The 450,063-nt window shown below is 62.4% G+C and carries 433 protein-coding genes, 4 tRNA genes, 7 pseudogenes and 1 riboswitch (2 of these 445 cut by a window edge); of the genes and pseudogenes, 237 read left to right on the top strand and 207 right to left on the bottom strand.

What is annotated here, in order from left to right; translation table 11 throughout:
• Positions 1 to 1,235: the 3' portion of a beta-galactosidase gene (locus tag KUL25_RS13110; RefSeq protein WP_257893352.1), read on the top strand. It extends 664 nt beyond the left edge of the window; only the last 1,235 of its 1,899 coding nucleotides appear in the window; its start codon lies off the left edge, out of view; the stop codon is at positions 1,233 to 1,235.
• 92 nt (positions 1,236 to 1,327) lie between these two features.
• Here the strand turns inward: KUL25_RS13110 and KUL25_RS13105 are convergent, their stop codons facing one another.
• The 8 genes from KUL25_RS13105 to KUL25_RS13070 all read right to left on the bottom strand — a co-directional run bounded on the left by KUL25_RS13105 (position 1,328) and on the right by KUL25_RS13070 (position 10,939).
• Positions 1,328 to 2,776 carry an NAD-dependent succinate-semialdehyde dehydrogenase gene (locus tag KUL25_RS13105; RefSeq protein ID WP_257893351.1) on the bottom strand — a complete coding sequence of 483 codons (1,449 nt, stop codon included), beginning with the start codon at positions 2,774 to 2,776 and terminating at the stop codon, positions 1,328 to 1,330.
• A 76-nt stretch (positions 2,777 to 2,852) separates the two neighbouring features.
• Complete coding sequence (locus tag KUL25_RS13100) at positions 2,853 to 3,863, bottom strand: type I glyceraldehyde-3-phosphate dehydrogenase (RefSeq protein ID WP_257893350.1); 1,011 nt, start codon at positions 3,861 to 3,863, stop codon at positions 2,853 to 2,855.
• A 103-nt stretch (positions 3,864 to 3,966) separates the two neighbouring features.
• A complete protein-coding gene (locus tag KUL25_RS13095; protein WP_257893349.1) occupies positions 3,967 to 5,367 on the bottom strand; it encodes a carnitine 3-dehydrogenase in 1,401 nt (466 codons plus the stop codon).
• On the bottom strand, positions 5,364 to 5,915 hold the full coding sequence (locus KUL25_RS13090) for a lipocalin family protein (protein ID WP_257893348.1): 552 nt from the start codon (positions 5,913 to 5,915) through the stop codon (positions 5,364 to 5,366). The genes KUL25_RS13095 and KUL25_RS13090 overlap by 4 nt, the downstream gene beginning before the upstream one ends.
• Positions 5,912 to 6,820, bottom strand: coding sequence for a 3-dehydrocarnitine:acetyl-CoA trimethylamine transferase BcoG (bcoG, locus tag KUL25_RS13085; protein WP_257893347.1), 909 nt, complete (start codon positions 6,818 to 6,820; stop codon positions 5,912 to 5,914). The genes KUL25_RS13090 and bcoG overlap by 4 nt, the downstream gene beginning before the upstream one ends.
• A gap of 92 nt (positions 6,821 to 6,912) precedes the next feature.
• Positions 6,913 to 7,698 carry a carnitinyl-CoA dehydratase gene (locus KUL25_RS13080; RefSeq protein WP_257893346.1) on the bottom strand — a complete coding sequence of 262 codons (786 nt, stop codon included), beginning with the start codon at positions 7,696 to 7,698 and terminating at the stop codon, positions 6,913 to 6,915.
• Positions 7,695 to 9,728: an acetate--CoA ligase family protein gene (locus KUL25_RS13075; protein WP_257893345.1), complete on the bottom strand. Its 2,034-nt coding sequence runs from the start codon at positions 9,726 to 9,728 to the stop codon at positions 7,695 to 7,697. Before KUL25_RS13075 ends, KUL25_RS13080 begins: the two co-directional genes overlap by 4 nt.
• Before the next feature lie 50 nt (positions 9,729 to 9,778).
• Positions 9,779 to 10,939 (bottom strand): acyl-CoA dehydrogenase family protein, encoded by a 1,161-nt coding sequence (locus KUL25_RS13070; protein WP_257893344.1) that lies wholly within the window; start codon positions 10,937 to 10,939, stop codon positions 9,779 to 9,781.
• 75 nt (positions 10,940 to 11,014) lie between these two features.
• Between KUL25_RS13070 and KUL25_RS13065 the strand changes: the two genes are divergently transcribed.
• Both KUL25_RS13065 and KUL25_RS13060 read left to right on the top strand, forming a co-directional pair.
• On the top strand, positions 11,015 to 11,950 hold the full coding sequence (locus KUL25_RS13065; RefSeq protein WP_257893343.1) for a GlxA family transcriptional regulator: 936 nt from the start codon (positions 11,015 to 11,017) through the stop codon (positions 11,948 to 11,950).
• Complete coding sequence (locus KUL25_RS13060) at positions 11,950 to 13,521, top strand: 5-guanidino-2-oxopentanoate decarboxylase (RefSeq protein ID WP_257893342.1); 1,572 nt, start codon at positions 11,950 to 11,952, stop codon at positions 13,519 to 13,521. Before KUL25_RS13065 ends, KUL25_RS13060 begins: the two co-directional genes overlap by 1 nt.
• Positions 13,522 to 13,599: 78 nt before the next feature.
• Here KUL25_RS13060 and KUL25_RS13055 read toward each other — a convergent pair whose 3' ends face one another.
• From KUL25_RS13055 to KUL25_RS21860, 6 genes and pseudogenes are all read right to left on the bottom strand, one after another.
• Positions 13,600 to 15,291 (bottom strand): hydantoinase B/oxoprolinase family protein, encoded by a 1,692-nt coding sequence (locus KUL25_RS13055; protein WP_257893341.1) that lies wholly within the window; start codon positions 15,289 to 15,291, stop codon positions 13,600 to 13,602.
• Positions 15,288 to 17,375, bottom strand: a complete 2,088-nt coding sequence (locus KUL25_RS13050; RefSeq protein ID WP_257893340.1) for a hydantoinase/oxoprolinase family protein — start codon at positions 17,373 to 17,375, stop codon at positions 15,288 to 15,290. The genes KUL25_RS13055 and KUL25_RS13050 overlap by 4 nt, the downstream gene beginning before the upstream one ends.
• 92 nt (positions 17,376 to 17,467) lie before the next feature.
• Positions 17,468 to 18,349, bottom strand: a complete 882-nt coding sequence (locus KUL25_RS13045) for a LysR family transcriptional regulator (RefSeq protein WP_257893339.1) — start codon at positions 18,347 to 18,349, stop codon at positions 17,468 to 17,470.
• 61 nt (positions 18,350 to 18,410) lie between these two features.
• Complete coding sequence (locus tag KUL25_RS13040) at positions 18,411 to 19,922, bottom strand: ATP-binding protein (RefSeq protein WP_257893338.1); 1,512 nt, start codon at positions 19,920 to 19,922, stop codon at positions 18,411 to 18,413.
• On the bottom strand, positions 19,910 to 20,596 hold the full coding sequence (locus tag KUL25_RS13035) for a response regulator (protein WP_257893337.1): 687 nt from the start codon (positions 20,594 to 20,596) through the stop codon (positions 19,910 to 19,912). Before KUL25_RS13035 ends, KUL25_RS13040 begins: the two co-directional genes overlap by 13 nt.
• A 34-nt stretch (positions 20,597 to 20,630) precedes the next feature.
• Positions 20,631 to 21,821 (bottom strand): annotated as a pseudogene (locus KUL25_RS21860) (DUF4153 domain-containing protein).
• A 484-nt stretch (positions 21,822 to 22,305) separates the two neighbouring features.
• Between KUL25_RS21860 and KUL25_RS13020 the strand changes: the two are divergent.
• The gene (locus KUL25_RS13020; protein ID WP_257893335.1) at positions 22,306 to 23,655 is read left to right on the top strand and encodes an MATE family efflux transporter; all 1,350 of its coding nucleotides are present in this window, start codon (positions 22,306 to 22,308) and stop codon (positions 23,653 to 23,655) included.
• Here KUL25_RS13020 and KUL25_RS13015 read toward each other — a convergent pair.
• Together KUL25_RS13015 and KUL25_RS13010 are read right to left on the bottom strand one after the other, a co-directional pair.
• Complete coding sequence (locus KUL25_RS13015) at positions 23,652 to 24,338, bottom strand: GntR family transcriptional regulator (RefSeq protein WP_257893334.1); 687 nt, start codon at positions 24,336 to 24,338, stop codon at positions 23,652 to 23,654. The genes KUL25_RS13020 and KUL25_RS13015 overlap by 4 nt on opposite strands.
• A gap of 94 nt (positions 24,339 to 24,432) precedes the next feature.
• Positions 24,433 to 25,695, bottom strand: a complete 1,263-nt coding sequence (locus tag KUL25_RS13010; protein WP_257893333.1) for an enolase C-terminal domain-like protein — start codon at positions 25,693 to 25,695, stop codon at positions 24,433 to 24,435.
• Between the two features lie 149 nt (positions 25,696 to 25,844).
• Here KUL25_RS13010 and KUL25_RS13005 point away from each other — a divergent pair, with 149 nt between their 5' ends.
• The 7 genes from KUL25_RS13005 to KUL25_RS12975 all read left to right on the top strand — a co-directional run bounded on the left by KUL25_RS13005 (position 25,845) and on the right by KUL25_RS12975 (position 34,514).
• Positions 25,845 to 26,948, top strand: a complete 1,104-nt coding sequence (locus KUL25_RS13005; RefSeq protein WP_257893332.1) for an ABC transporter ATP-binding protein — start codon at positions 25,845 to 25,847, stop codon at positions 26,946 to 26,948.
• A complete protein-coding gene (locus KUL25_RS13000) occupies positions 26,945 to 27,946 on the top strand; it encodes an ABC transporter permease (protein WP_257893331.1) in 1,002 nt (333 codons plus the stop codon). The genes KUL25_RS13005 and KUL25_RS13000 overlap by 4 nt, the downstream gene beginning before the upstream one ends.
• A 12-nt stretch (positions 27,947 to 27,958) precedes the next feature.
• Positions 27,959 to 28,840: a carbohydrate ABC transporter permease gene (locus KUL25_RS12995; protein ID WP_257893330.1), complete on the top strand. Its 882-nt coding sequence runs from the start codon at positions 27,959 to 27,961 to the stop codon at positions 28,838 to 28,840.
• Between the two features lie 30 nt (positions 28,841 to 28,870).
• The gene (locus KUL25_RS12990) at positions 28,871 to 30,436 is read left to right on the top strand and encodes a type 2 periplasmic-binding domain-containing protein (RefSeq protein ID WP_257893329.1); all 1,566 of its coding nucleotides are present in this window, start codon (positions 28,871 to 28,873) and stop codon (positions 30,434 to 30,436) included.
• Between the two features lie 89 nt (positions 30,437 to 30,525).
• Positions 30,526 to 32,841 carry a DUF4962 domain-containing protein gene (locus KUL25_RS12985; RefSeq protein ID WP_257893328.1) on the top strand — a complete coding sequence of 772 codons (2,316 nt, stop codon included), beginning with the start codon at positions 30,526 to 30,528 and terminating at the stop codon, positions 32,839 to 32,841.
• A gap of 31 nt (positions 32,842 to 32,872) precedes the next feature.
• Positions 32,873 to 33,616 (top strand): SDR family NAD(P)-dependent oxidoreductase, encoded by a 744-nt coding sequence (locus KUL25_RS12980; protein WP_068359607.1) that lies wholly within the window; start codon positions 32,873 to 32,875, stop codon positions 33,614 to 33,616.
• A 460-nt stretch (positions 33,617 to 34,076) separates the two neighbouring features.
• The gene (locus KUL25_RS12975; RefSeq protein WP_257893327.1) at positions 34,077 to 34,514 is read left to right on the top strand and encodes a DUF2262 domain-containing protein; all 438 of its coding nucleotides are present in this window, start codon (positions 34,077 to 34,079) and stop codon (positions 34,512 to 34,514) included.
• Here KUL25_RS12975 and KUL25_RS12970 read toward each other — a convergent pair.
• The 6 genes from KUL25_RS12970 to KUL25_RS12945 form a co-directional block, all read right to left on the bottom strand.
• A complete protein-coding gene (locus KUL25_RS12970) occupies positions 34,511 to 35,062 on the bottom strand; it encodes a GNAT family N-acetyltransferase (protein WP_257893326.1) in 552 nt (183 codons plus the stop codon). The genes KUL25_RS12975 and KUL25_RS12970 overlap by 4 nt on opposite strands.
• Before the next feature lie 30 nt (positions 35,063 to 35,092).
• Positions 35,093 to 35,461 (bottom strand): GNAT family N-acetyltransferase, encoded by a 369-nt coding sequence (locus KUL25_RS12965; protein WP_257893325.1) that lies wholly within the window; start codon positions 35,459 to 35,461, stop codon positions 35,093 to 35,095.
• Between the two features lie 93 nt (positions 35,462 to 35,554).
• Positions 35,555 to 36,091, bottom strand: coding sequence for a GNAT family N-acetyltransferase (locus KUL25_RS12960; RefSeq protein WP_257893324.1), 537 nt, complete (start codon positions 36,089 to 36,091; stop codon positions 35,555 to 35,557).
• Positions 36,092 to 36,101: 10 nt separating this feature from the next.
• Positions 36,102 to 36,827, bottom strand: coding sequence for a 2-dehydro-3-deoxy-D-gluconate 5-dehydrogenase KduD (gene kduD, locus KUL25_RS12955; protein WP_257893323.1), 726 nt, complete (start codon positions 36,825 to 36,827; stop codon positions 36,102 to 36,104).
• Positions 36,824 to 37,651, bottom strand: a complete 828-nt coding sequence (gene kduI, locus KUL25_RS12950) for a 5-dehydro-4-deoxy-D-glucuronate isomerase (RefSeq protein WP_257893322.1) — start codon at positions 37,649 to 37,651, stop codon at positions 36,824 to 36,826. The genes kduD and kduI overlap by 4 nt, the downstream gene beginning before the upstream one ends.
• Before the next feature lie 26 nt (positions 37,652 to 37,677).
• The gene (locus tag KUL25_RS12945; RefSeq protein WP_257893321.1) at positions 37,678 to 37,989 is read right to left on the bottom strand and encodes a cupin domain-containing protein; all 312 of its coding nucleotides are present in this window, start codon (positions 37,987 to 37,989) and stop codon (positions 37,678 to 37,680) included.
• Between the two features lie 174 nt (positions 37,990 to 38,163).
• Between KUL25_RS12945 and uxuA the strand changes: the two genes are divergently transcribed.
• Entirely contained in the window at positions 38,164 to 39,312 is a 1,149-nt protein-coding gene (uxuA, locus tag KUL25_RS12940) for a mannonate dehydratase (protein ID WP_257893320.1), read from the top strand.
• A gap of 28 nt (positions 39,313 to 39,340) precedes the next feature.
• Here the strand turns inward: uxuA and KUL25_RS12935 are convergent, their stop codons facing one another.
• The 4 genes from KUL25_RS12935 to KUL25_RS12920 are packed head-to-tail and all read right to left on the bottom strand — an operon-like array spanning position 39,341 to position 44,358.
• Positions 39,341 to 40,783: a mannitol dehydrogenase family protein gene (locus KUL25_RS12935; protein ID WP_257893319.1), complete on the bottom strand. Its 1,443-nt coding sequence runs from the start codon at positions 40,781 to 40,783 to the stop codon at positions 39,341 to 39,343.
• Positions 40,780 to 42,186, bottom strand: coding sequence for a glucuronate isomerase (gene uxaC / locus KUL25_RS12930; protein WP_257893318.1), 1,407 nt, complete (start codon positions 42,184 to 42,186; stop codon positions 40,780 to 40,782). The genes KUL25_RS12935 and uxaC overlap by 4 nt, the downstream gene beginning before the upstream one ends.
• A 19-nt stretch (positions 42,187 to 42,205) precedes the next feature.
• The gene (locus KUL25_RS12925; RefSeq protein ID WP_257893317.1) at positions 42,206 to 43,852 is read right to left on the bottom strand and encodes a sulfatase-like hydrolase/transferase; all 1,647 of its coding nucleotides are present in this window, start codon (positions 43,850 to 43,852) and stop codon (positions 42,206 to 42,208) included.
• Positions 43,849 to 44,358 carry a MarR family winged helix-turn-helix transcriptional regulator gene (locus KUL25_RS12920; RefSeq protein ID WP_257893316.1) on the bottom strand — a complete coding sequence of 170 codons (510 nt, stop codon included), beginning with the start codon at positions 44,356 to 44,358 and terminating at the stop codon, positions 43,849 to 43,851. The genes KUL25_RS12925 and KUL25_RS12920 overlap by 4 nt, the downstream gene beginning before the upstream one ends.
• Positions 44,359 to 44,492: 134 nt before the next feature.
• Here KUL25_RS12920 and KUL25_RS12915 point away from each other — a divergent pair, with 134 nt between their 5' ends.
• Positions 44,493 to 45,548: a TAXI family TRAP transporter solute-binding subunit gene (locus KUL25_RS12915; RefSeq protein WP_257893315.1), complete on the top strand. Its 1,056-nt coding sequence runs from the start codon at positions 44,493 to 44,495 to the stop codon at positions 45,546 to 45,548.
• A gap of 54 nt (positions 45,549 to 45,602) precedes the next feature.
• Entirely contained in the window at positions 45,603 to 47,906 is a 2,304-nt protein-coding gene (locus KUL25_RS12910) for a TRAP transporter permease (protein ID WP_257893314.1), read from the top strand.
• A gap of 277 nt (positions 47,907 to 48,183) precedes the next feature.
• On the opposite strand, the gene KUL25_RS12905 is transcribed toward KUL25_RS12910, so the two are convergent.
• From KUL25_RS12905 to KUL25_RS21855, 6 genes are all read right to left on the bottom strand, one after another.
• The gene (locus KUL25_RS12905) at positions 48,184 to 49,041 is read right to left on the bottom strand and encodes a DUF4394 domain-containing protein (RefSeq protein ID WP_257893313.1); all 858 of its coding nucleotides are present in this window, start codon (positions 49,039 to 49,041) and stop codon (positions 48,184 to 48,186) included.
• Positions 49,042 to 49,149: 108 nt separating this feature from the next.
• Entirely contained in the window at positions 49,150 to 49,638 is a 489-nt protein-coding gene (msrB, locus tag KUL25_RS12900; RefSeq protein WP_257893312.1) for a peptide-methionine (R)-S-oxide reductase MsrB, read from the bottom strand.
• Positions 49,639 to 49,827: 189 nt separating this feature from the next.
• Positions 49,828 to 50,412, bottom strand: a complete 585-nt coding sequence (locus KUL25_RS12895) for a fasciclin domain-containing protein (protein ID WP_427854433.1) — start codon at positions 50,410 to 50,412, stop codon at positions 49,828 to 49,830.
• A gap of 131 nt (positions 50,413 to 50,543) precedes the next feature.
• Positions 50,544 to 51,239: an anti-sigma factor gene (locus tag KUL25_RS12890; RefSeq protein ID WP_257893311.1), complete on the bottom strand. Its 696-nt coding sequence runs from the start codon at positions 51,237 to 51,239 to the stop codon at positions 50,544 to 50,546.
• Positions 51,236 to 51,778, bottom strand: a complete 543-nt coding sequence (locus KUL25_RS12885; protein WP_257893310.1) for a sigma-70 family RNA polymerase sigma factor — start codon at positions 51,776 to 51,778, stop codon at positions 51,236 to 51,238. Before KUL25_RS12885 ends, KUL25_RS12890 begins: the two co-directional genes overlap by 4 nt.
• Before the next feature lie 252 nt (positions 51,779 to 52,030).
• Positions 52,031 to 52,849 (bottom strand): universal stress protein, encoded by an 819-nt coding sequence (locus KUL25_RS21855; protein ID WP_257893309.1) that lies wholly within the window; start codon positions 52,847 to 52,849, stop codon positions 52,031 to 52,033.
• 610 nt (positions 52,850 to 53,459) lie between these two features.
• On the opposite strand from KUL25_RS21855, the gene KUL25_RS12875 reads away from it, so the two are divergent.
• The 6 genes from KUL25_RS12875 (at position 53,460) to KUL25_RS12850 (ending at position 58,540) form a co-directional block, all read left to right on the top strand.
• Positions 53,460 to 54,446 carry a DnaJ C-terminal domain-containing protein gene (locus KUL25_RS12875; RefSeq protein ID WP_257893308.1) on the top strand — a complete coding sequence of 329 codons (987 nt, stop codon included), beginning with the start codon at positions 53,460 to 53,462 and terminating at the stop codon, positions 54,444 to 54,446.
• Between the two features lie 3 nt (positions 54,447 to 54,449).
• The gene (locus tag KUL25_RS12870) at positions 54,450 to 54,797 is read left to right on the top strand and encodes a chaperone modulator CbpM (protein ID WP_257893307.1); all 348 of its coding nucleotides are present in this window, start codon (positions 54,450 to 54,452) and stop codon (positions 54,795 to 54,797) included.
• Positions 54,798 to 54,875: 78 nt separating this feature from the next.
• Positions 54,876 to 55,448 (top strand): hypothetical protein, encoded by a 573-nt coding sequence (locus KUL25_RS12865; protein WP_257893306.1) that lies wholly within the window; start codon positions 54,876 to 54,878, stop codon positions 55,446 to 55,448.
• 37 nt (positions 55,449 to 55,485) lie between these two features.
• Positions 55,486 to 56,043, top strand: a complete 558-nt coding sequence (locus tag KUL25_RS12860) for an HdeD family acid-resistance protein (protein ID WP_257893305.1) — start codon at positions 55,486 to 55,488, stop codon at positions 56,041 to 56,043.
• 41 nt (positions 56,044 to 56,084) lie between these two features.
• Entirely contained in the window at positions 56,085 to 57,914 is a 1,830-nt protein-coding gene (ftsH, locus tag KUL25_RS12855; protein ID WP_257893304.1) for an ATP-dependent zinc metalloprotease FtsH, read from the top strand.
• A gap of 47 nt (positions 57,915 to 57,961) precedes the next feature.
• The gene (locus tag KUL25_RS12850) at positions 57,962 to 58,540 is read left to right on the top strand and encodes a hypothetical protein (RefSeq protein WP_257893303.1); all 579 of its coding nucleotides are present in this window, start codon (positions 57,962 to 57,964) and stop codon (positions 58,538 to 58,540) included.
• A 15-nt stretch (positions 58,541 to 58,555) separates the two neighbouring features.
• Here the strand turns inward: KUL25_RS12850 and KUL25_RS12845 are convergent, their stop codons facing one another.
• The 5 genes from KUL25_RS12845 to KUL25_RS12825 form a co-directional block, all read right to left on the bottom strand.
• Positions 58,556 to 59,410 (bottom strand): universal stress protein, encoded by an 855-nt coding sequence (locus KUL25_RS12845; protein WP_257893302.1) that lies wholly within the window; start codon positions 59,408 to 59,410, stop codon positions 58,556 to 58,558.
• 89 nt (positions 59,411 to 59,499) lie between these two features.
• On the bottom strand, positions 59,500 to 59,928 hold the full coding sequence (locus KUL25_RS12840; protein ID WP_257893301.1) for a hypothetical protein: 429 nt from the start codon (positions 59,926 to 59,928) through the stop codon (positions 59,500 to 59,502).
• A 178-nt stretch (positions 59,929 to 60,106) separates the two neighbouring features.
• Positions 60,107 to 61,288, bottom strand: a complete 1,182-nt coding sequence (locus KUL25_RS12835) for an acetate/propionate family kinase (RefSeq protein ID WP_257893300.1) — start codon at positions 61,286 to 61,288, stop codon at positions 60,107 to 60,109.
• Positions 61,285 to 62,670 carry a bifunctional enoyl-CoA hydratase/phosphate acetyltransferase gene (locus tag KUL25_RS12830; RefSeq protein ID WP_257894860.1) on the bottom strand — a complete coding sequence of 462 codons (1,386 nt, stop codon included), beginning with the start codon at positions 62,668 to 62,670 and terminating at the stop codon, positions 61,285 to 61,287. The genes KUL25_RS12835 and KUL25_RS12830 overlap by 4 nt, the downstream gene beginning before the upstream one ends.
• A 127-nt stretch (positions 62,671 to 62,797) precedes the next feature.
• The gene (locus KUL25_RS12825; RefSeq protein WP_427854432.1) at positions 62,798 to 64,609 is read right to left on the bottom strand and encodes a PHA/PHB synthase family protein; all 1,812 of its coding nucleotides are present in this window, start codon (positions 64,607 to 64,609) and stop codon (positions 62,798 to 62,800) included.
• Between the two features lie 282 nt (positions 64,610 to 64,891).
• Between KUL25_RS12825 and KUL25_RS12820 the strand changes: the two genes are divergently transcribed.
• The 13 genes from KUL25_RS12820 (at position 64,892) to KUL25_RS12760 (ending at position 73,555) form a co-directional block, all read left to right on the top strand.
• Positions 64,892 to 65,452: a hypothetical protein gene (locus KUL25_RS12820; RefSeq protein WP_257893299.1), complete on the top strand. Its 561-nt coding sequence runs from the start codon at positions 64,892 to 64,894 to the stop codon at positions 65,450 to 65,452.
• On the top strand, positions 65,449 to 66,219 hold the full coding sequence (locus tag KUL25_RS12815; protein ID WP_257893298.1) for an SDR family NAD(P)-dependent oxidoreductase: 771 nt from the start codon (positions 65,449 to 65,451) through the stop codon (positions 66,217 to 66,219). The genes KUL25_RS12820 and KUL25_RS12815 overlap by 4 nt, the downstream gene beginning before the upstream one ends.
• Before the next feature lie 3 nt (positions 66,220 to 66,222).
• Entirely contained in the window at positions 66,223 to 67,617 is a 1,395-nt protein-coding gene (atpD, locus tag KUL25_RS12810) for a F0F1 ATP synthase subunit beta (protein ID WP_257893297.1), read from the top strand.
• Positions 67,614 to 68,024, top strand: a complete 411-nt coding sequence (locus KUL25_RS12805; RefSeq protein ID WP_257893296.1) for an ATPase — start codon at positions 67,614 to 67,616, stop codon at positions 68,022 to 68,024. Before atpD ends, KUL25_RS12805 begins: the two co-directional genes overlap by 4 nt.
• Positions 68,021 to 68,308, top strand: a complete 288-nt coding sequence (locus KUL25_RS12800) for an AtpZ/AtpI family protein (protein WP_257893295.1) — start codon at positions 68,021 to 68,023, stop codon at positions 68,306 to 68,308. Before KUL25_RS12805 ends, KUL25_RS12800 begins: the two co-directional genes overlap by 4 nt.
• Positions 68,305 to 68,604 carry an ATP synthase subunit AtpR gene (locus tag KUL25_RS12795; protein WP_257893294.1) on the top strand — a complete coding sequence of 100 codons (300 nt, stop codon included), beginning with the start codon at positions 68,305 to 68,307 and terminating at the stop codon, positions 68,602 to 68,604. The genes KUL25_RS12800 and KUL25_RS12795 overlap by 4 nt, the downstream gene beginning before the upstream one ends.
• On the top strand, positions 68,601 to 69,293 hold the full coding sequence (locus tag KUL25_RS12790; protein ID WP_257893293.1) for a F0F1 ATP synthase subunit A: 693 nt from the start codon (positions 68,601 to 68,603) through the stop codon (positions 69,291 to 69,293). The genes KUL25_RS12795 and KUL25_RS12790 overlap by 4 nt, the downstream gene beginning before the upstream one ends.
• Positions 69,290 to 69,577, top strand: coding sequence for a F0F1 ATP synthase subunit C (locus KUL25_RS12785; RefSeq protein WP_068359528.1), 288 nt, complete (start codon positions 69,290 to 69,292; stop codon positions 69,575 to 69,577). Before KUL25_RS12790 ends, KUL25_RS12785 begins: the two co-directional genes overlap by 4 nt.
• A 3-nt stretch (positions 69,578 to 69,580) precedes the next feature.
• On the top strand, positions 69,581 to 70,348 hold the full coding sequence (locus KUL25_RS12780; RefSeq protein WP_257893292.1) for a F0F1 ATP synthase subunit delta: 768 nt from the start codon (positions 69,581 to 69,583) through the stop codon (positions 70,346 to 70,348).
• Entirely contained in the window at positions 70,341 to 71,855 is a 1,515-nt protein-coding gene (locus KUL25_RS12775; protein ID WP_257893291.1) for a F0F1 ATP synthase subunit alpha, read from the top strand. Before KUL25_RS12780 ends, KUL25_RS12775 begins: the two co-directional genes overlap by 8 nt.
• On the top strand, positions 71,839 to 72,744 hold the full coding sequence (locus tag KUL25_RS12770) for a F0F1 ATP synthase subunit gamma (protein ID WP_257893290.1): 906 nt from the start codon (positions 71,839 to 71,841) through the stop codon (positions 72,742 to 72,744). Before KUL25_RS12775 ends, KUL25_RS12770 begins: the two co-directional genes overlap by 17 nt.
• Entirely contained in the window at positions 72,741 to 72,932 is a 192-nt protein-coding gene (locus KUL25_RS12765; RefSeq protein ID WP_257893289.1) for a hypothetical protein, read from the top strand. The genes KUL25_RS12770 and KUL25_RS12765 overlap by 4 nt, the downstream gene beginning before the upstream one ends.
• A gap of 179 nt (positions 72,933 to 73,111) precedes the next feature.
• Positions 73,112 to 73,555, top strand: a complete 444-nt coding sequence (locus KUL25_RS12760; protein ID WP_257893288.1) for an SDR family oxidoreductase — start codon at positions 73,112 to 73,114, stop codon at positions 73,553 to 73,555.
• A gap of 83 nt (positions 73,556 to 73,638) precedes the next feature.
• Here the strand turns inward: KUL25_RS12760 and KUL25_RS12755 are convergent, their stop codons facing one another.
• The 5 genes from KUL25_RS12755 to KUL25_RS12735 are packed head-to-tail and all read right to left on the bottom strand — an operon-like array spanning position 73,639 to position 77,663.
• Positions 73,639 to 74,133 (bottom strand): GAF domain-containing protein, encoded by a 495-nt coding sequence (locus KUL25_RS12755; protein ID WP_257893287.1) that lies wholly within the window; start codon positions 74,131 to 74,133, stop codon positions 73,639 to 73,641.
• Between the two features lie 6 nt (positions 74,134 to 74,139).
• Entirely contained in the window at positions 74,140 to 74,898 is a 759-nt protein-coding gene (locus KUL25_RS12750; protein ID WP_257893286.1) for an ABC transporter ATP-binding protein, read from the bottom strand.
• A complete protein-coding gene (locus KUL25_RS12745) occupies positions 74,895 to 75,725 on the bottom strand; it encodes an ABC transporter ATP-binding protein (RefSeq protein WP_257893285.1) in 831 nt (276 codons plus the stop codon). Before KUL25_RS12745 ends, KUL25_RS12750 begins: the two co-directional genes overlap by 4 nt.
• Positions 75,722 to 76,618: an ABC transporter permease gene (locus KUL25_RS12740; RefSeq protein WP_257893284.1), complete on the bottom strand. Its 897-nt coding sequence runs from the start codon at positions 76,616 to 76,618 to the stop codon at positions 75,722 to 75,724. The genes KUL25_RS12745 and KUL25_RS12740 overlap by 4 nt, the downstream gene beginning before the upstream one ends.
• Before the next feature lies 1 nt (position 76,619).
• Positions 76,620 to 77,663, bottom strand: coding sequence for an ABC transporter permease (locus KUL25_RS12735; protein WP_257893283.1), 1,044 nt, complete (start codon positions 77,661 to 77,663; stop codon positions 76,620 to 76,622).
• Between the two features lie 135 nt (positions 77,664 to 77,798).
• On the opposite strand from KUL25_RS12735, the gene KUL25_RS12730 reads away from it, so the two are divergent.
• The 12 genes from KUL25_RS12730 (at position 77,799) to KUL25_RS12675 (ending at position 91,670) form a co-directional block, all read left to right on the top strand.
• Positions 77,799 to 78,416 (top strand): helix-turn-helix domain-containing protein, encoded by a 618-nt coding sequence (locus KUL25_RS12730; protein ID WP_068359969.1) that lies wholly within the window; start codon positions 77,799 to 77,801, stop codon positions 78,414 to 78,416.
• A gap of 78 nt (positions 78,417 to 78,494) precedes the next feature.
• Positions 78,495 to 80,081 (top strand): ABC transporter substrate-binding protein, encoded by a 1,587-nt coding sequence (locus tag KUL25_RS12725; protein ID WP_257893282.1) that lies wholly within the window; start codon positions 78,495 to 78,497, stop codon positions 80,079 to 80,081.
• 80 nt (positions 80,082 to 80,161) lie between these two features.
• Complete coding sequence (locus KUL25_RS12720; RefSeq protein ID WP_257893281.1) at positions 80,162 to 81,265, top strand: aminopeptidase P family protein; 1,104 nt, start codon at positions 80,162 to 80,164, stop codon at positions 81,263 to 81,265.
• Positions 81,262 to 82,215 (top strand): nucleoside hydrolase, encoded by a 954-nt coding sequence (locus KUL25_RS12715; RefSeq protein ID WP_257893280.1) that lies wholly within the window; start codon positions 81,262 to 81,264, stop codon positions 82,213 to 82,215. The genes KUL25_RS12720 and KUL25_RS12715 overlap by 4 nt, the downstream gene beginning before the upstream one ends.
• Positions 82,212 to 84,074 (top strand): adenine deaminase, encoded by a 1,863-nt coding sequence (locus tag KUL25_RS12710; RefSeq protein WP_257893279.1) that lies wholly within the window; start codon positions 82,212 to 82,214, stop codon positions 84,072 to 84,074. Before KUL25_RS12715 ends, KUL25_RS12710 begins: the two co-directional genes overlap by 4 nt.
• A gap of 147 nt (positions 84,075 to 84,221) precedes the next feature.
• Positions 84,222 to 85,259 carry an ABC transporter substrate-binding protein gene (locus tag KUL25_RS12705; RefSeq protein WP_257893278.1) on the top strand — a complete coding sequence of 346 codons (1,038 nt, stop codon included), beginning with the start codon at positions 84,222 to 84,224 and terminating at the stop codon, positions 85,257 to 85,259.
• A gap of 81 nt (positions 85,260 to 85,340) precedes the next feature.
• Positions 85,341 to 86,165, top strand: coding sequence for an ABC transporter permease (locus tag KUL25_RS12700; protein ID WP_257893277.1), 825 nt, complete (start codon positions 85,341 to 85,343; stop codon positions 86,163 to 86,165).
• 1 nt (position 86,166) lies between these two features.
• Positions 86,167 to 86,955 carry an ABC transporter permease gene (locus KUL25_RS12695; RefSeq protein ID WP_257893276.1) on the top strand — a complete coding sequence of 263 codons (789 nt, stop codon included), beginning with the start codon at positions 86,167 to 86,169 and terminating at the stop codon, positions 86,953 to 86,955.
• Between the two features lie 15 nt (positions 86,956 to 86,970).
• The gene (locus KUL25_RS12690; RefSeq protein ID WP_257893275.1) at positions 86,971 to 88,032 is read left to right on the top strand and encodes an ABC transporter ATP-binding protein; all 1,062 of its coding nucleotides are present in this window, start codon (positions 86,971 to 86,973) and stop codon (positions 88,030 to 88,032) included.
• Positions 88,029 to 89,357 (top strand): amidohydrolase family protein, encoded by a 1,329-nt coding sequence (locus KUL25_RS12685; RefSeq protein ID WP_257893274.1) that lies wholly within the window; start codon positions 88,029 to 88,031, stop codon positions 89,355 to 89,357. Before KUL25_RS12690 ends, KUL25_RS12685 begins: the two co-directional genes overlap by 4 nt.
• Before the next feature lie 4 nt (positions 89,358 to 89,361).
• Positions 89,362 to 90,762, top strand: a complete 1,401-nt coding sequence (locus KUL25_RS12680; protein ID WP_257893273.1) for a dipeptidase — start codon at positions 89,362 to 89,364, stop codon at positions 90,760 to 90,762.
• Positions 90,759 to 91,670 (top strand): nucleoside hydrolase, encoded by a 912-nt coding sequence (locus KUL25_RS12675; RefSeq protein ID WP_257893272.1) that lies wholly within the window; start codon positions 90,759 to 90,761, stop codon positions 91,668 to 91,670. The genes KUL25_RS12680 and KUL25_RS12675 overlap by 4 nt, the downstream gene beginning before the upstream one ends.
• On the opposite strand, the gene KUL25_RS12670 is transcribed toward KUL25_RS12675, so the two are convergent.
• Entirely contained in the window at positions 91,667 to 92,842 is a 1,176-nt protein-coding gene (locus tag KUL25_RS12670; protein ID WP_257893271.1) for a M20 aminoacylase family protein, read from the bottom strand. The genes KUL25_RS12675 and KUL25_RS12670 overlap by 4 nt on opposite strands.
• A gap of 73 nt (positions 92,843 to 92,915) precedes the next feature.
• Between KUL25_RS12670 and KUL25_RS12665 the strand changes: the two genes are divergently transcribed.
• Positions 92,916 to 93,602 carry a phosphoribosyltransferase gene (locus KUL25_RS12665; RefSeq protein ID WP_257893270.1) on the top strand — a complete coding sequence of 229 codons (687 nt, stop codon included), beginning with the start codon at positions 92,916 to 92,918 and terminating at the stop codon, positions 93,600 to 93,602.
• A 27-nt stretch (positions 93,603 to 93,629) separates the two neighbouring features.
• On the opposite strand, the gene KUL25_RS12660 is transcribed toward KUL25_RS12665, so the two are convergent.
• The 6 genes from KUL25_RS12660 to KUL25_RS12635 are packed head-to-tail and all read right to left on the bottom strand — an operon-like array spanning position 93,630 to position 99,567.
• Positions 93,630 to 94,004, bottom strand: a complete 375-nt coding sequence (locus tag KUL25_RS12660) for a Na+/H+ antiporter subunit G (RefSeq protein WP_257893269.1) — start codon at positions 94,002 to 94,004, stop codon at positions 93,630 to 93,632.
• Between the two features lie 8 nt (positions 94,005 to 94,012).
• Positions 94,013 to 94,282, bottom strand: a complete 270-nt coding sequence (locus KUL25_RS12655; RefSeq protein ID WP_068359438.1) for a K+/H+ antiporter subunit F — start codon at positions 94,280 to 94,282, stop codon at positions 94,013 to 94,015.
• Positions 94,279 to 94,770 carry a Na+/H+ antiporter subunit E gene (locus tag KUL25_RS12650; protein ID WP_257893268.1) on the bottom strand — a complete coding sequence of 164 codons (492 nt, stop codon included), beginning with the start codon at positions 94,768 to 94,770 and terminating at the stop codon, positions 94,279 to 94,281. The genes KUL25_RS12655 and KUL25_RS12650 overlap by 4 nt, the downstream gene beginning before the upstream one ends.
• Before the next feature lie 3 nt (positions 94,771 to 94,773).
• Positions 94,774 to 96,333 (bottom strand): monovalent cation/H+ antiporter subunit D, encoded by a 1,560-nt coding sequence (locus tag KUL25_RS12645; protein ID WP_257893267.1) that lies wholly within the window; start codon positions 96,331 to 96,333, stop codon positions 94,774 to 94,776.
• Positions 96,330 to 96,707 carry a Na+/H+ antiporter subunit C gene (locus KUL25_RS12640; protein WP_257893266.1) on the bottom strand — a complete coding sequence of 126 codons (378 nt, stop codon included), beginning with the start codon at positions 96,705 to 96,707 and terminating at the stop codon, positions 96,330 to 96,332. The genes KUL25_RS12645 and KUL25_RS12640 overlap by 4 nt, the downstream gene beginning before the upstream one ends.
• Position 96,708: 1 nt before the next feature.
• A complete protein-coding gene (locus KUL25_RS12635) occupies positions 96,709 to 99,567 on the bottom strand; it encodes a monovalent cation/H+ antiporter subunit A (RefSeq protein ID WP_257893265.1) in 2,859 nt (952 codons plus the stop codon).
• 322 nt (positions 99,568 to 99,889) lie between these two features.
• On the opposite strand from KUL25_RS12635, the gene KUL25_RS12630 reads away from it, so the two are divergent.
• The 3 genes from KUL25_RS12630 (at position 99,890) to KUL25_RS12620 (ending at position 101,871) form a co-directional block, all read left to right on the top strand.
• The gene (locus KUL25_RS12630) at positions 99,890 to 100,726 is read left to right on the top strand and encodes a MurR/RpiR family transcriptional regulator (protein WP_257893264.1); all 837 of its coding nucleotides are present in this window, start codon (positions 99,890 to 99,892) and stop codon (positions 100,724 to 100,726) included.
• Between the two features lie 23 nt (positions 100,727 to 100,749).
• Positions 100,750 to 101,355 carry a type 2 periplasmic-binding domain-containing protein gene (locus tag KUL25_RS12625; protein ID WP_257893263.1) on the top strand — a complete coding sequence of 202 codons (606 nt, stop codon included), beginning with the start codon at positions 100,750 to 100,752 and terminating at the stop codon, positions 101,353 to 101,355.
• Between the two features lie 63 nt (positions 101,356 to 101,418).
• Complete coding sequence (locus KUL25_RS12620; RefSeq protein ID WP_257893262.1) at positions 101,419 to 101,871, top strand: hypothetical protein; 453 nt, start codon at positions 101,419 to 101,421, stop codon at positions 101,869 to 101,871.
• A gap of 49 nt (positions 101,872 to 101,920) precedes the next feature.
• Here the strand turns inward: KUL25_RS12620 and KUL25_RS12615 are convergent, their stop codons facing one another.
• The 6 genes from KUL25_RS12615 to KUL25_RS12590 all read right to left on the bottom strand — a co-directional run bounded on the left by KUL25_RS12615 (position 101,921) and on the right by KUL25_RS12590 (position 106,302).
• Complete coding sequence (locus tag KUL25_RS12615; protein WP_257893261.1) at positions 101,921 to 102,970, bottom strand: FAD-dependent oxidoreductase; 1,050 nt, start codon at positions 102,968 to 102,970, stop codon at positions 101,921 to 101,923.
• A gap of 144 nt (positions 102,971 to 103,114) precedes the next feature.
• Complete coding sequence (locus tag KUL25_RS12610) at positions 103,115 to 103,966, bottom strand: C-type lectin-like domain-containing protein (protein WP_257893260.1); 852 nt, start codon at positions 103,964 to 103,966, stop codon at positions 103,115 to 103,117.
• Between the two features lie 74 nt (positions 103,967 to 104,040).
• Positions 104,041 to 104,712, bottom strand: a complete 672-nt coding sequence (locus KUL25_RS12605; protein ID WP_257893259.1) for a ferric reductase-like transmembrane domain-containing protein — start codon at positions 104,710 to 104,712, stop codon at positions 104,041 to 104,043.
• 4 nt (positions 104,713 to 104,716) lie between these two features.
• The gene (locus KUL25_RS12600; RefSeq protein WP_257893258.1) at positions 104,717 to 104,926 is read right to left on the bottom strand and encodes a 4Fe-4S dicluster-binding protein; all 210 of its coding nucleotides are present in this window, start codon (positions 104,924 to 104,926) and stop codon (positions 104,717 to 104,719) included.
• Between the two features lie 27 nt (positions 104,927 to 104,953).
• Positions 104,954 to 105,151 carry a hypothetical protein gene (locus KUL25_RS12595; RefSeq protein WP_257893257.1) on the bottom strand — a complete coding sequence of 66 codons (198 nt, stop codon included), beginning with the start codon at positions 105,149 to 105,151 and terminating at the stop codon, positions 104,954 to 104,956.
• A gap of 80 nt (positions 105,152 to 105,231) precedes the next feature.
• Complete coding sequence (locus KUL25_RS12590) at positions 105,232 to 106,302, bottom strand: ferredoxin reductase family protein (protein WP_257893256.1); 1,071 nt, start codon at positions 106,300 to 106,302, stop codon at positions 105,232 to 105,234.
• Between the two features lie 214 nt (positions 106,303 to 106,516).
• Between KUL25_RS12590 and KUL25_RS12585 the strand changes: the two genes are divergently transcribed.
• The 17 genes and pseudogenes from KUL25_RS12585 to KUL25_RS12505 all read left to right on the top strand — a co-directional run bounded on the left by KUL25_RS12585 (position 106,517) and on the right by KUL25_RS12505 (position 120,981).
• Positions 106,517 to 107,569, top strand: coding sequence for a HAMP domain-containing protein (locus KUL25_RS12585; RefSeq protein WP_257893255.1), 1,053 nt, complete (start codon positions 106,517 to 106,519; stop codon positions 107,567 to 107,569).
• On the top strand, positions 107,460 to 107,909 hold the full coding sequence (locus tag KUL25_RS12580) for a sensor histidine kinase (RefSeq protein WP_345791023.1): 450 nt from the start codon (positions 107,460 to 107,462) through the stop codon (positions 107,907 to 107,909). The genes KUL25_RS12585 and KUL25_RS12580 overlap by 110 nt, the downstream gene beginning before the upstream one ends.
• Positions 107,906 to 108,328 (top strand): response regulator, encoded by a 423-nt coding sequence (locus KUL25_RS12575; RefSeq protein WP_257893254.1) that lies wholly within the window; start codon positions 107,906 to 107,908, stop codon positions 108,326 to 108,328. Before KUL25_RS12580 ends, KUL25_RS12575 begins: the two co-directional genes overlap by 4 nt.
• Before the next feature lie 42 nt (positions 108,329 to 108,370).
• Positions 108,371 to 108,586: pseudogene (locus tag KUL25_RS12570) on the top strand (winged helix-turn-helix domain-containing protein); the annotation flags it as partial.
• A 134-nt stretch (positions 108,587 to 108,720) separates the two neighbouring features.
• Positions 108,721 to 109,914, top strand: coding sequence for an Lcl C-terminal domain-containing protein (locus KUL25_RS12565; protein ID WP_257893253.1), 1,194 nt, complete (start codon positions 108,721 to 108,723; stop codon positions 109,912 to 109,914).
• 232 nt (positions 109,915 to 110,146) lie between these two features.
• Positions 110,147 to 110,476, top strand: coding sequence for a hypothetical protein (locus KUL25_RS12560; protein WP_257893252.1), 330 nt, complete (start codon positions 110,147 to 110,149; stop codon positions 110,474 to 110,476).
• Between the two features lie 21 nt (positions 110,477 to 110,497).
• Entirely contained in the window at positions 110,498 to 110,623 is a 126-nt protein-coding gene (locus KUL25_RS12555) for a hypothetical protein (protein WP_257893251.1), read from the top strand.
• 845 nt (positions 110,624 to 111,468) lie between these two features.
• Positions 111,469 to 112,227, top strand: a complete 759-nt coding sequence (locus KUL25_RS12550; RefSeq protein ID WP_257893250.1) for a phosphorylase family protein — start codon at positions 111,469 to 111,471, stop codon at positions 112,225 to 112,227.
• Positions 112,228 to 112,274: 47 nt separating this feature from the next.
• Positions 112,275 to 113,510 (top strand): ABC transporter substrate-binding protein, encoded by a 1,236-nt coding sequence (locus KUL25_RS12545; protein WP_257893249.1) that lies wholly within the window; start codon positions 112,275 to 112,277, stop codon positions 113,508 to 113,510.
• 54 nt (positions 113,511 to 113,564) lie between these two features.
• Positions 113,565 to 114,422 (top strand): ABC transporter permease, encoded by an 858-nt coding sequence (locus tag KUL25_RS12540; RefSeq protein ID WP_257893248.1) that lies wholly within the window; start codon positions 113,565 to 113,567, stop codon positions 114,420 to 114,422.
• Between the two features lies 1 nt (position 114,423).
• A complete protein-coding gene (locus tag KUL25_RS12535) occupies positions 114,424 to 115,248 on the top strand; it encodes an ABC transporter permease (RefSeq protein WP_257893247.1) in 825 nt (274 codons plus the stop codon).
• Complete coding sequence (locus KUL25_RS12530; protein WP_257893246.1) at positions 115,245 to 116,285, top strand: ABC transporter ATP-binding protein; 1,041 nt, start codon at positions 115,245 to 115,247, stop codon at positions 116,283 to 116,285. Before KUL25_RS12535 ends, KUL25_RS12530 begins: the two co-directional genes overlap by 4 nt.
• A complete protein-coding gene (locus KUL25_RS12525) occupies positions 116,282 to 117,118 on the top strand; it encodes a sugar phosphate isomerase/epimerase family protein (RefSeq protein WP_257893245.1) in 837 nt (278 codons plus the stop codon). Before KUL25_RS12530 ends, KUL25_RS12525 begins: the two co-directional genes overlap by 4 nt.
• Positions 117,118 to 117,636: a DAK2 domain-containing protein gene (locus KUL25_RS12520; protein ID WP_257893244.1), complete on the top strand. Its 519-nt coding sequence runs from the start codon at positions 117,118 to 117,120 to the stop codon at positions 117,634 to 117,636. Before KUL25_RS12525 ends, KUL25_RS12520 begins: the two co-directional genes overlap by 1 nt.
• Positions 117,633 to 118,649, top strand: coding sequence for a dihydroxyacetone kinase subunit DhaK (locus KUL25_RS12515; protein ID WP_257893243.1), 1,017 nt, complete (start codon positions 117,633 to 117,635; stop codon positions 118,647 to 118,649). Before KUL25_RS12520 ends, KUL25_RS12515 begins: the two co-directional genes overlap by 4 nt.
• A gap of 3 nt (positions 118,650 to 118,652) precedes the next feature.
• Complete coding sequence (locus tag KUL25_RS12510) at positions 118,653 to 119,549, top strand: tagatose 1,6-diphosphate aldolase (RefSeq protein ID WP_257893242.1); 897 nt, start codon at positions 118,653 to 118,655, stop codon at positions 119,547 to 119,549.
• 10 nt (positions 119,550 to 119,559) lie between these two features.
• Positions 119,560 to 120,981: an L-fucose/L-arabinose isomerase family protein gene (locus KUL25_RS12505; RefSeq protein ID WP_257893241.1), complete on the top strand. Its 1,422-nt coding sequence runs from the start codon at positions 119,560 to 119,562 to the stop codon at positions 120,979 to 120,981.
• On the opposite strand, the gene KUL25_RS12500 is transcribed toward KUL25_RS12505, so the two are convergent.
• The 5 genes from KUL25_RS12500 to KUL25_RS12480 are packed head-to-tail and all read right to left on the bottom strand — an operon-like array spanning position 120,974 to position 125,998.
• Positions 120,974 to 122,056 (bottom strand): nucleoside hydrolase, encoded by a 1,083-nt coding sequence (locus KUL25_RS12500; protein WP_257893240.1) that lies wholly within the window; start codon positions 122,054 to 122,056, stop codon positions 120,974 to 120,976. The genes KUL25_RS12505 and KUL25_RS12500 overlap by 8 nt on opposite strands.
• Before the next feature lie 13 nt (positions 122,057 to 122,069).
• A complete protein-coding gene (locus KUL25_RS12495) occupies positions 122,070 to 122,816 on the bottom strand; it encodes a GntR family transcriptional regulator (RefSeq protein ID WP_257893239.1) in 747 nt (248 codons plus the stop codon).
• The gene (locus KUL25_RS12490; protein WP_257893238.1) at positions 122,806 to 124,458 is read right to left on the bottom strand and encodes an acetate--CoA ligase; all 1,653 of its coding nucleotides are present in this window, start codon (positions 124,456 to 124,458) and stop codon (positions 122,806 to 122,808) included. Before KUL25_RS12490 ends, KUL25_RS12495 begins: the two co-directional genes overlap by 11 nt.
• Positions 124,455 to 124,823 (bottom strand): hypothetical protein, encoded by a 369-nt coding sequence (locus tag KUL25_RS12485; RefSeq protein ID WP_257893237.1) that lies wholly within the window; start codon positions 124,821 to 124,823, stop codon positions 124,455 to 124,457. The genes KUL25_RS12490 and KUL25_RS12485 overlap by 4 nt, the downstream gene beginning before the upstream one ends.
• On the bottom strand, positions 124,823 to 125,998 hold the full coding sequence (locus KUL25_RS12480) for a thiolase family protein (protein ID WP_257893236.1): 1,176 nt from the start codon (positions 125,996 to 125,998) through the stop codon (positions 124,823 to 124,825). The genes KUL25_RS12485 and KUL25_RS12480 overlap by 1 nt, the downstream gene beginning before the upstream one ends.
• A 139-nt stretch (positions 125,999 to 126,137) precedes the next feature.
• On the opposite strand from KUL25_RS12480, the gene KUL25_RS12475 reads away from it, so the two are divergent.
• Complete coding sequence (locus tag KUL25_RS12475) at positions 126,138 to 127,286, top strand: MFS transporter (protein ID WP_257893235.1); 1,149 nt, start codon at positions 126,138 to 126,140, stop codon at positions 127,284 to 127,286.
• A gap of 126 nt (positions 127,287 to 127,412) precedes the next feature.
• Here KUL25_RS12475 and KUL25_RS12470 read toward each other — a convergent pair whose 3' ends face one another.
• The 7 genes and pseudogenes from KUL25_RS12470 to KUL25_RS21850 all read right to left on the bottom strand — a co-directional run bounded on the left by KUL25_RS12470 (position 127,413) and on the right by KUL25_RS21850 (position 134,729).
• Positions 127,413 to 128,405, bottom strand: coding sequence for a M14 family metallopeptidase (locus KUL25_RS12470; protein ID WP_257893234.1), 993 nt, complete (start codon positions 128,403 to 128,405; stop codon positions 127,413 to 127,415).
• Positions 128,402 to 129,280: an N-formylglutamate amidohydrolase gene (locus KUL25_RS12465; RefSeq protein WP_257893233.1), complete on the bottom strand. Its 879-nt coding sequence runs from the start codon at positions 129,278 to 129,280 to the stop codon at positions 128,402 to 128,404. Before KUL25_RS12465 ends, KUL25_RS12470 begins: the two co-directional genes overlap by 4 nt.
• On the bottom strand, positions 129,277 to 130,275 hold the full coding sequence (locus tag KUL25_RS12460) for an ABC transporter ATP-binding protein (protein WP_257893232.1): 999 nt from the start codon (positions 130,273 to 130,275) through the stop codon (positions 129,277 to 129,279). Before KUL25_RS12460 ends, KUL25_RS12465 begins: the two co-directional genes overlap by 4 nt.
• Positions 130,272 to 131,252 carry an ABC transporter ATP-binding protein gene (locus tag KUL25_RS12455; protein ID WP_257893231.1) on the bottom strand — a complete coding sequence of 327 codons (981 nt, stop codon included), beginning with the start codon at positions 131,250 to 131,252 and terminating at the stop codon, positions 130,272 to 130,274. The genes KUL25_RS12460 and KUL25_RS12455 overlap by 4 nt, the downstream gene beginning before the upstream one ends.
• Positions 131,249 to 131,845 (bottom strand): ABC transporter permease, encoded by a 597-nt coding sequence (locus KUL25_RS12450; protein WP_257893230.1) that lies wholly within the window; start codon positions 131,843 to 131,845, stop codon positions 131,249 to 131,251. Before KUL25_RS12450 ends, KUL25_RS12455 begins: the two co-directional genes overlap by 4 nt.
• Positions 131,846 to 132,056: 211 nt before the next feature.
• Entirely contained in the window at positions 132,057 to 132,968 is a 912-nt protein-coding gene (locus tag KUL25_RS12445; protein WP_257893229.1) for an ABC transporter permease, read from the bottom strand.
• 139 nt (positions 132,969 to 133,107) lie between these two features.
• Positions 133,108 to 134,729 (bottom strand): annotated as a pseudogene (locus KUL25_RS21850) (ABC transporter substrate-binding protein).
• A 181-nt stretch (positions 134,730 to 134,910) separates the two neighbouring features.
• On the opposite strand from KUL25_RS21850, the gene KUL25_RS12430 reads away from it, so the two are divergent.
• Complete coding sequence (locus KUL25_RS12430; protein WP_257893226.1) at positions 134,911 to 135,861, top strand: LysR substrate-binding domain-containing protein; 951 nt, start codon at positions 134,911 to 134,913, stop codon at positions 135,859 to 135,861.
• 742 nt (positions 135,862 to 136,603) lie between these two features.
• On the opposite strand, the gene KUL25_RS12425 is transcribed toward KUL25_RS12430, so the two are convergent.
• Together KUL25_RS12425 and KUL25_RS12420 are read right to left on the bottom strand one after the other, a co-directional pair.
• Positions 136,604 to 137,602, bottom strand: a complete 999-nt coding sequence (locus KUL25_RS12425) for a nuclear transport factor 2 family protein (protein ID WP_257893225.1) — start codon at positions 137,600 to 137,602, stop codon at positions 136,604 to 136,606.
• Entirely contained in the window at positions 137,595 to 138,617 is a 1,023-nt protein-coding gene (locus KUL25_RS12420) for a nuclear transport factor 2 family protein (protein ID WP_257893224.1), read from the bottom strand. The genes KUL25_RS12425 and KUL25_RS12420 overlap by 8 nt, the downstream gene beginning before the upstream one ends.
• A 188-nt stretch (positions 138,618 to 138,805) precedes the next feature.
• Between KUL25_RS12420 and KUL25_RS12415 the strand changes: the two genes are divergently transcribed.
• From KUL25_RS12415 to KUL25_RS12405, 3 genes are read left to right on the top strand one after another with little or no spacing between them, the layout of a single operon-like run.
• On the top strand, positions 138,806 to 140,047 hold the full coding sequence (locus KUL25_RS12415; RefSeq protein ID WP_257893223.1) for an ABC transporter substrate-binding protein: 1,242 nt from the start codon (positions 138,806 to 138,808) through the stop codon (positions 140,045 to 140,047).
• Positions 140,048 to 140,107: 60 nt separating this feature from the next.
• On the top strand, positions 140,108 to 141,136 hold the full coding sequence (locus KUL25_RS12410; protein ID WP_257893222.1) for a carbohydrate ABC transporter permease: 1,029 nt from the start codon (positions 140,108 to 140,110) through the stop codon (positions 141,134 to 141,136).
• A gap of 23 nt (positions 141,137 to 141,159) precedes the next feature.
• Entirely contained in the window at positions 141,160 to 142,041 is an 882-nt protein-coding gene (locus KUL25_RS12405) for a carbohydrate ABC transporter permease (RefSeq protein ID WP_257893221.1), read from the top strand.
• A 27-nt stretch (positions 142,042 to 142,068) separates the two neighbouring features.
• On the opposite strand, the gene KUL25_RS12400 is transcribed toward KUL25_RS12405, so the two are convergent.
• Entirely contained in the window at positions 142,069 to 143,172 is a 1,104-nt protein-coding gene (locus KUL25_RS12400) for a nuclear transport factor 2 family protein (RefSeq protein ID WP_257893220.1), read from the bottom strand.
• Entirely contained in the window at positions 143,156 to 144,259 is a 1,104-nt protein-coding gene (locus tag KUL25_RS12395; protein WP_257893219.1) for a nuclear transport factor 2 family protein, read from the bottom strand. The genes KUL25_RS12400 and KUL25_RS12395 overlap by 17 nt, the downstream gene beginning before the upstream one ends.
• 133 nt (positions 144,260 to 144,392) lie before the next feature.
• Between KUL25_RS12395 and KUL25_RS12390 the strand changes: the two genes are divergently transcribed.
• Positions 144,393 to 145,418 (top strand): LacI family DNA-binding transcriptional regulator, encoded by a 1,026-nt coding sequence (locus KUL25_RS12390; protein ID WP_257893218.1) that lies wholly within the window; start codon positions 144,393 to 144,395, stop codon positions 145,416 to 145,418.
• Positions 145,419 to 145,472: 54 nt separating this feature from the next.
• Here the strand turns inward: KUL25_RS12390 and KUL25_RS12385 are convergent, their stop codons facing one another.
• Entirely contained in the window at positions 145,473 to 146,633 is a 1,161-nt protein-coding gene (locus KUL25_RS12385; protein WP_257893217.1) for a nuclear transport factor 2 family protein, read from the bottom strand.
• Between the two features lie 590 nt (positions 146,634 to 147,223).
• Here KUL25_RS12385 and KUL25_RS12380 point away from each other — a divergent pair.
• The 14 genes and pseudogenes from KUL25_RS12380 to KUL25_RS12315 all read left to right on the top strand — a co-directional run bounded on the left by KUL25_RS12380 (position 147,224) and on the right by KUL25_RS12315 (position 160,475).
• Positions 147,224 to 148,462: an ABC transporter substrate-binding protein gene (locus KUL25_RS12380; protein ID WP_257893216.1), complete on the top strand. Its 1,239-nt coding sequence runs from the start codon at positions 147,224 to 147,226 to the stop codon at positions 148,460 to 148,462.
• 121 nt (positions 148,463 to 148,583) lie between these two features.
• Entirely contained in the window at positions 148,584 to 149,612 is a 1,029-nt protein-coding gene (locus KUL25_RS12375; protein ID WP_257893215.1) for a carbohydrate ABC transporter permease, read from the top strand.
• Positions 149,613 to 149,625: 13 nt separating this feature from the next.
• Positions 149,626 to 150,507, top strand: coding sequence for a carbohydrate ABC transporter permease (locus KUL25_RS12370; RefSeq protein WP_257893214.1), 882 nt, complete (start codon positions 149,626 to 149,628; stop codon positions 150,505 to 150,507).
• 13 nt (positions 150,508 to 150,520) lie between these two features.
• Positions 150,521 to 151,576 carry an ABC transporter ATP-binding protein gene (locus KUL25_RS12365; protein WP_257893213.1) on the top strand — a complete coding sequence of 352 codons (1,056 nt, stop codon included), beginning with the start codon at positions 150,521 to 150,523 and terminating at the stop codon, positions 151,574 to 151,576.
• A gap of 97 nt (positions 151,577 to 151,673) precedes the next feature.
• Positions 151,674 to 153,005, top strand: a complete 1,332-nt coding sequence (gene hisD / locus KUL25_RS12360) for a histidinol dehydrogenase (RefSeq protein ID WP_257893212.1) — start codon at positions 151,674 to 151,676, stop codon at positions 153,003 to 153,005.
• Positions 153,002 to 153,757, top strand: a complete 756-nt coding sequence (locus KUL25_RS12355; protein ID WP_257893211.1) for an SDR family NAD(P)-dependent oxidoreductase — start codon at positions 153,002 to 153,004, stop codon at positions 153,755 to 153,757. The genes hisD (KUL25_RS12360) and KUL25_RS12355 overlap by 4 nt, the downstream gene beginning before the upstream one ends.
• Positions 153,757 to 154,767: a LacI family DNA-binding transcriptional regulator gene (locus KUL25_RS12350; RefSeq protein WP_257894857.1), complete on the top strand. Its 1,011-nt coding sequence runs from the start codon at positions 153,757 to 153,759 to the stop codon at positions 154,765 to 154,767. Before KUL25_RS12355 ends, KUL25_RS12350 begins: the two co-directional genes overlap by 1 nt.
• A 3-nt stretch (positions 154,768 to 154,770) precedes the next feature.
• Positions 154,771 to 155,781, top strand: a complete 1,011-nt coding sequence (locus KUL25_RS12345) for an ester cyclase (protein WP_257893210.1) — start codon at positions 154,771 to 154,773, stop codon at positions 155,779 to 155,781.
• A complete protein-coding gene (locus KUL25_RS12340) occupies positions 155,778 to 156,755 on the top strand; it encodes a nuclear transport factor 2 family protein (RefSeq protein ID WP_257893209.1) in 978 nt (325 codons plus the stop codon). Before KUL25_RS12345 ends, KUL25_RS12340 begins: the two co-directional genes overlap by 4 nt.
• Positions 156,752 to 157,717, top strand: coding sequence for a nuclear transport factor 2 family protein (locus KUL25_RS12335; protein WP_257893208.1), 966 nt, complete (start codon positions 156,752 to 156,754; stop codon positions 157,715 to 157,717). The genes KUL25_RS12340 and KUL25_RS12335 overlap by 4 nt, the downstream gene beginning before the upstream one ends.
• Before the next feature lie 151 nt (positions 157,718 to 157,868).
• A complete protein-coding gene (locus tag KUL25_RS12330; protein ID WP_257893207.1) occupies positions 157,869 to 158,834 on the top strand; it encodes a cupin domain-containing protein in 966 nt (321 codons plus the stop codon).
• A 128-nt stretch (positions 158,835 to 158,962) separates the two neighbouring features.
• Positions 158,963 to 159,097: pseudogene (locus KUL25_RS12325) on the top strand (epoxyalkane--coenzyme M transferase); the annotation flags it as partial.
• Positions 159,094 to 159,783, top strand: a complete 690-nt coding sequence (locus tag KUL25_RS12320) for an alpha/beta fold hydrolase (RefSeq protein ID WP_257893206.1) — start codon at positions 159,094 to 159,096, stop codon at positions 159,781 to 159,783. The pseudogene KUL25_RS12325 and the gene KUL25_RS12320, both read left to right, overlap by 4 nt.
• Positions 159,780 to 160,475, top strand: coding sequence for an RraA family protein (locus tag KUL25_RS12315; protein ID WP_257893205.1), 696 nt, complete (start codon positions 159,780 to 159,782; stop codon positions 160,473 to 160,475). Before KUL25_RS12320 ends, KUL25_RS12315 begins: the two co-directional genes overlap by 4 nt.
• Positions 160,476 to 160,525: 50 nt before the next feature.
• Here KUL25_RS12315 and hisD (KUL25_RS12310) read toward each other — a convergent pair whose 3' ends face one another.
• The 5 genes from hisD (KUL25_RS12310) to KUL25_RS12290 all read right to left on the bottom strand — a co-directional run bounded on the left by hisD (KUL25_RS12310) (position 160,526) and on the right by KUL25_RS12290 (position 167,282).
• Complete coding sequence (gene hisD, locus KUL25_RS12310; protein ID WP_257893204.1) at positions 160,526 to 161,821, bottom strand: histidinol dehydrogenase; 1,296 nt, start codon at positions 161,819 to 161,821, stop codon at positions 160,526 to 160,528.
• Positions 161,822 to 162,144: 323 nt separating this feature from the next.
• Positions 162,145 to 163,323, bottom strand: a complete 1,179-nt coding sequence (locus tag KUL25_RS12305) for a serine hydrolase domain-containing protein (protein ID WP_257893203.1) — start codon at positions 163,321 to 163,323, stop codon at positions 162,145 to 162,147.
• Between the two features lie 1,487 nt (positions 163,324 to 164,810).
• On the bottom strand, positions 164,811 to 165,563 hold the full coding sequence (locus KUL25_RS12300; RefSeq protein ID WP_257893202.1) for a glycerophosphodiester phosphodiesterase: 753 nt from the start codon (positions 165,561 to 165,563) through the stop codon (positions 164,811 to 164,813).
• Positions 165,560 to 166,426 carry a carbohydrate ABC transporter permease gene (locus tag KUL25_RS12295; protein WP_257893201.1) on the bottom strand — a complete coding sequence of 289 codons (867 nt, stop codon included), beginning with the start codon at positions 166,424 to 166,426 and terminating at the stop codon, positions 165,560 to 165,562. Before KUL25_RS12295 ends, KUL25_RS12300 begins: the two co-directional genes overlap by 4 nt.
• Positions 166,413 to 167,282, bottom strand: a complete 870-nt coding sequence (locus KUL25_RS12290; RefSeq protein WP_257893200.1) for a carbohydrate ABC transporter permease — start codon at positions 167,280 to 167,282, stop codon at positions 166,413 to 166,415. The genes KUL25_RS12295 and KUL25_RS12290 overlap by 14 nt, the downstream gene beginning before the upstream one ends.
• A 133-nt stretch (positions 167,283 to 167,415) precedes the next feature.
• Between KUL25_RS12290 and KUL25_RS12285 the strand changes: the two genes are divergently transcribed.
• From KUL25_RS12285 to KUL25_RS12245, 9 genes are all read left to right on the top strand, one after another.
• Positions 167,416 to 168,660 (top strand): ABC transporter substrate-binding protein, encoded by a 1,245-nt coding sequence (locus KUL25_RS12285; protein WP_257893199.1) that lies wholly within the window; start codon positions 167,416 to 167,418, stop codon positions 168,658 to 168,660.
• A gap of 76 nt (positions 168,661 to 168,736) precedes the next feature.
• The gene (locus KUL25_RS12280) at positions 168,737 to 169,807 is read left to right on the top strand and encodes an ABC transporter ATP-binding protein (RefSeq protein WP_257893198.1); all 1,071 of its coding nucleotides are present in this window, start codon (positions 168,737 to 168,739) and stop codon (positions 169,805 to 169,807) included.
• A gap of 464 nt (positions 169,808 to 170,271) precedes the next feature.
• On the top strand, positions 170,272 to 171,528 hold the full coding sequence (locus KUL25_RS12275) for an extracellular solute-binding protein (RefSeq protein WP_257893197.1): 1,257 nt from the start codon (positions 170,272 to 170,274) through the stop codon (positions 171,526 to 171,528).
• Between the two features lie 52 nt (positions 171,529 to 171,580).
• Entirely contained in the window at positions 171,581 to 172,621 is a 1,041-nt protein-coding gene (locus KUL25_RS12270) for an ABC transporter ATP-binding protein (protein WP_257893196.1), read from the top strand.
• Positions 172,618 to 173,478, top strand: coding sequence for an ABC transporter permease (locus KUL25_RS12265; RefSeq protein ID WP_257893195.1), 861 nt, complete (start codon positions 172,618 to 172,620; stop codon positions 173,476 to 173,478). The genes KUL25_RS12270 and KUL25_RS12265 overlap by 4 nt, the downstream gene beginning before the upstream one ends.
• Positions 173,475 to 174,347: an ABC transporter permease gene (locus tag KUL25_RS12260; RefSeq protein ID WP_257893194.1), complete on the top strand. Its 873-nt coding sequence runs from the start codon at positions 173,475 to 173,477 to the stop codon at positions 174,345 to 174,347. The genes KUL25_RS12265 and KUL25_RS12260 overlap by 4 nt, the downstream gene beginning before the upstream one ends.
• 12 nt (positions 174,348 to 174,359) lie before the next feature.
• Positions 174,360 to 175,181: a glycerophosphodiester phosphodiesterase gene (locus tag KUL25_RS12255; protein ID WP_257893193.1), complete on the top strand. Its 822-nt coding sequence runs from the start codon at positions 174,360 to 174,362 to the stop codon at positions 175,179 to 175,181.
• Positions 175,178 to 176,254 carry an endonuclease/exonuclease/phosphatase family protein gene (locus tag KUL25_RS12250; protein ID WP_257893192.1) on the top strand — a complete coding sequence of 359 codons (1,077 nt, stop codon included), beginning with the start codon at positions 175,178 to 175,180 and terminating at the stop codon, positions 176,252 to 176,254. Before KUL25_RS12255 ends, KUL25_RS12250 begins: the two co-directional genes overlap by 4 nt.
• A gap of 147 nt (positions 176,255 to 176,401) precedes the next feature.
• Entirely contained in the window at positions 176,402 to 177,487 is a 1,086-nt protein-coding gene (locus tag KUL25_RS12245; RefSeq protein WP_257893191.1) for an ABC transporter ATP-binding protein, read from the top strand.
• Here the strand turns inward: KUL25_RS12245 and KUL25_RS12240 are convergent.
• A complete protein-coding gene (locus KUL25_RS12240) occupies positions 177,441 to 178,319 on the bottom strand; it encodes an ABC transporter permease (RefSeq protein WP_257893190.1) in 879 nt (292 codons plus the stop codon). The two genes, KUL25_RS12245 and KUL25_RS12240, sit on opposite strands and share 47 nt — an antisense overlap.
• Positions 178,320 to 178,347: 28 nt before the next feature.
• Between KUL25_RS12240 and KUL25_RS12235 the strand changes: the two genes are divergently transcribed.
• The gene (locus tag KUL25_RS12235) at positions 178,348 to 178,956 is read left to right on the top strand and encodes a lytic transglycosylase domain-containing protein (protein ID WP_257893189.1); all 609 of its coding nucleotides are present in this window, start codon (positions 178,348 to 178,350) and stop codon (positions 178,954 to 178,956) included.
• A gap of 388 nt (positions 178,957 to 179,344) precedes the next feature.
• Here KUL25_RS12235 and KUL25_RS21845 read toward each other — a convergent pair whose 3' ends face one another.
• The gene (locus KUL25_RS21845; protein WP_345790987.1) at positions 179,345 to 179,611 is read right to left on the bottom strand and encodes a hypothetical protein; all 267 of its coding nucleotides are present in this window, start codon (positions 179,609 to 179,611) and stop codon (positions 179,345 to 179,347) included.
• A 178-nt stretch (positions 179,612 to 179,789) separates the two neighbouring features.
• Between KUL25_RS21845 and KUL25_RS12230 the strand changes: the two genes are divergently transcribed.
• The 3 genes from KUL25_RS12230 to KUL25_RS12220 are packed head-to-tail and all read left to right on the top strand — an operon-like array spanning position 179,790 to position 183,403.
• The gene (locus KUL25_RS12230; protein ID WP_345790986.1) at positions 179,790 to 180,950 is read left to right on the top strand and encodes a DUF3363 domain-containing protein; all 1,161 of its coding nucleotides are present in this window, start codon (positions 179,790 to 179,792) and stop codon (positions 180,948 to 180,950) included.
• A 15-nt stretch (positions 180,951 to 180,965) separates the two neighbouring features.
• Positions 180,966 to 182,963, top strand: a complete 1,998-nt coding sequence (locus KUL25_RS12225; RefSeq protein ID WP_257893188.1) for a conjugal transfer protein TraG — start codon at positions 180,966 to 180,968, stop codon at positions 182,961 to 182,963.
• 5 nt (positions 182,964 to 182,968) lie between these two features.
• Positions 182,969 to 183,403 carry a CopG family transcriptional regulator gene (locus tag KUL25_RS12220; RefSeq protein WP_257893187.1) on the top strand — a complete coding sequence of 145 codons (435 nt, stop codon included), beginning with the start codon at positions 182,969 to 182,971 and terminating at the stop codon, positions 183,401 to 183,403.
• 262 nt (positions 183,404 to 183,665) lie between these two features.
• Here KUL25_RS12220 and phnF read toward each other — a convergent pair whose 3' ends face one another.
• Positions 183,666 to 184,394 carry a phosphonate metabolism transcriptional regulator PhnF gene (gene phnF, locus KUL25_RS12215; protein WP_257893186.1) on the bottom strand — a complete coding sequence of 243 codons (729 nt, stop codon included), beginning with the start codon at positions 184,392 to 184,394 and terminating at the stop codon, positions 183,666 to 183,668.
• Positions 184,395 to 184,487: 93 nt separating this feature from the next.
• Between phnF and phnG the strand changes: the two genes are divergently transcribed.
• The 7 genes from phnG to phnN are packed head-to-tail and all read left to right on the top strand — an operon-like array spanning position 184,488 to position 189,566.
• Positions 184,488 to 184,964, top strand: coding sequence for a phosphonate C-P lyase system protein PhnG (phnG, locus tag KUL25_RS12210; protein WP_257893185.1), 477 nt, complete (start codon positions 184,488 to 184,490; stop codon positions 184,962 to 184,964).
• The gene (phnH, locus tag KUL25_RS12205) at positions 184,964 to 185,533 is read left to right on the top strand and encodes a phosphonate C-P lyase system protein PhnH (RefSeq protein WP_257893184.1); all 570 of its coding nucleotides are present in this window, start codon (positions 184,964 to 184,966) and stop codon (positions 185,531 to 185,533) included. The genes phnG and phnH overlap by 1 nt, the downstream gene beginning before the upstream one ends.
• 4 nt (positions 185,534 to 185,537) lie before the next feature.
• Positions 185,538 to 186,629: a carbon-phosphorus lyase complex subunit gene (locus tag KUL25_RS12200; RefSeq protein WP_257893183.1), complete on the top strand. Its 1,092-nt coding sequence runs from the start codon at positions 185,538 to 185,540 to the stop codon at positions 186,627 to 186,629.
• Positions 186,626 to 187,516, top strand: a complete 891-nt coding sequence (locus KUL25_RS12195; protein WP_257893182.1) for an alpha-D-ribose 1-methylphosphonate 5-phosphate C-P-lyase PhnJ — start codon at positions 186,626 to 186,628, stop codon at positions 187,514 to 187,516. Before KUL25_RS12200 ends, KUL25_RS12195 begins: the two co-directional genes overlap by 4 nt.
• Positions 187,513 to 188,283: a phosphonate C-P lyase system protein PhnK gene (gene phnK / locus KUL25_RS12190; RefSeq protein WP_257893181.1), complete on the top strand. Its 771-nt coding sequence runs from the start codon at positions 187,513 to 187,515 to the stop codon at positions 188,281 to 188,283. The genes KUL25_RS12195 and phnK overlap by 4 nt, the downstream gene beginning before the upstream one ends.
• Positions 188,284 to 188,343: 60 nt before the next feature.
• On the top strand, positions 188,344 to 189,024 hold the full coding sequence (gene phnL, locus KUL25_RS12185) for a phosphonate C-P lyase system protein PhnL (protein WP_257893180.1): 681 nt from the start codon (positions 188,344 to 188,346) through the stop codon (positions 189,022 to 189,024).
• Positions 189,024 to 189,566 carry a phosphonate metabolism protein/1,5-bisphosphokinase (PRPP-forming) PhnN gene (phnN, locus tag KUL25_RS12180; protein ID WP_257893179.1) on the top strand — a complete coding sequence of 181 codons (543 nt, stop codon included), beginning with the start codon at positions 189,024 to 189,026 and terminating at the stop codon, positions 189,564 to 189,566. The genes phnL and phnN overlap by 1 nt, the downstream gene beginning before the upstream one ends.
• Here the strand turns inward: phnN and KUL25_RS12175 are convergent.
• Positions 189,548 to 190,228, bottom strand: a complete 681-nt coding sequence (locus KUL25_RS12175; protein ID WP_257893178.1) for a DUF1045 domain-containing protein — start codon at positions 190,226 to 190,228, stop codon at positions 189,548 to 189,550. The genes phnN and KUL25_RS12175 overlap by 19 nt on opposite strands.
• A gap of 34 nt (positions 190,229 to 190,262) precedes the next feature.
• On the opposite strand from KUL25_RS12175, the gene KUL25_RS12170 reads away from it, so the two are divergent.
• Positions 190,263 to 191,408, top strand: coding sequence for an alpha-D-ribose 1-methylphosphonate 5-triphosphate diphosphatase (locus tag KUL25_RS12170; protein ID WP_257894856.1), 1,146 nt, complete (start codon positions 190,263 to 190,265; stop codon positions 191,406 to 191,408).
• Here the strand turns inward: KUL25_RS12170 and KUL25_RS12165 are convergent.
• Positions 191,405 to 192,244 (bottom strand): sugar phosphate isomerase/epimerase family protein, encoded by an 840-nt coding sequence (locus KUL25_RS12165; RefSeq protein ID WP_257893177.1) that lies wholly within the window; start codon positions 192,242 to 192,244, stop codon positions 191,405 to 191,407. The two genes, KUL25_RS12170 and KUL25_RS12165, sit on opposite strands and share 4 nt — an antisense overlap.
• Positions 192,244 to 193,395, bottom strand: a complete 1,152-nt coding sequence (locus KUL25_RS12160; protein ID WP_257893176.1) for an alpha-D-ribose 1-methylphosphonate 5-triphosphate diphosphatase — start codon at positions 193,393 to 193,395, stop codon at positions 192,244 to 192,246. The genes KUL25_RS12165 and KUL25_RS12160 overlap by 1 nt, the downstream gene beginning before the upstream one ends.
• Positions 193,396 to 193,789: 394 nt before the next feature.
• On the opposite strand from KUL25_RS12160, the gene phnD reads away from it, so the two are divergent.
• The 15 genes and pseudogenes from phnD (at position 193,790) to KUL25_RS21920 (ending at position 206,833) form a co-directional block, all read left to right on the top strand.
• Positions 193,790 to 194,716, top strand: a complete 927-nt coding sequence (gene phnD, locus KUL25_RS12155) for a phosphonate ABC transporter substrate-binding protein (protein ID WP_257893175.1) — start codon at positions 193,790 to 193,792, stop codon at positions 194,714 to 194,716.
• Between the two features lie 77 nt (positions 194,717 to 194,793).
• Positions 194,794 to 195,615 carry a phosphonate ABC transporter ATP-binding protein gene (gene phnC / locus KUL25_RS12150; RefSeq protein ID WP_257893174.1) on the top strand — a complete coding sequence of 274 codons (822 nt, stop codon included), beginning with the start codon at positions 194,794 to 194,796 and terminating at the stop codon, positions 195,613 to 195,615.
• The gene (gene phnE, locus KUL25_RS12145) at positions 195,608 to 196,546 is read left to right on the top strand and encodes a phosphonate ABC transporter, permease protein PhnE (protein ID WP_257893173.1); all 939 of its coding nucleotides are present in this window, start codon (positions 195,608 to 195,610) and stop codon (positions 196,544 to 196,546) included. The genes phnC and phnE (KUL25_RS12145) overlap by 8 nt, the downstream gene beginning before the upstream one ends.
• Entirely contained in the window at positions 196,546 to 197,406 is an 861-nt protein-coding gene (phnE, locus tag KUL25_RS12140; RefSeq protein WP_257893172.1) for a phosphonate ABC transporter, permease protein PhnE, read from the top strand. The genes phnE (KUL25_RS12145) and phnE (KUL25_RS12140) overlap by 1 nt, the downstream gene beginning before the upstream one ends.
• Positions 197,403 to 198,026, top strand: a complete 624-nt coding sequence (locus KUL25_RS12135) for a DapH/DapD/GlmU-related protein (RefSeq protein ID WP_257893171.1) — start codon at positions 197,403 to 197,405, stop codon at positions 198,024 to 198,026. Before phnE (KUL25_RS12140) ends, KUL25_RS12135 begins: the two co-directional genes overlap by 4 nt.
• A 1,080-nt stretch (positions 198,027 to 199,106) precedes the next feature.
• The gene (gene trbB / locus KUL25_RS12130) at positions 199,107 to 200,042 is read left to right on the top strand and encodes a P-type conjugative transfer ATPase TrbB (RefSeq protein ID WP_427854485.1); all 936 of its coding nucleotides are present in this window, start codon (positions 199,107 to 199,109) and stop codon (positions 200,040 to 200,042) included.
• Positions 200,039 to 200,362 carry a TrbC/VirB2 family type IV secretion system protein gene (locus KUL25_RS12125; protein ID WP_257893169.1) on the top strand — a complete coding sequence of 108 codons (324 nt, stop codon included), beginning with the start codon at positions 200,039 to 200,041 and terminating at the stop codon, positions 200,360 to 200,362. Before trbB ends, KUL25_RS12125 begins: the two co-directional genes overlap by 4 nt.
• A complete protein-coding gene (locus tag KUL25_RS12120) occupies positions 200,362 to 200,634 on the top strand; it encodes a VirB3 family type IV secretion system protein (RefSeq protein ID WP_257893168.1) in 273 nt (90 codons plus the stop codon). Before KUL25_RS12125 ends, KUL25_RS12120 begins: the two co-directional genes overlap by 1 nt.
• 4 nt (positions 200,635 to 200,638) lie before the next feature.
• Positions 200,639 to 200,899, top strand: a pseudogene (locus KUL25_RS12115) (conjugal transfer protein TrbE); the annotation flags it as partial.
• Positions 200,897 to 201,966: pseudogene (gene trbL, locus KUL25_RS12110) on the top strand (P-type conjugative transfer protein TrbL); the annotation flags it as partial. The pseudogenes KUL25_RS12115 and trbL, both read left to right, overlap by 3 nt.
• On the top strand, positions 201,963 to 202,652 hold the full coding sequence (gene trbF, locus KUL25_RS12105; protein WP_345791022.1) for a conjugal transfer protein TrbF: 690 nt from the start codon (positions 201,963 to 201,965) through the stop codon (positions 202,650 to 202,652). The pseudogene trbL and the gene trbF, both read left to right, overlap by 4 nt.
• Positions 202,649 to 203,635: a P-type conjugative transfer protein TrbG gene (gene trbG, locus KUL25_RS12100; RefSeq protein WP_257893166.1), complete on the top strand. Its 987-nt coding sequence runs from the start codon at positions 202,649 to 202,651 to the stop codon at positions 203,633 to 203,635. Before trbF ends, trbG begins: the two co-directional genes overlap by 4 nt.
• A complete protein-coding gene (locus tag KUL25_RS12095) occupies positions 203,632 to 204,831 on the top strand; it encodes a TraB/TrbI/VirB10 family type IV secretion system protein (RefSeq protein WP_257893165.1) in 1,200 nt (399 codons plus the stop codon). Before trbG ends, KUL25_RS12095 begins: the two co-directional genes overlap by 4 nt.
• The gene (locus KUL25_RS12090; RefSeq protein ID WP_257893164.1) at positions 204,828 to 205,097 is read left to right on the top strand and encodes a DUF2274 domain-containing protein; all 270 of its coding nucleotides are present in this window, start codon (positions 204,828 to 204,830) and stop codon (positions 205,095 to 205,097) included. The genes KUL25_RS12095 and KUL25_RS12090 overlap by 4 nt, the downstream gene beginning before the upstream one ends.
• 119 nt (positions 205,098 to 205,216) lie before the next feature.
• On the top strand, positions 205,217 to 206,833 hold the full coding sequence (locus KUL25_RS21920) for a recombinase family protein (RefSeq protein ID WP_427854484.1): 1,617 nt from the start codon (positions 205,217 to 205,219) through the stop codon (positions 206,831 to 206,833).
• Here KUL25_RS21920 and KUL25_RS12075 read toward each other — a convergent pair.
• From KUL25_RS12075 to KUL25_RS12060, 4 genes are all read right to left on the bottom strand, one after another.
• Positions 206,790 to 206,866 (bottom strand) — tRNA-Met (locus KUL25_RS12075). The genes KUL25_RS21920 and KUL25_RS12075 overlap by 44 nt on opposite strands.
• 38 nt (positions 206,867 to 206,904) lie before the next feature.
• Positions 206,905 to 207,600 (bottom strand): GntR family transcriptional regulator, encoded by a 696-nt coding sequence (locus KUL25_RS12070; protein WP_257893161.1) that lies wholly within the window; start codon positions 207,598 to 207,600, stop codon positions 206,905 to 206,907.
• Positions 207,601 to 207,698: 98 nt separating this feature from the next.
• A complete protein-coding gene (gene acs / locus KUL25_RS12065) occupies positions 207,699 to 209,621 on the bottom strand; it encodes an acetate--CoA ligase (protein ID WP_257894855.1) in 1,923 nt (640 codons plus the stop codon).
• Between the two features lie 313 nt (positions 209,622 to 209,934).
• Positions 209,935 to 210,927: an ester cyclase gene (locus tag KUL25_RS12060; RefSeq protein ID WP_257893160.1), complete on the bottom strand. Its 993-nt coding sequence runs from the start codon at positions 210,925 to 210,927 to the stop codon at positions 209,935 to 209,937.
• Positions 210,928 to 211,121: 194 nt separating this feature from the next.
• On the opposite strand from KUL25_RS12060, the gene KUL25_RS12055 reads away from it, so the two are divergent.
• The 3 genes from KUL25_RS12055 to KUL25_RS12045 all read left to right on the top strand — a co-directional run bounded on the left by KUL25_RS12055 (position 211,122) and on the right by KUL25_RS12045 (position 214,684).
• A complete protein-coding gene (locus KUL25_RS12055) occupies positions 211,122 to 212,342 on the top strand; it encodes an ABC transporter substrate-binding protein (RefSeq protein ID WP_257893159.1) in 1,221 nt (406 codons plus the stop codon).
• 89 nt (positions 212,343 to 212,431) lie between these two features.
• Complete coding sequence (locus KUL25_RS12050) at positions 212,432 to 213,460, top strand: carbohydrate ABC transporter permease (RefSeq protein ID WP_257893158.1); 1,029 nt, start codon at positions 212,432 to 212,434, stop codon at positions 213,458 to 213,460.
• A gap of 63 nt (positions 213,461 to 213,523) precedes the next feature.
• Positions 213,524 to 214,684 (top strand): carbohydrate ABC transporter permease, encoded by a 1,161-nt coding sequence (locus KUL25_RS12045; RefSeq protein ID WP_257893157.1) that lies wholly within the window; start codon positions 213,524 to 213,526, stop codon positions 214,682 to 214,684.
• A gap of 143 nt (positions 214,685 to 214,827) precedes the next feature.
• Here KUL25_RS12045 and KUL25_RS12040 read toward each other — a convergent pair whose 3' ends face one another.
• From KUL25_RS12040 to KUL25_RS12030, 3 genes are all read right to left on the bottom strand, one after another.
• A complete protein-coding gene (locus KUL25_RS12040) occupies positions 214,828 to 215,790 on the bottom strand; it encodes a LysR family transcriptional regulator (RefSeq protein ID WP_257893156.1) in 963 nt (320 codons plus the stop codon).
• Positions 215,791 to 215,793: 3 nt separating this feature from the next.
• The gene (locus KUL25_RS12035; protein ID WP_257893155.1) at positions 215,794 to 216,495 is read right to left on the bottom strand and encodes an Ldh family oxidoreductase; all 702 of its coding nucleotides are present in this window, start codon (positions 216,493 to 216,495) and stop codon (positions 215,794 to 215,796) included.
• Between the two features lie 95 nt (positions 216,496 to 216,590).
• Positions 216,591 to 217,529 carry a hydrogen peroxide-inducible genes activator gene (locus KUL25_RS12030; protein WP_257893154.1) on the bottom strand — a complete coding sequence of 313 codons (939 nt, stop codon included), beginning with the start codon at positions 217,527 to 217,529 and terminating at the stop codon, positions 216,591 to 216,593.
• Between the two features lie 499 nt (positions 217,530 to 218,028).
• Between KUL25_RS12030 and KUL25_RS12025 the strand changes: the two genes are divergently transcribed.
• From KUL25_RS12025 to mnhG, 7 genes are read left to right on the top strand one after another with little or no spacing between them, the layout of a single operon-like run.
• A complete protein-coding gene (locus KUL25_RS12025; protein WP_257893153.1) occupies positions 218,029 to 220,374 on the top strand; it encodes a putative monovalent cation/H+ antiporter subunit A in 2,346 nt (781 codons plus the stop codon).
• Positions 220,371 to 220,802, top strand: coding sequence for a Na+/H+ antiporter subunit B (locus KUL25_RS12020; RefSeq protein ID WP_257893152.1), 432 nt, complete (start codon positions 220,371 to 220,373; stop codon positions 220,800 to 220,802). The genes KUL25_RS12025 and KUL25_RS12020 overlap by 4 nt, the downstream gene beginning before the upstream one ends.
• On the top strand, positions 220,802 to 221,206 hold the full coding sequence (locus KUL25_RS12015; RefSeq protein ID WP_068359190.1) for a Na+/H+ antiporter subunit C: 405 nt from the start codon (positions 220,802 to 220,804) through the stop codon (positions 221,204 to 221,206). Before KUL25_RS12020 ends, KUL25_RS12015 begins: the two co-directional genes overlap by 1 nt.
• Positions 221,203 to 222,702, top strand: coding sequence for a Na+/H+ antiporter subunit D (locus tag KUL25_RS12010; protein WP_257893151.1), 1,500 nt, complete (start codon positions 221,203 to 221,205; stop codon positions 222,700 to 222,702). Before KUL25_RS12015 ends, KUL25_RS12010 begins: the two co-directional genes overlap by 4 nt.
• Positions 222,699 to 223,175: a Na+/H+ antiporter subunit E gene (locus KUL25_RS12005; RefSeq protein WP_257893150.1), complete on the top strand. Its 477-nt coding sequence runs from the start codon at positions 222,699 to 222,701 to the stop codon at positions 223,173 to 223,175. The genes KUL25_RS12010 and KUL25_RS12005 overlap by 4 nt, the downstream gene beginning before the upstream one ends.
• Entirely contained in the window at positions 223,172 to 223,495 is a 324-nt protein-coding gene (locus KUL25_RS12000) for an MrpF/PhaF family protein (protein WP_257893149.1), read from the top strand. Before KUL25_RS12005 ends, KUL25_RS12000 begins: the two co-directional genes overlap by 4 nt.
• 43 nt (positions 223,496 to 223,538) lie before the next feature.
• Complete coding sequence (gene mnhG / locus KUL25_RS11995; protein ID WP_257893148.1) at positions 223,539 to 223,871, top strand: monovalent cation/H(+) antiporter subunit G; 333 nt, start codon at positions 223,539 to 223,541, stop codon at positions 223,869 to 223,871.
• Between the two features lie 52 nt (positions 223,872 to 223,923).
• On the opposite strand, the gene KUL25_RS11990 is transcribed toward mnhG, so the two are convergent.
• The 3 genes from KUL25_RS11990 to KUL25_RS11980 are packed head-to-tail and all read right to left on the bottom strand — an operon-like array spanning position 223,924 to position 227,976.
• The gene (locus KUL25_RS11990; RefSeq protein ID WP_257893147.1) at positions 223,924 to 224,733 is read right to left on the bottom strand and encodes a metallophosphoesterase; all 810 of its coding nucleotides are present in this window, start codon (positions 224,731 to 224,733) and stop codon (positions 223,924 to 223,926) included.
• Between the two features lie 46 nt (positions 224,734 to 224,779).
• On the bottom strand, positions 224,780 to 227,311 hold the full coding sequence (locus KUL25_RS11985) for an ABC transporter permease (RefSeq protein ID WP_257893146.1): 2,532 nt from the start codon (positions 227,309 to 227,311) through the stop codon (positions 224,780 to 224,782).
• Positions 227,308 to 227,976, bottom strand: a complete 669-nt coding sequence (locus KUL25_RS11980) for an ABC transporter ATP-binding protein (RefSeq protein ID WP_257893145.1) — start codon at positions 227,974 to 227,976, stop codon at positions 227,308 to 227,310. Before KUL25_RS11980 ends, KUL25_RS11985 begins: the two co-directional genes overlap by 4 nt.
• Between KUL25_RS11980 and KUL25_RS11975 the strand changes: the two genes are divergently transcribed.
• The 4 genes from KUL25_RS11975 to KUL25_RS11960 all read left to right on the top strand — a co-directional run bounded on the left by KUL25_RS11975 (position 227,975) and on the right by KUL25_RS11960 (position 232,601).
• On the top strand, positions 227,975 to 228,658 hold the full coding sequence (locus tag KUL25_RS11975) for an arylesterase (RefSeq protein WP_257893144.1): 684 nt from the start codon (positions 227,975 to 227,977) through the stop codon (positions 228,656 to 228,658). The genes KUL25_RS11980 and KUL25_RS11975 overlap by 2 nt on opposite strands.
• 79 nt (positions 228,659 to 228,737) lie before the next feature.
• The gene (glpD, locus tag KUL25_RS11970) at positions 228,738 to 230,297 is read left to right on the top strand and encodes a glycerol-3-phosphate dehydrogenase (RefSeq protein ID WP_257893143.1); all 1,560 of its coding nucleotides are present in this window, start codon (positions 228,738 to 228,740) and stop codon (positions 230,295 to 230,297) included.
• On the top strand, positions 230,294 to 231,763 hold the full coding sequence (glpK, locus tag KUL25_RS11965) for a glycerol kinase GlpK (protein WP_257893142.1): 1,470 nt from the start codon (positions 230,294 to 230,296) through the stop codon (positions 231,761 to 231,763). Before glpD ends, glpK begins: the two co-directional genes overlap by 4 nt.
• Positions 231,756 to 232,601, top strand: a complete 846-nt coding sequence (locus tag KUL25_RS11960; protein ID WP_257893141.1) for a carbon-nitrogen hydrolase family protein — start codon at positions 231,756 to 231,758, stop codon at positions 232,599 to 232,601. Before glpK ends, KUL25_RS11960 begins: the two co-directional genes overlap by 8 nt.
• A gap of 11 nt (positions 232,602 to 232,612) precedes the next feature.
• Here the strand turns inward: KUL25_RS11960 and KUL25_RS11955 are convergent, their stop codons facing one another.
• The gene (locus KUL25_RS11955) at positions 232,613 to 237,010 is read right to left on the bottom strand and encodes a Hint domain-containing protein (protein WP_257893140.1); all 4,398 of its coding nucleotides are present in this window, start codon (positions 237,008 to 237,010) and stop codon (positions 232,613 to 232,615) included.
• Positions 237,011 to 237,150: 140 nt separating this feature from the next.
• Positions 237,151 to 238,767, bottom strand: a complete 1,617-nt coding sequence (locus KUL25_RS11950) for a GMC family oxidoreductase (RefSeq protein ID WP_257893139.1) — start codon at positions 238,765 to 238,767, stop codon at positions 237,151 to 237,153.
• A 128-nt stretch (positions 238,768 to 238,895) separates the two neighbouring features.
• On the opposite strand from KUL25_RS11950, the gene KUL25_RS11945 reads away from it, so the two are divergent.
• The 4 genes from KUL25_RS11945 to KUL25_RS11930 all read left to right on the top strand — a co-directional run bounded on the left by KUL25_RS11945 (position 238,896) and on the right by KUL25_RS11930 (position 243,144).
• On the top strand, positions 238,896 to 240,128 hold the full coding sequence (locus KUL25_RS11945; RefSeq protein WP_257894854.1) for a TRAP transporter substrate-binding protein: 1,233 nt from the start codon (positions 238,896 to 238,898) through the stop codon (positions 240,126 to 240,128).
• A 135-nt stretch (positions 240,129 to 240,263) separates the two neighbouring features.
• Complete coding sequence (locus KUL25_RS11940) at positions 240,264 to 240,974, top strand: TRAP transporter small permease (protein ID WP_068359144.1); 711 nt, start codon at positions 240,264 to 240,266, stop codon at positions 240,972 to 240,974.
• Positions 240,971 to 242,350 (top strand): TRAP transporter large permease, encoded by a 1,380-nt coding sequence (locus tag KUL25_RS11935; protein ID WP_257893138.1) that lies wholly within the window; start codon positions 240,971 to 240,973, stop codon positions 242,348 to 242,350. The genes KUL25_RS11940 and KUL25_RS11935 overlap by 4 nt, the downstream gene beginning before the upstream one ends.
• Positions 242,351 to 242,361: 11 nt before the next feature.
• On the top strand, positions 242,362 to 243,144 hold the full coding sequence (locus KUL25_RS11930; RefSeq protein WP_257893137.1) for an IclR family transcriptional regulator: 783 nt from the start codon (positions 242,362 to 242,364) through the stop codon (positions 243,142 to 243,144).
• An 8-nt stretch (positions 243,145 to 243,152) separates the two neighbouring features.
• Here the strand turns inward: KUL25_RS11930 and KUL25_RS11925 are convergent, their stop codons facing one another.
• The 26 genes and pseudogenes from KUL25_RS11925 to KUL25_RS11800 all read right to left on the bottom strand — a co-directional run bounded on the left by KUL25_RS11925 (position 243,153) and on the right by KUL25_RS11800 (position 269,555).
• Positions 243,153 to 243,758, bottom strand: a complete 606-nt coding sequence (locus tag KUL25_RS11925; protein ID WP_257893136.1) for a sugar transferase — start codon at positions 243,756 to 243,758, stop codon at positions 243,153 to 243,155.
• Entirely contained in the window at positions 243,755 to 244,615 is an 861-nt protein-coding gene (locus KUL25_RS11920; RefSeq protein ID WP_257893135.1) for an NAD-dependent epimerase/dehydratase family protein, read from the bottom strand. Before KUL25_RS11920 ends, KUL25_RS11925 begins: the two co-directional genes overlap by 4 nt.
• A gap of 182 nt (positions 244,616 to 244,797) precedes the next feature.
• Positions 244,798 to 245,553: a glycosyltransferase family 2 protein gene (locus KUL25_RS11915; RefSeq protein ID WP_257893134.1), complete on the bottom strand. Its 756-nt coding sequence runs from the start codon at positions 245,551 to 245,553 to the stop codon at positions 244,798 to 244,800.
• Positions 245,546 to 246,817: a hypothetical protein gene (locus KUL25_RS11910; RefSeq protein ID WP_257893133.1), complete on the bottom strand. Its 1,272-nt coding sequence runs from the start codon at positions 246,815 to 246,817 to the stop codon at positions 245,546 to 245,548. The genes KUL25_RS11915 and KUL25_RS11910 overlap by 8 nt, the downstream gene beginning before the upstream one ends.
• Before the next feature lie 67 nt (positions 246,818 to 246,884).
• A complete protein-coding gene (locus KUL25_RS11905; RefSeq protein WP_257893132.1) occupies positions 246,885 to 248,261 on the bottom strand; it encodes a hypothetical protein in 1,377 nt (458 codons plus the stop codon).
• Positions 248,258 to 249,550, bottom strand: a complete 1,293-nt coding sequence (locus tag KUL25_RS11900; RefSeq protein WP_257893131.1) for a hypothetical protein — start codon at positions 249,548 to 249,550, stop codon at positions 248,258 to 248,260. The genes KUL25_RS11905 and KUL25_RS11900 overlap by 4 nt, the downstream gene beginning before the upstream one ends.
• A gap of 7 nt (positions 249,551 to 249,557) precedes the next feature.
• Positions 249,558 to 250,253, bottom strand: a complete 696-nt coding sequence (locus KUL25_RS11895) for a phytanoyl-CoA dioxygenase family protein (RefSeq protein ID WP_257893130.1) — start codon at positions 250,251 to 250,253, stop codon at positions 249,558 to 249,560.
• A gap of 49 nt (positions 250,254 to 250,302) precedes the next feature.
• Positions 250,303 to 250,815, bottom strand: coding sequence for a GNAT family N-acetyltransferase (locus KUL25_RS11890; protein ID WP_257893129.1), 513 nt, complete (start codon positions 250,813 to 250,815; stop codon positions 250,303 to 250,305).
• Positions 250,815 to 252,122, bottom strand: coding sequence for a DegT/DnrJ/EryC1/StrS family aminotransferase (locus KUL25_RS11885; RefSeq protein WP_257893128.1), 1,308 nt, complete (start codon positions 252,120 to 252,122; stop codon positions 250,815 to 250,817). The genes KUL25_RS11890 and KUL25_RS11885 overlap by 1 nt, the downstream gene beginning before the upstream one ends.
• A 48-nt stretch (positions 252,123 to 252,170) precedes the next feature.
• Entirely contained in the window at positions 252,171 to 253,208 is a 1,038-nt protein-coding gene (locus KUL25_RS11880) for a hypothetical protein (protein ID WP_257893127.1), read from the bottom strand.
• Positions 253,205 to 254,182 carry a Gfo/Idh/MocA family protein gene (locus KUL25_RS11875; RefSeq protein ID WP_257893126.1) on the bottom strand — a complete coding sequence of 326 codons (978 nt, stop codon included), beginning with the start codon at positions 254,180 to 254,182 and terminating at the stop codon, positions 253,205 to 253,207. The genes KUL25_RS11880 and KUL25_RS11875 overlap by 4 nt, the downstream gene beginning before the upstream one ends.
• 6 nt (positions 254,183 to 254,188) lie before the next feature.
• A complete protein-coding gene (pseI, locus tag KUL25_RS11870) occupies positions 254,189 to 255,238 on the bottom strand; it encodes a pseudaminic acid synthase (RefSeq protein ID WP_257893125.1) in 1,050 nt (349 codons plus the stop codon).
• A 10-nt stretch (positions 255,239 to 255,248) separates the two neighbouring features.
• Positions 255,249 to 255,923: a formyltransferase family protein gene (locus tag KUL25_RS11865; RefSeq protein ID WP_257893124.1), complete on the bottom strand. Its 675-nt coding sequence runs from the start codon at positions 255,921 to 255,923 to the stop codon at positions 255,249 to 255,251.
• Positions 255,920 to 257,644, bottom strand: a complete 1,725-nt coding sequence (pseF, locus tag KUL25_RS11860; protein ID WP_257893123.1) for a pseudaminic acid cytidylyltransferase — start codon at positions 257,642 to 257,644, stop codon at positions 255,920 to 255,922. The genes KUL25_RS11865 and pseF overlap by 4 nt, the downstream gene beginning before the upstream one ends.
• Positions 257,641 to 258,792: a UDP-4-amino-4,6-dideoxy-N-acetyl-beta-L-altrosamine transaminase gene (pseC, locus tag KUL25_RS11855; RefSeq protein ID WP_257893122.1), complete on the bottom strand. Its 1,152-nt coding sequence runs from the start codon at positions 258,790 to 258,792 to the stop codon at positions 257,641 to 257,643. Before pseC ends, pseF begins: the two co-directional genes overlap by 4 nt.
• On the bottom strand, positions 258,792 to 259,790 hold the full coding sequence (gene pseB / locus KUL25_RS11850; protein ID WP_257893121.1) for a UDP-N-acetylglucosamine 4,6-dehydratase (inverting): 999 nt from the start codon (positions 259,788 to 259,790) through the stop codon (positions 258,792 to 258,794). Before pseB ends, pseC begins: the two co-directional genes overlap by 1 nt.
• A gap of 47 nt (positions 259,791 to 259,837) precedes the next feature.
• Positions 259,838 to 261,034 (bottom strand): asparagine synthetase B family protein, encoded by a 1,197-nt coding sequence (locus KUL25_RS11845; RefSeq protein WP_345791021.1) that lies wholly within the window; start codon positions 261,032 to 261,034, stop codon positions 259,838 to 259,840.
• A 180-nt stretch (positions 261,035 to 261,214) separates the two neighbouring features.
• A pseudogene (locus KUL25_RS11840) lies at positions 261,215 to 261,655 on the bottom strand (hypothetical protein); the annotation flags it as partial.
• A 321-nt stretch (positions 261,656 to 261,976) separates the two neighbouring features.
• Positions 261,977 to 262,051, bottom strand: a tRNA-Gln gene (locus tag KUL25_RS11835).
• Between the two features lie 75 nt (positions 262,052 to 262,126).
• The gene (locus KUL25_RS11830; RefSeq protein ID WP_257893120.1) at positions 262,127 to 263,446 is read right to left on the bottom strand and encodes a mechanosensitive ion channel family protein; all 1,320 of its coding nucleotides are present in this window, start codon (positions 263,444 to 263,446) and stop codon (positions 262,127 to 262,129) included.
• Entirely contained in the window at positions 263,443 to 264,276 is an 834-nt protein-coding gene (gene kdsA / locus KUL25_RS11825) for a 3-deoxy-8-phosphooctulonate synthase (protein WP_257893119.1), read from the bottom strand. Before kdsA ends, KUL25_RS11830 begins: the two co-directional genes overlap by 4 nt.
• 51 nt (positions 264,277 to 264,327) lie before the next feature.
• The gene (locus KUL25_RS11820; protein WP_257893118.1) at positions 264,328 to 266,070 is read right to left on the bottom strand and encodes a KpsE/RkpR family capsule polysaccharide export protein; all 1,743 of its coding nucleotides are present in this window, start codon (positions 266,068 to 266,070) and stop codon (positions 264,328 to 264,330) included.
• On the bottom strand, positions 266,048 to 266,707 hold the full coding sequence (locus tag KUL25_RS11815) for an ABC transporter ATP-binding protein (RefSeq protein ID WP_068359068.1): 660 nt from the start codon (positions 266,705 to 266,707) through the stop codon (positions 266,048 to 266,050). Before KUL25_RS11815 ends, KUL25_RS11820 begins: the two co-directional genes overlap by 23 nt.
• A gap of 163 nt (positions 266,708 to 266,870) precedes the next feature.
• Positions 266,871 to 268,133: a Na+/H+ antiporter NhaA gene (locus KUL25_RS11810; protein WP_257893117.1), complete on the bottom strand. Its 1,263-nt coding sequence runs from the start codon at positions 268,131 to 268,133 to the stop codon at positions 266,871 to 266,873.
• Positions 268,134 to 268,192: 59 nt separating this feature from the next.
• Complete coding sequence (locus KUL25_RS11805) at positions 268,193 to 269,218, bottom strand: permease (protein WP_257893116.1); 1,026 nt, start codon at positions 269,216 to 269,218, stop codon at positions 268,193 to 268,195.
• Positions 269,211 to 269,555 carry an ArsR/SmtB family transcription factor gene (locus KUL25_RS11800; protein WP_257893115.1) on the bottom strand — a complete coding sequence of 115 codons (345 nt, stop codon included), beginning with the start codon at positions 269,553 to 269,555 and terminating at the stop codon, positions 269,211 to 269,213. The genes KUL25_RS11805 and KUL25_RS11800 overlap by 8 nt, the downstream gene beginning before the upstream one ends.
• 102 nt (positions 269,556 to 269,657) lie before the next feature.
• Here KUL25_RS11800 and KUL25_RS11795 point away from each other — a divergent pair, with 102 nt between their 5' ends.
• Positions 269,658 to 270,254 (top strand): uracil-DNA glycosylase family protein, encoded by a 597-nt coding sequence (locus KUL25_RS11795; RefSeq protein WP_257893114.1) that lies wholly within the window; start codon positions 269,658 to 269,660, stop codon positions 270,252 to 270,254.
• On the top strand, positions 270,251 to 271,024 hold the full coding sequence (locus KUL25_RS11790) for an SseB family protein (protein ID WP_282563163.1): 774 nt from the start codon (positions 270,251 to 270,253) through the stop codon (positions 271,022 to 271,024). The genes KUL25_RS11795 and KUL25_RS11790 overlap by 4 nt, the downstream gene beginning before the upstream one ends.
• 66 nt (positions 271,025 to 271,090) lie before the next feature.
• On the opposite strand, the gene KUL25_RS11785 is transcribed toward KUL25_RS11790, so the two are convergent.
• The 7 genes from KUL25_RS11785 to KUL25_RS11755 all read right to left on the bottom strand — a co-directional run bounded on the left by KUL25_RS11785 (position 271,091) and on the right by KUL25_RS11755 (position 279,528).
• Complete coding sequence (locus tag KUL25_RS11785; RefSeq protein ID WP_257893113.1) at positions 271,091 to 272,032, bottom strand: 2-hydroxyacid dehydrogenase; 942 nt, start codon at positions 272,030 to 272,032, stop codon at positions 271,091 to 271,093.
• Positions 272,033 to 272,038: 6 nt separating this feature from the next.
• On the bottom strand, positions 272,039 to 273,178 hold the full coding sequence (rodA, locus tag KUL25_RS11780) for a rod shape-determining protein RodA (RefSeq protein ID WP_257893112.1): 1,140 nt from the start codon (positions 273,176 to 273,178) through the stop codon (positions 272,039 to 272,041).
• Positions 273,175 to 275,124 carry a penicillin-binding protein 2 gene (mrdA, locus tag KUL25_RS11775; RefSeq protein WP_257893111.1) on the bottom strand — a complete coding sequence of 650 codons (1,950 nt, stop codon included), beginning with the start codon at positions 275,122 to 275,124 and terminating at the stop codon, positions 273,175 to 273,177. Before mrdA ends, rodA begins: the two co-directional genes overlap by 4 nt.
• Before the next feature lie 9 nt (positions 275,125 to 275,133).
• Entirely contained in the window at positions 275,134 to 275,661 is a 528-nt protein-coding gene (locus KUL25_RS11770; RefSeq protein ID WP_068359045.1) for a hypothetical protein, read from the bottom strand.
• Entirely contained in the window at positions 275,658 to 276,602 is a 945-nt protein-coding gene (gene mreC / locus KUL25_RS11765) for a rod shape-determining protein MreC (RefSeq protein WP_257893110.1), read from the bottom strand. Before mreC ends, KUL25_RS11770 begins: the two co-directional genes overlap by 4 nt.
• 57 nt (positions 276,603 to 276,659) lie before the next feature.
• Positions 276,660 to 277,700: a rod shape-determining protein gene (locus tag KUL25_RS11760; protein ID WP_068359039.1), complete on the bottom strand. Its 1,041-nt coding sequence runs from the start codon at positions 277,698 to 277,700 to the stop codon at positions 276,660 to 276,662.
• A 268-nt stretch (positions 277,701 to 277,968) separates the two neighbouring features.
• Positions 277,969 to 279,528 (bottom strand): 2-isopropylmalate synthase, encoded by a 1,560-nt coding sequence (locus tag KUL25_RS11755; RefSeq protein ID WP_257893109.1) that lies wholly within the window; start codon positions 279,526 to 279,528, stop codon positions 277,969 to 277,971.
• A gap of 234 nt (positions 279,529 to 279,762) precedes the next feature.
• On the opposite strand from KUL25_RS11755, the gene KUL25_RS11750 reads away from it, so the two are divergent.
• From KUL25_RS11750 to KUL25_RS11735, 4 genes are read left to right on the top strand one after another with little or no spacing between them, the layout of a single operon-like run.
• A complete protein-coding gene (locus tag KUL25_RS11750; RefSeq protein WP_068359036.1) occupies positions 279,763 to 280,422 on the top strand; it encodes an SDR family NAD(P)-dependent oxidoreductase in 660 nt (219 codons plus the stop codon).
• Positions 280,419 to 281,945, top strand: coding sequence for a cryptochrome/photolyase family protein (locus tag KUL25_RS11745; protein WP_257893108.1), 1,527 nt, complete (start codon positions 280,419 to 280,421; stop codon positions 281,943 to 281,945). The genes KUL25_RS11750 and KUL25_RS11745 overlap by 4 nt, the downstream gene beginning before the upstream one ends.
• Before the next feature lie 38 nt (positions 281,946 to 281,983).
• Positions 281,984 to 282,421: a Tsi3 family protein gene (locus tag KUL25_RS11740; RefSeq protein ID WP_257893107.1), complete on the top strand. Its 438-nt coding sequence runs from the start codon at positions 281,984 to 281,986 to the stop codon at positions 282,419 to 282,421.
• 11 nt (positions 282,422 to 282,432) lie between these two features.
• Positions 282,433 to 282,867, top strand: a complete 435-nt coding sequence (locus KUL25_RS11735; RefSeq protein ID WP_257893106.1) for a DUF1801 domain-containing protein — start codon at positions 282,433 to 282,435, stop codon at positions 282,865 to 282,867.
• A 58-nt stretch (positions 282,868 to 282,925) separates the two neighbouring features.
• Here the strand turns inward: KUL25_RS11735 and KUL25_RS11730 are convergent, their stop codons facing one another.
• The 3 genes from KUL25_RS11730 to KUL25_RS11720 all read right to left on the bottom strand — a co-directional run bounded on the left by KUL25_RS11730 (position 282,926) and on the right by KUL25_RS11720 (position 284,595).
• Positions 282,926 to 283,333 (bottom strand): ATP-binding protein, encoded by a 408-nt coding sequence (locus KUL25_RS11730; RefSeq protein ID WP_257893105.1) that lies wholly within the window; start codon positions 283,331 to 283,333, stop codon positions 282,926 to 282,928.
• 24 nt (positions 283,334 to 283,357) lie between these two features.
• Positions 283,358 to 284,098: a PAS domain-containing protein gene (locus tag KUL25_RS11725; RefSeq protein ID WP_257893104.1), complete on the bottom strand. Its 741-nt coding sequence runs from the start codon at positions 284,096 to 284,098 to the stop codon at positions 283,358 to 283,360.
• 95 nt (positions 284,099 to 284,193) lie between these two features.
• The gene (locus KUL25_RS11720; protein WP_257893103.1) at positions 284,194 to 284,595 is read right to left on the bottom strand and encodes a metallopeptidase family protein; all 402 of its coding nucleotides are present in this window, start codon (positions 284,593 to 284,595) and stop codon (positions 284,194 to 284,196) included.
• A 69-nt stretch (positions 284,596 to 284,664) separates the two neighbouring features.
• On the opposite strand from KUL25_RS11720, the gene gltX reads away from it, so the two are divergent.
• From gltX to KUL25_RS11705, 3 genes are all read left to right on the top strand, one after another.
• Entirely contained in the window at positions 284,665 to 285,990 is a 1,326-nt protein-coding gene (gltX, locus tag KUL25_RS11715) for a glutamate--tRNA ligase (RefSeq protein ID WP_257893102.1), read from the top strand.
• Between the two features lie 110 nt (positions 285,991 to 286,100).
• Entirely contained in the window at positions 286,101 to 286,307 is a 207-nt protein-coding gene (locus KUL25_RS11710; protein WP_257893101.1) for a mannan-binding lectin, read from the top strand.
• Positions 286,308 to 286,363: 56 nt separating this feature from the next.
• Positions 286,364 to 287,764 (top strand): MATE family efflux transporter, encoded by a 1,401-nt coding sequence (locus KUL25_RS11705; protein WP_257893100.1) that lies wholly within the window; start codon positions 286,364 to 286,366, stop codon positions 287,762 to 287,764.
• A 47-nt stretch (positions 287,765 to 287,811) separates the two neighbouring features.
• Here the strand turns inward: KUL25_RS11705 and dacB are convergent, their stop codons facing one another.
• Complete coding sequence (dacB, locus tag KUL25_RS11700) at positions 287,812 to 289,293, bottom strand: D-alanyl-D-alanine carboxypeptidase/D-alanyl-D-alanine endopeptidase (RefSeq protein WP_257893099.1); 1,482 nt, start codon at positions 289,291 to 289,293, stop codon at positions 287,812 to 287,814.
• Between the two features lie 135 nt (positions 289,294 to 289,428).
• On the opposite strand from dacB, the gene KUL25_RS11695 reads away from it, so the two are divergent.
• Positions 289,429 to 290,307, top strand: a complete 879-nt coding sequence (locus KUL25_RS11695) for a DMT family transporter (protein ID WP_257893098.1) — start codon at positions 289,429 to 289,431, stop codon at positions 290,305 to 290,307.
• A gap of 47 nt (positions 290,308 to 290,354) precedes the next feature.
• Here KUL25_RS11695 and KUL25_RS11690 read toward each other — a convergent pair whose 3' ends face one another.
• Complete coding sequence (locus KUL25_RS11690; RefSeq protein WP_427854427.1) at positions 290,355 to 291,011, bottom strand: nicotinate-nucleotide adenylyltransferase; 657 nt, start codon at positions 291,009 to 291,011, stop codon at positions 290,355 to 290,357.
• Between the two features lie 638 nt (positions 291,012 to 291,649).
• Between KUL25_RS11690 and KUL25_RS11685 the strand changes: the two genes are divergently transcribed.
• The 3 genes from KUL25_RS11685 to KUL25_RS11675 all read left to right on the top strand — a co-directional run bounded on the left by KUL25_RS11685 (position 291,650) and on the right by KUL25_RS11675 (position 296,510).
• On the top strand, positions 291,650 to 293,596 hold the full coding sequence (locus KUL25_RS11685; protein WP_257893097.1) for a putative bifunctional diguanylate cyclase/phosphodiesterase: 1,947 nt from the start codon (positions 291,650 to 291,652) through the stop codon (positions 293,594 to 293,596).
• Between the two features lie 97 nt (positions 293,597 to 293,693).
• Positions 293,694 to 295,349, top strand: coding sequence for an energy-dependent translational throttle protein EttA (gene ettA / locus KUL25_RS11680; RefSeq protein WP_257893096.1), 1,656 nt, complete (start codon positions 293,694 to 293,696; stop codon positions 295,347 to 295,349).
• 954 nt (positions 295,350 to 296,303) lie between these two features.
• A complete protein-coding gene (locus KUL25_RS11675; protein WP_011456742.1) occupies positions 296,304 to 296,510 on the top strand; it encodes a cold-shock protein in 207 nt (68 codons plus the stop codon).
• A 770-nt stretch (positions 296,511 to 297,280) separates the two neighbouring features.
• On the opposite strand, the gene KUL25_RS11670 is transcribed toward KUL25_RS11675, so the two are convergent.
• The gene (locus KUL25_RS11670; protein ID WP_068363176.1) at positions 297,281 to 297,466 is read right to left on the bottom strand and encodes a hypothetical protein; all 186 of its coding nucleotides are present in this window, start codon (positions 297,464 to 297,466) and stop codon (positions 297,281 to 297,283) included.
• Positions 297,467 to 297,608: 142 nt separating this feature from the next.
• Here KUL25_RS11670 and KUL25_RS11665 point away from each other — a divergent pair, with 142 nt between their 5' ends.
• On the top strand, positions 297,609 to 298,154 hold the full coding sequence (locus KUL25_RS11665; protein ID WP_257893095.1) for a DUF4329 domain-containing protein: 546 nt from the start codon (positions 297,609 to 297,611) through the stop codon (positions 298,152 to 298,154).
• Between the two features lie 110 nt (positions 298,155 to 298,264).
• Here the strand turns inward: KUL25_RS11665 and gcvP are convergent, their stop codons facing one another.
• The 3 genes from gcvP to gcvT all read right to left on the bottom strand — a co-directional run bounded on the left by gcvP (position 298,265) and on the right by gcvT (position 302,702).
• The gene (gcvP, locus tag KUL25_RS11660) at positions 298,265 to 301,099 is read right to left on the bottom strand and encodes an aminomethyl-transferring glycine dehydrogenase (RefSeq protein ID WP_257893094.1); all 2,835 of its coding nucleotides are present in this window, start codon (positions 301,097 to 301,099) and stop codon (positions 298,265 to 298,267) included.
• 124 nt (positions 301,100 to 301,223) lie between these two features.
• On the bottom strand, positions 301,224 to 301,586 hold the full coding sequence (gene gcvH, locus KUL25_RS11655; protein ID WP_068363173.1) for a glycine cleavage system protein GcvH: 363 nt from the start codon (positions 301,584 to 301,586) through the stop codon (positions 301,224 to 301,226).
• 15 nt (positions 301,587 to 301,601) lie between these two features.
• On the bottom strand, positions 301,602 to 302,702 hold the full coding sequence (gene gcvT, locus KUL25_RS11650) for a glycine cleavage system aminomethyltransferase GcvT (protein ID WP_257893093.1): 1,101 nt from the start codon (positions 302,700 to 302,702) through the stop codon (positions 301,602 to 301,604).
• Between the two features lie 142 nt (positions 302,703 to 302,844).
• Positions 302,845 to 302,950, bottom strand: a riboswitch (glycine riboswitch).
• A 74-nt stretch (positions 302,951 to 303,024) separates the two neighbouring features.
• Between gcvT and KUL25_RS11645 the strand changes: the two genes are divergently transcribed.
• On the top strand, positions 303,025 to 303,573 hold the full coding sequence (locus KUL25_RS11645; protein WP_257893092.1) for a gamma-glutamylcyclotransferase: 549 nt from the start codon (positions 303,025 to 303,027) through the stop codon (positions 303,571 to 303,573).
• Positions 303,574 to 303,602: 29 nt separating this feature from the next.
• On the opposite strand, the gene KUL25_RS11640 is transcribed toward KUL25_RS11645, so the two are convergent.
• On the bottom strand, positions 303,603 to 304,019 hold the full coding sequence (locus KUL25_RS11640) for a tellurite resistance TerB family protein (RefSeq protein WP_257893091.1): 417 nt from the start codon (positions 304,017 to 304,019) through the stop codon (positions 303,603 to 303,605).
• Between the two features lie 116 nt (positions 304,020 to 304,135).
• On the opposite strand from KUL25_RS11640, the gene KUL25_RS11635 reads away from it, so the two are divergent.
• The 4 genes from KUL25_RS11635 (at position 304,136) to KUL25_RS11620 (ending at position 309,570) form a co-directional block, all read left to right on the top strand.
• Positions 304,136 to 305,782 carry a lysine--tRNA ligase gene (locus KUL25_RS11635; RefSeq protein ID WP_257894850.1) on the top strand — a complete coding sequence of 549 codons (1,647 nt, stop codon included), beginning with the start codon at positions 304,136 to 304,138 and terminating at the stop codon, positions 305,780 to 305,782.
• A gap of 52 nt (positions 305,783 to 305,834) precedes the next feature.
• Positions 305,835 to 306,254 carry a DUF4864 domain-containing protein gene (locus KUL25_RS11630; protein WP_257893090.1) on the top strand — a complete coding sequence of 140 codons (420 nt, stop codon included), beginning with the start codon at positions 305,835 to 305,837 and terminating at the stop codon, positions 306,252 to 306,254.
• Between the two features lie 382 nt (positions 306,255 to 306,636).
• Positions 306,637 to 308,928 carry a right-handed parallel beta-helix repeat-containing protein gene (locus tag KUL25_RS11625; protein WP_257893089.1) on the top strand — a complete coding sequence of 764 codons (2,292 nt, stop codon included), beginning with the start codon at positions 306,637 to 306,639 and terminating at the stop codon, positions 308,926 to 308,928.
• Positions 308,929 to 309,117: 189 nt separating this feature from the next.
• Entirely contained in the window at positions 309,118 to 309,570 is a 453-nt protein-coding gene (locus tag KUL25_RS11620) for a DUF427 domain-containing protein (protein ID WP_257893088.1), read from the top strand.
• A gap of 12 nt (positions 309,571 to 309,582) precedes the next feature.
• Here the strand turns inward: KUL25_RS11620 and KUL25_RS11615 are convergent, their stop codons facing one another.
• The 3 genes from KUL25_RS11615 to KUL25_RS11605 form a co-directional block, all read right to left on the bottom strand.
• Complete coding sequence (locus tag KUL25_RS11615; protein WP_257893087.1) at positions 309,583 to 310,113, bottom strand: hypothetical protein; 531 nt, start codon at positions 310,111 to 310,113, stop codon at positions 309,583 to 309,585.
• 70 nt (positions 310,114 to 310,183) lie between these two features.
• The gene (locus tag KUL25_RS11610; protein WP_257893086.1) at positions 310,184 to 310,651 is read right to left on the bottom strand and encodes a HugZ family pyridoxamine 5'-phosphate oxidase; all 468 of its coding nucleotides are present in this window, start codon (positions 310,649 to 310,651) and stop codon (positions 310,184 to 310,186) included.
• 47 nt (positions 310,652 to 310,698) lie between these two features.
• Positions 310,699 to 311,424 carry a hypothetical protein gene (locus KUL25_RS11605; RefSeq protein ID WP_257893085.1) on the bottom strand — a complete coding sequence of 242 codons (726 nt, stop codon included), beginning with the start codon at positions 311,422 to 311,424 and terminating at the stop codon, positions 310,699 to 310,701.
• Positions 311,425 to 311,600: 176 nt separating this feature from the next.
• On the opposite strand from KUL25_RS11605, the gene KUL25_RS11600 reads away from it, so the two are divergent.
• The 4 genes from KUL25_RS11600 to KUL25_RS11585 all read left to right on the top strand — a co-directional run bounded on the left by KUL25_RS11600 (position 311,601) and on the right by KUL25_RS11585 (position 313,706).
• Positions 311,601 to 312,437: a DUF6206 family protein gene (locus KUL25_RS11600; RefSeq protein ID WP_257893084.1), complete on the top strand. Its 837-nt coding sequence runs from the start codon at positions 311,601 to 311,603 to the stop codon at positions 312,435 to 312,437.
• Positions 312,430 to 312,930 carry a tRNA (cytidine(34)-2'-O)-methyltransferase gene (locus tag KUL25_RS11595; RefSeq protein WP_257893083.1) on the top strand — a complete coding sequence of 167 codons (501 nt, stop codon included), beginning with the start codon at positions 312,430 to 312,432 and terminating at the stop codon, positions 312,928 to 312,930. The genes KUL25_RS11600 and KUL25_RS11595 overlap by 8 nt, the downstream gene beginning before the upstream one ends.
• Before the next feature lie 146 nt (positions 312,931 to 313,076).
• Entirely contained in the window at positions 313,077 to 313,391 is a 315-nt protein-coding gene (locus KUL25_RS11590; RefSeq protein ID WP_257893082.1) for a DUF5665 domain-containing protein, read from the top strand.
• 78 nt (positions 313,392 to 313,469) lie between these two features.
• Positions 313,470 to 313,706: a TFIIB-type zinc ribbon-containing protein gene (locus KUL25_RS11585; RefSeq protein ID WP_068363144.1), complete on the top strand. Its 237-nt coding sequence runs from the start codon at positions 313,470 to 313,472 to the stop codon at positions 313,704 to 313,706.
• A gap of 18 nt (positions 313,707 to 313,724) precedes the next feature.
• On the opposite strand, the gene KUL25_RS11580 is transcribed toward KUL25_RS11585, so the two are convergent.
• A complete protein-coding gene (locus KUL25_RS11580) occupies positions 313,725 to 314,822 on the bottom strand; it encodes a DUF1972 domain-containing protein (protein ID WP_257893081.1) in 1,098 nt (365 codons plus the stop codon).
• A 246-nt stretch (positions 314,823 to 315,068) separates the two neighbouring features.
• On the opposite strand from KUL25_RS11580, the gene KUL25_RS11575 reads away from it, so the two are divergent.
• Positions 315,069 to 315,746, top strand: a complete 678-nt coding sequence (locus KUL25_RS11575; RefSeq protein WP_257893080.1) for a sugar transferase — start codon at positions 315,069 to 315,071, stop codon at positions 315,744 to 315,746.
• Positions 315,747 to 315,782: 36 nt separating this feature from the next.
• Here the strand turns inward: KUL25_RS11575 and KUL25_RS11570 are convergent, their stop codons facing one another.
• On the bottom strand, positions 315,783 to 316,523 hold the full coding sequence (locus tag KUL25_RS11570) for a metallophosphoesterase (RefSeq protein ID WP_257893079.1): 741 nt from the start codon (positions 316,521 to 316,523) through the stop codon (positions 315,783 to 315,785).
• Positions 316,524 to 316,898: 375 nt separating this feature from the next.
• On the opposite strand from KUL25_RS11570, the gene KUL25_RS11565 reads away from it, so the two are divergent.
• Positions 316,899 to 318,179 carry a polysaccharide biosynthesis/export family protein gene (locus tag KUL25_RS11565; protein WP_257893078.1) on the top strand — a complete coding sequence of 427 codons (1,281 nt, stop codon included), beginning with the start codon at positions 316,899 to 316,901 and terminating at the stop codon, positions 318,177 to 318,179.
• A gap of 272 nt (positions 318,180 to 318,451) precedes the next feature.
• Here KUL25_RS11565 and KUL25_RS11560 read toward each other — a convergent pair whose 3' ends face one another.
• The 4 genes from KUL25_RS11560 to KUL25_RS11545 form a co-directional block, all read right to left on the bottom strand.
• Positions 318,452 to 318,655: a hypothetical protein gene (locus KUL25_RS11560; RefSeq protein WP_257893077.1), complete on the bottom strand. Its 204-nt coding sequence runs from the start codon at positions 318,653 to 318,655 to the stop codon at positions 318,452 to 318,454.
• A 130-nt stretch (positions 318,656 to 318,785) separates the two neighbouring features.
• Entirely contained in the window at positions 318,786 to 319,460 is a 675-nt protein-coding gene (locus tag KUL25_RS11555; protein WP_257893076.1) for a YjbF family lipoprotein, read from the bottom strand.
• A gap of 11 nt (positions 319,461 to 319,471) precedes the next feature.
• The gene (locus KUL25_RS11550; RefSeq protein WP_257893075.1) at positions 319,472 to 321,655 is read right to left on the bottom strand and encodes a YjbH domain-containing protein; all 2,184 of its coding nucleotides are present in this window, start codon (positions 321,653 to 321,655) and stop codon (positions 319,472 to 319,474) included.
• Between the two features lie 567 nt (positions 321,656 to 322,222).
• Positions 322,223 to 322,660 (bottom strand): hypothetical protein, encoded by a 438-nt coding sequence (locus KUL25_RS11545; RefSeq protein WP_257893074.1) that lies wholly within the window; start codon positions 322,658 to 322,660, stop codon positions 322,223 to 322,225.
• Positions 322,661 to 322,770: 110 nt separating this feature from the next.
• Between KUL25_RS11545 and KUL25_RS11540 the strand changes: the two genes are divergently transcribed.
• Together KUL25_RS11540 and KUL25_RS11535 are read left to right on the top strand one after the other, a co-directional pair.
• Positions 322,771 to 323,361, top strand: coding sequence for a rhodanese-like domain-containing protein (locus tag KUL25_RS11540; protein WP_068362210.1), 591 nt, complete (start codon positions 322,771 to 322,773; stop codon positions 323,359 to 323,361).
• Between the two features lie 90 nt (positions 323,362 to 323,451).
• Positions 323,452 to 324,186, top strand: a complete 735-nt coding sequence (locus KUL25_RS11535; protein ID WP_257893073.1) for an NYN domain-containing protein — start codon at positions 323,452 to 323,454, stop codon at positions 324,184 to 324,186.
• Positions 324,187 to 324,219: 33 nt separating this feature from the next.
• Here KUL25_RS11535 and KUL25_RS11530 read toward each other — a convergent pair whose 3' ends face one another.
• On the bottom strand, positions 324,220 to 324,804 hold the full coding sequence (locus tag KUL25_RS11530) for a hypothetical protein (RefSeq protein ID WP_257893072.1): 585 nt from the start codon (positions 324,802 to 324,804) through the stop codon (positions 324,220 to 324,222).
• Between the two features lie 298 nt (positions 324,805 to 325,102).
• Here KUL25_RS11530 and KUL25_RS11525 point away from each other — a divergent pair, with 298 nt between their 5' ends.
• Positions 325,103 to 326,668 carry a hypothetical protein gene (locus KUL25_RS11525; protein ID WP_257893071.1) on the top strand — a complete coding sequence of 522 codons (1,566 nt, stop codon included), beginning with the start codon at positions 325,103 to 325,105 and terminating at the stop codon, positions 326,666 to 326,668.
• Positions 326,669 to 326,715: 47 nt separating this feature from the next.
• On the opposite strand, the gene uvrB is transcribed toward KUL25_RS11525, so the two are convergent.
• Positions 326,716 to 328,911, bottom strand: coding sequence for an excinuclease ABC subunit UvrB (gene uvrB / locus KUL25_RS11520; RefSeq protein WP_282563161.1), 2,196 nt, complete (start codon positions 328,909 to 328,911; stop codon positions 326,716 to 326,718).
• 386 nt (positions 328,912 to 329,297) lie between these two features.
• On the opposite strand from uvrB, the gene KUL25_RS11515 reads away from it, so the two are divergent.
• The 7 genes from KUL25_RS11515 to KUL25_RS11485 all read left to right on the top strand — a co-directional run bounded on the left by KUL25_RS11515 (position 329,298) and on the right by KUL25_RS11485 (position 333,085).
• Positions 329,298 to 330,461, top strand: coding sequence for a glycoside hydrolase family 183 protein (locus tag KUL25_RS11515; protein ID WP_257893070.1), 1,164 nt, complete (start codon positions 329,298 to 329,300; stop codon positions 330,459 to 330,461).
• A 66-nt stretch (positions 330,462 to 330,527) separates the two neighbouring features.
• Positions 330,528 to 330,839 (top strand): ETC complex I subunit, encoded by a 312-nt coding sequence (locus KUL25_RS11510; protein ID WP_257893069.1) that lies wholly within the window; start codon positions 330,528 to 330,530, stop codon positions 330,837 to 330,839.
• Positions 330,840 to 330,841: 2 nt separating this feature from the next.
• Positions 330,842 to 331,297, top strand: coding sequence for a GNAT family N-acetyltransferase (locus KUL25_RS11505; RefSeq protein ID WP_257893068.1), 456 nt, complete (start codon positions 330,842 to 330,844; stop codon positions 331,295 to 331,297).
• A 105-nt stretch (positions 331,298 to 331,402) separates the two neighbouring features.
• Positions 331,403 to 331,479, top strand: a tRNA-Arg gene (locus tag KUL25_RS11500).
• 257 nt (positions 331,480 to 331,736) lie between these two features.
• Positions 331,737 to 332,024: an integration host factor subunit beta gene (gene ihfB / locus KUL25_RS11495; protein ID WP_068363340.1), complete on the top strand. Its 288-nt coding sequence runs from the start codon at positions 331,737 to 331,739 to the stop codon at positions 332,022 to 332,024.
• A gap of 58 nt (positions 332,025 to 332,082) precedes the next feature.
• Complete coding sequence (locus KUL25_RS11490) at positions 332,083 to 332,436, top strand: LapA family protein (RefSeq protein WP_257893067.1); 354 nt, start codon at positions 332,083 to 332,085, stop codon at positions 332,434 to 332,436.
• Positions 332,437 to 332,440: 4 nt separating this feature from the next.
• Complete coding sequence (locus KUL25_RS11485) at positions 332,441 to 333,085, top strand: phosphoribosylanthranilate isomerase (protein WP_257893066.1); 645 nt, start codon at positions 332,441 to 332,443, stop codon at positions 333,083 to 333,085.
• Positions 333,086 to 333,106: 21 nt separating this feature from the next.
• Here the strand turns inward: KUL25_RS11485 and KUL25_RS11480 are convergent, their stop codons facing one another.
• The gene (locus KUL25_RS11480; RefSeq protein ID WP_257893065.1) at positions 333,107 to 333,586 is read right to left on the bottom strand and encodes a hypothetical protein; all 480 of its coding nucleotides are present in this window, start codon (positions 333,584 to 333,586) and stop codon (positions 333,107 to 333,109) included.
• Positions 333,587 to 333,746: 160 nt separating this feature from the next.
• On the opposite strand from KUL25_RS11480, the gene trpB reads away from it, so the two are divergent.
• The 4 genes from trpB (at position 333,747) to KUL25_RS11460 (ending at position 336,686) form a co-directional block, all read left to right on the top strand.
• Complete coding sequence (gene trpB / locus KUL25_RS11475) at positions 333,747 to 334,976, top strand: tryptophan synthase subunit beta (RefSeq protein ID WP_257893064.1); 1,230 nt, start codon at positions 333,747 to 333,749, stop codon at positions 334,974 to 334,976.
• 201 nt (positions 334,977 to 335,177) lie between these two features.
• Positions 335,178 to 335,630, top strand: coding sequence for a PepSY domain-containing protein (locus KUL25_RS11470; protein ID WP_257893063.1), 453 nt, complete (start codon positions 335,178 to 335,180; stop codon positions 335,628 to 335,630).
• A gap of 81 nt (positions 335,631 to 335,711) precedes the next feature.
• The gene (locus tag KUL25_RS11465) at positions 335,712 to 336,140 is read left to right on the top strand and encodes a hypothetical protein (protein WP_257893062.1); all 429 of its coding nucleotides are present in this window, start codon (positions 335,712 to 335,714) and stop codon (positions 336,138 to 336,140) included.
• Between the two features lie 33 nt (positions 336,141 to 336,173).
• Positions 336,174 to 336,686, top strand: coding sequence for a helix-turn-helix transcriptional regulator (locus KUL25_RS11460; protein ID WP_257893061.1), 513 nt, complete (start codon positions 336,174 to 336,176; stop codon positions 336,684 to 336,686).
• On the opposite strand, the gene KUL25_RS11455 is transcribed toward KUL25_RS11460, so the two are convergent.
• From KUL25_RS11455 to pth, 3 genes are all read right to left on the bottom strand, one after another.
• A complete protein-coding gene (locus KUL25_RS11455; RefSeq protein ID WP_257893060.1) occupies positions 336,687 to 337,073 on the bottom strand; it encodes a DUF2237 family protein in 387 nt (128 codons plus the stop codon). It lies immediately after the preceding gene.
• Between the two features lie 148 nt (positions 337,074 to 337,221).
• Complete coding sequence (locus tag KUL25_RS11450) at positions 337,222 to 337,344, bottom strand: hypothetical protein (protein WP_257893059.1); 123 nt, start codon at positions 337,342 to 337,344, stop codon at positions 337,222 to 337,224.
• 43 nt (positions 337,345 to 337,387) lie between these two features.
• On the bottom strand, positions 337,388 to 338,080 hold the full coding sequence (gene pth, locus KUL25_RS11445; RefSeq protein WP_257893058.1) for an aminoacyl-tRNA hydrolase: 693 nt from the start codon (positions 338,078 to 338,080) through the stop codon (positions 337,388 to 337,390).
• 179 nt (positions 338,081 to 338,259) lie between these two features.
• Here pth and KUL25_RS11440 point away from each other — a divergent pair, with 179 nt between their 5' ends.
• Positions 338,260 to 339,276, top strand: coding sequence for an alcohol dehydrogenase catalytic domain-containing protein (locus tag KUL25_RS11440; protein ID WP_257893057.1), 1,017 nt, complete (start codon positions 338,260 to 338,262; stop codon positions 339,274 to 339,276).
• A 57-nt stretch (positions 339,277 to 339,333) separates the two neighbouring features.
• Entirely contained in the window at positions 339,334 to 340,035 is a 702-nt protein-coding gene (locus KUL25_RS11435) for an FkbM family methyltransferase (RefSeq protein ID WP_257893056.1), read from the top strand.
• Between the two features lie 109 nt (positions 340,036 to 340,144).
• Here the strand turns inward: KUL25_RS11435 and KUL25_RS11430 are convergent, their stop codons facing one another.
• Both KUL25_RS11430 and KUL25_RS11425 read right to left on the bottom strand, forming a co-directional pair.
• Entirely contained in the window at positions 340,145 to 340,933 is a 789-nt protein-coding gene (locus tag KUL25_RS11430; protein WP_257893055.1) for a DUF1203 domain-containing protein, read from the bottom strand.
• Between the two features lie 232 nt (positions 340,934 to 341,165).
• A complete protein-coding gene (locus KUL25_RS11425) occupies positions 341,166 to 341,819 on the bottom strand; it encodes a 50S ribosomal protein L25/general stress protein Ctc (protein WP_257893054.1) in 654 nt (217 codons plus the stop codon).
• A 137-nt stretch (positions 341,820 to 341,956) separates the two neighbouring features.
• Between KUL25_RS11425 and KUL25_RS11420 the strand changes: the two genes are divergently transcribed.
• Complete coding sequence (locus KUL25_RS11420) at positions 341,957 to 343,102, top strand: MFS transporter (protein WP_257893053.1); 1,146 nt, start codon at positions 341,957 to 341,959, stop codon at positions 343,100 to 343,102.
• Here the strand turns inward: KUL25_RS11420 and KUL25_RS11415 are convergent.
• Both KUL25_RS11415 and KUL25_RS11410 read right to left on the bottom strand, forming a co-directional pair.
• Entirely contained in the window at positions 343,084 to 344,247 is a 1,164-nt protein-coding gene (locus tag KUL25_RS11415; protein ID WP_257893052.1) for an alpha-hydroxy acid oxidase, read from the bottom strand. The two genes, KUL25_RS11420 and KUL25_RS11415, sit on opposite strands and share 19 nt — an antisense overlap.
• A 121-nt stretch (positions 344,248 to 344,368) precedes the next feature.
• Positions 344,369 to 345,355 carry a magnesium transporter gene (locus KUL25_RS11410; RefSeq protein ID WP_257893051.1) on the bottom strand — a complete coding sequence of 329 codons (987 nt, stop codon included), beginning with the start codon at positions 345,353 to 345,355 and terminating at the stop codon, positions 344,369 to 344,371.
• A 231-nt stretch (positions 345,356 to 345,586) separates the two neighbouring features.
• Between KUL25_RS11410 and KUL25_RS11405 the strand changes: the two genes are divergently transcribed.
• Positions 345,587 to 346,021 carry a potassium channel family protein gene (locus KUL25_RS11405; protein WP_257893050.1) on the top strand — a complete coding sequence of 145 codons (435 nt, stop codon included), beginning with the start codon at positions 345,587 to 345,589 and terminating at the stop codon, positions 346,019 to 346,021.
• 241 nt (positions 346,022 to 346,262) lie between these two features.
• On the opposite strand, the gene KUL25_RS11400 is transcribed toward KUL25_RS11405, so the two are convergent.
• The gene (locus KUL25_RS11400; protein WP_257893049.1) at positions 346,263 to 346,691 is read right to left on the bottom strand and encodes a c-type cytochrome; all 429 of its coding nucleotides are present in this window, start codon (positions 346,689 to 346,691) and stop codon (positions 346,263 to 346,265) included.
• Complete coding sequence (trpA, locus tag KUL25_RS11395) at positions 346,688 to 347,479, bottom strand: tryptophan synthase subunit alpha (protein WP_257893048.1); 792 nt, start codon at positions 347,477 to 347,479, stop codon at positions 346,688 to 346,690. The genes KUL25_RS11400 and trpA overlap by 4 nt, the downstream gene beginning before the upstream one ends.
• A 146-nt stretch (positions 347,480 to 347,625) precedes the next feature.
• Here trpA and KUL25_RS11390 point away from each other — a divergent pair, with 146 nt between their 5' ends.
• Entirely contained in the window at positions 347,626 to 347,811 is a 186-nt protein-coding gene (locus KUL25_RS11390; protein ID WP_068363394.1) for a hypothetical protein, read from the top strand.
• 34 nt (positions 347,812 to 347,845) lie between these two features.
• Here the strand turns inward: KUL25_RS11390 and KUL25_RS11385 are convergent, their stop codons facing one another.
• Complete coding sequence (locus tag KUL25_RS11385; RefSeq protein WP_257893047.1) at positions 347,846 to 349,162, bottom strand: MATE family efflux transporter; 1,317 nt, start codon at positions 349,160 to 349,162, stop codon at positions 347,846 to 347,848.
• A 197-nt stretch (positions 349,163 to 349,359) separates the two neighbouring features.
• On the opposite strand from KUL25_RS11385, the gene ychF reads away from it, so the two are divergent.
• Positions 349,360 to 350,457, top strand: coding sequence for a redox-regulated ATPase YchF (gene ychF, locus KUL25_RS11380; RefSeq protein WP_257893046.1), 1,098 nt, complete (start codon positions 349,360 to 349,362; stop codon positions 350,455 to 350,457).
• Positions 350,458 to 350,493: 36 nt separating this feature from the next.
• Here the strand turns inward: ychF and KUL25_RS11375 are convergent, their stop codons facing one another.
• The 3 genes from KUL25_RS11375 to KUL25_RS11365 all read right to left on the bottom strand — a co-directional run bounded on the left by KUL25_RS11375 (position 350,494) and on the right by KUL25_RS11365 (position 352,380).
• Entirely contained in the window at positions 350,494 to 350,874 is a 381-nt protein-coding gene (locus KUL25_RS11375; protein ID WP_257893045.1) for a hypothetical protein, read from the bottom strand.
• A 196-nt stretch (positions 350,875 to 351,070) separates the two neighbouring features.
• Positions 351,071 to 351,538: a GNAT family N-acetyltransferase gene (locus KUL25_RS11370; protein WP_257893044.1), complete on the bottom strand. Its 468-nt coding sequence runs from the start codon at positions 351,536 to 351,538 to the stop codon at positions 351,071 to 351,073.
• Positions 351,535 to 352,380, bottom strand: a complete 846-nt coding sequence (locus tag KUL25_RS11365) for a MurR/RpiR family transcriptional regulator (RefSeq protein ID WP_257893043.1) — start codon at positions 352,378 to 352,380, stop codon at positions 351,535 to 351,537. The genes KUL25_RS11370 and KUL25_RS11365 overlap by 4 nt, the downstream gene beginning before the upstream one ends.
• 101 nt (positions 352,381 to 352,481) lie before the next feature.
• Between KUL25_RS11365 and murQ the strand changes: the two genes are divergently transcribed.
• From murQ to KUL25_RS11330, 7 genes are read left to right on the top strand one after another with little or no spacing between them, the layout of a single operon-like run.
• A complete protein-coding gene (gene murQ, locus KUL25_RS11360) occupies positions 352,482 to 353,414 on the top strand; it encodes an N-acetylmuramic acid 6-phosphate etherase (protein WP_257893042.1) in 933 nt (310 codons plus the stop codon).
• Positions 353,415 to 353,444: 30 nt separating this feature from the next.
• Positions 353,445 to 354,944, top strand: a complete 1,500-nt coding sequence (locus tag KUL25_RS11355; RefSeq protein WP_257893041.1) for an ABC transporter substrate-binding protein — start codon at positions 353,445 to 353,447, stop codon at positions 354,942 to 354,944.
• A gap of 57 nt (positions 354,945 to 355,001) precedes the next feature.
• Positions 355,002 to 355,964 (top strand): ABC transporter permease, encoded by a 963-nt coding sequence (locus KUL25_RS11350; RefSeq protein ID WP_068363413.1) that lies wholly within the window; start codon positions 355,002 to 355,004, stop codon positions 355,962 to 355,964.
• Positions 355,961 to 356,800: an ABC transporter permease gene (locus KUL25_RS11345; RefSeq protein WP_257893040.1), complete on the top strand. Its 840-nt coding sequence runs from the start codon at positions 355,961 to 355,963 to the stop codon at positions 356,798 to 356,800. Before KUL25_RS11350 ends, KUL25_RS11345 begins: the two co-directional genes overlap by 4 nt.
• Positions 356,797 to 358,485 carry an ABC transporter ATP-binding protein gene (locus tag KUL25_RS11340; protein ID WP_257893039.1) on the top strand — a complete coding sequence of 563 codons (1,689 nt, stop codon included), beginning with the start codon at positions 356,797 to 356,799 and terminating at the stop codon, positions 358,483 to 358,485. Before KUL25_RS11345 ends, KUL25_RS11340 begins: the two co-directional genes overlap by 4 nt.
• Complete coding sequence (locus KUL25_RS11335) at positions 358,485 to 359,456, top strand: serine hydrolase domain-containing protein (RefSeq protein WP_257893038.1); 972 nt, start codon at positions 358,485 to 358,487, stop codon at positions 359,454 to 359,456. Before KUL25_RS11340 ends, KUL25_RS11335 begins: the two co-directional genes overlap by 1 nt.
• Entirely contained in the window at positions 359,446 to 360,570 is a 1,125-nt protein-coding gene (locus tag KUL25_RS11330) for an anhydro-N-acetylmuramic acid kinase (RefSeq protein WP_257893037.1), read from the top strand. The genes KUL25_RS11335 and KUL25_RS11330 overlap by 11 nt, the downstream gene beginning before the upstream one ends.
• Positions 360,571 to 360,594: 24 nt before the next feature.
• Here the strand turns inward: KUL25_RS11330 and KUL25_RS11325 are convergent, their stop codons facing one another.
• The 4 genes from KUL25_RS11325 to KUL25_RS11310 all read right to left on the bottom strand — a co-directional run bounded on the left by KUL25_RS11325 (position 360,595) and on the right by KUL25_RS11310 (position 362,066).
• Positions 360,595 to 360,894, bottom strand: a complete 300-nt coding sequence (locus KUL25_RS11325) for a hypothetical protein (protein ID WP_345790980.1) — start codon at positions 360,892 to 360,894, stop codon at positions 360,595 to 360,597.
• Complete coding sequence (locus tag KUL25_RS21915; RefSeq protein WP_427854425.1) at positions 360,836 to 361,276, bottom strand: DNA/RNA non-specific endonuclease; 441 nt, start codon at positions 361,274 to 361,276, stop codon at positions 360,836 to 360,838. The genes KUL25_RS11325 and KUL25_RS21915 overlap by 59 nt, the downstream gene beginning before the upstream one ends.
• A complete protein-coding gene (locus tag KUL25_RS21910; protein ID WP_427854424.1) occupies positions 361,273 to 361,716 on the bottom strand; it encodes a hypothetical protein in 444 nt (147 codons plus the stop codon). The genes KUL25_RS21915 and KUL25_RS21910 overlap by 4 nt, the downstream gene beginning before the upstream one ends.
• A 101-nt stretch (positions 361,717 to 361,817) precedes the next feature.
• The gene (locus tag KUL25_RS11310) at positions 361,818 to 362,066 is read right to left on the bottom strand and encodes a hypothetical protein (protein WP_257893033.1); all 249 of its coding nucleotides are present in this window, start codon (positions 362,064 to 362,066) and stop codon (positions 361,818 to 361,820) included.
• 33 nt (positions 362,067 to 362,099) lie between these two features.
• On the opposite strand from KUL25_RS11310, the gene KUL25_RS11305 reads away from it, so the two are divergent.
• A complete protein-coding gene (locus KUL25_RS11305) occupies positions 362,100 to 362,402 on the top strand; it encodes a hypothetical protein (protein ID WP_257893032.1) in 303 nt (100 codons plus the stop codon).
• An 80-nt stretch (positions 362,403 to 362,482) separates the two neighbouring features.
• The gene (locus tag KUL25_RS11300; RefSeq protein WP_257893031.1) at positions 362,483 to 363,691 is read left to right on the top strand and encodes a hydantoinase/carbamoylase family amidase; all 1,209 of its coding nucleotides are present in this window, start codon (positions 362,483 to 362,485) and stop codon (positions 363,689 to 363,691) included.
• A 1,935-nt stretch (positions 363,692 to 365,626) separates the two neighbouring features.
• On the opposite strand, the gene KUL25_RS11295 is transcribed toward KUL25_RS11300, so the two are convergent.
• Complete coding sequence (locus tag KUL25_RS11295; protein ID WP_257893030.1) at positions 365,627 to 366,262, bottom strand: cytochrome b/b6 domain-containing protein; 636 nt, start codon at positions 366,260 to 366,262, stop codon at positions 365,627 to 365,629.
• Positions 366,262 to 366,594 carry a PepSY domain-containing protein gene (locus KUL25_RS11290; protein ID WP_257893029.1) on the bottom strand — a complete coding sequence of 111 codons (333 nt, stop codon included), beginning with the start codon at positions 366,592 to 366,594 and terminating at the stop codon, positions 366,262 to 366,264. The genes KUL25_RS11295 and KUL25_RS11290 overlap by 1 nt, the downstream gene beginning before the upstream one ends.
• A gap of 129 nt (positions 366,595 to 366,723) precedes the next feature.
• Between KUL25_RS11290 and KUL25_RS11285 the strand changes: the two genes are divergently transcribed.
• Genes KUL25_RS11285 through KUL25_RS11275 form a run of 3 tightly spaced genes read left to right on the top strand, consistent with a single transcriptional unit; the run spans position 366,724 to position 369,010 of the window.
• Entirely contained in the window at positions 366,724 to 367,017 is a 294-nt protein-coding gene (locus KUL25_RS11285) for a PepSY domain-containing protein (protein WP_257893028.1), read from the top strand.
• On the top strand, positions 367,017 to 367,676 hold the full coding sequence (locus KUL25_RS11280) for a response regulator transcription factor (RefSeq protein WP_257893027.1): 660 nt from the start codon (positions 367,017 to 367,019) through the stop codon (positions 367,674 to 367,676). The genes KUL25_RS11285 and KUL25_RS11280 overlap by 1 nt, the downstream gene beginning before the upstream one ends.
• Positions 367,673 to 369,010: a sensor histidine kinase gene (locus KUL25_RS11275; protein ID WP_257893026.1), complete on the top strand. Its 1,338-nt coding sequence runs from the start codon at positions 367,673 to 367,675 to the stop codon at positions 369,008 to 369,010. The genes KUL25_RS11280 and KUL25_RS11275 overlap by 4 nt, the downstream gene beginning before the upstream one ends.
• Positions 369,011 to 369,097: 87 nt before the next feature.
• Here KUL25_RS11275 and KUL25_RS11270 read toward each other — a convergent pair whose 3' ends face one another.
• Both KUL25_RS11270 and KUL25_RS11265 read right to left on the bottom strand, forming a co-directional pair.
• Positions 369,098 to 369,571: an ester cyclase gene (locus tag KUL25_RS11270; protein WP_257893025.1), complete on the bottom strand. Its 474-nt coding sequence runs from the start codon at positions 369,569 to 369,571 to the stop codon at positions 369,098 to 369,100.
• 30 nt (positions 369,572 to 369,601) lie between these two features.
• Positions 369,602 to 369,964, bottom strand: coding sequence for a hypothetical protein (locus tag KUL25_RS11265; protein WP_257893024.1), 363 nt, complete (start codon positions 369,962 to 369,964; stop codon positions 369,602 to 369,604).
• A gap of 320 nt (positions 369,965 to 370,284) precedes the next feature.
• Here KUL25_RS11265 and KUL25_RS11260 point away from each other — a divergent pair, with 320 nt between their 5' ends.
• The 4 genes from KUL25_RS11260 to KUL25_RS11245 all read left to right on the top strand — a co-directional run bounded on the left by KUL25_RS11260 (position 370,285) and on the right by KUL25_RS11245 (position 373,660).
• On the top strand, positions 370,285 to 370,887 hold the full coding sequence (locus tag KUL25_RS11260) for a TetR/AcrR family transcriptional regulator (RefSeq protein WP_257893023.1): 603 nt from the start codon (positions 370,285 to 370,287) through the stop codon (positions 370,885 to 370,887).
• A 524-nt stretch (positions 370,888 to 371,411) separates the two neighbouring features.
• Positions 371,412 to 371,903 carry an Lrp/AsnC family transcriptional regulator gene (locus KUL25_RS11255; RefSeq protein ID WP_257893022.1) on the top strand — a complete coding sequence of 164 codons (492 nt, stop codon included), beginning with the start codon at positions 371,412 to 371,414 and terminating at the stop codon, positions 371,901 to 371,903.
• Between the two features lie 160 nt (positions 371,904 to 372,063).
• A complete protein-coding gene (locus tag KUL25_RS11250) occupies positions 372,064 to 373,206 on the top strand; it encodes a glycine cleavage T C-terminal barrel domain-containing protein (RefSeq protein WP_257893021.1) in 1,143 nt (380 codons plus the stop codon).
• A gap of 175 nt (positions 373,207 to 373,381) precedes the next feature.
• On the top strand, positions 373,382 to 373,660 hold the full coding sequence (locus tag KUL25_RS11245) for a recombinase family protein (protein WP_257893020.1): 279 nt from the start codon (positions 373,382 to 373,384) through the stop codon (positions 373,658 to 373,660).
• A 411-nt stretch (positions 373,661 to 374,071) separates the two neighbouring features.
• Here KUL25_RS11245 and KUL25_RS11240 read toward each other — a convergent pair whose 3' ends face one another.
• From KUL25_RS11240 to KUL25_RS11175, 14 genes are all read right to left on the bottom strand, one after another.
• On the bottom strand, positions 374,072 to 374,251 hold the full coding sequence (locus KUL25_RS11240; RefSeq protein ID WP_257893019.1) for a hypothetical protein: 180 nt from the start codon (positions 374,249 to 374,251) through the stop codon (positions 374,072 to 374,074).
• On the bottom strand, positions 374,248 to 375,492 hold the full coding sequence (locus KUL25_RS11235) for a phage integrase SAM-like domain-containing protein (protein WP_257893018.1): 1,245 nt from the start codon (positions 375,490 to 375,492) through the stop codon (positions 374,248 to 374,250). The genes KUL25_RS11240 and KUL25_RS11235 overlap by 4 nt, the downstream gene beginning before the upstream one ends.
• Positions 375,493 to 375,555: 63 nt before the next feature.
• A tRNA-Ser gene (locus KUL25_RS11230) sits at positions 375,556 to 375,645 on the bottom strand.
• 53 nt (positions 375,646 to 375,698) lie between these two features.
• The gene (gene rarD / locus KUL25_RS11225; RefSeq protein ID WP_257893017.1) at positions 375,699 to 376,595 is read right to left on the bottom strand and encodes an EamA family transporter RarD; all 897 of its coding nucleotides are present in this window, start codon (positions 376,593 to 376,595) and stop codon (positions 375,699 to 375,701) included.
• A 69-nt stretch (positions 376,596 to 376,664) separates the two neighbouring features.
• Positions 376,665 to 378,110 (bottom strand): TRAP transporter large permease, encoded by a 1,446-nt coding sequence (locus tag KUL25_RS11220; RefSeq protein WP_068363546.1) that lies wholly within the window; start codon positions 378,108 to 378,110, stop codon positions 376,665 to 376,667.
• Between the two features lie 11 nt (positions 378,111 to 378,121).
• Positions 378,122 to 378,757 (bottom strand): TRAP transporter small permease subunit, encoded by a 636-nt coding sequence (locus tag KUL25_RS11215; RefSeq protein WP_257893016.1) that lies wholly within the window; start codon positions 378,755 to 378,757, stop codon positions 378,122 to 378,124.
• Between the two features lie 103 nt (positions 378,758 to 378,860).
• Positions 378,861 to 379,871, bottom strand: a complete 1,011-nt coding sequence (locus KUL25_RS11210; protein ID WP_257893015.1) for a C4-dicarboxylate TRAP transporter substrate-binding protein — start codon at positions 379,869 to 379,871, stop codon at positions 378,861 to 378,863.
• Positions 379,872 to 380,018: 147 nt separating this feature from the next.
• A complete protein-coding gene (locus KUL25_RS11205; RefSeq protein ID WP_257893014.1) occupies positions 380,019 to 381,359 on the bottom strand; it encodes a sigma-54-dependent transcriptional regulator in 1,341 nt (446 codons plus the stop codon).
• Positions 381,356 to 383,122, bottom strand: coding sequence for a sensor histidine kinase (locus KUL25_RS11200; protein WP_257893013.1), 1,767 nt, complete (start codon positions 383,120 to 383,122; stop codon positions 381,356 to 381,358). Before KUL25_RS11200 ends, KUL25_RS11205 begins: the two co-directional genes overlap by 4 nt.
• Positions 383,123 to 383,168: 46 nt before the next feature.
• Positions 383,169 to 383,372, bottom strand: a complete 204-nt coding sequence (locus tag KUL25_RS11195) for an ATP-binding protein (protein WP_257893012.1) — start codon at positions 383,370 to 383,372, stop codon at positions 383,169 to 383,171.
• The gene (locus KUL25_RS11190; RefSeq protein WP_257893011.1) at positions 383,369 to 383,638 is read right to left on the bottom strand and encodes a hypothetical protein; all 270 of its coding nucleotides are present in this window, start codon (positions 383,636 to 383,638) and stop codon (positions 383,369 to 383,371) included. Before KUL25_RS11190 ends, KUL25_RS11195 begins: the two co-directional genes overlap by 4 nt.
• A 219-nt stretch (positions 383,639 to 383,857) precedes the next feature.
• Complete coding sequence (locus KUL25_RS11185) at positions 383,858 to 384,457, bottom strand: hypothetical protein (protein ID WP_257893010.1); 600 nt, start codon at positions 384,455 to 384,457, stop codon at positions 383,858 to 383,860.
• Positions 384,454 to 384,639: a response regulator transcription factor gene (locus KUL25_RS11180; protein WP_257893009.1), complete on the bottom strand. Its 186-nt coding sequence runs from the start codon at positions 384,637 to 384,639 to the stop codon at positions 384,454 to 384,456. The genes KUL25_RS11185 and KUL25_RS11180 overlap by 4 nt, the downstream gene beginning before the upstream one ends.
• Positions 384,640 to 384,743: 104 nt before the next feature.
• Positions 384,744 to 385,082 (bottom strand): response regulator, encoded by a 339-nt coding sequence (locus KUL25_RS11175; RefSeq protein ID WP_257893008.1) that lies wholly within the window; start codon positions 385,080 to 385,082, stop codon positions 384,744 to 384,746.
• Between the two features lie 413 nt (positions 385,083 to 385,495).
• On the opposite strand from KUL25_RS11175, the gene KUL25_RS11170 reads away from it, so the two are divergent.
• Complete coding sequence (locus KUL25_RS11170; RefSeq protein WP_257893007.1) at positions 385,496 to 387,157, top strand: hypothetical protein; 1,662 nt, start codon at positions 385,496 to 385,498, stop codon at positions 387,155 to 387,157.
• A gap of 27 nt (positions 387,158 to 387,184) precedes the next feature.
• A complete protein-coding gene (locus KUL25_RS11165; protein ID WP_257893006.1) occupies positions 387,185 to 387,937 on the top strand; it encodes a phosphate/phosphite/phosphonate ABC transporter substrate-binding protein in 753 nt (250 codons plus the stop codon).
• A gap of 18 nt (positions 387,938 to 387,955) precedes the next feature.
• On the opposite strand, the gene KUL25_RS11160 is transcribed toward KUL25_RS11165, so the two are convergent.
• From KUL25_RS11160 to KUL25_RS11150, 3 genes are read right to left on the bottom strand one after another with little or no spacing between them, the layout of a single operon-like run.
• On the bottom strand, positions 387,956 to 388,822 hold the full coding sequence (locus KUL25_RS11160; protein ID WP_257893005.1) for an MBL fold metallo-hydrolase: 867 nt from the start codon (positions 388,820 to 388,822) through the stop codon (positions 387,956 to 387,958).
• Positions 388,819 to 390,162, bottom strand: coding sequence for an aspartate aminotransferase family protein (locus tag KUL25_RS11155; RefSeq protein WP_257893004.1), 1,344 nt, complete (start codon positions 390,160 to 390,162; stop codon positions 388,819 to 388,821). The genes KUL25_RS11160 and KUL25_RS11155 overlap by 4 nt, the downstream gene beginning before the upstream one ends.
• Positions 390,159 to 390,962, bottom strand: coding sequence for an IclR family transcriptional regulator (locus KUL25_RS11150; protein ID WP_257893003.1), 804 nt, complete (start codon positions 390,960 to 390,962; stop codon positions 390,159 to 390,161). The genes KUL25_RS11155 and KUL25_RS11150 overlap by 4 nt, the downstream gene beginning before the upstream one ends.
• Positions 390,963 to 391,080: 118 nt before the next feature.
• Here KUL25_RS11150 and KUL25_RS11145 point away from each other — a divergent pair, with 118 nt between their 5' ends.
• The 5 genes from KUL25_RS11145 to KUL25_RS11125 are packed head-to-tail and all read left to right on the top strand — an operon-like array spanning position 391,081 to position 396,872.
• Complete coding sequence (locus KUL25_RS11145; RefSeq protein ID WP_257893002.1) at positions 391,081 to 392,025, top strand: tripartite tricarboxylate transporter substrate-binding protein; 945 nt, start codon at positions 391,081 to 391,083, stop codon at positions 392,023 to 392,025.
• Between the two features lie 57 nt (positions 392,026 to 392,082).
• Positions 392,083 to 392,622, top strand: a complete 540-nt coding sequence (locus KUL25_RS11140; protein WP_068363580.1) for a tripartite tricarboxylate transporter TctB family protein — start codon at positions 392,083 to 392,085, stop codon at positions 392,620 to 392,622.
• Positions 392,623 to 392,637: 15 nt separating this feature from the next.
• Complete coding sequence (locus KUL25_RS11135; protein WP_257893001.1) at positions 392,638 to 394,155, top strand: tripartite tricarboxylate transporter permease; 1,518 nt, start codon at positions 392,638 to 392,640, stop codon at positions 394,153 to 394,155.
• A gap of 6 nt (positions 394,156 to 394,161) precedes the next feature.
• Complete coding sequence (locus tag KUL25_RS11130) at positions 394,162 to 395,646, top strand: aldehyde dehydrogenase (protein WP_257893000.1); 1,485 nt, start codon at positions 394,162 to 394,164, stop codon at positions 395,644 to 395,646.
• Positions 395,643 to 396,872 carry a Tm-1-like ATP-binding domain-containing protein gene (locus KUL25_RS11125; RefSeq protein WP_257892999.1) on the top strand — a complete coding sequence of 410 codons (1,230 nt, stop codon included), beginning with the start codon at positions 395,643 to 395,645 and terminating at the stop codon, positions 396,870 to 396,872. Before KUL25_RS11130 ends, KUL25_RS11125 begins: the two co-directional genes overlap by 4 nt.
• Here KUL25_RS11125 and hpaR read toward each other — a convergent pair.
• A complete protein-coding gene (gene hpaR / locus KUL25_RS11120; RefSeq protein WP_068363596.1) occupies positions 396,861 to 397,298 on the bottom strand; it encodes a homoprotocatechuate degradation operon regulator HpaR in 438 nt (145 codons plus the stop codon). The genes KUL25_RS11125 and hpaR overlap by 12 nt on opposite strands.
• Before the next feature lie 108 nt (positions 397,299 to 397,406).
• Here hpaR and KUL25_RS11115 point away from each other — a divergent pair, with 108 nt between their 5' ends.
• The 7 genes from KUL25_RS11115 (at position 397,407) to KUL25_RS11085 (ending at position 403,897) form a co-directional block, all read left to right on the top strand.
• Positions 397,407 to 397,796, top strand: a complete 390-nt coding sequence (locus KUL25_RS11115; RefSeq protein ID WP_068363598.1) for a 5-carboxymethyl-2-hydroxymuconate Delta-isomerase — start codon at positions 397,407 to 397,409, stop codon at positions 397,794 to 397,796.
• A 10-nt stretch (positions 397,797 to 397,806) separates the two neighbouring features.
• On the top strand, positions 397,807 to 399,318 hold the full coding sequence (gene hpaE, locus KUL25_RS11110) for a 5-carboxymethyl-2-hydroxymuconate semialdehyde dehydrogenase (protein WP_257892998.1): 1,512 nt from the start codon (positions 397,807 to 397,809) through the stop codon (positions 399,316 to 399,318).
• Entirely contained in the window at positions 399,319 to 400,302 is a 984-nt protein-coding gene (gene hpaD / locus KUL25_RS11105; RefSeq protein ID WP_257892997.1) for a 3,4-dihydroxyphenylacetate 2,3-dioxygenase, read from the top strand.
• Between the two features lie 17 nt (positions 400,303 to 400,319).
• Complete coding sequence (locus KUL25_RS11100) at positions 400,320 to 401,717, top strand: pyridoxal phosphate-dependent decarboxylase family protein (RefSeq protein ID WP_257892996.1); 1,398 nt, start codon at positions 400,320 to 400,322, stop codon at positions 401,715 to 401,717.
• The gene (locus KUL25_RS11095; protein ID WP_257892995.1) at positions 401,714 to 402,568 is read left to right on the top strand and encodes a fumarylacetoacetate hydrolase family protein; all 855 of its coding nucleotides are present in this window, start codon (positions 401,714 to 401,716) and stop codon (positions 402,566 to 402,568) included. Before KUL25_RS11100 ends, KUL25_RS11095 begins: the two co-directional genes overlap by 4 nt.
• Positions 402,565 to 403,365 (top strand): 2-oxo-hept-4-ene-1,7-dioate hydratase, encoded by an 801-nt coding sequence (gene hpaH / locus KUL25_RS11090; RefSeq protein WP_257892994.1) that lies wholly within the window; start codon positions 402,565 to 402,567, stop codon positions 403,363 to 403,365. Before KUL25_RS11095 ends, hpaH begins: the two co-directional genes overlap by 4 nt.
• A 148-nt stretch (positions 403,366 to 403,513) precedes the next feature.
• The gene (locus KUL25_RS11085; protein ID WP_257892993.1) at positions 403,514 to 403,897 is read left to right on the top strand and encodes a hypothetical protein; all 384 of its coding nucleotides are present in this window, start codon (positions 403,514 to 403,516) and stop codon (positions 403,895 to 403,897) included.
• An 84-nt stretch (positions 403,898 to 403,981) separates the two neighbouring features.
• Here KUL25_RS11085 and KUL25_RS11080 read toward each other — a convergent pair whose 3' ends face one another.
• The 3 genes from KUL25_RS11080 to KUL25_RS11070 all read right to left on the bottom strand — a co-directional run bounded on the left by KUL25_RS11080 (position 403,982) and on the right by KUL25_RS11070 (position 406,583).
• Positions 403,982 to 404,809: an NAD-dependent epimerase/dehydratase family protein gene (locus KUL25_RS11080; protein WP_257892992.1), complete on the bottom strand. Its 828-nt coding sequence runs from the start codon at positions 404,807 to 404,809 to the stop codon at positions 403,982 to 403,984.
• Between the two features lie 12 nt (positions 404,810 to 404,821).
• A complete protein-coding gene (locus KUL25_RS11075) occupies positions 404,822 to 406,039 on the bottom strand; it encodes an NAD(P)/FAD-dependent oxidoreductase (protein ID WP_257892991.1) in 1,218 nt (405 codons plus the stop codon).
• A 64-nt stretch (positions 406,040 to 406,103) separates the two neighbouring features.
• Positions 406,104 to 406,583, bottom strand: a complete 480-nt coding sequence (locus KUL25_RS11070) for an Lrp/AsnC family transcriptional regulator (RefSeq protein WP_257892990.1) — start codon at positions 406,581 to 406,583, stop codon at positions 406,104 to 406,106.
• Positions 406,584 to 406,705: 122 nt separating this feature from the next.
• Between KUL25_RS11070 and putA the strand changes: the two genes are divergently transcribed.
• A complete protein-coding gene (gene putA, locus KUL25_RS11065; RefSeq protein WP_257892989.1) occupies positions 406,706 to 410,131 on the top strand; it encodes a bifunctional proline dehydrogenase/L-glutamate gamma-semialdehyde dehydrogenase PutA in 3,426 nt (1,141 codons plus the stop codon).
• Positions 410,132 to 410,177: 46 nt separating this feature from the next.
• Here putA and KUL25_RS11060 read toward each other — a convergent pair whose 3' ends face one another.
• The 3 genes from KUL25_RS11060 to KUL25_RS11050 are packed head-to-tail and all read right to left on the bottom strand — an operon-like array spanning position 410,178 to position 413,298.
• Positions 410,178 to 411,230 (bottom strand): extracellular solute-binding protein, encoded by a 1,053-nt coding sequence (locus tag KUL25_RS11060; RefSeq protein WP_257892988.1) that lies wholly within the window; start codon positions 411,228 to 411,230, stop codon positions 410,178 to 410,180.
• Positions 411,200 to 412,642, bottom strand: a complete 1,443-nt coding sequence (locus KUL25_RS11055) for a sensor histidine kinase N-terminal domain-containing protein (RefSeq protein WP_257892987.1) — start codon at positions 412,640 to 412,642, stop codon at positions 411,200 to 411,202. The genes KUL25_RS11060 and KUL25_RS11055 overlap by 31 nt, the downstream gene beginning before the upstream one ends.
• Positions 412,639 to 413,298 carry a response regulator transcription factor gene (locus KUL25_RS11050; protein WP_068363861.1) on the bottom strand — a complete coding sequence of 220 codons (660 nt, stop codon included), beginning with the start codon at positions 413,296 to 413,298 and terminating at the stop codon, positions 412,639 to 412,641. The genes KUL25_RS11055 and KUL25_RS11050 overlap by 4 nt, the downstream gene beginning before the upstream one ends.
• 394 nt (positions 413,299 to 413,692) lie before the next feature.
• On the opposite strand from KUL25_RS11050, the gene KUL25_RS11045 reads away from it, so the two are divergent.
• From KUL25_RS11045 to KUL25_RS11015, 7 genes are all read left to right on the top strand, one after another.
• Positions 413,693 to 414,859 (top strand): hypothetical protein, encoded by a 1,167-nt coding sequence (locus KUL25_RS11045; protein WP_257892986.1) that lies wholly within the window; start codon positions 413,693 to 413,695, stop codon positions 414,857 to 414,859.
• Positions 414,860 to 414,978: 119 nt separating this feature from the next.
• The gene (locus KUL25_RS11040; RefSeq protein ID WP_068363639.1) at positions 414,979 to 415,956 is read left to right on the top strand and encodes a tripartite tricarboxylate transporter substrate binding protein; all 978 of its coding nucleotides are present in this window, start codon (positions 414,979 to 414,981) and stop codon (positions 415,954 to 415,956) included.
• Positions 415,957 to 416,055: 99 nt separating this feature from the next.
• Positions 416,056 to 416,547, top strand: a complete 492-nt coding sequence (locus KUL25_RS11035) for a tripartite tricarboxylate transporter TctB family protein (protein ID WP_068363642.1) — start codon at positions 416,056 to 416,058, stop codon at positions 416,545 to 416,547.
• A gap of 12 nt (positions 416,548 to 416,559) precedes the next feature.
• Positions 416,560 to 418,086 (top strand): tripartite tricarboxylate transporter permease, encoded by a 1,527-nt coding sequence (locus KUL25_RS11030; protein WP_257892985.1) that lies wholly within the window; start codon positions 416,560 to 416,562, stop codon positions 418,084 to 418,086.
• A complete protein-coding gene (locus KUL25_RS11025; protein ID WP_257892984.1) occupies positions 418,076 to 419,266 on the top strand; it encodes a CaiB/BaiF CoA transferase family protein in 1,191 nt (396 codons plus the stop codon). Before KUL25_RS11030 ends, KUL25_RS11025 begins: the two co-directional genes overlap by 11 nt.
• The gene (locus KUL25_RS11020; protein WP_257892983.1) at positions 419,263 to 420,045 is read left to right on the top strand and encodes a citryl-CoA lyase; all 783 of its coding nucleotides are present in this window, start codon (positions 419,263 to 419,265) and stop codon (positions 420,043 to 420,045) included. The genes KUL25_RS11025 and KUL25_RS11020 overlap by 4 nt, the downstream gene beginning before the upstream one ends.
• Positions 420,046 to 420,127: 82 nt before the next feature.
• Entirely contained in the window at positions 420,128 to 421,009 is an 882-nt protein-coding gene (locus tag KUL25_RS11015; protein ID WP_257892982.1) for an NAD(P)-dependent oxidoreductase, read from the top strand.
• A 147-nt stretch (positions 421,010 to 421,156) separates the two neighbouring features.
• Here the strand turns inward: KUL25_RS11015 and KUL25_RS11010 are convergent, their stop codons facing one another.
• Both KUL25_RS11010 and KUL25_RS11005 read right to left on the bottom strand, forming a co-directional pair.
• Positions 421,157 to 421,537: a VOC family protein gene (locus KUL25_RS11010; protein ID WP_257892981.1), complete on the bottom strand. Its 381-nt coding sequence runs from the start codon at positions 421,535 to 421,537 to the stop codon at positions 421,157 to 421,159.
• Between the two features lie 47 nt (positions 421,538 to 421,584).
• Positions 421,585 to 421,989: a nuclear transport factor 2 family protein gene (locus KUL25_RS11005; RefSeq protein WP_257892980.1), complete on the bottom strand. Its 405-nt coding sequence runs from the start codon at positions 421,987 to 421,989 to the stop codon at positions 421,585 to 421,587.
• A 98-nt stretch (positions 421,990 to 422,087) separates the two neighbouring features.
• On the opposite strand from KUL25_RS11005, the gene ftrA reads away from it, so the two are divergent.
• Positions 422,088 to 423,074, top strand: a complete 987-nt coding sequence (ftrA, locus tag KUL25_RS11000) for a transcriptional regulator FtrA (protein WP_257892979.1) — start codon at positions 422,088 to 422,090, stop codon at positions 423,072 to 423,074.
• Between the two features lie 207 nt (positions 423,075 to 423,281).
• Here the strand turns inward: ftrA and yghX are convergent, their stop codons facing one another.
• Positions 423,282 to 424,193: a YghX family hydrolase gene (gene yghX / locus KUL25_RS10995; protein WP_257892978.1), complete on the bottom strand. Its 912-nt coding sequence runs from the start codon at positions 424,191 to 424,193 to the stop codon at positions 423,282 to 423,284.
• A gap of 269 nt (positions 424,194 to 424,462) precedes the next feature.
• On the opposite strand from yghX, the gene mnmH reads away from it, so the two are divergent.
• From mnmH to KUL25_RS10980, 3 genes are all read left to right on the top strand, one after another.
• Positions 424,463 to 425,509, top strand: a complete 1,047-nt coding sequence (mnmH, locus tag KUL25_RS10990) for a tRNA 2-selenouridine(34) synthase MnmH (RefSeq protein ID WP_257892977.1) — start codon at positions 424,463 to 424,465, stop codon at positions 425,507 to 425,509.
• Between the two features lie 129 nt (positions 425,510 to 425,638).
• Positions 425,639 to 428,779, top strand: coding sequence for a valine--tRNA ligase (locus tag KUL25_RS10985; protein WP_257892976.1), 3,141 nt, complete (start codon positions 425,639 to 425,641; stop codon positions 428,777 to 428,779).
• 353 nt (positions 428,780 to 429,132) lie between these two features.
• Positions 429,133 to 429,591, top strand: coding sequence for an SH3 domain-containing protein (locus tag KUL25_RS10980; RefSeq protein ID WP_257892975.1), 459 nt, complete (start codon positions 429,133 to 429,135; stop codon positions 429,589 to 429,591).
• Positions 429,592 to 429,603: 12 nt separating this feature from the next.
• Here KUL25_RS10980 and KUL25_RS10975 read toward each other — a convergent pair whose 3' ends face one another.
• Positions 429,604 to 429,768: a Tat pathway signal protein gene (locus tag KUL25_RS10975; protein WP_257892974.1), complete on the bottom strand. Its 165-nt coding sequence runs from the start codon at positions 429,766 to 429,768 to the stop codon at positions 429,604 to 429,606.
• 63 nt (positions 429,769 to 429,831) lie between these two features.
• Between KUL25_RS10975 and KUL25_RS10970 the strand changes: the two genes are divergently transcribed.
• Positions 429,832 to 430,923, top strand: coding sequence for a pyridoxal phosphate-dependent aminotransferase (locus KUL25_RS10970; RefSeq protein ID WP_257892973.1), 1,092 nt, complete (start codon positions 429,832 to 429,834; stop codon positions 430,921 to 430,923).
• Here KUL25_RS10970 and KUL25_RS10965 read toward each other — a convergent pair.
• Positions 430,920 to 432,110: a pyridoxal-phosphate-dependent aminotransferase family protein gene (locus KUL25_RS10965; protein ID WP_257892972.1), complete on the bottom strand. Its 1,191-nt coding sequence runs from the start codon at positions 432,108 to 432,110 to the stop codon at positions 430,920 to 430,922. The two genes, KUL25_RS10970 and KUL25_RS10965, sit on opposite strands and share 4 nt — an antisense overlap.
• 115 nt (positions 432,111 to 432,225) lie before the next feature.
• Between KUL25_RS10965 and ygfZ the strand changes: the two genes are divergently transcribed.
• The gene (gene ygfZ / locus KUL25_RS10960) at positions 432,226 to 432,987 is read left to right on the top strand and encodes a CAF17-like 4Fe-4S cluster assembly/insertion protein YgfZ (protein WP_257892971.1); all 762 of its coding nucleotides are present in this window, start codon (positions 432,226 to 432,228) and stop codon (positions 432,985 to 432,987) included.
• A gap of 28 nt (positions 432,988 to 433,015) precedes the next feature.
• Here ygfZ and KUL25_RS10955 read toward each other — a convergent pair whose 3' ends face one another.
• Together KUL25_RS10955 and yghU are read right to left on the bottom strand one after the other, a co-directional pair.
• Complete coding sequence (locus tag KUL25_RS10955) at positions 433,016 to 433,474, bottom strand: methylated-DNA--[protein]-cysteine S-methyltransferase (RefSeq protein ID WP_257892970.1); 459 nt, start codon at positions 433,472 to 433,474, stop codon at positions 433,016 to 433,018.
• Between the two features lie 138 nt (positions 433,475 to 433,612).
• The gene (yghU, locus tag KUL25_RS10950; RefSeq protein WP_257892969.1) at positions 433,613 to 434,470 is read right to left on the bottom strand and encodes a glutathione-dependent disulfide-bond oxidoreductase; all 858 of its coding nucleotides are present in this window, start codon (positions 434,468 to 434,470) and stop codon (positions 433,613 to 433,615) included.
• Between the two features lie 127 nt (positions 434,471 to 434,597).
• On the opposite strand from yghU, the gene KUL25_RS10945 reads away from it, so the two are divergent.
• Both KUL25_RS10945 and KUL25_RS10940 read left to right on the top strand, forming a co-directional pair.
• Positions 434,598 to 435,260: a metallophosphoesterase family protein gene (locus KUL25_RS10945; RefSeq protein ID WP_257892968.1), complete on the top strand. Its 663-nt coding sequence runs from the start codon at positions 434,598 to 434,600 to the stop codon at positions 435,258 to 435,260.
• Between the two features lie 132 nt (positions 435,261 to 435,392).
• A complete protein-coding gene (locus KUL25_RS10940) occupies positions 435,393 to 436,070 on the top strand; it encodes a hypothetical protein (protein ID WP_257892967.1) in 678 nt (225 codons plus the stop codon).
• A 44-nt stretch (positions 436,071 to 436,114) separates the two neighbouring features.
• Here KUL25_RS10940 and ileS read toward each other — a convergent pair whose 3' ends face one another.
• Together ileS and KUL25_RS10930 are read right to left on the bottom strand one after the other, a co-directional pair.
• Complete coding sequence (gene ileS / locus KUL25_RS10935; RefSeq protein WP_257892966.1) at positions 436,115 to 439,033, bottom strand: isoleucine--tRNA ligase; 2,919 nt, start codon at positions 439,031 to 439,033, stop codon at positions 436,115 to 436,117.
• A 267-nt stretch (positions 439,034 to 439,300) separates the two neighbouring features.
• Positions 439,301 to 439,603, bottom strand: coding sequence for a hypothetical protein (locus KUL25_RS10930; protein WP_257892965.1), 303 nt, complete (start codon positions 439,601 to 439,603; stop codon positions 439,301 to 439,303).
• Positions 439,604 to 439,732: 129 nt separating this feature from the next.
• On the opposite strand from KUL25_RS10930, the gene KUL25_RS10925 reads away from it, so the two are divergent.
• A complete protein-coding gene (locus tag KUL25_RS10925) occupies positions 439,733 to 440,356 on the top strand; it encodes an FAD-dependent oxidoreductase (protein ID WP_257892964.1) in 624 nt (207 codons plus the stop codon).
• Positions 440,349 to 440,954: an FAD-dependent oxidoreductase gene (locus KUL25_RS10920; protein WP_257892963.1), complete on the top strand. Its 606-nt coding sequence runs from the start codon at positions 440,349 to 440,351 to the stop codon at positions 440,952 to 440,954. Before KUL25_RS10925 ends, KUL25_RS10920 begins: the two co-directional genes overlap by 8 nt.
• Here the strand turns inward: KUL25_RS10920 and KUL25_RS10915 are convergent.
• Genes KUL25_RS10915 through KUL25_RS10905 form a run of 3 tightly spaced genes read right to left on the bottom strand, consistent with a single transcriptional unit; the run spans position 440,881 to position 444,309 of the window.
• Positions 440,881 to 441,849: a DMT family transporter gene (locus tag KUL25_RS10915; RefSeq protein WP_257892962.1), complete on the bottom strand. Its 969-nt coding sequence runs from the start codon at positions 441,847 to 441,849 to the stop codon at positions 440,881 to 440,883. The two genes, KUL25_RS10920 and KUL25_RS10915, sit on opposite strands and share 74 nt — an antisense overlap.
• Positions 441,850 to 441,879: 30 nt before the next feature.
• Positions 441,880 to 442,884 (bottom strand): YcjF family protein, encoded by a 1,005-nt coding sequence (locus KUL25_RS10910; RefSeq protein WP_257892961.1) that lies wholly within the window; start codon positions 442,882 to 442,884, stop codon positions 441,880 to 441,882.
• A 12-nt stretch (positions 442,885 to 442,896) separates the two neighbouring features.
• The gene (locus tag KUL25_RS10905; RefSeq protein ID WP_257892960.1) at positions 442,897 to 444,309 is read right to left on the bottom strand and encodes a YcjX family GTP-binding protein; all 1,413 of its coding nucleotides are present in this window, start codon (positions 444,307 to 444,309) and stop codon (positions 442,897 to 442,899) included.
• A gap of 113 nt (positions 444,310 to 444,422) precedes the next feature.
• Between KUL25_RS10905 and truA the strand changes: the two genes are divergently transcribed.
• The 4 genes from truA to KUL25_RS10885 form a co-directional block, all read left to right on the top strand.
• Positions 444,423 to 445,208, top strand: a complete 786-nt coding sequence (gene truA / locus KUL25_RS10900) for a tRNA pseudouridine(38-40) synthase TruA (protein ID WP_257892959.1) — start codon at positions 444,423 to 444,425, stop codon at positions 445,206 to 445,208.
• Positions 445,205 to 447,340, top strand: a complete 2,136-nt coding sequence (gene selD / locus KUL25_RS10895) for a selenide, water dikinase SelD (protein ID WP_257892958.1) — start codon at positions 445,205 to 445,207, stop codon at positions 447,338 to 447,340. The genes truA and selD overlap by 4 nt, the downstream gene beginning before the upstream one ends.
• Before the next feature lie 78 nt (positions 447,341 to 447,418).
• A complete protein-coding gene (locus KUL25_RS10890; RefSeq protein ID WP_257892957.1) occupies positions 447,419 to 449,725 on the top strand; it encodes a xanthine dehydrogenase family protein molybdopterin-binding subunit in 2,307 nt (768 codons plus the stop codon).
• A protein-coding gene (locus tag KUL25_RS10885) for a DUF2235 domain-containing protein (RefSeq protein ID WP_257892956.1) crosses the window boundary here: on the top strand, positions 449,700 to 450,063 show its start. The gene runs 731 nt beyond the window's last position; 364 of the gene's 1,095 nt are visible here — the first part of the coding sequence; the start codon lies at positions 449,700 to 449,702; its stop codon lies off the right edge, out of view. The genes KUL25_RS10890 and KUL25_RS10885 overlap by 26 nt, the downstream gene beginning before the upstream one ends.

Genomic DNA, 450,063 nt, shown 5'->3' with positions numbered 1-450,063 from the left:
CCCGCTTCAACGGCGCGCAGGTGGCCGCGATCCGCGCGCACTCAAGCGCCCCCATCAGCCACAACTACATGGGCCGGATCGTGGAATTCGACCACTTCGCCACCGGTCGCCAGATGGAAATCGCCACCTGGGACAGCTACCCCCTCGGCTTCCTCGAAGACCGCCTCGAAGACGATGCGGCCCACAAGCGTCGCTACGCTCGACAGGGCGATCCGGATTTTCAGGCCTTCCACCACGACCTTTACCGCGCCGTTGGAAAAGATGGGCGTTGGTGGGTGATGGAGCAACAACCAGGTCCTGTTAACTGGGCCCCCCACAACCCTGCGCCGCTGCCCGGCATGGTCCGCTTCTGGACATGGGAGGCTTTCGCCCACGGCGCCGAATGCGTCGCCTATTTCCGGTGGCGCCAAGCTCCCTTCGCGCAGGAACAATACCATGCAGGTCTGCTGCGTCCCGATGGTGCCGAAGCCGAAGGCTTCGCCGAGGCCGCCCAAGTAGCCCGCGAATTGAAACACTTGCCCAAGGTCGAAAGCGCCCAAGCCCCGGTCGCCCTCGTCTTCGACTACGCCAGCGCCTGGGGCTGGTCCGTGCAACCGCAAGGCGCGGGCTGCGACTACTTCCGGCTGGTGTTCGAGGTCTACCGGGGACTGCGCAAACTGGGCCTTTCCGTCGATATCATCTCGCCCGACACGGCAACGCTGGACGGCTACGCCCTTGTCCTTGCGCCGGGCGTCCTCACGCTGTCAGAGCCGCTAAAGGCAGCAATCACCGGCACCAAAGCCCAAGTCATCCTCGGGCCTCGCACCAATGCCAAGACCCACGCGCTCAGCACGCCTATCCCGCTGCCGCCCGCGATCGCGGGCTTTGATGCGACGATTTCGCGAGTTGAAACCATCCGTGTAGATACGCCGATTGCCGCCAAGAACGGCGGCCATGTGAAACTATGGTTCGAGCAGATCACCACCTCCGAAATGGCGATTGAGGCCACGCAAGACGGCGCGCCGATCCTCCTCCAATCCGGCAATCTCGGCTATCTCGCAGGCTGGCCTGATGAGGCGCTCCTGCGCCGCATCCTGACCCGCGCCGCAACGGCAGCAGGCCTTACCCCGCTGGATTTGCCCCAGGACATCCGCATCCGCGATACAGGGCAAACGCAGTTTACCTTCAACCACGGCCCGGATCCCGTTATCTACAACGGCCAAACAATCCCCTTCGCTGGCGTGGCTTGGCGCTGACGCCCCTCTTTCATCTTGCGAGAAAAACTCTGGGGGGTCCGGGGGGCTAGCCCCCCGGTTGGTCGCCCCGGCGCCAGCCGGGGCGAAACCCCTTAAATCCCGTCGATGCAGACGTATTTGGTCTCCAGGTAGTCTTCCAACCCTTGGCTTCCGCCCTCTTTGCCAAGGCCCGACTCCTTGACCCCGCCAAACGGCGCCTCCACCGTAGTGATCAGGCCCGAGTTGATGCCGATCATCCCATATTTCAGCCCTTCGTTCAGGCGGAAGGCGCGGCCCAGATCGGACGTGTAGGCGTAACTCGCCAAGCCGAACACCGTGTCATTTGCCATGGCAATGGCCTCTTCTTCAGTGTCGAACTTGAAGACGGGGGCCAGTGGGCCGAAAATTTCTTCGTGGGCGAAGGTCATGTCCTGCGTTGCGCCGGTGATCACAGTAGGTTCAAAGAACGTGCCGCCCAGGTCATGGGGCTTGCCGCCAGAGGCGACCATGCCGCCCTTGGATGTTGCGTCGTCCAGGAATTCCTGCACTTTCTCGACCGCGTCCGCGTCGATCAACGGACCTTGCACAACGCCCTCTTCACGGCCATCACCCACCTTCATCGCGCGGGTCTCGGCCACCAGCTTCTCGACAAACGCGTCATGAATGCCGGCCTGCACATAAATCCGGTTGGCGCAAACGCAGGTCTGGCCAGAGTTGCGGAACTTCGAAACCATTGCCCCTTCAACGGCCTTGTCCAGATCGGCGTCGTCGAAGACGATGAACGGCGCGTTGCCGCCCAATTCCATCGAGACCTTCTTGACGGTATCCGCCGACTGCCGGATCAGCTCCTTGCCGACCTCGGTCGAGCCCGTGAAAGTGATCTTCCGCACGACCGGAGACTCCATCATCGCCCCCGCGATTTTCCGGGCTGAACCCGTCAACACGTTCACCACGCCCTTGGGATAGCCCACGTCTTCCGCCAACGCAGCCCAGGCCAAACCGGAATACGGCGTCGCCGTTGCGGGTTTCGCGACCACCGGGCAGCCGACGGCAAGCGCAGGCGCGACCTTGCGGGCCAGCATGGACGAAGGGAAGTTCCACGGCGTGATCATGCCCACGACGCCTACTGGATGCTTGGTCACCAGAATGCGGCGGCCGTTCACGCCCGCTGGCACGATCTCGCCTTTTGCGCGGCGCGCTTCCTCGGCGAACCAGCGCACGTACTGCGCGCCAATGGCGATCTCACCTTTCGCCTCGGCCAGGGGCTTGCCCATTTCGACGGTCAGCAATTCACCCAGCGCGTCCTGGTTGTCCATTAGTGCATCGTGCAGCTTCCACAGTAGCCCCACACGCTCCATCAACGACATCGCGGCGAAGCCTACGTAGGCGGCCTCTGCCGCTGAAATCGCGCGCGCCGTCTCGGCGTCGCCGCAGTTCGGCACCGTTCCGATGACCTCACCGGTGGCGGGGTTCGTCACGTCGATGCTCTCGCCGCTATCGGCGCCAATCCACGCTCCGTCCACGAACGCCGCTTCCTTCTTCCATGCTTGCCAATCAGCCATCGGGTTTCTCCTTTTTCTGTGCCCTACCGCCCTTCGGGCTGCTTGAGGGCGGGTTCTATTACGCCCTACCGCACCGCTACTTGAGGGCTTGCTTCCCCATGATTAGTGCCACGTCCAGCATCCGGCAGGAGAACCCCCATTCGTTGTCGTACCATCCAAAAACGCGCAACATGCCACCCTTGGAGCGTTTGATTTCCGGCCCCGCCACGATCAGCGACTCGGGTCGCGCGCGCAGGTCACTACTGACCAGCGGTTTGTCCGTAAATCCTATGACGCCCCCCGTTTGCGCGCGCAAGAAGGCCTCCGCCTCTGCCTCGCTTGGCATTTCACGTGTCATAACCGCCAGATCAACGCAAGACACCGACGCGGCGGGCACCCGCACGGCGGACCCCGTCACGCGCCCCGCCAGATGCGGCAAAACGATATCCAGGAGTGGCTCGGCCGAGGTTGTCGTCGGCACCATGCTCAGCGCGGCGGCGCGCGATCGCGCAGGGTCGCGCATCGGCATATCCACCGTCGGTTGAGATCCTGTATAACAGTGCACCGTCGTCATCAGGGCAGAGTCGAGCCCCCAAGTCTCGTCGATCAGCCGCACCAGTGGTGCTATGGCATTGGTGGTGCACGACGCATTCGATACGATCCGGTGCTGTGGCATCAGGGTTTCATCATTGGCCCCCAGCACCACCGTCAAATCTGGTTCCGGCGCCGGACCCGAGATCAGAACCCGCCCGGCACCTGCGTCCAATGCGGCTTCTGCCACGTCCCGAGATCCTCGCCCGGTGCATTCCATCAGGATATCGACCCCGGCAAGGTCCAGCGCTCCCGTATCGCGCTCCTGGCTCAGGCGGATGCGACGGCCATTGACCACCAAGGCGTCCCCCTCGACCGAGACCTCGCCGGGAAACGCTCCGAACACGCTGTCGAATTCAAACAGGTAGGCGCAGGTCGCGGCATCGGCGATGTCGTTGACCGCCACGATGTCGATTTCGGGCCAGGTCGGTCCCAAACGGCCGCCGCCTAGTACCCACGCCCGCAGAACGGATCTTCCGATCCGCCCAAAGCCATTGATCGTAACTCGGATGGTCATCTGCGCCCCCTATGGCTCAAGTCATGCACCCGGCCTGACACCGGCGCAAGGTATGGCATCATGGGTTTTCGTGATTGGCCTCAACGGTCTGCGTGATGGCTGGCTAGCGCCCGACTTTGCCCGCGCCCTCCGGCATTGGCAGCCCCGCCAGCGTCTTCGTCATCGCCGCAAGGGCACGAGCCACGGCGTCGCCGGGCAAACACGATTTGCGTGTCGCCAGATCCACATGCAGCAACAGGCTTTCGACCGTCGCCACGGCCGTCCCGTCGCCACGCAGCAACGTGTGGAACAGGTGAAGCTTCTTGCCCTCGCCGCTCAACAAGCGCGTCTCGGCGCGCAGGCGGTCGCCCGCGTGGACTTCATCCAGATAGCGGACGTGGTTTTCCACCGTGAAATAGCTCAAACCACCCGCGATGTAGTCTGCATCGGCGCCCACCATCTCCATGAACCGATCCGTCGCCTTGGAGCCCGTCTCCAGAAAGTGCGCTTCATTCATGTGTCCGTTGTAGTCGGTCCAGATCTGCGGCACCTGACGGTCCTGCGTCACCGGCTGCGTGGTCTTGGGAAGCGTCGCTTCATGGCGCGCCACAACGCCGCCCGCGCCAGAGCCCGAGTGCTTTAGTGCGCGCATGATCCCCACGAGGTTATCGTCGCGCAGTCGCTCCAGCGCGCGGATGCTCATGTGGCCGGACTGCGCGTCCGATTGGCCCGCGATCAGGTCGACCAACTCGTCGGTAAACTCCGGTACATCCATCAGCTTGGTCCAGGGCCACGTCAGGCAGGGGCCGAACTGCGCCATGAAATGCTTCATCCCCGCCTCACCACCCGCAACGCGGTAGGTCTCGAACAGGCCCATCTGCGCCCACCGCAGGCCAAAGCCCATGCGGATCGCCTCGTCGATTTCCTCGGTGGTGGCGATGCCGTCCTTGACCAGCCACAGTGCCTCGCGCCAGACCGCTTCCAGGAAACGGTCCGCGATATGCGCATCAATCTCTTTGCGGACGTAGAGAGGATACATCCCGATGTCGCGCAAAAGCGTAGCCGCACGGGCGCAATGGTCCGTGTCGCCCACCAACTCGATCAGTGGCAAAAGATAGACCGGGTTGAACGGATGCGCGACGATCACGCGCGCGCCCTCTGCCGTCAACTCCGACGGTTTGAACCCCGAGGTGGAAGAGCCGATGACGGCCTCCGCCGGGGATAACGCCGTCAACTCCGCATGAACCCTGTGCTTGATGTCGAGCCGTTCCGGCACGCTTTCTTGTACCCAATCCGCGCCTGCGCAGGCCTCCGCCAGGTCAGCCGTGAACCGAAGGGTGCCTTCGAAGGGCAAGGCGGTGTCGTAAAGCGCCGGCAACGCGCGTCGGGCGTTGGCCAAAACCTCGCCAATCTTGCGCTCGGCCTCTGGGTCCGGGTCGTACACAACTACGTCCCAGCCGTTCAAAAGGAACCGCGCGGCCCATCCGCCGCCGATCACGCCGCCGCCGATGATCGCTGCCTTCATGGTGTCACGCTCCGTTGTAGCCGGCTCAGGTCATAGCCGTTGAAATCCAGCACTTCACGCGCCGCGGCCAGACGATCCGCCGGGATTTCCGGGTCGCGGTTGAGGATCCAGCCGACACGCCCGTTGGGCGCGCCGACGACTGCTGTGCGGTAGCCTTCATCGACCCACAGCACCCAATAGGGGGCAGCGACGGGCACGCCCTGAAGGCGGACGGACAATCGGCCAAGGCCTTCGTCCGTGGCCGTGCCGGTGATCACTTCGGTGGGCTGGCCGCTGGCGTCCAGGCAGGTGTTGCGCACCGTCAGGACACCTGGTGTGCCTGAGGCGCCGTACTCGGCAATCGCGCCCGGACACTCGGCCTGGAACAGGTTTGGATACCGAGCCACCTCATACCAGCGCCCCACATAGCGGGACGCGTCGAAGTTGGCTGAGGAGGCGATGGTGACGTTCTCATCCCGGTACGATGGCCCGAGAACCGCCCCACAAGAGGCGACAGCGAGAAGGGATAGCGCTGAAAAAAGGGCGGGCTTGACCGGAAGGCGCATCATTTCGGGGCCTGCTTCGTCAGGCCAAGCTTCGCTCGTACTTCTGCCGGGCCGATGATCTTCGCGCCCATCCCTTCGATGATCCCCACAGCCCGCTCCACCAGTTGCGCATTCGTCGCCAGGACACCCTTGTCGAGCCATAGGTTATCCTCCAACCCCACACGCACGTTACCACCCGCCAGGACCGAGGCTGCCACATAGGCCATTTGATTGCGTCCCAAGGCAAAGGCCGAAAACGTCCAATCTTCGGGTACGTTGTTCGCCATCGCCATGAATGTGTTCAGATCATCGGGTGCCCCCCAAGGCACGCCCATACATAGCTGCACCAGCGCGGGCGCGTCCAACACACCCTCCTTGACCAGTTCCTTGGCGAACCACAAATGGCCGGTGTCAAAGGCTTCGATCTCGGGCTTCACACCCAAATCCGTCATCATCCGTCCCATGGCGCGCAGCATACCCGGGGTGTTGGTCATGACGTAATCGGCCTCGGCGAAATTCATCGTGCCGCAATCCAGAGTGCAAATCTCGGGCAGGCAGTCTGCGATATGGGCCACGCGCTCCGCCGCGCCGACCATGTCGGTGCCCTCGCGTGGCGGCAATGGCGCGTCGGTGGGGCCAAAGACGATATCCCCGCCCATGCCCGCCGTCAGGTTCAGAACGACGTCGATCTCGGCGTCGCGGATGCGGTCGGTGACTTCGCGGTAGTAGGCAAGATCGCGCGATGGTGCGCCGGTATCGGGGTCACGAACGTGGCAATGAACGACGGCCGCGCCAGCTTTGGCGGCGTCGATGGCGCTTTCGGCGATTTGCTGCGGCGAGCGGGGGACATGGGGGCTGCGGTCTTGGGTAGAGCCCGAGCCCGTAACGGCGCAGGTGATGAAGACGTCTTTGTTCATGGCCAATGGCATCGTCGTTTCCTTTCAGGGGCCGGGGTGACGCTGGCCTGCGATCTTTTGTGTTACAAAAGATGCACGCCTCGCCCCACCCGCCGTCCCATAAGCTATTTGCCCCGCCAAATCGGGTCGCGTTTCTCGGCAAAGGCGCGGGCGCCTTCCAGTTGATCCTCTGAGCGGTAGAGCTTTTCCACCGTCTCGAATTGGCTCTTGGTGATCTTGTTGAGCGCGTCCTGGAACTTCATGTCCTCGGCCTCGCGCACGATCTCCTTTATCGCCGCATAGACCAGTGGCGGCCCGCTCGCCAACAGATCGGCCAAGTCGCGCGCCTGATTCATCAGGTCAGCGGCTGGCACAACCCGGTTGATCATTCCCCATCGCGCCGCTTCTTCCGCGTCCAGCCAGCGGCCCGTGAACAGCATCTCCATCGCGATGTGGTAGGGGATGCGCTTGGGCAGCTTGATCGAGGCCGCATCGGCCACGGTGCCGGATCGGATCTCGGGCAGTGCAAAGCTTGCATGATCCGCCGCCAAGATCATGTCCGCCGACAGCGCCAGTTCAAGCCCGCCGCCACAGCAAATGCCGTTTACCGCCGCGATCACCGGCTTGTTGAGGCCCCTCAGTTCCTGCAAGCCGCCGAAGCCGCCCACACCATAGTCGCCATCCACTGCGTCGCCGTCGGCGGCGGCTTTCAGGTCCCAGCCGGGACAGAAGAACTTTTCCCCTGCGCCAGCTATGATCGCCACGCGGAGGTCAGGATCATCGCGGAAGTTGGTAAAAACATCGCCCATGATCCGGCTGGTCGCGAGGTCGATCGCATTGGCCTTGCCGCGCTCCAGTGTGACCTCAAGGACATCGCCGCGGCGGGTGGTCTTGATCGGGGTGTCGGTCATGGAGTCTGCCTTATACGGATGAGGGCGTCAGCGGCGACCGCGCGGGTGGGGGTGCACATCAGCGGGTTGATTTCGACTTCGAAGATTTCGTCGGCGTGGGCCGCGACATAGTCCTGCACGGCCAGCACGGCGCTGGCAATCGCTGCGATGTCGGCGGGCGGGGCACCACGATATCCATCTAGGCGCGGCGCGATGCGCAGGCGGGTCAACGCGTGCCGTATGTCCGTCGCCGTGCAGGGCAGCAGGAGATGCGTGGTGTCACAAAGGATTTCAGTGAAGGTGCCACCAGCGCCGAGTGTCAGCACATAGCCATGGGCCGGGTCGCGCACGACACCGATCAGCAATTCGGTGGCGGGATCGTCGATCATTTCTTCTACAAGATATTCATTGGTCGGCATCGCTTTGGCGGCCTCCTCAACCTGTCCTGCCTTCAGGTTCAGGCGCACTGCCCCGGCTTCCGTCTTGTGGGCCACGCCTGCGCCCTTCAGCGCCACTGTGCCGCCGAGGTGAGCGGCAGCTTCTGCCGCCGCCTTGGGAGAGGCGGCGCGACAAGACGCGGGTACGGGCACGCCATGGGCAACCAATCGCGCCTTTGCGGCGTCTTCCGTCAGCGTGAATGTCGGCCCATCGGCGCCCGGCAGAAGCACCGGCGCGGCCCCGCCGGGACGGGCGATGGCAGCGACGGCTATCGCCTCCAACGTTTCCGACAAGCCGCACATGGGCACGATCCCCTGCGCCATGATCTTTTGCGCGATCTCCTCGGGCATCGTATCGGGCAGGCTGGCGAGGATCGCGATCTCGTGGCCAGACGCCGCCTGTGCGTCCGCCACCGCGTCGATGACCAAATCCCAATCAGGCGCGGGGCAGCGGTCGGACCGGGGGAAGTCGAGAACCACGAGGCCGAGCGCCAAACCCTCATCCATCATCGCGGAGAAACAAGCGGCCATCGCGGCGCGATCGCCCCAGATATAGGTGTGGTAATCCAGGGGGTTGGCAAGCGCGACCTTGGGCCCAAGGACCGCGCGCAGTTTCACCTTCTGACGATCCGAGAGGTCCGGAAGCTCCACGTCATAAGCCAAGGCGGTGTCGGCCATCAGGCAGGCCTCTCCGCCGGAACAGGACATGGAGGCGATGCGATTGTTTGCCAGCGGTCCCGTCATATGGAGCAGCTTGAGCGCCTCCAAAAGGGCGGACAAACCACTGACCTGCCCAATTCCCAACCGCGCCAACAGCGCTCTTGCCCCCGCGTAGCTGCCCGCGAGCGACGCCGTGTGGGACACGGTCCCCGCCTGCGCCTGATCAGAAGCACCCACCTTCAGCGCCACAATCGGCTTTCCCAAGGCGCGCGCCATCTCGGCCAAAGCTTCCATCCGGCGGATGTCCGGGATGCCCTCGATATGCAGCCCAAGCGCGGTGACCCGTGGGTCACCCAATAGCGCCATCCCAATCTGCGCTACGTCCGTCTGAGCCTGATTGCCGGCCGTTACCATGTAGGCAATTGGCAGGCCGCGTCGCTGCATCGTCAGGTTGATCGCGATGTTGGACGATTGCGTGACAAGCGCCACCCCACTGTCGACGGGCACCATCCCATGGTGGTCCGGCCACAGCGCCACTCGGTCGAGTCCGTTGACCATGCCGTAGCAATTGGGCCCGAGGATCGGCATCTCACCCGCTGCCTTCAACAGCGCGCTTTGCAAGTCGGCGCCGTCGGCCAATTCCTCCATGGCCTCTTGAAAGCCCGAGGCGAAACAGATCGCGCCCCCGGATCCAAGCGCGGCGAGGGCGGCTATCACCTCAACCGTTACAAGGCGGTTGACGCCGACAAACGCGGCATCGGGCGCGCTCGGCAGATCGGCGATTGCCCCGTAGGTCTGCTGGCCACCGATTTCTGCCTTCGTCGGATGTACCGGCCAGATCGCCCCGCCAAAGCCGATCTTGCTGCATTCCCGCACGACGGCTTCGCACCACGCGCCGCCGCCCACTACTGCAATCGACTTCGGTCTCAACAGGCGCGACAGATCGCGGCTCACGCGACCCCCTCCATCTTTGTTCCAAAAATATGCAAACCCGACACCTGATCTTACGCGCCCAACGGTCGGAACAAGTCACGACTGATGATGTGGCGCTGGATTTCAGAGGTGCCGTCCCAGATTCTCTCCACCCTCGCATCGCGCCAGAAGCGCTCGATGGGGAAATCATCCATCAGCCCCATGCCGCCGAAAATCTGCAAAGTGGTGTCGGTGACGCGGGCCAGCATCTCGGTGGCGTATAGTTTGGCGCTTGCGATCTCGCGGTTGGCGGACAGGCCTTGATCCAAGCGCCACGCCCCCGCGAGGGTCAAATGATCCGCGGCGTCGATCTCGGTGATCATGTCCGCAACCTGAAAGCTGACGCCCTGGAACTTCGCAATTGCTTGGCCGAATTGCTTGCGCTGTGCGGCGTAGTCCAAGGCGTAGTCGAAGCACCGCCGTGCTCGGCCCACGCTGAACGCTGCAACGGTCAGGCGGGTGGCGTAGAGCCAATCGTTCATCACCGCAAAACCGCCGTCGACCTCGCCCAGAACCTGCGCATCTGGCAGGCGGCAATCGTCGAAATTCAGGATGCAGTTCTTGTAGCCCCTGTGGCTGACAGAGTTATAGCCATCGCGGACCTCGAAGCCGGAATGGCCGCGATCCACAAGGAAACAGGTGATCCGCTTCTTCGGCCCCTTGGGTGTCTCGTCCACGCCAGTGGCCAGGAAGACGATAAAGAAATCAGCGTGTTCAGCGCCGGAAATGAAGTGCTTGGACCCGTTCACCACCCAGTCGCCCCCATCGCGGACGGCGCTGCACTTCATGCCGCGCACGTCGGAACCTGCGTCGGGCTCGGTCATTGCCAGCGCGTCCATTCTGTCGCCGCGCACGGTTGGCAGCAGGTAACGCTCCACCTGCTCGCCTTTGCAGGCCATCAGGATATTCTGGGGGCGAGCGAAAAAATGCGTCAGCGCCATGGAGCCGCGCCCCAGCTCGCGTTCCACGAGCGTGAAATCGAGATGGCTGAGGCCCGCGCCACCGACGCTTTCGGGGAAGTTGCAGGCGTAAAACCCCAGATCAATCACCTTGCGCTTGATCTCCTCCCCCAGCTCCGGCGGTACGTGACCCCTGCGCTCGACCTCTGCCTCGAAGGGATAAATCTCGTTCTCGACGAAGCTGCGGACGGTGGAAACGATCATCTCCTGTTCATCGCTCAGGCCAAAATCCATAGGTGTGTTCCTCGCTCAATGGCGTGAATTGTTAGCGCTCTTGTGAGGGATCAACATGCGGTATACGCAGAAAACATGCCGGATACGTTTTCCATGCTGCTGTTTGAAGGGTTCTCGAACCTCTGCCTCGCCAATGCGGTAGAGCCCTTGCGCGCGGCCAATGCGCTGGCCCGTGCGCAGCTTTACGACTGGACCTTTGCCGCGCTGAGCGACGCGCCCGTCCACTCTTCCAGCGGGTTGCCTGTCCAGGCAACGCCGCTTTCCTCGCAGCTTTCCGGCGCCTATCTGTTCGTCATGCCAAGTTACGGCTTCGAGGCGCTCGCCGCGCCTGCGACTGCACGCGCGTTGCGCGCGGCCGCTGCGCGGTTCGACACCCTGGTGGGCCTGGATACAGGGGCCTATCTGCTGGCCCATGCGGGCCTTCTGGACGGGCGCAAAGCCACCTGCCATTGGGACATTCTCAGCCAGGCAGAGGAGGCGTTCCCCGAAGTTATCTTCACCGAGGATCGTTTTGTCATCGACGGCAATCGCGCGTCATGCGGCGGGGCCACGACGACGTTGGAGTTGATGTTGGAAATCATAGAACAACGCCATGGTGCGTCCCTCTCGCTCGAAGTGGCAGCGTTGTTCATGTATGGTGAACGGGCGCCGACACTCGATCCCAACCGCCTGATCCCCACCCATCGGACCGTGCAGGCCGCCGCCGCCCTGATGCGCCGCCACGTGGAAGAGCCACTGACCATCGACATCATCGGCATGCGTTTGGGCCTTAGTCGGCGAGCGTTGGAGCTGGCGTTCCAAGCCCACACACGGATGTCGCCGGGCCAGCTCTACCGCTCCATCAGGTTGGCCCATGCCCGGCGTCGGTTGGAGGAGACCCGCGACTGCGTGGCGGAGGTGGCCTTGCGCTCGGGCTACCGCGATGCGACGGCTATGGCGCGCGCCTTCAAGGCCGAGTTCGGGATCACCCCCTCTGCCGCACGGGCCGCGAGGCTATCGGAGGGGACGTGATGAAAACCGTAGGCGAAGTGCTTATCACACTGTTGCAGCGGCGCGGGGTCGAGGTGATTTTCGGCATCCCCGGCGTGCATACGGTCGAGATGTATCGTGGCCTTGACGGCGCGGGCATCCGCCACATCACGCCACGACACGAGCAAAGCGCGGGGTTCATGGCTGACGGCTACGCGCGGGCTTCGGGTAAACCGGGCGTATGTCTGTTGATCACCGGGCCGGGCGTGACCAATGCGATCACGCCGATGGCCCAGGCGCGCGCCGACAGCATCCCGATGTTGGTCATCTCGGGCGTGAACCGTGTCGCGACCTTCGGGCAGGAGGAAGGCTTTCTGCATGAGTTGCCCGACCAGCAAGCGATGATGGCGCAGGTGGCACTGCTGTCTCAAACACTTCATCGGGCAGAGGATCTGGAGCGTGTCCTTGACCGGGCCTTTGCCGCCATGACCGGCGCGCGCCCCGGCCCGGTGCATATCGAAGTGCCGCTGGATGTGATGAAGCAGCGGATCGATGTGCCGCCGGTACGCGCCGCGATAGAGACATGCCGCGTGCCGGACCCGACTTTGATCATAAAGGCCTCTGCCGATCTGGACACTGCCAAGCGACCGCTGGTTCTTGCTGGGGGTGGCGCTATCGGGGCGGCAGATGAGATCCGGGCGCTGGCAGAGAAGCTGGACGCCCCCGTTGTCACGACGACCAATGCCCGTGGAATCCTCGGCGATCACCCCTTGCGCGTGCCTGCAAGTCCCACGCTGCCTGCGGTGCGTGCGCTGATGGCTGACGCCGATGTGGTGCTTGCTATCGGCACGCAGTTCGGGCGCACGGATTACGACATGTACGACGACGGCGCGGCCCCTGCGCTGGCGCATCTGATCCGCGTCGACTGCGATGCAATGCAGATAACCCGGGGTCGCTTGCCGGACACTGCCATCGTGGCAGACGCCCAGTTGGCGGTGGAGGCACTGTCGCAGAGCCTTCAGCCCAGAACCACCGGTGGTGCAAGCCGCGCGGACGCCACACGGAAAAGCGCCTTGAACAGCCTCGATGACGTCTACCGATCCCACATCGCCTTGATTGACACGATCACCCAGGCTCTCCCCGGCGTTCGCATCGTGGGCGACAGCACGCAGGTCGTTTACGCAGGCAACATGTACGCCGACATCTCGCAGCCGCGCGGTTGGTTCAACGCCGCCACCGGCTATGGCGCATTGGGCTATGGCGCGTCAGCGGCTATTGGCGCGGCGCTTGGCGATAGGGCCCCAACGGTCTGCATCACCGGTGACGGTGGTCTGCAATTCTGCCTGTCCGAGCTTGGCACGGCAGTGGATGAGAGGACGCCCGTCATCTTCCTCGTCTGGAATAACAACGGCTACCAAGAGATCGAGCGCTACATGCGCGAAAACCAGATCACGCCCGAAGGGGTCAAACCCTCGGCCCCTGATTTTGCGGCCGTCGCCAAGGCCTATGGAATGCCCGCCGAGCGGGTCGAGGGAACGGATGGTCTGATCGCCGCGCTAAAGCGCGCCAAGGCGGCAGGCAGTGCCTATCTGATTGATTTGATCGTGGACTGACCCGGTAGACCGGGCCTTGGCCCGGGATCCCAGAATCAGCCGGCCCCTAACGACCTTGCGCAACTTTTTGCGCCGTTCCTAGACATCTTCGCCGCGCCGCACGGCGGCCTCGACGGCCGCGATATCCTTCGCCGACAACCCGTAATCACGCACAGCTTCCTCTGTGCTGATATAGCCGCGCGCAAGGTCTCGTTTCACTAAGTCCGGGTCGCGCTCGGCGGCGTCGCCATAGCCCGCACCGCCTGGGAAGGCCATGTGCACACGCCGCCCCTCGGGCACGAATTGCTTGCCTTTGACGCGCATTTTCGTGCCGTCATCTTGCTCGATGGTTGTCGGTGCACCGGGCGCGCCACCGCGCCGCCCGCGTGCCGGATGATCGCCCCGGTCGAACATTGCTTGCAGGTCGAACTCGTGCCCGGGCATCGCGCTGACGTCCATGTATTGGCCAAGCCCCCCGCGCGTCTTTCCCGCCCCGCCGGAGCCGGGGCGAAGCTCCTTGCGCCAGACGATGACCGGGCCTGCGTGTTCCGTCGCCTCGATCGGCATCGTCATCACGCCCGAGGGGAAGGCCGTGGCGTTCAGCCCGTCAAAACCGGGCCGCGCCCCGGATCCGCCGGAGTTGAAGGTCAACACCTCCGCCCGCCTGCCGCCCGGCGCGGTCGGCCGCACCGACATCTGGAAATTGCATAGACACCCGGCGCCCTCGGCGGGGACAAATCCGGGAACGATCTTGTCGAAGGCGTCGAAGACGACATCTGGCACGAAATGCCCCACGATATGGCGCAAGGCCACGGGCGCGGGGTGGACCGCATTGACGATCGTGCCCTCGGGCGCGGTCACTTCGAATGGTGCCAGAGACGCCGCGTTGTTGGGGATTTCCGGCGCGATCGCGACCTTCAGCGCGTAGCAGGCATAGGCCTTGGTGTAGACCATCGGGCAGTTGATGCCCTTCTTGTCGACGCCAGACGTGCCGGTGAAATCGGTGACGATGCGGTCCTGCTCGACGCTGACACGAGCGCACAGGGTGATGGGCACGTCGAAGCCGTCCATCGTCATCTCTCCATCCGCCGCCGTGCGGGGCAGGGCGTTGATCCGTTCCAGCGTGGCACGGCGGGAGTTGGAGAGGATGAATTCCGCGATGCCGTCCAGATCAGCCAGCGCGAATTCTTCCATCATGTCGATCAGGCGGCGGTGGCCGATCTCGTTACAGGTGGCCAAAGCGTACATGTCGCCGATCAGTTGATCGGGCTCGCGCACATTGCCGCGCACGATCTGGATCAGGGTGGCGTCTACCTCTCCGGCAGAGGCGAAGCGCATGATCGGCAGGTAAATCCCTTCTTCATAGACCGAATGTGCATCAGCCCCGAAGCCGCGCCCGCCCACGTCCACCACATGGGCCGTGCAAGCGAAGAACCCAACGAGCGCGTCCTGATGGAACGAGGGCGTCACCATGGTGATGTCGTGCAAATGCCCCGTGCCCTCCCACGGGTCGTTGGTGATGTAGACGTCGCCCTCTACCATTGTGTCTCGCCCGATGCGGCGGATGAAATGGGGCACGGCGTCGGCCATGGCATTGACGTGGCCGGGGGTGCCGGTGACGGCTTGGGCCAGCATCCGGCCATGGGTGTCGTAAACGCCCGCAGAGAGGTCCCCGGCTTCTCGGACAGAGGTCGAGAACGCCGTGCGCACAAGGGCCTGCGCCTGCTCTTCCACGATGGAAATCAAGCGGTTCCACATGACTTGGGCTGCGACGGTGGAAAGATCAGTCATGGGCATGCCTCCTTGGTCGTGATGTCCACGCAGCCGTCTGGCTGAATCACGGCCTCTCGGCTTTTGGGCAGGATGATGGTGGTTTCATCCTCGGTGATCCGTGCGGGAAAATCGATGTGACGGCCCGGTTCCAGCGTGGCTCGGTCATAGCGATAGCCGGACAGGAAGCGCCCTTCGGCCGGATCGAACAGGTCGCATTTGCCGCTGATGACGGCGGTCTTGCGATCGGTCACTTCCGGTGTGCGGTCCACCGGGGCGGGGGGCGTGGTGGCGTTGACCGACCAGACAGTGATTTCCACATCCATGCCTGCGACGGTGCGCGAGAACAGCTTGGTGTATTCCTCTTCGAACCGTTTCTGGAAGGTGGCTGCGTCGGGGGCCATGGCTTCCGCCTCGGTCAGGGGGATGGGGATTTCCCAGCCCTGGCCTGTGTAGCGCATGTAGACCTTGAACTCGCTTTGGATCGGCGCGTCTGCATCGCAGGTGCGCACAAAGCCCGTGGCTTCCTGCTGAAGCTCGGATAGCAGCGCCTTGATGGTGTCGGGCGCGAAGTCTGACAGTTTCATGTAGACGGAGCGGTTGGCCTCGAACGAAAACGGCGCTCGCAGGAAGCCGATGGCGCTGCCCACGCCTGCACCGGGCGGCACAAGGCAACGGTCGATGCCCAGTTTCTCACAGAGCCGTGCGGCGTGGATCGGTGCGGCGCCGCCGAAGGCGATCATCGTGTAATCACTCAAGTCCTCACCGTTCTCAACCGCGTGGACGCGTGCGGCGTTGGCCATGTTCTCGTCGACCACTTCGGCCACGCCGAAGGCGGCCTCGACCTTGTCCATGTCCAGCACCTCGCCCACATGGGCGCGCATAGCAATTTCAGAGGCGGTCAGATCAAGCTGCATGGACCCGCCCGCGAAGTTCTGGGGGTCCAGCTTGCCAAGGATCAGGTCCGCGTCTGTCACCGCGGGCCGGGCGCCGCCGCGTCCGTAACAGGCAGGCCCCGGTTCGGACCCCGCGCTTTCCGGCCCGACGCGGATCTGACGCATCGGGTCCACATGGGCGAGGGACCCGCCGCCGGCCCCAATCTCGACCATGTCGATCACCGGAATGGAAATCGGCATGCCTGATCCCTTCTTGAACCGATAGGTCCGCGCGACCTCGAACACACGAGAAGTCTTGGGGGTCTGGTTCTTGATCAGGCAGATCTTCGCGGTTGTTCCCCCCATATCGAACGACAGCACTTTATCCAGCCCGTAGCGCGCGGCAATATGCGCTGCGAAAACCGCGCCGCCCGCGGGTCCGGATTCGACCAAACGCACAGGAAACTCTGCGGCGTTCTCGATCGAGATGATGCCCCCGCCCGAGTGCATCAGGAAGATACGGCAGGTGGCGCCCTCATCTTTCAAGCGCCCTTCCAGTCGGCCAAGATAGGACGCCATCAGTGGCTTGATATAGGCATTGGCTACCACGGTATTGAAGCGTTCGTACTCCCGCATCTGGGGCGAGACCTCGCACGACAGGGAGACCGCGACATCGGGCACGACGTCGGCCAGCACATCGCGGATCCTGCGTTCATGGGCGGGATTGAGATAGGAATGGATCAGGCCCACGGCGACGCTGTCGAAGCCTGCCTCCTTGATCCGCTCGGCCACCGCCCGAACTTCATCCAGATCGAGGTCAATCATCACCTCGCCCTTGGCGTTCACCCGCTCGGCCACCGTGAAGCGCATCTGGCGCGGCAGAAGCGGTTCGGGCAGCGTCAGGTTCAGGTCGTATTGCTCGAACCGGCTTTCTGTCCGCATCTCGATCACATCGCGAAAGCCTTCGGTGGTGATCAGCGCGGTCTTTGCCCCGCGCCGCTCGATCAGGGCATTTGTGGCCAGCGTGGTGCCATGGATGATCTGCCCGATTTGCGCCGGCGTGATGCCTGCCTTGACGCAGACCTGGTGCATGCCATCAATGATTGCGTCCTCGGGTGCTGCATAGGTCGTCAGCACTTTGGTGGAAACCTGCACGCCCGCCCCCTCCAGCACGACATCCGTGAACGTGCCGCCGATATCGACGCCGAGGCGGTAAAAGGCAGAGGGCATGGCGATGATCCTTGGCGGTTGTGCGTGCGTATTCAACGCCAAGGCCGAGGAGGCGTCCAATCAATAGAACTGCCACCCCTGATAAGGAATTTCTATCGTGCGGTATCCACGGCCAGTTCTGCAGCAGCGCGCACGAAATGCGGGGTGCGCTTGGGATCGAAGCGGGCGAAGACGTCCAGCGTATCAGGAAGCCATTCGCAGGTGAATTCTGTCAACCGTGCTTGCGCGATGTCGTCCATTACCATCTGGCGCGGCAGAAGCGCCGGACCCATGGCGTCCACGGCCATCGCGACACAAGATGTCAGGCTGCTGGAATGGACGATCTGGTTGACCGCGAGGCCCCGGGCCCGCGCGGCGTCTGCCAAGCCAAGCGACGCGCGGGTATGCCTGCCGTGGCTGATTACAGGGCCGTCGAAAAGCGCGGCGAACGTCGCGGGCGGGGTCAGCGACGGGGCCACGACCCAGCAATACGGATAGGTGCCAAGGGGCAGCGAGCCGTCCATCTGGCGGCTGAATGGCCCTGTTTGCAGGGCAAGATCCAGTTGGCCCGCGATCAGATCCTTCTCGATCTCGGCCGAAAGGTTTACGTCCAGCTCAACCCGTACGCCGGGGTAGAGCCCTTTGAACGCGCGCAGGAAGTCGTGCAGCCATGTGCAGGCGATCAGTTCGGTCACGCCAAGGCGCAGACGATCTTCGATCAGGTCCTGGCGATCGGCGACTTCCAGAAACGTCTCACCCGCCAGCAGCACCTTCCGGGCGGCTGCCAAAAGCGCCGTACCCTTCTCGGTCACGCGCACTGAGCCCGCATCGCGGTGCATCAGGACGGTGCCAAGTACCGACTCCAGCGCTGCAATTCGGGTAGAGATGTTGGGCTGTGTCGTGCCCAGGATGCTGGCCGCCTTGCGGAAGGTGCCGGCGTCGACGACGCAGACGAAGGCCTCCAGTTGCTTGAGGGTGATCCGGCTTTTGATCATCAGGCGCAGTCCGATAAGGAATTTCAATCCTTTGCAGGTAAGCTTTATCGCGCCGCCGAGTCTAGCGCGTGAAACTGATCCGGAAGCGGGTCCCCTTTTCTGAGGGTTCCAACGTGATCGCCCCGCCCGTGGCCTCAATCCCGGAGCGGACGATGTTCAGACCCATCCCCGTTCCACCGTCGCGACGGCGCGTGGTGAAGAACGGCTCGAACACGCGGGCGCGGTTGCCCTCGCTGATGCCTGCACCATCGTCGGTGATGGTCATGCCGGTGGCGTCCACCGTGATCTGCACGGTTTGGGCGCCATGCTCGGCGGCATTTTCCAGCAGATGGGTCAGGACCATGGTCAGCACGTCACCGGGGATTGGGGCCGTGGCGCGTTCGGGGGTGACCGTCACCGACACGCCTTCGACCAGCGGTACAACCTCCGACACCCGGCATTTCCCGCGCAGGGGCGTCGCACCCACGGCGCTGTAGTCGCGCATGCGAGCCAGCAGATCCTCGATCCGCGCGGCATCGTTGCGGATGTTGTCGAGAAACCGCGCGCGGGTCTCGGGAGGCATATCGTCCTGCATCAGTTCTGCCGCGCCCTTGATGGACGTCAGCGGCGATTTCATCTCGTGACTGACGTGGGCGGTGTAGGTCGTCAGCGTATCGCGGCTTTGGTGCAGGCGCTCTGTCAGGGCTTGAAAGCTTCGGGCCAGCGTCTCCACCTCCCGGGTGCCATAGTGCTCCAGCGGTTCCCACTTGGAGGCACCGTCCATCGCGTCGGTGCGCCGGATCAGGGCACGCAGCGGTTGCGAGACGAACCGCCAGAAGACGAAACCGATCAACCCGGTGGAAAACAGCACGAAGGCGGCGGCCTGGACAAGGTTCCAGCGCTCACCATAGAGGAAGCGGAAGATGTGATTGGGGGTGCGACTGATGTAGACGACGCCGATGATATCCTCATCCACCATAGCGGGCATCGCCACGAAGATCCGAACGCGAGAGCCCTGGGACAGCGTATAAAGCACCCGCTCGCCGCTTTCGCGCACACGGGTCCGGGCGACGGAGGCCACATCTCCGTTCAGGGCCAGCGCCACTTCGTTGACGTGGCCGAGGTACGCGCCCCCCTCGGCACTGCCGCCGATGACGGTGCCATGGCGGTCGAGAAAGCGGTAGCCTGCCAAGGTCTGCTCCTGCGCACGCAGGGCCATTCGAGAGAGTTGCGGGCCGATTTGCGCGTAGGGCACGCCGATCGCCTCTGTCGCCGTCCGGGCATTTGGGCGCGGTGGCAGGATCGCCTGTGGGTTCATGGTGACCGAGGGAAACAGCGGCTGGAAATTCCGCTCGGTGGGCAAGACGGTTGGAGTGTCCGGCAGGTCGGCGGCGTGACGGTAAAGTTGCTCGTAGGCAGCGGTCAGGACGGCGGCCTGCATCAGCAAGCTCTCCTCGGTCTGCTGGACCAGTTGGTTGGCGTAGAAGCGGAACAGGAACAGGCCCGCGATGGGCAGGCATAGCACGAGGCCAAGCACCACGAGGATCACCGCCCACAGGCCGGGCCGCCATTTTCGGCGATCTACGGCGTGCATGGGCCCATCCGAAGGCCAATGCCGTGCACGGTCACGACCGCCTCGCCAAGGCCCGCGTCCTTCAGTTTGGCGCGCAGGTTCCGGATGTGGCTGTCGATCGTGCGATCCGAGACGTGGATGTTGGTGCCATAAACCTCATCCACCAACTGCGCCCGCGAGACGACGTGATCGGGCCGCCGCAGCAGTGCCGCCAGCAGGGCGAATTCCGAGGTGGTCAGGGCAACTTCCGCCCCCGCCACGCGACACAGGTGCCGGTCGGTATCGACGCTGAGCGCACCGCACGTCAGCGGTCCAGTTGCCGCTTCCACTCGCGACGTGCGCTTCAGGATCGCCTTGATCCGCGCCACAAGCTCTCGGGGGCTGAACGGCTTGATGACGTAGTCGTCGCCGCCGATTTCCATACCCAGCACGCGGTCGATCTCATCATCGCGGGCTGTCAGGAACAGGATCGGTATGTCCGAAGTTTTGCGCAGGGTTTTGCAGACCTCCAATCCGTCCTTCTCGGGCAGACCGATGTCGAGAACCACCAGATCGAACGCGCCGGACTGCGCCTTGGCCAAGCCCTCGGCCCCGTCGGCGGCAAAGGCGGGGGTGAACCCCGCCGCCTCGACGGCGAAGCCGATGACGTCTTTGATGTTGGGGTCGTCATCGACGATGAGAATCTTCGGGGGCATCGGCGTGGCCTCACAGATCGTGGTACGTCTCAAGTTAGCGTTGCAGGCGCCACCGGCGAAAGCCCCATTCCGGCCAGTGTTCGATTGGCTCGAACCCGATGGCGGGGAGTTCGCCCCGCCCACAGGCGGTCTGATCCGTGATCTGGCCGAAGTCCATCATTGCCGGGATCGCCTGTTCCCCCAATCCGCAAAGGTAGGCAAGATCCAGTGCTTCGGGCGCGGTGTGGGCCATGTTGTAGTCGGTGATCAGGTAGGGAAAGTTGATGAAGCAACAGAGATAGAGCGTGCCGGTCAAGGTGATCAGGTTGGCCTTGACCAGCCACCCGAACGGCTTTTGCCGCACCATTTTCACGATGACCAGCAAGAGACCCATGAAGATCAGCGCCATCCAGATGAAAGCGGCAACGCGCAGGTGCGTCAGGCCGTAGGCCTCAACTTAAAGTGCAAGGCGCACGGCGGCGTTCAGCACAAGAAACAGCGTCTGCGCCAACCACAGGTACATGAGGCTGCGCAGGAATGGGCTTTCAGCCACCATCCGCTGTGTCGCCAATGCAAACGCACCCGCCAAAAGCGCCGTCGCCAGAAGAGGATAGGCACCGCGGTGAGCGTAGCCCGCTTAGGTCATTCCTTCGGGCAGGGCGACACCGCCGGTAAACACGCCAATGTCCGAGAGGGTTTGCAACGCAAACATCACGTTGAACAGGATCAGCGAGTTGCGCACCGAGACCGGGTTGATCAATACGCTGGATGGAACGGTGATCCGCAACGGTGTTTGCGCCACGGTCCGCCAGTGGGTGTGGCCGTTCAGATAGGGCCACGCCACGCAGGCACCGATGATCCAGAACGTGGCCCGCGAAAGTGTCTCGGGCGAGAGCGGATTGAACGACGTGACGTGGCTCAGCGCGTTTTCCACCAAGGGATTGGCCACCGCGAAAAGCCCGAGATACGCCCCGCCGAGGCCAAGGGGCAGGGCGGCGGTGCGCGCGATGGCTTGGCGGTTCACGCCCGAGGCGGCCCGGCGCAGATCTGACGCGATCTCTAGCGGTAGGGTGAAGGGGCCGATGAAGGCAATGTCGAACACGGTCTGCAACGCCTGCGAAGCTTTGGGCGTACTGCCCAGAGTGATCCATATCAAAAGCCCAAAGACGCCGGCGCCGCAGAACACCAGCGACAAGGGATGGACTGCTTCCAACACCGGGGCTTCGCAAAGGGTGATCAGCCCCATCGCAATGGCGGCTTCTCTCGCGCTGACCCCGCCCGGCTTGAGCGCGATCATGCAGGCCGATAGTACAACGGCGTAGATTGCGACCGAGATGCCAAGGTCTGTCTCCCAGAACATCACGTCGCCCAGGACGACCAGGACCACCAAGGTTCCCAAGGCCTTCGGCGACAGGTTTGTGCGATCTTTCCGTGTCCCGATCTGGCCGAGGCCGGGCGCTGTGGTGCTCTCGATCACATCGTCCCCAAACCACCACGCATCCATCTTGATCCGAGTGGGAACCCCGCGAATAACCAATTGCTCGCCCATGAAACCTGTCCTTGTGTGATGCGTCATCTGTTGACGCCAGATTTGGCACAGGCGTTTGCAGGCAAGCCGCCCAAGGCGTGCAGTCGGCAAGGGCGTTTCGTGCAGGATTTGTGCAGGGCTGTCCATTTACATCTGGAATACTAGTCGGCATTGTGGAGTGGATTGAACGGATTTCCCCGATATGACGACTGCCCCAAACGTTTCGGCGATCTACGCCGTAGCCTGGCCGCTGACGCTCAAGGCGTTGATGCTGCACGGCATCGTTGTGATCGACGCCTACCTGATCTCGGCCCTTGGGGAAGAGGCATTGGCCGCAATGGGGTTGGCCGGTGCATTGGTGGGGCTATTGCTAGGAATCCTCTTTGCCTTCTCGAACGCGACCCAAATCCGGATCGCCCAGTCGTTCGGAGCGACCGGGCAGGTAAGATTGAAGACAGCGTTTTATTGCGGGTTGGTGATCAATTTGGGATCGGTCCTGATCGGCGTAGGCCTTGTGGCGCTATTCGGGCGCGCGGTGATTGAAAGCGCGGCCCAGACTGACTGGATTGCTGCTCAGGCCATGTCGTATCTGCAGGTCTTTCTGATCGTCGTCTTCGCAGAAGCGATCGGCCAATGCCTGGGCAGCCACTTCAACGGATGCGGCAACCCGCGCGTGACCTTCTACAGCTATCTGATCGCCATGCCGATCAACATCGGCGCAAGCATCATCCTTATCTACGGCCTCTACGGCGCGCCAGAGCTTGGGGTGGCGGGGGCTGCATATGGAAGCGCCATCGCCTCGCTGACGCGGGTCATGTTCATGGGGGTCAAATTCTTCCGCGAGAACCGGTTGTTCCTCGACGTGAAAGGCTGGTTGCGGGACAGCTTCGCCATGGCATTCAAGCGCCATTTGCTCTTTTCGCTCCCCATCGCGGGCACGTTCCTCAGCATGACAATCGGCACGCAGGTGTGCGTGTTGATCTATGCCCGGATGAGCATCAATGATTTCGCGGCGATTACGCTTATCATGCCATGGGTTCAGGTCGCGGGAACCTTCGGCATGAGTTGGGCGCAGGCGACGGGCATTCTGGTGGCGCAGCTTTTGGGCGCCGGGGCAGATGAGGCTACATTGGACACGTTCCTCAGCCGGGCATGGCGGGCGGCATTCGTGGCCGCCGCCGTCGTCTCGGGAATGTACCTGGTTCTATGCCTGCTGTCGCCGTGGATCTACGCGGGGTTGGAGGTCGAGACGCGCGCCGCTCTTTGGATGTTCTTGCCGACGCTACTGCTTTTGCCATTCCCAAAGGGCTCGAACGCCATCTGTGGCCAAACCCTGCGGGCCGCAGGGGATACCTTGCGTGTCATGAACATCTTCGTGGCGTCGCAATGGCTGTTCAAGGTGCCCATGACGCTGCTGCTTGTGCTTGTGTGGGACGTCCCCGTGGCCTGGGTGTTTTCGCTGTTTCTGATGGAAGAGATCGTAAAGCTTCCGATGTTCCACAGGCGGCTTTGGCGCGGCGATTGGAAACGGGCGAACGTCGACGACGTCTAGGCTTCGAAGTAGTCGGGGTTGTCTTTGCAGATTTTCTGGATCGTCGCATCCAGCCGTGACAGATGGATCATCCCGGCCGCCACTGCCCCTTCGCCGTCACCGGCTTTCACGCAATCCGCGATGGCCGTGTGATCCGCCAGCAATTGCTCCATCCGATCTTCCTTGGTGGAAATGCTCAGCATGCACAGCCGGTCGACATTGGCCTTCTCGAAAGAGATTACCTCGAAGGCGAATTCCACCTTGGCCACTTTGCACAACGTCTCGTGAAATTCGTAGTCCAGCTTGCCGAATGCCTCAAAGTCCAAGGTCGCGACGACCTCCGCCTGCTGTGCAAGGCAGGCGTCCAGCAAAGTCCCATCCGCAGGTGTCGCTTCCTTGGCGGCCCGGCGCAGAACCTCTGCTTCGACACTTGCCCGCACAAAACGCGACTTTGTAATTTCATGCAAAGAGAACCGTTTGACCTCGGTGGCCTTCTGCGGTTGGATCAGCAGCAGATCAAGGTTCTCAAGACGGCTGAAGGCATCCCGAACCGGTTGCCGAGACACGCCGAACTGCGCTGCGATCTCTGCTTCCGAGATTTTGTCGCCGGGAAGCAATTCAAGCTTCACGATCGAACTGTAGAGGTGATCGAACACCACATCGACGCTGGTCTTGCGATCTCTGGCGCGCACTACTGATGCCATGTTTGGGCCTTCCTTTCGAGTTCGGACATAATTCGCGGTTTTCCGAATGACCAGCCTTTCGTCGGCAATGGCCAGCACTTCAAGCAGCTAACGTCTACCATCTGGGCACTTTGCGGACATAATCCGGAATGTATTTCATCATCTCGTCCGTGTCGTCGCGGTCCTTCACCATGGCATTGTTGTACAACGCATGAAGCTCGGCCACGGCTTCGTGGTCCAGCTCCACCCCAAGTCCGGGCCCCTCGGGCACCTGTAGCGTCCCGTTCCTGAACGTCGGGCGACCGCCCTTGATGATCTCTTTCGTCGACCAGGGGTAATGGGTGTCGCAATCATAGGTCAGGTTCGGGGTGGCGGCGGCCACGTGGCGCATCGCGGCCAACGATATCCCGAGGTGAGAGTTGGAGTGCATCGACACGCCCAATCCTGCCGCACGGCAGATCTCGCCCAGATGAACGGCCCCCGTCGCACCGCGCCAATAATGATGATCCGACAGCACGATCTGCACGGCGTCTTTCTTGACGGCCTCAATGATTTGCTCGAACTCCACCACCACAAGATTGGTGGCCAATGGCAGATCAGTTTGTGCCGACAGCTCCGACATTGCGTCCATCCCACGCACCGGGTCTTCAAGGTATTCCAGAACGCCCCCCGCGGTGCCGCCAAGCTGGTCGATCACCTTAAGAGAGGTCTCAACGGTCCAGCCCCCCATCGGGTCGATGCGCAGGCCGTCGTTGGGGAAGACCTCTCGCAACTTCAAAAGCGTTTCGACTTCTTCGTCGGGATGCAGGACGCCGCCCTTCAACTTCCAGGATTTGAAGCCGTACTCGGCCGCAAATTCGCGGGCCTGCGCCACAAGGGTGTCGGGCGTCATGACCTCTCCCATGATATCGGGGCCGAAGGTCAGATCCTGCTTGGCGAACTTGTAGAAGAGATAACCGCCGAAAGGGATCGTCTTGCGCACGGCGCCGCCAAGCAGGTCGTAAAGCGGGCGCCCAACTTCCTTGCCGCGAATGTCCAGCAAGGCGATCTCGTAGGCCGAATAGACGACGTCGATCACCTTGTGATCGGCCAGGGCCGTGGGGGCGTTCACGCCACCGCTGTTTGGCAGCGCTTGTTCCACGCGGCGACGCAAGTCGCGCAGATCATAGGGATCTAGCCCCTCAAGCGTGGGGGCCACGGTCTGCAAGCCCGTCAGCGTACGCTTTGCGCCATAGGCCTCGCCCAGACCGACAAGGCCGGTGTCTGTTTTCACCTCGATGACGGCGCGCAGAAATACCGACGGATGCACGCCCTTGGTGTTTGCCAGGGGCACGTCCGGGATCGCGATCGGTGTGACGATAACCTCAGTAATTCTCATGCGGTGACTCCTCGGGTTACTCACCCTAGGCCACTCAAAAAGAAAAAATCAATACTAGTATTCCAGATTAAGCAAACTAGTATACCACTTGAGGGAGCGCGAATCATCCTGCTGGGATGGGGGCGTATATTCAAGCTCGGGGAGGGGCCATGTCCGGCGTTATCTTGAAGAACATCGTGAAGGCGTATGGCGCGGTCCAGGTCGTTCACGGGATTGATCTTGAGGTGCAGGAACAAGAGTTCGTGGTCCTCGTTGGCCCGTCTGGTTGTGGCAAGTCCACAACGCTGCGGATGATTGCTGGCCTGGAAGAAATTTCGGACGGCGATCTGACGATTGACGGCCGTGTGATGAACCGGGTCGCTCCCAAAGATCGCGATGTCGCGATGGTGTTTCAGAACTACGCGCTTTACCCGCATCTCAACGTGGCCGAAAATATCGCCTTCGGCCTGCGCATCCGCAAGGAGAGCAAGCAGGTCATCGAGGACTCGATCGAGGAAGTCGCAGGTATTCTGGGCCTGAAAGAGTACCTTGAACGTCGGCCCGCAGACCTGTCCGGTGGTCAGCGTCAGCGCGTTGCCATGGGTCGTGCCATCGTGCGCCGCCCCAAGGTTTTCCTCTTTGATGAACCGCTCTCGAACCTTGACGCGAAGCTGCGCACCCAGATGCGCGCCGAGATCAAGCGCCTGCACAAACGCCTTGGCGTGACCAGCATCTACGTGACCCACGATCAGGTGGAGGCAATGACGCTGGCGGACCGGATCGTCGTGATGAATGACGGCCGGATCGAGCAGATCGGCACCCCGATGGAGCTTTTCCTCAATCCCGCCAATGCCTTCGTCGCGGGCTTCCTGGGGGCGCCCCCGATGAACCAGATCAAGGCGACGATTGCCGATGGGACCAATGGGCCGATGGCGGAATTCGCGGGGCAGAAGATCGCGCTTGCGCCACTGTCGGGCCTGCAAAACGCAGTGGGTCGCGAAGTGATCGTCGGCATCAGGCCCGAGTATAGCCAGATCGTGACGGACGCTACCGATGGGGCTGTGATGGGCGATCTGGACCTTGTCGAAACGCTCGGTTCCGAGGCGTTGTTACACATGACCGTCGGCGGAGAGCCCTTCGTGATCCGAACCGAGACACTCGGCAACATCGAAAAGCTGGATGCCGTGACAGGTTTCACGGCGCAGCCGGATCTGATCAAGGTCTTCGACGCGCAAACTGGATTGGCCCTGTCCGGCCAAACGCGTGTCGCATGAGTACCCCGGGCACAAATGTTGGCGGCCCCGGCAAGACGGAAGAGACCGTTTTACTTGCCAAAGAGGCTCTGCACACAACACGCCCCAGCCGCATGGTGCGGGTTGGGGACCACCTGAAGCGGGAATGGCAGCTCTACGCCATGCTGATCCCCACGATCATCTGGCTGCTCGTCTTCCTTTACAAGCCGATGTACGGACTTCAGATCGCGTTCAGGGATTATTCGGTCTTCCGCGGCGTCGCCGCCAGCCCGTGGATCGGGTTCGAGCATTTCGAGACGCTTTTCAACAACGACCAATTCCTCCGCGCCCTTCGCAATACCATTTATATCTCGGGCCTAAGCCTGCTGTTCGGTTTCCCGATGCCGATCATTCTTGCGCTTATGTTTAATGAGATCCTGCGCGAATGGTTCAAGAAGACGGCGCAAACCATCGTCTACCTGCCGCACTTCATCTCATCCGTGATCATCGCGGGCATCGTGATCACGGGCTTCTCGCCCTCGGCGGGTATCGTCAACACGGTACTGGAATGGTTCGGCGGTGAGTCGATCTACTTCTTGACGCGGCCCGAATGGTTCAGGCCGATCTTTGTCGGCACTACGATCTGGCAAGAGGCCGGGTTCCAATCCATCGTTTACCTCGCGGCTATCGCGGGTGTCTCACCGACGCTCTATGAATCCGCCGTGGTGGATGGTGCCAGCCGCTGGCAGATGATGTGGAAGATCACCATCCCGTCGATCCTGCCAACGATCATCATCATGCTGATCATCCGCATCGGCAACATGCTCGAAGTCAGCTTCGAGATGATCATCCTGCTCTATCAGCCCGCCACCTACGAGACGGCGGACGTCGTGAACACGTTCATTTATCGTCAGGGCTTGCAGGGCGGCCAATACGACCTTGCTGCCGCCGCGGGCCTGTTCAACGCGGTCGTGGCCTTCGTCCTGGTGATGAGCGCCAACGCAATTTCCAAGCGCTATTCGCGCACATCCTTGTGGTAGGGGGACAGAGCCATGGCCAACATGAACCTCTATTCGCGCGGTGACAAAGCCTTCGTCATTCTCAACATGTTCCTGATCGCGGTTTTCACGATCTCGGCGCTTTATCCTTTCATCTACATCGCGTCCCTGTCGATGAGCACCGGTTTCGAGGCGCGGGCGGGCAACGTGGTTCTGACGCCGGTAGGCTTCACACTGGACGCCTACGCCCAGGTCCTGTCCGAGCGGATGTTCTGGGTCAGCTACGGTAACACGTTCATCTACACCATCGGCGGCACGCTGATGAGCCTCGCGTTCATCATCCCCGGCGCCTACGCCCTGTCGCGCCGCCAGCTGTACGGGCGCCGTTTCTGGAACCTGATGGTGGCGTTCACCATGTGGTTTCACGCCGGCATGATCCCGTTCTTCCTGAACATGCGCGATCTGGGGCTGCTGGACAGCTATTTCGGCATCATCATCGGCTTCGCCGTAAACGGCTTCAACATCATCCTTTTGCGCAACTTCTTCGAGGGTATCCCGCAATCGTTCGAAGAGGCCGCCCGTATGGACGGCGCCAATGAATTCCAGGTGCTGTGGAAGGTCTACATGCCACTCTCCAAGCCCGCGATCGCCACGGTCGCGTTGTTCTGCATCGTGTCGCGCTGGAACGGCTTCTTCTGGGCCATGGTGTTGTTGCAAGACGAGGACAAGATCCCGCTGCAAGTTTACCTGCGCCATGTCATTCTGGAGCTCAGCGACGACGAGGAATTCGCCGCGACGCTCTTGGATGCCACCTATTCGTTCGAGACCGTCAGTGCTGCGATCATTGTCTGTTCGATCATCCCCATCCTGCTCATCTACCCGTTCCTGCAGAAGTATTTCAGCAAGGGCATCATGTTGGGCGGCGTGAAGGAATAACCTGAACTACCGCATATAGGGAGGACTACCATGCGTAAAGTTTCACTAGCCTCGGCCATTCTGGCGACAACGGCGCTGACCAGCCCCGTCTTCGCAGACGGCCATCTGATGATCGTGGAAGAGCCGCTTGAGCTGACGATCCACATGCACTGGCCCCGTGCCCAAGGCTACGGCGTTGGCGGCGAAACCAGCGAGATCTATCCGGTCGAGCTGGAAGCGCGTCGCTTGACCGGCATCAGCCTGGTCGACGACACCATGGGCGCGAACACCACCGACAGTGGCGAAGCGATGAACCTGCTTCTGGCGATGGGCGAGATGCCCGACATCGTCGGCGGGCACCTGATCCAACAGCCAGTCAACCAGTTCGGGCCCGAGGGCGCGTTCCTGCCGCTCAACGATCTGGTCGCAGAGCATGCGCCGAATATACAGGCGTTCTGGGATGAAAACCCGGATCTTCAAGCCGCGATCTCGGCCTATGACGGCAATTATTACTATATTCCATACCTGCCCGATGGTGAATTCGGCCGCGCGTGGTTTATCCGTCAGGACTGGCTGGATGCGCTTGGTCTTGAGCAGCCGCAAAACGTGGACGAGCTCTACACCACGCTGGTTGCGTTCCGCGATGGCGATCCCAACGGCAACGGCGAAGCGGACGAGATTCCGTACTTCGCGCGTCAGTGGCAAGAGGTGAACCGCCTGTTGACGCTGTGGGACGCCCGGTCGTCCGGCTCTGACACCTACCACGATTTCTACGTCAACGATGCAGGTGAGATCGTTCACCCCTATGCGCAGGACGCCTATCGCGTGGGCCTGTCCAACATCGCTCAGTGGTATGAGGAAGGCCTGATTGATCCCGAGATCTTCACGCGCGGTTCCTCCTCGCGGGACTACCTCCTGTCCGAGAACCTTGGCGGTATGACCCATGATTGGTTTGCGTCGACGTCCGGCTACAATTCTGCGTTGGCGGAAGCCGTTCCGGGCTTCAACTTCATCCCGTTCTTGCCGCCTGCCTCCGCCGGTGGTGTGCGCATGGAAGAGCATCGTCGCATCCCGATCAAGCCCGATGGTTGGGCGATCAGCTATTCCAACGAGCACGTGATCGAGACGATCCGGTACTTTGACTTCTGGTTCACCGAAGAAGGCCGCAACCTTGCCAACTTCGGCGTTGAAGGCCGCACGTGGAACATGGTCGATGGAGAGCCGATCTTCACCGACGAGGTGTTGAATTCCGATCAGGCCGTCAACAGCCAGATGTATCTGGAAGGCGCGCAGATCCAGCGCGGCTACTGGCAGGACTACCGCTACGAATGGCAGTGGACGGCGGAGGCTGCTCGCGAGGGCATCGAGTTGTATTCCGCCAACGACCTGCTGGTTGACCAGTTCCTGGGCGTGGCGTTCAACCAGCAAGAGCAGGCGATCTATGACCGGTATTGGCCGTCTATCCGCACCTACATGCTGGAGCGTCAGCAGGCGTGGATCCTTGGATCCGGCGACGTTGAAGAGGATTGGGCCGACTACATCGAGACCCTCAACGACATGGGCTACGACCAGGTCATCGAAGTGATGAACTCCGCCTACGCCCGCCAGTACGGCTAAAGCCGCCTAAGCAATCCGGCGTGCGGCCTGTCACCGGGCCGCACGCCCAAATCGCCTACGTCACCACCCCTATTTCCGAGAGTGTCCAGATGACCGCCCCCATGCTTGATGAGCCGAAGACAGGCCGTCTCACGATCCAGTACGCTCCTGATGCGGGCCACGTGATCACCGAGAATCCGCCACGTTTTACATGGCTTCCCGTGATCGAGGATGAGGCGCGATTTGTGCTGCGCGTAAGTGCGGACGCATCTTACCCGGCCAAGGCGACCGAGACATTCGCAGACATCCCGCTGAATTTCTTCACCCCCGATGTGACCTTTCCGGCGGGTGAGTATTACTGGTCCTACGCCGTGTGCGACGCCAAGGGCATGCCCGTAACCGCGTGGAGCACTTCGCGCACATTCACCATCACCGAGGGCTTGCCCGAGACACCGCTGCCCTCGCGCGCCGACCGCTTCGCCAAAACCACCCGCGCGCATCCGCGCCTGTGGCTCACGCCGGAACGGCTGGATAGCTTCCGCAAGGAGGTGGCCGCTGATCCCACAACCCATACATGGAACATCTTCTATGAGAAGTCCGTGACGCCTTGGATGGACCGTGATGTCATGGCCGAGCCCGCAGGCTACCCCGGCCACAAGCGCACCGCGCCGATCTGGCGGCAGACCTATATCGACTGTCAGGAACTTCTCTACGCGATCCGTCACCTCGCGGTGGGCGGAAAGGTGACTAATGATCAGGCGATGCTCGACCACGCCAAGGCGTGGTTGCTGGAGGCGGCGTCCTGGAACCCCACGGGCACCACGTCCCGCGCCTACACCGACGAATGGGCGTTCCGCGTGAACCTTGCGCTGGCGTGGGGCTATGACTGGTTGTTCGATCAGGTGACCGAAGACGAACGGGCGACCGTGCGCGAGGCGCTTCTGGCTCGCACCCGCGAGACCGCCGATCACATCATCAAGAACGCCAACATCCAGCTGTTCCCGTTCGACAGCCATGCCGTCCGCGCCGTCTCTGCCGTCCTGATCCCCGCCTGCATCGCGCTTTTGGATGACGCGCCCGAGGCGAAGGATTGGTTGCATTACTCCGTCGAGTTCCTATCCACCGTTTATTCGCCCTGGGGCGATGCCGATGGAGGTTGGGCCGAGGGGCCGCACTACTGGATGACGGGAATGGCCTACCTGATCGACGCCGCGAACCTGCTGAAGGGCTATTCCGGCATCGATCTTTACCAGCGCCCGTTCTTCCAGCGCACGGGCGATTTTCCGCTTTACACGAAGGCCCCAGACACGAAGCGCGCCACCTTTGGCGATGACAGCACCATGGGTGATCTGCCCTCGGTCAAGATCGGCTACAACCTGCGTCAGTTCGCGGGCGTCACGGGCAACGGCGCGTATCAATGGTATTATGACGAGATCAAGCGCACCAATCCGGGCACTGAAATGGCATTCTACAATTGGGGCTGGTGGGACTTCAATTTTGACGAACTGGCCTACCGCACCGATTTCCCGGTGGTCGAGGCCGTTCCGCCTTCCGATGACGATCAGTTGCGCTGGTTCAAGGGCATTGGGTGGGCCGCGATCCAGCACCGGATGCAGGACCCCGATAACCACATCCAGTTCGTAATGAAATCTTCGCCCTACGGCTCAATCAGCCACTCCCACGGCGACCAGAACGCCTTCTGTCTGGCGGGTTTTGGTGAGGACCTGGCCATTCAATCAGGCCACTACGTCGCGTTCAATTCCACCATGCACCAGGCGTGGCGGCGGCAAACGGTGTCGAAGAACGCGATCCTGATCAACGGGAAGGGTCAATACGCGGGCAAGGACAAGGTCATGGCGATGGCCTCGGCCGGACAAATCAACGTGGCCGAGGCGCGCGAAGATCACATCTTCATGCAAGGAGATGCGACGGCGGCTTACCGCACGATGTCGCCCGAGGTCACATCCGTTACCCGCGACGTCTATTTCGTGCGCAACCAGTATTTCGTGATCGTCGACAATGTCGACGCCTCCGATCCGGTGGAGATCTACTGGCTGCTGCACGCCAATGCGCCCATGACCCTGGGCGACAGCACCTTCCGTTACGCCGGAGAGCGTGCCGGCTTCTACGGCAAATTCCTGTGGTCCGAGGCAGGCCAGCCGACGTTGAGCCAGAACACCGGCTTCCCCGGTGTGGACCCGGCGGAATTCGAAGGCTTGCCCGTCAGCACCTGCCTGACGGCCAAGTTCCCCAAGGCCACGCGCCACCGGATCGCCACGCTTCTGGTGCCGTATCCCAACAGCGACCCACGCCGCGTGTTCAGCTTCCTGGATGACCAGGGCTACGACTGCGACCTCTATTTCACTGATGCAGACGACCAAAGCTTCAAGGTTGTCGTTCCCAAGACTTTCGATGTTGGCGCCTAGGCCAGATCTGTAACAACAAAAGGAAAACACCATGAAACTTGCGGGCAAAACAGCAATCATCACCGGCGGCGGGCGCGACATTGGACGCGCATGCGCTGTCCTGCTGGCATCGGAAGGCGCGAACGTCGCGATAAACTACTTCGCAAGCTCCAAAGGCGCGGACGAAACAGTGGCCGAAATCACGGCCGCTGGCGGCAAGGCGATCGCCGTGCAGGGCGATCTTACCACACAAGAGGGCGTGGACACGCTCGTGGGGAAAACGGTTGAAGAATTCGGGTCCGTCGATGTGCTGGTCAACAACTCTGGCGGCCTGATCGCGCGCAAGACCTTCGCCGAGATGTCGCTGGAGCATTGGAACGACGTGATGGCCCTGAACGTGACCAGTACCTTCCTGATGGTCAAGGCCGTGGGCCCGCACATGGGTAAGGGCACGATCGTCAACCTCGCCAGCCAAGCGGCGCGTGATGGCGGTGGCCCCGGCTCGGTCGCTTATGCGTCCTCCAAGGGCGCGGTGATGACGATGACGCGGGGCTTGGCGAAGGAACTTGGGCCGGACGTGCGCGTCAACGGTCTGTGCCCCGGCATGGTCGATACGGATTTCCACAACATCCACACACCCGACGCGGGCCGCCGCGCGTTCGAGGCAAACGCCCCCGTGAAACGGCAAGGCGTGCCGATGGATGTGGCGAACCTCGTCCTGTTTCTTGCCTGTGAGGACAGCGCATTCATGACCGGCACCAACATCGACATCAACGGCGGGATGCTGTTCAGCTGATATGAAAAGCCACGGTCCAGGCGATTTCACCGTTCGTCCTATCGCCTGGGCCATCAGTTCGATCAATTCCCAGGCCAACGATAGTTGCGGCCTTGCGTGATAGTGGTCGGCAATCCGCTGGGTCAGTGTCCTGAAACGCGACGCCGGGCCTGAAGGACGCTCGGCTAGGACCCGGATCCGGAACAGGAGCGGCGGGACTGCAGGGACACGCTGTACTGTTGCTCGGACGGTGCACAGCCATCTCAGACAGCCTGCGTACATGGACAGCGCGTTCAGTGCCGGTACAAATGTCGACATCATTGGCAGGATGTTGTTCGGTTGGGGCCAACCCATCGGTTCAGAGGCGGATGTCGTGCACAAACTCAAAGCGTGGATCCAACGATTGATATCGCCGAACGCCAAGGGGCGCTCGGGCAGAGCGTCCGGGGAAGCCTCGCGCGTTGATCCAGTGCTGGGACCATTGGTCAAAGATCCCAAACTAGCCGGATGCCTGATCGCGACGATCCCGTTGCATGGGCGCTCGGTTCCCCTTCGCATCGATCCGGACGGGCCGGACCTTGAGACCAGCCTCGTCATCGCGCAGACGGTTGGGAAGACATTGGAAGTTCTGGAAGCAGAGGCCAGCGCCATCGCGGCGGATCACCTGCTGGAGCGGTACAATAATGACTGGCGCTCGGTCTACGAAGCGAACGGTGACGGGACGTACCGAGAGGTTGACGGCCCCCTCCTGACCAAGACCGAATTTCAGCAAACGAACGGCCTTGTCAGCGCGTCCGTGACTGGCGCAATGGTGCAATTCTGTTTTGACGACGCGGATCTTTTTGGCGGCCACAGCATCTTCGTGCAATCCTTTGACGGGTTGCCGATGAAGGATGCGGATGTCTCGCTGTTCGGCTAGGACGTCTTGTAAAGACCCACCCCGTGGCGCCAATGTACATCGCGGTAGATAAACGTGCCGGTCATATCCGGCGTGTAGGCGGGCAGGGTGGCCACCTGGAAAGCGGGCGATGGGATGCGCAGGGATGGGCGGCGGATGTCTTGCGCACTTGCCGGTTCAAACCCACGCGCGCCGTAGTATCCGGGGCTGCCTTCCAACAGAACCATCGGCGCGCCTTTGCCCTCTGCGGCACGCAGCACCGCAGCTATCAACGCGGTGCCAAGCCCTTTGCGCTGGTGCGCCGGATGCACGCCAAGGGGGCTGAGGACCAGGACGTCAATCAACTCGCGTGGTCCGTCGAGCCACGCGTGGGACGCCATGACGTGTCCGACCGCCGTCCCGTCATGAGTTGCCACGACGGAAAGTGTTGGGAACGGCGCGTCTGCGGCGCGCAGGTCACGGACAAGGGCGGGGATGTCAGCATCACTGCCGAACGCCGCATTGTGAACCGCGTCGATTGCGACGTGGTCCCGGCGGACCTCTGGGCGAATATCGTAGGGTTCAGGCATCACGGTTTTCCCCTGGCAACGCATGACACGTCATGAGAGGGCACGCCATTCCATGCGGATGTCGGGGGTCTTCTCTTCATTGTTTTGCCCATCGGTCCGTTCGACCTCTTCAAATCCGTGGGCGGCGTAGAAGGTTTGCGCCGCGTGGTTTCTGGCGAAAACCCACAGTTGCAGGTAAGGCACCTGTGCCTTTGCGCGAGCGATGAAGGCTGCGCCCAAACCCTGCCGCTGGTGGGCGGGGGCGATATAAAGATGCTCGATCCAGTCCCCGTGGCGGGCCATGAAGCCCGCGATCACGCCATCTGTTTCGGCGACGACCACATCGTCCTGCGGCAACACGCGGGTGTCGAAGAGCTTTCGGTCCCCTTCAATGGCATGCAGAACCGGCAGCCAAGGCATTGCCGTTGTGCGCGCAAGCCGCGAGATGTCTGCAATTGCGACCACATCATCCTGTGTCGCAGGGCGGATCATGGGGTCATCACACGCGGCCTCTCATACCGGGGGTCCGGTTAGATTGACGGTGCCCGCACGCTGGGGGCGCGTCGTCAATTCGCACAGCATACTGCCGGGAAGGACGCACGTCTTGACCGCTGCGGCGCGCTCTACGAACGTCACCTGATCGCGCATCAGCCGATACCCATAGGACACATAGACCGGTAGATCGTAGGCAAACAGTATCGAGAACCGGGCCCCCGCATCCCGGAAGTACCGATGGGACGCGTCCACCAAAGACTTTGCGATCCCGCGTCGCCGAAAGGTCTTGCGCGTCGCGACGTTGCCGATCATGCCGACGGTCATGGAAGCGCTGCCTTGGTCCACGCCCCGGATGTACGCGGCGAGGTGTCCGACGACTTTGCCGGACGCGTCCACGGCCAGAAACGCGCGGTAAGCCTCCGGCGGGTTGCCGTCTGTATCTACTTCCACATCATCAGCGTCGCCGTCTTGCCCATTAGCCTCGCGCAGCAGCGCATCGGCACAGGCTTTAAGATCCGGCGGGACCTCAAGGTTGTCGAACGACACGATGTCCATGTTAGTCAGCCTAGCGCGCCAGCCACCCGCCGTCCACGTTCAGCACCGCGCCGTGAATGTAATTTGCCGCAGGCGAGGACAGGAACACTGCCGTCTCGGCGATGTCATCGGCCTTGCCCCAGCGGCCCGCAGGGATGCGATCCAAAATGGCCTTGTTGCGATCCGGGTCTGCGCGCAGGGCCTCAGTGTTGTTCGTCTCGATATAGCCCGGTGCAATGGCGTTGACGTTGATGCCCTTCGCCGCCCACTCGTTGCACATGATCTTGGTCAGCCCGGCAATCCCGTGCTTGGAAGCGGTGTAGCTTGGTACGCGGATGCCGCCTTGAAACGACAACAGGGACGCGATGTTGACGATCTTCCCGGCGCCGCGTGGCAGGGCGGCGCGGGCGAATGCCTGGCAGGTGAAGAACGCGGCCTTCAGGTTCACGTCCAGGACGGCATCCCAATCGGCTTCGGAGAAATCGACGATATCGTCACGCCGGATAATGCCCGCATTGTTGACGAGGATATCGACCCGGCGCGCGGCGAACACATCTTTTGCCGCCATTGGATCGGCAAAGTCGAGCGTCAGCGCCTCGGCCTTCTCGATCATGGCAACCGTCTCGTCACACGACGATCGCCCCGCACAGATTACATGGGCACCGGCACGACCCATGGCCACGGCAATCGCCTGTCCGATGCCCGTGTTGGCCCCCGTCACCAGCGCCGTTTGTCCGTCCAGCGAGAAAGGGGTCATCGCAATGCGTCCATGCCGACCATGTCCATGTCGGCGAAGTCGACGTTGTCGCCCGCCATCGTCCAGCAGAACGTATAGGCCGAGGTGCCCGCACCGCAGTGAATCGACCACGGCGGAGAGATCACGGCCTCTTCATTGGCCATCACCAGATGCCGGGTTTCTTCAGGTTTGCCCATGAAGTGGAAGACGCGTGCGTCCTCGGGGACGTCGAAATAGAGGTAGGCCTCCATCCGGCGATCGTGCAGGTGCGCGGGCATCGTGTTCCACAAGGACCCGGGCGCGAACTGCGTGTAGCCCATCAACAGCTGACAGGTCTCACAAACCTCAGGATGAAGGAATTGGATGATCACCCGCTCATTGGCCGCCTCGCGAGATCCCAACTCGACCCGGCGCGCCTGGTCCAGTTTGATCAGCTTGGTGGGGCAGGTGCGGTGGGCGGGCGAAGAGGTGATATAGAACCGACCCGCGCCCGAGAATGTTACCGCGCCCGCACCCATTCCGATGTAGAGCAGTTCACCCCGCTCCAATGTGTGGGTGTCGCCGCCGACGCTGACCTGTCCCGTGTCACCGATGTTCAAGATGCCCATCTCGCGGCGATCGAGGAAATTCGGCGTCCCGGTCTCTGCCATGTGATCCAGCGTCAGCGTGCCCGCGCCCGGCACGGCAGAGCCAAGGATCAAGCGGTCATAGTGCGTGTAGACGAGGTTGATCTCCCCCTCCGCGAACAGCCCATCCTTGTGGAAATGGCTGCGCAGCCCCTCGGTGTCGAGCGTCTTGGTGTGGGCAGGATCAATGGCGTAGCGCGTCTCGGTTTTCAGGGTCATGGGGTCGTCCTTGCAGGGTCAGGGCGTTACAGAAAGTCGTCGCGGCGGGGCGTGAAGCAATCCACGAGGCGCCCGGGTTCCAAGCACACGCAGCCATGGACCGCGTTGGAGGGGATCACGAAGCTATCCCCGGGGCCGATTTCCATCGGCTCGCCATCCAGCGTGAAGCGAAAGCGCCCGCTTTCGACGAAGGTGGACTGGACGTGGACGTGGTTGTGTAGCGCGCCCTCCGCGCCTTCAGCGCCGAACGTGAACGCCACGACCATCAGGTCAGGATGATCTGCAAGCACCTGACGCGTGACGTTTTTGCCCGCCTCCACGATGGGGAATTCTGCCATGGTCCTACTCTTTCATTCCGGGCTTTTCCTATCTGGTATGATAGTATACCAGTTTGGACAATGAAAGTAGAATGTGCGTCGGCATGCGCGCCATTGGCGCGAGTGCTGGGTTGCAGGGGTGCGGCTCGGTCCCGATGAACGATCTCGGGTCTTACAGCGATGAGGGGCGTTGAAATGCGGGAAACGTGGCGTTGGTTCGGGTCCCTAGATGCGCTGACATTGCCGGAGATTGCGCAAACCGGCGCGGCCGGAATCGTGACGGCATTACACGAAATTCCCTATGGCGAGGTCTGGAGCGCAGAGGCCATCGCCGCACGCAACGCACAGATAACGGACGCAGGCTTCACATGGGACGTGGTCGAAAGCCTTCCCATCCATGAGGCGATCAAGCGCGGCGAGGGCGATCTAAGCGGCTTGTTTGCCAATTATCGCCAATCCATGGCCAACCTTGCGACCAACGGGGTCCGTACAATCTGCTATAACTTCATGCCGTTGTTGGACTGGACCCGTACCGACCTTGCCCATCCCCTGCCGCGCGGCGGTACTTGCCTTCGGTTCGAGGCCGCAAAGATGGCCGCGTTCGAGGTGCATATGGTCAAGCGCGCCGGTGCAGAGGATACCTACAGTGCCGAGGTGCTCGCCGCCGCCCGCAGCTGGTTCGAGGGCGCGACCGAGGCGCAACACGCCGAGTTGTTGGCCGCCGTCATGTCGGGCCTGCCTGGAGCCTATGATCGCTACGACATCCGAAAGCTGCGCAGCGCCCTGCGCGCGTATGATGGCCTATCCCGCGCAGACTTGCGGGCCAATCTCAAACGGTTTCTCGAAGAGGTTATTCCGACCGCGCAAGACCTCGGCATGGCGATGGGCATCCACCCAGATGACCCGCCCCGCGATATTCTTGGTCTTCCGCGTATTGTGTCGGACGCGGACGACATCGCCTGGCTTCTGGATGCCGTGGACACGCCTGAAAACGGGTTGACGCTTTGCACTGGCTCTCTCGGGGCGAACCCGGCGAACGACCTTCCAAATATCGTCCGGCGCTTTGGCGACCGCATCCCCTTCGCCCATCTGCGCAATGTCGCCAAGGACCCCGATGGGTCCTTTCAGGAAGCGGCGCATCTGGAGGGGGACACCGACATGGTCGCCGTCATTGATGAGTTGTTGAAGGCGGAAAGCCGCCGCGACACCGTCATTCCCTTCCGCCCCGATCACGGCCATGACCTGCTGAGCGATACGGGCCGTCAAACCCATCCCGGCTATCCCCTGATCGGCCGTCTTCGTGGCTTGGCCGAGCTACGCGGTGTCATCGCCGCGCGCGGCTGACGCCACGTGTTGGCCCTGTGGGCCCGGCTCAATCCTGATCGTTCGCAAGCCCATTTTCGTGCGCCGCCACGAAAGCACGCACTGTCGCACGCGCGCCATCCCGCTCCAAGGCGCGGTAGGCGGCCCGCACGCCGTCACGGAAATCTGACTGGACGACCAAATTCTCCGAAAATATCTCTCGTATCGCAAGCAAGGCCTCGACCGTTCCCGCCGCTTGCAAGCGCTCTGCCATAGGGTCGCGCACATCGATGGGCTGGCCGTCCTCGTCCACCGCGCCCACGTAGCGCATCCATCCCGCCACCGCGAGGCAGAGCCCGTGCGGAACGCGCCCCATCGCGAGTGTGTCGGCGATTGTTCCCAGTAATCTCTGCGGCAACTTCTGGCTGCCATCCATAGCGATCTGCCATGTCCGATGCCGGATTGCCGGATCGCGGTAGCGTCGCATCAGGGTGGCGCAATAGGCGGACAGGTCCTCGCCCTCCGGCTTGGGCACCGTTGGGGTAATTTCTTCGCGCCACAGAACCTCGCAGAACCGCGCGAAATTGGGGTTCGCGACGGTGTCGGCGATGGTTTCGTACCCCGCAAGATAGCCAAGGTAGGCCAGCGCCGAATGGGTGCCGTTCAGACACCGCAGTTTCATCAGTTCATGGGCCTCGACATTACGCACCAGTTGCGCGCCTGCTGCCTCCCACTCGGGGCGCCCGGTGGGGAAATCATCCTCGATCACCCATTGGCGGAAGGGTTCGTGAAAGACGGCGGCGGAATCCATGGTGCCGGTGAGGTCCACAAGCGCCGCCCGGTTCGCGTCGGTCGTGGCGGGTGTGATGCGGTCGACCATCGTGGAGGGGAAGGAGACTTCGGCCGCTATCCAATCCGCAATGTCAGGGGAGACGCGGCGCGCGAAATCCAGGGTCACGGCACGGGTCAGCGCGCCGTTCGACGGGAGGTTGTCGCACGACAGCACGGCAAAGGGCGGCGTGTCGGATTGGCGCCGCACTTCTAGCCCCGCCACGATGAATCCGATGGCAGATGTCGGGAAATTTGGATTGGACAAGTCATGGGCGATGTCTGGATGAGCGGGATCAAGGCCGCCGGTTGCCGGATCATAGCCATAGCCCTTTTCGGTGATCGTCAGGGATACAATTCGGATTGCTGGGTCTGCCAGCACATCGATGACCGCGTCGGGGTCTTCCGGCGCAACAAGAACGTCGGTGATGGCGGAAATGACCTTTGGCGCCATCCCATCTGCCGCGAGGGCGACGGAGGTGTAGACGCCGCCCTGAGGGGCTAATTGATCCCGGGCGGTGGGGCTTTTCAGCGAGACCGCGACAATCCCCCAATCGCCGCCTGCGGCCTGCAGGGCCTCATCAGTATAGGGGGCCAGATGGGCGCGGAAGAACGCGCCGGGGCCGAAATGTACGATGCCCGGGGGGGCGGCATCGCCGGTGCGCGTCAGTCGCGGCGGTTTCATAGGCGGTACGCCTCTTTGGCGAGGCGATAGGTCAGGTCGTGGGCGACCTCAAAGGCTTCGTTTTCGCGCAACCGTCCCGTGCCCACCAACTCCGCCAGATAGGCGCAATCTGTGCGCCGGGCGACGTCGTGGCGCGCGGGGATGGAGCAGAACGCCCGTGTATCGTCGTTGAAGCCCACGGTGTTGTAGAAGCCGCAGGTTTCGGTCGTGGTCTCACGGAAGCGCTTGATCCCCTCGAAGCTGTCAAAGAACCACCATGGTGGCCCGAGGCGCAGGGCCGGATAGGCGCCCGCCAGCGGTGCCAATTCGCGCCCGTAGGATGTCTCATCAAGTGTGAAGAGAACGATCGTCAGGGCGGGTTCCATCCCCACCGCATCCAACAAGGGTTTCAACGCGTCCACGTAGTTGGTGCGCCCCGGAATATCGAAACCCATGTTACGGCCATGCTGCGCGAAGACGCGGGCCGAGTGGTTGCGCCGTGATCCCGGGTGGATCTGCATCACCAGTCCATCCTCTAGGCTCATCCGCGCCATCTCGGTCAGCATCTGGCCCCGGAAAACGTCGGCCTCCGCTGCGGTGCACCTCCCTGACAGCGCCTTCTGAAACAATGCTTCCGCCTGCGGGCGGAGCAGATCCTCGGTTCGCGCGGTGGGGTGGCCGTGGTCCGTTGCCGTCGCCCCAAACGTCTTGAACGAGGCGCGCCGCGTTCGGTGGGCCTTCAGGTAGCCCTCCCATGTTGTGGTGTCTTCTCCGGTGATCTCGCCAAGCCGCGTGACGTTTGCGGCGAAGCCTTCGAACTCCGGGTCGACCACGGCGTCGGGGCGATAGGTCGTCACGATACGGCCCGTCCAGCCGCTGTCGCGGATCATCTTGTGCCATCTCAGGTCATCCAGCGCGCCTTCTGTGGTGGCCAGAACCTCGATATTGAACCGCTCGAACAACGCGCGGGGCCGCATGGCATCCTGCGCCAGCCGCGTTTCGATATGGTCGTAACACGCGTCTGCCGTCTGCTCTGACAGAACCACATCCAACCCGAACACATGCTCGAACGCATGGTCGAGCCACATTGCCGTGGGTGTCCCCCGAAACAGGTGCATGTTGCGCGCCCACAGATGCCAGATCGCCCGGGGATCCGCCTTGGACGGCCCGCCATCGACCCGTGGCAGCCCAAGATCGGGCATCGCGATGCCCTGGCTGAGCAGCATCCGAAACACGTAGTCGTCGGGTACGATGAACAGCTCGGCGGGGTTGGGGAAGCGCGTGTTCTCGGCGAACCAGCGAGGGTCGCAATGGCCGTGGGGACTGATGATCGGCAGGTCCTTGACGCTTCCATAAAGGGCGCGCGCCAGCGATCTCAGGCGGGCATCCAAGGGGAACAATCGATCAGGATCGGTCAGGGGCATGTCAGGCAGCGCCCTTGCGTCAGGGCTTCCCTTTCGGGGTCAGGTCACTGAAAGGAAAGCCGGTATCCGCCTCATATTCCGCCGCGTCCCAGAAGCCGATCAGAATGCCGGATTTGGCCGCCGTTTTCTGACGGGCCAGGACGGCGGGTGTGGCCGTGATCCGGGAATGGTGCTGGAGGCCCCAACTCAGCAAGGCCGCCTCCATACGTGCGCGGACATCTACGTGATCCTCCGCGTCTGAGGTCCCCAGGTCGACCAGTTCCATCGGGTCTGACTTCAGGTCAAACAGGATCGGGTCGAAGCCTTCGCAGCGGATGTATTTCCAACGGCCATCATGGATCATCAGGGTGTGTGCGTCTTCTTGCGGCACATCGAGGCTGCGGGCCATTTCCGACCAATGGTAGTCGTGTTCGCTGATCACGTAGCTACGCGCGAAACCGTTGGTGCCGTGAAGGATCGGCGTCAGGTCCCGGCCTTCTATGATGTGGGGCTTTGGCTCGCATCCGAGGGCGTGCATGAAGGTTGGCGCGAGGTCGATCATTTCCACCAATGCGTCCGAGACGTCCCCGCGCGTAGCCGCGGCCTCCGGGCGCGGGTCGGAAAGGATCAGGGGCACCTTGACTGCCATCTCGTGGTAGAAATCCTTGTCGCCCATCCAGTGATCGCCCATGTAATCCCCGTGATCGGATGTGAAGGCGATGATGGTGTTCTCGCTCAATCCCTTGTCATCCATCCATGCGAAAAGCCGGCCCAAGTTGTCGTCAAGTTGCTTGATCAGGCCCATGTAGGCGGGGATGACATGCTCGCGGACGTGATCGCGTGAGAAACTGCGGCAAACGCGGGCGTCCAGATAGGCGCGCATCAGCGGGTGGGCTGTGTCGCGTTCAGCGTCCGAGCGAACGGGATCGATGATGTGCCGTTCGTCATACATATCGTGGTAAGGGGCCGGTACGATGTAGGGCCAATGGGGCTTGATGTAGCTGAGGTGGCACATCCAGGGCCGCCCGTCCTGCATCGCGGATTCCATGAAATCCATGGCACGATCGGTCATGTAGGCAGTTTCCGAATGCTCTTCCGGGACGTTGGCCGCGAGGCGGGAATTCTTCAGGAGCCATGCCGACAGAAGCTCTCCGTCGTCGTCGACGCCGGAATTGGCGAAATCGCCCCAAGGATTGGCACTGTCGTAGCCCTGCGACACGAGGTAGTCGTCATAGGCCGACCACCCTTGCCGAGCGCTATCGGGATGCAAGCCGTCGTCTCGCTCGAACGGTTCGAACCCGCATTCAGAGCGGCGCACGCCTATCTCGCTGGCTGGATCGATGCCAAGCCAGGCCATCCCTTCCATATCGGCGGTCATGTGGGTCTTGCCCACCAGAACCGCTCGGGCGCCTGCCTCTCGCAGGTGATCGCCAAGGGTCGGCTCGCCCACCCGCAGGGGCATCCCGTTCCACGTCGAGCCATGGCTGCGGACATAGCGGCCTGTGTAGGCGGACATGCGCGAGGGGCCGCAGACGGGGGACTGCACGTAGGCGTTGGTGAACCGCACCCCGCGTGCGGCCAACGCGTCGATGTGGGGCGTGTGCAGATGCGGGTGGCCGTAGCAGCTGAGGTAATCGAAGCGCAGTTGGTCGGCCATGATCCACAGGACGTTGGGGCGATCGGTCATGGTGACTTCTCCAATTGGGGCGCGACGGGGATCGGGTGCTCCAGTACGTGCTCGAACCGATCCAACAGGTGCAAAAAAGTCTGCAACTCCTGCGGGGTGAATTCTTCTGCCAGGCTGTCCCTGCGTCGCTTCATCGTCGGCGCGGCTGTGGCGAAGACTTGCGCACCGGCGCTGGTCAACTCGACAAGAGACTGACGTTTGTCGTCTCTGTTGCGCACGGCCTCGACCCAGCCCTTTTCGATCATCTTCGGCAAGGCGCGGCTGATCAGCGAATGATCGGTGCGCTGAATGGAGGCCATGTCCTGAATGCTGAGGGGGCCCGCCTCGGACAAGTCCCACAGGACCCGCCATTCGGTGATGGACAGGCCAGCGGAGGATTTGAGCAGCCGTTGCGCTTGCCCACGTGAGGCGATGACGGCTGCCGACATGCGACCAAAGAGGTTTTTGTCCTGTCTGGCCTTGCGTGCGGCGATGCGCTTGGCGCGGTGTTCAGTCTTCAAATCCATGGGTGCCTCCAACCTCAACACTCAACACCACGAAATATTAGGTGACAAGTCATATAATTTTTGCCAACCTCCACCGAACAACAAGCAATCAATGCAAAGTCACCGGGAAGCGGGTGACTTCAAGGGAGGAAACAATGTTCAAAGCACCCATCGCGGGGGCGCTGCTGGCCGTATTGCCCGCCGTCACTTTCGCGCAAGTCACGTTGACGGCTGAAACCACGTCTCCGGGCTCGACGCCGCACTACATCGATACGACCCTTGCAGGGGTTCTTGAGTCGGCGGGGGTCGCGACCTTGCAAATCACAGAAGGGGCGACGCTGACAAACTCGGTACAAGCCGTGGCCGAAGGGCAGTTGGATATGGCGCCCGCGCCGTTGATCCTGCCATTTCTTCTGTCGCGCGGGATCGGACCCTATTCGGGTGTCGGAGAAGAGCAAGGGGCCGAATTGGCAAGCAACCTGCGCGCGCTGTTCTTCACCGCCGCATCCGCCCAGATATTCGGTCACTACGACAGTGGCGCGATTTCCGACATCACCGAACTTGAGGGCATGCGGATCTGGAACGGCCCGCCCCGTGGCGCGGCGCTGACATCCGGGCGCGCGGCGGTGCAATTGCTGTCGGGCTTGCAGGAAGGCGAGGGCTATGAAGGCATCCAGTCGCCTTGGCCGGATACGGTGTCCACCATTACCGGCGGCGGTGCCGACGGATGGACGATCCCCGAGGGCCTGCCTTCAGGCCGCCAGATCGCGATTGCCTCGGCGGGCGCGATCACGATCTACGACATGCCATCTGATTTGCTGAACAGCGAACTTGGCCAGCAAATCGTGAATGCACCGGGTCATGCACCTTATTCCGTACCTGTCGAGGAAGTGCGCGCGGCCTATGCCGGCAATGACATCACCATCGTCACCGACGATGATACCTTTGACAGCTTCGCCACAGCCTTCGCGCAGATCGTCCCCGCCGGAATGGATGAGCAATTGGCCTATGACATCACCAGCGCCTTTCTTGCTGGTCAGGAGCGGTTTGAAACGGGCTCTCCGCGCGGGCCTTACCTGTTCCTGAGCTTCGGAGATGTCGACGGCGTCAGCCAAGGGGTTTGTGGCGCTGTTAACATGGCGATGCATCCCGGCGCGATCCGCGCCTATGAAGACGCGGGCCACACGATCGCCGATTGTTTGCGTCCATGATTGGTCTCATCGCGGGGGGCAGCCTGCTGCCCTCCGACACGCCCGAGGCATCCCGTGGATAGAAGCCTACCCATCGGCCAGCGCATTGCCCTTGTTCTGGCCCTGATCCTCGTGGTTATCGGCATGGTCAATACCATGCCGGAAATCGCGGGGCTTCAGGACTGGGCGCGTGAGGTGACGGGCCTGCGCTATTTCCGCGTGTCGAGCTTCCCTCCGGAGTATCTTTATCCGCCGCTATTCATCCTGATGATGGTGATCGTGGCTTTGGATGCCAGTGTCTACCGGGCGTGGCGCACGGAGAAGCCATCGCGGGCATGGCTTGGCGCCCTTCTGGACGGAAGCCTTGTGCTGGCGGCCGTTTTGGGCGCCCTGGGCTTTCTTATCGAGATCGACTCCATCTGCCTGATCGACCAGATCACCGGCGAACGCGCCCGGCTGATCGCCGACGCGATGGAACGGTCCGCCGGGGTAATCCCCGGCATGACGCTGGAGGCCGAGGTGCCAGCCTGTCAGGCGCGTTTCGGGATCTGGATCATACCGCTGCTCTTCACCATCATTACCCTGTTTTTCCTTTATATCATTCGCGTTTGGGGGTTCCCGCTTGTGGCCGTCGCCAGCATCGTGGTTTTGTACACGGTCATCACGGCGCTATTCTGGGTGTTTGATCTCAGCGACAATAACTTCCTGCTGACGAAGCTTGGCGCCGATGGCGGCGATCCATTGGCTGCCGCAATCCAGAAGGCCACGAACGTGTTCATCACGCCCGATGGCTTCATGGGGCGGTTCATGGACATCATCGTCAGCCAGGTCTTCCCCTATGTCGTTCTGGGGGCGCTGTTCGGGACCTCTGCCGGAGGGACGTCGCTGATCAAGCTGGCTGTGCGGCTGACGCGCAATCTGCGGGGCGGCCCGGCCCATGCTGCAATCGTGTCCTCTGCGATGTTCGGCACGATCACCGGTGGGCCTGTCACCAACGTGCTTTCGACCGGGCGGCTTACAATTCCGATGATGCGGCGCAATGGATTTTCGCCTCAGTTCGCAGGCGGGGTGGAAGCCGCCGCCTCGTCGGGTGGGCAAATCATGCCGCCGGTGATGGGGGTCGCGGCCTTCGTTCTCGTGGCGCTGACCGCCGTGCCCTATACCAAGGTCATCACCGCCGCCTTTATCCCGGCCATGGCCTTCTTCTTCTCGATCTTTCTGGCGGTTCTCTTTCAGGCGCGACGCGAGAAGGTCGAGGCGATGCGCACCATCCCCGACGACCTTTTGATGGTGCGACAGGATTGGCTGAACCTGACCATCATCTTTGTGCCGATCCTGACCATCCTTTTCCTGTTGCTGGGTAACAAGGACGCATTCGGCGAAAGCCTTTTGGCGGGAATACTGCCTGCGGGCGTTACCCAAACGATCGTCAACGCCACGGGCGACGCCGTATCCGCCGGGTGGTGGGCCGTGATCGTCCTTCTGCCCCTGCTGTTTCTGGATCCCGCGACCCGGGCGAAGCCATCAAAGGTGCTGGTCTCGCTTGGAGAGGGCGGTATCCTGATCTCTCGGCTGTTCCTTTTGTTGTTTGCGGTGTCGATCATCTCGGCGTTTCTCAACGAAAGCGGCCTGACGGGTGAGTTGACGCGGTCTGTGACAGCCTGGCTGGAGACGGCACAGGTTCTGAGGATCGCGGGCTGGGAGGTCGAAATCGCAGGCGGCGTCTACCTGATGCTGGCGCTATTTTGCGCCATGCTTTGCGCCATTGTTCTGGGCATGGGCATGCCCACTGTCCCGGCCTATGTGAACGTGGCCTTGTTGTTGGGACCGCTGCTTGCCAACCTTGGGGTAAGCTTTTTCACGGCGAACATGTTCGTCTTCTACTTCGCCGTCGCTTCGGCCATCACGCCCCCCGTCGCCATCGCCGCATTTGCGGCGGCGTCGATCACCAAGACCGAGCCTATGCGCACCAGTATCTCTGCCGTGCGGGTCGGCATTGTCATGTTCACCATTCCCTTCGTGTTTGCTTGGTATCCCGAACTCTTGCTGATCGAAGAGGCGGTCACCATCACGGATGACGCCGGGCGCCGCATGTTGATCGAAGGGTATGACGGGGCGATCAACTGGCCAAGTCTGGCCGCGCTTTGCCTGAGGCTGATCCTCGCCTTGTACCTTGTCGCGTCCGCGCTGGCGCGGTTTGATCGAGGGCCCATAGGGCGCGCCGAAATGGGGCTTCGTCTGGTCGTGGCGATCATGGTTCTGTGGAAGACTCCCGTCATCATGTCGATCGGCATTGCCGCCGCAGCGTTTATCATGGTCGTGCATGCCGTGGTGCAATTCCGAAGGGCGCGAGACGCACAGCCAGAGCCGTCGGTCTGAAATTGCCCCAAGCTATCGCGCAGGTGAGCGATACCGAAGAGCTGGATGATTTGAAGGTTCGTCTGTTGCGAGGTGTTCCAATTCTCGCATCGGCTGGGTCACCTCAACACGGTCCTGTATCTGTTGGGATCAAATTGGTGAATTCTGCCTTGACCAAAGGCGATGCAAACCCTGGAGAGGGCGCATCGTGCGTTTTGATTGGACAGCGCTGTTTCGGCATGGGCCCTTGAGGATCTGAAAAAGGCGCCCCACGGAGCGCCTTCTGGATATCAGCGTCTTACATTCCGGTTTGCGAGACGGCGAAGCCCGTGATGCCCCCCATCCCGAGATCGGCCAGCAGAGTTGCCTCGGCCGTTTCCAGGTCGACGCTGTAAAGGCCGGATGTCTCGGCGCCTTCCATCTGCAAGATTGCGTAGGCCATATCCGTGCCCTCCTCTGGCGAGACGATGTCGAAGCCACCCGCCGCCGCCAGATCCACGGCCATGCCGTCGACCGTCACGGGCGCCACAGTCGTCAATTCGCCAGCATTGTTGGCAAGGCTGACCAGCGCGTCGGTTTGGGCATCCAGCGCATATTGGAACGTGCTTTCCGCGGTCATGCCAGAGATGGCATTGGTGTAGGCATTGGCGAAGATCATCGGGTCCGCGCCTGCGTTTGCGTCGGCCTCACCATAGAAGGCATCCGTAAAGCGCAACACGGAATTGGCGCGCTCATCTCCATCGCCGAAGTCTGCGGGAAAGTAGACCAGGTTTGCCCCATCAGAACCTACCGCGCGCACTGCGTCGATGGCGTTGTTGAAGTCGAATGCAGTTGCGGACCTGGCGATCATCGCGTCGTCCGCGAAGCGCGCTTCCAGATCTGTCATTTCTCCGGACATCGGGTCAATCGCGTAGATCATCCCATCGGTCGAGAAGCCCAACAGCTCGCCCGTGACGGGGCGGTAGGCAATCGCGTCGACCTGCGCGGAAAGGTCGAACATCATCGCTGCGACCGGGTCGGCGATGCTGGCCATTGTTACAAGCGTCATGCCGTCGTTTGTCAGCGCGTAGCCCATCAGGTTGGCGTGGCCGTCGGCCTGGGCGGCACCGGTGGCAAGCAGGGCGGCAATGGAAGCGGTGGTGAAACGGGTGATCATGGAAAAACTCCTTGGTTGACGTCGGTTCGTGACCGACACGTTGGAAGCCACGGTTCAGGCTTCGGGAAAGTTTCAGCGGTGCGAACGAAGGTGTGCTGGCCGCCTGGATCAGGCTGCCGGCCGAAAAGTCAGTGACAGGCCATTCAGGCAATGGCGCAGTCCTGCGGGCGGTGGTCCGTCGTCAAGGATATGGCCCAGATGGCTGCCGCAGCGGCGGCAATGGCACTCCGTGCGGATCTGAAAGATGAAACTGCGGTCTTCCATCGTGCCGATGGCGCCGAGGATCGCTTCGGTGAAGCTTGGCCATCCGGTGCCGCTGTCGAATTTCGTCTCTGACGCGTAGAGCGGCAGGTCGCATCCCTTGCAGTGGAATACGCCCGCGCGAAATTCTTCGTGCAGGGGGCTGGAATAGGCGCGCTCCGTCGCGCCTTCACGCATGACGGCATAGGCGTCGTCACTGAGCAGGGTGCGCCACTCGGCCTCCGTCCGGGTGACTTCAAACGGTCCTTCGGCCACGACGTCTGCCATCCCGGTTCGGGAGCTTGCACCAAGAATGGACGCGGCGGCAGTGGTCAAGAGAAAGTGACGTCTGATCATGGGAGCCTCGCAATCGTTGAAAAGAAGGGGGAGTGCACGAACGCGACGGGTGTTTGCCTGGGTTGGGGACAAAAAACCAAACACTCGGTATGCGTGGCCATCGGGACAGATGGCCAAAACATTGCGTCCGTGCACAGGAACCCGGCCAAGCACCTGAAATGGCCGGGAACTCTGGGTTGTGAGCGACGTTTACGACGCAGAAGGCAACAGAACGGTGTCGATCACGTGAATGACGCCGTTCGATTGATCGACGTCCGCGATCGTGACGGTGGCCATGCGGCCCTGTTCGTCTTCGATCATGATCTGACCGTTCATCATCCGGGCCGTGAACACGCAGCCACCAACCGTTTCGATCGGATGTGCGCCGCCGTCATCGGCGATCATGCCGCCAATGGCCGAGGAGAAGGCTTCAGCTGCCACCACGTGACAGGTCAGGATTTGCGTCAGACGGCCCCGGTTGGCGGGCTCCAGAAGTGCCGCAACGGCTCCTTCGGGCAGGGCTGCGAAGGCATCATCGGTGGGTGCGAATACGGTGAAGGGACCTTCACCCGAAAGGGTTTCGGCCAGACCTGCCTCGACCACGGCAGCCACGAGGGTCGTGTGGATGGGTGAGTTCACGGCGTTCTCGACGATATTGCGCTCGGCCAACATGGGGGCGCCGCCGACTGTCGGATTGGACTGCGCTACCGCACCAGAGGCCACAAGGGTGACCATCGCGCCACCGGTCAGGGCGGCAGCAAGGGGGCGGGCGAGGAAATGGGAATTCAGGGTCATAAGTAGCTCCTAGTTGGTGATGCCGGTTGTTCCCGGCGACACCAAAAGCCACGAATACGCAGGCAGAGGAGTTTCACGAATTCCGCAAAAAAATGCGGATCAGAGCGTATCCTTCTGTAAGTAAACGATATTTAAAGGGAGATTACTGGGCCAGCTGCCAGAACATCGCCGGTTGGCGCCCCAGTCGGCGAGCCGCCGGGCGGTTCATCGGACACGGCAAGGACCGCCTGCGTCAGAAGCGTCTGCAGGTCCTCGGCAATGGAGATCGTCGTCGTTCCATCCCCGGCCAGCAAGCCAAGTGACACTGGCGCGGCCTCTCCTGCAATCAGCCAAAGCTCTTGCACCCGGTCCAACGCGGGGGTCCCGGCAGCCTGTTGGACCCGAAGCGTGGCCGCGTCAGGATCATACAAGGCCACAAACTGCGCGTCGCCCGTGATCGGCGCCAATTGCGCCACGAAGGCGGGCCGCGGGTCAACCGTCGACATCGGCCCGAAGAAAAGAAGCCCTGCCAGGGCCAGACTGGTTGCAAAACCTGCCAAGGCCAAACTGCGCCAGATCGCCAGCGGCGACCACGTTCTGGGGCGCGTATCCGTGAACAGGGTGGCTTCGATCCGGGATTGGAGGGCTGAAGGCGGCACCACCGGGGCGACCTCGGCCTCGGCAAGTGCGGCGAATTCTGACTGCCACGCCGCAACCAACGCAAAAAGCGACGTGTCCGTCCGCAGACGCGCCTCGAAGGCCGTCACCTCTTCAGGGGACAGCAAGCCCAACGCGTATTCCGCGGCGAGGGCATTGTCATCGGGCGATATGTCGGTTGGGTGCGTCACCGCGACAAACACTCCTTCAGGTTCATAAGGCTACGGCGCAGCCATGTTCGCATCGTATTCAGCGGCACGTTAAACCGCAGGGCCAGATCCGCATAGGATTGGCCGTCCAGATAAGCACCGCGCACGGCAGCCGCACGGTCGCCCTCCAATTCATTGAGGCAGGCGATGACACGCCGTGCCTCATCCGCGGCGATGGCTTGACCTTCCGGCCCGAGGCCTGCGGCGGCGATCGGCACTACCTCGTCGATATCCGAGGTGACTGGGCCCCGCGCGCGCAGGCGGTCGATCGCCTGGTTGCGGGCCACCGTGATCAGCCATGTCATCGGGCTGTGGCCGGTTACGCGATACTTGTCTGCCTTGTTCCAAATCTTGACGAAAACGTCTTGCAAGACGTCCTCCGCTAATGCGCGGTCCTTCAAGACACGCAGGCAAATGCCAAAAAGTTTCGCGGAGGTTGCCGAATACAACTCGGAAAACGCTTTCCGATCGCCCATCTGAACGCGTGCGAGTAGGTTTTCGATATGCTGAGGGTCCATCATCACCCCGCACTCAACGCGGTTCGGGTGGGTTTGCCAACCCGGTAGTAGGGTGCCCCCCATCACAAGCCCGTTTTGGCACGGCTTTGGCAGCTCTGCTTGCCGTTGCGCGTCAAACCTCAAGAAGGCGGCACGGCCTCAATACTTCCTGCGCCCGCTGGTTCCGACGCTTTAGCTCAAGACTGCCAAGGACATTCGGTGCGACGGTCAGATTTAACCGGCGCACCCAAGACCATAACCAGGATCGCCAAAGGTTTAGTGTGACATCAGTACGGGAACCTTCGAGCCCGCGATCACATCCGTGGTAACGCCGCCGAACAGATCATGGGAGAACTTCGAATGCTCGTATGCGCCCATCACGATAAGGTCGGCACCGATTTCCTGCGTCGCTTTCAGGATCGTATCACCGATACTGCCGGATTTGGTGCGTTGCGAATGCTCTGCATTGATTCCATGGCGTTTGAGATTTGTGATCAAGCGATCCGTGCCCGGCGGCGTGGTCTTGCCGATGGTCAAAACGGTGACTTTACCTTTCTCTTCCAGCATCGACATGGCGTCGCCAATCGCCCGCGCAGCGGCGCGTTTTCCGTCCCACGCCACGGCCACATGGGTCGATAGGCCCGGCGCGTCGTAGTCGTTCGGCACGACAAGAACCGGGCGGCCCGACTGAAGCGCAATCATGTCGGGGCTGGCTGACATGTGCTTTTCGACGGCATCGTGGGTTTGTGGCGCAGTGACGACCAGATCATAGGTACGCGCAATACTGGCAACAGTCGCGCCGTCCTGATCGACGACATCAAAGATATCTGCGAAATCGGCACGTCCTTGCTGGCCCACCAACTCCATGAAGACCTCTTTCACGCGCGCGATCTCGCTGGCTTCGGTCTTCTGGATGGTTTCCAGAACCTCCCGCGGGGCCTGTCCCCCCAACATGCTGAGGACCCGCGATCTTCCGTGCCCCACAACGCCGGTCAGCCAGGCATCATGGTCGGTTGCGATTTTCAGCGCGTGTTTCAGGGGGCTCTGCGAAGCATCCCAACCCGAATAGGCAATGAGGATATTCTTTACGGTCACGTGGTGTCCCTTCCTTTTTCCAGTCTCTTCAAGAACCCTGAAGCCCGCCGGGCGATCTATCGACGCAGCAGAGCTTTGTGAGATGCTACGCCCGACGGCACCTGCGCTGGCGTCGTAGTGGCTTGCTTCAAGTTGCTTTTTACATTCGCTTCAAGGCTCCTCCGAAATCGGCAAATCGGCCCTGTTCTCCATCTGGGATGGCCGGAACGAGCGCGGTCAAGCAGCCGACCTTTTACAAGAACTACCGCGATTGGTTTCGTCTGACTTTGTTCCAGATCAACGCCCTCCCTTGTGCCTGCTGGGTAGGCGCCCCGCTGCGGGTGTTTGCACGTCCTGCACATCGGGCGCATCGGTGTGAGTGTCATTCACGATGCAACCATCGTCGAGGGTTGCGTTTGGTCAATCGGTAGACACATGGGGCTGATAATAAGAATGCAGAGCGCATCGCCAAGCTGCGAGTTGAGACGATGGATACCGAAAGCACCGCCATCTCAACGAAACGCAAGAGACGCCAGTGCCGGAGGGGCGGACGGATCAGGCGATTGATCTGAATGGAGCACCCGAACCTTCCGGGCGGTGCGCAACGGATGATGTGGAGCAATGCAAGCGCATGGAATACAAGGATTATTACAAGATACTGAGGGTGGAGCGGGGCGCCAGCCAAGACGACATCAAGCGCGCCTATCGCAAATTGGTGCGCAAGTACCATCCCGATGTGAACACTGGCCCCGACGCCGCCGCGGCCGAGGTGAAGTTCAAGGACGTCGGTGAGGCCTATGAGGTTTTACAAGATCCCGAAAAGCGCGCGGCCTATGACCAGTTGGGCGCCAACTGGAAGGAGGGTCAATCCTTCCGTCCCCCCCCCGATTGGGACGACGGGTTCGAGTTTTCAGGCGGCGGCTATACGCAAGCCGATCCGGAGGCGTTCAGCTCCTTCTTCGAGAATCTGTTCGCGCGCCGTGGCGCCCAAGGCGCAAGTATGGGGGCGCGCGCTCAAGGCCCTTCCATGCGGTCAGAGCGGCAGTTTCATGCCGCCGGCCAGGACCACCACGCCAAGATCGTGATCGATCTGGACGAGGCTTACAACGGCGGCACCCGCGATTTCACCCTGCGCGCGCCCGAGCTTGACGCAAGCGGCCACGTCGTCCTGCGTGAACGCAAGGTGCGGGTTGCGATCCCGAAGGGGGTGAAAGAGGGCCAGCACATTCGCCTTGCCGGAAAAGGCGCACCCGGGATCGGACGGGGGCAGCCGGGGGACCTCTATCTTGAAGTCGCCCTGCGCGAAGATCCGATCTACCGGGTCGAGGGGCGGGACGTCTTCATGGATCTGCCCATCACCCCCTGGGAGGCCGCCCTCGGTGCCCATGTCGATCTGCGCACCCCCGGAGGCAAAGTGGATTTGAAAATTCCCAAACATGCGCAATCGGGCAAGAAGCTGCGCCTCAAGGGGCGGGGCATTCCGGGCAAGCCCGCGGGCAATTTCTACGCGGTACTCAAGATCGTCATTCCTCCGACGGAAACGGACAAGGGACGCGCGCTTTATGAACAGATGGCGGAAGAGATGGATTTCGATCCCCGCAAGGGAATGGGAGGCTAAGGCATGACGGACTCACACGATCTCGTGGCGATGAGCGAGTTGATTGAAGCGATCTCTCTGATTGAATTGTGCCGCATCTGCGGGTCACGGGCCGACTGGATTATCCAGTTGGTGGATGAGGGCATTCTGGAGCCAGAGGGCACCCGCCGCACCGGATGGCGGTTCGACAGCGCCAGCATCACCATCGTGCGCAAGGTGCAACGGTTGCAAAGTGATCTGGACGTGAACATTCCCGGCATCGCCGTGGTCTTGTCGCTGGTTGACGAAAACGCGCGCCTGAAGCGGCGGGTGCAGGCGCTGGACCGCGCCACGCAAGTCACCATACCGATGCCCGATGCGCCCCCCGAATGACCGGTGATTGATCCCGGTCAATCGGGCCCCGGCGCAAATGTCCACAAAGGGGCGACGTCACCGAAGGGGATCATCACCGTGAACACGACTGAGCATCGCAAAACTTACATCAACGTGCCCGAAGCCGTCGGCGTTTTCGACAGCTTCGAGTCCCTACAAGCCGCGATCTACGATTTGCGCATGGCCGGGTTCAGTCGACGGGATATCAGCCTGCTGGGGGACAAGAAGGCGATGGAGAAGACCCTCGGCTCATCCTATTGGCGGGCCGCGGATCTGGAAGACAACCCCGACGCGCCGCGGGCGGCCTTCGTCTCGGAAGAGGCAATCGGAGAGCTGGAGGGCGCTGTTGCGGGCGGCTTCTTTTTCCTTGGATCCTACATCGCCATGGCCGCGATGCTGACGCCGCTCAGCACTTTGGCGGCTTCGATCGCGGCCATCGCGATTGGCGGCGGTCCGGCAGCGGTGATCGGCACTTTGCTGGCGCGACGTGTGGGCAAACACCACAAGGATTACTACGCCGATCAGATCCGCAACGGCGGCGTCCTTGTTTGGGTCAGAACGGTCGACAAGACTCATGAAGACCTCGCGGTAAAGATCCTTGAGGGCCATTCCGGGCGCGACGTCCATGTTCATCCGTGGAGCGAGGATTGACCCGCGCACGCACTACCCCCCCAATTGGAGCAGTCCGATGACTGACAAGATCTACCGGTTCTCTGATGATGCCCCCGAGAGATCCTTCCAAAGGATGCGCAAGGGAATGTTCTGGGCGGGGGTGGTGATGATCGCCTTGGGGGTTGCTGCCCTGGCGGTGCCTTGGGTCACTTCGCTGGTCGTCAGCATCTTTATCGGATGGCTCCTGGCGATTGCCGGGAGCGCCTCGATGATCGGGTCGATGGCCTTGCGCGGCACGGGATTGATTGGCTGGCAGGCGCTTGCCGGGCTGGCGAGCTTCGTCGCAGGTCTTTTGCTACTGATCTACCCGACGCAAGGCCTTGTGGCGCTGACCGCTTTGGTGGCGCTCGTCCTGCTTCTGACGGGGGCGGCGCAGGGGGCGTTCGCATTCTGGATGCGGCCCCTGCCCGGATGGATCTGGGGGCTACTGTCGGCTTTGGTCAGCATAGTCCTGGGTATCGTCATCCTGGCGAGCCTGCCTGAGGCGTCCGCCATCGTCCTGGGCATCTTTGTTGGGATAGATTTCCTCAGTACCGGTCTGGCCTTGGTGCTGATTGCGCGGTCAGTCGCCTAGCCCCCCCCCCGTCCCCCTTTGGTGCAAAAGAAGTCGTGAGAATGGACAAGCAAAAACGGTTCAACTGGGGCTTCTGGCTATTTGCGGCGGTGCTGTGGCTCGCACTGCAAATCTGGCTGGGGTATCGCAGCGTTCTGCCGTTGCAATACAGCGAATTTCTGACCCATTTGGAAAGTGGCAACATCACGGAAGTGACCGTGACCGAAACGCTGATCGAGGGACGGTTTGCCACCCCGGTCGACGAGGCGGACTACTTCGTCACCAACCGTGTCGACCCGGATTTCGCGGAGGATCTGGCGCAATATGATCTGGTCTTCACCGGGGCCTCGGACCAGACGTGGCTGACGACGTTGATTTCCTGGATTATGCCGGTGCTGCTGTTCTTCGGGCTTTGGATGGTCCTGATCCGCCGGATGTCGGGAGGGCAGGGGTTTGGCAGCCTCGTGAATATCGGCAAGTCCAAGGCGAAGGTGTATCTGGAGACGCAGACCGGTGTCACCTTCGACAATGTGGCGGGCGTGGACGAGGCCAAGGCCGAGCTTCAGGAAATCGTCTCGTTTCTACAAGACAGGGAAAAATACGGCCGCCTCGGCGCGCATATCCCGAAGGGTATCCTGCTGGTGGGCCCCCCCGGCACCGGCAAGACGCTTTTGGCGCGCGCGGTGGCAGGCGAAGCGGGCGTGCCGTTCTTCTCCATCTCCGGCTCGGAATTCGTGGAGATGTTCGTAGGCGTGGGTGCTGCAAGGGTGCGCGACTTGTTCGAGCAGGCCAGACAAGCGGCGCCCTGCATCATCTTTATCGATGAACTGGACGCGCTTGGGCGCGCACGCTCGGCCGTCTCGGGCTATGGCGGCGGGGATGAGAAAGAGCAGACCCTGAACCAGCTGCTGTCCGAGTTGGACGGCTTCGATCCGCGCGTGGGCATCGTGCTGCTGGCGGCCACCAACCGGCCCGAGGTTCTGGACGCGGCGTTGCTGCGCGCGGGGCGGTTCGACCGCCAGATCGTGGTCGACCGACCAGAGCGCAAGGGGAGGGCGGCGATTCTGAAGGTCCACATGAAGGGCGTCAGCGTGGCCGATGACGTCGATCTGGACCAGGTGGCGGCGATCACAACGGGCTTCACCGGTGCGGATCTGGCCAATCTGGTGAACGAGGCGGCCATCGTCGCCACGCGCCGCGACGGCGACAAGGTCACGATGGCGGATCTGACCGCAGCGGTTGAACGCATCGTGGCAGGCACCGAGCGGAAGTCCCGCGTTCTGGGTACGTCCGAGCGCGAGAGGGTCGCCCACCACGAAATGGGCCATGCCCTTGCGGCGGCGCACGTGGCCCACGCAGATCCGGTGCACAAGGTCTCGATCATTCCGCGCTCCATCGGGGCGTTGGGATACACGATGCAGCGCCCGACGGAAGACCGCTTTCTGATCACCTTCTCCGAATTGAAGGACCGTATGGTCGTGCTGATGGCGGGGCGCGCGGCGGAGGATCTGATCTTCCACGAAGTCTCTACCGGGGCGTCGGATGACCTGGCGAAAGTGACGGATATCGCGCGCGAATGCGTCACCCGTTTCGGGATGACCGCAGATGTGGGACAGGCCGTTTTGGAACGGCAACTGGGACAATATCTGGACCAGCATGCTTTTGTGACTCAAGGTAAGGATTACTCCGAGGCGACCGCGCGCGAGGTCGATCTGGCAGTGCGCAAATTGATCGCCGCGGCCTATGACGATGCCAAGGCGATCCTGCAAGCGCATTTGAGCGACCTCAAGGACGGCGCGTCGCTTTTGTTGGAGAAAGAGACTCTGACGCCGGATGACTTCGCCCCGATTGCCCGTGCTTCGCGGGGGCGGTCGGTTCAGACGGCAGGTTGATCGCTCATCGCCGGTCCCGGCCAAGGGCATAACAAGGAGGTGGTCAGGTGACGGAACTCACGAGAAGACTTGTTGAGCGAATTGCGGCGCTTGAAGATCAGCTTGAAGCTGAATTTGAGACTAGACGCCAACGGTTCAGCTACCGGGTCGAACAAGGCCGGGTCGTGTTTGAGCGCGACATCCTGAACCAGCACAAGGCGGTCAAGCAGAAGCTCGGCTCTTACCTCGCGAACGCGAGGCCGATGGTCGTGCTGACGGCGCCGGTGATCTACGCAATGATCATCCCGTTCGTTGTGCTGGATCTGTTCCTGACGGTCTACCAAGCCATCTGTTTTCCGGTTTATCGGATCGAGAAGGTACGGCGCGGCGATTACATCACTTACGACCGCAGGCATCTGTCCTACCTGAACGGGCTGGAGAAGCTGAACTGCCTCTATTGTGCCTATGGAAATGGCCTACTGGCCTACGCCGTCGAAATCGCCGGACGCACGGAAAGGCGCTGGTGTCCGATCAAACATGCCAAACGCATGGCGGGGGTGCATCGCCATTATCCCGACTTTGTGGATTATGGCGATGCCGAGGGCTATCAGCAGCAAAAGAAGATCATCCGTGAGGCGACAAAATAGGCCCCGCGTCGCGCGCTAGTGCGCCATGAAGACGGCTTGCCCGGTCTGTTCGACCATCGTGCGCGTTGTGCCGCCCAAGATGGCTTCGCGCGCACGTGAATGGCAGTAGGCGCCCATTACGACCAGATCGGCGCCGCATTCCTTTGAGCGTTCAAGAATTGCCTCGCCAATTTCGTGTCCACCGCTGGGAAACTGCCGTACTGTCACCGTGCAGCCATGGTGCGTCAGCCATTTGGCCAGATCGGCGCCCGGTTCTTCCCCATCGCCGTATTCTGTCATCACCGGGTCAAAGATGCCGACGATCACTTCCTTGGCAGAGCGCATAAGCGGCAAGGTCTGATGCACCGCACGGGCTGCGTTCAATTCGGTGTTCCAGGCCACGAAGACGGTTTCGGGCGCCAAGGCAGTGGAAGAAGCTTTATCGTTCAGAATGAACCCGATGGGCGAATCGAAGAGCACCCCGTTGGTCACCTGCCGGAAGAATGGCGTGGGCTCTCGCAGGTCATCACCGATCACGGCCATGTCGCAGACCATCGCGGCGCGGGCGATTGCCGCGCTCACCTGCCCGACTTCGCAAGCAAGTGTCGTGACCTCACCGGAAACATCGTGACGTGCCAGAAGCTGCTCTACCTGATCGGCCTTCTCCTTGAGGGCCGCCTCATTCGCGGTGATCTCATCTTGCCATTCGGGCGGGATAACGGTGGTGCCGTACATCGGTACACCCAAGGCATAGTAGGGAAACGGAGGCCTTTCGCCCACGATGAAAACGACCGCATGGGCCGCGACTGTGCGAAGGGCTTCCAGCCTGCGGGCCAGATCGCTCTCGTCGAAATGCTTGCCGACGAGGATCAGGATCGTGGCGTTTTGCATGGAGTGACTCCTCAAAGGGGGAAGGGATAGGGCTGTTCAGGCGCCGGGGCTTTGGCTACCAGACCGCGCGGCGCCTGATGCGGCAGTGCTCAGACTGGCTTTGATTTGGCTTGTTTCATGGCCTTGGCCGCGATCTCGACGGAATCTTCGGCCGCTTCGACCTCGTTTTGCGCAAGCGCGCCCATGCACTTGGTGATCATCTCGGCGTATTCCTGCGCGTCCTCGTTAAGCCGCTCCATGGAGTGAGTTTGCCAGTCCGACATGACTTGCAGCATGACGGCCGGATCATGCCCGGCCTTTTCGGCAATCTGTTTTCCGGCCTCAAGAGCAGTGCGTGTGGCCACGTGGCGCCGCTTGAACCAGGCCGCAGAGAACGTCTCGAATTCCTTCAGGAATTGGTCTTGGGCCTGCCAAAAGTGCGCGCTTTGTGCTCCCATCATGGGCGCGGCGGCCAAGGCGGCTTGCGCGGATTTCATCATGTTCTGGATGCTGGGGAAGGTTTCAATTTCGTCTGCCATTTGGTGTTCCTTTCATGGAGCCATGGGGGTTTCGTCCAACGGCGCCCCGGCGGGGTGGGCATGGGGCGTGCGGCAAGCACAAGGAGCGTGCGACGTGGAGGCATTATACCAACAGCGGCGGCAGGCTTGTATGACATCTGTCAATCGGTGGACCTTTGCGACATGCGCCAGCGCGCTTTCAGGCGACAAAGTCCCTGCATGCGCGCGCTACGACCGCTTCCTCGTTCGTGGGAAGGGCCAACACCTGAACCGGCGCATCTGGCGCGCTGATCGAGACCTCATTGCGCGCGTTGGCCTGCGGATCCAGTGTGATTCCGAGCCACCCGAGGTGATCGCAGATCTTCTGACGGATCACCGGAGCGTTCTCACCGATCCCGGCAGTGAAGACAAGCGCATCGAGGCCGCCGATGGCAGGAACAAGCCCGGCAAGGGCGCTTGCGGCACGATAGCAGTAAAGCTCAATCGCTTCACGCGCGGGGGATGCATTGCTTTCCAACAGGACTTGCATGTTGTTGCTGATACCCGAGACACCCGCGAGGCCTGACTGGCGGTATAGCAAGTCCTCGATGTCGCTCGCCGTCATGCCCTTGGCCTGCATCAGATACAGGATCACGCCGGGATCGATGGTGCCGCTGCGGCGGCCCATCATCAATCCGTCCAACGCGGTGAAGCCCATCGTCGTGGCGACGCTTTTCCGGCCTTGCATTGCACACATGCTGGATCCGTTGCCAAGGTGTGCCACGATGACCCGCCCGTTGGCCTTCTCGCCCAGATGCGCGGGCAGGACGCCCGAGATGTAATCGTAGGACAATCCGTGGAAGCCGTATCGCAGGATTCCCTCATCGCTCAGGGCGCGGGGCAGGGCGAAGAGTTGCGCCAGACGATCCTGGCTGCGGTGAAAGCTGGTGTCGAAACAGGCAATCTGCGGCAGGTCTGGCTGCCACAGGGCGACGGCCCTGATCGCGGCCAGGTTATGGGGCTGATGCAGTGGCGCGAGGGGGGCGAGGGCGTCCAATTCGGCAAGCACGTCGTCGGTGATCCGCGTCGGCCCGTCATGGCGTTGTCCGCCATGCACCACGCGGTGACCCACGACCTGCAACGGGCGGTCGCCGTGATGGGTATCCAGCCATGGCAGAAGCCGCGCGATCATGTCCTCGTGGTCCATGGACAGATCAAGTGCGCCAAACGCGCCTGCGTCCAGCGCTCGCCCCGAAGCGTCGCGCCCGGCAAATGCAGGGTCCCGCCCGATGCTGGTGATTTTGCCACCCAGGATCGGCGAGGCAGAGGGCCCTGTATCGTCGAACACTGCGAATTTCAGGCTGGAGGACCCGGCGTTGAGGGTCAGGATCACACCGCTCATGGACGCGGGCCTTTGGCGTGGTGGACAAACAGCTGTGCCATGGCGGCAGAGGCCAGACGCGACATCACCCCATCGGCGCGGCTGGTAAGAACGATGGGAATGCGTGCCCCCAGCACGAGGCCCGCGGCATCCGCGCCGGCGAGGTATATCAATTGCTTGGCGATCATGTTGCCGGCCTCCAGATCCGGGACAATCAGAATGTCCGCCTCGCCCGCAACCTCGGACACGATCCCCTTGGTGGTGGCGGCGGCTTTCGACACAGCATTGTCGAAGGCCAGTGGCCCGTCCAGCATCCCACCGCTGATTTGCCCGCGATCAGCCATTTTGCAAAGTGCGGCAGCATCGACGGTAGAGGGGATTTTCGAGGTGACCTCTTCGATGGCCGACAGCAGCGCCACCTTGGGCACGTCGACACCAAGCGCGCGGGCAAGGTCGATGGCATTCTGGGCGATATCGGCTTTGGTCGCGAGGTCGGGAAAGATATTAATCGCCGCGTCGCTGATCATCAGCATCTTGGCGTAACTGGGAACGTCCAGCGCGAAGACATGGCTCATCCGTCGCTCGGTGCGCAGGCCGGTTTGCTTGTCGACAATGGGACCAAGCAGCTCATCGGTGTGCAGCTTGCCCTTCATCAGCATCTGAACCGTCCCCGCCCGCACCATCGCAACGGCCTGCTCGGCGGCGGCATGGCTGTGGGGGACATCCACGATCTCGATGCCGGTGATGTCGCGCCCGGCCTCGGATGCCGTGGCCTCGATCTTTGCCTTCGGACCCACGAGGATCGGGACGATGAACCCCTTCTCCTGCGCCGCAAGCGCACCCTCCAGAGAGAGAGCATCGCAAGGATGCACGACTGCTGTGGTAATGGGCGAAAGCACCTCTGTCGCCTTGATCAACGCGTCGAACCGCGCGCCACGGGTATGCAAATGAACCTCGGGCAAGGCGGCGCGGGGACGGCGGACCTTCTGGGTTGGGGCGATGACCAGCGCCTGCCCCTCGATCACGGTGTCGCCGTCCTGGTTCAGGCAGAGGCAATCCAGTGTCACATGGTGGTGCCTCGCGTCCAATGCCGCGACGGTCACGCGGACTGTAACGGTGTCGCCCAAACCGACGGCACGGCGGAAATCGAGGTTCTGGTTGAGGTAGACCGTGCCGGGCCCGGGCAATTCGGTGCCCAGAACGGCAGAAATCAGTGCGCCGCCCCACATGCCATGGGCGATGACCTTGTGGAACATGTCCGATCTGGCGAATTCCGCATCGACATGGGCCGGATTCACATCGCCGGACATGACGGCGAACAGCTCGATATCATTGGGCCGCAGCGTGCGGATCAACTCGACCGTGTCGCCGACCTTCAACTCTGCAAATATCTTGTTTTCAATGTATTACATGGGGGCTTTCAGGGAAGAATGAAGTCCAAAGGGACGCGGTGCGGATCACGCCGAAACGCGATAGCCTCTGTCCAAGATAGGCCCGCACCTGCCCTTCGACGGGTGATCAAGCCGCAGATTACTCCTGATAGACATAGGTGCCAGGGGCGTCACATAGCGGCTTGTAGCCTTTTGTCCCAAGGGTTGGTGGTGCCGCGGGCGCGCTTGATCTTTCGGTCATCCATGCCACCAGCGCAGGCCACCACGACCCCTCCGAAGCCTCTGTTTCGGCGTACCAGTGATCCGGGTCGAGGTATGGCGCATCCTTGGTCTTGTCACGGGTCCGGAAGTGGCGGCGGGGGTGGCCGGGTTCTGACACGATCCCGGCATTATGCCCGCCGCTGGTCAAAACATAGGTCACATCGGTGTCGGACAACAGGTTGAACTTGTAGACCGAATGCCACGGCGCGACGTGGTCCCGCTCGGTTCCTACCAGAAAGACCGGCACGCGGATGTCAGAGATGGCGACAGGCCTGTCGCCGACCCAGTAGCGACCCTCGGCCAGATCGTTCTTCAGGAACAGGCGGCGCAAATATTCCGAGTGCATGCGGTAGGGCATTCGCGTGCCATCGGCGTTCCACGCCATCAAGTCGTTCATCTCGGATCGTTCACCCATCAGGTAGTCGTGGATAACGCGCGACCAGATCAGGTCGTTTGAGCGCAAAAGCTGGAAGGCTCCGGACATCTGCTTGATATCGAGGTAACCTTTCTCCCACATCATGTCCTCCAGATAGGTCAGCTGGCTGTCGTTGATGAACAGCGTCAACTCGCCCGCTTCGGTGAAATCCACCTGCGCTGCCAGAAGCGTCAGCGATTTCAGGCGCGTGTCCCCGTCGCGGGCCATCGCGGCGGCAGCAATCGACAGAAGCGTGCCGCCCAGACAATATCCCATGGCGTGAATCTTCTCGCCCTTGGTGATCGCATCGACCGCGTCCAGCGCGTCGCCGATGCCAAGCGACAGATAGTCATCCATCCCCAGATCACGATCCTCCGCATTGGGGTTTTTCCACGAGATCATGAAAACGGTGAAACCCTGGTCCGTCAGATAGCGCACCAGAGAGTTCTGCGCACTGAGATCCAGAATGTAGTATTTCATGATCCATGCGGGCACGATCAGGATTGGCTCGGGCCGGACCTTGTCTGTCCTGGGCGCATATTGAATCAGCTCTATCAACCGATTGCGATGGACGACCTTGCCCGGCGTGACTGCAAGGTTCTCACCGACCGCGAAGCCCTCCAGGCCGGCGGGCCTTTCCCCGGTATGGGCGCGGGACATGTCGTCGAGGAAGTTCTGCCACCCGCGCACGAAGTTCATCCCGCCTTGGCGGAAGGTCTGCGCCAGCACCTCGGGGTTGGTCAGCGGGAAGTTGGCCGGCGAGAAGACATCCAGCACCTGGCGCGCGGCGAAGGTCACTTCTTGCTCATGCTGGTGGGTCACCCCTTCTACGTCGGTCGTCGCGTTGTGCCACCACTGCTGGTTCAGCAGAAACGCCTGAGAAATCGCGTTGAAGGGCCATTTCTGCCAACCTTCGCCGGTGAAACGGCGGTCTTGGGGCAGGGGCTCGATACATGCCACGGGCGCGTCGGGGTTCCGGGCACACAGGGCGGCATTATTGGCAAAGCGTATCGCCTTCTTTGCGGCCTTCTCCGCCAGCTTCATTCGTTTCCCCGGAGCGGCGGAAAGGTGCAGCGCCCAATCCGAATACGCTGCGGCCAGTGCAATCGGCGAAAGCCCTCCGGTGAACCGCGCCTGCGCCGCGTTCAGGCTCTTGTCCAGTGCCTGTTCCATCGTGACAGGGGCCCAGGGGAAAGGATCCATCGGCGCGATTGCGGGCGGCGGCGTGTGCGAAGGTGCCGCCTTCGCCTCGTAAAGGGAGGTGACATTGGACATCGTTGGGACCCCATGAATTCAATCGGATATTCCGGCAGGGGTAAGGAGGCGCGCAGGCTTTGCATTGACCTGTGTCAATTGCCGGGCAGAGGGCTCGCGTTCGGGTCAAGAAACCGGGTACCCGCCCGATTTTTGGGCATGTTTCCTGATGCGAAGGCGCGGATTGACGCCCGTCAATCCTGCGAGGCCCCGGCGTGTGAGCATCTTCCCCAAGTATCGCACGGCGCAGTTTTGGCCCAATGGAAGGCAACCCATGCCCACTGACACGACCGCGACGCAGCATTGTACGGTCCAGGCAGGTCGGAGCAGATCGGCATCGGCATGATGTCCGAGTTGCGTGTCTGGCTGGATGAGGTGCCCGGCACGCTACGGCCCCAATTTTTACCGGGGGGATTTTCCATCGATGACCTGCCGTTCGAGCCAACGGACCACTTTGGTAGCCATCTGGAGCCGCATGGCTTCATCGCGCCGCCCGCACGCAACCCATTACTAACCCGCGACACCTTCTCTTGGCTCTTCGCTGGTCTGTCCGTGAACCCGACATTGGACCACAGGCTGACCCGGAATTTGGTGAACATCGTCGCCACGCGATTGACACAGGTCATAGTGGGCGCGGGCGATTTCGCGTTTGGTAAACCCACGAAGTTTGTCGGATCGAACCATGGGAAAGCCTATGCCGAACAGCATGCCAAGGCCGGAAACTGGGCAATCGTCAAGGATGGCGGCGATATCACGGTGATGCGGCGCCCCGACGACAGCCTGACCGGCGCGGACGCGCTGGCCCGTCTGGAAGGGAAGGCCGGGACACGGATCACACTGCAAGCGAAAGGAGACAGCACATGAAACGGTTGAACGACAAGATTGCCCTCATCACCGGGTGCGCGGCTGGGATCGGGCTGGAAACGGCGCGTCTGTTTCTGGCCGAAGGGGCAAAGGTCGCACTGGTCGATCTGAAGCCGGAAGCTCTGGAGGCCGCTGCCAATGATCTTGGCGGCGGGGAAGATGTCCTGACGATTGCGGCGGACGTGTCTTCGGCGGATGATACGTCCCGCTACGTGAAGGCGGCCACGGACCGGTTCGGGCGCATCGACGCATTTTTCAATAACGCCGGGATTGAAGGCAAGGTCGCGCCGCTGGTCGAACAGGACATGGCGGATTTCGACCGCGTGATGGCGGTCAATGTGCGAGGCTCTTTCCTGGGCTTGAAATACGTGCTGCCGGTGATGATGGGCCAACAATCGGGCAGCATCATCAACATGTCGTCCATTGCGGGATTGAAAGGCAGTCCGAATGTTGCGCCCTACATCATCTCCAAGCATGCAGTTGTCGGGCTGACGCGCGCCGCCGCGATCGAGGCCGCAGGGGCGAATGTGCGGGTCAATTCCGTGCATCCTGCGCCGATCAATACGCGCATGATGCGGTCGCTCGAAGAGGGGTTCAGCCCGGGCCATGCCGCTGAAGTCCAGAAGCAGCTGGAATCGACCATCCCGCTTGCGCGTTATGGCGAGTCAAAGGATGTGGCAAACCTCGTGCTTTTCCTTGCATCGGACGACGCGGCCTTCATCACCGGCGGTCAATATTCCGTCGATGGCGGCATGGCGGCGGGGTGATCCATGGCTGACGCGGCACCCATTGCAGCACAGGCGCAAACGAATGGTCGCATTGCGGCCATTCGCGGCGGTGTCGTCGATGTCGCCTTCGATGGAGTGGTCCCGCAGATTCACGAACTGCTCTATGTAGGCGACGTTGCGCTGGAGGTCTGCGCACTGGTCGGCGCGGGGCTCGTGCGCGCCATCGCCATGGCGCCGGTGCGCGGGCTTGGCCTTGGCATGACGGTTAAAGTCACCGGCGGCCCCATCATGGTGCCGGTGGGCGACGGCGTTCTTGGCCGGATGCTGGATGTCTTTGGCGCGCCGATAGACGGCCGCCCCGTACCCGATGCCGTGGCCCGGCGGTCCATCCACCAGGCACCGCCCAAGCTGAGCGACCGGGTCCTGCAATCGCAGATCCTGGAGACCGGCATCAAGGCGATTGATCTTCTGTCGCCCATTGAACGCGGTGGCAAAACCGGCCTTTTCGGCGGGGCGGGCGTCGGCAAGACCGTTCTGATCACCGAGTTGATCAACAACACCGTGCAGCACCATAAGGGCGTCAGCCTTTTTTGCGGGATCGGCGAACGCTCCCGCGAGGCGGAAGAGCTTTACCGCGAGATGGGCGAAGCGGGGGTGCGCGAAAACACGGTGATGCTCTTCGGCCAGATGAACGAAGCACCGGGCGTGCGCTTTCGTGTTGGCAATACGGCGCTAACCATGGCCGAGTATTTTCGCGACGACAAAGGACAAGATGTCCTGCTGCTGATCGACAACATCTTCAGGTTTGTCCAAGCGGGATCCGAGGTTTCGGGCCTGATCGGGCGGATGCCGAGCCGCGTGGGCTATCAACCGACGCTGGCCACGGAATTGGCGGCACTGGAAGAACGCATCACCTCCACCAGCCGGGGTGCGATCACCTCCATTCAGGCGGTCTACGTGCCCGCTGACGATTTCACCGACCCGGCGGCGGCGCATATCTTCTCGCATCTCTCGGCCTCCGTCGTGCTGTCGCGCAAACGCGCAAGCGAGGGCCTGTACCCGGCGGTGGACCCGCTGGCGTCGGCCTCCGTCATGCTGACGCCAGCGGTCGTTGGTCAACGCCATTACGACATCGCGCGCGGTGTGCGGCGCACCTTGGCGGATTATGAGGAACTGCGTGACATCATCGCGATGCTGGGGTTGGAAGAGCTGTCGTCGGCGGACCGCGCCACGGTCGCCCGTGCCCGGCGGTTGGAGCGTTTCCTGACACAGCCTTTTTTCACGACGGAGTCTTTCGCGGGCACGCCGGGCAAGCTTGTCTCCATCGGCGACACGCTCGACGGTTGCGAGGCGATCCTTTCCCAGACCGACTTCGCCCACCCAGAGAGCGCCTACTACATGATCGGCCCGCTCAGCGATCTGGAGGGCACGTCATGAGCATGGCCAACGATATGGAGGTGTCCCTGCGGCCGCCCACAGGCACGCTGTTCGACGGACGGGCCAGCGCCCTGAGGGCTGTGGCGCAGGACGGTGCGTTCGGGATCTTGCCCAATCACATGGATTTCGTCACCGCGCTGGTGCCCTGCGTGTTGACGCTGCAACTGGCCGACGGGTCCGAAGCGATTTTCGGCATCGATGCAGGGTTGTTGGTGAAGAAAGGCCACAGCGTGACGGTGACAGTCCTGCGCGGTGTTCGCGGAGGGGACCTCGGCTCTCTGCAAGGCATCGTCGAGGCGAAGTTCGTCGAAATGGATGACGAGGAACGCCAGGCGCGGTCGGCGTTCTCGCGGCTGGAGGCCAATGTCGTCCGTCGTTTCGCCGAGTTGCGGAGGCCGCGCCTATGACCCGTGAGCCCGACAAACCGGCGGAAGACATCGCGCGCCACGCCAGGCGTCTGAAAGACGCGAGTGACAATCCCGGCCCCAGCCCGCTGCGCGGCATCGGCACCTTCGGCATGATCGGCTGGTCGATCGCGGTGCCCACGGTGGGGGGCGCGTTTCTGGGCCTGTGGCTTGACCGGGTGGCGCCACAAGGTTTCTCATGGACGATTGCTCTCATCTTGGGGGGCGTCGTCCTGGGGGCGTTCATCGCAGCGTCGTGGATCAACAAGGAAGGAGGCGACGCATGATCGCAGTGGTATGGAGTGACGTAGGCCTTGGCCTGTTGATTGGGGCTGGGGTCTCAGCCGCGTATTTCGTGGGCCTTGGCCTTGGTATGCGCCTTGCCTTGCGCGCCGCACGGCCGGTGAACATCCTGATCCTCAGCGCGCTAGTGCGGATCGGGTTATTGCTCGCGGCAGGGTGGGCAGTGTTTTCCCTATCCGGTCCGTGGAGCCTTGCGGGCTTCGCGCTGGCGTTCTTCGCTGCCCGCACGATCGCCAATGCAATCGCGCGATCCGGTCTACCTGTAGAGGGCACGCCATGACCCTGTCACCCGATGAAACATTGATTTTCACGCTTTGGGGCATCGCGATCAACGCGACGATTTTCTACACATGGGTAGTGATGGCGCTGCTTGTCGTGGTGTCCATGCTGATTACCCGCAACCTGCGCCCAGATGTGCCGCCAAACCGTTGGCGCATCACGCTTGAGGTCATTGTGCAAGGTATCCAGGGCCAGATCGCAGAGGTCGCCCCCGGCCCCTCCCGTTACCTGCTTTACTACGCCGGCACGCTATTTTTGTTCGTCGCCGTGTCGAACCTGCTGCTGGTCGTGCCGGGGTTCGAGCCGCCTACCGCGTCGCTGTCGACCACTACGGCGCTGGCGCTGTCGGTGCTGATCGCTGTGCCGCTCTTCGGGATCACCAGCCGGGGCTTGGGCGGCTACCTGAAGACCTATGTCGAGCCGTCGTTCATCATGCTGCCATTCAACATCATCTCGGAATTCTCACGCGGGATATCGCTGGCGATCCGCCTTTACGGCAACATCATGAGCGGGGCGGTCATCGCCGCCATTCTGCTTGGCGTGGCACCCTTCTTCTTTCCCGTTGTCATGGACGTGCTCGGCCTGCTGACCGGCATGATCCAGGCCTACATTTTTGCAATTTTGGCGACGGTCTACATCGCCAGCGCGACTGCGCCGTCCCCCTCACAGCCTCAAAAGGAACTCCCATGACTGACCTTGGTCTGATTGCCGCAATCTCGATCTTCACGGCCGGATTGACCGTCTCTTTCGGCGCCATTGGCCCGGCGTTGGGGGAAGGGCGCGCCGCCTCAACGGCGCTTGGCGCGATCGCGCAGCAACCCGACGCCGCACCCACGATTTCCCGCACGCTGTTCGTCAGCCTTGCGATGATCGAATCTACCGCGATCTACTGTTTCGTGGTCGCCATGATCCTGATCTTCGCCAATCCGTTCTGGAACGCCGCCGTCGAGGCCGCGCAGACCGTGGGTGGCTAAGGCATGTCCATTGACTGGATCACGGTGGCTGCCCAGATCGCCAACTTTCTGGTTCTGGTCTGGCTTCTGAAGCGGTTTCTCTACCGCCCCATTCTGGATGGCATAGACGCCCGTGAGGCCGAAATCACCGCCCGGATGCAAGAGGCTGTGGTCGCCAAAGAGCACGCGCAAAAAGCCGAGCAGGATCATCTGGAGCAGGTCCGCGCGTTGCATGCGCAACGGGCCGACATGGCCGCTGCCGTGCGGCGTGAGGCTGAGGCGCAGCGAGATGCGCTACTGGCAGAGGCCCGCGCGTCGCTGGAGGCAGAACGCACCGCCGCACAGGCTCGGCAAAAGGCGGAGGCGCGTCAATTCGGGGCGAAATTGCAAAGTGCGGGTGGCGCGGCGTTGTTGTCGCTGACCCGAAAGGCCCTGACCGATTTGGCTGATGAGACGTTGGAGGGCCGCATCGCACAGCATCTGGGCACGCGTCTGGGTCCGATGGCTGATAATCTGCGGGCGGCGGCGGGCGACGGAACGGCGGCAATCGTCACAAGCCATGACGCTTTGCCCGCTTCGGCGCAGAAAGATCTCACGGCGCACCTCAACCATGTCTTCCCCAACATCCCGGTCGACTTCCAAACCGATCCCGAGCAAGCGCCCGGCGTCATCCTGCGTATCGGCGGCGCACAGCTGGATTGGACAGTGGACGGCTACATCGACAGTCTGGATGAAATGATGGGCGCACAGCTGGACGAGGCAAGCGATGCCCGGAAGGCCCCCGATGACTGACCCGGCGCGCCTCATTGAAACGCTTCTGGCAACGCCCGCGCCATCCCCGCGCCTGAGTGAGATCGGGCGCGTGGCGGAGGTGTCGGACGGCATTGCCATTGTCACTGGATTGGAGCGGGCCCTGTCCGACGAATTGCTGCGCTTTGCCAGTGGCGTGCACGGCATCGTGCTGGATCTGGAGCCGGGCCGCCTTGGCGTCGTCCTGCTTGGCCCCAGCGACGGGGTGCGCGTGGGCGAAAGCGTCACGCGGTCCCGCAAGGTGGTCAGCACCAAGGTGGGCGCGGCGCTTCTGGGACGTGTCGTTGACGCATTAGGCAACCCGCAAGATGGCAAGGGGCCGATCAAATCGGACACCACCCGCCCCGTCGAGGCGGAAGCCCCTGAAATCCTCGATCGCCTTGCCATCACCCGCCCCCTGGCGACCGGGATCAAGGCCATTGACGCCGCCGTGCCCGTTGGTCTTGGCCAACGAGAGTTGATCATCGGCGACCGGCAGACGGGCAAGACATCCCTCGCGGTCGATACCATCCTGAACCAGAAGGCCACGGGCGTGATCAGCATCTACTGCGCCATCGGCCAGCGCGGCGATGCCGTGGCCAAGGTGATCGGCGCGATCCGCAAGGGCGACATGATGGACCGGACGATCGTCATGTCGGCGGGTGATGAGGATGCCGCAGGCCTTGCCTACATCGCACCCTATGCCGCGATGACCATGGCCGAGCATTTCGCGGAGCAGGGGCGGGACGTGCTGGTGATCCTTGATGATCTGACCCACCACGCACGATCCTACCGCGAGTTGTCGCTTCTTCTGCGCCGCCCCCCGGGGCGCGAGGCGTTTCCCGGCGATATCTTCTACATCCATGCGCGGCTTCTGGAGCGGGCGGGACAATTCACGCCGGACGCTGGCGGCGGCTCGATCACGGTTCTTCCGGTGGTCGAGACGCAGGCGGAAAATCTTGCAGCGTATATCCCCACCAACCTGATCTCCATCACTGACGGGCAGATTTACCTGTCGCCGCGCCTGGTGCGAAAGAACCAGTTCCCGGCGGTGGATCTGGGCGTCTCCGTCAGCCGCGTGGGGGGCAAGGCGCAAAGCAAGGCGTTCCGCGCGGTCGCGGGCAACCTGCGTGTGACCCTCTCGCAATTCGAGGAGCTGGAGGACTTCGCCCGCTTCGGCACAAGACTGGACGATGCCACGCGCGCGCGCCTTACGCGCGGTGCTGCCGTGCGCGCCGCCCTGCGCCAGCCCGAGCGTGATCCGATCCCTGCAATCGAGCAGCTGACTGTTCTGGTGGCGGCCATGGAAGGCCAGTTCGACGGGTTGACCGAGGCCGAGACGGTGCAGGTCATGGGGGCTCTTCGCGGGTTGGTCGCACGTCAACTTGATCGGGTCGCCAAGGGGTTGGCCGACGACGCGCCGCTGGCCGACGCCGACCGTGTGACGATGGTCGCCCTTGGGGCAAAAGCGCGTGCCAAGATCAGGGGGGACCATGGCACAAACCCTTGAAACCCTTGCGCGTCGGTCGACCAGCATGCGGGGCATCCGCAGCGTCGTTCATACGATGAAGACGCTATCGGTGATCAACTCTGCCCCCTATGAGCAAGCCGCAAAGGCGATCGAGATCTACCATGCCTCCGTTCTGGAGGGCTTCCACGCCTTCCTGACCCACTTCGGCCCACTGGATCTGCCCTCCGCAACGGGCACGCCGCAGATCCTGATCGTTTTCGGATCGGATCACGGGTTGTGCGGCAACTATAACGAGGCGTTGGCAGCCCATGTGGCCGAGCAGACGGAGACCGACACTGTGCTTTGCGTGGGGGCACAGATGGCCGACGCCCTGGCCGATTGCGGAATCGCGGCAAAGCAAACATTTTTCCCGGCCGCTTCCGTGGACGGGATCGGGCGATTGTCGAACCTGTTGACCCGCAAGTTGGAGGCGATCCGCGCCGACGCCCCACCTCCGCACGACATCAGCGTATCGCTGGCTTACGTGGCCCGGGACAGCGCGCAGGGGCAGCGGCCCGTGACCACATCGCTGCTTCCCATCGACAAGGAACTGATGGCCGGTTTGGCCGAAAAACCATGGGTGTCGCGCAGCTTGCCCGCCTTCGCCATGCCCGCCGATGACCTGTTCCGTGCACTGGTGCGCAGCCACCTTTTCGCGACGGTGTTTCGCGCGATTGCCGAGGCATTGCTGACAGAAAACGCTGCGCGTCTGGCGCTGATGCAGCAGGCAGAGCGGTCGGTGGATGACCGGATCGAAGCGCTGGGGTCCGAGATGCGGGCCGTGGGTCAAGATGAAATCACGACTGAACTGCTAGACGTGATCATCGGGTTTGAGGCGCTGAAAAAGCGCAAGCCGGCACAAGACCCCGAGGGGCACGACGTGGAATGATCCCGCGTCGCGCTTTGCGCGACCTGTACCTTGCCGACGCGGGCGCGCACCTGCGGGGCGTCGGGCAGGATGATGCAGAAAAGCTGATCCGGCGACACCTCAATACATGGTGGCTTGACGATGCAATCGCCAAGCGTGTGCTACCAGCGTTTCGAATGGTTGGTTTGAAAGTCGCGGGCCAGGACTGATCTGCCTTTCGGGCCGCGGCCACCCGGCGATCGATGCAGCCGCGATTGTATGGCGGCTTGGTTCACCGCGCCCTGTTGCCTGCGGAACTGACGCCGATTGCGGCGAGGATGATCAATCCGGTTGTCAGGTCGCGGTAGAAGGGGTCGGCGTTCAGGATGTTGAAGGCGTTGCGATGAACATGCTGACGCCTATTGAACTGATCCAGCGCGTCATCGACGGCATGGCCGAACGTGGCTTTGGCCGCATCGTCAACATTACCTCGATCTCCGTGAAAATGCCGGTGTCCGGCCTTGATCTGTCCAGCGGCGCGCGCGCGGGACTGACTGCGTTTCTCGCAGGCGTGGCGCGTGATTATGCGGCGCGCGGGGTCACCATTAACCAGCTTCTGCCGGGATACTTCCTGACCGAACGCTTGCAAGAGGGGTTTGCCGCCCAAGCCGCCAGGACCGGCGCCGGGGCCGCGGATGTGGCGCAAAGCTGGACCGATCAAGTCCCGGCCCAACGTTTGGGCGACCCAGATGAATTCGGTACGACCTGCGCCTATCTGTGTGGCGTCCATGCGTCCTATATCACGGGTCAGAACATCCTTATGGACGGCGGTCTGTATCGAAGCGCGTTCTAGACGCAGTACCAGATGTGATTGCAGGCCCAATCGCTTCGACCCGAATGACGCGCCCAATAGATCCGACCAACCTAGGCGGATCGCTACAACGCCCTGGCTGCGCGCATCGCAGCAAGGGACGGGTCCGCAAGTGTGGTCTGAACCGCGCGGACACGCTCAGCCGTGAAATGGCCCTTGGCATCCAGAAGGTTCACGGTCCCCAGCAAACTGTCGCCGTCGAACACCGGAAGGTTCATCACGGATCCGCAGCCCAAGGATCCAATCAATTCGTAGTCGGGAAACACTTCCGCGATCTCTGCAAGCGTGTTCGCAACGAAGGTCTCACGGCGGCCATGGATGATGTCGAACCAGGCGTTGGGGGTGATCGGTTTGGTGCCGGACGGCGGATAGGCCTTTGGCATGTTGGAATAAGCACGCCGCGCGATGCCGGCGTCCAGATCGACGGTCATCACCGTCCAAAGTCGCACCGGCATCAGCGTATCGCTGAGGCGGTGGAGTGCATTGAACACCTCTGCCTCGGTCGTTGCGGCCGCGAGAATATCGGCAAACTGCTTATGCACCATATCGGATTGGTTCATCGATTATTACCTGTCGTGTTCAGTGCCACCGCTGGCGGCGTAGAGCTTCTGGGAATACGCATCCTGGAAACTACCGTCGTGCAGCGCGGATGCAGGGGCGATTTCCACGATCCGACCCTTGTTCATCACGGCCATTCGGTCGCACATGAAGCTAACCACAGGCAAATTGTGCGTGACCATCAGGTAGGTCAATCCGCGCTCTGCCCTCAGGCGTTTGAGCAGGTTGAGGATTTCAGCCTGCACGCTGACATCCAGCGCGCTTGTCGGTTCGTCCAGCAACATGACTTGCGGCTCCAGCATCAGGGCGCGGGCGATGGCGACGCGTTGGCGCTGTCCGCCCGACATCTGGTGCGGGTAACGAAAGCGGAAACGCGCGTTGAGGCCAACATCTGCAAGTACTTGTTTGACCGCTGCGTCCTGACCGCCGATGCCGTGGATGGCAAGCGCCTCCGACAAGACCGCATCCACGGTCTTGCGCGGGTGCAGGGACCCATAGGGATCCTGGAATACCATCTGACACTGCCGCGCGAGCTTGCGGGTCGGGCGGTGCGCTCCCGGTTGACCAAGGATGCTCATGTCCCCTGTCCACTCCGGTGCCAGACCGCACAGCGCCTTCAGGACCGTTGACTTGCCTGATCCGCTTTCGCCCACCAACGCGAAACTTTCGCCGCTTGCGACATCGAAGGTGACGCCTTGCACCACGCGCGTGCCGTCATAGGAGACATCGAGGTTCTCCAGCGAGATCGCCGGGGGGGAAGCGCTCATGTCGTGCGCTCCATTACCGGAAGTTCATCACGCAGTTCGTGCATTTTTGGAACAGCGGCAAGCAGGCCGCGCGTGTAGGGATGCGTCGCCTTGTGAAGATCTTTCGCGTCACACGTCTCCACCACACGGCCAGAGTTCATGACCAGAATCCGATCGCAATACCGCGCTACCAAGGGCAGGTCGTGGCTGATCAGGATCAACCCCATGCCATCGGGGTTGATGGTGCTGCCCCCCACAAGATCGTTGATCAGGGCCAGCACATCGCCCTGTACGCTGACGTCAAGTGCGCTTGTCGGCTCATCCGCGATCAGCAGGCGGGGGCGGGGGATCAGCATCATCGCGATCATCACGCGTTGCCCCATACCGCCCGACAACTCGTGCGCGTACATCCGTGCCACGCGGTCGGGATCGTTGATCTTGACGGCCTCAAGCATGTCGCGCACGCGTGCTTTCACCTCGCGGCGGGGCAGGCGTTCGTGGGTGCGCAGGGCTTCCGCGATCTGCGCGCCGACGGTCATCACCGGGTTCAGGGAATAGCGCGGGTCCTGCATGATCATGGAGATCCTGGCACCGCGCACCTGGCGCATCTGCCGCTCGGACAGGGCGCCAAGATCCTGGCCCTTGAAGGTCATCCGCCCTTCGACACGACCGGGCGGACGGATTAGGCGCAGAATGGCGCGGCCGGTCATCGATTTGCCCGACCCGCTTTCCCCGACAATGCCCAACCGCTCTTGACCCACCTCGAAGGAGACGCCGTCCACCACGTTCACGCGCCCTTTCGGCGTCGGGAAGCTGACAGAAAGGTTTTCGACAGTCAGAAGGCTCATCCCTTGCGCTCCGATTTCGGGTCCAACACGTCGCGCAATCCGTCGCCAAGGAAGCAGAAGCCAAGTGACACAAGGATGATGGCAAAGCCGGGGAAGGTCGACACCCACCATTGATCGTAGATGAAGCTGCGACCGCCGGAAATCATCGCGCCCCACTCAGGTTCGGGCGGTTGTGCCCCGAGGCCGAGAAAGCCAAGGCCCGCTGCCGTCAGGATGATCCCCGCCATGTCGAGCGTGACGCGGATGATCATCGACGACGTGCACAGCGGTAGCACGTGGCGGGTGATGATGCGGGTGTGCGATGCCCCCAGAAGCCGCACGGCGGCAACGAATTCCGAATTGCGCAGGGTCAGCGTTTCAGCCCGCGCGATGCGCGCGTAAGCTGGCCACGTGGTGATGGCGATCGCGATAATTGCATTCTCGATCCCCGGTCCCAGGGCGGCGGCGAAGGCCAGGGCAAGGACCAGCTTTGGCATCGAAAGGAAGACATCGGTGATCCCCATCAGTGTCCGGTCGATCCAGCCGCCGAAATAGCCCGAGATCGCCCCGATCAGCAGCCCCAAAGGGGCAGAAATGATCGCCACCAGCGCGACGATCTGCAACGTGATCTGTGCGCCATGGACCACACGGGCGAAGATGTCGCGCCCCAATTGGTCGGTGCCGAACCAATGCTCGGACGACGGCGGTTGCAGGCGGCGGTCAAGGAATTGTCCGCCCGGCCCTTCTGGCGCGATCGCTCCGGCGAAGATCGCCGTCAGGATCAGCCCCGCAATGATCAAGGCTCCCGCAACCGCCAACGGGTTGCGCAGCAGATCAAGCGTGATGCGATACGCCCGCCCAAATGCCGCTTGGCCGCGCGACGCGGGGCTATCGCTCAGAAGCCAGTCGCGCATGTTATCGGCTCCTCGGATCGAGGACGCGGTAGAGGACATCCGACACCTTGTTGATCAGGATGAAGACCGCCCCGATGACAAGCGTCGCGCCAAGGACCGCGTTCATGTCGGCGTTGAACAGCGCCGTGGTCAGGTAGTTCCCGATGCCGGGCCAGGAGAACACCGTTTCGATCATCACGGACCCTTCCAGCAGGCCTGCGTAGCTGAGCCCGATCACCGTGATCAGCGGCACCCGGATCGAGCCAAAGGCATGGACCCAGATCACCCGCCACTCCGGCACGCCCTTGACGCGGGCGGTGGTGATGTACTCCTGACTCAGTTGGTCCAGCATGAACGACCGTGTCATGCGGGCGATATAGGCAAGTGAAAACACCCCCAGGATCGTGGCAGGAAGAATGATGTGGGACCACGCGCTTCGGAAGACCGCCCAGTCGCCATCCAGTACCGCGTCCACCGTCAAAAGGCCCGTCACCACGGGCGTCATGCCATCGTAGAAGATGCTGACGCGGCCCGGCCCCTCGACCCAGCCAAGCCATGCGTAGAACACCGCAAGGCCCACCAGCCCCAACCAGAACGCCGGAACCGAATAGCCCAGAAGCGCGAAGACGCGGATCACCTGATCCACCCAACTGCCTTGCCAGGCGGCGGCCAGTACGCCTGCGGGCACGCCCAGACCCACGCCGATGAGAATTCCCAAGGTGGCCATTTCCAACGTGGCCGGGAAGACCCGCGCAAGGTCTTCGGCAACAGGGCGGTTGGTAGACGTCGACATGCCCAGATCGAACCGCAAGACATCGCCAACGTAGCTGAAGAATTGTACGATCAGCGGCCGCTCGAGGCCCATGGCGACGCGCGCCACCTCGTATTGCTCGGGCGTGGCACGATCTCCAACAACCGCGAGGACTGGATCAATCGGCACCACGCGACCAATGAAAAAGGTCAGCGCCAAAAGGCCGAGAAACGTCAGCGCCACGACGATCACGAACCGGGCAATCCCAAGGGCAGTGCCGCCGATCACGTCGGATCTGATGTCTTGAAAGGTCATCGGGTCACGGGGTCCTGTCGGTGGCTGCGACAACAGCGCCACGCACCGACGGTGCAACATTTTGCTTGGTTTTGGCAAATAGTTTTGCTTAGATCAAAAAAATTATGATGATTGGTGAACGGGAGGGGCAAAATCATGGCGCGGCCAACGTCGAACAATGATCCGGCCCTCGGCGCCCTGATCCGCAAGCGGCGCAAGCAGTTGAACCTGACCTTGCAGGCGCTCTGCGATGACGCTTCGCTTTCGGTCGGCTACCTCAGCCAGGTGGAGCGTGGACAAGCCACGCCGTCGCTTGGCACGCTGGCGCAAATTGCGCAGGGGCTGTCTGTTGGCCTTGAGTATTTCATCACCACACCCAAACCTGCCGATAGTCTTTCACGAACGGGCGCGCGGCCCCAGTTTTCCATCGACGGCTCGTCCATCCTGTACGAATCTGTCGGCGCCGATCTTCCGGGGGCCGAGTTGTCGTGCTACATTCTGCACGTTCCGCCCGGCTATGCGTCCGAAGTCGTGCACCATGAAGGGGAAGAGATCATCTTCCTGCTCAGTGGTGAAATCACCCAGACCCTTGGCGGACAAAGCTTCATTCTTCAACAGGGGGACAGCCTGCATTATTTCGGCTCAACTCCCCACTCGTGGTCCAACGAGACCAAGACCACCACGCGCATCCTCTGGACCGGAACCCTGTCGGTTCTGCAACGCAAAGGTGCCGTAAAACTGCCCGAACTGAACCCGGCCAATACCAATGGCTGAAGCGCGAGCCGAAAAGTGGATACCGGTTTTCGGATGAACTTGCGCGCCACATTAACACCAACACGGAGGTTGATCCCAATGAGATTGCTGAAACCCGCCCTGCTATCGGCGATGCTGGCGCTGCCCCTAGCCACGCCCGCGGCCTTCGCGGACACGCCGCCCGAAATCCTCGTCGTGGCCCAGAACATCGATGACATCGTCGCGATCGACCCGGCGCAGGCCTATGAATTCACCTCCGGTGAATTGGTGACCAACACCTATGACCGCCTTGTGCAATACGACGCCGAAGACACCACGGTGCTGGCCCCCGGCCTCGCCACCTCGTGGGAGATTGACGCAGAGGCAAAAACCATCGTCTTCACCCTGCGTGACGGCGTGACCTTCCATTCCGGCAATCCGTTCCGGGCCGAGGATGTCGTGGGATCGTTTTCCCGCGTGGTGCAGTTGAACCTGACGCCAGCCTTCATCCTGACCCAACTGGGTTGGACCCCTGAGAACGTGGCCGAGATGGTGACGGCAGACGGCAATACCGTGACCGTGCGCTACGAGGGCGACTTCTCGCCTGCCTTCGTGATGAACGTCCTCGCCTCGAGACCCGCGTCCATCGTGGATATGGAAACCGCCATGGCCAACGCGGTCGACGGCGACATGGGCAACGCCTGGCTCAACGCCAACACGGCGGGTACCGGGCCGTTTTCTCTGAACACTTTCCGTGCGGCCGAACTGATCCGCATGGATGCCAACCCCGATTACTTCAATGGCGCCCCCGCCATCGAAGGCGTCATCATCCGCCACGTGGCAGAGTCGGCAACGCAGCAGTTGCTGCTAGAAGCCGGTGACGTTGACATCGCGCGTAACCTGACGCCGGATCAGATCGCCGGTCTTGAGGGCGAATTGCAGGTGGAAACCTTCCCGCAAGCCGCCGTTCATTTCCTATCGTTCAACCAGAACGTGGAGGCCCTGACACCCCCTGCCGTGTGGGAAGCCGCGCGGTATCTGGTGGATTACGAGGGCATGACCAACTCGATCATCGCGGGCCAGATGGAAATCCATCAGGCCTTCTGGCCAGAAGGTTTCCCGGGTGCGTTGACCGACACGCCCTATTCCTATGACCCTGAGCGTGCCGCGCAGATCCTGGAAGACGCAGGAATCGAACTGCCGATCACCGTCACGCTCGACGTGATCAACGCCGCCCCCTTTACGGACATGGCGCAATCGCTGCAGGCGTCTTTTGCGGAAGCGGGCATCGAGTTCGAAATCCTTCCCGGCACCGGATCTCAGGTGATCACCCGCTACCGTGATCGCAGCCATGAAGCGATGTTGCTGTATTGGGGCCCGGACTTCATGGACCCGCATTCCAACGCCAAAGCGTTCGCCTACAACTCCGACAACCGGCAGGAAACCTACACCGCCACGACCACATGGCGGAATTCCTGGGCGGTTCCGGAAGAGCTGAACGAAATGACGACGGCGGCCCTGACGGAATCCGACCCGGCCGTGCGCGAGGAGATGTATCTGGAGCTTCAGCGCCGGGTGCAGGCGGAATCGCCCATCGTGATCATGTTCCAGGCCTCCTACCAGGTCGGCATGGCCGAGAACGTCGCGGGTTACGTGAACGGGGCCACCTCCGATTTCGTGTTCTACCGGCTTGTCGACAAAAGCTGATCGTGAATGACCTTGTCGCCGGCCCCACCACGGGCCGGCGATTTCCGTTTCCTGACTTTTTTCCCAAAAGGGGGCCTTACATGTACACTTTCAAAGACCGCCTGTCGCGTTTACGTACTCGGATGCAAGAAACCGGGACCGACCTTGTGGCGCTTGGCCCCACGTCGCACATGGCGTGGCTTTCTGGTGCGGATCCCCACGGGGACGAGCGGCCCGTGCTGTTGCTGATCAGCCAGACCCACGCCGGGTTCCTGATGCCCGCGCTCAATGCCAATTCCGTGCGGCAAGCAACCGATCTGCCGTTCGAGACATGGACGGATGAGAATGGCCCGGCACAGGCCCTGACAACCCTGCTGGCCGCCTGCGATGCCACCGCGCCCGGCCTGACGGTCGCCATAGACGAGGCGATGCGCGCCGATTTCGCGCTTCTGCTGCTGGATGCCATGGATGCGCCCGTGCGCCGCTTCTCGGATACCACCCTCGGTGCGTTGCGCGCGATGAAAGATGAAAGCGAAATCAAGGCCTTGAAGGATTGTGCGCGCGTGAACGATGCTGCTTCCATGGCCGGATTCGAGGCTTTGAAGCCCGGAATGACCGAACGCGACATCGCGCGCGTCATCGCCGATCACTACAAGGCCAACGGCGCCAAGCCGGAATTCACCATCGTGGCCTTTGGCGCGAACGGCGCCTATCCGCATCACCACACCGGTGACACGGTATTGGAACAGAACATGGCCGTTTTGATCGACACCGGCTGTCGTTTGAACGGCTACCCCTCCGACATGACCCGCTGCGGCTGGTTCGGCGACGCCCCGGATGAGGAGTTCTTGCAAGTCACCTCTATCGTGGAAGAAGCCGTGCAGGCGGCCCTTGCGACCGTACGGCCCGGCGTCATCGCGCGCGACATCGACAAGGCCGCGCGCGACGTCATCACCGCCGCGGGCTACGGCGATGCTTTCATCCACCGCACGGGCCACGGTCTTGGCATCGACATCCACGAGCCGCCCTATATCACCGCCACGTCCGAGGCGGTTATGCAGGCAGGCAACGTCTTCTCGATCGAGCCCGGTATTTATCTTGAGGGCCGCTTTGGCGTCCGCCTTGAAGATATCGTGACTGTCACGGACACAGGCGCGGATGTCCTGTCGAGCCTTCCTCGCACGATCTGGACACCCTCGGCGTGACGCGAAAGCTTATCCTTGATTCCGACGGCGGCGTGGACGACGCGCAGGCGCTGCTGATGCTGCTTGCCGCAGATCGTGCGCCGGATCTGATAACGATCGTGTCCGGTAACGTGGGCCTGCAGGCGGCCACCCGCAACATGCTGTCGGTTCTGACCGTGGCCGGGCGGGCCGATATTCCAGTTCACATGGGTGCGGACCGGCCCTTGGTCCAGCCGGTCCATGACGCAACCGAAATCCACGGCGTGGACGGTTTGGGCGGCGCCCCGCGCCCGGACCTGATATCAGAGCCTGCCGGGAATAACGGCGTGGGCACCATCGTCGCGAGCCTGCAAGACGCCGCGAACCGGTCCGAAAGGATCGATCTTTTGATGATCGGCCCGCTCACCAATCTGGCCTTGGCTCTGCGCCTTGCGCCCGATTGCGTCACGGGCATCGGCAACGTCACCATCATGGGCGGATCGGTCTACGGCCGCGGGAACATCACGCCCGCCGCCGAGTTCAACTTTTTCGCCGACCCCGAAGCGGCACACATTGTCCTTGCCGCCGGGATCGAGATCACGCTCGTCCCGTGGGAGGCCTGTGCCGCCCACAAGATCACGGGGGTGCAGGTCGATACCCTGTTTGACGCGCGCCCCGATGGCCGCGCCAAGGCGTTTTCCCAAGCGCTGGTGCGCCATGCCAGATCCGTCGTCGCGGGCTTCGGTGGTGGCGATCACTTTCGCTTCGTCGACACGCTGGCTGCCGCCGTGGTCATTGACCCGGGTGTGGTGACGCAAGCGCTGCAAGCCTCCGTTGACGTGGCCTTGGCCCCCGGCCTGACACGCGGCATGACGGTCGTTGATCCCACCGGTCGTCTGGGCACGCCTGCGCGGACGATTGTTGAAGCGGCTGACATGGACCGCGTTGTCAGTCTTTACGCCGCCTCTATCGATTACGAGGCGTCGGCATGACCAATCCAGCGGACCAACTGATCAATGCCGCCGACGAGGTCAAGATCCGTCAGCGTCTGGTGCGGGTGGCACTGGGGCATGAGCCTGCGGATACGCGTCTTCGGGTGGGTAAACTGCTCGACGTTCACTCGCGAATGTGGCTGGACGATCAGGAAATCATCATCGTGGGCCGCCGCATCGCCTATGTCGGGCCAGCGGGGTCCTATCCCGGCACCGTCGAAAATGAGGTGCATGAACCAGACCTGATGGCCGTTCCCGGCTTTGGCGAAGTTCACAAACATATCGAGTCTTCTCACGTCACCCCGGAATGGGAGGCCGCGCTGGTACTGCCCCACGGCAACACATGGACCTGTGAGGCCAGTCACGAATTCTCCAACGTCAATGGCGCGCGCAACCTTGAATTCTGGCTCAAGGCACGGCTGTCGGGCAGCCCGCAGAAGATCTTTCCGCTGCCGGGCTCTGCCGTGCCGCCCACGGCCTTTGAGTGGGGCGGCGGGCATTTTGGCTATGATGAGCAGCTTGGTTTCCTGTCCGAAAGCCTGATGGTGGCGGGTCTGGACGAGGTGATGGATTGGCCCGCCGTCTGGAACCCCGACAACCCGTCCTACGACCGCCTGTGGGGGATGATCGAGGCCACCTTCGAGAAACGCGGCGTGATCGAGGGCCATGCGGCGGGCATCAAGGATCTGCCTACGATCAACGCATTTGGCGCGGCGGGCCTTGCCTCGGACCATGAGGCGTGGACAATGCAAGAGGTGCTCGACAAGCTGCGGCGCGGCCTCTTCATGGAACTGCGCCCGCATTCGCTGCCAGAGATGATCCGGGGCCTGATGGATGCGGGCCTGACGGAGTGGAGCCAGTTCGCGCTGACCACCGATGATCGCTCCTGCTCGGACACGATGAAACTGGGCGCCACGGATCATAACGTGCGCCTTGCGATCGAGGCCGGGTTGCCCCCGGAAATCGCCATTCAGATGGTCACGATCAACCCGGCGCGCCATATGCGGCTGACGCCTTGGGTCGGATCCATCGCGCCGGGGCGGTTTGCGGATATCGTTCTGCTGGATGATCTGGCCAAGGTCGGGATCGCCAAGGTCTGGGCCGATGGTGATCTTGTGGCGGAGGCGGGCAGGTACCTTCCTTCGGTGCCACGGATCGATTGGCCCGATTGGGCGACGCAGACCGTCAACATCACCCGCGACCTGTCCGCCGCCGACTTTGCAATTCCCGCCAAGCCGGGACGCGACACGATGACGGCGGCCTTGCTGCGCCCGTTCCATTGGGACGATGACTTCATCACGATGGATCTGCCCGTCGCGGATGGTCACGTGCAGCGCGATCCTGAACGCAACGTCACGAAGTTCGCCATCGTCGACCGCTTTTCCGGGCAGGGCAAAACCTCTGCCATGTTCTGGCTGGGGACGGGACCCCGCACGCCCGACACGGCGCTGGCCTGTTCGATGGGGCATGACAAGCACAATATCTGGGCGGTCGGCTCGTCTGACGCCGCGATGGCGCAGGCGGCCAACGCGTTGCGCGACACCCAGGGTGGCTGGGCACTGGTGCGGGAAGGTAAGCTGGCTGCCACGGTGCGCTATGAGGTCGGCGGCCTGATGACCTGTCGCCCGCCCGAAGAGCTGGATGCCGAAATGCAGGCACTCTACGCGGAAGGTGGCAAGGTGGACTGGATGTACGAGCCTACCTTCAGCCCCCGCTGGTTCCCTGGGTTTCCGGAACGACTGGCGTTCGCCACCCTCACCTGCGCGCCGTGGCGCTGGGTTCTTGTGGCGCCATCCGACCGGGCGCCGGACGGGTTCGTGAACGTTGCAACGGGCGAGACTCATGCCATCGTTTGGTAGCTGCCTAACAATTGCGCATCCGCTTGTTCTTCGGGCATGCATCCGGCGCTTGACCTTGCGTCTACGTCAGACCCTCCATACGATTTCACCATCAATCTGCCGCTGGTTCGGAGCCTGCTCCGGACACTTTCAAAACTGAGGACTATCATGAAAAGACTTCACACTTTGGGCGCCGCAACGGTTTCGGTCGCCGCCATGCTTTCCGCCGCGCCAGCCCTGGCGCAGTCCGAGACCTTCGTCGTCTCATGGTGGGGGTTCAACGGCGATGCGCTTCAGGAAATCATCATCGACCCGTTCCAGGAAATGTGTGATTGCGAGGTGATTTTCGAGACCGGCAACAACGCTGACCGCCTGAGCCGTCTGCAACTGCGCAGTGGCGAAGGGGTTGACGTGATCTACCTGACGGACCGGTTCTCACAGTTGGGGATCGAATTGGGCTTGTTCCAGCCCGTTGACCGCGCGCAGGTGCCCAATATCGACAACCTCTATTCCTTCGCTCAAGCGCCACAGGGCGAGTACGGCCCCGCTTACAGCATTGGGCGGGTGGGTATTGTCTATAACGCCGATGAGGTCGAGACACCGATCACGTCGTGGAACGATCTGTGGCGCGAAGATCTGGCGGGCGCCGTGTCTCTGCCCGGCATCACGACGACAGCTGGCCCGATGGTCGTGCTGCGCGCAGGAGAGCGTGCTGGCGTGGATGCCTACGCAGACCCCGATGCGGCGTTCGCAGGTGTGGCCGAAATCCAGCCCAACGTGTTGACCAACTACAACACCGGGTCAGAGATGATTAACCTTTTCTCCACCGGCGAGATTGCTGTTTCAATGGCCCAGGACTTTGCCCTCGGCCGTCTGCAATCTGCGGTGCCCTCGGTGGCTTGGGCGGACCTTGACGATGGTGACATCGCCACGCTCAACACGATCAACATCGCCTCCGGGTCCGAAAATGTGGAGCTGGCCCATCAGTTCCTGAACTTTGTCCTGTCGGCCGAAATCCAGCAGACACTGGCCGAACGGGGCGTCGATGCGCCCGTGAACACGGGCGTCGATCTGACGGAAGAACAGGCAGCCGGTTGGACCTACGGTGACGAGATGATCAGCAGCCTCAACTTCGTCGACTACGGGCCGATGAACGCGAACCTGGACGACTGGATCAACCGCTGGAACGAAATCTTCGGCATGTAAACCACGGCCTGCCGTGATCCCTTGGGGCGGGCATCCCCCGCCCCAAGGACGCAGACGACCACCATTGAAGGCCCCCCATACATGAAACGCCTTGCAGGCTGGATGCTGTCGTCACCCGCGACACTGGCCGTGTCTCTTTTTCTGATAATTCCCGTCGCCGCCACGATCAGCGTGACCTTCACCGCCCCCGGCGGTGTGTTCGCCCCCTACGTGGAGTTCTTCTCGTCGGGGTTTCAGCGCACGGTCCTTTGGCGCACGTTCGAGGTGGCGGCACTCACCACGATCATGGCGCTCTTTTTCGGGTTGCTCACGGCCTATGTCGTGTCACGCTGCCCGCCATGGATGAAATCGGTCCTGATCGTTCTGGCGGTGTTTCCATTGCTGACGGGCGTGGTGGTCCGCTCGTTCGCATGGCTCATTATCCTGGGCCGCAACGGCGTTTTGAACAACACGCTGGAGTGGTTGGGCGTGATCGAGCGGCCTATGGCGCTGCTCTATAGCCAAACCTCTGTTGTGATCGCGATGATCTACATCTTCATACCCTTGATGATCCTGGTGCTTATCGGCGTGCTGGAGAACATTCCCGACGATCTGCTCCAAGCTTCGTCCTCGCTAGGGGCCTCGCCCACGGCGACCTTCGTGCAGATTATTCTGCCGTTGGCCACGCCGGGATTGATCGTGGGGGCTGTGCTGGTGTTCACCGCCAGCTTCACATCCTACGCGACCCCGCATCTTCTGGGGGGGACACGGCAGATGATGATGGGGACCTTCCTGCATCAGCGGGCAATGGTCAGCTTTGATTGGGTCAGCGCTTCGACGGTTGCGGCGATCATGGTTGTGGTGATCGTCACCACTGTTCTTGTCATGACGCGGCTGGCAAAGCGTCTCAACCCGATGGCGTCCTGATATGAACACCCGCATCCACCCCGCGCTGATCCTGCTGACGGTCCTGGTCTATTTCTTCCTGATTGGTCCCCTGATCATCATCTTCGGCGCCTCGGTCTCGGACACGTCCTATCTGGCCTTTCCGCCCCAGGGGCTGACCCTTCACTGGTTTGAAAACATCTGGGAAATCTCGGCCTTCCGCCGCACCATCGTGACCTCGTTTCAGGTAGCATTGCTGGGGACGTTCATCGCGCTGCTGATCGGGATACCTGCGGCCTACGCGCTGAACCGGCACCGGATCCATCTGCCGGGCTGGCTGTCGACGCTGTTCATCCTGCCCATTCTGGTGCCCGAGATCGTCATCGGCTTTTCGCTGCTGCGGTCCATCAATGTTGGCCTCGGCATTCCGGTAATCTATTCTTTGCTGATCGGGCACACGCTTCTTGTGCTGCCTTACGTGGTGCGCGTCATCTCCGCCGCGCTTGCGTCGTTCGATTTCTCCATCGAGGAGGCGGCGATTTCCCTTGGCAGTCGCCCGGTTAAGACCTTCTTCACTATCGTTTTGCCCAACGTCCGCTCGGGCGTAATTGCGGCGTTTATCCTCGCTTTCATCACCTCGATCAACGACGTGTCCGTCTCGCTGTTTCTGACAGGTCCGGGTATCTCGACCCTCCCAATCCAGATCCTCGCCCATGTCGAGCAGTTCTTCGACCCGACCGTCGCGTCGGTATCCGTCCTGCTGATGGCCCTGACCATCATCGTCATGATCATTGTCGAGCGTACGCTCGGGCTGACCGTCGTGGCCAAGTAGAAAGCAAATCACTCAATGACCCTGCCGCTTTCCATTGAAAAAATCACCGCCCACTATGGGACTACAAAGGTGCTGGAGGACCTGTCGCTGGAGGTGGGCGACGGCGAGTTGGTCTCGCTTCTGGGGGCGTCTGGTTGTGGCAAGACCACGACCCTGCGATTGGTCGCGGGGTTCATGCAACCTACCAGCGGAGCGATCCGTCTGGGAGACAAGGACCTGACGCGCCTTCCTGCCCATGGCCGCGATATCGGGCTTGTGTTCCAAAGCTACGCCCTGTTTCCGCACCTCAGTGTCCTCAACAACGTGGGCTTTGGGTTGAAGCAACGCAAACTTCCGGGGGATGAGCAGCGAAAACGCGCGATGGCCATGCTGGAACGCGTAGGTCTGGTGCATTTGGCGGACCGCTTGCCAAGCGAATTGTCAGGCGGCCAGAAACAACGAGTGGCGCTGGCGCGTGCGCTGGTGATCGAACCGCCCCTGCTGATGTTCGACGAGCCGCTGTCCAATCTGGATGCGAAACTCCGCGTCGATATGCGGATCGAGATACGGCAACTTCAGCGCGCCAATGGGACCACGGCGCTTTATGTGACCCACGACCAGGAAGAAGCGTTCTCGATCTCTGACCGGGTGGCGATCATGGATCAGGGCCGCATCAGACAGCTCGACACGCCCGAGACCCTGTACCAGCGCCCGGCGAACAGCTTTGTCGCGCGCTTTGTCGGGTTTGAGAACCTGATCGACCTTAAAGTCCTCAATCGCGACGGCGCACTGGTGCGCGCCGAGGCCAAGGGCGGGGCGGTCTTGAGCCTGTCACAGGATCAATTGGGCGAGATCCCGGATGAATTCATCCTCGCAACCCGGGCCGATGGCCTGCATGTGACCACCGCCGATGTGGCAGAGGGCCTGCCAGCGACGCTTGGCTTGCGGACCTATCTGGGGCGCACCTATCAATACCAGTGCGAAACCGGACCGGGCCATCTGGTTGCGAACGGCTCGCTCGCGTCACCGTTCGAGTCCGGCACCCGCGTGACGCTGGTTCCCAATCCGGATCAATGCGCGATCCTGAAGCCGGAATGAAGACGCTTCTCACGAACGCCTGGATCCTTACCGTCGATGCGCAGATGACGGAGTATCAATTCGGTTGGATTCTTGTAGTAGATGGTAAGATCAAAGCGCTTGGCGATGGACCGCCGCCCGGGGCCGACGCGACCCGCGACATGGGCGGCGACATCATCATGCCCGGCATGGTGAACACCCATTGTCATATGGCCATGTCGCTGTTCCGCGGGTTGGGTGAAGACGTCGATGACCGCCTGTTCCGCTACATGCTTCCGCTGGAACGCAAGTTCGTCTCGCCCGAGATGGTGCGCGCGGGCTCGACCCTGTCCGCGCTGGAGATGATCATGGGCGGCGTCACAACCGTCGCGGACATGTACTACCACGAGACCGTCGTCGCAGACGTCATCGCGCGTTCTGGTATGCGCGGTGTCGTGGGGCAGACGCTGGCCGATTTCGACCCGCCCGACCACCGCAGCTTCGATGAAGGTTTCGCGCTGTGTGATGCATTGGCGGATCACTGCGCGGGGCTGTCGCGGGTAACCGCCTCCATCGCGCCCCATGCGCCATACTCGACCGGCAGGGCGGTCATGGAGCGCGTCGCAGATTGGCACGAAACGCACCCGGAAACGCGTATTCAGATCCATTTGGCCGAGACCGAGGCCGAAGTGGATTGGGCCGCCATGACCCACGGGACGACCACCACCGCCGTCTGTGACAGGGCGGGGCTTCTGAAGCCCGGCACCATCGCCGCGCATTGCCTGCTGATGGATGACGCGGATATCGAGACCCTTGCGCGCACAGGAACGCGTGTGGCGCACAACGCACGCTCCAACGGAAAGGCCGGGCGAGGTATGGCGCGGGTCGACGATATGCGTCGCGCCGGCATCCCCGTGGGCATCGCCACCGATGGCCCGATGAGTGGGAACACACTTGATCTGTTCTCCCAGTTTGGCGTCGTGTCGATCTTCGCCAAGATCCTTGGCGCGTCCCGCAAGCCGCTACCGACGCGCGATGTCATCCGCATGGCGACGATCGAGGGCGCGCGGGTCCTGGGCCTTGACGCCGACACGGGCTCTTTGGAGGTCGGCAAACGGGCCGATCTGATCCGCATTGATCTGTCATCGCCGCGACTGCAGCCGATTTATGATTCCTATTCGGTGCTGGTGTTTGCCACGATGCCAACGGATGTGCGCGATGTGATGGTCGATGGCACGTGGCTCATGCGCGACCGGACAGTTGAAACGCTGGAGACCGCGAAGGTGCTGACCGATGCAAACCAGGTGGCCGGTCAATTCCGCGCCGAGATTGCCGCGATTGATGCCGCGATGGCCGCGAAAGGGTAAAACCATGACAGATCTTCAAACCGTGCTGGACTACGCCGACGCGCATCTGGACGACAGCCTCGACCGGCTGTTCGAGTTCATTCGAATTCCGTCAGTCTCGACCGTTCCGGCCCATGCGGGGGATTGCTGCGCCGCGGCCAAGTGGCTGTCCGATCAACTGGGCGATCTGGGCTTCGATGCCTCGGTGCGCGACACCCAAGGTCATCCGATGGTGGTGGGACACGGCACCAACGCCCCCGGGCCCCATGTGCTGTTCTACGGACACTACGACGTGCAGCCCGTGGATCCCATTGACCTGTGGGACACGGGTCCGTTCGAGCCGACGTTAAAGCCCGCCCCTGATGGCGACACCCACATTACCGGGCGCGGTGCGTCCGACGACAAGGGCCAGCTTCTGACCTTCATCGAGGCGTGCCGCGCGTGGAAAGCCGTCACCGGCAGCTTGCCGATCAAGATCTCCATGCTGTTCGAGGGGGAAGAGGAATCCGGCTCTGCAAGTCTTGGACCGTTTCTGGAGAAATCGGCGGAAGAGCTGCAAGCAGATGTGGTGATGGTCTGCGACACCGATATGTGGGACCGGGAAACTCCCGCGATCACCACCATGTTGCGTGGGTTGGTCGGTGAGGAGTTCACCATCACGACTGCCGACCGTGATCTGCACTCCGGCATGTTCGGCAACGCCGCGCGCAATGCGCTTCAGGTCGCCTCTGATGCCCTCTCCAGCCTGCGGACCCCGGATGGCGGCGTCGCGCTCGCGGGCTTCTACGATGGCGTCGAAGACCTGGCCCCGGAAATCCGCGATCAATGGAACAGCTTGCCCTTTGATCAGGACGGCTTCCTGTCCGACGTTGGGCTGCGTATCCCGGCGGGCGAGTCGTGCTATTCCATCATGGAGCAGGTCTGGGCGCGCCCCAGCTGCGAGATCCATGGTGTTATCGGCGGCTACACTGATCCCGGGTTCAAAACGGTGATCCCGGCCAAGGCGACGGCCAAGGTCTCGTTTCGGCTGGTGGCGGGTCAGGACCCCGCTCGAATCCGCGCGGCATTCCGCGCCCATATCCGATCCCATGTGCCAGAAGATTGCTCGGTCACATTCACGTCCCACGGCGCCAGCCCCGCGTTGTCGCTGCCACTCGACAGTCCATATCTTGCGGCCACGCGCGCCGCGCTCAGCGAGGAGTGGGGGACAGAAGCCGCGCTGGCCGGAACCGGCGGTTCCATCCCGATCGTCGGTGAATTCAAGCGTCAGTTGGGCATGGACACGCTGCTGGTGGGCTTCGCCCGCTTCGATAACCGTATCCACAGCCCGAACGAGAAATATGATCTGTCCAGCTTCAAAGGGGGCATCCGAAGCTTCGTGCGTGTCATCGCGGCACTGGCCGAAATCGACGAGAGCACGGCATGACGGCGCGGCCCATCCGCGTTCTGATCGACACCGACCCCGGTCTCGATGATGCGGTGGGCATTCTCTATGCGTTGGCAGACAGGCGCTTTTCGGTGGAGGCGATCACATCGGTGGCGGGAAACATCGGCCTGCCTGTCACAACCCGCAACGTTGGCGGTTTGCTGTCTGTCATGGGTCGCGGGGACGTACCTTATGCGGCGGGCGCGGCGGGGCCACTTGCTGGCGACGGGCTGAATGAGGTCGCAATCCACGGTGCGGACGGCTTGGGGGGTGTCACCCTACCCGACCCGCTGACCGCGCCGGATGCCGTAGGTGCCAGTGGCTGTCTGGCGAAGGTGTTGTCGCAGGTGCCGATGGGCGCGCTGACTGTCCTTGCCCTCGGGCCCCTGAGCAATCTTGCGCTTTTGGCGCGGGATGCGCCCGAAGCCTACGCGCGGATCGGGCGCATCATCGCCATGGGCGGCACCATCGAGGAACGGGGCAATGCAGGCCCCCATGCCGAATTCAACATCGCCTCCGATCCCGTGGCGGCACAGATGGTCTTTGCCGGGCCCGTCCCTGTCACCCTGATCCCACTGGATGTAACGCGGCAAGTGCGGGCGACCACGGAGGATCTGGACCGGCTAAACGCAACGGGCACGGTCGCGGCGAAGCTGTCGGCGGATATGATCCGGGCGTATTTCGTTGGCAGCGCAGAGCGCACCTCGCGCCCGCTTCATGATCCCTGCGTCATGCTGATGGCGCTGTTGCCGGAGCTGTTCGGAACACGGCCCATGCGACTGTCCGTTGACTGCGTGACGGATGTGGGGCGTCTGGTGCCGTCGCAGAATGGGCCCACGATTGACGTTGCCATGACGGTCGATGCCCCCGCTGCACTGGACGCGCTATGGCGCGGGCTTGGCAGCTAGGCCATCAAATCCATCTCGACGACGCGAGTCCAGAAGGCGATGCCCGGCACGATGGCAGCGTCGTTGAAATCATACCCGGTGTTATGATGCAGCGCGCCGTCCGCCGCTGGGCCATTGCCAAGCCAGACATAGCAACCGGGAACATCCTGCGAGAAGAATGCAAAGTCATCCCCCGCGGTTGATGGGGGAAACGTGGTGCGAATGCGGGACTCTCCCAGCGCATGGCGTGCAGCGGCAAGGGCGCGCTCGGTCGTATCGGCGTCATTCACCACGGGTGGGATACGGCGAATGAACTTGTAGTCGGCTGTCACCCCGAATGCTTGCGCAATGCCGTTTGCAATCACGCCGATCTCTGCCTCCAGCTGGTCGCGGACGGCTGCAGAGTACGCTCGCGCCGTTCCCGCGACGCGGGCAGTGTTCGGAATGACGTTGAGCGCCTTGAAATCTCCAGCCTCAAGGGCGCAGGCACTGACAACGGCAGGCTCCAGCGGATCGACCACGCGCGCCACAATGGTGTGGATCGACGACAGGAATTGCCCCGCTGCGCTGATCGGATCGCGGCCGAGGTGCGGCTTGGCGCCATGGGTGCCGACGCCCTTGAACGTGACTTCCCAACTGTCGGATGACGCCAACTGCGGGCCTTGCACCACTGCCATCTCGTCGGGATCGAGGCCGGGCATATTGTGCAGGCCGTAGACGCGATCGACCGGGAATTTGTCGAAGAACCCATCCTCAATCATCGCGCGTGCGCCGCCACGCCCCTCCTCGGCGGGCTGGAAGATGAAATGCACCGTCCCCGAGAAATTTCGTGTCCTCGCCAAATGCCGCGCCGCCCCCAGAAGCATCGTCGTGTGCCCATCATGCCCGCAAGCGTGCATCTTGCCCGGCTGGGTGGATGCGTAGGGCCTATCGACGGTTTCCGGCATTGCCAGCGCATCCATGTCGGCGCGTAGTGCAATCCGTCCCGGTCCATTGCCTACCAACAACGTGCCAACCACGCCGGTTTTTCCAAGCCTACGATCCACCGCGATACCAGCCTCCTTCAGCTTTTGCGCGACGATGTCGGACGTGCGTTCCTCTTCGAACCCCAACTCGGGATGCGCGTGAAGGTCGTGACGCATGGCCACCAGCATGGACAATTCGCCGGCGTCGATTTCCAGAGGGGGGGACATGGCCTGCCAATCCGTTGTGTTCTATACCAAACCTGTGTGACCCATTGCAGATCACGAGACAAGGAGACTGCCGATGAGTTTGGAACCGCACGAATTCTGGCAGACCCTCGACGCCCCCGGCACGCATTGCGCGGAGCCGGACACAATCTACCATAGCGCCTATCCCGCGACACTGCCGGACGGTCGGCAATTGGTCTTGCCGATCCGCGCGCTACCGGACGGAGAGGGGGCGGCAGTGGCCTCGCTCATCGTCAATCAGGCCGCCTTCGCGGTAGAGGATGCGCTGGCCGACATTATGGCTGAGCAATGGCGACAGATGTCGCCTGACGTCGTGATCGGGGTGCCGACGCTGGGTCTTCCGCTGGCCAATGCGCTTGCCCGAAGACTGGGGCACCCGCGAATGGTCCCGCTCGGGACCTCTCGGAAGTTCTGGTATACCGATGCCCTGTCCGAGCCGCTCAGCTCCATCACCTCGCCGGGCAAGGGTAAGGTGATGTACCTCGATCCGCGCATGGTCCCGCTTCTGGTCGGGCGAAAGGTGTTGCTGGTTGACGATGTGGTCAGCACCGGAACCTCGATCGCCGCCGTGTTACGGCTTCTGGCAAAGGCCGGGATCGAGCCTGCCGGAATATCGGTCGCGATGGAGCAGGGCGACCGCTGGCGCGACACGATCGCCAAGGCCGATCTGGTGCGGGGCGCGATCCGGTCACCGCTTTTGCAGACGACAGACAGCGGCTACGTGGTCGCTACTCGGACGTGAAAGGCCGCATCACCTTGGTGCGCATCGCTAACGATCCGAACCGGCCTCTGGAGGATCGTCGTAGACGGACCACCCGTATTCTCCATCGCTGGAAGGCAGATCCTTTGGGCGCACGTTCCGTGCCAGATAGGCTTTGGCGATGAAATTCGCCGTGATCGGGGCCGTCAAAAAGAGAAACAGGGAGATCAGCAATTCGTGCACCGAGATATGCCCGGTCTCGATATAGAAGAAGATCATCGACGCGATCAGAACGCCGCCAACGCCGAGGGTCGTGGCTTTGGTCGGGGCATGCAGGCGTTGCAGGGTGTTCTTGAGTTTGACCAAACCATACGAGCCCACGAAGCCGAATATGCCGCTGACAACGAGGGCAGCTGAGATGAGGAGTTCCGCAGTAAAGCTCATGATCGCCCCTATTCGATGATGTCGCCGCGCAGCAGAAAGCGGCAATAGGCAACTGTTGAAACGAACCCGACCATGGCGATCAGCATCGCGGCCTCGAAGTAGATCGCGGTGCCACGCCAGACGCCGTAAAGCACCAAAAGCGCGATCACGTTGATGACCATGGTATCCAGCGCCAAGATTCGGTCCGCGTCGTCGGGGCCCACTGCAATGCGCCAAAGGTCCAACAGCAGGGCAATGCCGTAACAGCCAGCTGCGAAAAGAAGCGCGTATTCTATCATGGGAAAATCTCCAAAAGGCGGCGCTCATAACGGGTCTTGATTTCGTCTCGGACAGCAATGGGGTCGTCCGTGTGCAGGCAGTGCACAAGGATTGCGCTGCCATCGGCGGAAAGTGTTGCGGATACGGTTCCGGGCGTCATCGTAATGGTGCCTGCAAGAACGGTAATCGCTTCGGCTGACTTGAGTTCGAGCGGGATCGGGATCCATTGCGATCTAATTTCGGGCTCGCGCTTGAACAGGATGATTGCGGCCACTTGCACGTTCGCGACGATAATATCCCACAGCACAACAAGGCCGTATTCCGCGATCTTCAGGGGCCGGGCAATGGCCGGGCGGTCTGGCCAATAGGCCGCCGTCAGCATCGGGATCGCCAAGCCAACGACAGAGCCAAGGATCAGGTTGCCCAACGTGAACGTATTCGCCAGACCAAGCCAAACCAGAACAAGGGTCAGGCTGAGCAGGGGGTGAGGGACAAGACGGCTTAACATGGCTCAGCGCTCCTCAACGGGGCTGAGGACCGCGTCGACATACCCTTGACGATCGAAAAGTTGGGCGGAGGTTTCCTCCAGATAGCTCGTTATGGGACCAGCAAAGACTGCAAGCGCCGCCAATCCGGCCAGCGCCAACATGGCCGGGGCCACTTGCCTCGCAGTGGCAGGGGGCGGAAGGTCCAAGGCGGGGTCTTTTTCGGCGCCGTCATCCAGCGCGGGCTCCGGCGAGGGGCCAGTCGTTGCGGTCGATTTCCAGAACAGGATACTCCCTGCGCGCGCAAACCCGACGATTGTCAAAAGCGACCCCACAAGGATCGCGGACCAGGCCCATCCGATCAAACCGGGCTCTCTCAGCGCGTCCAGGACCAGCAGCTTGCCAAGGAACCCGCTTAGCGGGGGCATACCGGCCATGGCGATGGCGGCGGCAAAGAACAGGGCTGCGAAAAGACCGTTCTGGATCGTGGCGGGTTCTGGCTGAAGGGTGTCTGTGCGCCGCCGCGTCACGACAAGATCGGCGACAAGGAACAGGCAGGCCGCAGCGAAGGTCGAGTGGACCATGTAGTAGAGCGCGGCGGTGGTTGCCGTTTGCGAGAACACTGCAACCGCCACCAGCAGCGTGCCCATCGAACCCACGACCGAAAATGCGATCAGCGGCATCAACCGACGCGCGCCCAAGACGCCGAACGCCCCAAGGGCGATGGTCACGATGGCCGCCGGGAACAGCCAGGTTCCGGCCAGATCCTCAGTTCCTGGGCTACCCGGTCCGAACACCGTGGTATGGACCCGCAGGATCGCGTAGGCGCCGACCTTGGTCATGATCGCGAACAGCGCCGCAACCGGCGCGGGGGCATTGGCATAGGTGGCAGGCAGCCAGAATTGCACCGGAAAAAGCGCCGCTTTCACCGCGAAGACGATCATCAACAAGATCACCGCGACGCGGACAAGGGCGGCTTCCTCGATCGGGATCTCGGGCATGCGCACGGCAAGATCCGCGATGTTGAGTGTCCCCGTCGAGGCATAGAGGGTACCGAGGGCGAACAGGAAAAGCGTCGATCCCGCGAGGTTCATGACCACGTATTGCAGGCCTGCGCGCATCCGGTCCTTGCCGCCTGCGTGGATCATCAGGCCGTAAGACGCGATCAACAGGACCTCGAAGAACACGAACAGGTTGAAGATGTCGCCGGTCAGGAAAGCGCCGCAGATGCCCATCAGTTGGAATTGGAACAACGCATGAAAATGGCGGCCCCGTGCGTCCCAACCCGTCGTGACCGCATGGATCAGAACCACCAGCGCCAGCGCCGAGGTCAACAGCACCATCAAGGCCGACAGTCGGTCGAGGACCAGGACGATCCCGAACGGTGCGGGCCAATCGCCCAACCTGTAGACATGGGTCGTACCGTCCGCCGCAAGAATCGTAAGGCCAAGCGCAATCGCCAGCAGAATGGACGTGCCCGCGACCGAGGCCGTGCGGGCCAAGGTGATGTCGTGGCGCAACGCGAATGCGATCAGCGGTGCCAGCAGGGCGGGCAGGACGACTGGAAGAATGATCCAATGCATCACGCGGCCCCCTCATTTTTGGAGTCCGTATCTTCCGTCTCGGGGCCCGTTTCCGGGGCGATATCAATTCGGTCGCTGTCCGATTCCAGATACGCACCAAGCCCGATCATAACGAGCACAGCCGTCATTCCGAAGGAGATGACGATGGCCGTCAGAACCAGCGCCTGGGGCAGCGGGTCGGTGTAGCTTGCGTCGCCATACCTTGACAGGATGGGCGATTGGTCGATGGCGAGCCGTCCGCTTGCGAACAGGAAAACGTTCACCGCATAGGACAGTAGCGCAAGGCCAAGGATGACGGGAAATGTCCTGAGTCGCAGGAGCAAGTAGACCCCGCCGGCCGTCAAGACGCCGATACTGCTTGCAACGATAAGCTCCATCTCAGCGCTCCGCCTCGTCTTGGGCACTTTCGCCGGGGTCGTAATCCATCGGATTGATGTTCACCGTCTCCCCCGCAAAGCGCGCGATGCGGCTGAGGCTGTAGAGCATCAGCATGACAGCACCCAGCACGGTCAGAAACACGCCAAGATCGAACAGCATCGCCGTCGCAAGCTCGAATTCCTCGATCGGTGGCAGGTGGACGTAGGTATAGGCACTTGTCAGGAATGGCCGCCCGAAAAGCCATGCGCCAACGCCCGTCAGCCCCGCGATCACGACGCCGAGGCCGATCATGGTGTGATATTCGATCCGCTTCCGCTCTTGGGTCCAGGCAAATCCGGACGCCATGTATTGCATGAGAAGTGCAATGGCGATCACGAGGCCCGCGACGAACCCGCCGCCCGGTTCGTTATGGCCGCGCAGGAAGATATACAGGCCCACGACGATGGCGATGGGCATCAACACGCGGGTAACGACAACCATCATCAATGGGTGCCGGTCACGCGACCTGTCCTGCGAATAATCCCTGTTCTTCAGCCGCCGCCCCGCCGGTCCGTCCAGCAGCGCATGCATCATTGCATAGATCACAAGACCTGCGATCCCCAACACGATGATCTCACCGAACGTGTCATAGCCCCGGAAATCCACCAGGATCACGTTGACCACATTCGTGCCGCCGCCGCCCTCATAGCTGTTGGCAAGGTGGTAGTCCGAGATCGTTTCGATATCGCGCATCAGGAAGGCGTAGGCGAGGGCCGCCACGCCGCCCCCGGCCCCCAGCGCGATGACACCATCGCGCAGTTTCAGGCCCATGGGGCTTTCCTTCGGGGTCGCTTTAGGCATGAAATGCAACGCCAGCAAAAGCAGCATGATCGTGACCGTCTCGACCGAGATTTGCGTCAGCGCCAGGTCCGGCGCGGACAGATAGGCAAAGCCCGCCGAAATCGACAGTCCGATGATCCCGATCAGGACGAGCGCCCGGAAGCGGTGGTGATGCATGGTCACAACCGAAAGCGTGGCGACGATCAACATGACCCATCCTGCGGCGACTACAGGCGGCACCGGCAGCAGGCCCCTTGTCGGGGCGGACAGTCCGCTGGACGAATAGGCAACCCAACCAAGGCCAAGGGATGTCACCGTGAAGATCGCCAGATAGCGACTGATTGCGCCGTTGTGGCTGACCTCTGTGATGAAGCGGGATGCGGTTACGATTGCCCCGACGAGCCGATCGAAGATCGCTTTCGCCTCGGGTCGTGGCAGGGCATTCCAAACCTTGTCGAGGGGCCGATGCAGCAACAACACAATTGCGCCGCCCGCAATGGCAATGATCGACATCCAAAGCGCGGGCGTGACGCCATGCCAGACTTTCAGATGCGGGTGCAGGTCCGCGCCGGTCACGGTGTTTGCGGCTGCGGTCACGATCCCTTCAGCCAGGAACGGGGCGACGCCGATCACGATCACCATAACGACCAACAGCGCAGGTGCTGCCCACATCCCGAACGGTGGGTCGTGGGGCTTGGCCGGGTAGTCGTCGCGCACCGGGCCAAGGAAGACGTGGAAGATGAAACGCAGGGAGTACGCCACCGATAAGAGGGCGCCGATGGTGGCCATTACGGGCACGGCATAGGGGCTGCCCCACCAATCGGTGTGCGATGCCTCCTCCAGCATCAGCTCCTTGGACAGGAAGCCGTTGAACAGCGGAATGCCCGCCATAGATAGCGCCGCAGCCGTGCCGATCAGGAAAGTGATCGGCATCAAGTGCCGTAGGCCCCCCAGGCGTTTGATATCGCGGGTATGCGCCTCGTGATCGACGATGCCTGCGGTCATGAAGAGCGCGGCCTTGAACGTCAGGTGGTTGAGGATGTGGAACACGGCAGCAACGGCGGCCGCCGTGGTGCCAAACCCAAGAAGCATCGTCAGAAGGCCCAAGTGGCTGACCGTTGAGAACGCCAAAAGCGCCTTCAGGTCATCCTTGAACAGCGCGATCAGTGCGCCCAACACCATCGTCACAAGACCCGTCGTTGTAACGATGTAGAACCACGCATCGGTCCCCGCCAACGCGGGCCACATGCGCGCCAGCAGGAACACGCCCGCTTTCACCATCGTGGCCGAATGCAGGTAGGCCGAAACCGGCGTCGGTGCGGCCATGGCGTGCGGCAACCAGAAGTGGAACGGGAACTGCGCAGACTTGGTGAAGGCGCCCAGAAGAATCAGGATCAGCGCAGGCAAATACCACTCGGACGCGCGGATTGAGTCGCCTGCCTGCAAGATGTCGGTCAGGTTGTAGCTGCCCACGATATTGCCGAGGATCAGCATCCCGCCAATCATGGCAAGTCCGCCTGCACCCGTGACGGCCAGCGCCATCCGCGCGCCTTGGCGTCCCTCTGGCAAGTGCTTCCAGAACCCGATCAGCAGGAAGGATGACAGGGACGTCAGTTCCCAGAAAATCAACAAAAGCAGGATGTTGTCCGAAAGCACAATGCCCAGCATCGCGCCTTGGAACAGCAGCAGGTACGTATAAAACTGCCCCATCGGATCTTCGCCCGACAGGTAGAAGCGGGCGTAAAGAATGATCAACAAACCGACACCCAGGATCATCCCCGCGAACAACAGCCCAAGGCCATCCAGAAAGAATGAGGCGGATAGACCAAGCTGCGGCAACCATGCGATTTCGGCCTGGATGACCTCGCCCCGAAGAACAGCCGGTGCCAGAACGATCAGCATCGTCAGGGCAAGCGCCGTTGGCACTGTCGTTGCAATTGCACAGGCATTGCGCCCGGCCCGTATCATGAGGCCCGGCAGCAGCGCTCCGACAAAGGGCAGCACCGCAATTATAAGAAGGATCGTCCCCCCGAGGCCCATCGCATCGCCTTATTGTTCTTGCCTGTTCACCCAATTTGTAGCGAGGCCGACAAGGTACTACAACCAAGCGTTTTTCTGTTCAAACGCTTGCCTATGGCACCACGTCCAAGTTGATACGCGCGGCTGGCTTATTGCAACGCTTATTGGATTTGCCGACGGGCAAAGTGACTTCGCCACAGCCAACCCCGCACGTCACTCGTGAAGTTGCCAGGATCAGACCTGCGGCATGTCAGAAATCGACGCTCAAAATAAACGTTTCACAAGAAATTTTTCAAGTAGTTTAGGTTATGCAAGATATCATGCACTACAGATTGGAGTGTGCATGTCTCTTATCGACAAGATATCCGACCAGGCGCCAAGCCTTACACCAAGTGAACGGCGGCTCGTGGAAACGGTGATCGATAGCCCGATTTCGGCCGCTCTTGGGACGGCGGGCGAATTGGCTCGGTCCGTGGGCGTCCATGAAGCAACGGCGTCGCGGCTGGCGAAGAAGCTGGGGTTCGACGGCTACGCGGCCTTCCGCGATGCCCTCCGCGAGGAATTCATCGCCACCCGTGAAACCGCGACCCGCTTTGAGCGGACCATAGCGGCAAGTACGTCCGAAACGGTTCTGGGCAAGCTGGCGCAGGACGAGGGTCAGGCGCTTGCCCGGATCGAGGATTTCATCAAACCCGATCAGATCGCGTCCACTGCGGCTATGCTGATGGGGGCACGCCGTATTTTCATTTATGGCTACGGAAATGCCGAGGTTCTTGCGCTGATGTTGGTCAAGCGCTTCCGCCGTTTCGGCAAGGACGTGCAACAACTCGATGCCGATCCACGGGGGCTGGCCGAACAGATGCTGGGCCTTGGCGTCGGCGACGTGGTGCTCAGTTTTGCTTTCCATCGTCCACCACGAGCCTATGCCGCGCTGATCGAAACCGCGCGCGAGGCGGGGGCCACGAGTTTGATCATTTCGGGGAATTCCGGCGCGCTTCTGGCGCCCCGGCCCGACCACCTTCTGGCCGCGCCACGATCGGGTGATCCGGACGCGTTCCAGACCCTGACGGTGCCGATGACAGTGTGCAACGCCATCATGATCGCCGCCGGACTGACGGCGAAAGAGGAGTCGCTGAAAAAGCTTGATCGGCTGGGACAGCTGATCGAGCGGTTCGAATAAGAACAGACCCAAGGGAGGATCACATGGAGTTTCTGAACGCAACGCGCCTCGGCGCGATCGGTAAAGTCATGTCTACGGCTGCCATGGCTGACGGGCATCTCGATGGATTGACCCCCGAAGACCTGCTGCCTCTGGCGCAGGAAGAGGGAACGGTCATCGTCTATTCCTTCACCAGCCGCATCGGTCGGGTGGAGGCGGCTTTCGAAGAGGCCTATCCCGGCATCGATCTCCAGGGATTCGACATCTCGTCAACCGAACAGATCGCGCGACTGACGGCGGAGGCGCAGGCCGGGGTTACGAATGCGGACGTCATCTACATTTCCGACGTGCCCGTCGTGCTTCTAGCGCTGCCTGAGTCCGGTATCATCGCAAACTACATGCCACCCCGGATTGCGGACCGCGTCCCGGCCCAGTTCCAGTCGCCGCTTCTGGCGCAACGGCTGTCGACGAAGGTTCTGATGTACAACGAAGAAGCCAACCCGGACGGCTCGCCGATCACGAACCTGTGGCAGCTTACGACGGATGACTCGCGCGGGCGTGTCGTCATGGTCGATCCGCTGCAACGCGGAGACTACCTCGACATGATGACCGAGATCGTGTTGCGATCCGACGAGATGGCGGCGGCCTAGGAAGCGCAGTTCGGCCAAGGCATCGACCTCGACGGGGCAGCCAATGCCGGAGAGCGTTTCATCATGGATCTGTTTGCCAACGATCTGATCCTGGTCGGATCGACCGACGATGTAAACGCGGCGGTCGATGCGCTGGGGCAAGAGAATCCTCCGGTGGGCTTCACCAGCTATTCCGACCGCCGTGACAATGAGGATGAGGGGTGGGCGCTTCAGGTCGCCAACGAGGTTGAACCGGCGCCAGGCATCATCTTCCCCGCGATCCTGGCCCTTGCGGCCGCGCCGAACAACCCGGCTGCCGCGCGCCTCGCAATCGACTTTCTGATGGGGGATGAGACCGAGACGGGCGGTCCGGGCCTCGCGCCTTTTTACGTTGCGGGCGATTACGTGACGCGCACCGACATCCCGCCGCACCCCGACGCAGTGCCGCTGACGGACTTCACCGCCTGCCGCATCGACCCAGCTGTAACCGCGACGATCCGGGCCGAAGTCGGCGACCTGATCCTGACGCTGCAATAACGGGTTTCTCCCGTTCGGGCACGTGCACGAAGGATTGCGCGCCCCTGCATCATTCTGATCGAGAAAGTCGAGGATGACACCTATGGCGGACATTGCCATGAACGGGCAGGGGCGGCGCGTGTTCTTTCGACAGGGCACATTGCTGAGGGCAATTGTGCTGGCAATCCTGATTGCGCTGATCGTGTTGCCGCTGCTTCGAACCGTGCTTTTCACCCTGCAAGCCGAAACGATCCAGGCCTGATCGGATGTGCTGGTGGGCCGTCTGGCGCCGAACCTGTTCTACAAGCCCCTGTCGCGTAGACATGTCACCCCAGCCATCGAACGTGGCCGCGGGGTGGTCAGCGCGCGTCATGTGGCCGTCGTTCCATTCCTTGCCCGTGACCTTGGCCCCGATCCGGTAAGCCATAACCGTGCCGTCATGGGTCAGGTCGCCCAGCGGAAAGCCGTTGGGCTTGAAGCCGCCTGCGCCGGTGCACAGGATCACCGATTTGGCGCGGATGGTGACGGTTTCTTCAGCGTCAAGCCGGAAGCCCGCCGCGCCCGCGATGCGGCCGTCTTCACGGATCAGATGGGTGATATGGACCCGTTCCAGCAGCGGGATATCCCGCGCTTCGATCGGTGCCATGAAGGGGCGGTTTGCGAGGGTTTGGTCAAAAAAACCCCACTCCCGTAACTCGGCGGCGCAGTCCAACGAATGCTCCGCCAATTGCCGCGTATAGACCGGGTTGTTGGTGCCAAGAGCAGAGCGGGAGACGGTGTCGACGAAGTCGTCGATGCTGCCGGTCTCCGTCGCAGGATCAAACACGAAAAACCCCTTGCCGAAGGGCGTCAGGCCCGAAGACCCCAACCGCCCCTTCGACACGATCATCGTAGCGGCCCCCGCGTCATGGGCCTTCACGGCGGCGAAAAGCCCCGCCATGCCGCCGCCGATCACCAGCACGTCGGTGACATGGTCAGTGTTGGTGATGGCGTCCACGTCGATCTCGACGGCGTTCTGGGCCCAGGCCTGCATACCCATGGCGGCCAGCCCGCCACTCGCGCCGCTCAAAGCCATGAACGTGCGGCGGGTCGGGCCGGTTGTATCTGACGGTGTGGTCATGATGCGATGCCTTTGTGTACGGGGTGGGATTGGGACGGTTCAGGCAGTGTGCTGAAATGCGAAGAGATTTGGGGGGCTGACGGAAGCCATGGCAGAGAAAGAGGGCTGCCCGGCACCTGATGGTGCAAGGCCGCTTTTGTGGGCTCAGTTCGGCATTTCATCATATTCGATGACGAAGCCCCTGTTGTATCCGGTCGGCATCCCACGTTCGCCATACTGGGCGACGGTGTCCCAATAATCGCCCCAGGTGGGCACGGGCACGTTCAACTCGCCAAAGCCCATGACGTTCTGGCGCCCCGTCCCGTTGGACTGGGTATTGTCGCGCGGATCGCGGTCGGTGACGCCGTCGTCAAGGTTCTGAGCCCAGTTGGTATAGTCCCGCGGCTCGCCGGAGAGCCATTGCCACCCGTCGAGAGACTCCTCGGCGTCGGAGACGCGTACACCACCCAGGAACGGACCGATCTTGATGCGGTAGTGGCTGTCGGGCGTGTAGTCGTCGGGGAACTGCCAGAAATACCTGTCGTCATCGACCAGGCTGAAGACGAAGGCGTTTTCGTCCGGCGACGTCAGCGAGGCAAGATAGCCGCCTTCGCTTTCCGCCAGGATCGCGGCCTGCACCCAGCTGATGTTCATGCTCTCGACCAGAACGACCTCATAGTAATGGGTGTCGCCTTCGGGGGGCTCGAAGCTCTGGATTGGTTCGCGGATCAGGTCCACGTCCTCGGGCAGCGCGTCGAAGCTTTCGAAGATCGGGTAATTGACGCTGAACGTTGCGGGGCCGACCCGAACCTCCTGCAGTTGCACATCGCCTTGCGGCGGTGGCCCGGAGGAATTGCCCTCACCAGGTTTCGATCCGCCCTGCGTGTACATGCCGGTTTCGGACATCTCGGAGAGGTCATAGAAATCTTTGGCGGAGGTATAGTCCTGCGCGGTTGCGTGGTTTGCCAGTATCGCGGTCGATGCGGTAAGAGCGACCAGGATGGGCTTGCAGGTCATGGCGTGGTAATTTGTGTGTCTGCGATGTTCGGTGCACCTATTGCGCATCGGATGACCGTCTTTGACGGTCGTGGTCATGATGCGGGTTGCTTCTGGATAGACTTGTGCGGTCTTGGCCGGGCCGCCCAATACAGCTTGGCCAACATGCCAAAGCCGGTGACAGCCAGAGCCAGAAACAACAGGGACATGGCGATGTTGGTGTGACGGCCGAGTTTGATCGCATGCCACAATGCAAGCGCCGTGAAGCCCGTGGCCAAACCACCGTGGAGGTAGCGCCAGCCGCGATAATGGGTGGAGAGGCGCTTGATGATGGGTTTGCGGAAAAAGGCGGTGACGGTCAGGACGAGAAGCGCCACCCAGGCGGCAAGACCCAGCCCCACACCGATGCTGTCGAAAGTCGTGATCATCGTGACAAGCGCATCCCAGGGCCGCACCCCGCCCTCCAGCGCGCGCGGCAGCACGATCAGCGCGGGATGGGCCAGGATCACCGCGACCGCCGTGTAGGCGATATACTTGTGGACCTTCTGGATCTGCGGCGGCTTGAAGACGCTCAAAAGCCAGGTGTTGCTGCGCGCCATGAAGAACTGGCCCAGCATGGCGGCGAACGCGAAGAGCGTTGAGATAGAGATCGCCTCTTTCAGCAACGTCCGGCGGGGCGCGTCGCCGAGTGCATAGAACAGCACTGGCAGGCCGACGAAGATGGCGAGGGCCGCGAGGATGGTAGCGCGTTGAACGGTGAGTTTCATGGCGCTACCCCCAAGGCACGATGACGGGAATGGATTTCTCGGGTGACATCTCGATCGCGTCCACCGGGCAATACATCCGGCACAGATGGCAGATCTGACAATCGGCGGCGTAGGTGATGACCGCGCGACCGTTCTCCATGCGGATGACATCGCAGGGGCACGATTTGACGCATTCCTCGCAACCAATGCAGCCGTTGATGCTTTTGATCGTCATCGGGATATCCCTTTTGGAAATGGCGCCTCAGCGCATGTTGAACAGTTCCTGATGGAAGGCGCCGCGCGGCAGACCTTGCGCTGCAAGGTCACGACGCAAGGCGGTGCCGAACCCGGCGGGGCCGCAGAACCAGACGGTTGCCGATTTCCAATCCGGCACGGCGGCGCGCAGTTTATCACCCGTCAGAAACCCGTCCTGTTCGTCGACCATTATGTGCAAGTTCACCCCCGCGGCTCTCGCATCGGCGGTCAGTTTTTCCCGCGCCTGGGGGCAAGCTGCGTTGTGGTGTGGAACAGGTCGACGCTTTAGCTGCCCGGCGTGCGGCCAAGTTGCTTCATTCGCGCGATGAACGGCGTGATGCCGATGCCGCCGCCGACCCAAATTTGACGCGGTGCCGTGTCATCAAAGGTGAACCCACCATACGGCCCTTCGACGGTTGCTTTTGCGCCGGGCTGGACCTGTTTGGGCAGCAAATCTGTATAGTCACCCAAGCCCTTGGTTATGAACATGATGCGTGGATCATCCGCGTCCCAGGCCGAGGCGATAGTGAAGGGATGCGCGCCTTCGTTCTTGTCGAAAGTCACGAAGGCAAACTGCCCGCTCTTGTGGCCTTTCCATCCGTCTTCCAACCGGATCGTGGTCTCAAGTACGCCCATATCAGCAAAGCTGTGCTGGTCTTCGACGATGCAGTCCACCTTGCGGCGTTTGCCGACCTGGCGCGTCAACACGATCACTGCCGAGATGGTGCCTGTGAGCAGGAGCAGGCCTGTGACGGTACCGATCGGCTGGGTCCAGGCGGCGAAATCCATCAGCACGACGGAGTGGAAGACCAGAACCAGGTAGGCCACCGCGATGAACAGATGCGTCTTGGCGAACCACCGATAGGGGAACCACTTGATCAGCGCCAAGGCGATCAGAAGCACAGCGACGTAGAACGCCTTTTCACCGAGCCCCTCGGCAATCCCACGAAATCCGCGCAGGAAGGACTCGATCGTGACGATGTCCGTGGCCTCAGCACCCGCAGGCGGGGCACCACGCTCGGGCGCGGTCATAAGACCAAGGGTCACTGCCCATTTGGGGGCGTTTACCGCCGCCCAATGGAAGATCGCGGCCGACAGCCCGGCAATTCCCAGCCATTTGTGCAGCCGGTAGGATTTGTCCAACCCGCCGAGCCAAGGCTCCAGCCACACGGGCCGCACAGCGAGCATCATCGCCACACTCATTGCGCCCATTCCGATCACGCCGGAAAACTGCACCAGAAGGTTGCGGACCGAAATGACGGTCAGGCTTTCGGGAAACGGAAGGTTGGCCAGCAGCCAAAGGGCGCTCAGGCCTGTCATTAGTCCCCAAAGGGCAATCTTGATTTTTCTCAACATGGGAGGCGTCCTTGAAGAATCGATCTGCGGCTGATCATGGCGCAAGAATGTGCAGCGAATACCGAGACCCGGAAGATTCCGCGCGGGCGGACCCAGGCAGGGTTTTAGTATAGTGTTCAAACGCTTAGTCTGGACGCGTGCCATGGGTATTGTGAGGGCTCTGCATGCTCTCTGCACAATCGCGTGCCACTTAGATCGAATGGACCGCCTATGCATGTCGTTGACCACCAAGATATTCCTTGCCATCGCCGCCACCGCGACGCTGGTGATCGGCACGATGGCGCTACTGGTGGCCCTGTCTATGCGCGACGGTTTTTCGCAATACCTGCTGCGCGGAGAGTTGATCAGGTTCGACTCACTGGTGCGGGAACTGGCCCTGGCGCATGATCCCGACGCACCTGGCTGGCCGGACCTGGCGGAAGATCCCGTGGTCTGGAACGAATTCGTCCGCACCCATTTCACGCCCCCCGGCGCCCCCTCCCAGGAAGAAGTCAACGCGGACCCCCTCGTGCTGGGGGAACGCTTGGCCTTGCTTGACGCGGCGGGTAATCGAATTGCCGGTGCGCCGACACGGACCGCCATTTACGAACAGCGCCCGATTTGCACCGCGCGCGGATGCCCCGAGGGCGCCCCACTCGGATACATTCGCCTGAACGCGCCAAGGATGTCAGATAGCGCCAGCGATGCTTTCTTCCTGCGCGGGCAATATGCCTCGCTGGCCTTTTCCGCCCTCATTGCGCTCATGGCCTCTGCCGCAGCAGCGTTCCTGATCGCGCGGCAAATCCTCGTCCCGATCAAACGACTTCAAGCCGGGGCGAAGACCCTGGCTTCGGGCGATTACTCCGCCCGGATCGACAAGGACCGCACCGATGAATTGGGTGATCTGATCAGCCACTACAACGTTCTGGCGGAAACGCTAGCGCGCAAGACGCAAGCCGAGCGCGAATGGATCTCCAACACCTCCCACGAGTTGCAGACCCCGCTGGCAGTTCTGCGTGCGCAGATCGAGGCCTTGCAAGATGGTGTGCGCCAGCCCGACAAGGAGACGTTGGCCGAAATGCACGCAGCGCAAATGCGGCTGTCGCGACTGGTGCAGGACTTCAAGATACTGACCTATGCGCGTGAGGCACACTTCGTGACCAGTATGGCCCGCGAGGATCTGGTGGACATCGCCACGGAGGCGGTCGAGGATCGCGCGCCCGGCACTGGAGGCCGCGGGCCTCGACATCGATTGCGCGTTTCCCGAAACGTTACCCGTCATCTGTGACCGGCTGCGGATCGCCCAGGTGATCGACAACCTGTTGCAGAACGCCGCGCGCCACACCGATGCCCCCGGGATGGTGCGAGTGGCAATCTGGCGCGATGGAAACTTCGCGCAAGTGTCAACTGAAGACACGCCGCCAGCGGCCCCCGATGGCGCATTGCCCCAGCTGTTCGACCGGTTCTACCGGGCCGAAGGATCGCGTTCGCGCGCGCTTGGCGGCTCGGGGCTGGGTCTACCCGTCAGCGAGGCCATCGTCAAAGCGCACGGGGGGACTATCACCGCCACGGCGTCGGATCTGGGCGGCCTTAAAGTGACCTTCACGTTGCCGGAGACCCGGAAATGACCAAGCCACGCATCCTGATTGTCGAGGACGAGACCGCCCTCGCCGAGATTGTTCGCGATTACCTCGTTGCGGGTAACATGGAGGTTGAAACACTGTCCGAAGGCACCCGCGCGGTTGAAACGGCGCTGGGCAAGGCCCCCGATCTGATTATCCTCGATCTGATGTTGCCGGGCGTGGACGGACTGACCATGTGTCGCGAATTGCGCAAAAGCTCTGACGTACCGATCATCATGACGACCGCCCGGGTCGAAGAAATCGACGGTCTTCTCGGCTTGGAAATGGGGGCGGACGACTACTTCTGCAAACCCTATTCCGCGCGCGAATTGGTGGCGCGGGTGCGTGCGGTGCTGCGGCGACGGCCATTGGCCGGACGAGGGGCGGAAGACAGGTCAGATGCACGGCTACAGATCGATGCATAACGGTGGCGTGCGACGCTCGACGGGGTCGACTTTGACCTCACGCGGCACGAATTCTCGCTGTTGGCGGCTCTGGCCGCGCGACCGGGCCGCGTGTTCTCGCGCGATCAACTGCTGTCGCTGGCCTTTCCCGATGATGCAGAGGTCTTGGACCGGACCATCGATAGCCATGTCCGCAATATCCGCCGAAAGATCCATTTAACAACGGATTGGGATCCGATCCGGTCGGTCTATGGAGTCGGCTACGCCTATGAGGATTGAGTGCAGGTCGTAGGGCCTGACCCGACAGGCTTCTGCCTTCATGTTTCCTGCACAGTCGCTTCATTCTCTCTCGCAGATTTTCGTGAATGTTGACGTCAACAGCCCTTCCCTCAATACCTTGATAGGAACATCCGATGACATCCCTCACCCGTACCGCGTTGGTGGTCTCCCTGTCGGCCACGACCGCGCAGGCGCAGGACCTGACTTATCCGGTCATCGATACGATGCAGGCCGCGTGCTATGACCTCGTTGGGGATATCATCGACTGCCCCGACGAAGGCGAGCCGCTTTTCGGCCAGGATGCTCAATATGCAGGCCTCGCCGCCTCCTATACGGATCTGGGTGACGGCACGATCCTTGACGATAACACCACGCTCGTCTGGCAGCAGACGCCCGAGAACGAGCGCTATCAATACACCGACGCCTCGGCCTATTGCGCGGCGCTCGACCTGGGCGGCAGGGCGGACTGGCGCGTGCCGTCGATCCAGGAGCTCTACTCGCTCGCGGACAACCGCGGCGCGCTTCTGACCCCGGAAGAGGGCGAGCCGATCCCCTATATCGATGTGAGCGTCTTCGACTTCTATTACCCAGAGGGTCAGATGGCGTTCGCCGGACAGTATTGGAGTTCCACGCTCTATATCAGGGGGCCGGTCCAGAACGGCCGCAATCAGGCCGCGTTCGGTTTCAACTTCGCCGACGGGCATATCAAGGCCTATGGCACCGGGCTGGACTTCTACACAGGCGCGCCCGCGACCGGCGGTTTGACAGGCTCGGACGGGCAGGTGCCCGGAAATTTCGTGCGCTGCGTCAGCGGCGAGGAAGACGTCTACGGAGTGAACGTCTTTGTGCCAAACGATGATGGTACTGTTACAGATGAGGCCACGGGCCTGATATGGCAGCAGGCCGACGATGGAGAGCGCCGGGAATGGGCCGACGCGCTGGCCTATTGCGAGGCGCTTGACCTGGGCGGATACGATGACTGGCGCCTGCCCAATTCCAAGACACTGCAAAGCATTGTCAATTACAGCGGCACCGGCTTTCCGGCCATCGATACGAGTGTCTTTGCCATCACCCAAGACTCCGTATCGCTGGATTTCTGGACCTCCACCACTTTCGGCGACTGGACGACCCACGCCAACGTCATCGCCTTTGGGCAGGCGCTCAGCATGGCGGGCGATCAGACGGAATTCACCGATTGGCACGGCTCGGGCGCGCAACGCTCGTCGATCAAGACGACGGTCGGACAGGAAATGACCGAGGACACGACGTGCTCGGTCAACGTCTGCGATTACAACCGGCCCGACAACCTGGTGCGCTGCGTGCGCTGAAATCTCCGGCACGATCACGCCAAGGTCAAAGGCCCTTGCCGCCTGCCTGCAAAGGCGGGCGTATTTACTGTGCCTCCGAACCCGGCACTTCGACATCGGAACTCCGCATGCCTTGCGTCTGTACATCCAACGTCCTGCCCGTTGCGGTGATGATGGCTGACTCAACGGTAGCCTTCGCCCACCGGGATTTTCCGCCTTTAAGCAAACTGCCTTCATTCAGGCGCCCGAAATCGTGGAGTGTACGTTGGAAAACGGCATGGTAGCGCAATGCCACCAGATCACCGTTGGCTATCTGCCCGATGGGTTAAAGGTCGGGCCGTTCCGCCCTGCAACGCTGGAGGATGCGGGCGGCATCTGGGAATCGACGGGCGAGAACGCGGGGCGTTACCGGATCGACGGCCGTTTGGTGGCCGTCGAAAGCGTTTCAATTACGACCGAACGCTCCTTCAACGCCGAAAGCTTCACCTTCGAGCCGACGCGGCCCTTCACGATCGGCCTTTTCACGCGCGACGTCATCGGGAATGACAATGGCCTCGAATACATCGGTACAAGGCGCCAATAGACCGGCAATGACGGTTTGATCATGCAGATCAGGGACGCGGCGGGCGATGACGTCGCCGTCAGCGATGCGGCTTGGCAATGCCTTGTCATCCACACCGCCCCGCTTGATGCGGCGTGCGAGGGCGAAAGTGATCCTGTCGCCGGATAGGGCGCCTGCGGGTGCGAGGTTTCGGAAGAGCCGAACGGCTGGGATGAATCTGGTTTCGATGCCTCCGCCTCGCCCCGGGCAAGCGTCTACTCCGCGGCAAAGGTCGATCCAAAGGGTGGCTATGATGCGATCACGTGGTCGGAGGCCGCAGAGATAATCTGGGGCCCCGACCTCGAACAGGGCAACTCGGTACTTTGGCGTCTGACCGTCGAGTAGCCCTAACCCGCAGCGGATCCTCGAGTGCCCAATGTTCCGGGCCTCCACGTAGCCACTGTCTTGGGAATCGTCCGCGTGCATCCCGCTTCTGCCCAAGCGTGAGCATTGTGCCGCCGTGATCGCATCGGACACCTATCCTGAGCGCAAGGCGATGGCGGGCATCATTGGCACACATGAACAGGTTCGGTTCGCCGCCGATTAACCCGCCGCGGCCCTTTTGTCGCCGACACTTGCCACAACGTCCTTGACCCGTGACACAGCATTTGGCGTGCCGATCCACGCCGACAGGGGTGGCAGTATGCATGACCGCGATGTTTTGCGGGACCTTATGGCGGGGCGCTAAGTGGGCGCGTTCGTCAGTTAGTTGATTGCGGGGCAGTCGCATGCGGTCGCGATCTTGGCAGCGCGATTGAGGGTTTGGACGGTTGCTGCACCGAGAATTCGCAACCCCCTCGGCTTCCTTCCCGAAAAACGCACGATGCTCCAGCGGTCGGGAGCGCAGGCAATACCTGTCCGAGCGTCGCGCGTCAGGTGCGATCTTGAGTCAGGTACAGCTTGACTGGTGGGAGTTGTTCCTATCAAATTGTATAGACAAATAATTGCACTTCCTGAAGGCAAGGTCAGTCTGCATGGCGATCCTGGACTACTCCGACACAATATGGCGGAACGCACTTGGGATGCCCCAGGGGCAAGAACCCGATGCGTTGATCCTTGAAGGCACCTGGTGGCGCGAGACGGCAACCGCGTCGCGCCTTGATCTGCTGGAAGACGTACGCGAGCTTCCGTTTCCTGACATTTTCGTCGGAACGTGGCACGGCCTGACCATCGCCTATTGTTGTGCTTACGGGGCCGCGCGGGCTGTAGAGCCTGCCCATATATTCGCGCAAATGGGGACGCCTGTCCTGATCCAGATCGGCACCTGCGGCACTTTGAATATGGACGTCTCCACCGGTATGGTGGCCCTTCCCGAAAGCTGTGCCGCGCGCGATGGCGTGTCGCAATACTATGGCGCAGGGGAAACGGTGTTTGCCGCGCCGGACCTTGTGGATCTGGCGCATGCGCGGCTGATTGCACGCGACGTGCAGCCGGCCCGCACAAGGCATCTGACTTGGCCAAGTCTCTTTGCGCAATCCGACGAAATGTGCGCAGGCTGGACGCGTGAGGGGCTGGTCTCGATCGATATGGAAACCTCTGCCGTGATCGCAGTGGGTGACAGATTTGGTGCGAAGGTGTTGTCGATGCTGACGGTTTGGGACGCGTTACCCCATGGGCGCACGTTCATGGATTCGCTGGAACCAGACGATGCAGCGCGATTGAGCCGGTCAAATGCGGAAGTCTTCGAAGTGGCTTTGGAGGTAGTAGAGGCGGTGCAATACGCAGGTGCTTGAACGACGCAGATAGCAATCAACAACAGTAGTTTCTGGGAGGAACGACGATGAGATATTTTTCGAAACTGGCCGTCCTGGCCGCGACAGCGGCGATGCTGCCTTTTTCTGCCATGGCCGATACCGCCGATGGCGATGCGCTCAATGCGATGGAGTGGGACGAGATTGTCGAGCTGGCCCGCGGGGGCGAGGTCAACTGGTTCATGTGGGGCGGGTCAGACACGATCAATCAATACGTCTCGGAATACATCGGTGGTATCCTGGAGGAGGAGTATGACATCACCCTCAATCGCGTTGGCGTGACCGACACAGCGTCCGTCGTGAATATCGTGCTGGGAGAGCGCGAGGCAGGCAACATGGACAACGGCACCGTCGACATGATCTGGATCAACGGCGAGAATTTCCGCACCATGATGCAGGGCGATCTGGTCTATTGCGGCTATCCTGACGTGTTGCCCAACAACGCGCTGATCAACTGGGACAACCCGGCGATTGCCAACGATTTCGGCGTGCCTGTCAATGGGTGTGAAGTGCCGTGGAACACGGCCCAATTCGCCTTTGCCTACAACACCGCGCTTTATGATGCGCCGCCCACCACCATCCCCGCGCTGCTGGAATGGATCGAGGCCAACCCCGGCCAGTTCACCTACCCCGCGCCGCCCGATTTCAACGGCTCGGTCTTTGTGCGGCACGTATTCTACCACGCCGCCGGTGGCGTTGAGAACCTGCTCGGCGAGTTCGATCAGGAGCGCTATGACGCGGCGGCGGAAGCGACCTGGCAGATCCTCAATGATATCGAGCCGTATCTCTGGCGCGAAGGGCAGACCTACCCCGCAAGCATCGCCGCGTTGCAACAGCTTTACGCCAACCAGGAGGTGGGGATCGTGTTCAACTATGAGCCCGCCAATGTGGGCGTGAACATCGAAAACGGGACCTTCCCGCCAACCACGCAGGGCTATGCGATGGCGGACGGGACCATCGGCAACACAAACTACACGCTGATCCCGTTCAATTCACCCAACAAGGCGGCGGCGCTGGTGCTGCAAAACGTGCTGTTGTCGGTGCAGGCGCAGTTGGAAAAGCTGCAACCCGAGGTCTGGGGCACGCAGCCGGGCATCGACATCAGCCGCCTCGATGACGCGACGCGCGCAATGTTCGAGGCGGTGGAGCGCCACCCCAACGTGGTGCCCGCACAGGACCTGGCGGACACGGCGCTGCCGGAGCTGCAAGCCTCCTGGATCTCTGCCATCGAGCAGGGTTGGATCGATAACGTCGGCTCGAACTGAGCCATCTGCGCGCCCGGCCAATCGATCGGGCGCGCGTTGCCGTGAAGGGCGCACATGTCGGACCGCGTGAAGATTTTCCTGCTGCTTTTGCCCGCGATGTCGGTGATCGTCTTGCTGTTTTTCGGCGGGCTGGCGATCGGCTTGATGCGCAGCTTCAACTACATGCCGGTGATCGGCCTGACAGAGCCGAATTTCGACGCCTATTTTTCCATTTTCACCGATGAAGAATTCTACCTCTCGTTCCTGCTGAGCTTCCACATCTCGTTCACCTCCACCGTGTTGTCATGCATTTTGGCGGTCGGTGCGGCGCTGTTGCTCAGACGCGCGTTCATTGGGCGGGCGATCATCAACTTCCTGTTCCAGTTGAACCTGACGGTGCCGCATTTGGTCGGCGCGATCGGAATCCTGTACTTGTTCTCACAGTCCGGTGTTTTCGCGCGCCTCGCGGCCGAGGCCGACCTGATCCAGCGCCCGGCGGATTTCCCGGCATTGGTGTTCGACCCCTTCGCCATCGGCATCATCCTGCAATACGTCTGGAAAGAGGTGCCGTTCATCGGCGTCATCGTGTTGGCGAACATGCAGGCGCTGGGGGACAACTACGAAAGCGTGGCGCGCTCGCTTGGTGCGTCCAAATGGCAAAGCTTCCGCCATGTTTTGCTGCCGCTGATCTTTCCGGGCCTTTTATCGGCCAGCGTGATCGTCTTCGCTTTCACCTTCGGCGCCTATGAAATCCCGGCACTTTTGGGCCAGAACTATCCCGCCGCGCTGCCGGTGCTGGCCTACCGCAAATACACCGACGTGGACCTCGCCGCGCGGCCTGAGGCGATGGCGCTGGCCATCGTGATCGCGCTGCTAAGCGTGATCATGCTGTTCTTCTACATCCGCTATTCGCGCAAACGAGTGAGGTCCTGAGATGATTGGACAAGACGGCATGTGGACCAAGACGTTCCGCTATCTTACTTGCCTTCTGTTGGTGATCTGGCTGGTGATGCCGCTGATCCCGCTGGCCATCTGGTCGTTTGCGCGCGGCTGGTTCTTTCCCAGCATCCTGCCGCAGACATGGACGCTGGACGCCTGGGAATACGCCCTGTCGGACACGGCGGGAGTGCTGGACGCACTGTGGCTGACCATCGGGATATCGCTGGCCGCCACCGCGTTGTCGATCCTTGTGGGCGTGCCTGCGGGACGCGCGCTTGGGATGTACAAATTCCGCGGCAAGGAAGTGGTGGAACTGATGATCCTTGCCCCCACCATCGTGCCCGGGATCGCTGTGGTCCTTGGCATCCACTCCGTTTTCATCGCACTGGGTCTGACCAACACCGTTCAGGGCGTCATATTGGTCCACCTGATTCCGACGCTGCCCTATATGACGCTGGTCATGGCGGGCATATTCTCCAACTATGACCCGGCGTTTGAGGCGCAGGCGCGCTCCCTCGGGGCATCGCCGCTGAAGACATTCTGGTACGTCACGCTGCCCGTCATCATGCCCGGCATTATCGTCGGTGGCTTGTTCGCATTCCTCGTCTCATGGAGCCAATATATCCTGACACTCCTGATCGGCGGCGGCCGCGTCGTGACCCTGCCGCTGTTGCTGTTCAACTTCGCCACCTCCGGGCGCAACGACATCACAGGTGCCATCGGCATGATCTACATCCTGCCCGGCATCATCATTCTCGCCCTCACCGCCAAGCAACTCTCAGGCCGCAGCGGTGCCGTCGGAGGCTTTGGCCGCGTATGACCCACGTTTCAATACAGGAATTGACCAAGATCTATCCGGGCTCCGTCACGCCCGCCTTGGACCGCTTGAGCATTGAGATCGCTAGCGGGGAGTTGACCGCATTGCTTGGTCCGTCCGGCTGCGGCAAGACCACGACAATGAAGATGATTGCAGGGCTGCTGGAGACGACATCGGGCGACATCCTTTTCAATGACCGCTCCATCCTGCGCGACAAACCGGAAAACCGCGGCGTCGTCATGGTGTTTCAGAACTACCTGTTGTTCCCCTACATGTCCGTGGCCGACAACGTCGGTTTCGGCCTGAAAATGCGCAAAACCGACCCGGCGGAAATCAAGCGGCGTGTGGGCGAAATGCTGGATCTGGTCAAGCTGCCGGATGTCGGCGACCGCAAACCAAGTGCGTTGTCTGGGGGCCAGCAGCAGCGCATCGCGCTGGCGCGTGCGCTGATCGTGCAGCCCGAGGTGTTGTTGCTGGACGAGCCTTTGTCGAACTTGGACGCTCACCTGCGGTTCGAGATGCGGGATCTGATCCGCCAACTCCAGCAGGACATGGGGATCACGACGATTTTCGTAACCCATGATCAAGAAGAAGCGGTGGTTTTGGCTGACCGCGTGGCGCTGATCCTTGACGGGCAGATGAAGCAATACGACACGCCAGACGCCTTCTACAAACGTCCCGTGGACGAGGCGACTGCGCGATTCTTCGGGGGGCACAACTTCATACCCGGCACGTCGAATGGGGGCGTATTCGACGGGCTACTAGGCAAGCTTGTTTTACCCGACGGCGCCATCAGCGGTCCCGGAAAGCTGACCTTCCGGCCCGAAAATGTGCGGATCGGCCATACCCACGGCGAGGCCAACAATCTGAACGCGACCCTTGAGGACGTCATCTACCTTGGCACGCAAACCCGCCTGAAGCTGCGCGTCGGTGATGTTGGTGTTGAGGCCGTGGTCAACCCGAACGAGGTGGAAGGGTTCTCGCCCGGAGACAGCGTTCCCATCCATTTGCCACCCGCAACACTCTGGGTGATCGCATGAAGTACGGAATACATGCGGGGCTTTGGCAGGCGCGATGGACGGATGAGATCACGCCGATCTTGCGCGTCGTGGCGGATCTGGGCTTCGACGGGGTCGAAGTGTCTCTGCTTGGCATGACGGATGAAAAAGCAGACGCCCTGGGACGTGCCGTGCGCGATCATGGGCTAGGGGTCACATGCTCGGATGGCCTTGCGCCCGACAAGGACATCACCAGCGCGGACGCAGACGTTCGCGCAGCCGGATTGGCGTATCTGCGGTGGGCGATTGCCACGACCGCCAAAATCGGATCGCGCGGATTGGCGGGCGTGGTCTATGCGCCCTGGGGTGTCTATGATCCAGCCAACAAGGCGGTCCGCGCCGAGCGCTCGGCGCAGGCATTTGCTGCCCTGGATGGTGATTTGGCAGCCCATGACGTGACCCTCGGGATCGAGGCGATCAACCGGTTCGAGACGGATCTGGTGAACACCGCAGCCGAGGCCGCCGATATGGCCCGCGCTTCTGGCTCTACACGCGTGGGCGCGTTGCTGGATACGTTCCATCTGAACATAGAGGAGAAGGACATCGGCGCCGCTATCGCAGGCGCTGGGGACCAGTTGGTGCATTTCCACGTATCCGACAATGATCGCGGCGTGCCGGGATCGGGGCATGTACCCTGGGCAGAGGTTGCGGACGCGCTGCGAGGGATCGGGTACGACAAATGGATCGTGGCAGAAATGTTCGTGATCGCCGGAAACCCGGCCAGTGCGGACCTGAACATCTGGCGCAACATCGAACCAGACGCCACCGACGCGGCCGCGCGTGCGCTGGACTTCATGCGAAAGACCTTTGAATGATGCAGGCTTTTCTTTCCGATCTGGTACGACGGTTCGAGGGGTTGGAAGACCACCTCAACTCCCTAGATGCGGCGACGGGCGACGGCGATCATGGAACGACCATCCTCAAGGGGCTACGCGCAGCGGCAGATGCCGCCGAGGCTCCGGACCGGGCCTTTCGCAAGGCCGCCGGTGGCGCTTCCGGATCGCTCTTCGCGGTGGTGATCGCGGCGTTGCAAAAGGCCGATGCGGGGGCTGATCTCGGAACAGCCCTTGGCGAGGCGGCGGACAAGATCGCTTTGCTGGGTCAAGCCCGCGCGGGCGACAAGACCATGCTGGATGCGTTGATCCCGGCTGCGGCGGCCCCAAATCCGGCGGCTGCCGCGCAGGCCGCCATTGAGGGGTGCGAGAAGACCCGCGCGATGGCCGCCAAACGCGGTCGCGCCAAGTATGTTGAGGGCGCGGGCGTGGGGCATGTGGATGCAGGGGCTACGTCCATTGCCGAAATCCTCAACGCCTACGCGGGACGTCCGACATGAAAAAACTGTTCAACTCCAAAGACCGGATGCCCGACGACATGATTGACGGCTTCGTCGCCGCCTATCCTGCGATCGTGGTGCGCGGCAATCACCCCCGCGTCGTGCGTCGGACCCATCTGCGGACGCACCAAGGCAAAGTCGCCCTTCTGATCGGCAACGGATGCGGTCACGAACCAATCGCGATGGGGTTCGTTGGCGAAGGGCTTCTGGATGCCAATGTGGTTGGCGATGTCTTCGCGGCCCCGTCGCCCGATGTCATCTTGGAGGGACTTGAAGAAGTCACTGGCGACGCGGGCGCCATTCTTCTGATTTCGCGACACGAGGGCGACGTAATCAACGGCAACACCGCCGCGATACTGGCACAAGACGACGGCCTCAACGTACAGCCGCTGTTGATGTATGATGACATTTCGTCTGCTCCGAAAGGGCAAGAGGATGAGCGGCGCGGCGCGGCCGGCACTATGTTCATATACAAGATCTTGGGCGCTGCGGCAGAGATGGGGATGCCCCTCGACGCATTGATGGCGCTTGGCCGCGATGTGCGATCCGCTGTCCGAACCTTGGGTGTGGCCGTGTCGCCCGGCGTTTCACCGTTGACGGGAAAGGCGATGTTCACACTGCCCGAAGATGAGGTGTTCATCGGCATGGGCGTCCACGGCGAGCCGGGTGTAGGGCGCAGAAAGATCGGGCCCGTCAAGGATCTGGTGGACTTCATGATTTCCGAACTGCTGGACGACCGTTCCATCGCACCGGGCACGCCGACGGTGGCGTTGATCAACGGGGCAGGCGGGACGACGATGATGGAACTTCTGACGATCTATCGCGATGTTGTCAGCGCCTTGGCGGACCGAGGTATCAGTTTGGTGTCGCCCATGATCGGCTCCTTCTCGACCACGCAAGAGATGGGTGGTTTCTCGATATCGCTGCTGACGCCAACGCCAGAGATGCTCGAGTTCTGGCGCGCGCCCCATGGTGCGCCACACTTCCCATCGCTGCACAGCCAAGGAGGATAGGTCATGCAATCCGGGTTTCATGGTGTGGCGGTCGATGCGGGCAGTGGCTTGGCGGCAAGCCTGCGTGACGCGCGTGGCAAGGACGCGGCCGACAGCGACCTTTTGACATTCAAGCGCGCGGTTCTGGATATGCTTGGACCTGACGCAAGTACCGTTTTGTTGGATGCCACCTGTGGGCCCGCTTTGCTGCCTCGCTACCCAGAGGGCTGCGCCCGCATGATCGCGTTAGAGGCGGACGTTTATCATATCTCCGATGCGGATCGGATCACTGTCCTGCCGGACAACCTCACGGTGGAAGACTTCCCGGGAATGGGTGTCAACCTGCTGAAATTCTTTATGTATTATGCCCCTGACGATAGCCCGGAGCTGAATGCACGCAAGCATGATCTCGTGGCTGATGTTGGCGCACGTTGCAGAGCGGAAGGTGTGCGGTTCCTGATGGAACCGCTCGTGTATCACCCCACGATCGCGCCGGGCACGGAAGCCTACGCGCAAATCAAACCGGATCTCGTGCGCCGTGCGACCGAGGTCTTCGCCCACGAGCGGTTTCAGGCCGAAGTCTTGAAGGTGGAGATTCCGGTGGATCTGGATTTCGTGGAGGGCTTCGGCGCGCCGGTGATGACCAGGTCCGAGGCGTTGGAGGCCTTTCGCACTGCCGCAAGCGCCGCCGGGGGGATCAATCTCGTCTACCTCAGCGCGGGTGTCACGTTCGAGAGGTTCGAGGCGTCCCTTAAAATGGCGAGAGAGGCCGGTTGCACCTTCGCGGGGTTTATGTGTGGCCGTGCCATCTGGTCCGATGCGGTGGATATCTTCGGGAGCGGTGGTGAGGGCGCGCTTCGTGCCTGGCTCGGCGATACGGGCCGGGCCCGTTTGAAGCGTCTCATTGCGGCTTTGGATTAGGGAGAGCGCCATGAAGGTTGGATTAATAAAGGCGTCATTGCCAAGCTATTTCCCCCAGAAACATGGCGTCTGGGACGCCGCGCAATCTGCCCTTTCGGTCATGTGCGAAGCGGAAGACATCTCACTCTTTATCGTCCCAACCATTCCCATGGATGCACGCGATACCCTGTCGGCACTGGATGCGTGCCGCGCGGAGGGTGTGGATTTCGTGCTGCTCCTTCACGGTGGCTTTTCCATGGGGGACGTGGCGCGAACGGTTGCGGCGTCCGAGTTTCGGGCAGGCTTCTGGTCGGTTCCCGAACCCGTGCGCACGGGCGACGTGCAGCTCAACAATTTCGTGTCGCTGAACATGTCTATGTCAATTGCCCGTCAGGTGCGTGATCTGAAAACGCGCCCTGTCCAATGGTACCACGGCGCGCCGGATAGCCCTGCGTTGCAGGCGCGGATGCGCACAACCTTTCGTGCGATCAAGGCCGCCAAGGCGCTGAACGGCGCGCGGATTGGTGTGATCGGCGGGTTGGCGATGACCTTCTACAACATGGAGGTGTCCACGTCGGCCCTGCGTGCACGCCTCGGGGTAGAGGTTGCGCATCATGACATGCACGAGTTGACGGAACGGATGGCCGCATTGGACGACGCGCGCGTGACAGCGGAAGTTGCCGCGATGGCGGAGGCGGCGCGGGTCAACGGTGTGTCTGATGAGCAAATGGCATTAACCGCCCGTGCGGCCTTGGCACTGCGCGAGATGGCGGAGGAGGGCGGTTACGCGGCGCTCGCTGTCAGTGATTGGCCCGCTTTGCAGAGCAATCCCGGCATGCATCCCGGCGCGGCCTTCACATGGACGGAGGAACGCCACGCACTTCCCGTGGCGTCCGAGGGGGACGTTCTGGGGGCGATATCTCAATTGGTCGCCAAGGCGCTTTGCGGGCAGGTCGGGTATCTTCTCGATATGACCGAGCCGGATCTTGAGGCAGGTCAACTGTTGGTTTGGCACGGCGGCGGTGGGCCACTGTATCTGGCGGATCCGAACGGTGCCGAATGGATCAATCACCCGATGATCGGTCGGGGGACGCAAGCCGGACCGTTCTTCGGTGCAATAAGTGACTTGGTGTTCCGCGATGGTCCCGTCAGCTTGTTTCGTATCGCGCGCAACGCGGGTGCGATGTTTACGATGACGGCGGTCGTCGCGGGCCGCGATCCAAGCGGCTTCACCGGATGCCGCGGCTGGCTGGAGCAGTTCACGGTCGACGGTGAAACTGCATCGCTGGAAGACGTCGTGGCCACCGTCATGGCGCATGGGCTAGAGCATCATTTCGTGCTGATCCCCAACGATCATGCGGGCGCATTGACCGAATTTGCCTCTTGGACAGGTATGGATATCCTCGGCAGGCGCCCGATGCGAGGGCATCTGGACGCCCGCGACTTCACGTAGCTGCCGCGGCGAGTTTGGCGTAGAAATCCAGAAAGATCTCATCACGTTGCACGTCATGGGCTTCGCGCATCATGTGACGGCCCTCATCGTGCTGCCAATACAGGTCGTCGTCCAGAATTGGTGATTTCGTGAGGAACGTCGGCACCCAGGCGGGGTTGATCAGCCACGCGATGTTGATGATGTCCCAGATTACCCAGGTCCGCTGTTCGCGGTTCGTGATCGCGAACATGTCGTGAAGCGGATTGTGAGTGTAAAGGTGATGCAGGTAATCGCCGATGGCGCCTTTGCCCTTTACGAACGCCTCCATCTCGGGACGTGAGATCTTCAGTTGCGCCCCGACGTGGTAGCCCGGCAAGTAGATATGCGGCACGCCACTGTCAAAGATCAGACGGGAGGCATGGACATCTTGCACAAGATTGAGTGAGGGCCGGCAGCAATGCGGCGAGGACGACGGGTAGGCCGATGTCCAGATCACGACAATGCGGTCGATGATTTCGGGCGCCTTGAGAAGTGCCGAAGCGATGTTGGTCACACAGCCCATGGCCGCGATGTAAAGCGGGGCATCGCCGGATTTGGCGAGATCGATGATGGTATCTACAGCGTCTGATGCGACGATATCTTCCGGCTGGGTCATGTAGCGCGGCGCGCCCCGGAAGACCTTGCCGTCGGATGGCATCCCCAGTTTGTCGTAAATCTTAAGGATCTCTGCGTAGCTGAGTTCCATTCCCTCCGCAGGGCCGACGAACGACAGATCCGCGGCGCGGCGGCCTTGGGCATGAAGGCGGTCGATCCAACCCTGGAACCCCCCCACAAGATGCTCCTTGTGGCGGCTCCCTTCCTCGATCGCGCGCTCCGCTTTCAACAGTTCCGGCTGGTGGTGCGCGAAGGAAAACGGCTCTGCGGTGATGGCTTCAACCGTCATCTTCTCGGGTGACAGCAACGCCCAAGCCAGCGCATATTGATCGTCGATTTCATTGGCCGTGTCGGTGTCGATCAGCAACCTGACAGGATCTCCGGTCGGCAACGCCAACCGTTCGTCCATCAGTTCGGCGGTGAGCTTCTTGAACTCGGGCATGGATGCGTATCCTTCAGTGATGGCGCGGGGTGCGGGCCCGCGGCGAGAGGTTGAAGCTGACCCGCCCGTTGCGAAAAACGTCTTCGTGGAAAACCATTCGTCCCTGATCGTCGAAGGCCGAGCAGGCTTGTTTCAGCAGTGGAAGGCCTGGCTCTATCTCAAATATCCGGGCCATGTCGGCATCGGCAAGGACCGGGCTTATATCCTCGCAGGCGGCGGACCAGTTGAGCCGAAACCGGCTGCTCAGGATGCGCAGGATGGACTGCGCAGGCCCGGTTTCAGGGAAATCGGCGGCGGTGGCGTCTTTCAACAGGTGACTTGGCGCGTACGTCATAACCAACATGCGCGGCGTGCCATCCACTAGGCGCAGGCGGATCAGGCGCGTGATGGGCGTGTCCGATAGCTCGGGCGGAAGATCGGCAATCTCCGGCGCGCCGGGGGCAAAGTGATCGAGCGACAGAAAGCGCGACGTGGGCTCATGCCCCGCGCGCAGCATTGCATCGGTGAACGACGTCAGGCAGGTGTCGGAAGCGGGAGAGAGCGTCAGAACGGTGTAGCCGCTGCCCTGCTTGCTTTCGACATAGCCATCTTGCACCAACATATCCAGCGCGCGGCGGATCGTGACACGGCTGACGTCGAAGTGCCTGGCCAACTCACTTTCCGTGGGCATACGACCGCCGATCGGGTAGCGGCCCGCCTTGAGCCGACCAAGAATGACACGGTAGGCGTGTTCATATTTCGGTGTCGTATCAGCTTGCATCTTGGTTCTCCGCCTCTCGCAACGCGCGGCGATTGATCTTGCCCGATGATGTCATCTCGAACCCATCAACGAAAACCACTTCTCGTGGGGCTTTATACCCGGCAAGGCGAGTTTTTACATGATCGCGCAGGGCGGATTTCAGGGCCTCGTCACCCGTCGCCCCTGCGCGCAGCTTCACGACCGCTTTCACAATGGATCCACGATCCGCATCCGGTTTTCCGATCACGGCGACCTCTGCAACAGCGGGGTGCCCCAGCAAACAATCCTCGATTTCAGCCGGGCCGATGCGAAAGCCGGAGGATTTGATAAGGTCGTCGGATCGCCCTTTATACCAATAATATCCATCCCCGTCGCGCACGGCCAGATCATGGGTGCGCAGGTAGGGGCCATGATGCATTTCGGCCTCTTTGTCGGGGTTGTTTAGATAACCGAGGTAGCGCGTGGGCGAGGTTTGCAGGGTCACGATTTCACCGGGCTCTCCGGGTGCAACCTCTTCTCCATCTCCGTCCACAAGCCGCACGTCATGGCCCGGATAAGCGCGGCCCATCGAGCCGGGTTTGCGTGGAAACAACGCGGCGCAATTGCCGATCAGATGATTTACTTCGGTCATTCCGTAGAACTCGTTACAGACAACACGCAGCTGCGTCTCCGCCCAATGCAGCGTATCTGCGGCCAGGGCCTCGCCGCCTGTACAGATCACCCGCAAGGCGAGGTCATACTCGGCATGGGGATCGGCAGTTTGGGCCAACCGTTTGATCGCAGTGGGCGCAAGGAACGTGTGCGTGACCTTGTGGCGTGCCATGAACGCGTAGGTTGCCTCGGCCGTGAAGCGCGACTGCGTGGTCGCAATGGGGCGGCCCGCCATCCATGCGGGGAATACCAGGTCAAGCAGCCCGCCAACCCAAGCCCAATCGGACGGGGAATAAAAGACGGCATCGGCGTCATCCATGCTCAGATCAAAGAACAGGTTGATGGAGGGGGTATAGGCGGCAAGGATCCGGTGACCGTGCAGAATGCCTTTCGGCTTGCCGGTAGAGCCCGAGGTATACATCAAAAGCGCCGGATCGTCGGCACCGGTATAATCGGGGGTGAAGTCCGGCGCGTCGGTTTGCAGGACGTCGCCCAGATCGACCTCTGCCCCCTGCGGGTCGCGGGACAAGATGTGTTTCAGGCAGTCCGGCGCAGTGTCGCGCAGGGCGTTCCATGCGTCACGACTGGTAAGCAGGACCGGCAATTGGCAGTCGTTCATCGCGTGGATCAACGTGTCGGGACCGTAGAGTTGCGACAGGGTCACGGCGGTGCCCCCCAGCTTGCAAACCGCCATATGGGCCATCGCGGTATCGGGATGCTGGCCGGTATGAATGCCGATCAGGCTGCCGCGCCCATATCCCAGGGATTGCAGGTAGGCGGCCAGATTGGTGGCCTCCCGGTCGACCTCGGCAAAGCTTTGCACCTGGATGCGGCCGTCCTGCTGCTCGAAGATCATCGCGGGCTTGTTGCGGGCCTCAGGCCCGAGGTGCCGGCCAAGTGTCATGTGGAAGATATTGGTGTCCGGCTCCCACGCAATGGCGTAGCCGTCGCCTTCTGCTCGTAGGTTCAGGGCGCTGAGGTGCTCGGACGGAATGCGTAATTGATCGGTCATAGAGGTGCCTTCGGGAATGGGCCAAGGGTCAACCCGGTGTCGGAGGCATGAAGCGTGCCCCGCGTTTGATCCGATGCAAGCCCAGTCAGGCGCACCACGGCAGAGGTGTCCGCGCCTGCAAACACCACAAGGGCAAACGCGCCGTCCGCGCCTTCGGTCCGGAAAGTGATGATCGCGTCTCCTGTAAGGGTAATCCACGCGCCATCAGCTTCACCGCACGCGCAAATGCGTTGTGGGGGAAACGCTGTTTGCGCGCAGGCCGCACACCGCCGGGCTACGGCCAAACCCGCCTGCAAGCCCTCCACGAAGGGGGTCATCCAGCCGGGATGAAGGTTGTAATCGAGCGAGAGGTGATAGGGGACCATCAGGCGGCCTTCCGGTGCAGGATTGTCACCGCCGCCGTCGTGCAGATGCCGCCGTGTGTGTCGGCAAGCGCGTAGGCGGGCGGGCTTTTCGGCTGGAGCGCCGGGTGGTAGCGCCCTTCGAGGATCAGGGCGCAGGTGGCGGCCTGCCCCACCCCCGTTGCCCCCACAGGCGCGCCTTGTCCCATGAGCCCGCCGGATAGATTGATGGGGCAGCGGCCTGTCGGGCCGAAGGTGCCGTCCTTGTGGTCCCGTCCCGGTGCGTCGCTCAGGCCAAGGGCCGCAACGGCTTGCAGTTGTGCGCCGGCATAGGCGTCATAAACCTCGGCCAAACCGATCTGCGCCGGTGTGACATCCGCGTGCTTGCAGGCCCGCTGCATTGCGCGGGTCTTGGCTGCGAAGGCACCTGGATCAGACCGCGCGCCAAGGTGCATATGGTCGGTGGATGCGCCAATTCCAACGATGACCGGGGCATGACGGCGAGAGGATGGCGCAGCGTCCCGGCGCGACAGGATCACGGCGGCGGCGCCATCGCTAAGCGGGGAGCAATGCAAGCGGCGGTAGGGCGACGCAATCAGTGGGCTTTGCGCGATTTCGGCCGCGCTATCCTCGCGCCGAAGATGCGCGGTCGGATTGCGCATCGCATTCGCCCTGTTCTGCTGCGTGACCGCTGTCAGATCCGCATCGCTCAAACCAAAGCGTGCCGCAAAGGCCTGATAGGACAGCGCATAGAGGGCGGTCGACGTGGCGCCGGTCATCCCATCCGTCCATGCGTCGAAAGAGAACCCGTAAAGCGCGCGCATGGCATCGCCTGCGAGACTGGAAGCCGAGGGATCTACACCCACAACAAGCACATGTTTTGCGTCGCCGGACTGGATCGCGCGCACACCTGCATGCACCGCCACCTGCCCCGACGCGCCTCCGGCCTCTACGCGCGTGGCGGCGGCTCCGATGAAGCCAAGCTCTGTCGCTAAGACCGAGGCAGGGTTCAGCTGGAGCGAGAAAAAGTCACTCTCGGAGGCCACAAAAATCTCATCGATGTCCGAGCGGTCAAGGTCTGACATTGCAAGCGCCCGTGCCACGGCGTCAAACGCCCAGTCGCGAAACCCCGTTCCGTCCTTGCGGCGGTTGAATGGCGTCAGAGCCGCGCCGATGACGGTAACGCTGTGATCGGGCATGAAGTGGGTCAGCCTTTGAGGTGTCCGTGTATGGCAGCATATTGACTTAACATATTTGTAGATACAAGTTTCAATCCTGCTGTGTAAGGGCCTCGCACATGTTCACTTTGCTCCGTTTCCGCTCTTGTTCCTAAGGCTCTTGTCCGTTGCTTTCGTCTGCTTTTGCGCGGGCGGGCTTTACGGGTGGAGCGCGCTGATCGCCCCCCTGCAACAGGCGTTCGACGTGTCAACGGTGCAGACAGGGCTGGTTTTTTCCATCGCGATCGTCTGCTTCACCCTCGCCGTCGCGGTTGTGCCGTCGATCGCGGCTAAGACCCCACCTTTGCGTCGCTTGGCCCTTTTCAGTTGGGCGGGCGTCGTCAGCCTGATGTTGGCAAGCGTCGCGCCGAGCTACGCCCTGTTTGTCGTGTGCTTCAGCGCGGGCTTCGGAACCTTTAGTGGCGCGATCTACATTTCAGCAGTGGCCATCGCCGCGCAATCGCGGCACCCGATGCGCGCAACACCCCTGATGGTGGCTGCATTCGGGATCGGCGGTGCTGTGTTCGGACCTGCCTGGCGCCTCATGGAAGAGGAGGCTTGGGGCTTGATCGCACTTTGGCCCTTGGCGGTCGCACTTTGCCTCGGCGGCGTGGCCGTCTGGTTCCTGCCTGATCGGACGCCCCCTGATTCCAAGGAATCGCAAATCGGCGAGGGCTCGCGTCCGGTTGCTATCGACGTCCAAGGTTGGGTCTGGTTGGTCTTCACGCTTGGGTCCTTTGGCGGCCTGATGGTTCTTGGTTTGGCAGCGAAAATACTGGACGTTGCGGGCGCATCAATCGCGCGATCAAGCGTCGCGCTGGCGGGTGTGGCCTTGGGGAACACCTTGGGTCGTCTGTCGGTCATCGGCCTATCTCACTACCTCTCGCCGATTGCAGGCCTTTTCATCTCATTGGGGATTGGCGCATCCGGCTTGCTCTTGACCCAGTTGGCCAGTGCAGAAGGTCTGTTGGCGGCTGGGTTATGCCTCATCGCAGTTGGATACGGGGTGATGGCGTCAGCGATCCCGACGTTGACCCGCTCCCTCTACGGCCCAAGCCGTTTTCAACAGCGCTTTGCCTTGATCTTCACGGGATGGGGCCTGGCGGGGTTCTGCGCACCGTGGGTGGCGGGATGGAGTTTTGACACCACGGGAAGCTTTGAACTGGCTGTCTACCTTGCCATCGGCGCTACGGGCGTGGCCTTTATCGGGGCAATTGCGCTGCACATCAGATTGGCCAAGACCCGTGGCCGCCCGCCCCAAAGGGCTTAACACGCGAGACGCCAAAGACGCGGACAGCACCCAATCGCGCGGCGCTGCCGATCAGGTGTCCTCTCAGTGGCGGTCTGCGAGTTACAAGTTTTCCGAAGTGTTTTGCGCCTTTTGTTCTTGCGCGTGTCAACCCGCGACCGGTTCGGCCAGCCGCACCGACGTCTTGCCGCGCCACAGCCTGCGGGAGGGCATGATCAAGACCGTAACGGGATGCGGCGCGCGGATCTCTGTTGTGCCATCCGTGCCGATCAACGTGCCCTCGGGCAAGGCTTCCAAACCCTTCCAGTCTTGGGCGAACTGGAACTCGTCCGTCTCGATCGTCACGGCGCGCGAGACTTGGTAGAACGCCATCGGATCAGGTGCTGCGCGCGCGGCCATCCAATCGGCCGCGAAATCCTCCGTCACGGCCCCTGCAACCCGTAGAAACCGGATCGCGGTCTCCAGGGCCACGCCCTCGGCATTGCTTTCCCAATGCTGGCCGCATTCCACCAGCATCGCCTTACGGGGCGACGCCGGATCGCCAAACCCGCCATAGTCGCGCATCCGCAACCCTTCCGCATGGCCTTGATCGTTGATCACGAGGGGCGGATAGCCCACGTCTCGCGCCAGTTCCCGGCCCTTGGGCAGCAACCCCGCAATGGTCAGCGCGGCGTTCTTGTTTTGCATCGAATGAATGTCGAGCAGCATGTCGACGGTATCGAGCCACGGCCGCACTTCGCGGGCGCGGCGCAACTCCTCAGTCAGGGGGCGGTCGGGATCATCAAGCGTTTCTTCCGCCCAAAGCCGGTTGAGATCCTCGTCGACCCAGCGCGAGGCATCGGGCACGTCAGGGTCAAACGCGTCATGGGCCGCCACATTCATGAACGCAAAGGAGAGCTTGCCCGCAACTGGCCGCGTGTCGTGCCGCATCAACCAATCAAGTGCCAGCGCCCCGCAAGGCTCATTTCCATGGACGATGGCGGTGATCGCAACATGGGGGCCGGGTGCGCCGCTGTCGAAGGTCCAGATGTAGGGGATGTCGCCGGTACCCTTGGCATAGGCCGTGATATCGGGCGGTGTCAGTTCAACAGGGTAGGGATTGGGCAGGCCGGTGGCCGATCCATTGCGAGGTTGGGTCATTGCGCTGCGGTCCTCTCGATCTGGTGGGTGACATGGTCTGACAGGTGCAGGGCGAGGGCGGTGAAACATTCCTTCAGCGCCTGATAACCCTCGTTGGGCTCGCGCGTTGCCTCGTCCATATAGAGCTTGCGGTTGACCTCGATCTGCATTGAATGCCGTCCCCGCGCAGGGTCTCCGTTGGCGCGGATCAACTCCATCCCCTTGTAGGGGTCGTTGACGGCGACCGAATAGCCGCGCGCTTGCAGGAAAGCCTGCACGGTGTCCGTCAAGCCCGGCTCGCAGGCAGTGCCATCGCGGTCGCCCAGAACGAAATCGGGGCGCGGCGTGCCTTTGTGCTGGGTTGACATGGCCGAGGCAAACTCTTGCATCGAATGGAAGTTGATGTGCCAAACGGCCCCCCAGCGGGCATGGCTTTCGTCGAGGAGTGTGCGCAGACGGGATTGGTAGGGGTGATGGTATCGCGCCACGCGGGCTGCGACCTCATCGGCATTGAGGCGGCGGGTGTACATCGGCCCGCCCGCAGGTGGCACGCGGGTCCAGCAAAGACCAATGCCAAGGCTGCTCTTGACGGTTGGGTTCAGTGCGCCTGGATAGATGCCGTCGATCTGACCGGGGTCCATGTCGTCCGGCGCGCGGTTCGCATCCACGTACGAGCGAGGAAAATGCGCCTCCAACAACACAGCACCCGCTGCCGTTGCGCCCTCGCAAAGGTCCGCGACATGGGTGTCTTCCGCGTGGCGCAAGGTCAGGGGATCGGCAGCATGGTTGAAGTCTTCCGGGTACGCCGTGCCCGAATGGGGGCTGTCGAACACCAACGGCAGGGTCTGGATGTCAGTCCCGCGGATGCTGAGTACGCCGGGAATTGTCTGGGTCATTCCACCCCTCCGTCATGCAAGTGGCAGGCAACCATATGGCCGCCCTCGGTGATCGTGCGCGGCGCCTCGCGCTGGCAGCGGGGGCCAGCCATGGGACAACGCGGGTTGAAATGGCATCCCGGCGGCGGGTTCAGGGGCGACGGGATCTCGCCCTTGACGGTTCGAAACGCTTGCCGCCCGGCACCGAGACGCGGCACCTGATCCAGCAGCGCCCGCGTGTAAGGATGGCGTGGGGTGTCGAACAGCGCATCGGTCGGCGCAATCTCCACGATCCGGCCCAGATACATCACCACCACACGGTCGGCGATATGCTCTACGACCCCCAGGTCGTGGCTGATGAACAGATAATTCAGGTCAAGCTCTTGGCGCAGATCCTGGAACAGGTTGATCACCTGCGCCTGGATCGACACATCCAGCGCGGCGATGCTTTCGTCGCAGATCAGGGACTCGGGCTGGACCGCCAAGGCGCGGGCGATGCCGATCCGCTGGCGTTGTCCGCCCGACATCTGGTACGGGTAGCGTTGTGCAAAGGCAGGGTCGAGACCGACCTTATGCAGCAACCCGTCCACATACCCCGCCATCTCCTTCCGGGTGGTCATGCCGTGGTAGACGGCCGCTTCACCCACTATATCCACCACCTTCATGCGTGGATTGAGCGACGACATGGGATCTTGAAAAATCATCTGGATGCGTAGCCGCTTTTCGCGGGCCTTTGCACTGGCCGCGTCCGTGACATCGACCCCTTCAAATCGGATCACACCGTCGCTTACCGGCAAAAGCCCCGCCACCATCCGCCCCAGCGTGGACTTGCCGCAGCCGGACTCTCCCACCAACCCAACGACCTCGCCGCGCGTGATCGTGAAACTGGCCGTGTCAACGGCATTGACGCAGGTTTCCCGTACATCCGCGCCAAGACGGCGGGCCAGGCGTTCCACTCCGTCAAGCTTCTTCTCGAACCGGCGCGAGACGCCGTCCAACTCCAACATTGCGGTCATGTTGTGGTCTCCGCAGACAGCAGCGGGTGCAGGCACCGCAGCGCGCGGCCCGGTCCGGCGTTGGTGATGGCAGGCGCTTGGACAAGGCAGGCGTCCGAAGCATGGGTGCAGCGTGGCGCAAAGGCGCATCCCTCGGGCAGGCGCGCCATGTTGGGCGCCATGCCGGGGATCTGGGTCAGACGCTCGCCGCGCCGTCCATGGCCGGGGATCGAGCCGAGAAGCCCGGCGGTATAGGGGTGACCCGGTGCCGCCAGAACCTCATCTGTCGGTCCGGTTTCCACAATCCGGCCCGCGTACATGACCGAGATCTTGTCGGCGAGCCCTGCGACAACCGCCAAGTCATGGGTGATCCAGATCAGCGCGGTGCCGGTTTCTCGGGCCAATTCCTGCACCTCGGCAAGGATCTGGCTCTGGATCGTGACATCAAGCGCTGTCGTCGGTTCATCGGCAACGATCAGATCCGGCCCGTTGATCAGCGCGATGGCGATGGCCACGCGCTGCCGCATCCCGCCCGAGAACTGATGGGGATAGGCCTCCAACCGCTCGGTTGGAGAGGGGATGCCGACCTTGGCCAGCGTCTTGATCGCCCGGTCGTTTGCGGCGGCGTGGCTGATACGCTCGTGGGTGCGCACGGCTTCCACCATCTGTGTTTCGATGCTCAAGACCGGGTTCAGGGTCATCATCGGATCCTGGAAAATCATCGCGATCTTCTTGCCGCGCAGGCCGCGCATCTCGCGATCCGACAGATCCGCCAGGTTCTGGCCACGGAAGTTGATCTGCCCGCCGACCACCCGGCCCGGTCGATCGACGAGCCGCAGGATGGAAAAGCCGGTGACGGATTTCCCCGAGCCGCTTTCCCCCACAAGCCCCAGAACCTCGCCCTCATCCAGCGACAGGCTGACACCGTCGACCGCCTTGACGACACCGGCATCGGTGAAGAAATGCGTTTGCAGATCGCGCACATCAAGAACGCTCATCGCTGAAGCCTCGGGTTAAGGGTGTCGCGCAATCTGTCGCCCACCATGTTGATCGAGGCGACAATCGCCAGAAGTGCCACGCCGGGATACATGCTCATCCAGTATTGGCCCGACAGCATGTAATCGTAGCCGTTGGCGATCAGTAGTCCGAGCGATGGCTGGGTGATGGGTACGCCGACGCCCAGAAACGACAGCGAGGATTCGAGCACGATCGTGTTGGCGACCTGAACCGTCGAAATCACGATCAGGGGCGGGATACAGTTGGGTAGAAGATGCCCAAAGATGATCCGCCACGACGGCAGGCCAAGTCCGCGCGCCGCGTCGATGTATTCCTTGCGTGCCTCGGACAAAGCGGTGCCGCGCACAGTGCGCGCGTAATAGGCCCACTGCACGATGATCAGCGCGATAACGATCTTGTCGAGGCCCCTGCCCAACGCCGCCATCAACATCAGCGCTACAAGGATCGAGGGGAACGACAGTTGGAAATCCACGATCCGCATCAGGATTGAATCCGTCCGCCCCCCGGCCCAAGCGGCATAGATGCCGACCACGACGCCAATCGCCATCGCCGCCAGCGTCGCAAAGATCGACACCGATAGCGATACGCGGAGCCCGTAAAGGATAACCGACAGGATATCGCGGCCCTGCTCATCCGTGCCAAGATGATACGCGCGGCCAGCAGTGCGATCCCGTCACCCATCAGCAGGGTGGCCAACGAGAGACCAACGGCCAGACCGGCCGCCATGTTGATCCGCCGCCAGTGGTCGCCTTGGGCGGCGGTGGTAACAGGGGGGGCACTGGCGCTCATATCGCGCTCCCCTTCACCCGGACACGCGGATCGAGCAGCGTGTAGATCACATCCACGACAAGGTTGATCACGATGAAGATGATCACGGTCATCATCAGGTAGGCGACGATCACCGGGCGGTCCAGCGTCAGGATGCTGTCGATCAGCAACTTGCCCATGCCGGGCCACGCGAAGACGGTTTCCGTCACGACCGAGAAGGCGATCATGGATCCCAACTCAAGGCCCAGAACCGTGATGATCGGGATCATGATATTCTTGAGCACATGCACCACAAGGATGCGCGTTTCCGACAGTCCCTTGGCGCGCGCGAACTTCACATAGTCCTGCATCAGCGCCTCTTGCGTACCTGCCCGCGCCAGCCGCGTGACCAATGACGCCTTATAGAGCGCCAGTGTGAGGGCGGGCAAAAGCATGTGCTGCAATCCGTCCCATGTGAAGATCGACAGGCGCAGGCCAAACACCTCGACCGTGTCACCGCGCCCGGTGGAGGGCAGCCATTGCAACTCGACCGCGAAGATCAGGATCAGCAACATGCCGACCCAGAAATTGGGCAGCGAAAAGCCGAAGATCGACCCGGTCATGATCGCGCGGCCTTGCCAGCGGTCGGCCTTGTAACCCGCATAGACGCCAAGGGGCACACCGATGAGGATCGAGAAGAAAAGGCCCAGAATTGCGAGTTCCAGCGTGGCGGGCATATAGGACAGGATCAGGCTGACAGCGCTTTCGCCATGGACGAAGCTGCGCCCCAGATCGCCCTGCAACGCGTTGCCGACGAACCGGAAGAATTGGACGTACACCGGTTGATCAAATCCGAAGCGCGCCATCGTGGCCGCAACCTCGGCGGGCGGCGCGTCGGGGGATATCAGGATGTCGATCACGTAGACGCCGAAGAATACGACGACCATCATGGCAATCGGCACAAACACTGATTGAGCAAGGCGGCGGAGAAGGAAGACTAGCATCGACGCTGGGTCCCGAAACCGGAGGATTGGGGCCGCCCCGCGCGGCCTTCAGGGGCGCGGGGCAGCTATGGGCTAAGGCGTGGCCTTACTGGACGGGGCGCACGTCATAGGGAAGCGTGTACTGGTCCGTCCGAGGGGCGTAGTCGATGTCCGCCGTCATCGCCCAAGGCGTCACTTCGTAGTGCAGCGGGATGATCGCGAAATCCTCCATCGCCATGCGCGACGCCTCGCGCAGCAGGTCCTGCCGTGCATCGTAGTCGACCGTTCCCAGTGCCTGCGTCAGCAGATCGTCCATGGCCGGGTTGGAATACCGCCCCCGGTTTGTTCCGCCAAAGCCGATATCGGGGTTGCGAGTAGCCAGCAGCGCTTTGAGCGGCGAAGACATCTCACCCGTGCCCGAGCCCCAACCCGCCAGGTAGGCCGAGAACTCATAGGCATTCCGACGCGAGAAGAACGTCGACGCGGTGGACGCGTCGATTTCGGTTTCGATCCCGATGCGCGCCCACATCTGCGCCACGGCCTGTGCGACCTGTGCATCGTTGATGTAGCGGTCATTGGGGGTGCCGATGGTGATGCCGAAGCCGTTGGGATAGCCCGCTTCCGCCAGCAGCGCCTGGGCGCGTTCGGCGTTATAGGCCACCGGCGGCAGATCGCCTTCGGCGTGCGCACCGAACATGCCCGGCGGCAGCAGCTCTCCTGCTGACACGGCAACGCCGCCCATGATCCGCTCGACAATCGCATCGCGGTTCACGGCAATCGACAATGCCTCGCGCACCCGGATGTCTTGCAGCGGGTTGGCCCCATCGGTGCCGGTAATCATTGGCGATGGCACTTGCTCATGGTCTAGGTGGATGTAGATCACCCGGTTCGAGATACCCTGCACGACGCGCAGCGTGTCATCGGCGCGCAGACGCTCAAGATCCTGCAAGGGGGGGGCTCCACCAGATCGACGTCGCCCGCGATCAATGCCGCCAGGCGCGGGCCATCCGACGTCAACGGCAGCATGCTGACGCGCTCCCATGGGGCGGCCTCGCCCCAGTAGTCGGGGTTGCGCACAAGCTCGACGCTTTCACCCCGGCGGAAGCTCTCCATCAGGAAGGGGCCGGTGCCGATGGCGGCCAAACCGTCGTTGAAGGCTTGTGTGGCGGTATAGTTCAGATCGCCACAGCCCTCAGGGCTGAATTCGATGGTTGCGCCGTCCACGCCGTTGGCCTGTGCCGAGATGATGCCGAAGGTCGACAATTCTGTGGGCATCAACGGGTAGGGGGCTGCGGAATGGACGATCAGCGTGTGGGGGTCGGGGACTTCCAGGTCTGTGATCGCGCCAGTGCAGGTCGTGAATAGCGACGGCGAGTCCGGCACGCCGGGAATGCGGCACACGGTATAGACTACGTCGTAAGCCGTGAACGGTGAGCCGTCCGAGAACGTCACGTCGTCGCGCAGGTTGAACTGCCATGTGGTGTCGCTGGTGGCTTCCCAACTTGCCGCCAGCTGGGGGCGCAATTGCTGCGTCTCATCTGTACCGACGAGCGATTCAAACACATTTCGGCGCAACTGGTTGTTGGGGCCCACGTTGTGGAAGTGCGGGTCGGCGGACGCTGCTTCGGAGGCAAGTCCGATCCGCAGTTCTTGTGCCGCAAGCGGCAAGGCCGGAAGGGTTGCCGCGACGGCCAGAATGGCCACACGGCGGATGACGGGAATGGTCATATCGCAGACTCCTCTGTTGGCGCACCGGATTTGCCGTGATCGGATCCGCGTCCGGTCTGTTTTTGTGTCCAAGGACGACATTCACCGCAGCCGAAGGCTGCGCATCTCAAATTGAAATAGCTATGCTTTGCTATTATAGACTTATAACACTTGTGGATGTCAGGGCGGGGGCAAAGATGAAATGAGGTCGCGCGCATCCATCCGTGAGTATGAGGTTTTAAGGGCCGTGATCACCGCCGGCACGGTCACGGCGGCGGCTTACAAGTTGGGTGTCTCGCAACCTGCCGTCAGCCGGATGCTCGCCCAACTCGAAGCAAATATGGGTGTCATCCTGTTCGAGAGGCGCGGCAGCAGGCTGCGCCCCACCGCCGAGGCGCTTCGCCTCAACGACAACCTCGACAGACTGTTCGATGCCCTGGCCTATCTCAATGGCACGGACCCCGGCGATCCGGTCAGCCAACCCCTGCGGCTGGCCGCCCCGCCCACGCTGACCCATCGCTTTCTGGGTCACTGCGTTGCCAGTTTCATGAAATTGCATCCCGGCCAGATGATTTCACTCGAGACTTGTACCTCCAATGACCTTGTCGACCGCTTGGTCGATGATCGGCTGGATCTGGGGTTCACACTCGCCGAGGCGACGCATTCCGCCATGGAACTGATCCCCTTTCACCGGTCCCTTGCGGTCTGTGTGATGGCCCCCGATCATCCCCTGGCCCGCCACGATGTCATCACGCCCGACCTGCTGCATGATCAGGATCACATCAATCTGACCCGTCGTTTCATGGTCCGCACGCGGTTGGATCAGGTGTTCCGCAAAGCCGGTGTGCGCACGAGGCCGGTGGCCGAGGTTGGCACCGCCGTCAGCGCTCTGACGTTGGCGCGCGCGGGCGTCGGGTTTTCCGTCTTGTGCCCCTTTCCTGTCTTGCAGCCCGATGATCCGACCCTGGCGATCCGGCCTTTTCGCCCGGAATTCATCTACAGTGCGTCCTTTGCAGTTTCCACAATCAGGCCGCAGTCGCGACCGGCGCGCGCTTTCATGCGGCATGTGCAAATGGCCGTCCGCTCCGATCCCCATGCCTTGACGGATTTCGCGCCCCTGCCAGCAGAGGATGCGGCAGCCGAGATGATCTGACACCCTCAAGAAAACAGTCTGCATCCCAACAGAAACGCAAGTCTTGTGGGAAAGAGCAGTTGATCGGAAGGGCAATCACTTCGACGCTCTATCTTGCGCAGGGGAAATTACCCCCTGCGACAGTCCCAACACCGCGCCACGCCACGTCCCCTCCCTGTCACGGAACCCTGAGAGCGCCTGAGGCGTCCGGTGTTCGGAAATTGGCGCACGAGCAAGGATCGTGCAATCGACAAGGGTCTGCGGCAATTGGGCGGTGGTCAACGATCAGAACCGACACGGGAACTGAATGCGTGTCTGATGCGGATCTCTGACAGTGATCACGGACCAGAGCGTTACACAAATCGATCCGACGCAAGCGCTATGTGTCGATAGAGGGGGAAATTGCCTTGGATTGATGGTAGCGGAGAGGCGTTCTATTCAATACCCGACACTAAAGCTCGTTGGGGCTGTCATCCTAAGTCAATGACTTGGACCGTCTTCGAGGTCACTTGCTAGGCACACCTAGTTGGACATAACTCGGAAAGAAAAGCGCCTGAAGTTAGCCAAGTTCAACGGTGAACCTCTACAGCTCAGCCGCAGACCTATGGCCTCTTTCCCGAGGCACAGCATCTCTTCAAATGCTGCCGGATCACTCAAAAAGACGCAGCTTGCAGGAAAAGGGCTGGCGTGGATTGTATGCGTTGGCAACCTACCTTGCGGCCAACAGAAGTTTACCGCGTGCCTGCAGACCGACCGAGGCCGTTCAAAGTGAATCCATCCGTCCCAGGACATCCAGCCCCTGCATGTTCAGCCAGTGCAACAGGTCGATGAAGATCCAGTTCTCGGCCAGTTTTCCGTCCTCTTCGCGATACATGTCCACGACGCGCATGTCGGCCGGGCCGGGTCCGGCGGGCATCCCCATGTAACCGCCGGAGTTCTTGATGGTCAGGTTGGCCCACCCGAAGAAGCCGCCGAAATGCCCCTCGGCCACGCGGCAGAGATGGCCGTTGAACCGGTAGCCGTCGAAAAGCGCCGCGTCGAAGGGCTCGACATGCTGGCGGATATAGCCGGGGATCGTGTAGGCCGCGCCGATCCCGGCGGGCCCCCACCAGATCATGTCGTCCTGCCAGACCCGGGCGAGGCGGCGCGCCTCGTCGGGGTCGTTGAATTTCTCGCCAGGGTTGTTGAGCATCGCGTTGATCGCGGCGAGGGTGGCCTCTCCCGTTGCGGGATCCTGCGCGTCCCACATCAGCCCCTCATGCGTCATCGGGCCCGGCTGCACCAGATGCGCGCCGGTCTGCGGCGGGAAGGGGTTCTGACCGGCTTGCATCATCACTTGCGGGATGTCGCAGAACATCGCGGTCTCCGTGATCCTCCCGTCCTCGACCTTGTTGAATTCGGCGTAGCGCAGCATGGTGATGCGCCCGGTGGGCCGGATGCCGAGCCAGGGCCGGTCGAAGAGCCCCATCAGGTGCCCCATCGAGACGACCCAGACCGAGTTGAACCCGTCCATCTCGTTGCGCCCCGCGAGGAAGATGTCGGGGCGTCGCTGCAGGCGGGTGAAGGCGGTCTTCAGCGGAGTCCAGTAGACGTCCGCCACTGCCTCCGCACCGGTCCGTTCATGGAACGGATGCATGCCGCGCCAGTACCAGTCGGGCGAGGTGAAGCGGGCGAGGGTCTCTGACTCTTCCCCCACCGGCGCCTTACAGATCGCATCGTGATACGCGCGCACCAGCGCCTTCTCGGTTTGAAAATCAGGCATCGTGCTGCAAGCCTGCCATCCGTCCGAGGACATCCAGCCCCTGCATGTTCAGCCAGTGCAACAGGTCGATGAAGATCCAGTTCTCGGCCAGTTTTCCGTCCTCTTCGCGATACATGTCCACGACGCGCATGTCGGCCGGGCCGGGTCCGGCGGGCATCCCCATGTAACCGCCGGAGTTCTTGACAGTCAGGTTGGCCCACCCGAAGAAGCCGCCGAAATGCCCCTCGGCCACGCGGCAGAGATGGCCGTTGAACCGGTAGCCGTCATTCAACGCCTCGCGGAACGGTGCCGCGTGCTGCTTGATGTAGCGCTCGATCGTGTAGGTCGCGCCGATCCCGGCGGGCCCCCACCAGATCATGTCATCGTGCCAGGTGCGGGCAAGATCCCCGGCATATCCCGGGCGATCGTTCTTGGTGCGCTCGCGCCGCCCCATGTCGCCGAGCATCGCGTTGATCGCGGCGAGGGTGGCCTCTCCCGTTGCGGGATCCTGCGCGTCCCACATCAGCCCCTCATGCGTCATCGGGCCCGGCTGCACCAGATGCGCGCCGGTCTGCGGCGGGAAGGGGTTCTGACCGGCTTGCATCATCACTTGCGGGATGTCGCAGAACATCGCGGTCTCCGTGATCCTCCCGTCCTCGACCTTGTTGAATTCGGCGTAGCGCAGCATGGTGATGCGCCCGGTGGGCCGGATGCCGAGCCAGGGCCGGTCGAAGAGCCCCATCAGGTGCCCCATCGAGACGACCCAGACCGAGTTGAACCCGTCCATCTCGTTGCGCCCCGCGAGGAAGATGTCGGGGCGTCGCTGCAGGCGGGTGAAGGCGGTCTTCAGCGGAGTCCAGTAGACGTCCGCCACTGCCTCCGCACCGTTCCGTTCATGGAACGGATGCATGCCGCGCCAGTACCAGTCGGGCGAGGTGAAGCGGGCGAGGGTCTCTGACTCTTCCCCCACCGGCGCCTTACAGATCGCATCGTGATACGCGCGCACCAGCGCCTTCTCGGTTTGAAAATCAGGCATTTGATCTGCTTACTCCGACAGTTTCAACGATCGCGGAAATTCCTTCACGCATTCGAATGCAAAATCATTTTGAATTCGAATGCAAGTGCTGTTACCGTATGGCACACAAACGATTGCCACGGCCCGATCGTCCGCGCGGAGCAGCGGGCGAAACGGCGACACGGTTTTTTCAAGGGAGTGACCCGAACATGATCCACCTGCGTTCCACCGCCATCGCGAGCCTGATGCTTTCGGCCCTCGCTGCGCCCGCCCTCGCCGACTGCCCTGACTTCGGTGAGGGATCGTTGCGCCTGCTGTCAAACGAACACGCCTCCGTCGACATCGTCGTAAACCGGATCGAGGAATGCGCCACCGACGATTTCACCGTCAGCGCGAACCTCAATACTGAACACGCAACCATCCAGGGTCCGGCACTGTCGGTATTCCCGTCGGAGTACAACGTCGTCGTGATCGCCAACGGCTCGCTCACCTCGCTGCTCAATGCAGATCTCGTCCGTCCGCTCGACGACTTGATCGCAGAATATGGCGAACAGCTTCTGCCGCATCAGCAGATCCGCGTGAATGGGCAGACCGTGGCGATCGCGTTCATGGCCAACGCGCAGCACTTCTTTTTCCGCGAGGACGTACTGGAGCAGGCCGGCGTGCCCGTCCCCACCACCTATGAAGAGGTTATCGAAGCTGCCCGCGCGATCCGCGAGCAGGGAATCATGGAATATCCCCTGGCCGCAACGATGATCCCGGAATGGTCGCTCGCCCAGGAGTTCGTGAACATGTATCTCGGCCGCGGCGGAGAATTCTTCGAGGCCGGGTCAGGCGCTCCGAACATTGACGAGGAGAAGGCCATCGCAACGCTCCAAATGCTGCGCGAGATGAGCACCTACATGAACCCCGATTACCTGACCTTCACCACCGATGCGATCGTGCCGATCTGGGAAGCGGGCGAAGTTGCCATGGCGAACCTTTGGGGTTCGCAGGCATCGACGTTCCTGCCCGAGAACAGCCCGGTGCCGGACATCGCGGCCGCGACCCGGTTCGCGGCGGCGCCGTCGGTCGGCGGCAACGACGTGCCCGCGACCACCGTGTGGTGGGACGGGTTCGCCATTCCTCGCAACATCACTGACGAGGATGCGGCTACCGCGTTCCAGGCAATGATGTATGGCCTATCGCCTGAAATGGTTGCGGAAAACCCGACCGCCGCCGTGTGGCTGATTGATGGATATGAGCCCACCGATGCCGCTGTCGGTATCATCGCCAGCGTGCAGGGCGGGGCGCCCAGCTACTCGATGCTGCCCTACATGGGGCTGATGCACGATGCCTTCGGCTCCAACATGGCCGCCTTCATGACCGGCGGAAAGACGGCCGAGGAAACCCTCGCCGACGCGCTGCGGGATTACGAGACCTCGGCCCGGCAGGCCGGTTTCCTCGACTGATCCGATCATGTCGGTCGCCGGACCCGGGTTCGGCGACCGTGAACGACTGGGGGGGCGCACATGCCGCATGGTACATTTGCCAAGTTCATCCTTCCGTCCCTGACGGCGATGTTCCTGTTCATTGCCCTGCCGATCGTCTCGATCATCTACCAGTCCTTTTTCATCGAGCATGAGCAGATCATGATCACGGTGGAGGCCTGCGATCCGTTCCGATGCGTCGAGGAAGTGCGGATTGACGCCGAGGCCATGATCGCCCTGCGCGAGGAGCAACCGGCCGGTCGGTTCAACGGCTTGGCGACCTACACCGACAGTGCACATCTGGCCTTTTCCGAGATCCAGAGGATCTGGTCCAGTTCCCCGGATGCCTGGGCGGCGCTCGACCGGATCTTCGAACTGCCCTTCTACCGCGCGCTTGTCTTCACGCTGGCCTATACCTTCATCGTGACGCCGGCCTCGATCGGCCTCGGCTTTCTGGTGGCGCTGGCGGTCAATCGCATCCCGCAGTTTTTCCGCGGCGCGGTGGTCTACTTCTCGCTCCTGCCGATGATCGTACCGTCCCTTCTCGGCTCGCTGATCCTGTTCTGGATGATCGACGCGCGCGGGATCATCGGGTCGTTTCTGCAGGCATTGTTCAACGACCCCGAATTGTCGGTGAAGGCCGACCCCGTCCTGACCTGGATCACCCTGTTCGCCTACGGGACGTGGAGTTCGACGCCCTTCGTCTTCATCATCTTCTTCGCAGCCCTGCAGACGGTTCCGCGCGATACGCTGGAGGCCTCGATGGTGGACGGCGCATCGCGCCTCGACCGGGTGCGCTTCGTCGTTATTCCGCACCTGGCTCCAGTCGCGACGTTCCTTCTTGTCGTCAGCATCATGGATAATTTCCGTGTGTTCGAAGCGATCATCGGCTTCAGCGCGCAGGCGCATGCCTCATCCCTGTCGTCACTGATCTTCAACGATCTGCGCAGCGGAGAGATTCCGCTGTTCGGATCGGCTGCGGCGACATCGATCATGACGATCTTCTGTATCGGCCTTCTGATGACCCCTTCGATCCGGCGCAGCTGGACCGCATTCCAGACCAAGACCTGACACTTCGTAGGAGACCGAGCAAGATGGCTGCCCAAATGGAACGCGCACCGCTGTCGCTGAAACTGCTGGCCCTCGGGTTCGTCCTGGTCTGGGTCTTCACAGCGGCTTTTCCCTTCATCTGGACGGTCTGGGGCAGCTTCAAGGTGCAGGCCGACTTCTTTTCTTATGCCGACTGGACCGATGCGCTCGACGGACCCACGACGCGGGCGCAGACCGGCAGCGCCTTCACGCTCGACGCCTATCGCGGGGTCTGGATCGACAACGAATTCTGGCGACCGGGGCTGAACACGCTGATCGTGACGTTCTCGGTGACGGCGATCTCGCTGACCTTCGGCACGCTGGGCGGCTACGCGCTGGCGCGGTCGGGGTATCGTTACGCCTTCTGGGTGCTGATAGCGGCGCTGATCTTCCGTGCCATGCCCGGCGTTACACTCGTCTCCGGTTATCTGCTGCCGTTCTTCGAGCTCAATCTGTGGGGCCGGCTGCCGACCGCGATCATCGTGCTCGTGGCGTTGAACCAACCGTTTACCCTCTGGCTATTGCACGCCTTCTTTCTGTCGATCCCGCGCGACCTCGACGAAAGCGCGATGGTCGATGGCTGCACGCGGTTCCAGGCGTTCCGCCTCGCGATCATTCCGGTCATGTGGCCGGGCGTCATCACCGCCGGAATCTTCAGCTTCCTGACCGGCTACAACGACTTCGTCATTTCCGCCGCGATCCTGTCGGAGGACAATCAGACGATGATACCACGCATCGCCGCGTTCCTGGGCTCGGTACAGCTGCGCGGCCAGATCATGTATGCGGTGGCGGCGACGGTGTCGGTGATCCTGCCGCTGATCTTCCTGGTGCTGTTCTTCCAGAAACGCATCGTCAGCGGTCTGACCGCAGGGGCGGTGAAAGGGTAGGGGTCAAACCGCCCCGCCGCCACGGCGTCAGTCCGACCAGGCCTGGGCCATGACGCCGATTTCGTCGAAGATCATCCATTCCTCGACGATCCGACCGCCTTCGAAGCGGAGGTGCGAGACACCCATCATTGCCACCGGGCGGCCTACGGGCACCGCGTCACCCAAGACGCCTCCGCGGGCGCTCGATCCTTCCAGCAACCAGCGCACGGCCAGGATCGGACCGTCGGTTTCTTCGGACCAGCAGACGTTCTGCACTCGCATCACGCCATCTGGGATGGCCGCCATTACCGACAGGTAAAGGGCGCTTGCATTGCGCAGGCCCTGCGCCTCCCGCCCGCCGCCGGCATGAAGGATCATGTCGGCGTCGTAGTGGTCGGCCATCCGGTCCAGTCGACGCAGGTTCCAGATATCGTGAAACAGCGTCCGGACATAGCCTTCGGGCGTGCCGGCGTCGATGTCGAGCGGCGCGCGCGGGGTCTGGCCCACCAGACGCGTTTCGGGGGAATTGACGAAGCGATTGCGGGTATTGCCGCGCTCGGCGATGTCGCGCGCGACGTTGTCCGGGTCGAAGCCCAGTTGGCGCACCAACGCTCCGTTGTCGCGCACCAACCATTCGGTGTGGATCAGGTTATCCTTCGACACGCAGTCGGCGGCGAAGTGCAGCCCGACCTTTGCGCCGGTGGCCGGGCCATAGGCCGACCGCCCCAGGTTGGTGGAGCGGCTGAAGCCCAGATGTGACGTGTAGAACCCGACGGCCGAGTCACCCGACCAGGCTACGTTCACGTGGTGTGGCTCGCCGTCCGGGAACCCGTTGAGCGTGGTGACGGTCGAGGCGATGACCTCCTCGACCGAGCGCACCACCCCGTAATGCGAATAGATCGTGCAGGCGTGATCGTAGGTGTCGTAGATCCGGCCGACCGCGCGGTCGACCCAGATCTCCTCGGTGATCCGGACGATGTAGTCGACGATATCGGTAAAGTGCGGCTCGAACCCGTCCATGGGCTGCGTGCGCTCGCGGCCCGGCGCCTTCAGTTCCGCCGCATCGCGTTTGCGGATCTGCGTGACTTTCGGTCGGTTCGGCAGGGAGAAGGGCAGGGCCACACTGTCCGTCATGCTAGGTGCTTTCGGCATCGTCGGCCCCCGTTTCTCCGGCGAGGATCTGCACCAGCAGCGTCATCTCGTCATACACCGTCCATTCGTCGACAATCCGGCCATCGACGTAATGGTAATGGCTGACCCCCATGAGCCGCACTGGGCGCTGCGTCGGCGCGCCGAGCGTTGGGAAAAGCCCCCAGCCGCCATGGCGTCCCTCGATCATCCAGCGCACCGCGACCTTGGTGCCCCCCTCTTCCGCCGGAACCGAGCAGATATGCTCGGCCCGGAAACTTCCGTCGGGGATTGCCCCGAAGACGCCCATCCACTGGTGGATGATCGCCTCGACTCCCGAAAGTTCCACCATCTGGGGCCCGTGATACATCGCGTTCGGGTCGTAAACCGCGCGCATCTCACCGAACATGCGCTGGTTCATGACACGGTGCAGCCAGCGCAACGTCTCGGCCTCGGCCTCGTTGTGCGCGATCGCCGTGTCGGTGTCTGCCGGCGGCGGCAATTGGCCCGGAAGGCGGCTGCGCACGCCCGCTTCCTGCGGCAGAGCCGGCCCGATCCGCGCGGCTGCGGCCAAGGCGATCGGCATCGGATCGAGGCCCAGTTGATGGATGACGCCCATGCTGTCGCCCACCAGCCATTCGCGGTAGATGCGGTTGCGAAAGATCATGCAATCGGCGATGCCGCGTATGGTATATTTCCGGCCCGTGGGCGCGCCATAGGGGCCTTGCTGCGTATGGCGCCCGGCGGTCGTGATCAGGTGAGACGTATAGAACCCCTCCTTGTCGTCGCCGCGCCAGATCACCTGGCTGGCCATGCCGACATGGGGCATGGTCACGATCCGTTGGATCGTGTTCTCCACCACTTCCTCGCGGTCATAAAGCGTTTCGTTGGGCAGGTAGACGACGCAGTTGTGGGTGTAGTGGCTGTAGATCAGCCCGACGTTCTTTTCTTCCCAGATGCGGTGCGTGCAGCGCAGGATGTAGTCTACGATATCGGTGTATTCTGGATCGAATCCCTCCATCGATTGCGTGCGCTCGCGTCCCGGCGCGTCGATCTCGGCATAATCCAGGCGCTCGGCGGAAATCGCTTTTGGGTCTTGTTCCTTCGGCATTTGGCTGGTCTCACTTGCATCCAGGTTGCATGGCAACAGAGTTTCCTTGCGAACTGATACAGGTTATGCATTCGAATGCAAGTGGTCGTAAGGCGCTTGTTCGTGACCATTGGAGACAGCGAGGCGGAAGCGATTGAAGGGTCAATTACGGAACAAACGAACAGTTACGTCCTACGACGTCGCGCGGCTTGCCGGCGTCAGCCAGTCGGCGGTAAGCCGGGTCTTTTCTCCGGATGCGAGTGTCTCGGATGCGATGACAAGGCGGGTGAGGGAAGCGGCCGACCAACTGGGATATCGACCCAATCGGCTGGCACAGGCCATGATCACCGGGCGAAGCCGGATCGTGGCTCTGGTGGTCGCGCATTTCGAAAACCAGTTCTTTTCCGAAGCATTCGAGCGTCTGGCCCTTGAGCTTCAGGCCAGAAATTACCACGTCCTGACCTTTATGGCGGCCGATGTCGCCGGCAAGACCGACCAAGTGATCGAGGAACTCCTCGACTACCGCGTCGAGGGGCTGATTACGGCGTCCGTCGGTCTTTCAAATGAACTGACCCGGGCGATCAATGATGCGGATATCCCGATCGTGATGTTCAACCGTTCACAAGACCACCCTGACCTGTCCGGGGTCAGTTCCGACAATGTGACCGGGGGGCGTGCGGTGGCCGACTACCTGTTGCAGAGCGGGTGCCGCAGGATCGCCCACATCGCGGGTTGGCACGGCGCCTCGACGCAAAGAGACCGGGAGGCCGGGTTTCTTGCGGGCCTTGCCGCGGCCGGACACACGCTGTTTGCCCGTGAGGTTGGCGATTTCCACCACGATCAGGCCGAGTCTGCCACCCGTCGCATGTTTGCCACTGCGACCCGTCCGGATGCGGTTTTCGTCGCCAACGATCACATGGCCTTCGCTGTCATGGACGTGCTTCGCCACGACCTGGGCCTGCGGGTGCCCGAAGATGTGTCGGTCATCGGCTATGATGATGTTCCGATGGCGCGCTGGAAAAGCTACAATCTGACGACCGTGCGACAGCCTGTCCGAAGGATGGTCTCGGCCACGGTCGATCTTCTGCTCGACCGCATCGCTGCGCCCGATGCCGAGGCGCAGCGCCTGGTCTTCGAGGGGCAAGTCGTCGAGAGAGGTACGGTCCGCCGACCGGATTGACGCCCGTGTCGCGCGATCTGGCCCCTGATCGTTTCACGCGGGGCGGGGCAGGGGTTAATCGGGGTCGGGGATCAGTCCGGCCGCGTCCGCCATCTGTGCCAGCTTGATCTGCATCAGCAAAGACATCTCGTCGATGTTCGTCCATTCATCGACGACCTTGCCGCCTTTGATATGGAAATGGCTCATCCCCATGATTTGCAGCCGCTTGCCGGTTGGCGCTCCGAGTTCCTCGAACACGCCCCAGCCCATGTGATGCCCCTCGACAAGCCAGCGCACTGCGACTTTGATCCCACCTTCGTCGCAGGGCACCGAACAGATATGCTGTGGCAGGAAGGCTCCGTCCGGGACGGTCGCGTAGAGGCCGATAACCTGATGTGTGACGGCCGCCTGGCCGACCAGCTCCTTCATCAAGGGGCCGTGATACTGCACGTTGGGCGCGTAGACGTCGCGGATCTTTCCGAACATGCGGCGGTTGTGGATCTCATGCAGCCAGCGAAGAACGGTCTCCTCTTCCGGCGTGTTGGCAATCGATGTGTCGGGCTCGCTTTCAGGCGGATATTGTCCGATCAACCGACGCGTCTCACCCATGTCGACGGCAAGCAATCCCTTTTCGAAATAAGGCCGTGCAAGGTTTTCGGCATAGGCCTGCGGGTCCAGGCCGATCTGTTTCACCTGCGCCATGGAATCGACGACCAGCCATTCGCGGTAAATCTTGTTCTCGTGGATCATGCAGTCGGCGATGGTGCGCGCGACGAAGCTGCGTCCGGTGGGCTTGCCGTAGATGCCGCGCTGCGTGTGCCGCCCGCTTCCGGTCACAAGATGCGAGGTGTAGAACCCGTCATCCTCGTTGCCGTTCCAGATGATCTGGGTCGCCATGCCGCGCCGCTCGGGCAGCAATGCAAGGCGGCGAATGGTGTCGTGGACCACGTCCTCTCGGTTGTAGACGGTCCCGGTGGCGCCATAGACGACGCAATTGTGGGTGTAATGCGTGTAGATCAAGCCGACATCCCGTTCGTCCCAGATCCGGTGAGTGCAGCGAACGATGTAATCGACGATATCCGTATAGATCGGGTCGAAGCCCTTCATCGGCTGGACGCGGCCCCTGTCGGTCGGAACAAGGTCCACGAAGTCCCGGCGTTCGACCTGAAGGACTGGCCCGCCGCCTTTTGCAGGCGCCTTGTTGGTCTTGGTGTCTTCCTCGCCCTTGCCCGGCATCGCGGGCCTCCTTTCCTGTTCGATGTCCTGAATCCATAAATTCGAATGCAATCGAGCATCAATTGCATACCATTGCAATACCGAATCGCAGCGCTGCTCTGAGGCGGTCAGCAGCAGCGGGGCTTGCGCTCAGCAAACTGGGAACGTCAGTTGGGCGGTGTGGTTTCCGGATCGGGCTAGCATCAACGGAATGAGCCCCGCTTCCGATCCGCCTCGGAGAACCTGCGCATTGAGCGCCGGTATATCGCCGCAGTTACGAGTAATTGCGGTGCTTTCTTCTTCCGGTGCCATCCATGCGCCCGGACGTGCGAACCAATGTGCGCGTCACTGCATCGGCCTTTGCCTACCGCTGCGTCGCCGTTTTGTCGGCGCGTGATCTTCGTTGGGGTCGTGCCGCGTGTTGTGGTGGGGCCAGAGCACCTTTCCGACCAGCCAGCCACATTCTCAAGGATATTGCATTCGTAGTCAAAATCTACTAGTTTAACTCCCGAGTGGGCGATTGGCCCGACTCGAAGACGGTCGAAAGTCAATGCGCGCGCCATCCGTTCGCGGGGCACAGAAATGCGCAGATTTCCAACGGGGAGACGGAAATGAACTATACCCTCAAAGCCACTGTCGCGGCTGCGGCGCTGATAGCATCCGGTGGTGGTGCGCTCGCGGATTGCGGCATCGAAACCGGGCGCGTGGACATTCTCGGAAACGATTTCGCGGCACTGCGTGCAGTGACGGAATGGGCCGGGCAGTGCGCATCGGACACCGTAACGGTGACGTCAAATCACACGGAAGAACACAAGAACATCCAGGTGCCGGCGCTGTCCATCGACCCGGCAACCTATACCGTCGCCATTGTCGCGACGAACTCCGTCGTTCCGCTGCTGAATGCAGACCTCATCCGTCCTCTGGACGACCTCGTGGCCGAGCATGGTCAACAGCTGCAGGAAAGCCAGCTGATCCGTGTCGACGGACGGATCATGGCAATCGCGTTCATGGCCAACGCGCAGCACCTCTATTACCGCGAGAGCATCCTTGCCGAGAATGGCATCGAGGTGCCGACGACCTACGAGGAAATGCTTGCCGCCGCGGCCGCCCTGCGCGAAGCCGGTGTTCTCGAGAACCCCATTGCCTCGAACATGGCGCCGGGCTGGAACATCGCCGCGGAATTCGTGAACATGTATCTCGGCACCGGCAACGACCTCTTCGTTCCGGGCACGGCCGAGCTGAATATCGACAACGAGGAGTCCCTTCTCGTGCTCGAAACATTGCGCGAGATGGTCTCCTTCATGGATGGCGATTGGGCGACCTTCGACAGCAACACGACTGCGCCGATCTGGGAGGCGGGTGAAAACGCCATCGCCATCGGCTGGGGCAGCCGCGCCGGCGAAATCATCGGTCCGGACGCTTCCGATCCCGATGTCGCAGCGGACACGCGCTTCAGCCACGCCCTGTTCGTCGGGGGCAACACGATCCCGGGTGCCGCGCTCTGGTGGGATGGCTTCACGATCGCCCGCAATATCTCGGACGAGGACGCGGAAGCCTCGTTCATCGCCATGATGAACGGCATCTCGCCCGAGATGATGGCCGAGAACGCCGAATCCGCAGTGTGGCTCATCGACGGGTATGAGCCGACACCGGCAGCAGTTGGTGTGGTCTCCAACTTGCAGAATGGCGCTCGGCCCTACCCGATGCTGCCCTTCATGGGGCTTTTGCATACCGCGCTCGGCGACAACCTCGCCGAATACCTTCAGGGCAGCGAAAGCGCAGAGCAGGCACTTGCTGACGTGTCCGCTGCCTACCGGACCGCAGCAACCGAAGCGGGCTTTCTGAATTGAACACATCCGCGAGGGGCGGCCTGCGGGCCGCCCCTTCACATCTCCTGGTTCCGACCGGATCGTTCGCCGGTCATGCTGGGGTGGAGCCGCGTCAAGGGACGTCGCGGCCAAGGGGTTAGCCATGCCGCACAAGACCTTCCTCGCCTTCATCTGGCCATCACTTCTGGCGATGATCCTGTTTATCGCGATCCCGATCTTCTCGGTCGGATATCAGTCGCTTTTCATCGAACACGAACAGATCATGATCCAGACGGAAACTTGCGGTCCGTTCGGTTGCACCGCCGATGTCAGCGTCGATGGCGCAGCGATGGCGCAGCTACGGGAAGAACAGCCCGCCGGCAGGTTCAACGGCCTGGGAACCTACACCAATTCCAGTCACCTTGCCTTCGACGAGATTTCAGAAATCGTCGCCTCCAGCGAGAATTTCGGCGAGATCCGCAACAGGATCATGAACCTGCCCTTCTACAAGGCCCTCATCTTCACGATCGCCTACACAATCATCGTGACACCTCTGGTGATCCTGCTCGGGTTCGTGATTGCCGTCGTCGTGAATTCGATCCCCAAGATGTTGAAGGGACCGGTCATCTTCTTCTCGTTGCTGCCGATGATCGTGACGCCCTTGGTGGGGTCACTCGTCCTGTTCTGGATGATCGACTCGCGCGGTGTGATCGGGGCCGCTCTGCAGGCGATTTTCAGCGATCCGAACCTTTCGCTGAAAGCCTCCGTCACGCTCACCTGGATCACGCTGTTCGTCTACGGGGTCTGGCATTCTGCGCCGTTCGCGTTCGTTGTCTTCTACGCGGGGCTGCAGACCGTGCCGCAGGACACGCTGGAGTCTGCCATGGTCGATGGCGCCAGTCGCTGGGAACGGATCCGCTTCGTGACCGTGCCATATCTCATGCCGCTTGCGACCTTCATCGCGCTGATGCAGCTGATGGACAATTTCCGGGTCTTCGAGCCGATCATCGGCTTCTCGGCAGCGGCCAGCGCCACGTCACTCAGCTACCTGATCTACAGCGACCTGCGCGCCGCGGAATCCCCGCTTTTCGGGTCAGCCGCGGCGACGTCGATGCTTACCATCCTCGGGGTCATCATTTTGTTGATGCCGGTGCTGCGCCGCAATTGGCGCGAATTCAACCGCAAGGCCTGAAGGGGAGGCGTTCATGTCAAGTCTCGCAAATCGCAAGCCGCCATCCCTGGTCGTGCTTTCAACCGCCTTCGTGGTGGTCTGGCTGGTCATTGCCGCGTTTCCGTTCCTCTGGACGATGTGGGGCAGCTTCAAGGCCGAAGGCGACTTCTTCTCTCGCGCCGACTGGATGAATGTCCTCACCGGGCCGGTCACGGAGCGCCAGTACGGAAGCGCCTTCACCGGATCGGGCTATTTCGGCGCCTGGATCGAGGAGGAATTCTGGCGGGCGGTGATCAATACCGCGATCGTCACGGTCTCGGTCGTGGCCATCTCGCTGACCATCGGCACGCTCGGCGGCTACGCGTTGGCGCGGTCGGGTTTCAAGTACACCTTCTGGCTGCTGATGGCGGCTCTGGTCTTCCGCGCCATGCCCCATGTCACGCTGGTCTCGGGCTACCTGCTGCCGTTCTTCGAGTTGAACATCTGGGGCTATCTGCCCACGACCATCATCGTTCTGGTGGCGATCAACCAGCCCTTCACCCTTTGGATGCTGCACAGCTTCTTCCTGTCGATCCCGAAGGATCTGGACGAGGCGGCGATGGTCGACGGTTGCACCCGGTTCCAGGCATTCCGCCTGGCGATCATCCCGGTCATGTGGCCGGGCGTGGTGACAACGGGCCTGTTCAGCTTCCTGCTGGCCTACAACGACTTCACCGTGACCTCGATGCTGCTGTCGTCGGACAATTACACGATGATCCCGCGGCTCAACGCCTTCCTCGGATCGACCCAGGCGGACGGCAAGGTCATGTATGCGGTCGCGGCCGTTGTTTCGGCGATCGTGCCGCTCTTCGTGCTCATTCTGTTTTTCCAGCGCCAGATCGTCAGCGGTCTCACAGCTGGCGCCGTCAAAGGATAAAGGGAGGCTTTCCATGGCCAGATTGCAACTCAAGAATGTAAACAAGCGCTGGGGGACCTTTGTCGGCGTCGAAAATTTCGACCTCGACATCGCCGACCAGGAATTCCTTGTTCTGCTTGGGCCCTCGGGCTGCGGCAAGTCCACCACCATGCGCATGATCGCAGGGCTGGAGGATGTGACCGACGGGGAGATCTTGCTCGGAGACAGGGTCGTCAACAAGCTGGAACCCAAGGATCGTGACATCTCCATGGTGTTCCAGTCCTACGGGCTCTACCCGAACCTGAGCGTCTACGAGAATATCCGGTTTCCGCTTCGGGTGCGGAAGGTTCCGCGTGAACAGCATGACGATATGGTGATGCGGGCGGTCCGTATGGTCGAGTTGGAGGATTTCATGCACCGCCGACCGGCCGAGCTGTCCGGCGGTCAGCGCCAGCGCGTGGCCCTTGGACGCGCCATCGTGCGCAAGCCGACCGTCTTCTTGATGGATGAACCGCTCTCCAACCTCGACGCCAAGCTGCGGGTCTCGACCCGGGCGCAGATCAAGAACCTGCAATCCAAGCTGAAGGTGACAACGGTCTACGTGACCCATGACCAGATCGAGGCGATGACGCTCGCCGACCGCGTGGTGGTGATGAATGCCGGCAAGATCCAGCAGGTCGGAACGCCGACCGAGATATACGACAACCCCGCCAATACCTTCGTGGCAAGCTTCATCGGCTCACCTGCCATGAACCTCGTGGAAGGCACTCTGAAGGATGGCGTCTTTCAGGGCGAAGGCATCCGCGTTGAAGGGCTGCCGACCGACGTGTCGGGCAACATCACCCTGGGCTTCCGCGCCGAGGACGCCGAGATCATCGAAGGGCCCGGCAACATCTCGGCCCCGGTTTATTCCATCGAACTCTTGGGCGAGGCGTCCATGATCACCTGGCGACTCGGCGGTGCGCTCGTGTCGATCAAGACCAACAAGGAATACCGCGCCGAGATCGGGGAAACCGTCAACGCCCGCATCCCTTCGAACATCTGTCACCTGTTCGATACGGTTTCCGGTGCCGTGGTCGCACACGGATGAAGAGGCCCCGAGCCGCCAAAGGTGATTGGAAGGACCAAGGGCAGCGGCACCCGGCGTCCTGCAGGTTTCGCCGCAGGTCACAAGAAAGGTTTAAGAAATGAGCGTCACATACCTGAAGCACGGCAAGCCAGCCGACGAGCGGGCGGAGGACGACGCCAATACCCGAGCTATCGTGGAGTCTGCGCTGGCGGATATCGAGCGACATGGCGACGCCGCCGTGCGCGAGATGTCGTTGAAATTCGACAAGTACGACCGCGAAAGCTACCGGCTGAGCGACGATGAGATCGCAGCGCTGATCGCGCGCGTCAGCGACCGCGAGATGGCCGATATCCGCTTCGCCCAGGAACAGGTCCGCAACTTCGCAAAGGCGCAGCGCGACTCGATGCTCGATATCGAGGTGGAGACGCTGCCCGGCGTCATCCTCGGTCACAAGAACATCCCCGTCCAATCGGTGGGCTGCTACGTGCCGGGCGGCAAGTTCCCGATGGTCGCCTCGGCGCACATGTCGGTTGCCACCGCCGCTGTGGCGGGTGTACCGCGCATCATCGCCGCGACGCCGCCCTTCAAGGGCGAGCCAAACCCGGCGGTGATCGCCGCCATGCATCTGGGCGGCGCGCACGAGATCTACGTGATGGGCGGCATCCAGGCCGTCGGCGCCATGGCGATCGGCACCGAAACGATCGAGCCGGTGCACATGCTGGTGGGCCCAGGCAATGCCTTCGTCGCCGAGGCCAAGCGGCAACTGTTCGGGCGCGTGGGCATCGACCTCTTCGCCGGTCCGACCGAGACAATGGTCATCGCGGACGAGACCGCGGCTGACGCCGAGCTTTGCGCCACCGACCTGCTGGGCCAGGCCGAGCATGGCTACAACAGCCCCTGCGTGCTGCTGACCAATTCCGAACGGCTCGCCCGCGATACCATGGCCGAGATCGAGCGCCTGCTGGCGATCCTGCCCACCGCCGACACCGCCCGCACCAGTTGGGAAGAATACGGCGAGGTCATCGTCTGCGACACCTATGACGAGATGCTGGCGGTCGCCGACGATATCGCGTCCGAGCATGTCCAAGTGATGACCGACCGCGACGACTGGTTCCTCGAGCACATGACCTGCTACGGCGCGCTGTTCCTTGGGCCTCGTACCAACGTGGCCAATGGTGACAAGGTCATCGGCACCAACCACACGCTACCGACGAAAAAGGCCGGGCGGTATACCGGTGGTCTTTGGGTCGGCAAGTTCCTGAAAACCCACTCCTACCAGAAAGTGCTGACGGACGAAGCCGCGACCATGATCGGCGAATACGGCTCGCGCCTGTGCATGTTGGAGGGTTTCGTGGGGCACGCGGAGCAATGCAATATCCGTGTGCGCCGCTACGGCGGTGTCAACGTCCCCTATGGCGAGGGCGCGCCCCACAGGGAGGCGGCGGAGTGAACCTGCCACGGACCCCAAGCTTCCGGCTCGACGGACGCCGCGCCCTCGTGACCGGTGCCTCTTCGGGCATAGGCCAGGCCTGCGCCGTCGCGTTGGCCGAGGCCGGGGCGCATGTAGTGTGCGCGGCGCGCGGGGCGGATCGCTTACAGGCCACCGTCAGCGCCCTTGGCGACGCGGGGCACTCAGTAGAGATGCTGGTGCTCGACATGGGCGATCTTCCGGCCCTCGAAGCGGCGTTGGCTGGACAGGCCGCGTTCGGCATCGTGGTCAATTCGGCCGGCATGGCACGCCATTCCCCGGCGCTCGACACGACCCCAGAGGATTTTGATGCGGTGATGGGGCTGAACCTGCGGGCGGCGTATTTCCTGTCCTCTCGAACGGCGGCACGGATGGCCGGCGGTGGTTCGATCATTCACATCAGCAGCCAGATGGGCCATGTCGGCGGGATCGACCGCGCCGTCTACGCCGCCTCCAAGCATGGATTGGAAGGCATGGTGAAGTCGATGGCAGTGGAATGGGGGCCAAAGGGTATCCGCATCAACACCGTCTGCCCGACCTTCATCCGGACGCCGCTGACGGCCGCGACCTTCGACAACCCTAAGCGCGCGCAGTGGATCGCGGAGAAGATCAAGCTTGGGCGCATAGGCGAGGTCGAAGATATCATGGGCGCAGTGCTCTACCTCGCTTCGGACGCTGCGGCACTGGTCACTGGAACGTCTCTTCTCGTGGACGGGGGTTGGACGGCCGACTGATGCCTGATCGTGTGAACTCCCTCGAAGTCGCCAAGCGTGCGGGCGTCAGCCAATCCGCGGTCAGCCGGGTGTTTTCGCCTGGCGCAAGTGCGTCAGAGAGCACGCGCAAGAAGGTTCTCAAGGCCGCGAAGGAGCTGGGTTATCGGCCCAACACGCTGGCGCGCGCCATGATCACCGGCAAGAGCCGCATCATCGGCCTCGTGGTGGCCTATCTCGACAACCAATTCTATCCGGAGGCGATCCAGAAGCTGTCTGTCGCCCTGCAGGCGGAGGGCTATCATGTTCTGGTTTTCATGGCGTCGCCGACTGTCGGCGACGTTCAGGACGTCTTGACGGAAATCCTCGACTACCAGGTGGATGGGATCGTCCTTGCCTCGGTGTCGATGTCCTCCAGTCTTGCCAAGCGGTGCCACGACCACGGCATTCCCGTCGTGCTCTTCAACCGCGAACAGGACGACGAAAGGTTGTGCTCCGTCACCACCGACAACCGACTGGGCGGCGAGATCGTGGCGACGCATCTGGTTGAATGCGGCTATCGGGAGATCGGCTATATTGCCGGGTTTGAGGGCGCCTCGACCCAGCGCCAACGGGAAAGCGGGTTTCACGATGGGCTTGCCAAAGCCGGTGTCAAGTTGGCCGCGCGCGAAGTCGGCGGCTTCGACTATGCGCAGGCGCGCGCCGCCGCATTCGAGATGTTCAGTGGCCGCAACCGTCCCGAGGCCGTTTTCGTGGCGAATGATCACATGGCCTTCGCCGTCATGGATGCGCTGCGCTTCAAACTCGAACTCAGTATTCCCGGGGATGTCGGGGTCGTGGGTTTCGATGATGTGCCGCTGGCCAGCTGGCCATCCTACGACCTCACCAGTTACCGCCAACCGATCAACAAGATGGTCGCAAAGACGGTTCAGACATTGCTGAGCCGCATCGACGACCGAGACCTGCTGCCGGAACGCACCGCGATCCGCGGCGAACTCGTGCTACGCAACAGCACAAGAAGGAAGGAAGCCTGAGTCATGCACGGGTTCGAACAACGATGGCGCGATGTCCCCGATTTCATCATCGGCATCACAAAGGAGATCTGGGAGGACCGGAAGATCGGGTCCTTGCGAACCCGCTACGCGCCGGGATTGATCGTCCGGTCCCCTGCGTCGGTGCTGATCGACAACAGCCGGGTGATCGCCGCAACGATGGCGACCCTGGCCGAATTTCCCGATCGCGAGCTGCTGGGCGAGGATGTGATCTGGTGCGAGGACCCGGACCGGGCGACCAGCACCTCGGATGCTTTCTTGTCGTCGCATCGGCTGGTGTGCACCGCGACCCATGCCCGGCCGGGCATGTATGGCGCTCCGACCGGCGCACGGCTGACCTACAGGATCCTCGCCGATTGCGCGATCCGGGATGACGCAGTCTACGACGAATGGCTGGTGCGCGACCAATCGGCCGTCGTGCGCCAGATGGGCTTCGACCTCGTCGATTGGACCCGAGACCTGATCGCGCGAGAGGGCGGGCCGGAGCATTGCGTCAAGCCGATGACGCCCGAGAACGATGTCGCCGGTCCCTATGTTGGCAAGGGCAACGACGATCCATGGGGCGCGAAGCATGCCGAGCTGCTTCAGGCCATCATGGACGGCGACATGGACGTGATCCCGCGCCACTACGACCGGGCCGTCGGGCTGCACTACCCGGGTCACGTGACGACACAGGGCTGGGCCGAGGCGGATCAATTCTGGATGGGACTGCGCGCGGCGTTCCCCGATGCCGCGTTTCGCATCGAACACGTGATTGGCCGGAGCGATCCGTTGATGCCACCCCGCTCGGCGCTGCGTTGGTCGCTCCATGGCCGGCATTCCGGCTGGGGCCGGTTCGGACGACCGACGGGAGCCGACGTCTACATCATGGGAATGAGCCACGCCGAATGGGGTCCGTTCGGCACCGGCGATCCGACCCTGCGCCGCGAATGGACACTGATCGATGAAACCGCGATCTGGAAACAGATACTGCTTGGAACCGGACAATGCGAATGAGAGATTTTTCGAACAACTTCAAAGACCTGCCCGACTATATCCTGAAGATCACGCACGAGATATGGGAAGAGCGGGGGCTTGCCACCTTGCATCATTACTACGGCAAGGACATCCCGATGCGCTTCCCGTCCGGAATGGTCAGGGGCAATACCGGCGTGATCGACGGCACCCTTGCCACACTCGCGGAATTTCCCGATCGCCATTTGCTGGGAGAGGACGTGATCTGGTCGGAGGGCCCGGAAGACGGGCGTTACCTGTCCTCGCACCGGCTCGTGACCTGGGGCACCCATACCGGCCATGGCGCGTTCGGAGCGCCGACGGGCAAACGGTTCGAAATCCGGGCGATCGCGGATTGCGCGGCGAAGGCGGACGTGATCGACGACGAATGGCTGATCCGTGACGCAGGCGGTATCGCGCGGCAACTGGGCTGGGATCCGTCCGACTATGCGCGTTGGCAGATCGAGCAGGAGGGCGGACCGGAGCGCTGTCAAAAGCCGTTTCATCCGCGCGATGATGTCCAGGGCCCCTATACCGGCAGAGGCAACGACAACGAATGGGGCGCGAAGCTGGCCGCGATCCTGCAGCGGATCATGGACAAGGATTTCACCGTGATCCGCCGCGAATACGATCGCGCCGTGCGGACCGAACATTGGGGCAGCCGCGGTGGCTGGTCCTGGGAATTCGCCGAGACCGACTGGATGCGCCTGCGCTCCTCCTTCCCGCAGGCCGAGTTCCGGATCGACCATGTCATCGGTCGTAGCGATCCGGGCACGCCGAACCGGGCCGCCGTGCGCTGGTCACTGACCGGCGGACATGACGGACCCGGCCATTTCGGCGCGCCGACCGGCGCCGAGGTGCACGTGATGGGCATCACCCACGCCGAATGGGGCGAATGGGGCCTGCGCCGCGAATTCACCCTGATCGACGAGGTTTCGATCTGGAAACAGATCCATCTGCACGGAATGACGACATGAGCCGCTACGCCAGCCTTCCCGACTACATCATCGGCGTCACCCACGAGATCTGGGAAGAACGCAAGATGGCGTCGTTGCATCAAAACTATGGCCGCGACATCGTCATGCGCAACACGGGTGGCCTGATCCTCGGCAATGGCGAAGTCATCAAGGACACCCTCGCCTCGCAGGCGGCCTTCCCCGACAAGCAGCTTCTGGCCGATGACGTGATCTGGTGTGAAGGCGCGAATGGCGGGCATCTGTCGTCCCATCGCGTCATGATCACCGGCACCCATACCGGCCACGGCATCTTCGGAGCGCCCACGCGCCGTGTGGCATCCGCCTATTGCATTGCCGATTGCTTCGTCGAGAATGAGGTCATCACCGACGAATGGCTCTGCTACGACACCTCCGACATGGTGCAGCAGTTGGGCCATAGCCCTCGGGACTGGGCCGCGACGATGATCACGAACGAAGGCGGGCCCGACAAGGCCACCCGCCCGTTCACGGCCGACCAGGACCGGCCCGGTCCCTATTCGGGCTCCGGCAACGATCACGAACTGGGCGAAAAGCTCGCCGACACGCTGACCCGGATCATGAATTTCGACGTCGCCGCCATCGGCGAGGTCTACGACCGCGCCTGCCACATCCGCCATGCCGGCGGCGTCTCGGGCTGGACCCGCGCCTTCGCCGAGGCCGAGTGGATGCAACTGCGCACCGCCTTCCCCGACGCGGCCTTCAAGGTCCACCACCGTATCGGCCGCTCCGACAAGGGCGAACCGGACCGCGCCGCGATCCGCTGGAGCCTCGATGGAACGCACACGGGCTATGGCCGTTTCGGCCCGCCCACGAACGCACCCGTGCATATCATGGGGTTCACCCATGCCGAATTCGGCCCCCGCGGTCTGCGTCGGGAATGGAGCCTCTGGGACGAGGTCGCGATCTGGAAACAGATCCTTCTGCACGAGGGTGCTGCATCTTGACGGCGACCGCACGCATTCTCCGTCCCCGCCATGGCTGGCTTGCCAGTCGGCGGGCGCGACGCCTCAACAACCGGCCGCCGGGACGGGCGCGCGGCGCAGTCCCGCGCGACAGTCGATCCCGCAATACACCTACCATCAAGGCAGACCCGAAATGACCCCACAGGAAATGGAATCCCGCATCGTCCGCTATGGCGACCTGATGCCCTGCAAGACCGCCTTCATCGATGCCCACACGCCCGGCTCCGACCAGAAGGAGAATTTCACCATCATCGGCGGCGGCGTCTCCGAAAGCCCCGATCAGCACGTGCACATCACCATCCCGCACGGCTTCAACATCGGCGCGGCGGGCCAACCGCCGAAATGCCGCAATTCGATGCACAACCACCGAACCGCGGAAGTCTTCTTCGTCCTCAAGGGCCGCTGGCGCTTCTTCTGGGGCGAGAAGGGCGATGCCGGCGAGGTGATCATGGAAGAGGGCGACATCTTCAACATCCCCACCAACATCTTCCGCGGGTTCGAGAATATCGGCACCGATTACGGGATGATCATGGCGATCCTCGGCGGCGACGATGCCGGCGGCGGCGTGATCTGGGCACCGCATGTGATCGAGGATGCCAAGGCCCACGGTCTGATCCTCGGCGAAAACGGCAAGCTCTACGATTCCAAGAAGGGCGAAAACCTGCCCGATGGCGTGAAGCCGATGCCTCTCCTGACCCGCGAAGAAGTGGCCAAGGTGGATTGCCCGACCGCGATGCAGGTGATCGGCGGCTATGTGCGGCGCTACCTCGATATGCTCGCGTTGGCCAGTGAGAAGGCCGTCAAGGTGATCGGCGAAAACGGCATCATCCGCGACAAGCCCGGCTTCGAGGTCGATTTCATCACGCGCAACAGTGCAACCGACCAGAAGCATAGCCATGACAGGCCCTCGGTCCTGATGCCGGTCAAGGGGCACTGGCGCGTCGATTGGGATGGCGGCCATGTGACGCTTGCTCCGGGGGACACCATGTCGGTGCCGGAGAACCTGGCCCATTCCGCGGTTCCCTCGATGACGGGCGAGGCGGCCCTTTACCATATTGTCGCCACCGACGATCCCGCCGGGGCCACCTGGCACGGCTGATCGATTGGCAATGCGGGCCGGACGCGACCTGAGCATCCGGCCCACCGTTCAAATCGTGACGTTTCGAAAGACCTCCCTTGACCAGCATCATGACCACTCACGTCGGCTCACTCCCGCAAACGCAGATCGTCGTTGGCGCCAATCGGGTGATCGTCGATAGCGATTGCGGTTTCGGCACCTTCGCGGGCTACAGTGGGGTTGATCCGGATATCGCCCATGCAAAGCATGGCGCGCTTTCGAACGGCGCTGGGCGCGCGCCATGAGCCTGCCGCTGGTCTTCTTGCCCGGAATGATGTGCGATGACCGACTCTTCGGTCCGCAGCTATCGGCTCTGGGGGGCGAAGTCCTGAATTTCGGCCGTCACGAGGACATGATCGGCGACATGGCATCACGGGTCCTGCACGATGCGCCCGATCGGTTCGCCCTTGTTGGCCTCTCGATGGGCGGTATCGTGGCCATGGAGATGATCCGCCAGGCTCCCCAGCGGATTGACCGCGTGGCCTTGCTCGACACCAACCCGCTTCCCGAGGCCGACGCCGTCAAAACCCGCCGTGCCTCCCAGATCGCCCAAGTCCGTGCCGGCAGGTTGGCCGAAGTCATCCGCGACGAGATGAAGCCGAACTACCTGGGCGACACCCCTGCTCGCCAGGCTCTGCTCGACCTGTGTATGGACATGGCGCTGAGCCTCGGGCCCGAAATCTTCGTGAACCAGTCTGTCGCCCTTCGCGACCGGATCGATCAGACAGGGACGCTTCGCGGTTATGATCGACCGGCCCTCGTGCTTTGCGGGCGTGAGGATCAGCTTTGTCCCGTCGCGCGGCACGAATTGATGCATGGGCTTTTGCCGAATTCGACCCTCACGATCATTGATGGCGCCGGCCATCTGCCCACGCTCGAAAGACCCGTAGAAACTACGGCGGCGTTGCGCCGCTGGCTGGAGAGATCATGACCCCGGACCTTATCGACCTTCTGCGCCGTGTCGACACGCCTACCGTCTGCAATGCCATCGAGGTGGCGCAGGGAAAGCGCGGCTTCGACGATTTCACACGCGGCACGATGCTCGCCGCCGACCCTGCCGCCGGCGCCATGGTAGGTTATGCCGTGACCGCGCAGATCGCCGCTCTGGCCCCCCCGTCCGAGCCCGCGGACGTGATCCGTGCGCGGCGGATGGCCTACTACAAGGCGATGGCCGAGGGCCCCAAACCGTCGCTCGCCGTCATCGAGGATGTCGATTTTCCGGATTGCATCGGCGCGTTTTGGGGCGAGGTCAACACCACGATTCACAAGGGGTTCGGCATGTCCGGGGCACTGACCAACGGAGTGATGCGTGATCTCGGCGACTTGGCCGAGGGGTTCCCGGTCGTCGCCGGTTCCGTCGGACCAAGCCACGGCTTCGTCCATGTCCGGACCATAGGCACCCCGGTGACGATCTTCGGCCTTGCAATCCGCCCCGGCGATCTGGTCCATGCTGATCGTCACGGCGCGGTGGTGATCCCGCCGGACGTGGTCGATGGGCTTGCAGCGGCGATCGGGAAGATGCAGCAGACCGAACGCCTGGTTCTCGTGCCCGCGCGTGAACCGGGCTTCGATTTCGCGGCATTCGAATCCGCCTGGGCGGCGTTCGAGAAGGCGCGCACCTAATCCGCGAACAAGGGCAGTCGGCCGGTCGGTGATGCCACCCGGCCGCGTCCCTACTTGTCGTTCGATTGCAGGCGATCCAGCCGCAATTGCGCCGCTCGCCGATGCCCGTCCAGCCCCTCGCTCGCGCTCTGCCGTACGGCGGGCGGCGCAACCCGGCGCACGCCCTCGGGTTCTATCCACTGATGGGTGACAACCTTGACGTAGGACCCGACCCAAAGACCGCCGGTATAGCGCCCGGCAGCCATGGTGGGCAGCGTGTGGTTGGTTCCGCAGCACTTGTCAGAATAGACCACGCTGGCCATTTCGCCGATAAACAACGACCCGTAATTGCGCAACTTCATGGCGAGCGTTTTCGGTTCGGCGGTATGGAGTTGCAGATGCTCCGCCGCGATGACATCGGAATAGGCGATCATCGCCGCCTCGTCCGCGCAGACGGCGATCTCGCCCTGGTCTTCCCATGCCTGAGCGGCGGTCTCGGCGGTGGCAAGTTCGGTCAGTTGGCGTTCGACTTCGCGCTCCACAGCCTCGGCCAGCGTGGCGTCGGTCGTGATCAGGCCGACGCGGGTGCGCACGTCATGTTCGGCCTGCGCCAGCAGGTCGGTGGCGATCATCTCGGCGTCGCCGGTGTGATCGGCGAGGATGTAGATCTCGGACGGACCCGCCAACTGGTCGATGCCCACCGGGCCGAAAACCTGCCGCTTGGCCTCGTTCACGAAGGCGTTTCCCGGGCCCACGATCTTGTCCACCGGCGGCACGGTCTCGGTCCCGACCGCCATCGCAGCGATCGCCTGCGCCCCGCCGATGCGGAAGATGCGGTCGGCGCCGGACAGGTGGCACCCGGCGATCATCGCCTCATGCGCGTTGGGCGGCAAACAGGCGATCACCTCGTCGACCCCAGCGACCTTGGCCGGGACGATCGTCATCACCGGGGCGGACAGCAGCGGATAGCGGCCGCCCGGCACATAGCAGCCGACCCGCTCGATGGGCACGATCCGATGGCCCAGATGGACGCCGTCCAGTATCTCGATTTCCAGTGGCTGCATCGTTGCAAGTTGCGCCTCGGCAAATGTCCGGACATTGGCGATGGCGAATTCGGTATCCGCGCGGGTCTGACGATCCAGCCTGTCCAGCGCTGCCTGCCGTTCGGCCGTCGATACCTCGAATTCCGCCAGGTCGCAGCGATCGAATTTCGAGGCGTATTCGCGCACGGCTGCGTCGCCTCGGTCCTGCACCGCGGCGATCACGTCGCTCACCGTCTTCCGGATCTCGGACATGTCCCCTGACGTGACGGCCTTCGGCTTGCGAAGAAAAGTGACACCATTCGCGGATACCGGACCTTCAGTCATTCACATGTCCTTTCGGGTGGGATGATGGGCAGAAAGCACGAACACGCGCCCTTGTTTCCTTGTTTTGCATTCGTTTTCATTGCGGATCAAGATCCATGCCGCCCCTCATCGCGTCCCACCAGTAAAAAGCGCGGGAACGCAGTGTCACCGACACGGATTGATCCGACGAAAGACCCAAGGTTTCCATAATGCAAATGGCGTCGGACCCGAACAACGGGCACGGCGGCATCCCGAGCGTGGCCGCCGATACGATACGCATCGGGCGTGCCAGATTCGAATGCAATTCCATGCGGTTTTTGCTGCCCGATGCAGGGCGTGACACCTCAGAGGCGTTCGGCAATGGCGTCAAGCAACCGCAGGGTCGCCGCGTCGAGCTCCGGGTCGGCAGCCGCCGCCTGACTGGAGAACTTGACGATCGTCGCGCGGTGCCGGGGGTTGATGTAAAGCCATTGACCGTGGATGCCCTTTGCATAAACACAGCCGTCCCGATCGCCGCGCGCATACCACTGGTTTCTGTAACGATGACCGGGCAGCAACCCACCCCAATCGCCGTCCCGCCATGCGGCGGCATCGCCGCCATGGATCGTGTCGGACACGAAGGCAGGCGACAGGACCTGGCGCCCGCCCACCGCGCCGTTACAGCGCATGATCTCTCCCAACCGCGCCAGATCGAACGCCGTGCAGGAAATGCCGCCGGCGGACTGCGCCATGCCGCGCCGGTCGACAGTGACATGTGCCTTGCCCTCGCCGCCCATCGGCTCCCAGAGCACGTCCGACACGAACCGGTTGAAGCGCTGTCCGACCGCGCGCTCCAGAACCACGCCGATCATGTCCGAATTTGCCGAACGGTAGCGAAACGGCCCGCCATGATCCTCGTCGCCTTTTCCAATGGTGGTCAGCAGACCGAAATGGTCGATCTCTTCGCCCGGTTCGGGTGGATCCCACAGTACTGCCCGGCAATAGCGTGCGCCGAAGCCCGATGTGCCAGCATAGGTTTCGTCGATGTCCAGGGACACCTGCATATCCAACAGGTTCCTGACCGTGGCATCGCCGAAACCGGAACCGGCACATTCGGGAACAAGGGTCACGATGACGGCGTCGAGATCCAGGTGCCCTTCAGCCCATGCCACACCTGCAGCCAATCCGGTGATTGATTTGGACACCGAAAATGCAAGATGCGGCGCATGTGCATCCGCATGAGGCGCGGTCCAGAGCGCAGCAGGGATACCGTCCTTGCACGCAAGCACGATGTCCGTGTCCAGATCCCGCAGCGCGCAAGATATCGACGTCCTGCCATCACCGGTTTCTATTTCATCCGTCAGAAGCGATCCGAATTCCGGGGCTGTCGGGCGCGAGGTTTCCAAGTTGATGGAAGCCACCGGCACGAGCTTGTCCACATTCGAGAACGCCCAGTCGCTGTGCGGCTTCGTCCGCCAGTTCCCAAGATCGGCAAGCCCCTGTGATTGATGTGGTTCCGCTTCAGTTGACTTGTCCGCGGTCACTTTCCATTGACCTTTCCCTTTTCATGGCAAGCACAGGTCCAGCGCCCGGGTCGATCAGGCGATCACCTGATGAAGTGATAGAGAAATCCAAAGCCTTCTCAAGCATTTTTTTCCATGAGTGCATTCTGAAGAACATTCGATCCGGAATGAAATAATTGGATGTGACGTGTTCGGAATTTGGAATTCTTTCCTTCTAGAGATGTCTGGCTTGATCGTTCTAAATCGTGACGACGGGGATCTGGACCGGCCCCAATTTTCGATCCTTACAAATATATGAAGGGATGGTGAATCATTATTTATCCAATTGCCGTTTCGAACATCTCTTCAAGAAAATCTCTCGATTGGCGACAAGGAATCAAGAAGCTTTGAATGCGAAAAGCGCATGCATCAAAGGCATTGACCTGCTCTGCTGAAGAGCGCGGGATATGGGCCGGTCTGTCCTGAAGTGGTTCATCTGTCCCGGAAGGGCCCATTGCTCGGAAAGTCATGACCCCAAATGATTGCCCGTTTTCTGGCCTGTGGTGGACTGTTTCAGTGGTGCCGCGCAACCTCGGTATATCCAAGAACTTCCTTCAAGTATGTTGCCACTGTAGGCATGCAGCGTTCTGAAAGTGTGGGTTCTTGTCTCGACTCACGCAGTAACTTTGGCATCCAAATGTCACCCACACACATCATTTCGAGACATGGTTCGCGCGCCGATATTGGTAAGGTGTTGTTTTTAGTAGGTGAACTGGTAGCGGAGGAGCGTTCTATTCAATTCCCGATACTTCAGTTCAGGAAGATACCTTTTTGACTGGGAGCTCTGAGGAATTTAGCGATCGAAAACGAAGAAAGGTAGCTACAAATCGTTCGAACGTTTCAGGTGGGCTTGGCGCACCGGATGCATGCTCGATGGAGTTTCGTCTATTTCAGTCGCACGACGCGGAGGCATGAGAGGGTGGCACTCTGTCAACAATCATTGGCTGATCATAAAACAAGTCCTATGGGTGGGCGTCCGCTTGCTGGCAGAGAATTTGCTGAAAAAACGCCTAATTGCCAAATCCCTCCTCTGCTTCGAACGGCATGAAGCTTTTTGACAGGACGGTCGGTGGAAACCCCGCATGGCCAAGATCGGCATCCGTTCCTGCAATCAGATGTTCGCAACTTGGCTGCCGCATACAATGCGATCTGAGCGAATTGCAACGAAAACCCCTGAACATTTCTCGGAAGACCGTATCACAATTTTTCGGCTGCAGCTTCCAGTGCTGCCACCGTTGGGCCCTTCGGCGACACTACTGACTTGGCGGCTGGGGGCGGGTTCGTTCTCCATAAAGGATGCGAGACAGTTCAAGCGGACCAAGCTTCTTCCGGGTGCATCCTTCGGATCCCGGACCATTGTCCTTGGTTGAAGTGTCCTGCATGCCTGTGATGCAGGCAACTCTCAGACGAGGTGTTTGCCTTCGGCACAGGAGCATTCTGCAGCGTCGACCCTAGCTCGCCAAGTGCCCTCAGGCACCAGTGCCGCGCACCAATCGATCTCGGATCACCACCGCCGAGTTGGGGCGATCCGTTGTGAACACCGAAAGGTCGTTTTCCAGCGCCCAGACAATCGCTTCATCCTCCAATACTGCAAAGGCGCCAACGGTCAGCCCCTTGTCACGAAGCATGTCCAGCATCCCGTCGCGTAGCGACAGATGGTGCGGCGCGACATGATCTATCCCGGATGTTTGTGCGAGATGAGCCACCGCCTCTGGCGAGGTCAGGCGCATGATCGGATCGGCGACCAGCCAGATCAGGTCTTTCGCTGCCACCCGCTCATCCGCCAGCGCGGCCAATGTCGGCAGGTGGAACGAGGTCAGAACCGTGCGATCCAGCAGTCGATTGGCTGCGATCATCGCCACTGTTGCCTCGCGCAGGCCCGGATAGGGCCTAATCTCGGGCCCCGGCTTGATCTCGCAACGCAGCAAGAGGTGAGTTGGCGCCAGCAATTCCAACCCCTCGGCCAAGGTCATGATCTGTCCTCCGCCGTTGGAGATCGTTAACGCCTTGATCTCGGCCAAGGTCTTGTTAACCAATTGGCCCGTGCCATCGGTCACACGCGCGACGTCGCTGTCGTGAAAGATAACGGGGACGCCATCGGCGCTGAGTTGCACGTCGAATTCGATCTGCTCGACAGCAAGTTTTGCTGTCTCTTCGAAGGCAAGCCGCGAGTTTTCGGGCCAGATCGCGGCACCGCCGCGATGTGATGCGATGTCGGTCATCGGAACGATCCCATTGTGATGCCCCGGATCAGGTGCCGCTCGGCCACGGCATAGGCGATCAGCAACGGCACCAGCGTGATCATGGTTCCCGCCATTACCAGGGGCCAATCCGGCAAAGCCCCCTCTTGGTCCCGCAGCAGGTAGCGCAATCCGATCTGGATCGTGCGCATATCGTCGGAGGTGGTGGCGAGCAACGGCCAGATGAACTCGTTCCACTGGCCCATGAACGCGAACAGCGCCACCACCGCGATCGCGGGCCAAGACAGCGGCACGATGATCGTGCGCAGGATCATTCCCGTGCTCGCCCCGTCCATCCGCGCCGACTCGTCCAGCGCGCGGGGGATCGTCAGCATATGCTGGCGCAGGAAGAACACCGAAAAACCCGAGGCGAGAAAAGGCACGATCAGGCAAACAAACGTGTTGAGCAGGTTGAACCGCGCGAAGGTCAGATAGTTGGGGATTAGCGTGATGTGGTTGGGGATCATCAGTGTGCCGATAACGGCCAGAAACAACAGATCACGGCCCCGGAACTCGGCCCGCGCGAAGGCATAGGCCGCGAGAATCGCCGTGACCGTGCTGCCCAGCGTCACGGCCAGCGTGACCACGACCGAGTTGATGAAATAGCGCGGGAATGACACGCCTGTCCATGCCTCGACATAGGCGCGAAAGGTCGGCGGCCAGAAGCGCGCGTCGGCTGCGTTGACCTCAACAGGATTCAGAAAGGAAATCCGGGCGATCTCCCATAGCGGATAAAGCACGACCAAAGCGAGAAACCCTAGGAACAGCACTCTGAGTGGCGCGCGCATGCCGCCGCGTTCAGAGGGGGTCACGACAACGCCCGCCGCACTTTCAATCGTAGCCATAATGCACCTTCCGCCCGATGGTGACGATTTTCAGAACTGTGATCCCGATCAACAAGGCAAAGAGGAACAACGCGACAGCCGACCCAAGCCCGACATTTGCACCATCGAAGCCGACGCGGATCAGGTAATAAAGAATTACCTCCGTCGCTCGCGCGGGGCCGCCTTGGGTCATCACTTCTACGAAGGTGTAGACTTGGAAACCGTTTATGACCGACAGGATCAGCAGGAAGAAAGTCGTCGGCATGACCAGCGGAAAGGTCACGTCACGGAACTGGTGCCACGAGCGTGCACCGTCCATTCGTGCGGCCTCGTAAAGCGCCGTAGGGATCGCCTGAAGGGCTGCGGCATAGATCACGACCGAATAGCCAAACTGCTTCCAGACCTCGACGATGGCGAGCGAAAACAACGCCACATCCGGATCGCTGAGCCAACGCACCGCAGGCAAGCCAAGGGCGTTCAACACCCGGTTGAATGTCCCGATCTCGGTATTCATCATCCAGTCGAAAATTACGCCGATGGCGACCGCCGACATCACCGTCGGCATGAAGTAGACTGACCGCAAAAGACGGTTGGGCCGAGTAGGCGGCGCGACGAGCACCGCCACCGCAAGGGCGAGACCCAGCGTCGGCGGCACGGAAATCAATGTGAATAGAACGGTATTCCAGAGCGCGTTCTGGAACTGCCCGCTGGTCAGCATGACAACGTAATTCCGCGCGCCGATGAATTCTGGTTGCGGCATCAGGAAATCCCAGCGGTGCACGCTTAGCCAAACGGAATAGACGATCGGCCAATAGACAAAGAGCCCCAGGATCAGGCAGGCGGGCAAAACGAACAGGTAGGGGCTGAGGCGCGTCATCTCAGTGACTTACACATCCGAACGTATCAACTGCGTGACGAACGCGTGACATCGTTTATCACACAACGGTCATCGGAGTGTTACGCTGCCTCGCTACCGTTTTTGGGAATTAACCAAACTCGGGGACCTTCTCATGCGACTGACAACTTGCGCCATTGCGCTTTGCCTGGCGGCCACCGCCGGTCATGCCCAAACCCAGGTTGAATTCTGGCACGCCTTCAGCGGCAACAACGGCACCGCTGTCGACGAATTGGCCGCGATGTTCAACGAAAGCCAGGGCGATTATCAGATCGTCCCGGTCTACACTGGCAACTATACCGAAGGCACGCAGCGCCTGACCGCTGCCATTGCGGGCAACACTGCGCCGGGCCTCGTCATGCTGGAAATCACGCGCTATGGGCTTTTTGCCGACCGCGGTGCGCTTGCGCCCTTGCAGCCCTATCTGGACGCCGCAGGGGCTGAGTTGACGGACCGCATTCGTCCCTTCGCGCTCGATGCGTCGCGTTATCTGGGCGAGTCGTATGTGCTGCCTTTCAACGTTTCCACCCCTGTCATGTATTACAACCGTGACCTGTTCCGCGCCGCAGGCCTCGACCCCGATGCGCCGCCGACAACCTGGGACGAAGTGACCGAGCTGGCGCGAGCGCTGACGATACGCGACGGCGATACCGTGATGCAGTGGGGCATTGTGACCCCGCCGCAATGGGTGCGTTGGGCGATGACCAACCAGGCTGGCGGTGGCTGGGTTGACCCAGTCAACAACGCGGTGCAGATCGACATGCCGGAGTCCATCATGGCGTATCAATACGCTGCCGATTGGGTAAACGTGCATGGCGTGGCTTCACTCGAGGCAGCGCTGGATGAGGACGTGGGCGATCAGTATTTCGATACTGGCCGGGCAGCGATCGAGTTTAACTCCACCGGTGGCTTGACCGGAAATTTGGAGAACCTGCCGTTTGATCTCGGCGTGGCGCCGCTGCCTTGTCAGGCAGTCTGTGCCGCGCCAATCGGCGGCGCAACGCTCGGTATCGTCGCTTCTGCCCCGCAGGAGGTTCAGGACGGCGCATGGGAATTTATCGAATATGTCACGACCGTGGAAAACAACGCCTTCGTCTTCGTGCGCACCGGCTATTTGCCGATTGTAGAGGGGGCCATCGAGACCGATCTGGCGCAGGAAACCATTGCGGAATACCCCGCGTATCTCGTCGCCAACACCCAGCTGGAAGTGGGCTTTGGCCGTGCTCGCCCGCCTGCAATGCCCGCGATCCGCTCAGAAGAGCCCGCGGTATGGCAATCCATTGTTCTGGGCGAGCAGACCGCCGAAGAGGCACTTGGCGTCTTTGCGGACCAGATGCGCGAGATGATCGCCGCCAACTAAGCCGCACGGGCGGACTACCTGCATTGGCCGGGGGGGCGTTGTTCCTCCGGCCAATCGTATTTTGGATCAGGCAGATATGACCAACATAACCCTCTCGGGCCTTCGCAAGGCTTTCGGTGTGACTGACATTCTCAAGGGAGTCGATCTGCACATCCGTGGCGGCGAATTCGTCGTCATCCTCGGCCCCTCTGGCTGTGGCAAGTCCACCCTCCTGCGCCTGATCGCCGGGCTGGAACACAAGTCCGCAGGTTCCATCCAGATCGGTGAGACCGAGGTGTCGGGGCTGGAGCCAAAGGATCGCGGCTGCGCCATGGTGTTCCAGAATTACGCGCTCTATCCACACATGACCGTGGCCGAGAATATCGCCTATTCCCTCCGGGTCGAGGGCCTGCCACGCGCCGAGCGCCGACGCCGGGCCGAGCGAACCGCCAAACTGGTACAACTGGACGGCTTGCTGGACCGCAAGCCGAGTGAATTATCCGGTGGTCAGCGCCAGCGAGTCGCCATGGCACGCGCGATCATCCGGTCGCCATCGGTGTTTCTGTTCGATGAGCCCCTGTCGAACCTCGACGCCGAATTGCGGGTCCAGATGCGCCACGAGGTCCGGCGGATCCACGAGGATGTGGGCGCAACCTCGGTCTATGTCACCCACGACCAGGTCGAGGCGATGACGCTGGCCGACCGACTGGTGGTCATGCGCGACGGCGAAATCCAGCAAGTTGGCACGCCGTCAGAGGTCTACGAGACGCCTCGCTCGCTGTATATCGCGCGCTTTATCGGCTCTCCCTCCATGGGCACCATTCCGGCGACGTACTGGGGTGAGGCTGGGACGATTTTATTGTCCGACGGGCAGCAGATCGCGTTGCCGGGTCGTTCGGAACACCTGCGCGATGGGGCGGCTGTGGTCGTGGGGATCAGGCCCGAGGCGTTGCGCTTCGGCATGGTTGGCGCGACGCTGACCGCCACGCATCAACTGAGCGAGGAGTTAGGCAATGCCCGCCTGCACCATCTAAGGGTTGCTGGCGAAACGGTGCCCATCGTCACACCGGACAAGCGCCAACTGTCCAAAGGCGATCCTGTCGAGGTCTGTTTCGATCCCGATGACCTCCACCTCTTCGATGCATACACCGGTTTGCGGCTGGACTGAAAGCGCGCTGCCAAACCCTTGTGCCACCCGGACAGAGCCGCAAGGTGCCCCACAAGTCTGGCATGGGGCGCGGCAAAGGTTCCTGTCTGGTGGCGGCCTGCATGGCTGCGAATGAGCGATCCGTAGAAGGTATGGTGCATCCACACTTTCAGCCGGTCCTCGGGGGTAGGGGCGGGATCCCGGCCAGGGTCGCCGCCCGCGCCTGCACCTGCTGCATCCGATGGTCGGCAATTCGCATTTCGTCCTGAAATGGGCAGGGGTGACAAAAGATGACAGCGCGGCATCCCGCCTGCGCGTCCGACATCGCCGGTGGCAAACCGCGCATGTTTAAAAACTGTTACCGCCCCGTTGCCTCAGGTTCATTGGCACGCGCTAAAGCTTTGTCACACCTGTTTCAACGACATCAGGCTTTGCTCTGGGCATATGACCTCAAGGCGCGGGCGCTGATAGAAAGGATCTTGCAAATGTCTGTCACCGCCCGCCTTGTCTCAACAACGCTTCTTGTCAGCGTCATCGCCGCCTCGACCGTTTCCGCGCAGCAGCCTGTCGGCGCCGAAACGTTCAATTTCGAAAGCCCGGTCGACTTCTCCACATTGACGCCCGGGTCGTTTGAAGCAAGCCTTTTGCCCCTCGCGACAGGCACGGAGATCGTCTTCTACGATTTCACGGAATCCTTTGGCCCGCTGTTCGTGGACAACCTGATCCCGGCCTTCAATGCGATATATCAGGACATCACCGTCACCCACGTCTCCATCGACGGCGCCGCCGGCGTGCAGCAGTTGATCGCTGCCCATGAAGCCGGGCGCGAGTCGCCTGCGGACGTGTTCTTCATGCCCAATGGCCAGGTCCGCCTTGCCAACGAATCCGGCGTGATCGCGAACCTGCCGCTGAACACGATGCTGCCCTCCGCGCCCGATCTCGCGGAAGAGGCCGCGACTGTATCGCGCGGGTATTTCCACGGCGACGTTGTGGTGCCGTTTCACCGCAACCAGACGGCCATCGGCTACGACACCCGCAGCCTTGCGGCAGAGCAGGTGCCGCAGACATTCGCGGCCATCCTCGATTGGGCGCGCGAGAACCCGGGCCAGTTCGCGATGACCTCGCCTGCGGGCGGCGGATCGGGTGGCGGTTTTCTCGAAAGCGCGATCTTGGGGCTTGCCTCAGGCGAATGTGTGGCCCAGGCGCAGGATTTCACCCTGACCCCGGAACAGGCTGTCGAATGGGCAGCAGGTGACTGTCTTGACCCGGTGATGGCCTATTTCGCCGAGCTGGAAGAGTTCGTCGAAATCACCAACGGCAATACCGATACGCTGAACCTGATCGCCAATGGCGTGGCCAGCATCGGCACCGTGTGGGAGGATCAAACCTTTGACTTCATCGGTCGTGGCCTGCTGCCGCCGACGGTACGCACCACGCTTCTGGAAAGTGGGCAGGTCGGCGACGGCGACGGCATCATGATCCCCTCCGGCACCGACAACGTCGCGGCGGCGCTTTTGTTCGTGAACTTCCTGCTCTCGGACGAGGCGCAGGTGATCAAGGTCGGCCTCAACGGCTCGCGCTCCGCCCGGACCGGGCTGGACCTCTCTGCGGCCATCGACAGCGACATGGCCGATCGGTTGATCCCGACCGATCTGTTCAACGCCCGCAGCCGCGCGCGGATCGCCGGTGTGGTCAGCTCTGCCGCCACGGATCGGTTCGTGGTGGATATTCTTCAGCAATGATCGCTGCCTGCTTCCAGCCCCCTCACACCTGTTCGGTGCGGGGGGTGCGACCATGAGCACCCTGCATCTGGATGGCATCGCCAAGAGCTTTGGCGACGCCACTGCCCTTCACGCCCTGTCGCTCAGCGTGGCGGACGGGGAATTCGTCACCCTGCTTGGCCCTTCGGGCTGCGGCAAGACAACTCTGATGCGGATTATCGCCGGGATCACCCAGCCCGACCGGGGCGAGATCCGGATCGATGGTCGCGCGATCCATGCCCTGCCGCCCGAGCGGCGCAATATCGGGCTTGTGTTCCAGTCCTATGCCCTGTTCCCGCACATGACGGTCGCCGCCAATGTCGGTTTCGGGTTGAAGATGCGGGGCATCGCGCGCGCTGATGCCGATGCGCGGGTGGCCGCCGCCCTCGATCTGGTGGACCTTGGCGCGTTCGCGGAGCGCTACCCAAAGGCGTTGAGCGGCGGGCAGCAACAGCGCGTGGCCCTAGCGCGGGCTGTGGTGATCGAGCCTGATATCCTGCTGTTTGATGAGCCGCTCTCGAACCTCGACGCCAAGCTGCGTGACCAGTTGCGCGACGATCTGAAGGTTCTGCAACGCCGCCTCGGCATCACCGCGATCTATGTCACCCATGATCAGGCCGAGGCCATGGCGCTGGCGGATCGGATCCTTGTGATGCAGGCGGGGCGGATCATCGAGGAAGGCGCGCCCGTGGCGCTCTACCGCCAACCCCGCACCCGATTTGCCGCAGAGTTCCTGGGGCAAACCAATGTTTTACCGGTCGTCCGACAGAACGGCCAAGCCGTGCTGCCCTGGGGCCAGCCGATTATCGCAAAGGCCGCCGCCGAGGCCACTCATGTCTCGTTGCGCCCCGAAGACATCGCCATGGTGCTCGACCCGGAAGGCCCCGGCGAGGTCCGTTCAGTGACGTTTCTGGGGGCCAGCGTTGAATGTCGCGTGGCATTTGGCGATCTGGAAATTCGGATGCGCGATACCGGAAGCGGGGTGGCCCTTCCGGCCGTGGGCCAGCGCGTCAGCTTTAACACAAGGACGCCGCCGCACCCCTTGGGCGAGGTGGAACTAATGGCCCTTCCATGAGCCTCTTGCACCGCGCCGCCGTCCCCATCCTCCTCCTGCCCGCCGGAGGCTATCTGGCACTTTTCTTCGGCTTGCCGCTTCTGCTGGCGTTTCTGGGGGGCTTTGGTCTTTTTACCCGTGGGGCACAGACAGGCTTCACGCTGGAGCATTACCGCGCGCTCTTAACCACGCAGGCCTACCGTGACGGCCTCTGGTTCTCCACCTACCTCGCGATTGTTCCCACCCTCGCCAGTCTTGCCCTGTCCCTGCCGCTGGCGGTGGCGCTCGCGCGCACCCATCCGGGACAGCGGTTGTTCAACATCCTTTACAAGGTGCCGCTGGTCGTGCCCGGCATCGTCGCGGCCTTTGTCGTGATGACCATGTTTGATCGCGGTGGATTGGCCGCGCGGGTGCTGGCCCCCGTTGGCATCGACCTGCCGAAACTGGTGCGCGATCAATGGGCCATTGGCGTGATCATCGCGACATCGTGGAAGGCCGTGCCCTTAATGACGCTGATCATCGGCGGCTCGCTGGCCTCGATCAACCGGGACATTCTGTCGGCGGCGCGCACCCTCGGGGCCGGGCCGCTCGCCACCTTCTGGCGCATTCAGGTGCCGCTTGCCTTGCCGGGTATCACCGCGGCGTTCCTGCTGACCTTCATCGGCGGGATGGGGGCCTATGCGGTGCCGAACCTTCTGGGGCCGGTCTATCCCTTGCCGCTCTCGGTCCACATGTATGTCAACGCGTTCGAGCGCAACAACTGGGGTCTTGTCTCGGCAATGGGCACGGTACTCAGCCTGATATCCATTTCGGTCCTGCTGGCCTATTACCGTGTAACGCGGGGGATGCGGCGCGTCTTTGGTGGAGAACAACGATGAACATCGAGCACCCGCAAACCGCGGCAAAAGATCACCGTCTGCCCTTCATCAAAGCGGATGGGCGCTGGATATCCCTGGGCCTCGGCGCGGCCTTCGTCGTCGTTCTCGGGATGCCGCTGCTGGTGACGGTGCTGTGGTCCCTAGTCGATCCACAGGTCGGCTGGTTCGCGCCCGATATCCTGCCAACCTCGCGTGCACTTAATCATTGGTCCGGAGCATTGCGTAATCCAAGCATCGTCAGCGCGCTTGGCCTCTCCATCGGCATCGGCATCGCGGTCACGATCCTGACGGCCACCCTTGCGTTGCCCACAGCCTATGCGCTGGCCAAACTGCCATTCAGGATGAAGCGCTTTGTGGAGGTCTTCGTCCTCGCCCCCCTGATCGTGCCCGGTATCATCGTGGCTGTGGGCATCGGCGCGATCTTCTTTCGCCTCGATCTGGTCTATACCGTTTCCGGCGTGATTCTGGTGCAGACTGTCGGAACACTGCCACTGATGATCCGTATCCTCGCGGCCACGATCGAGGCCATTCCCAACGATCTGATCGCCGCCGCCCGCACGCTAGGGGCGGGGCCGGGCGCGATTGCGCGGTACATCCTGATCCCGCTGGCTTGGCCCGGATTCATCGCCGGCGGCCTCCTGACCTTCGTGTCATCGTTCGAGGAATTCGAGAAGACCTTCATCATCGGATCGCCTTTCGTGCAGACCCTGCCGGTGATCTTGTGGACCTACCTCGGCGGGCGCGGCATTATCTTCCCGAATGCCGCCGTGGTGACCTTCATCCTGCTGGTGCCCATGCTCATCGTCTTTTTTCTGGCTGGTCGCGTGTTGCGCGACGATGTCCTTGCCTCGGGCATGGGCAAACTCTGAAGGGACACTTCAATGCAATGGGATTTCGCAACCAACGGCTTTGTCCATGTCTGTGGCCACCGCGGCCACTCGGTCGGCGCGCCGGAAAACACCGTCGCCGCCTTCCTTGCCACCCGTGCCCACGGTGGCACCACCGCCGAGATCGACACGGTTTTGACCGCCGACGGCGAGATCGTGCTGATGCACGACCTGAGCGTCGACCGGACAACGGACGGGAGTGGGATAGTCGCCGATATCCCCCTTGAAGCGATCCGCCAGCTGGATGCGGGCGGCTGGTTTGCTCCAGCCTTCGCGGGCGAGCCGGTCCTGACCCTGACCGAGGCCCTCGCGGTGGCCCGCGATCTGGATCTGGGCTTCGAGGTGGAGATCAAGGAACGCCGCAATCTGCCCCACTATGCCAAACGGTTGGCCGAAGTGCTGGAGGACCCTGCCGACAGGGCGCGCGTCATGATGATCTCCTTCGACCATGTGAGCCTGCGCTGGCTCAAGACCCAGATACCGGGGATCACGACCGGCGGTATCGTCCATGCCCGCCATGGCGACCCGGTGCAGGTTGCGGTCTCGGCCCGACTTGACGAGTTGTGCATCGACCTGTCCGTCTGGGATGCAGGGAATGCGATGCGGCTGCACGAAGCAGGTGTCGTCAATCGCTGCCACGCCTATTCTCCCACCGTGATCGAGCGTATCACGCTCGCAGGTCTCGATCCGCGTCCTTCCCTCAAGGACGCGCTGGCGGCTGGAGCCATTGATACGTTGTCGAGCGATGATGTCGGATGGGTCGCCGCCCTTGTGGCAGAGGCCGGTGTCGCACCCCCAAGGGACATCGACGCATGACCAATTGGATCCATCGCCCCGTGTTGCAAACCGTCCAGGCCCTGACAGAGGTGCCCGCCCAGACGCGCGCGCGCCTGCGTGACGGCCCAGATGACATGGCCAGCTTTCGCGCCGCCCATGACGCCATCCCCGCCCTCGCCCAGATCGAGGTTGGGTCGGTGTCGCCCGCTGGCCCGGACGGGCAGGGGACCATGCGCATCGTCGCCTGGAATGTCGAGCGCCTGCGCCATCTGCCGCAAACGGCCGATGTCCTGCTGCGCGAGGGTGCTGATGTCTGCCTGATGACCGAGATCGACAAAGGCATGGCCCGGACTGGCAACACCCACCGTACGGCGGAATTGGCGAAGGCTATTGGGCAGACCTACGCCTATGGTGTCGAGTTCGTCGAGCTGGACCTTGGGACGGAAGGCGAACGCGCCGATCACGCCGAGCAAGCCAACAATATCGGGTTTCACGGCAACGCCATTCTGTCGCGGCTGGCGCTGCGCCGTCCCGTCCTCTTCCGGCTGGAGGCTGAGGGCAAGTGGTTCGGCTGGACCCGGGGCGAGCCGCGGGTGGGCGGGCGCATCGCCATCGGCGGGCAAGTGATGCTCGACGGGGTCGCGGTCACTGTGGTGGGCGTGCATCTGGAAAGCCATTCAGATCCGGCGCATCGCGCGGGCCAGATGGTGCGACTGGTCGAATTGATCGGGCACTATGATCCCTCTGCCCCCGTCCTGATCGGGGGAGATGTGAACACTTCGACGCGCAGCTGGGCCGAGCGGACCGCCGGGGTGCCGGAGGATCCGCAGAAGCGGTCTGATGTCGTGCCGCACGAGCCGATGTTCGACACCATGGCCGCTGCTGGCTTCGATTGGACCACGTGCAACGTACCCCATATGCCAACCCAACGGTTTCTCGATCCCGACGACGCGCGCGCAACGGGCCGGGTTCCAGGCAAGATCGACTGGTTGTTCAGCCGGGGCCTTGTCGCCTCCGAGCCGAAAGTGGTCCCGGCAGTCGGTGAGGACGGCACTATCCTGTCCGATCACGATGCTATCGCAGTTACCGTTCGCCTGCCCCGTGCAGATTAGCGGACAACGTCATGAACGGCTCAACAATTGCTGAAAATAGCGGCTCCTCGGCTCGTTTGCCCCATTGCTATCGCTAATCGCTAATCGCCAATTGGCCTTCGGAAATATGGGCCCTACAGTGCAACGGCAACAAATGGATGACGCGCCATGACCCTTCAGATCGACGGCCTGACAAAGCGTTTTGGCGGCCAAGCCGTCGTGGATGGCCTCAGCATCGACATCGCCGAGGCGGAGTTCTTCGCCATCGTCGGCGCATCGGGTTGTGGCAAATCCACCCTTCTGCGCCTGATCGCGGGGCTGGAGACTGCTGATGCAGGCAGCATCCGCCTGCACGGCGAGCCGGTCAGCGGCCCGGGCTTGCACGTCCCGCCCGAGGGGCGGGGGTTTGGCGTGGTGTTCCAGTCCTACGCGCTCTGGCCGCATCTTGATGTCCGCGGTAATGTCGCCTTCCCGATTGAAACCGCCGGCGCTTCACGCAATGACGCCGCCCGCGCCGCCGACCGACACCTCGCCACGGTCGCGTTGCAGCCGTTCGCCACCCGTCGTCCGGCGGAATTGTCGGGCGGGCAGCGGCAGCGCGTGGCCCTTGCCCGCTGTCTGGCGCAAGGCGCGCGCACGATCCTGATGGATGAGCCGCTGGCCAATCTCGACCCGCATCTGCGCGGCGCGATGGAGCGCGAGCTGCTCGCCTTCCACGCGGCCTCTGGCGCAACCACCCTCTACATCACCCACGATCAGCGCGAGGCGATGGCGGTGGCGGACCGGATGGCGGTCATGTCGGCGGGGCGGTTCCTGCAAGTCGGCACCCCGCAGGAGATCTACGAGCGTCCCGCTTCGGAGGAGATTGCGCGCTTCATCGGACAGGGCGTCGTTCTGCCGGTCGAAATTGCGCAAGGCACCGCCCTGATCGCAGGTCAGCGCGTCTTCCTGCGCGTCCTGAACGGTGCCGAGACCGGCCCGCGCAGCGCGATGCTGCGACCCTCTGACATCACGGCGACCGATCCGGGTGCAGAGGGGGCCGTCGCAGGCCGCACCCTCTCGGTTCTCTATCGCGGCGGCTTGTGGGAGGCGTTGGTTGCCGTGGAGGGTCTGGCCGAGCCGTTGCCGGTCCACCTGAACCGCCCGGCGCGCGCGGGCGAGGCCATCGGCCTGCGGTTGACCGGCGGCTGGCTTCTCCCCGAAGCCGCTATGGCCGCCAAGGCACCACGCCGCGCGGCAGCCAGCGCCCCATGATGTCGAGCGCCAGCAAAAGCCCGATCTTGGCCACTACCGTCACCGCCGCCATCGCAGAGGCCAGCGTCGTGGCACCGCCACTCTCATAGTTGTAGATCGCGGTGCCGATGGTCTCGGTCCCCGTCGACCACAACAGCGCCGAGACCGTGATCTCGTTATAGGCGATCAGGAAAACGAGAATTGCGCCGGATGCGGCGGCAGGCGCCAGCAGCGGCAGCGTGATCCGCCAAAGCCGTCGCCAATAGCCCGCGCCCGCGACCTTTGCTGCCTCGTCGAGCGCCGGGTCGAGTTGCAGGTAGGCCGCCGATATCGGCTTCAGCGCCACCGCGAAGAAGGCGCAGAGATAGGCCCCGAAGATGATGCCAAGCGTGTTGTAGATCGACACGTCCAGCCATGGAAGCGGGCGGATGAAGGTAAGGATAAATGCGACCGACAGCACCAGGCCGGGGATGGCGTAAGTGATTTCGGCGGCAAAGGCGATGCCCCGCCCGATGCCGCGCGCCACGCCCGGCGGCCCGGACAGCAGCCGCGCCAGCAACACGCAGGCCGCCGCGATGACCAGAGCGGCAAGACCCGCGGTCAGGGTCGAATTGCCAAATGCGCGCGCGGTCACCGATTGCTCGAACAGGATCTGGCGAAAATTGGCGAGGGTTGCCGTTTCGAGCGTCAGAGGCAGGCCGTAGGTCACCACTAGCGCCGTCCCGAACAGCGCCGTCACCGGCAGGATCAGGATCACCACGATCATCGCCGCCATCGCGATCTCGACCAGCGGACGCGTGCGCCCATCCGACATCAATCGCTCTGCTTGTACCACCGCGCTCGTGTTGACCATGTGCGCTCCGTCTGCAGTGGCACCGACGATGGCGATGGCACAAGATCGCATGCCTGAAGCAGCCGAGCAGCAGTCGTTTGACGCCCACATCGCAGAAGCCGCGCAAAGGTTTGGCGTTCCAGCCGCGTGGATCAGCGCTGTGATCGAGGTCGAAAGTGCGGGCAATCCGCGTGCCGTCAGTAGCGCAGGCGCCATGGGTCTGATGCAGATCATGCCCGGCACCTGGTCCGACTTGCGCCGGAACCATGGCTTTGGAGATGACCTTTTTGATCCCCGCGAAAACATCCTCGCCGGAACGGCCTATCTGCGCGCCATGTACGACCACTTCGGATCGCCGGGCTTCCTTGCGGCCTACAATGCAGGACCTGCGCGATACGCAGAATATCTCGCCACGGGACGCTCCCTACCCACCGAAACGCGCAACTTCCTTGCCGTTCTGGCGCCAATCATCAGTGCGCAGCAGGATGCTACTTTTGCTGACGAACTGCCGTTGCGACCGCAGGACTGGCGTGAGGCACCGCCATTTGCTGCGACTCCAATCGCGACCATGGACGAGGCTGTAACCGGCCCTCAATCCGATGACCGCGATATTCCGCACGGCTTGTTTGTGCCTCTCGGCCGATCGGAAACGCCATGAGCATGAAGTTCGCACACTCGCGCAGGCTAGCGTGCTCCGCCGGCGAGTTCCGTCAGAGTGAAGGGAAGCACGAAATCTCTACGGAAAAGTTGCGAGATAAAAGGCCTGGCACTCTGGCCAGGCATGCGGTTGTTTGTTGGATCAATTTACCGTGCCGGTTCAGGACCAACCGTGCCGGCTTTTTCGGCAAGCATCTGATCAAAAAAGATTTTTGTAGTGCCGATGCCTTTTGGCAAGGATCAATGCCATGAGCCGGAACGACAATTTTCGTCCGCGCCGTGGCCGCATCCTAAACAGGGACCCCTCATCTCGCCGGGTCACTAGGTTCGTCGGCGAAGTCATTCGTGCGGCCCGAAAGACCGGCCATATGGGGAAAGGTTTCGGTGGATCAGGAGGCCGCGGAGCTACCGACGGCCGGGGACGTTTTGTCCGGACCGCCAAAGGGCTCCCCCGCACTTCCCGCCGCGTCGTCATAAAGGCTCGAGTAGTCCGACACCGTGGGGCCCGATACCGCTCCGCTCCGCTCGCCCAACACATCGGTTATCTGCAACGCGACGGGGTCAGCCAGAACGGGCAACGCGCCGATTTCTTTGGCCACGACAGCGACACGGTTGAAGGTCGTACACTCTCGGCGACTTGGGAGGAGGATCGCCATCACTTCCGGTTCATCGTGTCGCCCGAGGATGCCCAAGAACTCGAAGACCTGCGCGCCTTCACCCGCGACCCGATGGCTCGCGCCGAGCGTGACCTGGGCACGAAGCTCGACTGGGCGGCAGTTGACCACTGGAGCACCGACAACCCGCATGTCCACATTCTCGTGCGCGGCAAAGCCGATGACGGTCGAGACCTGGTCATCTCACGAGACTACATCGCCCATGGCCTGCGCGCGCGCCGAAGTTCTTGTGCAACTCGAACTCGGCCTCCGGAGCGCGCGCGAAATCACCAGCGACCTGGAACGCCAGGTCACCACCGAACGCTCGACCGACCTTGACCGCGGGTTGCGCGCCTTGGCCGACGATCATGCGCGCATTGTCGATCTGCGCCGGGGAACGCCAGAGCCCCGCAACCCGGAGCTGCGCCGCCTGATGATCGGGCGCGCGCAAAAGCTGGAGCGATTGGGATTGGCGACGCCCGTCCTCCCAGCCGTTTGGGAGTTGAAGCCGGGGGCAGAAAACACACTGCGCGATCTCGGCCTGCGTGGCGACATCATCAAGACGATGCATCGCGCACTGGAAAATGGCCCGGACTGCGCGGATTTCGACTTCGCTATCGAAGGCACGCCCACGAGCCCAATTCTCGGTCGGCTCGTCGAGAGGGGCCTGCAAGACGAACATCGCGACACGGCCTATGCAATCATCGACGGGGTTGACGGGCGTGTTCATCACCTACGTTTTCCAGAAATCGCGGCGACCGGCGACACGGGCCAAGGTGGCATCGTCGAGGCGCGCCTGTGGACCCCGAAAGCGGGCGGTCGACCGCGGCTGGCACTGGTTGGCAGGTCCGATCTGGACCTGTCCGCTCAGATCGGGGCCAAGGGCGCGACCTGGCTCGATCGGTTGCAACTGGCTCGTGATCGCGTACCGCTAAGTGGATCAGGGTTTGGGGCTGAGGTGCGGACGGCCATGGCCTGCCGCGCAAACAATCTCGTGGACATGGGGCTGGCGCAACGGCAGGGAAAACGGGTGGTCTTCTCCCGCGACCTCCTTTCCATGCTGCGGACTCGCGAACTGGAAGCGCAGGCAACAAAGCTCGCTACGCAGACCGGTCTGATCCGCTACCGCCACCACGAGGGCGACGCTGTCGAAGGGACCTACCGCCAACGCCTCAATCTCGCCTCGGGCCGCTTCGCCATGATCGATGACGGGCTGGGGTTCTCCCTCGTTCCCTGGACACCGCAATTGGACCGGCAACTCGGACGCTCGGTCTCCGGAATGGTCCGCTCGGGTGGTGGTATTGATTGGACCCTCGGTCGCCGTCGCGGCCTCAGCCGCTGATTGAAAGGAACACCCATGCGCCAGACCGACACCGCGCCTGCCACCGTGATCCTCTGGGGACAATTCGTGATTGTCAGCCTCGTTGTCCTCACGTTCCTTTGGGCCTCCACGCAATGGGTCGCCTTCCGTCTCGGACACCAAGCAGCACTCGGCCCGCCGCTGACCGATCTCTTCGGCTGGCCCATCTACCGACCTTGGGACTTCTTCCTCTGGTGGTATTGGTACGACGCCTACGTCCCGCGGGTCTTCGTCGAAGGCGCCGCCATCGCGGGCGCAGGAGGAATTGCCGCTATCCTGGTCGCCATCCTCCTGTCGGTGCTGCGCGCCCGCGAGGCGAGCGATGTCAGCACCTACGGCTCGGCCCGATGGGCAACGGCATCAGACGCAACTGCAGCCGGATTGCTCAGCGAGGACGGGGTCGTCCTCGGTCGGCTTGACCGAAGCTACCTCCGCCATGACGGCCCCGAACATGTGCTCTGCTTCGCGCCGACCCGGTCCGGCAAGGGCGTGGGGCTCGTCATCCCCAGCCTGCTGACCTGGCCCGGATCTGCCATCGTCCATGACATCAAGGGTGAGAACTGGCAGCTAACCGCTGGCTGGCGCGCACGGATCGGACCCGTGCTACGTTTCGATCCAACAAACGAGGCCAGTGCCGCCTACAATCCCCTACTCGAGGTCCGGCGCGGCGTCCGGGAGGTACGCGATGTCCAGAACATCGCCGACATACTTGTCGATCCCGATGGGCTCCTGGAGCGGCGCAGCCACTGGGAGAAGACCAGCCATTCCCTACTGGTCGGCGCGATCCTGCATGTCCTCTATGCCGGCGAAGACAAGACACTGGCCGGAGTCGCCACTTTCCTCTCCGATCCAAGGCGCAGTATCAACGCGACGCTCAACGCAATGCTCTACACGCCGCATTTGGGGGACCGGCCGCATCCGGTCGTGGCACAGGCCGCACGCGAACTTCTGAACAAGTCCCCGAACGAGTGTTCTGGCGTTCTCTCCACCGCAATGTCCTTCCTCGGCCTCTACCGTGACCCTGTGGTCGCCGCTGTGACGTCCCGTTGCGATTGGCGGATTGCCGATCTGGTCACCGGTGAGCGCCCAGTGACGCTTTATATCGTGGTGCCACCGTCCGACATCTCGCGCACGAAACCATTAGTCCGACTAATCCTGAACCAGATCGGCCGACGATTGACCGAAGATCTCGTAACAACCAGGCAGCAACACCGGCTTTTGTTCATGCTCGACGAGTTCCCGGCCTTGGGCCGCCTCGACTTTTTTGAGACGCAACTGGCGTTCATGGCGGGCTACGGTCTGAAGGCGTTCCTGATCGCGCAGTCGCTGAACCAGATCGAGAAGGCCTATGGCCAGAACAACGCCATCCTCGACAATTGCCACGTCCGCGTCGCCTTCGCGACAAATGATGAGCGGACCGCGAAGCGTCTATCCGATGCCCTCGGTACCACGACCGAGTTACGCGCCATGAAGAACTACGCAGGTCATCGGCTTTCGCCCTGGCTTGGGCACCTGATGGTCTCACGGCAGGAGACGGCGCGTGCATTACTGACTCCCGGCGAGATCATGCAACTGCCGCCCGACGATGAGATTGTTTTGGTCTCCGGCGCCCCGCCAATTCGCGCCCGAAAGGTTAGATACTTTGCCGATGCTCAACTCAAGACGCGCGTGATTGAACCGCCGACTGGCATTGCGCAGTCCCCACTCAAACCACCGATGGATGATTGGAGCGCGATGACACCGATAGCCTCCCCTGCGAATGACCCCGATGCCACAAGTGCCGAAGACGAAGAAGGAGGCATTGATCGAGCGCATGAGTTGCCGGAAAAAGTGAAGAATGCGCCAGTTCCTTCTGCACGAGAGGCGGAATTCGAAGGCTTGGATGATGACACACAAGACAAAACAGCTTCCGCCCAAACAGTTCTCGAACGTGGACGCTCCGTGGCACGGATGGCCGCGATGGACCCGAGTGACGATTTGGGCATGTCGGATTAGAACCGATGGCAAAAATCCGCCTCAACGTCTACTTTGATCCCGACCTCTTCGACCAGCTTGAGGCCACAGCTACCAGCCGACGTGTCCCAATGACCCATATTGTCGAGGCGGCGCTGGCCTCCTTTCTGACGCCCGATGAGGCAGATCAGCGCGAAGCAGCCCTTGTGAGACGACTAGATCGCATGATGAGGGCGATCGAGCGGTTCGAGCGTGATCAGGAAATAACAGGCGAGGCGCTGGCGCTCTTCATCCGCTTTTGGCTGTCCGCCATACCTCCCGTCCAAGACGACCTCCGAGAGGCTGCAATGGCCCAAGGAAAGGAGCGCTACACCGGATTTGTCGAGAACCTGGCACGGAGGTTGGCGAAGGGGTCAACGTTGGCAAAGGAACTGAGCCGTAATGTGAAAGGGGATGCGGCCGATACGGCGGGTGGAATCTGAGGACTAGCGTCAGTGGGCGGTGAGCGGACGTTCGCTGCATAGGCGAAGGTGTCATGACGTCCGCAAGAAACCGACATTCGTTTAGCCGCGACTCTTGCTCTTTTCAAAAAGCAAACTCCGGTTTTCCATCGGCAATGACAGTCGTACTTCGGCCATTGAGGCTTTCTCAAGATATCGTCCCTCGACACCCAGTTTTTGCCCTTCTGAACGGCGACTTTTTCTATCAATACGGCGCTTGGGACAATGGTCGTGTTCACTATGTTTAAACGACTTGCTGAATTCGGCCGTCGCCCAAAATCAGAGTTACACGATCAGCGGCAAACCAGGTCCTTCCGAATTCGACCGGTTTGCCCGACGTGTCGACGTTGATCGCCACGGTGCGCAGCATTGGGTCGCCGACCGAAAGCTCCAGCAGCGTGGCGTGCGTCTTTGAGGCCGCTTTGGCTGTGATCTCGGTTGATTTGCGCGTGTAGTCCGAAAGCCCCTGTTTCTCCAAAGCCTTGGTGACCGATCCTTGCTCGTCGAGATGAGTCAGCAGATCCGGAAAGCGCGCCGCCGGAAACACAGAGCAGAACAGCGCCAGCGGCGCGCCGTCGGACAGGCTGATGCCCTCGTAAACATGCGCGGGCTCGCCTTTGCCCAGACCAAGCGCGCCCGCCTCTTGCTTGTTGGCCCCCCGCGTTTCCAGCGACAGAACACGCCGCTCGGGCACGCGCCCGGCCTCAGACAGGTTTTGTCGAAACCGCGTGCGGCGCCCTATTCGGTACGGCGTCGGCACATGCCGAACGAAAACGCCGGCTCCGCGTCGCGAGTGAACGATGTTCTGCTCGGCCATGTCTGCAATCGCACGGCGTACGGTGTGACGGTTTACGCCGAAGCGCTCAGACAATTGCGCCTCGGTCGGCAGGCGCTGACCGGGCGGATAGTGGCCTTCGCTGATGTCACGGACCAGCGTGTCGCGGATGGCGGTCCAAAGGGCAGTGCGTCCCATGTCATGAAACTTTCATTCAACAAAGCTTGCACTCGGGCCGGATTCGGCCATAGCAAGTTTGTATAGTTGTATAAAAATAGACAAGTCCGCAAGATGTCGAATTCCCAATCTGATCTGTCCCTCTCTGTGGCCGCCCGCAAGCGCCGACTTTCGATCTTTGCCAAGGCGGGTGAGGAAGCGCTGGCCCCTCTGTTCGAGCGCTTCGCTGTGGCCCACCCGATCGAAGACTACACAATCCTGCGCGTGCCGGAGGTGGGCACCAGCATGGTGCGGGGTCGGACGGGTGGCTCCGGTGCCGCCTTCAATCTGGGAGAGATGTCAGTGACGCGCATTTCGGTACGCCTGCCTTCGGGCGCGGTAGGCCATGGTTATGTGCAAGGCCGCTCGAAAGACGCCGCGCGGATGGCCGCGCTTCTGGATGCGATGGCTGAGGATGGGTTTGCCGACGGTGTCGACGACCTTGTTACGACGCCCCTTGAGGGGGCCGCTCAAACAGCGCGCGCGGCACGGGCCGCAAAGGCTGCGGCGACGAAAGTCGAGTTCTTCACCATGGTTCGAGGAGAGGGTTGATGCAAAATGCTGTTCTGGACGGGGGTCTTGCCGATCCTGCTCGGGATGCAGCGCACGCTTTTCGCGCCGCGCTTGATGCCTTGTCGCGCCCCGGAAGCATTCGCCAGATTGCGGGGGCAACGGCTCCGGCCCCTTGCTCTGCTGCGGCAGCGACCCTGATTGTCACGCTGTGCGATCCGACCACGCCGTTGTACGTGGCGCCGTCCCACGACACTGAGGCGCTCCGCGACTGGATCACCTTCCAGACCGGTGCGCCCTTCGTAGCGGCAAAGGATGCGGTGTTTGCCATTGGAACATGGGGCGCGCTTGCGCCGCTTGGCGCCTACTCCGTTGGAACCCCGGCCTATCCGGATCGCGCGGCGACGCTGATTGTCGAGGTGCCTACGCTGGAAGCCGAAGGCGCGGTTCTGACCGGGCCGGGTATTGAGAGCACGGCCCGTTTGAACCTGGCAGAGGTCGCGGCCTTCCAGACTAACCGGGCACAGTTTCCCTTGGGCCTCGATTTCTTCTTCACCTGCGGAGCGCGCGTCGCGGGCCTGCCGCGGTCAACCCGCGTAACGGAGGGATAGGGTCATGTATGTTGCCGTCAAAGGCGGGGAGCGGGCCATTGATAACGCCCATGCCTGGCTTGCCGAAGAACGCCGGGGCGATACCGGCATCGCCGAGATGACCATTGCGCAAATCCGAGAGCAGCTGGCGCTGGCCGTTGACCGCGTGATGGCCGAGGGGTCGCTTTACGACCCGGACCTCGCCGCATTGGCGATAAAACAAGCGCGCGGCGACATGATCGAAGCGGTCTTCCTGATCCGCGCCTATCGCACAACCCTGCCACGCTTTGGGGCCAGTGAGCCGATCGACACGGGTGCGATGGCTTGCGACCGGCGCATTTCGGCCACGTACAAGGATCTGCCGGGCGGGCAGGTGCTTGGGCCGACATTCGACTACACCCATCGACTGCTCGACTTCGCGCTAGCGGCTGAGGGACTTGAGCCGCCCGAGGCACCGGAAGCACCGGCTGACATGGCCGATCTGCCCCACGTCACCGATTTCCTTACGCAGGAGGATCTGATCCAACGCGAACCCGAAGGCACCGACACGCCGCGCGACCTGACGCGCGAGCCGTTGGATTTCCCGACCGACCGGCCTTTGCGGCTTCAGGCGCTTAGCCGGGGGGATGAAGGGTTTGTCCTGTCGATGGCCTATTCCACCCAACGTGGCTATGGGCGCAACCATCCCTTCGTGGGCGAGTTGCGGATCGGTTTAGTGCCGGTTGAAATGGACATTCCCGAGTTGGGGTTCGCAATAGAAATCGGCGAGGTCGTGGTCACCGAATGCGAAACCGTGAACCAGTTCACCGGCTCCAAGACCGAGCCGCCACAATTCACTCGGGGCTATGGGCTGACCTTCGGGCGTTGCGAGCGCAAGGCGATCTCCATGGCGTTGGTCGACCGTGCGATGCGGTGGGCGGAGTTGGGTGAGGACAATGTCGGCGCTCCGGCGCAGGACGAGGAATTTGTCCTCTATCACGCGGACAATGTGCAGGCCTCGGGCTTTCTGGAGCACATCAAACTGCCCCATTACGTCGATTTCCAATCGGAGCTTGAACTGATCCGCAGGTTGCGGGCGGAGGCAATGGAAGGCCGGCATCAGGAGGCTGCGGAATGACCGATCAAACCTACAACTTCGCCTACCTCGACGAACAGACCAAGCGCATGATCCGCCGCGCGATCCTGAAAGGCGTCGCGGTGCCGGGTTATCAGGTGCCCTTCGCCAGCCGCGAGATGCCGATGCCCTATGGCTGGGGCACGGGGGGCGTGCAGGTCACCGCCGCCTGCCTGACGCCTGATGACACGCTGAAGGTGATTGACCAAGGCGCGGATGACACGACCAACGCCGTCTCGATCCGCAAGTTCTTCGAGAAGACGGCGCAAGTTGCCGTGACCGAAAAGACCGGGGAGGCCACAGTGATCCAGACCCGCCACCGCATTCCCGAAGAGACGCTTACCGAGGATCAGATCCTCGTCTACCAGGTGCCGATCCCCGAGCCTTTGCGGTTCTTGGAGCCTTCCGAAGTCGAGACCCGCAAGATGCACAGCCTTGAGGAATACGGGCTGATGTATGTGAAGCTCTACGAGGACATTTCGCGACACGGTGAGATTGCGACGGCCTATGCCTATCCGGTGAAGGTCGAGGATCGCTACGTAATGGACCCCTCCCCGATCCCGAAATTCGACAATCCGAAGATGGAAAGCGCCGCCTTGCAGCTGTTTGGCGCGGGGCGCGAGCAACGCATCTACGCGGTGCCGCCCTACACCAAGGTCGTGAGCCTCGATTTCGAGGATCATCCCTTCGACCAGTCCAAAGCGCCGCATCCTTGTGCACTGTGTGAGGCCGAAGACAGTTACCTCGATGAGGTCATCACAGACGATCAGGGCGGCCGGATGTTTGTGTGCTCCGACACAGATTTCTGCGCCTCCCGCAAGGCTGCTGGCTTTACAGGCGAAATGACGAATACGCGCCCCTTCTCAGTCGAACAGGAGGCCACGCAATGACCCCGCTAATGGATGTTCGGGACCTGACCAAAACCTATGGCGCACGGATCGGGTGCGCCGATGTTTCGTTCCGCCTCTATCCCGGCGAGGTGCTGGGGATTGTGGGGGAGAGTGGCTCGGGAAAATCGACCTTGCTGAACTGCCTTGCAGGGCATCTGCCACCCGATCAGGGCGAGGTGATCTTTGACACCCGCGCCGAAGGGCCGCGCGATGTTTTGGCGATGTCCGAGCCGGAGAGGCGGATGTTGGGTCGCACCGATTGGGCCTTCGTGCATCAAAACCCGCGCGACGGATTGCGGATGCGCGTGAGCGCGGGCGGCAATGTGGGCGAGCGCTTGATGGCTGTGGGGGCACGGCATTACGGCGAGATCCGCGAACAGGCACTCGACTGGCTCGACCGCGTTGAGATTGCGGGCGAGCGGATTGATGATCGCCCCGCCGCTTTTTCTGGGGGTATGCAGCAGCGGTTGCAGATCGCGCGAAACCTCGTCACTGGGCCGCGCCTGATCTTCATGGACGAGCCGACGGGCGGGCTGGATGTGAGCGTGCAAGCGCGGCTTCTTGACCTTCTACGCAGTCTTGTTCGGCAGATGGGGTTGTCGGCCATTGTGGTCACCCATGACCTCGCCGTTGTGCGGCTTTTGGCGGACCGGCTGATAGTGATGAAGGACGGCAATGTCATCGAAACAGGCCTGACCGATCAGGTGCTGGACGACCCGCAGGCGCCCTACACTCAGCTTCTGGTGAGTTCTGTTCTGCAGGTCTGAGGGAGAGGTTTCGCGTGTGAACCATCTAATTTTAAACAGTTTTATAAGGAGGGCTTAACGATGATCGCGGTTGAGAATCTGACCAAGACTTTCACCTTGCACAACCAGGATGCCGCAATCATCCCGGTGATTGAAGGGGCCGGTTTTTCGGTAGAGCCAGGTGAATGCGTGGCGCTGACTGGCGAAAGTGGCGCGGGCAAATCGACCGTCATGCGTATCCTTTACGGCAATTACCTAGCGCAAGGCGGGGCCGTTCGGATTGGCGATGTGGACATCACCCATGCCGAGCCGCGTGAGATCCTGCGCCTGCGCCGCGAGACCCTTGGCTATGTAAGCCAGTTCTTGCGGGTGGTGCCACGGGTCCCGACACTCGATGTCGTGTCTGAGCCGCTTTTGCACGTTGGTTGGTCCGAGGCTGATGCCAAAGCCCGCGCGCGCGCATTGCTGGACCGGCTGCGCATCCCGGAGCGGTTGTGGTCGCTGTCGCCCACCACCTTTTCCGGCGGCGAGCAGCAGCGCGTGAACATCGCGCGTGGCTTTGCCCATCGCTATCCGGCGCTGCTTCTGGACGAGCCGACAGCCAGCCTGGACGCAACGAACCGCGAAACGGTGCTGTCACTGATCGAAGAGGCCAAGGCGGGGGGCGCTGCCATCGTTGGCATCTTCCACGATCTTGAGGCCCGCGCCAGCGTGGCGGATCGGGAGGTCGATGTCTCGGCCTTCACGCCAAAGGCGGTGTAATGGCGGGGCGCTTCATCGCGGTGGTTGGGCCTTCCGGCGTTGGCAAAGACAGCCTGATGGAAGGGCTTTGCGCGACCCGGTCCGACCTGCACCGTGTGCGGCGTGTCATCACGCGGTCGCCTGAGCTGGGCGGCGAGAATTATGAATATGTCTCAGAGAGCTTGTTTGCCGCACGGGCGGCTGGCGGGGATTTCGCGTTGCACTGGAAGGCCCATGGGTTGAGCTATGGCATCCCAAATGCGGTGCGCGAAGTGCTTGCCAATGGGCAAGATGCGCTCGCGAACCTGTCGCGCGGGGTTTTGCAGGCGGCAGACGACACGTTTGACGACCTGATCGTTCTGCATGTGACTGCAAGCCCGAAGATCCTGGCACGGCGATTGGCCCAAAGAGGGCGCGAACGCGGGCATGAGATCGACCGGCGTTTGGCCCGGCCCAAGCCGGTGATGCCGGTGGGGTTGAAGACCATCACCATCGACAATTCCGGGCCATTGGCCGAAAGCGTTTTGGCAGCGGCAGCGGCCCTTTACCCGGCGAGAGTATAGCGATGGAGCAGGTGAAAGCGTCCGTCGGGGTCCTCGCCCATCAGCGCAAGGCTTTCGATCTCGAACGGGCTTGGCAGGACTGGGGCAAAGTGCCTGGCCAGGACGTCCCGGACAGCCTCCGCATGGTCCGCTCGGCCGGTCAACGTCATATGGAACTGGAATTCGTCCATCACGTAAGGATAGCCCCATTTCTGCAAGAGCGCCTCTTGCCGGTCGGAAAGGCCTGCCTTGCGGCGCTTGGCCAATTCGGTCTCGGAGGGGCGCGCGCGGAAGGTGTCGAGCGCTTCAACCGCTGCGGCCGCCAGCGTGGCGAGGCCCGGCGAGGGATCAGCGGGCACGATGGCGACGAAGCCGCCCAGTCGGCGCACGGCAAGACTGGGGATCGTGACCGGAGCCTGGGTGGCGCAAAAATCCGCTGCGGCATCGTGGAGCGCGTCGACGGACTGTCCATCGGCCATCACAAAAGGCGGTTTGATCGTGCCGTGGAAGCCGTAGCTCCGGGGCGTGGCGGCCAGGACTTCGACCGGTTCCGGCAGGCCCGCGACATTCGGGTGCGGCACGGCCTGACCGGTCGCGCTGTTCCATCCGAGCCACGCCGAGGCCGCATCGAAGAGCGCGCCTTGCGGCACCACGTAAAGCCCGAACCGTTTGAATTCATCCATGCCCGAGGGTCCCATGCCTGAAGATGCTGCTGTCATCGCTGAACCTGTTGTCCTTGCCAATGCTGAAGTCATAGCGCCTGACGGCGCGTTCCGGGGACGCGTTACTGTGGTTGGTGACCTGATCGTCGAGGTGGTGGATGGCGCCGAGGTGCCTGCGGGTGCCATCGATTGCGGTGGCGACGTGGTCGCGCCGGGTCTGGTGGAGCTGCACACCGACAATCTGGAGCGTCACATTCGCCCGCGCCCTGCGGTGCATTGGCCGCACAATGCAGCGATTGTCGCCCATGATGCGGAGCTGGCCTCGTGCGGGATCACCACGGTGTTCGATGCGATCCGAGTTGGCTCGATTGAGGGCAAGGCAGGGACCGGATGGTCGCGTTATGCCCGTGATTTGGCCGATGAAGTCTTGGCAATGCGCGCCAAAGGGGCGCTGAAGATCAGCCATCATCTGCATCTGCGGGCGGAGGCATGCTCTCATTCGTTGATCGACGAGTTGGAGCAGTTTGGGCCGGACGACCGGGTTGGGATCGTGAGCCTGATGGACCACACGCCGGGGCAGCGGCAATTCGCGGATATCGGCCAGTACGAGATCTACATGAAGGGTAAGCATGGCCTGTCTCATGACAGTTTTGAGGACCATGTGCGGACGCGTCAGGCCCTTGGCGAAAAGGTGCGTGATGTGCATGAGGCGGCTGCGGTCGCGGCGGCAGGTCGGTTCGGGGCCGTATTGGCCAGCCATGATGATACACTGGTCGAACATGTGGAGCGGTCTGCGGGCTATGGCATTGCGCTGGCAGAGTTTCCGACAACGCTCGCGGCGGCGGAAGCGTGCCGGGCGCATGGAATCTCGGTGATAATGGGCGCGCCGAACCTGATCCGGGGAGGCTCGCATTCCGGCAACGTCGCGGCGGGCGCGCTTGCCAAGGCCGGGCTGCTGGACATCCTGTCTTCGGATTACGTGCCCTCGGCGCTGCTGTTTGCGGCCGTGCGACTCGGGGCGCTCTGGGGCGACCTGCCGCGAGCTTTGGCGGCGGTCAGTTCCGCGCCCGCGCGAGCTGCCGGTCTGACGGATCGGGGCGAAATCGCCGCAGGTCAGCGTGCCGATTTGGTGCGCTTCCGGGTCGAGGGCGAAGTTCCAATTTTGCACTGTGTCTGGTCGGGCGGGCGGCGGGTCGCTTAACATGCCAACCCTTCGCCGCTGAGATAGTCCATCGCGGCAGGAATGTCGTTGGCCTCGCGCAGTTCGAGGACGAGATGCGGGCGCTGCGGAAGCGCCGCAATCGCACGGAACACAGCGTGCCAATTCACGGTCCCTCGGCCCGGAGGCCAATGGCGGTCGGCGAAGCCATCGGCATCCTGAAGGTGGACATGGGACAGCATTTCAGCCGCATCCGTCACGAAGTAATCCACCGGCGGCGCGCCTGTCGTACCATGCGCGTAATGGGCGTGGCCGGTGTCGATGGAGAGCCGCACGGCATCAGAGCCAAAGCTGGTCGCAAGCGCGCGGCGCCACGACGGGTCAATGTCCTCAATATTCTCGATCACCAGCGTGATCCCTTCCGCCTCGGCCCGTGTCACGGCGGCGCTTAGGTTGTGGTGCACGCGGTCGATTGTTGCCTCGGCAGTGGAAGGGGTGTTTCCGGCGCGCGGATTGTTTCCGAAGTTGAACCAATCCCAGGTCTTGTAGGGCGAATGCACAACAATCTGTGTAGCTCCCAGCGCGGCGGCGGCGTCCACCGCAGTGACCATCCGGCGCGACAGGATCGCTGCAAGCTCGGGGTCTTTCATGTCGAGCGGCAGGTCGTAGAACGGGCCGTGGATGCCCAGACGCCCTTTGAACCCGTCAAGATGCTCGCGGGCTTTCGAGACAAGCGGCTGCCAATCGCCAAGCAGAACCTTGGGCGCGCAGAAATCCTGGATTTCAAGGTCGCGTTGGCCGTCAATCAGCCACTCGCGGTAGGTGGGCAGCTCAGCGACATTTAGCGCCGCGCCGATGGACAAGGGCAGATCGGCCATCAGAACACCCGTTTCCCGGCGCGCCAGACCGCCTGCACCAAGGGCTGGCCCTGTTCCACGCGGACGGCAACCAGATCGGCCCGCGCACCGGCCTCGATCACGCCACGGTCCGACAAGCCCGCCAGATGTGCGGGCGCGCGTGTGACCATGCCGATGGCTTGCGGCAGATCGTAGGGCAGGGCCGGGTCGGCCGCGATGGCGAAGGCCGCATCCAGCGGCGAGCGCGGGATGTAGTCGGAGGCCAGGATGTCCACGAGCCCGTGGGACAGAAGCTCGGCCACCGAAACGTTCCCCGACTGAGAGCCACCGCGCAGGTAATTCGGCGCGCCCGCGACCACGGTCAGACCCAGATCTCGGGCACGCTGCGCGGCCTCTAGGGTTGTGGGGAATTCCGATATCGCGCAGCCTTCCGATTTCGCCTGGTCGACATGGGCGGCTGAGGCATCATCGTGGCTCATGAGCGACACACAGGCGCGGGCTGCTGCATCAACGCAATGGGCGCGAACCGAAGCGCCGTGGGTCTTGGAGCGGTCGAAAAGCTCGGACATCATCTGGCGCCCCTCAGTCTCATCGACTTCCATGTCGCGGATCATGTGCCAGAACCATTTGTCCACATCAGGGCTTTGCCGGTCACCGGGGGTATGATCCATGACAGACATCAACCGTGTGATGGGCAGGCCGATGGTGGCATCAACCAAGGCGGGCGTGGCCGGGTCGGAGATTTCGCAGCGCAGATGCAAAAGGTGCTCGGCCCGGAAAAGGTCGCGATCGACCGCGTCGCGGATGGCAGCCACAAGCGGTTGCAGCAGCTCGCGACGTTCCTGTTTTTGCATCGATGCGCCAACCGAGAGACTGTCGAAGACGGTCGTCGTGCCACCAGAAATCACTACAGCATCATAGGCAAGCAATGCAGGCAGAAACGCCCAGATCACGCCAACGCGGGGATGGGTGTGCCGCTCCACATGGTCGGTATGAACATCAACGATACCGGGGATCAGATAAGCACCTTGCAGGCTTTCGCCGTTCTGCGCCTGCGTAAGACCTGCGATCTGACCGTCTACTATCGCGAGGGCACCATCAACGATGCCTCCGGGTGTGACGATCTTTGCGTCGCTCAAAACGGTCGCGGTCTGCTCGAAACGGTCAAACATGGGACACCTCTAAAAAGTGGGAGACCCGTCCTAGGGGCGGATGGGTAACACCCACCACACCGAGGGGTGACGCTTTGGTGACAAAATGGGGGGGTGGCCAGCGTTCCGGTTGTGGACGAATCTGCTTTTTGAGGTCGGAGGGCCGCCGTTGGCCAAATAAACCGACATTCGACCCGAGAAATCCGTGAACAAAAAGCGACCCATACGCACGCGTGAGGGCAGATTCCTCACGAGAATCAATGGAAATCAGGAACTTCCGAGATCGTCTTTCAACTGTCATCTAGCCGTTGCTTTTCGTTCATCCCCATCGCCTAGGCGTGCAGCGACCTGGGTGGCGCATCAATAGACATCAAGCGCAGCTCCAGGGTTTGAAAAACCTGAGGGATGAAATCACATGTCGAAGATCTCACTTGCCGCGCTGCTCGCCGGCGCAACTGCACTGACCTCCACCGCTGCATTCGCGCAGGACGCCGATTGGCGCGAAGAGGTGCCCGTGTTCCGCATTGGACTTCTGGGCGGCGAGAATGAATCCGACCGCCTGCGCCAGCACGCTTGCCAGGAAGCGTACCTGGAAGAGCGCCTGGGCGTTGACGTGGAACTGTTCCCGGCCTCCGACTATGCCGGTGTTCTTCAAGGCCTGCTGGCCGGTCAGCTGGAATTCGCGGGTTTGGGTTCCTCGGGCTATGCGGGCATCGTTCTGCAGGACGAAACAGCCGTTGAGCCGCTCTACACCACCATGCAGATCGATGGCTCGTTGGGTTATTACTCGGTCATGTATGTGCGCGCCGACAGCGACATTGAAAGCTTCGAAGACATGGAAGGCCGCACGCTGGCGTTCGCTGATCCGAACTCCACCTCAGGTTATCTGGTGCCGTCCTATGAACTGGCACAGGAAATCGGGCCGCTTGAAGGCTATTTCGGTGAGACCGGATTTGGCGGCGGTCACGAACAGGCCGTGGTGGCCGTGCTGCAGGGTCAGTATGATGCCGGTGTGACCTGGACCTCGGGCGTGGGCGACATCAACCAAGGCTATTCGCGCGGAAACCTGCGGTCGATGGTCGATCGTGACATGCTCAACATGGATGAAATCCGCATCATCTGGCAGTCGAACCTAATCACCAACGGCCCGCGCGTGATCCGCTCGGACCTACCTCAGGAACTCAAGGACCTGGTGATGGGCGCAATGATGTCGCTGCAAACCGAAGATCGTGAGTGCTTCAACGCCATCAACGATGGTGAAGCGATGGGCTACTGGCCGATCAACCACGAGTTTTACCTGCCGATCATCAACATGCGGCGAGAGCTGGAGGGTCAGCGCTAAGCGCCGATCCGAGACAACAGAGGTCAGTGCCAAAGGCGCTGGCCTCTCTTCTTGTTCCGCAACGCCCGGAGAGTCCCATGCTGATGCTAGAAAACCTGTCGCGCCGATTTGGCGAGAACACCGCCGTGGCCAGCGCCAATCTTGAAATCCCGGATGGTCAGATGGTGGGCATCATCGGGCGATCCGGTGCGGGCAAATCCACGCTTTTGAAGCTCTTGAACCGTTTGACAGACCCCTCCGACGGCAAGATTGTCTACGCCGGTACGGACATCGCGCAGCTCAAGGGGCGCGAGCTTCGTGAATGGCGTTCGGATTGTGCGATGATCTTCCAACAATTCAACCTCGTGGGACGATTGGACGTGATCACCAACGTTCTGACGGGGCGGCTTTATACGATGCCCGCCTGGCGTTCGATGACCCAGACTTTCACAGCGCACGAACGCGCTTTCGCCATCCAGGCACTGGACCGGCTTGGCATGGCCCACACGGCCTTACAACGGGCCGAGACACTGTCGGGCGGGCAACAGCAGCGCGTCGCGATTGCCCGCGCCTTGGCGCAGGAGCCAAAGATCTTGCTGGCGGACGAACCCATCGCCTCGCTCGACCCCATGAACGCGAAGATCGTGATGGATGCGCTGCGATCGATCAACCAGCAGGATGGCAAGACGGTCATCTGCAACCTCCACACTCTTGATACCGCGCGCAACTATTGCGACCGGATCATCGGGATGTCAGCGGGCAAGATCGTGTTCGACGGAACGCCAGACCTTCTGACCACGGACATGGCGCGTGAGATTTACGGTGCCGAGGCCGAAGAGTTCGACGAAGCCGCAACCTCGACCACGCTGCCGGACTCAGAGGCAGTCGCCGCACTGAAAGAGGCTGCGGCTCATGTCTGATATTTCAATCTCTGGCGGTGTGCCGTCCGCTGGGCCCAACGCCAGCGATGTGGTCACGCTGTTCGAACGCCACCGCGCCGCCTTGCGCGCCTCCAAACGGGGCTGGACGATCTTTGCCTTGGTGGTCTTCACGATCTGCCTGGGTTTGTCGATTTATATCAGCAATTTCTACCCGGAACGGCTGGCCAGCGGCGTGCCGCGCATCTTTGAATATTTCGGGACAATCATCCCCGAGCTGCAATGGGATACCCTGTTTGAGGGTCGCGATGCCGACGGGCGCGCTGTGCCCGGCTCAATCACCTACTGGTACACCGACTTCTGGACCTACGCGACGCTGATCTGGGAGACGATCCTGATGGCCATGACCGCCACCTTGATCGGCGCGGGCATGGCTTTTGTGCTGTCCTTCCCAGCGGCCAACAACCTCGCTCCGAATAGCTGGATCTACTGGATCTCTCGCCGGTTTTTGGAGATCTGTCGGGGCATCCCTGAGATCCTGCTGGCGCTGGTCTTCGTCTTCATGATCGGGATCGGACCGCTTGCCGGGGTTTTGGCGATTGCCATCCACACGGCGGGCGCATTGGGCAAGCTTTTCGCGGAAGTGAACGAGAACGCCTCCTCCCGTCCGGTTGAAGGTATCGCTGCCGTGGGTGGGAACTGGCCAGAGAAAATCGCCTATGGCGTTGTCCCGCAGGTTGCGCCGAACTTATTCAGCTACGCCATGCTGCGGTTCGAGATCAACGTGCGCGCCTCGTCGATCATTGGTTTCGTGGGTGCAGGCGGGATCGGACAGGAACTCAACCGCGTAATTTCCTTTTACTCCGACGACCGGGTTTTGGCGGTTCTGATCCTTGTGGTGCTGACGGTGACGGTGATCGACCTGATCTCTGAGCGCATTCGCCATCGCTTCATCGGGCGGGAGAACCTGTGATGACAACTGCAACCTTTGAAACGCTGTCTCAGGCGCAGATCGACGCGGCCCGCACCGCGCATCCGGGTGCTTTCGGGTCGTCGTGGGCCACTGTTAAGCGATGGGCACCGCTTGTCGCCGCAGTCATCTACGTCATTGTCTCGCTGTGGTATTTCGAGTTCGGGCGGCTACTTGATGCCTCTGAGCGGGTGTTGGCGCTTCTTCGTAACTTCGTCGTCTGGCAGGACATGGATACATGGGCCTATCGCCAGATCTATGTCGGGATCTCGCAGACGCTTGCCATGGCGTTTCTCGGAACCCTACTCGGCACGCTTGGCTCGCTGGTCGTAGGCTTCATGGCCGCCAAGAACGTCATGCCCTTTGGCTTCGTGCGTCAGATCGTGCGGCGGTTCTTGGACATTCTGCGGGGCATTGATCAGCTGGTCTGGGGTCTGGTCTTCGTGCGTGCGGTGGGGCTTGGGCCACTGGCCGGTGTTCTGGCGATCTTCGTGAGCGACCTTGGCACCTTGTCAAAGCTCTATTCCGAGGCGATTGAGAACATCGACCGCAAACAGGTGGAAGGCATCCGGTCCACTGGTGCGGGGCCGCTGGCGGTGATCCGCTACGGCTATATCCCTCAGGTCCTGCCGGTGTTTATCTCGCAATCACTGTATTTTCTGGAATCCAACACCCGCTCGGCCACGATCCTCGGCATCGTGGGTGCAGGCGGGATCGGCATGATCATCATCGAACGCTTCCGTGCCTCGCTTTACGATCAGGTGGCCTTCGTGGTTCTGAATGTTCTGGTGCTGATCTTTGCCATCGACTGGCTGTCCAAACGCGTCCGCCTGTGGGCCATTGGCGAGCAGGGCGAGCGATGAAGAAACTCACCGAGGCGCCGACCATCCATGCGGAGGCAGAGGTCGGCGGCGATGTCACACTGGGCCGCTACACCGAGGTGGGAAGGTTAACCAAATTGACCGCCTGCGAAATGGGCGATTATTCCTACATCTGCGATTTCGGCCATGTGATCTGGACGACAATCGGCAAGTTCACCAACATCGCCAACAACGTCCGGATCAACCCCGGCAATCATCCAACCTGGCGCGCCTGCCAGCATCATGCGCTTTATCGGGCCTCGATGTACGGGTTTGGCGAGGATGAAGCCGATTTCTTCGAATGGCGTAAGGATCATTGGGTCACGATCGGGCATGACGTTTGGATTGGTCATGGGGTCAGTATCATGGCGGGCGTCCGCGTCGGCACCGGGGCGGTGGTTGGCGCAGGCGCAGTGGTGACGAAAGACGTGCCCCCTTACACGATTGTCGGTGGGGTTCCTGCGAAAGTGATCCGTCGACGCGCCACTCCGGCTGAGGAAGAAGCGCTTCTCGACATCTCGTGGTGGGATTGGTCCCATGACCGCTTTGCTGCAGCCATTCCCGACTTCAGAGCTTTGTCTTTGGCCGCGTTCATCGAGAAATACGCGAAATCCGACTCCTGAGACTTGCTCTGAGAGGCATCGCCGGGCAATGATGGGCGCCCATTTGGTGTGGCTCCGCTCCATGGATGCAACCAGGCCCGGATTGGGCCATGTGTCGCCCCTCAATCGTTTGCTTTTCGAATCTGAGCCAGCCCAATAGTGTCATGCAAATGTTACAGACGCTTGAAGTGGGATCACGGACATTTACGTTGCTGAATTGGATGAAGCGGGAAAAATCGCTGCTGTGTGGGTGAAGAAAGACGGCGCCCGGGGTCCTGGTCCCTTCGACCCTCGAAAACACACAATCAAACCTAAGTCTCAGCAGCAATTCGCAGGTGCTTCGCGTCGTGAAATCGAGAGTTGGATTGCCGCAAAAACACAGCAGGCTGCGCGCACGACGTAATCAGAGCGCAAGGCGCTAGATTATTGGCAGCCTGCGTCAAACCCGCCCTTGCCACCATCCATAGCTTACTTGGCAATGCTTCTGGCCCACAAGCCGGATCAATATGCGGGACGCAAAACGATTTCTGTGGCGCCACGCCCTTGAACACAGAGCTTCCGGCGACCCGGTAAAGAAACGCAGCGCCGAGTGATAAATCGGTGTAACGTGTTCCATTTTTTCTGCTCGAATTGCCCTTTTCAACCTGTGGATAACTCGAATCTGTTACGTGGCGATGACGTGAAAACCCGGCCAGAAAAGGCGTTTTTCGTGCGCTGACGCGGCGATACTTCGTGATGGCGAATTGACCGATCAAAACGAAGCGGACCTTCGTGGTGGGTCCGCTTCGTCCCGCAGAGCCGTCATGGACACCAGCGAAATGCTGCGGCGACTATCAACGTCTGCTTCGGGGAAGCTGAATCGCAGAGACGAAGACCGCTGCGGATGGCGGCTTTGGGTCGTTCACACTACCTCGTCGACCAAAATTTGGAGACATCGCCCTCACACTCTCCCCTGCCTCCCTACGCCACACCCCTACTACGCCCTCTCGACTGTTGCTCATACGCAAAGAACAGTCTTCTTGATCGATCCCGTAATCCAACGCGGGAACGACCATGACTGTGACCCCACTCAAACCTGAATTCGCCACCCGCAGTACCCAAATGCTGCGAAGCGCGCTTGGCTTGAAAATCGCCACCTGGCTTCAGGACCCGTCCGTCGTCGAGGTGATGCTAAACCCGGACGGTCGGATTTGGCTCGATCGCCTGTCGGATGGGATGTCAGATACAGGCACCCAATTCTCTCCGAGGGACGGCGAGCGGATCATTCGGCTCGTCGCACATCATGTCGGCGCGGAGGTCCATAGCGCTTCCCCCCGGATTTCTGCCGAACTGCCCGGGACGGGAGAACGGTTCGAAGGACTTCTGCCACCCGTTGTCGCGGCCCCGACATTCGCGATCCGAAAGCCTGCTGTCGCGGTGTTTACGCTTGAGGATTACGTCGCCAGCAGGATCATGACATCACACGCAGCGCAAAAGTTGCGAGACGCAGTGGCCGGTCGCGCCAACATTCTTGTCGCCGGCGGAACGTCGACCGGCAAAACGACGCTGACCAATGCGTTGCTGGCCGAGGTCGCCAAAAGCACAGATCGCGTGGTCCTGATCGAGGACACCCGCGAACTTCAATGCCTTACCCCCAATCTGGTCGCCCTCCGCACGAAGGACGGGGTTGCTTCCCTGTCGGACCTCGTGCGTTCGTCTCTTCGGCTTCGACCCGACCGCATTCCAATCGGGGAAGTCCGCGGCGCGGAGGCGCTTGATTTGCTCAAGGCCTGGGGCACTGGGCATCCCGGCGGCATCGGAACGATCCACGCCGGGACCGCCATGGGCGCGATCCGCCGCCTCGAACAGCTGATCCAGGAAGCCGTCGTAACCGTTCCCCGCGCCCTCATTGCGGAAACCATCGATCTCGTCGCGGTGGTCACAGGCCGAGGTGCAGATCGGCGCTTGTCTGAGCTTGCCCGCGTCACCGGCTTGGCCGCCGCAGGCGACTACTCCGTCGAACAGCTTCTCACCCAACCCCATGGAGATCGTCCATGACAGTCTCGCCAGTATCCCGCCATCTCCTGATTGCGCTCGCGGCGACCGTCGCACTTACATTCGCCGACCCCGCTATGGCCGCCGGATCCGGCATGCCGTGGGAGGCCCCACTCCAATCGATCCTCGAGTCGATCGAGGGGCCCGTCGCCAAGATAGTGGCCGTGATCATCATCATCGTGACCGGACTTACTCTGGCCTTTGGCGATGCAGGCGGAGGGTTTCGGCGGCTGATCCAGATCGTCTTCGGACTCACCATCGCCTTCGCCGCGTCGAGCTTCTTTCTGTCCTTTTTCTCCTTTGGCGGCGGGGCGTTGATCTGATGCAAGACCCCTCCACCAATATTCCCGGCTTCTACGCGCCCGTGCATCGCGCTCTGTCAGAGCCGATCCTGCTGGCTGGCGCACCACGCGCCATCGCGATTGCCAATGGCACGCTGGCCGCTGCGGTTGGCCTCGGGCTTCGCCTTTGGATCGTCGGCCTCCTGTTCTGGCTTGTCGGCCATCTCCTCGCGGTCTGGCTTGCAAAGCGAGACGCGCAAATCGCCGAAGTTGCGCGGCGGCATCTGCGCTATCCCTCCTGGTTCGGGGTGTGATCCGATGATGCACCTTGCCGAATATCGCTCCAAATCCGCCCTCCTGGCCGATTTCCTACCGTGGGCCGCACTCGTCGCGCACGGAGTAGTCTTGAATAAGGATGGCAGCCTCCAACGCTCTGCCCGGTTTCGCGGTCCCGATCTCGATTCCGCCACGCCCGCCGAGCTGGTCGCAACATCGGCCCGGTTCAACAGCGCGCTGCGTCGGCTTGGCTCAGGGTGGGCCGTCTTCGTCGAAGCGCAGCGGATTCCGGCGCGAGACTACCTGATCGGCAATTGGAACACGCTCGCGCGGACCGTCTTCGACAGCTTTGCAGGCCTCGGGCTGGTGGCCACCGGCGGCATGATCAGCGCCGACGAATTGCTGCAACCGGGCCGCATCGCGCAGGTCGGAATGGACGCCGGTCGCCCGATCCTTGCTCAATCTCCGACCTCATTGGCTTCGTGTCGTTCTTCGAGAACTTCCTGCAGATCACGATCCTGTTCTTCGCCTGGCTCGTGGTCTTGCTGTCCTTCTTCATCCTCGCGATCCAGCTCTTCGTCACGCTAATCGAATTCAAACTCGCTACCCTCGCAGGCTTCATCCTCGTCCCATTCGGCCTCTTCAACAAGACGGCCTTCATGGCGGAACGCGTCCTCGGCCTCGTCATTTCGTCCGGAGTGAAGGTTCTCGTCCTTGCCGTCATAGTCGGCATCGGCTCGACCATTTTCGGGGATTTTACCTTCGGCTTTGCCGGGGAGCCCACCATCGAAGATGCCATGTCCGTCGTTCTGGGTGCCTTGGGACTTCTGGCCTTGGGCATCTTCGGCCCCGGCATCGCCAACGGGATCGTCTCGGGTGGCCCGCAACTTGGCGCGGGCAGCGCCGTCGGAACGGCCGTTGCGGCGGGCGGCCTCGCAGTTGGTGGTGCCGCCGCCGGACGCATGGCTCTTGGAGTGGCGGGTGCTGGCGTCCGTTGCGCAAGCGCGATGGCCGGAGGAGCATCCACGGCCTATCAGCTCGGGTCGGCACCGCGCTCTACGATGGCTGGAAAGGCTGCAGGAGGCGTTGCCGCAATCGGAAAGGCCGGAGTTGTGGCCGCGACAAACCCGCTGCGACGCTCGATTGCGGAGAGCGCCTAATCTGGCGCGCGCGCCGCCTACGCCGCCACCGGCGGCAGTCATGCCGGCCATACCACCGCATCAACCGCGACCGCTGGCCCGCCCGCTTGGGCCCGTCGCATGAAGCAGCAGCAATCCATCCATCACGGCGTAAGCACCGCCGCCCATGTGATCCGCTCCGGCGATCATGGCGGTGGCGGATCAGCCGTCAGCCTATCGGAGAGATCCTGACCATGTTCCGACGTCCAACAGTCCGCTACTCTACCACCCCCGTGCCCGTCACGCCCTATCAGAGGGCGGCGCAAGCTTGGGACGACCGCATCGGTTCCGCCCGCGTCCAAGCCCGTAACTGGCGCCTCATGGCCTATGGTTGCCTCACGCTGGTCGCCGGGTTGAGTGTAACGCTCATCTGGCAATCAACGCAGAGTTCTGTCGTTCCGTATGTGGTCGAGGTCGACAATCTTGGTGCGGCGCAGGCTGTTGCGCCCGCGCTCGCAGATTACCAACCCACCGACCCGCAGATTGCCTGGCATCTGGCACGTTTTATCGAGAATGTCCGGCAGGTTCCCACAGACCCGATCGTGCTGCGCCAAAGCTGGCTTCGCGCCTACGATTTCACCACGGATCGCGGCGCTACAGCACTCAACGACTATGCACGGGTGAACGACCCATTCGCGGCCGTCGGCGAGACCCAGATCGCAATCGAGATTTCCAGTGTCATCCGCGCCTCCGACTCCAGCTTCCGCGTCGCTTGGATGGAGCGGCGCTACGAGAACGGCCAGCTGGCCGCCACTCAACGCTGGACCGCTATCCTCACCATCGTCATCCAACCGCCCCGCGATGCCGAGCGCCTGCGTCAGAACCCGCTTGGTGTCTATGTCCATGCCATCAACTGGTCGAGGGAGAGTGCCCAATGACCCATCTCAGAACCCTATCCTGTCTTCTTCTCGCAACGACCGTCCTAACGGCTTGCGCCAATGAACCTCCGCCACAGATCGCCTACGACGACATAGTCCCGACCCTCGCACCTCCTCCGCCACCTCCTCCGGCGGAAGATCCTCTGCGTCCGGTCCACATCCCGCCGTCATGGACCCCTTCCCGAGGGGGCGACCCCGAGGCTGAAACGCCAGAGGCCCGGATCGCAGCCGCCAACGCCGCCGCACGCGTCGAGCCGCGCCCAGAGGGCTACTACAATGCCCTGCAGGTCTTCCCTTGGAGCGAAGGCGCGCTCTATCAGGTCTATGCCGCCCCCGGCCAGATCACGACGATCACGCTGGAGGCGGGCGAACAACTGACCGGTCCCGGCCCTATCGCAGCAGGCGACACCGCTCGCTGGATCATCGGCGACACCACCAGCGGCGCAGGGAGAACCGCCCGCGTCCATGTCCTCGTCAAACCCACGCTTCCGGACATCACCACAAATCTCGTCATCAGCACCGACCGGCGCAACTACTTGATCGAGTTGCGCGCCAGCGAAGAGATCTGGATGCCCGCCGTCGCCTGGGCCTATCCCGAAGAGCCGACACGCCCGCGCCTGCCAACCCTGATGCGCCCGACCATCCCGCATGAGGTGGACCGGAACTATCGCTACGGTCTGCAAGGTGACAGCCCACCCTGGCGACCGGTTGCGGTCTTCGACGATGGCCGCCAGGTCTACGTCGTTTTCCCAACCGGCATCGCCCAAGGTGAAATGCCGCCTCTTTTCGTGATCGGACCGGACGGCCAGGGCCAGATCGTCAACACCCGCGTTACGGGCAATGTCCTGATCGTCGACCGGCTATTTGGGGCCGCAGAACTCAGGCTGGGTGAGGCCCGGCAGGAAGTGGTCCGGATCGTGCGGATGGACGGCATCGTGCACCGACGGACAGGCGCAGACGATGCGGAGGGCCAGGTGAGATGACAGCTCCAATCAGCGATCCCAAGGGCCTGAGCAAAGAACAGGACATTGACCGGGATCTCCGCCTCCGCTCTGACCCACCGCGCGTCATGCGCCTTTCCCGAAAAGCCATCGCTGCGTTCGTGGCGACCGGCGGCCTCGGTCTTGGCGCCATCCTCATCGTCGCTTTGCAAGGCCGTCAGGCCAGCGACACTCCATCCGAGTTGTATTCGACCGAACGTATTCAGGCCGCAGAAGGTCTCTCGCGATTGCCCACAAATTACGGCGATGTTCCCCGTCTTGGGCCACCGCTGCCCGGCGAGCTTGGTCGGCCCATCCTCAGCGCGCAGGAACGGGGTGATCCGGTTCCCATTCCAACTCTTACGGGCATTTCAGCGCCCGGGATCGATCCGGCAGAACAGCTTCGACTGCAAGAGATCGAGGCCGCCAGGTTGAGTGCCCTTTTTGCAGAGGCGCAGACCGGGTCCCAGGGTGGCGGTGCAAACCCAGGGTCTGCCCGATTGGGTTCAACCATGTGCCCCATGCCGCAGGGCTCCTCCACGCCCCAAGGCTGTGCAACTGGTCAGGGCGCGTTTCTGACACGCGGAAATGCCGCCGATCCCGTTAGCCCCGAGCGGCTGATGTCCCCGCCAAGTCCCTACATCCTCCAGGCCGGCACCGTCATTTCTGCCGCGCTCGTCACCGGGCTCCGCTCGGACCTGCCGGGCCAAATCGCAGCACAAGTCACCTCCAACGTCTATGACAGCCCCTCCGGGCGCTACCTGCTCATTCCCCAAGGCGCGCGGCTCCTCGGCGAATACGACAGTAATATCGTCGTGGGCCAGAACCGTCTCCTCCTGGTCTGGACCCGGCTGATCCTGCCCGATGGCCGGTCAATCAACCTCAATCGCGAACCCGGCACCGACGGAACAGGCGCCGCAGGGTTGCAGGATCGGGTCAACTACCATTGGGGCCGGGTCTTCCTTGCCGCAGGCCTCGCCACGATCCTCAATGTCGGTCTGGAAAGCGAAGCGCCAAGCGAGAACGCCGTCGCAACTGCCATCCGCGAGGCGGCCCAAGGTACAATCGGGCGCACCGGCGAAGAGATCGTCCGGCAACAGATCTCCGTCCCACCAAGCCTCACGATCCGCCCCGGTTTCCCGGTACGCGTGATGATCACCCGCGATCTGATCTTCGAGCCTTTGGGAGAAGTACGATGACGAAGCTAAAACTGAGCGCGATCCCGGACGACAAGCCAGTGAAACTCACGGTTGCACTTCCTGCCGACGTGCATCGGGACCTCGTCGACTATGCCACTGTCCTGGCCCGCCAGACTGGCCAGAAGTCAGAGCCCGCTCAACTCGTCGCTCCGATGATCGCGCGCTTCATGGCAACGGGTCGCGGCTTTGCCACCGCGCGGCGAACGCACGGGCGGCAAAGTGGTGCCGAGAAAGCAGCACTCCAAAACAAGCCTTCGCAAGACTGAACCTTCATGGCCTATGATCCTCGCAGGGACCATGAAGAAAAGGATGAACGCCTCCTGCGATTTGTCCGTGCCCTCGCGCAGCACGACGCGCGTCGTGATCACGCCAGAGGTTCAGTCAGATGCCCCAGCACCGAAAAAGAGCAGCCGTCTACGCAAGATTCTCCACGGACCTCCAACGAGATCGATCCGTCGACGATCAGGTTGCGGTTTGTCGGACGCTTGCCGACCGGGAAGGATTGACGATCGTCGCAACCTTCGTGGATCGGGCGCGCACATCTGCCACGCTCATCGGACGAGACGGGATGCAGGATCTTTTGGCGGAGGCCAAGGAGGGGCGCTTCGAGTTTGTGATCGTCGAAGCCCTGGACCGTCTGTCCCGAGACCAAGGCGATCTGGCCGGAATTTGGAAGCGACTTGAGTATCTGAACATTCCAATTCGCACGGTGAACGACGGGACCGCCGATGCCATCAGCGTTGGCGTCCACGGATTGCTCGGGCAGATCTGGATGGATGGCCACCGCAAGAAGGTCCATCGCGGTCAGGCCGGGGTCATCCGTGACGGACGACACGCCGGTGGCAAGGCGTATGGCTATTCGCCCGTGGCTGGAAAACCCGGCGAGTTGGCGATTGTCGAGCACGAAGCGGAGGTCGTGCGCCGGATTTTTGAGGCTTATGCTTCGGGTGATAGTCCCCGAACCATCGCAACGGCCCTGAACGCCGACAGAATCCCCGCTCCGCGTGGCGAGAAATGGAATGCCTCAACGCTCAATGGCAACGCACAACGTGGCTATGGCATTCTGGTCAACGACATCTGCCGGGGAGAAATCATCTGGAACCGCGTCACGATGGTGCGGAATCCAGACACCGGCAAACGGGTCAGTCGTGTCAATGATCCGACGGAGTGGCACCGTGTTCCGGCGGCGCATCTCAGGATCGTGCCGCAATCCCTCTGGGATAGCGTGCAAGTGAAACGCAAGTCCCGCGCGCATCAGCAAACCAAAGGTCGTCGCGGTCGCGGACCAAGTCGTCCCACGCGTCCCTTTTCGGGGCTTTTGAGGTGTGGATTGTGTGGTGGTGGTATCGCCATTTCTAAGAGGCGAGGGGGGTCAGTCTGGGGCCGTTGCTCGACCCGAACCGAGAGCGGGTCTTGCACCAACCTTGCGGAAATGCGGATTGATCGGATCGAGGCAACGATCTTCAAAGGGCTGACCGAAGAGTTGCGCGACCCAGTCTATGTCCGAAAATATCTCAAGGCATACCACAAAGAACGTGCCCGCCTTAACCGCGAAGCAAAGCAAAATGGCGCAGGTTTGGAACGGAAAGCAGCGAAAGCCCGAATGGCTTTCGACCGCGCCCGTGCCCTCTACATCAAAGGCGTAACAGACGGCCCGGAAGCAGAAGCCGAGATCCACCGGCTACAGGAAGACGTAAAGGCCGCTCAAGCAATTCTACCGCGCATCGACACCGAACCGGAGGTGATCGAACTCCATCCCGCTTCTATAGAGAGATATCTGGAAGCCCTAGCCGACCTGTCTGACGGACGTTTGGCCCCTGACAATTGCGATGCTGTTGCCATCCTGCGCGAATTGGTCAGCGCCGTGATCAACACACCCAAGGAGCGGGGTCTCGACGTCACGGTCGATGGTTTCCGGGCAGCACTTCTCGGCGAAAGCCCAATATGTCGGGGATTGATGGTAGCGGAGGAGGGACTTGAACCCCCGACACGCGGATTATGATTCCGCTGCTCTAACCAACTGAGCTACTCCGCCAAACGCGATGCTGTGGGTACGGCGGGGAAGGGGAAGCGTCAACCGGAAATATGCACCAATTGCGCGCCTGGAACCGCTAGTTTCAGTCGTTGCACCGCGATCGCCGTGCCAGAGGCGTCAAACGCCACCGAACGCACGCACAACAGCGCCGTGTGGCGGTCCGTGGACAGGGCGACGGATTGCGCCATGTCGGTGACCTCGGCATGGGCTGTGGCCTCGATGCGGTCGGCGGCAAGGTTTGCCTCTGCAAGGTGCTGGGTCAGATCGGGTGCGGCGTCCTCGGACAGGGTCGGAAGGGTGGCCTCGGATACGACCAACTCTTCCAGGGCCGCACGCGCGCCCGCGTGCTTCAGCGTCCGTTCCAGGTAGGCAACACGGGCAGTGCCCAACAGATCCGCCTCAGCGGGCGTTGCGGCCCGGGTGCCCGAGCGGCCCCGAAACGGCTCCATCACCAACGGCGAGCCAGTGGCGTCCAGCAGGCGGGGCAGCGCTGTGGCGCTGGCCTCGGTCACGGGGGCTTGCGCCGCGACGATCGTGCCGCGCCCGGGCTTGCGGCTCAGGAAACCCTTCTGCTCCAGGGTGATCAGCGCGCGGCGCATGGTGCCTTGGCTGACGTTGAACTCATCGGCAAGCCCGAACTCATTGGGCAAGCGGCGGCCAACCTCCCACGCGCCAGTGGCGATTCGGGAAACCATGTCGGCTTCGACGATTTGGTAGAGGGGTTTACGTGCCATCAAGGGGCGCTCCGGGAAACTGCTCCACCACTATGCCGCAGTGCAGCATTTTTCGCAACCCGTCCCCGCCCTTGTCCAAAAGGCGGGGACGGGGGGACTTATACGTCGGCGCGGTTGGCGATCAGATCGTCGACCACCGACGGATCGGCGAGGGTCGAGGTATCGCCCAAAGCCCCATAGTCATTTTCGGCGATCTTGCGCAGGATACGACGCATGATCTTGCCGGACCGTGTCTTGGGCAGGCCCGGCGCCCATTGGATGACATCGGGCTTGGCGATCGGGCCAATCTCCTGACGGACCCAGGCCTGTAGCTTGGCCTTCAACTCGTCCGAGGGCGTCTCGTCATTCATCAGGGTGACGTAGCAGTAGATGCCCTGGCCCTTGACCGGATGCGGGTAGCCGACCACGGCGGCCTCTGACACCGTTTCATGGGCGACCAATGCGCTTTCGATTTCAGGCGTGCCCATGCGGTGGCCCGAGACGTTGATCACATCGTCCACGCGGCCCGTGATCCAGTATTCGCCGTCCGCGTCGCGCTTGCAGCCGTCGCCACTGAAGTAATAGCCCTTGTAGTCGCTGAAGTAGGTGGCCACGAAGCGATCATGGTCGCCCCAGACGGTGCGCATCTGGCCGGGCCAGCTATCGGCGATGACCAACACGCCTTCGACGTCATTGCCCTCGATCACCTCACCGCTGGTCGGCTCCAGCACCAAGGGTTTCACCCCGAAGAACGGCTTCTGGGCCGATCCCGGTTTCAAGGCATGCGCGCCGGGCAGGGGCGTCATCATGTGACCGCCGGTTTCCGTCTGCCACCAGGTGTCGACGATGGGGCATTTGCCCTTGCCGACGTTCTCATTGTACCAATTCCAGGCCTCGGGGTTGATATTTTCGCCCACGGTTCCCAGCAGTTTCAGGCTGCTCAGGTCGTATTTCTCCACGAACGACGTGCCCTTTCCCATCAGCGCGCGGATGGCGGTGGGGGCGGTGTAGAACTGGTTCACCTTGTGCTTTTCGCAGACCTCCCAGAAGCGGCCGGCATCGGGGTAGGTGGGCACACCTTCGAACATCAGCGTGGTGCCGCCGTTGGCCAGCGGGCCATAGACGATGTAGCTGTGGCCCGTGACCCAGCCCACGTCCGCTGTGCACCAGAAAACATCGCCCTCCTTGTAGTCGAAGGTGTATTCGTGCGTCATCGAGGCATAGACGAGGTAGCCGCCGGTGGTATGCACCACGCCCTTGGGCTGCCCGGTCGAGCCTGAGGTATAGAGAATGAACAGCGGATCTTCGGCGTTCATTTCCTCGGGCGGGCAATCGGCGCTGACGCGGCTTGCCACGTCGTCGTACCAGATGTCCCGGCCCCCGACCCAGGCGACCTGATCGCCGGTGCGCTTGACCACAAGGCACTTGGTGTCGATGACGTTGTGCAACAGCGCCTTGTTGACGTTGTCCTTCAACTCGGTGACGCGGCCGCCGCGCGGGGCGCCGTCGGCAGTGATGACCAGCTTTGCGCCCGATCCGTTGATCCGTGCACTAAGGGCGTCAGCAGAGAAACCCGCGAAGACGATCGAATGGACGGCACCGATCCGCGTGCAGGCCAGCATCGCATAGGCCGCTTCGGGGATCATCGGCAGGTACAGGACGACGCGGTCGCCGCGCTTCACGCCCAATTCCTTCAGCACATTGGCAAAGCGGCTGACCTTTTCGTGCAACTCGTTATAGGTGATGTGCTGCGCACCATCACCGGGCTCGTCCGGCTCGAACAGGATCGCGGTCTGATCGCCGCGCTTGGCCAGGTGGCGGTCGATGCAATTGGCGCTGACGTTCAGGGTGCCGTCCTCGAACCATTTCACATGCACGTCGTCATGGGCGAAAGAGGTGTTCTTGACCTTGGTGTAGGGTTTGATCCAGTCCAGCCGCTTCCCATGCTCGCCCCAGAACGCATCCGGGTCCGCCATGGAGGCGGCATACATCTCGTCATACTTGGCCGCATCGATATGGGCGTCGTTCAACAGGGGGGGCATGTTTTCGTTGGGCACGGTTGTCTCTCCTAGAAAGTGGGTCGAGCGGCGCTCTTGGTGCAGGCTCGGGTCAGACGGATCGGGGGGCGTGACGCGGACGTGCACCAGCAAGCAGGCGGTGTGATGTCACGGCAGTCGTTAATCATGCGAGCCTCCCCCAACAGATCACCCCAGGGTACGGCCCTCCCGGCCGCCAGGCGATCTGTTTCGGGGCCAACATGGCAGGGATTGGCCAATCAGAGGAAGGTTTCTTAATGACGCAGAAAATCGTGTCAGGGTGATTTACGGCTGTGACCCTAGCGCGTAAAAATCTTTACTACAGCTGCTGCGCCGCCTGTGCGATCACATCCACGCCCATTTGCTGCAACAAATCGATGTAGTCCAGAAGCACCCAGTTTTCCGCGATCAGCCCGTGCTCGACCCGGTAAAAATCCATCACCCGCAGCGTCAGGGCCTTCCCCGTCGCGGGCACGCCCAGATAGGTATCGCGGTGGGTCATCGTCATCGAGGGCCAGCCCGACACGGCGGCGTAATTGCCGTCGCCCACGCGCGCATAGTGGTTGCCGCCCTTGCGATCGGGAAAGGCACGCAGGAAGGGCGCGCGGTGGTGATCCACGAAGCCGGGCCACGATACCGTGGAGCCGATGCCGCCGGGCCCGTACCACGCGAAGTCCGGCGCCCATGTGCCGCCCGCGCCCACCTGGCCATCGGACCCGAAGCTGTCGGGGTCATAGACGTGAAGCGCAGACAACATCGCCTCCACCACATCCAGCGCCGCTGCGCCGTCTTCGCGGTTGGACGGACAAAGCCCATCCTGCGTTGCGGGGGAGGGAAAAACGACCGGCGCGCCGTAATGGCCCTCGGCCAGAGGCCAAACACCCGTCTGGTGGATCAGGTCCAGCACATCCACGATCAGCCGCGCCTCGACGATCAGGCCGTTTTCCACCCGCCAGAATTCTCCGATCCGCAGGTAGGCCAACTTGCCTGACGGCTGCACACCCCACAACGGCGCCGTGAACAGCCCGGTGATATGGGTGATCGACGTGACCCACTCGCCCCCATAGTCGCGGCGATTCTGGCCGCCGAAGATCATCAGGTCGCGGCGGCGGGCGGGCGCGAACGCCGCGCGCAGCGGGGCGATCAACCCCGTCACGATCTGCGCAGGCCCGATCAGCGTGCCCACGGGGCTAGACACCTCGACCCGCGCATCTGCCGCGAAGCCCTTTGCCGCAAGTGCCTGTAAATCCTCGGCTCTGGCGTGGAACAAGCTGGCCAAAAACGCTTGGAGTTTCGCCCGTGTATCGCCCATGTTCGTCCCTGTCCGCGCCATGATTGGAAAAACACTTGCCAGATCGCCAAACGGGACACTAGCGTATTCTTGCAAACCTATGCAAAAATCGCATGCTTAGGGAACGGGCCGCTTTTCTTGGCCCCAACATACATGAACAAGGGCCATGCGGGGCACACCTGTCAGGCTCGAAAAACCAACGGGAGAGATATCCGATGTACGTGAAACGACTTGCCCTCGCGGGCGCCGTCTCGCTTGCCGCTACCGGCGCTTACGCTGAGTGCAGCTTTGAAAACACGTCCGAAGTCACCATGCTGTCCGCCGCGTTCGAGGCCTGGGTTGCCGTGACCGATGCGATGGCCGAATGCGGCAACTTCACGCCCGAGCTGGACCAGGAATTCCGCACCAAGCAGCCCGAAGGCTTCGCGGCGTCCCCGTCGCTTTACCAAATCGGCGGCGTGTCCAACGGCACGATCACCCCGCTCCTGAACCAGGAAACGATTCGCCCGCTCGATGACCTGATCGCCGCCTATGGCGCGCATCTGACGCCCAACCAGTTGATCCAGATCGACGGGGAAACCATGGCCGTCGCCATGATGGTCAACGTCCAACACCTGATGTACCGCGAGGACATCCTGTCCGACCTCGGCATCGAGACGCCCACGACGTGGGAAGAGGTCTTGGCCGCCGCCGAAACGATCCAGGAAGCAGGTGTCGTGGATTATCCCATGGGCGGCACCATGAAGGCCGGATGGAACCTTGCGCAGGAATTCGTCAACATGTTCGGCGGCTTCGGCGGTGATTTCGTCAACGACGACAACACCCCCAACGTGAACTCCGAAGCCGGTCTGGCCGCGCTCGACATGATGATGCGCCTGACGGAATACATGGACCCCGAATTCCTCGTGTCGGATTCCACATACGTGCAGCAGCAGTTCCAGCAGGGCTCCATCGCGATGGCCAACCTCTGGGCATCGCGCGGCGGTGCCATGAACGATGAGGCGGAAAGCCAGGTCGTTGGTCTTGTCGGCTCGGCGGCGGCTCCGCTCGCCATGGAAGGCGGCGCGCCCGCCACCACGCTGTGGTGGGACGGCATTGTCGTCGCGGCCAACATCTCGGATGAAGAGGCAGACAACGCCTTCCGCCTGGCGATGGAAGGCATCTCTTCCGAAACCGTTGCCGCCGCGCCCGATGCCGCGATCTGGCTGATCGATGGGTATGAGCCCAACGCCATGGCCACCGGTGCCATCGCCTCGGCCACGGCCAACCCCGCGCCGCCCGCCTATCCGTCCACGACCCAGATGGGCCTGATGCACACCGCTTTGGGGAACGAGCTTCCTGCCTTCTTCACCGGCGATTTGTCGGCGGAAGAGGCGCTCGCCGCCGTCGAGGCCGCCTATACGGTCGCCGCACAAGAAGCGGGCTTGCTGGAGTAACCGGCACGCGGGTCGCGAAAACCCCGCAACCTCAAGATCCGCCGGGGCCACCTTTCTGGCCCCGGCACCACCGGACAGGAACCCCAACCATGAAGTTCAAGACATTCATCTGGTTCGTCGCGCCGTCCCTGTTCCTGATGCTGTTGTTCATCGCAGCTCCCCTTACTTCTGTTTTCCTCGGATCGTTCCAGATCACCCAGCCCGTGGTGCAGCAGGTGGAGGTTGAAACCTGCTCGGCGGGCTTCCTGGCGCAGACGTGTACGACCGATCTGCAAACCGTGCCGGTCATCGATGACGAAACCGGCGACATCGTCACCACCACCGAATGGGTCGGCTTCCTGTCCTATGCCCGCGTGCTGGAGCCCCAGCGCGCGTGGGAGGCGATCAAGGCCCTGGACTATAACGCCCTGATGCAGATCAACTTCTGGTCCGCCCTGCGCTTCACCCTGATGTTCACCCTCGTGACGCTGCCGTTCGTGATCGGCGTCGGCCTGGCGATTGCGCTGGCCGTCAACAGCGCCGCCAAGGCCCTGCGCGGCCCGATCATCTTCGTGTCTCTGCTGCCCTTCATCATCACGCCGGTCATCGGGTCTCTCTCGATCTACTGGCTGTTCGTGGGCGACGGCATCCTGACCCGCGGGATCGAGGCATGGCTGGATCGCGACATCGCCATGTTCGCCCAGGGCTGGACGATCGAGTTGCTGATGCTGTTCTACCGCGTCTGGCACGTGGCGCCCTTTGCCTTCGTGATCTTCTACGCGGGCCTGCAAACCGTGAACCAGGATACACTGGAAAGCGCGATCATCGACGGGGCGTCCCGCTGGGACCGGCTGCGCTACGTGGTCATCCCGCACCTGATGCCGCTGATCGTGTTCATCGCGCTGATCCACCTGATGGACGCCTACCGCGTCTTTGATGAGATCGTGGGCTTCCGGGCCGAGGCCCATGTGACCTCGCTCCAATACTTGACGTTTGATTTCCTCCGCCCCGATGATGCCGGAAACCGCGCCTTCTCGCGGGCGTCGGCTTCGTCGATGCTGACGATGCTGGGGATCGTGGTGCTTCTGATCCCGCTCCTGCGCCGCACATGGCGTGATCACAAAGGGAACTCTCACTAAAATGTTTATTGTCAATGGCTTAGATAGCTGCTCAAGCTTGAGCACCCCGCCGAAGGCCCTGAAATGAGCGACACCCCCCGCGCCATGCGCCAGCCCTTGGGTCTGAAAATCGGGTCCGCGGCTTTCTTGGCCTTCTGGTGCCTTCTGGCGGCGTTTCCGATCGTCTGGATCACCTTGATGAGCTTCAAGTCCCCGGTGGATGCCTTCGCGGCAAACCCCTTTGACGTGATCCTCGGCCCCGTGACCCGCGACCGGGGCAATGGCCTGTCGACCCTCGACCTCATCCTTGGCATCGCCGTCCTGTTTTTCGCCCTGAAGCTGGCCTTCACCTGGCTGCCCCGCAGGGTCACAGATTGGAGCCCCAAGGGCCAGGTCTGGGCCGGATGGATCATCGGCGCGATGGCCTACGCCGTGGCCTTCATCTTTGTGTTCTTCGTGATCCTGCCTGCGATCCTCGGCGTGTTGAACCCGATCCTTGGGCCGCTCGGTGCACCGATCATTGGCCTCACGACCGAGCATTACCAGACAATCTGGGTGGAGCGGGGCTTCTACAACAACTTCGTCAACTCGCTGATCGTGACGGGGGGTACGGTGACGATCTCGCTCACCGTCGGCACGCTGGCAGGCTATGGCCTCGCGCGGTCCGGCTCCAACATCGCCTTCTGGCTGCTGATCATGGCGCTCGTGTTCCGCGCGCTGCCCCACTCGGTCCTGTTGGCGGGATACCTCCCGGTTTTCGTGAACTCCGCCGAAATCCTGCGCCCCATTCTGGGCGAAAACGCCCCCACGCTCTACGGCCAACCGCTGGCCGTGATCACCGTGCTGGTGTCGATCAATCAGCCTTTCACCATCTGGATGCTTCGCAGCTTCTTCCAGAACATCCCGAACGAGCTGGACGAGGCCGCCCGCGTCGACGGCTGCACCCACTTTCAGGCGTTCCGCTGGGTGATCATGCCGGTGATGTGGCCGGGCGTGATCACCACGGGCCTGTTCTCATTCCTTTTGGCCTACAATGATTACCTGATCACGGCGCTGCTTCTGGACGGCACGAACCAGACCATGGTCCCCGCCATCGCAGGCTTCTTCAACCGTGAGACCACCACCACCGATCAAGTCGTGGCCGTGGCCGCAGCCGTCTCGATCATCGCGCCGCTGTTCCTGCTGGTCATGGTGTTCCAGCGCCAGATCGTCAGCGGCCTGACGGCCGGGGCGGTCAAGGGCTGACGCGCCCCCCCCCGGGCCGTCCCGCGCCGTTCCCCCTTGCGACGGCCCGAGGGTGGGGGCTCCTTCATCTTGCCCATACAACTCCGGGGGGCCGGGGGGCTGGCCCCCCGCGTCGTCGCCCGGCGTCAGCAGGGCGAAACCCCTCACAACACCCGAAAACTGTCCCCCAGCCAGGGCATCTTTTCCAGCCCCGGATCCGCGAAATGCACGCCGATCAACTCGCGCGCCAGCTCTGCGATCTGCTCGGGGATGCCGCCGGACCAATCCGCCGTGACATAAAGCACGATCTTCCTTGCCATCGGCTCACCGGGCAGGGGGTGTGCTTCGATCCCGCCCGCGAACCGTCCGGCGCGGGCCAGCGACAGGGCGGTGGTGATGGTCCAGCCGGTGCCCGCCGCCACCAGCGCCGAGATCGACTGGTTCGAATCCATCTCGAACCGCCGGGCCGGGGCGATGCCTGCGCGCGCCAGATAGGCTTCGATCTGTTGGCCCATGACCTGATCCAGATCGCGGCGCAGAAACGGCAGATCGGCCAGCGCTTTCAACCCCGGGGCCACGTCGACCCCCTTCGGGACAGCAAGGATATAGGGATCGTCCAACAGCGGCAGGGCAACGGTCCCCCTTGGCGTCGCCGCTCCGGCGGCGCAGATCACCATGTCCAGCTCGCGGGCGGCGATCCTTGCCTGCAACACGTGGCTGGGGCCGGTCTGGAGCAGAAAGGCACATTGGCTCATCGCCTCCGCCAGTCGCGTCGTCAGCAGCGGCGTCACCTCGTTCTCGAAATCCTCGATCACGCCCAAGGACAGCGATGCCAATTCGCTCAGATCCAGTGTCTTGAGGTCCCTCTGCCCGGCCCGTAGCGCGCGCAGGGCCTCTTTGGCTTGCGCCAGAAACAGCCGCCCCGCAGGCGTCACCACCATCGGGCGGCGCGAGGCGTCAACCAGATCGACGCCAAGCGCGGTCGACAGGTTCTTCATCTGCTGCGAGACAGCGGGCGCGCTCATGCCCAGATCCGTCGCCGTGGCGGCGACCGAGCCGGTGCGCGCCAACGTCTCGAATACTTCGAGGCCCCGCAGTGTCAAACCCTTCAAAAGCGTGGATGACATGGCTCAGGCGTTCACGATCTGCACCAACAACTCCGGCGCCAGTGCGATCCCCTGGGCCGACGGCGTGGCGGTCATCTCGGGCAGATGCGCCAGCAGTTCTTCGGCCGCCGTAACGCGGGGATCCAGGACCGTCAGCCAGATGGACTCTGCCACGGGGTCGCCCATCGGCGAATCCGCAGCCGGTGGTGCGACGGCCAGAAGGGCGTCCAGCATCGTCTGCGCGCCAGCGTCCAGCGCGATCACCTGACGTCGCATCGGGCGGATGGCAAAGCCCTTGCCATGGGTCCGCAACGACACCGCCGCAAGGTTTGCGCCTGCGATCTCGACCATGGCCCCCGCCAACGTGCCCGGGTCACTGGCACGCGTCAGATGCACCATCACCATGCCCTGTGTCTGGGCGGCCAGGATTGCGGCGGGCAGGGCTTGCGACACGGCGCTGGCGGCAAAGCCGTGGCCCGCGTCCACGCAAAAAACTGATGGGGCAGGGGTGGTGATCGTGACCTCCGCATCGGGGAGAAGCCGTCCGTAGCGGATCAATCGAATGTCGCGCAGCAGGGCGGTGAAGCCACTGTCGGCATGCCCCGCCGCCTCGGACAAGGCGACATCCCGGGCCACGATCTGCGCCGTCGCCTCGCCGACGCCGGCCCGTGTCAGGCAGTCGCGGGCCAGCATGTCAAGGTCCGACAGGTCGTATGAATCTTTCATGTGGATAGTCTTCCCCCATGACCACAGAAGGTCAATGGTCCCCGACCTTTAACGTCGATCCCGGCGAAGGCCCGCAGGGCATCGACAAGCTGCCGCTATCCTTCCAACACAAGTTCCGGAAAACGGCGCGCGGTGTCGCGGATTGCGCTCGCCAGACGCTCGAACGCCGGGGCCGCGCCGGAGGACGACCGCCACACCAATCCGATGGAGCGCGAGAAGCGCCGCCCCCGGAAAGGGCGCACGACGACGTCATTCGCGCGCCCCTCGATTTCCGAGCGGACGTAGAGCGCGGGCAGGAACGTCAGCCCCATGTCCAGCGCCACCATCTGCCGCAACGCATCCAGCGAGGTGCCCTCGTAGTCGCGCGACATGTGGGCTCCGGTCTCCACGCACAGGGCGCTGATCTGGTCATGCAGCGCATAGGCGGGCGACAGGGACAAGATGGTCTGATCCGCAAGCTCGGGCCCATCGATGTTGCCTTTCGCGGTCAGCGCATGATCGATCGGCATCGCAAGGCCCAAGGGTTCCCGGAACAGCCGCGCGGATGTCAGTCGTGCCCCTTGCACGGGCAGTTGGGTCAGGATCAGATCATGGGTGCCGTCGTTGAGTTCCCGCACCAGATCCCTTGGCGCGTTCTCCCGGATATAAAGGCGCAGATCGGGGTGGGTCCGGTGCAGGTCGCCGACGACATGGGGCATCAGGTAGGGCCCAAGCGTGGTCGACGTACCCATCCGAAGCGTGCCGCCAAGCCCCGATTGCAGCGTTGCCGACAAATCGAGGATGCCTTGTCCCGCGTCCAGGATCTCACGGGCGCGGCGCGTCACCTCGCGCCCGGCCTGCGTCAGCCGAACCGGGCCGCGCCCGCGCTCCACCAAGGTCAATCCCAGCGAGTCTTCCAGCGATTTGATCTGTACCGACAGCGAGGGTTGCGAAATCCCGCATGCCTCTGCGGCTTCGCGGAAATGGCGGGTATCTTCCAAGGCTGCAAGATAGCGGAGCTGTCGAAGGGTGAAGGGGAGGGAGGTATTGCGCACGGTCGTATAGCTTTTTCCAATGGGGAATTCATGTTCACTTGGGTTGGAGCTATATCAAAACTCCTCTAACTCAACATCACCGAGACAAATAATTTGGTCAGAGGGCGGCATGCGCCGCTGACCAAACGTGGCCCTGCTGTGCTGGTGGTTGTCCCTTCCAGTGCTCACAGACGACGCAGGTCCACAACCTCGAACGCCCGTGGGCGGCTCCTGCCGTCAGTCGCTCACGGGTCGTTCGGGCGATATCCTTTCAGACCGTTTTGTTGGCGACCTCTTTCATTGGCATAAACTATCAAAAATAAAATTGCCGAAGGATTGATCTATCAATAGGCCCGTCCTATCTGCCGAAAGGAAGAGGCTGGTTCAGAAAAGTGCACCACAAGGTGGACGCAAGCAGGGTTTGCGCCAACTTGAGATACACCAGCCAACCATTGTGACATCGCTTGAAGGCAGCGATCTGAGAAGAAGCCCGAATGGGTGGAGATAAGGGGCAGTTGAAGTGGCAGTAGGCGGGGAAGAGGTAGCACGGGTCGCAGGTGGCCCGGCAGGATGGATATCGGTCCTGATCCCGGCGCTGTTGTTTGCGTGGTTCGCGCAGTTCCTGGGGCCGGTGGCCGCGGGCGAGACACCCCTGATCGGGATCGATTGGGTCCCCTCCATAGATATCCGCCTGGAAATACTGATCGACGGTCTGTCATTGACGTTCGCGTTGCTCATCTCGGGCATCGGCGCCTTGGTGGCGCTCTATTCGTCGCGCTATCTTGGCAATCACCCGGAATATCCCCGCTTCGTGCTATATTTCATGACCTTCATGGTCGGCATGTTGGGCCTTGTTCTGGCCGACAACCTGATCTCTCTTTTTGTTTTCTGGGAGGTGACGACGATCTCTTCCTACCTGCTGATCGGGTTCAACTCCGACAGTGCCAAATCGCGTCGTTCCGCGCTTCAGGCGCTGTTCGTGACCGGGGCGGGCGGCCTGGCCCTGCTGGCTGGCATGATCCTTCTGGGCGCGGCGGCTGGCACCTATTCGTTGACCGAGATCCGGGGCATGGGCGACGCGATCCGCAACCATGACCTTTATGTTCCGATCCTGATCCTTTTCCTCGCGGGCGCGTTTACCAAGTCCGCGCAGTTTCCGTTCCACTTCTGGCTTCCCAACGCCATGGCCGCGCCGACGCCCGTGTCGGCCTATCTGCATTCGGCCACGATGGTGAAGGGCGGTGTCTACCTGATGGCACGCATGAACCCCACGTTGGGCGGGACCGAGCCGTGGTTCTGGGCGCTGGTCATTGCGGGCGGCTTCACGACCGTGTTCGCAAGCGTTCTGGCGATCCGTCAAACCGACATCAAACAGGTCCTCGCCTACACGACGCTGATGGCGCTGGGGGCGCTGACGCTTTTCATTGGCGCGGGCACCAGCGACGCGATCAAGGCGGCGATGTTGTTCCTTGTCGTCCATTCCCTCTACAAGGCCGCGCTGTTCCTGATGATCGGCATCGTCGACAATCAGACCGGCACCCGAGAGGTCGCGCACCTGCGCGGGTTGGCGCGCAAAATGCCCATCACCTTCTTCGCAGGCGCGCTGGCGGCCATTTCCATGGCCGGTATCCCACCCTTCGTGGGCTTCATCGGCAAGGAGTTCCTTTACAAGGCGGGCCTTGGCATGGACACGGCCATGTTGTGGATCACCGGCACGATCTTCGCAGCCTCCGCTCTGATGTTCGTCGCGGCCGGTATCGCTGTCGCGCGTCCCTTCCTCGGGCGCACGCCCGAGCGGTTCAAGGACACGACCGAGGGGCCCATGGCCATGTGGCTTGGCCCGATCATCCTTGGCGCGCTGTCGTTCTACTTTGGCATTTTTGCCGATGTGCCCGAGGTCTGGCTTGTCGGTCCCGCCACGGATGCCGTCTACGGCAGCGACGTGTCCGTCGACCTCTATCTGTTCCGCGAGGTGAATTCCGCCTTCATCCTGTCGCTCGTCACTTTCGGCGTCGGCTTTATCCTCTACCTGCTGCACGCTCGCCTGCGCGACCTGCTGGTCGCGATCATTTCCGCCAACCCGATCAAGTTCGATCCCGGCTGGGATCACGGGCTTGATGGTCTCAAGGCGTTGGCCGGATGGCAGACGCGGCACCTGCAAAGCGGGATCCTTCAGCGCTACGTCTTTATCATCTTCGCCACTTTCGCGGTTGCCGTCGGGGCCACGCTTTACTTGCAGGATGTTCTCAACTTCCGCGTCGATGTCGCCGCTGAATTCGATGGGTTGCTCTTCAAACACTGGGCCGTGCTGCTGTTCATCACGGCGGGGGCGCTGCTGACCGCCCTGACCCAATCGCGCATGACCGCCATCGCGGCGCTTGGCGTCGTGGGCATCGGCGTGGCGTTGATCTTCATCATCTTCTCTGCCCCCGATGTGGCGATTACCCAGTTGCTGGTGGAAACGCTGGTGGTCGTGCTCGTCGCTGTCGCGATGTTGAAACTGCCCCACCTCAGCACCCGCACCGCAGAGCCGAACCGCCCCGTCCACGCGGCCCTGTCGATCACCGTCGGCGTGCTGACGACGCTGGTGCTGGTCGCGGTTCTGCAATCCGACCTCGACCTGAGCCTGACCGAGTATTTCAACGCGACCTCCTGGCCTGACGCTTACGGGCGCAACATCGTCAACGTGATCCTGGTGGACTTCCGTGCCCTTGATACCTTCGGCGAGATCGCCGTCGTCGTCGTCGCCGCCCTGTCGGCCTATGCCCTTCTGCGCGGCACCCGCTACGGCACCATCCGCGAGGACGAAGCGCCGCAAAGTGGCGGGCCCGCCGTCCCCGACGCAACCGTGGAGGGCAAGCCATGATGAACTCCATCATCCTCAACGCGGCAACGCGGCTTGTGACGGCTCTGCTTCTGTTGTTCTCGGTCTTCATGCTGCTGCGCGGCCACAACCTGCCCGGTGGTGGCTTCATCGGTGGGCTGATCGGGTCTACCGGGTTCATCCTCTACGCCATTGCCCAAGGCTCGGCTGCCGCCCGCCAGGCCCTGAAGTACGAGCCGCAGGACATCGCCATGATCGGCCTTGGCATCGCGCTTGCCTCTGGCGTGTTCGCCGTCTTCTTCGGCGAGGCCTTCTTTACCGGCCAATGGTGGTTTGCGGGCGCGGACCCGGCAGATCCCGACGACAAGGGGCTGCCGATCAGCTCTGTCCTGTTCTTTGATATCGGAGTGTACCTCGTGGTTTTCGGCGCCATCCTCACCCTTGTTTTCGCGCTGGAGGATGAAGTCTGATGGAACTCCTTGTCGCGATCATGGTCGGCGTTCTTGTCGCCGCCGCCGTCCACCTGATGCTGGCCCGCAACGTGTTGCGGTTCCTCTTTGGGCTGATCCTGATCTCCAACGCGGCCAACCTGACGATCTTCGTCTCGGGCCGCCTGACGTCCGAGTCGCCGCCCCTGATCCCCGAGGGCGACTACGCCCCCTTGGCCGACGCCGCCAACGCGCTGCCCCAGGCCCTTGTGCTGACCGCCATCGTCATCGGCTTCGGCCTTTTCGCCTTCGCCCTGACGTTGGTCTACCGCACCTATCAGAACCTCGGCACGCTGAACTCCGACGAAATGCGCCTGGCCGAGCCTGTCGAGGACACGCCGTCCGACCCCTCCAAGGCCTATATCGCTTATGAGGCGGACAAATGAGCTGGATCCTCGCCGCCCCCATCATCATCCCCTTCGCGACCGCCGTCCTGGCGTTTCTGTTTCGCCATGGGCCCGAGGGGCGCTGGCTTAGCGTTCTGGGCTCCGCTGGCCTTCTGATCGCGTCGATCATCCTGATGGTCGAGGTCTGGGACCAAGGCGTCGTCGCCGCACAAATGGGCGAATGGCCCGCGCCGTTCGGCATCACGCTGGTCGCGGACCTCTTGTCGGCTGTCATGGTGGTGATCACCGGGATTACCGGCCTGGCGATCGCCATTTACGCCTTGGCCGACATCGAAGAGCGGAAAGAAAAACTCGGCTATCACGCCCTCTACCAAGTGCTTCTGGCGGGTGTCTGTGGCGCGTTTCTGACCGGCGACCTCTTCAACCTCTACGTCTGGTTCGAGGTGATGCTGATCTCGTCCTTCGGCCTTCTGGTCATGGGCGGCAATCGGCAACAGCTGGACGGGGGCATCAAGTACGTGACCCTCAACCTCGTCTCGACCGTCATGTTCCTCAGCGGCATCGGCCTGCTTTACGGGATGACCGGAACGCTCAACATGGCGGACCTGCACAGTGCCGTGCAAACCGTGGAAAACCCCGGCCTGCTGGTCGTGATCGCCGTGATGTTCATGGTGGCCTTCGGCGTCAAAGCCGCCGTCTTCCCGTTGTTCTTCTGGCTTCCTGCCAGCTACCACACGCCCGCCATCAGCGTTTCCGCGATTTTTGCAGGCCTTTTGACGAAGGTGGGTGTCTATTCCCTGATGCGGATGTTCACGTTGGTCTTCACCACGGACGTGGCCTACACTCACACGATCCTTTTGTGGGTGGCAGGCTTCACCATGGTCACGGGCGTTCTGGGGGCGGCGGCGATGAACGACTTCCGTCGCATCCTGTCTTTCCACATCGTGTCCCAGATCGGCTACATGATCCTTGGCCTCGCGCTGTTCACGCCGCTGGCCATCGTGGGCGCGGTCTTCTACCTCGTGCACCACATCATCGTAAAAGCGAACCTGTTCCTTGTGGCGGGCGTGACACGCCGCATCGCCGGCTCCACCGACCTCAACCAGATCGGGGGCCTCTACAAAACCGCGCCGCTTCTGGCGCTGCTGTTCCTGGTTCCGGCGTTCTCTCTGGCCGGGTTCCCGCCGCTCTCGGGGTTTTGGGCCAAGTTCATCCTTGTGAAAGCGGCGCTTGAGAACGGCAACTACTGGATTTCGGCCGTGGCCCTCATCGTTGGCCTGTTGACGATCTATTCCATGACCAAGATCTGGGGGAATGCCTTCTGGAAGCCGCACCCTGCGGGATTGCAGCCCAAGCTTTCCAGCTTGCCTGCCAAGGACCGCGCCGCGCTGCTGCTGCCCATCGCGGCGCTGGCCGCCCTCACCTGCGTCATTGGCCTCTTCCCAGAGCCCTTCGTGCTTTTCGCCGAGCGCGCCGCTGACCAACTGCTGAACCCGCAGCTATATATTGATGCTGTATTGGGAGGTGCCTCGTGAACGTTTTTGCCCTCAACGTCGCCCTCGCCGTCGCTTGGGCCGCCCTTACCGGTGATTTTTCCGAGCTCAACCTGCTGATCGGCTTCGCGCTGGGCTCTGCCGCGCTTTTCGTGACGCGGCCCCTCTATCCGGGGACAGAGCGGTACTTCACCCGCGCCACGTCGTGGGTCAGGCTGATCCTGGCTTTCCTTTGGGAACTGGTCGAAGGTTCCATACAGGTCGTGATCGACGTGCTGACACCCCAGCACCGCTCGCGTCCCGGTATCATCGCCGTGCCGCTTGATTCCCACCGAGAGATGGCGCTGCTGATCCTGACGAACTACATTTCGCTGACACCCGGCACGCTTTCGTTGGATGTAAGCGAGGATTGCCGTACGCTCTATATTCACGCCATGTTCGCCGATGACCCCGACGAGATCCGTCGCGCGATCAAGGAAGGGGTCGAGCGCCGCGTGAAGGAGGCCATGGAATGAACCCGCTCCTTGTGACTGCCATCGATATTTCCTTCATCCTCGTGATGCTTGGCATCGTTGGCGGCTTCATCCGCCTTGTGAAAGGACCGTCGCTCCCCGACCGTATCGTGGCGCTCGATATGATGACTGTGCTTATCGTCAGCTTCTGCGGCCTCTATGCGATCCAATCGGGGGTAACCGCCTTCGTGGACGTCGCCATTGTCGTGGCGATCATCGGATTTCTGGCAACGGTCGCGTTGGCGCGCTTCGTGGACCGCAGTCAACGTCGGTCCGAGCCGTTGCCGCCCAAGAACTCGATCCGGACGGAGGACGCGCCATGACCGTCAAACCAGCGATTTGCCACGTTGATACCGGAGGGTCGCCATGTTGATGGAGTACATCATCGCCGGGCTCATCATTTCCGGCGGCTTCTTCTGCTTCGTCGCGGGGCTGGGCGTGTTGCGCCTGCCCGATGTGCTGATCCGCATGCACGCATCCACCAAGGCGGGAACGTTGGGCGCTGGCCTGATCCTGATCGCCGTTGCCGTCTTCTTCGGCGATATCCCCACGATCACCCGTGCCGTGGCGACGATCCTCTTTCTGCTGATCACTGCGCCCGTCGCCGCCCATATGATCGGCCGTGCCGCGTTCCGCGCGGGCGTCCCCCTGTGGCAAACCAAGATCGAAGAAGGGGCGCGGGAAAAGCTGTCTCGTTAACCACGTCTACGAAATTGATATACGATTGATATACCCTTGGCGGGTGTGTCGGTCAGGTCTGGAGGAAATCATACCGTCCGTTCGTCCGCACGGCGCAGGCTGTCAACCGCCCCGTTCGCCACGCGCCTGTGTCTGTGCCGATCCGGCCCTCGGACACCACCGGCGCATCGATCTCGGTGTGACCATGGGCGATCCAGATGTCATCGCCGCGTGGCCCGCCGTCGAATTCCGGGTGCCCCCAAAGCAGAACGCGGGCTGATTGGTCGTCCATGGCGTGGCCCGGATCGGCCCCCGCATGGACCGCCCAAAGGTTGCCCGACGTCCAGCTGAGCGGCAGATTTTCAAGCCATTTCAACGTGTCCGAAGGAAGGCGACGGCGCAGTGTGGCGGCAGCAATGGGATAAGCGTCGAACTCCGGGCTTTCCTCCAGATCCGCGGTTGCAATGCCGAACGAGCGCAAGGTCTCCACCGCGCCCGAGCGCAACCAGCGCGGCCCCCGCGTGGCGGGATCGGCAAGAAAGTCGAGCATCATCCGCTCGTGACTGCCCATCAGGCAGGTCACGTTGTCGGGGAAGCTTTCCTGCAACTCTTTCATCCGCGCCAGAACCACGGCGGAATCCGGCCCTAGGTCGATGTAGTCGCCCACGAAAACCAGCTTCGGATCCGCCGCCGAGGTGCCGCCGATATGAGCATCGATCAGTTCCAGCATCAGTTCCAGAAGATCGGCGCGTCCGTGGACATCGCCGATGATGTAGGTCTGATGTTCGGGCAGCGGCATATCTTGTGTCGCCTGCGTTTCAGCTTCCGCCGGCACCTCGGCCCGAGATTTCCGCCCAAGAAAGGATCGCATCGATTTCAACATCCTTCACAGGTGCGCATTCACAGGTGATTTGGCAAGGGAAAAGCCGCTACCCGCGTGCCCGCAGAACCTGCGCCGGACGGCTTGCGAGGGGGCGCCACGCGAAGGCCAGACCCGCCAGCAGTGTGGCACTGGCGCCGCCCAGGATGATCGCAAGCGCCGAGATCGGCTCGAACACGTAGTCCGTGTCCATCACGAAGGTCATCACGGCCCATCCGCCAAGGGCCCCGGTGAAGATGGCGACAAGCCCTGCGGCCGCCCCTAACAGGCTGGCGCGTAGGGCAAAACTGGCCAACACCGTGCCCCGTGACGCCCCAAGCGTTTTCAGAACAGCCGCCTCGAACACACGTCCCCGCTCGCCCGCTGCCGCCGCACCGATCAGAACCACGAAGCCGGTCAACAGCGTGGCGAGGGCGGCGTAAGAGGTCGCCCGCGCAATGCCGCGCAGGGCTTCGGCCACACGGTCCAGCGCGTCTCGGACGAGGATGGCCGTGACGTTCGGGGCTGCCCCCGCCACATCGCGCAGGATCTGCGCTTCGGCTTCCTCTTCCGCGTAGACCGTCGCGATATGGGTGTGCGGTGCGCCCGCCAGCGCGGCCTCGTTCATCGTGACGATGAAACCTATGCCCGCGTTTTCAAAGGATACTTCGCGGAAGGCGGCGATTGTTGCGGTGATGTCCCGGCCCAAAACGTTGACGGTGATCTCATCGCCCAGATCAAGCCCGATCTCCTCGGCCTCTTCTGCTGCGAAGGCGATCAGTGGCGGGCCGGTGTAGTCGTCGGGCCACCATTGGCCCGCCGTGATTTCGCTGTCGGGCGGTGGGCCCGCCATGTAGGTCACGCCCCGGTCGCCTTGCAGCACCCAGTGATCGCCCGCCACTTCCTGCGCGCTGACGCCGCTGATCTGGGTGATTACACCGCGCAACATCGGGGCGGTATCGACCCGGCTGACCTGAGGGTCGTTCTCGACCCGGTCGAGGAAGGGCTGAAGCTGATCGGGTTGAATATCAACGAAGAAATAGCTTGGGGCGACGTCCGGCAAATCGCGCTGAATGGCGCTGCGCAGGTTGGTGTCGATCTGCCCCACGGCGGCCAGCACGGCAAGCCCGAGGCCAAGGGACAGCACCACGGATCCGGCTTCGGAGCCCGGCCCGCCGACGGCCCCCAACGCGGTGCGGACCGCCGTGTGCCCGCGCACGAACCGTGCCCGCGCCAGACGTCGGCACAGGGCCCGTATGCCCCAAGCAGCAAGCGCCAGGAGCGCCAGCGCAAAGAGCAGCCCCGCCGCTGTCCCAAGCGCCAGCCGAGGGATGCCCGACGCCCACACCGCAGAGCCTACGAGGATTACCGCAAGTGCAACGATCACAAGGACGTAGCGCCACTCTGGCCAAGCTGCAGCACCGATTGACGCATCCCTGAACAGTGCTGCCGCCCGCACCTGCGCCGTGCGCGCCAAGGGCCAAAGGGTGAAGATCATTGCGGTCAACGTGCCGTACCAGGCGGCCTCCAGAAGCGGAGCGGGATAGACGCTGATCGCTACGGGGACGGGTAAAATCGCCTCGATCACCGGGGCGAAGGCCAGCGGCGCGAAGGCCCCAAGAACCAGGCCCAAACTGACGCCCATCGCGGTCAGAACACTGACTTGAAGGAAGTAGGTGGCAAAGATCGTACGCCCCTCTGCACCGAGGGTTTTCAGCGTCGCGATCGTTGCGATTTTTCCGTCCAGGTACGCGCGGACGGCCGCTGCAACGCCGACACCGCCCACGGCAAGGCCCGCAAGGCCTACCAGCACCAGAAACGCACCGATGCGGTCGATGAACTCTGCCACACCCGGCGCGCCGTTGCGTGCGTCGCGCCACCGGGCGCCGGTCGCCTCCAACGGAGAAGCCGCTGTTTCCGCATCGGCCAGGTCCGTCCCCTCGGGCAGACGCAGCCGGTACTGACTTTCGTACAAGGTACCGGTCTGGATCAGGCCGGACCCCTCAAGGCCTTGCAGGGAAACGATTGTTCGCGGCCCCAGCCCGAAGCCCGAGGACGCACCATCAGGCTCGTCCAGCAGGAGGGCGCGCAACTCGAATTCCTGTGTGCCAAGACGGAAGGTGTCGCCCACCGACAGCGCCAGCCGGTCCACCAGAAGCGGTGCGATGACTGCGCCGGGCAGGTCGCGGGTTTCAAGCGCCTCCGCCATCGTCATAGGCGGGTCCAGACCGACCTCACCGTAAAGCGGCCACGCGGCATCCACCCCGCGCACTTGGGTCAAGCCCCGCTCGACCTCGGCGCGGTCGACCACAACCATGGAGCGGAAGTCGACGGTTTCCGATACCTCGTCGGCCAGGTCTTCCATCAAGGCGCGCTCGGCATCATCGGCGAAGCGGTAGGTGAAGGTCAGTTCCGCATCGCCACCCAGGATCACGGCGCCTTCGCGGGCGAGGCCTTCCTCAATCGACACGCGGACAGAGCCAACGGCCGCAATCGCCGCGACGCCAAGCGCCAAACAGGCCAGAAACACACGGAACCCGCGCAGGCCGCTACCAAACCCGGCTCGTAATTCACGTCGCGCAATTTTCAGGGCAACGCTCACGAAGCGATCCGTCCGTCACGCAGGCGGACTTCGCGGTCGCATCGAGCAGCCAGTTCCGGCGCGTGTGTCACAAGGATCAGCGTCGCGCCGTGACGGTCACGCAGGGCCATCAGCAGATCCATGATCTGCGCGCCCGTCGCACCGTCGAGGTTGCCCGTCGGTTCATCGGCCAGAAGAATATCGGGGCGCGGCGCGGAGGCCCGCGCCAATGCCACGCGCTGCTGCTCGCCGCCGGACATCTGCGAGGGGTAATGCCCGGTCCGCGCGGCCAGCCCCATAGCGTCCAACTCGGCCTCGGCGCGGTCGAACGCATCCGCAACGCCCGCCAGTTCCAGTGGCGTGGCGACGTTTTCCAGCGCAGTCATCGTCGGGATCAGGTGGAAGCTTTGGAACACCACCCCCATATGTTCACGGCGAAACCGGGCCAGTTGGTCCTCTGTCATCGCGGTCAGATCGTGGTCCAACGCCATGACGGACCCGCCGCTGGCCTTCTCCAACCCGCCCATCACCATAAGGAGCGACGATTTGCCAGACCCCGATGGACCCGTCAGCGCCAACGTTTCGCCGCGTTGCACTTCAAGGGTGATCCCATGCAGGATGTCCACGCGGCCCGCGTTGCCGTCCAACGACAATGTCGCGTCGGTTAAAGATAGGAGTGCCGTCATGTCTAAACTCTTCCGTTCACTTGTGACGTCATATGGGGCTTTGCGGCAGGGGGGCAAGGTGGCCCTGTTCGCGATGCTCGCCACACCGGCAGCGGCGGAGGAAACGACGATCCTTGCACTGGGCGACAGCCTGACCGCGGGCTACGGCTTGTTCGACGCAGAGGGCCTTGTGCCCCAGTTGCACGATTGGTTGGAAGCGCGGGGAAACGACGTCCGCATCATCAACGCGGGCGTCTCGGGCGATACGACGGCGGGCGGTTTGGCGCGCGTGGAGTGGAGCCTGACACCCCAGGTCGACGCGATGATCGTGGCGCTTGGTGGCAATGATTTCCTGCGCGGTATCGACCCGGACGTGAGCCGTGCGAACCTTGACGGGATCATGCAAATCGCCCGGGGCGCAGACCTGGAGGTGCTGCTGGTGGGCATCGTGGCCTCCGGCAACTATGGCGCCGAATATCAGCAACAGTTCAACGGGATGTACCCGGCATTGGCGGATAGCTACGGCACGCTTCTGGCGCGCGACTTTTTTAACGGGTTCCGCGCCTCGGTGGACGCGGGGGCGGAGGTTTCGGATTTCATGCAACGCGACGGCATCCATCCGAACGCAGCCGGGGTCACCCTGATCGTCGAGGATCTGGGGCCGCAGGTCGAAGCGCTGATAGATCGCGCAAATAGGGAATGAAAACGAACGCAAAAATTGACAAAACGAACATGGACTGACATGACGCCCGCAAGCCGACGCATGCGAAAAGGACCGCATCATGGATAAGCCATACGACCTGTTTGTCATTGGCGGGGGCATCAACGGCTGTGGCATCGCCCGCGACGCGGCGGGCCGGGGTCTAAGCGTTTGTCTGGCCGAGATGGAAGACCTCGCGAGCGCGACGTCCAGCGCGTCCACCAAGCTGTTTCACGGTGGCCTGCGCTATCTGGAATACTTCGAGTTCAAGCTGGTTCGTCATGCCCTTCAGGAACGCGAGACCTTGTTGCGCGCCATGCCACATATCAGTTGGCCCATGCGTTTCGTGCTGCCGTTGTCCAGGGACATGCGGTTCGACAACTCGACGCCCACGTCGAAGATCCTTGGCACCGTGATGCCCTGGATGAAGGGGCGGCGGCCCAATTGGCTGATCCGGTTGGGCCTGTTCCTGTACGACAATCTGGGCGGGCGGCAGATCCTGCCCGGCACCAAGAGCGTCAGCCTTGACGGAACGGCCGAGGGCGCGCCGCTACAAGACCGTTTCAACAAGGCCTATGAATATTCGGATTGCTGGGTCGAGGACGCGCGCCTTGTGGTGCTGAACGCCCGCGATGCCGAGATGCGCGGCGCGCGCATCCTGGTGCGCACAAAGGTCGTCTCTGCTCAGCGCGAGGGGGACCTTTGGCGGATTGAGCTGGAGGGCAAGGGGGCCGACACGATCTACGCCCGCGCGCTGGTGAACGCTGGTGGCCCATGGGTCGCAGACATCGTGCGCAACGTGGCGCGGCAGAACTCCAGCGAGGGGGTGCGGCTGGTGCGTGGATCGCACATCGTGACGCGCAAGCTCTACGATCACGACAAGTGTTACTTCTTCCAAGGCACCGACGGACGGATCATCTTCGCGATCCCCTACGAGGGCGACTATACCCTGATCGGGACCACGGACGCCGAGCATACCGCCGACCCGCGCGAAGCGGAATGCACGCCGCAGGAACGGGACTACTTGCTGCGGTTCGCGAACGCGTATTTCAAGCAAGTGTTGAGTGCCGAGGATGTCGTCTGGACCTACTCGGGCGTGCGGCCGCTCTATGACGATGGCGCGAAATCAGCCACGGCGGCGACGCGGGATTACGTTCTGTCCTTGGACGATGCCGGCGCGCCGATGCTCAATGTCTTCGGCGGCAAGATCACCACGTACCGCGTGCTGGCCCAGGACGCTTGGGCCAAACTGGCCCGCTTTTTCCCCGGCGCTCCCGGCGATTGGACGGCGGGCGTACCGCTGCCTGGCGGCAACTTTCCAGTCGATGGCGTGGCGGATCTGACCCAAGATTTGAAAGTCGCCTATCCGTTCCTGGGCGACCGTTGGGCCGGTCGCATGATCCGGGCCTATGGAACCGAAGCCTCGGACATCCTCGGCATGGCGAAATCGGCGGAAGATCTGGGGCGTGATTTCGGCGCCACCCTGACAGAGGCCGAGGTGCGCTGGCTGATGACCCATGAATATGCGCGCAAAGCGGCAGATGTGGTCTGGCGCCGCTCGAAACTTGGGCTCAAACTGACGCCCGATCAGATCGCGGAAGTAGACGCCTTCATGGCCGTGCAACAGGGAGACGCAACATGACCCAAATCCTTGCCATCGACCAGGGCACCACCTCGACACGTGCGATCGTGTTCGACGGGGATTTGCGGCCCAAGGCCAGCGCCCAGAAGGAATTCACCCAGCATTTTCCGGCATCGGGCTGGGTCGAGCATGATCCGGAAGAGATCTGGGACAGCGTGCAAGAGACCTGCAAGGACGCCTTGGACCAAGGCGGCGACGTGGCGGCTATCGGCATCACCAACCAGCGTGAAACCGTCGTCGTCTGGGACCGAGAGACCGGCGCGCCGGTCTACAACGCCATCGTGTGGCAGGACCGCCGCACAGCATCGCTTTGCGCAGATCTGAAAGCGGCGGGTCATGAGGATATGGTGCGCGAAAAGACCGGCCTGCTGCTGGATCCCTATTTCAGCGGCACGAAACTGGCGTGGATACTGGACAACGTGGAGGGCGTGCGGGCGCGCGCGCAAAAGGGCGAACTGGCCTTTGGCACCATCGACAGCTTCCTGATCTGGCGCATGACCGACGGCAAACGCCACGTCACGGACGCCACCAACGCCGCGCGGACGCTTCTTTATAACATTCGCGACGGGCGATGGGATGATGACATACTCCGTATGCTCAACATCCCTGCCAACATGCTGCCCGAGGTGCTGGATTGCGGCGCCGACTTTGGCGAGACGTCCCTGTTCGGCGCGCCTCTGCCGATCCTTGGCGTGGCCGGTGATCAGCAGGCGGCAACGGTGGGGCAGGCGTGTTTCCAGCCCGGCATGTTGAAATCCACCTATGGCACCGGGTGCTTCGCACTGCTGAACACGGGCGATACGCTGGTGACGTCGCAAAACCGGATGCTGGGAACGATTGCCTATCAGTTCGACGGCACGCCGACCTATGCGCTGGAAGGCTCCATCTTCATCGCGGGGGCGGTGGTGCAATGGCTGCGCGATGGGCTGAAGATCATCGATGATGCGCCGCAATCCGCCGACCTGGCCGCGGCGGCGGACAAGACACAAGACCTCTACTTGGTGCCCGCCTTCACGGGCCTCGGCGCGCCCTACTGGGACCCTGACGCGCGGGGTGCGCTTTACGGGCTGACACGCAACTCTGGCCCCGACGAGATCGCAAGGGCAGCGCTGGAAAGCGTCGGTTTCCAGACCCGCGACCTGCTGGAGGCGATGGCCGCCGACTACCCCGGTGAAACGGGCAACGTGCGGGTCGACGGCGGCATGACGGCCAGCGATTGGACGATGCAGTTCCTCAGCGATATTCTTGGCGCGCCTGTGGATAGACCGCAGGTTCTGGAAACCACAGCGGTTGGCGTGGCCTGGATCGCGGGGACAAGGGCCGGGATTTATCAAGACCAGGCTGGATTTGCGAAAACCTGGGCTGTGGATAAGACCTTCACGCCCCAGATGGACGCGACCACGCGCGACGCGCGCTATGCGGGGTGGAAGGACGCCGTGGCACGGACTTTGACTAACCGTGGATGATCTACGCCTTGTCAACCTGAAGCTAGCCATGGGGCAGATGTGCTCGGGCGATACGCACGCGGACAATATCGCGACCGTGACAGCGCTTGCCGCCGAGGCGGCGGGGCAGGGCGCAAAGGTTCTGGCCCTGCCCGAGGTGGCTGGCCTGATGAACGCCAACCGCAAGGTGGCGCTGACGCAGGTGTCGCAAGCCTGTGATGATCCGTTCATTGCCGCCTGTCGCAACCTCGCCGCCAAGCATGGCCTCTGGATCCACACCGGATCAACGCCCGTCACCGCACCGGACGGGCGGTTTCTGAACCACTCCACGCTGATCGACGCGGATGGAGAGATCAAAGCCGAATACGACAAAGTCCACCTCTTCGATGTCCAGATCGAGGGGCAGGCCCCCATCGGCGAGTCCAAGCGCTATGCCCCCGGCAACGCGCTAGTCATGGCGGAAACTCCTTGGGGCGGCTTCGGGCTGACGATCTGCTATGATCTTCGGTTTCCCTACCTATACCGGACCTTGGGCCAAGCGGGCGCGCGGGTAATCTTCATCCCCTCGGCTTTCACTGTTGCCACGGGCCGGGCCCATTGGGAAATCCTGCTGCGCGCCCGTGCGATCGAGACCGGGGCTTTCGTGATCGCCGCCGCACAATCGGGCACCCATGCCGATGGCCGCGAGACCTATGGCCATGGGCTTGCCGTGGACCCCTGGGGCCGCGTTTTGGCGGACATGGGCGAAGGGGCGCCGAAGGTGGCCTTGGTGGATCTGGATCTGTCGCTGGTCGACAAGGCGCGGGCGCAGATCCCGGCGTTGACCACGGGGCGCGACGTGCCCCTTCGCCGCGTGTAGGGCGGGATTTACTACGTCGAGGTGCCTGCGATCAGCGCCGCTTCATGGGCCTTCAGGCTCAACCGCGCTGAGACATAGTTTTCACGGCCCTTTTCTGTCCCCAGCTCTGGGAAGGCGTGCAGCAGATCGCCAAAGATCTCGCGCGCCTCGCGGTTTTGCACCATGTCGCCGGGCTGAAAGCTTTCGGTCCAGGCGTTATCCACGCGGATAACCTCGTGCGCGTCGCACATGACGTGAATGTAGGTCACACGCTCGCAGGACGTGGCGACCTCGATGCCGGGCAGATGGGTCAGGTGCTTGGCGCGGACCAACACCTGATCGGTGCCGAACAGCAGTTCGGCCTGCACGCCTTCGAACAGCATGCGATGTTGGGGCGAGACCTCCATATCGCGGTTTGGCACGCCCTTGCCTAACGCGCCCTTGCGGATGCGGATGGGGCGCAGATGCGGCGCTTTTGCCAGGTCCACCTGCGTCAGGGACTTCGTGCCGATCCAACGGATAGACTGTAGGCCGTTGTCACGGGTCGCGATCAGGTCACCGACGCGCAACTGCTCGACCTTGAAGGTCCCGCGCTCGGTCGCGACGCGGCTGCCGGGGGTGAAGCAGGGGATCACCGTTTCGATGTTGGAGAACGTCAGCGTGGTGCCGTCGCTGAACGTGACGGTGCCGTTTTCGGGGTTGAGGCCGTCATAGATGACGATAGCCCCTTCATCGCCCAGAAAAAGCGTATCGTTGTCGTCGCCGCCCTCGCCGCCGTCGATCACGTCGCCTGAGCCGCCGAAGATCCAGTCCGCGTCGTCGCCCCCGACAATCGTGTCACTGCCTTGGCCGCCGGTCAGGCTGTCCTGGCCCGCGCCGCCCGTGATGCTGTCGTCGCCCTCGCCGCCAAGCAGCGTGTCGTTGTCCGCCCCGCCGTCAAGGACATCATCACCCTCTTCGCCAAAGATAAGGTCCTCACCAGCGCCACCTTCGATCGTGTCGTCGTTGCCGGTGTTGATAAACGTCGTGGGATCGATGGTCAGATCGTTGGTGGAGACGACAACGAAATTGTCCAGCGCGTAGCTTTCGTCGGTGACGGCTTGGTTCAGGGTGGACCCGAAACCCAAGTCCAACGTTTCTGGCGCGTCCTCAACCTCGATCCGGACGCGGAAGCTTTGGTCCGTGGTCCAGCTTTGCCCGTCCCAATATCCGTTCTGCGCGGCATCGCCCAGAGACGTGAGCGTCACCGTGTACGTGACGCCGCCGATGGTAATCGTGTTGGCCCCGCCAACGGCCGTGTTTGGCAGAAAGGCCTGACTGAAGATCTCTTGCCCGTCGGCGTAGATCTGGAATTCTTCGTTGTCCCAGCTATCGATGCGGTGGAAATCAAACTCAATCACCGCGTCGTCAAAGGCTGGGTCGAAGGTCAGGGTGCGCTCGGCCTCGATATCGGTGCCGGACGACGTGCCCTGAATGCGCCCGAGGACCGATCCGAAGTAGGGGTCTGTGTTGTCAGTGGGCATGGCGCCCCAGCCGCCATCGTTGCCGCCGTCGAAGTCGTCGGCATAGACCAGCGCGCCATTTGTAGGCGCGGTGGTACCGCCGTCGCCGAACAGCGTATCGTCGCCCGATCCGCCAACGATGCTGTCGGCCCCGTCGTTGCCGACCAGCGTCTGATCCGCGTTAGAGGCACCGGCATCAAGGGTGTCGTCCTGGCCCGTGCCGCGGACCTCCTCGATGTTGGTGAATTCGACGCTGTCGCCCGATCCGGTGTCCGAGACGTCGCCCTGTTCGTCGCCATCGAACAGCACGTCGATGCCCGTGGTCATCTGGCTGAAGTCGAGCGTATCGAGATCGCTTCCGTCCTCACCACCGTCCACGGTGTCGGTGCCGAAACCGTCGGTGAACTGGAACAGGTCCTCTTCCGCGCCGCCCAGAAGGCTGTCGTCGCCCGCGCCGCCGTCGATCGTGTCAGCGCCGAAATCGCCTGAAATCGTGTCGTCGCCCAAGCCGCCGAACAGGCTGTCGGCGCCGGTGCTGTCGAAGATCAGGGTGCTGGCGTCGGCGGGTGCCCCATAGACCTGAAGGATATCGCCCGTGGCCGGGTCGAGAAGGACCCAGTTGGTCTGGGTCGTGGAAGAGGCTGTGAAATCGTTGCCTGCCGGAATGGTGATGACCGAGGTCAGCGACCCATCGGTGGCCACCTGCGCCAACTCGACCGCGTAGGGCGCGTCGTTCTGGAAGGTGACGGAGGTCGCCGTGCCGCCTGTGCCGGACGCGATGTCCAGCGGGTCGACGGCCAGTTGGTCGCCGAAGATCACGTCATCGCCCGCGCCACCATCGATGGTGTCGCCACCCTGATCGCCGTGCAGAACGTCGTCGTCGGTTTCCGACGCGGTGTAGTGGACATCGGTCAGATAGATAACCTGGCCCGTCGTGCCGCCATTCTCGTAGATGACCTCAATCCGGGTGATGGGCCCGGCGATTTCCACCAGGACCGAGCCGCCGACCTCATCAGGGTCGTCGTTGCCCGCGCCTGTCACGGTCTGGTCAGAGACCACATCGGCCAAGGACTCCGGGGTCAGCGTGACCGTCACTAGATTGCCGTTCGCGTCGTAGGCGTTGACCGTCAGGATATCTTCCCATCCTCCGGCATCCACATCACTGATGCGGAAGGAAACGTTGGTCAGTTCAACGTCCGAGACGAAATCCAGCGTCGCCACATCCGCGCCGCCGCTGCCGCCAAGCGCAAGACCCGAATTGGCCGAGAACGGGTCCGCACCGTCCACGTATTGGGTCGTATTGGTGATGGAGGAATCGTTCAGCGCGCCGTCGTTGGTGATGTTGACGGTGATGTTGGCAACGCCCGTATCCTGCGTGATGCCGCCCGAAATGTCGGTGCCGTTGCCCTCGGCGATCCAGCTGAAATTTTCGGTCGCGGCGTTCAGGGGGCCGCTGGGGCCACCCGTTATGCTGTCATCCGCCTCGCCGCCATAGACGGTGTCATCGCCAAAGCCCGCCTCGATGACATCCTCATCGCCTGTCGTTCCGGCCGTGCCGTCGTTATTGTCGACCTGTTCCAGATTGGTGTCGACGTAATTGCCGTCGATCACGTCGTTGCCGATTGTGCCGTCGACGACGCCGTCGGGGCCACCGTTGACCGTCAGCATCTCGATCCCCGTAAAGGTCGCCGTCGAGCCGTCGTTGAAGAAAACCGTACCGTTCTCGGGGTTCAGAGTGTCGAAGATCACTTCGGCGACGTCGTTGACGATCAACTCGTCGGCAGTGTCCGTGCCGCCCTCGCCGCCGATCACCACATCGCCGCTGCCCGCCGTGATGGTGTCATTGCCATCGCCGCCGTTCAGCGTGTCGGCACCAGCCCCGCCGTCGAGAATGTCGAACCCACTGCCGCCACCCAGGCTGTCATCGCCGTCGCCCCCCAAAAGCGTGTCGTTCCCGCTATCGCCTTGCAGCGTGTCGTTGCCGTCGCCGCCTGAAAGGCTATCGCGCCCGCTGCCGCCTGCCAGACTGTCCTGCCCGGTGCCGCCGTCCAGCGTATCGTTTCCGGACCCACCCAGGAGCGTGTCATTGCCACTGTCGCCGGAAAGCACGTCGTTGTTGTTGCCGCCGTCTAGCAGATCGTCTCCGAAACCGCCGGTGATCGTATCGTTGCCCGCCTCGCCGAACAGTTCATCGTCATCGGTCGGGACCGCTTCGAACTGGACATCGGTGATCCATGCCAATTGCCCAACGGTGCCGCCGTTCGCATAAATGATCTCAAAAGAGGCGACGGGGCCGGGAATTTCGACCAGCACGGACCCCAGGGGGTCGCTTGCGCCGGTGCCGCCGGGACCGGCCGTGACGGTGTTGCCACTGACCGTGTCGTTGCCCGCTGGTGTCAGGATCACCGGAATCAGGTTGCCGTCGGCGTCATAGGCGTTGATCGTGAAGATATCCTGCCAGCCGCCCGCGTCGATGTCCTGCAGGCGGAAGGTGACGTTCTGGACCTCATCGGAATAGCCCGAGCCGCCAACGGCGGAGAAATCGACATCGACGGTCCAGGCATCCGCGCCGCCGTCGCCGCCCAAGGCAAGGTTGGAATTGGCGTTGTATGTCTCACCGCCCGCGACATAGGTGGAGGTGGTCGAGACCTGCGCCGTGGTGCCCGCGCCGTCATCGGTGAAGCTTACACCGACGTTGATCCCGCCGGTGTTCTGGGTAAACCCGCCCGCAAGATTGGTGCCATTGCCGCCCTGCGACGTCCAGTTCAGATCCAGCGCCGTGGGGGTCAGGGACGGGTTGCCACCGTCAATAGCATCATCGCCACCGCCACCGGTGATGGTGTCGTTGCCTTCGAAGCCAGTGATTTGATCGGCGCTGCCTGTGCCGGTCAGACTATTGTCTGAACCGTTGCCGTTGATTGTTGCCATATCGCCCCACGCATCTCGGCTCTGCGGTCGGTTTCCATTTCTCTGGATGGTTTACCTAAAATGCGTGACGAAATTGGGGCAGACGGGCTTTAAATGTGGCAAGAATGGGGCAGGGCGCATTCGGTATTCAGATCAAGTGGTTACGCGGTTTGCGCGTGGTCTTCCAGGATCAGGTCCGAGGCTTTTTCGCCGATCATGATCGCAGGCGCGTTGGTGTTGCCCGAGACGATTTCCGGCATGATGGAGCAATCGGCCACCCTCAGCCCGCTGATCCCGTGGACCCGTAGCCGCGCGTCCACCACGGCGTCGCTGCCCTGGCCCATCTTGCAGGTGCCGGTGGGGTGGTAGATGGAAGCCGTGTTGCTGCGCGCCCAGTCCAGCGTTGCCTCATAATCGTTGATGTCGAGGCTTGGGTTAGGGCGGAATTCTTCACTGATTTTCGACGTCAACGGCGCATGGCGCGCGATGGTGCGCGCGATGTTGACACCTGCCACGACCGTTCGGCAATCGGTCTCGGTCGACAGGTAATTGGGGATGATCTTGGGGTATTCGCGCGGATCAGCACTGGCCAACCGGATCTCGCCCCGGCTTTCGGGGCGTAGCTGGCAGACGGACATGGTGAAAGCGCTGAACTTATCGGCCCCTTTGCCCGGGTTCTCCGCCGAGAGGGGTTGGACGTGGAACTGGATATCGGGCGTTTCCAGATCATCGCGGGTGCGCATGAACCCGGTCGCAAGGCTGGCGGCCATTGTCATCGGCCCGGCCCGAAACATCAGGTATTTCAAACCGATACGCGCCTGACCGATGAGGCTGGAGACCTCATCATTCAGGGTCGGTTCATTGCATTTGTAAACCAGTCGCGCTTGCAGGTGGTCTTGCATGTTCTTGCCCACGCCGTGCAGGTCCTGGACCACCTCAATGCCATGCTCGGCCAACTGTGCAGCCTCTCCGATCCCCGAGGTCATCAGCAGTTGTGGAGAGTTGATCGCCCCGCCGCAAAGGATCACCTCGCGCCCCGCTTTCACACTGATCTGTTGGCCCGCGCGGTCGGTGTAGGAAACGCCTGTCGCGCGGGTGCCTTCCAGCATGACGCGGTCCACCTGCGCGTGGGTGATGATCGTCAGATTGGCGCGCGCGCGCGCCGGATTCAGATAGGCCACCGCCGTGCTGCACCGCCGTCCGTTGCGCGACGTCAGTTGGAAGTAGCCTACACCCTCTTGCGTGGCCCCGTTGTAATCGGGATTGAAGGGGTAGCCCGCCGCCTGCGCGGCGGCGACCCAAGCGTCGGTGATCGGGCGCTGGATGCGCATGTTCGACACCGACAAGGGCCCTTGGTCGCCGTGATATTCATCGGCGCCCCTCTCGTTATGTTCGGCCCGCTTGAACAGGGGCAGCACGTCGTCCCAACCCCATCCTGCGTTCCCCATCTGCCGCCAGCGGTCGTAATCCTGCGCTTGGCCGCGCACGTAGAGCAGTCCGTTCAGGGAGGAGGACCCCCCCAGGACCTTGCCGCGTGGCCACTCGATCGAGCGGCCGTTCAGGCCCGGATCAGGCTCGGTCTTGTAGCACCAATCAACCGATGGATTATGGATGGTTTTGAAGTAGCCTACCGGGATATGGATCCACGGGTTCCAGTCGCGCCCGCCAGCCTCCAGCAAGATGACCGAGTTTTTCGAATCGGCGGATAGCCGATTTGCCAAAACGCAGCCCGCCGAGCCAGCCCCGACAATCACGTAATCTGCTGATACTTCGGTCATAGTTGCGCGCCCTTGGTCACAAATCCGGCGATGAAAAGATTTCCCTTGCCAGCCCGACCATAAGTTGACCAAGATTGAGACCACAAGTATCAATTTTCCGCATTATTGGGAGGTAAGCGAAAATGAAAATGAACGCATCGAAAGCCCTGGCTCAGATTTCACGTCGTGATCTGATGAAGCTGACGGGCACCTATGGTGTCTCATCCGTCGTGATGGGCGCAGCCACATTGACCGGCGCGGTGACGCTTCCATCGCTGGCACGCGCCGTCGAATCCACCTACGACCGCCGCTACGGCACCGAGGCGCAGCACACGCTGACGCTGGGGGCGGCTGGCTTCAACCAGCGCAACCTGCTGATCGAGCGCGCAGGCGTGCTTGAGTTCGCCCGCGATCTGGAAGAGCGCACCGATGGCGCGATCCGTATCGAATTCATCGGTGACAACCAGATTTGTGGCCAGTTGAACTGTCTTGAGAAGGCACAGTTGGGTGTGGTCGACTTCTATGCGGCTTCTACCCAGAACTCGGCGGGCTCTGCTCCGTATCTCAATGTGCTCGATTACGCCTACATGTTCCGTTCGCGGGCAGATCAGTATCACTTCCTTTACAGCCCCGAGTCCCAGCGTCTTCTGCGTGATCCGCTGGAAGCCCGTCATGGCGTGAAGTTCCTGTTCAGCCACGCGGAACTGCGCGGCCTGCAAATGGGTTCCTCGTTCCAAGAGCGTGAGACGGTGACGCAACTGGAAGAGCTGTTCGGCACGCGAAACCGCGTGACGGGGACGCAGCTTGGCCGCATCGCCATGAACCTGATGAACCTCAACCCGACGCCCATCGCGTGGGAAGAGACGTTGGACGGCTTGCGCCAAGGTCTTGTGGATGGGGCAGAGACATGGGCCTCGGCCGTGGCTTACGCCAACATGAGCCCGGTGGTCAGCCAGTCCGTCGACCTGAAGTTCTTCTGCGGCACCGAGCACACCGGCATGAATGCGGCGCTGTTCGACAGCATGTCCGGCGAGTTGCAGGACGCGATCATGGAATCCGCGTATCTCACGCAGGTTCACGTACAAGCGGCGAACGAAGCGGCACTGGTCAACACCGTGGGCTTCACCGATCCGCCGATGCCCGGCACGATCTTCGCCGAGAACGATGTGCGGGTGGCCCGTTTGGGCGAAGACCAGATCCAGATTGCGCGTGAAATGTGCTCGCCCGAGTACAACCCCGAGCCCTGGGCCGAGTGGCGTGAGCGTCTCAACAACTGGTCTGGCGGTGCGGACACGTATCAGGAGATCTTCGACGTTGCCCGTCAGATCCCAGAGGATACGCTGGCCGAGAATGTCGAGCCCCGTCGTTGGTGGCGCGGCTGATCCGAAACTCGGATCCGCACTAGCGAAAAGACTTGTCGGCGGCCTCCCTTGCGTTTGGGGGGGGCCGCCGCAAACACCTCAAAACGGGTGAAAAGCCCAAAAGAACAAACACTTTCACACGACCGGGAGGGGCCGATGGGAGAGATCTTCGCCAATATGGGTGAGATCATTGCAGCGTTCGCGGATGGGGACAGCTGGATGATCAGAGAGGCCTTGGCAGGCCCCGGCGCATGGGCGCTGGGCCTGATCCTGATGCTGCTGGGTGGGTATCTGATCATGTTGATCTACCGCTTCGTCCCCTTCATCGAGCGCCATCTGGAATCCTACGTGATGGTCATTTCCTACCTGACGATCGGCGGCATCATCTTCTTTGGGGTGATCCAGCGGTTCGTGCCGGGCATGCTGGGCATGGACTTCTCGAACACGCCGCAATGGTTGCGGCCCTGGCCTTGGACCACGTCCTTGCCGCCCTTCCTGTTCCTCGTGATGACCTGGGTCGGTTGCAGCTACAACGTGAAGCTGCGCACCCACCTGTCGTTCAACGAATTCCGCACCAACATGCCGCGCACGCCGCAAATGGCGCTTCTGACGTTGGATGCGATCTTGTGGATCGGTTTTTCCTGGGTTGTCGTCGTGACCGGCAGCAAGGTGGTGGCCAATGCGGCCTCTAACTTCCAGATCGTGCCCGCCACGGATGGGCTGATGCAGTGGTGGTTCATCCTTGCCGTGCCGCTGTCGTTCGTCTTCCTGGTGGCCCGCGTCATGGAGAACTGGGCCGAAGATTTCCGCAGATACCGAACCGGCGAGCAAATCATCGAACAAGCTGTGATCGGAGGTGACACATGACCGACGGAACAATCATTACCCTGTTGTCGCTGGGCGTCACGGGGCTGTTCATGCTGGGCGTTCCGGTCTTTCTGGTGATCGGCTACTGGGTCATCGGCATGTCTTTCGTCCTGGGTTTGCCCATCGACAATATCGCCGCGGCCCTCAGCCGTGTGTTCACCGACGGCTTCGCCCTTCTGGCCATGCCGCTGTTCATCCTGACCGGCGACCTTATCAACCGCTCCGGCATTGCCCGAAGATTGACCGACTACGCCTACGCCTGCCTTGGATGGATCCGGGGCGGTCTGGCGATGGCAGCGCTTGGGGCCTGCGGTCTGTTTGCGGCCATCTCCGGCTCCAACTCGGCCACCACGGCCACCATCGGCTCCATGTTGCACCCGGAAATGGTGAAAGGCGGCTATGATGAACGGTTCAGCGCGGCCACCGCGGCGGCGGGCGGCACGGTGGGCATCATCATCCCGCCGTCGATCATCTTCATCGTCTACGGCTTCTTGATGAACCTGCCGATTGGCGACCTGTTCATTGCGGGCATCATCCCCGGTGCGCTGATGGTTCTGGCGATGATGTTTGCCTGCTTCATTGTCTGCTTCCGCAACAAGTGGGGCATCCTGACCAACCTGTCCATCGTGCGGGTGTTCAAGACCGGCGTTGGCGCATGGCTTGGGTTCTTCGCCATCGGCCTTGTGCTTTGGGGCATCTACACGGGCAAATTCTCCCCCACGGAAGCGGCGGGCGTGACGGTGGGCTTCTGTGTGATCGTGGGCTTTCTTTGCCTTGCCATCACCAAGATCGTCGACCGCACCCACCCCGGCTTCGCCGCGCGGGAAGAACGCCCGGTGGATGACCGCAGCTTGGGCGGAATGTTGGTCGTGAACGGCTTCGGCCCGTTGGAGTTGCCATCAATCACCATGCGGTCGGCCCAGATCACCGGCATCCTTGCGCCGCTGATCGCCGTGTCGGTCGTGATGCAACAGATCCTCTCGGTTCTGGGCGCGCAGGAGTTTCTGACGGCCTTCGTGACCTCGATGGGTGGCTACTACGCCGTGTTGTTCACCGCGATGATCATCGTCTTCATCTCGGGCATGGTTCTGGAATCGCTGCCAGTGACGATCATCCTGGCGCCGATCCTGGCCCCCATCGCCCATGATATCGGGGTCGAGCCGGTGCAATTTGCGGTCATATTCCTGGTGGGGGCCTCCATCGGGTTCATCACGCCGCCCTACGGTCTTAACCTCTATGTCGCATCCGGTGTGACAGGGGTGCCGTATTTCAGGTTGTTACGCTATACGTGGCCCTACCTGATTGCGTTGATCTCGATTTGGATCATCGTGGCGCTGGTGCCGTCGCTCTCGACGGCTTTGTTGCCTGATCTTTAATGGAGGCCCCGATGGACGGAGACCGTCCTCGCGACACGATACCGACCAACCTCCGGCTCCTGATGGTGCTGGAGGAAGTCGCGCGCGCGGGCGTTCCTGTGACCCCGACCGAGGTCAACGCCGCATTGGAGTTGCCCAAACCCACCATTCACCGTCTGTTCGCGACGCTGGAGGAAGAGGGGTTCTTGCAGCGGGACATGGATGGGCGCACGTATTCGCCCGGCCCCCGGATGCGGGTTCTTGCGGCTTCCACCTTGTCGTCCCTGCGCATCCGAACTGCGCGCCAGGCGATCCTGCGGCGCCTGAGCCGAGAGATCGGCGAGACCTGCAACATCGCTCTGCCGGACCGCGATTGCATGTTGTACCTGGAGCGGGTGGAAACCGAATGGCCCCTGCGCATCCAACTGCCGCAGGGCACACGGGTGCCGTTCCATGCCACGGCCTCGGGGAAGATGTACCTCAGCACACTGGCGCCCAACCATTTGCAACGCTATCTCAACGCGGCTTCGCTGACGGGGCACACCGAAAACACGATCACCGACCGTGCCGCGCTTATGACCGAGCTGGAAGAGATCAGCCGCAACGGCTATGCGCTGGACCGGGAAGAGTTCATGCCTGATATGATCGCCCTTGCCGTGCCCATATTGGAATCCAACGACCGCCTCATGGCCACGCTGTCATTCCACGCGCCCACACAGCGCTTCGACGTGGCGCGGGCGATTACCTACCTCGACGCCTTGCGCGAGGCCTCGCAAGAACTGTCCCTCTTGGTTGCTGTCGATGCGGAAAGCTGATCGCTGATTTAGCGCAGCCGCTTGATAACGCTTTTCAGCATCAGGGACACGTCCATGCACACGTTCCGCCGCCTTTGGTAGATCAGGTCCAGCCGTGCCTTGCGCGGGATGCAGGCCCGTGAATAGATCTCGTCCGTTTTCTCGCGGCTGGTAGCATTGGCGAGCAGGTATTCCTCGTGGGAGTGGAAATAGATCGACGCGAGGCCCGAGATGCCGGGCCGCGATTTCAGGACCTTGGAATAGATCTCCGGAAAACGTTCCACGTATTGGCGAAGCGGCGGGCGCGGTCCGATGAAGCTGATGTCACCTTTCAGCACGTTCCAAAGCTGCGGTACCTCGTCAAGCCGCGCGCCGCGCAGGAACGCGCCGGTGCGGGTGATCCGGTCGGACTTGTCGCCGCCCGACACGCCGCTGTCCTCGGCCACCACCTTCATGGTGCGGAATTTGATCAGCTGAAAGCCCTCGGTCTGGGTCTTCATCCGTTCGGAAATGTAGAAGATCGGGCGTCCGTCCAACACAAGGATCAGGATCGCCACGATGATGATGAAAGGCGCCAGCACGATGGTCAGTCCAATGGCGCAGAAAAGGTCAAGAAGGCGTTTTGCAGGTGTCATCGAGAAAGCGCTTCTTTCCATTGTGCGACCATCTGCACGGCGTCAGATGTATCGGCGTCAATGGTGTGGAGGGCGGCCAACGCACTGCTGTCCAGCGTGATGCGCTGGTGTGCGCCGGCAGGCGCCGGGCGATAGTCGAACGGATGCCCCGCCGCATGTGCAAGGTCTTCCATATAGACGACGCCCGGGGCGGCGATGTTCAGGACCTCGGGCAAGGGGCCGGGTTGCGTGGCCAGATCGTACAAGACCTGCGCCAAGGTGCCGACGCCGATGTAGGACCTAACGGGCCCCCGTCCGTCGTCAAAGCAGTCGATGACAAGCGGTTTATCCCCGGACGACTTCGCGACGTTCAAAAGCAAGGCGTCCGCGCCTGCGACATTGCCGATCCGCAGGCAACAGACCTCTAGCCCCTTGCCGCGCCAGGGTGCGCAGGCCTCTTCCATCTCCAGCTTGGCCGCGCCGTAGGGGTTCACCGGAGCGGTGGGGCTGGTTTCGGACAGGGGCGTCCCGTCGCCCGCGCCATAAACGGCCGACGAGGAGGCAAGCAATACGCGCGGGATGCCCGCCTCGTGGGCCGCGCGCAGGACCGAGAGCGCAAGCGGCGTGTTCAACGACAGGTCTGCGCCGGGTCCGGGTGTCACGCCAGCGAGGCAGATGATGGCGTCAATGCCAAGGTCGGACAATCCGTCTGGTGCACTCTCTTGCAGCGACCAGTAAAGGCCGGTGTCGCGTGTGGGATGGCGGTGCTGCTCGATCAGGTTGACACCAGTTGGCACGATAGCCCGCAAATGGGGAAGTATCAATTTTCCGACGCGACCGGAGCTGCCGACAAGAAGAATTCGGTTTCGATTAGCCATGGCAATGCGTTTTCATATTAACGACGCGCCGCGTCAGAGCAGGGGCCATGGAAAAATGGGATGGCATGGCATTGGCTGCTCAAAAAATGACGTCAGGCGCGGCGGCTCTGCCCCATGTCGCATTAAACCTGTAACCATGCAACCGATTGTCCGGCGTTGGCTAATTCATGCCGTTTGCCCCTTCAAAACTGCTTGAGGACACCGTTCACAGCATAGTTTGCAAAGTAATAGGCAGCCTTGGGAAGCGGCAGTTTTTCCACGTCACGATAGAGTCGCCACGTGTAGGCCGCGGCCGAGGCTTTGTTGGAGGAAATCGAGTTCTGTCGAAGTCGGTAACTGGCCAAAACTTCGGGCACGCCGTGAACGAGCTTTGTCTTCTTCAAAAGCCGCAGCCACAGGCCAAGATCTTGCCTCTTCCGGATCAGTGGCATGTAGACTTTGCCTAACGCTTGGGCGTCATAGACGGCGGTCAGACACCCAACCGTGTTATCCTTCAGAAGGTCGTGGTACTGTCTTTGCGCAGGGGCCTGTACTTCGCCTAAAGGCTTGCCGTCTTCGTCAATCTTGGCGTAGCTCGCGCAGGCGAAGACGGCCTCGCGTTCTGCCATGAAGTCGAGTTGGCGTTGCATCTTTTCCGGATGCCAAAGATCGTCGGAGTCAACGAATGCGATGTAGCGCCCTCGCGCTGCTTCTATCGCAGTATTACGAGCCACGGCGGCGCCGGAATTCTCATTTAAACGACTGAACCGCGTACGCGGTTCAGTCCTGCAAAAGGCGTCGATCACTTCCAAGCTGTCGTCGGAAGAACAGTCATCGACAACGATATGCTCCCAGTCCTGAAAGCTTTGCGCTTGGACTGAGCGCAACGTCTCCGGGACCACCGCAGCGCAATTATAGCTTGGTGTGACGACGGTAACCAACGGACGGGAACTATCCATTGAGGATCGGTCTGTCTGACGTCGTGGATCTGGCAGCGCGGTCACGCATGAATTTGGTTACAAAACGTGCGCCAAGGAACAGCAATGACAATCGGACGAAACCCGTGCTGAAAGGGTTCAAAGCATCGAGGGATGCGTCCCAGAATGCGTTGCCCAAGATGACACAAAACAGCGTGCAGAACCACATCAGGCCCTTGCGACCAACGATGTCCCACATCAACTTCAACACGGCACGCAGCACGAAGACATAGTAAAACACAGCAAATCCCGCCCCCGGGAAATAGAAGATTGAGCCGATCATAGAGGGCGAGGCGCCAGTACGGTCCCGGTCGAACGCAGAAATAAAGAGGTAGTTCATCCGCGAGATCGTTCCGACGCTTGGTTTTTCCACGCCATCGATGCCAATCAAAACTGACAGCCGATACTGGACAACTCTTGTCAGCTCCGACAGTGCATCAAACGCCAGGTTGAAGTTGAAGATGTTCTCGGTGGCATGCAGCGATGTGCTGGTGAAGTGGTACCCAAGACGCGTGACCATCAGCATGAGGATGTCCCCCAAGCTCTCCAAACGCTCGAATGCCGCTTCCACGCCGACCTTATTTGCGGTGCCCACGAAGACAGCCAGGTAGAGCAGTATCGGTGATATTGCGATGCTGACTTGACGCACGATCTTGGTGTTTAGCCGGAACGCCTCTCGCCAACGGCGCGTCGCTGTAAACAATGCAAACGCCACAAAAAAGATGTCAAAAGCCCCTGCAATCGAGAAGTAGTATCCTACCGCGATCAGAAGCGACGCAAAACTACGCAGTCGGACCTGATTTCTTTCATCAATCAAGCGGTAGTTCACCAATAGAACGACCCCGAAATAGGTCTTCATGATAACCAATATGAAGCCAAGGCCACCGGTTTCCGCAAGAGCATCGCCTGTATGTCGATAGTCGAGGCCGAAGATCGATCGGGTTGCATAGGTGAACAGGCAAAAGCCGAGCGCCAGCACAATCCCAAGTCGCGGACTAAAGGCCAGCTTGCTGATGCCTAGCGACGGAAAGTTCAGTTTCACGTAAGGCGTGCGCAACGCCATCCAGAAAACGATGACAAACAATAGAACGTAGAGGATGCCGAAATAGTAGTTCGGTTCATACGCGATCACACGGTTCAAGGGGTTGCCCATGGTGATGAACACGAAGAACGGTAATACGTAGTAGACGGCACAGTAGAATAGAACGACGCGAAGGGCGAATTTGCGGGCCCCGGCATTATCCACGAAGGACGTCGAGATCGGCCAATTGGTGTCAAATGAAGGTGCGGTAGAAGTCACGATGGGGTGGCCGTCAGATTTCGGAGGTCTCGATGACCCCAAGTCGCACTTCTAGCCCATAACGTTTCTCGCACCAAGATGCTGTCGTCTGAAGACGAGCGGATCTTGGCTTGGTTTTGGCCTCCGCCAATGCTGCGGCCAGTTTGTCGGCCAGAACATCGAAGTCCTCAGACCATGTTACAAGGTCGGCTGTGGGTTGGATGAAGTACGCTCGAAGATCCTCGAACGCAAAGGACGGGATGTCCAAGAGCGCGGCCTCCAGAAGCGACGTCGACAAGCCGCCTACAACGACAGAGGCGCCAAGCATGCTCTCGAGTGTCGCGGTTTCCGACACTTGGACACCATAGGGCTGCAGTCGCCCGAGCAAGGCAGAGAGCTGTGCCGGGCCATGCTGAGGATGCGGGCAATAAACGATCGGATCCGGACACCTTGCACGAATGGCCGCAATCATCTGTTGTTCCTTGACTGCGTAAACTGTGGCGGCGTAATCGGCGTCGTGGCTGGCACCGCCTATGAACGCAATTAAGTGGACGTCGGACTTACTGGACGCGAGGCACAAAGGCTCTTCGGTAACCGTCTGCCATAGGCGGACATTGCACGCGATCTCACCGTCACGATCTTCCATCATGTGCGCGTCGAGGGGGGGGTAACGTGGCAAGTCTGCGATCAGGTTTACATAGGTAATCTGAGCGCAGGTTTGGGTGTGAAGCCATTCAAAATATGGGCCAGTGTTGGCGGTTCCTGCCCCGTGCAGTATCTCGACCAGCCGCAAATCCTCTCGGGCTGTTCCCAGGCCCGTGCGTAGCGCTTCTGCAATCCACGTGACGCTTGTGAACATCAACAAACCGCATTTCGTCCACTCGTGTCGGCGCTCAATCATGCGAAGCGTCGCAAAGATCACGGCCGATTTTGGGTTGCCCAGGGTTCGCAGCCCTTGCAGCACGTCCCAAATAAGCCGTGGGAGCCAAGAAACCCCCGTCAAGGCAAGAAGAAACGACACCGTGCCATAGGCATCAGCGATTTTACCCGTGCTGCGGGATACATCAACGAGCACAAATCGGTCGGTAGGCGACATCCCGCAAAGTTCCGGGATGCGTTGAGGCCGATTGGTGCGCCCGACCCGTTCCACAAAGGCATAAGTCGTTTCCCCGGGCTCCGGTCGGATCCGTCCACCATCAAAGACCACGATCCATTCATGCGGACCAACAACACTGAACAGAAAACGAAGCTGAACCAAGAGATGACCCAAAAGGCGTATTCTCGCCAAGAGATGCGCCGCAAATGGCGCGCGTTTAACCAACGCGTTGGGGTCACTAAAGCCCGTCACCACGTCTCGGAAAGCCTGTATCTCGCGGGCTTGGGCGAGTTTTTGGGTCATGGTATCGGTCACGTCACGTCCTTCGAAATCGGATGTGGCAGGCGTAATCTCGGGTGATGTGTCATGCTAAAAGCGGTAAGTGCCGCGATGCGCAAGGCCAGGATCAGTGCCATCCAGAACGGAATTGCCTCCAGTGACGGCTGCGAGAAGCTGAGGACGCCAGCGATGAGTGCGAAAAGTGATAGGTCTGTGGCAACCAAGGCTTCGCGCCGGGTGCGCCAGAAAACGAACTCTTGTGGAATTAACGAGACGGCCGCCAGGAAATACATGAGGGCCAAACCGGTCAATGCCTGACTGCTGAGTGGCCTGTCGATCCAGCCAATCGTTTTCAGGACCGGGAAGGCGAGCAACGCCAGAAGGCCCAATGCGAACGGAAGCGCCAGGTTCCGGATGCCGAAGATCGTGGGAAGAACCGGATAGGTAACATCAATCAACTTCGGACGGATGCGGGTCAGGTAAAAAATGTTGTGAATCAGCGGCATGGTCGCAAAGACATTTACCGCAAAGACGTAGCGCGCAAAATCGTCTGGAAACGCGCTGTTCACGAAGTACCTGTCGATCACGAGGATGTTCATCGCAAGGATCGAGAAAACCTGAGCACCCAAGTATTCGCGGACATATGACCCAAGATAGGTCTTGGTTCGAGCCCTCAAACCTGCCCATCCGTCAGCTACCAGTTTTTTCAGCCACCGCCCCATGACCGCTGCAAACTTCGGCGAGATCATGAAGAAATAGATGGCAAAACAGGCCAGGCACAACGCCGTGTAAAGGCTGACGCTGCCGACCCCCCAGATCAAGACCATCGCCAGGATCGTGCCGCTGGGAAGGATCGTGCGGAACAAGAAATGCGCCGACCAAGCCAGGTAACGGCGCCGGTAAATCAAAGCGCGTTGGTGATCGTCGTAGTATTTTTCGATTAACACCAGAGGCATAACCAAGGCCCAAAGGAAAAGACTCTCGGTCCAGATCCAAACAACGGCCCCCACAACGGGCGCGAACAGCAGGATGTGGACAGCAACTCCGTCCAGATAGTGCAAGATTGTGCGGACGCCGCCCAAGCCCTTGCGCGGTGCGGTATCCCCCAGGAAATAGGAATAGGCGGCGCGGTGGTTCTGATTGCCGTAGATCACGAAGCTCGACACCAACGTGGTCAGGATCAGGGCGTAATCGCGGGCGAACTGCCCATCGGGCAGGGTCAGCGCCACCAGTAACGTCAACGGCCGCAAGACCACGCCAAGCACTCGGCAGAGGAAAAACACGGCGAAAGACCGCCGCTCCAGCAATTGCTTTGTCCGTGTCACGCCGAGGTCAGTGGTAGGAGGTGAAGGCGTACCTTTCACCGCCATTCACGGGATGTGCGCGGTGGATAGCCGAGGTGTCCGCCACAAGGATCGTGCCGGCAGGCACCGTGAACAACTTGGGCGGGTAGGTCTCTTCCACGCGCGCGATGAATTCTTCATCGATATGTTGATAGCCACGCTTACGGCTGCGCTTCACGATATCTTTCAGGCTAAAGTAACGCCCCGGGATCATGTGCTTGACCTTGGTCGAGATGTTTTGCGTGCGCGGGATCAGTTCGAACGGGCCGTCATTTTCCGTGACGTCCTGCATGAAAACGAAAATCTTCAACTGCTTGCGGAAGCTGTCGAGGTGCCAACGGCCCTTGCGCAGCTCTCCCTTGTCATTGGTCAGGGGCCGGTTGCGGATGGCGAGGATGTTGCGCGCCTTGCCAATCTCGCTATCGAGGTTCGGAATGATTTCGTCCGAAAAGTCGCGGAACGCGCTTGCGGCCTCGAACTGCTCGTTGGCGTGCCAGATCCGATGCTCGGACCCGCCGTAGTTCACTTCCAGATCATCGCGCGTGTCGCAGACGTCATCCATCTGGCGCACGATTTCGCTCAAAGAGGCGGCGGGCAAGCGCACGGGCAACTCGTGGTAGCCGTCCTCTTCAAGGTCCGTGTTGATCGCGTCCAGGTTAACCGCTTTCAGGGCAGCTTCGAACATGATGGAATCTCCGGTCTGAGGCGCATGATTTCCGTGGTCACAATCCGGGCTACGTGTAGCGCGCAAAATGCAGGACGTCCATCGGTGCACCATCGACGAGGAAATGGTCCTTGCGCACCCCGTCGGGCTGCATCTTCGCTTTGCGCATGATGGCGACCATTGCGGCGTTTCCGGCAAGACAACCACCGGTGATCTTGCGCAGATCGGGGCGGCTTCCCAGATAGTCCAGCACGGCACTCCACGCGGCAAATCCATACCCTTGCCCAGAGCCGCCGCCGATCAGAATGCTGATATCAGCCAGGCCGTTGGGCGGGTTCACCGTGGCCGTGATGTTGCCGACATGACTTCCGGTTGCGTGATCCTCTACCGCCCAAAGAAGGTTTGGGCCGGTCGCGAAGCTGGCTACGTAGGCCCGGCAACTGTCCAGATCATGGCTGCGATGGCGCTGCTCACTGAAGCGCACAAGTTCGGGCGTGTTCAGCCAGCCAACATAAGTATCGGTCAGATGCCTGTCACCGAAAGGCACCAGTCGGACGGGTCCGTTGGTCAGAACGGGTTGCATCAAGCCGCGTTTGGCGTTTGCAGATGCGCGCGCGCGTCCCAGACTTTTGCAAAGGCGCGGACCACATCGTCGATGTCCGAGCGTTCCATCGAGGGTACGATGAACTCGTGCGACAGCAAGCTGTTGAAATGCAGGTCCTCGACCACGGGGCAGAGGCCCAGAGCGTAGTTCTGCCATGACTTCGTCAGCCCGTTGGCAGGGCCTTGCAGGGCCATCCGCTTCTCGAACGTGGGCAGCAGATAGATCGGGCGCACATAGCCGGCACCCAGCTTCACGCCCTCTTTTTCGCGCAACTCAAAAACCGGAAGCTCGGCTTTGACCGCATCGACGAAGGCATTGCGGTCGGTGCCGCAGGTGGTGTCCCACAGGCAGGCGTGGACGTAGTAGACGTGCTTTGCGCCATCACGCACCTTCGGCATGGTCATCGGCTCGAACCCGCGCATCTGCTCTTGGAAATAGGCGACGCGGTCGAGGCGTTCGGTGATCAGGCCGTCCAGTTTGCCAAGTTGCGTTGTGGCGATGACCGCCTCGATCTCGGTCATGCGCATGTTGTGGCCGAGCATGTTCGTCAGATCGTCCACACCCCAAGCGCCCGTAACGCATTCCCCGTGGTTGCGCAGCATCGACATCCGTTGCGCCAGCGTGTCGTCATTGGTGACGACGATACCGCCTTCGCCTGCGTGGATGTGCTTGTGGTAGTTCAGCGAGAACACGCCGATATCGCCCAACAGTCCCGTAGGCGTGCCGTTGAGGTGGCCACCAGGCGCTTGGGCACAATCCTCCACGATCTTCAGGTTGTGCTTGTCCGCCAAGGCCCGAATGGCGGGGCCGTTGAAGGGCTGACCAAAAATGTCGACGATGATGATTGCCTTGGTGCGGTCCGTGATCGCGGCTTCAACGGATTTCGGATCAAGGCAGAAAGTATCGGGCTCAACATCCGCGAAGATCGGTGTCGCGCCGTAAAACAGCGGCGCAATCGCCGAGATTGACATGGAATAAGCCGTTACGATGACCTCATCGCCCGGCCCCACGCCAATCGCCCCCATCGCCGCGATCAGCCCCGAGGTGTTGGAGTTGAACGCCAAGGCATGCGCTGCCGAGATGCTTTCGGCCCAAGCCGCCTCACACTCGCGCACATAGCGACCGCCCATGAAATTCTCATGCGGGGCGCCGAGGTAGTTGGACAGGATCCCGCTATCGATTACCTCGGACACACGCGCTTTTTCCTCTGCACCGACAGTGACGTGTGCGGGAAACAGGGTGTCGCGAACTTTGGGGCCGCCATGAATTGCGAGTGTAGTGGACATAGCGCCTTTACCCCGAGATTTGTCTGGAACCGTATGGCTGATATAGGCTCACATTGCGCAAAACAAGACTGCGCGGGCCGCGCCCGTGTGAAGCGCCATATCGTGCCGTCCGGTGCCTTTGGGCGCCGCTGCGGCAGCCAGGCGCTGGACCGCTACCATGACGTCGTGGACCTGTGTGCACAGCTCCAGCCCGTCGCGTTTGCCGGGTTGCGCCAGTTGGTCCATGCGCAGGTCCGGTTGCAGGCTAAGGGTCGGCTGACCCAGCAGCCAGGCCTCGTAGAGCAACAGGGAACTCATCCCGACAACGGCCTTCGCGGTGTGCAAAGCCTCGCGGACACCGTCCGTTGGGACGATCAGAAAGCGTAGCCCGTGGGTTTGGGCCAATTCCTTCCACCGTGTTGTAACGGCGATGCGGTCCTCGCGGGGATGGGGCGCGATGTGGATGGGCAGTTTTTGGGCCTTCGGCATGGCGGCGTAGGCCTCGGCAAACAGGGCCGAGACCTGCACCTCGTCGTAGCCGCGTCCGTTTGGGTCTTGGCGGTCGCCACTGTCGATCACGGCGGGTTCCGAGACGAACAGGATATGCCCGTTCATGGAGGGGGCGGCAGCGAAGCTGGCCTCTTCTTCCGCAAGGCCCGCAAGGTTCGGATGGCCGCTGATCTGCAAGATCGCCTCGGGCACCCCGGCGGCGATGGCCTCACGGCGAGCGAGTTGGTCCATTACGCAATAGACGTCAGGAATGAGCAGTTGCGAAACGTCAAACCGGTCCGGCCCGTGAAGACGTTCCGCATATAGAGACCAGTTGTCGAGCACGTGGATAATCGGAATACCCCGCGTCCGCGCAGATAAAGCGGTCTGAAACGCCAAAGGATCAGCCACGCTGGTGGCGTAGATCAGCGCATCGAAATCTGCGATCAGGCTGTCTTCATGGGTCACCCAATGCCACCCATCGGCCCCTTCAGCCCGAAAGACACCGTGATCCAGGCCCAGAACCGTATACCCCTCTGCCGCCGCAAGCCGCGCGACGGGCAGGATCGCGCGCGCGCCGCCGACGTCTCCGGCTGCAAAGCAGAGGCGTTTGGTCATGGCGCGCTCTCGGCCAAACGGGCGAGGATTGTTTGGGTGAAGGCCGACGCCTCCATCGGTGCGCGCGACGGCGCGCTGGCGTCCACAAGATCGCAGAGCGACAGGTACGTGCCGTCCAGCATCGCCGCGCTGGTGGTCTTTGGGTCCAGCAAGGGGCGCGCGGGCGCAAGATTGAAGAAGCCGGGGAAATCGGGGTTTGGCTGCTTGGCTTCCCACGTCAGTTCAGCCGCGCCCTGGATCAGGGACAGGCGGCCGTAGTCGGTGACGGCGCGCAGGTCCAGCGCGTGATAGCCAAGATTGGGGATCCCCATCACGGCCACGGGCACGCCGTCCAGCGTCATGCCGAAGCTGGGGTCGGCGGAGCCCGCGCGATCCACCCAATCGAATGCTGGCGCCTCAAGGGCATCAAAAAGATACCCGATCAGGTCGAGGAAATGCACCCCGTTCACAACAAACGCGCGGCTGTAGGTAGCGTCCACCCGGCGCAGCGTGCCATGGCGCAAAGCCGCTTGTAGACGCTTCTTCGCCTCGGCGACCTGGGGCAGGAAACGGCGGAAATAATTCACCACGATACGGGGGGGCGGGGCGCAGTCGGCCAGTTGCCGCGTCAATGCCTCAAACGATGCCGCGTCCGTCGTGACGGGTTTCTCCACCCAGAGGCGCGGGACGCCCGCCGTCAGACAGGCCGCGATGTGCTCGCCATGGGTCTCGGACGGGGATGCCACGGCGACAAGGTCCAGATCGTGCGCGAAAAACGCCTCCAGCGTGTCGCACACCGCAACGGGGCCGGGGCCTTTGTAGCCGTCCTGAAACGCCGTGCGGGCCTCTGGTAAGGGTTCGAAAACTGCCGCAAGCGTCGTGTCCGGGTGCCGGTGCAGGCAGGCCGCGTGGCTGACAGAGCGCGCACCGTCCCAGATGCCATTGTCATAGGACCATGCGATCCGACCCGCCCCTATGATGCCCGCGCGCAACATCGGCGCCTATCGAACCATGGACCACGACAGCGCGGTCCCCCGTTCAATCGCTTGCGTGGCCTCTGCCCCGATCACCCGGTCGTAGTGGCGCGGTGGCAGGCCGTAGCCGGGGCGGATGACGCGCACGTTGTCGGGTGTAAACGCCTCTCCGGCGGTGATGTCGCGCACGGCATAAAGGGACCGGCGGAACACCACGTTGCCCTCTTCGGCGGACTTCGTGTTGTAGCCGACCTGCCCCAGCGACAGCCACGCATTGTGGCAATCGTCCACGAGACGCGTGAATTCGTCGGGCTCCAGGCTGAAATCTGCGTCCGGCCCGCCATCGGCGCGGGCCATGGTGAAGTGCTTCTCGATCACTGCACCGCCCAAGGCGATGGCCGCCACTGATGTGGCAGAGCCCATCGTATGATCCGACAGGCCCGGAACCGCGCCGAACATCTCGGCCAGATGCGGCATGGTGCGCAGGTTCGACTGATCCGACGGCGCGGGGTAAGAGCTGATGCAATGCAGCAGGACCAACTCTTCACAGCCGTTGTCGCGGGCGGTGCGCACGGCGGCCTCGATCTCGGCCAGATTGGCGAGGCCGGTCGAAATGATCATCGGCTTCCCCTTGCGCGCGACATGGGCGATCAGGGGCAGGTGCACAGCCTCGAAGGAGGCGATTTTGTAGGCGGGCGCGCCGAGGTCTTCCAACAGGTCGGCGGCGGTCTCATCGAACGGGGTCGAGAACAGCGTCACCCCGACCTCGGCGGCCTTGGCGAACATCGCCTCGTGCCATTCGAAAGGGGTGTGGGCCTCTTGATAGAGGTCATAAAGCGTGCGCCCATCCCATAACCCGCCGTTGATCCGGAAATCGGGCTTGTCGGAGTCGATGGTCAGAGTATCGGCTGTGTAGGTCTGCAACTTGATCGCCGCACAGCCGGTTTTTGCGGCTTCCTCGATCATCGCCAAGGCGCGATCGAGCGAGCCGATGTGGTTGCCCGACAACTCGCAAATCACGTAGGGCGGGTGGTCGGCACCGATCTTGCGACCGTCAATCTGAATCTCCGGAGCCATCTTTTGCATCTTACTCTGAAGCCTCTTCCTGTCTCTCGATTTTCAGGGTGTAGCGGTGTCCGCGGTGGTCGAAGAAGGCCGGGTAGCGGTCGTTGTCGACGACGCGCAGAAGGTCGAATTGCTCGGCGAGCGTCTTGTTGACATCTAGTCGGCTGTCATCTGCTCGGCGGCGGTCATACCAAGACGGCTCCCCCTCTTGGGCGCGGGATGTGGGCGGAGTGGGCGCGGTGACAAGATCGACGCACATGTCCACAATGGCATCGCCCATCCGGGTGCGCATCTCATCGTTCAATTCGTGTCCCTGAAACGTCAGATGCCGCTGCATGACGATATCGCCCGCGTCCGCGGCCTCGGCCATGGTGATCATCGTCAGCGGGATGTCGTTGCGCCCCTCCAAAACCTGCCAGACGAGTGGAGAGAATCCGCGCCCTCGGGGCAAATCACTGGCGTGGACCACCAGGTTCCATGCGTTACGCGTCAGCAGGTCTGGCGGCGTCAGGCCGGTGCAGCTGAGGTAGAAGGCGATGTCGCCCTCGCGCACATCGGCTTGTTTGTCAAAGGTTTGCGCGTCGTGACCCGCCGCATTCAGGCGCGCGGCAAGGTCATCTGCGTGGGGCGTGAACCAGCCGCCGGGTGGATCGCTGATTACGCTGACGCGGCGCCGTTTGGGCCAAGAAGCGGTCATGGATTGGCCTTCGCGGTAAGCATGTCAGAAAGCACTGCGGCAACACGCGCCGCGCCCTTTCCATCACAAGCCGCAGCCGCGGCGGCGGACATGGCGACGATCTGGTCGGGATTGTCGAACAGATCCTCCAGCGCCGCGCGCAGGGCGTCGTCGTCATGCGGTTTAACCGCCCGCGCCATGCCCGCCTTCGCCATGGCAGTGACGGCGGGGATTTGGTTATCGGCCAGCGGCAAGACGATCACCGGAAGCCCAAGCGCGCACCGTTCCCACGATGTGCTGCCGCCCGCGCCGATCATCAGATCGGCCCCGGCCATGTGCTCGGCCATGTTGTCGACGTCTGAGTGGATTTGGACAGCGCAGGGGAGGTCTTCTGCGGCGGACTGCACGACGCCGGGGCTCTTTGCGGCGGCACCAAGGATGATGTCGATGCTCAGATATTGCGTGCCCGGAACGGTGCGCAACACATCAAGTATCCACGTCACGACACTTTGCATGTCTCCGCCACCCAAAGAAATCAGCAGGCGCTTGACCGCGCCATTTGCCTCGGCGCGGCGGGCAAGGCTGGCGGTGCGGTAGGAGGCAAACTCCGGGCGTAGCAGGGCGTATTCAGGACCAATCAGGCGCACGGCCCCGTCGGGGACCAAACCATTATAGTCTGAGGCCTCACGGCCCAAATTCTGGTCCAGCAGCACCGCACAATCGTGGGCACGGTCGGCAACGTCATCCAGGACCATGACAGGCGCAGGCATCGCCTTGGACCAATCGGCACCAAGGCCGTAGTGATCCATCACCACCAGATCATGGCCCTGCGCCAACCCCGCTACGGCAGCAGCATCCTCCGCCGCAGATAGGCCCGCGTCGAGCAGGTGGACGACATGGCCCCGCGCGGCGATCACGTCTTCCAGATGGCCGTCGATGTCCTTGCAGACGAAGGTGGCCTGGCCGTCAATCTCATCGGCGAGGGTTAGGCAGCGCATTACATGGCCTACGCCCAATTCACGCCCCGCGTCGGCGCGGAACAGGACCTTGCGGCGCGAGTGCTGGAACATTGCGAACAGCTGCTCGGCGCGGTCCCAATCCTCGGGCGTGTCGATGTCCTGCGCGCGGCTGCGTGGGATGATCAGCGGGGCGGCATCGGGGCCGATCAGGGTCTTGCCCGCCAACCAGGCGGCTTTGCGGCCCCAGTAGAACTGGCCCACGTCGTGGTAGGCCTCTTCCAGATCCTGACTGCGGGTGAGGGCGTGTTCGGGATGGAACATCTCCATCCGGCCATCGTCGCGCAGGTAGACGCCGCGCTGGATCGGGAACGGAAAAGAAGTGACGGGGAAGGCGTAATCGGCCTCGGTCGTGTCGAGTAGCAGGCGCGCTTTGCGGATATCCTCGGGCAAGACGAAGGGGGCGGTCGCATAGAGGCAACAGACAAAATCCTGCGGGCCCCAAAGCGCCTCGGCCTCGTCCACGGCATGGGCGATGACGGGCACCGTTGGTGTGGCATCATCGGACAGGTTCGCGGGCCGCATGAATGGCACTTCCGCCCCGGCGACACGGGCGACCTCGGCAATCTCGGGGTCGTCGGTCGTGACAATTACATGATCGAACACGTTTGAGGCCAGCGCCGCCTCGATCGACCAGACGATCATCGGTTTGCCGAAGAATGGGCGGACATTCTTGCGCGGGATGCGCTTGGACCCGCCGCGCGCCGGGATGACGCACAGGCTCATGCCGCGACCTCTGCCTTGATCGCCGAGATAACTTCGGCCTGCTGTTCGTCGCTCATGGTGGCATAAAGCGGGATGGAAATCGCGCGGCTATAATAATCCTCGGCCACTGGGAAATCGCCGGGGTTGAAGCCCATGCGGCGGTAGTGCGGCTGCAAATGCACGGGGATATAGTGAACGTTCACCCCAAGGCCCGCCGCGCGCAGACCCTCGAACACCGGGCGCCGTGAGGCCGCGTCTTGCAGGCGAATGACGTAGAGGTGCCAGGACGACGACGCATCTTCCAAGCGCCCCGGCAGGTCCAACGCCAGCCCGGCAAGCTCCGCGTCATAGCGATCCGCCCGCGCCGCGCGCGCCGCAACATAGGCGTCCAGCCGCTGTAACTGTGTCACGCCAAGGGCGGCCTGCATCTCGGTCATGCGGTAGTTATATCCGAGGTCGATCTGTTGGTAGTACCACGGACCGTCGCTGTCGCCCTCCATCAGATCGGCGTCGCGGGTCACGCCGTGGGATCGAAAATAGCCCATCTTGCGCGCCAGATCGGTGTCGTTCGTGACGGCCATGCCGCCTTCCGCCGTGGTAATGATCTTCACCGGGTGGAAACTGAAAACGGTGATATCGGCAAGGCCATGGGCGCCGACGAAGGCATCGCGGTAGCGCCCGCCGATGGCGTGGCTGGCGTCCTCGATGATCTTGAAGCCGTATTGGTCCGCCAGCGCCCGGATCGCCGCCATGTCACAGGATTGGCCGCACATATCCACGGGCACGACGATCTTGGGCAGTGTCCCCTCTCGTTCCGCCAGTTCCAGCTTTGCTGCCAGCGCCTTGGGGCAAATGTTGAAGGTCTCTGCGTCGATATCGACGAAATCGACCTCTGCCCCACAGTATAGCCCCGCATTGGCCGAGGCCACGAAGGTGATGGGCGAGGTCCACAACCGGTCACCGGCCCCAAGGCCAAGCGCCAGACATGCGATATGCAGCGCCGAGGTGGCCGAGTTCACGGCCACGGCGTGGGGCGCCCCGATGTGGGAGGCCAAGGCATCCTCGAACGCGGGCACGCGCGGGCCTTGCGTCAGGAAATCCGACGTCAGGACCTCCAGCACACCGTCGATGTCATCCTGCGTGATGTCCTGGCGGCCGTAGGGGATCATCAGATGGCTCCGATTTTGTGCTCGTTGGCGGTGATCCAGGCCTCCAGATCTTCGGGCTTCATCCAGTCCTTGTTGTTGTCGCTGGAATAGAGGAACCCTTCGGCCACGGGGCGACCATCCTTGATCCGCGACGTGGTGGAAGACCAGTTGTTGATGTTGGGCAGGATCTTGAAATGCTTGTCATACTCGAACGTATGGGGCGCGTCTTCGGGACCGATCATCTGCTCGTGCAGCTTCTCGCCGGGGCGGATGCCGATGGTTTCCTGCTTGGCCTCGGGCGCCACGGCGGTGGCGATATCACCGATGACCATGGAGGGGATCTTCTTGACGTAGATCTCTCCGCCTTCCATGTCCTCGAACGCGTGCCAGACCAGCTCTACGCCCTGTTCCAGTGTGATCATGAAGCGGGTCATGCGCGGGTCGGTGATCGGCAAAACGCCGCTGTCACGGATAGAGCGGAAGAACGGAATGACCGACCCGCGCGAGCCCATGACATTGCCGTAGCGCACGACGGAAAAGCGTGTCTCATGCTCGCCGGAATAGGCGTTGCCCGCGACAAACAGCTTGTCAGACGCCAGTTTCGTCGCGCCATAAAGGTTGATCGGGCTGGACGCCTTGTCGGTGGACAGCGCCACGATACGCTTCACGCCCTTGTCGATGCAGGCATCGATCAGGTTCATCGCACCGTTAATGTTGGTCTTCACACATTCGAACGGGTTGTATTCCGCCGTCGGCACGATCTTGGTGGCCGCCGCGTGCACCACGTAATCCACCCCGTCAAGCGCCCGGTACAGACGATCCCGGTCGCGCACATCGCCGATGAAGAACCGCACCCGAGGGTCGTCCTTGAACTTCTTGGCCATGTCCCACTGCTTCATCTCATCGCGCGACAACACAATGATCTTCGCAGGATCATACTTCTCCAAGGTCATTGGAATGAACGTATTGCCAAAAGATCCGGTGCCGCCGGTGACAAGAATTGTGCTTTTTTCAAACATGGGGTGTAGGTCCGAAAGAGTTTGGTGCCGCGCAGAGCGGCTTGTGATCAATTGGCTCTGCTCTTCCAGTCTGCAAGCCAAAGGGAGAGCGAAAACGGGGCGAAAACGTCCCTGAACCAAATGCGGTTATCCCCGTTACAGAAGGACGTGTAAAGGTCGAGGTAGGTCGCACGATCAACCAGCCCCAACTGGTAGACAGGATTAGCCGGATCGCCCATCAAATCGAGCACCCGCGCGCGCAATTCGCCTTTGAACCAATCTGCTTCAGGATTCACGAAGCCTTTCTTGTCCTTGCGCCAGGAGATCGAGGCAGGCAGCTTGTCTTCGAATGCTTTGCGCAGGGCGTACTTCGTCCAGCCACGCTGCATCTTCAGATGCACGGGCAGTTTCAACCCCATCTCGAGTACTCTGTAGTCGAGGAACGGCGAGCGGACCTCGCGCGACATTGCCATCGACATGCGGTCCTCATAGTGGCACAGGTACGGCACACTCAGCCGCTCGATGTCCAATAACTGCCGGTTGGCAATGCCGCCTCCGATCTCTGACAGGTCGATGGGCGCGTAGGCCTCTTTGGCGGCGGGCCCGAGGATCGAGGCATTCTTGGCTCCCAGGTAGCGTTTGGCCTCAGAGAACTTGAACTGCCCGAGCATCGTGCCGTTGCTGATGAAATTCGCAAGAAACCCGGTGCCAGATAGGATGCGACCGGACTTTAACCGCGACTTGGCTTCCAAGAACGGGAACTTGCGGTAGCCGCAAAACGCCTCGTCCGCGCCTTGGCCGGTGAGGATCGCGGTGATGTTCCGGGCGCGGGCCTGTTCCATCAGTTTGTAAAACAGAACTGAGGAGAGCGACGAGAGCGGACCGTCGTTCATATGGTTGCATCGTTTTATCAGATCGTAGGTCGCGTCCGGCCCGTCGCTCGCCATATCCAGCGACACAAGCGTCACGTCGGACCCCAGATGAGACGCCATGGCATGGACGAACTCACTTTCGTCATCGGCAGCGCCCGGGTGCACAACCGAAAGCAGGGCGGCTGCAACCCCGTTTTCTGCCTGTGCCTCAGCCGCGACAGCGGCCAGAATAGAGGAGTCGAGCCCGCCAGACAGCGCAATACCCACCGGCACGTCGGCGTGCAGGCGCAACCGGGTCGCATCGGACACCAAGTCCCGCAGCGTTGCCAAATGATCTTCATCCCGGAGAGTTGGATTCAGAGGGCTCATGTCTGCAGTCCAATAGCGCCTCACGTTCGACAAACCGTCGTGCGGACGATCAATACGCAGTTCACCAATGCTGGCTGGTGGCAGGCCTTGCACACCATCGACCCAAGACAACTCGTCCGCATTCTGTAGAATTTGGCCAAGATACCTGGCCGCGACGGTGGCATTGGGGGTCGGATCAAAATCGGGCAAAGCAAAGAAGGCTTTCACCTCGGACGCCACATAAAAGCTGCTGCCCCGCTGCGTGTAGTTCAACGGCTTCTTGCCGAGTCTGTCACGGCTGAGATAGATGAGGCCCGCCTCGCGGTCGCAAACCACAATGCCTCACATGCCGTTGAAGGCGCGACAGGCCTCGTCGATGCCGACCCGTTCAATCACTTTCAACGCGACTTCGGTGTCAGTATCGCTCTGCAGGTTGTTTAGGCCGAACTGCGCGATCAACTCGCGGTAGTTATAGATCTCGCCGTTGAACAGGATAGTGAGCTTTCCCGACTCGGAATGCATCGGTTGCAAGCCTCGATCACTGAGATCGAGAAGCGCCAGCCGTTGGTGCGCAAAGCCGATGTGGCTGTCACCGATCCGCTCAAAATGAACTCCGCTGCCGTCAGGCCCAGATGCTGCTGTAGCTCGGCTGCCTTCTGGATAAATTGTTTGTTCGGTTCACGCGTGAGCGCAAAGACTAAACCACACATCTGCGAGACCTCTGAGGCAGTGAAATTGAAACCGACGCACTTCACATCAAAGCGGCTGTCGCTGCGCTCCTACAACCCACATAACCGCTCCACAACAGAAACGCCGTCCGCTCCAAGACCGGCTGAATTGGCTTGGTGCCTACCGGGATGGAGACAAATTGCCCGGCATCAGATGAAAGTTAAGCGGTCTGTCGTGCTATAATAATATGCGGGGTGATGCCAAGTTCGGTGCACCGACGTCGAAAGGTCCAGGCAGTCTGAGCTTGGTGCAGTAAACTGGCTGGGGTGGTAGGATTCGAACCTACGATACACGGTACCAAAAACCGATGCCTTACCGCTTGGCTACACCCCAACTGTGCCGGAGGGGATACGACGCACTGGGACGGGGATCAAGACCTCGTTTGCGTTTTTCCGTGCCGGATTTTCGCTATTCTTGCGGCGCTTCCCGGCGGAGCAGGTCATCGCCGGGCAGAGCCTCGCGTTCGGTGTCGATGATCTCTTTCAATGCGGCGCCGTCATCGGTGCCCACGTCCTGGACCTCAACCTGCGCCGCAGCGGGCGTGGGGGTGGCGGCGGCTGGGTGCGCCGCTTCGGGAATTTCGGCGCCAACCAGTCGGTAAGTGGGTTCCGGCAGGGAAATTCCGGACTCTTCCAGGCGCGCTTTCACGACGCGGATCGCCTCGCCCTTCGCCATACCGATGCCCGTCTCGTGTTGCTTGATCCAACCGGCGGCGGTGATGTCGATGGTCGACGCGCCAAGACCTTCGACCCAGACGCCGGGGCCTGGCGTCTCCAGCACGAACGGAAGCTCCGTCAGGGCCGCAAGGATGATCCGTTGCGCCTCGGCAATGTCGGCATTGGGATCAATCCCGACAAGGAAGGTGAAGCGCCGCTCATCATTGCGGGTAAAATTTGTGATCTTCGCCTTGAACACGGTCGAGTTGGGGATTCGTATATGGTTTCCGTCAAGGCTGAGGAGGATCGTGGCGCGGCTGGTCAGGCGGATGACGTGACCCATCTCGCTATCGATCTCCACCAGGTCTTTGGGGCGGAAGGGTTGGCGGATCGACAGCATGATCGACGAGATGAAGTTTTCCACCGTGTCGCGCACGGCGAAACCGATAGCGAGGCCAACGATACCCGCAGCACCCAAAATGGTGCCCAGAAGCGCTGTGGCATTCAGCAGGTCCAACGCCAGCACGATGCCGAGAACGACAAAGGCCAGCCTTACGATCTGGCGATAGATGTCTGCGATGAACGCGTTGGGCGCGATCGCATCCCAGGGCCACTGGCGGCGCGCCAGCCACAAGCCAAAGACGACCATCAGCGCACCCGCGCTCAGGGCCACAAGGATCAGGGGGGAGAAGGCAATCGCCTGTTCGATCCGTTCCTGCATCCGCGCGATGGCGGGGTTCAGCCGCTCTACCACATCGGTGCTTTCGGTGACCGTGTTCTCGATCGCGACCACGCCTTCGACGCGCGCGACCAATTCGTTGAGGGCGCCGATCCTGCTGGCATCCACAACGGTGCCGCGCAGCGTCACGATGCCGTTGGACACGGTGGCGCGGACATCATCATACCCGTCGAGTTGACCCAGAATGGCCATGATCCTGTCGCGCGTTGCGAAGTCCTGCGCCCGGTCACTTTCGACCGCGATGGTCCCATCGGGCTGGCTACCTTGGGTTTGGGCAAGGATCGGGCCACATAGCGAAACCGCGATCAGCGTGGCGAGAAGCGTTCTGATCATAGGCGCACTGGGTGCGCCTTGGCCACGGCATCCAGCGCCATGAGCGTGCCGATCACATCGGCCATATCGTCCAGCGCGATCATGTTGGGCCCGTCTGAGGGGGCATTATCAGGGGCTTCGTGGGTCTCCAGAAAGACCCCGCCAATGCCAAGGGCCACGGCGGCGCGGGCCAGTACGGGGGCGAATTCGCGCTGTCCGCCCGATGATCCGCCAAGTCCACCGGGCTGCGCCACGGCGTGGGTGGCATCCATGATCACCGGATAGCCGGTCTTGGCCATTTCCGGCAGGGATCGCATGTCGGCGACCAAGGCGTTGTAGCCGAACGAAACGCCGCGTTCGGTCAGCATCAGCCGCTCATTGCCGGTGCTTGCCACCTTCTCGGCCACGTTCGCCATATCCCAGGGGGCCAGGAACTGGCCCTTTTTTATGTTGATCGCCGCGCCACTCTCTCCGGCGGCCAGCAAAAGGTCGGTCTGTCGACATAAAAATGCGGGAATTTGAATTATATCAACGGCCTGAGCGGCCTGAGTACACTGCTCAGGGGCGTGAACGTCGGTCAGGACGGGGCAGCCGAATTCCTCGCGGATGGCCGCAAGGATCGCCAGACCCGCTTCCATACCAAGCCCTCGCTTTCCCGAAAGGGACGTGCGGTTGGCTTTGTCATAGCTGCCTTTGAAAACGAACTGGGCGCCCGCATCCGCGCAGACCTGCGCCATATGTCCAGCGATCATGCGCGCGTGATCCAGGCTTTCCAACTGGCACGGCCCCGCGATCACCAAGAGGGGCGCCGCGTTTGATACGCTCAATCCCCCAATCTCTACCGTCTTCATCTGTGATCCCCCGGGGCCCCCGTCGGAGCTGTTGGCCCCGAGGTGGCAGGATCAGGAGCTTACCTGTTCCCGCAAGATCGAGGCGGTCATCGATACCAGAAGGTAGATGCCAGAAAAGACGACGAGTGCAAGCAACGTCTTCTCGAAGGCCTTGGGATAGGCCGCCTCATCGGGCGCAATCGGGAACACGCCCATGGAGATATAGAGCGACTGTCGGTTCGCCTCGGACCGCGCCGATTCCATACCCTGCATGGCTTCGGTCAGCATCAACTGCCGCGTTTCCAGATCGGCTTGGGCAATGACCAGCTCGGACTGAATGCGCGCAAGCGAGACCTCTCCATTGTCCTCTTCTGTCAGCGATGATCGCAGGTCCGCGATCAATTGCTCGTAGCGGGCGATGGTTTCCTCGGCAACTTGGACGCGAGTCGGATTGGGGCGAGGCGAGGCGTTGATCTCGGCCAGCCGCAGCCGTTGCTCGACCACCTGCATCTCGAAGGTCGCGATCTGGTTGAAGACTTGGTTCACCTCGGCCTCGGCCGACAGAACACCGCGTTGTTCTTGCAGTTCCAGCACACGCATCTGCGCCAGCAAAGACCGCTCTTCTGCCTCCTGGAAGGCCTCTCGGGCACCCGCCATCTGGTCTTCGCGCAAGCGCGAGGACATCTGGTCCACGCGCTCTTCGGCGTAGGTGATCAAAGCCTCGGAAAAGGCTTGGGACGTGCCCGGATCGGCGGCCAGAACCTCCATGCGGATCAAACCCTCGGTCGGGTCGTAGCCGATCGTCAGGTTGCGCAGGTAAGTCTTGTACATCTGCTCGGCCGTGGCGTCGGGCGCCAATCGAACCAGCGGATCGATATCGTCGCCCGAGAAATGCTCGCGGAAATTCAGCTCCTCATCGAGACGCAACATCGCTTCGCGGCTTTCAAGGTAGCTTTGGACCGTGATCGATTCCTGAACGGTGGCAAAGCTGGTGCCCCCCAGAAGTCCGCCCAGACCACTGCCACCCGCCGATGCTTCGGCCTTCTGGATCACGAATTCCGTGTGGGTCGCGTAAAGCGGCGTGGCAACGACGTAGTAGTAGTAGCTGACCAGCATCGTTGGCAGCAGCACAAACAGCGCCAATCGGGTGGCCAGTTGGATCAGCTTGCGGCGCCGCCGATTGGCGATATCGCGCTGCACGTTCATGATCTCGGTCGCGCGCGATTCCGCGGTATGGGCAACGCCTGCGGGCGGTGGCGGGGGCGCAACCTGCGTTGCGGGAACCTGCGCCGTCGCGGCGCGCACGGGCAGGGTGTTGCCGGCGGGTGCGGCCCCGGCGGGGGCCGCCTTCGCCTCGGCGCCCTTGTTTTCGTTGACGACCAGTTCCAGCATGTTGGACTGGCCGAACGGGTCGAGCCCGCGCTTGCGCAATTGGCGCACGGCGTCGAAATCTGACGACGGTGACAAACCGTGTTTCTGCGCCGCCCGTCGCGCCATGCGCAGTTGTCGGCCCGTCAGCCCTTCTGCCCGGATCGCGGCCAGTTCAGCCTCAACCGAGGTCCCGGCCTCCGCGCGGTCTGCCGCGGCCGACCCGGGCAAGGCCATGTCGCCAAAACCGTCGTCGGTGACATTGGGCAGGCTGGTTTCTTCGACCTCTGGCGGTCTCGCCTGGCGTGGCGTGGGGGGCGCAGCGGCAGGCGCGGCCGTGGCCGCCTCGCGCGCGTCAACGGCTTCCGCACGGCGTGTTTCACCGGTAGGGGCCACGCCGTCCGTGCGGCGGATGCGGAACTTCCTAGCCTTGGGTTTCATAGTCATAAAGCTGCTTTGCCTCTTCCAGCGTGTCGAACTGATACAGTTTGCCATCCCTCAGAACAGCGGCGCGACGCGCAAATTTCTCTAGCGTTGTCGTCTGATGCGACACGATGATCACAGTCGCGCTTTTCAGCCGCTCTGCCAGGATACCGCCCGCGCGCCGATTGAACTCGGCGTCTGTGGAACTCGGCATGCCTTCATCAATTAGATAGATATCAAATTCCAACGCCAAAAGGAGCGAGAAGTTGAACCGGGACCGCATTCCTGCGGAATAAGTACCCACGGGCATGTCGAAGTATTCTTCGATCCCGCAGACCCAGCGGCAGAACGCCTCCACGTAGTCTGGGTCAAGGCCATAGAGTTGCGCGATGTAGCGCGCGTTTTCCATCGCCGAGAGTTTGGTGATGACACCGCCCATGAACCCCAACGGGAACGAGATCCGCGCATTGCGTGTGATCGTTCCTTCATCGGGCTTCTCCAGACCGCACATCATCTTGATGAGGGTCGTCTTGCCGGTGCCGTTGGGCGCCAGAATGCCCATGGAATAACCGATATCTACGCGAAAAGAGGCCCGGTCCAGGATCACCTTGCGGCGTTCCCCGGTCCAAAAGGATTTCGATACTCCCGAAAACTCCAACATCGTTTACGCCGCCCAAAATTGCCTGCCAGCGCACCCCGTCTTAGACGCGAAGTGTCACCACATCGGAAACATACGGTCCCATTAGGGCAGTATTATGTCCATTTTGCCTGCCAGTCACAGGGTATTTTCGGCCAAATGTCGCAACCCGGGGGCAGGGGTGGACTTAAAGGTGTTGTTTTTGGACCTGCGTCAGCTTGCCCACAACGATCGAGATGACGGCCGCCCCGAACGAGAACAGCGCCCCCATCTTCGCCGCATCCTGCACCGGACCTGGGTCAAAGGCGACCGAGGCCACGAAAAGCGGGACGGTGAAGCCGATGGCGGCCACGCAGCCGATCACCACAAGATCGATCATTCGCATGCCATGTGGCAAGCCCAGACCGAGCGGTTTGGCGGCCAGCCAACCAAATACGATGATGCCAATGGGCTTGCCGATCAGAAGACCGGCAAGAACCAGCCATGTGGCCTCGCCCATGGCCGAGAATGCGACGCCCGCGTTCATCAGGCCGAATAGGCCCAGAATAATCTCGACCGGATATTTCAGCGCGTGTTCCATGGTGTTCAGAAGATCGTGCAAATGCTCTTCCGCCGCCGAAAAGATGCCGAATGCGCGGTCTGCATGGGGGACCGTCAACACGATGGGCAAAAGGCCGAGCGCCGGATGCAGACCCGATTGCATGAAGCCGTACCAACTGGCGCAGCCCATCAGGGCATAGGGCCAGAACGACAACTTGTGGCGGACCCAGGTCGACCGGCGGCGCAATTGATCGCCCCGGTCCAGATAGCGGGGCAGCCAGTTCGCCAATACATAGACGCCGACGGCTGCGCCAAACGACAGCAGAAACCAGACAGGGGCCAGATCGCCCGAGGGGTAGAATATCGCAAGGATCAGCAGGCCCGCCGCATCATCGGCAATGGCCAGTAGCAGCAGGAACCGCACCGCCGGGTGACCGGCCCCGAAGACCAGACGCCCCACAAGATAGGAGAACGCGATATCGGTGGCAGTCGGAATGGCCCACCCGTTCGCGACCGCATCAAACGTCGTGGAGCCAAGGAAATATGCAATGCCAAGGTAGACGCAGATCGGCCCGATCATGCCACCCAGTGTCGCCACCAGCGGCGTCGCGGCCTTTTTGCCGCGCATCGAACCATTCTTCAGGATCACGGCCTCCCAGACCTCTTTCGCGGCAATCGCGAAGAATAGCGCCATCAGGATGTCGTTCACCAGATAGTGCAGGGTGAGGTCTCGGACGGCATGGCCATTGCTGTCGACGAGCAAGTGCCCAATGGGGGCGTCGGCCCAGATAACGAACTGGGTGAAATGGCGGTAACTGTCGACGTCGATATTCGCCCAGACCAGTGCGATGACCGCCCCGGAGATCAGAAGCAACGAATATCCGGTGATGAAATTCCATACCCGATACATAGCCATCCCCTGTTGCCGTCCATGGCTGATTAACCAATGGGCAGCGGGGCGTCCATATCCTAGGCGATCAGGCTCCAGACCATGCCCGCCATGATTGCCCCCACCAACGCCAAGCCAAGGTAGGCGATGAACACGCGTGGCTTCACAAGGGCCCAGACAGCGACGGCGGCGGGAATGCAGCTGACACCCCCTGCGATCACGAAGGACATGGCCGCTCCCTGGCTCATGCCCTGTTCCAACATGCCCGCGATCAGAGGTACGGCGGCATAGCCGTTGAGGTATGCGGGCGCACCCACAAGGGCACCTACGATGATCGGGCCAATGCCACCTCCGCCGACAATCGTGGCGATCAGAGACGCGGGGACATAGGCAATCAGCAGCGATTGCAGCAGGTAAGCCAGCATCAGCCATTTGCCAAGGAAGACGAAGTTTTCCCACGCGGCTTGTGCGAAGGTCGCGCGGCGGTCGGCCTCTTGCCAGAAACGCCAGTTGAGCGTTGTTTTCTTTGGTGTGCAGCAGCCGCTGATCGTGGGTCGTGTCCGCAGGGGATCGGCGAAGACCGGCGTTCTGGCGAAGGTCATCACCACGTTGCCGCCGAAAATGCCAAGGGCCACGGCGGCAACGGTCTTGGCGATGGCAAAGTCATATCCCAGCCCGCCTGCGGTAATTGCAAACATCGCCGGGTCCATCAGCGGCGAGGCCAGCCAGAACGCCATTACGGCGCTGAGCGGCGCACCGGCCGCGAGCAGCGCGGCCACAAACGGAATCACCTCGCACGAACAGAAGGGCGAAAGCCCGCCCGCCAATGCCCCCACAACGATCATCCGCGCCTCGCGGCCCGCGAACGCGCCGTCCAGCAAACGCTCGGACCCGGTGGCTTTCATCACGCCGATTGCGGCGACCGCAAAAAGAATTAACGGCAAGGTCCCGCTGAAATGTTCCCAGGTCTCGGCAAGGGTCGGCACGACGGCGGGGCGATCGAAGAACGACAGAACCGCAAGGATCAGGACGAAGGTGAGGGCCACCTTGTCAATTCGGCCCCAAAGTTGAGGGAACAGGCGAGGGGGAAGGGTTTGGTCAGCCATCTTGACCTCCGTCAGAACCATGCCCGCCCATATCGGCGCAGCATTCAGCGATCAGAAACGCGGAAAGCGCCTCGATCGCGCTGTGATCGATGTGCGACAGGATGCGCCGCCCGTCCTTGCGTTGGGCCACGAGGCCCGCGGACACCAGCTGTTTCAGGTGATGGGTCAGGACAGAGCCCGTTACACCCACGGCTTCCCCCAGCTCTCCCATCGGCAAGCCCTCGGGGCCTGCGCGCACAAGTCTGCGCACGATGGCGAGGCGCTGCTCGGACCCGAGCGCGGCAAACGCAGTGGCCGCAAGGGTCAGTTCGGGGAGGGGGAGGGCTGTCTGTTTCATGTTTCTATGATTATAGAAATTAAGAAGCGACGCAAGCCCCTTTTATTGGCCCCTTTTCGGCGACCCCTTTTCGCAAGCTACCCATGGTATAGGTTGCGCCCCATGTCAGACCTTCGCGCCATCGCCCAAGACCTTGGCACCTGTCGCCTTTGCGCCGAGCGGTTCGCAGCAACGGCGACGAGCCACCGCCCCAACCCCGTGGTCTGGTTTCAACCGGGCGCGCGCATCCTGATTGCCAGCCAGGCGCCGGGAATGCGCGTACACGTCGCCAACACGCCGTTCTGGGATCGATCAGGCGACCGATTGCGGGACTGGATGGGGATCGACGAGGCCACTTTCTACGACCGCAGCCACGTGGCGATCGTGCCGATGGCGTTCTGTTTTCCGGGCTATGACGCAAAGGGCTCGGATCTGCCGCCACCCAAAATCTGCGCCGCCACATGGCGCGCGCTGATCGTCGAGGCGCTTTCCGACGTGCGCTTGACCTTGCTGATCGGTGGCTACGCGCAAGCCTGGCATCTGGGCGGCAAGGTTCCCGTCACCGCGCGGGTGGCGGCATGGCGCGACCATGCGCCCACGGTCTTTCCCTTGCCTCATCCGTCGTGGCGCAATACCGCGTGGCTCAAACGAAACCCGTGGTTCGAGGACGCGCTTTTGCCGGTCCTGCGCGCCCGCGTGGCAGAGGTATTGAACGAATGACCCCCCTGGACGACGCCTTCGCGGCGATGGATGCCGCCCCCGATGACGCAAAACTGCGTCTGGCCTGGTTTGACCGCCTCGCCGCCTCCGAGATGTTCCTGCTGCTGGAAGACGAGGCAGAAGGCGATCGCATCCGCCCGAAGGTCTTTGGCGTGGACGGCGCGGATCTGGTGGTGGCCTTTGACCGGGAAGAACGCCTTGCCGCCTTTGCAGGCGACATCGCGCCTTTCGTGGGCATGTCGGGCCGGGTGATGGCGGGCATGTTGGCGGAGGCCGGACTGGGCTTGGCGGTCAATTTGGGCACCGCGTACGAGACGGTTCTGGAGGGTGAGGCGATTGGCTGGCTGGCCGGCACGCTCAGCCAAGCGCCCGAGGCGATCGAGGACCGGCCTGACGAAATTCTGCCGCCCGACGGCCTGCCCGAGACGCTGCTGACCGCCCTGGATGCGCGTCTTGCCACCACCCACGGTCGCGCGTCCCTTGCCTATCTTGTGGCGACGCGCCACGACGACGGAAGGCGTGGGCACCTGTTGGCCTTTGTCGAGGCGATGGACGGCTATGAGGGTGCCCTGGCGCAATTGGTGGGCGATGCGCTGAGCTTCTCGGGGTTGGAAGCGGGAAGCTTGGACGTGGGGTTTTTCAGGGCGTCGGATCCGATGTGCGCGACTTTCGCGAAGGTCGGATTGCGGTTCGATCTGCCGCAATTGGCGGATCCGATTGCGCCTGTTGCGCCGGGCAGCGACCCCGACAAGCCGCCGCGCTTGCGGTAGGCGACGGGTCCGAGGGGCCAACCCCTCGGGCTCCCCGGGATATTTTCGGAACGGGGAATTAGAGGCCTAGTACCCAAGCGTCCGGTCGACGAGGTGAAGGAAGGGCGCGCCCGTCTCGCCGCGCCAGATGTTCTCGGCGATGACCTGAGAGGCGGTCTTGGGGCGGGTTTCCGAGGCGATGTGCGGCGTCACCGTGACGTTCGGGTGCGCCCAGTAGGGGTGATCTTGGGGCAGGGGCTCGGTCCGGAAGACATCAAGGGTGGCGTGGGCGATATGACCCGTATCCAGCGCCGCGAGCAAGGCGTCGTCGTCGATCAGGGGCCCACGGCCCGGATTGATGATCATCGCCCCTTTCGGAAGTTGGGCGAGGGTGTCTGCGTTGAGGATATTCTCGGTGGCGGGCGTGTCGGGCAGTAGCAGGATCACGATCTGCGCAGAGGAAAGCGCCCTGAACAAGCCGTCCACGCCATTGAAAGTCTGCACGCCCTCGATGTCCTTGGCCGAGCGCGACCAGCCCGCCACGGCAAACCCAAGGCCCGCAAGCGCGGTTGCCACCGCTTCGCCCAAGGCACCAAGGCCCAGAACCGTCACGCCCCGATGGCGTGCCAGCGGCGGCACGTCGCCATTGCGCCAGACCCCGTCCTGACCGTGGATATGGGCATCCATTCCAAGGTGGTGGCGCAGTGCATGGCCGACGCACCATTCCACCATGCCCTCGGTCAGTCCCTCATCTACCATGCGCGCCAGTGGCACCTTCAAGGTGGCGTTGTCCGTCACGTCCTCGACCCCGGCCCAGAGATTCAGGACCGCCTTCAGGCGCGTGTAGGGGGTGAAATCCTGCACTGCGGAATTGGGCGCATAGACGATGTAGTCGACTTCTGCGGGATCGGCCTGAAGCGTCAGGTTGGCGTCGCTGACACCCGCCGCCGAAAGTGCGAGCCGCAGGTGCGGCTCGTAAGTGGCCCACCGCTCGGGCTTGGCGGCGAAAAGAATCGTGGGGGCTGTCATGCTTTTTTACCTGGCTCTGTGGACGTGTGCGGATTGGACCAGCCCAAAGGCGGCCATCAGGACCAACATGGCCGAGCCACCATAGCTGACCAATGGCAGCGGCACGCCGACCACGGGCGCGAGGCCCATGACCATGGCCATGTTCAATGCGAAATAGAGAAAGAAGGTTACCGCCACGCCCATCACCATCAGCGAGGCGTAGCGATCGCGTGCCATCATCGCCGTGGCGATGCAGAACACGAGGATGAGGACATACAGCAGCAGCAGCGACGCCCCGCCGACGAAGCCGAATTCTTCAGCCAGGGTGGGGAAGATGAAATCCGTGTGGCTTTCGGGCAGGAAGTCGCCCTGGATCTGGGTGCCCTGCATGAAGCCGCGCCCGGTCCAGCCGCCAGAGCCCAGGGCGATCTGGCTTTGGGTGATGTGGTAGCCGTCGCCAAGGGGGTCGGACGACGGATCAAGAAACGTATCAATGCGCCCGTATTGGTAATCCGCCAACAATTGCCACCCGGTGCCCCGGCTTGCAAAAACGGCGGTGACTGCGCCGATACCGATGCCGATGACCGACACGAAATAAAGCCAGTGCATCCCGGCCATGAACATGACAGCACCGCCACCCATGAGGATCAGAAGCGAGGTCCCCAGATCCGGCTGAATGAAGGTCAGCGCGACGGGCAAACCGATAATCAGCAGAGGGATCACGACATAGAGCGGGTGCGAGACCTTTCCCAGGTCGAGCCAGTCATAATAGGCCGCAAGCATCATCACCACGGTGATCTTCGCCATCTCCGAGGGTTGCAACCGCATGAAACCAAGGTCAATCCAGCGTTGGGCACCGCCGCCGGTGGCCCCGAAGAATTCCACCCACAACAGCAGGATGATCGCCACGATGTAGGCCAGCACCGACATGTTGCGCCAGAACCAGATCGGCACCATGGCGACGGCCATCATCACCGCAAATCCAAGTGCGAAACGCTCCATCTGTTGCCCGGCCCAAGGGCTGAACGAGCCTCCGGCGACGGAGTACAGCATCAGGAAGCCCACCGCGGCGACGGCGCAGACCAGCATCGCAAGCGCCCAGTTCAGGTGCAGAATCTTGCGCCAGCCGGTTGGCGTGGATTTGACATTGTACTCCAGAAAACTCATGCGCGGCTCGGCTCTCTGCCGGAGGGGACGGGCGGGCTTTCGAGGATCGGAAGGCTCTCGTGCATGCGCTGGATATCGCGCCGCTGGCTGACGGGGTAAAGCTCGGGCGGCGGCACGTCTCCGACCTGCGCGCGCAACAGTACGTCGCGGCCGATGGGGGCCGCCGCGACGGACCCGCCGCCGCCATGTTCCACGATGACCGAGACGGCGTAGCGCGGGTTGTTGGCGGGCGCATAGCCTACGAACAGCGCATGGTCACGCCGCTCCCACGGAAGGTCGGCGTTGCTGATCACGCCTGCGGCGCGCTCGGCGGCGGTGATGTTACGCACCTGGCTGGTGCCGGTCTTGCCCGCAATGGTGAATTCGTCACCCATGACACGACTGCGGTAGGCTGTGCCGCGCGCATGGTTGCTGACGCGCCACATGCCTTCGTGGACCAGCGCCAGATGCGCAGGGTCTATGCCCAGATCAGGCGCGGTGCCGGGCCTTTGCGGCACACCATTGATCGAGCGTACAAGCGACGGCTCCAGCGCCTTGCCCGAAGCAATCCGCGCCGTCATCACCGCCAGGTGCAAGGGGGAGGACAGCACAAAGCCCTGCCCGATGGAGGCGTTGAGCGTATCGCCGACGACCCAATCCTGCTCGTACCGCTGGCGCTTCCAATCCATCGTGGGGGCAAGTCCCTGCGCGATGGAGGAGAGCGGCAGATCGTGGCGTACGCCACAACCCAGGCGGATCGCCATGGCCGAGATATTCTCGATCCCCACCCGTTGGGCCAACTCGTAATAATAAACGTCGCACGACTGCGAAAGGCTCTCGGCAAGGTTCATCCGCCCATGGCCGCTACGTCGCCAGCAGTGGAAGCGGCGGTTGCCGATCTCCATGAAACCCGGGCAATTCACGGTCTCTTCCGGGGTAATGAACCCGCCCTCCAGTGCCGCGAGGGCCACGACCATCTTGTAGGTCGATCCGGGGGGATAAAGGCCTTGGGTCGATTTGTTCGCCAGCGGGCGGTAGGGGTCGTTCAGCAAGCCGTTGTAGATCGTGGCCGACAGGGGCCGTGTGAAGATCGAAGGGTCATAGGTGGGCGCCGAGGCCAGCGCCAGGATGTCACCGGTCTGGCAATCCATCACCACGGCACCGGCACTTTCCCCGGTCAGCCGCGCTTCGACGTAGTTTTGTAGGCCCGCATCGACGGTCAGTTGCACGTCATCGCCTGCAATTGCGGGGTCGCGGTCAAGTTCTCGCATCACGCGGCCGTTGGCGTTGACTTCCACCCGCTTGGTGCCTGCGCTGCCCCTCAGGTTTGCTTCCAGACCCTCCTCGACGTTGAGCAGGCCGACCTGGAAGTCGGGGATGCTGAGGACCGGGTCCGTGTCGCCCGTGGCATCGCGGTAGCCGTCTGGAACGTTGCGCACGTAACCCACGACATGGGCGAAATCGGCGCCCATCGGATAGGCGCGCGACAAGCCGACCTCGGGGTTCACGCCGGGCAGGGCAGGGGCGTTCACCGCGACCGAGGACATCTCTTCCCAACTCAAACGATCCGCGATGGTCACCGGGACCCAGGGGCGCACGGCGAAGATCTCTTCCCGCGTCCGCTCCAACGCCCGCATGTCCAACGTCACGATTTGGCTCAGACGCTCCAGCACTGCGTCCACGTCGTCGGAATCTTCGCGCACGAAGGTGATGCGATAGACTGGCTCATTGCCTGCCAGAAGCACGCCGGTGCGGTCGAAGATCAACCCCCGCTCAGGCGGCAACACCCGGATAGAGATGCGATTGTCCTCGGCGAGCAGGCGAAAATCATCGGCCCGCTCGACCTGCAAATACCGCATCCGCCCGGCCAGCACAGCCGCCGTACCCCCAAAGAGGCCCCCGACGATGAGACTGCGCCGCCCGATCTGGCGGGCGCTATCCTCCATTTCCTTGGCGGTGCGCTTCATGATTTGCCCTTACAACGCCTCGAGCTCGGTCGGACCTAGCTTACGGACTCGGAAAACGAATTTCGAGATGGCAACGATAATCGGATAGGTTGCGATGGTCACAATCCCATGAGCCAACGTAAGACCCAATGAGTTCAGATCTACCAGCAGCATCCATAAGATCACCCGGTTGAGCAAAACCATACCCATGATCAGCACCGCCACGGTGCCCCATTCCACCAGGAACGGCAGCTCGGTCATGGTCAGGCGGCGGCGACGCAGGCTTTCGGCGGCGATCAGAAGCAGCGCCGTCCATAGGCCCGGCGGGCGCATGAACAGGAAATCGGCCAGTAGGAAGACCACCAGCAACAGCCCGATGGGCACCAGCAAGGGCTGGCGCACCATCCAAGCAAACGTCAAAAGCACAAGGACATCGGGGCCTGGGATGCCGCTGGCGGCAAGGTTCAGGGGCAGCAGCTTCAGCGTGATGACGCCGAGGCACAGACCAAAGAAGACGGCCCGGTAGGTCCAGATGTGTCGGGCGGAAAGCGCGCTCATTCGCTTGGGCTCGGCGCCAGTCCCCGCGCCGTCTCAAGCGGGACGAGAATGCCGTCCTCGTCCAGCCGCATCCCCTCGGGCGGCCAGGGCGGGCCGATCAGGTCGGCGGGGCTTTCCAGCGTCGTGCCGGGGTGGCTGCGCATTACTCGCATGAAGTTCAGGCGTTGCAGGTCCGCCGACAGGCGCGCGCGCATCTGTCCATCCGACGTGAATACGACCTGACCCACCAAGAGGCCCGGCGGGAACAGCCCGCCATCGCCCGAGGTCACGATCCGGTCGCCCGCCGCCACATCCTGCTCATCGTCGATGAAATCGAGGATCGGCGTCCCGGTGTTGTCCCCCATCAACAGCGCCTGTTGCCCGGACGGCATGATCGTCACCGGAATGCGGCTGGCCGCGTCCGTCAGCAGCAGGACCCGCGCCGTCCGGTCTCCAACGCCCGAGATCCGCCCCACGACGCCCAAGCCGTCCATCGTGGCCCATCCATCCAGAATACCATCCCTTGCGCCCACATTAAGCAGCACCGACCGCCGGAAGGGCGACCCACTGTCCGCCAACACGATCCCCGTCACGAACGTCAATTCCGGGTCCAGTTGCACACGGTTGAGGTCCAACAGCCGGGCGTTTTCCTGCTCCAGTTGCAAGGCCGCCTCGCGCCAGGCCCGCATCTGCTGCAACTCGCGCCGCAACTCCTGGTTCTGCTCAAACAGGCGGGCGTAGCTTTGGAAGTCTTCCGCCATGCGCGCGATCCCGCTGACTGGTGCCATGACCCACTCCATGTTGGGCACGTAGCGATCAATAATGGCGGCGCGGATACGCTCGACCCGCGGGTTGTCGATTCGCCAGACCAGCACGAGCGCCAGGAGGAACAGCACCAGAACCGCCAACAGCAAGCGCCGGACGGGTCTGGAATAGCTGTCGTCGTAGTTGTCGCGTGCCATGGGGGCACCTTTTCGCGGCTATGTGCCGTGGGGCACTATAACGAAAGAAAAGCTCGATTAGCTGTCGTAATCAATCGCATGGCGGAGCAGATTCTCATACTCCAACGCCTTGCCGGTGCCGAGAGCCACGCAGTTCAGGCTTTCGTCCGCCACGCTGATGGCAAGGCCCGTCTGCTCGCGTAGCGCCAGATCCAGCTCTCCCAGAAGCGCGCCACCGCCCGTCAGCATGACGCCACGGTCCACGATGTCCGCCGCCAGATCGGGCGGGGTGGCTTCCAGCGCGCCCATGACGGCCTCGCATATCTGCTGCACCGGCTCGGCCAGGGCTTCGGCCACCTGGGCCTGGCTGATCTCGGTCTCTTTGGGCACCCCGTTCAGCAGGTCGCGCCCGCGAATGCGCATCGAGGCACCGCGCCCGTCGTCGGGCATGCGTGCAGTGCCGATGGAGGTCTTGATCCGCTCTGCTGTGGCTTCCCCGATCAACAGGTTATGCTGACGGCGCAGGTAACTGATAATCGCGTCGTCCATCCGGTCACCGCCGACCCGCACAGAGCGCGCGTAAACGATATCGGCCAGGGACAGCACGGCCACCTCGGTCGTACCACCGCCGATGTCCACGACCATGGAGCCCGTTGGATCCGTGATCGGCATGCCCGCGCCAATCGCCGCCGCGATGGGCTCTGCAATCAGGCCCGCCTTGCGCGCGCCCGCGCCAAGAACGGATTGCCGAATGGCGCGCTTTTCCACGGGCGTGGCGCCGTGGGGCACACAGACGATGATCTTGGGCTTGGTGAAGGTGTGGCGTGAATGGACCTTGGAAATGAAGTGCTTGATCATCTCTTCGGCGACGTCGAAGTCCGCGATGACCCCGTCGCGCATCGGCCGGATGGCCTGAATGGATCCAGGCGTCCGCCCCAGCATCAGCTTGGCGTCCTCGCCAAAGGCCAGTGCCTTCTTCACGCCGTCCTTGACCTGATAGGCCACCACCGACGGTTCGTTCAGGATGACCCCCCGACCGCGCACGTAAACCAGCGTGTTCGCCGTCCCGAGGTCAATCGCCATATCGGACGAAAACAGGTTGCTAAAAAATCCGACCATGGGGCGAGGGTCCATTCGTCAATTCAAAAAGGGGCCTCCCTTACCTGAGGATGCCCACCAGAGACTCGGCATATAGACGTTGCACCCCATGGGCGGCAAGGGGCGAGCAGCGGGCGCATCGGCGCGGGGCCGCCGGGCAAAAGCCTTGCAAGGCATTTGAAAATCTCTTGCAAGAGATTTCCGCACCCGGCGCATGGGATTGGACGCGGGCGAACAGAGCCTTGCAAGGCTCTGTGCAGGGTTTTGCAAAACCCTGTGCGCGCGGGCGTCAGCCAACGTCCTTGTAGGACACCTCGCGCACGTCGGTTCCGGTCTTCTCGCGCCGCACGATCAAGCGGTTGAGCGCGTTGACGTAGGCTTTCACTGATGCCACGACCGTATCGGTATCTGCAGACTGGCCCGTCGCGATGCGCCCGTCTTCCTCGATCCGCACGGTCACGGTCGCCTGTGCGTCCATGCCTTCCGTAACGGCGCTGACTTGGTACAACTGCAGGGCCGCCTCGTTGGGGTACAGCTCTTTCACCGCATTGAACGCGGCATCCACGGGGCCATCGCCCTGCGCCGTCGCTTGCATGTCCTGGTCGCCAACCCGCAACGTCAGGTCGGCGCTTTGCGGCGCTTCCGTCCCACAGATCACCCGCAGGAACTTGACCTCCAGATGCCCTTCGCCATCGCTTCCCGCGTCGGTCACCAGCGCGATCAGGTCGTCGTCGAAAACCTCTTTCTTCCGGTCCGCCAACGCCTTGAACCGTACGAACAGATCGTTGAGCTGGTTGTCGGCCAACTCATAGCCCAAATCTTTCAACTTGGACCGCAGCGCGGCACGGCCCGAATGCTTGCCCATGACGATATTCGTTTCACTCAGCCCCACGTCTTCAGGCCGCATGATCTCGAACGTATCGGCGGACTTCAGCATCCCGTCCTGGTGAATGCCGCTTTCGTGGGCAAAGGCGTTCTTGCCGACAATCGCCTTGTTGGGCTGCACGTTGAAGCCTGAAACCGTGGCCACGCGGCGGCTCAGGTGCATGATTTTGCGCGTGTCGATGCCCGTTGTGTAGGGCATGATGTCGTGACGCACCTTCATGGCCATCACGACCTCTTCAAGCGCCGTGTTGCCCGCACGTTCGCCAAGGCCGTTGATCGTGCACTCGATCTGCCGCGCGCCACCGGCCACGGCGGCCAGGGAGTTTGCCGTCGCCATGCCCAGATCGTTGTGGCAGTGCGTCGCGAAGATGATCTCATCTGCGCCGGGAACCTCGTCGATCAAACGCCGGATCAGGTCGGCGCTTTCCACCGGGGCGGTGTAGCCGCAGGTGTCGGGGATGTTGATCGTCGTGGCGCCCGCCTTGATCGCGATCTCGACGGTGCGGGCCAGGTAATCCCACTCCGTTCGCGTTGCATCCATCGGTGACCATTGCACGTTGTCGCAGAGGTTGCGGGCATGAGTGACCGTTTCGTGGATCTTGTCAGCCATCTCGTCCATTGTCAGGTTCGGGATCGCCCGGTGCTGAGGTGAGGTGCCGATGAACGTGTGGATGCGCGGCGATTTTGCATGCTTCACCGCGTCCCAAGCCCGGTCGATGTCCTTGAAATTGGCGCGCGCCAGCCCGCAAATCGTCGAATTCACCGAGTTTTTGGCGATCTCGCGGACCGCATTGAAATCGCCTTCGGAGGCAATCGGAAAGCCGGCCTCGATGATATCGACGCCCATCTCATCCAGAAGCCCGGCGATTTCCAGTTTCTCGTCGTGGCTCATCGTCGCGCCCGGCGACTGCTCGCCATCGCGCAGGGTGGTGTCGAAAATCAATACTCGGGTGTCGGTAGTCATATCATGTTCCTTGGTTTCTGAGGTCTCCGGCGCGTTCTCTCCCCTGAGCGTTCGCGCCAAAAGGCACGCTCAGAGGCGACTAAGGAGGCGCAGTCCAAGGGCCGCAAAAGCAGCAGGCGTGATATGAGAACGCTTCGTCATGGGCGCAGACAATACCGATCCTCACGGCCTTGAAAACCCCAAATAAAGGGCAGGGCAGTTGACCGTTGCGCTGACGCGTCTACGTCGGGGTACATGATTGATGCATTGGTAATAGGCGCGTCCGGCGGGATCGGGCAGGCGATGGTGGCCGAAATGCGGGCGCGGGGCGGCAACGTCACGACCGTGTCGCGGTCTGAGGATGGGCTTGATGTGACGGATGCCGCGAGTGTTGACCGCGTGCTCGGCGCGTTGGAGGGGCCGTTCCAGACCGTCTTTGTCGCCACCGGGATCCTCGCACCGGATGGTGCTGCCCCCGAAAAGCAGCTTTCCGCCATCGACGCCCACACCATGGCTGATGTCTTCGCCGTCAACACCATGGGCACGGCCAATATCCTGCGCCACCTTCCGCGCCTGCTTCCGAAGAAAGGCCGCTCCGTCGCGGCGATCCTGACCGCCCGTGTCGGCTCCATCACCGACAACAAGATCGGCGGTTGGCACAGCTACCGGGCTTCCAAGGCGGCGGCCAACATGTTGATCCGGGGCGCTGCCATCGAACTCTCGCGCACCCACCGCGACGCCCTAGTCACCGCCATGCATCCCGGCACGGTCGCCACACCTTTCACGGCGGATTATGCGGCGAAAAATAAGACCGTGCCAGCGCAAGACACCGCGAAAATGCTCTGCGACGTGATGGAGCGTCTGGAGGCGACCGGCACATTCGTCGACTACTCCGGCGCCGAGATCCCGTGGTGAAGCCGCGCCTGATCCTGATCCTGGGCGATCAACTCTCCCCCGATATCGCCGCCCTGCGCGAGGCCGACAAATCCCGCGACATCGTGTTGATGGCCGAAGTCGCCTCGGAAACCGATTATGTCCCGCATCACCCCAAGAAAATCGCCTTCCTTTTTGCGGCCATGCGCAAATACGCGGAGGCCCTGCGCGCGGACGGCTGGCAGGTCCGCTACACAAAGCTGGATGACCCCGACAACGCGGGCTCCATCCCCGGTGAGATCCTGCGCGCCTGCGACGACGCATCTACGGATGAGGTGCTGGCCACAGAGCCCGGCGAATTCCGCCTGATCGCCGCGCTGGAAGAGATGCCCATTCCCGTCCATCAGTTCCCCGATGACCGTTTTCTATGTTCGCACGCTGACTTCGAGGATTGGGCCGAGGGCCGGAAGGAACTGCGCATGGAATGGTTCTACCGCGAGATGCGCCGCAAGACGGGCCTTCTGATGGATGGCGACAAGCCCGAGGGCGGCAAGTGGAACTATGATCACGACAATCGCAAGCCGCCGCCTGGTAGCGTGGACGCCGCGCCGATGCATTTCACGCCGGACGAGACCGTGGAGGAAGTTCTGGACCTTGTGGGAAGCCGCTTCGATAACAACTTCGGGGACCTGAAACCGTTCTGGTTCGCCACCGACACGGGCCAGGCCCGCCGCGCGCTGACCCATTGGGTCAAGACGGCGCTACCGCGCTTTGGCGATTTTCAGGACGCGATGATGAAAGGCGAACGGTTCCTCTATCATTCCATCATCTCGATGTACCTCAACGCAGGTCTACTGGGCTGGCGTGAGGTATGCGAGGCCGCCGAAAACGCCTACCGCGATGGCCACGCGCCGCTGAACGCCGTGGAAGGCTTCATCCGCCAAATCATCGGCTGGCGCGAATACATGCGCGGGATCTACTTCCTTGAAGGTCCCGACTACATGTCGCGCAATGCCCTTGATCACACCCGCGACCTGCCCGGTTTCTACTGGTCCGGCAACACCGACATGCTGTGTCTGTCCGAGGCGATCACCCAGACGAAGGAAGAGGCCTACGCCCACCACATCCAGCGCCTGATGGTCACGGGCAACTTCGCCCTTCTGGCGGGCATCGACCCGCATCAGGTCCACGAATGGTACCTGGCCGTCTACGCCGACGCCTATGAATGGGTGGAGGCGCCCAATGTCATCGGCATGAGCCAGTTTGCCGATGGCGGCGTCGTGGGCTCCAAACCCTACGTGTCGGGCGGCAACTACATCAACAAGATGTCGGACTATTGCAAATCCTGCCGCTACTCGGTGAAGGAGAAGACGGGCGAGGGCGCGTGTCCGTTCAACGCGCTCTACTGGAATTTCCTCATCCGCCACGAAGATCGGTTCTCCAACAACCCCCGCATGGCGCAGATGTATCGGACATGGGCGCGGATGGATGAGGGCAAACGCGACGAAACCCTCACCAGCGCCAAGGCATTCCTGGAGAAGCTGGACCAGGGCGCCAAGGTATAGCGCTTGGCGGGGCGTGGCTTTGGCACTAGGCTCCGCCCATGTCGCGCACCACTTTGACCCGTCGCGCCGTGATGATCGGCGCGATTTCCATGGCGTGCCCGGCCCGTGCCGAGACCTGGGTGGCGTTTCAAGACCATCTGGTGGCGCTTGTGCCGCCGGGGTTTCACGCAGAGATGCGCGACGACGCCCTTCATGTCACGCAGACCGAGGCCGTGCGGAACCCTCTGACGATGACCCTGCGCGTGACCGCGGATTTTCGCCTGCACCGCCAATGGTTCCCCAATCGTCGCGGTGACATCCGCTATACGATCCAGAACCTCGGCGGCTCAGGTTCCGGCGGCCCAGTTCATGAACTGCGCGCCATGCGGAATGCGCAGGCACCTTTGGCGTTGATCGCGCAACGACAAGCCGAAAGCCGCCCCGATTTCGAAATCGCGCTTGATTTGCTATCCTCCGTCCGTCGCCCACCCGGATGAAAGGCACGCCCATGTCGCAAGCGCACAACAAGACCCAAGCCACCGATGCGGACGTGACCGCGTTTCTAGAGGCCGTGGAACACCCCACCCGTCGCGCCGACGGGCTGGCATTGGACGCCTTGTTTCAGCGGGTGAGCGGCTTCAAGCCGCGTATGTGGGGGCCTTCGCTGGTTGGCTATGGGCGATATGATTACACCTACAAATCAGGGCGGGAAGGCTCTTTTCTGGCGACAGGGTTCAGCCCGCGCAAGGCGAACCTGTCGATCCATATCATGCCCGGTTACGCAGACTACGGCGAGATGCTGGGGCGGTTGGGCAAGCACAAGAAGGCGGTTTCGTGTCTTTATGTGAACAAACTGGCGGATATCGACCTGGACGTGTTGGAAATGATCATCCGCGCGGGGCTTCGCGATCTTGACGCGATTTGGCCCGTTCACCCGGATTGAGGCCGCAGCACTGGTGGTCTGCCGCCTTCTCGAACGCCTGAGCGATCGGCCCATCCTTTCAATGGGTTGGAACCGGTGCCGTGTTGGTCTGCGTCGCGGCCTTGGGCGGCGACCTGCCGGTCCCTTCGCTGAGAATTCTTCCAGGCAGGACAATCCGAAACCTCGCGCCGGACATGTCGCCAGGCAATTCGTTGTCCGCTTCGGGGGGCACAACCTCGAACGCGCCACCCCGGCTGTTGACCAGCTTCGCGATCGCGCTCAACCCGAAGCCATGAACGCCGTCGCGGGCCTCTCCCTTTCGGGTAAGGTCCTGCAGGGTCATGCCGTCGGGCAGACCAGGGCCATCATCAGCAACTTCGATCATCAACATGTCGCGCGAGCGACCCTCGCAAACCCGTACGGTGATGTGATGCTCGCAAAACCGTGCCGCGTTCGACATCAGGTTGCGCACCCCCATCTGCACCATCACCTTGTCGCATTCGACATGGGTTTACGGGACTTCGATCGCCAGGTTCATTTCCGGGTCCACCATCGCTGCGATGTCACCGCACAGACGACCCAGATCAACCACCGTGCGCACGTCTTCGCCTGCCCCAAGGGACCGCGCCCGCTCCAGGGTTGAAGAGATCTGCGCCAAGGCCTCGCTGACGGTATTCGACGCTAGTTGCAACAACTCCCCCTTGCCGTCGCCCAAGTCGTCGAAGTCTTCGAGGACAAGATCGATAAGGCTGGAAACCGTGGCCAGCGGGCTGCGGGCGTCGTGGGCGGCCATGGTTGAAAACAGACGCAATTCATCGAACCGTTCTGTCAGCTCCGCGAGGGAATGGGCGGCGGCGAATTCGCGTTCCTTGGCTTCCGTGATCGACGAGGTCACCCCCAGAACAACGGTGCCGTCGAAGCCCGCAGGCTTGCACAAGCTTGTTTGCCACCAGGTATCCCGCCCCTCCAGCATCAGGCATTCCTCATAGGAATAGGGCGTTTCCGTTCGCAGGCATCGGCGATAGTTGGCCTCCAGACGTTCCGCAAGGCGGGCGGGAAAGATCTCTGCGGCGATGCGACCGGGGAAGAGGGTCTGGGGTAAATCGGTCATCTGAGCAAAGGCGGCATTGGCGTGGACGTATTCCAGCCTGTCGTCAGGCAACAGCACCAGCACGAACATCGGCAGTGCGATGCCGTCCGTCCACCTGATAAGCCGCTCCATCGCGCGGTCCGATTGGCTGCATTGGATCATCGACGTGCTCGCTGCTGTTCAACATTGCCCCGAACCGCAGTCTATCGCGAGTTGCGTTAACAGAACGTTGCGGCGGGCGGGCGACACGTAAAGGACTAGTCCCACCATTGATCGACAGCGGCGATATCTTCGTCGGACCACCCGAAATGATGGGCGAACTCGTGCACCAGCACGTGGGTGACCAGTTCCGCGAGGGTCACGTTACCCCGATCCACCCACTCATCCAGGATCGCGCGGCGAAACAGCCAGATCGTGTCCGGCCCCTCGGGCATATCCATCACTGATTTCTGGGTCATCGGGATGCCGTCATAAAGGCCAGTCAGCTCGAACGGGTCCTCAATGCCAAGACCGCTGAGCATCTCGGGCTCCGCCATGTCCTCAACCCGGATCACCACGTCGCGGGCAGGGCCGGCCCAAGGCTCCCCCAGGGTATCGCGGGCCGCATGGGCGAGGGCTTCGATCAAGGCCAGATCAGGGGCTGTTTGGTCAGCGTTCATGCCCCCGATATGGACAAAACGCGACGCACATGAAAGAGGAAGGCGCGCATTCCCTGAAAGGTCCTGCACATGTCTGTCGTCACCCGCTTCGCCCCGTCGCCAACTGGTTTCCTGCACGTCGGCAACCTGCGCACTGCGCTGTTCAACTTCCTGATCGCCAAGAAGGCGGGCGGGCAGTTCATCCTGCGCCTCGACGATACGGACCCGGAGCGCTCGACCCAGGAATACGCTGACGCGATCCAGGAAGACCTGGAGTGGCTCGGCCTGACATGGGATCGGATCGAGCGTCAGTCTGCCCGGTTTGACCGCTACGCCGCCGCCGCCGATGAACTCCGCGCCAAGGGGCGGTTCTATGAGGCGTGGGAGACCCCGACCGAGCTGGACCTCAAGCGCAAGAAGCAACTCAACATGCATCTGCCGCCTGTCTATGACCGCGCGGCCTTGGCGCTGTCCGAGGATCAGAAGGCCGCGTTGAAGGCCGAGCGGGGCAACGGCGTCTGGCGCTTCAAGCTGCATCATGAGCGGATTGAATGGACCGACGGTATCCTCGGGGATCTGTCGATTGATGCGGCCTCCGTTTCCGACCCGGTCCTGATCCGTGCCGACGGCCAAGTGCTCTATACGATTGCCTCGGTGGTGGATGACACGGATATGGGCGTAACCCACGTGGTGCGCGGCTCGGACCATGTGACCAACACGGCAACCCAGATCCAGATCATGGACGCCTTGGGTCATTCTGCACCGTCCTTCGCGCACCACTCGTTGCTGACCGGGCCCCAGGGCGAGGCGCTGTCCAAACGACTGGGAACGTTGGCGCTGCGCGACCTGCGCGCGGCGGGAATGGAGCCGATGGCACTTCTGTCGCACATGGCGCGGATCGGATCGTCTCAACCGGTGGAACTGGTGGGATCGGTCGAGGAATTGGCCGAGGGCTTCGACCTGAACCACTTCGGCTCTGCCCCCACCAAGTTCGATGTCGAGGACCTCTGGCCCCTGACCGCCAGCGTGCTGCACGAAACGCCGTATGAAGACGTCGCCAATGAGGTCGCCGCCTTGGGCGTCCCGGCCGAGATTGCGCCGGCCTTCTGGGACGTCGCCCGCGCCAACATCGGCACGCGCGCCGAGACGGCTGATTGGTGGGCCTTGCTGCGTGACGGGGCGACCCCGCTGATAGCGGATGAGGATGCGGACTTCGTGGCCGAGGCTTTCGCGATGCTCCCCGATCTGCCTTACGACGAGACGACCTGGGCGGCTTGGACCACGGCTGTGAAAGAGGCCACCGGGCGCAAGGGCAGGGGCCTGTTCATGCCGTTGCGCAGGGCCGTGACGGGGCGCGAAAAGGGGCCAGAGATGGCCGACGTCATGCGCCTGATGCAGGTCAAACCCAGCCTCTGAAGGGGACAAAACGGGCGTTTCACGAATGGGGCATTCGCCCCAGCGATTGACGCGGGGCGATCGGCTAGTTTGGGCTCATCAAACACACCAACCCACTCGGAGCCCACACCATGAAACGCCTGTCCCTTCTTATCGTCGCCGCCCTCCTTGCGCCCCTGTCCGCCACGGCCCAACAATCGGTTGAAGCCGGTCCGACCTGGAACCAGGGCCATGCTGAACAGGTCTGCCCGGCCATCACCGCCTCTCAAGGGGCCACTTGGACCGGCCATTGGTGGACGACGATCGCCAATGAGATGTCCGTCTGCCAGATCCGGTAACGCCCATCCCTTAACGCCCCACTGGCGCCGGACCGCGCGCCGTGCCACGCTGGACTATGGCCCAGTCACAAGCTGTCTTCCTCGAAGGCTCTCTCTTCAAACACATAACCGTCATGTCGCTCACGTCTTCCGTGGGCCTCATGGCCGTGTTCCTTGTCGACTTCATCGACATGATCTTCATCTCGATGTTGGGAAAAGAGGAACTGGCAGCGGCCATTGGTTATGCGGGAGCGATCCTGTTCTTCACCTCGTCTTTCGGGATCGGCATGGCGATCGCGGGCGGCGCCCTGGTGGCGCGGGCCTTGGGGGCCGGGGATGAAGCCCTGGCCCGCCGCCGTGCGGGCACGACGCTGCTATATGGCGTGCTGTTCGGTAGTGTCTTCGCGGCCATCGTCTGGCTGAACCTGCCTGCTCTTGTGGCCCTTCTGGGCGCCAGCGATGCCACGCAAGACCTCGCGGTGGCTTACCTGCGGATCATCATCCCCTCGCTGCCGCTTCTGCTGGTCGGCATGGTCGGCGGCGCGATCCTGCGCGCCCATGGCGATGCACGCCGGGCCATGATGGCCACGATCATCGGCGGCTTGGTGAATGCTGTGCTCGACCCGATCCTGATCTTTGGCCTCAATCTGGAACTGACCGGTGCCGCCGTCGCCTCGGTCTGCGCGCGCATCGCCATTGCCGCTGTCGCCCTGATCCCGATCTTCCGCCACCACGGCGGCCTTGCCAAACCCTCCCTCCCGGACCTGCGGCTCGACCTCTCTCCGATCCTGGCACTTGCCGCGCCCGCAATCCTCACGCAGTTGGCAACCCCCGTGGGTCAGGCCTTTGTGACCCGCTCCATGGCGCAATACGGCGAGGAAGCCGTCGCAGGCATGGCCATCATCGGTCGCCTGACACCCGTGGCCTTCGGCATACTCTTCGCGCTGTCGGGGGCCGTGGGCCCCATCGTCGGCCAGAACTTCGGGGCGGGAAAACAGGACCGCGTCATCCGCACGTACTACGAGGCGATGTTGTTCACCTTGATCGTTGTGATCCTCGTCAGCGCTGTCCTCTTCTTCCTGCGCGAGCCTATCGCGGCGCTTTTCAACGCCACGGGCGATGCCCGTGCGTTGCTGTTCCTGTTCTGTGGCCCCCTTGCGCTGGCGTTCTTCTTCAACGGGATGATCTTCGTGTCGAACGCCAGCTTCAATAATATCGGCTATCCCTACACGTCCACGTGGGTGAACTGGGGGCGGCATACGATCGGGACGATCGTGCCGGTCCTGATCTTCTCGGCCTGGTTAGGGGCAGAAGGCGTGCTGATCGGGCAGGCGGTCGGCGGCGTGGTGTTCGGGCTGCTGTCGTTCGTGCTGATCCGCTGGATCATGGCGACCGCGACGGCTGCCCCGTCAGATGAGCAGGTTGAACCTTTCGCCAGGCATTCCCGGATCTTCGCCCTTTTTCACCGGCACCGCTGATCTGCGGTCAAGACCCTGCGCCCGAACGGCAGGATTTGTCCTGCGGCCTACGCGTAGACTGCCCCCCAACGCTCGATCAGGGCTTGCTGCATGCGCTTGGCAGCCCGGTTGTAGGTGCGAGAGCCGACGGGGCGCTCGCGCTGATCCTCGGGGATCGCGTCACGACGATCCAGATCGGCGCTGAAGATGGTGAAGGCCAGATCGCGCCCGGATGGCGTGCGCGCGAACCCTGCCAAGGTCGAAACGAAGTTCAGCGTGCCCGTCTTGGCCACGACCTCGATCGGATGGCCCTCGATCACATTGCCTGCGTCGTCGCGCATCGGGATGTCTTTCATCAAGTCGCGCAGCAGTCCGTCTGGCCCTGCCGCGACAAGCGCGTGGGTCATGTCCTGCGGCCGGATCCGACTGCCGACGCCGAGGCCCGAGTGATCCACGAACGTCGCGTTCCGCGCGCCCAGGGTCTCTCGCATCCATTCGGTCATCGCGGCCCCTGATTCGGTCAGGCTGGTGGCTTGTTGACCTCCGGCTTGAGTGGCCATCAGGCCCACGACCTCCGCCGTCAGGTTCGTCGACCACCGCATCATTCCGCGCAGGATCTCATCAAGTGGTTCCGACACATGTTCCGCCAGAACCAACGCCGTTTCTGGGGCGGCCAACGCATAGCTCGGCGCGGGCAGGCTCACTCCATGGTCGGCCATCAAGGTCTGGAAAACCTCGGCCATGTACGCAGCCGGGCGTCGCACAGGCAACCAGCGCGACCCGGCATCACCCAGTGCCCCCCGTGCGACGGTCCACGCATCGTGGCTGTCGGCGTCCGAGTAGGTGTAGACAGGGGTCGTCCGCTCTTCCACGCGCATGCGCGCTACCTGAACGGCAGGGCGCAAGGAAGCCGAGCGCGCGTCCATCGAAATTGTGTAGTCCTCGCCCACCCGTTCCCACTCGAAATGGACCCGGTTGAAGTTGAGGTTCAGCGCCGAGATCGACGGATTGTACCCAACATGGGGTAGCTGGCTGGGATCAATCTGCCAAATCTCGGGCAGCGCGCCCGTCGCGACCATGAATCGCCCCGTGACTTCGCGCAGGCCCATGTTGACTATTTCATCGGCCAGACCTGCAAGCGCATCGGTGTCGAACAGCGGGTCGCCTGATCCGACCAACCACAGGTCTCCGTCCAACCTTCCGTCGGCGAGGACCCCGCTTGACACCAGCCGGGTGCGGAAGCGGAAATTCGGCCCCAGGCGGTCCAGCGCGTAGGCGCAGCTGATCGCCTTGGCGACCGAGGCCGGCGGCAGGGGATAGAGGGGGTTCACCACCTCCAGCATCTCACCCGTGGCAGCATCGGCGACGGCGAAGCCGATACGCCCTCCAAGATCCGCTTCGCGCAGGATGTCGGCGGCTTCCGGGATCGTGCGCAGCAGGAAATCCGATGGCCGCACCAACGGGCGCAACGACCGTTCGGGCGCCGCAGCCCAAGCCGCGGGCGCGGTGCTTGCAAGAAGCCCGCTCAGGAAAATCCGTCTGGAAATCATTGGTTCATATCATTTGGCAGCTTGGCCGAGATTACCTTGTAGCGGTGGCCACCCTCAACCCCCCGTCGCGACACGTTTTTGTGCTTCCTGGTGCAGGGTTTCCCTTCCTGGTGAAGCGCGATAGGCGAGAGGGCAATGGACAAGAATTTCCTGCGCGCGTTGCCTCTTATGCTGGTGGCCATGGCCCTGATCCCTGCCGGGGATACGGCGGGCAAGCTTTTGACGGCGGATTTGTCAGACGGCGGCCAGGGGATCGCGCCCGTGTTCGTCGCCTGGAGCCGATTTGCCCTCGGCGCTTTGATGGTCGCGCCTTTCGTTTTGCGACTCGTTTTAGCCCGCCTGTTCACCGATTGGCGCATCTGGCTGCGTGGCTTCATGCTGGTTGGGGGGATCACGTCGATCCTGACGGCGCTCAGCACCGAGCCCATCGCCAACGTCTTCGCCGCGTTTTTCGGTGGGCCCATACTTTCATGGCTCCTGTCCGTGTGGCTTTTGCGCGAACCGTTTTCGGCCTCACGCTTCGGCCTGATCTGTCTCGGGTTCATAGGCGTCCTTCTGGTGGTCAAACCGGGCTTTGGCATGACGCCGGGCATGGCGTTTGCGGCCCTCGCGGGGATTTTCTATGGCTGCTACCTCGTGATGAGCCGTTGGATGGCGGACGTGGCGCGCCCCCGCGCCATGTTGTTTTCGCAGCTTGTCATCGGGGCGCTGGTCCTTGCGGTGCCGGGCGTTGCGGCCATGCCACCGCTGACCCCCTCGATCATGGCCTTCACCCTGACCTCTGCGGCCTGCTCGATGCTTGGGAACCTCTTGCTGATCATCGCCTATCAACGGGCTGAGGCCAGCCGCATGGCGCCCTTCGTCTACACGCAACTGGTCTGGGCCACGCTTTTCGGGGCGCTGATCTTTGGCTCGTTGCCCGACACCCTCGCCCTTGCGGGCATCACCCTGGTGATGGTGTCCGGCCTTGCGTCGCTGCTTGTGCGCCGTGTGGCCGATCCAGTGACGCGGTGAACGCCGCTCTGTGGCATGACCCTTAGGGCATTCACCGGCAGGTCGGGCTAGCCCCACTCCCCCCGTGCCCGTATCTCGGAACTTGACACATCCAGCATCGGCACATTCAGGAAACACCACGCGGGCGGCTCGGCCCGCCCCAGCATCCGCGCGGCACTTGCGGGCATCTTTGCGTCCCGAAATCTTTGCGCCGCCACCGAGGTCCGGGCCGAAATCCTCTGCCCGGGGCGCGCCAGAACACCCACGGGAACCGTTTCCATGATCCATTCCCAGCGCTGCCACCGGTGGAACTGCGCCAGGTTATCGGCCCCCATCAGCCAGACGAACCGCACACCGGGATACAAGGCCCGAAACCGCTCGATCGTCTGCGCCGTGTAGCGCGTGCCAAGGTGCGCCTCGATATCGGTGACTTCGATGCGGGGATGGCTGACCATCGCGCGGGCCGCCGCCATGCGCCGCTCCAACGCGGCGGGGCCTTTCTCTTTCAATGGGTTGCCCGGCGACACCAGCCACCAGACGCGATCCAGGTCGAAGCGCTTCAAGGCTTCCCGGCTCACGTGGACATGGCCTGCATGCGGCGGATCGAACGATCCTCCGAACAGGCCAACGGTCTGGCCCGGCAGTGCAAATGGCAGTTTGTGGCGCAGGGCCCCTGCTCCCTCCAAAAGGCGTTGATGGGGGGGCAGGGGCGGGCTGTCAATCATCGGGCGTCCTAAAGCAGCCGGAAGGGATCGCATCGGGGCGGATCCGTGCCGTGTGGTCTTTGCGGGGCGCGGGGTTCCAGCCCGACGTCGGTGCGCAGGTAATCTGGGATATCGCCGGGCCGGGGTGTGACCGCCGATTTTGGGCGCTGCGAAAGACGCGCCCCCATGCGGCGCAAAAGCCGCCGCAGACCGGCGTTTTGAAACGTGGTGAACTTGCCATGCATGGAACTCTCCATCGGATTGGAAAGCCGCCACGCGCCGGGGGCAGACAGTTTGAGGGCCGGTCATCGACAACCGGAAGACAAAAAGAAAGGCCGCGTCACGGGCGGCCTTGGACGAGGGGCGATGAGGCCCGTCTTGAAACAGCGCTCTAGGGGGTGCGAAGGGCGCCTTTGGGGCGCGCGGATACAAAAAGGATCATCATGGTTGTCTTCCTTGGTTAAGGTCTTCCGTCTTAAACGCGGCAAACCTGGCCGGTCCAGTCGTTATCGCGCGCGCCGCGAGATCGGCGAAAATCCACCTCATCCGACACTATTTAGGTTCATTTTTCTATAGATTGTGTGGCGGTCCCGCAGGGGCGTTAACCGGGCGTTCGGCGGCAATTGATAGCGTTCCTCTGACGAAACGGGACAGTTGCGATGATTGGTACGATGGGCTTGATCTCTGCGGTGGTGACATGGCTTGCCCCGGCGGGTGCGCAGACATTCCTGATGATGGAGATCGCTCTTGCGATCATGCTGTTGTTCACGATTGGCCTGCTGTGCGCCAAGATCCGCGTTTCCAGATTCGCGAACAAGGCGCTTCAGGAGGCCGAGAAGACCCTTGATGATGTCAGCGCCCAGGAAGCGATTTTGCGCGCCGTTGCCCAGAACGCCAATGATGGCCTCGTGTATCAGGATATGGAGGCGCGCATTCTGTGGGCCAATCCGGCCTATTGCCGGATCATGGGCCGATCCCTGGAGGAAGTCATTGGGCGGCGCCCGCAGGAATTCTGCTTTCCACCCAATGTAAAGCCCGATGACGAAGAGATCGAAAACTTTCGTTTTGATCTCGATAGTTACGAATTTCACAACCTCGTCCGACGCCCCAACATGCGCAAGAATGGAGGGCTGTTCTGGCACGAGTTCAACCTCGCCGTGGTGGAGCCTCGGGTTGGGGAAAAGCGTGTGATCCTCGTGTCGCGCGATGTCACCACTCAGGTCAATCGCGAAGAGGAACTGGAGCGCGCCCGCGCCGACCTTCATCACGCCGCCCACCATGATGCCCTGACCGGGTTGCACAATCGCACCGCCTTTCTGGCTGCCACGGATGCGATCCTGCGGCGGCCCGACCCTGATGCGCGCGCTATTGGCCTGCTCTACATCGACCTGGATCATTTCAAGGCCGTGAATGACACCCACGGCCACTCGGCCGGTGATCGGATCCTCGTCCACGTGGCTGACGCGATCCGCGCCTGCGTCGGCCCCAATGACCTCTCTTGCCGTATGGGGGGCGATGAATTCGTGGTGGCCTGTCCGGGCGTCACGGATTTTGATCAATTGCAACATGTGGCCGACCGGATAATGGAGTGTATTCGCACGCCGCTGGAGTGGGAGGACACCAACCTGGAGTGTGGGGCCTCTATTGGCATCGCGCTCAGCGATGGCGATGAAACCACAGCCGCCGATCTGATCCGCTCCGCCGATTTTGCGCTCTACGAGGCAAAGCGCCCCGGCTCACCCCGCGTGGCCCGCTATGACGCCGTCCTTCATAACCGCCAAGAGGCCGAAAATGCCATGATGGAAGAGTTCGTCGATACGCTCGATAACGATGGGATCAGTTTCGTCTATCAGCCTATCCTCGACGGGCGCACCGGCAAGGTCTACTCGTTCGAGGCGCTCGCCCGCTGGCACCGCAGCAACGGAGAGGTCGTGCCGCCCGACGTGTTCCTGCGCTACGCCTCGCGCCTTAACCGCATGGCCGATGTCGATTTCGCGGCCATTCGAGCCACCACCTCATTGGTGTCGGATCTGCGGGCACGGGGGTTCAGCATTCGCGGTGCCTTCAATACCTCGTCCGAGGCGCTGGCCCATCCCGACTTCATGCGCCGCCTCGACCATGAAGCCCGACGTGCCGGGCTCGATACCCAATCCCTCGTTGCAGAGGTGCTGGAAACGACATTCTTCGGGTCTGACACCACCGACAGCGTCGCCGCTGCCCGCATTCTGGAACTGCGCGAAAAGGGCTTTTCCGTCTATCTCGACGATTTTGGCGTCGGCTATGCGGGGTTGTCGCACCTCAGCCAACTGGAGGTCAGCGGCGTGAAACTGGATCGGTCCCTGATCGCCAATGTCACCCACGACCGGTCCGCTCGTATCATCACCACGTCGATCCTGCGTCTGTGCGATGAGTTGGGCGTTAGCACCCTGGCGGAAGGGATCGAATACGCGGAACAAGCGGATTTCCTGATGGCGCACGGATGCTTCCGCCTGCAAGGCTTCGGCATCGCGCGCCCCATGGACCGCGACGCCTTGATCGGAATGGTCGCGAAGGGTGCCCCCATCATCATCGCGCCCGAGCGTACGGTCCACGCCCTCAGCGCCTAGGCTGTCCCGGGACATCGGTCCAACCCTTCGATTGCCGATCCCTCGCGACCCCTCTAAGAGAGGTGCGCAACAGCGATCCTTCAGACGGAGTGGACCAATGGCCGCCTATCAATACGTGTACCACATGGATGGTGTTTCCAAGACCTACCCCGGTGGCAAAAAGTGCTTCGAGAACATCCGCCTCAGCTTCCTGCCCGGCGTGAAAATCGGCGTCGTCGGTGTCAACGGTGCCGGTAAATCGACCCTGATGAAGATCATGGCGGGCCTCGACAAGGATTTCAACGGCGAGGCTTGGTCTGCCGAGGGTGCCCGCGTCGGCTATCTGCCGCAGGAGCCGCAGCTGGACGAAAGCCTGTCGGTGCGCGAAAACGTCATGCTTGGCGTGGCCGAGAAGAAGGCCAAGCTGGATAAATACAACGAGCTGGCGATGAACTACTCCGATGAGACCGCCGATGAGATGGCCGCCTTGCAGGACGAGATCGACGCCAACAACCTTTGGGACCTCGACAGCCAGATCGACGTCGCGATGGAGGCGCTCCGCTGCCCCCCCGATGATGCGCCGGTTGCCACCCTTTCCGGCGGGGAACGTCGCCGCGTGGCGCTGTGCAAACTGCTTCTGGAAGCGCCCGAAATGCTGCTTCTGGACGAGCCGACCAACCACCTCGACGCCGAAACCATCGCCTGGCTGCAACAGCACCTGATCGACTACAAGGGTACGATCCTGATCGTCACCCACGACCGTTATTTCCTTGATGATATCACGTCCTGGATCCTCGAATTGGACCGCGGCCGCGGCATCCCGTACGAGGGCAATTATTCGGCCTGGCTGGAGCAGAAGGCCAAGCGGCTGGAGCAGGAAGCCCGCGAAGACAAGACCCGCCAGAAGACGCTGGAGCGTGAACTTGAATGGATCCGCCAGGGCGCCAAGGCCCGTCAGGCCAAGCAGAAGGCCCGGATCAACGCCTATGAAGACCTCGCCGGCAAGTCCGAGCGCGAGAAGCTGTCGCGCGCCACGATCATCATCCCCAACGGGGAACGTCTGGGCTCCAAGGTGATCGAGATCGAGAACCTCAAGAAGGGCTACGGCGACAAGCTATTGATCGAGGACCTCTCCTTTGCGCTGCCGCCCGGCGGCATCGTCGGCGTCATCGGCCCCAACGGCGCGGGGAAATCCACCTTCTTCCGGATGCTCACGGGCCAGGAACAGCCAGACGCGGGCACCTTGGAATACGGCGATACGGTGGAATTGGCCTTCGTCGACCAATCCCGCGACGCCCTGAAGGGTGATGCGACGGTGTGGGAAGAAATCTCGGGCGGTGCAGAAATCATCGAATTGGGCGACGCGAGCATGAATTCCCGCGCGTATTGCTCGGCGTTCAACTTTAAGGGCGGCGACCAGCAGAAGAAGGTCGGCCAGCTGTCAGGCGGCGAGCGCAACCGCGTCCATATGGCCAAGCTGTTGAAATCCGGCGGAAACGTCCTGCTGCTTGACGAGCCGACCAACGACCTCGACGTGGAAACCCTCCGCGCCCTGGAAGACGCCCTGACCGATTTCGCCGGCTGCGCCGTCGTTATCTCCCACGACCGCTTCTTCCTCGACCGCATCTGCACGCATATTTTGGCGTTCGAGGGCGAGGCCCACGTCGAATGGTTCGAAGGCGACTTCTCGGCCTACGAGGAAGATAAAAAGCGTCGTCTGGGCCCGGACGCGCTGGAGCCGAAGCGCCTGAAGCACAAGAAGTTTGTTCGGTAGGGGGAGGACGCCGCAATACTACCCATAGGGTGGTAATCGTCCCGCCATACAAAATCAGCCCTTCTGGACCCCTTTTGTTCTTGTCGTTGGATAAGAATCATGGCAGTCATAATGCGGCAGTGGATCGAAAGTGCTCATACCACCGCGTGGCAGGTGAGCGGATCGTAATGCGACAACCGCAAATCCTGCCCGGAAGCTGCAAGCGCTTAGCGGCGCTGTGTCGAAACCTTAGTGGGAAGTAGGCTAAGGCGGTCCGGCAGGACTCTGGGCTGTGCCTAGAATAACCTGAGCGGGAAGCCGTCGAAGCGCCGGGCCTGATGTTAACTAAGGTGCGGCAACCGCCGGAATTGGGGCGGTATATAAGTACTGAGCGTGTAACAACGTTCGACCGGTCGGACATCGCACGAGGGCTAAGGCCATGCGGTTTACGATCAAAATAAAGTGGCGCGTTCGCTATGCTGACATTGTTGGCTCGGCATCGTTGCTACTGGCGGTCATTGGATTGTTCTGGTGATTGAGGGTGGCTTCGGCCACCCTTTCCATTCCTGACCGTTCGATCCGCCGCTTTGCCAATCGCGTTCATGAACGATTGATTCAATGACTGCTCTGAGTGCTCCGTGCGACACTCAAATTTGCGGGAAAACCCTCAGTCCCGTGCGGACTTGGAACCGGGGCGTCAAACTTATGGTTAACGAGTTGTTGCCGACAAAGGCTTATTCGATCTAAAACAATGACTTGAGCCCTTTGTGCATGGTGCTCACCTTCGGCGTTTCTCCGCTCGTGGACGCACCTTTCCCTTGCTTTTCACGCAAGAATCCCCCATACAGCGCTCGCGACCGTTACCGCACTCGTCCGCTGTCTCCTCTACCAAGGCCTCAGTCTCGATCTGCTACCCAACTGACGCCACACCGCCGCAGGCACGCGGGCGGGACTACACATACTAGGAGACACACGATGGCCAATGGCACCGTGAAATGGTTCAACTCTACTAAAGGCTTCGGCTTCATCGCACCCGAGACGGGCGGCAAGGACGTGTTTGTGCACATCTCTGCTGTTGAGCGCTCCGGTCTGACCGGCCTCGCCGACAATCAGAAAGTGACTTACGACCTCGAAGCTGGCCGCGATGGCCGTGAGAGCGCCGTGAACCTGAAGGCGGTCTAAGCGACCCCTCAGCGACTATGCTGAACTGACGATGGCGCGCCCGGAGACGGACGCGCCTTTTTTGTGCTCGGGTGCGGCGACACTGACTGTCATGAACCATCGGAGCGCATCGGAGCGTGTCGGGCGCTTGCTTGCATGGATCTTTGACCTCGGGAATCGCGTGGCCTTCTCAGCCGAGTACGCACCGCGCGGCTCGACCTGCATCTCGGTCAAGCAGGACATTTTGGCCTGATCGCAGGCCCTCCAAGCCGGATCGGCCAAGCGCCGCCCATGACGGTTCCCATTTGGCAGCTTTCCGCCAAGGCCATGAAATAGCGCGGGAAAGCCCAAAGGCTATCGGATATCAGCGCGGCGATTTTGTGTGACACGGGGCACCAGAGCACCTTTGCCCCATCCCGCCACACACAACCCCCGAAGGAACGACAATGACCCGCCCCGCACAGCCCCGCCATCAGCCAAGCCCGATCCCCAGCAAGCCCGCGCCGACCCCGTTTCGCTTCACCGATTGGGCGTCCATCTAGGCTGTCAAGTCTGGGCACAGTCCAATGACCCGCTCCACGTCAGACGGTACTTTGAACCCATCAAAGGAGATACGACATGCCCCAGCGTCAACAAAAGCACAGCCAACGCAAGACCCGCCCGCAACCGTTTCGCTTTACGGATTGGGCTGCAATCTAAAGGGGTCCGCACCGAAGGATGCCGATCCGTGATCTGTCCCGCGACCGTATGGCAGCCCTGCACCAGCCACGGAGGGACGGCCTGCGCGGCGATCAGAAGCGGACAGAGATCACCAATGCCACGGCGGAAATCATCGCCATCCAGATCGTAGCCATCATCGCGATGCGGCCGAAAACCAACCATTCGCGGACATCTTCATCGTCGCTCAGGGTTTCAATTCGGGTGCCCTTGGCCATCGCCTGCACGCGGTCCTTCATCTTGTCTTCGAAGCTTGCCATCTGATCCCTCCACTTCTGCTGCTGAACAGGATTGTAGCGTGGCCTGCGCTGCATTCCACTGCTTTGCGCCATGTTTCACGTTGCCTGTCGCGCAATCTCCGCTACCCTCACCTGCAAGCCACCGCATAGGAGCCGCCTGACAATGCGATCGATGACGTCCGTACAAGCCGCGCTTGTCGCTGCCGCAGCCGTGCTGTTTGCCCCTGTAGCCCAAGCGCAGGATGCGCGAGAGATGGAATTCGTGCGGGGTATGATGGAGTCGATGAACCAGCTGTCCGTGCGATTCAACCGCGAGGTCTGCGGATTCATCTTGCAGGACGACGCGGGCAATTACTCTTCCACCAAAGCGTCGTGGGGCGGTGAGGCGAGTTGCGCCTCGCTTCCGTTGGAGGCTGGACAAAGGGCGGTGTCGTCGTGGCACACCCACGCGGCGTGGGGTTTGGGATACGACGGAGAAGTACCCTCGATCCAGGATGTCGAGGGCGATATGCGTTTCGGCGTCAATGGCTGGGTTGGCACACCCGGCGGGCGTCTGTGGTACGTCGATGGCACGACGGGCACCATGACCCAGGCCTGCGGGCGCGATTGCTTGCCTGTTGATCCCAACTTCTACCCGGAAGAGCACGGCCCGGTGGCCGAGACCTACACGTTGGATGGGCTTTATACCCGGTTCGGGCGGTCGCGCTAGGCCGCCTGCTCAAGCTTGAGCAAGGGCCTAACCATCTGAAAATGCAAAGTAAAGCATTTTGTTAACACTTCATTTACCACGAACAGGCCCAAAAACCCGGCGCCGAGTTCTCACTCCGCCGCTTCCAGGTAATCGTCCAGGGGCGGGCAGGTGCAGATCAGGTTCCGGTCGCCTGCCACGTTGTCCACGCGATTGACCGGGGGCCAGTATTTGTCCACCCGGAACGCGCCCGGCGGGAAGCAGCCCTGTTCACGGGTGTAGGCGCGGTCCCAATCGCGCACCAGATCCTCCATCGTGTGGGGGGCGTGGTGCAGCGGGCTGTCTTCGGCCTTTATCGCCCCGGCCTCGACCTCGGCGATCTCTGCGCGGATCGCCTGCATCGCGGTAATGAAGCGGTCCAGCTCGGCCTTGGTCTCGGATTCCGTGGGCTCTACCATCAGGGTTCCCGCCACGGGCCAGCTCATGGTGGGGGCGTGGAAGCCGTGGTCCATCAGGCGCTTGGCGATGTCATCGACGGTGACGCCGGCCTCGGCGAAGGGGCGCGTATCCAGGATGCATTCGTGAGCCACGCGGCCCGTGGTGCCTTTGAACAAAACGCCATAGTCCTCTTCCAGCCGCCGCGCGATGTAGTTGGCGTTGAGGATGGCAACCTTGGTGGCCTGGGTCAGACCAGAGCCGCCCATGAGGTGCACATAGGCATAGGAAATCGGTAGGATCGAGGCCGAGCCATAGGGCGCGGCAGAGACAGGGCCCGCCGTACCGCCCGTTTCGGGATGGCCGGGCAAATGCGGTGCCAAATGCGCTTTGACGCCAATCGGCCCCATGCCGGGGCCGCCGCCGCCGTGGGGGATACAAAACGTCTTGTGCAGGTTCAGGTGGCTGACGTCTGCGCCCAATTCGCCCGGCTTCGACAAACCGACCATGGCGTTGAGGTTTGCACCGTCGAGGTAGACCTGCCCACCGAATTCATGGGTGATGGCGCAGACTTCTTTGACGCTTTCCTCGAACACGCCGTGAGTAGAGGGGTAGGTGATCATGCAAGCGGCCAGCTTGTCGCCCGCCGCCTCTGCCTTGGCGCGGAAATCGGCCAGATCGATATCGCCGTCCTCTTGGGATTTCACAACCACCACCTGCATCCCTGCCATCTGGGCCGAGGCGGGGTTGGTGCCATGGGCCGAGACGGGGATCAGGCAGATATTGCGGTCTTCCCCGTTCGCGCGGTGATAGGCGGCGATGGTCAAGAGCCCCGCATATTCGCCCTGCGCGCCCGAGTTGGGCTGCATCGACATGGCGTCATAGCCGGTGATCTCGCACAGCTTGGCAGAGAGGTCTTCCAGCATTTCGGCATAACCCTCGGCCTGATCGGCGGGGGCGAAGGGGTGCAGGTTTCCGAACTCGGGCCAGGTGATCGGCATCATCTCGACGGCTGCGTTCAGCTTCATGGTGCAGGATCCAAGCGGGATCATCGCGCGATCCAGCGCGAGGTCGCGGTCGCTGAGGCGGCGCATGTAGCGCATCATCTCGGATTCCGCACGGTTCATGTGGAAAATGGGATGGGTCAGGTAATCGGACGTGCGCAACTGATCGTCGGGGATCGCGGGCGCTTTGGGGGCAGGGGCCACCAGCACGCCGAAGGCGCGGCAGACGGCCTCGATGTGCGCCTCGGTCGTCACCTCATCGACGGCGATGCCGATGCGATCCGCGCCGACATCGCGCAGGTTGATCCCGCGTGCGACGGCGGCGGCCATGATGCGCGATTGCTTGTCGCCGACATGCACCGTGAGCGTGTCGAAGAACGTGTCGTTTTCCGGCGGATAGCCCCCGGCAGATAGCGACGCGGCCAGACGGACGGCGCGCATGTGCACACGCTCTGCAATGGCGCGCAGCCCCTGGGGGCCATGGAAGACGGCGTAGAAGCTGGCCATGACGGCCAGAAGCGCCTGTGCCGTGCAGACGTTGGAGGTCGCCTTTTCACGCCGGATATGTTGTTCGCGGGTTTGCAGGGACAGGCGGTAGGCGTTGTGGCCATGGCTGTCGACCGAGACACCCACGATGCGTCCGGGAAGCGAGCGTTTCAGCGCGTCACGGCACGATATGAACGCCGCGTGCGGCCCGCCATAGCCAAGGGGCACGCCGAACCGTTGGGCAGAGCCCACGGCGATATCCGCGCCCATGGCGCCCGGTTCCTTCAGAAGTGTCAGCGCCAGAAGGTCGGTGGCGACTACGGCGATGGCGCGGGCCTCGTGCAGCGCTTCGATCTGGGCGGAGGGGTCAGAAAGCCCGCCGAAGGTGCCCGGATACTGGAAGATCGCGCCAAAGACGGCGGTTGCGTCCAGCGCCTTGGGCGCACCGACGATCACTTGGATCCCCAAGGGCGCGGCGCGCGTTTGCATCACGGCGATTGTCTGGGGATGGCAGTTTTCATCAACGTAGAAAGCGCGCGCCTTCGACTTCGACGCCCGCTGCGCCATGACCATCGCCTCGGCCGCCGCTGTCGCCTCGTCCAGGAGCGAGGCGTTCGCCACGGGCAACCCGGTCAGGTCCGCCACCATGGTCTGGAAGTTCAGCAGCGCCTCAAGCCGGCCCTGCGCAATCTCGGGTTGGTAGGGCGTGTAGGCGGTGTACCACGCGGGGTTTTCCAGCACATTGCGCTGGATCGCGGGGGGCGTGTGAGTGCCGGAGTAGCCCTGGCCGATCATGCTGACCATCGGTTTGTTCTTGGCCGCGATCTCGCGCATGTGCTCCAGCAACTCCGCCTCGGACAGCGCGGGCCATTCCAGCGCGCCCGTCTGCCGGATGGAGGCGGGGACCGTGTCGTCGATCAACCCATCCAGGCTGTCAGCGCCCACGAACCCCAGCATCTCCGCCATTTCGGCGGGGGAGGGGCCGATGTGACGGCGGTTGGCGAAATCATCGGGGTCGTAGTCGGTGGTCGTCCAGGGCATTGAGCGCTCCATCAATCAGGGCTTTTGCCCCTCTTTGTTCTGAAAATATGCCGGGGGGGATGGGGGGCTGGCCCCCCATGGGGCGGCGTGGTGCCGGGCATGGCCGCAAGTCGAAGGTGCCCCCTTATTCCCCGATCAGATCCTTGTATTCTTCCTCCGAAATGTATTCGTCCAGCGCATCGAGATCATCGATCTTGATCTTGAAGAACCACGCGGCCCCCATGGCATCCTCGTTCACCAAAGCGGGCTTGTCGGCGAGGGCGTCGTTGACCTCTACGATTTCGCCATCCAGCGGCGCGATGATGTCGGAGGCGGCCTTGACGGATTCGATCACCACGATCTCATCCCCCTTGGAGACCTGGGTCTCGACCTCGGGCAATTCGACGTAGACGACATCGCCCAGTTGCGTGGCGGCGTGTTCGGTGATGCCGACGGTGATGATGTTGCCGTCGGCTTCAAGCCATTCGTGGTCTTCGGTGAATTTCATGGGTGTCTCCGTGATCTAGCGTTTGAAGCCGGGGGGTGTGAAGGGAAGTTTGACCTGGGCGACCGGCAAGCGCTTGCCGCGCACCTCGCCGTAGAGCGGGATATCCCCGGGCGTATCAGACGCCACGAGGGCCAAAGCCATGGGTGCGCCCAGGGTGGGGCCGAAACCGCCGGAGGTGATTTTGCCGATGGGGGTGGGGGCGTCGGGGCTGGTGAAGATTTCCACGCCGGTCCGCATCGGCGCGCGGCCCTCGGGCAGCAGGCCTACGCGGCGGCGGGGCGCGCCGTTGGCGATTTGGTCAAGGAGGGTATCCGCGCCGGGGAACCCGCCCGCGCGGTCGCCACCGCTGCGGCGGACCTTACTGATGGCCCAGGCCTGCCCGGCCTCTATCGGGCTGACGCTCGGGTCCATGTCTTGACCATACAGCGGCAATCCGGCTTCCAGCCGCAGGGAATCCCGCGCGCCTAGCCCGATGGGTTCGACCCGCTCGTCTTCCAGCAGGGCGCGGGCGAAGGCCTCGGCCCGCCCCTCCGGGATCGAGATCTCGAACCCATCTTCGCCGGTGTAGCCAGAGCGGCTGATCCATAATTCTGCGCCGTTCCACGCCATCCGCGTGGAATCCATGAACCGCATGTCGGCCACCTCAGGGATCAGCGCGGCCAATGCCGCTTCGGCCTTCGGGCCTTGCAGGGCCAAAAGTGCGCGGTCCTCGATCACCCTGACCCCGTCCAGATGGGCGCGCAAATGGGCGATGTCGGCGTCCTTGCACCCGGCGTTCACCACCAAAAACAGGCCATCTGGCACGCGCGCGATCATCAGATCGTCCAGCACGCCGCCCGCGTCATTGGTGAAAAAACCATAGCGTTGGCGACCCTCGGCCAGTCCTGCCACGTCGACCGGCACCAGCGTCTCAAGATCCGAATCGCCGGGCAGCATCACCTGACCCATGTGGCTGACATCGAACAGGCCCGCGCTTTCGCGGGTCCACAGATGTTCGCCCATCACGCCAAGGGGGTATTGAACGGGCATCGCATAGCCCGCGAAGCCCACGAATTTGCCGCCCAGTTCCGCGTGCAAATCGGCCAGTGCCAGTGTCTTGAGATCGCCCTCAGCCATCATCGTCCCCCGAACCGGGGCCCATGGCCCGGCATCATTCACACGCGAGCTGTACGCCGCGCCATATGATGCCCCCTCTGTCCTTTGGCCTGAGATCGTTATCCCTTCGGCGGAGGGCCCTCCCTCACTCTCCAGAGTACTTTTGCATCCACAGGTCCATCTGCCTGAGAGTTTACCGGGGCGGTTGCTCCTTCGGCCCAAGTCTGCGACGCGAAGCGGCGCAAACGAGCGTCTCCCTATGGATACGTCGCAAACAATACAGAGACGCGCGCCCATATCAAGAGGGCTTGATAGCTGTTTTCAATTGCCTCATTTGGGGACCATGATCGATCCGTATTTCTTTGGCTATGGCAGCCTCGTGAACCGCAAGACCCATGCCTACCCACAGGCTGTTCAAGCCCATGTCAGGGGATGGCGCAGGATGTGGAAGGGCACTGTGCTGCGCGAAGTGGCGTTCCTGACTGCCGAGCCTGATTCGACCGGCGAGATTTCGGGCCTTATCGCCGCTGTGCCCGGCGCGGACTGGGCGGCGCTTGATGTGCGCGAGGCCGCCTATGCGCGCCATGGCGTAGGTGAGATCCGCCATGGCCATAGCCACGGAACGGAATTGGATATCCAGATCTATGCGGTAGAGCCCGAGCTTGTAGACACCAGGGCGCATCCGATCCTGCTTAGCTACCTCGATACCGTCGTGCAGGGCTATCTGGCCGAGTTTGGAGAGGCCGGCGCGCGGACGTTCTTCGAGACGACAGGCGGTTGGCACCACCCGATCCGCGATGATCGTGCCGATCCGGTTTATCCCCGTGCGACAGTGCTGACAGCCGAGGAACGAAAGTTCGTCGACACGCATCTGGCGCAGGTCGGGGCCTGAGCCCCAGTCCTCAGACCGTCATCCAGTCCTTAGACCGTCATGTGACGCGCCCGCGCGCCCCGCTCGATGGCGGCGGCATGGAGGCGATCAATGGCGAACACATCGCGCAATTCTTGCAGGAAACGCAGCTCGGCCTGGGCCAGTTTGCCGTCGGCGGCGGCCACATCGCAGGCCAGCGCATAGGCTGTCTCATACAGATGCGCGGGCAGGCCGTCCGTCACCAGACCGAACAGCGCGTCAAGGCCGTCTTCCTCTTCAAAAAGGTCGAATACCACGTTGGCCACGCGCCGCGTGCGGTCGGCGTCATAAGCGCCGAAGACGGGAAGGTAATTGACCATCTGCTCGATGGACAACAATTCCTCGGTGCGGATCGTCTCGTCCGAGAAGGACATCCCGACCATCACGGCCACGAGGCTGTCTTCCGGGGTGAAACTGTGATCGGGCATCTTTGGCTCTCCTGGCGTGTATGTGGTGTCATTTATTGACGACGGGCGTCCCAGACAATAGGTCCGGGCCATTGATCCGAGCCGGGCATTTGCGCCCGCCAATGAAGGCGACACCCATGACCGATCTGCGCGATGCTGCGATGACCTCCAAGGCCTGGCCCTTTGAAGAGGCGCGGCGGGTGTTGAAACGGTACGAGGGCGGCGCGCCCGAAAAGGGCTATGTGCTGTTCGAGACGGGCTATGGCCCGTCGGGCCTGCCGCATATCGGAACCTTCGGAGAGGTGTTGCGCACCACGATGGTGCGCCGCGCGTTCGAGGTGATTTCAGACATTCCCACCAAGATGATCTGTTTCAGCGATGATCTGGACGGGATGCGCAAGGTGCCGGGCAATGTACCCAATCCCGAGTCGCTGACGCCGCATTTGCAGCGCCCCCTGACGTCGGTGCCCGATCCCTTCGGCACCCACGAGAGTTTTGGCCACCACAACAACGCCATGCTGCGCCGGTTCCTGGACACCTTCGGGTTTGAGTATGAGTTCATCAGCGCGACGGAGTTCTATGGCTCTGGCCGGTTCGATGAGGTCCTCAAGCGGGCGGTAGAGCGCTATGACGACATCATGAAGGTGATGCTGAAGTCCCTGCGAGAGGAGCGGCAGCAGACCTATTCGATTTTCCTGCCGATCCACCCCGAGACGGGAAGGGTGCTGTATGTGCCGATGAAGGCGGTTGATCCGGTGGCCCATACGATCACCTTCGATGATGAAGACGGGCGCGAATGGACGCTTCCGGTGACGGGCGGCAACGTGAAGTTCCAGTGGAAGCCCGATTTCGGCGCGCGCTGGGCGGCGCTGGAGGTTGATTTCGAGATGTACGGCAAGGACCATTCCACCAATACGCCGATCTATTCGCGGATTTGTGAGATTCTGGGGACGAAGGCGCCCGAGACCTACACCTATGAGTTGTTCCTGGATGAGGGCGGGCAGAAGATCTCCAAGACGTCGGGCAACGGGATCAGCATTGATGAATGGCTAAGCTATGCCTCGACGGAGTCGCTGTCGTATTTCATGTACGGCAAGCCCAAGACGGCCAAACGGATGCATTTCGACGTGATCCCCAAGGCGGTGGATGAATACCACCAGCAGCTGCGTGCCTACGGGGCGCAGGACACGGCCGCGCGGCTGGCGAACCCGGTCTACCACATCCACGGCGGCGATGTGCCGGAGAGCACGATGGTGGTTCCGTTTGCGATGCTTTTGAACCTGGCCAGCGTGTCGAGCGCCGAAGAGAAAGACAAGCTGTGGGGCTTCATCAACCGCTATGCGCCCGATGCGAGCCCGGAGACGAACCCGGATCTGGATCAGGCGGCAGGCTTCGCGATCCGCTATTACAACGATTTCGTCAAACCCACCCGCCAGTTCCGCCTGCCGACCGATCAGGAACGCGGCGCGATGGAGGAGCTTATTGCCTGCCTTGGAGATGCCGACAAGGCGCTGGACGTGATCGCCCGCAAGAACGCGCAAGAGGGCAAGGAGGTGGCCCTGCCCGAGGTCGATTGGCATGATGATGAATTCCTGCAATCCATCGTTTTTGCGATCGGCAAGACCCACGGCTTTGATCCGCTGCGCGCGTGGTTCTCGGGCCTTTACGAGGTGCTTCTGGGGGCATCGCAGGGCCCTCGGTTCGGCGGGTTCATCGCGCTGTACGGCATTGATGAGACGGTGCAGCTGATCGAAGATGGGTTGGCTGGCAAACTTGTGACCTGAAATCTGCGGCGGCGGCGCTAGGTTGGGGGACATCGAAACAAGGAGATGCCCCATGATCCGCGCCGCCGTTTTGTCGTTCGTCTTGTCCTGCGCCGCCGCCTTGTCCGCCTCGGCGCAAGAGATGCTGGCCCCCAACCCCGAGATCGAGGCCGTGATCGGCAGTCAGTTCAACGCCTTCCGGGCGGAGGACGTGATTGACGCATGGCAATATGCCAGCCCCAATATCCAGGGGCTGTTTGGCGACCCGCAAAACTTCGGCCGTATGGTGCAGCAGGCCTACCCCATGGTCTGGAACCCCGCTGAGGTCGATTTCATCGATCTTCAGACATTTGGCGCGATCATCGTGCAGCGGGTGGAAGTCGTCGATCAGGCCGGAAACCTGCACTATCTTGGGTATGCGATGATCGAGACGGAAGATGGCTGGCGGATCAACGGCGTGCAGGTTCTGCAAGCGCCGTCGCTGGGTGCTTAGGGCTGTTGAGGGATTGCGCCGGCTGCGCCGTCGGCACGACTTAGGAATTGCGCCGGCTGCGCCGTCGCCGGGGGCCGCGCGCGCACCTGCGGTGCGCTGGGCCGGGGGCGCCCGGCCCTGAAGCAGGGCGCTTTTGGGCGCCGTTGTCGGGTTCCGCCCGTTTTTCTTTGTCGCGTTAATGACCTCTTAACCTCTATGGCCTAATCATGGCGACGCAATCCGGGTAATCGGCTGTCCCAGTCGGCTGATCCTGGACGTTTTCAGACATTGCAAAACAACCGAGGTGACCGTTCAGGGCGCCTCGGTTGCCCCTGTTCCGGTCTATGGATGACGCGGGGCCCCGATCACGGGCGCATGGTCCCGTGCGGAAAAGGGGTACGACATGAACCAGGTGATCACAGACGGCCTTATCTTGATGCCGCCAGCATTTGCCGATGGCCTGGGCGATTGGTCCCGGCAAGACGGCCGTCCGGGCAGCGATACATGGGCCACGGCGCCCAATGCCGCGATCGTTTCGGCCGATAGCGATTTCGGCGATTGCCTTGAAATCCTGAAGATCGACGCAACCACCAAGCTACGCTCGATGGGGCAGACGCCCATCATCCCCGGCACGTATCTGCGGATCTCGGCCCGGGTCAAAGTGCTGTCGGGCAACCTGCCTGATGTGCGCATCGCGGCTTGGCCGGGGGCGGGAAATGACACCTATGTGTCGGGCCTTGCCGAGACGGCGACCTCGGTCGATATCACCGGCTACGGCACCATCGTCACGGTCAGTGCGATCATCGGTTCGGGTCAGCGCGGCGGTGTCGATCTGGCGTGGGGGACGGGCCCCAGCTACGCCCATGTCGGCCTTGACCTGACGGGCCCCAACGGCGCCCAGGTCCGGATCGAAAGCATCACCGTTGAAGACGTCACCTCGGTCTTCCATCGCAAGCTGATGGATTGGGTCGATGTTCGCGACTACGGTGCCGTGGGCAACGGCACGACCAACGACCGCGATGCCTTCGTCGCGGCTGATGCCGCCGCAAACGGGCGTGAGGTGCTGGTGCCCGAAGGTGATTACTACGTCGGCAACAATTTGACCCTCACCAACCCCGCCCGCTTTGAGGGCAAGCTTGTCATGCCCGACACGGCGCGCCTTTCGCTGAATGAGAACTTCGATCTCGATGGCTATGCGGAGGCGTTGGGGGATGAGGTTCTTGGCCTGAAGAAGGGCTTGCAACAGCTGTTCAATCAGTCCGAATTCGAAGCGTTCGACATGTGTGGCCGCCGCGTCGTGCTGGATGAGCCGCTGGACATCCAGGCCATTGTCGGCAACCGCAATACCTATGCCAACCGTCGCGTCCTGCGTAACGGGCAGTTCACCGCTGCCGCCTCCAGCGCCTGGAACGACACCGTCACAACGCGCAGCGCCAACTGGTCGGCCTCCAGCGCGTTCGAGTTGTCGGGCGTGTCGAACGCCGCCTCGATCCCGGTGGGCTCGCTTGTCACGGGGCCCCAAGGGGTGGGCCGCGAGGTCTATGTGCGCGCGGTCAATGCGGCGCAAAACAAGGTCTTCCTGTCCTCGCCCCTGGTCGCGCCACCGGCCAACCAGACCTACACCTTCACCCGCTTCAAATACATGCTGGACTTCATTGGTTGGCAGAACTTACAGCGCTTCATCGTCTCGGACATCGAATTCCTTTGCGGGGGTCTGTGTTCGGCGATCAATCTGGCGCTGGATGGCTTGGTGTTCCAGATCCAGGATTGCTTCTTCACCGGTCCCAAGGACCGCGCGATCACCAGCGCCGACGAGGGCTGCCAGGGCATGCAGATCGACCGCTGCCAGTTCCTGTCGAACGAGCAGACCGTCAACGTGCCGCAGCGCAAATCGATCTGCTTCAACATCAACTCCAGCGACTGCAAGATCCGCGACAACCGGGCCAACAAGTTCCTCCACTTCGGGGTGATTTCGGGCTCGGGCAACATCATCTCGGGCAATCACTTCTTCCAGGGTGACGGGATCGTGGAGGGCGTCCGCTCTCCGGGGCTGGTGATTGCCGATGCCAACGCCAAATGCACGTTCACCGGCAACTACGTCGACAATTGCTACATCGAATGGACCAACGAAAAGGACCCGACACCAAACTTCACCGGCGGCTTGTCGTTCCACGGATTGACGGTGCAGGGCAACATCTTCTTCGCCACCAACACGGCGCCGTGGATGCGGTTCATCTCGATCAAGCCCCACGGCACGGATCACTTCATCAACGGCATGTCGGTGACGGGCAACCTGTTCAAGAAGACCAACGGCGCGCAGCTGGAGGCCGTGGACGGCGTGGACGATTCCATCGCGAGCCTTGACCTGAACCGCACGGCGGACCTTGAGTTCAAGGGGAACGTCTTCCACGGCATCGTGAAGCGCACCGAGAACCCGATTTCGCTGCGTGTGGTGGAGGGGACGGCCGTCCAGACCTGGAACGTGGATCTGAGCGATTGGCTGCCGTTCGGTGCCCCGGCGAAATATGCGCTGTCGGTGCTGCCCGATGGTCCGTTGCGGTCGGTTTCGAACGTCATCGTCTATTCCGCGCCCTATGCGCAGGGGTTGCAGGGCGTCGGCGGACAAACACTGCGGGTGACATGGTCGCAGGCCGTGAAGGGGGCGGCCTACGTCACGACGCGGTGCGACAACTGACGGGCTTCGCCTTGCGCAGGCGGTACGCGGCGACAGTGCAAGGTTGAAGGGGGCCCCCCGGGGATGCGACGGCACCCCGGGGGTCCGGTGTTTTTGCCGATCGCGCCTTCTCCTTTCCGTGCGGGCGCGATAAACCGCGCGACAGGATCAAGGCTTGAGGAAGGGCTGCCCGTGCTCGCCGTTGAAAACGTGTCGACTTACCCGCGCCCGCCCGCGTTGGAGCCTGTGGCACAGCGGCTGCGCGCCGTCTTCAAGGGGGTTCCCATCGCCGATACGGAGGCGGGGCTGCGGGTGCTGGAAACGCACCACGCGCCCACGTACTACATCCCCCCGGGCGATGTCCTGATCTCGGCCCTCGTTCCAGTGACCCATGAGACGTTTTGTGAATGGAAGGGGCGGGCGGTCTACTATGATCTGGTGATCAATGGCCGCCGGGCGCGCAAGGCCGCGTGGAGCTATCCGGCCCCCACCGCCCGGTTCGAGGCCCTGCGCGACCATATCGCCTTTTTCGCCACTGCCCTGGACGCGGCCTACGTGGGGCAGATGCGCGTCGTGCCACAACCCGGAGACTTCTACGGCGGGTGGGTGACGCCGAACCTGACGGGGCGCATCAAGGGCGCGATGGGGACGATGCATTGGTGACGCCTGTGTCGCCTAACCGGCGGCACTGCGCACCATCCGTTCGGCGCTGATATAGCGGGTCAGCTCTTGCCAGGTGTCGGGGTCAAGCAACGACAACAGACCTTCGTCCACCGTGTAGCCGTAGCTTAACCGCTCCCCGCTGGGGGTGATGAAGGTCAGATGCGCGCCGACGGTCTCGATATCGGCCTGCTTCTCGCAGGTCCACAGGCTGGTGCCGTCATTGCGCAGGGCCCAGATGCCGGTGAAGGTCTCGCCGGTCTCATCGGTGGCACTGAGGATCGTGTAGGCGTGATCGGCGGTGAAATCCCAGCCGTCGCCGGTGTCAGCCTCGCGCCATGTGCCTACGGGGGTCATCCCTTCTCCGATGACGCGCGTGTAGGTGCGCCCGCCCCAGATCATCTGCGCGCCGCCGTCCCTGAAGCTGAGCGTCTCATCGGGTTCCGCGATGTAATAGCTGCCATCCTCGGTGATCTCATAGGTCTGAGGTTGGCCGGGAAGCAGCCAGATGCCGATCAGCGACGGGTCGAGGAGGGTGCTTGTCATATCGTCAGAATGGCACGGAATTTTGGCGCTGCCTAATGGTTAAGCGACCGTGGAATGGGAAATCAGGCCCTCACGTCGCAAAGTCCGGGGCGGTAAGGTGAAAGGCCTTGCCGAAGCCGCCGTTCAGAAAGCCCCGATCAGGGGTGAACCGGGTCAGCTGGAAGTCGGTGAAATCGTAGTAGAGTTGCGCCTTGGGGTAGTGCGACAGGTAGTGGTCGCGCAGGGCGGATTTATCGGCTGCGGTCGCGGTGGCCTGAAGGGTCAGGCGCGGGTGGGTCAAGGGGTCCCCCTTGGGGCCGGGCTCTCCGATGAGGAGGGAGCACGCGGGATGGGCGGCCAGCGCCCCGGTGTGGGTCGAGAGGGTCGAGATCAGCGACAGCGGCACGCCGTCGGGGCCGGGCACAAGCGCGATGCGGGTGACCATGGGGTCCCCTGTGGCGGGGTCAAGTACGGCCAGGGCGGCGAAGCGGGCCGCGTCGATCAGGGACCGCGCAAGGGCGCGCGCGTCGTCATCGGTGGGGCGGATCGGGTTGGTCATGGCGCAAGATTAGCAGGGGATCGCGGCTGGCGCGAGGTCGCAGAGGCCTAGAATTCCTGCCAAAGCGATAGCGAGATGCCCACCGCATCGCTTCCCGTCAAGGCGCCGCGCGCGCCAAGCCGCAGGGAAGTGCCCTCGCGGATCTGGAATACGAACGACGGCGAGGCGGTCAGCAAGGGATCGGAATCCGGCCAATCCTCGGCCTTCATTGAGAAGACGAGAGAGGCGCGATCCGTCAGGCTGAAGCCAAGCGTGCCCTCGGCTTGCAGGATCGTTTCATCGACCTCCAGATCATAAAGCGCCACCAGATCCAGCGTGACCCAGCCGCCCTGATGGCGCATCGGCATGTACCAAGCGTCCCCGCCGCCGCCGAAACCGCGCCCGAGAGAGGCTCCAAGGCGTACAAGCCCATGGGCATCGGCCTCGCCCAATTGTCGCACGCCAAGGCCAGCATCAACGGCGAACTGCCACGTCGCGTCCGGCGCGCTGAGCGAATAGCGCACAAAGCCCACCACCTGACGGCTAAGCTCGCCCTGGCCAAGGTCCACCCCAAGCGTCAGGCTGTGACCCAGCCCGACTTCGGCGTAGGCGCTGAGGTAGGTTTCAGGCTCCCACAGGCCGGCCATCACATCCGAGGGGGCTTCTTCGGCCGAAATCTGGAAAGAGAGGAACACATCGCCCGCCGGACGCGCCCACGGGCCCGCGATGGCAGGTGCGCCGCAAAGGCCCACCACCATGCCAAGACCCAAAACCGTGACCCCCGTGCAACGCATAAGTACGATAAAGGCCGCATAGAGTTAACAAATCCCTAACGGCCTTGTCGCAGCCGCGCGCGGGCGGCCATGGTCAGGCTCTGCCAGCCACAGATTCGGGGGGGTCGCTGCTTTGGGCACTGTGCGTTCAGTAAATGAGTATTTGTTTAATGCCGTACCCACAGTGCGGGTGCCCCATGATTGATCTGTCACGCAACATTCGCGCGACTTTGGCCGATGGCACGGTCGTCCCCCATGAGAAGCGCTACTTCGGCGTGCCCCTGCGCCCGCGCTCTGGCCCGCTGGAAGGCTATCTCGTGACCGCCTATCGCGGCGGACGTGATCCCGAAGTGCAAGAGCTTCTGGCGCGCCGTCACGATGCCTATGTCGATTGCCTTCAGCTTGCCGGTATGCGCGTCCCGGAAACGCACCTGCGTCTGATCGACGAGGCAGGCATGCAGCGCCCGGTAATTGTGCAAAAGGCGGTTCCCGACGACATGATGCTGGTGCCCCTGATCCGGAAGGCGGGCCCCAAGGCGGCCATTGGCCTGTTGGACCGGGTCGCCACCGATGTGGCCGAGTTCTGGCGCCGCGTCGCGCAACGCCCCGAGCGGGTGGGCCTTCACGCGCAGATCGAACGGTTCGCCATGGACGAGACGGGCCCCCTGTTTCTGGACACCTTTCCACCGCTGATTGCCTATAGCCGCAACGAGATGGGGCAGCTGATCCAGCGTTTTGCCGACAACGGCCTGCTGCGCGGCCTTGGGAAGGTCTTGCCGGGGCGTCTTCGCGATATGCAAGACCGTTGGTATACGCCCGCAGGCTCGATCCAGACGCTGATCGAAGGCGCTTTGCGCCAGCGCCCCAATGACGCGGAAGAGATCCTCGAATGGGCTGACAAGTTCGCCGCGACCCGCCTTGAAGGGCCCTGGCGCAATGCCGTGCAAGCGCAACTGGCGCGCCATGCGCGGGCGGCGAAGCTGGGTGTGGGCCGCTGGAACGGCATCGCCGGGCGTGATCGACCCCATGCCTGACGACACGGTGCGCCCCGGGATGCGGGACGCAAACATGAAGGTTGTGCTGGTCCACCCCGAGATCCCCGGCAACACCGGCACCATTGGGCGCACCTGCGTTGCGTTGGATCTGGAACTGATCCTGATCCACCCCCTTGGGTTTGATATCGGTGAAAAATCCGTGCGGCGGGCAGGGCTTGATTACTGGAAGTACGTGCGGTTGACCGAGTATCAGTCGTGGCAGGCGTTCATGGCTGATCGTGCCCCCCGTGACGACCAGCTTTTCCTGTTTGAGAACGATGGGGAAGGCGGCTCGGTCTACGAGCCCGCCTATCCGCCTGACGCCTATCTGATCTTCGGGAAAGAGACCAAGGGCCTGCCGCCCGAGGTCTTGACCGGTCGCGCCAAACGCACGTTTCGCCTGCCGATGCGCTCGCCCCATATCCGGTCCCTGAACCTTGCCAATGCGGCCACGGCGGTGATTTATCAGGCGATGCGATCCTACCTGGCATAGGCCATGTCGGCCCGTGGGAAGACTGCAATTCCATGCCCGACAGGGGGAAAGGCTTTTCACGCCACCCGCGACTGGGTATGCGCGGGGGGCACGCTGCGCTTGCGCGGCCAATTGAACTGACAGAGACCAAACTGAGAGAGGTGGCGATGCCTGAGCCCGATCAAACTCCGCCTCGTGCGACGGACACGCCCGGTCTGGAGGCCGAGGTGCGCGCCCTGCGAGAGGAACTTTCGTTCCTGCGCCGACACCGGATGTTCGTGATCTACCAATCCGTCCCGCGGATCCTGTTCTTCCGCTTCGCGGTCGGTATGGCCGCGGGGCTTGGCACCGTGATCGGCGCGACGGTGCTATTGTCGGTGATCATCTGGGCGCTGAGCCAGATCGAGTTCTTGCCGATCATCGGGGAGTGGTCGGCCCAGATCGCACAACAGATCGATGCCGCGGTCAACGGGGCGGATTGAGCGACCAGATCTTGAGAAGGGCCGCGCGCCGCTTACATGTCAAAGGACGGCACCGATTGACCCAAACGGAGAGCGCCCATGCAATGCCCAGTCGATGGAACCACCCTCGTGATGTCTGACCGCCAAGGGGTGGAGATTGATTATTGCCCCACCTGTCGCGGTGTTTGGCTTGATCGCGGAGAACTCGACAAGATCATCGAACGCTCGGTCCCGGCGGCGGCCCCTGCCGCGCCCGCCCAGGAGGGGTACGCAGAAGAACGCGCCCCCCGCCGCAAGAAGCGCGGGTCCTTTCTGGATGATATCTTCGATTTCTGAACGGCAGGCCCCAAGCGGTCAGCGCGCGGCCAGGCGGTCGAACAGGTCGAAATACTGCGCGCCGACCTTCGCCCAGGTGTAATCGCGCTGCGCGATGCGCTGTAGCGCGGTGCCCTGCTCAGCCGTCATCGGTGTGGACAGCGCGGCAACAAGGCTTGCCGTGTCGGTGAAGTACCGGGCGGCGTCTTGTGTGGCGAGCCGATTGAAAACGCAGTCAAACGCGAAGATCGGGTGGCCGATGTGCATCATCTCGACCAGCGCTGGGTTGGTGCCCCCGGCGGAATGGCCGTGGATGTAGGCGCTGGCCCCTTGCCGGAGTGCAAAAAGAGGGCCGGGGGCGTAGATCGAGTCCAGTAGCTGCAAGTGCGGCACGTTGCGGAAGCGGGCCTTCAATGCCCGCCCATAGGCGTTGTCGCCCCAATTTCCGACGAAAACCAACGGCTTGGCGGCATCCGTGAAAGCGGCAAGGATCATGTCCACGTTGTTCTCGGGCTCGATCCGGCACAGCGCCAGGGCGTAGCCCTCAGGCAGGTCCGGCGGCGCGGCAGAGGGCGGCTGCGGCGCGGCAGAGGCATGGTCGCCGCCATAGGCAATGACCTCGGCCTCGACCCCGTAGTCGTGCCGCAGATGGTCGGCGATGGCGGAACTGTCGGCGATAACGGCGTCCGAATGGCGCACGGCCAGACCTTCGGACCAGCGCAAAAAGGCGCGTGCGGGTCGGGACCACTTGCCGCGCCGCCATTCCAGCCCGTCGACGTGCGTGATGATCCGCGTGCCTTGGCGGGCAAGGACGGGAAGGGCGACGGCCCCCGATACGCCCAACATCAGGGCCACATCCGTGCCGCATCTGATCGCATCGCGCAGCGTGGCGGCATCATAGACGACGCTGGAGGCACCGTTGGCACGGAATCGCGAGTATCGCAGCTTGGCCTTGCCAAAGACCTCGGGCTGATCGGGATAGGCGGGACGACTGCAATAGATGCTCAAGGCCTCGGGTCGGTTCGTATCGGCATGAAAGCGCGCAAGATTGTCGGCAAGGGTTTCAAAACCGCCGTACCGGGCGGGCACTCCGACACACCCCAGGATCGCGATGCGATGGCGATTTTCATTTGCCATATCAATCCTTTGAGAGGCTCTTGCCACTGTGACCCGGGTGCGCGTGCGCGAAAGTTACCTGATCAGGATCGGAATTGGAAAAGGCAAACGCGCTTCCTGACGTGATATTGTCTTCTCGACTTGCCCTTGGCTTAACCTAATATTTAATGTCATCACGTTGATTAAAGGTATTCTTGAGGAGTTCGGCAGTTTGCGCCCGAACGATATTTGCTGCTATGTCGGTCATGTTGTGGCCTGGGGAATAAGATGACGATTGTTCCGGATTTCGATCGCTCGGTTGCATTGCCGGTGCGCCTCAAGCGCGCCGGGGCAATGCAACACGCCGCAGAAGTGGGCGGCTCGCAGGGCTATTGGCGCCTTCGGTCTGTGGTCGACATCGCCGGGGCGCTGCTTCTGTTGCCTACGGTGGCATGCCTTGCGCTGATCCTCATGGTGCTCAACCCCATGTTTAACCCCGGTCCGCTGCTGTATCGCCAGCGGCGCATGGGAAAAGGGTGCACGCCGTTCCTGGCGATCAAGTTCAGGACCATGACCTGCGGCGTGCAGGAGCGGGGGGCCAATGACCCGGTGGAGGTTGATCGCATCACGCCGCTTGGCGGCATCCTGCGCCGCATGGGGCTGGACGAGTTGCCACAGGCCATAAACGTCCTGCGCCGCGAGATGAGCTTGATTGGCCCGCGTCCCGATTGCGTCCACCATGCGGAAGAGTTTCTTGCCGCGATCCCCGAATACAGGCGCCGTTTCGCGATCCGGCCGGGGATGAGCGGCCTGTCGCAAATCAAGCTCGGCTATGCCGTGGGCTTGGAAGCCACGCGGGCGAAGGCTTTGACGGATATCGATTATATCGACCGCGCCGGGCTGGCGCTTGATCTTTGGATCGCCTGGCGCACCTTGGTGACCGTGGCGACGGGGCGCGGCGACTGACATCCCCGGACGTGCCGACGCGTGGCGGATGCCCCGCTAGCTGCTGATAAACCTCACGTCCCCTGAAGGATCGATGCGCGCGGCCGTCATCTCCCCGCCATAGACCGCACCGGTATCGACGGCGATCCGGCCCGCTTCCGCATAGGGGGCCTCAAAGACATGGTGGCCGAATGCCACCCATTGGCCGTCTTGGCGTTCCTCTTTCAGGAAGCTGCCCACCCCCCACATGAGCGTTTTGGGCGATTGTCGCGGCATCGAAACCGCGGGATCTGCTCCGGCGTGCACCACCCAAAGGTTGCCCGATGTCCACGACAGCGGCAATTCCCTGATCCAGTCCACCAGGTCCTGACCCATGGCGTCCATCAGGTCCCCGGCGGCGTCCAAAAGCTCTCCGGCGCCGCGACTATCCGTCGTCAAACCCGCCCCGACGCCAAAACTGGCAAGCGTCTGCAAGCCTCCGTGGCGAATCCAGCGCTTGGCAGAGCCGGTGGGGTCGGCCAGGAAGTCCAGCAACATCCGTTCATGATTGCCGATCAACCCGATCAGCCTGTCGGGGTAGGCGGCCGTGATATCGGCCATGAAACGCAACACATCTGCGCTGGATTCACCGCGATCGATGTAGTCTCCGACGAACACGACCCTGCTGTCGATACCGGCATGGGCTGCGGTATCGGCGTCAATTCGGCTTAGCAACGTCTCTAACTTGTCGATGCTGCCGTGAATGTCGCCCACGACGTAGACCACTTCATCCGGAGCAGGGCCCGTCCACTGCGTCATGATTCGTCTTTCCCTGTCGGCCCCTCTCGGGCCCTACCGGCGACGTCCCGCCGACTAGAATTCCTTGGCCCGTGATCAAAAGCCGTCTCGGGATGATGTGCAATCCGATAATTGCCCTACAGGCCTATGTGCCCTGTTTGGTGTGTCGTTTATCGTGTCTTGATTGCATCGCGGTTTGACAAAAGGTGCCCCGCCCACGGGAGTCTGCGGTGTGTGTTTGTTGCGAAGGGTATAAGAAAACCCGAGGAATTCGCGCCGGTCGGGATTCGCTGACAGGCAAGAGGAGGGTGGCCCATGTTCAGACTTCGCAATGCGCTTGCATGCATGTTTGTAATTGTCTTGGGGGCGTGCGGGTCGGCGTATGTGTCGCCGGACGTGTCTGGTTTTGGGGGGGACGACGGGGTTCAGGTGGTGGATCTGTCGCCTGCGGTTGTGACCCATGCGAACCGCTCGGCCTATCAGCCGCAGGATCTGCCGGCGGCGTTTTCGCGGATTGCGGGCGGGACCACTGGCCCACGCGGGGCGGCGCGGCTGCCGGATCCGGTGTTCGACGCCCAAGCCCGCCCCGGCGCGGTGGAATTGCGGGTGCCGCCCGCGGTCAACCCCGGCTCCTACCGGATCGGCGTCGGCGATGTGCTGCTGCTGGCCACGCCGCGCGGCGAATCGACCGTTGAGGAACTCGCCGGGCTGGTCGCCGCCCAGAACCAGCGCCAAGGCTATACCGTGCAGGACGACGGCGACATTGCGATCCCCGACGTGGGCCGCATCACCGTGGGCGACATGACCCTCGCCGAGGCCGAAGACGCCATTTTTGAACGCCTGATCGCCGCCCGCATCGACCCCTCGTTCAGCCTGGAAGTGGCCGAGTTCAACTCCCAGCGGATCTCGGTGGGCGGCGCGGTGCGCAACCCGGGCGTGGTGCCCGTGGGCATGACGCCGGTCTACCTGGCCGAGGTTCTGGCCTCGGCGGGCGGGCTCGACATCACCTCGGACGACTTCGCCGTGATCCGCATCTACCGCGACGGCAATCTTTACCAAATCCCAACTTCGGACCTCTATTCCGACCAGGGCCTGCAGCGCATCCGCCTGGTCGACGGCGACAGCCTGTTCGTCGACACCGCCTATGATTTCGACCAGGCCCAGGCCTATTTCGAAGAGGTCATCGCGCGGGCCGAGTACACGCAGAGTGCGCGCGCCAATGCCATCGCCGAGTTGCAGACCGAGGTCTCGATCCGCCGGGGCGCCCTGGAAGAAAGCCGCCAGAACTTCCGCGACCGCGTCGAGTTCGGGGCCGAGGGCGGAGAGTTCGTCTATATCGCAGGCGAAGTGACCACGCCCGGCCGGTTCGAGTTGCCGTTCGAGAACCGCGCGGTCCTGGCCGACGCCCTGTTCGACGCGGGCGGCTGGAGCGCCAGCACCGGCAACCCGTCGCAGATCTACCTGATGCGCGCGCAGGAGAATTCCTCCTACGCCAGCACGGTGACGGCCTACCGGCTGGACGGCTCGAACGCGGCCAACCTGGTGCTGGCGACGCGGCTGGAACTGCGCCCCGGCGATGTGGTGTTCGTGGCCGAACAGCCGGTGACGCGGTGGAGCCGGGTGATCAACCAGATCACGCCGACGGTGATCAACCTTGGCGCGGCGGCGGTGAACTGACAAGCGCACCCCCAAAAGTGGGAACCGGTTTTGGGATCAGGTGCGCGTAATCAAAAGGCTGCACCCCCAAAAGTGGGAGCCGGTTTTGGGATCAGGTGCGCGCAATAAAAAGGCTGCCCCCCCAAAAGTGGGAACCGGTTTTGGGACCCGGTGCGCGCAACCCAAAAGCCGCCCCCAGCGCCCCGCACACCAGACACGAAAAAGCCCCGGCCGGATCACACCCGGCGGGGCTTTTTTGTCAGTCACCGGTCCGCCGTCTGGCGGCAGGCGGCTTAGTTGGTGCCGTCGCTGCTGGACGCTGCGGCCGCGATGATCACGGCAACCGTGCCGAGCCCGATCAGAAGGCCGGTTTGCGCCACCATGGTGCCGACGGTGACGTCGGTGGCGGGCGCTGTGGTCACGGGCGTGATGCCCTGGGCCGTGGCAGAGGTGCCAAGAGCGGCGATAAATGCGGTCGTCAGAAGCACTTTTTTCATGGCGAAGCTCCAAATGGGTTTAATTTCTAGTGCATTCGTAGCGCAGGACCCCTGCCCTGACAATCTGTCTTTGCGGGCTGTGATTAAAAGCCCGGTAAGATGTGGCGTTCATTGCCCCGCAAAGAGGGCGCTATCGAAACAATCGCTCAATTCGGAACGTCCCCAATTCCGGACCCGCCCATTGCTCGGACACCCAGGCAAAGCCGCTGGAATCCACCCAATACCGGTTCTCGAACCCGTAATCCCCCGCAGGATCCCGGTGACAGGCCTCTGTGACCCGTGTCAGAACCCGGGCCTGGCCAAAGATCTCGATCCGCTCCTGGCCCCCGCGCGTGATTTCGCAGCGGAAGCTTGTTTGCCGCTGCTCAAGGTCGCCCGCCACATGGACGTGGAGCCGCCCGACCGTGCCGGTTCGCCCCCCCGCCAGCGCGGCCCGCGTGCCGGCGATATCCGCAGCATAGAGATCCGCCCCGGCCCCGCGGGTTGCCCGCAAAACGCCCTCGCGGCTTAGCGTGAACGCGGCCCCGCCATCGCCTTGCCAGGTCTCATCTGTGCCGTTCACCGCGCTGCGCACCATCGTCACGCCGGTGCCCGTGGCGTGGCGTTCGACCAGGATCAGCGGCAGTCCCGCCTGGTTGATGATGTCGCGCGTCAGCACCTGACGGGGGTCGACGGTGGTCACCTCGGCGTCGCGGTTGAACACGCCCTGCACGAGGCCGCGGGCCACCCCCAGAAGGGGGTCATCGGCCGCCGCGCCGCAGGCCGACAGCGTCGCTACCGCCAGCAGCGCGGCGAGGCGAGACAAACAGGGGGCCCTTAACGCCATATCATCGCCTCCGTGTCTTCCAACCGTGGACGGGTGTAGTCGATCACCAGATCATGCAGGCGACCCTCCACCTGCACCCGGGCCCCGCCATCGCGCAGGACTGGCTGGATCAGGACATCCGAGGTCCGGCGGTTGGAGGTGCCAAGGAACCACGCCAGCGGGATCTCGATCTCGATCCCCTTGTCGAAAGAGCCTTCGCCGAAGCTTTCGAACGGCACATCGGTGAAGGTCGCATAGGCCCCGACGCGCCAGCCATTGTTGAACGTGCGGTCAATCGACAGCGTCGCGCCCCAATCACCCGCGAGGTAGCGACCGGCGTCGATCTGCACGTCGAAGTCCTCGGTCAGGCGATAGTAGGCCGAGACATGGCCCGAGGTGACGTTGTAGTCCCGCAGCCCGAAGCCACCGTCGAAGTCCCGCGCCCAGACGTGGTTCACCTCGATCCCCAACCCCAGCCGCGAATGCGCCGGTTGCCACAGCAATTCGCCTGACACGCCGGCATACATCCGTTCCAGATAGCCGAAACTGACGCGGGAATAGAGGTTTTCAGCCGGGCGCCCGAAGTGCGCCAGCGTCAGCCGTTCCACGTAGAAGTCCGACTGCTGGCGGTAAAGCGCCGCGTTGGAGCGTACCACGGGTGGTGGATCGGGCAGGATCACAGCGGCATTCACGATCTGCGAGTCGTCCAGATTGCCGCCAAGCGCCGCGCGCACCGCGCCTTCCGCCACGAAGCCGCTGCCAAACCGATATTCGGCCTGGGCCTCGACGCCCGCATTCACCAGGATCGGGTTGTCGGGATCAAAAACCGAGGCTTCCAGATAAGGGCCGATGCCCCAGGTGAAGCGGGACGACGGCGTGGTCACTTCCAGACCCACCGGGTCTGCCATCGCGCGCGCGTCTTCCACCTCGGCCACCGCCATGGCCAGTTCGGCGCCGCCGGGATCGAACTCCAGCATTTCAAGATCCGTGCGCGCCACCCGCACCCGCGTCGTATCGAGGCCCTCGACCACGAAAATCACTTCGAACACTTCCACCGAGGGCGGCAGTGCCGCGCTCATGGCGCGCAACACCCGGCCCAGGGCCTGGGAGGAATGGTTGAATTGCGTGTTGCGTACCCGGATCGTGGCCCGGCGCGCATCCATCGTCAGGTTTTCAAGGTGCAGGCCCTGGTCTTCGAACAACAACGCGAAGTTGTCGCGTAGCACCTCTGCGCCGCCCGGCTGGCTGACCCAATCCGTGTCGTAAGGCATGGCCTGGGGCGCCCGCACCGCCACTGGCCGTGGCGCCGCGTCGCCCGAGCTGGGGGGCACCGGTGGCCGGGTCGGGTTCAGCGTCATCGACAGCGACACCCCGATGGTGTCGCCGCCCAACACGTAAGCCCCGCCCCGGATCCCGTCTGTGATCTGGTACGTCGCACCGAAGTTGAACGGAGAGCTCGCGTCGATCAGCCCGTCTGCGGCCTCGATGCTGTAGGTGTCCGAGGAATACTCTAGCTGCAGCCGCAGCCGATCCGTCGCCTGCCACTCGATCCCGCCGAAGACCGCCGCATCGCCGCGGAAAAACTGATCGAAGTTGACCGTGCCGCCGGTGCCCACGCTGCGCCCGGGCCGGGTGTCGAACCGATCATCGATAGCGCCCAAGGGGTTGGAGAACCCATCGCGCTCGCCCAGGCGGCCCCAGCCCAGGCCTGCCGTCACCGCTACCCGGTCCCGCGCCCCGAAATGGCGCGTCGCCACGATGTATTCACCGCCGTAAAGGCCCGTGCCCGCGATGTCGCGAATGCCGATCGCCACTGCCGGGGACCAGCCGAACGTGTCCTCATCCAGCGCTTGCCAATGCACGTCGAAACTACGGTCGAAATACAGATCCCGCATCCCCGCCCGCGTCAGGTCGATCCCCGCATAGCGAAACGTCGCGGTCACATTCGGCAATACCTGGAACGACAATGTCCCCCGGTTGCCAACCGCAGAGCTGGACACCGCAAGGCCCAACTCTCCGTCCGGCAGGACATTCGCCGTGGGCATGTCGATCAAGCCCGGCAATCCGTAGGAGTTCAATGTCGGACGATCCGCCAAGCCCTGCGCGGAAAAACTCTGTGTCTCATTCGCATGGCCCGGAAAGGTCAAAGCCAGACCCGCCAAGCTCAAAAACACATATCCGCGATTAAATGGCATTTCAGATCCCGAACGAAACACAAAAAGGGGCTGAAAGCCCGCCCCCTCTCATAGACCAACCAAGGGGCGAACCAAAAGAACAACGCCGCATTTCAAGCCAGCCAATTCGGGGCCGATGCAGCTACGCCACGGGTGGGGCCGTTCAGGTGAGGGCGCAGGGCAGGGGGGCGGGCTTCGCAAGCACCAACTGTGCCACCCCCGCGATGTTGGGGGTGTCGGTATTTCTGCCATATATTTTAATGGTCTGGCGCAGCATCGTGTCGCTCAGGCACGCGCAGAACCGCCAAGCCCACACGGGCGCGACTGGTCGAAATCGCTTTGGGACGGGCAGGTTCCGGCCCCTCCCTGGGAATAATCCTGCTTTCCTGGGGACTAAACTCTGGATCGGGTTGCGTAGCGTGCGGCATCGGCCCGAAAGGATTCGCCGTGTCCGGGATCACCGCTCAGGAGCCGCGCCCGCCCCCAGCACTGCGCAGCAGGATCTATCGGGGCGAGGAGGGGCGACATGTCATCGGGCAGGGGCAACCCTCGCGCGTTTCCGGTTAACGGATGGTTGCCAAAGGCCGCTCAAACGGACGGTGTTTGCCCGCAGGCGCGAAACGCAGCGACTTCCGGCCCCGCGCCCTCCAGCGAGAACGTCACCACCTGCGCCCCGCTCACCGCCCGCGCCGTGACGTTGTATTGCAGGCCATCCAACACGTTGCCGAACCCCCGGTCCGCCACGCTAAGGGTGTCGCGATCCGGGGACAGCACGTGGCGATCGGTACGGATCGTGTTGGGTTGGGGGCCGTCGAAACTCATGCTGAACAGCGCGGCTACGGGCCACGGCCCGGTGCCCGAAACGGCGATGGTGTAAAGCGGCACGCCGGGGTCGAATGTCAGGCGCACGGAAGCGCCGTCTTCGTCATGGGTCAGGGTGCACAGCGCCCCCTCGCGGCCCACCTCCCAAGCGGAAGCCACGGGTGCGGCGAGTGTCAGGGCAAGTGTCAGGGCGATCCGGATCATGGGGCGTAACGTGGCGTGCACGGGCCGGAAGGCAAGGGGTGCGACGCCAGCACCATTGACGAATGCGCAACATATGCGGAGTCTTGAATGAGAGAGACATGGAGGTACTCATGCGTAGTCTTGTTGCAGCCACCCTTGCGGTGTGCATCCCGTTTGCTGCCGGTGCGGATACCGTTGGCATCACCCCGGACATCATGTCCGTGACCGTCGAAACCGGCAGCGGCCCGGTTGAGATCATGCGCAATCAGGACACGGGGAACCGCCTTGAGGGCGACTGGACCCTGACCTCGCGCGATTGTCCGAACTTCTGCATCCAGCCGATGATCCCGGCCGAGGGCGTGACCCCGGTGGGCGAATTGGAGGTGCTGGCCGCCCTGCAAGACCCCGGTTTCGTGCTCATCGACGGACGCGTCCGCCCGGATCATGAAGCCGGCACGATCCCCGGCGCCATCTCGGTCCCCTATACGGAAGCCGCCGACCGGTTGGGCGAGTTGGGTTGTGAGGTCGATTTCGACGGCTGGATTTGCGAAGGCGACCTGCCCACGGTCGTCCTGTTCTGCAACGGCCCCTGGTGTGGCCAATCTCCAACCGCCGCGCGCCGCATGATCGAAGCGGGCTTCCCGGCAGAGAATATCCAGTATTACCGGGGCGGCATGCAGAACTGGCGTATGCTGGGGCTGACCGTGGTGCCCGGAACCTGACACCGGACGCAGGGCGGCCCCCTGAGTTCGCCGCAAAAATGCCATTTCTGGGTGCGATCTTGCGTTGATATCAACGGATAGGTCCACCCGATGCGCATTCCTTTTGTCTTGTTGCTGTTATCCCTGGCCTGCGGGGGCGCGTCATACGCTTTCGGCGGGCCGACCCTGACGCTGCCCATGGCGGTTTCGGGTCTGTCGGCCATTGCCGCATTCTACCTTGTCATCAAGGCCTGCTTGTGGGGACGAAAGAAGGCACCCGCGCCCGTGCAGGAGGCGCAAACAATCGCGCGCGTGCGCGTAGCGCAGACGCCCACGCCTGAGGCGCAGATACCTGCGCCAGCGCGCAAGAAAGGCCCCCGTCCTTCCCGGCGCGGGGCGATTTGGCGGCGTTCACCGCCCCGGCATGTGGTGATCGACGGCTCCAACGTAATGCATTGGAACGGTGAGGTGCCCCGCCTGACGACCCTGAAAGAGGTCGTCGCCGCCCTGATAGGGCAGGGGTATCAGCCCGGCATCGTGTTCGACGCCAACGCGGGATACAAACTCGGCGACCGCTATCTCGACGACCGGGATTTCGCGAAGCTGCTGAACCTGCCCGGCGACCGTGTCCTTGTGGTTGGCAAGGGCGAACCCGCCGATCCCACAATTCTTGCCGCGGCCCGTGATCTGGGGGCGAAGGTCGTCACGAACGACCGCTTCCGGGACTGGGCCACCGACTTCCCCGAAGTCGCCGAAAACAACTTCCTCGTGCACGGCGGCTACCGCGATGGGAAGCTTTGGCTGGAGGAGCGGGTTCTGACCCAGGCGGATGCGGTGGCGGCTTGAGGGCGCGGTAGCCGGGCGCGCCGTATCCCCCGCCTATTGTCCCGGCGGGAAGGGCAGGCTCAGGCCCGGCGCGGGGCTGATCCGGTATTGCGCCGACACGGGCAACCCGTTCAGGACGTAATCGTAGGTCATTTGCTGCACCGTGTCTGTCGCGCCATCGATCACGTAGCCAACGGTGGCCTCGGCGCCGAAGTGCGGTGTCGGGCCAAGGGTACCGGTCAGCGTTTGTGTGCCGTCGCCCGGATCAGCGCAGATGGCGCTTTGCACCGCTTGCGCGGCGGCCTGGCGTTGTGCCTCGATCCCGGCGGCGGCCTCGTCGGCGTCCATCTGCCAGGCCAGCGTCCAACTGCCCGCCCCATCGCTGTTCCACGCGCCGCCATTGTAGTGCAGCGTGTCGGGCTGGCCGGGGGGTGAGATGGTTTCCACGAGAAAATGCCGGTCGGAGACGAAGGTCTGGCGATAGACCTGCTTGGCCGCGGCCATGCGATTGGTGTTCATCGCGGTGTAGGGGCCGTTCGCCGCGAGGTCGGTGGACAGCAGCGTGCGGAGCCGGCCGGCGCAGTCATCGGCGAGGGCCGGTGTGGGGAGGAGAAGGGCGGCGAGGAGGAGGGGGCGCATGGGGGGGAAGACGCGGGCAATGGTGGGTTTCCGGTGGATTGAAATGTGATCGTCGCAGCCTGGATGGTCGAGTTGCAAAAGGACGGTCGCAGGCCGCAAGTAAAATCGGATCTCCACATAGAGCGGCGGCAAGTTGCTTAATCCGCTGCAATCCAGAGAAAAATGGCCGGTGTAAGTTCCGCGCAACATCGAAATTCCGACTGTCCGCAGCAATGTTCACATTCGGGGGAGGTCTTGTGTAACTCCGTCTCGGGGAGCTGCAAGCGTTGATACTCGCCCAAACTCAGAAAGCTAAATGATGAGAAAACATGTTCAGACCAGCAGCGCGATTGGATTGTCACTGATTGCTGCAACAGGCGTGGCAGCACAGGAAAACGGCGTGGGCTCGTTTACGGAACCTGAGGTGACAATGTCGACCTCCCTTCCGGGTGACGTTCAGATCAGCTACAGCACGGGCATCCGTTACGATAGCATCGAGTTGGATCGCGCAGGTGCCTGGAATGGTCCGGTCGCAGCTTCCAATGCACGCGCAGAACTTCAACTGCTTTCGGCCTACGTGGGGGCGACTGCGACGTTTGGATCTGGTACGTCGCTGACGCTCAGCTACGGGCGTCTGTTCGATTTGGACGGGCAGAACTACGGACACACCGGGCAAGCATCGACTGATTTTGATGACGGAGAAGGCAATATCATCGGGCTTGGGATTGCGGCCCCCCTTGGCGATGGGTTCTCAGTTTCAGCAGACATTCGGCGTTTTGATTTGCGCGCCACTGATTTTGTCCACCCGAGAGGGAACCACGACCCGTGTCCCACCAACACCTACGACAATTGCCAGTTTACCCAGGTGTTCGTTACCGGTGATCTATTGCTGAATTACACGGCAGACCTTTCCAGTAGCGCATTCTACTCACTTGGCGCAGGTGTCCGGCTTACAAACGGCTATGCACAGTTTGAGCAGTGGGATGATGGCGGTGGCGCTGACGATACTCAGAACGTGTCGCCTCAATTCTCTGTCGATCCGATTCTTTCCGCTGGCCTTGGGTACGATCTGGGCGGATATGAAGTGTCGGCCACTGCATTCCTGGTCGGCGAAGACATTTCCCTTTCGATCGGCGTGGAGATGCTGAACGGCGCAAGTCGTAGCAGGGCAGATGGCACCAATGGAGCTTTTTCGGTTGGTACATTTGTTGAATACAACCAGTTCGCTGGTGACCGGATTCTCGGCTACTATGCCCAAGAGAATTATGAGCCTAGCAACATCGCCGAGGTGTCCACCGCGATCACCAGCGCCGGCGTGTTCGGCCAATATTCGACAGCAGGCACTGATATCCGTATCGGACTGGGCTCGATCGTTGATGGCACGGGCGCATTCCGTGGTAACAGCAACGGCGCTAACTCGCTGCGAGAATGGGAGATGTCGGATGCGTCCGGCTACCATATCAATCTGGCTGTGAGTTCCGACGTCATGGCATATCAGGGCGGTATGATCCGTGCGGCTGTGGAGTTCGACTACACCGATATCACCTTTGGAACGCTGAACCGTCTCTCGACGAGCGGAGGCAACTGGGACGACATGCTGATCCAGACGTTGACCGCAGCGGCAGGTGCAAGCTATCACCGGGATTTCGCTTCGGGCGTGTCCGGCTACGCCGGGCTGGACTACATGATTTCGGCGTCGAACCAGATTTTCCGGAGGCTTCCGGACACCGGCAACAATTCGAACGCGACGCCGATTTGGGGTGACGCGTACCGTGTGCGCTTGGGTGGCACGTATGATTTCGGCAATATCACCGCAAGCTTCGAGGTGAGTGGTAATCACATTGCCGGTGCATCCGCCGCACTTGGAGCGTCCATGTCGTTCTGAACGGAGCGGGAAAAATGCATGAAAAGGGCGGGCCTAACGGCTCGCCCTTATCTTTTCCGCCGCTTCACATTCCCGCCGCGCTGCCCCGGCTTTCCCGCCGTTGACCGCCCGCTGGCCTTCTGCGAATCCTCGACCGCCGCTTCCACCGCCGCCTGCCGCGCAAGCGGGTCGTCGGCAATCGCCAGTTCCACCGTTTCCAGCCGTTTCACCTCGTCGCGCAGTCGCGCGGCTTCCTCGAACTCCAGGTTCTCGGCGGCCTTGCGCATCTTGTCGCGCAGGCCCTCCAGATGGGCCTGCAAGTTCGCCCCCACGAGGGGTTTGTCGACCTTTGCCGTCACGCGGCTTTGGTCGGTGTCGCCCACATAGACGCCCATCAGGATGTCATCGACGTTCTTCTTGATCGTGGCGGGCGTGATGCCGTGTTCTTCGTTGTAGGCCAGTTGCTTGACCCGCCGACGCTCGGTCTCGCGCATGGCGCGTTCCATGGATCCGGTGATCTTGTCGGCATACATGATCACGCGCCCCTCGGCGTTGCGTGCGGCGCGCCCGATGGTCTGGATCAGCGACGTCTCGGAGCGCAGGAAGCCCTCCTTGTCGGCATCCAGAATCGCCACCAGCCCGCATTCGGGGATATCCAGGCCCTCGCGCAGCAGGTTGATCCCGATTAGCACGTCGAAGGCCCCAAGGCGTAGGTCACGCAGGATCTCGATCCGTTCCAACGTGTCGATGTCCGAGTGCATGTAGCGCACGCGGATGCCCTGTTCGTGCATGTATTCCGTCAGATCCTCGGCCATCCGCTTGGTCAGGGTCGTGACCAGCGTGCGGAACCCGTCGGCGGCGACCTTGCGGACCTCATCCAGCAGGTCATCGACCTGCATGTTGACGGGACGAATCTCGATCACCGGGTCGATCAGGCCGGTGGGACGGATCACCTGTTCGGTGAAGACACCGCCCGCCTGCTCCAACTCCCAAGCCGCTGGCGTGGCGCTGACGAAGACGGATTGCGGGCGCATGGCGTCCCATTCCTCGAACTTGAGGGGGCGGTTATCCATGCACGACGGCAGGCGGAAGCCGTGTTCGGCCAGCGTGAACTTGCGCCGATAGTCGCCCCGGTACATGCCGCCGATCTGCGGCACGGAGACGTGAGATTCGTCCGCGAAGACGATGGCGTTGTCGGGGATGTATTCAAAGAGCGTGGGCGGCGGCTCACCGGGCGCGCGGCCTGTCAGGTAGCGCGAATAGTTCTCGATCCCGTTGCACACGCCCGTGGCCTCCAGCATCTCCAGATCGAAGTTGGTGCGCTGCTCAAGCCGTTGGGCTTCCAGCAATTTCCCCTCATCGATCATCTGCTTCAGCCGCATCGCCAGTTCCGCTTTGATCCCCTTCATCGCCTGCTGCATCGTCGGGCGTGGGGTCACGTAGTGAGAGTTCGCGTAGATGCGGATCTTGTCGAACGTGCCGGTTTTCTGGCCGGTCAGCGGATCGAACTCGGTGATCGATTCCAACTCTTCGCCAAAGAACGACAGCTTCCAGGCGCTATCCTCCAGGTGGGCGGGCCAGACTTCTAGCGAGTCGCCGCGCACCCGGAACGTGCCGCGCTGGAAGGCGGCGTCGTTGCGGCGGTACTGCTGCGCCACCAGATCCGCGATCACCTTGCGCTGGTCGTATTCCTGGCCCGCGTGCAGATCTTGCGTCATCGCGCCGTAGGTTTCCACTGACCCGATGCCGTAGATGCACGAGACCGAGGCCACGATGATCACATCGTCCCGCTCCAACAGCGCCCGTGTGGCCGAGTGGCGCATGCGGTCGATCTGTTCGTTAATCTGGCTTTCTTTCTCGATGTAGGTGTCGGACCGCGCCACGTAAGCCTCGGGCTGGTAATAGTCGTAGTAGGAGACGAAGTATTCGACGGCGTTGTCGGGAAAGAAGTTCTTGAACTCGCCGTAAAGCTGCGCGGCCAGCGTCTTGTTGGGCGCCAGGATGATCGCGGGGCGCTGGGTTTCTTCGATCATCTTTGCCATCGTGAAGGTCTTGCCGGTGCCCGTGGCGCCCAGAAGCACTTGATCGCGCTCACCATTTATGATCCCTTCGGACAGCTCCGCGATGGCGGTGGGCTGGTCGCCCGCCGGTTCGAACTCCGTCCTCAGCACGAACTGCTTGCCGCCCTCCATCTTCAGGCGGGCGCGCACGTCATCCACGGCGCGGCCTGTATCCGGCATTTGTTCGGGTGAATTGTTGTGCATCGTGTGGCCTCCGGCGTTGTTGCATAGAATGGAGCCTTCGCGCGCGGCTGCAAGGGGGGGCGGTGTCAGCTATTGACAGCATGGTGTCAGGAGCCTGTCAGCGCGGCCGCCCCGGACGTTAAGATTTTGGTAGGGAATATGGGCAAAAAGGTTAACAAAATAAGGGGAATTGCGCTGATAATAGGTTTGCTTTGGGGGCCGCAAGAACGTAAACAGAACAGGCAAGCAGCAGAAGCGGTTGCCGGCCCCGGCCGTACCCACCCACCCCTCGCTCCCACGGCTAGGGCTGGCAACCAGTCTTCTCCCCCCGATCCGCCCGGCAGACGCCGCTGGCGGTTTTTTTGTGCCTGATCGCGCGCGGCACACTTTCATGGCATCCTTGACGGATGTTCCGCCCCATTGCCCTGTACACCTGCCTATTGAGTTCACCCGCCTTCGCGGATGCAGATCCACCGCGTCCCTTCCCGGAGGGGCCGGTACAAATCAGCGGCCCGGCAGAGGTTGTCTTTGATTGGACCATTGACCGCTGCAACGACCGCCATTTCGCCGACCTTCCCGTACGCGCGTTCCGCGACGACGGCGCGGTCACTTTGATCCTGCCCCATGATGCGTCGCATCGGATGCGCGGGCCTGACTTCGACAACCTGCACGCGGACTGTGCGGTGTTGCTGGCATCGACCATCGACCAACACCCCGACCAATTCGCGAATTACGAGTGGATTGCCGCATCCTTTCTGCAAGGCGACACGGTGCATGCGTTGATCCACAACGAGTATCAGGGCAACCGATACCTGGGGTGCGACACCTATGATTACTTCAGTTGCTGGTACAATACGATCACCTACGCACGCTCGGACGATGGCGGGGCTACTTTCGGGCATCCCATTGCGCCCCCCGCCCATCTGGTGGCCTCCATCCCCGAACAATACGCCCCCGATGAGGGCATCTTCGGCGCCTTCAGCCCGTCGAACATCATTGAACACGATGGCTTTTTCTACGCTTTCATCAAGATGCAGACCTACCCGCTTGGCAGCCAACACACCTGCCTGATGCGCACCGCAACGCTGGGGGATCCCGACAGTTGGCGCTACTTCGACGGGGCGGGGTTCACCGGTGTCTTCGCCGACCCCTACCGCGATGATTTGCGCGCGCTGCGCGCAACCACGTGCACGCCCCTCGCCCTGCCGGAAATCGCCCAGATGTATGAAAGCGTGACGTGGAACACCGCATTGCAACGCTTCATCCTGATCGGCACCAGCAGCGATCCATCCCGGGACCCCAACCCCTATGGCTTCTACTACGCCCTTTCCGAAGACCTCATCACATGGCAGCGGCGCACCCCCTTACTGGAAGTGCGCCTGCCATGGCGCGCCACCGGGCGCGAGACGGTCTATCTTTACCCGGCCCTCATCGACCACGGTAGCGAGAGCGTGAATTACGAGACGACGGGTGCGGACGCCTACCTGTATTTCACCCGCCTCAATTTCGGCTCCGGTGATCTGGACCGTGATCTGCTGCGGATGCCTGTTACAATTATGCCCTCCGAGTGATTTTGGCACATTGCGAGAGGCGCGGGTTTTGCCCATAACGCAGTCAATCAAGTCGGAGACCACGCCATGACTGCACGTATTTTCAAACCCGCCAAGACCGCCATGTCCTCGGGCACGGCGAAGACGAAGGAATGGGTGCTGGAATTCCTGCCCTCGCAGGCGCGCGGGATAGATCCGCTGATGGGCTGGACCTCGTCGTCGGACATGGACAGCCAGGTGCACCTGCGGTTCGACACTGCCGAGGCTGCGAAAGACTATGCCAAGGATCACGGGATCGATGCGGTGGTTCTGAAGCCCAAGACTCGCAAACCCAACATCCGCCAAGGCGGCTACGGCGAGAATTTCGCCACCAACCGGCGCGGGGCCTGGACGCACTGACCTTGCGGATTGCGCTTTGCCAACCCGACGCGCCTGAACTTGCCCCGCTGTTTGCCAGCCACGCGGTGCATGCCGATGGGATCTATCCTGACGAGAGCAATCATCAAATGGATGGTGCCGCCCTGCGCGCCGAAGGCACCCGGCTGTGGGTTGCGTGGTCAGGCGATTTGGCGGTGGCCATGGGCGGCTGGAAGCCGTTCGACGCAGTGGCGGCAGAGCTGAAATCGATGCATGTGCTGCAGCGCGCGCGGGGGCAGGGGGCCGCCGCCCGCATCGTGGAAGCCGTCGTGGAAGACGCCCGTGCCGCCGGACGCACCGCGCTATTTCTTGAAACCGGAAGCCACGAGATCCACGCCCCGGCCCGAAGGCTCTATGAAAAGGCGGGGTTCAGCTATTGCCCGCCGTTCGGCGCTTATGTGGATGACCCCAATTCGGTCTTCATGGTGCGCGCCCTGTAGGGGCGGGGGTAGTTACGAAAAAACTACAGGATAACGACAGCTTCTTGCGGGCTCAAAAGGTGGCGTGGACCCTCCGCCTGCAAGCGGGTATCAGGTGCGTCACGCGGGCCCATAGCTCAACTGGATAGAGCAGCCGACTTCTAATCGGCAGGTTGAGGGTTCGAGTCCTTCTGGGCCCGCCATAGCGTCTGTTCTCGCTCCGGTTTTCGCAGCCAAACCAGATGCCACGCGCCCGAATCGCTTCTTGCCAGCGTGCCCTTCGGCGGCCACGACGACCCGCTTCAATGTGCGCCAGCGGCGAAATCATGCTTGGAAACAGGTATTTGGCCGCTTCTTGCGGTGGAATTTGTCGGCTTTGGAGTATTCACCACGCCGCGATGTGCTTATAGTGCTTGCCTACCGGCCCTGCCACGCCACACACGATCCTGGGGGATGATCAATGATACGCTCCGAGCTGATTCAAAAGCTTTCCGACGAAAACCCGCACCTCTACCAGCGGGACGTCGAACGGATCGTCAATTCGATTTTTGAAGAGGTCATCGACGCGCTGGCTTCGGGCGACCGGGTCGAATTGCGTGGTTTTGGCGCGTTTTCCGTCAAGAAGCGCGACGCCCGCATCGGCCGTAATCCGCGAACCGGCGAAAGTGTCTCGGTGGAAGAAAAGCATGTGCCTTTCTTCAAGGCGGGGAAACTGCTACGCGACAGATTGAATGGTCACGAAGGCTAGGCAGCGCGGTCCTTGGAGGCCGTAACGGCCCAAGGGGGATGCTTTGAAAATTCTGCGATTGATAAAACTACTGTTCCTGGCGCTTGTCCTGCTGGCACTGGTGTTCCTGTTTTTCGCCAATAACGACCCGGTGACGCTGAACCTCATGCCCGATGTTATGGCCAACGCCATGGGCATGCGGAATGAGCTGACGCTGCCCCTGTTCCTGGTTGTGACGGGTGCGCTTGTGATCGGTATCGTGGTGGGCTTCATTCTGGAATGGCTGCGCGAACACCGCTTCCGGGCCGAGGCCAAGACCCAACGCCGCAAAGCCAACGAGTTGGAGCGTGAAGTCGTGGCCGCGAAGGGCCGCAAAAGCGACAGCCACGATGACGTCCTTGCCATCCTTGAAGACGCCGACGCCGCGCGCTGAGCCTGTGTCAGATGTTTCTATCAAGTATTGCGGGTTGAGCCGCCCACAAGATGTAGTGGCTGCTGCCGAAGCAGGTGCGCGCTACGTGGGCTTCGTTTTCTTTCCGAAATCGCCCCGCAACGTGACCGTTGCACAGGCCCGCGCCTTGGCGCTGGAGGTGCCCCTTGGCATCGCCAAGGTGGCCTTGGTGGTGAATGCCGATGATGCAACGCTGGACGAGATCGTCGAGAACGTACCGCTCGACATGCTGCAACTCCACGGCTCAGAATCGCCCGCCCGCGTCGCTGAAATCCGTGCGCGCTACGGCCTGCCCGTGATGAAGGCGATCGGCGTGGCCGAGGCCGCCGATCTGGCCGCCATCGACACCTACGCAGAGGTCGCCGACCAGCTACTGATCGACACCAAGAAGCCCAAGGACGCAGACCGCCCCGGCGGCAATGGACTAAGCTTCGATTGGGGCCTGCTGGCAGGGCGCAAGTATTGGACCGTGCCGTGGATGCTGGCCGGTGGGCTGACGCAGGACAACGTGGCCGAGGCCGTGCGCATCACCGGCGCGAAGCAGGTGGACCTCAGTTCTGCAATAGAATCTGCGCCCGGCGTGAAAGACGCCGGATTGATGCATGCCTTCGCTCAGGCCGTGCGTGCCTGAGCAGGCATGACCGCCACCTTATTAGCGCGTCAGCTCAATAAAATAACTCCACTGACACTCGAAACCACTGGGGTGCACGTAGCCGGATCCCGCATGACCCGTCGCCATATCGTCGGTCAGAAAGAAGATATGGATGGCATTGGCTGCGGTGCCGCCTTCGTCGTCGACGGTGGCCGTGTTCGACACGATCAGATTTCCGTCGTCATCGATGGCTCCGTCATAAATGCACATCGAGCCCGGATCACAGGTCGCCCCGGACGTCAGCACCAACCCGACGGCATCGCCACTGTGGGTGATCTCCAACGTGCCGCTCATCGGTGATCCGTTGGGGCAGGCTCCGGCGACGGAATGGTTGGCCGTCCTGTAATTCCACGTTCCGGTGAAGTCGAAGTCCTCGGCAGAGATGCCGATGGGAACGAGGGGAATATCTTGCTGTGCGGGCGCAACCTGCGGCAGGGCTGTCGAGGCCACTGTGACAAGTGCGAGGTTCAGGAATCTCATGGTTCTTCACCTCCGTTGATGACTAAAGGCCATTGCACGTGATTGTAGGCACTTGGGGCGCGGTGCTTCTGATCGAAATCAAGAGGCGTTTCGCCGGGCTGCCGCTTTACCCTTGTCCGATGTCGCGCTACATCTCACGCTTGCCCACGGGAGACGCGTAATGCCAGACGATCTATTGAACAGCTTCATGACAGGCCCTGACGAGAAGGGCCGTTTCGGTGATTTCGGAGGGCGCTTCGTGTCCGAGACGCTGATGCCGCTGATCCTCGAATTGGAAGAGCAGTACGAGCACGCCAAGACCGACGACAGCTTCTGGGCCGAGATGCATGACCTCTGGACCCACTACGTGGGCCGCCCCTCGCCGCTGTATTTCGCCGAGCGTCTGACCGAGCGCCTCGGCGGGGCCAAGATCTACCTCAAGCGAGACGAGTTGAACCACACCGGCGCGCACAAGATCAACAACGTGCTGGGCCAGATCATTCTGGCCCGTCGCATGGGCAAAACCCGGATCATCGCCGAGACGGGCGCGGGCCAGCACGGCGTGGCGACGGCGACGGTCTGCGCGAAGTTTGGCTTGAAATGCATTGTTTATATGGGCGCGACGGATGTGGAGCGTCAGGCCCCCAACGTTTTCCGCATGAAGCTTCTGGGGGCGGAAGTGGTGCCGGTGACGTCGGGGCGTGGCACCCTGAAAGATGCCATGAATGACGCGTTGCGCGATTGGGTGACCAATGTGCGCGACACGTTCTACTGCATCGGCACCGTTGCAGGCCCGCATCCGTACCCGGCCATGGTCCGCGATTTCCAGGCGATCATCGGCAAGGAAGCGAAAGAGCAGATGATGGCCGCCGAGGGTCGTTTGCCCGACACGCTGATTGCCGCCATAGGCGGCGGGTCGAACGCGATGGGTCTGTTCTACCCGTTCCTTGATGACAAGGAGGTGGCGATCATCGGCGTCGAAGCGGGCGGGCATGGCGTCAACGAAAAGATGGAGCATTGCGCGTCGCTGACCGGCGGGCGTCCGGGCGTGCTGCACGGCAACCGGACCTATCTGTTGCAGGACGACGATGGGCAGATCCTTGAGGGTCATTCGATCAGCGCCGGTCTCGACTATCCGGGCATCGGGCCGGAACATGCGTGGCTGCACGATATCGGGCGGGCGCAATATGTCTCCATCACCGACAAGGAGGCGCTCGACGCGTTCCAATTGTCGTGCGAGACCGAGGGCATCATTCCGGCGTTGGAGCCGTCCCACGCGCTGGCCCATGTGGCCAAGATCGCGGGCGATCTGCCGAAGGATCACCTGATCTGCATGAACATGTGCGGACGCGGCGACAAGGACATCTTCACCGTCGCCCGTGCACTTGGCTGGGATATGGTCGGCGCGTAATCTGCGCCGCGCCCACCCCCTCAACTTTCGTTGGACACGTCAGCAACCTTGGGCAGCGTTCTATGCCTGAGGTTTATTTCGCTGCAACACGGGTTTACGGCGCTTGATCTAAACCGATGATCAGTTTCCTCTGGCGGCACACTGACTTCTTCTGATCGGCAAGGGGCGGCCTGACGCCACCTCGAGTTGAAGGAGAGAAACATGAAACGCTATTTGACGACGACCGCCGTAGGCCTCTTTGCCGCCGCCCTGACCCAGCCCGCACTTGCTGAGGTCACCGCCGATGAACTGGTTGCGGCCTACGAGGCCCGTGGCTTCGACTATATCGAAGTGACCGTTGGGATCAGTCAGATCAAGGTGGAAGCCACGGAGGGCAATCAGCAGATCGAAGTGATCTATGATCGCGAAACCGGCGAGATTCTCGACTCCGAGACAGAGGCCGCCGATGGCGATGAATTGGGCCGCCGGGGAGTTGAAGTTCGTACACGCACACGCGACTTCTTTGATGAGGACGACGACGACCGCGATGATGACGACGATCGCGATGATGACGACGACCGTTATGACGATGATGACGATGATGATGATGATGATGACGATGATGACGATGATGATGATGATGACGATGATGATGACGACGGCGATGATGACTGAGTCGCAGCGCAACGTGTCTGGCGTTTAGGTGGCCCCATGCCCCGTCGGCACTTGTGCCGGCGGGGACGCAGGCCTTAAAGGATGAAGATGGAAACCGGACGACGACATTTCCTGATCGGCTTTGCGGCTGTGGCCTTCGCTGCCGGTCCTGCCCGCGCGCATGAGGAAGCGACACGATCGATTATCCGGCAGCTTGAGCAGCAGGGATTTGTGATCTCGGACGTGCGCCGCACCTTGCTGGGGCGTATCCGCATAATTGCGCGGCGTGGCGACTATCTCCGTGAAATCGTGTTTGATCCGCGCAACGGCGTGATCCTTCGCGATTTCACAACCGGTGGGTCCGGTCCTCACATCTCGGGGAATGAGCATAGGGGAGGCGGTGAAGGTGGCGGCGATCGTAATTACGGCGATCGAGAACACGACGACTATGATGATTACTATGATGATTACTATGATGACTACGATGATGACTACGATGATGACGACGAAGATGACGATGACGATGACTAGGGTGAACGAAGGCCAATATTGTATTCAGGCCAGATGCTGAGCCGACCGGTCACATTCGCAGTCGTGCTGGCCGTGCAGATCATCTGCGCGATTTTCTTTGTGTCTGACATTGTTCTGTCGGTTCTGGGGGTCCCGGTTGCCCCAGTCCCTTGGCGCTTTCGGGAGCTGATGGAAATCGGGGCTGCGTCCGGGCTAAGCATCGGCGTTGTCCTGGGCGCGCTTCTGTTTCGTGCCGCACTTCTTCGGACCCGGAAGGTGGAAGCGGCGCTTCGAGCCGCGTCCGGAGCATTCATGACCCTTGTGGACGAGCGCTTCGACGACTGGGGTCTTACCCCCGCCGAGCGGGACGTGGCGCTTTTCGCGCTGAAAGGGCTGTCGCTGGCGGATATCGCGCGTTTGCGCGACACGTCGGCCGGGACGGTAAAGGCCCAGACCAACGCCATCTATCGTAAAGCCGGCGTGACGGGGCGACCCCAGCTATTGAGCGTCTTTGTCGAAGACCTGATGGACATTCCCGAGCCGCATTCAGACCGCGAGAAGGTCTGATTAGGCCTCTGGGCCGAACGCATGGGCTTCCAGCATCTCCAGCGGAATGATGTCCAGCGCGCGCTTATGGGTGGCGGTCATGCAGACCATGGGGGCCGCGCCTTCCTCGGCAGCTTGAAGCCAGCGCGATGCACAGACACACCATCCGTCACCGGGCTTGAGGCCCGCGAAGCCGTATTCGGGCCGCGGTGTGGAGAGGTCATTTCCAACATACTTCGAGAACGCCAGGAACTCTGCCGTCATCACGCAACACACGGTGTGGGATCCGCGATCCTCTGCACAGGTTTCGCAGGTGCCGTCCCGGAAGAACCCGGTCAGAGGGTCTGACGAGCAGGTTTGCAGGGCCTCTCCGAACACATTGAGAGAGGGGGCTTTTTCGAACGTCATGGTCTGTGGATCTCCAATCCGATGGAGGTCGTTCGACCGCTAGCCTATGCCAGTTGCGGGCGTTGGCGAAAGGGCATTCTGCCAATGAATCCATGCGCCGTGGAAATCGACCCCCGCGAGTGTGCGATGGATTGGGGGTGCCGCGTGTTCAAAGCGTCGCCGTGAGGCCCGTACCGGGCATGGCTGCGGCACCGTGGTGGTTGAGGGTCGTGTGGAGGTTTGCCTGCGTCTCTCCTGAGAAATACTGTGCGACGATGTTGGTGTAGACCACGTGGAGCCCCGTCCTCGGGCGAAGGCGGCGCGGAGGCGGTCGCTCATCGGAACTTGTCGGCGAGTTTCTGAAGCGCGCTTCGCGTGTCAGGCGGTCCCTCCTCGGCCACTTGAGCGGCCTCCTCGCAGCTTTCAGCTTTGGCCTTGGGCGTGGAGGTGGACGAGCGGGGCGGGGCCGTGCGCAGGGCCACCGCGTTCAGGAACTTGCCCCCATCGCCCTTGGCCAGATGCGGCGCGCCATCCGAGAGGCCGCGCAACACGTCGTCCAGCCACGCCTGATCCGCCTTCGCAAAGTCATTCAACACATATCCCGGCACCCGATCCTTATGGCCGGGATGGCCGACGCCCAGGCGTACCCGGTCGTAGTGCGGGCCGATGTGCTGATGGATCGAGCGCAACCCGTTGTGGCCCGCGTGCCCGCCGCCTGCCTTGACGCGGACCTTGGCCGGGGCGAGATCAATCTCGTCATGGAATACGGTCACGTCGGTGCTGTCGAGCTTGTAGAACCGCATCGCCTCGCCCACCGATTGCCCCGAGAGGTTCATGAAGGTCTCGGGCTTGAGCAGCAGGATCTTTTCGCCGCCCAGAACGCCCTCGGACACCGACCCCTGAAACTTGGCCCGCCACGGCGCGAAGCCGTGATCTTCGGCGATGCGCTCCACGGCCATCCAGCCGATGTTGTGGCGGTTGCCTGCGTATTTCGGGCCCGGATTGCCCAGGCCCACCCAAAGCTGCATGAGAAGAGGTTCCCTTTATTTGCCCTACCGCCCTTTGGGCTACTTGAGGACGGCCTTCAGTGTCCGATCGCGCCCTGCGCTACTTGAGGACGTGGTTGACACCCCTTCTGATATGGTGCGGCGCGGCGTTTGCCAAGGCATCCGGCCCTGTGGCAGGTTGTACGCAAAGGGGAACTTTGATGGATGATTTGCCGGACACGATGCGCGCGCTGGTTCTGCATGGGCCGGGCGAGCGGCTATCGCTGGAGGACGTGCCACGCCCAAGACCGCGCGCCGGAGAGGTCCTGGTGCGCGTCGCGGCCTCGCCGATCAACCCTTCGGATCTGGCGATCCTGAATGGCGAATACGGGCTGCGCTGGGATTACCCGCTGATCCCGGGGCTGGAGGGGGCGGGCGTCGTCGTCGCGGCGGGGTCGGGCCTGATGGGCCGCATCGTGATGGGCAAGAACGTGGCCTTCGTGGGCCAGAATCAGGGGCTGTGGGCCGAATACGCGGTCGTCCCTGCCAGCCGCGTGCTGCCGCTGCCCAAGACGATGGGCCTCGGCGTTGGGGCCAGCAGCTTCGTGAACCCGCTGACCGCCATGGCGCTGGTCGGCGAGGTGCGGCGTGCCAAGCAATGGAGCGCGATTTCCACCGCTGCCGGGGGGGCATTGGGGGCGATGATCCGCAGACGCGCCAAGGAAAAGGGCGTCAAGATCATCAACGTGGTGCGCAAGGACGCGCAGGTCGACGCCCTGAAGGCCGAGGGCGCGCGGTTTGTCCTGAACGAGACGGCGCCGGATTTCGACGCGGAGCTGGCTGAGCTGTGCAAGGATCTGCGCTGTCGGATGGCGTTTGACGCTGTCGGTGGGACGCTGTCCTTTCGGATCGGACAGGCACTTCGCAGCGGTGGGCAGATCATTGTCTACGGCGGCCTTTCCGGCGCGCCCGTCAGCATCCATTCCGGCACGATGATCTTCAAAGGGCTGAGTGTGAAGGGGTTCTGGCTGTCGCAATGGCTGGCCAGGAAGTCCGCGCCGGAACTGCTGCTGATGACGCGGCAGGTCACCAAAAGCCTGCAATCGGGCTTCGCCCGGACCCATGTCGCGCGCCATGTGCCACTGGAATTGGCGGCTGACGCGCCCTCTGCCTATGCGAGCAACATGAGCGGTGGTAAGATCCTGATTTCCACCGGGGCCTATCCGCTGGGTCTTTGAGAGGGGGGCGGTTGTTGCGCCCTCAAATTGTCCAAATCCATCGCTACTGCCCGAGACATGACCGAGATGACCTCTCCCTCTGACGCAATCTATCGCCTCAACGGCGTGGAGCTTGGCCTGCCTGCAGGCCTCGCCAATGCCTCGATCATCGAGAAGCTGATCGATGGCACCTACGAGGGTGATGAGGCGCGGTCCGTCGACCGCTGCGTGCGCCCCGGTTTCCGGGTGTTGGAGCTTGGGGCGGGCTTGGGCTACGTCGGGACGCTGGCGGCCCTGAAGACCGAGCCCGAGAACGTCCTGTCGGTGGAGGCCAACCCCGATCTTTTGCCCGTGATCCGGGCCAACCACGCCCGCAATGGCGTGGCGGACGTCAGCCTGATGCACGGCGCTGTTGTGGGCCACGCAGAAGACGGGGCAACCGCCAGCTTTCACATTGCCAGCGGGTTCACCGGATCGCGTCTGGGCGCGAAAGGGGGCCGACAGGTCGAAGTGCCGTTGATCGGTTTCCACGAGTTGATCCGCGCCCACCGCCCCCACGTGGTCCTGATGGACGTCGAAGGGGCCGAGGCGGGCTACTTCGACCGCCCCTGGAAATGCCCCCTGCGCTTTTGCGTGATGGAGATCCATCCCAAGCAGTACGAGGCGACGGTGATCAAGAAGATCATCGACGCGATGAGCGCCATGAACATGACCTATGATCCGGTCACGTCACGGGGCAAGATCCTTGGGTTCCGCAAAGTGTGGAGCGAGGGCAGCTAGGGCTGTTTTGCCAGCGGTGCACACCAGTCTTGCGCGCTGCGCCCGTGACTGGGGCGGGATTGAGTTGTATTTGGCAAGATGAAGGAGCGGTTGCACGCTGTCGGGGCCCTCAGGCGCGTGTGATGAGGCCCGAATAGCACCCGTGGCCTGCGTTATGGGCATGGATGTAGCGGATCTTGTTGTTACGCAGCATGTCGCGGATCGTTGCATCAGCCTCGGCGCCCGGCACAACGCGGCCGTCTTCGATCTTGTCGGCGGTATTGAAGCCGCGCAGGGACAGAAGGCGGTGCGCCATGACGGGTGGGATTTCATCGACGGCGTCGTAGGTGTCTGTCGCGCCTTCGATCACGTAGATCGCATGGCTGGATTGGTAGGGGGAGTTTGCCGGTTGATGTTGGTGGTTCAGCAGCAGGAGCGTTTCGCCAGCGTCGGCGTCGCGCATCGTGATGCGGTCGGGGTAGCAACTGGGCGCATCGGCGATGACACGCTCGACGCCAAGCATGGCCAGTTCGGCGTCGGACTTGCCGAAGAGGGGGGCGAAGAGGGCGTGCGAGAGCCCGGTGATGCGGTAGGACATGGGGGGCTCCGGTTGTGACTGCTCCGAAGATGCCGCAGAGCATGGTTTCGCGCGACCCGGATGTTGCGGGAAACAGGCCGCTGGCACCTGCTGGGTTGTCCAGTCAGTGCTGCCGCCGACCTTGCCCAAGGGATCGACGTTGAACATCGTGTTTCCTCGGTCCGGGTAGAGGTCTTCCAGCGCACCCCGCGCGGCGTGGTCGATGCGACGGTCCCCGGATTGGGTGGCAATGATGACGCCGTTGCAGACCTGAGTATGCACGTAAGACGCCGCGAAACCATCCGTTGTGATGCGGGTTTCGGTGATATCAAGGCGAGCCACACCCGGGGTGGCCAGATCATCTGCGCCGCCCCGATGGTTTGCAGGATGCCCGCTTCCACCTGATCACGGGTCATGCCGGAATTGCGATTGTCATTCAGCCACTCGCTTTTGGGGGCAACTACAGACCCGCGCCTTCATGCACCTCGCCTGCTCCAGTCCGGCGTGCACCCACAAACGAAAACGGCGCCGCCCGGAATCCCGAGCGGCGCCGTCATTGCACAATGTGCAGGGATTACTCTTTTTCGTCGCCTGCGGCAGGCACTTCGTCCGCTGCCGGTGCATCTTCGTCGTCGGCTTCGTTCTCGGCGCTGACAAGGCCAGAGGGCGCTGTCAGGTTGGCGATCACGAAGTCGCGGTCGATGGTGGCCACGGCCCCTGCGGGCAGCTCGACCGAGGAGATCGTGACGGTGTCGCCGATTTCCAGACCAGTGAGGTCGATGGTGATCTGCTCGGGGATGTCACCCGCGGTCACGCGCAGCTCTACCTCGGGGCGGACCATCGTCAACACGCCACCCTTCTTGATGGCGGGGCATTCGGCTTCGCCCACAACCTCGACCGGGATGAACAGGCTGACCTTGGACGTGCGCTTGAGGCGCATGAAGTCCACGTGGGTCGGCAGGTCCTTGACGACATCGCGCTGCACGTTGCGGCAGATCACGCGGACGTCTTCCTGGCCCTCAACCTTCAGGTTGAACAGGGTCGAAAGGAAACGACCGTCTTTCAGGCGCTTGAACAGCACGTTGAAGGGGATGTTGATCGCCAGCGGGTCAGCGCCGCCACCATATACGATACCGGGCACGTTACCTTCACGGCGTGCTTGACGAGCGGCCCCCTTGCCTGTCCCCGTCCGTGCCTCAGCGATAAGATCAGGAATCTCACCAGCCATTGGAATTCTCCTAAGATTATGAGCCGCCTCCAAGGGTGTCGGCTCTGGGTTATCAAGTCCGCGCGTATAGGGGAGGAGGGCGGTTTTGGAAAGCCCCCTCTTGCACGAGCCGAGCGTCCGTGACAGCGGTTGCGGCCATGTCCATTCTATCCGCCCTCTCCTTGTCCCGCCGCCCGCTGGTCGCCTTCATGATCGTGGGCACCTTCTGGGGCAGTTTTGCCGCGCAAGTCCCTGTTCTGAAAGCGGGAATTGGGGCCGATGACGCGTTGTTCGGCTTGATCCTTCTGGGCACTTCCCTTGGTTTGGTTGCAACCATGTGGATGGCGCCGTTGTTCGACCGCCTGTTGGGCGCCTGGGCGATGCCGGTCGCGGGGTGCCTTTTCGCCGCCGTGGCCCTTGGTCCCGCGCTCGCAGCATCGCCGCTGTTGTTCTTTGTGGCGATGGTGCTGGCGGGCTACTGCTCGGGCATTCTGGATGTGGTGATGAACGCCCGCGTGTCAGAGTTGGAGGCGCGCCACAACCGCAGCCTGATGAATGCAAACCACGCCATGTTTTCAGTGGCCTACGCGATATCTGCCGTGATGACCGGCTTCGCGCGCGAGGCTGGGTGGAACCCTGCGCAGATCTTCGGTGTGGTGGCCGTGGCGATCGTGCTCATGGCGCTGCCGCTGAAAATGGCAGTGGAGCCTGTCGATCACGAGGCGCGCCGCGCCAACCGATTCCCCTGGGGTTTGGTGGTGTTGTGCGGTGCCATCGTGCTGGTCGCCTTCTTCGTAGAGGCCACGGTTGAGGCCTGGTCGGCCTTGCATATCGAGCGCACGCTGGGCGGCCGCGCCGCCGAGGGCGCGTTCGGCCCGGCGGTTCTGGGTCTGACGATGGCGGTAGGGCGCTTCTCGGGTCAGGCCTTGACGGAGCGGTTCAGCGAGCATGCGATCATCGTGATCGGCACCGCGATGGCCAGCGTGGGCGCGCTGATTGCGGCGGCGGCTGTGTCGCCGTTGACGGCCTATGTCGGTTTTGGGGCCATGGGGTTGGGCATTGCAGCGGTCGGCCCGGTGGGCCTTGCGATCGTGGGCCGGATGGTGCGGCCCGAGCATCGGACCGCTGCAGTCGCCCGCGCCGCCATGATCGGCTTCATGGGGTTCGTGCTGGCCCCGTCCTTGATGGGTTTTGTGTCCGGCGCAGTCGGCCTGCGGTGGGCGTTCGCCGCGGTCGCGGCGGTGGCGCTTATCGCGCCGCTTCTCGCCGCCTACCTTCGGCGGCGCTATTCCCAATCGCCCTGAAACCCTTTCGGGATCAGAAGGTTGTCCCGGCTGAGGTTGGCGACGTCGCGTTCCCCGCACAGGCCCATGGAGGTGGACAATTCCTTCTGGATCACCTCCAGCGCGTCGGTCACGCCCTGCTGCCCGCGCGCGCCCAAGCCATAGACGTACGCCCGCCCGATCATCGTGCCCGTGGCCCCCATGGCCAGTGCCTTCAGCACGTCCTGGCCCGAGCGGATGCCGCTATCGAGATGCACCTCGATCTTGTCGCCCACGGCGTCCATGATCGTGGGCAACATGCGGATCGAGGACAAGGCGCCGTCCAACTGCCGCCCGCCGTGGTTGGACACGACGATGGCGTCAGCGCCCACGTTGATCGCTTCTTTTGCGTCGTCCGCGTCCAGGATGCCTTTCAGGATCACCGGGCCGTCCCACCAGCTGCGGAACTCCTTGATCCGCTCCCAATTGAGGGAGGGATCGAAGGCCTCTGCGGTCCACGACGACAGAGAGCCGGGGTCCGTCACGCCCTTGGCGTGGCCCACGATATTGCCGAAAAATCGCCGTTTGGTCCCCAGCATCTCCAGCCCCCAGGGCACTTTCGTGGCCATGTTGGCGATGGATTTCGCCGTCAGTTTGGGCGGGGCAGAGAGGCCGTTCTTGATGTCCTTGTGCCGCTGACCCATGATTTGCAGGTCCACGGTAATAACCAGCGACGTGCAGCCCGCCGCCTTGGCGCGGGCGAACAGCCGCTTCATGAAGTCGTCGTCCTTCAGGGTATAGACCTGAAACCAGAAGGGTTTCTGGGTATGCTCTGCGACATCTTCGATAGAGCAGATGGACATGGTGGATAGTGTATAGGGCACGCCGAAACGCTCGGCCGCGCGGGCGGCCTTGATCTCTCCGTCTGCGGATTGCATGCCGGTAAGCCCCACGGGCGCCAACGCCACGGGCATGGAAACGTCCTGGCCCACCATCTTGCCCGCCGTCGTGCGCCCGTCCATATCGCGCGCGATGCGTTGGCGCAGGCGGATCTGGTCGAAATCGCTGGAATTCTCGCGGAACGTCTGCTCGGTCCAACTGCCCGATTCCGCATAGTCGTAGAACATCTTCGGCACGCGGCGTTTGTAGATCCGCTTGAGGTCTTCGATCTCGGTGATGGGGGGCATCGGGTCGTCTCCGTCATGTGGTAAGAAATGTTTACCAATGCGGAGGCGCTGAGTCCATGGGGTGATTGCGCCATGGGCTGCGCGACGGCAAGGGTGGCCGATGCGCGCCGCGGCGATGCGATCATAACACCAGTAAGCTGACCAATGCGAAATAGATGAACAGGCTCGTGACATCCTGAATGATGGTGCAGATCGGACCACTTCCAAGCGCTGGATCTGATCCGAACCTCTTGAACACCCAGGGAAGGCCAAACCCGACAACCGCAGAAACCGTTCCGCCCGCAAGGACGGCAAGACCAACGGCCACGGCCAGAATGACGTCACCAAAGAAGATCATCACGGCCAGACCGGCCAACGACCCCAGCGCGGTCCCGATCGCAGATCCGATAATCAACTCGTCCCGAAGCAGCGCCCCAATGTCGACCTCTCCGACCGACAAGCCCCGGACAGAGACCGAAACCGCTTGCGTGCCGATGGCCCCGGCGATGTAGACCAGAGCGGGCACGAAAAACGCCACCGACACATTCGACGAAAGCGTGTGCTCGAAGCCGACCATCACGACCGTTATCAGCGAAGACGCCAACAGGCCGAAGACCAGCCAGGGCAGACGCCTAGAGAACCGGTTGAACAGGGGAGCGTCCAATGCGGCATCGGGACCGTCGTCATGGGCCGCGATGCCTGCGAAGCGCTGAAGATCCTCCATATGTTCGTCCCGCAGGATGCGGAACAGCGCTTCTGGTGGAACCGCGCCGACGAGTTTCTGATCCCAGTCGACCACAGGCACCGCGATCATGTTGAGACGGATTGCGAGGGACGCGATCTCTTCCTGATCGTCCCCAAGCGCGACCGCTTCATGTTCTGGCACCATGATGTCTTGGATCAGACGCGTCCCGTCGGAAAACAGATCATTGATGCGAACGATGCCCAGAAGGCGATCCTGGGGATCAACCACGAAGATCGTATCGGCACATTGGAAGACTTGTCCGCGCAACAGCTCCAGAACGCTGTCGACAGTGGCTTCTGCACGGACGCGCGGGATCCGCGTGACCATGTGTGATGCGGCGACATCCAGGTTGAGGGCGTCCCCGTCGTGCAGCGTATCCGGCATTCGTTTCTCCTGACCGCTACATGCAGTTGCGCGACACATATGGTGGCGGCCTGCGTTGGCCAAGGGAACTGTGGCAAGGGGTCAGCCTGTTGTCTGGCTATACTGCCTGTCAGGGCGTATTGGTTTGTCAGGGACGCTGACGGGTGCCATGAAGTGGGGTCAGTGCATCAGGCAAGACGCAATCCTTGCCCCTTGAAAAAGCTGCACCACCACGAGAAGGATTTCCGGATAATGCTTAGCCAACTGATGCTTGGTTCCGTTATCACCCTCGTTTCACTGGTTGGGGCCGCCATGGTCTGGTGGGTTCTCAACGAGGTATTGCTGTGGATGGAGCCTTGGCTGCGCCGCCCTCCGAAGCCCGCCAAGTCGTTCGTCGTGATCTTCATGGTTGTGCTGTCTACGATGACCATGATGACCATGGGCGTGTGGCTATGGGCCATTGTTTTCGCCAGCATGTCAGTCTTCGGCTCGATGGAAGAAGCCGTTTACTATTCCCTTGTCGCCTACACGACCCTGGGTCTTGGCGACGTGGTCGTCCCCCAGGATGAGCGGCTGTTGGGCGGCATGACCGGGGCGAACGGTTTTCTGATGTTTGGCCTGATGACTGCGATGCTGACAGATACGCTGCGCCATGTCCGACGCGTGCAGCACAATTTACGCGACTAGGGTCAGCGCCTGACCCGGGCACTGCAATTTCCCGGCCCGAAGGCGTTATCTCTAGGCCAATCGCTTGGCGAACCCATAGTCAGCTTCTGTACGGGGCGGCCGGGTCACGCCACTCATCCCCGATGTGTGGCATCCGGCAGCGCCTTCACGAACGTCAGCACTGGTTCAACCGGCTTGTCCGCCGTGATCCGTACCTTTGCAAGCGGCACTGCAACTCGGCAGCACTCACCCCAGGCAGCCGTCATGGCACGTAGCGTTCCGGTGGCGGGGACTGGATGCTTTCGAGGTAATCCGCCACGGCCAGAAGGTTCGCGGGCACTTCCGTGGTGAGGCCGTTGTCGGCTGTAAGCTCGATAATCGGGCCTTCGGTGAGGGCGGAGAGGATCGGCATGTCGTCGCGGGGCGTGGTGGCTTGGGTGTAGCCGTCGATGATCGACATGACCTCGAAGATCGGCCAAACGCCATCGCGCCGATCGGCGATGCGGGTCAGGTCGGCGGGTTGGGTGGAAAGCCCGACTGCAGCGGGGCCGTCGCCATGGGCTTCGGCGCCGTGGCAGGCGGCGCAGTTGTCCGCGAAGAGGGCGGCACCGGTTTCCAGATCGACGTCCTGCGCGGCGGCGGTCACCGGGGTTGCCGCCAACGCGGCGGCGAGGAGGATGCCGCGTGTCATGCCCGATGTGCCCCGTCCGACAGCGTTTTCACGAAGGCCAATACGTCTTCAACCGGCTTGCCATCTGCGATTTGCGCCACGATGGCGGAGCCAACCACGCAGCCGTCGGCGACGCCTGCGATGTTCTCGGCAGCCTCGGGCGTGGTGATGCCGAAGCCTACGATGACGGGAATGTCTGTCGCGGCCTTGATGCGGGCAACCTCGGGGGCGACATCCGTCGCCTGGGCAGCTGCGGCACCGGTAATGCCGGTAATCGAGACATAATAGACGAAGCCCGACGTGTTGGTCAGCACCTTGGGCAGGCGCTTGTCGTCGGTGGTGGGGGTGGCGAGACGAATGAAATTGAGGCCAGCGGCCTGGGCGGGGATGCAGAGCTCTTCATCCTCTTCAGGCGGCAGATCGACGACGATGAGGCCGTCAATGCCCGCGTCCTTGGCGGCCACAAGGAAGGCGTCAACGCCACGGGAATATATCGGGTTGTAGTAGCCCATCAGAACGATGGGCGTGGTGGTGTCACCAGTCCGGAAGTCACGGGCCATTTGCAGGGTCTTCTCCAGCGTCATGCCCCCGTCGAGCGCCCGTTGCCCCGCAAGCTGGATGGTGGCGCCATCGGCCATGGGGTCAGTGAAGGGCACGCCCAACTCGATGATATCGACGCCCGCAGCGGGCAGACCGCGCATGACCGCAAGCGAGGTATCGTAATCCGGATCGCCGGCCATGATGTAGGAAACGAACGCCTTTTTATCAGAAGCTTGGAGGCGCGCGAAGGTGTCGTCGATACGGGTCATGGTCTGGGCTTTCGTCTTGGCGGTTCGCGGTTGGGTTTGGCCCAAGGGCCCCGTGAAATCAATGGGGGGCAAACACTGCGGGGAAAGAGGCGCGGGTTTTCCCAAGATGTCTGGACGCGGCGGGCAGTCGTTCCCATGTTGGGTGCATGAATTACTTACTCGCCCTTCTGCTGCCGCCCTTGTCGATCTTTCTTGCCGGAAGGGTCATTTTGGGGATCATCGTGGCACCGATCTGGATCCTTGCTCTGATCTTCTCGGGCGGGTTGACCCATCCGATGTTCGTTCTGCTGGCGTGGTTCATCATCTTCGAGCGGCGCGAAAAACGCGGCTAAGGGCGGGCCAGCCGGGCCAAGGCCCGGACCCGGTCTACGCGGTCAGGCGCCAGAACCGCCACGGCAGGGCAATGGCCGCCACGACCAATCCGAGGGTGTAGCCTGCCCAGATCCCGACGGCCCCGATTTCCAGCGTGATGCCAAGCAGGTAGCTGGCCGGTAGCGCCAGCAGCCAATAGGCGATCAGCGTGATGGTCGTAGGGCGTTCCATGTCCGACATGCCGCGCAACGCGCCCAACGACGTGCCTTGGATGCCATCGGCGATCTGCATCGCGGCCATGACGAGAAACAGCGTCGTGGCCAGTTGGATCACGGCGGGGTCGGTGGACATGGAATCGGCCAACAGGCGCCCGCCGAAGATGAAGACGCAAGCGGCCAGCACTTGCCACAGCACCACCATCAGGAACGAGGCTTTCAGGATGGGGCGCAGGCGGTCGCGCCGCCCCGCGCCCACCGCATTGCCAACACGGATGGACACCGCACCTGCCATGCCCAAGGGGATCACGTAGGCGACGCCGCCCAATGCGTTGACGATTTGGTGGGCGGCCAGCGCTTCGGCCCCGAGCCAGCCGATCATCAGCCCGATCATCGCATAGGCCCCGCCTTCGCCCGCATACCCCAGGCACAGGGGCAGGCTGTCGCGCAGTTGCGCCCGCACATCGATCCAGGCGACGGCGACCTTTTGACGATAGGCCCGGAGGCCCTCGGCCCGGGTCACGACGAGCCACGCCGCCAGAAGTGACAACGACTGCGACAGGATCGAGGCAAGTCCCGCCCCAAGGATGCCCATGTCCAGTACGTGGATGAAGGTGTAATTGGCCGGGATGTTCACCACCACGCCGATGTAGCTGAGGCCGACGGCGACCCACGGCCAATCCACCGCATCAAACAGCGCCTTGAGGCCGAAGAAGAGGGTGAATGGCACGATCCACAACGCCATGGAGGCCCAGTAGGGCAGAAGGATCTCCAAGACCTCTGGCGGTTGGCCGAAGGGACCGAGAAGGGGGTAGACGCCCATCATCAGGGCGGCCGCGAGGACGCCTCCGATGAGGCACAGAAGTAGGCCCGAGCGTAGGGCAAGTGCCACCCTGGCAGGCTCGCCCGCGCCCTCGGCCTGGCTGATCTGGACGGAGATCACGGTAAGCAGGCCCCAAAGCGCCGAGATCAGGATGATCAACACGGCGGTCGTCACCCCCGCCGCCGCCAGGGGCACCGTGCCAAGGGGCGAGATCATGACCGTATCCACCACGCCAATCAGCAACGCCGCCGTCAGGCCCACCATCAGGGGAACCGAAAGGCGGATCAGGGGCGCAAGCTCGGCGCGGGCGGAGGGCAAGACGTCGGTGGTCATGGCGTCCGTCTACGCGCGTGGGGGGGCAAGTCAATCGGCCTGCGACCACGGGTGGCGCGATGATGCCCTTGGTGCGCCCGCCGTTCGCGCCCCAGCGGGCCGCCCTCGCCGTGCGACAAAGGCGGCGGTGCCTTGACCTTCCCCCCGCGCGCGACCTACATGCGCGCTGATTTCAACGCTTCAGCGGAGTGCGTCACATGGGTTTCAAAATGGGCATCGTGGGCCTGCCGAATGTCGGCAAATCGACCCTGTTCAACGCGCTGACGCGCACCGCCGCCGCGCAGGCCGCGAACTTTCCGTTCTGCACGATCGAGCCGAATGTGGGCGACGTCGCCGTGCCGGACGACCGCCTCGACAAACTGGCCGCGATTGCGGCGTCCAAGTCGATCATCCCGACGCGGATGACCTTCGTGGATATCGCGGGCCTCGTGAAGGGGGCCTCCAAGGGTGAAGGCCTCGGCAACCAGTTCCTCGCCAACATCCGCGAGACCGACGCGATTGCCCATGTGTTGCGCTGTTTCGAGGATGGAGACGTCGTCCACGTCGATGGCCGCGTGGATCCCATCGCGGACGCGGAAACCATCGAGACGGAGCTGATGCTTGCCGATCTGGAAAGCATCGAGAAGCGCATGGTGAACCTCGTTCGAAAGGTGCGCGGTGGTGACAAGGAAGCGGTGCAGCAGGAACGCCTGTTGAACGCCGCGAAAGCGGCGCTGGAAGACGGCAAGCCCGCACGCACCGTGGACGTGGCCGATGAAGACGCGAAAGCCTGGAAGATGTTGCAATTGCTGACCACCAAGCCGATCCTCTACGTCTGCAATGTTGAAGAAGAGAACGCGGGCACAGGCAATTCCCAGTCCGCGCGGGTCGCCGAAATGGCGGCCGCGCAGGGCAACGCCCACGTGGTGATCTCCGCCAAGATCGAGGAAGACATCAGCCAACTGGATGCCGATGACGCCGAGATGTTCCTGGAGGAATTGGGGCTGGAAGAGCCCGGCCTCGACCGACTGATCCGCGCCGGATACGAGCTTTTGAACCTGCAAACCTACTTCACCGTCGGCCCCAAAGAGGCCCGCGCCTGGACGATCAAGGAGGGCACGCTGGCCCCCGCCGCCGCCGGCGTGATCCACGGCGATTTTGAGGCCAAGTTCATCCGGGCCGAGACGATTGCCTATGATGATTACGTGACGCTGGGCGGTGAAAACCCCGCCAAGGAGGCGGGCAAGATGCGGGCGGAAGGCAAGGGCTACGTGGTCAAGGATGGCGACGTCCTGCACTTCCTTCACGGGGGGTAAAAGGCCCCGCGCGATGAAGCGCGGGACCAGTGGCGATTACCGACCGTGGGCGGTCACGATGGCCTGGGGGCCTGCGTTGACGATGGTCTGATAGCGGAACCGGATCTCATCGATGTTGCGGACCGGGCCACGCAGATCGAGCCAGTTGGTGCAGTTGCCGGGGCGCACGATGCGGCGAACGGGCAGGTCCTGGCTGGTGCCGATGGCGAAGCGGACGTCGACGTCTCCGAAATGCACCGCGCAGTTGACGACACAGAAGCGCACCTCACGGACGAGTGCCGGGCCCGGTACGCTGATGATGTCGACGTCGCTGGTATCCGCGGCCATGCGGGCGCCAAGGAAGGTGTTGGCCGATGCAGGCACTGCAGCACAGGTGGCAAGGGCAACGAGGGCGAGAGTTTTAACATTCAGTTTCATGGGTCAATTTCCTTTGGGTTTAAAAAAGTGGTTTTGTCTAATGGTGACGGTAAGTGATACGCGCCACGCCGCCGTTTCTGTCGCTTGGGTAAGGAATTCCTGACCCCGTAGAAGGCGACGGAAGGCCCGGGTCGACAGGAACGAATGCGTCCAAGACAAGGGCCGCCCGGGATCTTTGCGGTCCGACGGGCGTGGGTCAGGCGCTGATGGTGCGGCTGAAATCCACCTGCTCCAGCGTGCGGCCGAATGCATGGCAGGGCAGGCGCGCGGTCTCGGAAAAACCCGAGGCGGTGTAGAGGGCGCAGGCGCCCCTGTGGATCGTGAAGGTGGAGACGTTGAGACGCGTGATGCCAAGGGGTGAAGTGGAAGCAAGGGCGTGACCCAGAAGCACGCGCCCAAGGCCGCGCCCTTGCAGATCGGGGCGCAATAGGAACAGGCGGAGGCGGCCGACGTCGGGCGTCTCGACCGACAGGAACAGAGAGCCCGCGATGCGGCCCTGATCCGTCACGACCCAGCCCAGATCGCCATCCCCCAAGCTGTCCAACGCGCCCGCAACGGCATCTGCGAAGGTCCCGTTGAACCCGTGAGTTGTTGTATAATAAGTCACGTTGAGGCGCGCCACTGCCTCGCGGTCGGCAGGCGTGTAGGGACGGACCTGCGTCACAGCTTCAGGGGGGCGACAGCCTTGGCCACGCCGCTGATACGCTCGACCGCGTCATCGCGGATCTGCACGAGGCGCAGGAACAGAAGATCCAACAGGATCAATTGCGCATCACGCGACGTGATGGCGGAGGAGCGCACCTGATCTTCATCGGTCACGGTCCGCAGGGCGAAGGCGGCCAGATCCGCAAGAGGATTGGGGTGTAAGCCCGTGACGGTGACAAGGGTGGCGTCGCGCCGCGCGGCGGCCTCGGCAATACGCAGGGTCTCCAGACTGGTGCCGGATTGCGAGAGTGACACGACCACGTCCTTGGGCGTGAGGGAGGCCGCATGGGCCATCTGGATGTGGCTGTCGGCGTCGAACAGAACCGGAATGCCAAGCTTTTGCAGCTTGTAGGCGAAGTCGCGGGCCACCAGCGACGAGGCACCGACGCCGGAAAGCTGCACGCGCGCCGCCGTATTCAGCGCATCTCGAGCAGCGTCCAGACGGGCGGGCGGATTGATGCCAAGCGTCTCTTGCAAGGCGTTGACCTTGCTGGCCAAAAGTTTCTGCGCGGTGACGGAGGCATCGTCGCCAAGGTCGATGGTGCTATGCACCGCCTCCACCGTCGCGGTGCGGGCGGCGGCGGCGCGGGTGATTTCCAACCGCAGGTCCTGATAGCCGGAAAACCCCAGCTTCTGGCAAAACTTCACCACCGACGATTGGCTGCGCCCGGCGGCGCGGGCCAACTCGCTGGAAGAGAGGCGCGCCATGGTGTCGGGATCGTCCAGAATGGTGTCGGCGATCTGCCGTTCGCCTGCCGATAGCGTCCCTCGTTGGGCTTGCATGAGGGTAAGAATGGACACGGCGGAACCTCGGGCTGTCGATTTGGAATAATCTACCACAAAAAAATTGACAGCGACGAATAAAAAATTCAACCTTGCGGGCAAGAAGGGGAGTCGCTGCCGTGTCTGCCACCATCACATCGGATCTTGAGACGCTTGTGTCCGAGGCGCGGAACCCGCGCACGGAGCAGATCGACCTGATGTCCAGCGCCCAGATCATCGCCTGCATGAACGAGGAAGATCGCGGCGTGGCCGATGCCGTGGCCACAGAGCTGCCTGCAATTGCCGAGGTCGTCGACCGGATCGTCGATGCGCTGAACGAAGGCGGGCGGTTGATCTACATCGGCGCCGGCACCAGCGGGCGGTTGGGTGTGTTGGACGCCTCGGAATGCCCGCCGACATTTTCCGTCCCGCCCGAGATGGTCGTGGGCCTGATTGCAGGCGGCGATCGTGCGTTGCGCCATTCCGTTGAGGCGGCCGAGGATGACGAGACGCGCGGCGCGGCCGATCTTGAAGCGATTGCCGTGAGCGCTGCGGACGTCGTCGTGGGCATCGCCGTCAGTGGCCGAACACCCTACGTCATGGGCGCGCTGCGCCACGCCAGGGGGGTAGGGGCTGCCACGGCGGCGCTGACGTGCAACCCCGGATCGCCCCTGTCGGCCCTTGCCGATACGGCGATCTCTCCGGTTGTGGGCCCCGAGGTTGTGACGGGTTCCACCCGGTTAAAATCCGGCACGGCCCAGAAAATGGTGCTGAATATGCTGAGCACGGCAAGCATGATCCGGCGGGGCAAGACCTGGGGAAACCGGATGGTCGATGTGACGATCTCCAACCAGAAGCTGGCTGAACGGGCGCTGTCGATGCTGGTCGAGGCGACCGGATGCAGCCCGGCCGAAGCCCGCGCGGCGCTGGAGCAAGGCGGAGGCAGCGTGAAGCTGGCGCTTCTGATGCAGATGACGGGCCTCGATGCCGAAACGGCGCGGGCAACCCTGGAGGCCGAAGGAGGCTTCCTTCGTAAAGCCATTGAAAGAGCGGGACAAAACCCCGCCGTTTGAAACAACCACGGAACTTGGGAGATGACTGGAATGACTACCTTTAAGACCACGGCGCTTGCGCTTTTGACCACCGCGATGGTGACGCCCTTGTCGGCACAAACGCTGGACCTGGCCTGGTCGCAGGACGCGACGGGCCTCGACCCGCACACGCAGCCCGGTTTCGCGACGATCCGCCTGCTGGAGTTGATGTACGAGCCGCTGGTGCGGCTTGACGCGAACCTGGAGTTGCAGCCCGCCGTGGCGGAAAGCTGGGCGTTCTCGGACGACGGCTTGCAGCTGACCTTCCAGTTGGATCCCGACGCGATGTTCCACGACGGCACGCCGGTGACATCCGCCGATGTGGCCGCGTCGTTCACCCGCATTCTGGACGAGGAAACCGGCGCGATTGCGCGCGCCAACTACACCTCGATCATCGAGATCCAGACCCCAGATGACCACACGGTCACCTTCGTGTTGGACGGCGCGGATGCGCCGATCCTGAACGGCATGGCCTCCGTCAACGCCGCCGTGGTGCCCGCTTCTGCCATTGAGGCCGGGACAATCGCCACGGAAGTCGTGGGCTCCGGTCCCTTTACACTGGAAAGCCGAACCCCCAACGCCAGTGCCAATCTGGTGGCTTTCGACGGCTGGCACGGCGGCGACGTCGCCTATGACAACATCGCCATCAGCGTATTGCCCGACGAGACGGCACTTCTGGCCGCCCTGCGCGCCGGGCAGGCGGATTTCGCCCTGATCAACGACCCGCTGGTCGCCACGCTGATCCCGCAATCGCCGGGCCTCAGCCTGAACACGGCGCCGACACTCAGCTACTACGTGTTGCAGTTGAACGCCGCCCGCGAGCCGATGGACTCCCTGCCGCTGCGCCAGGCGATTTCCTGTGCAATCGACCGGCAGGACATTCTGGATGCCGCCCTTCTGGGTGAGGGCGAAGTGACGGGGCCGCTGACGTCGCCGGCCTATCGCACGGACCCCAGTGGCCTGTTCTGTTACGAACAGGATCAGGATCGCGCCCGCGAATTGCTGGCCGAGGCGGGCTATGCTGATGGCTTCACGGCTACGGTCATGGCCGCCACCGGAGAGCCGCCAACCGCCTCTTCCGTGGCGCAGGTGATCCAGTCGCAACTGGCCGAGGTTGGCATCGAGCTTGAGATCGAGATGCAGGAACTCAGCGTCTATATCGACCGTTGGCTGGCGGCTGATTTCGACATGGCCGTGGCATTGAACGGGGGCCGCGTGGATCCCTACACGATGTACAATCGTTACTGGACGCGGGACGGCAACCTGCAAGGGGTGGCCAACTACATCGACGACACGCTCGACAGCTTGATGAACGAAGGCCGCACGGAAACCGATCCGGCGCGCCGCAGCGAGATCTTCGCCGAGTTCGAGGGCCATCTGGCCGATATGTCGCCTTGGGTGTGGCTGTTCACCGGCAACACCTACACGGCGCAGGTCGAAGGCGTTTCAGGGTTCGAGGCGTCGCCTACCGGATCGCTCTTCGGGTTGGTCGATGTGACTTTGGCTGAATAGGGCACAGGGCGGGACCTTCTTTCATGTCCTACCGCTGCGCTACATGAGGACGGGGGCATGACCTATCTTCTCAGACGCCTCGCGGTGTTTCCGCTGGTCATGCTGGGCGTGTCGGTGTTCGTCTTTGTCGCAATAAGGCTGGTGCCCGGCGACGCCATCACGGCGATGCTGGGCACCGAAGCAGGCATGTTGACGCCCGCTCAGCGCGAGGCGCTAACAGCGTATTTCGGGCTCGATCAGAACTGGGCCGTGCAATACGGGCGCTGGCTGGCGGGGCTGTTCCGGGGAGACCTGGGAATTTCCGTCACCTATGGCCAGCCGGTCCTCGACCTGATCCTTGAACGCTTCCCCCTGACCCTGCAACTGGCGCTGATGTCGATGGTGATCGCCCTGCTCATCGGCCTGCCAGCGGGCGTCTTCGCGGCGGTCCATGCCAACCGCGCGTCTGATCTGATCGTGCGCATCCTTGCCATGGTCGGCCAGTCGATGCCCAATTTCGTCGTGGCGCTTCTGGCGATCTTCATCCTGTCGGTGGGTTTTGGAGTGTTGCCCACCATGGGCAGCTACGTGCACTTCACCGAAGATCCCCTGGGTAACCTGGCGCAGATGATCCTGCCCGCCTTCGCCCTTGGCACGGCCTTTGCCGCCGCTGTGACGCGGATCACGCGGGCGGCGATGTTGGACATCCTGTCCGAGGATTACGTGCGCACGGCGCGGTCCCAGGGCTTCTCGGAACGCTACGTAATCTGGCGCCACGCGTTGCCCAACGCGCTGATCCCGGTCCTGACGCTCAGCGGGGTCGAATTCGGCTACCTGCTGGGCGGCGCTGTCATTGTCGAGCAAATCTTCGCGCTTCCCGGCTTGGGCCGCGTTGTGCTGGATGCCATTCTGGAGCGCGACTACGCCCTCGTTCAAGGGGTGATCCTGTTCATCGCCTTCAACTTCATGTTGGTCAATCTGCTTGTGGATCTGGCCTACGCCGCCCTTGATCCGCGCATCCGCTACGGGAACCAATCATGAGTCTGTTGCGCGCGCTTTGGGATCATTCGGCGGGGCGGATCAGCCTTGTGATCATCGGCGTGCTTGGCCTTGCCGCCCTTTTGGGCCTGCTGGGCCTGACGCCCCACGACCCGCTCGCCCAAGACCGCCTTGCGCGGCTGCAAGCCCCCAGCGGCACCTATCTTCTGGGCACGGACCTGTTCGGGCGCGACATGCTCAGCCGCCTGATGGAGGGCATCGGCCGGTCGTTCAAGGTGGCGCTGTTATCGGTGTCACTGGCGGCAACGCTGGGCACCGTGCTGGGCCTGACGGCGGCGTGGTTCGGGGGACTGTGGGACGGGGTCGCCATGCGCTCCATGGACGTCCTTCTGGCCTTCCCGGCGATCTTGCTGGCGCTGTTGATTGTGGCGATCCTGCAACCGGGCGTATGGACGAGCGTCCTGGCGATCGCCATCGTCTACACGCCAATCTTCACCCGGGTGGCGCGCGGTCCGGCGCTGTCGCTGAAGACGCGCAGTTTCGTGGATGCGGCACGGACGTTCGGCAGCTCTCGCACCTACATCCTGTCGCGGCACCTGCTTGGCAATCTCGTGGCACCCCTGACCGTGCAATTTACCCTGGCGCTGGCTTGGGCGCTGCTGACGGAGGCGGCGCTTAGCTTCCTCAGCCTCGGCACGCAGCCGCCGCATCCGTCGCTTGGCCTGATGCTGTCGGACAGCCGCAACCTGATGGAAATGGCGCCTTGGCTGCTGATCTTTCCGGCGGCGGTAATCATGCTGGCGGTCCTTGGCTTCAACCTGCTGGGGGACGCCTTGCGCGACATCACGGACCCCAAGGCGCAAAGGGGCCGGGCATGACGCTGCTGTCGGTCAAGGACCTGCGGGTGGGGTTTGGCGATACGGATGTTGTGCACAACGTCAGTTTCGATGTCGCCGCCGGAGAGACCCTCGCAATCGTCGGAGAAAGCGGATCGGGCAAGTCGGTGACCGCGATGTCGATCAACCGCCTGATCGACTACAGCGGCGGGCGGATCCGGGGCGGGTCCATACTTCTGGATGGAACAACCGACCTGGTCCAAGCGGAAGAGGTTGCCTTGCAGCGCCTGCGTGGGCGCGAGATCGGGATGATTTTCCAAGAGCCGATGACCTCTCTCAACCCCGTCCTGAAGGTCGGCACCCAGATAGGAGAGATCTTCGCCAAGCGCCACGGGATGTCAGGCCGCGCGGTGCGGCAGGCCGCCATCCGTGCCTTGGACCGGGTGCGCATCCCCGACGCCGAGCGGCGGTTGGATCAGGCGCCGCACCAGATGTCGGGTGGGATGTTGCAGCGGATCATGATCGCCATGGCGCTGGCTGGTGAGCCTCGGCTGTTGATCGCGGATGAACCCACGACGGCGCTGGACGTGACCATTCAGGCGCAAATCCTTGCCCTGCTGGCCGAGTTGCAGCGTGAAACCGGGACCGGCCTGATCTTCATCACCCACGATATCGGCGTCGTGGCCGGTATCGCCGACAGGGTGGTCGTCATGCAAAACGGCATGGTGGTCGAGAGCGGGTCTACAGGCGATATCATCGACTGGCCCCGGCATGAATACACGCGCCATTTGCTCAGCGCCGTTCCCCTTTTCCGCCATGGGGCTGCCGCGCCCAAGGCCAACGACGCCGCCGGAAAGCCTGCGCTGCAGGTCGACGACTTGGCCGTCCGGTTCCCGGTCGGCGGTGGCTTCCTGCGCAAGTCGAAGGGGGTCGTCCATGCCGTGTCGAACGTCTCGTTCGACCTGGCCCCCGGAGAGACCCTGGGAGTCGTCGGCGAAAGCGGATCGGGTAAATCGACCATGGCCCGCGCGGTGCTGGGACTGGTGAAGCCGTCGAAGGGGCGCATTGCGTGTGGAGGGGACCGGGCCGTGCAGATGGTGTTCCAGAACCCGAATGCGTCGCTCAACGGGCGTATGAAGATCCGAACCGCGCTCGCCGAGCCGGTGATCGCTGCGGGGGGGCGCGTGGACGCGGCCTGTGTGGAGCGGATGGAGACGTTGCTGCGTAAGGTCGACCTGCCCCTTGATGCGCTGGATCGCTACCCCCACGAATTCTCGGGCGGGCAGCGGCAGCGAGTGTGCATCGCGCGCGCCCTGATGCCAGAGCCGAAGATCCTTGTACTGGACGAGGCGGTGTCGGCGCTCGACGTGTCGGTGCAGGCCAAGGTGCTGGATTTGCTGATGGATTTGCAGAAGGAGTTTGGCCTTGCGTATCTGTTCGTCTCCCACGACATGGGCGTGGTGGAGCGGGTCGCGCACCGGATCGCGGTGATCCATGCGGGCCAGATCGTCGAGATGGGCCCCTCGACCGATGTGCTGTCGGATCCGCAACATCCCTACACCCGCAAGTTGATGGCCGCCGTGCCGTCATTGGAAAAGCGCGAAGTGGATTTCGCCCTGGATACCGATGAAGTCCCCTCGACCCTGCGCCCGGCGGGTTGGGAGCCCGCAGCAGTGCTTTGGCAAGAGCATGGGCCGGGGCACCGTTTCGTGGCGGAGGCCGGGTGATGGGGTTTGACGCGGCATGGGCGTTGGTGGGCGACGCCGTCACCAAGGGCCGCATCCCGGGCGCGGTCTTGGGCGTCGTGGACGCAGGCGGGCGGCAAGTGGCCTGCGCCGGTGCCGCGCAGGTGGTACCAGACTCGGCCGGGATGACACGTGAGGCGATCTTCGACCTCGCGTCCCTGACCAAGCCGGTCTTCACGGCGCGGCGGATCTTGGCCCATGCAAAAGCCGGGCGGATCGACCTTGATGCGCCCTTGACGCAGGTCATCCCGGATTTCCGACAGTACCACGCGGACTGCTGGGAGCGGGCCGTGACTTTCCGCGATTGCCTGGCCCATCGCACGCCCTTCCCGGCGGTGGCCCCCCTCTACACTTATGGCCAGGACCCTGCCACTCTGCGGGCCTTCGTGTTGCAGCGGGAATGGCGGCGCGTGCCAACACCCGTCTATTCCGACATCAACTTCATCCTCCTCGGCATTGCGTTGGAGCGGTTGGAGGGGTGCGGTATTCGCCAGATGGACCCCGGCGCAGGGTTCACCTTCACCCCCGATCCGGCGGCCTGCGCGGCGACGGAGGCCTGCACCTGGCGGGGCCGTGTGATGCGCGGCGAAGTCCATGACGAGAATTGTTTTGCGCTTCAGGGCGCGGGCCATGCGGGGCTGTTTGGGACCGCGGACGCGCTGCTGGACGTTGGCGAGGCGATGCTGGCGCAGGGACTTGGATTGGCAGGCACGCGGGTCGAGGGGTCGCGCACCCATGGCTGGGAGATCCGCCACGCCGGATGGTCGGGCGGGCAGCGTTGTGGCGTGGCGACCATCGGGCACACGGGGTTCACCGGGACAGGGCTTTGGATCGACGCGGAGGCCGGGCGCGCGTGGACGCTTCTGACAAACCGGGTGCATCCCTCGCGTCACATCGAGACCGGCATCGGCACCCTGCGCCAAACCGTGGGAGAGGCGCTTTATGTCGGGTAAGATGCAGTGGGCCGTGGGGCTGATGACGGGCACGGTGTTGGACGGCAACATCGACGTGGCGCTGCTACGCACCGATGGGGACAGGATCGACGGGTTCGGGGCCCATGCGCTTTACCCCTATGATGCGCAAACAAATGCGATGTTGGCGAGTTGTCTGGAACAGGCGAAGGTATGGGCCTTCGATGGCCCGGAGCCCGCGGTTTTCGCCCAAGCGGAGGCACGGATTACCCGAGCTCAATCGGACGCCGTGGCGCGTCTGGTGGCAGAGGCCGGACTTGCGATGGCAGACATCGTGGCGGTGGGGTTCCACGGGCAGACGGTGCTGCACCGGGCCCCCACGGAGCAACGTCTTGGCCAGACGCGACAATTGGGCGATGGGCACGCGATGGCGGGCCGCCTTGGCGTGCCCGTCGTGTTCGATTTCCGCAGCGGTGACATGGCGGCGGGCGGGCAGGGCGCCCCAATGTGCCCGGTCTATCACGGTGCGCTCCTGGATCGGTTGGAGGGGGGCGCGGCGACAGCGATCCTGAACCTCGGTGGAGTGGCGAATGTCACGGCGCGCGATGGACTGGGCGGGTTGGCGGCGTTCGACACCGGCCCCGCCAATGCTCCGATCAACGATTTCATGGGTGCGCGCGGCTTGGGAGAGATGGACCGGGACGGGCGCTTGGCGGCAACAGGGCAGGTCGACGAAGGGCTGTTGGCCCGCGCGCTGGCGCATCCCTACCTGACGCGGCCCTATCCCAAGTCGCTGGATCGGTTTGACTTCGGTCACGATTGGGTGGCGGACCTGTCCGACGCCGACGGGGCGGCGACCCTGACAGCATTTACCGCAAGCGCCGTGGGGCGGGGTCTGGACCTGTTGCCTCAACGGCCCGACCGCCTGATCGTGTGCGGCGGTGGGCGGCGAAACCCGACGCTTCTCGCGATGATCGAACGCTATGCCCGCGTGCAGGCGGACCGTGCCGAAAACGTCGGTTGGGAAGGCGACGCGACCGAGGCGCAGTGTTTTGCCTACCTCGCGATGCGGCGGCTACGGGACTTGCCGGTAAGCTATCCGGGCACGACGGGCGTGGCCGCCCCGATGATCGCGGGGCAGATTGCGCCCGTTTGAACGTTCAGGTTTGCTCGGCCCTGATCAGTACGGGTCGCATGTGACCACGTCGATGCGATCCTGCATTTCGGACAGGGACGTCAGGCGTCGAGTGCATTCCGTCGTCAACCGTAACTCCGAATCCACATCCGCAAGGTCTTGTTCCAGTAATAATCCGAAGTTTTGCACCGTGCCGGCCTTCTGGGCCGCGATGATCTTCCAATAGGCGCGGAGGATGCGCACATTGACGGTGCCGATATTGTCGACGCCGACGAATACGGGATCATCATACGCAAGGACCGGACCTGCGAAAACACGCAGACGCTCGGCTGTGGCTTCGGTCAAAACGAGGTTCTCCAACTTGCCCTACAGCCCGCCCAGATTGGAGCGGTTGAAACCCGTCGCCTTGGGGCGAGCAATTGGTGACATGGAACGTGTCGCCGTTGGCGGCCTGCACCTCGGCACAGGTGTCGCCCCAGCCCGCGGCATTGCAGAGGACGAAGTGGCCCTTGTCGAACGCCGTGCGGTCGCGGGTGAAGAAACGGTTGGGCAGTTGATGCTGCGCGAGAATGCGGGGGGCGGTGAACCACCCCTCGCGGTCGATGTCGGAGGTGAACCGGTTGAGGCCCCGGCGCGTGTAGTCACGCCCCGGCGCCGACCGGACGCGAGCGGGATTGGCATCGACATTGGCAGCGGGGATCTGCGCCAGACGCCGGTGTTTGTTCATGGCCAGCGAGAAGTGGACATGGTCGCGCGTGGTGGACCCGCAGTCGAGAGCAGAGGGGTCTGGGAGGGGGGCGTGACCCTGCGCATGGGCACGGGTAGGCCAAGGAGATCCGGGTCATAGCCGGGGCGTGCGGCATGGCCGGGGTCGTGCGTTGGCTTGACCATGCGCTCTGTCGAGTGCGCTGGGGCGGCAGCCTGCACCGGGTCGTCGATGTCCACGGTGACGGGGATAGTGACAGGGACGGAAGAACCCGCGCCGTCCGGGGATTGGACGGCCACCGCGGATTTCGCCTCGGTCTTGTCCCGGAATGCCTGCCGTGGGTTCGGGTCATCGACGTTGCTGTTGGCGGTATCGACCGCATTGCAGTAGCTTTGCACGACAGCACGGGCACGCAAAAAGCCCAGTTGCAGGCGCTTGACGTTATAGAGCCCGCGAAACACCCCATTCTGGGCACGGGCATCTTTGCGGGAATCGAACGCCGGGTTGCCATTTACGGCGATGTCGCGGCCCTGCCGCGCTCCCGTATCGGTGAGGCCGAGGGTCAGCGCTTCGGTCCCCGGGGCACACCTTCGACCGATCCAACGCGTTCGTGGCCGCCGATAATTTCGCGAAAGACGGCCCGCTGCGCACCATCCATGACAGCGACGGCTTTGATGCCTTCATTCAGAACTGCCTGAAAAAAATATCGATACGCCGACCCGCTGGCAGACGTGATCGTGAATGTAGCTGAAGAGGGCAATGGCTTTCCCTGGCATTTCGATACCAACAACGTCGCCGTGACAATTGCCATTCAGAATGCCGAGGCGGGGGGGCGTTTGAATACGTGCCGCACATACAAAAAGGCGGCGAGAATTTTACCGAGGTCGCCCGCGCCCTGGACGGTACGTCAGATCGGGTGAAAATCCTCAACCTCGAACCCGGAGATCTGCAAATCTTCCGGGGGCGATATTCCCTGCTCCGGGTGGCGCCGCTTCTGGGCGAACGGGCGCGCTACGTCGCGATCTACTCCTATGTTGAAGAGCCAAACATGGTCGGCGCGCCAGAGCGGACGATGCAGCTTTATGGGCGCACCTTGCCAATTCACCATGAACGCGCAGGGCAGAGGGCCGATGCCTACATCGATTAGGCGCAGCAGCAGCCCCTGACGTCGCACCGTAGTCGCCTATGGGGGTTGGAGGTTGGCCTGCGTGCCGCTACCATCCGACCATGGAACGTTTTACCGTAGATCCCGCTCGTTTTCTGGCCGACCTGCATGCCCTGCGCCAGTTCGGCAAGGATGGCGTCGGCGTCCGTCGCCGCGCCTTCGCCGAACCGGATATCGCCGCGCGGGACTGGTTGGCCAAGCGGATGTCGGACGCAGGGCTGACGCCGCATTTTGACCCTGTCGGCAACCTCTTCGGGCTTGCGCCAGGGCCGTCGCTGCTTTTGGGATCGCATTCCGACACCCAGCCGGAAGGTGGCTGGCTGGACGGTGCCTTGGGCGTGATCGCCGCGCTGGAGGTCGCGCGCGCCAGCGCCGAGGCCGGTTGTTCACCGATTTCCGTGGTCAGCTTTCAGGATGAAGAGGGGTGCTTTGGCGCGCTGACCGGAAGCTCGGTCTGGTCCGGCAAACTGGATCTGGCCGAGGCCGATACCCTGACTGCGGCGGACGGAACAACCTTGGCCGAGGCGCGCGCATGCCTTGGAGGCAGGGCGGGCGATTTCATCGACCCCAAGCAGTTCACCGGCTTCCTTGAGATGCACATCGAACAAGGCCCGGCCCTCGATCTTGCGGAAGAGGCGATTGGCGTCGTCACCGGTATCGTCGGATCGCGCCAACTGGAAATCACCGTGCAAGGCCAGCAAAACCACGCTGGCACGACGCCGATGGCGATGCGGCGCGATGCACTGACAACGGTCACGCGGATCGTAGCGGGGCTGGAGCGCGCTTTTGCCAACGTTGTCACGCCGCAAAGCGTCTGGACTATTGGCCAGCTGCACCTGCATCCCAACGCGCCTTCCATCGTGCCTGGGCGCGCCGTCTTCACGCTGCAATGGCGTGATGAGGACGCCGACCGATTGGAGCGGATGGAGAAGGTAATCAACGAAGTCCTTGACGAAGTGCGCCAAGGCACCGGCTGCGCCATCACCTCCCGGCGATTGCGCCAGATGCTTCTTCCAGTGCCGATGGACGGCCAGATGCAGACTGCCCTTTGCCAGGCGGCGGAAGCAGTCACGCCGGGGCGCTGGCGGTCGATGCCCTCGGGCGCGTTGCATGATGCCTCCAACGTGGCGGAACTGATGCCGGTGGGCATGCTGTTCGTGCCCTCGATCAACGGCATTTCCCATGCCTTCGAGGAAGACACCGCCGAGGCCGATCTTGTGGACGGCCTCAAGGTCCTTGCAGATGCCGCGCAGCGTTTGGCACGGGGCTGACAGGCGGCTTCTTGCCGTTGAAAACGTTCTCTGCCCGCATTTCGTTAACATGTGTTAGCAGACGGGGGCGTTACGAGGTGGGGTCAGTTTGCGACGAAGCACGGTGCAGAAACTGGAAGCAATGGAGTCGTTTGCTGCCGGTTTCTGATTGTGCGTCACGAATCCATTTGCCAGGTCGCCCGCGCTTTGGCGGACAGGTTTCCCGATCTTCCCGCCCTCAGCATCTGCTTCACGCTGCCCGCCGTCGCGTCGAACTTTGAGGTTAGCCTTGGCCGGAACGGGGCAGCAGGGTTTCCAACGCCTCTGGACATCTACCGCGTCGTAGCAGTCTTGGCAGCAGACATTTTCAGCCTTCAACAGGGGCATTCCAACGAGATCACGTGCCGCATATTGGCGCTGCACTGGGACAAGGCTGGCGACCGAAAATTCAGGACAGTGCTCTAGGAAAGCGATGCCAAATTGGATGGGCCGAACAAGGGGCCGTAACTGCACCAGTTTATTGAGCCCTAAGGGATCACAAGCCTTTAACCGAAAATTCCATGGCCGAGGCACGTATCCCGATACAAACCGTGTGGTGGACAGTTCCAAACCGAGCTCGATGCGCTGTTAAACCTCTCCCTCCATTACGGCCCATGTCCATGCCCCCACCGCTGCTGGGCTGGCGCTTGCCGGGTCAACCCGACCATGCGAATGGCCTCAAACGCGACCGAATTCATCGACACGGGTGCCGTACTTCGCCACGTTCCTGGATGGAGCGCTGCGCGGGTATCGCGCGCCACGCGGCAAGCCATCGCCGCTACAACGCGCTGAGGCGTTGCCCATCGATGTACGGATCAGCACGTGTCGCTTGGACCATAAATATATTGTTGTGCCACGCTCGTGACAGGAACGGCGCGGTGTCGACATCGCGGATGGTGGCGCGGTGACCTTGATCCACTTCATGTGTGGCGTAGCTGAAATCACCTGCGCCGCTGGCGCGCGGACTGAGACCTTACTGCCCAACAATGAGACGCTGGGAGGTGAAGACAGCGATATCCGTCAGAAGCTGGGGGCGCCGCTCTTGGCCCGAAGCTGATCCGCGATGATGGTGCTGCCAAGGTTGAGTGAGCGCCATCGTGTCGGATGCTGCAGGTCGCACCGACAACCTGAACTGGAAAAAGGCCGGCGTTGAAGCCCTCGGGCGTGTCAGCCTCTTGCGCGAAGTATCGAACGGCTTGCCCAACCGCGTCAGGTCCGACAGTCATCCGGCCCCCGAGGCAGTGCGTCCGGGGCAAGGCTCACCAGCCAGGACAACGCATCTGACGGGATCTGACGGCGCCGGATCGCACCGGAACAGCCCGGCGTCTTGAGAAACGGAAAGGGACGCAGGATCGTCCGCTATCCCGAGTCCAATGGCCGCTTCCGTCATGGTCTGACTCACATAGCTAATGCTGCATGTGCCACCCGTCGCTAGAGCGGGAAAGGGTCTAGATCACCGGACAGGGTGTCGGGCCGCGTAGGCGCCACGGCAACCACATCGGACCGGCGCGGCTTGGAGCCTTAGTGGCCGCGAACGCGGGCTCCGGTCCAACGCACCTAGCATGCCGATTGGTGATTGAACTTGCTGGGTGCAGGCGTCCCGGTTGTTGCGGATTGTACAGAAAAGAATGTCAGAATGAGACAGCGCTCGCTGCTTTTGGCGTTCGACCAAGCTATTCCCAATACTGATCATAGAGTGTTTGGAAGGCCGTGGGATGTCGCGTCTAGGGCCACGGAACTCTGAGTTGTCGTACCTTTGAGCAAGGTGCAACAAAACGAGGCTCTCGGCTCTTCGCCTCTTTCATCGTCTTCTTTCGTGCCGTTATTCGGCTTTCCTTGCGCGGACGTTCGCCCGCCTCGCGCAATTACATGCTTTTGAGGGTCGCACCGGGCCCTATGACAGGGGCCCGATGCAGTTCACTTGACGGGGCGTTTGCGTCCGTTGATCATGGCCCGGATCAGGTTCTCGCCATGCACCCGGCTGGCCCAGAGCACGCCCGCGACGTGCAATACGATCAGCACCAGCGTGGCGTTGGCGGCAATTTCGTGAATCTCCTCGAAGGCCTCTGCGCCTTCACCTTCATCGGACCCGCCGTAACGGTCGTGCTCATCTTCCATCATCAATGCGGGCATACTTTGCGCGGTGACGATACCGGCCAGTGGGCCCTGGCCCTCTTCCACTGCGAGGGTCGCCATCCCCGAAAGCGCCGTGATTGCCAGCGCTAGCAGAAGCGCTAAGGTCATCGCGCCGCCTGCCGGGCTGTGGCCCAGTTGACGTTCTGCCCGGCCCGCCACCAGATCCCGCAGATATGCCACCACTTGTCGGGGGCCGGTGACGAAATCGGAAAACCGCGCCCGCTGCGGACCGATGACGCCCCAGACGATCCGCAGCGTCACCGTCACGGCAATGGCATACCCCGCAGTGGTATGCAGCCATTGCGGCTCACCTTCCGTCAGGTAGGCGGTGGCGAAACCGGTTAAGAGGATCCAATGGCCGATGCGGATCAGGGGATCCCAGACCCGCACCATGACCGGCTCAATCCGATCTGCCATCAGTCGTCGTCCCGCTCCGACCGATCATCGTCGCGGTAGTCGTCGTCATCACGGTAGGGCAGCACCTCGCCGGTAATCGGGTTCAGGTAGGCCTCCACCCGCATGCCATTGGCGTCGCGCATCTCGACCTCGTAACGGCCTCGCTCCAGTTCGATTTCCAGCACGGTGTAGCCTTGGCCCTCCAGCAGGGTTGCGATCTGCGCGATGCTCATGAAGTCGGCGGCCTGGGCAGGGATCTGCGCTTGTGTGCCCATTCCTTGGGCCTGTGCGCCGAGTGCGACCAAGCCAATGGCCGAAGCAAGTGCAGTGGTGAAGACGATCGTGCGTTTCATGGTATGTTTCCTTTGTGTCCAAACAGCCCCCTTGGCTGCGATGGGTCCGTTATGCGCCACACCGCCTGACGTTGCCCTGATTGCCCCTGTCAGCTTGCCGTCAGGTTCATCGCGGTAAAGAATGACCCCATGAAACACTTCGCCCTGATCCTGATCCTCCTCACCGTGCCGGCCTGGGCTGACGACGACGACCAGGACCGCGCGCGACGGGCGCTGGAGGCCGGCGAGATCCTTCCCTTGGCGGATATTCTGGAAGTGGCCCAAGCCGCCCGCAGTGGCCGGGTCATCGAGTTGGACCTGGAGCGCGACGATGGCCGCTGGATCTACGACTTGGAACTGATCACGCCCGGCGGATACCTTTACGAGATGGAGATCGATGGTGCGACCGGCACCATCCTCGAGATCGAGCGCGAGGACGACTGATGCGCGCGCTGGCCGTCGAAGATGACCCTCGCATTGCCGCCGACCTCAAGGCCGCTCTCGGCGCCGCGGGATTCCGGGTCGAGCAGACCAACGACGGCGAGGACGCGTGGTTTCTGGGCGATACCGAGGATTACGACCTTGTCGTGCTGGATCTGGGCCTTCCTGCGCTGGATGGCTTGGCGGTTCTGAAACGTTGGCGCGCCAATGGCCGCACCATGCCGGTGCTTGTCCTGACCGCACGCGGCACCTGGCAGGAGCGGGTCGAAGGCATTGAGGCGGGGGCCGACGATTACCTGCCCAAGCCTTTCCGGATGGAGGAACTGGTAGCTCGCGCCCGCGCGCTGGTACGCCGCTCAGGCGGTCACGCGGCGGCGATGCAGGAAGCCGGTGAGTTGAGCCTTGATACAAACCGTATGGGCGTGGCGTTGCGTGGTGTGCCGGTGCCGGTCAGCGCACTGGAATACCGGGCGCTTGCCTACCTGATGCAGCACCGCGACCGCCCCGTGCCGCCCACCGAACTCTTGGAGCATCTCTATGGCGACGATGATGGACGCGAGGCGAATGCGCTGGAGGCGGTGATCGCGCGGCTGCGCCGCAAGCTTGGCTCTGGCGTGATCGGCACGCGGCGCGGCTTCGGCTATTTCCTGGAGCAGGAATGAGCCTGCGCCTGCGCCTTGCGCTGGCGGGCGCCGTGGCGATCCTCGTGGCGCTGGCCCTGACCGCATTGGGCCTCTCGCAGCTTTTTGGCGCCCATGTGGAGCGCCGCGCCGTCGCGGAGATGTCCGTGCAACTGGATCAGGTCCTTGCAGGCCTTGCACAGGGACCGGACGGCTTGACGCTGGAACGCCCCCCAGCCGATCCACGCTTCGCGACACCATACGGGGGGCTCTATTGGCAGATCGACTGGAACGGAGAGACCCAGCGTTCCCGCTCGCTCTGGGACGCTGCGCTTGACCTGCCAGCTGATACGTTGAGTGATGGCGGCATCCACGTCCACCGCTTGCCCGGACCGCAGGACGAAAGCCTGCTGGTGCTTGAACGCTCTGTCACCCTGCCCGCACGGTTGGGCGGCGGCACCGCGCGTGCGGCGGTCGGGATGGTAGCGGCAGAGTTGGAGGAGGCGCGCCGGGCCTTCTTGATGGACCTCGCCCCCTACCTCGGGCTTCTGGCGCTAGCGTTGATAGCTGCAGGCTGGGTGCAGCTTTCGGTTGGCTTGCGTCCCCTGTCGGGCCTTGGCGCGCGCGTCTCGGACCTGCGCGCGGGGGATGCGACGCGCCTGGGGGGCGACTGGCCCACGGAAGTCCGCCCCGTCGCCTCCGAGATCGACGCGCTTCTTGCAGCGCGCGAGGCTGAGATCGACCGTGCGCGGACCCGCGCCGCCGACCTCGCCCATGGCCTGAAAACTCCGCTTCAGGCGCTGATGGGCGAGGCCGCACGCCTTCGTGCAAACGGCGCTGTCGCCGAGGCCGAGGGGATCGAGGATACCGCGCTTGCCATGCGCCGGACCGTGGACCGAGAATTGTCGCGGACCCGCGCCGCCGCGCGCATAGCTTCTGCCCGAGGTATTCCGGCCCTCGTGGCGAACCGCCTGATCGCCGTGCTACGGCGCACGCCAGAGGGCGCAGAGCTGGAATGGCATCAAGATATTGCCCCTGACCTTGTTGTTGCCCTGGACGAGTCAGATCTGGCCGAAGCGCTGGGTGCGCTGGCGGAAAACGCCGCGCGCCATGCAAAATCGCGCGTTACCTTCTTGGCGCAGACCAGGGACGACCATCTGCATCTTAGCGTCACCGACGATGGTCCCGGCATGCCAGCCGCAACGCGTGACGCGTTGATCAGGCGTCACGCGCGCGAAGATTTGTCTGGCACAGGGCTGGGTCTTTCCATCGCCTCCGAGATCGCAGAGGCCGCTGGCGGCTCACTAATGCTGGTCGACGCCAACCCAGGCTTGACGGCAACGCTGATCCTGAAACGGACAAGTCGGGACAAATGACCACGCGACGGCAGGCGGAGCGGAATTCAGGGCAGCCACACGCGTGCGGCTGCCCCATGATTTTCGGGCTCTGAGCCGAAGTCCATCCTACTCGGCGGTGAGTTGAGCAATGACGCCGGTCCAATCCTCCAGATGGTAGATGTGGGAAATCAGCCCCGCTTCCACGGTCACGATATCGATGGACATCGCTTCGAACCCATTGCCTGTCGCCGGATCGACACCAAGGAACGGACCTACCGGTGTGCCCGAGAACGTGCCGCGCACGACATAGCGGCCGTCATCGGTTGCGATGATCTCCTGCGGCTCCCACGTCAGGTCAGGGACGACCTGCCCGAGAAAGCCAATGGTATTGAGCATCCCCTGCGCGCCCTCTCCGCCGGGCGGTGTCGGGATCGAGACGACGTCGGGCGAGAACAACTCGAAGTAGCGCTCTGATGTAGTCTCTGCGGGATTGCTGAGGATATCGGTGTAGAATGCCCGAACCGTGTCGAGGTCGTTGGCCAAAGCAGGGCTGGCAAGGGCTGCGGTGGCAAGAGCCAAAGCCTTTACAGTGCGTGTCATGGGGATGTTCCTTTGGGCTAGTGGTAAAAGTCAGATCGCGACAGCCGTGGCAGCGGCGAAGCCGAGGGTGTTCAAGACCGTGGCCGCAGCCCAAAAGGGCGCGAACACGACGCCCACGTTCCGTCCGTTGTGCGAGATTTTGGGGTGATGGCCCAGAAACGGGACACCGGCGTGATTGGCGTTCACCAGCGTGAACAACGCCGCCATGATGCCGAAGACGAGGTGCAAGGCATGGCGGTCGGCCAAGGGCAGGCTCAGCCCGTAAATCACACCAATCGCAACGGCGATGAAGGCCAGTGTGCCTTGGCGTTGCTCGAAAAGCATCAGGAAAAGGTAATCCGCGCCGCCTTGGGTTTTTTCCTCGGGCAAGGTGCTGAGTGCCGCGGCGAGCATGGCTGTCTGGTCATCTTGTGTGAGCGCCGTGGAAGGGCGAGGCAAGCCGGGGCCAAAAAACGGCAGAACCCAGTTCACCACCCACCTTGCCCAGAGTGGCCTGATGACCTCCACTGCGTGAACGACGGCGGGCGCGAGGCATAGCAACAGCCCAATTGTTGAGATCGTAGTATTGGACATTCAGAAGTCTTTCATTCGGGAGCAGGAGCTTGCTTGCCTGATCGGAAGGCCCCGAGGCGGGACTTGCTTCGTTTGATACCTATTGGTACAAAAATACAAGATCTGACGTCAATAATTAAATACCAACCGGTAACAAAATAGTGACTGACACCGAAAAACCGACGCGCGGTCGCCCCCGCACCATGGATGAGGCTGCTGTGCTGGACGTTGCTGTGTCAGCGTATCAGCGGGCCGATCCCGCCGATGTGTCGGTAAATGCGATCTGTCAGATGGCCAGTATCTCAAAGCCATCGCTTTACCGTGCGTTCGGTAATGAGGATGGGCTGACCCTCGCCTCCCTCGATCGCTATGCCGAGCGGGTCTTGGGAGATCTCTTTGCAATCCTGCAACGCAATCAAGCCCTCGACCCAACGTTGGACGCCCTGATCGACTTCGCCCTCAACGACCAACGGTTGGAAACCGGCTGCCTGTTCTACAAGATGCGCGCGGGCAAGCATCGGCTGGGACCAAAGACTCGTCAGCGCGTCGAGGAGATTGACGCCGCAGCCGTTCATGCCTTTGAGACATACCTCAAGGGTCAACAGGATGCCGGGGCATGGGCCAGCGATCAACCAACAGCCCTGATCGCGCGATATCTGATGGAGCAAATCGGGCTGGCGCTGACGCAGCGCGCCACACAGGAAGATCTTGCTGGAATCAGAAGCTCACTTACTCTCGCGCTTTCGGTGATCAGGAAGGCCTGAAGGGGTTGCTGCAATGGCGTCCTTCGGAGAACGCCGCAAACGCCGGCATAAAGGGCTCGCACGGGCCTCCGATAGTGCCAAGACGTGCCCATTGGACGAACGGTCTTCGACGTCATGGCAGGCCCAATGCTGACCGGCACGTCATCGTTGCACGCTGCGCCGTAGCCTCCGTACTGCTTCCATTGGTGCTTCTTGCTGCAATTCAGTCGCTTGAACGGCGGCGCTGCGGACAAGGCCCGTCGATTAAATCGGCTCGAGGGACGGCTCTCCGCCCAACGCTTTCAGAGGTCACGCTGCCTTGTGTGGATCGTTTTCACGCACCGCTTCCGCTTTCCTTCGGCAGCAACCTTGGCCGCAATGTCTTGGTTGAGACGCAACGCGGCTTGGTTTTGTTGGCGCTATTGTGGGGGAATAGGTCGGAAAGGCGTGTGTCAGCGCCGGAGAATTGCCTGAGATTGGAATGTAAGGTCATCGACCGAAGTTTTAGACAACCTTCACTTCGGTTAAGTGAAAGAACCACGCACATGAAAAAGCTTGGCCTGGATGCCACAGACATTCGCATTCTGGGCGCCGTCCAGCAGCATGGGCAATTGAGCAAGACGCGTCTGGCTGAGCTGGTGAATTTGTCGCCGACCCCTTGTTGGGCGCGTTTGGACCGGCTGAAGACTGCGGGCTATATCCGCGGCTACCGCGCCGATCTGGCATTGGAGCGCATCGTCGATTTTACTCAAGTGATCGTGACCGTCTCGCTCAGTTCTCATCGCCAGTCAGAGTTCGACCGGTTTGAAGATTACATCCGCAAGCTGGATGAAGTGACCGATTGCATCGCGACAGGTGGTGGAATGGATTACGTGATGAAAGTGGTCACAAGCAGTTTGGCGGAATTCCAGGCAATCATGGATATGATGCGGTCATCCGACCTCTCGATTGAACGCTATATGACGTACATCGCGACCCATCAGGTCAAGGCAAGCCAGCCGAACATAGCCAAACTTGCAGGCAAGGCTCTGAAATAGCTCCAAAGTCTGAACGGTCTGACCTTGGGTCGACAATCAGTCTGAACGGTCTGATGGACGTTCGTTTTCAGTCCCTATCCGCATAGGTCTTCAATCAAAATCATCGTCAGGTTTCAATACGTCACGGGTCTGTCAGGCCACCTGCTATAAGGGCGAAAACATGACACAAACAGACGGCTTCGGCTTCGGCACGCAAATCCGCAAATCTCCATATTTCGATGCAACAGTCCGTTGGGGCGCCAAGGGTTTTTCTGTTTACAATCATATGTATATCCCGCGTGACTTTGGCGACCCGGTGCAAAACTTCTGGAACCTCGTGAACGAGGCGATCCTGTGTGATGTGGCCGTTGAACGCCAGGTCGAGATCACCGGTCCGGATGCCGCTGAATTCGTCCAGATGCTGACCCCTCGCGATCTTTCCAAGATGGCTGTGGGGCAGTGCAAATATGTCCTTATCACCAATGCAGATGGCGGCATCCTGAACGATCCGATCCTGTTGCGCCTTGCTGAAAACCAGTTCTGGATCTCGTTGGCCGACAGCGACATCCTACTGTGGGCGCAGGGCGTTGCCGTGCATTCCGGCCTCGACGTGCAGATCGGTGAACCCGATGTCTCGCCGCTGCAACTTCAGGGTCCGAAGTCGGGCCTGATCATGCAGGAGCTGTTCGGCGATAGCATCAAGGACCTGAAATACTATTGGTTGCGCGCGGTTGATCTGGATGGGATCCCGCTGTTGGTGTCGCGCACCGGCTGGTCAAGCGAGTTGGGCTTTGAGCTTTACCTGCGCGATGGCTCGAAGGGGGACCTGCTGTGGGAGAAGATCATGGCGGCTGGCATGCAGCACGGGCTCAAGCCGGGTCACACGTCATCCATCCGTCGGATCGAAGGAGGCATGCTGTCGTATCACGCCGATGCGGACATCCATACAAACCCCTACGAGTTGGGCTTGGATCGCCTTGTGAACCTCGAAATGGACGCTGAGTTCATCGGCAAGGCCGCGCTGCACCGCATCAAGGAAGAAGGCCCGACGCGCAAGCAAGTGGGCCTGATCATTGATTGCGATCCATTGAACGGGCCGAACACAACCTTCTGGAAGGTCAACCAGGGCGGAGAATCGATCGGCAAGGTCACGTCGGCGGTCTATTCACCGCGCCTTGAGAAGAACATTGCACTGGCAATGGTCGCGGTCGATGTGGCGGTGCTGGGTGCCGAGGTGGAGGTTGTCACAACGTCCGGCCCGAGCAAGGCGATTGTTGTAGAGCGTCCGTTCTACGACCCCAAGAAGCGGATTGCGGCGGCGTAAGGCCCCCTGACCGAAAACGGCGCGTGCGGACTCAGGTTTGCGCGCGCCGTACCCGTATTCGTAATGGGCACCTAGGTATCCAGCACCTGATAGGGGTCGTCCCAGTTGACAATCAAATAACCGCTGTCCCCGCCAGAGGTGTAAAGCCACGCCTCCTCGCCCGTGTGTGGCGCTGATGGCGACGGAGCAGTCAGTGGATACGAGCGACGCAGCAGGCAAGGCGTTCTTCCAGATGTTGGGCGTGTTCGCAGAGTTTGAGACAAACCTACGCCGGGAGAGGCAACTAGAGGGGATCGCCAAGGCTAAGGCTAAGGGGGTCTACAAAGGGAGGAAGCCGTCTGTCGACGTGGACGAGGTAAGACGGATGCGGTATGTGGAAGGCATGGGCGCGACGGAGATTGCATCGGCGCTGGGGATTGCAAGGACGTCGGTCTACCGAGTACTAGGGAATTAGGCGCTGGGCGCTGTCTTGCGTCTCTGTCTCTCACTATTTGTACATGTAAACAAACGGGGGGCAACCCAACGTGAAGCGCGAAGTGATACTGATCGCAGCTGTATTCGCAGTCGGTCTGATGGTGGGTAGGATATCGAACGAAAGTGATCCGTTCAGAGAGTTCGTCCCACGTTTCGGTGAAGGGGAGAGCGAAAGCCACGTATGCTACGTGCTGGCAGAGCGAGTTGAGAGGGAGTTATTGTTTCCTCGCCCAGCATCACCGTTTGTGTTCAGGGGGTGTTGGTCTGAAGCTCGTATCGTGGAAACTCGAAATCTGTGGGAAGGCTTGGACGTGACGTGGCCATACACAGTCGTGGCCGAATTTGACCGACTTCGTGACCCCATAGACGGTGATGCTCGCTTTTAGTCATGTCAGAACCCGTCGAGGTAGCCGCCTCGCTTCAGTCCCGACCACACCATCCCCTGAGCCTCCACCAGCTGCTCCTCAAGCAAGCCATGGTCATAGTCGGCGTTTGACCCGCGCTTCCCGGCCCATCCACCAAGCTCGTTGATGTCTTCTTCAAGAACGCGGGTACGGTGGGCGACGGTCATCCAAGTGTGACGGGTGGAATGGAGAGCGAGGCGTCCATCGGTCTCAGGTCCCAGCACTTTGCGGCAAAAGCGGGTGAACCACTGAGAGACGGCAGCAGCCTTCCCTGAGGCAGGCCTGATGGGCCATTCGAGGAATAGCCTACCCGATGTGCCGTAAGTCTCCAAACGGGCTGTCGCAGCTCTTTGGCGTCATCGACTAGAGGGATGAACCGCTTGGCGTTGCTGGTCTTGCCCTGCGCAAGAGAGAAGCCGGAACCGTCTGCCTTCACTTCGTCGATGGAGAGCGTGGCGAGTTCGTCAGCACGGTAACCTGATGCGATTGCGAGGCGGAGGATGTCTCCCTCTCTCGAGCCGCGTGTAGTGGCCTTCAGAAGGGCGCTAAACTCGTGTGGCTGGTAATCTTCACGGACCTTTTCACGCTTGTTGACGGTGCGCCTCAGGCCCTTGCGAAACTCCCACGGGTTTCTGGCCTTCCTCCCAAGATGTCCCTCACCAATGGCCCACACCCAGACTTGCTTGAGTAGGTTGACGTTTTTGGCAACCGTCTGCGCGGAGAGACCCCGAGGGTTGCGATTGTTGGGAACGGATGGGAGGTACTCATCCCGGAAACGCTGGGCAAGCTCTGGCGTCAAGTCTTCCATGCAGGCTGTCTTCGCCTCGTCGTGGAGGAACGCGCGAAGGTGCTTCATTGCGGTGTCGAGGTTGGCGACTGTGGCTCGCTTGAGAGGGGCGTAGCCGTACGGGTTGGCTGGGCGACGAGCCTTCACGTACTGCGCATGGGCTAGGTCGAGGGGGAAGCCCTTCCCGGTGGCTACACGAGCGAAGCGCTTGAGCTGGTCCCGAGGGAAGCCAGCGGCCTCAGCCTGCTCGAGCTTGTCGGCCAGCACGAACTCCGAGCCGACGTTGTGGCCATCACCTTGGGCCTGTGCCTCGGCCTGATCAGTCAAGATCGTCTCACGCCACTGAACTGCGGAGGCTAGCGAGAAAGCCTCACCATCGCTCAAGCTGACTTGAAGCCTACGGATGTCGGCCAACACAACGTCACGACGGGTGCGGGCTTCAGGAAGGTGGCGGGTGCCCAGCCCTCTCTTGATCTCTTTCGCGAGTGGTTTCCCATCCCATGGGTTCGGAACGCCCACGAGAGCTAGGGGGGTCGCCATGCGGAACACCCAGCTCTTGCCGGGGCCGCGAGGCTGAACAAGGTAGCGCATGAGGTCTTTCTCGGCCTTTCTGTGGTCCATGCTGGACAACAAGCCGTTGGACATCGCCTAAAAAACCTCTTGATAACAACACGTTAAGTGTGGTGGCGGAGACGAAGGGATTCGAACCCTCGAACGAGTTTCCCCGTTACTCCCTTAGCAGGGGAGCGCCTTCGACCACTCGGCCACGTCTCCGTTGACCCGTCTAATGTCGGCGCACACGGAAAACAAGGCAGAATTCTACCCTGTCACGTGGGCCTGCGGGACTGGCGGAACAGGGCCACGGAATAGAGCACCAGTGCCGCCCAGATCATCGGGAAGGCGATCATGCGGGCGGAGCCGAAGGGCTCGTTGAAGAGGAACACCGCGACGAGGAAAATCAGGGTGGGCGCAATGTATTGCAGGATGCCGATGGTGCTGAGGCGCAAGAGTTTGGCGCCATTCACGTAAAGGATCAGTGGGACCGCCGTGACCAACCCGCAGCCCACCAGAAGCCAGCTGTCCCAAGGCACGCCGACAAGGAAGCTGCCGCTGCCCGTTGCGCCAAGCCATGTCACGTAAGCAAATGCAGGCACGCATAGGAGCGCAACTTCAAGAAAGAATCCCTGGTTGGGGCCGACAGGCAGCTTGCGTTTGCAAAAGGCGTAGCCGCCCCAACTTAGCATCAGGGCCAGCGCGACCCAGGGCAGGCGGCCTTCCTCGACGGTTAGGACGACGACTGCAAGCGCGGCCAGGGCGACGGCAGCCCATTGTAGGCGGCTGAGGCGCTCACCAAGCAAGACCGCGCCCAGGAATATGCTGAAGAGGGGGTTGATGTAGTAACCAAGGGCGCCATCCAAAGCGCGCTCATTGGCGATGGCCCAGATGTAGACCCCCCAGTTCACCGAGATGAACAGCGCTGTCAGCGCCGCCATGGCCATCAAGCGTGGCGTGCGCAGCGCGACTTTCAGGTCCGCGGTGCGACCCGTGACCCAGATCAGCACGCCGATAATCGGCAGCGACCAGATCACCCGATGGGCAACGATCTCCATCGGAGAGATATGGGACAACGCCTTGAGGTAGATCGGCAATCCGCCCCAAAGCACATATGCGCTGACCGCGTAGGCGAAGCCGGCCGGTGTGTCGTCGTCTTGCGATTGTGCCATGGGGGGTCCTTCACTTTCCCCACCGCATAGGCCGCGCGATCACCGACAACAAGAGGATGCAGCACGCGGCTATACCTGACTGGGAAGCCAGAGCACGATCCATGGGAACGTTACCAATAGCGCGATGGTGATGGCATCGGCGATGAAGAACGGTGTGACGCCTCGGAACACGTCTTGCACCGTCAGGTCATCGCGCACGCCTGCAACGACGAAGCAATTGAGGCCGATGGGCGGCGTGATCAGGCAGAACTCGGCCATTTTGACCACCAGGATCCCGAACCAGATCGCACACATCGGCCCGGACATGCCAAAGGTGCTGTCGGCGGCGGAGACGTCGATCCCCCCGTTAAGCGCCATGACGGCGGGGAAGACGACGGGCAGGGTCAACAGCAGCATACCGATGGCGTCCATGAACATGCCCAGGACGGCATAGGCGAGAAGAATGCACACGAGGATCAGCATCGGGGACACCGTCAAGCTGGTGATCCAGTCGGAGAAGGCGGCAGGAAGTTCGGCAAAGCCAAGGAACCGGACATAGATCAGCACGCCCCAGATGATCGTGAAGATCATCACCGACAGTTTCGCCGTCTCAATCAGCGCGTCGCGGAATTCGGGCCAGCGCATGCCGCGCACCAGCGCCATGAGAAAGACGATGAAAGCGCCGATCGCCCCACCCTCGGTGGGTGTGCCCCAGCTGTCGCCACCGAAGGGGATGTTGATCGTGCGCCCCGCGATTGTCGCCTCGGCGGGGATCGGGTTGTAGACGAAGAAGAGGATGATCACGACAACCGCCACAATCGGTAGCGCGGGCAGCAGTGCGCTGAACCTTTCGCCCCAGGTGAAGCCCTTTACGGGCGGGCCGAAGTTCTTGATCGAAAGCGCGAGGCCGATGATGATCAACCCATAGATCAGGGCCGAAAAGGCGCCTGGAATGAAGCCTGCCAGCAACAGCATCCCCACGTCCTGCTCCACGATGATGGCGTAGATCACGAGGATGGCCGAGGGCGGGATCAGCGAAGCCAGCGTGCCGCCCGCCGCGACGACGCCTGCCGCGAAGCGCTTGTCGTAGCCGATCTTCAACATCTCGGGGATGGCGATGCGGGCGAAGACGGCGGAGGTGGCGACTGAGGCGCCCGAGACGGCAGCAAAGCCCGCCGTTGCGAAGACGGTAGAGACGGCAAGCCCCCCCGGCACCCAGGCGATCCAGCGTTTTGCAGCCTCGAACAGGGCCTTGGTCAGGCCGGCGTAGTAGGCCATGTAGCCGATAAGGATAAACGTGGGGATCAGGGACAGGGCCTGACTGGCCACCTTGGCGTGGGGCACCTGGCCCGCCGTCTGCACGGCTACGCCTACGGCCCATCCCAAGTCATCTGCGCCGAAATCGCGCCGCATCCAGAAGATCCAGATCAGGCCGATAAGCCCTGCCATGCCCGCCGCAAAGGCCACGCGCATGCCAAGGATGACGAATACCAGCAAGCCGCCGGTTACGTAGAGGCCAATCGTAATTGGTTCCATGGGGCGGGTCCTTAAGCGTCTTCGCGACCGGAGACCTGACGGGCCTCCATCGCGGCTTGGGTGGCGACATCTGCAACAAGGGGCACGGCGACGGGGCGATCCGAATTGCGCGCGAACGCCAACCCATAGGCCCAGAGCTGCACGATCAGGCGCAGGTTCAGGATCGTCAGCGCAAACGGCACGACCAGTTTCGCGGGCCAGATCGGCAGCCCGATATCCATGGAGCTGTCGCGCGACCACATCGGTTGGCCGAACTCAAAACTGCGATCAAAATGGGTCCAGCTGCCATAAAGCAGCATTATTGCGAAGATGAAGATCGCCAGCGTGGTAAAGAATTCGGCCGCCCAGAGCGCGCGGCCCTTGATCATTCCGACAAGGATATCCATGCGGATGTGGCCGCCTTCGCGACAGACGTAGGATACACCAAGGATGGCGATCACGGGCATCAATTGCTCGATCCAATCGACATAGCCGGGCAGGGGCGTGTTGAAGAAATTGCGTCCACCCACCGAGAAGACGGCCAGAAGCATCAGGGCAAAGACGGTGAGCCCGCCGATGATGATGGTGACGTATTCCACCTTGTTCAGCGCGCGGTCGACGCGGCTGACAAGGCTGTCGTCGGTTTTGACGAGGGAACCCACAGCCATGGGGGACCTCCTGTAAGATCGGGGAAAGACCCTGCGCGCAGATTGGCCACGCGCAGGGAAGAAAGATCGGCGCGGAAGACCTGGCCCGCGCCGGTGATTTGCCTTAGTTGCCTTCGGCGATCATGCCGGTCACGAAGTCATACAACTCTTGCGCGGGCAAACCGCGGGCGGTGTTGTCTTCGATCCACGCAGCCGCGGCTGGGTCGGCAGCGGCCTCGCGAAAGGCTGCGATCTCTGCTTCGGGGAAGGTGACTTGCGTGATGTCACGCTCTTCCAGGGCCGGGCCCCAAGCTGCCATCGTCTGCTCATTGTAGTAGGTGACGTAGTGGTCCAATGCCTCATCGACGGCGCCCAACAGGACTTCCCGCTCTTCATCGGACAGGCTGGCCAGCGCGTCCGAGTTCACGACGACCGGGCAGTTCACGGTGCCAGGGTTCAGGTTCGTGGTCCACCATGTCGCGTTCTCGATTGTGCCAAAGGACATGTGCGCGTGGGGCGCGAAGCTGACGGCGCGCACGACACCGGAGTCCATTGCCTGGCGCACCTCGGTGGCGGACATGGAGGTCGGCACGGCGCCGACCGTTGACATTGCCGCCCCGATACCGCCGGTGGCGCGCACGGTCAGGCCTTCAAAATCCGCCAGAGACGTAGGCGCATCGCCCACACCTACAAGGTTGTATTGGGGCAGGGGCGAGGGCATCAGCAGCGTGGCGTTCCAGCGTTCAAGGTCCGCGACGGCGGCGGGGTGCTGGTAAAGCGCCATCGACAGGGCCACTTCCTGCTCCAGCGAGGTCACGCCCAGAAACGGCAGTTCCAGCACGGTGATGGAGGGATTCTTGTCTGCATGATATCCCGCGCAGAACTGCGCCATCTCGAAAGCACCGATGGAAATCCCGTCAAGGTTTTCGCGGTTCGACGACAGCCCGCCGTAGCTGATGTTGAGGGTAAATTCGCCATTGGTGCGCTCGGACACCAGTTCTGCCAGACGCTCCACATGCTCGGTGAAGGCGCGACGTTGACCCCAGAGGGACACGTTCCATTCGGTCGCCATGGCCTCAGAGCCGATGGTGAGCGCTAAGGTCGCAAGCGCGGTACGGGTAAGAAGTTTCTGCATGATATCCTCCCAAAGTTACATGCGGTCTGTTTATCGGGGCAGTATTGCGGGCCGAGGTGCGCTTGTTAATGAGAAAATCCGCTTGATCGGGCGCTTGGCTTTGCGGAAATCCGCAGAGGTGCCCGGAATGGCCCTGAAGAAAGGTCGCTACAAAAGGCCGTCCTTGTCGAGGCCCAGTTTCACGATCTTCTCGTTCAGCGTGCGACGCCCGATCCCGAGGGCCTCGGCAACCGCATCCATGCGGCCCTTTTGGGCGGTGATCGCCTGACCGATCAGTTCACGCTCAAACGCGGCGATGGCGGCGCGGAGGGTTTCGGGGGCATCATCATGGGCTTGGCCTGGCGCGATCGCTTCGGCCATGGAGCCGCCGCCGCGTCGTGCGGCAAGCAGGCGACGCTCGGCCACCGAGCGCAACTCGCGGACGTTGCCGGGCCAGTCGTGGCTCATCAGGGCAGAAAGGTCATCGGGGCTGAGGGGCGGGCGCGCGACCTCGTAGACGGCGGCGAGATTGTCCATGAAATGCGTCACCAGCACGCTCAGATCCTCGCGCCGGGCGCGAAGTGGCGGTAGCTCAAGCGTAAAGGTGTTCAGGCGATAGAGCAGGTCTTCGCGGAAGCGGCCTTCGGCGATGGCGGCCGTCATGTCTTCGTTCGTGGCCGAGATCAGGCGGATGCCGAACCTGCGCGACGTCGTTTCGCCCAGGCGTTGCAGGCAGCCTTCCTCCAGCACCCGCAGAAAGCGAGATTGCACTTCCGGCGGGCAGGCGCAGACCTCATCCAGAAACAGCGTGCCACCATCGGCGCGCAGGATGTGGCCGTCGGCCCCGTCGGCGGTGCCGAACATCTCGGCCTCGAACCGCTCGGAGGTCAGCAGCGCACAATTGACCGCCACGTATGGGCGGTCCGCCAAGGGGCCGAGGTCATGGATCGCCCGGGCCACAAGGTCTTTGCCGGTGCCCGTCTCACCCAGCAGCAAGACCGGTGCGCGGGCCTCGGCCAACGACAACACATCGCGTCGCACCTGGCGCACCGGGGGCGCGTCACCGATCAGGATGCGGTCCAGGCCCGATAACGCCAGCAGCCGCGCCCGCAGGCGGTCGTTGTCTGCGCGCATCCGCGACTGTTCCGCCGCGTGGTGCAGAATGTGCAGCAACCTTCGCGGGTCGTAGGGTTTTTCGACGAAGGAATAGGCGCCCGCCTGCATCGCCTCCACCGCCATCGGAATGTCGCCATGGGCCGAGATCAGGACCACGGGCGGGGCGGAGGCGGGATCAAGACTGCGCAGGAAATCGAGGCCGGATTGCCCGGGCATGCGCACGTCCGACAGGATCACATCGGCGTTGAATGTCGCCAGCGTCGCCTCGGCCCGATCCGCGCGCGACAGCGCCTCCACCCGCCAGCCCGCGGCCTCCAACAAATCCAACAGCGATTGTCGCATGGCGCGATCATCTTCGACAATCAGAACGCGCAGGGGGGCCTCCGTCGTCATTGCGCGGCCACGTCCTGTTGCGTGCCCAGGGGCAGGACCATGCGGAAGACGGTGCCGCCAGCGACCCCGTCGCGCGCATCAAGGTGGCCACCGTGATCGGCAAGAATACCGGTGGAAATCGCCAGCCCCAAGCCCATGCCCTGACCACTTTCACGGGTGGTGTAGAATGGCTCACTCAGTTGCGCGAGGCTGGCCTCTCCGAGCCCATGGCCCTGGTCGGCCACATCGACCCAGACCCCGCCATCTTCCACCCCCAACCGAACGGTCAGGCGGCGGTCCTGCGCATCTTCCATCGCGTCAATGCCGTTGCGGAACAGGTTCGTCAGCACTTGTTCCAGCCGCAGGCGTGAGCCCCGGGCAAGCACCGGATACGCGGGGGCGACGTAGTCAATTTCCACATCCGCGACATCGGCGGAAGGACGGACAAGCGCCACGACGGCGGCCACGCACTCGCGCAGATCCACCTGCTCGAAAGGCTCGGTGTCGGACCGGGCGAAGAACTTGAGCTGTCGGGTAATGCCCTCCATCCGGTCCACGAGGTCTCCCATGAAACGGGTCAGCCGGGTGTCGCCGTGGCGGGTGATCTCATGGGCCGTAAGGTGATTGCGCATGGCCGCAATGGGTTGGCCCAACTCGTGGGTGACAGAGGCCGCAAGTTGCCCCAACGCGGCCAGCCGCGATGCGCGCTCCAACTCTTCCTTGGTCTCTCGCAGGCGACGTTCGGCCCGGCGACGGTCTTCGATTTCTGTGGCGAGACGCTCGTTTGCCTGACGCAGGTCCGCCTCTTCGGCCTCGGATCGGCGCAAGGCCGCGCCAAGGCGCCGGGCGCGTTGCAGCTGCGCGACGATCAATCCAAGGGCCGCCAGGACCAGCACGGCCCCGGCGGCCAGCGACGCGCGGGTCACCACCGCCTCGTCGGAGGCCAGATAGTGAAGCTGCCAGCCGAACGGAAGATCCTCCGTCGCCACGTGCAGGCGCTCGGCGCCCAGGATGGTGGCGCGGTCACCGGACACGTCCCAATCCAGCAGGTCGAGCGGTTGACCGGTGAATTGCCGCGCCTGTTGGATCACGTGGCGGTCGGCCTCGGTCAGGGGCGCAAACGTCCTGTAGCGCCACGCGGGATCGGAGGCCAGAAGCACAACGCCCTGCGCGTCGGCCAGCATGACCTCCTCCCCGGCATCGCGCCACGACGCCTCGAACGGCAGAAGATTGATCTTGATCGCCACGACGCCGATCACCCGCCCCCCTGCGTCGCGTACCGGATCGGCGATGAAATAGCCCGGAAGCCCCGTCGTCGCGCCGATGCCGTAGAAGCGCCCCGTTTCGCCATCAAGGGCCGCCTGAAAATACGGGCGAAAGGCATAGGTTTGCCCGACGAAGGTTCCCTCGGTGCCGGCATTGGAGGCCGCGGTCGTCAGGCCGTCGACGTCCATCAGGAAAATCGCATCAAGGCCGGCCGCCTGTGCAAAGTCCATCAGGCGCGTATTCAGAAGATCATTCGCCCCGTCTTCAAGCGCCGCGATCACGTAGGGATCGACGGACAGGACCTGCGTCAAGTGCTCGAACCGCTCAACCTCTGCCAACACCGTGCTGCGATAGAGGGACAGGCGGCCGCCCGCGCGCTGCAATTCCTCGGATTGGAAGTACCGGTAAGAGGCGAACCAGACCGCCGCCGTAAGCGACAGGATCGCCGCGGCAAGCAGCGCCCAAAGGCTCCAGTTGCGATGCGGTCGGCGGTGCAGGGCCTGTGGGGGTGCGCTCATGGGGGCAGGAAGCCACATCAATTGCGCCGCCGCAACAGGGCTTGGGTCAGGGTCCCTCGGGGAAGGCCAACGTGATCGTGGTGCCCGACGGGCTCGACGTGACCTTAAGCCGGGCCCCCAGGGCCTCCGCCCGGCGCTTCATGTGGGAGATGCCATGCCCGCTTCCCGCAGTCCGTGCGGCGGCGGCATCAAACCCTCGGCCATTGTCACTGATCGAGATAGAGCGCACATCCGTCGCGACCCGGATCACGCTGGCATCACCCAGTACAGGGGCAGGCTGCGCGGCGTGTTTGGCATGGCCGTGATGATCAGGCTGTAGACGCCAAGTGTCACGGCGACGGAAATGCAGGTGAAAAACACCGGGAAGTCGGGCCCCGGAAGATCGGTGCGCCGCATCCAGAGGATCACCAGGACCGCTACGGCCGAGGGCGCGCTTAGCGTGTTGACCGTCAGGGAAATCAGGAAGGTATAGCCGCCGGGCAGAACCAGTACCGCCGAAAGGCACGCGACGATCATGCTCAGGTGGATCTTTTCCAGCACCAGAACGGGGAGGGACAGGAGATGGCGCAGGAACTTCAGGATCGCAAAGACATAGACGGCGGCCGAAAAGGTCCAGACGATTGCCTAGATCGTGTAGGGTCCGAAAGAGGTTCCGTCCGCGTAGTGTGTCACAATGGACAGTGCGCTGAGGCAGGAGGCAGCAAGCCAGAAGTAGTGCAATTCGGCCCGGCGGTTTCACCAGATCAACAACAACGCCGCTGCCAGAACGCCCATAAGTCCCATGGAAAAGCGGCCTATTCCCAGCCCGAGGTTGAGCCGCGTCGAATAGGCTTGCGCCAGAAGTGCATGGGGGCCGATGTGAAATTGCCAAAGCTCCAGCCCCTCGGACGCGGGGCCTTGAAGCGTAAGGGCGACGGTGTTCTCGCCGTTGCGCAGAAGCGCAGGCGGGACCGAGATCAGAAGGGGCGTGTTCCACAATCGGACGTCCGCGGGCAGCACGAAAAGCGTCTCTCCATTGAGCGCGACGGTAATGCTATCCGCGAACTTCGGAAAATAGAGCGCCTGTACCGCCTCTGGGATCGTGTCGAAGGTGACGCGCGCAACAAGCGTGCGTGTCAGGTTGCGATCTTCAGGCTCACGGGTGGAATGGTAGGGCAGGGGCGTGTCGGTGCAGGTGCTGGGGTGCGCACGGTCCGCGCAAAGCGCCATGGATTCGATGAAACGCGCGCCCTCGATAGGTGATATTCGGCCAATGTTGAGCGCATAGATTAGCCCCGTCAGCAAAGCCACCCAGAGCGTCATCGTGACCGAGATCCACGCCAGGCGACCGCTCACAGCATGCCAGCCCGGGAGGCAATGGCGACAGCCTCGATGTTGGAGGAGACCTCCAACTTGCGATAGATGCTGGTGATGTGATTGCCCACGGTGCCAGCCGAAATCCCCAGTTGCGCGGCGATCTCATGACGTTTGTAGCCGCGTGCGACGGAACGAAGGATTTCTGTATCGCGGTTGGTCATACCAGAGGCCCCTTCAGGGGCAGGGGCGTCACGGGGATCGTTGAGCAGCGACAGAAGGTGCGCGCGATGGCGGGGCTGATCGGGCTGCCGACATCCAGGACCGATTAGATGTCCTCTCCGATATGCGCAAGATGGCCGCCTTTCAGCAGGTAGCCCTTGGCGCCCGCGCGGATCGCCTCGATCACCCGCGCCTTATCTCCGAAAATCGAGATCACCAGCGCGTCCACACGCCAATCAGCTTGCGCCGCCGCGCGAATGGCGTCCACGCCGTTGCCACCGGGCAGGCCGATATCAACCAACAGGATGCGGGGGCGCATTTCAAACAACAACTGCAAGCCCCGGTCGAGGGTTCCGGCAACGACCGCCACGGTGATGCCGTCGGTCGCCGCCACGCCAGCGCAAAGGTTGTCTGCGATATCCGGGCGGTCCTCAATGATCAGCACGGTGTGATCAATCAGGGCGCGGGCTTTCTTGCAGGCTGTGACGTTACCTTACCCAGTCGCAGCAATCGGGCAACATATGTGAATCCACTCATAGGCACAGGGCGCGGAGTTGACGTAAGGTTATCGCTATTGGGGAAGTCAAAACATTCAATCACCAAACCGCACGCCAGCGTTTTCAATCATGTCATTGAAAGGAATGAGGCGGCGCACGTCGAGTGAAAGGGCAATTGCCGCCTGAACGTTTGCCGCCTGCATTCTTGCGCCTTGAGCCGGCGCGTATCATCTCAGGCCTGTTCTTGGCGATGAAAAAGGCTCTAGTGTTGTCTGAGGCAACCTTTTCTGCACGGACCTAAGCTTATGAATGCCATGGATCACAAGAGGCAGGTCGCAGACCTGTCCCCCAGGCACAGACCATGAGTACGTTTGACCTTGGCGCTCACACGCGGCCCGTCTCGACCACTTCGGCCCAGGCGCAGCGGTGGTTCGACCTCGGCCTCAACTGGTGCTACGGCTTCAACCACGAAGAAGGCGTTGCGTGCTTCCACAAGGCGCTGGAGCATGACCCAGCCTGCATGATGGCCCACTGGGGCATCGCCTACGGGACCGGGCCCTTCTACAACAACGTCTGGCGCCAGTTCAGTGCGGCCGAGGCCGATGCAGCCACCCGCACCTGCCACACCCATATCCAGCTTGCACAGGCCTTGGACGCAACCGCGGTAGAGCACGCCTTGGTGACAGCGCTGGCCAAACGGTTTCAACTCCCCCATGGCGTCTCGGGCGACACGTTCGATCGATGGGATGATGACTACGCGGACGCGATGCGACAAGTGCGCACCGCCTATCCTGACGATGATGACGTCGCCGCCCTGACCGCCGAGGCGCTGATGACCCGTAGCGCGTGGAAGCTGTGGGACGTGCGCAGCGGTCTGCCCGCGCCGGGCTCTGACGTGGTGGAGGCGCTGGGGATCATCGAAAGGTCCATCGCACGCAACGACGCGCGTGGGACGCCGCAGCACCCGGCGATCCTTCACCTGCATATCCACGCGACCGAGATGTCCGCCGCGCCCGAACACGCCTTGCGCTCGGCTGATCTGCTGGGCGACATGTGCCCTGACGCGGGCCATATGAACCACATGCCCGGCCATACCTACGTGCTGTGCGGAGATTATGAGAAGGCCAAGCAGGCCAGTGAAAAGGCGATCCGCGCCGATGACCTCTATGTGGAGCACGCGGGCGCGTTCAATTTCTACACCACCGCGCGGTGCCATGACCTGCACCTGATGATGTATGTCTGCATGTTTCTGGGCCAGTTGGAACCGGCCTTGGCGGCCGCCGACAAGATGTGCGCGACCCTGTCGAAAGACGTGCTGAGCGTGAAGGACCGTCCGCAAATGGCAATCACGATGGAGGGGTATTATTCGATGCGGATGCATGTGCTTGTCCGCTTTGCCCTGTGGCAAGAGATCGTGGATACGCCGGTGCCGGACGATCCGGCGCTTTATTGCGTGTCGACCGCGATGCATCACTACGCCAAGGGCGTGGCCCACGCCGCCTTGGGCAACGCCGCGCAAGCACAGGACGCGCGCGCGGCCTTTCACGCCGCCGTGGCCCGCGTGCCCGCGAACCGACGCTTTTTCAACAACGCCGCGCAATCGATCCTGGCTGTGGGCGAAATGATGATGGAGGGCGAAGTCGCCTATCACGCCGGAGATTACCCCACGGCCTTTGATCACCTGCGCGTGGCCGTGCATCGCAGTGACACCCTGGAATACACCGAGCCCTGGGCCTGGATGCACCCTCCGCGCCACGCCCTCGCGGCTCTGTTGGCCGAGCAGGGGCACCATGCCGAGGCGGAGGATGTCTACCGCACCGACCTTGGCCTCAACGGCAAGCTGCACCGTTGCGCGCAACACCATGACAACGTCTGGGCCCTGCACGGATTGGTCGAATGTCTGCGTCGGCGCGGCGAGACCACCGAGTTGCCCGCGCTGGAGGACAAGCTGGCCCGCGCCATGGCCAAGGCGGATGTCTCGATCACATCGTCTTGTCTGTGCCGCGCCGCCACGCCAGAGTGATGCGCGCCCTAACGAAAGCCGCCCGCGATGATCGCCAGCCTGATGATGTACCAACGGCCCGAACTGGCCGCCGCCCATGATCGGTTGTGGCAGGGTATCAGGGTGCGCTTGCAAGACACCGGGATCGATGCGCCCGAGGCGCTGGACCAGGACGCGGAAGAATTCTCGGTCTGGCGTGACCCGGATCTGATCCTCAGTCAGACCTGCGGTATGCCGTTTCGGCTTTGGTTGCATACCCATGTCGCACTGGTCGGCACCCCGGATTACGGCCTGAAGGGCTGCGCGCCGGGATATTACCGCAGTGCCATCGTGGTGCGCGCCGACGACCCGCGTGGCGACATCGCCGCGTTTCGGGACGCGCGGTTCGCTTACAATCAAACCTTCTCGCAATCCGGATTTGCGGCCGCCTATTGGCACGTGAAACCGATGGGGTTTTTCTTCGAAAACCGCCTGCATACGGGGCAACACCTTGGCTCGGCCCGCGCGGTGGCCGAGGGGCGTGCGGACATCGCCGCCATCGATGCCGTTACATGGCGCAATGCTCAGACGTTTGAACCCTTCGCGGACGGCCTGCGCGTGCTCGACTGGACAGCGCCCACACCGGGCCTGCCGTTGATCACGGCCAAGGGCCGCGACACAGATGTGATGTTCGAGGCGGTGCAGGGGGCCATTGCGGCGCTATCGACAAAAGACACGGCGGCCTTGGGGATCAAGGGCCTCGTTCGCATCCCGAAGAACACCTACCTGAGCGTGCCAAATCCGCCGGACATCGCGCCCTAGCCGCGCCGCAGATGCCCGCTAAAGATCAATCCGCAAGCCGTCGTGACCGATATGAAGCGGCCCGTCATAGATGCCGCGTGCAGCGTCGCGCCAATGGGCTTCCGTGAACGCCGGATCGTTCGAGGGGATCAGGTGAGAGAAGGCAAGAGCGCCCACGCCCGCCTCTGCCGCAATGGCAGCGGCATCCTGCGCGGGCGAATGAACCCGCAAGAGCCGCGCTTTCAATTTTCCGCCTGTGTCGCCCAGTTTCGCCATCAGGGCGGGCAGGGCCTCGACCAGCATCGCCTCGTGCACCAGCAGGTCTGCGCCGCGCGCGAATTCCACCAACGCGGGCAGGGGGGCGGTGTCGCCCGAGCACACAACATGGCTGCGGGGCGTGCGGAACGAATAGGCGAAGCAGTCCGTCATCGGCGGATGTTGCGTGCGCAGGGCGCGGACCTGCAAATCGCCGCGGGTCAGCACCTCGCCCGCGTCCACCGCGTGAATGCGCACCAGATCGCGGATGTCCATGCGGCCATCGTCGGTGATACGCAGGTCGATATCGGCACGCATCGCCTCGACGAAATTGGCCCAATAGGCGGCCAGACCCGCAGGCCCGTAGATGTCGATCAGCTCTTTGCGGCCCGAGGTCCAGGCGGTATGGATCAGCGGCCCCAACTCCAGGTAGTGGTCGGCATGCAGATGGGTGATGAAGATCAGCGACAGGTCGCGCAGGTGCATTCCTTGACCGACCAGCGAATGCGTCACACCCAACCCGCAGTCCACAACAATCGGCTGCCCGTCCAACACATAAAGGTTCGACGTGGGTTTGGACGATCCGGGCCGCGATGACGGCCCGCCCTTTGTCCCCAACAGAACCACATAGTCACGCGTTTGCTTGCTCACAGGGCTGCAAAGCCTTTGTCGAGGGCGCCCAGGATCACGCTCGCATCGTCCTCCGTCAGGATCAGCGGCGGCGACAGGATCAGGTTGGGGCCGGACACGCGCACCATCGCGCCGTTCTGATAGGCCACTTCCTGGACCAACGCGCCAGAGGCCGCGTCGGGGGCCTTGGTGTCCCGGTCGCTGACCATCTCGATCGCGGTCATCAACCCGTGCCCGCCGCGCACATCGCCGATCACATCATACTTCTCCATCAATGCCTTGCAGCCTTCATAAAGCTGCGTGCCGCGGGCGGCGGCGTTGTCGATCACGTTCAGGCGCTGGGTTTCCGCCAGACAGGCCAACGCCGCCGCCGCGCCCACCGGGTGGCCCGAGTAGGTGTAGCCATGGCCGATCTTGGCGGCGGCGTTGTTCTCGAATGTCTCGATCATCTTTTCGCCAAGCATCACTGCTCCGAAGGGAAAGTAGCCGTTGGTGATCGCCTTCGCCGTTGCCATCATGTCGGGCTGGATGCCCCAAAGCCGTGCGCCAGACCACGCGCCGGTGCGCCCGTAGGCGGTGATGACCTCGTCGGTGATCAGCAGGATGCCGTTGCGGTCACAGATATCGCGCACCATTGGTGCGAAGCTTGCGTGGGGCGGGATCACGCCACCGGCGCCCAGGATCGGCTCCATGATCATCGCGGCGATGGTGGTGGGGCCCTGAAACGCGATCTCATCCTCCAACGCCTGCACGCACAGTTGTGCCAGACGCTCCGGGTCGGTCTCGTTTAACGGGTTGCGGTAAGTGTAGGGGGCGGGGATGTGGTAGCAGCCGGGCAAAAGCGGCTCGTAGGCCGTGCGGAAATTGGCGTTTCCGTTGACCGATGCGCCCCCCATGTGGGTGCCGTGATAGCCCTTCTTGAGGGACAGGAATTTCACGCGACCGGGCTCACCGCGCAGCTTGTGGTACTGCCGCGCAAGGCGCAGGGCGGTCTCGACGCTGTCCGACCCACCCGAGGTGAAGAACGCGCGACTAAGTCCGTCAGGGGCGAAGAATTGCGCCAATTCATAGGACAATTCGATCGCGGCGTCGTTCGAGGTGCCCCGGAACGTCGAGTAATACGGCAAGCGGTCCAACTGCGCTGCGATGGCGTCTTTCACTGGCTGGCAGGAATAGCCAAGGTTCACGTTCCAAAGCCCGCCGACAGCATCGACGACCTCATGTCCGTCAATGTCCTTGATCCGCACGCCATGGCCTTCGGTCACGATCTTGGGCGGGCTGTCGATGCTATCTTGCGGTGAGGTCATCGGGTGCCACATGAGACGCCCGTTGTTCTCTTTGAGGAAGTTGGAGTCTTTCATGAAGCTTTATCCAGTATGTTTGCGAGCGTGTGGGACCAGGCGGTCTCGACGCTGTGGGGCACGATGCCGCCCCAATTCTGAGTGATATCTCGGGCTGCCGTGACAAGGCTCTGCTTCACGCGGACGTCCAATTCCGGCGTATAGCGGGTGGCGACGCTGGCGACGGAAACGGCCCCGGCGAAGTGTCCGGTCTGGTCGAATACCGGCGCCGAGATCGAATGGGTGTTTTCCTCGTAGTGGCGATCCGTTTGTGCGAACCCGGTGTCGCGGATCTGCGCGGCCGCCCGTGCCACCTTCTGAGGTGTGGCCAACGTGCTTGCAGTGAATACTTCTAGCGTGTCGTCCAAGCCCTCCAGCAACTCGGGCGGACCGAAGGCCAGGGCGCAGAGGCCCGAGGCCGTGGCATGGAGCGGCAGAACGTCGACATCGATGATCACGCGGGTCGAGTGGTGATGCGATTCGCACGATGCCAACGAATGGAGCGTGGCGCCCGACAGCACCGAGACGTGGCTTGTCTCACCGGTGGCTTCCGCCAGACCCACCAAGGCGGCCTCGGCCGCGGCCTTGCGCGGAACCGTGGCCTCTCGGGTCTGGGCCAACCGCAAGACGGCGGGGCCAAGGCGGTACTGCTTTGTGGCCGGGTTTTGCTCTACGAAACCAACTTCTTCCAGCGCCTGAAGGTGCCGGTATGTCGTGGCCTTGTCGCGGCCTGCAAGCCGGGTCAGGGACGACAGCCCGATCTCGGGCCGCGCCGTCGTGAAGTGCGCCAGTAGTTCCAGGGTCTTCGCCGCAGAGGACATCTCAGACCAACCCTTCCCATCCAATTCCCAAAAAAAGTTTGACAGAGGATATTTCACAAGGCAACCTTTTTTCTGAAATAATGGTTCAATATATGAACCGATCTCAGGGAGACTACGCATGATCAAGTTCACCAAATCGTTGACGGCGGTTGCCGTTGCCATGGCGGCGCTGGCTGGCCCCGCCTTGGCTGAATACCCCGAGGGTCCCGTTGAATTCGTTGTGCCGTGGCCTCCCGGTGATCTGGAAGACATCCTGACGCGCATGATCGCGGAGGATTTCCAGGAAGCCTACGGTGTGCCCGCAGCCGTTGTGAACCGTCCCGGCGGCGGTGGCGGCCCGTTCCCCGGCGCGATCGATGTGGCCAATGCGCCTGCCGATGGATCGACCATCGGATCGTTCATCATCGCCGTGCCCGTGGTTGGCCCCCAGATCGGCATCCCCGAGTTGAACCCCGACCCCTTCGTGCCCCTTGGCAACTTTCTGACATATCCGTTCGTCATCGCCACCTCGGGCGATGCGCCCTACCAGTCGATGGAAGAGCTTGCTGCCTATGCAGGCGACAACGGCGTCGTTCTGGGCCATTTCGGTGCACCCTTGGTGCCGACGCAGGTGACACTGGGTCTGGCGCATCAGATGGGATTTTCCTACGCCTCCGATGCGGCGTTTGACGCGCTGGATTGCAACACGCTGGCCTCGGGTGATGTGGATGTGATTAACACCACGCTGCAACTGATCTTGCCGTGCCTTGATGATGTGACTGTGCTGGCCTCCATCGGGGCTGACCGGATCAGTCTGACGCCTGACGCCCCCACAGTGTCCGAACTGGCCGATGGGCTGGACGTCGCCCTTTGGAACGGCCTCTTCGTGCACCGCGACACCCCGCAAGAGATCCAGGACGCGATCATCGCCGTCGCCCGTGAAACGGTGATGTCGGATCGCGCGCAGGCCTTGGCCGCTGAAACCGGCGCGCTGGTCTACTGGCAGCCCGCCGATGAGGTCGTCACCCAGATCCAGACGGATATCGAGACGCTTGCGGGCATCGAGGCGATGCTGGCGCAGTAATCCAACAGGGCCGGGTGGCAGGTGCTGCCCGGCCTTCCTCCTTCCCGGAGCCTGCCCATGTCGCGCGTGAAGACCCTGCAAGTCCTGTTCAAGCGGTATCGCCGCCCCGGTGATATCGTCTTCGCCTGGGTGCTTCTGATTATCTCCGTCTTGCTGCTGTCGCAGCTTTGGGGGCAAACCACGTGGCGCAATGGGAACGCTTTGTTCGCGCAACCCCGCTTCTGGCCGGGCGTGTCACTTGCCGGCATGGCGATTTTCGCAGCATTCCACCTTCTGGGCTCGGCTCTGTCCGAGCGGATCCACGGCCGATGGACCGAAGTTTGGCTCTGGATTTCGTCGCTGGAATACGCGGGCTGGTTCATCGTCTATGCGCTGGTCATACCCTACACCGGCTACCTGCCCACGACCGTTGTCTTCGCCCTCGCCCTGGCCCTGCGCGCGGGCTACCGCACGGCCCGTGCGCTTCTGTCTGCCGCTGCGGCTGCAATCGCTATCGTGGTCCTGTTCAAATCACTCCTGCAGGTGCGTCTGCCCGCCGGTGAGATCTATCAGTACTTGCCGGACGGCATCCGCCAGTTCTTCCTCATTTACCTCTGACAGGGTCGTACCCTCATGGAAAATCTGCTTGCAGGCGTACAGATGTTGGCCCGCTGGGACGTGGCTCTGGCGCTCTTGGTCGGCTCCATTGGAGGTGTCATTGTCGGCGCCATTCCCGGTGTCGGCCCCGCCGTCGCCATCGCGATCCTGCTGCCTGCCACCTTCGCTTTCGATCCCATCGTGGGGCTGACTGTGCTGCTCGGCATTTACGGCTCCAGCATGTATGGCGGCGCGATCCCGGCGGTTCTGATCAATACGCCGGGCACCGCAGTCAATGCGCTTACGTCCTACGATGGCTACCCGATGACGCAGAACGGAGAGGCGCACCGCGCGGTGTCGCTGGCCTATTCCGCCTCTTTCTGGGGCGGGATCTTCGGCATCCTCTGCCTGATCCTGCTGTCCCCCGTGCTGGCAATCATCGCGCCTATGTTTGGCAGCCGCGAGATCTTCCTGGCCGCCCTTCTGGGCATCATCCTCGTGATCCTCGCCCACCGGGGCCAGATCATGGCGGCGGGGCTTTTGGCGATGTTTGGCATCTTCCTGCAAACCGTGGGCCTCGACGCTGTCACCTACACGCCGCGCTACACGTTCAACCTATCTTTCCTGTCGTCGGGCGTGAACCTGATCGTCGTGGTTCTTGGCCTCTTCGCGTTGTCCCAAGCCTTCTTCCTGCTTACCGCCCCCGATGAATCCCCTGACGCCAAGCCTGTCGCGGGCCGCATGTCTGCTGGCTTCCGCGAGCTTCTCAAACACAAGCGTGTCGCCACAGTGGCTTCCAGTTTCGGGGTTATCCTGGGCATGATCCCCGGCACGGGTGAATTCACCGCCCAATTCATGAGCTACACCTACGCCCAGAAGACCTCCAAAACACCGGAAGCTTTCGGAAAAGGCTCCCCCGAAGGCCTGATCGCGTCCGAGGCCGCCAACAACGCCGTGCCTGCCGCCGCGATGATTCCGCTGCTGGCCCTTGGTATCCCCGGAGAGGCGCTGACCGCCATGATGCTGTCGGTCTTCTACGTGCACAACGTCATCCCCGGCCCACAGCTCTTCCAGAACAACATCGACCTCGTCTATGGCCTCTATGTCGCGCTGATTGCTCTCAATGTGATCGTGATGGTGTTCCTTCTGTTTTCCACCAACCTGCTGACGAAGATCATCAAGATCCCGACGCGGTTCCTTGGCATCCTGATCCTGATCCTGTCCTTTGTGGGCGTCTATTCGCTGCGCAATTCCCTGACCGATTGCATGATCGCGGCGGGTTTCGGGGTGCTTGGCTTGATCCTGAAGCGGCTGAACCTTCCGATTGTGCCCATCATTCTTGGAATGGTTCTGGGCGGGATCATGGAGGTCAAGCTCCGCTCGGCCTTGCCGCGGCTCAATATACCGCTTGATATGATCGACCGCCCCATCGCGATGATCATTTTCGCAATGATCGTCCTTGTGATCGCGCTGCACATTCGCACCCTGATCACGGAATTCCGCGCGCCTGGCGCCGAAGATGATCACGCGATTCACGACACTCAACAGCGGTAGAACCCCATGGACCAAAACAGCATCGACGCGCTCCGCGCGCAGCCTATCGCGCCTTTTGGCCATTTGATCGATGGGAAGGTCGTGTCCGCCTCGGACGGGGCGACGATGGACGTTATCTCGCCTCTCAACGGCGCGGTTCTGACCACCGTTGCGCGCGGGACGGCGCAAGATATGGACGCCGCCATCACCTCGGCGCGCGCTGCGTTTGGGGACGGACGTTGGGCGGGACAAGCACCTGCCGCCCGCAAGAAGGTCCTGCACAAGTGGGCCGATCTGATCGAGGCCCATGCGCTTGAGTTGGCCGTCCTTGGCGTGCGTGACAACGGGACCGAGATCTCCATGGCGATGAAGGCCGAACCCGGATCTGCCGCCGCCACGATCCGCTATTACGCCGAGGCGCTTGATAAGGTCTACGGAGAGATCGCCCCGACCCAAGGCGATGTCCTTGGCCTGATCCATCGCGAACCGGTCGGTGTCGTCGGCGCGATCGTTCCCTGGAACTTCCCGCTGATGATCGGCGCATGGAAACTTGGACCTGCCTTGGCGATGGGCAATTCGGTGGTGGTGAAACCGGCGGAAACGGCGTCCCTGTCCTTGATGCGCATGGCTGAACTTGCGCTGGAGGCCGGTTTGCCGCCCGGTGTGCTGAACGCCGTCACCGGCGAAGGTGCGGTGGTGGGTGAAGCCATGGGCCTTTCGATGGACGTCGACGTGCTGGTCTTCACCGGCTCTGGCGGGACGGGGCGGCGGTTGCTGGAATACGCCGCCCGGTCCAACCTCAAGCGCGTCTATCTGGAACTGGGGGGCAAGTCCCCCAACGTCGTCTTTGCCGATGCCCCCAATCTGGACGAGGCCGCCAAGGTCGCCGCTGCGGGTATCTTCCGCAACGCGGGCCAGGTTTGTGTCGCAGGCTCGCGCTTGTTGGTGGAGGCTGCCATCCACGACGATTTCGTCGCCGCCGTGATCCGCGCGACCGAGGCGATGCGCGTGGGCGATCCGCTGGATCTGCAAACCAACATCGGGGCGGTGAATTCCGAGGCGCAACTGACCCAGAACCTGGGCTTCGTGGACACCGCACGGGCGGAAGGGGGCGAGGTCGTGACCGGCGGCACCCGCATTCTGCAAGAGACGGGGGGCAATTTCATGGCCCCGACCATCGTCACCGGCGTCACGCCTGAGGCGACGCTGGCCCAGAAAGAGGTCTTCGGCCCCATCCTTGGCGTCTCCCCGTTCGAGACGGATGACGACGCGGTGCGCATCGCAAATTCAACCGTTTATGGCTTGGCGGGCGCAGTCTGGACCGCGAACCTGTCGCGCGCCCACCGCATGGTGCGCGACATCCGCACCGGGGTGATGCACGTGAATACCTACGGCGGCGCGGATGGCACGGTGCCCTTGGGCGGTGTCGGGCAATCGGGCAATGGCCACGACAAATCGCTGCATGCCTTGGACAAATACATCAACCTCAAGACCGCGTGGATCAAGCTATGACCGACAAGACCATCCTCGTGATCGGCACCTATGACACCAAGGACGCAGAGCTTGGGTTCCTGGCAGACGTGATCCGGGGGCAGGGCGGGCGTGTGTTGAGCATGGATGTCTCGGTCTTGGGCGAGCCGTCCATGCCTTGCGACCTGTCAAAGCACGACGTGGCGCAGGAAGGCGGCAGCAGTATCGAGGCCGCCATTGCCTCGGGCGATGAAAACACGGCCATGCAGATCATGGCCCATGGCGCGTCATTGCTGGTGGCGCGGCTTTTCGCGGAAGGGCGCTTTGACGGCATGGTGGTGCTCGGCGGTACCATGGGAACCGATCTGGCGCTCGATGTCTGCTTGGCCCTGCCCTTGGGCGTGCCGAAATATATCGTCTCGACGGTATCCTTCTCGCCGCTGATCCCGCCCGAGCGGATCGCGGCGGACGCTCAGATGATCCTTTGGGCGGGCGGGCTTTACGGGCTGAACTCGGTCTGCAAGGCATCGCTAAGCCAGGCGGCCGGCGCCGTCCTTGGTGCTGCGCGCGCAGTCCAGAAGCCGGACCCCGACAAACCGCTGATTGGGATGATGTCCCTCGGCACCTCGGCCCTGAAATACGTGATCCCATTGAAACCTGCGCTGGAAGCGCGCGGATACGAGGTCGCCGTGTTCCACGCCACCGGTATGGGCGGGCGCGCGTTTGAAAGCCTCGCGGCCCAAGGGGCGTTTGCCTGCGTGTTCGACTTCTGCACGCAAGAGCTTGGCAACCACATTCACGGCTCCAACATCTCGGCCGGGGCGGACAGGCTGACGGGCGCGGGCCTTCGCGGCACGCCGCAGATCGTGGCACCGGGGTGCTATGACCTGGTCGATATCGTCGGCTGGCAGCCAATTCCCGGCAAATGGGCCGATCACCCAAGCCATGCCCACAATCGCCTTCTGACCTCTATCGTGCTGAACGCCCAAGAGCGCCGACAGGTGGCCCGCGCCCATGCGGAGCAACTGGCCAGGGCCACGGCCCCCACGGCGATGATCCTCCCCCGCCAGGGCCTTGGCGAATGGGACCGCGAAGGCGCGGACCTGCACGACCAGGCGGGCCTTGATGCCTTCCTCGCGGAATTGACACATGCGCTGCCACCCAACGTGAAGGCCCATCCCATCGACGCCCACATCAACGATGCGGCCTTTGCGGACACGGCGCTTGCGATCTTCGACAAGTGGCGGGCCGAGGGGCTAGTCCCGTGATCCCGGATCCAGCATCGCCAACAAATCGAGGAGCGTCTCGTAATTCTCCTCCCCCAGGGTCGCGCGGATATCGGCCACGATCCGCGCCGATTGCTCGGCCCGCTCGTCGATGATCTTCTGTCCCGCCTCGGTGATCGCGATGAAATGCCGACGTCGGTCGACCTCGTCGCGGGTCTGGGTGATCAGGCCCTTTTCACGCATCTTCGTGGCGATGCGGGTGAGGCTGGGGAACAGTAGGCTTGCGCGATCCGCCAGCGAGGTCGCATCCAGCGGCCCGTTTTCAGATAGGACCCGAAGCACCCGCCATTGCTGCTCGGTAATGCCGGTCTCGGACAACATATCACGGATCGGAGCCATCACGCCTTCGCGGGCGCGGATCAGCGCCATCGGCAAGGAACGCGCGGTGGGGGGAAATGTGCGAGGCATTTGGGGCTCGGGCTATTCTATGAGATGCTCTCGTGTGCTGCCAAGTCAGGCTTGACAATACAAGCCGGATTTAATTAACTTCGCAACAATTAACATGTTAAGCGTGCCATGCCTCATTTCCAGATCGACTATTCAGCCAACCTTGAAGACACCGTGGACATGGCCGCCCTGTGCGAGGCGATCCGCGCCGAGGCAGCGGGCATCGATGCGTTTCCGATGCCGGGCATCCGCGTCCGTGCGACCCGTGTCGATCACTACGCGATTGCCGATGGCAATCCCAAGCACGGCTTTGTCGATATCTCGGTCCGTCTGCGGGAAGGTCGGCCGGACGACGTGAAGCAAGACGCCATCGCCCGGATCTTCGAGGCAGCAAAGGCTTGTCTGGTCGACGCGATGGCCACCCACTCCATCGCGCTGTCCGCGGAGATGCGCGACATCGACGCGGCCCTGTCGCCCAAGACAGGCACCATCCGCGATCATTTGCCCAAGTCAGAATGAGGGACCGCGCATGAGCAAGCTGGACGACAACATCGCCAAACTGGACGGCTATCTGGCCCGGTTCCGTGACACGGGCATCCGCAACCGGATTGCAGGGGCGGATGTGGCCGGGGCCGGGGGCGTGTTCCAGACGATCTCCCCGGTCGACAAAAGCGTCATCTGCGATGTGGCCCTCGGGACAGCGCCGGACATAGATGTGGCAGCGCAGGCGGCCAATGCCGCCTTCCCGGCGTGGCGCGACTTGCCCGCGCCGGAGCGTAAACGGATCCTGGTCCGCGTGGCGGAAGGGATCGAGGCGCGGGCCGAAGAAATCGCGCTTTGCGAGTGCTGGGATACGGGCCAGGCCTTCAAGTTCATGTCCAAAGCGGCCCTGCGCGGCGCGGAAAACTTTCGCTATTTCGCTGATCAGGTCGTGCAAGCCCGCGACGGTCAGCACCTGAAATCACCGACGTTGATGAATGTTACCTCCCGCGTGCCCATCGGCCCGGTGGGCGTCATCACGCCGTGGAATACGCCCTTCATGTTGTCCACTTGGAAGATCGCGCCCGCCTTGGCGGCAGGCTGCACGGTTGTGCATAAACCCGCCGAAGCCTCGCCCCTGACCGCCCGCCTGCTGGTTGAGATTGCCGAGGAAGCGGGCCTGCCACCGGGCGTGCTCAACACGGTGAACGGGTTCGGCGAAGGCGCCGGCAAAGCGCTTTGCGAGCATCCCAAGATCCGCGCGATTGCCTTTGTGGGAGAGTCGAAGACCGGAAGCCTCATCACAAAACAGGGCGCCGATACGCTGAAGCGCAATCATCTTGAACTTGGCGGAAAGAACCCGGTCATCGTGTTTGAGGATGCCGACCTTGACCGCGCGCTGGATGCGGTGATCTTCATGATCTATTCGATCAACGGGGAGCGCTGCACCTCATCCTCGCGACTTCTTGTGCAAGAAGGCGTGCGCGAAGACTTCGAAGCCAGACTGGTCGAGCGTGTGAACAACATCCGTGTGGGCCACCCGCTGGACCCCGCCACAGAAGTCGGCCCCCTGATCAGTGAGGAGCATTTCACCAAGGTCACAAGCTACTTCGACATCGCCGAGCAAGACGGCGCGACCGTTGCGGCGGGCGGCGAGACGATCGGGAGTGAGGGCTATTTCGTCCGCCCGACGCTTTTCACCGGCGCGCGCAATGACATGCGCATCGCACAGGAAGAGATCTTCGGCCCGGTGCTGACCTCCATCCCGTTCTCGACCGAGGACGAGGCGCTGCATATCGCCAATGACACGCCCTACGGCCTGACCGGCTATGTCTGGACCAATGACTTGACCCGCGCGCTGCGGTTTACCGATAAGCTGGAGGCCGGGATGATCTGGGTGAACTCCGAAAACGTGCGCCACCTGCCGACGCCGTTTGGTGGTGTGAAGGCCAGTGGCATCGGTCGCGATGGCGGAGATTGGTCGTTCGAGTTCTACATGGAGCAAAAGCACGTGGGCTTTGCCCTTGGCCCGCACAAGATCACCAAGTTAGGAGCGCTTTGAATGCCCGCACCCGCACCCAACCTGTACCCGGATTTCAATGTCATCCGCCTGAGCCATGTTTGCCTGAACGTGGCCGATCTTGCGGCTTCCAAGACGTTCTACACCGACATCCTTGGTCTTCAGGTCACGGATGAGACCGACACGCACATCTACCTGCGGGCCATGGAAGAACGGGGGCATCATTGCGTCATCCTGCAAAAATCCGACCAGCCCGGTACGGTCGAGGTCATGGGCTTCAAGACCTATGACGAAGCTGATCTGGATCGGGCCGAGGCCTATTTTCAGGCCAAGGGCCGCCCAACGCAATGGGTCGAGCGTTCCTACCAGGGCCGCACCCTGCTGACGTCAGACAACATGGGCATTCCGTTGGAATTCTACCACAAGATGGATCGTCTTCCGTCGATCCACCAGAAGTACGCGCTCTATCGCGGGGTGAAGCCCCTGCGGATCGACCACTTCAATTGCTTCTCAAATGACGTCGACGCGTCGGTCGCCTTCTACAACGACTTCGGCTTCCGCGTGACGGAATACACTGAAGATGCCGAAAGCGGGAAGATGTGGGCCGCGTGGATGCACCGCAAGGGCGGCGTGCACGACATGGCCTTTACCAATGGCACTGGGCCGCGCCTGCATCACGTGGCGTTCTGGGTGCCGACGCCGCTGAACATCATTGATCTGCTCGACCTCATGGCCACCACCGGCTACGTCAGTAACATCGAACGCGGGCCGGGTCGGCACGGAATTTCCAACGCGTTCTTCCTTTACATCCTTGACCCGGACGGTCACCGGATCGAGATCTATTGCTCGGATTATCAGACCGTTGATCCGGATCATGAGCCGATCAAGTGGGACCTCAAGGACCCCCAGCGCCAGACGCTATGGGGGGCGCCCGCGCCAAGAAGCTGGTTTGAACACGGCACGCAGTTCGTGGGGGTGGAAACCAGGGATTCTGCGTTGGCCGCCACCCCGATTATCGCGCCCTGAGCGCGGGAGGAGAGCCAGTGAACTGGGACGAATTCGCCCATTGGGGCAAGCACATCGCTGATTGGGGCGCGGACTACCACAAGACCCTGCGCGACCGCCCCGTGCGGGCGCAGACCGCACCGGGCGAAATCGCGGCACAGCTTCCGACCTCGCCGCCTGACAGCCCCGAGGACATGGCCGCCGTCATGGCTGATTTCGAGGCCATCGTCATGCCCGGCATGACCCATTGGCAGCACCCACGTTTTTTTGCCTACTTCGCTGCAAACGCCGCGCCGCCGTCCATGCTGGCCGAGCAGCTGGTCAACACCGTCGCGGCCCAATGCATGCTTTGGCAGACCTCGCCCGCGGCGACCGAAGTCGAGGGGGTTATGGTGGATTGGCTGCGCCAGGCCCTTGATTTGCCTTCCGGCTATTCCGGTGTAATCCAGGACAGCGCGTCTTCTGCAACACTGTCCGCCGTGCTGACAATGCGCGAGAGGGCGACGGGATACACAAGCAACCGTGAGGGTCTGTCCGGCAAGGGCCACCTGCGCATCTATTGCTCGCAAGAGGTTCATTCCTCGATTGATCGCGCCTGTTGGGTAGCTGGCATAGGGCAAGACAATCTGGTGAAGATCCCTACCCACGGTTCGCGTTTCGCGATTGATGCGGACGCGTTGCAGTCCGCGATTGCCGCTGACATCGCGGCGGGCCACACGCCTGCGGGGATCATCGCGATCACGGGCGGCACGGGGGTGGGTGCCTCGGATGATCTGGGCCGAGTGCTGGCGGTCGCCCGCGCCCATGACCTCTACACCCACCTCGATGCCGCGTGGGCGGGTGCGGCGATGATCTGCCCCGAGTTTCACGCCGCGTTCTGGGACGGTGTGGCGGGATACGATTCCATCGTGTTCAATCCACATAAATGGTTGGGGGCGCAGTTCGACTGCTCCATTCAGTTCCTGCGCGATCCGCAACCGCAGCTCAACACCCTGAAGATCGAGCCGGAATACCTGAAGACGTCAGGCGATGCCGTCACCAATTACTCGGAATGGACGATCCCCCTGGGCCGACGTTTTCGCGCCCTGAAAATCTGGTTCCTGATCCGTACCTACGGGTTGGACGGCCTGCGCACCCGCATCCGCAACCATGTGGCGTGGGCGGAGGACCTGGCCGAGGCGATCCGCGACATGGAGGGTTTCGAGATCACGTCCGAGCCGATCCTCAGCCTCTTCTCCTTCCGCTGCCACGGCAGCGACGACGACCAACAGCGCCTTGTCGATGCCCTCAACGACGATGGGCGCATCTACCTGACACAAGGCGCGTTCCAGGGCCGCAAGGTGGTCCGCTTCCAGGTGGGGCAATTCGATTGCACCCGCGATGACGTCATGGTGGCGCGCGATGTGATCGCGGAAGTTTGGGAGAAACTTCAATGAAATACGCAAGCTACATTGCCCATGGGCAACCATACTATGGCGCCGTGACCGACGCGGGCATGATCGCCCTCAGCCCCGATTTGCCGCAATGGCGCACCCTACACGAGGTGATCGCCGCGGGCACTTTCGACCGATTGGCCGAAGTCGCCAAGGACAAGCCCGTCACCCACACCACCTTCACCTACGATATGGTCCTGCCCGATGCGCGGCGCATCCTGTGCGTCGGCGTCAATTTCCCGGATCGTAACGCCGAATATAAAGATGGCAGTGAGACGCCCAAATACATGTCTCTTTTTCCGCGCTTCGCCAGCGGGTTCACCGGGCACGATCAGCCCCTGATCCGCCCGCCCGAAAACCACACGCTGGACTACGAAGGCGAGGTTGCTGTCGTCATCGGCAAGGCGGGTCGCCGTATCGCGCAGGCCGACGCCTATGACCACATCGCGGCGCTGACGATTTGCAACGAAGGCACGATCCGCGATTGGGTGCGACATGCGAAGTTCAACGTGACACAGGGCAAGAATTGGGACCGTTCCGCCGCCATGGGGCCGTGGTTGGTGCCGTTCACAGACGCCAGCCAGCTGGATGATGCCCGCATCGTCACCCGCGTGAACGGAGAGGTGCGCCAAGACGATACACTTGATCGCATGATGCATCCGATCCGGCGGCAGATCGAGTATATTTCGACCTTCATGACGCTCCAGCCCGGCGACGTCATCGTTACCGGAACGCCCACGGGGGCCGGCGCGCGGTTCGATCCACCGCGTTATCTGGCGCCCGGAGATCTTGTAGAAGTAGAGGTCAACACCATCGGCACCCTGCGCAACACCGTGGCGGATGAAGTTCTATGACCCCGCAAGATCACGCCCGCGCCGCCGACGATCTGTTGCGCGCCGAGGCCACGGGACAACAGATCGGCCTTCTGACCCTGCGCCATCCCAAGATGGGGATGGACGACGCCTACGCCATTCAGAACGCCATCGCGGCCGCCAAGCTGGCGCAAGGTCGGCGTGTAATCGGGTGGAAGATCGGGCTGACATCGAAGGCCATGCAAAACGCACTGAACATCGACATTCCCGATAGCGGGATCCTTTTCGACGATATGGCGTTCGAAGATGGGGCCACGGTGCCCAAGGGCCGCTTCATCCAGCCCCGGATCGAGGCCGAGATCGCATTTGTAATGAAGGCACCCATCGGGGGGGGCGATGTCACCCGCGACGATGTGCTGGCCGCAACGGACTACGTCGCCCCCTCTATCGAGATTCTCGACACCCGCATCACCCGTACGGACGCGGCCACGGGCAAGGTCCGCACGGTCTTTGACACCATAAGCGACAACGCCGCCAACGCGGGCGTTGTTCTGGGGCGGCAACGCCACGCGCCCGACGCTTTCGATCTGCGCTGGGTTGGCGCGATTACGTCACGCAACGGTGAGGTCGAGGAAACCGGGCTGGGGGCAGGCGTGCTGAATGACCCGGTGGAAAGCGTCGTCTGGCTGGCGCGCCGAATGGCGCAGTACGGGCAAAGTATCGCACCGGGGCAAATCATCCTCTCGGGCAGTTTCATTCGCCCCGTCGAATGCCCCGCAGGCACGCGGATTCACGCCGATTTCGGCTCTTTCGGACATGTCGATCTGGCGTTCGACTGATCTGCTGTCCCAAGTTCTAAGGCGGGCACCAACACAACCACGCCAAAACGCCGAAGCATTTTCCCGTATGCATTTGTGAAGGTTACGGCATAAAATTATTCGGATTTCGGTTTATAAAACGCGTCACATACCTCGGAACGGAGCGGATTTGACCCAACCAGATGACCTTGCCTTCAAGATTTACCAAGCGATCCGGGACGGAAGCGGGGACGCCTTGAACCTCGGTGCTTTCGACCGCTACCATCCGTTCTTTCAGATGCCTTCGTTTATTGAGACCTTCGAAGGGCGCGAAACGATTGGTACGCTTGAAGCGTTGCGATTGACCTTCGACAAAGTGGCGCAGGGTCTGCGCGATATTAGCGCAACGCGGATGGTGCGCGTTTGCAGCGTGGCGCAGTTCGGTGGGCCCGAGGCGATCCGCGGTGTCCATGACACCCGCCTGGTGAACGATAAGGGGCAGGTGATCGAGGCCTATTCCGGCATGTGCACCCTGCGCCTGAGCGACGCCCAATGGCGCGTCGGGCTCAGCTAGTTTGTCGAGAAACGCGAGGCGCCTCCGTCCAAAATCCTACGCAGCTACACGCAAAGCGTTGGCTCCCGCGTGGAGTAGACGACCCTAGTCGTCGCCCTTCGCCGCCGCCGCCGCGCCGCCTTGGCCCAAAGGCACCGGGCCAAAGGGCCCGCCATGAACCATCTGCGCCAGATCCGCAGGATTACCCGGGCCCTCAGCCGCCAGGATTTCCTCTGCGAATTGCTCGGCGTTGTCCTGTGGCTTGTAGCCCAGGAATGCGGCGTTGGAGTTATCGACCGGACTGCGGTCGTTGTCTGAGACGCCGTAAATCACTGCAAAGCCCGTCGTAGGCGTATCAATCGCGCGCTCGACCAGGCGCACCAGATCGTCATCGCTCAGCCATGTGCCCAAGGCGCGCGCGTTCTTGACCGGGGCGCAGGACAGGATCCGCAGGTGGACGCTTTCGATTCCGCGCTTTTCCCAATACATCCGGCCCAGATCCTCGGAGAAGCACTTTGCGAGGCCGTAGAAGGTATCGGGTCGATGCGCTGCATCCGTTCCGATGTACGACTGACGGGGGTGCATCCCAACCGCATGGATTGAAGACGCATAGACAATTCGCCGCGCGCCCGCCTTCTGAGCACTTTCCCAGACGTTGTAGGAGCCGATGAAGTTCGGCCCCAGAAGCTCTTCAAACGGCCCCTCATCGACGATCGCGCCGAAGTGGCAGACCATCTCCACCCCGTCCATCAGCGCGGCGATGGCGGCGTAATCGGCCAGGTCGGCCTTCACGTAGGTCTCGTTGGCGGCAAGGCCGTCAATGCTGTCCACGATGTCCGAGCAGACAAGCGTTTCGCACATGGCCGCCAGCGCGGGCCGCAGGATGGAGCCGCATCGGCCAGCGGCCCCGGTCAGAACGATTTTTTTCAACATTTCTTTGGCCTCTCAGATGACGGCGGTCTCTAGGATGGGGTCATTGCGGACGATCCGCTGATAGGTGAAGGGGGTCATGTCCAGCGCGCGGTATTCGCCATAGGTCAACCATTCGGCCGTGGCCCGGCCCATGGCAGGCGATTGCTGCAACCCATGGCCCGAGAACCCATTGAGGAAAATGAAGTTTTCCACCTCAGGGTGCGGACCGAGAATGGCGTTGTGATCCAAGGTGTTCACCGAATAATGCCCGGCCCATTCCGATTGCACTTTCACCGCCTCGAAGGCGGGAATGCGGGTGGCGAGGATCGGCCAGACATGGTTTTCCCACAGGCTGTGGTCCATGTGAAAATCGTCGTAATCCACGGCCGGATCCATGTCGGCATGGCCGCCAGCTTGATAAGTACCGCCGCCGTTCTCTCGGCAATGGACGCCCGAGGGGTCAATCGTCAGCGGAAGGTCGCGGTTCAGCGGGGTTTCCGCCTTGAACACCCAGGAATAGCGCTTGCGCGGCTCCACTGGCACGTCAATCCCGGCCATCCTGGCCGTACGCGCCGCGCGAGGACCCGAGGCGTTGACGACCTGTCCACAGGCGATGACCTCTCCGGTCTTCAGGGTCACGCTCGTGATGCGCCGACCGTCGCGGTTCATCGCGACGACCTCATTGGCGACGTAATCCACGCCGCGCTCGCGGGCCTGGCGTTTCCACCAGTCAAAGACAGCGGCGCCGTCCCAATACCCCTCGTCCACAGTGTTGATAGAGCCAAGCACGATGTCATCGACATTGTAGAATGGGTAGGTGCTGCGAATCTCGTCCGGGGTCATCAACTGCGTCGCCGCGCCCGCGGCGTGCTGCACCTTGATGTTCTCGCGCAGGACGTCTGCGAACCCCTCGGTATCGGCCAGATACATGTAGCCGAATGATCGGATGGACAGCGGCGGAATACGATCATCATCGCCCATCCGCGCGCGGATATTCTTGACGAAGTCAGCGGCAAACTGGCTGATGCGCACGTTCAACTCGGTCGAGAACTGCTGTCGCATGCAGGAATTCGTGTGGGCGGTGGAGCAGAATTCGTACGACGGATCGCGTTCCACGACGAGGACAGAGCCGTCGAAATCCGGGTTGTCGGTCAGAAACCACGCCGTCGACGATCCCATGATCGCGCCGCCGACGATCACGACGTCGTAACTGGCCCGATTGGGGACAGTGTCGAATGTCAGTTTTGCCACGGTGCGCGCCCCCCTTTTGCCCCGAACGCTTACCTGTGCAGAAGGCGAACGCAAGCTTTGTGATTTATCCCAAGGCGTTTTCGTCCTTCACCGCCTCCATCGAGACATGGGTCGACGTCGCCGCCACATGAGGCAGACGGCTGATCACTTCCCCCAGCACCCGGCGGTAATCGGCAATATCGATAGAGCGGACCTTCAGAAGGTAGTCGAAGGCTCCGGCGATCATGTGACATTGCTCGATCTCGGGGACGGCGCAGGCGGCCGTGTTGAACGCGCGCAGGGCGGGCTCTCGGGTATCACTCAGGCGGACCTCGACAAAGGCGACATGGGCCAGGCCAAGGCGCCCGGGGTCAAGGACGGCGCGAAAGCCCTGAATGTAGCCTTGTTCCTGCAGGCGCTTCAGCCGCGTCTGGCACGGTGTCTTCGACAGGCCCACCCGATTGGCCAGTTCGGTCACGGGGATGCGCCCGTCACTTGCCAAGACCCGCAGGATTCGCAAGTCCGCTGGATCGAGTGGGCTGTCTTCCGGGAGCTTCAGAGGCATATTTTTGTCTTTCGGGGGAAATTTCAGGTCACATCTATAGCACGCGGCCTCTCCTCAGGCAATTTGCCCTGCTTGCTGGTGCTATATTAGCAGCGCAACCTTCATGCGGGACCCTGCGTGCCATGACCGATCTTCACCCCCTTCGCCAAGCCATCGCCTCAGCTTATCTGGAGGACGACGCCAGCGCATTGATCCGCCTGCGCCGTGCGTATCCCATTTCGGAACAGGTGCGCGGTGCGGCAAGCAGCCGTGCCACACGCATGGTCAAGGACATCCGTGCCCAAGATCGCGGCGGCTTGATGGAGGTTTTTCTTGCAGAATACGGGCTGTCATCGGCCGAAGGGCTCGCGTTGATGCGGTTGGCCGAGGCATTGTTGCGCGTGCCCGACGATGCCACCGTCGATGCCCTGATCGAGGACAAGATCGTGCCTGCCAAGTGGGCAGGGCACCGGGGCAAGTCGAAATCCGGTCTGGTGAATGCGTCCACCCTGGCGTTGATGCTGACGGGCGCCGTCTTGTCCGAGGAAGACGGCGCAGGCATCGCGGGCACCCTGAAGGGGGCTGTGAAACGCCTGGGAGAGCCGGTGATCCGCAAAGCCACCCGCCGCGCGATGAAGGAGATGGGCAACCAGTTTGTTCTGGGCGAGACAATCGCCGATGCCGTGAAGCGGGGGCGTGATCGCGCCGCCCAGGGTTATACCTACAGCTATGACATGTTGGGCGAGGCCGCCGTGACCGCCCATGAGGCCGACACCTTCCACGCCGCCTACGCCCATTCCATCGCCCATCTGGCAAAACATGCGACCCGTGATGACATCCGCGAAAACCCCGGTATTTCCGTCAAACTCTCGGCGTTGCATCCGCGGTACGAAGAAGCACAGCGCGATCGCGTCATGGCCGAACTGGTCCCCCGTGTGCTGGAACTGGCGCAAGCTGCGAAAGCCGCAAAGATGGGTTTCAACATTGATGCCGAGGAAGCCGACAGGCTTGACCTGTCGCTGGATGTGATCGAGGCCGTGCTGCGGGACGGCTCGCTTGCGGGCTGGGATGGCTTCGGCGTCGTGGTGCAGGCCTATGGCAAGCGCGCCGCCCCCGTCATCGACTGGCTCTATGCCCTGGCCCAGACCCTTGATCGCAAGATCATGGTGCGGCTGGTGAAAGGCGCCTATTGGGACACCGAGATCAAGCGCGCGCAAGTTGCGGGCCTGCCCGGTTTTCCGGTCTACACGACCAAGGCGGCCACGGACGTGTCCTATCTGTGCTGCGCGCGCCAGCTTCTGGACCGGACCGACCGGCTCTATCCGCAGTTCGCCACCCATAACGCTCATACGGTCGCGTCCGTGATCGAGATGGCGGAAGATCCGCAGGCGTTCGAATTCCAGCGCCTTCACGGTATGGGCGAAGAACTGCACGACCAGGTGCATCGCGGCAACATGACCCGCTGCCGGATCTACGCCCCCGTCGGCGCGCACCGCGATCTCTTGGCCTACCTTGTCCGCCGCCTTTTGGAGAACGGGGCGAATTCCTCTTTCGTGCACAAGATCATGGATGAGGCGACCCCCCCGGAGGCCGTCGCCGAAGACCCCTTTATCACCTTGGACGCCCCCGCCACGTCGGTCACTGCCCCCGCTGCGCTTTACGCGCCGGAACGGCCCAACTCCGAAGGCCATGACCTGACCGATCCCGCCGCCCTGGCCACGCTGGAGGCCGCTCGCGCGCCCTTCCGTAGGGCGCAATGGCAGGCAAAAGGGGGAAGCGGCCCGACCCTGCCGGTGATCAATCCCGCAGACCCCTCTGACGTGGTTGGACACGTGAACCTTTGCACCGCCGAGGATGCCGAAAAGGCCATCGCTGAGGCGACCCCTTGGGGGGCCTCGAACCGTGCGGGTATTCTCAACAAAGCCGCTGATCTCTACGAATCCCACGCCGCCGAGCTTTTCGCGCTTTTGGCGCGGGAGGCAGGGAAGACCCTCCCGGACTGTGAGGCTGAACTGCGCGAAGCCGTTGATTTTCTGCGCTACTACGCCGCGAGGATCGATGATCTGCAAGACCCAGCCTTGGGTCGCGTCACCTGCATCAGCCCTTGGAACTTCCCGCTGGCGATTTTCACCGGGCAGATCGCGGCGGCGCTGGCCGCAGGCAACGCCGTCCTCGCCAAACCAGCCGAAGCCACGCCCCTGATCGCCGCCCGCGCGGTGGCACTGATGCACGAAGCCGGTGTCCCGACGCAGGCCCTGCGCCTTCTGCCCGGCGAAGGCGCGACCGTCGGCGCGGCGTTGACAAGCGACCCGCGCATCGACGGCGTGGCGTTCACCGGCTCCACCGCCACGGCGCAGGCGATCCATCGCGCCATGGCCGAACACCTTGCGCCCGAAGCGCCGCTGATCGCCGAAACGGGTGGCCTCAACGCCATGATCGTCGACAGCACCGCCCTTCCGGAACAAGCGGTGAAAGACGTGGTGATGTCCGCCTTCCGCTCTGCCGGGCAGCGTTGCTCGGCGCTGCGGTGCCTCTACGTGCAACAGGACATCGCACCCACGTTCCTCAAGGCGCTTTTCGGCGCGATGAATGAACTCAGCCTTGGCAACGCCTGGCCGCTGGCGACAGACATCGGGCCCGTCATCGATGCCCGCGCCCAAGCCGGCATTGCCGCCCACATCCAACAGGCCCGGACCGAGGGCCGCATCCTCCATGAAACCGAAGCGCCAGCCAAGGGCACGTTCATCGCCCCCACCGCAATCCGGGTCAGCGCCATCACGGATCTTGCCGAAGAGGTTTTCGGCCCGGTTCTGCATATCGCAACCTTCAAGGCGCAAGAGTTGGATCACGTGATCGATCAGATCAACGCGACGGGCTACGGGCTGACCTTCGGCATTCACTCCCGCATTGACGATCGCATCGCGGATGTCACCGGGCGGATCAAGGCGGGCAATCTTTATGTGAACCGGAACCAGATCGGGGCCATCGTGGGCAGTCAGCCCTTTGGCGGGCAGGGGCTTTCGGGCACGGGTCCGAAGGCGGGCGGGCCGTCTTACGTGCCGCGCTTTACGCGTGCAGCCCAAGGTCAAGTTCAAGGTCAGGGCCAAGACATGCCGGGGGCCGCCGCCGACCTCGCCGCCGCTGCCCATGACTTGCGCGTGGCAACGCCTGCCGACAGGACGCTTACCTCCGTTGATCTCCCCGGCCCAACCGGAGAGACCAACCGCCTCACCTCCCACCCACGGGGGCGTGTCCTCTGCGCAGGCCCCGGAGAGGCCGCCGCCCGCGCCCAGGCGCGGCTTGCGTCCGTCACCGGCTGCGCCCCCGTCCTCGCGCCGGACCTGCCCGCCGAGGCCTTGGCGAAGCTGCCGCCCTTTGACGCGCTCATCTACTGGGGGGAGGCGTTGGAGAAGCGCCGCTACCGCGAAGCCCTGGCGGCGATGGACGGCCCGATCCTCCCGCTCATCACCGAGGCGGACCCCACGCCACGCCTGATTATCGAGCGTCACACCTGCATCGACACCACCGCCGCAGGCGGTAACGCGGCGCTATTGGCGGCGGTGGCCTGACCCGCGGCGCCCGTTGCGCCCGGGAGGTGACGCACCCCGTGGGCCGTCATTGCTCCATCGCCGCGTCCCATGCGGCGAGGAAACTCTCCCGGTTCAAACGGTCCAGATAGACCATCAACGCCGGTCCCAAGCGGATCGGCCCGAAGGGCGATCTTTCCGCCTGGCCCCGCGATTGCAGCGGCGGAAGGACCGGCTCGGCCGGACCCTCTCCCATTCCTTCTCGCAACAGCGCGTCCAGCATCGCGCCCGCGGCCGCCACCTCCGTCGCCGTCACCGGGATCAATGCCGTGCGCAACATCACGTTTGCAAAATCCTCGACCGGCAAGATCGCCAATCCTTCGTCGCGATCCAACCGCTGCACGGCGTAAGAGCCAAGGACGTTGTAGGCCAGCGCCAGATCGCCGCGCGCCACCGCGTCCAGCATTTGTCCAGAGCAGCAGAAAAGCTGCGCATCCAGCCGCCCCATCACCTCCGTCAGGCGCCAATAGGCGTCTGAGGCGCGCGCCTCTTGCGTGGCGAACAGATACCCAAGGCCCGAGGCGTGAAGGTCATAAGTCCCCAAACGGCCCGAAAACCGCTCCGGATTGTCGCGCAACAGCGTCACCAGCTCCGCACGGGTGCGGGGCAGGGCAAGGCCGTTGAAAAGCGCCTCGTTGATCACGATCACGGCGGGCTCTGCGGTGAAGGCAAAGAGTTGATCGTTCCACCGCGCCCAGTCCGGCAAGATTTCGGTCACGCCGCTGGCGTAGCGCCGCGCATAGCCGTCATTTGCAAGCGTGAATTGCAGATCCATCGCCGAGGACAACACCAGATCAAACGCCGCCCCGCCCCGGATCGCCCGGTTCAACTCTGCCGAGGATGCCGTGACATAATCGATCCCCACTTCGGGGTTTGCCTCTTGAAAGCGCAAGATAAACGGCTCGAACACATCCAGATCCGCGGTCGAGATCACTCGCAGAACGGCCTGACCCGTGCCGGGATAGGCCCGTCGATCCTCGATCTCGAATTCTTGCCCCTGCGCCCCTGCCACTGGAAGCGATGAAAGCACGGTCGCAAGAATAGCCGCCCTCAAGCCGCTGGCAAAATCAGCCATACGCATGCGCCCCCCCCCTCTGCCAAACCCAACTCCAGGCGCCCGCCATGGGCACGCAACGCCAACTCCGCGATGGTCAATCCCAGGCCCGAACCTACGATGCCCTCCACCTTGTCGCCGCGTCGAAACCGTTCGGTCAGATGCGCGGCAGAGCCTTCGCCAAACCCGTCCCCCTCATCGCGGATGCTGACGCGCGCCTCGTCCTTGACCCGCGCCACGTCAATGCGCACCACCGTCTCGGCAGGCGAATACTTGATCGCATTGTCCAACACGTTGCGTAGGGCGTTTTGCAGCACGATCGCATCCCCTTCGACCGAGACGTCTGAAAGGTCCATCGCAATATCGATGTCCTTCATTTCTGCCGTGGGGCGCAAGGCATCCACGACCGCGCCGACAAGCGCAGGCACGTCCACCCGGTCCCGGGCCAGATCATCGGCACGGAACGACACCATCGCATGGTCCAGAAGCTGTGACGCTGACCGTGACGACTCGTCCACGGCCCGGATCACCCGGCGCAATGTCTGCTTCTGCCCCTCTTCCTCGACCGAATGCAGCGCTATTTCCGCCTGCGTGCGCACGATCGCCAGTGGGGTGCGCACCCGGTGTGCCGCCTCGGCGATGAAATCCTCGGATCGCTTGATGGAGCCCTCAAGCCGCTGCATCAACCGGTTGAGCGCCCGTACCAACGGCATCAATTCCGGGGGACCGCGTCGGCGCAGCGGCCGCAGATCTGAGGGCCCCCGCGTCGCCACGTTCAGCGCCATCGTATTGAGCGGTCGAAGCGAAGCGCGCACCGCGACGGCCGACATCCCCACCGCCAGAAGGAACACGCCGACCGACAACACCGCCGCTTGCCGTGACAGCCCCGCCGCAATGCCCTGCACCCCGTCGCGCGTCTGGGCCAGCGTCACCGTGATCGGCACCGCCTCGCCATCGGACAAGATCACCCGCATGACCGAGACGGCGCGGACCGGCACATCCCGGTACTCCACCGTCGCGAACTCCACCTCTCCCGGAACCACGTCCGGCCCCTCCAGGTCGGCGTAGCCCGTCAGCACATCGTCTCCGGTCGCGACCCGGTAGAACACCCGATCCTCACTGATTGCCCCCAGCATCGAGAAGGCGGCATAGGGAAGTTCCAATCGCACCTGTCCGCTTTCCGAGCGCAACGTCTCGGCGATGGCGGTGGCCGAGGCCGCAAGGATATTATCCTGCGTCCGCCCCGCCGCTTCTAGCGCGAAACTTGTCACCATGCCCCAGCTGATCAACGCCAGCAGGGCCACGATGGCTGCAAGGAAAAGGGTCAGTTTCCGGGCGATGGGCCAGCTTGGTGTCGCGCCGGAGGCGCGCTGAGCCGTCGCGCCGGAGGCGCGCTGAGTTGCCCCGCCGGAGGCGCGCTGGGGCTCTCTGTCACTCACAGGGACATCCGGTAACCGGCCCCGCGCACCGTCTCGATCTTCACGCCGACCCCATCCAGCTTGCGCCGCAAGCGACCGACATAGACCTCGATCGCATTCTCGGTGACATCCGCATCGTGAGAGAACAGGCGATCCATCAACTGGGACTTGCTGAGGATGTGGCCCGGATTGCGGGCGAAAACCTCAAGCAGCCGGATCTCGCGGTTGCGCAGCTCAACCAGGGCGTCGCCTGCGCGCAGGGTTCCCGCCGTGGGGTCGAACACGGCCTGTCCCAGCGCGACTTCATTCTTTGCCGCGCCCCCCCGACGGCGCAGCACGGCACGGCAGCGGGCCTCCAGTTCGCTGAAGTCGAAGGGCTTGGTGATGTAATCGTCGGCCCCCTGATCCAGCGCGCCCACCCGGTCACTGATCTGGCTGCGCGCGGTCAGCACGATCACCGGCGTCTCCAGCCGATCGCGCCATTGTGCCAAGCGGTCGCGGCCATCGCCGTCGGGCAGCATCACGTCGAGCAAGATCAGGTCGTATTCCGCCACCGCTAGGCAATCCTCGGCATCCGCGAGCGTGCCTGCATGGTCCACGGGGTGGCCGTCCAGCCCCAGCCGCGCCATCACGGCCTCGGCCAGTTCCGCATTATCCTCCACCAGTAAAAACCGCATGATATCCCCCCGAGCCACAACTTGCCGCCCACGGGGCGCAGGTGCAAGCGAGCATCCACAGCATTGGGGCCCTGTTCGCCGATCTTCGTGGCCTCGATGGCAAGCCCAACACGACGAACATTATAGTCCCGTCATGCCCACGCGCGAAGCCATGGTCTTGCCTCTCGCTTCTCCTCCAAACTTTTTTGCTCACGGCCCTGTCGGGCCTCATGGCCGCCCTGGCCGTTGCCCAAACCCCACGGTTTTGCCTGTCTCCACTGATTTCAACCATCGACGACATCCCGAGGTTTCGCCATCACGTCGCAGGCCCGCAGGCCCGCAGGCCCGCAGGCCCGCAGGCCCGCAGGCTGACGGTGATCTGTTCGTCCCGCAATTGACCCTTGATGAGCCGATCATGCGCCTAGTGGACGGCACGCGCCTGGTTCCGATTGGCCAAAGCGGTGTCACCCCCTTCGCCTTTGGTGACTTTGTTTCGACCCCATCCGGAGAGATCTATGCAACAAGCTGGGGGCGTGATGGCGCCTGGCTGCTACGGTTCGATCCCGCAGCAGATCACTTTGCGACAGTGTCGCCAGATGGCTCCTCCGATCCGATCCCGGCGCGTACGATCAGTTGGTCTACCCCGATGCAAGCCCTTTTGGTTGCTGAAGGCGGACACGGGGACGACCCACACCGCGCTTCTGTTTCAACATTTGCCAATGGGACGCTCACGCGGATAGGTGGGCTGTCGGGGGAGGGCTGGATCACCAACATCACCAACTTTCCCGACCACAATCTGACCGTCATGATCACCGAGGATGATCATACCGTCTACACCATCGACGCCACGCAAACCCTGACCCGTGTGGGCGACCTGGGCCTCTACCGCCCGCGCAGTATCAGCGGGGTCACGTTCCTGCCTGATCCGCCGCGCCTTGCGATTGCCACCCATAACACCAACCATCTGTTTCAGATGCGCCTGACGCAAACAGATGGCATCTGGCGCCCGGCCGATGGGCCGATTTCGGGCGATGTTCTGGCCATTCTGGAACCCAACAATACCATTCGGGGATTCTTCCGACGCACGGTGTTTGATGCTGTCTCATCGACCTATCTGACCTATGGCTTCCGGTTTGAGAACGGTTTGCATCGCTGGCGCACGCGGCGGTCCGAGACCGTTCGCCAAAACGCCCTTGGTCTGTACCGCGTGGCGGGGCAGGGTCTTGTTCAAATCGACGCGACCGATCCTGCTGTTCTTACCTCACTGCCCCCATGGCTGCACTATCAGATAGAGGGCGCAACACTGCCTGTCCCGACTGCGGGCCTGAGTGCGGGCCTCACGCTGATACTCGACCTCGATGATCTCCATGTGCGCGACGCGTCGGGGGAGCTATACGAGATCGAAAATCTTGAGACGCTGGAAGCAGCCCTTACGGCACAGGCTGGTACGGGGCGCGTGTATCCGGACCGTGTTTTGCCGTTTTCGAATCGTGCGGATGCCCTCTTCTCCGTCGGAGTTCAGGTTTTTCTCCTCCATGACCGCACAAACGCAGAGGTATATTCCTGTCAATCAGGCCGCTGACACTGCGTTTTCGCCCTTATCATGCCCCTATCAGCTCCATGTCAGGCCTGTGTCAGCTTCAGATGCAACGATTAAGAAATGGGCGGCATATGATCGCCTGTCAAATGGGAGGAATACCAATGAAACTGACCCGTCGGGTTATGATGACCGCTGCCGCCGCCATGGTGGCTTTTTCCGGTGCTGCGCAGGCCGATGGCCACCAGCAGATGGAATCCCTTCACTTCCTGATCCCCGGCGGCGCCGGTGGCGGTTGGGACGGCACCGCGCGCGGCACGGGCGAAGCCCTGACAGCGTCGGGCCTTGTCGGCACGGCTTCTTATGAGAACATGTCCGGTGGTGGCGGCGGTGTCGCGATTGCCCACATGATCGAGAACGCCGACAGCATGGGCAACACGATGATGGTGAACTCCACCCCCATCGTCATTCGCGCCCTCACTGGCGAGATTTCGCAGAACTTCCGCGACCTGACGCTGGTTGCTGGCACCATCGGTGACTACGCCGCGATCGTGGTGAACTCCGACAGCGAGTTGGGTTCCATGGATGATCTGCTGGCGGCCTACCGCGCCGACGCGAACCGCTTCGCCATCGGCGGCGGTTCGGTGCCCGGCGGCCTGGACCACCTTGTCGCGGCCCAGGTGATGCAAGCGGCGGGCGAAGATCCCACCGGCTTCAACTACATTGCCTACGACGCCGGCGGTGCCGCCATGGCAGGCCTTCTGTCCGGTGAGATCGCGGCCCTGTCCACCGGTCTGTCCGAGGCGATCGCCTTGGCAGAGCAGGGTGAAGTCCGCATCCTCGGCATCACCTCGCCCGAGCGTGTGCCCGCCTATCCCGATGGCATGACCATGGTCGAGCAGGGCATCGACACCACCTTCGTCAACTGGCGCGGCTTCTTCGCGGCACCGGGGATCTCCGACGAAGATCTGGCCGCGTTCCAAAGCGTCCTGGCCGCGATGTATGACACGCCCGAGTGGGAAGAGGTGCGCGCGCGCAACGGTTGGGTCAACATCTACAACAACGGTGACGACTTCCGGACCTTCCTTGAGGCGCAGGAAACCGAGCTGCGTGACCTGATGACGGCTCTGGGCTTCCTGTAATCCCACCCGACACGAAGGGTGCGCGGGGACCCCTCGCGCACCTGTTCCGGGGCTCGGTTCGTGCCCCATACCACTGAAAAAATCTTGGGAGGGGACATCATGGCGCTGGATCGCTGGATCGCGCTGGTTTTTGTGGGGGTCTGCATTGTCTACGGATACGCAGCCTTCTTCACGATGGACCAGGGCCTGCCCCCCTTCATGCAACGCAATCCCGTGTGGCCCTCGACGTTCCCCAAGATCCTCAGCGTCGCGGGTGTGATCTGCGGCATGATCGTTTTGCTGGGGCTTGAGAAATCCGCCGTCGAGAAAGAGCCCTCGGCAACCGATATCAACTACCGCCGCCTGGGCGACTACAACACATGGTCCGCCGTGGGTCTGCTGGCGCTGATGGTCGTTTACGCCCTGGCGCTGCGCCCGATTGGCTTTATCGCCTCGACCATCCTTTTTCTTTCCCTCGGCGGTGTCATTCTGGGGGAACGGAAATTCCACATCCTGATCCCCGTCGCCGCCGTTGCCACCTTCATCATCTGGTATCTCGTGCAAGAGGTTCTGGGCATCTTCCTGCGGCCTTGGCCGTTCTTCCTGGCGTAAGGGGACCGAACAATGCTTGAAGGACTCATGATCGGCCTGCAAACGGCCATCAACCCGTTCAACCTCGGCATGGTCGTTTTTGGCTGTGTGATCGGCACCTTCATCGGCATGTTGCCGGGTCTGGGGCCCATGTCGATCATCGCCATCATGATCCCGATCGCCATCACGTTGGGTGATCCCACCGCGGCGCTGATCCTTCTGTCGGGCGTCTACTACGGTGCTATTTTCGGCGGCTCCACGTCGTCGATCCTTCTGAATGCGCCGGGGGTCGCGGGGACTGTCGCCACCGCCTTCGATGGCTATCCGATGGCCCAGAAGGGCCAGGCGGGCAAGGCGCTGACCATTGCCGCCGTGTCGTCTTTTGCAGGCGGCACCATCGGCGCGATCCTTCTGATGATCTTTGCTCCGGCGCTGTCGTCCGTGGCGCTGCTGTTCCACTCGGCCGAATACTTCGCACTCATGGTCGTCGGCCTGTCGGCGATTGCAGCTTTCGCAGGCTCGGGGCAGGTCGGCAAAGCGGTGATGATGACCCTTCTGGGCCTGATCATGGCCACCGTGGGCGAAGGCGCATTGTTCCCCGCGCCGCGTTTCACCGGCGGCATCATGGAGCTTCAGTCCGGTTTTGGTTTCATCACGCTGGCGATGGCCATGTTCGCCCTGCCCGAAGCGATGTTCCTTGTGATGAACCCCGCGCGATCCTCCCAGGGCGGGGCTGATGACAAGTCCGGCAAGATCGAGAACATGCGCATCACCCGGTCCGAGGCCCGCGCGATTGCCCCGGTGGTCGGCCGCCAATCCATTCAGGGCTTCTTCATCGGCGTCCTGCCGGGCGCAGGGGCCACCATCGCGTCGTTCCTTGGCTACGCCGTGGAGCGAAACCTCGCGACGAAAGAGGAACAGGCGGATTTCGGCAAGGGCTCCATCAAGGGTCTCGCCGCGCCTGAAACGGCCAACAACGCGGCCTGCACCGGGTCCTTCGTGCCGCTGCTGACCCTGGGCATTCCCGGATCAGGCACCACGGCGATCCTTCTGGGCGCGCTTCTTGCGCTCAACGTCACGCCGGGGCCGCGCCTGATGGTCGACGACCCGCAGGTGTTCTGGGCGGTCATCATCTCGATGTATATCGGCAACCTTGTGCTGCTGTTCCTCAACCTGCCGCTGATCCCCTATATCGCCAAGGTCCTATCGATCCCGCGCAACTACCTGATCCCGTTCATTTTGTTCTTCACCCTGATGGGCGCCTACATCGGCCAGAACAATGCTACCGAGCTGTTGATCTTGGTGGCTTTTGGTGTGATCGCCACGATCCTGCGGTTTGCGGATTACCCGCTGGCACCGTTGCTGATCGGCTTCATCCTCGGCACGATGCTGGAGGATAACTTCTCACGCTCCATGCAGCTCTATCAGGGTCTGGGCTTCATTCTGGAGCGTCCGATGACGATGGGCCTGCTGGCGCTTGCCGCCATCCTCGTGGTGTTGCCCACGTACCGCGCGGCGCGGTCACGCAACCGGGCAAAGGGCGTGGCGGATGGGGATTGAGCCGCTCAAGGGCGTCCGCGTCCTTGACCTGACCAACGTGCTGGCAGGCCCCTTCGCCTGCCATCAACTGGCGCATCTGGGGGCCGAGGTCATCAAGGTCGAGAACCCCAGGGGCGGGGATCTCGCCCGCAATCTGGGGGTCTCGCCCGAGTTATCCGCCAAGGGCATGGGCATCAGCTTTCTGGCGCAAAATGCAGGCAAGAAAAGCCTGACGTTGAACCTGAAACGCGCTGCGGGCAAAGAGGCGCTGAAGCGGCTGGTCGAAACCACCGACGTTCTGGTCGAAAACTTTCGGCCCGGCGTGATGGATCGCCTTGGCCTTGGCTATGACGTGTTGAAGGCCGTCAAACCCACGCTCATTTACTGCGCCATCTCGGGCTTCGGCCAAGGTGGCCCGTGGGCGGGCAATCCGGCGTATGATCAGATCGTTCAAGGTGCATCCGGCGTCATGTCGATCACCGGAACCGGAGAGCCCACCCGCGTCGGATACCCCCTGTCGGATACCATCGGCGGGCTAACCGCCGCAATGGCCATTGCCGCCGCCCTGAACGCGCGGCCGCGCGGCACCTTCATCGATGTGAGCATGCTGGAGGCGACGCTGGCGACCATGGGCTGGGTGGTTTCCAACCACCTGATCGGCGGGGTCGCGCCGCAAGCCAACGGGAATGAAAACCCGACCTCCGCGCCCTCCGGCACTTTCGAGGCCCAGGATGCGCCGCTCAACATCGCCGCCAACAAGGACGAACAATGGGAGGCCCTCGCGCCCCTCCTCGGTCGTGCCGACCTCCTCGCAGATGCGCGTTTCGTGACACGTGAAGATCGCAAGGCAAACCGCCACGCCTTGCGGGCGGAACTTGAAACCGTTCTCACGACCCGGTCTGCCGCCCATTGGGTGGCGCGTCTGAACGCCAATGGCATCCCGTCAGGTCCCGTCCTCAGCGTGCCGCAAATCCTGTCGCACCCCCAGGTCGCAGACCGGGGCCTTCTGGCCCGGTTCGACAACACCCCCGGCCTCGACACCCCTATCGACGTTGTCTCCACCGGGTTTCAACTGGACGGCACCCGCCCCACCGTGCCAACCCCGCCGCCCGCACTGGGCCAGGACACCCGCGACATCCTTCATGACCTAGGCTACCACGAAGACGACATCCGACACCTGGCCGAGGAGGGGGTGATATGAGCGACGCGAAAGATGATGTCGCAGACTGGTGGCGTACCTCCATCATCGATATGGAACCCGGCCGCATCACCATGCGCGGCACGCCCATCGAAAAGCTCATCGGCACCCAAAGCTTTGCCCAGATGATCTGGCTCATGGTCATGGGCACACCCCTGTCGCCCCCCCAGGCCGCTCTGTTCGAGGCCGCCCTGGTGGCCGCCGTCGACCACGGACCCCAGGCCCCTTCCATCGCGGCGGCTCGTATGGCCGTGACCTGCGGCGTTGGCCTGAACAACGCGATGGCCACGGGCGTGAACATGTTGGGTGATGTCCACGGCGGGGCAGGGGAGCAGGCCGTGGCGCTCTACCACCATGTCCAGCAGGCGGGGCCTGAAAGCCTTGCCCAATCGCTTGACAGCTGGCGCGCTGAGCATGGCCGCTACCTTCCCGGCTTCGGTCATCGTTTCCACACCCCCACGGACCCGCGCGCGCCGCGCCTTCTGCACCTCGTCGACGAAACCGCCAAGGTCGGGGCCGCCTCGGGGGCCTATGCCCAGATCGGCCGTGCGATCGAGGCCCACCTTGCCTGCGAACGCGGCAAACCCGTGCCGATGAACATCGATGGCGCCACCGCCGTCATCTACGCGGAACTCGGCTGCCCGGCTCCCCTGGCGCGGGGGTTCTTCTGCCTCTCGCGCTCGGTCGGCATCCTTGCGCACGCGTGGGAGCAAACCCAACAAGGCGGCCGCAACAAAGGGCCCACGCCCCCCGCCTACCGCTGGACGTTCGACGACACCTAGACACTGACCCTAAGACACTGGCACCTAGACACTGGCCGCCGCCCTGCTACGTTCCCGTCAACCACAATCGGAGGGGACTATCATGGCGAAACTGGCATTTCTGGGACTTGGCGTCATGGGCTACCCAATGGCCGCGCATCTCGTGAACGCAGGCCATTCGGTCACCGTCTACAACCGCACGACAGCCAAGGCCGAAAAGTGGGCATCCGACATCGGCGGCAGCTTCGCCCCGACCCCCCGAGAGGCTGCCGAGGGCGCGGATTTCGTCATGGCTTGCGTCGGCAATGACGACGACCTGCGCTCGGTCGTGGAGGGCGATGACGGCGCGCTTGCAGGCATGAAAAGCGGCGCGATCTTCGTGGATCACACCACGGTTTCAGCCCTCGTCACCCGCGAACTCGCGGCCGTCGCCGCGCAGCAGGATGTCGGCTGGGTCGACGCGCCGGTTTCGGGCGGCCAGGCCGGTGCCGAAAACGGCCAGCTCGCGATCATGTGCGGCGGCGCGGACGACCATTTCGCCGCCGCCAAACCGATCATCGCCGCCTACTCCAAGGGCACCGTCCACTTTGGCGACGTGGGCTCTGGACAGTTGACCAAGATGGTCAACCAGGTCTGCATCGCAGGCGCCATTCAGGCGGTGTCCGAGGGGCTTTACATGGCGATGCAAGCAGGCCTCGACGCCAAAAAGGTCGCTGACCTTGTGTCTCAAGGGGCAGGGGGAAGTTGGCAGCTTGCCAACCGCGCCGGGACCATGGTGGACAACGAATTCAACCATGGATTTGCCGTGGATTGGATGCGCAAGGACCTCGGGATTGCATTGGCCCAAGGCAAGGACATGGGCCTTTCGATGCCCGTCACCGCGCTGGTCGACCAGTTCTATGCCGAGGTGCAGCAGATGGGCGGTGGCCGTTGGGACACGTCTTCGCTGATCCAGCGCTTCCGCAAGATGAACGACGAGATCTGAGGGGAGGGCTTACCGGAGCACAATGTCGGCACTGCACACTTGCTGCCGCTCGCTGCGCCTGCGCCAATGTTTGCTTCAAAAGACCGATTGTAGGTTTCACAGCGGGCAACTGTTGGGCTGCCCGCAATGATGTTGACCATCGGCTTGCTACTCCATTGAGTTGAAGCCGATCATGTTCCCCTCAGTGTCTTGGCAAAGAAGGACCCAGCCGAAGTCTCCAATCGAGAATTTTGGCCGAACCACGGTGCCTCCAGCTTTCACGGCGCGTTCTTGCTGTAAGGCGCAATCCTCGACCATGAAGTACACAATGGTTCCACCAACGCCCGGACCCGCATGAGGAGCCTTGGTGAGAGCGCCACCTGCGCCATAGACGCTCATTTCAGCAGGAAAGCTTTTCATCTGCGTCTCGCCTGTTGGATCGCCCATTGGCTCAAGTGCCGTCCCGAGCATGGCTTCATAGAAGGCCACGGCGCGGTCCAGATCGTCCACGTAAATGTCGAACCATCCGACTGCGTTCATTTTTGTCATTCCATATTCCTTTGTATTTTTTGTGATCAAGGTGTTGCCGCGGTGGACTAGGCAGCCGCGTCTTGCGATTGACCGTCTGCTTCAACGGTGCTTTCGAGGTGCCAAATCTTGGAGACGATCTGCCAGCCGTCCGCGCCCCGCACGAAGCCAAGGTGATCGACGAACACGCTTTGGTGTGCCCTTATCCGGATTTTGACTGTGGCGCTGATCGGGGACAGAAAATCGACCATCAGGACCTCGGCTTCGCGGTCTTGACCTGTGCTGGCAGGTGATACACGTCCGCCCACATCGCGGCTGAAACTGTCGATAGGCTCGACAAAAACAGTGCCATTGTCGGCGTCGAACAGGCTGGATTGCGGGTGAAAAACTGAAGCCAGCTTCCCTGTGTCACAGAAGTGAATCGCATCGAAATAGGTTTCGATTGCGGTGAGAAGGTCGGTTTGAATTGTCATTGTCATGTCTCCGTTTTGATGTGTCGAACATGACTTGCCAGTCTCGGATTAATCGCGATACTGGCGATATTGACAATATGCGGTCGAATTCTGCCAACATGACGAAATGTGCCTCTTTGCCCGAAAAAAACGCGCTGGTGTGCGCCATTGCCTATGACGGATTGTGCACATTTGAATTCGGCATCGCCGTAGAGCTGTTCGCCTTGCCGCGACCTGAGTTCGAGGATTGGTACAGGTTTGCTACTGTGAAGGCAGAGCCAGGACCCATTCGCGCTTTGGGTGGGATTACGCTGGAGGCCGAAGAAGACCTCGGCCTGTTGCAAGATGCCAGTCTGATTATTGTGCCGGGATGGCGCGGCGCAGATACGCCTGTCCCAGAGGCGCTTTGCGCGGCATTGCGTGCAGCCTACGACCGCGGCGCGCGTGTCGCATCAATCTGCTCTGGTGTTTTTGTTCTGGCGGCAGCGGGCCTGTTGGATGGCAAAGCTGCGACAACCCATTGGCGCTACACTGACAAGCTGGCAGATACTTACCCAGGGATCGAGGTCGATCCGGACGTTCTTTTTGTTGAGTGCGACCGTGTGTTTACCTCTGCAGGATCGGCGGCAGGGCTGGACCTTGGTTTGCATATTATCAGGCAGGATTTTGGTGCGCAGGTTGCCGCATCCGTGGCCCGACGTTTGGTCCTGCCGGCACAACGAGATGGAGGCCAGCGGCAATTCATACCTCGTCCGGAACCAAAGGCCCGCGTTGGATCTGGGTTGGCGGCACTTCAGGATCGCATTAGGGCATCAATTGACGAAGAATGGCCTGTCGAGCGCATGGCCAGAACTGCGTCCACGAGTGGCCGAACTCTGGCGCGGCGATTTCATGAAGAGGCCGGAACGACCCCGCAGAATTGGCTCAAGATCGAAAGGGTATCGCGGGCCGCAGAGTTGCTTGAAAACGGAACAATTCCACTGTCGGATGTCTGGGAGGTTTGCGGGTTCGGGTCCGCCGAAACCTTTCGCCGTGAGTTTCGAAAAACGATGGGCGTCCCCCCCGTTCGCTACCGAGAGCGCTTGGGGGTTCCCCAAGTTGGTTAGCCTACAAATTTCACCCGACCAGCACTGTGGCGTTTGGCTTCTGAAAATATGCAGGAATGCGCAATCGCCAAGACCGGCATTCGCGCATTGCGCATCATCGGAAAAAATGGGTTCCAAGCGGCCCTTCGCTGCGGCCCCCGATCGCAGCCTTTTCTATGGCACTGCCTCCAGGCCGCCCCCGCCGCCGGGCGGGCGCGGCAGGCCTGCTTACGCCAGATAGGTCCGGAACCACGCCACCATGCGCTCCTCGGCCAGCGTCGCGGCGTCTGCGTCGTAGCGCGGCGTCGTGTCGTTGTGGAAGCCGTGGTTCACGCCCGGATAGATATGCGCCTCATAGATTTTGTCATTGGCCTCCATCGCCTGTTGAAACGGCGGCCACATCGCGTTGATCCGTTGGTCCAGCGCCGCCAGTTGCACCATCAGCGGTGCCTCAATCCCCGCGACCTGTTCGGCATCGGGGAACGAGCCGTAGAACGGCACCCCCGCCGCCAGTTCCGGGTAGGCCGCCGCCAGTCTGCTAACCACGCCGCCGCCATAACAAAAGCCCGTAGCGCCGACCTTACCGTTGGTGCCTTCCAGCGCTTGCAGGTACTCGAAGCCTGCGAAAAAGTCGTTCAGCAGCGCGCTTTGGTCCAGCGTGCGCTGCATGTCTCGCCCCGCGTTGTCGGTGCCCGGATAGCCCCCTAGCGAGGACAACCCATCGGGCGCCATGGCGATGAAACCGGCCTTGGCAAGACGGCGCGTGACGTCGCGGATATAGGGGTTAAGGCCCCGATTTTCATGGACGACCAGCACGGCAGCGGGCGGACGGCCAGGGTCGATGTCGGCAGGCCGCACGAGGTAGGCGGTGATCTCTCCGGTACCATCGGGGCTTTGGTAGGTGATGTCCTCGCCCACGATGTCTTCGTCATCTTCGGCCACCTGCTGCGCCAATGCGTAATTCGGCGACAGCGTGCTGAGGATCGCGGTAGCAGTCAGCCCACCCACGGCCCATTTGCCCGCCCGGTCCAGAAACGCACGTTTCGAGATGTGGCCGTGGGCGTAGTAATCATAGAGGTCCAGCAGTTCTTGGTCGAAGTCGGCTGCGGTCAGGCGGTCAGGCGATGTCTGGTCTTTCATGGCGGGGGCTCCTTTTGATGGTTCATAGTTAGCACGTCGTGGCCCGCCCGCGATCACAGAGGTGTGATAGGACCGGTAGCGGCCCGGCCCCAGGCGCCAGAATGAATGCGGTCTGCGCGCCTGCACGAGCACTGGAAGGCATCAAGAAAAGGTCAAATGTTTGGGATTGTGTTTTAAAATCAGTATGTTGAACCTTGCTCTCATAGAGATATCGCCACTTCTCAGAGGCTCCCTTTGACCTCTCCTCCAATCTCCTCTACGCCAACTCCATGGCCTACACCCTGACCGATTTTCCCAGCCTGCAAGCCGAAGGCTTTGACACCATCATCGACGTCCGTTCGCCTGCGGAATTCGCCGAGGATCACTTGCCGGGCGCCATCAATATGCCGGTCCTCTCCAACGAGGAACGCGCCGAGGTGGGCACGATCTACACCCAGGAAAGCCCGTTCAAGGCCCGCAAGATCGGCGCCACACGAGTGGCGCGCAACGCCGCGATGGCGATTGAAACGCACCTGCTGGACTATGAAGGCGGCTGGCGACCGCTGGTTTACTGTTGGCGGGGCGGGCAACGCTCGGGCAGCTTTACCTCGATCCTGCAACAGATCGGCTGGCGGGCGCAGGTGCTGGAAGGCGGCTACCAAAGCTGGCGCCGCCATGTGGTCGCGCAGCTCTACGAGGGCACGCTACCGTTCAAGATCATCCGGCTCGATGGCTACACCGGAACTGCAAAGACCAAGCTGATCAAACGCGTCGCCCTGCTAGGGGTGCAGACTCTGGACCTCGAAGGTCTGGCCAATCACCGCGGCTCCGTTCTGGGGGATGTCGACGGCGATCAACCAAGCCAAAAAGGGTTTGAAACGGCGCTGTTGACCCACCTCTCGGTCTTCGACCCCTCCAAACCGGTTCTGGTGGAGGCCGAATCCGCCCGTATCGGCACCCTCCGCCTCCCACCCGCCCTTTGGGTCGCCATGAAAGACAGCCCCCGGATCGTGGTCGAGGCTTCGCCGCAGCACCGCGCCCGCTTTCTTGCGGACGCCTACGCTGACCTTTTCGCCGCCACCCAAGCCCTGACCGACCGCCTCAATCACCTGCGCCCCCACGCGGGCCATGCCACCGTCGACCACTGGCTTACCCTCCTGCAAACGAACCAAGCCCAAGCCCTCGCCCTGGCCCTGATCAGCGACCATTACGACCCGGCCTACGCGCGCCTCGCCAAATCCAAATCGGCCGCACCGCTTGCCACCATCGATGCCGGCGACCTGACTGACGTGGCCCTCGCCGCCGCCGCCCGTGCCATAGTCGCTCATCTGGGCTGACCCCCTCCTTCCCCGTTCCGAAAATATCCCCCCCGGAGGGTTCCTCCGCCTGCCACTGGCACGAAACGCCCTTCACCTCCTGCGTCCCATCCGTTACTCCCCTGCCCAAGTGATCAAAGGGTGAGACCCATGGAAAAGACGTTCAACGCAGCCGAGGCCGAGGCCCGGATTTATGCCAACTGGGACAAGGCCGGGGCCTTCAAGGCCGGGGCCAATGCCAAGCCGGGGGCTGAGCCCTTCTCCATCATGATCCCGCCCCCCAACGTCACGGGCGTCCTGCACGTGGGGCACGCCTTCAACAACACCCTGCAAGACGTCCTGACCCGCTGGCACCGGATGCGCGGCTTCGACACGATGTGGCAACCCGGTACGGACCATGCGGGCATCGCGACCCAGATGGTCGTCGAACGGGAACTCGCCAAGCAAGGCATCGCTCGCAAGGACCTGTCGCGTGAGGAATTCCTGGCTCATGTCTGGGACTGGAAGAAGAAATCCGGCGGCACCATCCGCGAACAACTCAAGCGCCTTGGCGCGTCGTGTGACTGGTCGCGCGAAGCCTTCACCATGTCCGGCGCGCCGGGCGCCCCTGAGGGGGAAGAGGGCAACTTCCACGACGCCGTCATCAAGGTCTTCGTGGAGATGTACAACAAGGGCTACATCTATCGCGGCAAACGGCTGGTGAACTGGGATCCGCATTTCGAGACGGCGATCAGTGACCTGGAGGTCGAGAACATCGACCAGCCCGGCCACATGTGGCACTTCAAGTACCCGCTCGCGGGCGGGGCCACCTATGAATACGTCGAGAAGGACGCAGACGGGACCGAGACACTGCGCGAAACCCGTGACTACATCTCCATCGCCACCACGCGGCCCGAGACGATGCTCGGCGACGGCGCGGTCACGGTGCATCCCGATGATGAACGGTATGCCACTATTGTCGGACAGCTCTGCGAAATCCCGGTCGGCCCAAAGGAACACCGTCGCCTGATCCCGATCATCACCGACGAATATCCCGACCCCACATTCGGGTCGGGTGCCGTGAAGATCACCGGCGCCCACGACATGAACGACTACGGCGTCGCCAAGCGCAACGACATCCCCTGCTACCGCCTGATGGACACGAAGGCGCACCTGCGGGATGATGGCGAACCCTACGAAAAGGCAGCCAAAATCGCCCAAGCCGTCGCCAATGGCGAGATGACGTTGGGTGAGATGGAAGTCGACGCCCTCAACCTCGTCCCCGACCACCTGCGTGGCCTCGACCGGTTCATCGCCCGCGACAAGGTCGTGACAGAGATCACCGCCGAGGGTTTTGCAGTCATGACGGCGTCAGATGACCCGCGCCTTGGCCCGAAGCCGAAGCTGAAGAAGGGCGAGGAAGAGCCGCCCGTCACAACCGTGCCGCTGGTGGAGGCGAAGCCGATCACCCAGCCCTTCGGCGACCGCTCCAAGGTTGTGATCGAGCCGATGCTGACGGACCAATGGTTCGTGGACACGGCGAAGATCGTGGAACCCGCGCTGGACGCCGTCCGCACGGGCCGCACAAAGATCATACCCGAACAACACCGCAAGGTGTACTTCCACTGGCTGGAAAACATCGAGCCCTGGACCATCTCCCGCCAGTTGTGGTGGGGGCATCAGATCCCGGTTTGGTACGGGTTTGATCTGGGCACCCATGGTTTCGTTGACGATGAGGGCGATGGCCAGATCGATATCGTCGAGATGCTTGGCCTCTTGTCGGCGCAATCCCTGCTCAAGGGCGATGAGCGGCACCACGCCGCCCCGGATTTCGCGTCCGTGTCCGAGCAGTTCGTCGACGTGCTCGCTGGATTGCCCTCGCCACTGAACCACGCGCAGGTCGTCGAAGTCGCCAACCGCGATGAGGCTGCCCACGCCTTCGCGGCGAGCCTTGCCCAATACAATATTTCCGGCGATCCTACGCATCTGGTCTACCCGGTTTACCGCGACCCCGACGTCCTCGACACATGGTTCTCCTCCGGCCTCTGGCCCATCGGCACCCTTGGCTGGCCGGAGCAAACCCCCGAACTCGAAAAGTACTTCCCCACCTCGACCCTCGTCTCGGGCTTCGACATCATCTTCTTCTGGGTCGCCCGGATGATGATGATGCAGCTGGCCGTCGTCGAGGACATCCCCTTCCGCGACGTCTACGTCCACGCGCTGGTGCGCGACGAAAAGGGCCGGAAGATGTCGAAATCCATCGGCAACGTCCTCGACCCGCTGGAGCTGATCGACGACTACGGCGCCGACGCGCTGCGCTTCACGCTGACCGCCATGGCGGCCATGGGGCGCGACCTGAAGCTGTCGACAGACCGCATCCAGGGCTACCGCAACTTCGGCACCAAGCTGTGGAATGCGGCTCGGTTTGCGGAGATGAATGAATGCAAGCCCGACGCCGATTTCGACCCCGCGTCGCCCCGGCAGACCGTCAACAAATGGATCGTGACCGAGACGGCAAAGGCCCGCATGGCCCACGACGAGGCGCTGGAAAACTATCGTTTCAACGACGCGGCCAATGGCCTTTACCAGTTCGTCTGGGGCAAGGTCTGCGACTGGTATCTGGAATTCGCCAAGCCGCTCTTCGCCTCCGGTGACGATGCCGTCATCGCGGAAACCCGCGCCACCATGGCATGGGTCATCGACCAATGCCTGATCCTGCTGCACCCCACCATGCCCTTCATCACCGAAGAGCTTTGGGGTGAGATCACCGCGCGCGACACCATGCTGGTCCACGCCGATTGGCCCACCTACGGCGCTGAAATCATTGACGAAGCCTCCGAGCGCGAAATGTCCTGGGTCATCAATCTGATCGAGTCCATCCGCTCTGCCCGTCAGCAAATGCATGTGCCTGCGGGCCTCAAGGTGCAGCTCCTGCAAACGGATCTGGATGCCGCAGGTCAGACCGCTTTCGACAACAACAAGGCCATGATTACGCGCCTCGCGCGCCTGTCCGAGGTCACGCCAACGGACGCCTTCCCCAAAGGCACCGTCACCATCGCCGTGGACGGCGGCACCTTCGGCCTGCCGATCGCGGACCTTATCGATGTGGGCGAGGAAAAGGCGCGGCTGGAAAAAACTCTCGGCAAGCTGGCCAAGGAACTGGGCGGGTTGCGCGGGCGATTGAACAACCCCAAGTTCGCCGAAAGCGCTCCGCCGGAAGTGGTCGAGGAAACCCAAGCCAACCTTGTCGCCCGCGAGGAAGAAGAAGCGCGGATCAAGCAAGCGCTCGCGCGGTTGGCCGAGGTCGCTTAATCGCCGTGGCGGCCAAGGTCCGACGATGGGGGATGCGCGCGTTTGGCATCTTCCTATGTTTCGGGGCTTGGTTGATCGCCATGGGGCTGTTCAGTCTAGGGCAAGGCTGGTTCACCGAGATCGTCCTCGTGCATGGCCTTGGTGATCTGTTTTTGCATGGTGTCGTGCGTGTCCTGGGTGCTACCGGCGGTGCAGTGTTCTTTTTTCTCGCTGGTATTCTTGTCCTGTGGGCCTTTCTGACCTCCGAGCGGACGTGGGGTAAACCTCCGTACGGAAACCCTCCATTGAGAGAAAGCCGCCGGTTGGGTGATGGTTGGGGCATCAACGCCCCTTTAACACACGGACCCCAACCCATGCGTACCCTCAAAACTCTCGCCTTCGCCGTCAGCGCCGCCCTCTCTGTTACTTCCGCAGCCTCTGCTGATGGCTACACCCCCAACGGCTACACCGGATACAACAGCCCTGCCGTTCAAACCTATTATGCCCCCGGCAGCGGCTATGGCCCCGTGAACATTACCTACCATGGTCAGGGCTACGGAAACGGCAATGGCTACGGCAACCAAGGCGGCCACGCGGTCACGTTCTATCGCGTCCACGGCGTGTCCTCCCACGATCACCTGAACGTCCGTCACGGCCCCGGCGTCCGCAATCACGTTGTCTATCACTTGCCCTACAATGCCCGTGGCATTCAGGTCGGTAACTGCGCGCAGATCTCGACCTCTTATGGCCCCGCGACGTGGTGCACGGTCGCCTACCAAGGCTACCAGCGCGGTTGGGTCAATGCCCGCTACCTCGCTGTCGATCACCACTGAGAAACGGCGCGCTTAGGGCACAATTCGGTCCACGGCGCGCATCATTCCCAACCCCTTGTCGTAGACAAGTGTCAGCACGCGCTTTCCCCCGGCGCGTGCTGCAAGCGTTGGGGCCAGGCGCGCGGCTGTCGCGGCGGCGACAGAAAGGACGATGAATTGGCGGCGAGTTTGGGTCATGGTGGATAACATGCCTGAAGCTGCCCCTTGCAGGACGGGGAAAAATCCGCAAACGCTGACGCCATGACTGATCCTCGCTATACCGCCCTCGTTCAATCCTTGCCTGCCACCGTTCCCTTCGTGGGCCCCGAGACGCAGGAGCGCGCCATGGGGGCGCCGTTCGTCGCACGTCTTGGCGCGAATGAAAGCGTCTTCGGCCCTTCCCCGAAGGCGCTCGACGCGATGGCCAAGGCCGCCTCGGGCGCTTGGATGTACGGCGATCCAGAGGTCCATGACCTGCGCCATGCCCTTGCGGCACATCACGCAGTGGCCCCAGAGAATACAATCGTGGGCGAGGGGATCGACGGCCTTCTGGGCTACCTCGTTCGGCTTCTGGTGGGGCCGGGCGACGCGGTGGTGACATCTGATGGCGCCTATCCGACCTTCAACTACCACGTCGCGGGGTTTGGCGGCACGCTGCACAAGGTGCCCTACCGCGACGACCATGAGGATCCCGACGCCCTGATCGCCAAGGCCCGCGAGGTCGACGCCAAGCTGATCTATTTCGCCAACCCCGATAACCCGATGGGGTCCTGGCATTCGGCTGCGGTCGTCCAGCGGATGATCGACGCGCTGCCCGAGGGATGCGTGCTGGCGCTGGATGAGGCTTACGCCGACACCGCGCCGTCTGATGCTATTCCGCCCCTCGACGTCACCCACCCACGTGTGATCCGGTTTCGCACGTTCTCAAAGGCTTATGGGCTGGCGGGGATGCGTGTCGGCTATGGCATTGCGGCGGCAGAGTTCATCACCTCCTTCGCCAAGATCCGCAATCATTTCGGGATGGGTCGGGTGGCGCAAGCTGCTGCGTTGGCGGCCTTGGAGGATCAGGATCACTTGGCCAATACGCTTGCGCTGATTGGTGCCGGCCGTGACCATATTGCTGAAATCGCATTGTTAAACGGTCTCACGCCGCTACCCTCGGCCACGAATTTCGTCACGATCGACTGCCGCAAAGACGGCGATTATGCCCGCAGCGTCGTGGCCAAACTAATCGCCCAAGGCATCTTCGTCCGCATGCCCTTCATCGCGCCGCAAGACCGCTGCATTCGCGTGTCCTGCGCGCCCGCCGTCGCCCTTGATGCTTTCGCAGCAGCCCTGCCAAGAGCGCTCTAGGTCGCCTCGGCCACCACCCGCATCGCGGCCTCAACTCCCGTTGGGCCGTGCGGGATCTGAAGCGCGGTCATGCCTGCTTGCAACCCGGCCAACACGCCCAGAACCATCTGGCCGTTCACATGCCCCATATGCCCGATCCGCAGATAGTCGTCTGGATTTTCAACGCCTTCCAACGGAATGCCAAGGGTGACGCCGTAGGAGTGTTCCATCCAGTCGCGCAGCTTCAACCCATTGCCCGGTCCGAAGTTCACCAGCGTTACCGCGTGGGACCGCTTCTCTCGCTCGGTGATATTGGCGCGTATTGGTCCCGCTTGACCCCAGACCTCCAGCGCGGCCCAGATCGACTCGGCCAGCACCTTGTGGCGGTTCCAGACCGCATCCAGGCCTTCTTCGTGGACGATCATGTCCAGCGCCGTGCGCAGACCATAAAGATGATGCGTAGGGGCGGTGCCGAAGAAATACTTGTAGAAGTAGTCCGGATCGACACGCATCCGCCAATCCCAATAGGGCGTCACCAGATCAGCGGTCTCTCGTGCGGCGTCCGCCTTGTCGTTGAAGTAGACGAAGGCCATGCCCGGTGGCGTCATCAGGCCCTTCTGCGAGCCCGTGATCATCACGTCGACACCCCAGTCGTCCATGTGGAATTCGTCACAGCCAAGGCATGCGATGTTGTCGGACAACAGCAGTGCCGGGTGCCCCGCTGCGTCCAGCGCCGCGCGCAGGCCCAATACGTCGTTCTTCACGGAGGTCGAGGTATCGACCTGCACGATGAGAACGCCCTTGATCTCTTGCGCGGTGTCGGCCTCCAACACCTCTGCCACGCGGGCCAGGTCCACGTCCGCGGCATTGCCGAAATCCAGCAGGTGCGTGTCGATGCCAAGGGCTTTGGCCAAGTCGCCCCACCCGTTGCCGAAACGACCCGTGCCCAGGACCAGAACCTTGTCGCCCCGCGAAAAGCAGTTCATCAGCGAGGCCTCCCACACGCCGTGGCCGTTGCAGATGTACATGGCGACGTGGTGCTTGGTCTTCGCGATGGCCTTGAGGTCCGGAACGATGGTCGCGACCATGTCGGGCAACTCTCCGCGATAGATGTTGGGTGCGGCCCGGTGCATCGCTTGCAGCACCCTGTCGGGCATGACAGAGGGGCCTGGAATGGCAAGGTAATGGCGGCCGTTGGCAAGGGTCATGGGGGGCTCCAAAGCATGGGTGGCCCCACAGGTATCGCGACCCATATGGGGGGTCAACGTTGCGCGGCAGGCGCACGATGATTAGCTGTGATGTCGGATATCAACGGAGGCGAAGATGATCGGTGAACGCGCGGAAGACCGCACAGTGCTACGCTTGTCGGGGGCGGATGCCCACGACTTCCTGCAGGGCCTCGTGACGCGTGATCCGGGGCAGGGCTTGACCTATTCGGCGCTGCTGACACCGCAAGGCAAATACCTTGCGGATTTCTTTCTTCTGGATCGGGGCGACGACCTGCTGTTGGACGTCAGATCCGATATCGCAGCCGCCGTCGCGCAGCGCCTTTCGATGTACCGTCTTCGCGCAGATGTGGTGATCGAGGAGGCTGAGATCCCCGTGAGCCGAGGCCTTGGTACCCCCCCCGAAGGTGCCTTTGCCGACCCGCGCGACGCGTCGCTTGGCTGGCGGGCATATGGGGTGGAGGGTGGCGAGCCTGGCATCGATTGGGACGCCCTGCGCGTCGCCGCCTGCGTGCCCGAGACGGGGATCGAGTTGATCCCGAACGACACCTATATTCTGGAAGCGGGATTTGATCGTCTGTCTGGCGTGGACCACCGCAAAGGGTGCTACGTCGGACAGGAGGTGACCGCCCGAATGAAGCACAGAACCGAGTTGAAGAAGGGGTTCGTGACCGTCGACGTTGAGGGCCAAGCGCCCATCGGAACGGAAATCCTCGCCGGTGATAAACCCGCAGGCACCCTCTTTAGCCAAGCGGGTGGCAAGGGCATCGCCTATCTGCGGTTCGACCGTGCGAAAGGCCCGATGAGCGCCGGTGAAGCGTCGGTCATATGGACCAACAACCCTGTGGATAAGAATTAGCGAAGGCGGGGATACGTCAAGTATTCCGCTATATCAGCACGCCTGCCGCCCCTTCATGTCGCAAAAGCCATACTTTTGTTTCCACACCTCCAAGGGCGGAGAAGCCGCCGAGGCCCGTGGCTGACAACACCCGGTGGCAGGGTATCAGGATTGGGATGCGGTTCGCTCCGCAGGCTTGGCCCACGGCTTGCGCAGGTAGGCCGACCTCCTTTGCGATGTCCCCATACTCTCGCGTATCGCCCAAGGGGATCGCCTGCATCGCGTCAAGCACGCGGCCCGTTGCGTCGTCGCGACCGTGCCGGATCGGCACTGTGAAGCGGGTCAAGGTGCCGTCGAAGTAAGCACGCAATTGCGCCGCTGCCGCGCGCAACAACGGCGTGTCACCGGGCGCGTACACAGCGCCCCAGCCAGCGGCCACAATCGCGCCATCGTCCTCTTCAACCCAGATCGGGCCGATGGGGGTTTCGATGGAAATGCGCTTGGTCATGGCAGAATTCTGCGCAGCGCGCCGCCCCAGATCAACCCGGATCCTGCGCAACTCGAACCTGTCGGAGGGCTACCATGGGTAGACCGGGCCTTGGCCGTGGGCCCCGCCCGCAACCGCGCGGGACCCGTCCCGAAATCCTCAGCCAATCTTGTCTTGGGTCTTGGTCAGGAAATCCTTGGCCGAATGCCGCTCCCACAACTGCTCATGGGGCTCTCCCGAGGTCCGGTTGACCATCTTGCCCCGCACAGCACCCGGGCGTGCCGCGATGCGTTCGGCCCACGCCAGCAGGTGAGTGTATTCGTGCACCGAAAGGAACTCTCCGGCGTCGTAGCTTTCGCCCATGACCGTGCGCCCGTACCAAGGCCAGATCGCCATATCGGCGATGGTGTATTCGCCTCCGACCATCCATTCGTTTTCGGCCAGATGCTTGTCCAGCACATCCAACTGGCGCTTCGTTTCCATCGCGTAGCGGTTGATCGGATATTCCATCGGGTAGGGGGCGTAGGCGTAGAAATGACCGAACCCGCCGCCCAGGAAAGGGGCCGATCCCATCTGCCACATCAGCCATGACAACAATTCTGCCCGTGCGGATTTCGGCCCCTGAAAGGCGTCGAACTTCTCGGCCAGATGCATCATGATCGCGACGCTTTCGAACACACGGACCGGCTTTTCGCCGGTCATGTCCCACATCGCGGGGATCTTGGAATTGGGGTTGGCCGCCACGAAGCCCGAGCCGAATTGATCGCCATCCCCGATACGAATCAGCCACGCGTCATACTCGGCGTCAGAGTACCCCGCTTCCAGCAATTCTTCGAACAGCACCGTCACCTTCACGCCATTGGGCGTGCCTAGGGAATAAAGTTGGAACGGATGTTCGCCTACCGGCAATTCCTTGTCGTGGGTTGCGCCTGCGATGGGTCGGTTCAGCGACGCCCACGCGCCGCCGTTCTCCTTGTCCCATGTCCAGACGTTCGGGGGGGTGTAGGTCTCGGTCATGGAGGCTCCTTTGTTGAATACTCTGCCCAACATAGAGCCTACTGCCCAAAACCCAAGACAGCATGATCATTGATCTATTTCGGAGACACGGTAGCGTTGTCGTACATTTTCATCGGGGGATTCAAAAATGCGTTTCGTACCTTCAACCAAGATCGGGTCCTTGTTGGTCGCCTCCATTCGGGAGGCCGCAAAAATCAACAACGTCGATCCCGAGTTGACCCGACAGGAAGTTACGGCCGCTCTGGAGGCCGCGCAGGCGTATGAACACAACAAGATGAACAAGGGCGATTTCCAGGAACTCAACCATGAGATGTCGGGAATGCTGATCGATTGGGCCGAAGCCCTGGCCAAGGGAAATGACCAACTGGCCAATCAGCTTGAGGCGAAATTGAATGGCCTCGCCGCCAAGCACCCCTTCAGCTACGCCGACAGTATTCGCATTCTCGGGTGTCATATGCACTGCTCAAGCACGGCCCACGCGCGCCAGACTTATTACCGCGCTTGGGAGGGTAAGAATAAGGTTCCGGATTTCGCGAAGGTCAAGAACGAGGTCTCGGGCTCCGACAAGGTTGCGGTGATCGGCGATTGGGGCACCGGCGAGCCCGACGCCGACGCCCTGCTCAGGGCCGTCATGGCCCACAAGCCCGACGTGATCCTGCATCTGGGCGATGTCTATGAGGCCGGTCTGCCTGCCGAGATCGAAGAGCATTTCATCGCCCCCCTCGACCGCGTCTGCGGCACAGGCCGCCCGCCGATCCTCACCATCCCCGGCAACCACGAATACTTCTAATGCGGAGAGGGGTTTTTCCAGCTTATCGACGTTCTCAACGGCGGCCCGCGGTCGGATTGGAATCAACAGGCAAGCTTCTTCTGTCTGCGCAGCGATGATGGCAAATACCAGTTCCTGGGCGCTGACAGTGGATTGGGATGCATCGACCATGCCTCTTCCCCCACCCTCGACCAGACCGAGATCGATTGGCACCGCGCCCATATCGCGGGGTTCACGGGCAAGACGATTTTCATGACCCACCACCAAATGATCGCCGTGGATCATGAGATCAACGGCCATGCCCGAGGGGACCCCAACGGCTACGGATACTTCAATCGCCATTTCGTGGATGCCTTCAACGAACAGATCCCCAATACCAATGAGACCTACTTCGACCGCATTGACCTCTGGCTTTGGGGGCATGCCCATTGGTTCATCCCCTTCCGCCCGAAGCGGACCATTCCCGTCCCGGGCGCTAGCACCTTGCCGACCCTCAAGCGTGGGCAACTTCTGAGCGGCTCCGCGCGCGAAAAGACCTACCGCGCGCCCGACCCACGCTACGATCCGCACCCCGGGGTGGAGGGCATGGTTGCCCCTTGGATCGTGCATAAGACGGATGTCGATCCGATCGCGCCACCGGTCGAATTGCTGGTGCCCCAGGCCACCAACGGCGACGGCTGTGGCGGCCACCTCTACAACCACACTTTCGCGATCCTGGATCTGGCCGCAGGAGAGGAGGCTTACTACGAGGTGCCGTCGTGGACCGATGACACCCCCAAGCCGCCAGCCGACAAACAGCTTCCAAAGGCGCTTTGGCACCATCTCCTGTAGGCGCAAAGGCTGCGGCGGGGAACATCCCCCGCCGCATTTCGCATCTACCCAAGCGCGTCGTTGCAGCGCCCGCAAACCCCCGCGTGGGCGTGGTGGCCCACGTCCGGCAGGATCTTCCAGCAGCGCTGGCATTTCGCGCCGTTGGCTTTTTCGAACACGACCCCGATGCCTTCGACTTCTGGCATGCGGAAGGCCTCGGCCGGGATAGGATCGCCCGTCAGCGCGATGTCCGACGTGATCGTGATGTCGTCAAATGGCACCGTCTTCAACGCTGCAAGCACCTCTGCGTCGCGGGCGTGAACCACGGGCGCGGCCTCCAGCGACGCGCCGATGACCTTGTCCCGGCGCTGGATTTCCAGGGCCGAGGTAACCACCCGCCGCGCGGCGCGAACCTTGGCCCACTTCGCGGCTAAATCCGCGTCTCGCCACGCGTTGGGCGTCTCGGGGATGTCTTCCAGGTGGATCGAGGAGGCGTCGCCCGGGAACCGTTCCAGCCAGACCTCTTCCATCGTGAACACCAGTACCGGCGCGAGCCATGTCGTCAGGCGATGGAACAGGATGTCCAACACCGTCCGCGCGGCGCGGCGGCGGTCTGTATCGCCATCGCAATACAAGGCATCCTTGCGGATATCGAAGTAGAAGGCCGACAGGTCCGTGGTGGCGAAGGTGAAGACCGCCTGAAACACGCCCTGGAAGTCATACTTCGCGTAGCCGTCGCGCACGACGGCGTCCAACTCGGTCAGGCGGTGCAAAATCCAACGCTCCAACTCGGGCATTTCCGTTGGTTCCACGCGGTCCGCTTCGCTGAAATCAGCAAGCGAGCCAAGCATGAACCGCATCGTGTTGCGCAGTCGTCGATAGCTGTCGGCGGTGCCTTTCAAGATCTCATCGCCGATGCGTTGGTCGTTGGTGTAGTCGGTCTGTGCCACCCACAGGCGCAGGATATCGGCACCGTATTGCTTGACGATCTTGTCGGGTTCGATGGTGTTGCCGATGGACTTGGACATCTTCATGCCCTTCTCATCCAGCGTGAAGCCGTGGGTCAGTACGCCCCGGTACGGCGCGCGGCCTTGGGTGCCCACCGATTGCAACAAGGAAGAGTGGAACCAGCCGCGATGCTGGTCCGTGCCTTCCAGGTACAGATCTGCGATGCCATCCTCGGACCCGTCCTCACGGTCGCGCAGAACGAAGGCATGGGTGGAGCCTGAGTCAAACCAAACGTCAAGGATATCAAAGACCTGTGTATAGGCGTCCGGGTCCACGTCATTGCCCAGGAACCGCTCTTTCGCGCCGGGTTTGTACCACGCGTCCGCGCCCTCGGCCTCGAACGCCTCCAGTACGCGAGCGTTCACGGCCTCATTGCGCAGCAGGTAATCCGGGTCCGTGGGCAGTGCGCCCTTCTTGGTGAAACACGTCAGTGGCACGCCCCACGCGCGCTGGCGCGACAGGACCCAATCGGGCCTTGCTTCCATCATCGAATAGAGGCGGTTGCGCCCCGAGGGCGGCGTCCAAGTGACGTTGTCGATCTCGGTAAGTGCGCGCTCGCGGATGGTCTTGCCGAACTGGTCCTGGCCATCGCCTACCGGTTTGTCCACTGCTGCGAACCACTGTGGGGTGTTGCGGTAGATGATCGGCGCCTTGGAGCGCCACGAATGCGGGTAGCTGTGGTGAACCTTGCCGCGCGCCAGAAGCCCGCCGACCTCTACCAGTTTGTCAATCACGGCCTTGTTCGCGTCGCCCTCGCCGCCCTTGCGGTTAAGGATGTACTTGCCGCCGAAAAACGGCAGATCTTTGCGGAAGCTGCCGTCGTCCATCACGTTGTAGGTGATCACCTGCTCCAACATGCCGAGGTCACGGTAAAGCTCGTACTCCTCCATCCCGTGGGACGGCGCGCAGTGGACGAAGCCCGTGCCTTCTTCGTCAGACACGAAGTCACCATGGCGGAAATCGCGCGGCTCGTCCCATTCGCCGCCCGCGTTTTCAGCGCCGGCGAGGGGGTGGGAGAGGGTGATGCTTTCCAGTTCGGCCGTCGTGACGTCGCGCAGGCGGGTCCACATGCCGTCGTCCAGCCGGGCACGCGCCATGACGTCGCCCGCGCGGGTGTCGGCGAGGATGTATCTATCACCGACCGATGCCCAGGATTCGTCCGGCGTGCCGGTGACTTCATATAGCCCGTAGGCGGTGTCCCGCCCGAAGGTGACGGCCTTGTTGGAGGGGATCGTCCAAGGCGTTGTGGTCCAGATGACGACATATGCGCCGTCCAGTCCCGTGTCGCCGTTCGCTGCCGCAACCTTGAACTTCACCCAGATCGTGAAGCTGTCTTTATCGTGGTATTCCACTTCGGCCTCGGCCAGCGCCGTCTGCTCCACTGGCGACCACATCACGGGCTTGGAGCCCTGATAGAGCGTCCCGTTCATCAGGAACTTCTGGAATTCCTCCGCGATGATCCGCTCGGCGCGGAAATCCATCGTCAGGTAGGGCTTTTCCCAATTCCCGGTCACACCAAGGCGCTTGAACTCCTCGCGCTGGATATCGACCCAGCCCTCGGCGAACTTGCGGCATTCCTGGCGGAAGTCGACGACATCGACGTCGTCCTTGTTGCGACCCTTCTTGCGGTATTGCTCTTCGATCTTCCACTCGATCGGAAGGCCGTGGCAGTCCCAACCGGGGATATACCGCGCATCATGCCCCAGCATCTGCTGGCTGCGCACGACCATATCCTTGAGGATCTTGTTGAGCGCGTGGCCGATATGCAGGTGGCCGTTGGCATAGGGCGGGCCGTCGTGCAGCGTGAAGGGGGGACGGCCTTCCTTGGCGCGCAGACGGTCATAGATCCCCATCTTCTCCCACCGGGCCAGCCACTCGGGCTCGCGCTTGGGCAGGCCCGCGCGCATCGGGAAATCGGTCTTGGGCAGGTTCAAGGTGGACTTGTAGTCCACGGGCGTAGGTTGGTCGGCGCACATGTCGGGCGCTCCTCATTTTCGAATGTCATAGGGGGTGTAGCAGGGCGACGCGGAGGCTCAAGCCCCAACACGACGCGAAAATCCCGGCGTCTCTGCTCAGAGCGCCGGGGTGCTAATTCGAATGATGATGCCGAATTGCCGTGTCATGGGAACCCTATAGCGCCCCGCGCAGCAGAGGTCAAAGGGGCCTCAAGTAACGCGAAGCGTGGTAGGCCAAGGAACCTGCCTCAAGTAGCGCCAAGCGCGGTAGGCCATTAAAGCTGATCCTCAGCAGGAGCCGCCTACAATACCAAGGCCCAACAGGACAAGGAAGATACCGGCCATCGAGGCCCCGCCCGAGGCGATCAGGTTGGCAATGCGCGTGTCGCCCAGTCGCAGGGCTGCGACCTCTCCCAAACCGCCGATCATGATCGCGAGTCCGCCGAAGATGACCTTGCCGTAGTCGATGTAGCTGCACGTATAGACACCGTCCGACGTGCTGGTGTTGGTTATCTCGAAGCTGACGATCGCGCCCGCAATCACGAGCCCGATGGCAAGTTTGGAAAGTGTGGTGAGGTCCGAAAATTTCATGGTCAGGGTCCAAAGAGTAAGGGGTGTGCCAAGACAACACATGCCCAGCTCCCTTCGCAAGGCGGGTTTCCCGCCGTCCGGACGCCGGGTCGCATGGGCGCAGGCGGAGCGCGCCCTAAGGTGCAGTTCATGAAGATGACACTTGGCATTGCAGGCGCCGGGATCGGCGGCCTCGCGGCGGCGGCACTTTTGGCGAGGGACGGCCACGAGGTCGTGGTGTTCGATCGGTTCGCGGCACCCCGTCCGGTGGGGTCTGGCCTTGTGATCCAGCCCGTCGGAATGGACGTGCTGGACGCATGCGGTGCCGCTGCGGAAGTCGCGGCACGCGGCGCGCCGATCCAGCACATGTTCGGGGATGAGGCCGACAGCGGCAAAACGGTCCTCTCCGTGGCCTACGGCAAAACGCCGGACCGGCAGGGTCTTGGCATTCACCGTGCCGCATTGTTCAACGCGCTTTTTCAGGCGGCCAAAGGGGCGGGGGCGCGGATTGTGGCCTCCAGCCCGGTCACGGGCCGAGACGGGCAATACCTTGTTGTGAATGGCAAACGCGAGGGCCCGTTTGATTTGATCGTGGATGCCCTTGGTGCGAACTCGGCCCTGTCCCCCCCTGCGTGCGCGCGCACTGTCCTACGGGGCGGTTTGGGCCACCGTCCCTTGGCCGAGGGACGCGCCGTTTGCGCAGGATCGCCTGACCCAACGCTATCGCAAAGCCAACCGGATGCTCGGCATCCTGCCGGTCGGCACCATGGCTGACGCGCCGGCGCAGCGCCTTGCCGCGATCTTCTATTCGCTGCCCGTGGATGGCATAGACGCCCACTTCACGCGCCCGTTTGCCGACTGGCGGGCCGAGGCCGCGCAGCTTTGGCCAGATTTCACGGCGTACCTTCCCGACACCTTGTCCCACAAGGATTTCACCGCCGCCCGCTATACCCACGGCGCGTTGCGCAGGCCCTATGACGACGGCCTCGTCCATATCGGAGACGCCGCCCACCGCGCCTCTCCCCAGCTTGGACAAGGCGCCAACATGGCGCTTCTGGACGCCCGCGCGCTGCAACTTGCGCTGCGAGGAGCCCCGAAAAGGGGCGAGGAGGGGCTGCGGCGCTACGCCCAGGCCCGTAGGTATCACGTCGCGCTCTACCAAGCCTTTTCCGCCGCGTTTACGCGGCAATATCAATCCGATAGCGCTGTTTTGCCGATGCTCCGGGACCATGTCCTCGCGCCGCTCAGCCGGACATGGCCGGTGCCGCGCGTTCTCACCCGCCTCGTGTGTGGCGACATCATCCCGACGATGCCTGCTTTGACGCCGCGTCCACGGCGGGAGCCGCCGCTTCAGCCGCAAGAGCGCGGCTAAGCGCGCGTTCACGGAACACGATATAAAGGCCCGAGGCGATGGTTACCGCAATCCCCATCGCCGCCAAGCCATTGGGCAGATCACTGAACATCGCAAAGCCCACCAGGGTCGCGACCGGGATCTCCAGGTATTGCATCGGCGCGAGCGTGGCCGAGGGGGCATAGCGCAGGGACCACGTCATCAGCAAATGGCCGATGGACCCGAAGATCCCAAGGGCCACCAACAGCCAGACCTGCGCGCCCTGCGGCGTGACCCAGCCCGCCAGGGGGGCGACATCGGCGACCGGGAAAAACAGGAACGGCACGACCAGGGGCAGGGCGACAAGGCCCGACGCGCCCTGCAAGGCCAATGGGTCGATCTCGCGCGACATGGCGCGGGTCACCAGCATGAAGAAGGCGAAGGCAAAGGCCACGCCGATGGGCAGCAGCGCGGCCCACCCCACCGCGGCAAAGCTGGGTTGGACGACCATCAACGTGCCGATGAAGCCCACCGCACAAGCGATCAGGCGGCGGGGACCGACCTCTTCATCCAGGAAGAACCGCCCCAGAAGCAGCATCAGGAAGGGCATGACGAAGGCAATGGCCACGGCGTCGGCCAGCGGCAACACCCGCAGCGCCGAGAACATCAGCAAGAGCCCCGCGATTTGCAGGCAGGCGCGCAGAAGCGTCAGCCCCAAGACGCGGCGCGACGGGAACAGGTTGATGCCCGCCAAGACGGCCAGAGGTACGAACAGGATGGCCTGGGTCGCGAAGCGGACCACCACCAGTTGCAAAAGAGGGAAGTCCGCGCCCAACACCTTTGCCAGCGCGTCCGAGAAGGGGATCACGACGCAGAACCCGACCATCAACAAGATGCCAAGGAGCGGCCGATCAGGTGTCTGTGTCAGGGTGCCCATGGGGTTGCATGGCACGGACGCGGGGCGCTGTCAGCCCTCTGTCTTGCTGATGATCCCCGTCAGGGCGCGGCGGATCAGGCCAGTGACGCTGGGACGTCGGCCCTTGCCAAAGGGCAGTGGGCGGCAAACCTCCATCGCGGCGAGGCCCACGCGCGCGGTCAGGGCACCGTTCACCACGCCCTCGCCGAACCGGCGCGACAGCTTGGACAGGACCGAGCCGCCCAGGGCCGAGCCCAACAGATCGTCACCGATCGCCACTGCCCCCGTGGCCACCAGGTGCGTCATCACCGCCCGTGTCAGGCGCCAACTTCCCAAGGTGCCCGCGCGCCCGCCGTAGACCTCTGCGATGCGGCGGATCATGCGCAGGTTGGCCGTCAGCGCGACGGCAACGTCGGCCAGCGCCAAGGGAACCAACGCTGTCACGGTGGCGACCTGCCGCGCGGCGGCCTCGATCTCAGCTGCGGCCGCCTGGTCGAGCGACGCCATGACCTCAGCCTCGGCAAGCGCGAAAAGCGAGGCTGCGTCAAACAGGTCTTCGCGCTGGCGGTCCAGGGTGTCGCGCCCCAAACGTAGTTCGGCCCGCCCGGCATAGAGCGCCGAAAGCTGCCCCACGACCGCCCGCGCGCCTTTCAGATCCCCCTCCGCCAGCGCCGCCTCCGCCGCGCGGTGGACCCGGTCCAGCCGCCCAAGCCGGGAGAACGCGGCCAATTCACGCAGTGCGATCAGCACCAGCGCCAACAGCACGGCAGCGATCAGCCCGAAGGCGATCCAGCCCAGGATGGGGTTCGCCGCCAATAGGCCTGTTACGAAATTCCATGCCGCCAAAGAGGCCGCGAAGCCGATCAGGCCAAGCACCGCGGACCAAAAGAAGCGCGCCAACCGCGATGGGCGCTTGGCCCCCAACGTGGCGACCACCTGCATCGCGCGGCCATCGGGGGCGACAAGGCCCGCATCCGGTACCGGTGCCGCGGCCTCTGGCCCCGCCTCGGGGGCCTCATCCAACTCGATCAGCACGGGGCCTTTGCGCTCAGTCATGGGCATTGCCTTTCATCGCAATTTATCCCCGATCAGGAATTCCGCCGCCCGGTCCAGCCGGATGTGCGGCGGCCCATCGCCAGCGCGCAAAGACAGCGGTGCAGGGGCAAAGCGCATGACACCGAAATCTCCGTCCAACCAAGCCTCGGCGCCGGCACGGGCGGGCGTCAGCAGAACCGAGGGGTCCAGCGGCAAATCGCCCGGATGCAGCGCCGCTTGGCGTCCGTCTTCCAGGAGCGCGCCGCGCACCACGCCCAAATCGGCGCCGTCCACGCGCCGCGTCTCTTCCACCGTGGCGCGCAGCGCAGCGATTGCCATCGCGCCTGTGGCCGCGCCCGAGAAATCCGCGCGGCCCCGTGCATCAGCCACCAGGGCCTCCATGATCGCCTGCAAGCGCCCGTGCTGTTCATGGTACAAATGATCCGCCTTCGTCGCCGCGAACAGGATCTTGTCGACCCGCTTGCCGAGAATCGAGGACAGGAACGTGTTCCGTCCCGGGCGAAAGGTTGCCAATATGCCCGACAGGGCCTGCCGCAAGTCCTCGACCGCGGGGGGGCCGTTGTGGATGGCACCCAGCGCATCCACCAACACCACCTGCCGGTCGATCCGTGCGAAATGCGCGCGGAAGAAGGGTTTGACGACCTGGGATTTATAGGCCTCGTAGCGCCGCGCGAATTCGCGCGCCAGGCTGCCGCGCGGCGCGGGTCCGTCTGGCAGGGGCGCAAAGGTCAAAGCGGGCGAGCCTTCCAGATCGCCGGGCAGAAGGAAGCGTCCGGGCGTGCAGTCGGAATAGCCCGCCTCGCGCGCGGCGACCAGGTAGCGCGTCCAGTCGCGGGCAAGATCGGTGGCGGTGGCCTCGTCCAGCTTCGCCGAGGGGTCCAGCGCTTCGAGCCGCGCGATGAACCCTGCGCCTTCGGTCCGTGCGCGGGCCTTGGCCAGCGCCTCCGCCGACCACTGCGCGAAACTCTGCTCCAGCAGGCCAAGGTCCAACAGCCATTCGCCGGGGTAATCCACGATATCCAGATGCACCGTGCGCGGGCCCGACAGGCCCGACAACAGCCCCTTGGGCCGCACCCGCAAGGATACCCGCAATTCCGACACCGATCGCGTGCTGTCGGGCCAGAACGGGGTCTTGCCGGTCATGGCGGCCAGATGGCTTTCGAATTCAAAGCGGGGCACCGTGTCGTCAGGTTGCGGCTGCAGGTATGCCGCCTCGATCCGGCCCGAGGACGCGGCCTCCAGCCCCGCCATGCGGCCCCGGTCCAACAGGTTGGCCACCAACGAGGTGATGAAAACCGTCTTGCCGGACCGCGCCAGCCCGGTGACGCCCAAACGGATCACCGGCTCGAAGAATGCCTCCGACACCGTGTCCGACACGCTTTCGATCCCCCGTCCCAGGGTGTCTGCAATGGCTCCGATCACCAAGGGGGGCATCCTCTCGCGCTTGTGATTGCCCAGACATAAGCTTTCCGCTCAAAGGTTTCGAGTCTTGGTCAGGGCCAATGGACGGGGAGAGTTTCTTGGGTTAGCCCCGTAACATGCCCCGCTATGCCTTCAAGATCGAATATGATGGCCGCCCGTTCAAAGGCTGGCAGCGCCAGACCGACTTGCCCTCTGTGCAAGGGACGGTGGAAGCGGCCTTGGCGAAGTTGCAGAGTGATGTCCCCGGCATCGCTGCGGCGGGGCGCACGGACACGGGCGTGCACGCCTTGGGGCAGGTGGTTCATGCCGATTTACGGCGAGAGTGGGAGCCGTTTCGCCTGGCCGAGGCGTTGAATTACCACCTCAAACCCGCGCCGGTGGCCATCACCGCTTGCGCGCAGGTGACCGAGGCGTTTCACGCCCGGTTCGAGGCCACATGGCGCAGCTATACCTACCGTATCATCTGCCGCCGCGCGCCGTTGGTCCATGAGAGGGGTTTTGCTTGGGGCTTGCGCGGCGGCCTTGACGTGGCGGCCATGGCTGAGGGCGCAAGGCACCTGCTTGGCAAGCACGACTTCACCACCTTCCGCGCGACCCATTGCCAGGCGAACTCTCCGGTGAAAACGCTGGACGAGATATGGGTCGAGGCCGTGCCTTTGTCGGCAGGCCAGGAGGTTCGCTTTCACCTCAAGGCGCGTTCGTTCCTGCACAATCAGGTGCGCTCCATCGTTGGGTCACTGGAACATGTCGGATCGGGCGCATGGGCACCAGACGACATGCGCCGCGCGCTGGAAGCCTGCGACCGGGCGGAATGTGGCACCGTCGCCCCGCCCGAGGGGCTTTACATGACCGGGGTCGGCTACCCCATGGACCCGTTCACGGACGGCTGGAGAGACAGATGAATCCGATCCCCATCGTCAAAGAGCTGGTATTTGCCGGCGGCGGCCATACCCATGCGCTGGTCTTGCGAAAGTGGGCGATGAAGCCGGTGCCGGGGGTGCGCGTCACGGTAATCAACCCCGGCGCGACGGCACCCTATTCCGGGATGTTGCCGGGGCATCTGGCGGGGCACTACGCCCGCGAGGATCTGGATATCGATCTGGTGCGGCTGGCGCGCTTTGCCGGTGCGCGGCTGTTGATCGACCGGGCCGTGGCGATTGATGCAGGGGCGAAGGTCGTGCGCTTGGCCTCGGGCCGCGCGGTGCCCTACGACATCATGTCGCTCGATGTGGGGATCACCTCCGAGATGCCGTCGCTGCCCGGATTTGCGGAACGTGGGATTGCGGCGAAGCCTTTGGGCAAATTCGCGGACATCTGGGCCGCGACCTGCGCCGGGGAGGGCGCGATCACGATCGCGGTCATCGGCGGCGGCGTTGCAGGATGCGAGGTGGCCATGGCCGCTGTGCACCGGATGCGCGTGCTGGGTCGGGAGGTTTCCGTCAGCGTGATCGACCGGGGCGAGGTGCTGTCGTCCGTCGTCCCCTCTGCGCGCAAGACATTGCTGGCGGCGCTCGCAGACCATGACGTCAGACTGGTCGAAGGCACGGCGATTGCCTCGGTGGAAGATGCGGCGGTGGTGTTGGAGGACGGGCGGCGGATCGCCTCGGACCTGACAATCGGCACAGCAGGGGCCACGCCCCAGCCCTGGGTCGCCGAAAGCGGGCTGCCTTGCAAGGATGGCTTTCTGGAGGTGGATGAATACCTGCGCTCACCGGCGGATCCCACGATCTATGGGGCGGGCGATTGCGTGCATCTGGTGCATGACCCACGCCCCAAGGCGGGCGTTTATGCGGTGCGCGCGGCGCCCGTTCTGGCCCACAACATCCGGGCGGATCTGTTGGGATTGCAGCGCAAGGCGTTCCATCCCCAGAAGGATTTCCTGAAACTGGTGTCCCTTGGCGGGCAGGTTGCGTTGGCCGAAAAATCGGGCTTCGCCCTCTCTGGCCCCGTGATGTGGAAGTTAAAGAACCGCATCGACCAGAAATTCATGGACAAGTTTCGGCACCTGCCTGACATGCCTGTGCCAACCGCGCCGCGTGGCGCTGCCAAGGGCGTCGCGGCTGAAATGGCCGGACCCGCCCTCTGCGGCGGATGCGGGGCCAAGCTTGCCTCCGGCGCGCTTTCAGGCGTGCTTGCGCAGGCCCATGGCGCTTCGCGCGACGATGTGAGTGCGGTTGCAGGGGATGATGCAGCGGTTTTGCACATGGGGGGCGCACGGCAAGTGATCAGCACGGATCACCTGCGCGGTTTCGCCCTGGATCCGGCTTTGGTCGCCAAGGCGGCAGCGGTTCACGCCTTGGGCGACATCTGGGCCATGGGGGCCGCGCCGCAAGCGGCGTTGGCACAGGTGATCCTGCCACGCATGGCGGCGCGGTTGCAGGGCAAATGGCTGGATGAGGTGATGCAGGCCGCCGGAGAAATCTTTGCGGCTGAAGGCGTGGCCATCGTCGGCGGGCATTCTTCGGGCGGGACGGAGTTGACCGTGGGGTTCACGGTTACGGGGCTGTTACAGCGCGATCCGATCACGCTGGAGGGCGCCAAGCCCGGGGACGCGCTGGTCCTGACGAAGCCGATCGGCACCGGCGTGGTCCTGGCCGCCGAAATGCAGACGAAGGCCCATGGCGAGGATGTCCTTGCCTGCTGGAAGGCCATGACGCGGCCCTCGGGCGAGGTAGCACGGGCGTTGGCGCCCTTGGCCCATGCGATGACTGACGTGACGGGGTTCGGCCTTGCGGGGCACCTTGGCAATATCTGCGCGGCCTCTAGCGTCGGCGCGGATATCGTACTGGATGCCGTGCCACTGCTGGCCGGTGCCCACCCCTTGGCGGCGCAAGGCATCCGGTCGAGCCTTTGGGCCCAGAACCGGGCGTCGATCCTTTGCGAGGTCCCGGACACCCCACTGGCCGACCTGATGTTCGATCCGCAAACAGCGGGGGGGCTGCTGGCGGCCATGCCCGCGAAGCAGGCCGACGCGATCCCCGGCGCCATCCGCATTGGTGAGATCACCGACCGTCCGGGCCTGCGGTTCAGCTAGGCACGGTGGCCTCTGGACACTGCCGCCCTTGGGCCTAAGGTTCCCCAAACCCATGACCTCTTTAGAAAGGCTTGCCAGATGTCGAAATTCGGCTCCAGCCAATCCGTGACCCGCGTTGAAGACACCCGCTTCCTGACCGGGGCGGGGGGCTATGTGGATGACATCGCGCCCGCAGGCGCGCTGCACGGCTATGTCCTGCGCGCAACCATGGCCCATGGTGCGATCACCGGGTTGGACGTGGATGAGGCCCGCGCGGCCCCCGGCGTCCACGCCGTGATGACCGCCGCCGATCTCGCAGAGGCGGGCGTGAAAAATGCGATGCGCTTCTTCCGAGCCGACAATCAGGACGGCACCAAGGGCAACGCCGCCCCGCGTCCAATCCTGGCCGAGGGGCGCGTGCGGTTCGTGGGCGATGCGCTGGCCTTCATCGTGGCCGAGACGCCGCAACAAGCGAAGGACGCCGCCGAGATGATCGTGCTGGACGTCGATGACCTGCCGGTGAAGCTTGACATCACCCCCGGTGGCCCGGTGATCCACGAAAGTGCCCCCGATAACGTCGTCTACGACTTCGCCATGGGGGATGAAACTGCGACCGATGCCGCCCTCGCGGCCTCCGCCCATGTCGTGACGCTGACCAGTTACGATAACCGTGTCATCGTGAACTCGATGGAGCCGCGTGGCTGTTTCGCGGAAATGGAGGGCGACCGCCTGCATCTGGCCGTGAACGGGCAGGGCGTTTGGGGGATCAAGAAGGACCTCGCCAAACTGCTGGGGATGGACGCGGGCCAGATCCGCGTCACCAACCCCGACGTCGGCGGCGGTTTCGGCATGAAGGCGATGGGCTATCCCGAATATCTGCTGGTGGCGCTTGCCACCAGGCAGCTTGGCCGCCCCGTCCGCTGGATGGCGGAGCGCACGGAGGCGATGCTGTCCGACAACGCGGGCCGCGACCTTAGCGTGACCTGTACGCTTGGCTTTGATGCCGACCACAAGATCACCGCTTACAAGGTCGATAGCCTGTCGAACATGGGGGCGTATAACTCGGAATTCGGGCAAGGCATCCAATCGGCGCTGTTTTCCAAGGTTCTGGCCGGGGCCTATGATGTGCAGGTCACGCACTTCCGCAACCGGGGCGTGTTCACCAACACCACGCAGGTCGATGCCTACCGGGGCGCGGGCCGACCCGAGGCGATCTATGCGCTAGAGCGGGTGATGGATTTCGCCGCACGCCAGTTGGGCGTGGACCCGCTGGAACTGCGCCGCAAGAACTTCATCGCCCCTGACGCCTTCCCCTACACCTCGGCCACCGGAGAGCTTTATGACGTGGGCGAATTTGCCCGTGTGATGACCCGCGCCGAGGCCGAGGCCGATGTCGCAGGCTTCGCGGCGCGGCGAGCGGCGGACGCGGCGCAAGGCAAGCTGCGCGGCCTAGGCGTGGCGTTCTACATCGAAAGCATCCTCGGCTCGCCCGAGGAAACCGCGACGGTGGAATTGACCGACAAGGGCGCCACGCTTTACGTCGGCACCCAGTCCAACGGGCAGGGCCACGAAACGGTCTATCGCCAGATCCTGCACGATCAGACCGGGCTGCCGTTCGATCAGATCGAGGTCGTCCAAGGTGACAGCGACCGGATCGCCCACGGCGGTGGGACCGGCGGATCACGCTCGGTCACAACGCAGGGAACGGCGATGCGCGCGACGGCGGATGTGTTAATCTCGGGGTTAGCCGCGTTTTTGGAGGATGACATGGACGCCCGCGACATCAGTTTCGACGCAGAGGAGGGCGTATTCCGCGCGCCCGGCTCGAACGTCGTGGTGACGTTGCTGGAAGCGGCCGCGCGGGCCAGGTCTGCGGGCCGTGCGGAGCTGGCCCGCGCGTCAGAGACGACGACGCTGCCCGGCCGCTCCTACCCCAACGGATGCCATATTGCAGAGGTGGTGATTGACCGCGACACCGGAGAGACCCGCGTGGACCGCTATACCGTGGCCGACGATTTCGGCATCCTGATGAACCCGATGCTGGCCGAAGGGCAAGTCCACGGTGGCGTGGCCCAGGGCATCGGGCAGGCACTCATGGAACACACGGTCTTCGACGAAGACGGCCAGCTTCTGACTGCGACCTTCATGGATTACGGCATGCCGCGCGCCGACGATGTCCCGATGATCGGCTTCCATACAGAGGTGATCCCCTCGACGGCGAACGTGCTTGGCATGAAGGGCTGTGGCGAAGCCGGAACCGTCGGTGCCCTTGGGGCTGTGGCCAACGGGGTGCAGGATGCGCTGTGGCCCCTGGGCGTGCGGCAGGTGGACATGCCCTTCACGCCGTCGCGGGTTTGGGGGATGTTGCAAGACGCCCCGGATGAGGTGCCCATTGCCGCGCAGTGACGGCATATGGGGCTGGCTGCCCCGCGTGTTTGGCGGCTTTCGCCAAGCACCGGAGCCCGCGCCCACCCCGCAGGAGATCTGCACCCATGTGATCCTTCTGGACGGCACGATGTCGTCGCTTGCGCCGGGGGATGAGACCAACATCGGGCTGACCTACCGCCTGTTGATGGATCTGCCCCGCGACGCAGGCGTGCGGATCTACTATGAGCCCGGTATCCAGTGGCGCGGCCTGCGCCGCGCCCACGAGGTCATGGCAGGCATCGGCATCAACCGCCAGATCTGCCGTGCCTATGCCTGGCTGTCGGCGTCCTATCGGCCCGGTGATCGGGTGATCCTCA

Source organism: Gymnodinialimonas phycosphaerae (genome assembly GCF_019195455.1).
Taxonomy (GTDB): domain Bacteria; phylum Pseudomonadota; class Alphaproteobacteria; order Rhodobacterales; family Rhodobacteraceae; genus Gymnodinialimonas; species Gymnodinialimonas phycosphaerae.
This window is presented reverse-complemented; position numbering and strand designations above follow the sequence as displayed.

What these genes read in the sequence shown, in the direction of transcription:
- KUL25_RS13105 (WP_257893351.1), bottom strand. Translation starts at nt 2,776, where the DNA reads ATGGCTGATTGGCAAGCATGGAAGAAGGAAGCGGCGTTCGTGGACGGA.
- KUL25_RS13100 (WP_257893350.1), bottom strand. Translation starts at nt 3,863, where the DNA reads ATGACCATCCGAGTTACGATCAATGGCTTTGGGCGGATCGGAAGATCC.
- KUL25_RS13095 (WP_257893349.1), bottom strand. Translation starts at nt 5,367, where the DNA reads ATGAAGGCAGCGATCATCGGCGGCGGCGTGATCGGCGGCGGATGGGCC.
- KUL25_RS13090 (WP_257893348.1), bottom strand. Translation starts at nt 5,915, where the DNA reads ATGATGCGCCTTCCGGTCAAGCCCGCCCTTTTTTCAGCGCTATCCCTT.
- bcoG (WP_257893347.1), bottom strand. Translation starts at nt 6,820, where the DNA reads ATGCCATTGGCCATGAACAAAGACGTCTTCATCACCTGCGCCGTTACG.
- KUL25_RS13080 (WP_257893346.1), bottom strand. Translation starts at nt 7,698, where the DNA reads ATGACCGACACCCCGATCAAGACCACCCGCCGCGGCGATGTCCTTGAG.
- KUL25_RS13070 (WP_257893344.1), bottom strand. Translation starts at nt 10,939, where the DNA reads ATGGATTTTGGCCTGAGCGATGAACAGGAGATGATCGTTTCCACCGTC.
- KUL25_RS13065 (WP_257893343.1), top strand. Translation starts at nt 11,015, where the DNA reads ATGCCGGATACGTTTTCCATGCTGCTGTTTGAAGGGTTCTCGAACCTC.
- KUL25_RS13060 (WP_257893342.1), top strand. Translation starts at nt 11,950, where the DNA reads ATGAAAACCGTAGGCGAAGTGCTTATCACACTGTTGCAGCGGCGCGGG.
- KUL25_RS13055 (WP_257893341.1), bottom strand. Translation starts at nt 15,291, where the DNA reads ATGACTGATCTTTCCACCGTCGCAGCCCAAGTCATGTGGAACCGCTTG.
- KUL25_RS13050 (WP_257893340.1), bottom strand. Translation starts at nt 17,375, where the DNA reads ATGCCCTCTGCCTTTTACCGCCTCGGCGTCGATATCGGCGGCACGTTC.
- KUL25_RS13045 (WP_257893339.1), bottom strand. Translation starts at nt 18,349, where the DNA reads ATGATCAAAAGCCGGATCACCCTCAAGCAACTGGAGGCCTTCGTCTGC.
- KUL25_RS13040 (WP_257893338.1), bottom strand. Translation starts at nt 19,922, where the DNA reads ATGCACGCCGTAGATCGCCGAAAATGGCGGCCCGGCCTGTGGGCGGTG.
- KUL25_RS13035 (WP_257893337.1), bottom strand. Translation starts at nt 20,596, where the DNA reads ATGCCCCCGAAGATTCTCATCGTCGATGACGACCCCAACATCAAAGAC.
- KUL25_RS13020 (WP_257893335.1), top strand. Translation starts at nt 22,306, where the DNA reads ATGACGACTGCCCCAAACGTTTCGGCGATCTACGCCGTAGCCTGGCCG.
- KUL25_RS13015 (WP_257893334.1), bottom strand. Translation starts at nt 24,338, where the DNA reads ATGGCATCAGTAGTGCGCGCCAGAGATCGCAAGACCAGCGTCGATGTG.
- KUL25_RS13010 (WP_257893333.1), bottom strand. Translation starts at nt 25,695, where the DNA reads ATGAGAATTACTGAGGTTATCGTCACACCGATCGCGATCCCGGACGTG.
- KUL25_RS13005 (WP_257893332.1), top strand. Translation starts at nt 25,845, where the DNA reads ATGTCCGGCGTTATCTTGAAGAACATCGTGAAGGCGTATGGCGCGGTC.
- KUL25_RS13000 (WP_257893331.1), top strand. Translation starts at nt 26,945, where the DNA reads ATGAGTACCCCGGGCACAAATGTTGGCGGCCCCGGCAAGACGGAAGAG.
- KUL25_RS12995 (WP_257893330.1), top strand. Translation starts at nt 27,959, where the DNA reads ATGGCCAACATGAACCTCTATTCGCGCGGTGACAAAGCCTTCGTCATT.
- KUL25_RS12990 (WP_257893329.1), top strand. Translation starts at nt 28,871, where the DNA reads ATGCGTAAAGTTTCACTAGCCTCGGCCATTCTGGCGACAACGGCGCTG.
- KUL25_RS12985 (WP_257893328.1), top strand. Translation starts at nt 30,526, where the DNA reads ATGACCGCCCCCATGCTTGATGAGCCGAAGACAGGCCGTCTCACGATC.
- KUL25_RS12980 (WP_068359607.1), top strand. Translation starts at nt 32,873, where the DNA reads ATGAAACTTGCGGGCAAAACAGCAATCATCACCGGCGGCGGGCGCGAC.
- KUL25_RS12970 (WP_257893326.1), bottom strand. Translation starts at nt 35,062, where the DNA reads ATGCCTGAACCCTACGATATTCGCCCAGAGGTCCGCCGGGACCACGTC.
- KUL25_RS12965 (WP_257893325.1), bottom strand. Translation starts at nt 35,461, where the DNA reads ATGCCTTGGCTGCCGGTTCTGCATGCCATTGAAGGGGACCGAAAGCTC.
- KUL25_RS12960 (WP_257893324.1), bottom strand. Translation starts at nt 36,091, where the DNA reads ATGGACATCGTGTCGTTCGACAACCTTGAGGTCCCGCCGGATCTTAAA.
- kduD (WP_257893323.1), bottom strand. Translation starts at nt 36,827, where the DNA reads ATGACCCCTTTCTCGCTGGACGGACAAACGGCGCTGGTGACGGGGGCC.
- kduI (WP_257893322.1), bottom strand. Translation starts at nt 37,651, where the DNA reads ATGACCCTGAAAACCGAGACGCGCTACGCCATTGATCCTGCCCACACC.
- KUL25_RS12945 (WP_257893321.1), bottom strand. Translation starts at nt 37,989, where the DNA reads ATGGCAGAATTCCCCATCGTGGAGGCGGGCAAAAACGTCACGCGTCAG.
- uxuA (WP_257893320.1), top strand. Translation starts at nt 38,164, where the DNA reads ATGCGGGAAACGTGGCGTTGGTTCGGGTCCCTAGATGCGCTGACATTG.
- KUL25_RS12935 (WP_257893319.1), bottom strand. Translation starts at nt 40,783, where the DNA reads ATGAAACCGCCGCGACTGACGCGCACCGGCGATGCCGCCCCCCCGGGC.
- uxaC (WP_257893318.1), bottom strand. Translation starts at nt 42,186, where the DNA reads ATGCCCCTGACCGATCCTGATCGATTGTTCCCCTTGGATGCCCGCCTG.
- KUL25_RS12925 (WP_257893317.1), bottom strand. Translation starts at nt 43,852, where the DNA reads ATGACCGATCGCCCCAACGTCCTGTGGATCATGGCCGACCAACTGCGC.
- KUL25_RS12920 (WP_257893316.1), bottom strand. Translation starts at nt 44,358, where the DNA reads ATGGATTTGAAGACTGAACACCGCGCCAAGCGCATCGCCGCACGCAAG.
- KUL25_RS12915 (WP_257893315.1), top strand. Translation starts at nt 44,493, where the DNA reads ATGTTCAAAGCACCCATCGCGGGGGCGCTGCTGGCCGTATTGCCCGCC.
- KUL25_RS12905 (WP_257893313.1), bottom strand. Translation starts at nt 49,041, where the DNA reads ATGATCACCCGTTTCACCACCGCTTCCATTGCCGCCCTGCTTGCCACC.
- msrB (WP_257893312.1), bottom strand. Translation starts at nt 49,638, where the DNA reads ATGATCAGACGTCACTTTCTCTTGACCACTGCCGCCGCGTCCATTCTT.
- KUL25_RS12895 (WP_427854433.1), bottom strand. Translation starts at nt 50,412, where the DNA reads ATGACCCTGAATTCCCATTTCCTCGCCCGCCCCCTTGCTGCCGCCCTG.
- KUL25_RS12885 (WP_257893310.1), bottom strand. Translation starts at nt 51,778, where the DNA reads ATGATGGACCCTCAGCATATCGAAAACCTACTCGCACGCGTTCAGATG.
- KUL25_RS12875 (WP_257893308.1), top strand. Translation starts at nt 53,460, where the DNA reads ATGGAATACAAGGATTATTACAAGATACTGAGGGTGGAGCGGGGCGCC.
- KUL25_RS12870 (WP_257893307.1), top strand. Translation starts at nt 54,450, where the DNA reads ATGACGGACTCACACGATCTCGTGGCGATGAGCGAGTTGATTGAAGCG.
- KUL25_RS12860 (WP_257893305.1), top strand. Translation starts at nt 55,486, where the DNA reads ATGACTGACAAGATCTACCGGTTCTCTGATGATGCCCCCGAGAGATCC.
- ftsH (WP_257893304.1), top strand. Translation starts at nt 56,085, where the DNA reads ATGGACAAGCAAAAACGGTTCAACTGGGGCTTCTGGCTATTTGCGGCG.
- KUL25_RS12845 (WP_257893302.1), bottom strand. Translation starts at nt 59,410, where the DNA reads ATGCAAAACGCCACGATCCTGATCCTCGTCGGCAAGCATTTCGACGAG.
- KUL25_RS12840 (WP_257893301.1), bottom strand. Translation starts at nt 59,928, where the DNA reads ATGGCAGACGAAATTGAAACCTTCCCCAGCATCCAGAACATGATGAAA.
- KUL25_RS12835 (WP_257893300.1), bottom strand. Translation starts at nt 61,288, where the DNA reads ATGAGCGGTGTGATCCTGACCCTCAACGCCGGGTCCTCCAGCCTGAAA.
- KUL25_RS12825 (WP_427854432.1), bottom strand. Translation starts at nt 64,609, where the DNA reads ATGTCCAATGTCACCTCCCTTTACGAGGCGAAGGCGGCACCTTCGCAC.
- KUL25_RS12815 (WP_257893298.1), top strand. Translation starts at nt 65,449, where the DNA reads ATGAAACGGTTGAACGACAAGATTGCCCTCATCACCGGGTGCGCGGCT.
- atpD (WP_257893297.1), top strand. Translation starts at nt 66,223, where the DNA reads ATGGCTGACGCGGCACCCATTGCAGCACAGGCGCAAACGAATGGTCGC.
- KUL25_RS12805 (WP_257893296.1), top strand. Translation starts at nt 67,614, where the DNA reads ATGAGCATGGCCAACGATATGGAGGTGTCCCTGCGGCCGCCCACAGGC.
- KUL25_RS12800 (WP_257893295.1), top strand. Translation starts at nt 68,021, where the DNA reads ATGACCCGTGAGCCCGACAAACCGGCGGAAGACATCGCGCGCCACGCC.
- KUL25_RS12795 (WP_257893294.1), top strand. Translation starts at nt 68,305, where the DNA reads ATGATCGCAGTGGTATGGAGTGACGTAGGCCTTGGCCTGTTGATTGGG.
- KUL25_RS12790 (WP_257893293.1), top strand. Translation starts at nt 68,601, where the DNA reads ATGACCCTGTCACCCGATGAAACATTGATTTTCACGCTTTGGGGCATC.
- KUL25_RS12785 (WP_068359528.1), top strand. Translation starts at nt 69,290, where the DNA reads ATGACTGACCTTGGTCTGATTGCCGCAATCTCGATCTTCACGGCCGGA.
- KUL25_RS12780 (WP_257893292.1), top strand. Translation starts at nt 69,581, where the DNA reads ATGTCCATTGACTGGATCACGGTGGCTGCCCAGATCGCCAACTTTCTG.
- KUL25_RS12775 (WP_257893291.1), top strand. Translation starts at nt 70,341, where the DNA reads ATGACTGACCCGGCGCGCCTCATTGAAACGCTTCTGGCAACGCCCGCG.
- KUL25_RS12770 (WP_257893290.1), top strand. Translation starts at nt 71,839, where the DNA reads ATGGCACAAACCCTTGAAACCCTTGCGCGTCGGTCGACCAGCATGCGG.
- KUL25_RS12765 (WP_257893289.1), top strand. Translation starts at nt 72,741, where the DNA reads ATGATCCCGCGTCGCGCTTTGCGCGACCTGTACCTTGCCGACGCGGGC.
- KUL25_RS12760 (WP_257893288.1), top strand. Translation starts at nt 73,112, where the DNA reads ATGCTGACGCCTATTGAACTGATCCAGCGCGTCATCGACGGCATGGCC.
- KUL25_RS12755 (WP_257893287.1), bottom strand. Translation starts at nt 74,133, where the DNA reads ATGAACCAATCCGATATGGTGCATAAGCAGTTTGCCGATATTCTCGCG.
- KUL25_RS12750 (WP_257893286.1), bottom strand. Translation starts at nt 74,898, where the DNA reads ATGAGCGCTTCCCCCCCGGCGATCTCGCTGGAGAACCTCGATGTCTCC.
- KUL25_RS12745 (WP_257893285.1), bottom strand. Translation starts at nt 75,725, where the DNA reads ATGAGCCTTCTGACTGTCGAAAACCTTTCTGTCAGCTTCCCGACGCCG.
- KUL25_RS12740 (WP_257893284.1), bottom strand. Translation starts at nt 76,618, where the DNA reads ATGCGCGACTGGCTTCTGAGCGATAGCCCCGCGTCGCGCGGCCAAGCG.
- KUL25_RS12735 (WP_257893283.1), bottom strand. Translation starts at nt 77,663, where the DNA reads ATGACCTTTCAAGACATCAGATCCGACGTGATCGGCGGCACTGCCCTT.
- KUL25_RS12730 (WP_068359969.1), top strand. Translation starts at nt 77,799, where the DNA reads ATGGCGCGGCCAACGTCGAACAATGATCCGGCCCTCGGCGCCCTGATC.
- KUL25_RS12725 (WP_257893282.1), top strand. Translation starts at nt 78,495, where the DNA reads ATGAGATTGCTGAAACCCGCCCTGCTATCGGCGATGCTGGCGCTGCCC.
- KUL25_RS12720 (WP_257893281.1), top strand. Translation starts at nt 80,162, where the DNA reads ATGTACACTTTCAAAGACCGCCTGTCGCGTTTACGTACTCGGATGCAA.
- KUL25_RS12710 (WP_257893279.1), top strand. Translation starts at nt 82,212, where the DNA reads ATGACCAATCCAGCGGACCAACTGATCAATGCCGCCGACGAGGTCAAG.
- KUL25_RS12705 (WP_257893278.1), top strand. Translation starts at nt 84,222, where the DNA reads ATGAAAAGACTTCACACTTTGGGCGCCGCAACGGTTTCGGTCGCCGCC.
- KUL25_RS12700 (WP_257893277.1), top strand. Translation starts at nt 85,341, where the DNA reads ATGAAACGCCTTGCAGGCTGGATGCTGTCGTCACCCGCGACACTGGCC.
- KUL25_RS12695 (WP_257893276.1), top strand. Translation starts at nt 86,167, where the DNA reads ATGAACACCCGCATCCACCCCGCGCTGATCCTGCTGACGGTCCTGGTC.
- KUL25_RS12690 (WP_257893275.1), top strand. Translation starts at nt 86,971, where the DNA reads ATGACCCTGCCGCTTTCCATTGAAAAAATCACCGCCCACTATGGGACT.
- KUL25_RS12685 (WP_257893274.1), top strand. Translation starts at nt 88,029, where the DNA reads ATGAAGACGCTTCTCACGAACGCCTGGATCCTTACCGTCGATGCGCAG.
- KUL25_RS12680 (WP_257893273.1), top strand. Translation starts at nt 89,362, where the DNA reads ATGACAGATCTTCAAACCGTGCTGGACTACGCCGACGCGCATCTGGAC.
- KUL25_RS12675 (WP_257893272.1), top strand. Translation starts at nt 90,759, where the DNA reads ATGACGGCGCGGCCCATCCGCGTTCTGATCGACACCGACCCCGGTCTC.
- KUL25_RS12670 (WP_257893271.1), bottom strand. Translation starts at nt 92,842, where the DNA reads ATGTCCCCCCCTCTGGAAATCGACGCCGGCGAATTGTCCATGCTGGTG.
- KUL25_RS12665 (WP_257893270.1), top strand. Translation starts at nt 92,916, where the DNA reads ATGAGTTTGGAACCGCACGAATTCTGGCAGACCCTCGACGCCCCCGGC.
- KUL25_RS12660 (WP_257893269.1), bottom strand. Translation starts at nt 94,004, where the DNA reads ATGAGCTTTACTGCGGAACTCCTCATCTCAGCTGCCCTCGTTGTCAGC.
- KUL25_RS12655 (WP_068359438.1), bottom strand. Translation starts at nt 94,282, where the DNA reads ATGATAGAATACGCGCTTCTTTTCGCAGCTGGCTGTTACGGCATTGCC.
- KUL25_RS12650 (WP_257893268.1), bottom strand. Translation starts at nt 94,770, where the DNA reads ATGTTAAGCCGTCTTGTCCCTCACCCCCTGCTCAGCCTGACCCTTGTT.
- KUL25_RS12640 (WP_257893266.1), bottom strand. Translation starts at nt 96,707, where the DNA reads ATGGAGCTTATCGTTGCAAGCAGTATCGGCGTCTTGACGGCCGGCGGG.
- KUL25_RS12635 (WP_257893265.1), bottom strand. Translation starts at nt 99,567, where the DNA reads ATGGGCCTCGGGGGGACGATCCTTCTTATAATTGCGGTGCTGCCCTTT.
- KUL25_RS12630 (WP_257893264.1), top strand. Translation starts at nt 99,890, where the DNA reads ATGTCTCTTATCGACAAGATATCCGACCAGGCGCCAAGCCTTACACCA.
- KUL25_RS12625 (WP_257893263.1), top strand. Translation starts at nt 100,750, where the DNA reads ATGGAGTTTCTGAACGCAACGCGCCTCGGCGCGATCGGTAAAGTCATG.
- KUL25_RS12620 (WP_257893262.1), top strand. Translation starts at nt 101,419, where the DNA reads ATGGATCTGTTTGCCAACGATCTGATCCTGGTCGGATCGACCGACGAT.
- KUL25_RS12615 (WP_257893261.1), bottom strand. Translation starts at nt 102,970, where the DNA reads ATGACCACACCGTCAGATACAACCGGCCCGACCCGCCGCACGTTCATG.
- KUL25_RS12610 (WP_257893260.1), bottom strand. Translation starts at nt 103,966, where the DNA reads ATGACCTGCAAGCCCATCCTGGTCGCTCTTACCGCATCGACCGCGATA.
- KUL25_RS12605 (WP_257893259.1), bottom strand. Translation starts at nt 104,712, where the DNA reads ATGAAACTCACCGTTCAACGCGCTACCATCCTCGCGGCCCTCGCCATC.
- KUL25_RS12600 (WP_257893258.1), bottom strand. Translation starts at nt 104,926, where the DNA reads ATGACGATCAAAAGCATCAACGGCTGCATTGGTTGCGAGGAATGCGTC.
- KUL25_RS12590 (WP_257893256.1), bottom strand. Translation starts at nt 106,302, where the DNA reads ATGTTGAGAAAAATCAAGATTGCCCTTTGGGGACTAATGACAGGCCTG.
- KUL25_RS12585 (WP_257893255.1), top strand. Translation starts at nt 106,517, where the DNA reads ATGTCGTTGACCACCAAGATATTCCTTGCCATCGCCGCCACCGCGACG.
- KUL25_RS12575 (WP_257893254.1), top strand. Translation starts at nt 107,906, where the DNA reads ATGACCAAGCCACGCATCCTGATTGTCGAGGACGAGACCGCCCTCGCC.
- KUL25_RS12565 (WP_257893253.1), top strand. Translation starts at nt 108,721, where the DNA reads ATGACATCCCTCACCCGTACCGCGTTGGTGGTCTCCCTGTCGGCCACG.
- KUL25_RS12555 (WP_257893251.1), top strand. Translation starts at nt 110,498, where the DNA reads ATGCAGATCAGGGACGCGGCGGGCGATGACGTCGCCGTCAGCGATGCG.
- KUL25_RS12550 (WP_257893250.1), top strand. Translation starts at nt 111,469, where the DNA reads ATGGCGATCCTGGACTACTCCGACACAATATGGCGGAACGCACTTGGG.
- KUL25_RS12545 (WP_257893249.1), top strand. Translation starts at nt 112,275, where the DNA reads ATGAGATATTTTTCGAAACTGGCCGTCCTGGCCGCGACAGCGGCGATG.
- KUL25_RS12540 (WP_257893248.1), top strand. Translation starts at nt 113,565, where the DNA reads ATGTCGGACCGCGTGAAGATTTTCCTGCTGCTTTTGCCCGCGATGTCG.
- KUL25_RS12535 (WP_257893247.1), top strand. Translation starts at nt 114,424, where the DNA reads ATGATTGGACAAGACGGCATGTGGACCAAGACGTTCCGCTATCTTACT.
- KUL25_RS12530 (WP_257893246.1), top strand. Translation starts at nt 115,245, where the DNA reads ATGACCCACGTTTCAATACAGGAATTGACCAAGATCTATCCGGGCTCC.
- KUL25_RS12525 (WP_257893245.1), top strand. Translation starts at nt 116,282, where the DNA reads ATGAAGTACGGAATACATGCGGGGCTTTGGCAGGCGCGATGGACGGAT.
- KUL25_RS12520 (WP_257893244.1), top strand. Translation starts at nt 117,118, where the DNA reads ATGCAGGCTTTTCTTTCCGATCTGGTACGACGGTTCGAGGGGTTGGAA.
- KUL25_RS12515 (WP_257893243.1), top strand. Translation starts at nt 117,633, where the DNA reads ATGAAAAAACTGTTCAACTCCAAAGACCGGATGCCCGACGACATGATT.
- KUL25_RS12510 (WP_257893242.1), top strand. Translation starts at nt 118,653, where the DNA reads ATGCAATCCGGGTTTCATGGTGTGGCGGTCGATGCGGGCAGTGGCTTG.
- KUL25_RS12505 (WP_257893241.1), top strand. Translation starts at nt 119,560, where the DNA reads ATGAAGGTTGGATTAATAAAGGCGTCATTGCCAAGCTATTTCCCCCAG.
- KUL25_RS12500 (WP_257893240.1), bottom strand. Translation starts at nt 122,056, where the DNA reads ATGCCCGAGTTCAAGAAGCTCACCGCCGAACTGATGGACGAACGGTTG.
- KUL25_RS12495 (WP_257893239.1), bottom strand. Translation starts at nt 122,816, where the DNA reads ATGCAAGCTGATACGACACCGAAATATGAACACGCCTACCGTGTCATT.
- KUL25_RS12490 (WP_257893238.1), bottom strand. Translation starts at nt 124,458, where the DNA reads ATGACCGATCAATTACGCATTCCGTCCGAGCACCTCAGCGCCCTGAAC.
- KUL25_RS12485 (WP_257893237.1), bottom strand. Translation starts at nt 124,823, where the DNA reads ATGGTCCCCTATCACCTCTCGCTCGATTACAACCTTCATCCCGGCTGG.
- KUL25_RS12480 (WP_257893236.1), bottom strand. Translation starts at nt 125,998, where the DNA reads ATGCCCGATCACAGCGTTACCGTCATCGGCGCGGCTCTGACGCCATTC.
- KUL25_RS12470 (WP_257893234.1), bottom strand. Translation starts at nt 128,405, where the DNA reads ATGACCCAACCTCGCAATGGATCGGCCACCGGCCTGCCCAATCCCTAC.
- KUL25_RS12465 (WP_257893233.1), bottom strand. Translation starts at nt 129,280, where the DNA reads ATGACCCAGACAATTCCCGGCGTACTCAGCATCCGCGGGACTGACATC.
- KUL25_RS12460 (WP_257893232.1), bottom strand. Translation starts at nt 130,275, where the DNA reads ATGACCGCAATGTTGGAGTTGGACGGCGTCTCGCGCCGGTTCGAGAAG.
- KUL25_RS12455 (WP_257893231.1), bottom strand. Translation starts at nt 131,252, where the DNA reads ATGAGCGTTCTTGATGTGCGCGATCTGCAAACGCATTTCTTCACCGAT.
- KUL25_RS12445 (WP_257893229.1), bottom strand. Translation starts at nt 132,968, where the DNA reads ATGATGGTCGTCGTATTCTTCGGCGTCTACGTGATCGACATCCTGATA.
- KUL25_RS12430 (WP_257893226.1), top strand. Translation starts at nt 134,911, where the DNA reads ATGAGGTCGCGCGCATCCATCCGTGAGTATGAGGTTTTAAGGGCCGTG.
- KUL25_RS12425 (WP_257893225.1), bottom strand. Translation starts at nt 137,602, where the DNA reads ATGCCTGATTTTCAAACCGAGAAGGCGCTGGTGCGCGCGTATCACGAT.
- KUL25_RS12420 (WP_257893224.1), bottom strand. Translation starts at nt 138,617, where the DNA reads ATGCCTGATTTTCAAACCGAGAAGGCGCTGGTGCGCGCGTATCACGAT.
- KUL25_RS12415 (WP_257893223.1), top strand. Translation starts at nt 138,806, where the DNA reads ATGATCCACCTGCGTTCCACCGCCATCGCGAGCCTGATGCTTTCGGCC.
- KUL25_RS12410 (WP_257893222.1), top strand. Translation starts at nt 140,108, where the DNA reads ATGCCGCATGGTACATTTGCCAAGTTCATCCTTCCGTCCCTGACGGCG.
- KUL25_RS12405 (WP_257893221.1), top strand. Translation starts at nt 141,160, where the DNA reads ATGGCTGCCCAAATGGAACGCGCACCGCTGTCGCTGAAACTGCTGGCC.
- KUL25_RS12400 (WP_257893220.1), bottom strand. Translation starts at nt 143,172, where the DNA reads ATGCCGAAAGCACCTAGCATGACGGACAGTGTGGCCCTGCCCTTCTCC.
- KUL25_RS12395 (WP_257893219.1), bottom strand. Translation starts at nt 144,259, where the DNA reads ATGCCGAAGGAACAAGACCCAAAAGCGATTTCCGCCGAGCGCCTGGAT.
- KUL25_RS12385 (WP_257893217.1), bottom strand. Translation starts at nt 146,633, where the DNA reads ATGCCGGGCAAGGGCGAGGAAGACACCAAGACCAACAAGGCGCCTGCA.
- KUL25_RS12380 (WP_257893216.1), top strand. Translation starts at nt 147,224, where the DNA reads ATGAACTATACCCTCAAAGCCACTGTCGCGGCTGCGGCGCTGATAGCA.
- KUL25_RS12375 (WP_257893215.1), top strand. Translation starts at nt 148,584, where the DNA reads ATGCCGCACAAGACCTTCCTCGCCTTCATCTGGCCATCACTTCTGGCG.
- KUL25_RS12370 (WP_257893214.1), top strand. Translation starts at nt 149,626, where the DNA reads ATGTCAAGTCTCGCAAATCGCAAGCCGCCATCCCTGGTCGTGCTTTCA.
- KUL25_RS12365 (WP_257893213.1), top strand. Translation starts at nt 150,521, where the DNA reads ATGGCCAGATTGCAACTCAAGAATGTAAACAAGCGCTGGGGGACCTTT.
- hisD (WP_257893212.1), top strand. Translation starts at nt 151,674, where the DNA reads ATGAGCGTCACATACCTGAAGCACGGCAAGCCAGCCGACGAGCGGGCG.
- KUL25_RS12350 (WP_257894857.1), top strand. Translation starts at nt 153,757, where the DNA reads ATGCCTGATCGTGTGAACTCCCTCGAAGTCGCCAAGCGTGCGGGCGTC.
- KUL25_RS12345 (WP_257893210.1), top strand. Translation starts at nt 154,771, where the DNA reads ATGCACGGGTTCGAACAACGATGGCGCGATGTCCCCGATTTCATCATC.
- KUL25_RS12340 (WP_257893209.1), top strand. Translation starts at nt 155,778, where the DNA reads ATGAGAGATTTTTCGAACAACTTCAAAGACCTGCCCGACTATATCCTG.
- KUL25_RS12335 (WP_257893208.1), top strand. Translation starts at nt 156,752, where the DNA reads ATGAGCCGCTACGCCAGCCTTCCCGACTACATCATCGGCGTCACCCAC.
- KUL25_RS12330 (WP_257893207.1), top strand. Translation starts at nt 157,869, where the DNA reads ATGACCCCACAGGAAATGGAATCCCGCATCGTCCGCTATGGCGACCTG.
- KUL25_RS12320 (WP_257893206.1), top strand. Translation starts at nt 159,094, where the DNA reads ATGAGCCTGCCGCTGGTCTTCTTGCCCGGAATGATGTGCGATGACCGA.
- KUL25_RS12315 (WP_257893205.1), top strand. Translation starts at nt 159,780, where the DNA reads ATGACCCCGGACCTTATCGACCTTCTGCGCCGTGTCGACACGCCTACC.
- hisD (WP_257893204.1), bottom strand. Translation starts at nt 161,821, where the DNA reads ATGACTGAAGGTCCGGTATCCGCGAATGGTGTCACTTTTCTTCGCAAG.
- KUL25_RS12300 (WP_257893202.1), bottom strand. Translation starts at nt 165,563, where the DNA reads ATGACCGACATCGCATCACATCGCGGCGGTGCCGCGATCTGGCCCGAA.
- KUL25_RS12295 (WP_257893201.1), bottom strand. Translation starts at nt 166,426, where the DNA reads ATGGCTACGATTGAAAGTGCGGCGGGCGTTGTCGTGACCCCCTCTGAA.
- KUL25_RS12290 (WP_257893200.1), bottom strand. Translation starts at nt 167,282, where the DNA reads ATGACGCGCCTCAGCCCCTACCTGTTCGTTTTGCCCGCCTGCCTGATC.
- KUL25_RS12285 (WP_257893199.1), top strand. Translation starts at nt 167,416, where the DNA reads ATGCGACTGACAACTTGCGCCATTGCGCTTTGCCTGGCGGCCACCGCC.
- KUL25_RS12280 (WP_257893198.1), top strand. Translation starts at nt 168,737, where the DNA reads ATGACCAACATAACCCTCTCGGGCCTTCGCAAGGCTTTCGGTGTGACT.
- KUL25_RS12275 (WP_257893197.1), top strand. Translation starts at nt 170,272, where the DNA reads ATGTCTGTCACCGCCCGCCTTGTCTCAACAACGCTTCTTGTCAGCGTC.
- KUL25_RS12270 (WP_257893196.1), top strand. Translation starts at nt 171,581, where the DNA reads ATGAGCACCCTGCATCTGGATGGCATCGCCAAGAGCTTTGGCGACGCC.
- KUL25_RS12265 (WP_257893195.1), top strand. Translation starts at nt 172,618, where the DNA reads ATGAGCCTCTTGCACCGCGCCGCCGTCCCCATCCTCCTCCTGCCCGCC.
- KUL25_RS12260 (WP_257893194.1), top strand. Translation starts at nt 173,475, where the DNA reads ATGAACATCGAGCACCCGCAAACCGCGGCAAAAGATCACCGTCTGCCC.
- KUL25_RS12255 (WP_257893193.1), top strand. Translation starts at nt 174,360, where the DNA reads ATGCAATGGGATTTCGCAACCAACGGCTTTGTCCATGTCTGTGGCCAC.
- KUL25_RS12250 (WP_257893192.1), top strand. Translation starts at nt 175,178, where the DNA reads ATGACCAATTGGATCCATCGCCCCGTGTTGCAAACCGTCCAGGCCCTG.
- KUL25_RS12245 (WP_257893191.1), top strand. Translation starts at nt 176,402, where the DNA reads ATGACCCTTCAGATCGACGGCCTGACAAAGCGTTTTGGCGGCCAAGCC.
- KUL25_RS12240 (WP_257893190.1), bottom strand. Translation starts at nt 178,319, where the DNA reads ATGGTCAACACGAGCGCGGTGGTACAAGCAGAGCGATTGATGTCGGAT.
- KUL25_RS12235 (WP_257893189.1), top strand. Translation starts at nt 178,348, where the DNA reads ATGGCGATGGCACAAGATCGCATGCCTGAAGCAGCCGAGCAGCAGTCG.
- KUL25_RS21845 (WP_345790987.1), bottom strand. Translation starts at nt 179,611, where the DNA reads ATGGCGATCCTCCTCCCAAGTCGCCGAGAGTGTACGACCTTCAACCGT.
- KUL25_RS12230 (WP_345790986.1), top strand. Translation starts at nt 179,790, where the DNA reads ATGACGGTCGAGACCTGGTCATCTCACGAGACTACATCGCCCATGGCC.
- KUL25_RS12225 (WP_257893188.1), top strand. Translation starts at nt 180,966, where the DNA reads ATGCGCCAGACCGACACCGCGCCTGCCACCGTGATCCTCTGGGGACAA.
- KUL25_RS12220 (WP_257893187.1), top strand. Translation starts at nt 182,969, where the DNA reads ATGGCAAAAATCCGCCTCAACGTCTACTTTGATCCCGACCTCTTCGAC.
- phnF (WP_257893186.1), bottom strand. Translation starts at nt 184,394, where the DNA reads ATGGGACGCACTGCCCTTTGGACCGCCATCCGCGACACGCTGGTCCGT.
- phnG (WP_257893185.1), top strand. Translation starts at nt 184,488, where the DNA reads ATGTCGAATTCCCAATCTGATCTGTCCCTCTCTGTGGCCGCCCGCAAG.
- phnH (WP_257893184.1), top strand. Translation starts at nt 184,964, where the DNA reads ATGCAAAATGCTGTTCTGGACGGGGGTCTTGCCGATCCTGCTCGGGAT.
- KUL25_RS12200 (WP_257893183.1), top strand. Translation starts at nt 185,538, where the DNA reads ATGTATGTTGCCGTCAAAGGCGGGGAGCGGGCCATTGATAACGCCCAT.
- KUL25_RS12195 (WP_257893182.1), top strand. Translation starts at nt 186,626, where the DNA reads ATGACCGATCAAACCTACAACTTCGCCTACCTCGACGAACAGACCAAG.
- phnK (WP_257893181.1), top strand. Translation starts at nt 187,513, where the DNA reads ATGACCCCGCTAATGGATGTTCGGGACCTGACCAAAACCTATGGCGCA.
- phnL (WP_257893180.1), top strand. Translation starts at nt 188,344, where the DNA reads ATGATCGCGGTTGAGAATCTGACCAAGACTTTCACCTTGCACAACCAG.
- phnN (WP_257893179.1), top strand. Translation starts at nt 189,024, where the DNA reads ATGGCGGGGCGCTTCATCGCGGTGGTTGGGCCTTCCGGCGTTGGCAAA.
- KUL25_RS12175 (WP_257893178.1), bottom strand. Translation starts at nt 190,228, where the DNA reads ATGGATGAATTCAAACGGTTCGGGCTTTACGTGGTGCCGCAAGGCGCG.
- KUL25_RS12165 (WP_257893177.1), bottom strand. Translation starts at nt 192,244, where the DNA reads ATGGCCGATCTGCCCTTGTCCATCGGCGCGGCGCTAAATGTCGCTGAG.
- KUL25_RS12160 (WP_257893176.1), bottom strand. Translation starts at nt 193,395, where the DNA reads ATGTTTGACCGTTTCGAGCAGACCGCGACCGTTTTGAGCGACGCAAAG.
- phnD (WP_257893175.1), top strand. Translation starts at nt 193,790, where the DNA reads ATGTCGAAGATCTCACTTGCCGCGCTGCTCGCCGGCGCAACTGCACTG.
- phnC (WP_257893174.1), top strand. Translation starts at nt 194,794, where the DNA reads ATGCTGATGCTAGAAAACCTGTCGCGCCGATTTGGCGAGAACACCGCC.
- phnE (WP_257893173.1), top strand. Translation starts at nt 195,608, where the DNA reads ATGTCTGATATTTCAATCTCTGGCGGTGTGCCGTCCGCTGGGCCCAAC.
- phnE (WP_257893172.1), top strand. Translation starts at nt 196,546, where the DNA reads ATGACAACTGCAACCTTTGAAACGCTGTCTCAGGCGCAGATCGACGCG.
- KUL25_RS12135 (WP_257893171.1), top strand. Translation starts at nt 197,403, where the DNA reads ATGAAGAAACTCACCGAGGCGCCGACCATCCATGCGGAGGCAGAGGTC.
- trbB (WP_427854485.1), top strand. Translation starts at nt 199,107, where the DNA reads ATGCTGCGAAGCGCGCTTGGCTTGAAAATCGCCACCTGGCTTCAGGAC.
- KUL25_RS12125 (WP_257893169.1), top strand. Translation starts at nt 200,039, where the DNA reads ATGACAGTCTCGCCAGTATCCCGCCATCTCCTGATTGCGCTCGCGGCG.
- KUL25_RS12120 (WP_257893168.1), top strand. Translation starts at nt 200,362, where the DNA reads ATGCAAGACCCCTCCACCAATATTCCCGGCTTCTACGCGCCCGTGCAT.
- trbG (WP_257893166.1), top strand. Translation starts at nt 202,649, where the DNA reads ATGACCCATCTCAGAACCCTATCCTGTCTTCTTCTCGCAACGACCGTC.
- KUL25_RS12095 (WP_257893165.1), top strand. Translation starts at nt 203,632, where the DNA reads ATGACAGCTCCAATCAGCGATCCCAAGGGCCTGAGCAAAGAACAGGAC.
- KUL25_RS12090 (WP_257893164.1), top strand. Translation starts at nt 204,828, where the DNA reads ATGACGAAGCTAAAACTGAGCGCGATCCCGGACGACAAGCCAGTGAAA.
- KUL25_RS21920 (WP_427854484.1), top strand. Translation starts at nt 205,217, where the DNA reads ATGCCCCAGCACCGAAAAAGAGCAGCCGTCTACGCAAGATTCTCCACG.
- KUL25_RS12070 (WP_257893161.1), bottom strand. Translation starts at nt 207,600, where the DNA reads ATGGCACGTAAACCCCTCTACCAAATCGTCGAAGCCGACATGGTTTCC.
- acs (WP_257894855.1), bottom strand. Translation starts at nt 209,621, where the DNA reads ATGCCCCCCCTGTTGAACGACGCCCATATCGATGCGGCCAAGTATGAC.
- KUL25_RS12060 (WP_257893160.1), bottom strand. Translation starts at nt 210,927, where the DNA reads ATGGGCGATACACGGGCGAAACTCCAAGCGTTTTTGGCCAGCTTGTTC.
- KUL25_RS12055 (WP_257893159.1), top strand. Translation starts at nt 211,122, where the DNA reads ATGTACGTGAAACGACTTGCCCTCGCGGGCGCCGTCTCGCTTGCCGCT.
- KUL25_RS12050 (WP_257893158.1), top strand. Translation starts at nt 212,432, where the DNA reads ATGAAGTTCAAGACATTCATCTGGTTCGTCGCGCCGTCCCTGTTCCTG.
- KUL25_RS12045 (WP_257893157.1), top strand. Translation starts at nt 213,524, where the DNA reads ATGAGCGACACCCCCCGCGCCATGCGCCAGCCCTTGGGTCTGAAAATC.
- KUL25_RS12040 (WP_257893156.1), bottom strand. Translation starts at nt 215,790, where the DNA reads ATGTCATCCACGCTTTTGAAGGGTTTGACACTGCGGGGCCTCGAAGTA.
- KUL25_RS12035 (WP_257893155.1), bottom strand. Translation starts at nt 216,495, where the DNA reads ATGAAAGATTCATACGACCTGTCGGACCTTGACATGCTGGCCCGCGAC.
- KUL25_RS12020 (WP_257893152.1), top strand. Translation starts at nt 220,371, where the DNA reads ATGATGAACTCCATCATCCTCAACGCGGCAACGCGGCTTGTGACGGCT.
- KUL25_RS12015 (WP_068359190.1), top strand. Translation starts at nt 220,802, where the DNA reads ATGGAACTCCTTGTCGCGATCATGGTCGGCGTTCTTGTCGCCGCCGCC.
- KUL25_RS12010 (WP_257893151.1), top strand. Translation starts at nt 221,203, where the DNA reads ATGAGCTGGATCCTCGCCGCCCCCATCATCATCCCCTTCGCGACCGCC.
- KUL25_RS12000 (WP_257893149.1), top strand. Translation starts at nt 223,172, where the DNA reads ATGAACCCGCTCCTTGTGACTGCCATCGATATTTCCTTCATCCTCGTG.
- mnhG (WP_257893148.1), top strand. Translation starts at nt 223,539, where the DNA reads ATGTTGATGGAGTACATCATCGCCGGGCTCATCATTTCCGGCGGCTTC.
- KUL25_RS11990 (WP_257893147.1), bottom strand. Translation starts at nt 224,733, where the DNA reads ATGTTGAAATCGATGCGATCCTTTCTTGGGCGGAAATCTCGGGCCGAG.
- KUL25_RS11975 (WP_257893144.1), top strand. Translation starts at nt 227,975, where the DNA reads ATGTCTAAACTCTTCCGTTCACTTGTGACGTCATATGGGGCTTTGCGG.
- KUL25_RS11980 (WP_257893145.1), bottom strand. Translation starts at nt 227,976, where the DNA reads ATGACGGCACTCCTATCTTTAACCGACGCGACATTGTCGTTGGACGGC.
- glpD (WP_257893143.1), top strand. Translation starts at nt 228,738, where the DNA reads ATGGATAAGCCATACGACCTGTTTGTCATTGGCGGGGGCATCAACGGC.
- glpK (WP_257893142.1), top strand. Translation starts at nt 230,294, where the DNA reads ATGACCCAAATCCTTGCCATCGACCAGGGCACCACCTCGACACGTGCG.
- KUL25_RS11955 (WP_257893140.1), bottom strand. Translation starts at nt 237,010, where the DNA reads ATGGCAACAATCAACGGCAACGGTTCAGACAATAGTCTGACCGGCACA.
- KUL25_RS11950 (WP_257893139.1), bottom strand. Translation starts at nt 238,767, where the DNA reads ATGACCGAAGTATCAGCAGATTACGTGATTGTCGGGGCTGGCTCGGCG.
- KUL25_RS11945 (WP_257894854.1), top strand. Translation starts at nt 238,896, where the DNA reads ATGAACGCATCGAAAGCCCTGGCTCAGATTTCACGTCGTGATCTGATG.
- KUL25_RS11940 (WP_068359144.1), top strand. Translation starts at nt 240,264, where the DNA reads ATGGGAGAGATCTTCGCCAATATGGGTGAGATCATTGCAGCGTTCGCG.
- KUL25_RS11935 (WP_257893138.1), top strand. Translation starts at nt 240,971, where the DNA reads ATGACCGACGGAACAATCATTACCCTGTTGTCGCTGGGCGTCACGGGG.
- KUL25_RS11930 (WP_257893137.1), top strand. Translation starts at nt 242,362, where the DNA reads ATGGACGGAGACCGTCCTCGCGACACGATACCGACCAACCTCCGGCTC.
- KUL25_RS11925 (WP_257893136.1), bottom strand. Translation starts at nt 243,758, where the DNA reads ATGACACCTGCAAAACGCCTTCTTGACCTTTTCTGCGCCATTGGACTG.
- KUL25_RS11920 (WP_257893135.1), bottom strand. Translation starts at nt 244,615, where the DNA reads ATGGCTAATCGAAACCGAATTCTTCTTGTCGGCAGCTCCGGTCGCGTC.
- KUL25_RS11915 (WP_257893134.1), bottom strand. Translation starts at nt 245,553, where the DNA reads ATGGATAGTTCCCGTCCGTTGGTTACCGTCGTCACACCAAGCTATAAT.
- KUL25_RS11895 (WP_257893130.1), bottom strand. Translation starts at nt 250,253, where the DNA reads ATGTTCGAAGCTGCCCTGAAAGCGGTTAACCTGGACGCGATCAACACG.
- KUL25_RS11890 (WP_257893129.1), bottom strand. Translation starts at nt 250,815, where the DNA reads ATGCAACCCGTTCTGACCAACGGACCCGTCCGACTGGTGCCTTTCGGT.
- KUL25_RS11885 (WP_257893128.1), bottom strand. Translation starts at nt 252,122, where the DNA reads ATGTCCACTACACTCGCAATTCATGGCGGCCCCAAAGTTCGCGACACC.
- KUL25_RS11880 (WP_257893127.1), bottom strand. Translation starts at nt 253,208, where the DNA reads ATGACCAAACGCCTCTGCTTTGCAGCCGGAGACGTCGGCGGCGCGCGC.
- KUL25_RS11875 (WP_257893126.1), bottom strand. Translation starts at nt 254,182, where the DNA reads ATGTTGCGCGCGGGCATCATAGGGGCGGGTCGGATCGCATGGTCCTAT.
- pseI (WP_257893125.1), bottom strand. Translation starts at nt 255,238, where the DNA reads ATGGCTCCGGAGATTCAGATTGACGGTCGCAAGATCGGTGCCGACCAC.
- KUL25_RS11865 (WP_257893124.1), bottom strand. Translation starts at nt 255,923, where the DNA reads ATGACCGCTTCTTGGCCCAAACGGCGCCGCGTCAGCGTAATCAGCGAT.
- pseF (WP_257893123.1), bottom strand. Translation starts at nt 257,644, where the DNA reads ATGAGCCTGTGCGTCATCCCGGCGCGCGGCGGGTCCAAGCGCATCCCG.
- pseC (WP_257893122.1), bottom strand. Translation starts at nt 258,792, where the DNA reads ATGATCCCCTACGGCCGCCAGGACATCACGCAGGATGACATCGACGGT.
- pseB (WP_257893121.1), bottom strand. Translation starts at nt 259,790, where the DNA reads ATGTTTGAAAAAAGCACAATTCTTGTCACCGGCGGCACCGGATCTTTT.
- KUL25_RS11830 (WP_257893120.1), bottom strand. Translation starts at nt 263,446, where the DNA reads ATGATCAGAACGCTTCTCGCCACGCTGATCGCGGTTTCGCTATGTGGC.
- kdsA (WP_257893119.1), bottom strand. Translation starts at nt 264,276, where the DNA reads ATGAAGACGGTAGAGATTGGGGGATTGAGCGTATCAAACGCGGCGCCC.
- KUL25_RS11820 (WP_257893118.1), bottom strand. Translation starts at nt 266,070, where the DNA reads ATGACTATGAAACCCAAGGCTAGGAAGTTCCGCATCCGCCGCACGGAC.
- KUL25_RS11815 (WP_068359068.1), bottom strand. Translation starts at nt 266,707, where the DNA reads ATGTTGGAGTTTTCGGGAGTATCGAAATCCTTTTGGACCGGGGAACGC.
- KUL25_RS11810 (WP_257893117.1), bottom strand. Translation starts at nt 268,133, where the DNA reads ATGTATCGGGTATGGAATTTCATCACCGGATATTCGTTGCTTCTGATC.
- KUL25_RS11805 (WP_257893116.1), bottom strand. Translation starts at nt 269,218, where the DNA reads ATGGCTGACCAAACCCTTCCCCCTCGCCTGTTCCCTCAACTTTGGGGC.
- KUL25_RS11800 (WP_257893115.1), bottom strand. Translation starts at nt 269,555, where the DNA reads ATGAAACAGACAGCCCTCCCCCTCCCCGAACTGACCCTTGCGGCCACT.
- KUL25_RS11795 (WP_257893114.1), top strand. Translation starts at nt 269,658, where the DNA reads ATGTCAGACCTTCGCGCCATCGCCCAAGACCTTGGCACCTGTCGCCTT.
- KUL25_RS11790 (WP_282563163.1), top strand. Translation starts at nt 270,251, where the DNA reads ATGACCCCCCTGGACGACGCCTTCGCGGCGATGGATGCCGCCCCCGAT.
- KUL25_RS11785 (WP_257893113.1), bottom strand. Translation starts at nt 272,032, where the DNA reads ATGACAGCCCCCACGATTCTTTTCGCCGCCAAGCCCGAGCGGTGGGCC.
- rodA (WP_257893112.1), bottom strand. Translation starts at nt 273,178, where the DNA reads ATGAGTTTTCTGGAGTACAATGTCAAATCCACGCCAACCGGCTGGCGC.
- mrdA (WP_257893111.1), bottom strand. Translation starts at nt 275,124, where the DNA reads ATGAAGCGCACCGCCAAGGAAATGGAGGATAGCGCCCGCCAGATCGGG.
- KUL25_RS11770 (WP_068359045.1), bottom strand. Translation starts at nt 275,661, where the DNA reads ATGAGCGCGCTTTCCGCCCGACACATCTGGACCTACCGGGCCGTCTTC.
- mreC (WP_257893110.1), bottom strand. Translation starts at nt 276,602, where the DNA reads ATGGCACGCGACAACTACGACGACAGCTATTCCAGACCCGTCCGGCGC.
- KUL25_RS11760 (WP_068359039.1), bottom strand. Translation starts at nt 277,700, where the DNA reads ATGGTCGGATTTTTTAGCAACCTGTTTTCGTCCGATATGGCGATTGAC.
- KUL25_RS11755 (WP_257893109.1), bottom strand. Translation starts at nt 279,528, where the DNA reads ATGACTACCGACACCCGAGTATTGATTTTCGACACCACCCTGCGCGAT.
- KUL25_RS11750 (WP_068359036.1), top strand. Translation starts at nt 279,763, where the DNA reads ATGATTGATGCATTGGTAATAGGCGCGTCCGGCGGGATCGGGCAGGCG.
- KUL25_RS11740 (WP_257893107.1), top strand. Translation starts at nt 281,984, where the DNA reads ATGTCGCGCACCACTTTGACCCGTCGCGCCGTGATGATCGGCGCGATT.
- KUL25_RS11735 (WP_257893106.1), top strand. Translation starts at nt 282,433, where the DNA reads ATGTCGCAAGCGCACAACAAGACCCAAGCCACCGATGCGGACGTGACC.
- KUL25_RS11730 (WP_257893105.1), bottom strand. Translation starts at nt 283,333, where the DNA reads ATGGTGCAGATGGGGGTGCGCAACCTGATGTCGAACGCGGCACGGTTT.
- KUL25_RS11725 (WP_257893104.1), bottom strand. Translation starts at nt 284,098, where the DNA reads ATGATCCAATGCAGCCAATCGGACCGCGCGATGGAGCGGCTTATCAGG.
- KUL25_RS11720 (WP_257893103.1), bottom strand. Translation starts at nt 284,595, where the DNA reads ATGAACGCTGACCAAACAGCCCCTGATCTGGCCTTGATCGAAGCCCTC.
- gltX (WP_257893102.1), top strand. Translation starts at nt 284,665, where the DNA reads ATGTCTGTCGTCACCCGCTTCGCCCCGTCGCCAACTGGTTTCCTGCAC.
- KUL25_RS11710 (WP_257893101.1), top strand. Translation starts at nt 286,101, where the DNA reads ATGAAACGCCTGTCCCTTCTTATCGTCGCCGCCCTCCTTGCGCCCCTG.
- KUL25_RS11705 (WP_257893100.1), top strand. Translation starts at nt 286,364, where the DNA reads ATGGCCCAGTCACAAGCTGTCTTCCTCGAAGGCTCTCTCTTCAAACAC.
- dacB (WP_257893099.1), bottom strand. Translation starts at nt 289,293, where the DNA reads ATGATTTCCAGACGGATTTTCCTGAGCGGGCTTCTTGCAAGCACCGCG.
- KUL25_RS11695 (WP_257893098.1), top strand. Translation starts at nt 289,429, where the DNA reads ATGGACAAGAATTTCCTGCGCGCGTTGCCTCTTATGCTGGTGGCCATG.
- KUL25_RS11690 (WP_427854427.1), bottom strand. Translation starts at nt 291,011, where the DNA reads ATGATTGACAGCCCGCCCCTGCCCCCCCATCAACGCCTTTTGGAGGGA.
- KUL25_RS11685 (WP_257893097.1), top strand. Translation starts at nt 291,650, where the DNA reads ATGATTGGTACGATGGGCTTGATCTCTGCGGTGGTGACATGGCTTGCC.
- ettA (WP_257893096.1), top strand. Translation starts at nt 293,694, where the DNA reads ATGGCCGCCTATCAATACGTGTACCACATGGATGGTGTTTCCAAGACC.
- KUL25_RS11675 (WP_011456742.1), top strand. Translation starts at nt 296,304, where the DNA reads ATGGCCAATGGCACCGTGAAATGGTTCAACTCTACTAAAGGCTTCGGC.
- KUL25_RS11670 (WP_068363176.1), bottom strand. Translation starts at nt 297,466, where the DNA reads ATGGCAAGCTTCGAAGACAAGATGAAGGACCGCGTGCAGGCGATGGCC.
- KUL25_RS11665 (WP_257893095.1), top strand. Translation starts at nt 297,609, where the DNA reads ATGCGATCGATGACGTCCGTACAAGCCGCGCTTGTCGCTGCCGCAGCC.
- gcvP (WP_257893094.1), bottom strand. Translation starts at nt 301,099, where the DNA reads ATGCCCTGGACGACCACCGACTACGACCCCGATGATTTCGCCAACCGC.
- gcvH (WP_068363173.1), bottom strand. Translation starts at nt 301,586, where the DNA reads ATGAAATTCACCGAAGACCACGAATGGCTTGAAGCCGACGGCAACATC.
- gcvT (WP_257893093.1), bottom strand. Translation starts at nt 302,702, where the DNA reads ATGGCTGAGGGCGATCTCAAGACACTGGCACTGGCCGATTTGCACGCG.
- KUL25_RS11645 (WP_257893092.1), top strand. Translation starts at nt 303,025, where the DNA reads ATGATCGATCCGTATTTCTTTGGCTATGGCAGCCTCGTGAACCGCAAG.
- KUL25_RS11640 (WP_257893091.1), bottom strand. Translation starts at nt 304,019, where the DNA reads ATGCCCGATCACAGTTTCACCCCGGAAGACAGCCTCGTGGCCGTGATG.
- KUL25_RS11635 (WP_257894850.1), top strand. Translation starts at nt 304,136, where the DNA reads ATGACCGATCTGCGCGATGCTGCGATGACCTCCAAGGCCTGGCCCTTT.
- KUL25_RS11630 (WP_257893090.1), top strand. Translation starts at nt 305,835, where the DNA reads ATGATCCGCGCCGCCGTTTTGTCGTTCGTCTTGTCCTGCGCCGCCGCC.
- KUL25_RS11625 (WP_257893089.1), top strand. Translation starts at nt 306,637, where the DNA reads ATGAACCAGGTGATCACAGACGGCCTTATCTTGATGCCGCCAGCATTT.
- KUL25_RS11615 (WP_257893087.1), bottom strand. Translation starts at nt 310,113, where the DNA reads ATGACAAGCACCCTCCTCGACCCGTCGCTGATCGGCATCTGGCTGCTT.
- KUL25_RS11610 (WP_257893086.1), bottom strand. Translation starts at nt 310,651, where the DNA reads ATGACCAACCCGATCCGCCCCACCGATGACGACGCGCGCGCCCTTGCG.
- KUL25_RS11605 (WP_257893085.1), bottom strand. Translation starts at nt 311,424, where the DNA reads ATGCGTTGCACGGGGGTCACGGTTTTGGGTCTTGGCATGGTGGTGGGC.
- KUL25_RS11600 (WP_257893084.1), top strand. Translation starts at nt 311,601, where the DNA reads ATGATTGATCTGTCACGCAACATTCGCGCGACTTTGGCCGATGGCACG.
- KUL25_RS11595 (WP_257893083.1), top strand. Translation starts at nt 312,430, where the DNA reads ATGCCTGACGACACGGTGCGCCCCGGGATGCGGGACGCAAACATGAAG.
- KUL25_RS11590 (WP_257893082.1), top strand. Translation starts at nt 313,077, where the DNA reads ATGCCTGAGCCCGATCAAACTCCGCCTCGTGCGACGGACACGCCCGGT.
- KUL25_RS11585 (WP_068363144.1), top strand. Translation starts at nt 313,470, where the DNA reads ATGCAATGCCCAGTCGATGGAACCACCCTCGTGATGTCTGACCGCCAA.
- KUL25_RS11580 (WP_257893081.1), bottom strand. Translation starts at nt 314,822, where the DNA reads ATGGCAAATGAAAATCGCCATCGCATCGCGATCCTGGGGTGTGTCGGA.
- KUL25_RS11575 (WP_257893080.1), top strand. Translation starts at nt 315,069, where the DNA reads ATGACGATTGTTCCGGATTTCGATCGCTCGGTTGCATTGCCGGTGCGC.
- KUL25_RS11570 (WP_257893079.1), bottom strand. Translation starts at nt 316,523, where the DNA reads ATGACGCAGTGGACGGGCCCTGCTCCGGATGAAGTGGTCTACGTCGTG.
- KUL25_RS11560 (WP_257893077.1), bottom strand. Translation starts at nt 318,655, where the DNA reads ATGAAAAAAGTGCTTCTGACGACCGCATTTATCGCCGCTCTTGGCACC.
- KUL25_RS11550 (WP_257893075.1), bottom strand. Translation starts at nt 321,655, where the DNA reads ATGCCATTTAATCGCGGATATGTGTTTTTGAGCTTGGCGGGTCTGGCT.
- KUL25_RS11545 (WP_257893074.1), bottom strand. Translation starts at nt 322,660, where the DNA reads ATGATCCGGATCGCCCTGACACTTGCCCTGACACTCGCCGCACCCGTG.
- KUL25_RS11540 (WP_068362210.1), top strand. Translation starts at nt 322,771, where the DNA reads ATGCGTAGTCTTGTTGCAGCCACCCTTGCGGTGTGCATCCCGTTTGCT.
- KUL25_RS11535 (WP_257893073.1), top strand. Translation starts at nt 323,452, where the DNA reads ATGCGCATTCCTTTTGTCTTGTTGCTGTTATCCCTGGCCTGCGGGGGC.
- KUL25_RS11530 (WP_257893072.1), bottom strand. Translation starts at nt 324,804, where the DNA reads ATGCGCCCCCTCCTCCTCGCCGCCCTTCTCCTCCCCACACCGGCCCTC.
- KUL25_RS11525 (WP_257893071.1), top strand. Translation starts at nt 325,103, where the DNA reads ATGAGAAAACATGTTCAGACCAGCAGCGCGATTGGATTGTCACTGATT.
- uvrB (WP_282563161.1), bottom strand. Translation starts at nt 328,911, where the DNA reads ATGCACAACAATTCACCCGAACAAATGCCGGATACAGGCCGCGCCGTG.
- KUL25_RS11515 (WP_257893070.1), top strand. Translation starts at nt 329,298, where the DNA reads ATGTTCCGCCCCATTGCCCTGTACACCTGCCTATTGAGTTCACCCGCC.
- KUL25_RS11510 (WP_257893069.1), top strand. Translation starts at nt 330,528, where the DNA reads ATGACTGCACGTATTTTCAAACCCGCCAAGACCGCCATGTCCTCGGGC.
- ihfB (WP_068363340.1), top strand. Translation starts at nt 331,737, where the DNA reads ATGATACGCTCCGAGCTGATTCAAAAGCTTTCCGACGAAAACCCGCAC.
- KUL25_RS11480 (WP_257893065.1), bottom strand. Translation starts at nt 333,586, where the DNA reads ATGAGATTCCTGAACCTCGCACTTGTCACAGTGGCCTCGACAGCCCTG.
- trpB (WP_257893064.1), top strand. Translation starts at nt 333,747, where the DNA reads ATGCCAGACGATCTATTGAACAGCTTCATGACAGGCCCTGACGAGAAG.
- KUL25_RS11470 (WP_257893063.1), top strand. Translation starts at nt 335,178, where the DNA reads ATGAAACGCTATTTGACGACGACCGCCGTAGGCCTCTTTGCCGCCGCC.
- KUL25_RS11465 (WP_257893062.1), top strand. Translation starts at nt 335,712, where the DNA reads ATGAAGATGGAAACCGGACGACGACATTTCCTGATCGGCTTTGCGGCT.
- KUL25_RS11460 (WP_257893061.1), top strand. Translation starts at nt 336,174, where the DNA reads ATGCTGAGCCGACCGGTCACATTCGCAGTCGTGCTGGCCGTGCAGATC.
- KUL25_RS11455 (WP_257893060.1), bottom strand. Translation starts at nt 337,073, where the DNA reads ATGACGTTCGAAAAAGCCCCCTCTCTCAATGTGTTCGGAGAGGCCCTG.
- pth (WP_257893058.1), bottom strand. Translation starts at nt 338,080, where the DNA reads ATGCAGCTTTGGGTGGGCCTGGGCAATCCGGGCCCGAAATACGCAGGC.
- KUL25_RS11440 (WP_257893057.1), top strand. Translation starts at nt 338,260, where the DNA reads ATGGATGATTTGCCGGACACGATGCGCGCGCTGGTTCTGCATGGGCCG.
- KUL25_RS11435 (WP_257893056.1), top strand. Translation starts at nt 339,334, where the DNA reads ATGACCGAGATGACCTCTCCCTCTGACGCAATCTATCGCCTCAACGGC.
- KUL25_RS11425 (WP_257893054.1), bottom strand. Translation starts at nt 341,819, where the DNA reads ATGGCTGGTGAGATTCCTGATCTTATCGCTGAGGCACGGACGGGGACA.
- KUL25_RS11420 (WP_257893053.1), top strand. Translation starts at nt 341,957, where the DNA reads ATGTCCATTCTATCCGCCCTCTCCTTGTCCCGCCGCCCGCTGGTCGCC.
- KUL25_RS11415 (WP_257893052.1), bottom strand. Translation starts at nt 344,247, where the DNA reads ATGCCCCCCATCACCGAGATCGAAGACCTCAAGCGGATCTACAAACGC.
- KUL25_RS11410 (WP_257893051.1), bottom strand. Translation starts at nt 345,355, where the DNA reads ATGCCGGATACGCTGCACGACGGGGACGCCCTCAACCTGGATGTCGCC.
- KUL25_RS11405 (WP_257893050.1), top strand. Translation starts at nt 345,587, where the DNA reads ATGCTTAGCCAACTGATGCTTGGTTCCGTTATCACCCTCGTTTCACTG.
- KUL25_RS11400 (WP_257893049.1), bottom strand. Translation starts at nt 346,691, where the DNA reads ATGACACGCGGCATCCTCCTCGCCGCCGCGTTGGCGGCAACCCCGGTG.
- trpA (WP_257893048.1), bottom strand. Translation starts at nt 347,479, where the DNA reads ATGACCCGTATCGACGACACCTTCGCGCGCCTCCAAGCTTCTGATAAA.
- KUL25_RS11390 (WP_068363394.1), top strand. Translation starts at nt 347,626, where the DNA reads ATGAATTACTTACTCGCCCTTCTGCTGCCGCCCTTGTCGATCTTTCTT.
- KUL25_RS11385 (WP_257893047.1), bottom strand. Translation starts at nt 349,162, where the DNA reads ATGACCACCGACGTCTTGCCCTCCGCCCGCGCCGAGCTTGCGCCCCTG.
- ychF (WP_257893046.1), top strand. Translation starts at nt 349,360, where the DNA reads ATGGGTTTCAAAATGGGCATCGTGGGCCTGCCGAATGTCGGCAAATCG.
- KUL25_RS11375 (WP_257893045.1), bottom strand. Translation starts at nt 350,874, where the DNA reads ATGAAACTGAATGTTAAAACTCTCGCCCTCGTTGCCCTTGCCACCTGT.
- KUL25_RS11355 (WP_257893041.1), top strand. Translation starts at nt 353,445, where the DNA reads ATGACTACCTTTAAGACCACGGCGCTTGCGCTTTTGACCACCGCGATG.
- KUL25_RS11350 (WP_068363413.1), top strand. Translation starts at nt 355,002, where the DNA reads ATGACCTATCTTCTCAGACGCCTCGCGGTGTTTCCGCTGGTCATGCTG.
- KUL25_RS11345 (WP_257893040.1), top strand. Translation starts at nt 355,961, where the DNA reads ATGAGTCTGTTGCGCGCGCTTTGGGATCATTCGGCGGGGCGGATCAGC.
- KUL25_RS11340 (WP_257893039.1), top strand. Translation starts at nt 356,797, where the DNA reads ATGACGCTGCTGTCGGTCAAGGACCTGCGGGTGGGGTTTGGCGATACG.
- KUL25_RS11335 (WP_257893038.1), top strand. Translation starts at nt 358,485, where the DNA reads ATGGGGTTTGACGCGGCATGGGCGTTGGTGGGCGACGCCGTCACCAAG.
- KUL25_RS11330 (WP_257893037.1), top strand. Translation starts at nt 359,446, where the DNA reads ATGTCGGGTAAGATGCAGTGGGCCGTGGGGCTGATGACGGGCACGGTG.
- KUL25_RS21915 (WP_427854425.1), bottom strand. Translation starts at nt 361,276, where the DNA reads ATGAACAAACACCGGCGTCTGGCGCAGATCCCCGCTGCCAATGTCGAT.
- KUL25_RS11310 (WP_257893033.1), bottom strand. Translation starts at nt 362,066, where the DNA reads ATGGCAATTGTCACGGCGACGTTGTTGGTATCGAAATGCCAGGGAAAG.
- KUL25_RS11300 (WP_257893031.1), top strand. Translation starts at nt 362,483, where the DNA reads ATGGAACGTTTTACCGTAGATCCCGCTCGTTTTCTGGCCGACCTGCAT.
- KUL25_RS11295 (WP_257893030.1), bottom strand. Translation starts at nt 366,262, where the DNA reads ATGGCAGATCGGATTGAGCCGGTCATGGTGCGGGTCTGGGATCCCCTG.
- KUL25_RS11290 (WP_257893029.1), bottom strand. Translation starts at nt 366,594, where the DNA reads ATGAAACGCACGATCGTCTTCACCACTGCACTTGCTTCGGCCATTGGC.
- KUL25_RS11285 (WP_257893028.1), top strand. Translation starts at nt 366,724, where the DNA reads ATGAAACACTTCGCCCTGATCCTGATCCTCCTCACCGTGCCGGCCTGG.
- KUL25_RS11280 (WP_257893027.1), top strand. Translation starts at nt 367,017, where the DNA reads ATGCGCGCGCTGGCCGTCGAAGATGACCCTCGCATTGCCGCCGACCTC.
- KUL25_RS11275 (WP_257893026.1), top strand. Translation starts at nt 367,673, where the DNA reads ATGAGCCTGCGCCTGCGCCTTGCGCTGGCGGGCGCCGTGGCGATCCTC.
- KUL25_RS11270 (WP_257893025.1), bottom strand. Translation starts at nt 369,571, where the DNA reads ATGACACGCACTGTAAAGGCTTTGGCTCTTGCCACCGCAGCCCTTGCC.
- KUL25_RS11265 (WP_257893024.1), bottom strand. Translation starts at nt 369,964, where the DNA reads ATGCTCGCCGCGGCACTCAGCACCTTGCCCGAGGAAAAAACCCAAGGC.
- KUL25_RS11255 (WP_257893022.1), top strand. Translation starts at nt 371,412, where the DNA reads ATGAAAAAGCTTGGCCTGGATGCCACAGACATTCGCATTCTGGGCGCC.
- KUL25_RS11250 (WP_257893021.1), top strand. Translation starts at nt 372,064, where the DNA reads ATGACACAAACAGACGGCTTCGGCTTCGGCACGCAAATCCGCAAATCT.
- KUL25_RS11245 (WP_257893020.1), top strand. Translation starts at nt 373,382, where the DNA reads ATGGCGACGGAGCAGTCAGTGGATACGAGCGACGCAGCAGGCAAGGCG.
- KUL25_RS11240 (WP_257893019.1), bottom strand. Translation starts at nt 374,251, where the DNA reads ATGACCGTCGCCCACCGTACCCGCGTTCTTGAAGAAGACATCAACGAG.
- KUL25_RS11235 (WP_257893018.1), bottom strand. Translation starts at nt 375,492, where the DNA reads ATGGACCACAGAAAGGCCGAGAAAGACCTCATGCGCTACCTTGTTCAG.
- rarD (WP_257893017.1), bottom strand. Translation starts at nt 376,595, where the DNA reads ATGGCACAATCGCAAGACGACGACACACCGGCCGGCTTCGCCTACGCG.
- KUL25_RS11220 (WP_068363546.1), bottom strand. Translation starts at nt 378,110, where the DNA reads ATGGAACCAATTACGATTGGCCTCTACGTAACCGGCGGCTTGCTGGTA.
- KUL25_RS11215 (WP_257893016.1), bottom strand. Translation starts at nt 378,757, where the DNA reads ATGGCTGTGGGTTCCCTCGTCAAAACCGACGACAGCCTTGTCAGCCGC.
- KUL25_RS11210 (WP_257893015.1), bottom strand. Translation starts at nt 379,871, where the DNA reads ATGCAGAAACTTCTTACCCGTACCGCGCTTGCGACCTTAGCGCTCACC.
- KUL25_RS11205 (WP_257893014.1), bottom strand. Translation starts at nt 381,359, where the DNA reads ATGACGACGGAGGCCCCCCTGCGCGTTCTGATTGTCGAAGATGATCGC.
- KUL25_RS11200 (WP_257893013.1), bottom strand. Translation starts at nt 383,122, where the DNA reads ATGAGCGCACCCCCACAGGCCCTGCACCGCCGACCGCATCGCAACTGG.
- KUL25_RS11190 (WP_257893011.1), bottom strand. Translation starts at nt 383,638, where the DNA reads ATGATCGTCGCGTGCCTTTCGGCGGTACTGGTTCTGCCCGGCGGCTAT.
- KUL25_RS11180 (WP_257893009.1), bottom strand. Translation starts at nt 384,639, where the DNA reads ATGACCAACCGCGATACAGAAATCCTTCGTTCCGTCGCACGCGGCTAC.
- KUL25_RS11170 (WP_257893007.1), top strand. Translation starts at nt 385,496, where the DNA reads ATGAGTACGTTTGACCTTGGCGCTCACACGCGGCCCGTCTCGACCACT.
- KUL25_RS11165 (WP_257893006.1), top strand. Translation starts at nt 387,185, where the DNA reads ATGATCGCCAGCCTGATGATGTACCAACGGCCCGAACTGGCCGCCGCC.
- KUL25_RS11155 (WP_257893004.1), bottom strand. Translation starts at nt 390,162, where the DNA reads ATGAAAGACTCCAACTTCCTCAAAGAGAACAACGGGCGTCTCATGTGG.
- KUL25_RS11150 (WP_257893003.1), bottom strand. Translation starts at nt 390,962, where the DNA reads ATGTCCTCTGCGGCGAAGACCCTGGAACTACTGGCGCACTTCACGACG.
- KUL25_RS11145 (WP_257893002.1), top strand. Translation starts at nt 391,081, where the DNA reads ATGATCAAGTTCACCAAATCGTTGACGGCGGTTGCCGTTGCCATGGCG.
- KUL25_RS11140 (WP_068363580.1), top strand. Translation starts at nt 392,083, where the DNA reads ATGTCGCGCGTGAAGACCCTGCAAGTCCTGTTCAAGCGGTATCGCCGC.
- KUL25_RS11135 (WP_257893001.1), top strand. Translation starts at nt 392,638, where the DNA reads ATGGAAAATCTGCTTGCAGGCGTACAGATGTTGGCCCGCTGGGACGTG.
- KUL25_RS11130 (WP_257893000.1), top strand. Translation starts at nt 394,162, where the DNA reads ATGGACCAAAACAGCATCGACGCGCTCCGCGCGCAGCCTATCGCGCCT.
- KUL25_RS11125 (WP_257892999.1), top strand. Translation starts at nt 395,643, where the DNA reads ATGACCGACAAGACCATCCTCGTGATCGGCACCTATGACACCAAGGAC.
- hpaR (WP_068363596.1), bottom strand. Translation starts at nt 397,298, where the DNA reads ATGCCTCGCACATTTCCCCCCACCGCGCGTTCCTTGCCGATGGCGCTG.
- KUL25_RS11115 (WP_068363598.1), top strand. Translation starts at nt 397,407, where the DNA reads ATGCCTCATTTCCAGATCGACTATTCAGCCAACCTTGAAGACACCGTG.
- hpaE (WP_257892998.1), top strand. Translation starts at nt 397,807, where the DNA reads ATGAGCAAGCTGGACGACAACATCGCCAAACTGGACGGCTATCTGGCC.
- hpaD (WP_257892997.1), top strand. Translation starts at nt 399,319, where the DNA reads ATGCCCGCACCCGCACCCAACCTGTACCCGGATTTCAATGTCATCCGC.
- KUL25_RS11095 (WP_257892995.1), top strand. Translation starts at nt 401,714, where the DNA reads ATGAAATACGCAAGCTACATTGCCCATGGGCAACCATACTATGGCGCC.
- hpaH (WP_257892994.1), top strand. Translation starts at nt 402,565, where the DNA reads ATGACCCCGCAAGATCACGCCCGCGCCGCCGACGATCTGTTGCGCGCC.
- KUL25_RS11080 (WP_257892992.1), bottom strand. Translation starts at nt 404,809, where the DNA reads ATGTTGAAAAAAATCGTTCTGACCGGGGCCGCTGGCCGATGCGGCTCC.
- KUL25_RS11070 (WP_257892990.1), bottom strand. Translation starts at nt 406,583, where the DNA reads ATGCCTCTGAAGCTCCCGGAAGACAGCCCACTCGATCCAGCGGACTTG.
- putA (WP_257892989.1), top strand. Translation starts at nt 406,706, where the DNA reads ATGACCGATCTTCACCCCCTTCGCCAAGCCATCGCCTCAGCTTATCTG.
- KUL25_RS11060 (WP_257892988.1), bottom strand. Translation starts at nt 411,230, where the DNA reads ATGCGTATGGCTGATTTTGCCAGCGGCTTGAGGGCGGCTATTCTTGCG.
- KUL25_RS11050 (WP_068363861.1), bottom strand. Translation starts at nt 413,298, where the DNA reads ATGCGGTTTTTACTGGTGGAGGATAATGCGGAACTGGCCGAGGCCGTG.
- KUL25_RS11045 (WP_257892986.1), top strand. Translation starts at nt 413,693, where the DNA reads ATGCGCCTAGTGGACGGCACGCGCCTGGTTCCGATTGGCCAAAGCGGT.
- KUL25_RS11040 (WP_068363639.1), top strand. Translation starts at nt 414,979, where the DNA reads ATGAAACTGACCCGTCGGGTTATGATGACCGCTGCCGCCGCCATGGTG.
- KUL25_RS11035 (WP_068363642.1), top strand. Translation starts at nt 416,056, where the DNA reads ATGGCGCTGGATCGCTGGATCGCGCTGGTTTTTGTGGGGGTCTGCATT.
- KUL25_RS11030 (WP_257892985.1), top strand. Translation starts at nt 416,560, where the DNA reads ATGCTTGAAGGACTCATGATCGGCCTGCAAACGGCCATCAACCCGTTC.
- KUL25_RS11025 (WP_257892984.1), top strand. Translation starts at nt 418,076, where the DNA reads ATGGGGATTGAGCCGCTCAAGGGCGTCCGCGTCCTTGACCTGACCAAC.
- KUL25_RS11020 (WP_257892983.1), top strand. Translation starts at nt 419,263, where the DNA reads ATGAGCGACGCGAAAGATGATGTCGCAGACTGGTGGCGTACCTCCATC.
- KUL25_RS11015 (WP_257892982.1), top strand. Translation starts at nt 420,128, where the DNA reads ATGGCGAAACTGGCATTTCTGGGACTTGGCGTCATGGGCTACCCAATG.
- KUL25_RS11010 (WP_257892981.1), bottom strand. Translation starts at nt 421,537, where the DNA reads ATGACAAAAATGAACGCAGTCGGATGGTTCGACATTTACGTGGACGAT.
- KUL25_RS11005 (WP_257892980.1), bottom strand. Translation starts at nt 421,989, where the DNA reads ATGACAATTCAAACCGACCTTCTCACCGCAATCGAAACCTATTTCGAT.
- ftrA (WP_257892979.1), top strand. Translation starts at nt 422,088, where the DNA reads ATGACGAAATGTGCCTCTTTGCCCGAAAAAAACGCGCTGGTGTGCGCC.
- yghX (WP_257892978.1), bottom strand. Translation starts at nt 424,193, where the DNA reads ATGAAAGACCAGACATCGCCTGACCGCCTGACCGCAGCCGACTTCGAC.
- mnmH (WP_257892977.1), top strand. Translation starts at nt 424,463, where the DNA reads ATGGCCTACACCCTGACCGATTTTCCCAGCCTGCAAGCCGAAGGCTTT.
- KUL25_RS10985 (WP_257892976.1), top strand. Translation starts at nt 425,639, where the DNA reads ATGGAAAAGACGTTCAACGCAGCCGAGGCCGAGGCCCGGATTTATGCC.
- KUL25_RS10980 (WP_257892975.1), top strand. Translation starts at nt 429,133, where the DNA reads ATGCGTACCCTCAAAACTCTCGCCTTCGCCGTCAGCGCCGCCCTCTCT.
- KUL25_RS10975 (WP_257892974.1), bottom strand. Translation starts at nt 429,768, where the DNA reads ATGACCCAAACTCGCCGCCAATTCATCGTCCTTTCTGTCGCCGCCGCG.
- KUL25_RS10970 (WP_257892973.1), top strand. Translation starts at nt 429,832, where the DNA reads ATGACTGATCCTCGCTATACCGCCCTCGTTCAATCCTTGCCTGCCACC.
- KUL25_RS10965 (WP_257892972.1), bottom strand. Translation starts at nt 432,110, where the DNA reads ATGACCCTTGCCAACGGCCGCCATTACCTTGCCATTCCAGGCCCCTCT.
- ygfZ (WP_257892971.1), top strand. Translation starts at nt 432,226, where the DNA reads ATGATCGGTGAACGCGCGGAAGACCGCACAGTGCTACGCTTGTCGGGG.
- KUL25_RS10955 (WP_257892970.1), bottom strand. Translation starts at nt 433,474, where the DNA reads ATGACCAAGCGCATTTCCATCGAAACCCCCATCGGCCCGATCTGGGTT.
- yghU (WP_257892969.1), bottom strand. Translation starts at nt 434,470, where the DNA reads ATGACCGAGACCTACACCCCCCCGAACGTCTGGACATGGGACAAGGAG.
- KUL25_RS10945 (WP_257892968.1), top strand. Translation starts at nt 434,598, where the DNA reads ATGCGTTTCGTACCTTCAACCAAGATCGGGTCCTTGTTGGTCGCCTCC.
- ileS (WP_257892966.1), bottom strand. Translation starts at nt 439,033, where the DNA reads ATGTGCGCCGACCAACCTACGCCCGTGGACTACAAGTCCACCTTGAAC.
- KUL25_RS10930 (WP_257892965.1), bottom strand. Translation starts at nt 439,603, where the DNA reads ATGAAATTTTCGGACCTCACCACACTTTCCAAACTTGCCATCGGGCTC.
- KUL25_RS10925 (WP_257892964.1), top strand. Translation starts at nt 439,733, where the DNA reads ATGAAGATGACACTTGGCATTGCAGGCGCCGGGATCGGCGGCCTCGCG.
- KUL25_RS10920 (WP_257892963.1), top strand. Translation starts at nt 440,349, where the DNA reads ATGGCTGACGCGCCGGCGCAGCGCCTTGCCGCGATCTTCTATTCGCTG.
- KUL25_RS10915 (WP_257892962.1), bottom strand. Translation starts at nt 441,849, where the DNA reads ATGGGCACCCTGACACAGACACCTGATCGGCCGCTCCTTGGCATCTTG.
- KUL25_RS10910 (WP_257892961.1), bottom strand. Translation starts at nt 442,884, where the DNA reads ATGACTGAGCGCAAAGGCCCCGTGCTGATCGAGTTGGATGAGGCCCCC.
- truA (WP_257892959.1), top strand. Translation starts at nt 444,423, where the DNA reads ATGCCCCGCTATGCCTTCAAGATCGAATATGATGGCCGCCCGTTCAAA.
- selD (WP_257892958.1), top strand. Translation starts at nt 445,205, where the DNA reads ATGAATCCGATCCCCATCGTCAAAGAGCTGGTATTTGCCGGCGGCGGC.
- KUL25_RS10890 (WP_257892957.1), top strand. Translation starts at nt 447,419, where the DNA reads ATGTCGAAATTCGGCTCCAGCCAATCCGTGACCCGCGTTGAAGACACC.